This window comes from Paracoccus sp. R86501 (assembly GCF_042466435.1).
GTDB lineage: Bacteria > Pseudomonadota > Alphaproteobacteria > Rhodobacterales > Rhodobacteraceae > Paracoccus.
In genome coordinates this window covers 1,232,255-1,684,447 of the sequence record NZ_JAXHPZ010000001.1, presented here as the reverse complement: position 1 = coordinate 1,684,447, position 452,193 = coordinate 1,232,255, and the positions used below count along the sequence as shown (strand labels likewise).

Here is a 452,193-nt window from a genome sequence, read left to right as displayed (position 1 = left end):
ACCCCGAGGTCGGCGATTTCATCGACTGGAAGCTGGAGGAGGAGAACAAGCTCTCCAGCATGATCGCGGGGGCGCATCTGCATCAGCGGCACCTGAACGCGATCCTTGCGGCGGTCGCGGGCGGGGGCGCCGATCCAGCGGGAAATCCCGCGCTGACGCAGGCCATGCGCGATGCGCGCGACGCGATGATCCCCGAGGGCATGATCCTTCGCGTGCTGCAATATGGTCAGCAGGGCTTCACCAGCATCCAGTTCCCCGGTTTCGATACCGATTGGGACGGGGCGGGCTATGCCAGCATCTCGGGTCAGAACAGCGACAACGCGGTCCGCGTCAGCGATGCCTTTTTGCGGGCGGTTCAGCAGGAGGCCCCTTGGGCGCTGCTGCGCCGGACCGATGGCGGGATCGCGCAGACCGTTGATGCCGCCGAACTCTGGGCGCAGATCGGCAATGCCGCATGGGCCAGCGCCGATCCTTCGGTGCAATTCGACGACACGATCAATGCATGGCACAGTTGCCCGCAGGATGGCCCGATCCGGGGCAGCAGTGCCGCGGGCGAATATCTGTTCCTTGACGACACCGCCTGCATCACCGCCACGCTGAGCCTGCCGGCCTTCCTGAGCGATGGCGCCTTCGACGCCGAAGGCTTTGCCCATGCCACCCGCCTGATGACCCTGACGTCCGAGATTTCGGTCGCGATGGCGCAATTCCCCACGGCCCGTATTGCGCAACGCAGCTTCCATTTCCGCCCCCTGGGGCTGGGATATGCGGGTCTGGGCAGCCTGCTGATGCGGATGGGGCTGGGCTATGACAGCGATCAGGGGCGTGCAATCGGTGCGGCGATCACCGCGCTGATGACCGGCACCGCCTATGCCACCAGCGCCCGGATGGCGGCGCGGGTGGGAGCCTTTGCGGGGCATGCGCGCAACGCCGCTGATATGCTGCGGGTCATCGCCAACCACCACGCGGCGGCGCATGGCTCAGGCGATTACGTCGGGCTGAACAGGCCGCCGGTGCCGCTGGACGCGGATGCCTGTCCCGATCAGGCGCTGGTCGCCCAGGCCCGGCAGGCGTGGGACATGGCCCTTGATCTTGGTCGGGCGCATGGGTTCCGCAATGCACAGGCCAGCCTGCTGGCAGGCGATGCGCAGATGGCTTTGGGTCTTGATTGCGATACCCGAGGGCTGGACCCCGATCACGCGCAGGTCAGGTTCAAGGTCGGCCACGGCCAAAGCCCCGCCAAGGTCATCAACCCCGCGATCCCGCAGGGTTTGGCGGCGCTTGGCTATGACGACGGTCAGATCGCCCGCATTGCGGCCCATGCCACGGGCCATGGCACCTTGGTCGGCTGTCCTACGATCGGTCACCAGGCGCTGGCTGCCAAGGGTTTCGGTCCGTCGCAGCTGGATCGGATCGAGGCCGCGCTGGCGGGCGCCTTCAACATCCGCTTCGTCTTCAACCAATGGACTTTGGGGCGGGACTTCTGCCGCGGCACCTTGGGCATCGGGGCCGATCTGCTGGCCGATCCGGGCTTTGACCTGCTGGCGCATCTGGGCTTTTCGCAGGCGCAGATCGAGGCGGCGAACGACCATGTCTGCGGCACCATGACGATCGAGGACGCCCCCGATCTGCGCCCGCAGGATCTGCCGGTCTTTGACTGCGCCAGCCCCTGCGGCACGCGCCAACTGTCGGTGGACGGCCAGTTGCGGATGATGGCGGCGATACAGGGCTTCCTGTCGGGTGGGATCGCCAAGGTGCTGCAACTGCCGAACGCGGCCAGCATCGCCGACACGCTGGCGGTGCATGACGCGGCCTGGACCCAAGGCCTGAAATGCAGCGCCATCCACCGCGACGGATCGCGCCTTTCGCAACCCGTCGCGCGCTCGCTGTTCGGCGAGGATGAGGATCTGCAGGCGGTCATCGACGCCCAGCCCCGCCAGCGTGCCAGCATCATGGCCGAGCGCATTGTCGAGCGGATCATCGTCAAGGAAATCCGCTCTCAGCGCGAGAAGCTGCCCTTGCGCCGCAAGGGGTACACACAGAAGGCCAGCGTCGGCGGGCATAAGGTCTATCTGCGGACCGGCGAATACGACGATGGCAATCTGGGTGAGATCTTCATCGACATGCACAAGGAAGGCGCGGGCTTCCGCGCGATGATGAACAATTTCGCCATCGCGGTCTCGGTCGGCCTGCAATACGGCGTGCCGCTGGAGGAATTCGTCGATGCCTTCACCTTCACCCGCTTCGAACCGGCAGGCACGGTGCAGGGCAACGACAGCATCAAGAATGCGACCTCGATCCTGGATTACGTCTTCCGCGAACTGGCCGTCAGCTATCTGGACCGCACCGATCTGGCTCATGTGAAACCCACGGGCGCCAGCTTCGACGATCTGGGCGAGGGTGAGCGCGAGGGCGAGGCCCCCAAGGCCGATCCCGCCATCCAGCCGCTGACGATGCTGCGCCAGATCAGCAGCGCCGGCTATCTGCGCAAGCGCCTGCCGCAGGAACTGATGGTGCTGCAGGGGGGTGCCGCGCGCATGCATGGGCAGACCGCCCTGCAGGTGGCACCGCAATATTGCGCCGCTTGCGGTCACGACAGCATCCGGCAAGAGGGGGCATCCTGCCGTTGTGGCACATGCGGATGGACAGGCGGCACATCCTGAAGTCTGCGCGACCGGTCACGGATACTCTTTTGCGGGCAACGACTTGGCGTTAGGCTGGGAACAGCGGGACGCGGGGCCGTCTTGACGCGGGTGCGGGGTTTGTCCTTCACTGCGCCGATATCGTCGGCCCCCGTGGACCGGCGCAACGACAAGGGGCGCTTGGCGCCAAGGGGGTCGCGATGACCAAGATTACACCTGTTCTGATGGCGGGCGGTTCGGGGACTCGGCTTTGGCCGGTGTCGCGCAAGAGCTTTCCCAAGCAGTTCGCCCAGCTGATCGGGGACGAGACGCTGTTCCAGGCCAGCGCACGCCGCCTGTCGGGGCCGGATTTCAACGATCCGGTGGTGATGACCAACAGCGATTTCCGCTTCATTGTCGCCGAGCAGCTGGAACAGGCCGCCATCCAGCCCGGCCAGATCATGATCGAGCCCGCGGGCCGCAACACCGCGCCTGCCATCCTTGCCGCCGCGATGATGGTCGCGGCCAATGACCCCGAGGGTCTGGTGCTGGTCGCACCCTCGGATCACGTCATCCCGAACGTCGAGGCCTTTGTCGCGGCCGTCCGCGATGGTGCCGCGGCCGCGCAGCAGGGTCGCATCGTCACCTTCGGCATCACCCCCGATCGCCCCGAAACCGGCTATGGCTATCTCGAGCTGGCCTCGACCGGCGCGGGACCGCAACCGCTGGCGCGCTTTGTCGAAAAGCCCGATGCCGAACGCGCCGCGCAGATGGTCGAGGCCGGGAACTACCTGTGGAACGCGGGCATCTTCCTGTTCAGCGCCCGCGCCATGATCCAGGCCTTCCGCGACCACGCCGCCGATTACATCGAACCCGTGCAGGCGGCGCTGGATCAGGCGCAGATGGACCTGGGCTTCCTGCGGCTGGCCAAGACGCCCTGGCAGGGGCTGCGCGACGAATCCATCGACTATGCGGTGATGGAAAAGGCCGACAACCTCAGCGTCGTGCGCTTTTCGGAACGCTGGTCGGACCTTGGGGGCTGGGACGCCGTCTGGCGCGAGGCTCTGGGCCATGCGCCCTCGGATCTGGGCGTGGTCACGGACCGCAATTCGACCGCGATCGATTGCCGCGACGTGCTGCTGCGCTCTGACAGCGACGATCTGCAGGTCGTGGGCATCGGGCTGTCGGACGTGATGGTGGTGGCGACCTCGGATGCGGTGCTGGTGGCCGACAAGTCACGTGCGCAGGACGTGCGCATGGCCGTGACCGCGCTGAAGGAAAAGGGCGCCAAGCAGGCGCAGGCCTTCCCCCGCGATCACCGCCCCTGGGGCTGGTTCGAGACGCTGGCCCTTGCCGACCGCTTCCAGGTCAAGCGCATCGTTGTGAAACCCGGCGCGGCGCTGTCGCTGCAAAGCCATGTCCATCGGTCCGAACATTGGATCGTGGTGTCGGGCACGGCGCGGGTCACGGTGGATGAAAACGTCACGCTGGTGACGGAAAACCAGTCGATCTATGTCCCCCTGGGCGCCGTCCACCGGATGGAGAACCCGGGCAAGGTACCGATGGTCCTGATCGAGGTCCAGACCGGCAGCTATCTGGGCGAGGACGACATCATCCGCTACGAAGACGTCTATTCCCGCAGCAGCGCAGACTGACCGGCGCATGCCCCGCCAAATGGGCGGGGCGGCCGTGTCACATCGCGTCGCGAACCTGATCGATGCTGCCGGCGATGCCTGCACGCGGCACGCCGCGCAGCATCTGGTCGCCGATGATGAAGGTCGGCGTGCCCTGGATTGCCATGGTCTCGCCCAACTCGCGGTTGCTGACCAACACCTGCGTCACCTCATCCGAGGTCATCTGGGCGATGACCTTGTCGGCATCCACGTCGATCTGGTCGGCCAGCTTGCGCAGAGCCTCTTCGTTGGCGGGGCTGCGCAGGGTGATCAGCGCGTCATGGGCGGCCTTATAGGCGTCGTCGCCCGCGATCTGCTTGACGGCGATGGCAAAGCGGCTGGAAGCCTCGCTGTCCTGACCAAGGATCGGAAATTCCTTGATGATCAGACGGATATTGCCGTCATCCTCGACGGCATCGACGACCTCTTTATTGAACTGGCGACAAACGCCGCAGCGATAATCCATGAATTCGACCATGGTCAGATCGCCATCGGGATTGCCGCCGACCCAGCTGTGACCGTCATCGAAGATCGCGTCGTGGTTCTGGGCGACAAGATCCACGTCGTTCTCGGCGGCCTGTTCGGCCTGACGGCTTTCCAACTCGTTGATCGATTCGATTAGCACCTGCGGATTGGCCATCAGGTATTCACGCACCGCGGCACCAAAGTCGGTTTTTTCGGCATCGGTCATGGCACCGATGTCGAAGGCCATGGCGGGGCCGGTCAGCAGGGGGGACGCGCCAAGCAGCAGCGCGGCGATCAGGCGTTTCATGGTGGGAACCCTTCGGTTTTTCTTTGCGGCAGCTTGGACCGGGTGTCCGGCGATGGCAAGAATACCCCCGAACAAGGCTGCGTGACGGTCGCAGGGACCGCAAAAGGCTGGATGGTCGGGTCGGCCCGCGCTATCACCGGGCCGCAAGACAGGACACAAGGGGCAGCACAATGCGACATTCCACCCGCGGTCAGGTTGACCCCTTCATCGTGATGGACGTGATGGAGGCGGCCCAACGCGCCGAAGCGCAGGGCCGCCACATCATCCACATGGAGGTCGGCCAGCCCGGCACCCCCGCCCCCGAAGGCGCGCGTCGTGCCTTGGCGGCGGCGCTGGACCAGCCGCTTGGATATACCTCGGCACTTGGGCTGCCGGCGTTGCGTCAGGGCATCGCAGATCTGTACCGGCGCTGGTACGGGGTCGATCTGGACCCCGGTCGCGTCGTCGTCACCTCGGGCAGCAGCGGGGCGTTCCTGCTGGCGTTCTCGGCGCTGTTCGATGCGGGAGACAGGGTCGCGATGGGGTTCCCCGGCTATCCCAGCTATCGCCAGATCCTCAAGGCGATGTCGCTGGAACCCGTGGGCATCCAGACCCGTGCCGAAGACCGCTATCAGCCGCGTCCGGACGACATTCCGGACGGCGTGCAGGGGCTGATCCTGGCATCGCCCGGCAATCCGTCGGGCACGGTTCTCAGTGTGCCGGAACTGCGCGCCCTGACCGATGCGGCGCAGGCGAAGGGCGTGGCCGTCATCTCGGACGAGATCTATCACGGGCTGTCCTATGGCGACCGCTGCCATTCCGCGCTTGAGGTGACGAATGAGGTTTTCGTCGTAAACTCTTTCAGCAAATACTTTTCCATGACCGGCTGGCGGATCGGCTGGATGGTCGTGCCGCCCGAACAGGTCCGCACCGTGGAACGTCTGGCGCAGAACATGTTCATCTGTCCGCCCCATGCCAGCCAGATCGCCGCGCTGGCTGCGCTGGATTGCACCGATGAGGCCGAGGCCAATCTGGCCGTCTATGCCGAGAACCGCCGCCTGATGCTGCAGGAACTGCCCAAGGCGGGCTTCGACCGCATCGCCCCGCCCGAGGGCGCCTTCTATGTCTATGCCGATGTGTCGCATCTGACCGATGACTCGGTCGCGCTGGCCGCCGAAATTCTGAAACACGCAGGCGTCGCCGTCACGCCGGGGCTGGACTTCGACCCGGTGCGCGGGGGGCAGACGCTGCGCTTTTCCTATGCCCGCGCGACCGCCGACATCGCCGAGGGCCTGCGCCGCCTGACCGAGTATATGGCCCGCCGATGATCCTGCGCGCGGCCCTTCTGTTCCTGATGCTTGCCATTGCGCCGCCCGCGCTGGCGCAGGGTCCGGCGCGCATCGATCTGGGCGCATCCTCGCTGACGCAGCGCGATGCGGGGTGGTGGCAGCGCGTCTTCGGGCCGCGTGCGCTGGACCTGTCGCTGGCGATCGATCAGGCCGTGCCCTATCGGGTCTTTCTGGTCGGCGATCCTGCGCGGCTGGTGATCGACCTGAAGGGCACGAATATGGTCGGGCAGGACTTTGGCGCGATCTTCGGGAATGAGCTGCTGCACGCCATCCGCAGCGGCAGCTTCCAGCGCGGCTGGTCGCGTATCGTGCTGGAACTGCCCGGTCCCTATCGCGTGGCCAGCGCCGGCATGGACACCCGCGGCGCGCAGGCGCGGTTGAACGTCGCGCTGTGGCCCGTCTCGCCCCAGGATTTCAGCCCGCGTCCCTCGGCTGCGGCGGCGCTGCGCAACCTGCCCGATCCGGCCCTGCTGTCCGATACGCCCATCCGCGGCGAGGGGCTGGTCGTCACGCTGGACCCCGGCCACGGCGGCTTCGATCCCGGCGCGCAGGCCGGTGCCACCACCGAGGCCGAACTGGTGCTGACCTTCGCGCGCGAATTGCGTGATGCGTTGACCGAAAAGGGCGTCACGGTCAACATGACCCGCGACAAGGACAGCTTTGTCGCGCTGGAAGACCGCATGACGGTGGCGCGGCAGGCGGGGTCGCATCTGATGATTTCCCTGCACGCCGACGCCCTGCCCAAGGGGCAGGCGGCAGGCGCCACCGTCTATGTCTGGAGCAATTCCGCCGATGAACGTGCCGCCCGCCAGCTGGCCGCGCGGCATGAACGCGACGACCTGCTGCTGGGGATGGACCTGTCGGGGCAGGATGACGCGCTGGCCCATGCGCTGATGGATTTCGCCCGCACCGACACCCAGCCCCGGTCCGAGGCCTATGCCCGCCAGCTGATTTCGCGCATGGCGCTGATGGGGATCGGGCTGCACGGGCGGCCCGTGCAGGGGGCGGCATTTTCGGTGCTGAAGTCGCCCGACATCACCTCGGTCCTGCTGGAACTGGGGTTCATCTCGGATCGGAACGACCTGTCGAAGATGTCCGATCCGATATGGCGCGCCCGCATGGTCCGCGCCGTCACCGAGGCGACCCTTGGCTGGTGGCACGACGAAGCCGCCCGTGGTGCCCTGCTGCGCAAGTGACACACCCAGTGTTGCTTTGACCGTGGGGGCAGGTGCCGTTATAGACTGGCCCTGAAAATCCGAAAAGGCGACATGACGTGCTGCGAGCCATACTTTCATTCATCGGAGCGATCTTTTCCTGGTTCGTGACCGCCAGCTTCTTCATTGCCCTGACCTTGGGCGGGATCTTTTGGGTCTATTCGCGCGATCTGCCCAGCCATGAAACGCTGGCGCAATATTCGCCCAAGACCATCAGCCGCATCTATTCCGCCGAAGGTCAGCTGATCGATGAGTTTGCCGATGAACGCCGCATCTTCGTGCCGATCGATGAAATTCCCGATCTGGTCAAGCAGGCCTTCGTCAGCGCCGAGGACAAAAATTTCTTCAGCCACCCGGGCTATGACCTGCGCGGCATCCTGGGGGCGGCCTATCAGGCGGCGGCCAGTGGCGGTTCGCAGGTGCGCGGCGCATCGACCATCACCCAGCAGGTGATGAAGAACTTTCTGCTGTCCAGCGACCGCAGCGTCGAACGCAAGGTCAAGGAACTGATCCTGGCCTCGCGGCTGGAACAGACGCTGTCCAAGGACCAGATCCTGGAACTGTATCTGAACGAGATTTTCTTGGGCCAGAACAGCTTTGGCGTCGCCGCCGCCTCGCAGACCTATTTCAACAAGTCGCTGACCGAACTGGCCCCGCATGAGGCCGCGATGCTGGCATCCATGCCGCAGGCGCCGGGTCGCTATCACCCGGTGCGCGCCAAGGAACGTGTCACCGAACGCCGCAACTATGTCCTGCGCGAGATGTGGCAGAACGGCTATATCGACGAGGCCACCTATGAGGCCGAGGCCAAGCTGCCGTTGCGCTCGGTCCAGAACGGCGACTTCAAGTCCTTCCAGAACCAGCTGCCCAACCGCGATTACTTCACCGATGAAATCCGCCGGCAGTTGAGCCGCGAATTCGGTCAGGACGAATTCTTCGGCGGCGGCATGACCATCCGCGCCACCGTCGATCCCGACCTGCAGACCGAAGCCGCCACCGCCCTGCAGGAGGCGTTGGAACAATACGACCGCGGCTTGGGCATCTGGCGCGGCACCGGCGAGGTCCTGCCCCCCGAGGCGCTGACCGATCAGGTCGCGTGGCGCGGCGCGCTGTGGGACCTGCGCCTGCCGCGCGACATCGCCGGATGGCACCCCGCCGTCGTGCTGGAAATGGGCAGCAGCGACGCCCGCATCGGCATCGAGGGCATCGAGGAAGACGCCGACGGTCATTGGATCACCGCCAAGGACGTCCAATGGGCCCGCAAGCGCAATGCCGACGGCAGCCTTGGCCCCCGCGCACAGGTCGCCGCCGATCTGTTGGACGTGGGCGATGTGGTGCTGGTCCGTGCCATGACCAGCGACAGCGACGGCAGCTTCATCCGCTGGACCCTGCGGCAGATCCCGCAGGTCGAGGGCGGCTTCATGGCGATGGACGTGAACACCGGGCGCGTGCTGGCGATGCAGGGCGGCTTTTCCTATCAAAGTTCGGTCTTCAACCGGGCCACGCAGGCGCAGCGCCAGCCGGGGTCGTCCTTCAAACCCTTCGTCTATGCCGCGGCGCTGGACAACAACTATACCCCCGCCACCATCGTGGTCGATGAACCCATCCGCGTGAACACGCCGCAGGGGCTGTGGGAACCCAAGAACAGCTCGGGTCAGCATTACGGGCCGACGCCTTTGCGCACCGGCATCGAACAGTCGCGCAACCTGATGACCATCCGCATCGCCGACGATATCGGCATGGATCAGGTCGCCCGCTATGCCGAGGATTTCGGCGTGTATGACAAGCTGCGCCCCTTCCTTGCTAACGCCCTTGGCGCGCAGGAAACCACGCTGTTCAAGATGGTCGCCGCCTATGCGATGTTCGCCAACGGCGGCGAAAGGGTCGAACCCACGCTGGTCGACCGCGTGCAGGATCGCCGCGGGCGCACCGTCTATCGCCACGACCAGCGGGTCTGCGAAACCTGCGGCATGCAGCCTTTGCCCGTGGGGCAGGGTCCGGTCATCGACAACAACCGCGAACGGGTGATGGATGCGGTCACGGCCTATCAGCTGACCTCGATGATGGAGGGTGTGGTCAAGCGCGGCTCGGGCAAGGGCGTGAACCTGCCTGTGCCGATCGCGGGCAAGACCGGCACCACGAACGACGCCAAGGACGTGTGGTTCATCGGCTATTCCAGCAATATCGTCGCGGGCTGCTATATCGGTTTCGACCAGCCGCGCAGCCTTGGCAACCGCGCCTATGGCGGGACGCTGTGCGTGCCGGTCTTCAACGCCTTCATGCGCGACGCGGTCCGCAAGTTCGGCGGCACGGAATTCAAGGTTCCGCCGGGTGGCTATTGGGTCAAGATCGACCGCGTGACCGGCCAGCGGCTGGCCGATGATGCGACCGGGCCGAACGTCATTTCGGAATATTTCCGCGACGGCACCGACCCCGACTGGATGACACCCTATGTCGTGTCGGGCTTTGGCGACAACAACGTCATCCTGCCGTGGGAGGCGGGGGCCGCGGCCGCGACCTCGATCACCACCTCGACCGGCCAGAAGCGGGTGATCCCCAAGCGGGCCGATTTCGGGTCCATGTCCTCGGGCGGTCTTTACTGATCGCGGCGGCGGGTGGTCTTGCCCAAGGCCGCCCGCCGCGTTATCACCCCGGACCTGACGCCAGACCGAAGGGAGCCCGCATATGCGCGCCGAAACGCAGTCCACCATCGAGGCCATCCGTCGTTCGCTGACCCTGCTGGGCCAGCGCCTTGACTGGCAGACCGCGCCCCATCGACTGGAAGAGATGAACGCCATGATCGAGGATGGCGATCTGTGGTCCGACCCGGCCCGCGCGCAAAAGCTGATGCGCGACCGTCAGTCGCTGTCCGATGCCATCGACACCTATCGCCGGATCGAGGGCGATCTGTCTGCCAATGCCGAAATGGTCGAACTGGCCGAAATGGAAGGCGACGCCGATCTGGTCGCCGAATCCGAAGCGAACCTGAAGGCGCTGGCCACTCTGGCCGCCCAAAAGGAACTGGAGGCCCTGCTGAACGGCGAGGCCGACGCCAACGACACCTTCCTTGAAGTCAACGCAGGTGCGGGCGGCACCGAAAGCTGTGACTGGGCGTCCATGCTGGCGCGCATGTATGTGCGTTGGGCCGAAAAGAAGGGCTATGAGGTCGAATTGCTGTCCGAAACCGGCGGCGATGAGGCCGGCATCCGCAGCGCCGCCTATAAGATCACCGGCCATAATGCCTATGGCTGGCTGAAATCGGAATCGGGCGTGCACCGGTTGGTCCGCATCAGCCCCTATGACAGCGCCGCGCGTCGTCATACCAGCTTCAGCAGCATCTGGGTCTATCCGGTCGTCGACGAAAACATCGAGATCGATATCCCCGACCGCGACATCCGCATCGACACCTATCGGTCTTCGGGCGCGGGCGGTCAGCACGTCAACACCACCGACTCGGCGGTGCGGATCACCCACCTTCCCACGAACATCGTCGTGACCAGTTCCGAAAAGTCCCAGCACCAGAACCGCGCCAACGCCATGGCGGCGCTGAAGGCGCGTCTTTACCAGATGGAGCTGGACAAGCGGAATGCCGAGATCAACGCCCAGCACGCCGCCAAGGGCGATGCGGGGTGGGGAAACCAGATCCGGTCCTATGTCCTACACCCCTATCAAATGGTCAAAGACCTGCGCACGGGTGAGGAGACCAGCGACACCCAAGGCACGCTGGACGGCGATCTGGACCGCTTCATGGCCGCCACGCTGGCCCTTGATGTGGCCGGCAAATCCCGCGCCGAGGCGCAGGGCGACGACTGATCCAACAGGGCACCCTTTCGGGTGCCCTTTTCATTTCGGGGGCGTGCATGATCCAAAAGCGGCAATTGGGGCAGGGCGGCCCGATGGTGGGCGCGGTCGCGCTTGGCACGATGAATTTCCTTGGCACCTATGGTCCCGCCGATCCCGACACCAGCCTGCGCTGCATGGCGGAATGCGTGGATATGGGGATTGACCACATCGACACCTCCGATGTCTATGGGTCCGGCGGGGCCGAGGAACTGCTGGCGCGTTTCCTGAAGACCCATGGCGACCGCGTGACCTTGGCCACCAAGGGCGGCATCACCCGCCAGCCGGATCATCCTTTCGACAACACCGACCACTATCTGACCCGCACGCTGGAGGCATCCCTGAAGCGCATGCAGGTCGAGCGGGTCGATCTGTATTACGTGCATCGCCGTCAGGCCGACCACCCGATCGAGGAGACGATGCAGACCCTGCTGCGCCTGCGCGATCAGGGCAAGATCGGCGCGATCGGTCTGTCGGAAATTGCGCCCTCGACGCTGGAACGTGCGGCTGCGGTGGGGCCGGTGGCGGCGGTGCAGTCGGAATATTCGCTGTGGACGCGTCAGCCGGAACTTGGCCTGACCGATGCTTGCGCCCGCCACGGCGCAGCGATGGTCGCCTTTTCACCCGTCGGGCGCGGCGTCTTTGCCGATACGCCGCCTGATCCCGCAAATTTCGCGCCGGGCGATCTGCGCGCCACCATGCCGCGCTTTCAGCCCGACAACTGGGCGCATAACCTGACCCGCCTGCGGTCCTTCGCCGATCTGGCCCGCGACATGGGCGAAAGCCCTGCCAGTCTGGCCATCGCATGGGTGCTGGCCCGCGCCCCGCACATCATCGCGCTGCCGGGGTCGCGCGACATCGCCCATTGGCGTCAGCTGGCGCGCGGGGCCGATCTGACCCTGACCGCCGGACAGATGGAGCAGATCGAAACGGTGCTTCCCGCGGGATGGGCGCATGGGCCACGATACGGCGGCGCGATGTCCGTCGGCCCCGAGGGGTATTGCTGAGGATCGGATTACCGTCATGGATGACAAGAGCATCAATCTGGCACTGCAGGGCGGCGGGGCGCATGGCGCCTTTACCTGGGGCGTTCTGGACCGCCTGCTGGACGAACATTGGCTGGATATCGCGGCGGTCAGCGGGGCCTCGGCGGGGGCGCTGAACGGGGCGGCGCTGAAGGCGGGTCTGGGCGCGCATTCCGGTCGCGCGGGCCGCGAGGCGGCGCGGCGCAACCTGGACGCCCTCTGGACGCAGGTCGGCGAAATGAGCGATAATCGCGTCATCCGCTGGATGCAGTCGCTGATGCCCATGCCACGCGGGGTGCAGCGCTGGACGCAGATGGTGTCGCCCGCCGCATGGCTGGACAATCTGACGCGGATTTTCAGCCCCTACGACTATGGCCCGCTGTACAACAACCCGCTTGGGCCGCTGCTGCGCGAATTGCCCTATCCGGATTTTGCCTGCCCGAACGGTCCGGCCTTGTTCATTGCCGCAACCAATGTCCGGACCGGACGTGTGCGGGTCTTCACGGGGCAGCATGCGACGCCCGATGCAGTGATGGCCTCCGCCTGCCTGCCGACCCTGTTTCAGGCAGTCGAGATCCCCGACCCCGAGACCGGCCAGATCGAGGCCTATTGGGACGGTGGCTATGCGGCCAACCCGGCGCTGTTTCCGATGTATGGTGCGCGTTACCCACGCGATCTGCTGATCGTCGCGCTGAACCCGCTGATGCGCGACGTGCTGCCCCGCACTCCGGTCGAAATCGCCGACCGCGTGAACGAGATCAGCTTCAATTCATCCCTGATGGGGCAGCTGCGGGCGGTGAATTTCGTCAAGCGGCTGTTTGCCGAGGGGCGCGTCGAATCCTCCGGCATGAAGAACGTGCTGGTGCATCTGATCGATGACGACGCGCTGATGAATGATCTGACGGCCCGGACCAAGTTGATGCCCGGACCGGGGATGCTGGCCACGATGAAGACGGCGGGGCAGGTGGCGGCGGATCGGTTCCTGACCGATCATGCCGACAAGCTGAACGTCAGCGACAGTTTCGATCTGTCGCAATTGTTCCCCGCCGTTTCCTTTGATTAGACCATGGCCCGTGCGATGGCCGCGGCCAGACGCGCGTTGTTCAGGACCAGTTCGATGTTCGAGGCCAGCGAGCGTCCCTCGGTCAGCTCGAAGATGCGCTGCAGCAGGAACGGCGTGACCTGCTTGGCGGCGATCTTCTGCGCCTCGGCTTCCGACAGGGCCTGTTCGATGGCGGGCATGATCACGTCGCGGGTGATTTCATGTTCGACCGGGATCGGGTTGCAGACCAGCTGGCCACCTTTGACGCCCAAGCGCGCGCGCATCGCAGCCGCAGCCGCGATGTCAGTGGCGCTGTCCATCCGCAGCGGTGCCTTGATGCCCGAAGCGCGCGACCAGAAGGCCGGCAATTCGTCCTGACCATAGGCGATGACCGGAACGCCAAGCGTTTCCAGCACTTCCCATGTTTTCGGCAGGTCAAGAATGGCCTTGGCACCGGCCGCAACAACGGTCACGGCCGTCTGGCCCAGTTCCTGCAAGTCAGCCGAGATATCGAAGCTGAGTTCCGCCCCGCGATGCACGCCGCCGATGCCGCCGGTGGCGAAGACCTTGATGCCCGCCAGTTCGGCGCAGATCATCGTCGCGGCAACGGTCGTGGCACCCGTGCGGCCATTGGCCAGACAGACGGCCAGATCGGCGCGGCTCAGCTTCATGGCCTGATCCGAGGGCGTCTGCGCAAGCGCGGTCAGCGCCTCGGTCGTCAGGCCAATGTGGATCTGGCCGTTCATGACCGCGATGGTGGCGGGGGTGGCACCGCCTTCGCGGATGGTATCCTCGACCTTCTGTGCCATCTCCAGGTTCTGCGGCCAAGGCATCCCATGGGTGATGATGGTCAATTCCAGCGCCACGACAGGGCGTCCGGCTTTCAGCGCCTCGGCCACTTCGGGGGCGAAGGTCATGGGGGCATCGGTCATGGTGGTCACGGAACGTCCTTTCCAGAGACATGTGCGGCGGCGGCCTGGACCGCCTGACGCAAAGCCGCATCGCGCGGCTGGTTCTTCAATTCGGCCGCCAGATGGGCGGCAAGGAAACAATCGCCGGCGCCGGTCACGCGGGCCACGGTGACGCGCGGCGGGGTCACGACCAGCGTGGGACCGTTCGCCATCGCGTCCGCCGCGCTGTGGGGGCCGTCGGTGACCAGCACGCGGGCGGCGCCACGGGCCACCACGGCCTGCGCGGCGGTGGCGGCGTCGGGGCAGGCGCGTCCGGCCAGGATCTCGGCCTCGAGCCTATTCAGATAGAAGCAGCCGCGGCGGGCGGCGATCAGAGGTTCCAGCCGTTCGGCCTTGCCAGGGCTGGCGGGCACGACGCGCAGATCGGCACCGGCCAGACGCGGGTCGCGCGACATGGTGGCCAGCAGATCCTCGGTCAGATTGCCGTCCAGAACGACGGGGCCGGTCCAATTGGCCAGCGCGTCGGCCAAGGGCGAAAGGATGGTGTCGCCAGCGGCTTCCAGACTGTGGGCGTCGGCGATGGCGGCGATCAGGCCTTCGCTGTCCTCGATGCCCATATAGCAGTCGGTCGGCAAGCCGCTGTCGCGGGTCAGCCAGTCGGTGCGCACGCCAAGACGCGCGGCCTGCGCCGTCAGTGCCTCGCCTTCCGGATCGCGGCCAACGGCGGACAGCACGGCGGGGGTCAGACCCCAACGCGCCAGCGCGACGGCGACATTCAGCGCGACACCGCCGGGGATGTGGCTGATGCGACCGGGCACATCGGCGCCTTGGGCCATGCGGCGCGGCGCGCGTCCGATCACATCCCACAGCATCGCGCCGATGCACAGGATATCAGGGTGCTTGTCGGTCATCGTTATCCCTCAGCTCGGTTTCTAGGAACCGTTCGAAATCATCCAGGTCGATCGGGTCGAACTGCCCGAAACCCTGCATCCAGACCGAGGCGCCGCGCATCCCGTCGGGGTCCAGCTTGCACCATGTGATCCTGCCGCGCCGCTCTTGCCGGATCAGACCGGCGGCTGCAAGCACTGCAAGGTGCTTCGAGATCGAAGCGAGGCTGGTATCGAAGGGCGCGGCCACGTCGCTGACCGCCATGTCGTCCTCCAGTAGCATCGACAAGACGCGGCGCCGCGTCGGGTCGGCCAGGGCGGCAAAGATCAGGTCCAGCCGGTTGGCCTGGGGCAGGTTGGTCATCGGATCGCCTGTCTGTCTGGAATGCGCGGGGCGGGTGATGCTTAACCGGGCGGTTGAATAATGTCGGGGCGTGATCGGGAATGCAACCCGTGCGAAAGATTCCAGTCCTGCAGTTAATCCAATGATTACAATGTTTTGAAATAATGTTGCGCGTGCTTGACTTGGGCGGCCCTTGCCCCTAGACAACGCCCAACGAACACGAGGGCGTGAAACATGGCCAGCGGGCCCCAAGGCGACAAGGACAGGGCGGCGGATGCCGAACGTCTGGCCGCATTGGAAGCCAAGCTGGCTGCGAAAGCGCCCAAGCCGTCGGGTCCAAATCCGATGGGGAAATACGAACAGGCCAATCTTGCCTGGCGGATGGTGATCGAATTCGTGACCGGCCTCGGGCTGGGTTTCGCGGTCGGTTACGGGTTGGATTATCTGTTGGGCACCAAGCCCTTCTTGATGGTCATCTTTATTTTTCTCGGTCTTGCGGCCGGCGTCAAATCCATGATGCGCACCGCAGCCGAGCTTGACAGGAAATCCGGCGACCAGCCGGGCAGTGACGAGAGGGATTGATCGTGGCGACGGAAGCGACTGGCGGCGGCCTTGAATTCCACCCTATGGACCAGTTCATCGTCAAGCCCCTGTTCGGTGCTGGCGAAGTTCACTGGTACACCCCGACGAACGTGACGCTGTGGCTGGCGCTGACCGCGCTTGCCGCGATCGCGCTTCTGGTGCTGGGCACCCGTGGCCGCGCCATCGTGCCGAACCGCGCGCAGTCGATGGCCGAAATGGCCTATGGTCTGGTCTACAAGATGATCGAAGACATCTCGGGCAAGGACGGTCTGCGTTACTTCCCCTATGTCCTGACGCTGTTCATGTTCGTGGTCTTCGCCAACCTGCTGGGTCTGCTGCCGATGGCCTTCACGGTCACCTCGCATATCGCCGTCACCGGCGTGCTGGCGATGGCTGTTTTCCTGGGCGTGACGGCGATCGGCTTCATCAAGAACGGCACGCATTTCCTGGATCTGTTCTGGGTCCGCTCGGCACCGCTGGCCGTGCGTCCGATCCTGGCCGTGATCGAAGTCATCAGCTACTTCGTGCGTCCGCTGTCCCTGTCCATTCGTTTGGCAGGCAACATGATCGCAGGTCACGCGGTTATCAAAGTTTTTGCGGGTTTTGCAGCGATTGCCGCTGTTGCCCCCGTCGCAATCATCGCGGTTGTCGGGATGTATGCCTTCGAGGTGCTCGTCGCCTTCGTTCAGGCCTATGTCTTTACCATCCTGACCTGCGTGTACCTCAAGGATGCGCTGCACCCGTCGCACTAAGGTGACGGGCTGCGGCCCCCGGGCGGTGTCATTCCGAGACCGCTTCCACAAGTCAAAGCTAAACTTCCAACCGCAAGGAGAAATACCATGGAAGGCAATATCGGAGAACTGGGCCAGTACATCGGCGTCGGCCTGACCGCATTCGGCATGGGCATGGCTGCTCTAGGTGTGGGCAATGTTGCCGGCAACTTCCTGGCAGGCGCTCTGCGCAATCCGTCGGCTGCTGCCGGCCAGACCGCCACGCTGTTCATCGGCATGGCATTCGCCGAAGCACTGGGGATCTTCTCGTTCCTCGTCGCGCTTCTGCTGATGTTCGCGGTCTGATCCATCGCCATCCTTGCGGCGGGGTGGGGGCAACCCCCACCCCTTCGTGATATTCAAGGCCATGGGGTAGGATATGTTCAGCCTGTTGCAAGAGGCCGCCCACACCGCGGTCGAAACCACTGAGGGCGTCGTCGTTCACGACGAAGCAGCCCACGGCGCCGATGCCGCGACCCACGGGGTCGATGCAGCGGGCCATGCCACCGAAGCCGCGGGCCTTCCGCAGCTGGATATCGCCACCTTCGGCAACCAGATCTTCTGGTTGGTCGTCACCTTGGTGGTCCTTTATCTGGTGCTGTCGCGGATCGCTTTGCCGCGCATCGCGTCGGTCCTGTCGGATCGTCAGGGTGCCGTGACCGGCGATCTGATGGCCGCAGAAGAATTCAAGCAGAAAGCCCAAGAGGCTGAAGCAGCTTACGACAAGGCATTGGCCGACGCACGCAGCGAAGCCCAAGCCATCGTCGCGCAGAACCGTGCCGAGATCCAGACCGAGCTGGATGCCGCCATCGCCAAGGCCGACGCCGAGATTTCGGCACGTACCGCCGAATCCGAGACCCGCATCCGCGAAATCCGCGCATCGGCCGATGTCAGCGCGCGTGAAGTCGCCCGCGATGTCACGGCCCAGCTGGTCGCCAGCTTTGGTGGCAATGCCGATGATGCTGCTGTCTCGGCTGCCGTGGACGACCGCATGAAAGGGGCTGTGCAATGACCCGTTTGTTCGCAATCGCCGCTGCTGCTGCAGTGACGGCGGGTCCTGCTGCCGCAGCGACCGGTCCGTTCTTCTCGCTTGGCAACACGAACTTCATCGTCCTGATCGCGTTTATCGTGTTCATCGGCGTGCTGGTCTATTTTAAGGTCCCCGCTTTGCTGGGCGGCCTGCTGGACAAGCGTGCCGACGGCATCCGCAACGATCTGGACGAGGCACGTCGCCTGCGTGAAGAAGCGCAGGAAATCTATGCCAGCTACGAGCGTCGCCAGCGCGAAGTGAAAACGCAGGCTGACCAGATTGTCGCCAGCGCCAAGCGCGAGGCCGAGGCACAGGCTGCCAAGGCCAAGGAAGATCTGGCCGCCTCGATCGAGCGTCGCCTTCAGGGCGCGCAGGATCAGATCACCAGCGCCGAAAACGATGCGGTTCGCGCCGTTCGTGACCGCGCCGTTCAGACCGCCGTCGCGGCAGCCTCGGAAATCCTGATCCGTCAGGTGAACGCAGGTCAGCGCTCGGCCGGGATCGACGATGCCATCGAAGACGTGGCCCGCCGCCTGAACTGAACCAATACTGTCGATCATTGATGAAAGCCCCCGACACCTGCGCGTCGGGGGCTTTTTCATATCCGATCGCGGCCAATGAAAAAGGCCGGGCGATGCCGCCCGGCCTTTCAACACGATTATCGACCGCCCGATTATTGGGTCGGACGAATGATGATCTCGACCCGGCGGTTCTGTGCACGACCCGAAACGGTGTCGTTCGAGGCGACCGGCTGAGTCAAACCACGGCCCGTGGCGGCAAGGCGGCTTTGCGACACGCCGGCGGCGGCCAGAATGCCCGCGACCGATTGCGCGCGGCGCTGCGACAGGTCCTGATTGTAGGCTGCAGCACCGGTGTTGTCGGTATGGCCGATAACCTCGACACGGCTGTTCGGATATTGGTTCAGGTTGCGCGCGACGGCGTAGAGATCGCTTTGCGCAGGACCGGACACGGCGGCACTGTCAGTGGCGAACAGGATGCCCTCGGGCAGGACGACCTGCAGATACGAGCCGTGGTTGACGATCTGTACGTTCGGGTTCGAAATCGACGACTTCAACGCTGCGGCCTGACGGTCCAGAATATTGCCGGCAACCGCACCTGCTGCCGCGCCAAGGATGGCACCGCGCGCTGCGTCACGGCCCTGATTGTTGCTGTCGTCGTCGCGGGTCGCGCCGTAAAGTGCGCCGACGGCGGCACCGGCCAAGGCACCCTGCTTGGTGCGGGTGTTGTCACCGCCGGTGGTGCCCATCATGCCGGTATCGGCGCAGGCCCCAAGGACCAGCAGGCTGGAGACGGCAAGGACGGACGTTGTGCGGAGTTTCATCGGGCTCCCTTTCCTCTGACTGCGCGACCATGCGGGTGACGCCGGTGCGCGGGTGTTCTGATGGCGTTCCCGATTCCGGGATACGCAGCTAACGCGTGGCACGCTGTCGCAGTTCCGGCGCGAAAGAAAGTCACTGTTTCGTTGAATGCCCTGAAATTTCGTCACATTCAGGACAGCAGCGCGTGGGTGGCTGCGCGCGCTTGCATTGGCGGGGCGGGGCGGTCAAAAGCTTGTCCCATGGCCAATCCCAAGAAACCCCCTGCCGCATTGCCCTTTGCCGATCAGGTCGCGATATTCGCGCGGCTGCAAAAGGCCGATCCCGAACCGCGGACCGAGCTGGAATATGTGAACCCTTTCACCTTGGTGGTGGCGGTTGCGCTGTCGGCGCAGGCGACCGACGTGGGGGTCAACAAGGCGACGCGTGGATTGTTCGCCGTCGCCGATACGCCGGAAAAGATGCTGGCCTTGGGGCTGGAAGGCGTGACCGAGCATATCAAGACCATCGGTCTGTTCCGGCAGAAGGCCAAGAACGTCATCGCCCTGTCGCGGATACTGGTCGATCAGTTCGGCAGCCAGGTCCCCGACAGCCGCGCCGCCTTGATGAGCCTGCCGGGCGTGGGTCGCAAGACCGCCAATGTGGTGCTGTCCTGTGCCTTCGGCCATCCTGCGCAGGCGGTCGATACGCATATCTTCCGCGTCGGCAATCGCACGCGGCTGGCCCCCGGCCGCGATGTCGATGAGGTCGAGCGCGCCATCGAGGACCATGTCCCCGCCCGTTTCCAGGTCCATGCGCATCACTGGCTGATCCTGCATGGGCGCTATATCTGTCAGGCCCGACGGCCCCGCTGCGCGATCTGCCCGATCGCCGATCTGTGCCCCTATGAGGAGAAGACCCAATGACCACCCCCTATGTGATCGGGATCGGCAATGCCGTGATGGATGTGATCGCCCCCGTGGCCGAGGATCGCCTGGCGGCGCTTGGCATCCAGAAGGGCATCATGCAGCTGGTCGATCTGGACCGCTCGAACGAGTTGATGGCGGCCGAGGGTCAACTGGGCAGCGGCGCGCGGGCACGGCTGATCCCGGGCGGTTCGGTCGCGAACACGCTGGCGGGGATCGGCAAGCTGGGCCTCAAGACCGCCTTCATCGGGCGGGTGGCCGATGACGCGATTGGGCTGTCCTATGCCGAGCAGACCGAGGCGGCGGGCACGGTCTTCGTCAACCCGCCGGTGGGGGGGATCAGCTGCCGACGTCGCGCAGCATGATCATGGTAACGCCGGATGGCGAGCGCTCGATGAATACCTATCTGGGCATTTCCGCCGAACTGGCCCCCGAGGATGTGAACCCTTCGGTCTTTCAGGGCGCAGGCTGGCTGTTCCTTGAGGGCTATCTGTTTGACAAACCGAAGGGCAAGGACGCCTTCCTGAAGGCCGCGAAGGCTTGCCATGATGCGGGCGGGCAGGCGGGCATCGCGCTGTCCGATCCCTTCTGTGTCGACCGCCACCGCGAGGATTTCCGCAAGCTGGTCGCAGGCCCGATGGATTACGTGATCGGCAACATCCACGAATGGACCTCGCTCTATCAGGTCGAGGATCTGGAGGAGGCGCTGCGCCTTGCCGCTGCCGATTGCGGGACGGTGATCTGCACCTGTTCGGGCGAGGATGCGATCCTGATCCGCAACGGAGAGCGTGTGACCGCCCCGGTCCACAAGGTGGTGCCGGTGGATGCGACGGGGGCGGGCGACCAATTCGCTGCCGGTCTGATCTATGGTCTGGCAACGGGGCGGCCGCTGGCCGTCGCGGGTCGCATGGGCTGCATTGCAGCTGCGGAAATCATCGCCCATGTCGGCGCGCGCCCCGAGGCCGACATCACCGCCCGGTTCAGGGCCGAAGGGCTGATCTGAGATTGCGTCCCGCGACGGGCGGGGGGCCGGCCCCCCGCACCCCCCGTGACCGTTGCACGCAGCCGCATCGGCCGATCTCGGCTTCGTGCCGTTGCGCGGCTGGCGCGGCGCGTGTATCAGGTTGGAAATTTGCGAAAAGCTGAAGGAAATGCCGATGCGCAGGGTTGTTGTCACCGGATTGGGAATGGTCACGCCGCTGGCCTCGGGCGTGGAAGCGACCTGGGAGCGGATTCTGGCCGGAAAATCGGGCGCGGGACCGATCACGCGCTTTGACGCCAAGGACGTGGTGACGAAATACGCCTGCGAGATCCCCTTGGGTGACGGCAGGGACGGCACCTTCAACCCCGACGACTGGATGGCCCCCAAGGACCGTCGCAAGGTCGATGATTTCATCCTGTATGGCGTAGCGGCGGCCCATCAGGCCGTGACCGATGCAGGTTGGATGCCCGACGACGAGGAAGACCGTCTGCGCACCGGCGTGATGATCGGGTCGGGCATCGGCGGTCTCAGCTCGATCGCCGAAACGGCGGTGCTGATCAAGGAACGCGGTCCCAAGCGTGTGTCGCCCTTCTTCATCCCCGGCGCGCTGATCAACCTGATCTCGGGTCAGGTGTCGATCCGCTATGGCTTCAAGGGTCCGAACCACGCGCCGGTGACGGCTTGTTCGACGGGCGCGCATGCCATTGGCGATGCGGCCCGGATGATCATGCTGGGCGATGCCGACGTGATGCTGGCCGGTGGCGCCGAAAGCCCGATCAGCGAGATCGGCATCGCAGGCTTCAACGCCTGCAAGGCATTGTTGACCAAGCATGAGGATGATCCCCAGAACGCCAGCCGCCCCTATGATGCCGACCGCGACGGTTTCGTCATGGGCGAAGGCGCGGGCGTCGTCGTTCTTGAGGAATACGAACACGCCAAGGCGCGTGGCGCCAAGATCTATGCCGAAGTGCTGGGTTACGGCATGTCGGGCGACGCCTATCACATCACCGCCCCGTCGGAAGATGGCGACGGCGGTTTCCGTGCCATGCAGGCGGCGCTGCGTTCGGCCAAGGTCGAGCCGTCGCAGATCGATTACATCAACGCGCATGGCACCAGCACCATGGCCGACACCATCGAACTGGGCGCGGTCGAGCGTCTGTTGGGCGACCATGCCTCGAACGCGGTGATGTCCTCGACCAAATCCAGCATCGGCCACCTGCTGGGGGCCGCCGGCGCGGTCGAGGCGATCTTCTGCGTGCTGGCCCTGCGTGACCAGATCTGCCCGCCGACTATTAACCTCGACAATCCCGCCGTGACGCCCAAGCTGGACCTGGCCGCCAATGCCGCCGTGCGTCGCAAGCTGGAAGTCGTGCTGTCCAACAGCTTCGGCTTTGGCGGCACCAACGCCAGCCTGGTGCTGGGGAAGGCGCCGGAATGATCTGGCGCAACATCGCCTCGAATTTCCTGACGCTGGCGATCGTTCTGCTGGTGGCCCTGGCGGGGTTGATCGCCTGGGGCAAGTCGGAGTTCAGCGGTCCCGGACCAAGCGATGTTGCGCAGTGCGTGCAGATCGCGCCGGGTGCCAGTCTGAACGCGGTCAGCAACCGCTTGGCTGAACAGGGCGCGATCTCGAACGCCTATATCTTCCGGGCCGGTGCGGATTACCTTGGCAAGTCGCGCGACCTGAAGTTCGGCAGCTTTCTGATGCAGCCGAACGCCAGCATGGAAGACATCGTCGGCACCGTCACGGCGGGTGGTCCCTCCACCTGCGGGACCGAGGTGCTGGTCCGCGTTGGCGTGCGTGAAAATACCGTGCTGATGCGCGACATGAACGCCGAAACGGGCGCCTATGAGGAAATGGCCCGCTATGTTCCCGGCGCCGAGGAACGTCCGCAGGTCATCGCCGACGCCGAAGAACAGGCTGACGTGCGTCTGTCGCTGGTCATGGCCGAAGGCGTCACCAGCTGGCAGGTCGTGCAGGCGCTGAACGCAGCCAGCTTCCTGACCGGTGACGTGGGCGACATCCCGGCCGAAGGCAGCCTGGCCCCCGACACCTATCTGTTGAAGAAGGGTGCCGACCGGAACGCCATTCTGGCCGATATGGCCAAGCGTCAGGCCGATATTCTGGCCGCCGAATGGGAGGCGCGTCCCTTCGGTCTGCCCTATGACAGCCCAGAAGAGGCCCTGATCATGGCGTCGATCGTGGAAAAGGAGACTGGGGTTGCGGGCGAACGTCCGCAGGTGGCCAGCGTCTTTGTGAACCGCCTGCGTCAAAGCATGCGGCTGCAGACCGACCCGACGGTGATCTATGGCGTGACGAACGGGCAGGGCATTCTGGACCGCGGGTTGCGCCGGTCGGAACTGAACGCCGACACGCCCTATAACACCTATCGCATCGACGGGCTGCCGCCGACGCCCATCGCCAACCCCGGTCGCGCGGCGATCAACGCGGCGCTGAACCCCGACGAGACGGATTACATCTATTTCGTTGCGGACGGATCGGGCGGGCACCAGTTCTCGCGCACGCTGGACGAACATAATGCCGCCGTCGCCCGCTGGCGCGAGATCGAACGGTCGCGCGGCCTGCCGACCGATAGCCCGGTGCAGACCGACCAGTAAGCGGCATCGGCATTTGACAAAAACGGCCCCCGGACGCAGGCTTGCGACCGGGGGCCGTTTTCATTGGCCCATCGCTGATGGAGGAACACGCATGAAACTGTCCGACATGTTTTCCAGCCTGGCCGAAAACGCCCGCAAGTTCGAGGAACGCTCGGCCAACTGGCAATCGGAAATGACCGCCCGCAACGACGACATGATGGCGGGCATCAAGAAATGGCAGGACTTGGCGGCCGAGCGTCAGGAACAGATGCAGCGCCAGATGAAGGAATACTTCGATCAGGCGGGCGATCAGGCGCGGACGCAGTGGGAAACCATGCAGAAGTCGTGGGAAGAGCAGTTCGCCGCCATGAAGGCCCGCGGCGAGGAAATGCGCACCTCGGCCAGCAAGATGAAGGGCGGCGATTTCGCGGCCTGGTCCGAAGCCTATGCGGCCCAGATGGTCGGTTTCGCACAGAAGATGCAGGACGAAGCCACGAACGCCATCGCCAAGGCCACCGAAGCACGCGCCGAAACCGACAAGAAGAAAAAGACCTGAAGACGCGCGGAGGGCCTGTAAGCCGGATTTTGTCCACCGCTTGCGCGGCTGGATGACCATTCCTCTGGTCCGTCCGTTACCGGACGGATCTAGCTGCCTACCCGGATCTGCTGGGGCAAGGTGGCCCTGCGGCTTGCGCCGCGCGCGATCCCTATTCGGCATTGCTCCTGGTGGGGCTTGCCATGCGGGCGCTGTTACCAGCCCCCCGGTGAGCTCTTACCTCACCGTTTCACCCTTACCCATGCGGACATGGGCGGTCTGTTCTCTGTGGCGCTATCCCTGGGGTTGCCCCCGCCGGGCGTTACCCGGCACCATTACCTCATGGAGTCCGGACTTTCCTCGACAGGTTGCCCTGCCGCGGTCATCCAGCCCTCCGCGCGCGGTCGGTATGGCGGGGATATATTACGGCGTCAATGGTGGATTAAACCGGCAGCAGGCTGGACGCGACGCGACGGTCTTCGTCGCTTTCTGGACCCTGTGCCCAGGGCCGGAACCGCAGGCGGAAAGCGGCCAGCCGTTTGGCCGGTTCGACATCGGGATAACCGATGCGGGTCAGGCAGTCATGAAGGGTCAGGTCGGGGCCGCGGCGGCCCGTCGGCCATATTGCCAGTCCCTGACGCGCCAAACGTTCCCAATCGAAACGCGGGCCGGGATCGACCTTGCGACCCGGCGACATATCGGAATGGGCGATGACGCCTTCGGGACCGATCTGCCAGCGGCTCATGATGCGGCCCAGCAGGTTTTCCAGCGTGTCCATCTGGCGGGCGGCAAAGGGGCGGTCGCCGGGGTTGGCGATCTCGATGCCGATGCTGCGGGAATTCACATCGGCCTGACCCTGCCAGCTGCCGTCACCGGCATGCCACGCGCGTCGGTCTTCGGCGACCAGCATGTCGGCGAACCCATCTTCGTAAATCAGCCAATGGGCGCTGACCTCGGCCACCGGATCGGACAGGCGGGCGCGGGCCGAGGCCGCATCCGCCATGCCGGTGTAATGCAGGACGATCAGCCTAGGCCTCTGGCCGCGACGGTCGCCGTGGTTCGGGCTGGGACCGTCCATCGGATCAGGGCATCATGTCCGGCGACACGATCGGGATCGGCGCGTCGGGGTCGCGCCGCAGAGCGGGCTTCACGGCGGGCTTCGTGGCGGGCAGACCCATGGTGACCGGCACCGGCACCGGATCCTGACCTGCGATCTTGGCGGGCGTCGGGCTGTAGAAGGGGCGCGCGACCGGAATGGTCATCTCGGGCGCGCTGCCCGCAACCAGTGCCGCCTCGCGTGCGGTGCGATATTTGCCATAGGCGTTGTCCCCGAACTGATAGTTCGGGTTCCAGCCCCGGTGTTCACCACAGCCGGCGACGGCCAGCACAGATAAGATCAACCAGCCGCGCATCACGCCTCCGAATACCAGGTTACAGACGGACGTTACCACCAGCGATCCGGCTTGGCCACAAATCCTGCGGCCTGTTCCAGCACCAGCGCCTGGTTCAGCAATTCTGCCTCGCCAAACGGACGACCGAACATCTGCAGACCAAGGGGCAGGCCCTTGCTGTCGCGCCCGACCGGAACCGAGATGCCGGGAAGACCGGCAAGGTTCAGCGTCACCGTGAAGACGTCGTTCAGATACATCTGCACCGGATCACCCTTGTCGACCGACCCAAGCGGGAAGGCCGAGGACGGCGTGGCGGGTGCCAGGATCGCGTCGATGCCATCGGCAAAGACGTTGTCGAAGTCGCGCTTGATCAACGCGCGGACCTTGCGGGCGCGGTTGTAATAGGCGTCATAGAAGCCCGCCGACAGCACATAGGTGCCGATCATGATGCGGCGCTGAACCTCGGGGCCGAAACCCTCGGCGCGGGTCTTGGCATAGAGATCGTCGATCCCGTCGCCCGCACCTAGCTTTGCACGGTGGCCGTAGCGCACCCCGTCATAGCGCGCCAGATTGGACGATGCCTCGGCGGGGGCGATGACGTAATAGGCGGGCAGGGCGTATTTCGTATGCGGCAGGCTGATGTTGACAATTTCGGCACCGGCATCGCGCAGCATCTCGGCGCCCTGTTTCCACAAGGCGTCGATTTCGGGCGGCATGCCCTCCATCCGGTATTCGCGAGGAATGCCGATGCGCTTGCCACGGATGTCTCCGGTCAGGGCGGCTTCGAAATCCGGCACTGGAATGTCAGCGCTGGTCGAATCCTGCGGATCTGTCGATGCCATCGCACCCAGCATGATCGCGGCGTCGCGGACCGATTTCGTCATTGGCCCCGCCTGATCAAGGCTGGAGGCATAGGCGATCACGCCCCAACGGCTGACGCGGCCATAGGTGGGCTTCAGACCCACCGTGCCGGTGAATGCCGCAGGTTGGCGGATGGACCCGCCCGTGTCGGTGCCGGTCGCGCCAAGGCACAGATCCGCCGCAACAGCCGCCGCCGATCCGCCAGACGAACCGCCCGGCGTCAACTGCGTGCCGTCGGCCAGACGCCAGGGGTTCACGGCAGGGCCATAGCTGCTGGATTCGTTGGTCGAACCCATTGCGAATTCGTCCTGGTTCAGCTTGCCCAGCATCACCGCGCCCGCGTTCCACAGGTTCTGCGTCACGGTGGATTCATATTCGGGGATGAACCCTTTCAGGATGTTGCTGGCGGCCTGACCGGGGACGCCTTTCACGCAGAAGACGTCCTTGATGCCCAAGGGGATGCCGGTCAGCGCCACGCCATCGCCTGCCTTCAGGCGAGCATCGGCGGCGCGTGCCATGTCGCGCGCCATATCGGGGGTCCGATGCACGAATGCATTCAGCGCGCCCGATCCTTCGATGGCGGTCAGGCAGGCGTCAGTCAGCTCGACCGAGGTGACATCGCCCTTGGCCAGCGCGTCGCGGGCATCGGCGATGGTGAGTTTGTTCAGATCGGTCATTCCACCACCTTCGGGACGGCAAAGAAGCCTTCGCGCGCGTCGGGCGCATTGGACAGGATGCGTTCGGGCATGCCGCCCGTGGTCACGACATCCTCGCGCCGCTTCAGGCGCATGGGCGTGACGCCGGTCATCGGTTCGATGCCTTCGACATCGACCTCGTTCAGCTGTTCCATGAAGTGCAGGATGCCGCTCAGCTCGCGCGCCAGCGCCGGCAGTTGGGCGTCATCGACCGCGATGCGCGCCAGATGGGCGACCTTGCGGGCCTCGTCCTCGGTGATCGACATGACGTCTCCTTTCGTTGGGCGCGGGTCTACAACCCCGCGCGAAAGGCCGCAAGCTGCCGCATGGGGATAAGGAGCGCATTCGTCCGCGGTGGGGGCGCATGATTCTGGTCAGGAATCACGACGTAGGCCGGCACGCCCGGAAGCAGCTGCACCGTTACGCCTTATTATCGCAGGGTTTATTGGGATTTTTCGGTTTTTCGAAGTTTTTTCGTCGAAAGGTGTTTTTTGTGCTTGCACGCCCCGAACGCTTTGCCTAAACACCGCTTCAACGCAGCCAAGCACTACTGGCAGCGACACAGAGTGGCCCGTTCGTCTATCGGTTAGGACGCCAGGTTTTCAACCTGGAAAGAGGGGTTCGATTCCCCTACGGGCTGCCACTTTATCTGATATCGTTATGATGATGCCACGCGGATCCAGATGGGTCACGCGCTTTTTGCATTTGCTGCGACGGCAACGAAGCAATTTTCCGACAATCGATTGGCCAACAGCCATTTTTCGCCCGATCTTGAACTGGACGCCGCGCCGTAAAGCGCGGCGGCATTTCAATCTATTCGATCAGGAAATTTCGACGTGGGGCGGTGGTGGCCAGCGGTTCGGCTTCATCTTTCAGATGAATGCCGGTCAGCCCCAGTTTGCGAGCCTGGGTGATCAGGAAGATCAGCTTCTGCGCGGCCTCGGGATAGGACAGCCCCGCCGCCCTGACGTTCGAGATGCAGTTGCGGGCTTCGTCCGTTCGGCCCGGCCGGGGGGTGTGGGTCAGATAGAGGCCCATGCTGTCGGGCGAACTGAGGCCCGGGCGTTCGCCGATCAGCACCAGCGCCATCCGCGCCCCAAGGGCCGCGCCGATTGCGTCACCGATGGCCACGCGGGCCTGTGTGGCGATGGTCAGCGGGCCCAAGGTCAGGCCCATCCGCGTCAGCATCGGCACGACCAGCGCCAGAAATGGCGACGCGTTGGATTGGATCGCCAAGGCCGACAACCCGTCCGCGATGACGATGGCCAGATCGCAGTCGCCATCGGGACCCGTGAGGGTATCGCGCGATGCTTCGTCCAGTTGCCGCCCCAGATCGGGGCGCTGCAGATAGGTTGCACGGTCGGCGGCGGCACTGGCGACGGTCTGCATCGGCAGATCCAGTCCCGCCAGATCGGCTTGCAGGGCAGGGACGTCCAGCCCCAGATGCACGGCCTTGCGGGCGCGGGCATGGGCCAGTTGGAATTCCAGGTGCGGCGCGGTGGGCAGGCTGCCGCCCGCGCGGCCAAGGGCGATGCGGGCGGGCGTCAGGCCGCGCAGGGCCGTCCAGGGCGTGGCGGAAACGTCGGTCTTGGTCATGCGGCACCCGTGATCGCTTGGCGGAAGACCTGCGGCAACTGGTCTGCCATGCGGCCTTGGTCGTCGAAGATGCCGGTCTGCTGCAGCCATGCCTCGAATTCGGGGGCAGGGCGCAGGCCCAATACCTTGCGGGCATAAAGCGCGTCGTGGAACGAGGTCGTCTGATAGTTCAGCATCACGTCGTCGGACCCTGGAATGCCCATGATGAAGGTGATGCCCGCAACGCCCAGCAGGGTCAGCAGGTTGTCCATGTCGTCCTGATCGGCCTCGGCGTGGTTGGTATAGCAGATGTCGCAGCCCATCGGTAGGCCCAGCAGCTTGCCGCAGAAATGATCCTCGAGGCCCGCGCGGATGATCTGGCGACCATCGTACAGGTATTCAGGCCCGATGAAGCCCACGACGCTGTTGACCAGCAAGGGCTTGCAGGTGCGGGCGACGGCATAGGCACGGGCCTCCAGCGTCTGTTGATCGACGCCGTGATGGGCATTGGCCGACAGCGCGGACCCTTGGCCGGTCTCCAGATACATCACGTTGTCGCCAAGCGTGCCGCGCCCTTGGGACAGGGCGGCGGCGCGTCCCTCGGCCAGCAGGGCCAGGTCGATGCCGAAGCTGCTGTTGGCGGCTTGCGTACCTGCGACGGATTGGAACACGATATCCACGGGCACGTCGCGGCGGATCAGCTCGATCGAATTGGTCACATGGGTCAACACGCAGGATTGCGTGGGGATGTCGTACCTTGCGATCACCTCGTCCAGCATATGCAGCAGGCGGGTGGCAGCGGGCAGGGAGTCCGAGGCCGGGTTGATGCCGATGACCGCATCGCCATTGCCGAACATCAGCCCGTCAAGAATGGATGCCGCGATCCCCGCCGGATCATCCGTGGGGTGATTGGGTTGCAGCCGCGTTGACAACCGCCCCGGCAGGCCAAGCGTATTGCGGAAACGCGTCGTCACGCGGACCTTGCGCGCGATCAGGATCAGGTCCTGATTTCGGCAGATCTTGCTGGTGGCAGCGACCATTTCCGGCGTCAGGCCGGGGGTCAGCGCCGCCAGCGCCGCGCCGTCGGTGGCATCCGACAACAGCCAGTCGCGAAACCCGCCTACGGTCAGATGGGCCACGGGGGCGAAGGCGCGGGTATCATGGGTGTCGATGATCAGGCGGGTGATCTCGTCATCCTCATAAGGGACGACGGCATCGTGCAGAAAGGCCGCCAAGGGCAGGTCGGCCAGCGCCAGCTGGGCCGCGGCGCGTTCCTCGGCATCGATGGCGGCGATGCCCGCCAGCCTGTCGCCCGAGCGTTCGGGCGTGGCCTTGGCCATCAACTGGGCCAGCGTGTCGAACCGCCATGTCTGGCCACCGATGGTGTGTGAATAGCTTGGCATCATGCCCCCCCTTGGTCTTGCGGAAGGGTCGGGGCGATCACCGCCCCGACCCGTGGCCTCAGCCGACCTGCGGCATGGCGGCGGCATTGCGCTGGCTGCGCGTCATGCGGAAGTAGACGTATCCCAGCAGCATGATCGCCACGAAGATGACCGCAACCGTGAAGTTGTAATAGGTCATGGCAATCAGGCAGATGATGGCAGCGCCCATCGCGAAGGCCGGAAAGACCGGATAGAAGGGCGTGACATAGCTGCGCGGCATGTCAGGCTGCGTGCGGCGCAGCCGGAACAGGCTGGCCATGCTGAGGATATACATCACGATTGCGCCGAAGACCGCCATGGTCACGATATTCGCCGTCAGGGGCTGGCCGCCGATGGTGATGAAGCTGTCGCTGAAGATGGCGATGATGCCGACAACGCCGCCCGCCAGAATGGCCCTGTGGGGCGTCTTGAAGCGCGGATGGATGGCCGCCAGCGCGGGCGGCAGGTATCCGGCGCGGGCCAGCGCGAAGATCTGGCGCGAATAGCCCAGGATAATGCCGTGGAACGATGCCACCAGCCCGAACAGCCCCAGCCAGACCAGCATGTGCAGCCATCCGCTGCTGTCGCCGACGATATAGCGCATCGCCTGCGGCAGCGGGTCGTTGATGTTGGCCAGCTGCGTCCAGTCACCCGCACCTGCGGCGAAGACCATCACGCCCATCGCCAGCGCGACCAGCGTCAGAATGCCCGCGATATAGGCGCGCGGGATGGATCGCTTGGGGTCCTTGGCCTCTTCGGCGGCCATGGCCACGCCCTCGATCGCAAGGAAGAACCAGATGGCAAAGGGGATGGCCGCGAACATGCCAGGGATGGCACCCCAGGTGAAGGCGTCCTGCCCGGACCAGCCGCCCGCCGTCAGGTTCGACATGCGGAAGCCCGGTGCTACGACGCCCATAAAGACCAGCAGTTCGAAGATGGCGATCAGCGTGACGACCAGCTCGAAGGTGGCGGCAAAGGCGACGCCGACGATGTTCAGCGCCATGAAAACTACATAGGCACCCACCGCGGCGACCTTGGGGTCGAGGCCGGGGAACTGGATGTTCAGATAGGCGCCGATGGCCAGCGCGATGGCCGGGGGCGCAAAGACGAATTCGATCAGCGTCGCCATGCCGGCAAAATAGGCGCCGGTCTCACCCAGGCCCGCGCGGGCATAGGCGAAGGGGCCGCCCGCATGGGGGATGGCGCTGGTCAGCTCGGTGAAGCTGAAGATGAAGGTGGTGTACATCATCGCCACGAAGAGCGCGGTGATGATGAAGCCCAGCGTGCCGGCCGATCCCCAGCCATAGCTCCAGCCGAAATACTCGCCCGAGATGACCAGCCCGACGGCGATCCCCCAAAGCTGCACGGTCGAGAGGGTCTTTGCCAGCTGCGGCTGACCCCCGCCTTGTGTTTGCGTCATTGCCGTTTCCCTTCCTGTCAGGATTGCGCCTTTGGCGTCATGTTCTGTGGTGTCCCCCCATGGCTGGCGCGAATCGCGGGCGGGCCGCTATCCGATTTCGGCAAAGCCGACGTTTGCAGGGCTTTGCAGGCGCTGTGGATGCGGGCATGGTGATTGCAGATGCCGCTTTCATGGGCAGGGGCGGCTTTTGGCGCAGTGCCTGCCGTGTCCCGTGCTTGCGCCACGGGGGCGATGGGCGGCAGGTGGCGCAAACGGATCATGGCAGGATCAGTCAATGCATGTGGAACAGCGTCCCGCGCGTCTGCGGCACACCACCACCGTCGAGGAACAATCCACCCTGCTGGCTGGCTGGAACCAGCGCTATGCCCAGCTGTCGCGCGGTGCCTTTTCCGGCATGCTGTCCGAGGCGCATCTGCCCGACGCCTATCTGTTCCGCGAAGTGACCAGCCGCAGCCTGCTGCAGGGCGGTATCGTGGGGGCCGACGTGCTGGCCGTGGGGATCCCGGTGGCCATCAAGGGCCCGGCGCGGTTCTGCGGATCGGCCTGCGGCGGGCATCAGCTGCATGTTTTCTCCGGGCAAGAGGGTTTTCAGTTCCATACACCCTCGGATCTGGACATCATGGGAATCGTCATTCCCCGCGCGGCCCTTTACGCGCATCTGGACGTACCCGAGGTTCAGGCGGTCGCCGCCCGTCTGCAACGCGCCCATCTGCTGGACCTGCCGCCTGCGCTGTTTGTCAGGTTGGGGCAGGTGATGCGCGACCTGATGGCGGGCATGGCCGAGGTCAACGACATCATGCCCCTGCTGGCCGAGGCGCTGGCCACCCCCGCGCCAGCCGCCCGGATTCCGCGCACCGCCGATCTGGTTGACGATCTGCAGCGCATCGCGACCGAGCCCGACCGCGATCAGCCGCCCACCATCCGTGATGCCTGCGAGGCGCTGGGCGTCAGCCGTCGCACCTTACAATATGCGCTGCAAAAGCAGGTCGGGCTGGGGCCGTCGGACTATATGCGCGCCCTGCGACTGAACACGGCCCGCGCCAGCATTCTGGACGGCGACACGGTCACCGAGGCCGCGACCAAGGCAGGCTTTTGGCACTTCGGCCGCTTTTCCCAGGATTACCGCAAACTGTTCGGAGAACTGCCCTCGGCCACGCTGCGACGCGCGGGTTAGGCCCGGAACTGAATGCCAGCTGTTGAAAACTACGGTTCAGGATTGGTCCTAACCCGAAAGAATCTTGCTGGCCCATGATATTGCGATCCTGTCCAACACAGGCTGCCAATGCCCTTTGTCGGCCTAGGTCAGGTCGCTGTCTGGTGCCGGGCCGAAGGGTTCATGTCTACTATGCGGAAGCGATTTGCACGGATGTTGCAGGGGTGCCCAAGTTTGCACAGATGGCTGGATAATGTCGGCTGGACGGGGGAAGGCATTGCCTCTTGTGCCTAAATATCGCATCTGATTGGCGAGAATTGCACAATTGATGGTATAGTTATGACCCTCCAACTCGCGCCCACTCAAAGTCAGGAAACCCAGTCGCCCGGTCTGGCAGGCAGTGCCGCAGTCGCAAGCCTTGTGGTTTCATCTTCCGAGTTGGCAGAGGTGCAGGCCTTGAATCTGCCGATCACACTTATTGCCAGTTGCGGCTCTGGTGATGAACTTGATTTCAAAGATGAAGATGGCAACAGGCTCAGCTTTGAAACCGTAGCTATCCGGACAACCGGATGCCTGGCGCTATCCGCTGAAGGTGCCGATGAACTTCAGAAACTAAGCGATGTGTGGCAGAAAGCAACGGGCGCCCCGGCACCCGAGGTTTTGACTACGGCCATGGCGGATGCCGCCAAACTGCGAGTTTCGATTCTCGAGTGGCTGGTCGCCCATATAACCGCTGAACGCGGAGCCTCGGCGGTGCGTTCGGCGCGGTTCATGCGCGAACTGGGTATCCTTCGTCGTCAGCATGAAGAGACCCAAGCCGGATTTCGCGATCTGGAGGCTTTCCTTTATCGCAATGTGTCGCAAAAGCGGATTCTGGACATCACGCTGTCGCCTGTTGCCGCCCAGCCTCCGATCGTTTTGAACGGCGGTATGCAGTTGGTTCAGCGATTGCCCGCAACCAGCATCGGCCTCAGTGATGTCTCGCTTTATATTGCCAATGAAACCGCGCCCGCCGATGGGGTACTGCACGTCAGCCTTTCAAGCCCGGACAGTGGTCAGACCCTTGCAATCTGGGAGGTTCCGGCCCAATCCCTTTCACAGGGTTGGCTGCGGCTCTCGATGGAGCGGGCGTTGGGGTCGGATGCGGTGACGGTTTTGCTGCGCGTGGCCTATCAGGGGACTGGTTCGGTCCGTATGGCTGCCTCTTTCCAGCATCCCGAGGAACGATTCCAGCCATTGCTGGACGACCGGCGAAGCGCAAACGTACCGGCCTTGCAGGTCTGGCGGTGGATCGCAGGGGCCAGTGCGCCTTTGGCTGCGACCGCTATCCTGCCCATCGGGGGTCGCAACCGTCTGCGTCGCGTGCTGGGTGAGACCCTGACGATGGCGCGTGATCTGAACAACCTGACCCGGACCATGGAACTGCAACCCGACAGTTCCGCATTGCTGGTCCACGTGCTGGAGGACCGGACCGCAGGCGGCATCCTGTCCGGGGTAGCCTTGCCCGGGGCCCGGCACATCTATGCCGATATCAAGACGTACCACGGCGGCGCGGACAATATCGAATACCGCATCGCCTTGGCGCCGCCTGCGGATCGGCCCCACCAGTCGGGTGATCTGCCTAATTTCGAATCCCGACTGATGTCCGAATGGGTGCGCATGACGCCCTTGGAGGATGGTCAGGTACATCTGGTCCTTCCCGATCCGTTGGACGTGCCCTGTGATGTCTACCTGCTGACCCGTCTGCCCGAAGGTGTTCATAACAACGCATATGGTTGGTCGACATTTGCCAATCTGACACTGCAGTTCTAAGGGGGTGATCAACATGCTCGACAATGCACCCTCGCCTATGCCGCATTCTTCCGCAGCGGTGACCTCGCCCGAGATCGCCGTGGTGGTGCCGATCTACCGCCACTCTGTTCTGTTGTCGGAAGCAATTGACAGCGTCCTGGAACAGCGCGGCGCTGCGCAGATCGCGATCGTTCTGGTGAATGACGGTTGCCCTCATCACGAAACGGATCGTGTCTGCCGTGACTATGCCATGGCATACCCCGACCGCATCATCTATCTGCGCAAGCCCAATGGCGGGCTAAGCGACGCCCGGAACCACGGCATCCGCCATGCCATGAATGCTTGGCCGTCGGTCGAGGCTATCTATATGCTGGATGCCGACAACCGGCTGCGTCCCGATGCGTTAAACAACGCGCTGCAGGCTTTGCACGACGATCCTGCAGCGGACTGGATCTATCCGAATATCGACATGTTCGGACTCCAATGGGCCGGCGATTATGGTGGCGACTACTCACTGCTGGTCCATACAGCCATGAACATCTGTGAGGCGGGCAGCCTTATCCGCCGCAAGGTCTTCGAGGCGGGGGTCTTTTTCGATATCACTTTCATGTCCGGCTTCGAGGACTGGGATTTCTTTCTAACGGCAGCAGAGGCGGGCTTTCGTGGGAAGAACCTCGAGAATTTCGGGTTTCTGTACCGCAAGCGCGCTGAATCGATGTTGGCCGATTCTGAACGCGACGCCGAAGCCATTCGCAGCGCGATGCGCAAGAAGCACAAGGCAATCTTCAGCCCACGTGGCCTGGCACAGCTGGAGCAGGTCGAGGCACCTCGTTATGCACTATATCTCAGCGACTGTGATGAGGTCCTGCTGACCACCGATCCCGACCTGAGTGAGCAGAGACGCATCTCGGTGGCAGAGTTCGAAACGATGTGGTGGCGGACGCAGACCGACAACACGCACCATCACTGTCCGCCCATCCTGGTGGTCACGCATTCTGCCGTACTTGCGCAGCTGACGTCGGCCAAGCTTCTGCATGGACTGTTGTGGACAATGGAGCGTCAACTGGCGCAAAAGCCCTTCGTCGCAGTGGAATTGCAACCACAAGAGGCGGAACGCCTCTCCTGGATCGAGGAAGACGTCCACGGCGGACGTGAATTGAATGCTGCCATCCTGATGGTCAGACCCGGGGTCATGACCGAGATCGTCCGCGACAGTTCGATCAATTGGGCGGCCGGGGTTGCTGCGCGGCCTTGCGCAGTGCCGACCCTCTCCATCGGCTATCAGCTGAACTACCAGTTCTTCCCTGACGGCCAGACGCCGTATCAGGCCGCGGCGCATGATTTCGTCGCACTTTGTTCGCAATTCCGCGCGTCGCCCATGCGCGGTTCGCTTGACATGAACTGGGACTGGCGTCGCCCCGACATCCCTTGGCGGTCCCGCACGCATGAGATCACACGGATCCCGACCCTTGCCAACGCTGCTTATCCCCGTGTTTCGGCTAAGGCCAAGGACGTAGGCTTCGTCCTTCCGCTTGTAGAGTTCGGTGGCGTTGAACGGGTCGCGCTGAACACCGCCCGCGCGATGAAACGTGCCGGATGGCGTCCGCATCTCTTTATTATCGATTCAGATGGCTGCCAGTTTAGCGCCGAATGGCACGATGCTTTCGAGAGCGTGACTTTCTTGGCGGATCGGAATTTCGCGACATGGGGCGGGGCAAGTTCAAGCTATATCGGCACGGACGTCTCCGACTGGTCCCGCCATGGCGACCAACGGGACGCAACGGCGATGTTGGCTTGGCTCGATGTGGTCATCAATTTCCACGGCGGCGCGATTTCAGGTCTTATGGGGCGTCTGCGCAAGTTCGGCGTCAAGACTGGCCTGTCGCTGCACCTGAATGATCACAGCCCGTTCAAGCGTCTGGTCGGCAACACCTATCTAGGACTGGCTTTCGAACATGCCTATGACCTTTTCATGCCCTGTTCCCAACAGCTTGCCGATTGGTGCCATGCCATGGGCGTCCCAGAGGAAAAGATCGTCCCTGTCCTGAACGCGCCCGGCTTCGAACTTTCCGACACATCTAAGGACGCCATCAACGCACGTCATGGCAGCGTTGGGGCATATGAAGGCTTGAAGGTCATATATCTGGGCCGTCTTGATCAGCAGAAAGGCCTTGAACGCCTAATCGGGATCGTCAACCTGTCACAGACAGAAATTCCATCAGTGCAATGGCGCCTGATTGGCAAGCAAGTGGTGGCCGGCAACGGCGCTCGGCTTCCTTCACGCATCCATCGCATGATCGAGCCCGCGCTGACCAACCCCGAGGACCTGGCCAAAGCGCTCGAATGGGCCGACGTCTTCATTCTGCCCTCGTATTTCGAAGGCCTGCCTCTGACCATCCTCGAAGCGATGCGTTCGGGGGTGGTGCCGGTCGCAACCGACGCCGGTGCCGTTTCGGAAGTGGTAAACCATTGGCAAAATGGCGTTGTCCTGTCGCAGGACGATACCGTGATCGAAGCCGTCAAGGCCTTGAGACGAATGGCAAGTGACCGGAAACTGCTGTACAGACTGTCGACACAGGCGCGTCAGGATATGCAGGGGCGCGATTGGGATAGTGCCGTCGCACCGGTGATGGCGCGTCTTGCGGCGATGATGGAGGCGGGGCCGGAACAGCCCTGAGAGGAATAAAAATGCAAGCAAATCTTTACCCGGCTCTCCACGCCCCTCAAGATGGTTATGTGTTTGTTGTAACATATGGGCGTTCTGGATCCACGCTAACCCAGAAGCTATTGAATTCCATCCCAGGGTACCAAATTAGAGGTGAGAACGGCAATATTTTATATCACCTCGCAAGAGCTGCGACAGTTACTTCAACCTGGGAAAATTTTATATGGCGTAGAGAAGATATTAATAAAAGCAAGCAGGAACAAAAAGAATTCTTGCGTGATATCATTGGTACCAGCGGTGATCCTTGGTACGGAGCCGAGCTGGTCAACCCTAACTCCTTTAGATGTTCAATAGCCGATAAGTTCGTATCCGAAATATTAAGGCCAAATAAAGAAACTAGGGTTTCGGGGTTTAAGGAAATCAGATGGCATGAGGATCGGGTCTTTTTCCCTAAATTTCTTAGGTTTATAAAATTCACCTTCCCGAAGTCTAAGTTCATATTTCAGACACGCACTGCGGGGGATGTAGCGAAATCTGCATGGTGGAAGAACAGAAGTCAAAGCGATGTGTTGGAAATGATAGCATCGGCTGATCGTTTGTATGCTCAATTCTCAAAAGATTTTAGTGATTCTTGTTTTACGGTCGAATACGAAAGATACGCAGAAGGGCCTTCATACGTGAAGGAGATATTTGATTTTCTCAACGAAGATCTCGACATCGATTCCGTCGCTAGTATTTTAGGAAATAGGCTTAGGCATGCATGAAATTCCTTCTGATGTAAATCGCCTAATTGATTTTGAGAGTTTAGGCAGTAACTGTGAATTCGGCTTCGTTCAGCGCCATGCGGGCGTCGAACCGGGTGGTTTGTTACGATGGGCGATTAGCCCACCTCAAGCGCTGGCTGAATGTATAAGAAATAGCTTTGAATCGATATATAAATTCGAGAATCTGTTTCCTTCGGCTCCAAGAATGGTCAAAGATAATGGGTCTGGATTGGCGTTTCATACTAGAATGTATTCCACTGATGGAAATTTTGACATTTCCGATTTGGAAGAGCGGAAAAAAATATGGATAGAAGAATCTGGGAAGGTTTTCTATCTGCGTGACAAGCTGAACTCGTTGCTCTCAAGCGGTGAGAAAACTTTCGTATACAAGCGTAATGAGGGAATTTCGCGGGCTGATCTGGGCAACATCGGCGCCGCAATATCCGAGCGCGGGCCGGGAAGGTTGTTGTACGTTGAGTTAGACCCTGACCGGAAACCCGGATCGGTTTATAGGTATGGTGACAATATTCTCATCGGGGTAATTGATGCTTTTGCCCCCTATAGTGCCGCAAACAACGCATCGTATGATGTTTGGAATGAAATATTATCAAATGCGGCGGATTTATAGACCTGACCCTGTCGGTATATGGTTGTTGGTTTCCATTGGATCGCATTCTAGTTGATACAGAGGGAACTACATGCGCGGCGTGATATTTAAGATCTGAGACTACAATCTATGGGGGGGATTGGCAATTCTACGGGCCAATCCCTGATGCTGGGTACCTCCTGTAGTCTCATATGAGCTTTTAAAATTCCTCATGTCCCAGTTCATCCCGCATCTCTGCGACGGCCTTGTCGATCAGGCGCTGTTCGTCGTCGGAAATGGGTGCGGGGGTAATGTTCAGGCGCTCGGCGACCTCGGGGTCCATGTTCAATGTGGCGGCCATCGGGAAGTGGTCCGATCCGATAGGGTCCAACCGCTGCAGCGAGGTCACGGCGATGCCCTCGGTTACGTAAAGCTGGTCGATGGGAAAGCGCAGCCACCAGCGGTTGGCGTCAAAGCTGGCGTACATGCCCCGACCGATCCGCGGGTCGAGGTATTGCCCGACATGCTTGAAACTGCGAGAGGTGTCGGACCAGGCAACGTCGTTGAAATCTCCGGCCACGACCAGCGGTTCGTCGGATGACGATGCGAATTTGGCCGCGTAATAGATCTGGCGGTCGCGTTTTTCGGTATCTTCGCCCGGAACGGGCGGGCGGGGATGCAGGCCCACGAAGCGGAACTTGCGCCCCTCGGACGAGGTCAGCTTGGCAAAAAGCGACGGCGTCTGGTCATCGGTCAAATGAACGATCCGGGCCTCGGAGGCGGTCAGGCGCGTCGCAAAGATCATCCCATAGTAATTGTCCTGCGGCTGGCGGACGACGGTGGTGTAATTGGTCAGGGCCGGCTCCATGGCGTCCAGCCAGGCCTGATCGGTTTCCATCAGCAGCAGGATGTCGGGATCGTACTGACGGATGCGTTCCAGCATCAGGTCGTGGCGGTCGTTTTCCATCAGCACATTGGTTGACAGCACGCGCAGCTGGTCCGGCCCTTCGGCGGCCAGTTCCAGTTCGGGGCTGGCAAAGACGGTGTAGGGAAAGATCCGCGCCACTTGATAGCACAGCGCCGCCGCCATCAACACCGGCACGGCGATGCGCGATGCGCCGGGCATGAACAGTCCCGCCACCATGACCACCGCTGCCGCGATCGCGATCTGCAGCCGCGGAAAGTCCAGCGCCCTGATCCACCAGATGTTGCTGTCCCAGAACGGCAGCGCGGTTACCACCGCAACGACGGCTGCCATGATCCAGACCAGCCCGATCGCCAGAAATTTCAGGGTGAACTGCAATGCCATGTCGTGTCCTTCGGATGATCCCGCCACCTTTCCGATGTAATCCGGACAGGCCCCCTGTGCCAGCGCGCAATCACCCGCAAGGGTAGTTCAGGGGCGCGGGACGGGGTCGCACAGCTTGATGATGCGCACCTGATCGGTGCCGGTCAGGGGATGGTCGGCATAGTCCAGCGCAGGCCAATCGGGCGGTTGCAGTTCCACGCGATCAAAGGCGCGCATCAACCCCGCGCGGGTGCAATCGGCCTGACAAAGGCGCAGCGCCTCGATCAAAGCTGTTGCGGCGACACGGCCATATTGCGCCATGGCACCATCCGTTGCGGTATCGGCGGGGCGGGGATCGGTTGCCTGTACGCAGCGCCCCGGGGCGGGCGGGGTCAGGGCCAGATCGTCCAGTGTTGTCAGGATATCCGCACCGGGTGGCATTTTAGCCAACTGGTCTGCACCCAGCATCATGACGGGTCTGTCCACCGGCAGGGCATCCGTGCCGATCACGGCGATCCGGCCATCGGGCAGGGCATCCGCCAGCCGCATCCGGGTTGTGGGTGGGGCCAGTACGGCCAGTTGCGGATGCCGCGCCGCCATCGCCTGCACTTGGGCGGAAAGACTGGCAAAGGCGCCACGGGTGGTGGCGGGGTCTTCGTCTCCGATCAGCGGGTGCAGGGGAAAAAGGCTGGGCTGACCATCGGCGGGGGCGGGGCGCAAGGCACCGATGCGCGCGAAGCCGGGGTCAATCGAAAGGCGTATTTGGCGGCCGAAGACGCCTTGCGGGGCAAGGGCAGCGATCTGCGCTTCGAACGCCTGCCAGAAGGGTGCCAGCGCAAACTCAGGGGGCGGGCGTTGGAAGGTCACGGCCTGCGGAGTGATGCCTTTGCGCTGTTCAGCGCTGATTTGCGTCAGAAACGCCACAAGCGCCGCGGCATCATGCGGGCTGGCGAAGGCAAGGCGCGGCATGGCCCCGCCAAGCGTCCTGCCATCGGGCGCGATCCCCTGCGTCAGCGCGCGTGCGAATGAAGCCGGCGTATAGCCTTGGGCCTCAAGCGCGGGCCAGTCGATGGCGGGGCCGGATTGGACCTCGGCGCCGCCTTGGGCGTCATGGCCGTGGCAGCCCGCGCAGGATATGCCGCGCGCGGGACGCAGGCGTTGGCCCACCTGGACCTGCAGGCCTGTCCCCGGATCGCCCGCATAGATGGCGCGGCCGCGATCGACTGCCGGATCGGCCTGCGCGGCGCAGGACAGCATCAGCCATATCAGCGCGGCCCGCGCCCTCATTTGCCATGCTGAGCCAGATCCGAGGCGATCTGGAAGATACGCTCGGGCAGCCAGGGATCGGCCTCCAGCCGGGTCATGTGGCGGCCATGGCCGTCGCCCACGATGACGAACAGCTTGTGATCCTCGAGCGGGCCGCCGTCCCATGCGCCCAGCCTGCGCAACAGGGGCAGGATCTGCGACGGCTCTCCGGTCAGGCGCAGCCAGTCGCGGGGGCTGCCGAAGTCGCGATGGCGTTCCAGCAGATCGTCGGGGCGGTCGCGCGCGGGGTCCAGCGTCAGGGTGACCAGCCGGACGGGGCGGTCCAGCTCGTCCCGCCTTTCGTCGATGTCGGTCAGATACAGATCGGCCATCCCGCAAAGTTCGGGGCAGCGGGTATAGGTGAAATTCAGCACAAAGATCTGGTCGCCCACCGCATCGCGAAACCGCATGCGGTTGCCGAACTGATCGGTCACGGGCGCATCGGGCAGGCCCGTGGCGGATTGCGTCATGACCGTGGGGGGCTGTGCGGCGGCCGGAATGGCTGTCGTAAGGATCAGGGCAAGGCTGCGGATCATGGCGTCACCTCAAGCGTGGTGGGGTTGATGGCAAGTCCGCGGGGCAGGGACTGGTCCAGCGCGACGCTGATGATCCCCTGCGGCAGGCTGGCCACGATGGCGCGGTGGCCGCCATCGGGCATCGGCTGCGCCAGCACCTGTTCGCGCCATCCCGTCTGCAGCGATTGCAGGATCAGCGGCATGCGCGCGGGCCAGCTTTGCGCCGTTCCGCGACGGTCCAGCAGTTGCAGGTCGATGGCGCGCCCGTCCTGCATTGGGCCGCCGTCGTGGACGGTCAGTTGCAGCACCATCTGCGATTGCACCGGGCCCTGAACCTCGATCTGCAGGCAGGCCGTGAATCGTCCCGGACCCGCCGAGACGATCAGCTCATGCGGGCCGCCCTGCGCAAGGACCGTGGCCGCACGGTAATCGCCGGGGGCGGTCTCGGTCAGGCCGGCCGACAGTTCCGCCATGCCAAGGGGGCGGGCGCCGCGGATGCGAAAACCGTTCATCGGCGCGGTGGCATTGCCGCTGTCGCGCTTGACGGGAAAGGCGGTGGACAGGCCCGGATGCAGCGCCAGCACCGTCTGGCTGGCATGGCCGCGGGTGGTCTGGATCAGGAAGGGCCCCGCATCGGGCGGCATGTCCGCGACCTTGGGGCCGATCCGCACGGGACGTGCGGCGGCTGGCGCACCACGGCGCGCCTGCTCCAGATCCAGCACCACGACGAAATCTAGGTCCCGCAGGGCAAGGAAGGCGGCCCCTTCGGCAAAGGCGATGTCGCGCAGGGGCTGATCAAGCGGCGCGCGGTTCAGATGCACTGCCTGCACCACCTGTCCCGTCGCCACATCCACGACCGACAGCGCCGAGGACTGCTGCGACCATGCAAGCGCCAGATCGCCTTCGGGTGACGCCGATATGCGATCGGCGGGGGCGGGCAGGGGCGCGGTGATGCGGCGGTCGGCGCCATAGACGACGCTCAGCCGGTCGCTGCCGTCGGTAAAGAACATCGCCCGGGCATCGGGCAGATGCGCGATGTCGGTGGCATCCGGCGGACCCTGCACGGGGGGCGAAAGTCCCGCGCCATCCGCGACGAACCCCGTGCCGCCCTGCGTCAGAACGGCCACGCCCATGAAGCGGCCCAGATCGGCATCGAACAGGGCGGGGCGCAGGGCCAGCACCGGGGCGGGCAGGGTGAACGACGCCCTATCGGGATCGATCAGCCGATCCCCCTGCGCCATCCAGCCATCGGGCGTGACCAGCATCGCGCCGGTCCCGCCGATATCGGGCAGGGCGCGCGGTTGGGTCCCTGCCGCCGCATCCAGCGCAAAGCGCGCGCCTGCGTCATCGGCCAGCACAAAGCCGAAATCATCGGGCAGGGCGGTGATGGCCGTGGGCATCTGCGGCATCCGCACCATTGCCAGCATGTTGGCCGAGGCCAGCGAATGTTCCCAATCCACGATCGAGACCGTCCCGTCGTCATGGCGCACCCCGTAAAGCGACCGCCCCAGATCGGTGGTGCCGCGCGGCAGGCTGTCGCCCGCCAGCGTGTTGGCGCGGGCGGCATCGCGGCACTCACCGTTCGACCGCTCGACCGGGCGGATCCAGCCGCTGAGGTGTTCGTCCGTCACCGGGCGTTCGCTGGCCGGATCGCGCAGCCGGACAAGGATGCGGAAGGGCGTGCCGGCCACGGGCCGGGCCAGCGGCTGATCGTCTAGATCGGCAAGGGTGATCTGGACCCGCGCACCGCCGTCAAAGCCCGGATCAAGCCCCTGCGCCGGGGCTTGCGCGGCGGCCACCGACAGCACCACCCCCGCGATCAGTCGTGAAAGCCGCATGATGTCGCCCCCGTGTCGTCCAGCACGTCCAGAACGCCCCATGCGCCCGAAGCCTCGATCTGGCGCGGCCCGTCGGCCCACAGATAGCAACCCGACCGCACCGGCGCCGCGAATGCCGCCGAGATCGCCTTGCCCGGCGCCAGCAGCGCCGAATGCGGGAAACCGAAGCCCGGCACCAGGTCGTCATAGTCGTTGCCGACGGTGACGAAGGCCCGCTGCCTCGCGCGCCCGCCGGGATGGATGACGCGGATCAGAACCTCTTCGCCCGGAAGTGCCCAGAGCCGCAGCGAATTCGAGGTCAGGCTGTCCCTCTGCGACCGGAAATCGGCGGGGAAGACTTCGGCGTTCAGGTCGCTGTCGGACCCCGGCCCCTGACCCGAAGGGCTGCGCAGCCTGCGATTGAAGGCGGGCGACAGATAGCTGACGGCCTTTTCTCCCAGATCATAGCTGTCGTCGCAGACGATGCAGTTTTCCACGATCGGCAGGAAAGGCCCGTCCGCCGGGCTGTCGATGGCCAGACGCCGTGCCCCCGGCCGGCTGTCCCACAGGTTCAGCCCGTCCTGATAGAACAGCACGAATTCGCGGATGCTGCGTTCGGTGCCATCGGCGTCTTTGAAGCTGACAAGGGTGTTGTCGCCCCGCCCGCGATGGGCCTTGCCGCGGAAGCCCGGACCTGCGGGCAGATATTCGCCCGACCCGCCGTTCAGCGCCGACCGCCCGTCATAGGTCGCGCCCTGCGGTTCCACCACCAGCGACCCGAACAGCCCATGCGGCAGATGGTTGAACAGATCGCCCATCGGCTTCAACGGCACCGCCCCGAAGGCATAGGGGATGGCGCTCAGCGCTGCCGCATCGGGGTCGGGGTGGGATGCGGGCTGCCCCGCGATGCTGGCCCCCAACCCCTTTTCATCCAGCAGGGCGACGGCACAATCGACCGTCATCTGTGCGGCGTTCTCCAGCGTGCCGGGGGGCAGGGGGCGGGCAATGCGTTCGCGTTGCTGGACATGCCCCCAATAGGTCGATCCCAGAATGTGGATGGGGAACTGGCCTGCGCTTGGTTCGCGCGGTTCGGGGTCCTTCATGGTCATGACGTAATAGTCCGGATCATCGCCCCGTAGGATCTGCCGCGCGGTGTCGATCGCGGATGCGGTGCTGCCTTCGATGGGGTCTGTGGCAATGTTCAGCCGACCGCAGTTCTGCAGCGCGTTGCTGACGGGGTTCGACCCGAAATCGGGATCGGTGCTGGCCATCAGATGGTCGATCAGCCGCCAGTTAACGCGCAGCAGCCCCATGTAGTAATCGGCCCGATGCACCTGTCCCGGCGCGACCGATGTGGTGCGGTTCACGCCGAAGGGCAGATGCGCCTCTCCTCCGCGGGTCAGCATCGACAGCGCCGTGGTGAAGGCGATCCGCGCCGAGGGTCGTATGTCCACCCTGTCGGCCTGACGCTGGATGCCGGTTTCGGGGTCGGCCTCGGTCCAGTCCGGTTCAAGGTTCAGCTTGACGATGCGCGGCATGGGCGCATCGCCCAGGCAATCGGCGACGGGGCCGGGGATGCCGTTCGGGGCGTGGCCGCAAGGCTGGTCGGCCTCTGGCGCCATGGCGTTCACGATCGACAGCGACAGGCAATCGCCCGCATTGGCGCGGATCACCATCGGCTGGTCGCGGAAATGCGCCAGCGCCGCGGCGCGCAGGTCCTGCACCTTGTCCATCGGCACGCCCTCCGCCAGCCAGGGGGCCACCAGCGCCTCGGGGACATGGATCAGCGCGAGGCCGTTCGGGTCGCGATAGCCGTCCGCCCAGGAGGCATAGCGCTGTCCCTGCGGCAGCGGCATAGCCACGGCAAATGCCCGGATACGCGGTGCGTTCATCGGGCAATCCATCCCTTGGCGCACGTCGATCTGCCCGCGTCCGGCGCCCGTGGCATCGGCGGTTTCGGGAAGGGGGCGCAGGGCCGTGCGGATCACGCAGTCGTCGCTGGCCGGGTCGCAGGCGGCGGCATCCTCGACCCGCAATGTCTCGTCGCGGGACTGGGGGTTGTCATAGACGCGCATCAGACCCCAGGCCCCGTTCCAGATGGCATCCAGCGATCCGAAGTGGAACATATAGTCCAGCACCGCCGTCGGCCTGTCGCCTGTCGTGTCGCTCTGCACGCGGAACTGGGATGAATGCTTGCTGGGGGCCGCCGGGATCTCGAAGTGTTCCGAGATGCCGACCTCTTGCGCGGCGACAAAGGACTCGACGTTGTCGCACAGCGCCACCAGCCGCGAATGATCGCCCCAGAAGGCGCCGTCGTCGCTGTCGCGCAGCATGCCCCGACGCCAGCGGTCGTGCTGGCGGGCGATGCTGCCGCGCGCGCGGGTCCGGCAACCCTGCGCCCAGGTCACATGCTCCAGATCGTCGGCCAGCTCATCCGAGGTCGCGGGATAGCGCTGGTCGATCTGGCGGCGCCATTGCAGACCCTCCAGCGTGAAGGTGTGCTGGACCTCTTGGGCGCCCTGGATCAGCCGGATCTGCACGCGTTCGTCGGAATAGGTCTCCAGCAGCGGCGTGGCGGGATCGCCGTGGCCGCGGTTGCGCAGGGTGGCCGCATCGGCGCTGCCATCGGCAGGTGCCGGTTCGGCGGCGGGCGCATCGGCGGGTTGCAGTTCCGGCGCGGTGAACTCGGACCGATAGACATGGGACATGTTCCCGCGCGGATCGGCGGATTGGCTGTCGATCGAACAATCCAGCGCCGATGCCGCCGCGACCATCGAGGCATCCAGCGCGGCGTCTTCGGGAACCTCAAGGCCCGGAACGGGTGGGGCATCGGCGGCGGCGGCGGTCGGACCCGCCTGACCCCGGCGCAGGAATTGCAGCACGATGTCGGGCTGGCGCGCCAGGAAGCAGTCGAAGGCGGTGCGGGGGTCCTGATCCTCCTCGGTCATGGCGATGGGGGTCAGGGTTTCGGCGGTCTGGCCGATGCGCAGGGGCACCGGCTCGCCGCGATAGTTCACCAGATAGGGATCATGGTGATCGACCGAGATGCTTTCGGGGCGCGCGGGCGCATTCACCGGACGCGCCATTCCCTGGCCATAGCCCGCGCGATAGCGGACCAGCGCCATGTGGCGGCGCAGGGCGGGAACCTCGGGGTCCTCGATCAGGTCGCGGGCGACCATGGCGGGGGGCGCGTCATGCCCTTCGACCACCTGCAGCGTGCCGTCGATGGTGTCGCGGGCGACATGGGCGGCGCAACGGTTTTCCAAGGCGCCCTCGGGGTCGGTGGCGTTGCGGTGCTGGGCCTCGCAGACCAGCTTGGCCAGACCCTTGGGGCTGGGGGCGTCGATGGGCTCGGATGCGGCCAGCATCGCGCCGGACGGCAGTTCCCCCGCCGCCGCCGCGATATCGTCGCCATCCCCGTCCGTCGGGTCATAGAGCAGCGCGAAATCCGCGATCGCCAGCGCATATTCGCGGTAATCGGGATGCAACTCGTCATCAGGACCGCCGGTGACGACCTTATGCGTGCCGATGCCATCCGTTCCGCCCTCGACCACCTCGGTCGCGTCGGTGGTCATGCAATCGCCATCCCCATCGGCGCGGCCGTTGCAGACTTCCTTCCCCGCCGGTTCGACCACAAGCGCGGAATAGAACCCGTGCTGCTGGATCGAGGATGGCCCGAAGTGGTCGTGCGAAAACACCGTGCGCATGGTCCGGTCGGCCATGGCGGCGGGGTCATCCGGGTCCTCGGGGTTTTCGACCGACAGGATCGGATCGGCGAACCAGCGCTGGATGGTGGTCTGGAACAGATAGGGAAAGCGGCTGCGTTCCAGGTTCCAGATGCGATGCGCGGCCACCGGCTCCCATTCGCAGAAGGACGCGTCCGCCGCCAGATCCGGCAGGTCGCCGCCGTCCGTGGCCAGCGTGGCGCGTACGCGGTCCGCCAGATCGGTCAGGATCGCCTGCGCCTGCGGATCGCCGGTTTCGGCCCATGCGCACAGCCGCGTGGCCAGTTCGTCGGCGGCGAAGGTGCCGTCCTCATAGTTCCAGCCGTTGCCCGACCCATCCGCCGAGGTGACGTCGAATTTGACCAGGTGGATGTGCTGCCCGATGGTGTCGGTGGGCGTCTGGACCTGGAAATCGTCCAGCTCCAGCTCCTTGGGCAGTTCGTTGGTGTGGCGGAACTGGATGCATTCGCCGGAAAAGGCGCGGAAGAAGAAGGGCTCTTCGCGGGCACTGGGGCCAAGGTTCTTGTAGCGGTCGGACTGGCTGGTCAGCACGTTGATGCGACCCTGCGGATCGTGCCAGCCCGCCTTGTTCGTCACGATATCGACCTGCACCGCCGAGGCCGCATAGCGCCGGAACCCCGTCACCGCCGGATCGGGGACGAAATCCTGCCGGTCGGGGTCGAAGGGGTCGCCGCGCAGGGCCATCGCCGCCGTCGGATGGCCGCTGTCGGGATCGTCCGGATCGCGCCCAGCATAGGCGTCGGGCGCTCCGCAGGGGTCGGCGAAGGGCGCACCGGGCTTGGGCGGCGCGCCGTTCACCGCAAATCGCATCGCGGGCGTATCGGCCAGCGGATCGCCGGGTGCTGCGCTGACATAGCCGCCGCGCGTAGCGTCATAGCTGCTGTCGCGGCCATAGGCGTCGCGCAGGACCAACGGGTCGCCATCGGGCAGCTGGCCGTTGTGGTGGAAGGCCATTGCACCGCGTTCCAGCGGCTGGCCGTCGCTCTCCAGCAGCCGGATCGAGGCCTTGGCCAGATGGCCTGAAAAATCCCCAAGCGCCAGCATCTTGGCCGTGGTGCGATACAGCAGATCCTCGACCCGGCGGCGGGTGGCCATGTCGGTCAGCGCGGCGATGGCCATGTCAGCGGTGGGGACGGTGATGCCCAGCTTGCGTTCGGACCCGCCCGTTACGACATGGCGGCGCAGCCCGCCACCCGTGATGCCATCGGTTTCGGCGATGTCCATGGGGGCCTGCGGCGCGCGATGTCCGGCCTGACCCGCGACAAAGAAGGGATAGCCGGGAACGGCCTGCGCCGCCGTCACCGTGCCGTCGTCATCGACATATGTCGGCAGCAGCGGCGCCGCGCGATCGGGCAGGGGGACGATGGCGGGAATGGGGGTGCCATCCGCATCGGCGACGAAGCGACCGTCGGCATCGACCGATCCCTGGCGCGGCTTGATGGCGGTCAGGCGACCTTCGGGATCGCGGTCCAGCAGTTCGGTCGACAGCCCCGGTTCGGCCTGCCCGTCGGGCAGCCGCCGCGATCCGTCTTCGAAGACGTCATGGACGCGCCACAGCTCCCACATGCCTTGGGCGAAATGCGGATAGAGGTGGCAGTGAAAGATCGAATCCCCCACCGTCCGGTTGCGGTTTCCGGACCCCAGGCTTTCCCACCACCCCTGACCGGGGGCGGGCGCATCGGCACCTTCGGGGGGGCGGTAATTCGACAGCCCGCCGTGATAGATGCGATAGGAAAAGCCCTGCCGCGGGGCGACCGTCTGGCTGTCCAGATAGGCGCCGCGCCCTTCGTCATTGCCGCCGAACCACTGGTGCGCATGCAGGTGGAAGACATGGGTCTCCTTCGGCCCCGCGTGGAAGTTCCGGAAGACGATCGGATCGTTCAGATAGGAATGATGCACGTTCGATGGGTCGTCGGCATAGACCTCCAGCAGGGCCGGATCGCCGTTGACCCAGCTTTCCAGGAAGAACTCCTCGTATAGACATTCCATGCAGTCGGCTGCGGGTCCGATGCCCTTGCGGTTGGCCAGGATCATCGCCCCCAGACCGCTGGCGCCATAGTTGATGGCAAAGCCGTCGCTGACACCGGCCAGCTGGGGGAAGCGCTCCAATTCCTCGAAGTTGCGGGTATAGAAGGTCTTCAGCTCATCGTGGAAGACGACCGAGAATTCGCGGAAGGCGGCTTTTCCGTCCTCGGCGACGATGGCGTTCATCGTGTTGTGCACGATCTCGTGGCGGGCACCGCCAAGAGGGGCCAAGATGTTCAGGACCGGCAGGGTCTCGCCATCGACCTGCTGGCGGGCGTCATAGGCCAGCGGGCTGGCGCGGTCGTGGGGCTGGTCGCTGTCCGGGTTCGGCGCCCATGCCGCATCCATCCCCGCGCGCGAGGTCTGGCTGACATACCACTCGGTCGCGGGCCGGTCCGCGGCCTGAGGCTCGACCGTCAGGCTGCCGAACAGCCCATGCGTCAGCGAACCGCCGTCGCCCTCTCCCCCCGAAGGGGCGGCGACCGAGTTGATGAAATACGGCCCCTCGCGTTCGGCGTGCCAGAAGCAATCGACCGGCGCGTCATCCGGTGCCAGCTGGCCCAGCCCCATGCAGATGTCGTCAACCTTGCCCGTGCGCGGATCCTGCAGCGGGCGCAGCCCGTCGATCACGAAGGAAATCCCCCGCGTGCGTGGCCAATCCGACGGCTCGGACCCCAGTTCGGCATCCTGCGCCGCGCTGTCGGCGGAACAGAGCGCCTGAACCAGTGCATCGGTATAGCTGCCCTCGGACCCCTGACGCGTGCCTTGGGACACCAGGTCGCGGATGCCGTGATCGCCGGTGACGCGGTCCTCGCCCTGTTGTCGGCAGAAGGTCTGCGAATAATCGGGCCGGCCCTGCGCATCGTCGAAGCGCAGCAGATTATGCACCCGCACGTGCAGCACATCACCCACGTTCGCGCGCAAGGTCAACGGGCGGGGCCGCTTGCAATCGTGCAGGCGCACCCGTCCGGCGGTCAGATCGTCGCGGCGGGCATGGGTGCCGATGTCATCGGCGCAGGCGGCCAGGATGTCCTCGGGCACCGGCAGCGAGGCGGGCACCAGGTCGCGCATCAGGGCGAAGATCATGCCGAAGGGGTTGTGCGACCCAAAGCGGTTATAGACCAGCATCTGGTCCAGCGCCCCCACCTCGGCGCAAACGACGCGGCGGGCGCGGGTGTCATCGGCATGCAACTGGCTGAAGTCGCCGGGTGACAGGTCGCAAAAGCCCGTCCCGGTTTCAGCGGCTTGGGCTGACATCGCCCCCAGACCAGCCCAGATCACCACCACGAACATGCATACTCTGAACATAACCCGGCCCCCACTCTCAGCCCCCAATCAAGGGTGCGATATTCAATTAAGTTCGCTGATGATCAGGATTCGCGCAAGTTAATTGGATATATATTTTATATATAAAATTGATCTTGGTTATATTATGATGGAAAATATATCAGGATATATGTCAGCATCGTTAACGTAATTGGTATGTCTTATATGGCGCGTTGCGCCGTGGGGGGTAATATGGAAATGTCCGCCGTCGGTCCCATCTTTCGTAATCCGGCCGAAATCGCCGCCTTCTTTGCCCGCGCCGCGCCATTCGTGGATGCCGACAGCCTGCAGGTGCAGGTGGATATGCATCTGTCGCTGGATCGCATCGGGAATTTCGAACAGCTTGCTGATAATGCGGGCGAAATGAATGCGATATTCGAAATTCTGTCCGAAGTTGAAAGGCAGGGTTTTGACGATGGCCGCCAATTGCCGCATCTGGTGATATTCCCGCAGGGCTGGGCTGCAATGCTGCGCCATCCCGATTGTGGCGCCCGTGACGGTCAGGCGATGGTGCGGGTGCTGATCTGCCCCTGTCACCCCGATGACACCGAGGCGGTTCGCGGAACGCTGGTCGCACTGCTGGCGGGGTTGCAGGACAGCACCGGACGCAGCCGAAGCACGCCACCTCTGATCGCCCGCCGGGACATGGAATGGCCAGCCGATCTGGCCCCCGTCTTTGATCGCGACAGCGTCGAGGCCGCCTTCAAACAGTTGATGGCCGACGACAGCCGCCACGACGATCGCCGCATCCGTTCCGATGTGATCGACGACCACCTGCGCTGGCTGGCCGCGAACCGACCCGTGGCCGCCCCCTTGCGGCGCGACGTGACGCCCGCGCCCGTGGCATCATCGCGGGGTGGCACGGTCGATCTGAAGCATCACGTCGTCAACATGCGCTTTGGCGAATTGTCGCGGGACGGGGCGTTCCAGACCGACGCCTCGGATGTGGCGGCCATCGCGGATCGGGCGCGGGACTGGATCGATCAGGGCAGCGGGCGGCGGCTGGTGATCTATGCCCACGGCGGTCTGGTCAGCGAGGGACTGGCCCTGGAATACGCCCGCAGCACCGCGGCCTGGTGGCTGGAGAACGACGTCTATCCGGTCTTCTGCATCTGGGAAAGCGACGCGCTCTCGGTGATCTGGCAGATGATCGCGCAACAGTTCGGCCGGCGCGACACCCGCGGCTTCGACCTTGGCGGCATCCGCGACGCCGCGATCGAGGGGTTGGTGCAGATGTTCGGGCGCGGCATCTGGGGCACCATGAAGAACAGCGCGCGGCAATGTTCCGCCCCCGGTGATCGCCACGGGCTGACCCTGCTGGCGCGCGAACTGGGGCGGGTCTTCGGACCGGACGCGCCCATCGATCTGGTGGGGCACAGCGCGGGGTCCATCGTGCTGCTGCACCTGTTGCCGGTGCTGCGGCAGGCAGGCTGTCCGGCGCAAAGCCTGCAGACGCTGGCTCCGGCAGCGACCACGGCGCTTTACCGGTCGGGTCTGGCGGCAGGGGGCGCGACGCTGCGCCATCGAATCTATACCATGACCGACACCGCCGAGCGCGACGACAACGTCGTCGGCATCTATGGCAAGTCGCTGCTGTATTTGGTGGCCTTCGGGTTCGAGCCGTCCCGCCCGACGCCGGTTTCCGGGCTGCAACGCGACCTGCTGGGCGACACGGCGCTGGTCACCGGGCTGGCCGAATGGGTCAATGGAGTCACCCGAGAGGCGCTGGTCTTTTCCCCGTCGCCCAACGGAACGCCGCAACGGCTGCGGTCATCCGCGACCAGCCACGGCGGTTTCGACAATGATGCCGCCACCATGTGGTCGGTGATGCGCTTCATCCGCGGCCCGGGGCATGACGCGCGGATCACGCCCTTCCCGGAAGGTGCCCGCAGTGTGCGCGGGGGCGATGACATGCTGCCGCAGTTGCCCGATGATCTGCGCCAGTATCTGGCCCTGATGGACCAGCCTGCGGCAGCCGCGCCGACCGCGGCAGACCGGGTCAACAATCCGCCCGCGACGGCGCATCAGCCCGCGCGGATCGCGCTGACCATCGGCATCGACCATTATGCTGGCTCGGCGCGGTTGCAGGGCTGCGGGCGCGATTCCGACAGTTGGCGCGATCTGTTGGAACAGCGCGGCTATCAGGTCACGCAGATCACCGGCCCCGAACGGACGCATCGCGATGCGCTGGTGGCGCATCTGCGCGACTTCGTGGCGCGCGGGCGGGCGGGTGACAGCCTGATCTGGCATTATTCCGGCCACGGGATGGAGGTGATGCCCGAATTCGGCACCGACAATGACGATGGCGACATGGCCCGCGATCAGGCCATCGTCGCCTCGAACAACAGCATCGGCATTGATGCGCAGCTGGATCACGCCCTGATCGACGACCAGATCCACACCCTGCTGCAGGCCCTGAACCCGGCAGCGCAGATGCATGTCTTTCTGGACAGCTGCCATTCGGGCACCGCGACGCGTCTGGCCATGTCGGGCCGCCCGCGCAGTCTGGGCACGCTGCGCAAGGCGCATTACGTGCCGCATGGCCGGTCCTTTACCATGCCGCCGACGGGTACGCGCGGGACGGGCTACGAAGGGTCGAACCATGTGCTCTACAGCGCATCGTCCGCAATCCAGACCGCGCAGGAAAACGGATCGCCGGTGATGGGCGTCTTTTCGCGGGCGGTCCGCGACATGCTGGCAGGCAACCCCGGCGCGATGACCAACGCCCAGTTCCGGGCAAGGATCAACGCCCTGACGGTGGGCAACAACCAGACGCCGGGGGTCTATTGCGACCCTGCGCGGATGGATCACAACTTTCCGCTGGTCTAGGCGATGCAGCCGCTGCCCCGCCTGACCATCGCCCCCAGCATCACGCGCGAGGCGGGCGTCACCCGCGCCTGCTATCCGCTGAAAGGCAACCTGCCGGCGCGTTGGCGGCGGGGGCAGGTCTTCACGGTGGATGGGTCGATCCGCACCCGCGACGGCGGCCTGTCGCAGATGGCGGTGCCTTACGAACCGTTGTCGCCGGGTCCGCAGGGGCGGCTGTTCACCGTCGATGCCACCGATTGCGCCAGCGGCGTGTCGCGCAGCAGGCCCGATCTGGACCGGCCCGGACCCGATGATTTCACCTTCGACCAAGGGTGCGACGAAACCCACTGCCGCAACGTCTATTTCACCGCCATGGCCACCTATGAAGCGTTTCGCAGCGCGCTTGGCCGTCCCGTCGCATGGGCCTTCTGGCGGCAGGATCACCATCCGCCGCTGCGGCTGATGCCCTTTGGCCAGAACGCGCTGAACGCCTGTTACGACCGCGACGCGGGCGCAGTCAGCTTCGGCTACAGCCCCGCGGGGCCCGACAGCGACCATGCCGACCGGCGGCTGCTGCGGTTCACGGCACTGTCCAGCGACGTCACCGCGCATGAGGTTACCCACGCCCTGATCGACGGGCTGCGGCCCGATTACGACATGCCGGTGAACCCCGATGTCTTCGCCTTCCACGAAGCGATGGCCGATATCGTGGCGCTGCTGTCGCGCTTTGCCCGCCCCGGGTATCTGTCGCACCTGCTGGCGGGGTCGGGGATGGATTTCCTGCGCGGCGCGTCCTTGGTCAGCCTTGCGCCGGAGCTGGGGCGGCTGGTGCGCCGGTCGGGGCTGCGCACGCTGGACATCGCCTGGACCGAGGCGGGCGCAGGGTCCGAGGGCCTGCCGCGCTATGACGACGCCCCCGATGCGCCCCATGATCGCGGCGGCCTGCTGTCCTCGGCCATTTTCGAGGCCTTCCTGCATGCGCTGGACCGCCGCATCGGGCCGCTGATGGCGCTGGCGGCACCTTCGGGCAGCGCGGTCGGGCGCTATCTGCAGGAACAGGTCCAGCACATCGCGTCGCGCACGGCGGGGCATTTTCTGTCCATCTGCATCCGTGCGCTGGATTATTGCCCGCCCGCCGCGATCCTTTTTGCCGATTACCTGCGGGCGCTGATCACCGCCGACCGGCTGTTGGCCCCGCAGGACGACTGCGGCTATCGCGAAGAGCTGATCCAGGCCTTCCGCCGCCGTGGCATCTATCCACAGGGGATCGACGTGCCCTCGGAATCGGCGCTGGCATGGGGCCCGCCCGAGGTTCCCGTCCACCCCATCCCCGGCTTGGCGCTGTCCCAGCTGCGCTATCACATCAGCCCGGCGTTCCCGCTGTCGGCGCAGGAAATCCGCCGTCAGGCCAGCGCCTTGGCCCTTGCCATCGACGACGATCCCCGGCTGGCGCATCAGCTGGGACTGCGGGCGGCGGTCAAGGGGGCGGACAGTCTGTCGGCGCCGCAGGTGACATCTATCAGGCCGACGCTGCGGGTGGGGCCGGGGGGGTTCATCGACTTTTCCATCATCGCCGAGATCACCCAGACCTGTGACATCCCGACCGGGCAGGGGGTCATGCGCCACAAGGGCGGGGCGACGCTGATCCTGGACGCCACCGGCACGCCTGCCATGATCGTCAGCCAGCGCATCGACAACCCCCACCGGCAAGAGGCCGAGGCGGAACATCTGCGCCACGCATTCGCCCAAGGCCGGATGGTGCTGGACAAGGGACGGCTGGTTCCCGAACCCGGCCACCGGCGGGCGATCTGTGCGGGGTGATGCCGGACCTACGCCTTTCGGGCAGGGGGATTGATCTATCGGCGCGCCGTTTCGCCATAAAGACAGAGACTGCGCCGAGCCACCCTCTGCTAGCGTCGGGTCAGAGGCAGCAGCAGGACGTCGGGCTTATGCGGATCGCGGTGGTGACACCATATTACAAGGAAACCGACGCCGTCCTGCGCATCTGCCATGACAGCGTGCGGGCGCAAAGCGTTCCCTGCAGCCATATCCTGGTCGCGGACGGCTTTCCCAACCCGATCGTCGCCGATTGGGAGGCCCGCCACATGACGCTGCCCGACGGTCACCGCGACGGCGGCAACATCCCGCGCGTGCTGGGCGCGATCAGCGCCTTCAATCACGGCTTCGATGCGGTGGCCTTTCTGGACGCCGACAACTGGTTCCAGCCCGACCATCTGGAACGGATGATCGACCTGCATCTGGCTACGGGGGCGGCGGTCTGCACGGCCAGCCGGTCCATGCACCGCTTCGACGGGACCTTCATGTTCGACGACGACAAGAACGACGGGCGCACCCATGTCAACACCAGCTGCTATTTCCTGACCCGGGCGGCTGCGCCCCTGGTGGCGCGTTGGGGGCTGATCCCGCGCGGGCTGGCCGATATCGTCAACACGATCTATTGGCAGACGATCCTGGGCGCGCGGCTCGATCACGCCCATCAGGTCACGCCCACCGTCTGCTATCGCACCCCCTACGAGTCCGATTACCTGCGCATGGGCGAGGCCATGCCCGAGGGCGGCAAACCGCTGTCGGTCACCGACCGGCCCTTTGCGTGGTTCCGGTCGCTGCCTGCCGATGAACGCATGCAGATCCGCCGCCAGATCGGTTGGCCGGTGCGCCGCCGCAGCGTTGCCCGCCTGCGGCTGGCTTGGCTGGCCGCGCGGCTGCGGCCCTTTGGCGGGCAATCATCACGGCAGGGATCGTCATGAGTGGCGACCCCGAACCCATTCTGGCGACCTGGCGCCGACAAGGTCCCGCCATCATCGCGCAGCGGCGTGCGGAATACGACCGTCTGCTTGACCGCGCCCGCCTGCTGTTGGAACGGCGCCGTCATGGGCAGGCAACGGCGGCCCTGCAGGCGGCGGCGAATTACGCCGTCCTGTGGCACACCGGCCAGTTCACCGACCCGCGGATCGAGGCGACGCTGCGCCAGCTTGGCCAGCAGGCGCTGCATGACGACCGCCCCTGCCGACCGCCCCGCGACGAGGGCGCCCCCCGACGCATCCTGCATGTCGCGACCGAGCTCTACGGCATCGGCGGCCACGCCCGCATGGTCGCCCATTGGATCCGCAACGATCCGCGCAACGTCCATTCGCTGGCCCTGACTGGCCAGCATTGCCCGCTGCCGCAGGATGTCGCCGATGCGGTGCAGGACGCGCGGGGCTCGGTCACTTGCCTGAACGCGCGGCCGGGGGGGCTGCTGCGATGGGCGCGCGGGCTGCAGGCGCTGATGGCACGGGCCGACATCGTGGTGCTGCATGTCCACAACATGGATGTGGTGCCGATGATCGCGCTGGCCGGTCTGGTCAACCGCCCGCCCAGCATGATGGTCAACCACGGCGATCACCAGTTCTGGCTGGGTGCGGGCGTGGTCGACATGATCGTGAACACGCGGCACAGCGGGCGGCAACTGGGCATCGACCGGCGCGGCGTGACGCCCGAACGCAGCGCGCTGATCCCGCTGTGCCTTGGCGCCAAGCCCCGTCAGATGTCGCGACAGGCGGCGCGTCAGACCTTGGGGATCCCGACCGATGCGGTGGTGGTGCTGACCATCGCGCGAGCCGTCAAGTTCCGCGACATCGGCGGCGACAACTTCGTGCAGGCGCTGCTGCCGGTGCTGCGCGACAACCTGCAGATGCATATGGTCGTCGTCGGGCCGGGTCCGATGCCCGCCTGGGCGGACAGCATCGCGCAGGTGCCGGGGCAGGTGCATCTGATCGGCGAAACGACGCAAACCCAACCTTATCTGGATGCGGCGGACATCTATCTGGATGCCTTCCCCTTCGTTTCCATCACCTCGCTGCTGGAGGCCGGGATGCAGGGGCTGCCGCTGGTGACCCGCGCGGCCTATGGACCCGATTGCGGCGTGATGGCGGCGGATTCGCCGGGGCTGGACGGGGTGATGGTGACCACGCATTCGGTCGCGGAACTGCGCAGGACCATCGCCGCGCTGGTTCAGGACGCCACGCATCGCCGCAGCCTTGGCACGCAGACGCAGGCGCAGATCACCGCCGGCAACACCGGAACGGGCTGGCGCAACCAGCTGCACGACCTCTATCGCCAGGCCGAGGCCTTGCCGCGCAATTCCGGCGATCTGGCCCCCCTGCAGGGGATAGGCGATCTGGACCTGTTCATCCCCTTCGTCTTCGACGATCCCGTCGGCATGGGGGGGTCGGACACAATCCGCGTGTCGCGCGCGACCCAGCTGGTCCTGAAGGCCGCGCCCCCCGGCTGGCGCATCCGCCACCTGATCCGCATTGCCGCCAGGCGCGATCTGTCGGGCAGTCCGCTGCGCGCGCTGATCCCCGCATGGCTTGGCACCACCCTTCGAAGGAGCCTGCGCCGTGCCCCCTGAGACAGCGACACCCCGCGCATGAGCGTCATCCGCCGCAGCGTCATTGCCTCGGTCGCGGATAAATACGCCACCCAGGTCATCAGCGTCGTCACGCTGGCCGCCATGTCGCGCATCCTGACCCCGGCCGAGACCGGCATCTATCTGCTGGCCAGCACCGTCATCCTGCTGCTGGAGAACCTGCGCCTGTTCGGCACCGGCATCTTCATCGTGCAGGAAAAGACGCTGGCGCCCCAGACGGTGCGAACGGTCTTCACGATCACGCTGCTGATCTCGCTGTCGCTGGCGGGGGCGATGGTGGCGGCATCGGATGTGATCGCGGGGTTCTTTCACGAACCGCAGGTGGGGCGGCTGCTGGTCATCGCCTCGCTGTCCTTCGTGATCGCGCCCTTTGGCGGGCCGCTGCTGGCGCTGATGCAGCGCGACCTGTCGTTCACCCGGCTGGCGGTGCTGAACGTCGCCATGGCGCTGGTCAACGCGGGCGTCACCATCACGTTGGGAGCGATGGGCTGGGGGCCGGTCAGCTATGTCTGGGGGATCGTCGCGGCGGGCGCGGTGCTGGCGTCGGGCGCCATGTTGCTGCGACCCGAGTTCTGGGTCTTTCGCCCGTCCCTGCAGGGTGCGCGCCGCATCCTGTCCTTCGGGGCAGTGTCATCTTCGGTGACGGTGCTGAACATGGCCTACGAGATGCTGCCCCGTCTGGCCCTGGGTCGCATGCTGGGCGTCGATGCGGTGGGCATCTATGCCCGCGCGGTGACCGTCTGCCAGCTGCCCGACCGGGCGCTGGTCTCGGCGCTGCAGCCTGTCGTGCTGCCCGCAATGGCGATGCATTCGCGGCAGGGGGGCGATCTGCGCGTCAGCTATCTGCGCGGGCATGCGCTGATGTCGGCCATCCAGTGGCCGACGCTGATGATGCTGGCGCTGCTGGCCAATCCGGTCGTCGCCATCCTGCTGGGCGCCCAATGGAGCGAGACCCCGCCGCTGGTCCGTATCATCGCCACCGCGACCATGGCGCTGGCCCCGGCCTTCATGACCTTCCCGCTGCTGGTCAGCGTGGGGCGCATCCGCGACACCTTCTGGGCCAGTCTGATCTGCCTGCCGCCCTCGGTCCTGGCGATCATCGTGGCGGCGCAGATGGGGCTGACGGCGGTGGCGGCCAGCCTGCTGGTCATCGCGCCATTCCAGATGTTCGTGGCGCTGCTGTTCATCCGCCGGGCCATCGGGCTGGAATTCGGCCAGCTGTGGGTCGCATCGCTGCGCAGCATCGGGGTGACGGCGGCGACCGCCGTGCTGCCGCTGGCGGTCATCGCGACGTCGGGTCGGGGCTTTGATCTGGGCATGGGGCAGACGGCGGTGGCGGTTGCGGGGGCCGCGATCGGCTGGCTGGCGGGGATCATGCTGACCGACCACCCGATAAGGTCCGAGATCATGGCCGTCTGGCGGATGATCGCCCGCCCGCGCGGTCCCGCGACCCATCCCGCCGAATGACCGTCAGTCGCGCGGCTGCAGGCTGAACTGGTCGATGAACCTCTGCGCGCGGTCCAGATCGCCCGTCGCCTGCACCACCCCCGATGCGACCAGCGCCGCCAGCGGCTGCGGCCCATAGACCGCCGCCGCCATGGCGTTGCCGGTCCCCCGCAGCACAAAGGGCGCCTGCGGGTCCTGCACTGCGGTCGTTCGCAGCGCGCCCGATTGCAGGTACATCTGGAACGCCTCGGGGCCGAAATCGAAACCGGCGCTTGCATCCGGCCCCGCCCGCAGCGTCACCCCCATCGAGATCATCAGCGCCGAGGGGCTGATGAACCGCCGCGGATCATGCCCCGGCACCGTCAGCGCCCATCGGCACAGCGCCTGCAACACCGGCAGCAACCCATGCCCCGCATCCGTCAGCCCATAGGTTCCCGCCTGCGCGTCGTGGGTGACGACCCCCGCCTGCTCCAGCTGGGAAAGGCGTCCCGTCAGCACGCTGGCCGTCACCCCCGGCAGTCCGGCACGGATCGCCCCGAAGCGTTTGGTGGCGAAGACCAGCTCGCGCACGACCAGCAGTGCCCATCGGTCGCCTACAAGGTTCAGCGCATGGGCGCCAAGACAGCCCTCGTCATACCTGACGCGCGGCACGGATGGGTGGTTTTTCGCCTGTTTCGTCACGCCGGTCTCTTTTGGTTGTTTTTTACTACTAACAGGCTCAGTCTGAGGGCGCAATCAGCCTTGAGCAACAGATGATTCCATCCCAGCAGGAGACGTCAGATGACCTATATCAACGGTGCCCTTGCCCCCGTGCCCACGGACGCAAGGGATGAATACCTGGCCCATGTCGAACAGCTGTGGCAGCTGTTTCGCAAGCATGGCGCGCTGCGCATGGTCGATTGCTGGGGCGTCGATCTGCCCAAGGGCAAGCAGACCGATTTCGACGGTGCCGTCGATGCGGCCGAAAACGAGACCGTGACCTTTTCCTGGATCGAATGGCCCGATCGCGCCACCGCGGACGCTTGCTGGCAGAACCTGCCCGACGACCCCGAGATGCAGAACCTGTCCAAGATGCCCTTCGACGGCGGTCGCATGGTGTCGGGCGGGTTCGAGCCGATCCTGACCAGCGGCACGGGGACGCCTTCGGATTACGTCCAGGGCTTTGTCGCGGCGGTTCCGGCCGACAAGCGCGAGGACTATCTGGCCATGGCGCAAGAGGGTTGGCAGATGTTCCACCGTCTTGGCGCCGTTGGTTCGGTCGAATGCTGGGGGCAGGATGTCCCCCACGGCAAGCGCACCGATTTCTATCGCGCTACCCATGCCAAGGAGGGTGAGGTGATCGTCTTCAGCTGGGTGCAATGGCCCGACCGCGCGACCTGCGACGCGGCCTTCCAGACCATGCACGAAGAAGCACAGGGCAAGCCGATGCCCGAAATGCCCTTCGACGGGATGCGCATGTTCTGGGGCGGGTTCCAGACCGTCTTCGACAGCGCGACCCATGGGGCATGACCAAACTGATGCATCCCCCATCCACAGGGTGGTGTTGCTGACGCCTGCCGTTCGGGCTGATCTGTCGGGGTAATGATCCCAACCCGGACCCAGATCACATGAGGGTGCTTCTTTCCGCCTATGCCTGCGAACCCAATGCAGGGTCCGAGCCGGGGAAGGGCTGGCTGTTTGCCAATGCCCTTGCACGGCAGGGATGCGACGTGACCGTCCTGACCTGCGGCAGCCACCATCGCGCCGTGATCGAGGCCCATTGCGCCGATCATCCCCCGCCCGCGAACCTGCGCTTCGTCTTTCACGACGTGCCGCGCTGGCCCGGACCGGGCTATGCCGAGGCGCGCCATATCCGCCAGCACTACATGGCGTGGCAGATGACTGCCCGCAGCCGGGTGCGCCGGATGCTGCGGGATCAGGATTTCGATGTGATCCACCATGTGACATGGACGGTGCTGCGCTGGCCCTCGTTCCTTGGCGGGTTGGGGCCGCGCTTCGTCTTCGGCCCCGTCGGTGGCGGTGCGACTGCCCCCAAGGCCCTGCGCCCGTCCTTTCCGCAAGGGGGGCAGCGGCGCGAAAGGCTGCGCGATATGATCAACGCGATCAGCCGCATCGATCCGATGGTGCGGTCCTGCCTGCGCCGCGCCGATGCCATTCTGGTCACCGACCCCGAAACCGCGGCCCTTGTCCCGCCCCGCCACCGGCCCCGCACCCATGTCGTGGCCGACATCCTTGCGCCCACACCGGCCGGCATGGTGACGCGCATCGGCGGCCAGCCCGCGCTGCTGTTCGTCGGGCGGCTGGAATACTGGAAGGGCGCGCATCTGGCGATCATGGCGCTGGCCCATCTGCGCACCCATCTGCCCGAGGTCAGCCTGACCATCGCCGGCACCGGCCCCGAGGCTGACACCCTGCGCGATCAGGTCCGCAGGCTGGGGCTAGAGGCTGCGGTCGATTTCGCGGGGCAGGTGCCGGGCAACCGGATGGCCGCGCTTTATGCCGCCCACGACCTGTTCCTGTTCCCCAGCCTGCACGACAGCGGCCCCCATGTCATCGGCGAGGCCCTGTCCGCAGCCTTGCCCGTCGTCTGTCTGGATCTGGGCGGGCCGGGGATCGCGGTCAACGACAGCTGCGGCGCGGTGGTGCCCTGCGGCGATCTGGACGCGGATCGGCTGGCCGAACGCCTGTCGGCGGCCTGCGCTGCGATGCTGGAGGATCCGGCGCGGATGGCACGGCTGCGGCAGGGGGCGCAGGACCGCGCCCGCCAGTTCGACGCCGATCACCGCGCCCGCACGACCATCGCGCAATTCTATGCGCCCCGACCCGAGGAGGGGTGATGCGGCTGTTGATCATTGTGGTGATGTGCCTGCTGTGGGCGCCGATGGCGCAGGCGCGGGTCATCCATGTCGCAAAGGGGGGCGGGGCGGGGAATGGCACCGCCGCCCAGCCTTTCACGACCATCGGGCAGGCACTCGCTGCGCCCCACGGGGCGGGGGACACCATCCTTGTCCACCCCGGCACCTATGTCGAGCGGCTGTTCATCCGGCAGGGTGGCACGCCGGGGAGTCATGTCACCCTGCGGTCACTGCAGCGATCGGGCGCGCGGATCAGGCCGCCGCGCGGCACCTATAGCACCGTCAATGTCAGGGCCAATTACGTCACGGTGCAGGGGTTCGACGTCGTGGGCGGGACCGGGCACGGGATTGACGGGGAACGGATCCACCACGTCCATGTGCGCGGCAACACCGTCCATGACAGCGGTGGCAGCGGGATATCCTTCTACCTCTCCGAGTTCCAGACCATTGAGAACAACCGCACCTTCCGCAATGCCGCCACGAACGGTTATCAGACCAGCGGCATCTCGGTCGCGTCGAACATCGATCTGGTGGGGGATACGCGCGACCGGGGCTTTCGGACGATCATCCGGCGCAACATCAGCCATGACAACATGACCACCACCGTGCCCGCACCGCATACCGACGGCAATGGCATCATCATCGACTGGCTGCGCAATCTGGGCACAGGTCATCCACCCTATCGCTTTCCCACGCTGGTCGAGGACAACCTGGTCTATCGCAACGGCGGCAAGGGCATCCAGGTCTTCCAAAGCGACAATGTCACGGTCCGCAACAACACCGCCTGGCACAACAACCTGGACCCGCTGAACCCCGGCACCGAACGCGGAGAGATCACCATCACCGCGACTGCGGCAGGGGCCGTCGTGCAGAACAACATCGCCGTCGCCAATCCGCGCGCGAATGCCGACAACACGGCCTTCAGCCTTGCGCATGCTTCCGTGCGGGCGGTGGCCAATCTGGCGCATGGCGGGCCGCGGCCGGTGATCTTGTGGAACGGTGCCGCATTCCGCCCGCGCGATGGCAACATCAAAGGGAAATCGCCGATGTTCATGGACCCGGCACAACGTCGGTTCCAGTTGCAGCGCGGATCGGCGGCCATCGATGCCGGGCGTGGCACAAGACCGGCGGGGGCGCGTGATCTGGCGGGCGGGCCGCGGGTCAGGGGCCGCATCGACATGGGCGCCTATGAGTTCGACCCCGCCGCCCCTTGATCCGGCTGGATGATGTCCAGACCCAGCCCGTCAAGCAGATTGCTGGTATGTCCGTCGATGACGGCGGGCGGCCCGTGCCGGTCGCGTCCCGCCCGTTCATAGGCACGCGTCCAGCGGTTGTCCGTCCCGAAGGTCAGGAACAGGGCGATGCGGTTCTGGCGAGCGCCGCGCGAGGCGCTGCGCCAGCCGGTCAGCACATCATCGGCGTCGCGGCGCAGCAGCGGGCCCGCGGGTTTCGACAGGCATCGCAGGGCCACCATGCCGGCGGCGGGCGGATGATCGGCGTGATCCAGCCGCGTATCAAGGACGATCACATCGCCCGCCGCCATCGGCACGCGGCTTGGCGCGATGTCGTTGCCCTGCACGTCCAGATGCGATCCGGGCCGCAGCTGGAGGCCTTTGCCCGTCTGGTCCTGCAAAAAGATCGCCAGCCTGAAGACCGCGAAATCCGGGTCGCTCAATGCGGCGGTATCCATCGCCGCGCCGGTCAGGGCATCGCGCCGCCACCCGGCCCGCGTGTTCATGGTGACGGTGCAATCCCCGGTCAGCAGCGGCGTTCCCGCCACATGCGCGGCCATGACGGCCGCCAACTCGGGCGTCAGCGTGGCCTGCAACAGCCCGCGCACATGATCCAACGCGCGCGATTGCAGCTTGCCGCCAAGCCGCGCGCGACCTGCGCGTTCGAAATGCTGTTCGACCAGATGGCGCAGCTGCATGATCCGGCCCGCGCCCATCACCCCTGGCCACAGGGCAAAGCCCGCCGCCTGCAGATGGGCACGGCTGTCGGTCGGGTCGGGCAGGGGGTGGGCGTGTTCACGCATCTGACGTACCTTGAGTGGTGGCCGAGGCCAGCCTTAATTCGCGCGGAAATGCCCGTTTCCATCCGATGACCGGCCCACCGCCTTGCAGTCCGAAATGGCGCTGCGGCTTGGGGCCTGATGCAGATAGGTCGGGTCGAAGCCCGCGAATTCGATCATGCCGGGGCGGTCGTGGATATCGACGGTCGCGCTTTTGAAGCTGACGAAGCCGCGTTCGCGCAGCTGGCGCAGGGTGCGGTTCAGATGGACCGCCGTCAGGCCCAGCACATCGGCCAGCAGATATTGCGACAGCGGGCAGTGGAAACTGTCGGGGTCGTCCAGACCGACACGGGTCAGACGCTCGGACAGCTCCAGCAGGAAATGCGCGGTGCGGACCTGCGGATTGCGCCTGGCGACGCTGACCAGATGTTCGCTGGTGATCGCCATGTCGCAATTGATCGAGAACAGGATCGCCTCGGCCAGACGCCCGGCGCCCGCGCTCATGGACAGCAGCGCGCGATAGCTGATGGGCGCCAGCTCGACCCGGGTGATGGCCTCGGTGGCGTGGGGGGCGTACTTCAGCCGCATGTCCGAGATGCCGATGAAATCGCCGGGGATGCGCACGTCCAGGATCTGGTCGCTGCCGTCGATCAGATGCCGGACCGAGGACGCCCAGCCCGAACACAGGAAATAGCCGCGCCGCTTTTCCTGTCCCTCGAATATGATGGTGTCGCCAGCCTCGACAGTGATCATCTTGCGCCGGAAAAGCGCCAGCCTTTCCGACGTGTTGACGTCGATCCCGCGGATGCGCCGCAGCTGTTCCAAAGTGGTCTTGTTTTCGGCGGCTGCCATGTATCGTACCTGAAATAGAACTGATTAATGCGCATATGTATAGACCAATGAACGCCCCTGCGCCCAGTGCCGATCTTGCAGCGACATCAGGTGCGAATGTGCATCCAGACCACGGGCCAGATCACGGGACCATCCCCAGCAGCACGGCCCCGCGACCCTGATCCAGCCATGAATGTACATATTGGACACTGATCCAGATCAGTCGGCAAGCGTCCCCGCTTCCTTGATTGATCGGTCAGATACCGGCGTCACAATCAAAGGTTGTGATATGACGCCGGGCGGTGTTTTCGGGCGGAATGTAAGAATTTTATGACAATCCAGAACATTGCCGCAGGGCCTTCACCCCGCCGGATACATCCGGAACGGGCATTCGCACAGGGCTCCGACTGTTGAACATATACTTTCGGACAGTCCGAAAGACAAAGGTCGTAGACTGCGCCGTCCCCGCATGCGGCCCTTGCAACCACGGGGGGATATGGACGCCCCTTGCGGGCCTAAGGGCGCATCCGCAGCGGCGGGCATTCCACCTAGTGCGAACTGGTTCCGTGATGGTTCCGCAGTAGCGTGATCTGCGGCCAACCGTTTTGGGTGCCGCTTGCTTCAGGAGGCGTTTGCATGCCCATCACAGATTGCGAACTTGCCGCGGATGTCAGGATACCCTGTCCCGAGCTTGTGAATCTTTACGGCTGCCAGGTCGGCAACCAGTCCAGCATCGGGCCGTTCGTTGAAATCCAGCGCGGATGCAGGGTCGGGGACCGGTGCAAGATCTCGTCCCATGCCTTCCTTTGCGAAGGGGTCGAGCTGGAGGAACATGTCTTCGTCGGTCACGGCGTGATGTTCACCAATGACCTGCTGCCCGCCAGCACCAACCCCGACGGATCGCTGAAGGGCGCCGACGACTGGCACCTGCTGCGCACGCTGGTCAAGCGCGGGGCCGCCATCGGGTCGAACGCCACCATCCTGTGCGGCATCACCATCGGGGAAAGCGCCCTGATCGGGGCGGGGGCGGTCGTGACGCAGGACGTGCCGCCCTATGCCATCGTCGTGGGCGTGCCCGCCCGCGTGACCGGCGACATCCGGTCGCGCACCGCGGTCCCGTCCGAAGTTTCACGCATGACAGCAAGCGAGGTGGCGTCATGATCCGGCTTGGACTTGCAGGCTATGGCTATTGGGGACCCAACCTGGCGCGCGCCGTGTCGGGCATGAAGGACGCCCGGCTGGAGATGATCGCCGATATGTCGCCCAAGGCGCTGGAACGTGCGGCGCTGGCGCATCCCGGCGCGCGGCTGACCACCTCGATCGCGGATATGATCGCCGATCCCAACATCGATGCGGTGATGATCGCCACGCCGGTCAGCACGCATTTCGACATGTCGATGGATGCGCTGCGGCGGGGCAAGCATGTGCTGGTCGAAAAGCCCATGGCCGAAACCCCCGACCGCGCCCGCACCATGATCGCCGAGGCCGCACGTCGCAATGTCGTGCTGATGGTGGACCACACCTTCGTCTATACCGGCGCGGTCCAGACCATCGCCAAGGTCATCGAATCCGGAGAGATCGGCGACGTCTACTACTATGACTCGACGCGGGTGAACCTGGGGCTGTTCCAGCGCGACGTGAACGTCATCTGGGATCTGGCCGTCCATGATTTCGCCATCATGGAACGTCTGATGAAATCCACCCCCGTCGCCATTTCCGCCAGTGCCGCGGGCTTCCTGCAGGGGCGGCCGGAAAACATGGCGCATCTGTCGGTCTATTACGAAAACGGGGCGATGGCGCATCTGAACGTCAACTGGCTGGCCCCCGTCAAGATCCGCCAGACGCTGATCGGCGGCAGCCGCAAGATGATCATCTATGACGACATGCAGACCAGCGAAAAGGTCAAGATCTATGACTGCGGGGCGGATGCTTCGGTCGATGCCTATCAGCAGATGATCTCGTACCGGTCGGGCGACATGCGCGCGCCGGCGCTGTCCACCAAGGAGGCCCTTGTCACCGAGGCCGAGGAATTCATCCGCTGCATCAATGCGGGCACCATGCCCCTGACCGATGGCGCCAGCGGGTTGCGCGTGGTCGAGATGCTGGCCGCCGCCAGCCAGTCCTGCGGAATGCGCGGTTTCCCCGTCAACCTTGTTACTCTGAAGGAAGCGTCATGATCCAGTTTCTTGACCTGCGCACCCAATACGACCAGATCGCCCCCCAGCTTGAGGACGCCGTCCTGACCGCCCTGCGCGGCGGCAGCTATGTCCTTGGCGAACCCGTCGAACGGTTCGAGGAGGCCTTCGCCCGCTATTGCGGCACGCGCCACGCCATCGCCGTCAGCACCGGCACCGCCGCCCTGCATCTGGCGCTGGTCGCCGCGGGCATCGGTCCGGGGGACGAGGTGATCACCGTTCCCGCAACCTTCGTGGCGACCGTCGCGGCCATCACCTATGCCGGGGCGACGCCGGTGCTGGTCGATATCGACCCGGTCACTTGGTGCATGGACCCCGAAGCCATCAGCGCCGCCATCACGCCGCGCACCCGCGCCATCATGCCGGTCCATCTGCATGGGCGGCTGGCCGACATGACGGCGATCAACGCCATCGCACAGGCCCACGGGCTGACCGTGATCGAGGACGCGGCCCAGGCCCATGGCGCCCGCCGCGACGGCGCTGCGGGCAGCTTCGGCGACATGGGGTGCTTCAGCTTCTATCCGGGCAAGAACCTTGGGGCCTGCGGCGAAGGCGGCGCGGTGGTGACCAGCGACGACGCTTTGGCCGCCCGCCTGCGCTGTCTGCGCGATTGGGGCCAGCAGGGCAAATACAACCACGTCCTCAAGGGCTTCAACTATCGCATGGATGCGGTGCAGGGGGCCGTTCTGGGCGTCAAGCTGCCGCATCTGGACGCGTGGAACGCCGCGCGCCGCGATGTCGCCAACGCCTATGACGCGGGGCTGGACCCCAGCATCCCGCGCGCCGCCGGACCCTTTGGCGCCGATCACGTCTGCCACGTCTATGCCATCGCCACGCCCGCGCGCGATGCGGTGATGGCCCAGCTGAAGCAGGCGGGCGTGCCCACCAACATCCACTATCCGGTGCCGGTCCACCTGCAGCCCTGTCACGCCGACCTCGGCTATCGCCGCGGCGATTTCCCCGTGGCCGAGGCTTTCTGCGACGCCACCATGTCGCTGCCCATCCATCCGCATATGGACGCCGATCAGGTGCAAACCGTGATCGCCGCCGTCAACGAAGCTGTCGCGGCCCCCGTGGCCCTGCGCGCCTGAAAGGCAACACCATGACCCAGGTTCTTGCGGGCAAGCGCATTCTTGTCACCGGCGGCTTCGGCTTTGTCGGGTCCCATATCATCGATGCGCTGCTGGCACAGGGCTGCGGGCAGGTCGTCGCGGTCGACAACCTGATCCGCGGACGGGCCGAGAACCTGTCCGACGCCATCACCGATCCGCGCCTGCGCATCGTCACCGGCGACATCCGCGACCATGTCCTGATGGAGCGTCTGGTCGCAGAAAGCGACATCGTCTTCCATCAGGCCGCGCTGCGCATCACCCATTGCGCCGCCGAACCCGACCTGGCGATGGAGGTAATGGTGAACGCCACCTTCGACCTGCTGCAGCTTTGCGTGAAGCATCGCGTGCAGAAGGTGGTGATGGCATCCTCGGCCTCGGTCTATGGCATGGCGTCCAGCTTCCCGACGACTGAGGCCGAACCGCCCTATGGCAACCGCACGCTCTATGGCGCGGCCAAGACCATGGGCGAGGGCCTGCTGCGGTCGCTAAACGACATGGAGGGGCTGAACTATGTCGCCCTGCGCTATTTCAACGTCTATGGCCCGCGCATGGACCTGCATGGCCGCTATACCGAGGTGATGGTCCGCTGGATGGAACGCATCGCCGCCGGTCAGCCGCCGATCATCTTTGGCGACGGGATGCAGACCATGGACATGATCGACGTGCGCGACGTGGCCCGCGCCAACGTGCTGGCGGCGATGTCGGATGCGACCGATGCGGTCTATAACGTCGGTTGCGGGACGGAAACCTCGCTGCTGCAACTGGCGGCGATGCTGTCGGACGCCATGGGCCGCCCCGACCTGACGCCGGAGTTCGCGCCCGAACGCTCGGTCAACCCGGTGCCGCGCCGTCTGGCCTGCACCGCGGCGGCCACGCGGGATCTGGGCTTTACCGCCACCATCCCCGTCGCCACCGGCCTGCGCGATCTGGTCAACTGGTGGGCCTCCGAAACCAGCCTGCACGAGGTCGCGCAATGATCCCCATCGCCATGCCCCTGATGGGCCCCCCCGAGGCCGATGCCGCCGCCGCTGCCGTGCTGTCGGGCTGGGTGTCGCAGGGGCCGCAGGTTGCCGCCCTTGAACGGGAATTCGCCCAGCTGACCGGCGCGGCCCATGCCTGCGCGGTCTCGAACTGCACCACGGCGCTGCATCTGGCGCTGCTGGCCGTGGGCGTCGAGCCGGGCGATGAGGTCATCACCGTCAGCCATTCCTTCATCGCCGGTGCCAACGCCATCCGCCAATGCGGCGCCACGCCCGTCTTCGTCAACATCGAGGAGGACGGCTATAACATCGACCCCAACGCCATCGTCCCGGCCATCACCCATCGGACCCGCGCGATCCTTTGTGTGCATCAGATCGGCATGCCCTGCGACATGGCCGCCATCATGGCCATCGCCCGCGCCCACGATCTGCGCGTGGTCGAGGATGCCGCCTGCGCCGCCGGATCCTCGATCCGGTTGGATCACGAATGGCGGCCCATCGGCAGGCCCATCGGCGACGTCGTCTGTTTTTCTTTCCACCCGCGCAAGGTCATCAGCACCGGCGAAGGCGGGATGCTGACCACCGACCAGCCCGATCTGGACGCGGCCTTCCGCCTGTGGCGCCAGCACGGCATGTCGGTCAGCGACACGCAGCGCCACGCCAGCAACAGCGTCATCTTCGAAGCCTATCCAGTCCCCGGCTTCAATTACCGCATGACCGATATCCAGGCAGCGATCGGGCTGCAGCAGCTGCAGCGCCTGCCCAAGATCATCCAGTCGCGCCGCGCGCTGGCCGCACGCTATCACCGGATGCTGGCCGACATGCCGGGGGTCACGGTGCCGCATGAACCGGCGGGGATGCAGTCGAACTGGCAAAGCTATGCCGTCCGTCTGGACGGGGGCGTCGATCAGCTGGCCCTGATGCAGCACATGCTGCAGGCCGGGGTCGCCACGCGTCGCGGTATCATGTGCATGCATCTGGAAGAGGCCTGCGCCGACATTCCGCTGCCCCATGACCTGTCACGCTCGGAAAGGGCGCGCGACGGCAGCGTCCTGTTGCCGCTGTTCGCGCAGATGAGCTTTGACCAGCTGGACACCGTCGTCGAGGCGCTGGCCAATGCGCTTTCCGCCCAGAAAGTGCAGGCCCGCGCGCTGGCCTGATCAGCGCGGCTTCAGGGGGCGTGCCGGATTGCCGATCATCACCGATCCCGGCGGCACGTCCCCGATGACATTCGCGGCCATGCCGATCACCGATCCCGCCCCGACCCGCACGCCGTTCCGGAAAGAACTGGCGCTGCCCAGATAGCAGCCCTGATCCACCCGGCAATGTCCCGCGATGGTGACGTTCGATCCGACCAGCACATGATCGCCCAGCTGAACGTCGTGATGCACCACGCTGCCCGGCAGGATCATGCAGTGGTCGCCGATGCACGCATTAAAGGTGACCACCGCGCCGGGGAAGATCATCGTCCCCGCGCCGATCTGCGCAAAGCCCGACACATGCGCCGCCGGATGCACCACCGTGGCAAAGCGGTCGCGCGATATCCCCAAACGTGCCACATTCGCCGCCCGCACCCCGATGCTGCGCTGCGATCCATAGGTCACGACCACCTGCGCATCCGCAAAGCGGTCCAGTGCTGACATCGGTAGGACCGGAACCCCCTGAAAGCTGTGTCCGGCAAGGTCGGGATTGTCGTCCAAAAAGGCCATCACCCGAAAGGCGCTGTCCAGATGTTCGAACATCTCGAGCGCGTTTCCCGAATACCCCAGGCATATGATTCGTGGCCGCGCTGTCATGGCGTTCTCCGGTTGTATCGGGATGTATCTTATTTAGTTATCTAATGTTAATTAAAACAACCATAGCGCGAATTGCCGGTCGGTTTTATATTCGTGTTTTCAAATATTGGCGGATTATTGCCGAAAGCCAAGTCTTATTTACACTTTCGGGTAGGTAAACTTGATCGTAATCATATTGGACATATGGCCCAGCCTGTAAATTCTGGATTGCGAGGGGGCCAAACCCTGGCTTTGTACGCTAAAATTCTTTTTTATCATATTCTTGAATGTTTGCGTACAAAGCCGGGGGGCGGCGGGCAATTCTTGCCGGGGTAAATCGTGACGCATTGGATATTCTTACTTACCTAATGCTGTTGCCAGTAATCGTGGGGTATTTTTTAAATGTTGCATCGGTATTCAGCCAATGATGAAAATCCGCCAGTTCCGGATGCGTCAAAGCGACAGACAGGCGACAGGGCCTGGACGGCGCAGGTTCAGCCGCAGGTGGTGGTGGTCGATCCGCGTCCCTTGGCGCGCGACTGCTTCGTCCACTGCCTCGAGGCGTATCGCGCAGGCGCGGTGATCGAAAGCCACGCCTCGATCGAGGCGTGGCGCGCAGGTCACGTCGAAGGCGACAATCAGGTTATCCTATATAACATCGGCAATGGGTCGCTGCTGGATGAACGCACGGCGGCCGAGGTCAACGGTGTCATCGGCATGGCGGGGGCCTGCCGCGTGATCATCCTGGCCGATCAGACCGATCTGGAATCCATGCTGGCGGCCATCGCCTGCGGGGCGGCGGGGTTCGTGCCGCCGGACGGCAAATTCGCCGATGTGGTCGAGGCCATCCGCATCGTCCATTCGGGCGGCACCTATCTGCCGCGCAGCAGTCTGGTGACGCTCAGCAAGGCGCTGGCCGCCAACCAGCACAGCACCGATGATTCCGAGGATCACTTCACCGAACGCCAGTTGGCCGTCGCCCGTGCCTTGCAGCGGGGCGCCGCAAACAAGACCATCGCCTATGAGCTGAACCTGTGTGAAAGCACCGTCAAGGTTCACATCCGCAACATCATGCGCAAGGTCAACGCGACCAACCGCACGCAGGCGGCGCAGCGTCTGAACAGCCTGATCGGCACGGGCGACAAGGACGGTTCCACGGCGCATTAAGGTCGCTGGAACGGTGACGAAGCCCCGATGCCCACCGGCGTCGGGGTTTTTTCATGGGCGGTCGGATCAGGTTTCGCCAAGGCCCCGGAAGCAGGACGCCCGAAAGCGACGTTCGCGCAGATAGATCACCGCCGAACGCATCGCGCCGCCGACAGTCGGCTGCGGCGGCACATCGCGCGCCGTGCGGCACAGCGCAGCGAAATCATCCGACAGGCGGTCCAGATCGTGGTGGCGGGTGACATGGTCACGCCCGAAGCGGCCCAGCCTGTCGCGCAGCTGCGGGTCGGTGGCCAACTGCACGATCAGCCGCTGCATCGCGTAGCCGTCGTCATCGTCGCCCACCCCGTGCAGCCCGTTGGCGGTGAACCACTCGGCGGTGCCGGGATCGAACAGGCGCGCGAAGGCCAGGTCTCCGGTCACGATCACCGGCTTGCCGAAGGCCATCCCCCGCAGCGCCGAGGCCCCCATCCCGATGACCATATCCGCCGCCGCATAGGCGGGTCGCGGATCGGTCATCGCGCCGGGCAGGCTGATCGCCTTGCGGCCCAATTCGCGGTTGGCACGGGTGGCCATATGCTGCAGCTCGGCGCGCGCACCGCCATCCCCGACGATCGCCAACCGCAGCGGCAGCTGACGCCCCAGACGGCGCAGGCATTCGATCATGTGCAGCAGCGATTCCGCCTTCATGCTGTGGGTCAGACGGGCCATGGCCACGATCAGCAGGTCGTCCCGACCCACCCTCATGACATCGCGCGCCTGCTGCCGGTCGATCGCATCAGGCGCATTGCGGTTCAGATCAAGCGGCAGCGGCAGATGGGCAGATCTCTGCCAGCCTTGCTGCTGGGCCTGCTGCTGGACGGCCAGCACGCCGAAGGTCGTCGTGACCTGACGCGGCAGCATATGCGACAGCGTCATGCCCATGTCGCTGATGATCAGCGGCACCTGCATGGTCATGTGGACGGCGCAAAAGGCCTCGATCCCCTGCCAGGCATCCCATGCGTGGATCAGGTCGGGCTTTTCGCGCGCCACCAGTTCGCGCAGCACCCGCATCCGTGCCAGAGATGGCTGGAAGCGGGCGTCGGGCGATACCACCAGCGGCAGCCGGTGGTCGTCCATCATCTGTTGCAACGGGCCTGCGCCGGCATGGAAGACGATCTGATATCCATGCCGGTCGCGCAGACGCGCGGCCATCTCGATGGCGTGGGCCTGTGTCCCGCCCAGATCCAACCGGTGGGCGAAGACAAGCAGTTTCACGCCAGACCCCGGCTGGCCGCAAAGCCGTTCACCAGCATCCGCGCGCCGTTCTGCACCGGCACCGAGGCCGCGACATGGCTGTGCACCCGCTGCGACAGCATCTGGTCGAAATAGGCGACGGTCTGGGTCAGCCCCTCGCGCAGGGACACCGCAGGTTGCCATCCCAACTGTTCCGCCGCGCGCGAGATGTCGGGCTTGCGCTGTTGCGGGTCATCCTGCGGCAGCGGGTTGAAGACGATGCGCGACCGCGATCCGGTCATCTCGATCACCAGTTCGGCCAGCTGGCGGATGGTGAATTCCGACGGGTTGCCAAGGTTGATCGGCAGCAGCACGTCGTCGGGCGCATCCATCAGCGCGCGGAACCCGCGGATCAGGTCGTCAACGAAGCAGAAGGACCGCGTCTGCTGGCCTTCGCCATAGATGGTGATCGGATCGCCGCGCAGCGCCTGCACGATAAAGTTCGACACGACCCGCCCGTCGTCGGGCAGCATCCGCGGGCCATAGGTGTTGAAGATGCGGGCGACCCGGATCTTGACCCCGTATTGGCGATGGTAATCGAAGAACAGCGTTTCCGCACAGCGCTTGCCTTCGTCATAGCAGGCGCGATGGCCGATGGGGTTCACATTGCCCGCATAGCTTTCCACCTGCGGATGGACCAGCGGATTGCCATAGACCTCGCTGGTCGAGGCCTGGAAGATCCGCGCCTTCAGCCGCCGCGCCAGTTCCAGCACGTTGATGGCGCCGTGGACGTTGGTCTTAACGGTCTGCACCGGGTCGGTCTGGTAATGCACGGGCGATGCGGGGCAGGCCAGGTTGAAGATCTCGTCAACCTCGGCGTGGATGGGGACGGTCACGTCGTGACGCATGATCTCGAACCGGGGGTGGCCGTGCAGATGCTGGACGTTGGTGCGCGACCCGGTGTGGAAGTTGTCCAGACAGATCACCTCGTGGCCGTCGGCCAGCAGACTGTCGCAGAGGAACGACCCAAGGAACCCTGCGCCCCCGGTGACAAGAATGCGTTTGCTTCGAAACATGGCGTGTCCTTTCCAGAAACGTGGGATTGGTGTCAGCAGGCGCCGCGCCCCAGAATGACGGCGGGCAGGGTGCGCAACAGGATCGACAGGTCCAGCCAGACCGAGCGGTTGTCGATGTAGAAGGCGTCCAGCTGTTCCTGCTGGGCGATGTCGGCCTGGCTGCGTTCCGAGATCTGCCACAGCCCGGTGATGCCCGGCGGCACGCTGCAACGCTTGCGGCGGAACTCGGGGCGCATGGCGGCCAGGTGGTATTCGGGGAAGGGACGGGGTCCGACGACGCTCATGCCGCCCATGATGACGTTCAGCAGCTGCGGCAGCTCGTCTATGCTGGACCGGCGCAGGAAGCAGCCGATGAAGGGCAGGACGCGGGGGTCCTTCTTCAGCTTGAAATGGGTGGCCCATTCCGCGCGGGCGGCGGGGTCGGTCTGCAGCAGATCCTGCAGCCGGGTTTCGGCGTCGCGATACATCGTACGCAGTTTCAGCACCTTCAGGACGCGGCCGTTCAGCCCTTCGCGCGGTTGGGCATAGAAGACGGGGCCGGGATCGACGATCCAGATGGCAAGGGCGGCCAGCGCAATGAAGGGCAGCGCGATCACCATCATCGGCACGGCGATGGCCAGATCCATGGCGCGCTTCAACCAGTCGGCGCCAATGCCGGGGCGCAGATGCTTGACCCGCAGACCGATGGCGCCGCCCGCGTTCGCGGCATGCAGCCCCGAGATGCGCAGCTGCGGCGTATCGGCCAGCACGAAGACCTGGGCATAGCTGGCGGGCAGCGCCTCGGGGCGGGCCAGCGCATCATCGGCCACCAGCGCGACCGAGGCCGGACGGCTGGCGTCGGGCATCAACCCATAGCGCCAGTTGCGGCGGAAGAAGGTCTCGATCAGCGGCGAGATATCAGGGTCGGCGATGACATGGGCGTTGATCGTCCACAGCCCCGCCCGGTGCAACAGCGCCAGCGCCACCATCCGCGCCGGATATTGCAGCACCAACGCCACCAGCAGGAACAGCGCGATGGCCACGGCGTGATGCGTTTCGCCCTGCAGCGCGGGCAGCATGATGCAGATGCCCGCCGCGATCGGCACGGCGGCGACGCTGCGGCGCATGATCTCATGGGGGTGCAATCCGCGCCCGGGCACCAGCCCCATCATCAGCCGCACTACCAGCAGCGTGATCGCGGCGGGCATCAGTGCGGATGCGGGCGCAAATCCCGACGTGATCTGCATGGCCAACATCAGAACGACGGTTTCGGTCAGGACCATGCCGGCATTGCGCGACAGGGCGGCGCGTGTCCTGCGGTCGCCTTCGGGTCCGAAGGCCGTGACCGGAGTTCCCTGCAATCTGTCCGAACTGATCATGGCTGCATCCTGTGGGGCATGTGATCGGGGTCATGGGCGACGGGAAAACGGCGCAGGCCGCTGCGTTGCAATCCGCGCAACAGCAGATAGGCGGGCACGGTGCGGGCATAGCGTCGCCACAACCGTCGCGGCTCGGTCACCAGGCGGAACAACCATTCCAGACCATTGCGCTGCATGACGGCGGGTGCCTGCAGCTTGCCCTTGGCGTGGAAATCGAAGGCCGCGCCGACGCCGATCAGCATCGGCGCCTGCAGCCGGTCGCGCATCCGCGCCATCCAGCGCTCCTGCTTGGGACAGCCGATGCCGACCCAGACGATGCCCGCGCCGCTGTCGTCGATCATGCGGGCGATGTCGGTTTCCTCATCCGCGGTCAGGGGGCGGAAGGGGGGCGCGAAGCTGCCCACGACATGCGCGCCGGGAAAGCGGCGCTGCAGGTTCGCCTGCAGCTGGTCCAGCACCTCGGGCGTGGTGCCGTAGAGGAAATGCCCGATGCCGCTGTCTTGGCTGGCATCGATGACCGACAGCATCAGGTCGGGGCCATAGATACGCTCGGCGTCCTTGTGGCCGTCGCCGCGCAGCGCCCAGACCAGCGGCATCCCGTCGGCCACCGTCAACGTGGCTTGGTTGTGGATGCGTGCCAGATCCGGGTCGGTGCGGCATTCGATGACGCTATGGGCGCCGGACACGCAGACATATCCGCGTCGCCCGTCCCGCACATCCGCCAGAATCCGCGAAACGGCGCCCTTGCGGGTCAGCGCGGCGACGCGCAGTCCAAGGACGTTCGTGGTCTTCACCGGGTCTTGCCGGACGTGGTCGGTCGTCATGTTGCGCCCCCGTTTGGGTTGATCGTCAGGTCCGAAACTAAGCCTGCGCGGGTTGCGCAGATACTTGGCCGTTCGGGCCGCGTGGGGCAGGGGGTGCCGACAAAAGCGTCCTTCGGGGCGGCAGGGGGGTAACCCTTTGGTCGGACCCTGTCCCAAAGGCGTAGATACCACCTGACCCGGCGCATAGCCGTGTCAGGTTCGGCGACCGTGGTTGGCCGTCAGGGCGATCATCGTGCCCATCAGCGTCCACTGCAGGTCGTTCTGCGCCAGAAGGGTGCTCTCGGTCAGGTTCAGGATCAGGATCTGCGCCATGAAGACGCTGGGCCACAGCCAACCCTGGCCCGACCGCAGCAGCGACAGCCGCGCGCCGCCACGCACGGCCCGCAGGATGGTCCATGCCGTCAGAGCCGCGCCTGCCAGTCCCGTCCCCAGCAGGATGTCGCGGTATCCGCTGTGGGCATGCGGGCTGAGCCAGCCGATCTGGCCCCAGATCACCCAGGCCTCCTGGTTGCCCATGGTCCAGAAGACCTGATAGCCGTGGCCCAGCCACAGCCGGTCGGCGATGCGGGCGTCGATCAGATGCCACATGGGCACGCGGCCTGTCAGGGTGGCGTCCTTGCCCAAAGCCTCCAGCAGGGGAACCAGCAGCAGGCCCAGAAAGATCAGCGTCATCCCCGCAGCCACCATGAAACCCACCAGCAGCAGCACCCGTCCCAGCCCGCGCGCCCGCCCCAGCAGCACCAGAAACCCCGCCACGATCAGCGCCCCCGCCGCCGCCAGCAGCCCCGTCGAGGATTGCGACATCACCAGACAAGCCGCCGAGACCACGGCGATCATCGCCCCCGCCTTGCGCCGGTCGCCGCCCCGGTCGCAGGCCAGAATGACCCCCGCCACGGTGGCGATGCCCGCCCCCCAGCCCAGGACGTTCTTGTTCTGATAGATGCCCCGCAGCACGCCCTCATCGGGAACGAAGGCCAGCGACGGCGACAGCCCCATCATCGCAAGGCTGGCCAGCATGCAGGTGCCAAGCGCGCTGGCCACTAGCCACAGCAGCTGGCGCGGCGTGAAGACCACCGCCAGCACATGCGACAACAGCAGCGTGATCGCCAGCGCCACCGCCCGGCGCAGACTGATCGAGGGACTGATCGACCACAGCACCGATGCGAACTGCAGGCCGACCAGCGCCAGCAGCGGCGCGCTGCGCAGGATCGACCTGGCCACCGCCTGTGCGTGGCGCAGCGCCAGGATCATCGTCGTGGCATAGATCGGCAGCACGCTGAGGCGCAGCAGCGACCGCGCCCTGTCGTCCAGCACCGCCCCCGATGTCGCCAGCAGCGGCAGCAGCGCCCCCGACAGGATCACCAGCGTCACCCAGACCGCCAGCTGCGGGGCCAGCCCGGCCAGTCGTGCGGGGTGATGTCGTGCGAACCCGTGGTCGGTAAAATGGCTGGGATGATCGGTCGCTGCGGTCATGGCGGGCCCCGGGGTTGCAGGCCCGCCCCGGATGGGGGACGGGCGATGGCCCCAGACTAGCGCCGCGGCCAAGCCTGCCGCACTGGTCACCATCGGCCATCCCCATGGCCCAAAGTGGCACCACCCCCACCGCCCCTTCACCTTTCGGAGGTGCCGCAGGCGCCGTCGCGGCGCCATTTGGACCGCTGTCGCGGCAGGCCCCCCGTCGCTTAGGGTTTCAGGCAGGCCTGTGGCGGACCCTGTTCCCGCACCCCTCATGTTTTCCAAGCCGGAGAAGCCGATGCCAGCACCGGAAATCAGCGTGTTGATCAACAATTACAACTATGGCCGCTATGTCGCGCGGGCCATCGACAGCGCGCTGTCCCAGCAGGGCGTCAGCTTCGAGGTGATCGTCGTCGATGACGGCTCGACCGACAATTCCCGGCAGGTGATCGCGGACTACGGTCACGCGGTGCGCGCAGTTTTTCAACGCAACCAAGGGCAGGCGGCGGCGATGAACGCGGCGGTCGCGGCCAGCCGGGGGGCGATCCTGTGCTTTCTGGACGCCGACGACTGGTTCATGCCGGGCAAGCTGGCGACCATCGCCCGGACCTTTGCCCGACAGCCGGAACTGGGGCTGGTCTATCACCGGCTGCAGCCGACGGGGAACGACGATGCGCCCCTTGGCCCGCCGATCCCGCGCAGCCTGTGCCAAGGCGATGTCGCCCCGCGCATGGCGCGATCGGCGGGGGTCTGGCCGTTTCCGATGACCTCGGCCATCTCGGTCCGGCGCGAGGCCTGGAATTGCGTCGGCGTGATCCCCGCACGGTTCCGCATCTCCGCCGATGCCTGGCTGGTCGGCGCGATCCCCTTCGTCTTTCCGGTGGCGGCCCTGCCGCAGGTGCTGGGCGGATACCGCATCCATAACAATACGTGGCACCGCGCCAGCGACGATGCGCCGATGCTGCGCCGTCGCATGGCCCATTGGGAAGCCACCGTCGAAGAGCTGAACGCCTTTCTGACCGCCCGCGATCTGGGCTGGCAGCTGGATATGGCCGATCATTTCCCCCACCGCGTCGCGGCATCGCGCCTGCGCCCGCTTGGCCCGGCCGAGCGGGCGCGCCTGTTCCTGCGCGGGCTGCGCTTTGCGGGCGAACCGCATGTGCTGCGCCGGGGGCGGGACGCGCTGCGCACCCTGCGCCTGCGCCAGACGGTCGATCCGGCATGAGGGTCCTGCTGATCGCCCCCGGTCCCGTCGATCACACCATCGCCTGCGCCAACGGGCTGGCCGCCCACGCGCAGGTGACGCTGATCGCGCCTGCGCGGCTGTATCGGGGGCTGGAACGTTGGCTGGACCCGGCGGTCGATCTGCAACTGATGGATTGGCCCCGCACGCGGTCGCTGCGCAACCTTGCCCTGCTGGGCCGGATGATGCGGCTTGTGCGGCGGGCTCGGCCCGATGTCATCCATGTCCTCAGCAATACGACCGTCTGGCTGAATGCCATCGCGCCGCTGCTGCGTCGTCACGCGCCTCTGATCACCACGGTGCATGATGTCACCCCCCATCCGGGCGACCGAGAGACGCTGCAACTGCCTGATTGGGGCGCACGGATGATGGCGCGGCAATCGGACGACCTGCTGGTCCACGGGGCGGGCCTGCGCGATGCTGCGGCGCAACGCTTCGGCAAGCCGCCCGCGCGGGTGCACGTCGTGCCCCATCCCACCATCACCCGCTATGCGGATGCTGCGCGCGATCTGCCTGCGCTGCCGCCACGTCCGGGGCTGCGGGTGCTGCTGTTTGGCCGGATGTTCGCCTATAAGGGGGTCGACGACCTGCTGCGGGCCGAGGCCCTGCTGGGCGACCGCATCCCCGATCTGCAACTGGTGCTGGCGGGGCGGGGCGATGATCCGAACGATCTGCGCGACCTGATGGGCGATCCGGCGCGCTACCTGATCCACCACGGGTTCATCCCCGACGAACAGGCGTCGCGGCTGTTTCACGACTGCGACGTGGTGGTGCTGCCCTATTCCGAGGCCTCGCAAAGCGGGGTGCTGATGATCGCGGCGACCTTCGGCAAGCCGGTCGTCGTCACCGATGTCGGCGAATTGGGCAGCACCGTCCGCGCCGCCGGGGCCGGACTGGTCGTGCCGCCGCGCGACCCCGCGGCGCTGGCCGATGCCATCGCCCTGATGCACGACGATCCCGACCTGCGCGAACGTCTGGCGCAGGGGGCCGCCGCATGGGCCGACGGCCCCGTGCGCCCCGACCGCGTGGGTGCACAGATGGTGGCCCTTTACGACCGCATCCGCCAAAGGGGTCATGCCCTTGACCGAACGGATGCCCCCCGTATCAGGCGGCCAGATTGAGTTCGCGCGGCGCAGGCCCACACTGGGGAACAAGCCCAACGCGACAGGATGACCAGATGACCCGCTCAGACCAGCCCGGACAGGGTCGCAGCCCCTGCATCGTGCGCCACCATATCGCGGGGGGGCGCGAACATGGTGGCGGCATCGGGCGGCTGGCGGGCTATGTCATCGAGGCCGATCCCGCGCCGCATCGCCACCGGGTTCAGGACACCCGCGGCCTGCGGTTCCGGCCCCTGCGGTCGGGGCTGATGCTGGCGGGGGCGGTTCTGGCCATGATCGGCGACAGGATCGCGGGTCGCGACCGGCTGCAGCACCTGCATGTCGCGGGGCGGGGCAGCACCGCGCGCAAGCTGATTCTGGCGCGGGTCGCCCGGCTGTTGGGGCAGGGGCATGTGCTGCACCTGCACGACTTTGATTATGCCGCCGACTTGGCCCGCCGCCCTGAATGGCAACGGGCCGCCATCCGCCGCATGTTCCGCCGGGCTCAGCGCGTCATCGTGCTGGGCGGGCGTGATCAGGCCACGGTGCGCGACTTGCTGGGCGTCACGCCGGATCGCATCACGGTGCTGCGAAACTGCGTGCCCGACCCGCGTCCCTTGGCACGGGCGCCGTCGGGCGATCCCTGCCGCATCGTCTTTCTGGGCCAGCTGGGCGCGCGCAAGGGCGTGCCGGAACTGCTGTCGGCGCTGGCGCAGATGCGGGATGTGCCATGGACCGCGACGCTTGCCGGTGATGGCCCGCTGAACGACATCCGCGCGCAGGTGGCGGAACTTGGGCTGTCCGATCGCGTGCAGATCCCCGGCTGGATCGACCAGACCCGCGCCCGCGCCCTTTGCAACGCCGGTGATATCCTTGTGCTGCCCTCGCATGCCGAGGGCATGGCCATGGCCGTGATCGAGGGGCTGGCCCATCGCATGGCCGTCGTCACCACCCGCGTCGGCGCCCATGACGAAGTGCTGACCCACGACCGGACCTGCCTCTTCGTCCCCGTCGGCGATGCGGACGCCTTGGCCGATGCGCTGGCGCAGCTGATCGCGGACCCGGCGCTGCGGCAGCGGCTGGCCGATGCGGGGCGGGCATTGTTCCTGTCCCGGATGGAGATCGGCGGCTATGTCGACCGCCTGTCGGACCTGCACGACGACCTTGTCGCCCCACCCCTTTCCAAGCGAGAGATGGCATGAACGACCAGTTTCCCACCCGCATCAGAACCGAAGGGGCCCGCGCGCGACAGGCCGCGGCACAGGATCAGGGGGACGGGGTCGCCATCGAATGGACCGCGCTCTTCGGGCTGATCCGGCGGCGCATCCTGCCCATCGCGGCCATCACCATCGGGCTGACGGCGGCGTCCGTGCCGCTGATCATGGCGATGCCCAAGGAATATGTGGCCAGTACCCGGCTGATCATGACCCAGCCCGATTACCTGCCCCGCGACGAGGCCAGCGACTTCAACCTGGAGACCGAGCTGGAGCGCATGACCTCGCGGCAGAACATCCAGGCGGTGATCGACCGGCTGGACCTGCCGCAGATGCCCGAACTGGCGCCCGCACAGCCGGGCCTTGCGTCCCGCATCGTCACGCAGCTGCGCGGATGGATCGGATCGCCGCCGCCCGAGGCGCCCAAGGTCGTGGACCGCACGCAGCAGCGGCTGAACGCCTTTGCATCGCGTCTGGGGGTGCGGCGCGAAGGGGCGCCCGATGTCGTCGCGCTGGCCTTCATGGCAGGCGATCCGCAGCGCGCCGCCGATGTCGCCAACCTGACGGTCCAGACCTATATCGACCAGCGCAACGACCTGCAGCGCGATCAGCTGCAGACCCGGCTGGACTGGCTGCGCCCGCGCATCGTCCAGCAACAGCAGGCCTATGACGACGAACTGGCGCGCGCCCGCGAATTTCAGCGGCGCAACCGGCTGACGGCGACACCCGGCGGCTCGGCCAGCAGCCAGACGGTCATTGCGCTGACCTCTCGGCGTGATCAGCTGGAACAGCAGCATGCATCGCTGACGGCGACGCTGGCGATGATCCCCGACACCGACCGCATGCCGTTGGTGCCGCTGCCGGGGGAACCCGAAAACCTGACCGCCCTGCGCGACGGGTTGCAGGAACAGCAGCACGCGCTGGCCGAACGGCAGGCGAAATACGGCACGCAATACGGCGGCATCGACCTGACCGAGGAACGCATCGCCACCACCCGCGACCAGATCAGGCGCGGGGCCGAGGTCTATGGCACCTCGGTCCGGGCGGCGCTCGAGGCGAACCAGACCGACATGGACGCGGTACAGGCGCAGCTGGAACAGGCGCAGGGCGGGCTGTCGCAACGCAACGTCGCCGAGCTGGAGCTGGCCGACATGCTGCGCAGCGTCGCAGCCGAGGCCGAGGCCCTGGCTCGCCTGCAACACCAGCAGCGCGCCCTGCGCGAGGATGCCGACATCCCCGCCATCAAGGTCGAGGTCCTCTCGCCCGCCACGCCGCCACTGGGCCCGCAGGGACGCGGGCGCAAGGTCTATCTGGCGTTGACGATCGTGCTGGCAGGCTTTGCCGCGCTGATGGCCGTGGGTCTGTCGGAACTGCTGGACCGCAGCACCCGCAGCGGCGACCAGCTGCGCCTGACCGGCGATACCGTGCCCGTCGGCATGCTGCCCCGCCTGCGCAAGCGCGAGGCGCGCAACCTGACCCGCCTGATCCGCACCAGCCCGGAGCATCCGTTTTCCAATGCCCTTCGGTCGATGCTGGTGATGATCCAGTCGCAATCGCGCGGGACCGTTCCATTAAGCATTCTGGTCTGCCCCGCGGGCCGCGAAGGCGATGCGACCGCGACCGCCTCGGCGCTGGCGCTTGGGTTGAACGGCATGGGACGGCGCGTTCTGGTGGTCGATTGCCACCCCGCCGCGGGCCTGCCGGAACCGGCCCAGCACGCCCCCAAGGACGACGGCACCATGCTGCGGCTGGTCCGGCTGGACGACATGGGCGCAGCACCGACCACGCCGCTGGAGGACCGCATCCGGTCGCTGCTGGATCACGGCAGCTACAGCGACAGCGTCGTCATCTTCGACGCGCCCGCCGCGCTGGCATCGGGGGTGACGCTGCAACTGGCGGTGATGACCGCGCGGACGCTGCTGGTTTCGACATGGGGACGCACGCCACGCCATCTGGCCCGCCTTTCGGCCGAACGCCTGATCGCCGCCAGCGATGCGCGCGTGCTGATGGCGCTGGTGGGCGTGAACCTGCGCCGTCACGCCCGCAGCGGTTTCCGCGACGCGCCACTTGCCGCGCAGCTGTCGCAGGGACAGGCGGGGCGGTCGCGGGTCTATCCCATCGGCTGAGGCCCCTTGGCGACCCTTGGTTAGCTGGCATTTGAATTGAAACGTCAGCGTTCAGTGGCCTTGGAAAGGGCGCGCGTTAAGACATCAGACAGTCCCCTGAACTAGACTGCACATAAGGCAGCATCAGGGACGTGACATGTCGGATATACGCAACGGGTACGCGACGGGCCCGATGGGCGAAGCGCCCGCAAGCTGGATTGATTTCGCACCCGCGCTGGCGCTGCTGCTGGCGGGGATCGTGGCGCTGGCTGTGGCGACGCTGGTCGCATCCCCGGTTCAGGGCCAATATCTGGTGCTGGCACCGGGGGCAGGGGGCGGACAGCTGACCGACCTTGTTTATCGTGCGGGCGGCGGCGTAGTGGGCCTGGGCGGTCTGCCGGGCATCGCCATCGCCGCATCCGATGACCCGGATTTCCGCAGCGCAATGAAGGCGCAGGGGGCCTGGGCGGTGCTGCCGTCGTCACGGCTGCTGGGGTGCTTTACCGATGATCGGGGGGTGCGCCCGTGACCGATGAAATCCAGATCCTGCGCGAACGCTTTGGCGGCATGCTTGTCTGGCTGCTGTGGGCGCATGTGCCCGTGCTGGCGGCGGCGGCGGCATGGAACGGCGTCATGCCGGTATGGCTTGCCGTGGCCTCGGGCGGGTCGCTGGCGGCGCTGTATCACCTGACGTGGCGGCGCTTTGGCAACGTTCGCATCTCGCGCAACCTGGCGGGCATCGCGCTGATCGGGGAGCCGGCGTTTCTGCTGGTGCTTTTCGCGGGCCATCCCTGGCAGATGGACATGCATATGTATTTCTTTGCGGTCATGGCGCTGAACATCGCCTGGTTCGACCGCAGCGCGCTGGTCCTGTCGGCCACGGGCATCGCCATCCATCACCTGCTGCTGCTGTATGTCCTGCCCGTCGCCGTCTTCCCGGGCGAGGGTAATCTGGCCCGCGTCCTTCTGCATGCGACCATCGTGCTGTTTCAGATGTCGGTGCTGATCTGGGTCACCGACAAGGTCCGCACCGCCTTTGCCCGCATCCGCGTCATGAGCGACGAGCTGGTCGCCCGCAGCCTGGCGCTGGAAGAACGCAACCGCGTGGCCGAGGAATTTATCCGGACCAAAAGCATGTTCCTAGCTAATGTCAGCCATGAAATCCGCACGCCCATCAACGCGATTTTGGGCTTCAGCCACCTGTTGCAGCGCAGCGACCTGCAGCCACGCCAGCGCGATCACGTGACCAAGCTGAACAGCGCGGGCGTATCGCTGCTGCGTCAGATCAACGACATCCTTGATTTTTCCAAGAACGAATCCGGGAACCTTGAACTGGAAGCACGCGATTTCGACCTGCGGGCGGCTATCTCTGGGCAGGTGCAGCTGGTCGCCGAAAGCGCCCATGCCCGCAATCTGACCATCCGCATGCGCATCGCGGACGAAGTTCCGGTGCTGGTCGTGGGCGATGAGCTGCGTCTGAACCAGGTGATCCTGAACCTGCTGAACAACGCCATAAAGTTCACCGAGGAAGGCCGTGTCTCGATCGCCGTGCGGCTGGCGGAACGCGACGGCGACCGCATCTGCATCGAATGCGCCGTCAGCGACAGCGGCATCGGCATGACGCCCGAACAGCAGCAAAAGCTGTTCGCATCCTTCACCCAGGCCGACAGTTCGACCACGCGCCGCTTTGGCGGGACGGGGCTGGGACTGGCGATCTGTCGGCAGATCGTCGAACAGATGGGCGGCGCGATTACCGTTGAACAGCATGCCCGACATCGGCAGCGTCTTCACCTTCCGGGTGTGGCTGCTGGCCTCGGCCCAAGCGCAGGCGGTGGCGCATCCCCATGCGGCCCTGCGCGCGCTGCGCATCCTTGTGGCCGACGACAACCCCGCATCGCGCGACATCATCCAGGAACTGCTGAACCGTTGGAGGCTGACGGGCGATCTGGTGTCTTCGGGCCCCGAGGCGCTGGCCCTGCTGGAGCGCGAAGCCGTGGCCGGACGTCCCTATGATCTGGTGCTGCTGGACTGGAAGATGCCCGGTATGGACGGGTTGCAGACCGTGCGCGCCATGCGCAACAGCACGCGGCTGTCCCTGATGCCGATCACGCTGATGGTGACCGCCTATTGCATCGACGACATGATTCTGGACGAAGACCGCCAAGCCATCAGCGGCGTGCTGCGCAAGCCGTTGGACCCGCATTACCTGCTTGAGACGCTGAACCAGCTGTTCCCCGGCACCACGGGGCAGGTGATGTCATCGGCGGTGCAGGCGCCCCTGCCGGCGCTGCCGGGCGGGCTGCAGGGGCACCGGGTGCTGCTGGTCGAGGACAACCCCATCAATCAGGAAATCGCGACAGAACTGCTGTCCGATGCCGGCCTGCAGGTCGATGTCGCCAGCGATGGCATCATGGCCTGCCAGATGGTGCTGGACCGGACAAACAGCTATGCAGCGGTGCTGATGGACGTGCAGATGCCCCATATGGACGGGGTCGAGGCGACGCGCCGCATCCGCCAGACGATCGGCGCGACCAAGCTGCCGATCATCGCCCTGACCGCCCACGCCTATGACGAGGAACGCCAGCGGTGTCTGGGGGCCGGGATGAACGACCACCTGTCGAAACCCATCGATCCGGCGCTGCTGATCGCGACGCTGACGAAATGGCTGCCCGCCGTTGCACCGGTCGAAAAGCCCAAACTCGTGGCCCTGCCGAAACCGGTTACAGGCGATCTGCCCGACAGCCTGCCGCCCTTCGATCTGGCCGCCGCGCTGCACCGGATGAACGGCAAGGCGGCGCTGCTGCGGCGTCTGATCGTCGAATTCGGCCGCACCTATGACGGCATCGGCGCCTGCATGCGCGACATGATCGATCGCGGTGCCCCCGATGAGGCCAGCATCTGCGCGCATACGCTGAAAAGCGTGGCCGGCTCCCTTGGCCTGACGGGTATTCCCGATATTGCGGGCCGGATCGAAGCGGCGCTGAATCGCGGCGATGCGGCCGGGGTTCCCGACCTGATCGCGCAGCTTTCGCAGGCGCTGACCCCGGCGATCGCCGCCGCCCGCAGCCTTGATGCGCCGCATGTTGCGCCCGTGCCGATGCCGCCGGCCGCTGTCACGGCGAACACCGAACCTGCCATCGCGGCGCTGCGCGAGCAAATCCGCCGCAGCAGCCTGTCCGCGCGCAGCGGTTTTCACGCGCTGGCCGACGCGCTTGGCCTGACCGCCGAGGCACGTGCCGATCATCCGCTGATGGTCGCGCTGTCGCAGCTGGATTACACCCGCGCCGCTCTGCTGCTGGACCAGATGCAGCCCGATCCCCGCAACGACAACAAGGGGGCCGCGACATGAGCCGACCCGTCATCATGATCGTCGACGACGAGATCGCCAACATCGAAATGATGGCCGCCGTGCTGGAGGACGACTATGAGATCTGCTTTGCCAGGTCCGGTCGCGACGCGCTGCAGGTGGCGATGGACGCACGACCGGACCTGATCCTGCTGGACATCGTCATGCCGGAAATGGACGGCCATGCCGTCTGTCGCCTGCTGAAGCAGGACGCGGTTCTTTGTGCGATCCCGGTGATCTTCACCACCGGCCTCGACGAACCCGAGGACGAGGAACGCGGCTTCGAGGCGGGCGCCGTCGATTACGTCACCAAGCCCATCCAGCCGATCAAGCTGCGCAGCCGCGTCGGCAACCACATCGAGCTGAAGCGGATGCGCGATCAGCTGTCGGCGCTGGCGACAACCGATGCGCTGACCGGTCTTGGCAACCGCCGCCTGCTGGAGGAATTGTTGCAATCGCAGCTGCATCGCCTGTCGGTGCAGGGCGAATGGCTGTCCTTCATCATGCTGGATATCGATTTCTTCAAGCAGTTCAACGACCTTTACGGTCATCTTGAAGGCGACAGCTGCCTGCGCCGGGTGGCCCATGCCCTGCGTGACGCCATGCGGCGCAGCGATGACGTCTGTCTGCGCTATGGCGGCGAGGAATTCGCCTGCATCCTGCCACGCACCGACCATGACGGCGCGCTTGAGGTCGCCGAACAGATCCGGCAGGGGATCGAGGATCTGGGCATCCCCCACAAGGGGTCGGGCGTCAGCCCGGTCGTCACCATCAGCGTCGGCGTCGCCACGGGGCGCAGCGCCTCAGATCTGTCGATGGAACTGTGGATCTCGACCGCGGATGCGATGCTGTATCAAGGCAAGCGGACCGGGCGGAACCAGGTCACCGGCCATGTGATCGAACCGCCGCGCCTGCTGCAACTGCCCGACCGGACCCGCGCCGCGGGTTAGATGGCCCGACGCGCGCGGCGTCGGGCCGTTGCAATCAGACGAAATCGACCTGCGTCATCATCGGCAGTTCGGTGACGCGCGGACCGCCTGCGCGGGCGATGGCGTTGGCCAGTGCCGGACCTGCGGGCGGCACGCCCGGTTCACCCACACCTGTCGGTGCCTCGCCCGAGGCGATGACCTGAACCTCCATCGCGCCGATGTCGGAAATGCGCAGCGGTTCGTAATCGGGGAAGTTGAACTGATCGACCTCGCCCTCGGTCAGGGTGATCTGGTTGCGCATGGCATGGCCCATGCCAAAGCCGATGCCGCCTTCCATCTGGGCGCGGATCACGTCGGGATTGACCGCGATGCCGCAATCGACGGCGCAGAAGACGCGCTCGATCTTGACGGGTGCGTCCTTGCCGCCAGACACCTGCGCGATTTCCGCGACGAAGCTGCCGAAGGAATGATGCACCGCCAGCCCAAGCGCACGATCGCCGGCGTTGGACCAGTCGGCCATATCCGCCACGCGCTGCAGGACACCCGCCATGCGGGTCTGTTCGGGCGTTTCGCCGGGCAGCATCGACAGACGCAGCGCCAGCGCATCGGTCCCGGTTTCCTGCGCAATCATGTCCATCATGCTTTCCATGACATAGGCCGTGTGGGAATGGCCCACCGACCGCCACCACAAGACGCTGGTGGCCTTTTCGACATCCGACAGGCCGACCGACATCGACGGCACGGCATAGGGCGTATCCGCCACCCCCTCGACCGAGGAATTGTTGACGCCGTTCTTGACGGCCATCTGCTCCATCGCGGTGTCTTTCATGATCGACTGGCCCGCGATGCGGTGATCCCAACCGATGATGCCGCCCTGATCGTCTAGACCGACGCGAACGCGGTGGGCAAAGGCGGGACGATAGTATCCACCCTTGATGTCGTCTTCGCGGGTCCAGACCAGTTTCACCGGACGGCTGCGGTCGGTCAGCGAAAACGCCATCGCACATTCGCGGTTATAGTCCGAGGTGCCGTTGGCGCGCCGCCCGAAGGACCCGCCCGCCATGACCGTGCGGATGGCGACCTTCTCCATCGGCAGGTCCAGCACCTGCGCCAGCGTCATATGGCCGAATGTCGGGAACTGCGACCCGTCGTGCAGGATGACGCCGCCGTCGGCGGTCGGTTCGATGGTGCAGGTCAGCGGCTCCATCGGGGCATGGGCCAGCAGCGGGAAATAGAAGGTCTGGTCGATGACCTTTGCCGCCCCGTCCACGGCGGCGGCGACCTGCGCCTGATCGCCCATTGGGGCCCATGTGCTGGCGCCATCGACGGCGGCGATCAATTCGTCGCGGATCTGGTCCGAGGACCGCATTTCCGCCGCCGAATTGTCCCATTCGACCGTGATCGCGTCGCGCGCCTGAATGGCCTGCCATGTGGTGTTGGCAAAAACCGCCACGCCGGAATTATCGGGCAGGGCCTTGGCCATCGCAAAACCGGTCATGCCATCCGCACCGCTGGTATCCACCGACGCCACCGTGGCCCCCATGCGGGGTGCGTGGGCGATGACGACGACCAGCTGGCTGTCCAGCTGCATGTCCATCGCGAATTGCGCCGTGCCGTTGATCTTGGCGGGGGTGTCCTTGCGCTTGACCGCGCCTTCCTTGCCGATCAGCCGCCATTCGTCGGGTGTTCGCAGGCGCGGTTCGGCAGGGGCGGGCAGGGCGCCGGCGGCGGCGACGAAATCGGCGATGGGGGCGGATTTGCCGTCACCGGTGATCTGCCCGTCCACGATGTTCAAGCCAGCCGCATCGACGCCCCATTCGGCGGCGGCGGCGTCGATCAATACCTGACGCGCGGCGGCGCCGGCATTGCGGTATTGCAGAAAGCTGTTGGCCATGGCGGTCGAGCCGCCCGTGCCCTGCATCGGGCCAAAGGCAAGATTGTTATAGACCTGCGGGTCCGAGGGCGCGAATTCGAAGCCGATCTGGTCCATCGTCACGCCCAGTTCTTCGGCGATCAGCGTGGTCAAACCGGTCGAGGGGCCTTGGCCCATCTCGAAATGCTTGATGATGGCCGTGACGCGGCCATCGGCGTCGATGCGGACAAAGGGGTTCAGCGCGGTGGCGTCGCTGCTGGCGGCCAGCGCGCCATTCGGGCGAATGCCGACATACAGGACAGCAGCGGCGGCTGCGGCCGTGGCGATAAAGCCGCGACGGGTCATGCGGATGGTCATCTTACGCCTCCAGAATTTCGGCGGCGCGCTGGACGCCCGCGCGGATGCGTTGATAGGTGGCACAGCGGCAGGCATTGCCCCACATATGCGTGTCGATTTCTTCAGCCGTCGGCTTGAGGTTGCTGGCCAGCAGGCCCACGGCGGACATGATCTGGCCCGACTGGCAGTAGCCGCATTGCACGACGTCCAGTTCCGTCCAGGCCTGCTGCACGGCAGCGCCGACCTTATCGTCGGACATGGCCTCGATGGTGGTGATCTCGACCCCGTCCAGATCCTCGACATAGGTCTGGCAGGACCGGGTCGGTTCGCCGTCCAGATGCACGGTGCAGGCCCCGCAGGCCGCCACGCCGCAGCCGAACTTCGTGCCGGTCAGTTTCAGTTCGTCGCGGATCACCCACAACAGAGGGGTGCCGTCTTCGGCCTCGACCTTGACGGTCTTTCCGTTCAAGCGCAATTCACGCATGTCTTTATCCTCTGTGCGGTGATCCTGGGGCAAAGGCAGTCCTTGGCCGCATTCCAGCGCGCAGTGTGCCACAGGGCCATGCGTTTGAACATGGGTGCCCGTTTTTCTGCGTCTATCAGGCGCGGTTCGGGCCTGCGTTGATGTTTTTCGCGCTTTGCCGGTTGACTCTGGCGTGGTGACGGATAAAAGGCGGCTTCATTAAGAATTCCACGGGGTTTGCGGCGCGCGATTGCCCCGAAGCAGGAGCGATACACATGGCGAAGCCGACCACCATCAAGATCCGGCTGAACTCGACCGCCGGCACTGGCCACTTCTACGTGACCAAGAAGAACGCCCGCACGATGACGGAAAAAATGACCGTGCGTAAGTACGATCCCGTCGTTCGTCAGCATGTCGAATACAAGGAAGGCAAGATCAAGTAAGATCTGCTTTTCAGACCGTTTCGAAATGGGTCGCGTCCGCAAGGATCGCGGCCCTTTTCGCATCTGCAGGCAGGGGCCGGTTGAAAATGCTTGCGGCGGTGCTTTTGTTGCATCCGATCACGGGCGGGCAGCGTTGCCTTGTCTGTTCCCCGCATCCGGATTACGACCATGACGATGACCCTGCCTGTCTCAGCCGCCGCCGACTGCCCCGTGAAATCGCTGCTGGCCCGCCCCGGCGGGTCGCTGGCGATGCTGATAGACGCCAAGGGCGGGTTCCCGCGGCGGCCGGGCGCGATGATGGCCCTGTGGCCGGATGGGGCACGCGTGGGACGCCTTGGCGCGGGCTGCATCGATGCCGATATCGCCGCGCATCTGGACCGGACCGAGCCTGTGACCCATCTGACATATGGCGAGGGGGGGCCGATTGATCTGCCGCTGCCCTGCGGTGGGCAGGTCAGGATCGCACTGATCCATGCGCCCTGTGCCGATTGGCTGTCCTCGATCTGGGACGACCGGATCCGGCGGCGCACGGGGCATTGGCACGTCGATCTGCAGACCGGCAAGCCGCAGCGTGATGCACAGGGAGAGGGCTTCCAGCTGACCCTGCCGCCGCCGCCCGCCTTCCAGATCCACGGTGAGGGCGATGAGGCGATGGCCCTGACCCAGCTGGTCGCCGCCTTGGGCTTCCCGACCTTGGGGACCGAAGCCAAACCCGATGCCCATAGCGCCGTTGTCACCCTGTTCCACGATCATGACCGGGAAATGCCCGCCTTGAAACGTGCGCTGGCATCCGAGGCCTTCTACGTCGGTGCCTTGGGGTCGCGACGTGCGCAGAACGCCCGCCTGCAGTCCCTGACGCTGGAGGGGGTCGCGCCCGAAGATCTGGACCGGATGCGTGGCCCCATCGGCGTTGTTGCACGGGGCCGCGATCCGCGCTTGATCGCCGCATCGACCCTGACCGAGGTTCTTTCGGAATACGAGGTCCGTTTCGGATGATCCGCACCGGCCTGCTGTTGGCCGCGGGCGCATCCCGACGTTTCGGACCCGAAGACAAGCTGCTGGCCGGATATCGCGGGCGGCCTCTGGTGTCATATGCCGCCGATGCCATGCGCGCCGCTGATCTGGACGATCGCGTTGCCGTCGTCACCAACGACGCCGTCGCAGCACATCTGCAGGGCTTTCGCATCATCCGGATCGAACAGGGTCAGCAATCGGACAGTTTGCGGGCCGGATTGGCCGCCGTCGGCGACCCTGACCGTCTGTTGATCGCGCTTGCCGACATGCCCCTTGTCACGACCGCGCATCTGGATGCCGTGCTGAAATTGGCGCGGGACGATGCCATCGCTGCCAGTCACGACGGATCGACCGCGCTTCCCCCCGCCTGCTTTCCGCGGTCTAAGCTGCCTGCACTTGCAACGCTCAAAGGCGACCAAGGCGCTGGCCGCCTTTTGCGTGATCTGCCGCAGGACGCCTTCGTGCATGCGCCCGACCTGCTGATCGATATCGATACCCGCCACGATCTGACCAACTGACGCCACAAGGGCGCGAGGGCAGGGGGTCCGGGGGATGCCAAATCCCCCTGCCGTCGCGGGACGCAGATCAGCCCAGCACTTCGGCAAGCGCCTCGGTGGTGACGTTGACGATCTGATCGGCCTCGGCTTCGGTCAGGCACAGGGGCGGGGCAAAGCCCAGGATGTCGCCTTGGGGCATGGCACGGGCGATGACGCCGCGCTTCAGCATGGCGGCCACGACTTTGGCGCCTTTGCCTTCGGACGGGTCAAAGAATTTGCGGTTGTCGCGATCCGCGACCAGTTCCACCGCGCACAACATGCCTTCGCCGCGAACCTCGCCGACATGGGCGTGATCGCCGATGGCCGCTTGCATGCGCTGGTTCAGATAGGCGCCGGTCTTGCCGGCGTTCTCGACCAGGCCCAGCTCGTCGATCAGCTTCAGGTTGGCAACGCCCGCCGCCGCCCCGATGGGGTGCGCTGAATAGGTCCAGCCGTGGCCCAGCACGCCGTTTTCGTCGGTGCCGCGCGACAGCACGTCCCACATCTTCTGCCCGACGATCGATGCCGACAGGGGCGCATAGGCGCTGGTCAGACCCTTTGCGCTGGTGATCAGGTCGGGCTTCATGCCGTAATGGTCGGAGCCGAACATCGTGCCCAGACGACCGAAGCCGGTGACGACCTCATCCGCGATCAGCAGGATGTCGTGCTTGTCCAGAACCTTTTGAATCGCCTGCCAATAACCCGCGGGGGGCGGAACGATGCCGCCGGTGCCCAGAACGGGTTCACCGATGAAGGCAGCGATGTTGTCGGCACCCTCAGCCTCGATCAGCGCCTCCAGCTTGTCAACGCAATAGCCGACGAAATCGCCCTCGGACATCGACGCATCGGGGCGGCGGAAGTAATAGGGCGCCTCGGTGTGGATCACATGCTCCAGCGGCAGGTCGAACTTCTTGTGGAACAGCTCCAGCCCCGTCAGCGAACCGGTGACCAGACCCGATCCGTGGTACCCGCGCCAGCGGCTGATGATCTTCTTCTTCTTCGGGCGGCCAAGGATGTTGTTGTAATACCAAACCAGCTTGATGTTGGTTTCATTCGCATCCGATCCGCCAAGGCCGAAATAGACGCGGGCCATGCCTTCGGGGGCGCGGTCCATGACCATCTTCGCCAGCGTAATCGAGGTTTCCGACCCGTGCCCGGCATAGGCGTGATAATAGGCCAGCTCATGCGCCTGCTTGGCGATGGCTTCGGAAATCTGCGTGCGGCCATAGCCGACGTTCACGCAGTAAAGCCCCGCGAAACCGTCCAGCAGGCGGTTGCCGTCGCGGTCCTGAATGAAGACGCCCTCACCACCGGTGATGATGCGTTGGGGGGCCTCGCCGCGTTCGAATTGCCCCAGATGGGTCGAGGGGTGGAAAAAGCTCTCGCGGTCCCATTTGGCCAGTTCATCATTGGTCAGCATATCGGATTTCCTTTCATCCCCAGTCGCGGCAGACATATTTGATCTCGGTAAAGGCCTCGAGGCCCTGACGGGCGCCTTCGCGGCCCAGACCGGATTGCTTCATTCCCCCGAAGGGGATCGGCGCGCCCGTGACCTTGGTGCGGTTCACGGCGACCATGCCGTATTGCAACGCCCGCGTCAGGCGATAGATCCGCCGCGGGTCCTGGCTGTGGACATATGCCACCAGCCCGTATTCAGAGGCATTGGCGCGTTCGATGACTTCCTCCTCGGTGTCGAAGACCGACAGGGCGGCGACGGGCCCAAAGGTTTCTTCATGCATGATCGCCGCTTCGTCGGTGACATCGGCCAGCACGGTCGGCTGGAAGAACAGCGGCCCCAGATCGTCATCGACCTTGCCCCCGCACAGAAGCCGCGCCCCCTTGGACAGGGCGTCCTGCACATGGGCCACCTGCTTGTCGATCTGGCGGTCATGGATCAGCGGGCCGATATCGGGGTCATCCATGCCGTGACCCATGGTCAAAGCCTGCGTGGCTTTGGTGAAACGCGCGCAGAAATCATCATAAACGTCGCGGTGAATATAGAACCGGTTCGCCCCAAGGCAGTCCTGCCCGGATGTGGCGAACTTGGCCTTCACGGCCTCGGTCACGGCGCGGTCCAGATCGGCGCTTGGGAAAACGATGAAGGGGGCGTGTCCGCCAAGCTCCATCACCAGACGCTTCACGGTGTCGGCGGATTGACGATAGAGCAATCGGCCAACTTCGGTGGAACCCGTAAAGGACAGCGCCCGCACGCGTTTGTCGGCGGTCCATTCGCCAACGATGGTCGCGGCATCGCCGATGATGGTGTTGACGACACCTGCGGGGAAACCGGCCCGTTCAGCCAGCACCGCCAGCGCCAGCGCCGAAAGCGGCGTTTCGGCGGATGGGTGGATGACCACCGTGCAGCCCGCGCCTAATGCGGCGGCGGCCTTGCGGGTGATCATGGCGCAGGGGAAGTTCCACGGCGTGATGAGGGCGGCGACGCCCACGGGTTCGCGCCACAGTTCCATTTCCGCATCGGCCAGATGGCTGGTGACGCCTTCGATGTTGGGGCGCAGGGCTTCCTCGGCATAGAACTGCACGAAGCTGGCGGCATAGTCGATCTCGCCTCGTGCTTCGCTGATAGGTTTGCCCTGTTCGGCGACCATGATGCGCGACAGGTCTTCCTTGGCGGCCAGGATCAGCCCGTGCCAGCGATGCAGGATCGCGGCGCGGTCCTGGGGCAGGGTGGCGGACCAATCGGCAAAGGCGGCCTGGGCGGCATCGACGGCGGCCTTCGCGCCGTTCGCATCGCTGATGGCGACCTGCGCCACCAGATCGCCGGTGGCGGGGTCACGCACGGCCAGACGTCCTTCGGCGGGGAAATCGCCCGCGGCAGGCAGCAGTCCCGCATCGTCAAGACGTTCGGACAGTCGGCTTTGATCGTCAAACATGGCGCACCTCCTTGGCTTGGCGCCAATGTGACGTGGACCGCGTAGGTGATTTCCCTGAAGATCAGGGGCAGGGCAGAGGATTCCTCGCGCCAGCGATGCCGTGCCAGAGGATTTCCTCCGGTTACGGCAGCAGGGCGGTGGCGGGGGGCATGTCCTTGACCGGCTTGGTCACGATATAGCTGAAATAACGCCGCACACCCGCGCGACTTTCCAGCAGCCCGTCCATCATGTCCTGAAACGCCGCGACATCGCTGGCCACCACCTGCATCAGGTAATCATAGCCGCCGCCGATGGCCCAGCAGCCGGTCACCTGATCCATCCGCGCGATCACGCGTTCGAAGGTCTGGAAGCTTTCGGCGCGGTGGCTGTCCAGTTCCACCGTCACGAAGACCTGCACATGCTTGCCAAGGGCCGCAAGGCTGATATCGGCGCGATATCCGCGGATCAGCCCGGCCTTTTCCAACCGCTGCATCCGGTCCCAGCAGGGCGTGGGCGACAGGTTCACCCGCGCGGCAAGGGCGGTCTTGGCAATGCGGCCTTCGCGCGACAGCACCGCAAGGATTGCGATGTCGCGGTCATCAAGGCGCAGTTCAGGGCGTGCTGGGGTCATGGGACGGTTCTTTCCGCGCCTTTGGCGATTGTCAATCTGGACAAGTGGCGCCGGGACGGCAATCCTGCATCCATGTCCCATTGGCCACTTAGAAAACAAGACATTACCCGCCCCGCATATCGCAGTCTGGCACAGGGCATCGCCGCCGCCATCGATGCGGGCAGCCTGCAACCCGGACAGCGGCTGCCGCCGCACCGTGATCTGGCATGGCAATTGGGCGTCAGCGTTCAGACCGTCAGCCGCGCGTATGAGGAACTGATCCGCGCCGACCTGATCTCGGGCGAGGTGGGGCGCGGCAGCTTTGTCAGGTCGGGCCCGCGCGACACCATCGAGGTGCCGTGGTTCCGCGCGCCGACCCAGCATCCGCCGATCGATCTGTCGATGATGACGCCGGTGCGCCTGCCCGCCATCGCTGAGGCGTGGCGCGACAGCCTGATCCGGCTGGCCGACCGGCTGCCGGACCCCGTGATGCTGTCGTTCCGCCCGCGCCAAACCATGTCGCTTTATGGCGGGATGGCGGCGGGCTGGCTGGCGCGCTGCGGTATGGTGGTGCCGGCGCAGCGCATCCTGATCACCAACGGCACGACGCCCGCGATGTTCGTGGCGCTGATGACGGTGGCGCAGCCGGGCGACATCATCGCGACTGAAAGCTCGACCTGCCACACGCTCAAGCCTGCGGCCAAGCATTTGCATCTGCGGCTGCGCGGGATCGCGGGCGACGATCGCGGCATGGATCCGGACGCGCTGATCGCCGCCGCCGCGGCATCGGGGGGGCGGATGAAGGCGGTCTTTCTGTTGCCGGCAGGCGGCGGCCCCTTTGCCCGCATCATCGACCGCGACCGCCGCGCCGAACTGGCCGAGGCCGCAGCCACCGCCGGTCTGATGATCCTGGAAAGCGATCCGACCGGTCCCATACCCCTGCGCCGACCCGCCCCCATCGCCAGCATCGCGCCGGACCGCAGCTTCTATTTCACCGGGCTGTCCAAATGCCTGTCGCCGGGTCTGCGCCTTGGCTTTCTTGCAATGCCTGAAAATTGGGCAGAGGCCGCGCTGAACCGCCATCTGTCGATGAACTGGATGGCGACGCCCCTGATGGCCGAGATCGCGCAGGACTGGATCGCCGGCGGCACCGCCGATGCGCTGCTGTCGGCGCAGCGGGTCGAACTGGCGGCACGCAACCGGATGATGCAGCGCAGTCTGGGACCGATGGCGCAGGGCTTTCAGCACGGGTTGCACCGCTTTTTGCCGCTTCCGGCGGGCACGGATGAGGCTGCGGTGGTCGCCGCGGCGCTGGCGCGACAGGTGGCCGTGGCGCCGGGGTCGGGCTTTGCGGTGCTGCCATCCGGGCCGGGGCTGCGCATCTCGGTCGGGGGGGCGACCAGCGACGAATTGGACCGCGCGCTGCGACAGATTTGTGCAATCCTGCCCGGCGGTTCCTTCGCCCAAGGCACGATCGACGGGCAGCCGGTTTGACACCCCGGCCCGGAATTGTCATGATTTAATATAGAAATTGACTTGGAAATCGCTTGAGCCGAACTCTCGGCGCAAGCCAGGTGGGGCAAATTAGCCCGAATCCTGCAACTTTGAGGCAGCGGGGCCGTTGGCCCACGATTGTCCACCACAGGAGGTACCATGACCATCAAGACATTGACGACCGCCAGCATTGCAGCCCTTGTTCTGGGAAGCGGCGCCGCCATGGCCGATACATGGCGCTATGCGTTCGAAGAGGCGCTGGACGAGGTTCAGGGCGTCTATGCCCAGAAATTCAAGGAAGAGGTCGAGGCCAATTCCGACCATGAGGTCCAGCTGTTCCCCTTCGGCACGCTTGGCGAAAGCGACAACATCATGGAGCAGACCCAATCTGGCATTCTGCAGTTCGTGAACCAGTCGCCCGGCTTTACCGGATCGCTGATCCCCGAAGCGCAGGTCTTCTTCGTGCCCTATCTGCTGCCTCAGGATGAAGAAACGCTGGCGACCTTCTTCCGCGACAGCAAGGCCATCAACGAGATCTTCCCCGAGCTTTATGCCGAACAGGGTCTGGAACTGCTGAAGATGTACCCCGAGGGCGAGGTCATGCTGACCACCAAAGAGCCCGTCGAAGGTCCCGACGATTTGGGCGACGTCAAGGTCCGCGTCATGACCAACCCGCTGCTGGTCGAAAGCTACAAGGCCTTCGGCGCGACGCCCACCCCGCTGCCATGGGGCGAGGTTTATGGCGGTCTGCAGACTGGCATCATCGACGGTCAGGAAAACCCGGCCTTCTTCATCGAATCCACACGCATGTATGAGGTCACCGATTACATCACGCGCCTTGGCCACAACAACTTCACCACGGCGCTGATGGCCAATCAGGAATTCTTCGACGGCCTGTCGGAAGAGGATCAGAAAGTGGTTCGCGATGCCGCCGCGACGGCATTCGACACCATCATCGAATATCAGCAAGGTTTGACCGACAAGTCGTTGGAAATGATCAAGGAAGCCAAGCCCGAGATCACCGTGACCGAACTGTCCGAAGAACAGCGTGCACCTTTCCGCGACACCGCCGGTCAGGTCGAGGAGACCTTCCTGGAAATCGGTGGTCCGCGCGCGCAGGAACTGCTGGACCAGATGAAGGCCGATCTTGAAGCCGCAGGCGCCAAATAAGACCCGCGCCACCGTTCCGGCCCCCGTTGCGGGGCCGGACCGCTTTTGACGACCCAACGCGGTTTATCGGCAGGACAAGCAGCCATGCAGGCCAAGACGACCCCCCCCGAACCGGATCCCGACGTTCTGGCCGCAGCCGAAATGCCGGTGCTTGACGACGATATCGACAATTCACAATATGATTCCGGACTGCCCGGCCCCTTGGGCCATGTCGATGCCGCCATCGCGCGGATCGAGGCGATCCTGCTGGCCCTCGGCGTGCTGCTGATGGCCCTGAACACGGTCGCCAATGTGGTGGGCCGCTATGTCTTTGGACAATCCCTCTATTTCTCGGAAGAGGTGAACCAGGCGCTGATCGTGCTGATCACCTTCTCGGGCATTTCCTATGCCGCACGCCACGGGCGGCACATCCGCATGTCGGCCTTTTTCGACGCGCTGCCGCCCAAGGGCCGCAAGATCGCCATGGCGCTGATCGCGGGTCTGACCGGCGCGCTGATGCTGCTGCTGGCGTGGTTCGCGCTGACCTATGTTATCACGCAGGCAGGGCGCGGCAGGGTGCTGCCCGCGCTGCAGATCCCCAACTGGTGGATACTGGTCTGGGCGCCCTTGGGCTTTTTCCTGACCGGCCTGCAGTATGTTCTGACGGCCCTGAAGAACATCACCGACCCGGGCATCTGGCTGTCCACAAGCACGCGCGACGGATATTCCGACGCCCCCTCCGACGCTATGGATGAAAAGGCCCAGGATCAATGACAGCAGCAATTCTTGGGACCATGGTCGTCCTTCTTCTGTTGGGTTTCCCGATGATGGTTCCGCTGATCATCGGATCGATGGTCGGTTTCGTGGGGCTGTTCGGCGGGCTAGGCCAATTGGAGACGCTGGTCCAGCAGGTCATCGCGGGCATCCAGCCCGCCAGCCTTGTGGCCGTGCCGATGTTCATCTTTGCCGCCGATCTGATGACACGCGGCCAATCGGCGGAACGTCTGATCGATCTGGTCATGGCCTTTCTGGGCCATGTCAAAGGCGGCTTGGCCATTTCGACCGCCGGTGCCTGCACGATGTTCGGCGCGGTGTCGGGGTCCACGCAAGCCACGGTGGTCGCCGTCGGCGGGCCGCTGCGCCCGCGCCTGCTGAAGGCGGGCTACAGCGACAGCTTTTCGCTGGCCCTGATCATCAACGCATCCGACATCGCCTTCCTGATCCCGCCCTCGATCGGCATGATCATCTATGGCGTCGTGTCGGGCACCTCGATTTCGGAACTGTTCATCGCGGGTATCGGGCCGGGGCTGCTGATCCTTCTGCTGTTCTCGATCTATGCCTATATCTATGCCGTTCGCCACAACGTCCCGACCGAGGAACCGGCCACATGGCCCGAGCGCTTCCGCGCCGTGCGCCGCGCGCTGTGGCCCCTAGGCTTTCCGGTCATCATCATCGGCGGCATCTATGGTGGCGTCTTTTCACCGACCGAAGCCGCGGCCGCCTGCGTGCTTTACGCCCTGCTGCTGGAGTTGGTCGTCTTTCGCGAGTTGAGCCTGAAGCAGCTTTACGCCACCGCCAAATCCACCGGCCTGATCACCGCGGTCGTCTTCATTCTGGTCGGTGCGGGCACGGCCTTCAGCTATGTCATCAGCTTTGCACAGATCCCGCAGGCGATCCTTGGCGGGATCGGCATCGACGGGATGGGGCCTTACGGGGTGCTGTTCACGATCTCGATCGCCTTCTTCATCGGCTGCATGTTCGTCGACCCGATCGTGGTCATCCTGATCCTTGTGCCGATCTTTTCACCGGTGGTGCAATCGGTTGGTCTGGACCCGGTGCTGGTCGGCACGATCATTACCCTGCAGGTGGCCATCGGCAGTGCCACACCTCCCTTCGGCTGCGATATCTTCACGGCCATCGCGGTCTTCAAGCGTCCCTATCTTGACGTGATCCGCGGCACGCCACCCTTCATCGCGATCCTGCTGTCAGTGGCCGTGGCGATGATCTTCTTCCCGCAGATCGCCCTGTTCCTGCGTGATCTGGCCTTCGCCAAAGGGGGTGCATGATGGCATTGCGCCGTTTCGGTCTGGTGGCCCTTGCCACCGACATGACGATCGAGGGCGACGCCGCGCGCCTGATGCCATGGGGGACGCAGCTGCATGTGACCCGCATCGCCTTCGACAACCCCACGACCGAGGAGAACCTGCGCAACACCGGCCCCCGCCTGCGGGCGGCGGCGGATCTGTTGGTGCCGGGGGTCGATCTGGCGGCCATCGGGTTCGGCTGCACGTCCGCTTCGGCGGTGCTGGGGCCGGGGATCGGTGATTTGGTCGGCGACCGCGCGCCGCTGGTGACGCCGACATCCGCCGCGCTGCGCGGGTTTGCGGCGCTTGGGGTGACGCGGCTGGCGCTGATGACGCCCTATTTGGCGGCGACGACCGATCTGGTGGGCGACTATTTTCAGGAACACGGCATCGACGTGGTGCGCCGCAGTTCGATGAACCATGCCGACGACCGTGACATGGCGGTGCTGGAGGCTGACGCGATCATGCAGATGGCGCTGGCCAGCGATCATCCCGACGCGCAGGCGCTGTTCATGTCCTGCACCGCGTTGCCCGCTGTCGGTCTGATCGACCGGATCGAGGCCGCCTTGGGCAAGCCCGTTGTCACCTCGAACCAGTCGCTGTTCTGGGCGATGCTGGATCAGGCGCAGATCCCCGCCGCAGGGCCGGGGGCATTGTTCCGGTGCCGGACGTGGTGACGCTGGACGACATCATGGCGGCCCGCGACCGGATCGGCGATCAGGTACGGATCACGCCGTTCCAGCCTTCGGCATCGCTGTCGCAGATTGCGGGCGGGCCGGTCTGGCTGAAATGCGAATACCGGCAGGCGACAGGGGCCTTCAAGCTGCGCGGGGCGACCAATGCGGTCGCGCGTGTGGGGAAGGTCGCCGGGGTCACGACGGCCTCGACCGGAAACCACGGGCGGGCGCTGGCCCATGCGGCGCGGGCCAAGGGCATCCCTGCCATCATCTGCATGTCGCGCCTTGTGCCGCAGAACAAGCTGGACGCCATCACCGAACTGGGCGCCGAGGCCCGCATCATCGGCGACAGCCAGGACGAGGCGTTTCTGGAAGCGATCCGCCTGCAACGCGACGAAGGTTTCGCCCTGATTCCGCCCTTCGATCATTCCGATGTCATCGCGGGGCAGGGCACCCTTGGGCTGGAAATTCTGGACCAGATCCCCGATGCCGCCACCATCGCCATTCCCCTCTCGGGTGGCGGTCTGCTGGCCGGTGTCGCGGCGGCGGCCAAGGCGCTGCGCCCCGACATCCGCATCGTGGGCATCAGCATGGAGCGTGGCGCGGCCATGGCCGCCAGCCTCGATGTCGGCCACCCCATCGAGATCCCCGAACTGCCGACGCTGGCCGACAGCCTTGGCGGTGGCATCGGGCTGAAGAACCGCCTGACCTTCGCGATGGTCCGCGACCTGATGGACGATCTTATCCTGCTGACCGAGGATCAGATCGCCGATGGTCTCCGCCATCTGGCCCGCGACGGCCATATGATCGAAGGCGCCGCCGCCGTGGGTGCGGGCGCCGTCCTGTCGGGTCGGTTGCGCGCCGATTACGGTCCGCTAGTGCTGATCCTGTCGGGCGAAAACATCGACCCTCTCCGCCACGCCGAGATCATGAAGGGCACCCCATGACGGATATTCTGGTCCTGACCGAACAGCAGCTGCGCCAGCGCATCCATCTGGACCGGACCATCATTGATATCGTGGAACAGGCCTTTCGCGGTCTGGCCGAAGGCGGCGTCGTCATGCCGCCGGTCCTGTCCATGCATCTGCCCGACGTCAACGGAGAGGTGGACATCAAGACCGCCTATGTGCCGGGGCTGGCGGGCTTCGCGGTCAAGATATCGCCGGGCTTCTTCGACAACCCGGCGCGCGGGCTGCCCTCGACCAGCGGCATGATGGCAGTGCTGGATGCGCAGACGGGGCGGGTGCGGGCGGTGCTGCTGGACAACGGCTATCTGACCGATATCCGCACGGCGGCGGCGGGGGGCGTGGCCGCGCGCCATCTGGCGCGGGCCGATGCCACCCGTGCTGCGATCTTTGGCGCGGGCCTGCAGGCGCGGTTGCAGCTGCAGGCGCTGCGGTTGGTGCGTCCCATCGACCGTGCGGTCATTTGGGCACGCGACGCCGCCCGCGCGCAGGCGCTGGCCGCCGAACTGGACAGCCCCGATCTGCGCGTCCATGCCACCGCCGATCCGGCCGAGGCGGCGGGTTTTGCCGATATCGTCGTCACCACCACCCCGGCGACCGAACCGATCTTCCGCGCCGCATGGTTGCGCCCCGGCATGCATGTGACCGCCATGGGCAGCGACCAGCCCGGAAAGAACGAGCTGGACCCGCATTGTCTGGACCGTGCCGATCTCTATGTCGCCGACCGCGCCAGCCAGACCCGCCTGATGGGCGAATTGCGCGCCGCATTCGAGGCGAAAACCTATGACGTCGATGCCCGCGTCCCCGAGCTGGGACAGATCATCGCCCAAACCCATCCCGGCCGCACCGACGCCCATCAGATCACCATCTGCGATCTGACCGGCACCGGCGCGCAGGATACCGCGATTGCCACCCACGCGCTTGCCGCGTTTTCGAAAGACACGTGAATGCCAGAACTGCAAAGGACACCGGAACGCTTCTCGACCGCGGAATACGAGGAGCGTTTGCGCAAGACCCGCGCCAGCATGGAAAAGCTGGGGCTGGACATGCTGATCGTCAGCGACCCGTCCAACATGGCGTGGCTGACCGGCTATGACGGCTGGTCGTTCTATGTCCACCAATGCGTGATCGTCGGCCCGACCGGCGCGCCGATCTGGTTCGGACGCGGGCAGGATGCTCAAGGCGCCCTGCGCACCGTCTGGATGAGCGATGACCACATCATCGGCTATCCCGACCACTACGTCCAATCGGTCGACCGTCACCCGATGGATTATCTGTGGGCGCAGTTGGCCGACCGCGGCTGGCACACCGGCTTTATCGGCGTCGAGATGGACAACTATTGGTACACCGCCAAGGCCCATCAGCGCCTGTGCGCGGGCCTGCCGGATGCGCAGATCCTTGATGCCACGGGGCTGGTGAACTGGCAGCGCGCGATCAAGACGCCCAAGGAGCTGGCCTATATGCGCAAGGCCGCGCGCATCGTCGAACGCATGCACCGCCGCATCGCCGACCGGATCGAGGTCGGCATGCGCAAATGCGATCTGGTGGCGGAAATCTATGACGCGGGGCTGCGCTATGACGAATGGTCCCAGCATGGCGGCGATTATCCAGCCATCGTGCCGCTGCTGCCCTCGGGTCCCGACGCCGCCGCGCCCCATCTGACTTGGGACGACCAGCCGATGAAGCTGGACGAGGGCACCTTCTTCGAAATCGCCGGCTGCTATCAGCGCTATCATGTGCCGCTGTCGCGCACGATCTTCCTTGGCACCCCGCCGCAGGAGATGCTGGACGCCGAAAAAGCCGTGCTGGAGGGGATGGAGGCTGGTCTTTCCGCCGCCACCGCGGGCAACACCTGTGAAGATATCGCCAATGCCTTCTTCACGGTTCTGGACCGTTACGGCATCGTCAAGGACAACCGCACCGGTTACCCGATCGGCCTGTCCTATCCGCCCGACTGGGGCGAACGCACCATGTCGCTGCGTCGTGGTGACCGCACGGAACTGAAGCCCGGCATGACCTTCCACTTCATGACCGGTCTGTGGATGGACAACTGGGGATACGAGACGACGGAATCCATCGTCATCACCGAACGTGAACCGGAACTGTTCTGCAACATCCCGCGCCGCATGCTGGTCAAGACATGACGCATCCCATCGTTCCAACCATCCCGCTGGACGGCATGGGCAAGCATCACGGCTTCCTGCGCCTGCCTTACAGCCGCAACGACAGCGCATGGGGCAGTGTAATGATCCCCATCACCGTCATCGCCAATGGCAAAGGTCCGACGGCGCTGCTGACGGGGGGCAATCATGGCGATGAATACGAAGGCCCCATCGCATTGCAACAGCTGGCATGGGATCTGGACCCTGCCGACATCACGGGGCGCGTCATCATCGCGCCCTATATGAACTATCCGGCGTTCCGGGCGGGCACGCGGGTCAGCCCGATCGATCAGGTGAACCTGAACCGTGCTTTTCCCGGCGACCCGAAAGGCAGCGTCAGCCAGAAGATCGCCAGTTATTTCAACGACGTGCTGGTGCCTTTGGCGGATGTCGTGCTGGACTATCATTCGGGCGGCAAGACGCTGGATTTCCTGCCCTATGCGGCGGCTCATTATCTGGACGACAAGTCCCAACAGGCGGCCTGCGTGGCGGGGGTCAAGGCTTTCGGCGCGCCCTATTCGATGATGATGCTGGAGATCGACGCGGTCGGCATGTTCGACACTTCGGTCGAAACTCAGGGCAAGACCTTTGTCACGACCGAACTGGGCGGCGGGGGCACGGCCACTGCCCGCAGCGCGCAGATCGCCATCGACGGGGCGCGCAACCTGTTGCGTCATGCGGGCATTCTGGCGGGCGAGGTTCCGCAGGTGGACAGCGTTTGGCTGGACATGCCGGGGGACGACTGTTTCCACTTTGCCACCCGCGACGGGCTGATGCAGCCATTGGCCGATCTGGGCGATGCGGTGACGGCGGGCCAGCCCATCGCGCAGATCTGGGCACCAGACCGCACCGGGGTGGAACCCGTGGTCATCACCGCCAACCGCGACGGGGTGATCGCTGCGCGGCATTTCCCCGGCTTGATCCAGACCGGCGATTGCGCCGCCGTGATCGCCGTGGTGGGGGCCTAGCGCCCCCGCCCGCCGAACAGCCGCGACACGATCGGTGCCAGCAGGATCACGATCAGGATCCGCAGGATGTGATGGCTGACGACATAGGCCAGATCGGCGCCTGCGATGATGGCGATGATGACCATCTCAGCCTGACCACCGGGCAGAAAGGCCAGGAAGGCGTCCAGCGCGGGGGCCAGATGCATCAGGTGGATCGCCTCTAGGAAGATCAGGCTGATGATTGCAAGGATCACCGCATAGACCAGCCCCGCCGTTACATCGACGCGCAATTCGCGGGCGGTTATCCCTGCGTATTTCGCCCCGACGGCGATGCCGATGAAGAATTGTGCGGCTTGGATGATCTCGGCTGGCGGGCGGCTCTGGATGATGCCGGACAGCGACAGTGCGGCGGTCAGGATCATCGGCCCAAGGATGGATGCGCCGAACAGGCCCAGCCGTTCGCCGCCCTTCCAGCCGACGATGCCGGCCACCATCATCAACGCGATCTGCCACCACGGCAGCGATGACATCGGCGCGCCGGGGGGCTGGGACAGGTCGACCTGCCAGTAGAGCGTCATGATCAGCGGCGCGACGGTGACGATGACCAGAATGCGGGTTGCGTGGATCAGCGACAGGGCGCGGATGTCGCCACCAGCCTCCTCGCCGAAGACCAGCATGTCCTGAAGGCCGCCGGGCATGGCGGCATACCATGCGGTGGGGTGGTCGAAGCCGAAGACAAACCGCAGCAGCGGGTAACCCACCATGGCAATCAACCCGATGAACAGCGGCACCATGGCCAGCGAACCGGCAATCTCGGGCAGGCCCGACAGCACTTGCGGCGTGATGGATGCGCCCACCGCGACGCCCAGAAAGGTCCGCATGAAGATGCCGAACTGGCCCGCGCCCTGCATGCGTGCGCCGCTCAGCGCCACGATCAGACAACCCAGCATCGGCCCCAGCAACCACGGCAGCGGCAGGCCCAGCAGAAGAAACAGCGCGGCCCCCGCAAGGCCCGCACCGAAGGTCAGGATGCGTGGTCTAGTCAAGGGCAAGCTCTTCCAGCAGGGCGGCGTATTGGGCGCCGTGCATGTCGCGGTCATGGACCGATCCCTGCACGACGGGTCGCGGCAGGCTGAATTTGATGACACGCAGATCGGGGATGTCGAAGCGTTTCAGCCCGTCGGGTGACACCCCGTAAAGCCGCGCCACGTCATCGGTCTGCAACTGCGCGGTCAGCCGGTCAAAGACGTCAGGCTTGTCGCAAAAAATATCGATGGTCACCCAGAACGGTCCGGCATTCTTGGACCGCACTTTCAGGACAAGATCGCCAAGGGTCATGGGGTCACCTTAGTCACGGTCAGGCGGAAGGCCGACATGGGATCATCCAGCGCCATCACATGGTTCAGCGCGAATTCGTAAAGCGCGCCGCGATCGGTGGTGGCGGGGGAATAGGGGAAGGCGAAGGTCGGCAGTTCCTCGTCGTCGGTCAGCGGGTAATGCAGGACGAAGGGATTGATCAGCTTGCCGATTTCGGACGCCTGCGCTTGATCGCGGGCGGTGACGATGCCAAGGACGCCGACCTCGACCGGATTGCCTTTGCGGTTCTCCAAGGTGCCAAGGGTCGCGTCGACGCCCATCAGGCGGAACTGGATATCATAGTCATCCTGCGACAGCCCCATGCGGGTGGCGATCTCGGCGTGCAGGAAACCGGTCAGACGGTCCACCCAGGCTTGGGCGTTTTCGACGTAATGAGCGTTGCGCAGCACGGCGATGATGGTGGTCTGGTAACCGGCGATGCGCGCGCCCTCCAGTTTCACGGTATAGGGGCCGGGGACCCATTTCGACCCCTCGACCCGGACGCGGCGGGCATCCAGCGCGGTATAGCGTGCGCCGGTCACGTCCAGATATCCGCCCGGTTCATACAGACAAAACGGGTCCGAATTTTCATACAGCATATGCGCCGACACCGAATGCGGCGTGCAGAACGCCCCATCCGCCAGCGGCTGGACGGTAAAGCCCGTGTCGTCGAAATCGACCATGATCACGCCCGAGGTCGGGTTCGTCGAACACAACGCCCCGCATTCCGCGATCTTGGCACCATGCCAAGCCGCCCCCGCCGCATCGCCCCGCGCAAGGGGAAGGGCGGCGATGGTGGCGGTGTCGGTCGTGCGGCCCGCAATGACGATATCGGCCCCCGTCGCCAGCGCCGCCTGCATCTGTTCGACACCGGCGAGGGCCACGATATTGGTCAGGCCATCCAGCGTGAAATCGGGGGCGGGGGTCAGGGGGGTGACGCGGCCCGCGGCATGGGCGGTGGCGACACGCTCGGCGGGTTGGTCGGAATAGATGCGGACCACGGTCAGCGACTGGCCCAGTTCGCTGGCCAGTTCGGTGGTGATGTCGAACATCCAGTCCACCGTGGTGTCGGTGCCGCAGGTGCCCGCCGTGCCGATGACCAAGGGCACGCCCAGTTCGGCACGCGCCTGCATCAGGCTGCGCCATTCGGATTTGGTGGCGGCGCGGGAATATTTGGACAGCCCCGCGCCGAGGCTGAAGGGCCCACTGTCTGTGGACCCTCCGTCGATGCAGATGATGTCAGGGGACATGGCGACGCCTTTGGCCAAGGCGGCGCGGTCAAAGCCCAGCCCCAGGACGCCCGAGGGCACCAGAACGCGTGTTGTCATGTCAATCCTCGTTCAGGGTGGGGTCGGTTTCGGGCATCGGCGGTTTCTTCAGCAACCGGCGCAGGAAGATCGGCGCAACAAAGCCCAGAACCGCCGCCGTCCACAAGCCGATCGCGATCGGAGAAGCTGAACAGATACTGCCAGTCGCCGTTCGACAGGACCATGGCGCGGCGCAGGTTATCCTCCATCGCGTTGCCCAGCAGGATGCCAAGGATCACCGGAACGGTCGGCATGCCCAGCTTGCGCATGACATAGCCCAGGACGCCGAAACCGACCATCATCAGCATGTCGAAGGACGAACCAGTCAGCGAATAGATCCCGACAAAGGCGATCATCGTGACGCCCGGCAACAACACCCAAGCGGGCACCGACAGAATGCGGACGAAGATCTTGACCATCGGCACGTTCATCACCAGCAACACGACGTTGGCGATCAGCAAGGACGCGATCAGCGACCAGACGATTTCCGGACGCTCGGCGAACAGCAGCGGACCGGGCGTGATGTTCAGCGTCAGCAGCAGCGCCAGCAGGACGGCGGTGGTGCCCGAACCCGGCACGCCAAGCGTCAGCATCGGCACCAGCGCGCCACCGGCGGCAGCGTTGTTGCCGGCCTCGGGGGCGGCGACGCCCTTAGGGTTGCCCTTGCCGAAGCTGTCCTTGTCTTTGGCGACGGATTTTTCCGCCATATAGGCCAGAAATGACCCCAGCGATGCGCCCGCACCGGGCAGGACGCCCGCGACAAAGCCGATGCCCGTGCCGCGCAGCATCGCGCCGCTTGTCTGCTTCAGCATCTTCCACGGAACCAAAATCTTGCCCAGCTTGACGCCGATGGCGCTGTCGCGGCCATGGCTTTCGATGAAGTGGAAGATCTCGGCCACGGCGAACAGGCCGACGATGGCAACAAGGAAATCGACGCCGTCCATCAGGTGTAATTCGCCGAAGGTAAAGCGCGGCATGCCGGTGGTCTTGTCCATGCCGATCATGGCGATACCCAGACCGATGGCCGCGGACATGGCCGCCTTGGCCTGATTGGTTAACCCGATCCCGCCAAGTGTGCAGAAGGCCAGCATATAAAGCGCGAAATATTCCGCAGGCCCGAATTGATAGGCGACGCGGGCCAGATAGGGCGCAAAGATCATCAGGCCGACGGTCGCCAGAAGCGCACCCACGAAGGATGCGACGCCGGACACGACCAGCGCCTCGGCGGCCTTGCCTTGGCGGGCCATGGGATAGCCGTCCAGCGTGGTCATCATCGCCGGTTCATCGCCCGGAATGTTCAGCAGGATCGAACTGATCCGCCCGCCGTACATCGCTCCGTAATAGACCGAAGTCAGCAGGACCAATGCCGACACGGCGTCCAGCCCCATGGAAAACGAGATCGGGATCAGCAGCGCCACCCCGTTCGACGGCCCAAGACCCGGCAGCGCACCGATGATCGTGCCGACAAAGCACCCGATCACCGCCAGCACCAGGGTATAGGGCGTCAGGGCGATGGACATCCCCATCGCCAGATTTGCTAAAGTATCCATTGTTTCAGAACCCCATTCCGGCGGGCAGGCCCTTCAGGCCCAGTCCCAGCAACACGCGGAACAATACGAACAACCCGATCGACAGGCCGATCCCGGCCAGCACTGCCCGCCGCGGATTGCCGCCGATCTGCCAGCTCAGAACGCCCGAGGCGATGGCCGTCGGGATCAGGAAGCCAAGCGGCGAGATGGCATAGGCATAGCCCGCCAGCACCGCCAGCGCCAAAGCCAGCTGCGCGACCATGGGCCCTGCGGGCCATTCATCGTCGGGGTCGGGGCGCAGGACCATGACCAGCGCCGCGATCATCACGACCGCGCCGACCAGATAGGGGAACAGGCGCGGGCCGACCGGATCGGACATGAAGCTGGTCTGGATGCCGCGGGCGTTGAGGATATACCCCAACGCCACGACCATCATGAACGCTCCGAAGATGCGGTCACCCTTGATCATTGAAGAATCCCGATCTCTTTCGAGACCTGCTGGATCTCGGCGATGTTGTCCGAGACGAAGGTCTCGAAGTCGGCGCCAAGGACGGTATAGGGGGCCAGACCGTTTTCGGTCATCACCGTCTGCCATTGGTCGGATTCGGCGACCTTGCCCAGCATGTTGACCCACTTCTGATAGTCTTCATCGCTGATGTCCTTGGGGACATAGATGCCGCGCCAGTTCATGGCGACGATATCGACGCCCTGTTCCTTGGCGGTGGGGACGTCCTCGAACCCTGCGACGCGTTGCTCGGACAGGACGGCCACGGGGCGCACGTCGCCCGATTTGATGAAGCCGGTGATTTCCGACATGTCGCCGGTCATGGCCTGTGCAAAGCCGCCGACCGTCTGGGTGATCGCATCCGCGCCACCGTCCAGACCGATGTATTTGACCGATTTGGCGTCATCGAAGCCCGCCTTGTCCAGCGTCATCAGCACCTTGAGGTGGTCGAAACCGCCCACGGCAGAACCGCCTGCAAAGGCCACCTGCGACGGATCGGCCTTCACCGCGTCGATCAGGTCGTTCAGGTTCTGATAGGGGCTGTCCTTGGCCACCACGATCACGCCGGGATCGCCACCGATCGAACCGACCCAACGCACCTGATCGGCGGTCGCGCCGGCGAATGCATCCTGCGCCAGACGCGTTGTCGTGGCCGAGGATGCCGCTACGAACAGATCGGCATCGCTGCCGCGCTTGCCCACGACCTGCGTATAGGCCACGCCGCCACCGGCACCGGCAAGGTTCGTGACCTGCACCATGTTCGGCACCAGTCCCAGTTCGGTCATGATCCGGCCGATCTGGCGGCAGGTGAAGTCCCAGCCACCGCCGGGGTTGGCGGGGGCGATGCATTCCTCGGCCATGGCCGGGGCTGCGACGGTCATCATCAGCGCGGCGGTTGCCGCACGGGTCCAATTTTTCATGCTGTCCTCCCAGACTGGCCCGCCTGCTTTTGGGCGGGCTTGCGGGGTTCAGGTTTTGCTGAAAAGCTGACACGAACCTGTCACCAACTGCCCGAAAGTTGTGCCGATGCGTTTTCTTCTGGTCGAAGACAGCGAGGATCTTGCCAAGGCCGTCGCCTCGCGGCTGACGCTGGAGGGGCATGGCGTGGACCATGCGGCGACGCTGGCCGATGCCAGCCATTTTCTGGGAACCGCGCCTTACGATCTGATCTTGCTGGACATTTCGCTGCCAGATGGCGACGGGCGCGATTTTCTGGTGCGCGAAAGGGCGGCGCGGCGGGATACGCCGGTGATCATGATGACGGCCTCGGCCTCGGTCAGCGATCGGGTGATGACGCTGGATCAGGGTGCTGACGATTATATCACCAAGCCCTTCGATTTCGGCGAATTGCAGGCCCGCTGCCGCGCCGTTCTGCGCCGCCGCGACGGGGCGGTGGACAGCAGACGGCATTTCGCGGGCTTCATCTTCGACCAGCTTGGCGCGACCCTGACCGTCGGCGGCGACATTCGCGAACTCCGCGCCCGAGAGCTGCGCCTGCTGGAGATCCTGCTGTCGCGCCCCGGTCAGGCCTATTCCAAGGCGCATCTGATCGACCGGCTGTTTTCCTTCGACGAGGAGGTCAGCGACAACGCCATCGAGGTCTATGTCGGCCGCCTGCGCAAGAAGCTGGACGGATCGGGGGCGCGGCTGGAAACGCTGCGCGGCGTCGGCTATCGCCTGATCCCCGAATGATGCGCCTGTTCGATCCCGCGCGGATCGTATCCTTGCGCCGGCGGCTGGTCTGGCAGTTTCTGGTCCTGTCGGCGGTGCTGGTGCTGGGGCTGTTTCTGGTGGTGGGCTGGGTCGCGGATCGCGCATCGCGGGCCTCGCAGGATGCGGTGCTGGGGGCCGCCGTCACCGCCATCACCGAAGGCATCCGCAGCGTCAACGAGGGGTTGGAGCTGGACCTACCCTATGCGACCTTTTCGATGCTGGGGGCGATGGGGGACGAACGCATCTTCTATCTGCTGACGGTCGCGGGGCAGGGCGTGACGGGATACGAGGATTTACCCCCGCCGCCGACCCCCGCCACCGATATGGCCCCGGTCTTTTATAGTGCCGATTACCGCGGCGCGCGGCTGCGGCTGGCCTCGGTCGGGCGGATGATGCTGATCCAGAACCGGCTGCAGCCGGTGACGGTCACCTTGGGCCAGACGCGGCTGGGGCAGGCGGCGATCGCGCGGGACACGGCACGCAGTGCGGCCTGGGCCGCCCTGGGCTTCATGCTGCTGGCGCTGCCCGTGGCGCTGCTGGCGGCGCAGGCTGTGTTGCAGCCGATCCGCACGCTGGCCGATGTCATGGGTCGTCGCGGGCCGCGCGACCTGCGCCCCGTGCGCCACGCCACCCCGCGCGAACTGGCGCCCCTGCTGCGGGCGCTGAACGGGCTGATCGCACGCCTGCGCGCCGCGCTGGAACTGGCCGAGACCTTCATCTTCGAGGCCGCCCACCGCATCCGAACGCCTTTGTCGCTGGTCCGCGCCGAGGCGGAACTGGCCCTTGCCGAAACCAGCGACGAGGCAACCCGCATCCGCCTGCGCCGCATGGTGCGCGCCATCGGTGAAAGCAGCCGGTCCGCGAACCAGATCCTGGATCATGCGATGGTGATGTATCGCACCGATCAATATGCCGCCGCGCAGGTCGATCTGGCGGCACTGTCCCGCGCCGTCCTGCGTGCCATCGACCCCATCGCCGAGATGCGCGACATCCGCGTGACCCATGAAATCGCCCCCTGCATCATCCAAGGGGACGAACGCATGCTGGAGATCGCCCTGCGCAACCTGCTGGACAATGCCATCAAATACGCAGCCCCCGAAGGCTATGTCGATCTGACACTGACCTGCACGGGGACCGAGGCCACGCTGGCCGTCAAGGACGACGGGCGGGGCTTGTCGGATGATCCCGCGCAGCTGATCGGGCGGTTCCGGCGCGGGGCAAATGTCGGGGATACCGGCGGATCGGGGCTGGGACTGACCATCGTGACCGAGGTTGCCCATGCCCATCGCGGCCGCTTTCAGCTGAAACCCGGTGAAAAGGGGGGAACATGCGCCTTGCTGCATTTGCCGTTGCCGTAACCTGTGCGCTGGCAGGGCCAGCCGCCGCTTGGCAATCCGAGGATCAGCGCGTCTTCGGCCCCGAGGACGCCCCGCAGATACAGGTGCTATCCGTGACCGATCTGGCGGCCTTTGCGCCGGTCCTGCAGGATTACGTCGAGCGCAATCCGGGGCGCAGCATCCGCTATGTGCAGGCATCCTCGACCGAAATCTATGCCGCTATCCATGAAGAAGACGCGCGATTCGATCTGGTGATCTCATCTGCGATGGACCTGCAGATGAAACTGGCCAATGACGGCTTTGCTGCATCAGTGACGCCCGTGGCAGCGGGGCTGCCCGATTGGGCGCGGTGGCGCGACCAGCTGTGGGGCATCGCGCTGGAGCCGGTGGTGACGCTGGCCTCGCGCCAGGCCTTGGGCGATCTGCCGGTGCCCCGGACCCGGCGCGACCTGATCGCCCTGCTGCGTGAAAACCCCGAGCGGTTTCAGGACCGCATCGCCGCCTATGATCCGCAGGTGTCCGGCGTGGGCTATTTCCTGATCGCGCAGGACGATCAGGTATCCGACGGGTTCTGGCGTCTGGCCGAGGTGATGGGTCGTCTGAACGCGCGGCTGTTCTGTTGTTCGGGCCAGATGATCACCGAACTGCGCGAGGGGCGCATCGCCATCGCCTATAACGTGGTGGCCAGCTATGCCGCGCGCTTCCGCCCCGACGATCCCGATCTGGTCCAGCTGGCCTTCGAGGATTACACCTTCGCCATCGTCAGGTCCGCCCTTGTGCCGGTGAATGCGCCCGATCCGCAGGGGGCGCAGGACCTGCTGACCTATCTGCTGTCGGACTCCGCACAACGCTTGATCGCCGACAGCGCAGGGGTCGCGCTGATCGCCGGCACGGGCGAGCCTCCGGTGCCGCAGCTGCGCCCGATCCGGCTGGATGCGGGGCTGCTGGTCTATGACGACCGTCTGCGGCGGGCGGGGTTGCTGTCGGAATGGCGTGCGGCGTTGATCCAGCCCTAGGCGATGCTGTCGATCAGCCGCGCCAGACCTGCGGGGTCGGACAGGAATGGCGAATGCCCCCAAGGGCGGTGATGGAGATGATCGACGCCCGCGCGGTCGATCATGGCGCGTTGCAGGGCAGGTGGAATGGCGCGGTCGTTTTCGCAGATGACATAGTGGCGGGTAATCCGGCGGCGCTGGGCCAGCAGGTCCCGCATCGGGCCCACGGGCTGCGGGCGAAGGGCGTGGACCGGCGCGTCATGGCAGTCGTGATACATCATCTGCCGCGCCTGGTCGGCGGGCAGGATCAGCCGTCCAAGATCATCGCGCGGCCAGTGGCGGGGCGGGGCTGGCAGCAGGCGGTCCAGCGTCGCAAGGCTGTCGCCCGCCAGCGGCAGATAGGAACACAGGTGCAGCAGCGCTGATGCGGGGGCGGTCATCGCCTCGGCCACCATGCCGCCCATCGAGTGTCCAACAACAAGGGGCCGCGCCATCGTGGGCAGGGCGGCCACGCAATCGGCCAGCGTGGTCTTTGGCGCATCGGGCAGGTCGGGGCAGGCGACGCGGTGCCCCATGTCGCGCAAGGCCTCCGCCGTCGCTTTCCAGCACCAGCCGCCATGCCAAGCCCCGTGGATCAGGATGATATTCGCCATCCTTCAGGTCTGCCCGCTGCGATCCCCATGCGCAAGTGCTTGACCCCGCCCCGCCCCATCGGCCCTTATGCCCGACAAAGGGGGCGCCATGATCGACAAGCTGGAGATGTTCCTGGCCGTGGCCAAGGAAGGTCATTTCGGACGGGCGGCGACGTCACTGGGCATCACGCAGCCGACGCTGTCGGCAGGCATCAAGCAGCTCGAGGCGCAGCTGGGTGTCTTGCTGATCTTTCGCGGCTCGCGCTATGGCGGTCTGACGCCCGAGGGGCAGTCGGCGCTGGTCTGGGCGCGGCGCATCGTCGGCGACACCCGCCAGCTGCGTGATGAAATGCGCGCCGTGCGTCACGGGCTGTCGGGCCAGTTGCGCATTGCCGTGGTGCCCACCGCGCTGACATGGGCCGCACGGATCGCGGCGCGCTTCGGAGATGCGCATCCCAAGGTCGGCTTTACCATTCTGTCGCGCGCCTCGACCGAGATATTGCAGATGATCGACGATCTGCAGGTCGATGCGGGCATCAGCTATCTGGACAATGAACCGCTGGGTAAGGTCAGCGCCGTGCCGCTCTATGAGGAACGCTATGCCCTGATCGCCCCCGAAGGGCATCCGCTGGCGCAGGGCGGTCCGGTGCCTTGGGGCGCGCTGGACGGGCAGCGGCTGTGCCTGCTGACGCCCGACATGCAGAACCGCCGCATCATCAACCGACGTCTGGCCGAGGCGGGGGTGACGCCTGTGGCGATGGTCGAGTCGAATTCGACCGTGGTGCTGGTCTCGCAGGTGCTGGCGGGGGGGTGGCTGACGATCCTGCCGCAGGACATCGCGGGCTTTCTGACCCAAGGCAAACCCCTGCGGCTGGTGGAAATGGAGGGTCCGGCCACCGGACACGCCGTTGGCCTGATCGCGCCGTGGCGTGAACCGCATACCCCCGTCCTGCAGGCGCTGCTGACCGAGGCGCGGCGGATGGCGGTCGATAGATAACCTCTATCGTTTGACGGAATAGCGATATTGATTTGTGAATGACCAAGGTGTCTGCTGGCGGCCCAAGACCTTTGAAAGGCCAGCCATGCTTGACCAAGCGCCAGCCCCCGACGATATCCGCGACCTTGTGACCCCGATGCTGGGGCTGGAGGGGCCGATGCTGCCGATGTTGCATGCCATTCAGGCCGAATGGGGGCATGTGCCGCAGGCCGCCGTGCCGGTGCTGGCCGATCTGCTGAACCTTGGTGCCGCCGAGGTGCATGGCGTCATCAGCTTTTACCACGATTTCCGCGATCATCCCGCGGGCCGTCACACGCTGAAAATCTGTCGGGCCGAGGCCTGTCAGTCGGTGGGCGGCAATGCCATGGCGCAGCGGATGCTGGACCGTCTGGGCGTCGATTGGCACGGCACAACCCGCGATGGCGCGGTGACCGTGGAACCGGTCTATTGCCTTGGGATGTGCGCCTGCGGGCCTGCCGTGATGCTGGACAATCGCGTGATCGGGCGCGTTGACGATGCACGGATGGAACGGCTGATGACGCAGGTGGGCGCATGAAGATCTGGGTCCCCATGGACAGCGCCGCTAAGGCGCTGGGTGCAGACGAAGTCGCTGATGCCATCGCCGCGCAGGTCGGCCCCGACGTGCGCATCATTCGCAACGGATCGCGCGGGATGGTCTGGCTGGAACCCTTGGTCGAGATCGATCGTGGTGACGGGCGCGTGGCCTACGGTCCGGTGACGCCCGACGATGTCGCGGCGCTGCTGGACGGCACGCTGGAGAGCCTTGGCCGGGTCGAGGATATCCCCTTCTTCGCCCGCCAGACCCGCCTGACATTCGCGCGCTGTGGCGTCATCGACCCGCTGGATCTGGACGATTATCAGGCGCATGGCGGCTTGGTCGGCCTGCGCCGCGCCATCGGCATGATCGGCGCCGAAATTGTGGCCGAGGTCACCGACAGTGGCCTTCGCGGACGGGGCGGTGCGGGCTTTCCGACCGGCATCAAGTGGAAGACCGTCCATGATGCCCCTGCCGACCGCAAATACATCGTCTGCAACGCCGACGAAGGCGACAGTGGCACCTTCGCCGACCGCATGATCATGGAGGGCGATCCCTTCACCTTGATCGAGGGGATGGCGATCGCCGGTCTGGCCGTGGGTGCGGTTCAGGGCTATGTCTATATGCGGTCGGAATACCCGGACGCGATTGCTGTGATGAACGCAGCGGTGGACATTGCCCGCAAGCGTGGCGTGCTGGGGAGCGATGTGTTGGGCAGTGGACGGGCCTTCGATATGCAGATCCGCGTCGGCGCAGGCGCCTATGTCTGCGGCGAGGAAACCAGCCTGCTGAACAGCCTCGAGGGCAAGCGCGGCGTCGTGCGCGCCAAGCCGCCCTTGCCCGCGTTGGAAGGGTTTCTGGGTAAGCCCACCGTCGTCAACAACGTCATCAGTCTGGCCACTGTGCCGGTCATCATGGAACGCGGCGCGCAGCATTATGCCGATTTCGGTCTGGGCCGGTCGCGCGGCACCGTGACCTTGCAGATCGCGGGAAATGTCCGGCGCGGCGGGCTATTTGAAACCGGCTTTGGTGTGTCCTTGGACGAGGTCGTCAACGACATCGGCGGCGGCACGGCCAGTGGCAGGCCGGTCAAAGCGGTGCAGGTTGGCGGGCCTTTGGGGGCCTATATGCCCGTGTCGAAATTCGACACGCCGATGGGATACGAGGAGTTCGACAAGAACGGCGGGCTGATCGGCCATGCCGGTCTGGTGGTCTTCGATGACACCACTGACATGCTGCAGATGGCTCGTTTCGCGATGGAGTTCTGCGCCGTCGAAAGCTGCGGAAAATGCACCCCCTGTCGGGTCGGTGCCGTGCGCGGGGTCGAAACCATCGACCGGATCGCGGCGGGCGATGCCGCTGCTGCCGATCTGCTGACGGACCTCTGCGAGGTGATGAAGGACGGGTCGCTCTGCGCGCTTGGCGGCTTTACGCCGTTCCCGGTCATGTCCGCCCTGACCCAATTCCCCGACGATTTCGCCACCGCCAAGGAGGCCGCCGAATGAAAGATTTCATCATTCCCCAGTTTGCGCCCGGTGACGAACGCGATCTAGGCACCCCCGCACGCCAAGGTGCGCCGGTCAGCCTGACCGTCGACGGTTTCGAGGTCACGGTCCCCGAAGGCACATCCGTCATGCGCTCCGCGATGCTGGCCGGCATTACCGTCCCCAAGCTGTGCGCCAGTGATAATCTGGAGGCGTTCGGGTCCTGCCGCTTGTGTATCGTCGAAATCGAAGGCCGTCGTGGCACGCCTGCATCCTGCACGACGCCAGTGGCCGAAGGTATGGTGGTGCGGACCCAGACCGGCAAGGTCCAGAAGATCCGCCGCGGCGTGATGGAGCTGTATATCAGCGACCACCCGCTGGATTGTCTGACCTGTTCGGCCAATGGCGATTGCGAATTGCAGGATGCTGCGGGGCAGGTGGGGCTGCGCGACATGCGCTATACCCCCGGTGCCAACCATTTCGACCCCAAGGGCGTCGGCGCCCGCAGCCAGTCCGAGGCGCGGCTGCGCGAAGGGCCGGGCAATCCGCAATATATCCCCAAGGACGACAGCAACCCCTATTTCACCTATGATCCCAGCAAATGCATCGTCTGTTCGCGCTGCGTGCGGGCCTGCGAGGAGGTGCAGGGCACTTTCGCCCTGACCATCGAGGGGCGCGGTTTCGACAGCCGCGTCAGCGCGGGCATGGCGACCGACAGCTTCATGACCAGCGATTGCGTCAGCTGTGGCGCCTGTGTGCAGGCATGTCCTACGGCGACTTTGCAGGAAAAATCGGTGGCCGAGCTGGGCACGCCGACGCGGTCGGTCATCACCACCTGCGCCTATTGCGGGGTCGGGTGCAGTTTCAAGGCCGAAATGAACGGCGACCAATTGGTCCGCATGGTGCCGTGGAAAAACGGCAAGGCGAACCGTGGCCATAGCTGCGTCAAGGGCCGCTTTGCCTATGGCTATGCCGCGCATCAGGACCGCATCCTGAACCCGATGATCCGCGACAGCATCGAAGAGCCATGGCGCGAGGTTGGCTGGGACGAGGCGCTGGCTTTTGCCGCCGACCGTATGCGCGGCATCCAGAAGCGCCACGGGCGGCGGTCCACAGGGGTGATTACATCCAGCCGCTGCACGAATGAGGAAACCTATTTGGTCCAGAAGCTGACCCGCGCGGTGTTTGGCAATAACAACACCGATACCTGCGCGCGGGTATGCCATTCACCCACGGGTTATGGTCTGGGCAAGACATTCGGCACATCCGCCGGCACGCAGGATTTTGACAGCGTTGAGCAGACCGATGTGGTGCTGATCATCGGGGCGAACCCGACCGACGGGCATCCGGTCTTTGCCAGCCGTCTGAAAAAGCGTCTGCGTCAGGGGGCCAAACTGATCGTGGTCGATCCGCGCAGGACCGATATGGTGCGTTCGGCGCATATCGAGGCGCAGCATCACCTGCCGCTGCGTCCGGGGACCAATGTGGCGTTGATCAGCGCGATGGCGCATGTGATCGTGACCGAAGGGTTGATGGACGAAGGCTTTATCCGTGACCGCTGTGACTGGGATGAATTTCAGCATTACGCCGAATTCATCAGCAATGCGCGCCATTCACCCGAAGCGGTCGAGATGGTCACAGGCGTTTCTGCCGCCGATCTGCACGCCGCGGCGCGGTTATTTGCCAAGGGTGGCAATGGCGCGATCTATTACGGGCTGGGCGTGACGGAACACAGCCAAGGGTCCACAACCGTGATGGCGATTGCGAACCTTGCGATGCTGACCGGCAATGTCGGGCGGCCCGGTGTGGGTGTGAACCCGTTGCGTGGCCAGAATAACGTGCAGGGGTCATGTGATATGGGGTCATTCCCGCATGAGCTGCCGGGATACCGCCATGTCAAGCTGCCAGACGTTCGCGCGATCTTCGAAAACGCATGGGGCGTGGAGATCGACCCCGAACCAGGCTTGCGCATCCCCAACATGCTGGATGCGGCGGTCGAGGGGACCTTCAAGGGGCTCTATTGTCAGGGTGAGGATATCCTGCAATCGGACCCCGACACCCATCACGTCGCGGCGGGTCTGCGGGCGATGGAATGCGTGATCGTCCATGACCTGTTCCTGAACGAGACGGCCAATTACGCCCATGTCTTCCTGCCGGGATCGTCCTTCCTGGAAAAGGACGGCACCTTCACCAATGCCGAACGCCGCATCAACCGCGTGCGCAAGGTCATGGCCCCCAAGAACGGCTATGAGGATTGGGAAGTCACGCAGATGCTGGCCAATGCGATGGGGGCGGGTTGGCACTATACCCACCCCAGCCAGATCATGGATGAAATCGCGGCCACCACACCCAGCTTCGCCGGTGTCAGCTATGAGCTGTTGGAAACGCAGGGCAGCGTGCAATGGCCCTGCAATGCCGATGCGCCGGTGGGAACGCCGTTGATGCATATCGACGGCTTCATGTCCGGTGTTGCGGGCAAGGGGCATTTCATCATCACCGAATATATCGCGACCGATGAACGCACCGGCCCGCGTTTCCCGCTGTTGCTGACGACGGGGCGTATCCTGTCGCAATATAACGTCGGCGCGCAGACACGGCGGACGCCCAACAGCATCTGGCACGAGGAAGACGTGTTGGAGATCCACCCTCATGATGCGGAAACCCGCGGGGTGGTGGATGGCGACTGGATCAGGCTGGCGTCGCGGGCGGGTGAGACCACCTTGCGGGCGATGCTGACGGATCGGGTTTCGCCGGGGGTGGTCTATACCACCTTCCACCATCCGGTGACGCAGGCTAATGTGGTGACGACCGATTTTTCGGATTGGGCGACGAACTGTCCGGAATACAAGGTCACCGCCGTGCAGGTCAGCCCCTCGAACGGTCCGTCGGAATGGCAGACCAGCTATAACGAGCAGGCCGAACGGTCACGGCGGATCATGCCAGCCGCGGAGTAAACCATGCCCTTGCCACCCCCCGTCCATCCTGTGGACGCCACACATCACCGCACCGGCAGCGTCACGCCGGTGCGGCGCGTTCTGGCGCAGGAAACGCCGGTGGCGATGGTCTATGGCGGGACGACGCAGGCGGTGATGATGGCATCGCCCGCCGATCTGGACGATTTCGCGGTGGGGTTTTCGCTGACCGAAGGGATTGTCACGGATGCGGCGCAGATTGCGTCGGTGCAGATCATGGACCACCCGCGCGGGGTCGAGGCGCAGATGTGGCTGACCGAAGACCGGGCCGAGGCTTTGGCCGCGCGTCGCCGTTTCATGGCGGGGCCGGTGGGGTGCGGTCTGTGCGGCATCGACAGTCTGGATCAGGCGACGCGGTCGCTGCCCGATCTGTCGGGCGTGGGGCCGGTGATAGATGGCGCGCAGGTGGCGCGGGCCACCGATCTGTTGCGTGACTGGCAACCCTTGCACGACCAGACCCGCGCCGTTCATGCGGCAGGTTTCCTGATCCCGGATCAGGGCATCGTCCTGGCGCGCGAGGATGTGGGCCGCCACAATGCGCTGGACAAGCTGATCGGCGCGATGGCGCGGCAGGGCGTTGATGCCGGGCAGGGGGCGTTCGTGCTGACCAGCCGTGTGTCGGTCGAGATGGTGCAGAAATGCGCCATTGCCGGTGCCGGTATCCTGATTGCGGTGTCCGCGCCCACCGCACATGCGCTGCAACTGGCCGAAGGCGCGGGCATCACCGTTGCGGCCTTTGCGCGCGGCGAGGGCTTTGACCTTTTCTCTCACCCCGAACGGCTGAACGCCAAGGTGTCCGATGTCGCCTGAAAAGATGGTCATGATGGCCAACCAGATCGCCACCTTCTTCGACACCCAGCCCGGGGACGCCGCCGACAAGATCGCTGCGCATCTGAAGGATTATTGGGAACCACGGATGCGGGCGCAGCTGCTGACCTATCTGGAAACGGGCGGCGGCGGGCTGAAGCCATCGGTCATCGCAGCGGCTGACCGACTTTAGGGGCGCGATGCAACCCTTGCCCGTCATCCGGTGTTGCGCTGGTGACTGATATACCAACGGGCCGGGGACAGGCATTTCATGCAGCAGAATTCGGACGCTTTCGATCTTGGCCACGCCAAGGTCTGCGTGGTCATGAACCGCAGTTCGGGGAAAAAGAAGCATCGCCAGCTGGTCGATCAACTGGAAAGGCGGCTGGCCCCGTCCTGTGGCGAATATCAGCTGCGTCAAAGCCGCAAGGGATCGGACCTGCCGGGTCTGGCGCGTCAGGTCGCGTCCGAGGGCTTTGATCTGGTCATCGCGGCGGGGGGCGACGGCACGCAATCGGCGGTCGCCGCGGCACTGGCAGGGTCCGATGTGGTGATGGGCGTGCTGCCCGGCGGGACTTTCAATTATTTCGCCCGCGATCTGGGCGTGGGTGAGGATATCGACGACGCGCTGGACACCCTACTGGATGGGCGTGTCGATGCCACGGATGTGGGGGACATCAATGAACTGGTGTTCCTGAACAACGTCAGCCTTGGTGCCTATCCCCAGATCCTGAAGACCCGCGAAGGGATTTACAAACGTTGGGGGCGGTCTCGGATTGCGGCCTATTGGTCGGTGCTGGTGGCGCTGCGGCGGCTGCGGCGTCCGATGCAGTTGGTGGCGCATGTGGATGGGCAGGACCGTGAGTTCACCAGCGCCTTGGTGTTTGTCGCGCGCAGTGCCTATCAGCTGGACAGTTTCGGATTGGAGGGCGCGGATGCCATCCGTGATGGCAAGTTCGCCGTTCTTATCGCCAAGGCGCGTCAGCCCTTGCCGCTGATGCGATCGGCCCTGCGATTGGCCATGGGGCACAGCGCCAAGGACAGCGATTTTGACCTGATCCTGACGGATCGGCTGCAGATGCGGACGCCCAAGACGCGGCAGCTGGTGGCGCATGACGGGGAAAAGACGCTGCTGCGCAGTCCCTTTGATTTGAAGGTGCGGCACGGAGCGTTGAAGGTACTGCTGCCCGCCGACGGGCGCAACAAGACCGCCGATACCGAGGGTCGCGCATGACCCGGATCCTGCATCTGAGCGACCTGCATTTCGGCTTTCACCGCAGCGAGTTGATCGGACCTCTGCTGAACCGGATCGAGGCGTTGCGGCCCGACATCGTCGTCGTATCCGGTGACATCACGCATCGCGGGTTGCCGGCACAGATGCAGCTGGCGCAGGACTTTCTGTCGCGGATCAGCGCGCCGGTCATGCTGATGCCGGGCAATCACGACGTGCCGCTGCTGAACCCCATCGCGCGGCTGTTCTGGCCCTTTGCGGGGTTTCGCGAATACTTCGGCCCCGATCTGACGCCGACGGCGCAGGTGGGGCAGGCGCGGGTCTTTGCGCTGAACAGCGCCGATCCCTATTCCTGGCAGCGCGGCAAGATCCGGCGCGGAGAGATCGGGCGCGTGATCGGGGGCATAGATCCCGCCGCCACCAATGTCGTGGCGTTGCACCATCCGATGCAGCAGCTGCCCGGCATCGACAAGCAGCCCGCCCGCCGCGCCGAGGAGGCCATGGACCGGCTGCAGGAGGCAGGGGTGCATGTTGTCCTCAGCGGGCATCTGCATCGCTGGGCCGTGGACAAGGTCATGGCGACCAAACGCTGGCCGCGCATCCTGCAGGTTCAGGGGGGCACGGCGCTATGTGCAAGGCTGAGCGATGCCAAGAATGAATTCGCGCTGCTGATCGTCGAGGGGACCGAGTTGCACGTCGAACACCATGTGTCGCACATGGGGGTGAATGCCTTCGAAGAGCCGGTGATTGCCACCTATAGCCGGGCAAACGGGCCGTGGCGGCGCGTTTAAGCGTTGAGTTTCGCGTAAAACCCGCTTATAGCAGGCGCAGTCAAACGGGCGACATGGTCAGAACAGGCCGCTTACAGACGGGTCGGGCATTTGCCTCGACCCTTTGTCGTTGTCCGGGCCGACATCATAAAGACCGGCGGAGCCAACCGTCAGGCCAGTAAAAGACACACAAAGGATACTGAACACGCATGTGCGCTAAAGCGACTATGGAGGAGTTCGAGGCCCTTCTGAACGAAAGCCTCGAGATCGACACCCCGGACGAAGGTTCGGTTGTCAAAGGCCGCGTCATTGCCATCGAGGCAGGCCAGGCCATCATCGACGTCGGCTACAAGATGGAAGGCCGCGTCGATCTTAAAGAATTCGCAAACCCCGGTGAAGACGCCAACCTGAGCGTCGGCGACGAAGTCGAGGTCTATCTGGACCGCGTCGAGAACGCCCGTGGCGAAGCTAGCATCAGCCGTGAAAAGGCCCGCCGCGAGGAAGCCTGGGATCGCCTGGAAAAAGCCTATGGCGACGAAGAGCGTGTCGAAGGCGCCATCTTCGGCCGCGTCAAAGGCGGCTTCACGGTCGATCTGGGCGGCGCTGTTGCGTTCCTTCCCGGTTCGCAGGTCGATGTCCGCCCCGTGCGCGACGCCGGCCCGCTGATGGGTCTGAAGCAGCCGTTCCAGATTCTGAAAATGGATCGTCGCCGTGGCAACATCGTTGTGTCGCGCCGCGCCATCCTTGAAGAATCGCGTGCCGAACAGCGCGCAGAAGTCATCGCCAACTTGACCGAAGGTCAGACGGTTGACGGCGTGGTCAAGAACATCACCGAATACGGCGCCTTCGTCGATCTGGGTGGCGTTGACGGCCTGCTGCACGTCACCGACATGGCATGGCGTCGCGTCAACCACCCGTCCGAGATCCTGGCGATCGGCGAGACCGTCAAGGTCCAGGTCATCAAGATCAACAAGGACAGCCACCGTATCAGCCTTGGCATGAAGCAGCTGCAGGCGGATCCGTGGGATACCGTTGCGGACAAGTTCCCGATCGAGTTGGTCCATCAGGGTCGCGTAACCAACATCACCGATTACGGCGCCTTCGTCGAATTGGAAGCTGGTGTCGAAGGTCTGGTCCACGTTTCGGAAATGAGCTGGACCAAGAAGAACGTCCATCCTGGCAAAATCGTCTCGACCTCGCAGGAAGTCGAAGTGATGGTTCTGGAGATCGACGAAGCCAAGCGTCGCGTTTCGCTGGGTCTGAAGCAGACCATGCGCAACCCGTGGGAAGTCTTTGCCGAAACCCACCCGACCGGCACCGTCATCGAAGGCGAAGTCAAGAACATCACCGAATTCGGTCTGTTCGTTGGTCTGGACGGCGACATCGACGGCATGGTTCACCTGTCGGACATCAGCTGGGATGCACGTGGCGAAGACGCCATTCAGGACTTCCGCAAGGGCGACGTCGTCAAGGCAGTCGTTCAGGACGTGGACGTCGAGAAAGAGCGTATCTCGCTGTCGATCAAGTCGCTTGAGAACGAAGGCATGGCGGAAGCTGTGGACGGCGTGAAGCGCGGCTCGATCATCACCGCCGAGATCACCGCGATCGAAGAGGGTGGCATCGAGGTCGAGTATAACGGCGTCAAGTCGTTCATCCGCCGCAGCGATCTGGCCCGTGACCGCCAGGACCAGCGCCCCGAGCGCTTCCAGGTCGGTGACAAGGTCAACGCACGCGTGACCAACGTCGACACCAAGACCCGTCGTCTGGGTCTGTCGATCAAGGCACGTGAGATCGCTGAAGAAAAAGAAGCGATCGACACCTATGGCAGCTCGGATTCGGGCGCGTCGCTGGGTGACATTCTTGGCGCCGCTTTGGGCAGCAAGAACTGATCCAGCCTGACGGTTGAATGATTGCCCGCCCCGGTTCGTCCGGGGCGGGCTTTTTTATGCCTGATATGCATGCGCCATTGTCATCCGCCTTGCGCCAATGGGATAAAGCTGGCAACGCTATGAAACCAGTGACTTCTGTGTCGCGTTGAGCGGGCTGACGGGGGCGATGACCCTCTATGCGGTTCCGGGCGCCATGCGGCGTGAAGAACGCATCTATTTGGGGGAAGGTATGATCCGTTCCGAACTGATCCAGATGATTTCTGACGAGAACCCGCATTTGTTCCGTCGTGATGTCGAGCGGATCGTGAATACTGTATTTGAAGAAGTGATTGACGCGATGGCACGGGGCGACCGGGTCGAATTGCGGGGCTTCGGTGCATTTTCGGTCAAGCAGCGTGACAGTCGGGTGGGGCGCAACCCCCGCACCGGCGAGGCCGTCGAGGTCGAGGAGAAGCATGTTCCCTTCTTCAAGACCGGCAAGCTGTTGCGTGACAGGTTGAACGGCGACGCCTGAGCGTCGTAAAAGGGGACAAGCCTGGTCGGACCGGGCGGGACAATTCAAGGGACACCGCCCATGCGCTTTATCCGTCTGATCTTCGTGGCTTTGTTGGCCCTTATTCTTGTTGCCGTCGCCTTGGCGAACCGTCAGGTGGTGACCTTGTCGCTGTTCCCGGCGAACCTTGGTCAATTCTTGGGCGGAACCTGGTCGGTGGCGGTGCCGCTGTTCCTGGTGATCTTTGTGGCGTTCGCCTTTGGGATGCTGGCGGGGTTGGTCTGGGAATGGATGCGCGAAGCCAAGATCCGCAAAGTGGCTCGTCAGCGTGATCGCAAGGTCGTTCAACTTGAAAATGAAGTCGGGCAGCTGCGTGAAAACCACGCGGCACCGCGTGATGATGTTCTGGCAATTCTGGATCAGCCTGCGGCCAAGCGTCCTGCCTCGGGGCGGGCACAGTTGCCGGCGGCTCGCTGAGCCGTGGCTGATGTCAAGATCTGCGGGCTGAGCCAGCCCTCACATGTCCATGCAGCCGTCGAAGCCGGAGTGCGTTTCGTCGGCTTCGTGTTTTTCCCGAAGTCGCCGCGTGCGGTGACAGCCGAAATGGCGGCTGAGTTGTCAAAACTGGTCCCGGTCGGGGTTGCGCAGGTCGGGTTGTTCGTGAATCCGGATGACACCCTGCTGCAGGAAGTCCTGTCGAAGGTGCCGCTGGACATCATTCAGCTGCATGGTTCGGAAACTCCGGAGCGCGTGACCGAGGTCAAGGTGCTGACCGGACTGCCGGTGATGAAAGCCGTAGGAATTAGCGGACCGGATGATCTGCCGGCGCTGACGGACTATGGGTTGGTTGCTGATATGCTGCTGGTGGATGCCAAGCCGCCGAAAGGTGCGGATCTGCCCGGTGGTAACGGGTTGGCCTTTGATTGGCGGCTGCTGGTCGGGCGGCACTGGTTGCGTCCGTGGATGCTGGCGGGTGGCCTCACGCCTGAAAATGTCGCCGAGGCTGTTCGGCTGACGGGCGCGCCGGTTGTCGACGTCAGTTCGGGCGTGGAATTGGCACCGGGGGTTAAGGAATTGCAGCTTGTCGCGGATTTTGTTGCGGCGGCAACGGGTGATGTTGCCGCGTAAAACCATATGTGTTGCGCTGCGTGCGCAGCGGGTGTTGCGCGGTTAAGTAACTGTTTTTAAAAGACTATGCAATGCGGCGGCACAACCTTGGGTTTATGAATTGACTTTGCGAACGGCCTAAGGTAGAACTTTTACATGCTGGGAGAGATGGGCAAGCGGCCAAGGGAAACCTTGGGCCGCTTTTTTCGTCTTTCGGCTCGTGCGGACAGGACACGGGGCGGGACAGTTTGCATGAATGATATGGAATGGTGCGAGGGCAAGACCCTCGAAGGTCCTTTCGTGGCCGGATCTCTGCCGGAAAAGGCAGAGCTGCGGTTTCCCGAGATCACCGCCGACGAGGACGAGCTTTCGGTCCTGCGGTGGCTGTTCTGGGATTACGTCAAGGACCTTCGGGGGCATCAGGCCGAGCTTGTGGCGGCAAAATCGGGGGACATCGATCCCGCCAAGCTGAAGAAGGCCATGGATACCGCGAAGACCGCCCGCGAGGCGGTCCAGCTGCTGATGGCGGAAAGGAACAAGGTTGACAAACTTCGCAGAGAGATCGCGGGCGGGGTCGCCGAAGGCTGCCTTGACCTTGACGCAGCGCGAGATGAGATCGGGCGCCGCCTGGCTTGCCTCCGCCGGGCCGGAGGAGGTTGAAGCCTTCCTTGGCGGGCTTTCGGAAAACGCCTTGGGCAGCCTTCCCTGGCTGTTCGAATTCTGGGCCTTGCCCCACCAGTTGCCCCCTGCGGGCGACTGGAAAAGCTGGGTGATCATGGGGGGGCGCGGCGCGGGGAAAACCCGCGCCGGTTCCGAATGGGTGCGGCAGATGGTCGAAGGGCCGACTGCCGATGCAGCGGGGAAATGTCATCGCGTGGCCTTGGTCGGGGAAACCTTCGATCAGGTCCGCGAGGTGATGATCTTTGGCGAAAGCGGCATCCTGGCCTGTTCGCCCCCCGATCGCCGTCCCACTTGGGAGGCCGGGCGGCGCAGGCTGGTCTGGGCCAATGGGGCAACGGCGACGGTCTATTCCGCGCATGAGCCCGAGGCGCTGCGCGGCCCGCAGTTCGACGCGGCCTGGGTCGATGAGTTGGCCAAGTGGAAGAAGGCCGAGGATGTTTGGGACATGCTGCAATTCGCGCTGCGGCTTGGCTCGCATCCGCAGCAGGTGATCACGACGACACCGCGCAACGTGGGTGTGCTGAAGCGGCTCTTGGGTAACGCCTCGACGGTTGTGACCCATGCGCCGACCGATGCGAACCGCGCCTATCTGGCCGAGAGTTTTCTGGCCGAGGTTCAAAGCCGTTATGGCGGGACGCGGTTGGGGCGGCAGGAGCTGGACGGCGTGCTGCTGGACGATATCGAAGGCGCGCTGTGGACCACCGCCATGGTGGAGGGCGCGCGGGTCGATCAGCTGCCCAAGCTGGACCGGATCGTCGTGGCGGTCGATCCTTCGGTGACGAACGGAAAGTCCAGCGACGAATGCGGGATCATCGTGGCGGGTGTGGTGGCGCAGGGCGAGCCGCGCGACTGGCGGGCCTATGTGCTGGAGGATGCGAGCGTCAGGGGCGGGCCTTCGGATTGGGCCAAAGCGGCGATTGCAGCCATGGACCGGCACGGGGCCGAGCGTCTGGTCGCCGAGGTCAACCAAGGCGGCGACATGGTGGAAAGCGTGATCCGGCAGATCGATCCCTTGGTGCCTTTCAAGGCGCTGCGGGCGTCGCGGGGCAAGGGGCTGCGGGCCGAGCCTGTGGCCGCGCTCTATGAGCAGGGGCGCATCAAGCATGCGCGGCAGGGTAGTCTGGGACCGTTGGAAAATCAGATGTGTCAGATGACGGTTCGCGGCTTTGAAGGGCGCGGCAGTCCGGACCGGCTGGATGCGATGGTCTGGGCGATGCACGAGCTGATGATTGAACCGGCAGCAAGCTGGCGGCGTCCGCAGATGCGGCGGCTTTAACGGAACGGCCGCGGGAAATCGAACGAGGAAAAGGGGGCTGACCTGCGGGTCGGCCCTTTTTCATGTCAAACGACGGAGGCGAAGATGGCGTTTCGGATGTTTTCACGGGAGGGCAAGCCCCAGACCGTGCCTGAGAGAAAGGCGAGTGCCACGGGTCGGGTCGTGGCCTTTGCCAGCGGTGCGGGGCGGACGGTCTGGTCGGCGCGCGATACGGGCAGCCTGACGCGCGGTGGGTTCGTCGGCAATCCGGTGGGCTTCCGCTCGGTCAAGCTGATCGCCGAGGCGGCGGCGGCGGTGCCGCTGATCTGCGCAAACCGTGACCAGCGGTTCGAGGTTCACCCGGTGATCGACCTGCTGCGCCGTCCCAATCCGGGGCAGGGTCGGGCCGAGTTGATGGAGGCGCTGTTCGGGCAGATGCTGCTGTCGGGCAATGGCTATCTTGAGGCCGTCGGCTTGAATGACGCCGGTCTGCCTGAAGAACTGCATGTGTTGCGGGCAGACCGGATGACGATTGTGCCCGGCGCGGATGGCTGGCCGGTGGCCTATGAATATGCGGTGGGCGGGCGCAAGCACCGGTTCGACATGACGGGCAGCCCCGATCCGATCTGCCACATCAAGAGTTTTCATCCGGTGGATGACCATTACGGTCTGTCGCCGATGCAGGCGGCGGCGGTGGCGTTCGATGTCCACAACAGCGCCTCGGCCTGGTCGAAGGCATTGCTGGACAATGCGGCGCGGCCAAGCGGGGCCATCATCTATAAGGGGATGGACGGGCAGGGCACTCTGAGCGCGGATCAATATGATCGACTGGTCGGCGAGATCGAGATGAACCACCAAGGCGCGCGCAACGCCGGTCGGCCCATGCTGCTGGAGGGTGGACTGGACTGGCGCCCGATGGGGTTCAGCCCCAGTGATATGGAGTTCCACGAAACCAAGCTGTCGGCGGCGCGCGAAATCGCCTTGGCTTTTGGCGTGCCGCCCATGCTGCTGGGGATACCTGGCGATGCGACCTATGCCAATTACGCCGAGGCGCATCGGGCGTTCTATCGCCTAACGGTGTTGCCTTTGGCGACGCGGGTGGCGGCATCGGTCGCATGGTGGCTGTCCGAGCATCTGGGCGAGGAGTTGGAACTGCGGCCCGACCCCGACCAGATCCCGGCGCTGGCCGAGGATCGCAACCAGCAGTGGGCACGGATCGCGGCGGCGGATTTCCTGACCGATGCGGAGAAGCGCAGCCTGCTGGGTCTGCCGCCCATGGATGGGGCCTGATCGGATGGAGGGCTCGCGTTTCGTCAGCGAGAGCCTCTGGCAGGATCAGCGGATCGACGCGCAGGAACGGATCATGGCGCTGCAGTTCGGGCAGGTCGAGCGCCGGCTGGAACGGATCGAGGCCATGATCGAGGGGCTGGAGCGGCGGTTGTGGATGACCGTCTATGGCGTCGTTGCCGTGATCCTGACGCAGGCCGTTCAGGGGATTTTGGATTATGCACCAAGAGGAGGCTGAAGGATGGTTCCAGGGCTGGAAGTGAAATTCGCGGGCGGTGCGCCCGTGCTGTCCGACGGACAGGTGATCGAAGGCTATGCCAGCCTGTTCGGCCTGACCGATCAGGGTGGTGATGCGGTCGCGAAGGGGGCGTTCTCGGCGTCACTGGCGCGGCTGGCAGGCAAAGGCGACAAGGTGCGGATGCTGTGGCAGCACGATCCCACCCGTCCCATCGGTGTCTGGGACGAGATCCGCGAAGACGATGCGGGTTTGTGGGTCAAAGGCCGGTTGCTGCCCGAGGTGGCGCAGGCGCGCGAGGCGGCTGCACTGATCCAGGCGGGCGCGATCGACGGGCTGTCGATCGGCTATCGCACCATCCGCGCCGAGCGCAACCAGAAGGGCGCCCGCGTCCTGACCGAGGTCGAGCTGTGGGAGGTGTCCTTGGTGACCTTCCCGATGCTGCCCGAGGCGAAGGTCGGCCGCAAGGACGCCGACGACCTGCGCGAGGTCGCAGCCCTTTTCACAGCCGCCGCCGACGCGCTGCGCGGCTGACAGGTTTCTGGGATGCGCGTCTGACGCGCCTCCCGTTCAGGTTCGGACCCTGCCCCAAGCGGCCCGGTCCGGCAAAAGGGGCGGCCGCGCCCTGATCATCATGACGAGGAGAAGACCATGACCGAGGTGAAAGCCGCGGGCGGCGGCGACATGCCTGCCGATCTGCGCGGGGCCATGATGGGGTTCGTCGATGAACTCAAGGGCTTTCGTGAAGACATCCAGACCAAACTCAATGCACAGGAACACCGTATGACCATGATCGATCGCAAAACTGCCCTGCGTGGCCGCGCCCCCCTTTCGGCAACCGCCGAGGTCGAGGTGCCCCATCAAAAGGCGTTCAACGCATATCTGCGCAGCGGTGACGATGACGGCCTGCGCGGTCTGGCCATCGAGGAAAAGGGCCTGACGGTCGCCAGCGACGGCAGTTTCCTGGCCGCGCCCACGGTGGCGGCATCGGTTCAGCAGGTTCTGCTGGGCGGTTCCTCAATGCGCCGTCTGGCCAATGTCGTGACCATCGAGAGCGCCGCCTATGAGGTGCTGGTCAACAAGGGCGACATGGGTGCCGGTTGGGCCACGGAAGCGGCCGCCGTCGAAGGTGCGGCTGGCGGGATCGAGCGGATTTCCATTCCGGTGCATGAACTTTCAGCCATGCCCAAGGCCAGCCAGCGTCTGCTGGATGATGCGGCCTTCGACGTCGAGGGCTGGCTGGCCGAGCGTATCGCCGACAAGTTCGCACGTTCCGAGGCCGCGGCCTTTGTCAGCGGCGATGGCGTTGACAAGCCCAAGGGGTTCCTGTCCTATCCGACCACGCTGAATGCGGCGGCGGGTGATAACCAGATCGGCACCGTGCTGACCGGCAAGGCGGGCGATTTCGCCGCCACCAATCAGGCTGACTGCCTGATCGACCTGATCTATGGCCTGGGCGCGAAATATCGTGCGAATGCATCCTTCGTGATGAATTCCAAGACGGCGGCCCGCATCCGCAAGATGAAGGACGCCGACGGTCGCTTCCTGTGGAGCGATGCGCTGAGCGTCGGTCAGGTGCCGCAGCTGTTGGGCTATCCGGTGCTGATCAGCGAGGACATGCCCGATATCGCCGCGAACTCGAAATCGGTGGCCTTCGGCGATTTCCACGCGGCCTATACCATCGTCGAACGTCCCGACCTGCGCGTGCTGCGCGATCCCTTCAGCGCCAAGCCGCATGTCCTGTTCTATGCCACCAAGCGTGTCGGCGGCGGCGTGACCGATTTCCGCGCTGTCAAGCTGCTGCAGTTCACCTGATCCCCTTGGGGAACAGGTGAGGGGAGAGGGGCGCGCGCGTCGCCGGTCATACCGGTGAAGCAACTGTCCGCGCGTGCTGATGGCCGGTGTTCGGGCGCGTCCCTTTTCTTTCGTGAACCTTTGAAGACGGATCATCCCCCGGCCTGGGGGATGTGTCCTGGTGGAGATGTGCGGACGGCAGGACAGGAGGTTCGCAAGATGATGCTGATAGAGGAAACGGCGCCAGCGGCAGAGGCATTGCCCGTCGCGGCGCTGCGCGGCCATTTGCGGTTGGCCTCGGGCTTTGAAGGGCCTGACGATGCTGCGGAAACGGCAGCGCTGACCGGGTTTCTGCGCGCGGCGATTGCAACGATCGAAGCGAGGACAGGTAAGGTGCTGCTGAAGCGGCGCTTCCGGATGCAGCTGGACGACTGGCGCGACAGGCTGGGGCAATCGCTGCCGCTGGCGCCGGTGCATTCGGTCGAGAAGATCGAGATCGACGATGGCAACGGCACGATCACATCGCTTGCCCCCGAGGGCTGGCGGCTGGTGCCGGACAGCCAGCGGCCGGTCGTGCTGCCTACGGGTGTGGTGCTGCCGCATGTGCCGCGCCGGGGCAGCGTGACGGTCAGCTTCGTCGCAGGTTTCGGCGACAGCTGGGCGCAGGTGCCCGCCGATCTGGCGCAGGCGGTGATCCTGCTGGCGGCGCGATATTACGATGACCGCAGCCAGGACGGCTTGCGCCAGGCGCTGCCATTCGGTGTCAGCGCGCTGATCGAGAAATGGCGCGCGGTCAGGACATTGGCCGGACGCGGCAACCAGGGGTGGCGCTGATGGCCGAGCCGAACCTGACGACGCAACTGGCGCTTGAACAGCCTGATCGTGTTGCCGACGGCTTGGGCGGTTATGCCACGACATGGCGGCGGCTTGGTTTGCTGTGGGCACAGATGGACGCAAGCTCGGGGCGCGAAGACGGCGCGATCAGTGCTGTGCGGTGGCGCATCACCGTTCGGGCAGCCCCGGTCGGCGACACGCGGCGGCCCAAGGCAGGGCAGCGTTTTCGCATGGGCGACCGCCTGTTCCTGATCGAGGCCGTGGCCGAGCGCGACCCATTAGGGGCCTTTCTGACCTGTCATGCCCGAGAGGAGAATCCCACATGAGTTACGGAGCAGGCGTCGCCCTTCAGGCGGCAGTCTATCAACACCTGCGTGCCTACCCGGCATTGGCCGATCTGGTAGGCGACGCAATTTTCGACGCCATGCCGGTCGAGGCACCAAGCGGGGTGCATGTCTCGCTTGGGTCCGAGGATGTGCGGGACCTTAGCGATGCGACGGCACGTGGGTCGCGACATGATTTCATCATCTCGGTGATGTCGGGCAGCGATGGCGCGGGGTTCGGGGCAGTCAAGGCTGCGGCCGTGGCCGTGGCCGATGCGCTCGAGGATGTTCCGCTGCAGCTGTCGCGTGGGCAGCTGGCGGGTTTGCAGTTTCTGCGCGCTTCGGCGCGTCGGTTGAAAAACGGTGCCGCCCGTCAGGTCGATCTGACCTTCCGCGCGCGCATCGATCAGATCTGAGGAGACAGGATCATGGCAGTACAGAATGGACGCGACCTTCTGATCAAGATGGATATGCTGGGCGATGGATCGTTCGAGACGGTGGCGGGCCTTCGCGCCACGCGCCTGTCGTTCAACGCCGAAACCATCGACGTGACCAGCATGGAAAGCGAAGGCGGCTGGCGCGAGCTGTTGGGCGGAGCGGGCGTTCGCAGCGCCTCGGTTTCGGGGTCGGGGGTCTTCCGTGACGAGGCCAGCGACGGTCGTGCACGGCAGGTCTTCTTCGACGGTGAACTGCCGCAGTTCCAGATCGTCATTCCCGATTTTGGCCAGGTGTCCGGGCCTTTCCAGATCACATCGCTGGACTACGCGGGCACCCATGACGGCGAAGCGACCTATGAGATCTCGATGGCGTCGGCGGGCGTGCTGCTGTTCGAGGCGATGTGATGGCCAATCCCATGAGAGGAGAGGTCGCCGTCGTCCTGGACGGGCAGACGCATGTCGCGAGGCTGACCCTTGGCGCATTGGCATTGCTGGAAGCGCAACTGGCCGAAGACAGCTTGGCCGATCTGGTCCGGCGTTTGGAGGAGGGGCGTTTCGCTAGTGGTGATATCGTTGCCGTTCTGGTGGCGGGGCTGCAGGGCGGCGGCTGGCAAGGGACCGCGGATGATCTGCTGGATCAGCAGATCGAGGGTGGGCCGCTGGCGGGCGCCCGCGCCGCCGCGCAGCTGATCGCGCTGGCATTCCGGGACGTCGCATGACGGCCGGTTCGACGCTGGATTGGCCGGGCCTGATGCGGGCTGGAATGCGTGATCTGCGGCTGATGCCCGACCAGTTCTGGCAACTGACGCCCTCCGAGCTGGCGCTGATGCTGGGCGTCGAACCGGCACCTGCCCGCATGACACGTGATCGCTTGGCAGATCTGTTGACGAAATTTCCCGACATGCCCGTGCAGAGGGACGTGTCGGCGCAACCGGATGGGGTGTCGGATGGCGCTGAATGACGACGTGGGGTCCTCGTTGGACCTGCTGGAGGAGGATCTGGGCCGAAACGCCCAGATGACCAGCGAATTCGAAAAGGAACTTGGCCGATTGCGCCAGTCGATGCTGTTCACCTCACGCGAGGTGACGACGCTGTCGTCCGGGCTGGAGCGTGGATTGGGGCGCGCCATCGACGGATTGGTACTGGATGGCGGCAAGTTGTCGGATGCGCTGAAGTCCATCGGGCAATCGCTGGCAGATACGGTCTATTCCATTGCGATGAAGCCGGTGGAAAGCGCGCTGGCAGGTTCATTGGCCGGGGGGATGGCCTCGGTCTTGGGTGGCGGCAGTTTCGGGCAGGCCATGACGCCTTTTGCCAAGGGCGGTGCGTTCTCCCAAGGCCGCAGCACGGCGGTCGGCGGCATCGCCAGCGGTCCCACGGCCTTTCCGATGCGTGGCGGAACCGGCTTGATGGGTGAGGCGGGCCCCGAGGCCATCATGCCGCTGCAGCGCGGTGCCGATGGCAAGCTGGGCGTTGCGGCGGCGGGTGGCGGCGGGGCGGTGAACATGACGTTCAACATCCAGACACCGGACGTCGCGGGCTTTCAGCGCAGCCAGTCGCAGATCGCCGCCCAGATGTCGCGCGTGCTTGCACGCGGCGACCGCAACAGCTGAAACGAGGTAGGAACATGGCATTCCATGAGGTGAGATTTCCCGCAGGCCTGTCGTTCGGCGCCATCGGGGGGCCCGAGCGGCGGACCGAGATCGTTTCGATGGCCAACGGGTTCGAGCAACGCAACACGCCCTGGGCACACGCCCGCCGCCGTTTTGACGCCGGTATGGGGCTGCGTTCGCTGGACGATCTGAGCGCTGTCATCGCATTTTTCGAGGCTCGGGCTGGTCAGCTGCATGGGTTCCGCTGGAAGGACTGGTCGGATCACAAAAGCTGCCTTCCCTCGGTTGCGCCGATCTTCAGCGATCAGGTGATCGGGACGGGCGACGGCCAGACCCGCAGGTTCCAGCTGACCAAGGGCTATCGTTCGGGTGGGACCGTCTATCATCGGCCGATCACCAAGCCGGTGCTGAACACCGTACGCGCCGGGATCGGGGGTGCTGAGGTCTTCGTCGGCACCAACTATCAGGTGGATCATGCGACGGGCATCATCATCTTCGATGAAGCGCCTGAAACGGGGGCCGAGGTCTCGGCCGGGTACGAATTCGACGTTCCGGTGCGCTTTGATACGGATCGTATCGCGGTGTCGGTCGCTTCGTTCCAGGCGGGACAGGTCCCGGATATTCCTGTCATCGAGGTGCGGCTATGACGACAACGACAATCGCGCGGGCCTGGTCGGTCCGGCGCAGTGACGGCCTGACCCTTGGCTTTACCGATCACGACACGTCGCTGTCCTTCGGCGGCACCACCTATCGGCCTGATGTAGGTCTGACGGCGCAGGCAATTGCGCAAGCGACCGGCCTTGGGGTGGACAATACCGAAGTTTCCGGCGCTTTGGACGATGACGCCATCACCGAACGCGACCTGATGGCCGGTCGTTGGGACGATGCAGAGCTGAAGATGTGGAACATCGATTGGTCCGACGTGTCGCGGCGGGACCTGGTCTTCAGCGGAACATTGGGTGAAGTGACGCGCGCCAATGGAGCCTTCCGCGCCGAATTGCGCGGATTGTCCGACCGGCTGAATGCGCCGCAAGGCCGGGTCTATCATCCGCGTTGCGCGGCGCGACTGGGGGACGGTGCCTGCAGGGTGAACCTGGACAGCGAGGTTCTGTCCACGCAGCCCTTGGTGCAACACGTGCAGGATGGGCGCGTCTTCACCTTTGCCACTTTCCCACGCTTTGCCGGCGACTGGTTTGAACAGGGACAGCTGCTGGTCGTCGACGGCGATGCCGAGGGCCTTCGCGCCGTCATCAAGAATGATACCGCCCATGAAGACGGCAGTCGCACGATCGAATTGTGGGCAGCGCTGCCCATTCCGCCGGTTCCGGGCAACCGGGTGAAGCTGACCGCAGGATGCGACAAGGCGGCCATGACATGCCGGCTGAAGTTCGACAATTTCCTGAACTTCCGGGGCTTTCCGCATCTGCCGCCCGAAGATTGGCTGATGGCCCCGCAGACAGGGTCACGTCGTGGGTGAGGCAGTGGTGAATGCGGCGCGCGAATGGCTGGGGACGCCCTATGTTCATCAGGCCAGCGTCATGGGGTGCGGCGCAGACTGCCTTGGCTTGATCCGGGGTGTCTGGCGTCAGATCCACGGGGCCGAACCCGAGGTGACACCCGCCTATACCGCGGACTGGGCAGAATGCGGAGGGACCGAAGTTTTGCAGGACGCCGCAATGCGTCATCTGCTGCCCGTCCTCGATCGTGACGACTGGCAGATCGGTCAGGTGCTGCTGTTTCGCATGCGGCAAGGCGCGATTGCCAAGCACCTTGGCATCCTGTCGCAGGCCGGTGCCGAGGCGCGCTTTCTGCACGCCTATACCTATCATGGGGTCATCGAAAGCCCGCTGACGCGACCTTGGAGGTCACGCGTCGTCGCGCGGTTCCGCTTTCCCTGACCTATTCCAACAAAGGAGGCCCTTATGGCCACGATTGTCCTGTCAGCGGTGGGTGCATCGCTTGGCGCGGGGTTTGGCGGAGCCGTGCTTGGCCTGTCGGGCGCAGTTCTGGGCCGTGCGGCCGGCGCCATTGCAGGCCGCGTTATTGATCAGCGCCTGCTGGGCGGAGGTGCCAAGGCGGTCGAAACGGGTCGCATCGACCGTCTGCGTATCCAGACCGCCGGCGAGGGCATCGCCATCCCGCGTGTCTGGGGCCAGATGCGGTTGCCGGGGCATGTGATCTGGGCCTCGCCCATGGAGGAGATGACGCGGTCGGAAAGCGGTGGCGGCAAGGGTGCACCCAAGCCTCAGGTCACGCAGATCAGCTATCGCCTGTCTCTGGCGTTGGCACTGTGCGAAGGTCGCATCCTGAGCGTCGGTCGTGTCTGGGCCGATGGTGAAGAAATCGCCGCAGAAGATCTGAACATGCGTGTCTATCGCGGCGGCGAGGGGCAGATGCCCGATCCGGTCATCGCGGCACATGAAGGCGAGGGCGCCCCGGCCTATCGCGGAGTGGCCTATGTCGTGCTGGAGAACCTATCGCTGGAACGCTGGGGCAACCGCATGCCGCAGCTGAGCTTCGAGGTGACATGCCCGGCCCGTGACGGATCGGGGTTGTGCCACGATGTCCGGGCCGTGGCCCTGATCCCGGGGACGGGTGAATATTCGCTGGCGACGACCCCTGTCACGACCGGCGAGGATCTGGGCGAAAGCCGCAGTTTCAACGTGAACACGCCCATGGGCGGGACCGATTTCTCGGCCTCGCTAGATGTCCTGGGTCGTGAGCTGCCGAATGTGGGCTCGGTTTCCATGGTGGTTTCCTGGTTCGGCAGCGATCTGCGGATCGGCGAGTGCGAGGTCCGGCCGAAGGTCGAATTCAAGGAGGTCGATGGCGACGAAATGCCTTGGCACGCCGGGGGGATCAGCCGTGCGACCGCCGAGGAGGTGGCGCGCAAGGACGGGCGCCCCATCTATGGCGGAACGCCTGCCGATAAATCGGTGATCGAGGGGCTGCGCGCGCTGTCTGCTTCGGGGCGCAAGGCGATCTTCTATCCGTTCATCCTGATGGAGCAGCTTGCCGGAAACGGGTTGCCCGACCCTTATGGCGGGGATGAGCAGCCCGTGATGCCGTGGCGTGGCCGCATCACGACCGATATCGCGCCGGGGCGGTCCGGCACGCAGGATCTGACGCAGGCCGCCGTCGATCAGGTGGTAAATTTCTTTGGCACGGCGGGACCTGACGATTTTCGCCACTTTGGGGAGGCTGTGATCTATTCAGGGCCCGAGGAATGGTCCTATCGCCGCTTCATCCTGCATTATGCCCATCTTTGCGCCATCGCAGGCAACACCGATGCTTTCCTGATCGGGTCCGAGATGGTCGCCATGACCCGCATCCGTGGGCCGCAGAACAGCTATCCTGCAGTTGAAGCATTGCGGAAGCTGGCGGCAGATGTCCGTGCGATTCTGGGGCCGGATGTCAAGATCGGCTATGCCTCGGATTGGTCGGAATATTTCGGCCATCACACGGGCGAGGGAGAGCTGTTCTTCCATCTCGATCCGCTGTGGGCCGATCCGAACATCGATTTCATCGGCATCGACAACTACATGCCGTTGTCGGACTGGCGCGACGGGGATGATCATCTGGACGCGCATTGGGGCCGGATCGACAATATCGACTATCTGAAGTCGAATGTTGCCGGGGGCGAAGGCTATGACTGGTATTACGCCAGTGATGCCGACCGCGATGCCCAGATCCGTAAGCCGATCACCGACGGGACCTATGACGAGCCTTGGGTCTGGCGCTACAAGGATCTGGCAGGCTGGTGGCAGAACCTGCACTACAACCGGCCGCAGGGTGTGCGGCAGAAGCAGGCGACGGCATGGGTGCCGGGGTCCAAACCGATCTGGTTCACGGAACTTGGCTGCGCGGCGCTGGACAAGGCGACCAATCAGCCGAACAAGTTTCTGGATGCCATGAGTTCCGAAAGCATGCTGCCGTATTATTCGAACGGTGTTCGCAATGATGCGATACAGGCGGCCTATGTCGAGGCCTCGATGGCTTTCTGGAACGATGCCGCCAACAACCCCCGCAATGGCGATGGCATGGCCATGCTTGACACTGATCGCGCACATGTCTGGTGCTGGGACGCACGGCCCTATCCGGCTTTTCCGGGGCGTGACGACCTGTGGTCGGACGGTCCGGCCTGGGATCGCGGCCATTGGCTGAACGGTCGCGCGGGGGCGGTTACCTTGCGTGCCGTCGTCGGCGACCTCTGCCGGATGGCGGGGGTCACGGATTTCGACGTCAGCGCGATATCGGGCGTGGTGCGCGGCTATGCCTTGCAAGGCAGTAAATCCGCACGCGCCGCCTTGCAGCCGTTGATGCTGGCCCATGGCTTCGATGCGGTCGAGCGTGATGGGCAGATCAGGTTCATGGCGCGTGACGGTCTGATCAAGGCCCAGATCGGTGCCGATGATCTTGCCATCGCTGGCGAAGTCACCGGTTTTGAAACAACGCGACTGGCCGACAGTGCCATGACCGGGCGCATCCGGCTGAGCCATGTGGCGGCCGGAGGCGATTACGCAGTGGCGACGGCGGAATCCGCATTGTCGGACGATGCCCGTCAGGCGGTGTCCGACAGTGAATTCGCCATGGCCCTGACCCGACCCGAGGGTCGCGCCATCGCGGACCGTTGGATCGCCGAGGCCGAAGTGGCACGCGACACCGCGCGCTTTGCGTTGGCGCCGTCCATGTCGGCACTGGGGACGGGCGACGTGATCCTGTCCCGCATGCCGGGGCAAGAGCCGCAACGCTGGCGGATCGACCGCATCGAACGGGCAGGGGCGATCACGGTGGATGCCGTGCGCATCGACCCCGGCCTTTATACGCCGCAGCTAAGCTATCAGGAACAGGGGGGCATAGGGCGGTATTCGCCGCCGACGCCGGTTCATCCGGTCTTTCTGGATCTGCCATTGCTGCGCGGGGATGAGGTGCCCTATGCGCCCCATCTGGCCGTGGCGGCCTATCCTTGGCCCGGCACGGTCGCAGCCTATTCCTCGGTCGATGACGAGGGTGGGTTCGACACCAACCTGCTGCTGGATCGTCGTGCCATGATCGGACGGACACTGACGCCGCTGGTGCGGGCGCGTCCCGGCATCATCGATCGCGGTGCGCCCCTGCAATTGCGGCTGACCAATGACCCGCTGAAGTCGGTGACCGAACGGGCATTGTTGTCGGGGGCGAATGCACTGGCGATCGGCGACGGTTCCATCGACGGCTGGGAGGTGATCCAGTTCGCCAAGGCCGAGCTGATCGCGCCGAATGTCTGGCAGATCAGCAACCGTCTGCGCGGTCAGGCGGGCACAGATGCGATCATGCCCGACGTCTGGCCCAAGGGCAGTCTGGTGGTCCTGCTGGACGGGGCGCCCAAGCAGGTTGACCTGCCACCTTCGGCGCGCGGTCAGGAACGGTTCTGGCGGATCGGTCCCGCGCTGCGCAGCGTCGATGACGCAAGCTATCGCAGCCGCCGGACGGTGGCACCCGGGGTGGGGCTGCGGCCCTATTCCCCATGTCATCTGCGGCTGGAAGGGCGACAGCTGTCATGGGTACGTCGCGGAAGGATCGAGAGCGATGGCTGGGACGGTGTCGACATCCCCCTGGGCGAGGATGCCGAAAGCTATCTGGTGCAGCTTGAACAGGGAGGTCGGACGGTTCTGGAGACACAGACAGACAGTCCCCAGCTGACGTTGCCGGATCTGGTGTGGGTTCAGATCAAGCCCGGTCAGCTGACGGTCCGGGTCTGTCAAATGTCGCGCACCTTCGGTCGCGGCCCATTCGCAAGGAGAGATTTCGATGTCCAATGAAACCACGCGTTTGCAGATGTCCCTGCTGCAACCGGCACAGGCGCAAAAGCATGTCACCGTCAACGAAGCACTGATGCGCCTTGACGGTATGGTGAACATGGTTCTGCAAAGCACCTCGGTCGCGACTCCGCCAGAGGTCGCCATCGACGGTCAGTGTTGGGCCGTCCCCGCGCAGCCCCAAGGTAATTGGGCGGGGCATGCGGGACAGGTGGCAATCGCCTCGAACGAGGGGTGGGTTTATGTCGCCGCGGCACGTGGGATGCAGGCTTTTGTCGCGGATCGGGGCGTTGTCGCGATCTGCGACGGGACGGTCTGGGTCGCGGGGGCGCAGAACTTGGGTGCGTTCGGTTCTGGGTTGGTCGCCGGACTGGCCGAGGCCGAGGTCGATCTGATCCCGGGTGCCCAGGTGGTGACGGATGTTTTCATTCCGTCGGGCGCGATGGTCATCGGTGCCGTTGCACGCGTGGTTCAGCCGATCACCGGCAATCTGTCCAGTTGGCGCATCGGCACGAATGGCGCGACCAACCGCTTTGGTCAGGGGCTTGGCAAAGACGAAGGCTCATGGGCACGGGGAATGCTGGGCAGCCCGATGACCTATTACCAGCCCGAGCCGCTGCTGCTTTCGGCCGAGGGTGGTGATTTTACCGGTGGCCGCATCAGATTGGCCGTTCATTGGTGGGAACTGCGCCTGCCCGTGTGACGCCTTGGGCCCGCCCGGCTTTTCCCTGTCGCAAATCTGGTTTATGACTGGATGACAAGAGATCTGGCGGGCCCGATATGAACATGCTGCATGCAGAGAAGATCCCAGTCACGATGGACCGTGACGCCATCTGGGCACAGTTGCGCGACGAAGCCCGCGAGGCCGTCGCCAACGAGCCTTTGCTTGGCTCGCTGATCCACGCGGGATTGCTGCACCATCCCAATCTGGAAGCGGCACTGGCGTTTCGTTTTTCGCTCAAGCTGGCCTCGGGCGAGATGAGCGAGCAGATCCTGCGAGAGATTGCCGATCAGGCCTATTCCGAAGCACCTGAACTGGCCGATGCCGCCCGGGCCGATCTGATGGCCGTCTATGACCGCGACCCCGCGACGCACCGCCTGTTGCAGCCGGTCCTGTTCTTCAAGGGGTTCCAGGCGCTGCAGGCCTATCGGATGGCGCATTGGCTGTATTCGAACGGTCGTGCCGATATGGCATATTTCGTACAGATGCGATGCTCGGAGTGCTTTGGCGTCGACATCCATCCGCAGGCCAAGATCGGAACCGGAGTGATGATTGACCACGCCCATTCCATCGTCATCGGTGAAACGGCAACGGTCGGTAACGATGTGTCGATGCTGCATTCGGTCACGCTTGGCGGGACCGGCAAGGAAGACGGCGACCGTCATCCCAAGATCGGCGATGGGGTGTTGATCGGGGCGGGTGCCAAGGTTCTGGGCAACATCCGCATCGGGCATCATTCGCGCATCGCCGCGGGGTCCGTGGTCCTGCACGAGGTTCCCCCCTGCAAGACCGTGGCGGGCGTACCCGCGCGCGTCATTGGGGACGCAGGGTGTTCCGAACCCTCGCACAGCATGAACCAGCTGCTGGGGGTTCAGGACTTCGGCTGATCAGAGCCAGTCGCGGACACCGCTGCCGCAGACTTCGGTCATCGTCATGCCACGCTGCGCCAAGCGGTCGTCCAGTCCCTGCGCCAGCCGCGGTGCGATCGACAGGCCTTGATAGATCATCGCCGAATAGATCTGCACCGCCGAGGCGCCAGCCCGCAGTTTTTCCCACAAATCGTCAAGACTGGCGATCCCGCCGACACCGATCAGGGGGATCTGTCCGTCGGTCGCCTTATGCAGCTGGGCAAGCACGCGGGTCGATTTTGCAAACAACGGGCGGCCCGATAGACCACCGGCTTGTGATGCATGAGGGCCGTCGATCCCGTCGCGGGTCAGTGTCGTATTGGTGGCGATGATCCCGTCCAGGCCAGCGTTAAGCGCGACCGAGGCAATTTCCGAAACCTCGGCGTCGGACAGATCGGGGGCGATCTTGACGAAGACCGGTGGACGGTTGCCCAGCCCGTTTCGTGCCGACAGGACGCGATCCAGCAGCGCGGCCAAGGCGTCCGCACCCTGAAGATCGCGCAAACGTTCCGTGTTTGGCGAAGAGACGTTGACCGTAACGAAGTCTGCGAAAGATCCGGCGGTGCGGACCACCTTGGCAAAATCCTCGGCCCGGTCTTCGCTGTCCTTGTTCGCGCCAAGGTTCAGCCCGACCGGAATACCGGCGGGACGGGCGGCCAAGCGCTGACCGATTGCCTCGGCCCCTTCGTTGTTGAAGCCAAAACGGTTGATGATGGCCTGCTGATCAGTCAGCCGGAACAGACGCGGTTTCGGATTGCCGGGCTGCGGTTTCGGTGTCGCTGCGCCAATTTCGATAAAACCAAAGCCCGACTTCATCAGTGCCCCGATGGCGCGACCGTTCTTGTCGTATCCCGCCGCCAGACCCACGGGATTCGGCAACTCCATTCCCGCCAGCTGCATCCGCAGGCGGTCCGAGGTGACAGGCCCGCCGTGCAGGGGCGCAACACCCGCAGCCAGGGCCTTGATCGACAGGTCGTGGGCTGTTTCGGGGTCCATGCGATGCAGGGCCGCCAAGCCCAGCTTTTCAACCACACTCATTCCAGATCCCCGATGTTATGATTGTCGCCAGTACCTTCTATGGTGCGGGCCCACAGGACATCCGTCTGCCGCAATTCGCGGTAGAGATGCGGGAACAAGTCGCCACCGCGCGAAGGTTCCCACCGCAGATCATCGACCAGCGCCTGCGGATCGCAGGCCAGCAGGGTCAGATCGCTTTCCCCCCCGAAATGCTTGGCCAACGTCACGCGCAACTGCGCGGCGGTGGAAAAGTGAATATAACCGTCGGCAAGATCGACGGGCGCACCGGCCGTTTGGCCGTCGCGTTGCATCTGGGCCCATTCGGGCGCGCGGAAAACCTTGTATATCAGCATGGGTGTATTTGCCGTTCCGATAAGCACCGGGTCAAGATGTGATCTTGGCGGTCGATGCCGCGCGGGAAAGTTTGACCTGCATGATCCGCCGCGCCAATCTGATGCAGCCGCCATATTGGGCCACAAAGGGAATCATGCATGACACGTCGTCTTCTTGCTGCCGCCTCGGCACTTGCGCTGTTCGCCGGGACCGCCAACGCCGAGATGGTGTTGGACATCCTCCACACCAATGATGTCCACAGCCGGATCGAGCCGGTCAACAAGTACGACAGCACCTGCGACGCCGAAACGCTGGAGGCAGGCGAATGCTTTGGCGGCGTGGCGCGCATCGCGACCAAGATCAATGAATTGCGCGACCAGATCACCGCGGATGGCGGCAATGTGGTCGTGCTGGATGCAGGCGACCAGTATCAGGGGTCGCTGTTCTATTCTACCTATAAGGGCAAGGATGTCGTCGAGTTCATGACGGCCATCGGCTATGATGCGATGGCGGTGGGCAACCACGAATTCGACGATGGCCCCGAGGGGCTGGCGGTGCTGACCGATGGCGTCGAATTCCCCGTCATCTCAAGCAATCTGGACGTGTCGCAGTCCAAGGTGCTGTCGGGCAAGGTTGGAAAGCACACGGTGCTTGAGGTGGGCGACCAGAAGATCGGTATCATCTCGGCGCTGGCGACAGATACGGTCGAAACATCCTCTCCCGGTTCCGATGTGATCTTTCAGGATGAAGTCGAAGGTCTCAAGGCAGCCGTGCAGGAGCTGACTGACCAGGGTGTTGACAAGATCATCGCCCTGACCCATGTCGGCTATCTGCGCGACCAAGAGCTTGCCGCCGCCGTGCCGGGTCTGGATGCGGTCGTCGGTGGTCACTCGCACACGCTTCTGGGCGATATGGAGGGGGCCATGGGCGCTTATCCGACCATGATCGACGGGGCAGATGGCGTGCAGGTGCCGGTGGTTCAGGCCTATGCCTATAGCAAGTATCTTGGCCATCTGAAGCTGACCTTTGACGACGCTGGTCAGCTGACCAAGGCCGAAGGCGCCCCCATCCTGCTGGACAACACCGTCCCGGAAGATGAAGCCATTGCCGCCCGTGTCGCGGAAATGGCCAAACCCATCGCCGAGCTGCGCGAAAAGATCGTCGCCTCCAGCACCGCCACCATCGAGGGCAGCCGCGAGGTTTGCCGCGTCCGCGAATGCGAGATGGGCAACCTGGTGGCCGATGCCATGCTGGACCGGGTCAAGGATCAGGGCGTCACCATCGCCATCCAGAACGGCGGCGGCCTTCGTGCCTCGATCGACGAGGGCGAGGTGACGATGGGTGAGGTCTATACCGTCCTTCCCTTCCAGAACACGCTGGCCACATTCCAGCTGACCGGGGCCGACATCGTCGAGGCGCTTGAAAACGGTGCCAGCCAGTACGAGGAAATGGCCGGTCGCTTCGCGCAGGTCTCGGGTTTGAAATACACCGTCGATCCGGCATCCGAGGTCGGTGCGCGCATCAGCGATGTCATGGTGCAGGCAGACGGCGAATGGGCACCCATCGACGCCGCGGCGACCTATGGCGTCACGACCAACAACTATATGCGCGGGGGCGGCGACGGCTATGCGACCTTTGCGCAGAAGGGGCAGAACGTCTATGACTTCGGACCCGATCTGGCCGAGGTCGTGGCGGATTACCTTGGTGCGCAGGATGGTGGATACGAACCCTATACCGACGGTCGCATCGTCGTGAAGTAAGCCCGTTGCGGATGCCCCCTGACCGGCGGGGCATCCACAGACCCATCAGGGCGTTGGCTTGGCCGCGACGATCGGCTAAGCGAATGCCATGAAGACCGGTTTTCCCATAGCATTGCCCGGGCAGACGATCGGCCTGCTGGGGGGGTCCTTCGACCCTGCCCATGACGGTCATGTCCTGATCAGCAAGGTCGCCCTGCGCCGCCTTGGGCTGGATCGCGTCTGGTGGCTTGTCAGCCCCGGAAACCCGCTGAAGACGCGCGGGCCCGCGCCTATCCGACAGCGCATGCAGACCGCCCGGCAGCTGATCCATGACCCCCGTATCATCATCACCGATATCGAAGCGCGGCTTGGCCTGCGCAAGACGGCCGATACCCTGCAGGCACTGGTGTCGCATTATCCGGGGGTGCGTTTCGTCTGGCTGATGGGGTCGGACAATCTGGTCCAGTTCCACCATTGGGACCGCTGGCGGCAGATCGCGCAGACCGTGCCGATGGCCGTCATGGCGCGGCCCGGCAGCCGGCTTGCGGCACGACGATCCGTGGCAGCGCAGATCTTGCAGCCCTACCAATTTCCCGAATTCCGTGCGGCGCAGATTGCCCGCGCACAGGCCCCCGCGTGGGCCTTTCTGAATTTGCCGATGTCGGGGCTGTCCTCGACCGCGATTCGCCAGAAGGATGCATCATGACTTTCTCTCGCCGGGGGTTTCTGGCCTCGGGATTTGCCGCCGGATTGATGTCGGGACGCGCGATGGGGCACGGGCTGGATCAACGGCCACCCCTGCGGCCTGCGCCTGAACCCCGCGATCTGATCGCCCGCTTGGGCCTGCCCGGACAGGTTGGCTTTGCGCTGACCGATGCCCGGGGCGAGGTGCTGTCGCTTGGCCGCGCCGCACTGCCGGTTGCGCCTGCCAGCACGATGAAGGTCCTGACGGCGCTTTTCGCGCTGGACCGCCTTGGGCCTTCCCACCGCTTCCGGACACGGATCATACGGTCGGGCGATACGCTGATCCTTGCCGGTGGCGGCGATCCGGTCCTGACGACGGATGATCTGGCAATGCTGGCCAAGCAGGTGGCGGGATCGGGGATGGACCGTCCGGCGCGTTTTGCCGTTTGGGGCGGTGCGCTGCCGCAGATGCCTCAGATCACGGATCAGCAGGCGGATTACCTGTCCTACAACCCCTCGGTGTCGGGGTTGATCCTGAACTTCAACCGGGTGCACCTGGGATGGCGCCGGGTGGGCGTCGACTATCAACTGCAGATGGAGGCACGTGCCGCCCGGCATTCGCCGCGTGCCTATACCGTCACGGCAGCACCTGCGTCGCAGTCCAGCTTGTTCAGCTATCGTCACGACGAGGAACGGGAATATTGGACCGTTTCCCGCGCGGCCCTGGGGCGCACGGGCAGTCGGTGGCTGCCCGTGCGCCTGCCCGAGCTTTATGCGGGCGACGTTTTCCAGACCCTCTGCCGGGCGCAAGGCGTCGTTCTGCCCACCCCCGAGGTAATCGACCAGCTGCCTGACGGGCAGGTCGTCGCATCGCATGACAGCCCGACGCTGGATGTGATCATCCGCGACATGCTGAAGTATTCCACCAATTTGACCGCTGAAACGATCGGTCTGCATGCCAGCGGGGCGCCAGATCTTGCTGCTTCGGCGCAGGCCATGCGTGCCTGGCTGGGCAATGTCGGACGCGGAATGCGGCTGGCGGATCATTCAGGGCTGTCGTCGGACAGTCTGATCTCGGCCTTCGGGATGGTGCGGGTGCTGAATGGGCCGGGGCGGGATCTGAACCTGCAGCCGCTGCTGAAATCCGACCCGCTGACGGCGGATCTGGGGCGTGACGCCTCGATCCGCCACCGGGTCGCGGCCAAGACCGGCACGTTGAACTTCGTGTCGAACCTGGCCGGCTATGTCACCGCCCCCGACGGGCGGCAGGGCAGCTTTGCGATCTTCTGCACCGATCCGCCGCGCCGGGATGCCAGCAAGGGGCAGGGCTGCCTGCAGGGGTCAGCACCTGGACCCATGCCGCCAAGTCATTGCAGCGCGACCTGATCGGCGCCTTTGCCGAACGGCTGGGGGATCACAAGGTGATGTGACGGACCCGCGCCGACAACTCGATCGCGGCGGCATGCAGCCGCGAGATGTTCAGCTGGTCGCGGATTTCGGCCAGCATGACGATTTCGCCGTCATAAAGCCGCCCGTCTGCCGCCCCCACGTCGCAGGCCAGCGCATAGGCGGTCTCATACAGCTTTTCGGGCAGGGCGTCGCAGATCAGGCCGAACATCGCGTCCAGCCCGTCTTCTTCGTCGAACAGGGTCATCACCGTCTGGCTGACGGCGCGGATGCGGTCTTCGTCATAGGATGCGAAGACCGGGGCGTGGTCCACCATGCGCTGGATCGCCACCAGTTCGGACGTCCGGATCGTGCTGTCCGACGCCGAGACGGCCACCATCACCGCGACAAGCGCGTCACAGGGCGACAGGGAAGGCAGGTCGATGGTCATGAGGATCTCCTGATAGGTCGGGCGCAGATTATTGACGATGCCGCGCGCTTTCAATAAGCGTTCCGGACCCTCAGCAGGAGAAGATATCATGACCACCTTGCGCGAAGCCGCAATGCAATCGAAGGCCTGGCCGTTCGAAGAGGCGCGCCGGGTGCTGAAACGTTATGAAAAGAAGGCGCCTGAAAAGGGTTACGTCCTGTTCGAGACCGGCTATGGCCCGTCCGGCCTGCCCCATATCGGCACCTTCGGCGAGGTCGCGCGCACGACGATGATCCGCCGCGCCTTCCAGCTGATCAGCGATATCCCGACACGACTCGTCTGCTTCTCGGACGACATGGACGGGATGCGCAAGGTTCCCGAAAACGTGCCCGATCAGGACAAGCTGCGCGAAAGCCTGCAGATGCCGCTGACCTCGGTTCCAGATCCCTTCGGCAAGTTCGACAGCTTTGGCGCGCATAACAACGCCATGCTGCGTCGCTTCCTTGATACCTTCGGCTTCGACTATGAGTTCGTCAGCGCGACTGAATATTATAAGTCGGGCAAATTCGACGAAACGCTGCTGCGTGCCGCCGAGAAGTATGACCAGATCATGGAAGTCATGCTGGCAAGCCTGCGCGAGGAACGCCAGCAGAGCTATAGCTGCTTCCTGCCGATCAGCCCCAAGACGGGTCGGGTTCTGTACGTTCCGATCAAGAATGTTGACGCCAAGGCCGGCACCATCACCTTCGACGATGAAGACGGCGACGAGATGACCCTGCCGGTCACCGGCGGTCAGGTAAAGCTGCAATGGAAGCCCGATTTCGGTGCCCGTTGGGCCGCGCTGGACGTCGATTTCGAGATGTACGGAAAGGATCACAGCACCAATACGCCGATCTATGACCGCATTTGCGAAATCCTTGGTGGACGCAAGCCCGAGCATTTCACTTATGAACTGTTCCTGGATCAGGACGGGCAGAAGATCAGCAAGTCCAAAGGCAACGGCTTGTCGATCGACGAATGGCTGACCTATGCCTCGACCGAGAGCCTGTCCTATTTCATGTATCTGAAGCCCAAGACGGCCAAGCGCATGTATTTCGACGTCATCCCCAAGGCGGTCGACGAATATCATCAGCAGCTGCGCGCCTATCCCGACCAGACGCCCGAACAGCAGTTGGCGAACCCCGTCTGGCACATCCACGGCGGCGATGTTCCGGCGTCCGATATGGTCGTGCCGTTCCAGATGCTACTGAACCTGGCCTCGGTTGCCGGTCAGACCGGCAAGGATGGTCTGTGGGGCTTTATCCAGCGCTATGCGCCGGAAGCCACGCCCGAAACACATCCGGGTCTGGATGCGGCGGCAGGCTTTGCGCTGCGGTATTTTGCCGATTTCGTGGCACCTACGCGGACCTTCCGCGACCCGACCGAGGTCGAGCGTCGCGCGATGGAGGATCTGGCCGGTCGTCTGGCCGCATGGGATCAGCCTGCCGATGCCGAAGCGCTGCAATCCATGGTCTTCGCCATCGGCAAGGAACACGGGTTCGAGCCGCTGCGGACGTGGTTCTCGGCGCTTTATCAGGTGCTGTTGGGTGCCGATCAGGGGCCGCGCTTCGGCGGTTTCATCGCGCTTTACGGCATCGACGAAACCCGCAAGCTGATCGAGGCCGCCTTGGCCGGTGAGCTGACGAAGAAAGACTGAGGATCAGGGGGGCTTCGGCCCCCTTTTTCATGCCCGCCGTTGCGTCGCTGGCCGTTGCGGCGCACGCCCCGTTCAATCCGCGTTAACACTTCTTCAACTATTTCTGTGCGCATCATGCCGGACCGTTTCCTGTCCGGCCGTCATGCCGACACAAGGGGATAGCGGATGAATATTGCGATCACGAACGGGCTGTTGCTGACGCCTTCGGACTTTCGCGCGGGTCTGGGCGTCTGGTCGCGGACGGATGGCACCTCGGGCAGTCCCACCTGGGATCAGGCGGGCAACGCTTCGGTCGTACCTGCAGATCAGGACTTCGGCGCCTGCTTCGAGGTGATCAAGCAGCAGACCACCACCAGCCTGCGCTTTATGGGCGAAACCCCGATGATCCCCGGCGTCTATCTGCGCGTTTCAGCGCGGGTCAAGGCGGTGGCGGGGGCGCTGGCCAGTGCCCGGATCGCCGGATGGGCGGGTGACGGGCAGCGCAACCACGTCAACGGATTGATCGAGGTCGGCCCGACCACCGCCATGCGCAATTACGGCGAGATCATCGAGGTCAGCGCCATCGTCGGCATCGGGTCGCGCAAGGGCGTGGACATGGCGTGGGGCACTGCTCCGGTGTTTGGCCATTTCGGGCTGGATCTGGTCGGTGCGAACGGCGGCGTTTTCCGCGTGGAATCCATGCGGATCGACGATATCACCGCGGCCTTCGTGCCGTCGCTGCTGGATTGGGTCGATGTGCGGGACTTCGGCGCCGTCGGCGATGGTGTCACCAACGACCGCGACGCTTTCGTTGCCGCCGACCGGGCCAGCGACGGGGGCTGGGTGGTGGTGCCGGACGGGAATTTCTTCATCTCGGGCGATCTGTCCATCGACAGCCCCATCCGCTTCAAGGGGCGGATCAGCACGCCGACCTCGACGCGGGTGGCCTTCCTGAAAAGCTTCGATTTCCCGACCTATGCCGATGCCTTCGGCGACGAGACGCTTGGGATGAAAAAAGCCATCCAGGCGCTGCTGGGATATACCGATCACCTGTCGCTGGACCTTTGCGGTCGCCGGGTCGATCTGGACGAGCCGCTGATGCTGGACAAATTCGCCCCCGATCTGGACGGCTTCTCCAACCGCCGCCTGATCCGCAATGGCGGCATCCAGGCCAAGGCGGGACCGGCTTGGAACACCGGCCGCTGGACCAGCGTCGCGACCTATAAACCGACGAACCCGATGCAGCTGACCAATGTCGCCAATGTCGCCCAGATCGAGGTCGGCAGCCGCGTCATCGGCAGCGGCGTCGGCCGCGAGGTGTACGTCAATGCCCGCAACATCAGCCAAGGCACGCTGACGCTGTCGCAACCGCTGTATGGTGGCGCTGCCACCCGCACCTATTCCTTCGAGCGCTATCGGTACCTGTTCGACTTTTCGGGCGTCCGTCAGCTGGACCGTCTGAATTTTGTCGATATCGACTTCGGCTGCGAAGGCATTGCCAGCGGCATCATGCTGTCGGCCAAGGGCGAGATGATCCAGATCAAGGATTGCTATTTCACCCGCCCGCTGGATCGCGGCATCACCTCGATCGGGCGCGGATGTCAGGATCTGCTGGTCGACAACTGCCAGTTCCTGTCCAACGACATGGAGCTGCCGGCCCAACAGCGCACCACCGTGGCGATCAACGTCAATGCCAATGACATCAAGATCCGCAACAACCGCTTTGTCCGCTTCGCCCATTTCATGGTGGCGAACGGGGGCGGCCACATCATTTCGGGCAACCATTGGTTCCAAGGCGACGGTTCGGGGCAGGGGCTGCGATACGCGGGCTTGGTGCTGACCCAGCCCAACGTGCAGACGACGGTCAGCGGTAATTACATCGACAATGCCTCGATCGAATGGACGAACGAACACAGCGCCTATCCGGTCTTCAACAACGATGAATTCAGCTTTGGCGGGCTGACGCTGACCGGGAATACCTTCCTGTGTTCCAACACCGCGTCCTGGTTCACCTGGATTACCGTCAAACCCTATGGCAGCGGGCATTTCATCCAAGGGCTGAACGTCGTCGGCAACGTCTTCAAGGCGCTTTACGGCAATGTCGAGCGGATCGACCGGGTCGATACCTCGATCGCGGATCTGAACTACAACAACATGCGGAACCTGCAGTTTCAGGCCAATACCTTCAACGGCGTGAACACCTATGTCGCCAACCCGCTGATGATTCAGGTGTCGCAGAACAATCCCGGCGCGAACTGGACGACCAACAACATCACGGGGCTGCCGTTCCAGGGCTGGGCGAAATCGGTGCAATCGGTGGTGGCTGAATCGGCGTTGCAGACCAATGACAACACCCGCGTCGATGCCAGCCCGAACGTCCAGTTCGAAGTGGGCAGCGCCCGTCGCCAGATCCGCCTTAGTTGGGCGCAACCGCTGAAGGGGCGCGTCTGCGTCTATGTCAGGATGGATCGTCCGCAATAGGGTTGCATGCCCAAACAAATGAAGACGGCGTCGGTCATATGATCGGCGCTTTTTTTGTGAATTTTTCACAAAACGAGCAATCAATTTGTGAATATATTTACAAAAAAATCCAGTAAAAAAAATAGGTTAACTTTTTAGCGCTTTTGTGATTAACATTCTTGGAACGCAGCTGGGCGCATCGGGGGACGGATGTGCATCCCGCTGCCACATGGCTGAGAGGAGGGGATGTCATGAGCGCTGATAACATTCAGAAACACGCGATTCCGGCAGGCTTGGAAAACGCGCATGTCGGACCCGCCGACTATGCGCGCCGCTATGCCGAATCAATCGCCGACCCCGAGGCCTTCTGGGGCCACGAAGGCAAGCGGCTGGATTGGATCGAGCCTTATACCAAGGTCAAGAACACCGATTTCACCTTTGGTCAGGTCGATATCAAATGGTACGAAGACGGCGTTCTGAACGCCTGCGTGAACTGCGTCGACCGCCATCTGCCCACGCGTGCCGACCAGACCGCGATCATATTCGAGCCCGATGATCCCGAAACGCCTGCCCAGCACATCACCTACGCGCAGCTGTCCGATAGCGTGAACCGCTTTGCCAACGTGCTGCTAAGCCAGGGCATCATGCGCGGCGACCGGGTGGTCATCTATATGCCGATGATCCCCGAAGCCGCCTATGCGATGCTGGCCTGCGCGCGGATCGGGGCGATCCATTCGATCGTTTTTGCGGGGTTCTCGCCCGATGCGCTGGCCAATCGCATCAATGATTCCGGCGCCAAGGTCGTCATCACCGCCGATACCGCGCCGCGTGGCGGACGCCGGACTAACCTGAAATCCAACGCCGATGCGGCGCTGCTGCATTGCTCGGACAAGGTGCGCTGTCTGGTTGTCAAGCACACCGGCGACCAGACGACCTGGATCGATGACCGTGACGTTGACGTCAAAGCGCAGATGAAGCAGGTCAGCCCCGATTGCCCGCCGCGCCCGATGAACGCGGAAGACCCGCTGTTCGTGCTGTACACCTCGGGGTTGACGGGCAAGCCGAAGGGGGTCGTGCATACCACCGGCGGCTATCTGGTCTATGCCGCGATGACGCATCAGTACACCTTCGACTATCACGACGGCGACGTCTTCTGGTGCACGGCGGATGTGGGCTGGGTGACAGGGCACAGCTATATCGTCTATGGCCCGCTGGCCAATGGCGCCACGACCGTGATGTTCGAGGGCGTGCCGACCTACCCCGACGCCAGCCGCTTCTGGCAGGTCTGCGAAAAGCACAAGGTCACGCAATTCTATACCGCGCCCACGGCCATTCGCGCGCTGATGGGCAAGGGGCCGGACTTCGTCAAGGGACACGATCTGTCCAGCCTGCGCATTCTTGGCACGGTGGGCGAGCCCATCAACCCCGAAGCGTGGAACTGGTACAACGATCATGTCGGCCAAGGCCGCTGCCCGATTGTCGATACATGGTGGCAGACCGAAACCGGCGGGCATCTGATCACGCCGCTGCCCGGCGCGACGGAAACCAAGCCCGGTTCGGCCACGGTGCCTTTCTTCGGCATCAAGCCTGAAATTCTTGACCCCTCCAGCGCGGAACGCATCGAGGGCAATCCGGCCGAGGGCGTGTTGTGCATCGCGGACAGCTGGCCCGGCCAGATGCGGACCGTCTGGGGTGATCACCAGCGCTTCATGGAAACCTATTTCCAGCAGTATCCCGGCTATTACTTCACCGGCGACGGCTGCCGCCGGGATGAGGACGGTTATTACTGGATCACCGGTCGCGTCGACGACGTCATCAACGTCAGCGGCCACCGCATGGGCACCGCCGAGGTCGAATCCGCCCTTGTCGCCCATGAAAAGGTCGCCGAAGCTGCGGTCGTGGGATACCCGCATCAGGTCAAGGGGCAAGGCATCTATGCCTATGTCACGCTGATGAACGGGATCGAGCCGTCGGACGAATTGCGCGCCGATCTGGAACGTTGGGTGCGCACGGAAATCGGCCCCATCGCCAAGCCCGACCTGATCCAATGGGCGCCCGGTCTGCCCAAGACCCGGTCCGGCAAGATCATGCGCCGCATCCTGCGCAAGATTGCGGAAAACGACTATGGGGCCCTGGGCGACATCTCGACCCTGGCGGAACCCGAGGTCGTCGAGGAATTGATCGAAAGCCGCATGAACCGCGGCTGAGATCGGCAGGGGTGGTGCCACGCGCCGCCCCGCAAGACTGCCCCGGTCGTCCCGCCAGGCACAGGGCAGCATCAAAAGGCCAAGGCGGATCGACATGTCTGAACAGGGAGGACCTAAGGGACATGAGTGACAGACAATCTTCGAATGCCTATTGGCAGGCTAATCTTCGCATCATCTATGGCTGCATCGCCGTCTGGGCGCTGGTGTCATATGGCGCCGCGATCATCTTCCGCCCGCTGCTGAAATCCATACCCGTCGGAGGAACGGACCTGGGTTTCTGGTTTGCGCAGCAGGGTTCGATCCTGTGTTTCATCGTGCTGATCTTTTTCTATGCCGCACGCATGAACAAGCTGGATGCCGAATACGGCGTGGACGAGTGAGGATGCGGACATGAGCCAGTTTACCCTTAACCTGCTGTTTATCGGCGCGTCATTCGCGCTGTATATCGGCATTGCGATCTATTGCCGTGCCAAGTCCACGGCTGAATTCTATGCCGCAAACCGCGGCGTCAGCCCGGTCATGAACGGCATGGCGACGGCAGCCGACTGGATGTCGGCTGCGTCCTTCATCTCGATGGCCGGGCTGATCGCCTTTACCGGCTATGACAACTCGACCTACCTGATGGGGTGGACGGGTGGTTACGTGCTGCTGGCGCTGCTGCTGGCACCCTACCTGCGGAAATTCGGCAAGTTCACCGTGCCGGAGTTCATCGGCGACCGCTTCTATTCTCCGACCGCGCGCATCATCGGGGTGATCTGCCTGCTGATTGTGTCGATCACCTATGTGATCGGCCAGATGACGGGCGTCGGGGTGACGTTCTCGCGCTACCTTGAAGTGTCAAACTCGACCGGTCTGTGGATCGGCGCCGCGCTGGTCTTCTGTTATGCGGTTCTGGGCGGCATGAAGGGCATCACCTATACGCAGGTGGCGCAATATATCGTGCTGATCACCGCCTATACCATCCCGGCGATCTTCATCTCGCTGCAGCTGACGGGGAACTTCCTGCCGCAGCTGGGTCTGTTCGGCACCCACCAGGGGTCGGGCGTCGCCTTCCTGTCCAAGCTGGATCAGGTGGTGACGGATCTGGGCTTCCGCGAATACACCGCGCATCACAAGTCCACGCTGGACATGGTGCTGTTCACCATGGCGCTGATGATCGGCACGGCGGGTCTGCCGCATGTCATCATCCGCTTCTTCACGGTGCCCAAGGTGTCGGACGCCCGCAAATCGGCAGGCTGGGCGCTGGTCTTCATCGCGCTGCTCTATACCGTGGCACCTGCCGTGGGTTCGATGTCGCGCTTTAACCTGACCGCGACCATGTGGCCGGGTGCACGCACGGGCGATACCTACAGCCAGCCCGCCGTGTCGCTGGACAGCATCGAAAACGATGCCGACAAGGCGTGGATGCGCAACTGGCAGGTCACCGGTCTTCTGAACTGGGAAGACAAGAACGGCGACGGCCTGATCCAGTATTACGACAACTCGGCTGCGGCCGAGGGTCCGCTGGCCGCCACCATCGACGAACAGAACCTGCAGGGCAATGAACTGGTCACCGTGAACAACGACATCATGGTGCTGGCCAACCCTGAAATCGCGAACCTTCCCGGTTGGGTGATCGCGGTGGTTGCCGCCGGTGGTCTGGCTGCCGCACTGTCCACGGCTGCGGGTCTGTTGCTGGCAATCTCGGGTGCTGTCAGCCACGATCTGATCAAGGGCACGCTGCGTCCGAACATCAGTGAAAAAGGCGAACTGATGGCTGCGCGTGTGTCGATGGCGCTGTCCATTCTGGTCGCGACGATCCTTGGTCTGAACCCGCCGGGCTTTGCGGCGCAGACCGTGGCACTGGCCTTCGGCCTTGCGGCCAGCTCGATCTTCCCGGTGCTGATGATGGGCATTTTCTCGAAGACCATCACCAAGGAAGGCGCGATTGCGGGGATGCTGGCGGGGATCATCTCGACTCTGCTGTACATCTTCACCTACAAGGGTTGGCTGTTCATCGGCGGCACCAACATGCTGGAGGATACGGCAGCGAACTGGCTGTTCGGCATCTCGCCCGCATCCTTCGGGACCGTTGGTGCGCTGATCAACTTCGTGGTCGCCTATCTGGTGTCGCAAGCCACCGAAAAGCCCCCGGCCCACGTGCAGGAGCTGGTCGAATCGATCCGCGTTCCGCGCGGATCGGGCGATGCCGTCGCGCATTGATGACAAAGCCGCGCCCCTTTTCGGGGGGCGCGGCATCCCAACCGCAAAAGGTCCAAGGGTGATGACACAGGACATCGTCGATTTCATCGCCACCGTTCACCCCTATGACAGCCTGGGTCGGGATGAGCTGACGCGTGCCGCCAGCTTTTTCAGCCTCAGGACCTATGATGCCGGAGCCCAGATCTATCGCATCGGGGAACGCCTGCCGGGTCTTTACCTGATCCGCGAAGGATCGGTAAGCGTCACCGACCGCAATGGCGACAGCGTGTCCCGTCTGGGGCCGCGCAATTCGTTCGGCGAACGCGGGCTGCTGCGCGACGGTGTGGCGGTGACATCGGCCCATGCCATCGACGCCACGCAGGTGCTGATGCTGCCGGCCGAGCCGCTGAAGGCGCTGATCGCCCGCCACCGCGTCTTTGCCCGCTTCTTCGACCGTTCGGGCACCCGCGGCACCGATGTCGCGACATTGCGGGTGTCGGACCTGTTGTCGGCCGACCCGATCAGCTGCCCCCCCGACACCCCCATCATCGAGGCCGCCCGCATGATGCGCGACGCCCGCATCAGCAGCATCGGCATCACCGAAGGTGCCCGTCTGATCGGGCTGGTCACCATCCGCGACATGTCCAACCGCGTCGTGGCCGAGGGGCGCGACATGCGCCAGCCGGTGTCCCAGATCATGACGCCCGATCCGGTGACGCTGGCGCCGACCGCGCTTGGGCATGACGTGCTGAACATCATGGTCGAACGCCGCGTCGGGCATCTGCCGGTGGTGCGCGACGGTCGGTTCATCGGCATGATCAGCCAGACCGACCTGACGCGGGCGCAGTCGATCTCGGCCCCCGGCCTGATCCGAGAGATCACGCTGGCCGATGATGCCGCGCAGATGGCCAAGGTCACCGCGCGTATCCCGCAGCTGTTGGTGCAAATGGTGCAGGCCAGCCAGCGGCATGAAATCATCACCCGCATGATCACCGATATCGCCGATGCCGTGACGCGCCGCCTGCTGGAACTGGCGCAGGTGCGGCTTGGCCCGCCACCCGCGCCGTTCCTCTGGGCTGCCTGCGGGTCGCAGGGGCGGCAGGAACAGACCGGCGTCAGCGATCAGGACAACTGCCTGATCCTGGCAGAAGGCGCCGATCCCGATCACCCCTGGTTCCGCGATCTGGCGCATATGGTCTGCGACGGGCTGAACGCCTGCGGCTATGTCTATTGCCCCGGCGAGATGATGGCCACCAACCCGCGCTGGCGTCAGCCGCTGCAGGTCTGGCAGGGCTATTTCGACGATTGGATCACCCATCCCTCGCCCGAGGCGCAGATGCTGGCCTCGGTCATGTTCGACCTGCGCGCCATCGGCGGCGACACGCACTTGTTAGAGGGGTTGCAGTCCCGGACCTTGGCGCAGGCTTCGCAGAATTCCATTTTCGTGGCGCATATGGTGGCCAATTCACTGAAGCATCGCCCGCCCCTTGGGTTGATCGGCCGCTTTGCCACCATCCGTTCGGGCGAACACCGCGATCATATCGACATGAAGCACAACGGTGTGGTGCCCGTCGCCGATCTGGCCCGTGTTTATGCGCTGCAAGGACGGTTGGCGGCGGTGAACACCCGCGCCCGGCTTGAGGATGCCGAGGCGCGCGGCGTCATCTCGGCCAGCGGCGGGCGCGATCTGATTGCCGCCTATGACATGATCCAGACGACGCGGTTGGAAAACCAGGCGCATCTAATCAGGGCCGGTCGCAAGCCGGACAACTATCTGTCGCCCTCGGATCTGCCGGATCTGGGGCGCAGCCACCTGCGCGACGCCTTCGTCGTGGTCCGCTGGATGCAATCGGCGGTGGGACATGGAAAGGGAATGCTGGGATGAACGGGATCGGAACTGACCTGCTGGGCGTCATCGCCGTGGGGATCGGGGCTGCGGCGGTGCTTTATGCGGGCATGCATGCGGTCCGGAGGATCGGCCTGTCGCCCGCGCCGTGGCTGTTGCCGGCGGGGATCGGGCTGTCGATGGTCGTCTATTCGGTCTGGAACGATTACGGATGGTACGGGCGCGCGGTGAACCAGCTGCCGCAGGATGCGCTGATCCTGCTGGTCGGGCGTGACAAGCAGCCTTGGGCGCCCTGGACCTATCTGGCGCCGGTTGCCACGCGTTTCGCGGCGCTTGATCCCGCGTCGGTCAGCGATGGGGATGACGGCACCAGACGCGCGCAGATCATGCTGGTCGAACGGCGCGGGCAGACGGTGATCGTCCCGCAGGACTTCGATTGTCAGGGCCAGCGCATCAGACCCGCACGCGGCGACTGGACGGCAGCGCAATCCGACGATCCGGCCTATGCCGCCGTCTGCGACGGCCCCGCCCATGGCTGACATTCTGGTCATCGAGGATGAAGACAATATCGCCGTCGCGCTGGATTTCCTGCTGACGCGTGACGGGCATCGCCACACGCGGCTGGCCACGGGCGGCGGCGCACTGGACTACATCCGCGCGCACCGCCCCGATCTGGTGTTGCTGGACGTGATGCTGCCTGACATCTCGGGGTATCAGATCGTGCAGGAAATCCGCGCCGATCCGTCGCTCAATGGCATTCGCGTCCTGATGATGACCGCCCGCGGGTCGGTGGTCGAGCGTCGCAAGGGGCTGGCGCTTGGTGCCGACGGCTTTATCGCCAAACCCTTCGAACTGTCCGAGCTGCGCGACGAGATGCGCCGGCTTTTGCAGGCATGAGGGGCGCGCCGTCCCTGCGGCTGCGCATTCTTGCGCTGTTTGCCGGGCTGGCGGTCTGCCTGCTGATCGTCGCAGCGCTGGCACTGGTGGTTCTGGCGCGGGGTGACGATGGGTCGTCGGACCCGCTGATCCAGGCGATGATGATCGCAGTGTTCGGCGTGGTGGGGGCGGTGACGGCGCTGTGGTTTCTGTTCGACCAGCATCTTGCGCGACCGCTGGAACGTCTGGCGGGCGCGCTGCGGACCGGTCAGGCACCTGACGACACGGCCCGCCACCTTGGCGATCTGGGTCCCGCCGCCCGCGATGCTGCGCGTGCGCGCGCGGATGCCGACCGGGCGCTGCAGCAGGCCATCGCCGTCCATGCCGCCGAACAGCAGTCCGAGAAATCCAGTCTCGAAGCGATCCTGGCCGATTTTGGCGCGGGGGCGGTGATGACCGATGCCGCAGGGCGGGTGATGTTCTATAACGCCAGCGCGGCGGGCTTTCTGCCGGGGCTGGCGCTGGATCGGCCCCTGTCGGGCCATCTGCGGACCGGAGCCTTGGATGCCGCGCAGATGCGGTTGCGGGCCGGGGCACCGGCGACCGATCTGGCCTGCCTGACGACCCAAGGGCTGCGTCTGGCGTGCCGATTGCGCCAGATGCCGGAAGGCCAGTTGCTGATTCTGCGCGACCGCCACGTCAACCGCCCTGCGCCCCGCGACACGCTGGAAGCGCTGCGCCGCCATGCCTCGGCGCTGGTGCCGATGCTGGACGCGCTGGACGGTCCGATCCCGCCCGCACTTGCGCAGGCCATCCGCGCCGAAGGGCAGGGGCTGGCCCGCACCACCCGCACCTTGTCGCAGATCATGGCCAGCGACGCGCCCGCATCGACCGCCACCCTGACCGAGATCGCGGCAGGGCTGCCCACCGCCCCCGACCTGCCGCCGGTCGTTTTTCAAGCCGATGCGGCGCAGGTGAACGCATTGCTGCATATGCTGTCCGGGCAGTTGCAAGTGCAGGGGCACGACGCCCGCATCGACCTTCGACCCGATCACGATGGTCAGGCGCGCGTCGCGTTGACGTGGCAAGGCGCCCCTATGGCGATGGACCGGCTTGAACGATGGCTAAGCCTTGCGCCGGATGACGCGCATCCCGAAACGACCGCGGAGCAGATCCTGGCACGGCACGGCACCGGCATCTGGGCCGAGGCAGATGGAGACCGCGCCCGTCTGGTCATGCCGCTGACCTTGGCGCAACAGGTGCCGCAGGACAGTGGCGTGACCTATGACTTTGCGCTGGCGACGCGGGGGGTGGCTTCTGGGCGATTGGAGGATCTGACCTGTGTGGTTTTCGATACCGAAACCACCGGGCTGACCGACCGTGATGTCATCGTCCAGATCGCCGGTTTGCGTCTGGCTCGCGGTCGCCTGACCGGTGAACGGTTCGAGACTTTGGTCAATCCGGGCAGGCCGATCCCCCCATCCTCGACCGCGATCCACGGGATCACCGATGCGATGGTGCGGGATGCGCCCGATCTGACGGCGGCACTGACGGCATTCCGGCATTTTTGCGGCGATGATGTGCTGGTGGCACTTAATGCGCCCTTTGACATGGGGTTCCTGCGCCGCGCGGCAGGGCAGACGGGTGCGCATTTCGACAATCGCGTCCTAGATACCGTGCTGCTGTCTGCCATGGTCTGGGGACAGTCCGAGGAACACAGCTTGGATGCATTGACCGCCCGCCTTGGCATCACGATCCCGCCGCAGGACCGCCATACGGCCATGGGCGATACAGCCGCCACCGCGCAGGCATTCCTGCAGTTGGTTCAGGCGCTGCAGGCCATGGGGATCACCACGTTTCAGGACGTCCAACAGCAGGCGCGTCGTCACCGCCGCCTGATCACGGATGCGAATTTGACCTAAAGCGGGATCTGCGGGGCGTCGGGATCGATGGGAAATTCACGTTTGGGCGGTTCATCGGTCAATCCATCGAAGCTGTCGCCCAAAGGGGGCGGCGGAGGTGCATCATCGCGGCGACGGATGATGATATCGCCGTTTTCCTGCCGCGTCGGCGCGTGATAATTCCGCAGGTCATCCACCAGTACCGCCAGATCCTGCAGGACCGGGGCCATGCGGTCCAACGTCAACGACAGATCGTCGATCTGCGGGGCCGCATCATCCATCAGGTTGCGCAGCATCATGTCGAAACCGCGCTGGAACAGACTGCCCGCGTCGTCATCCTGCGCGGATGCGGGGGCGGCTGCGATGATGGCGGCAAGTGCCAAGGCGGGTAAACGTGTCATGTGGGAAAGATGGGGCCGGCGCGTCCTTGCGGCAACCCCCGACGTCACGCCGCGCCCTGCTGGTGGGCAGGGTCGTGCATGGCGCGGAACTTGTCCCAAGCTTCGTTCAAACGACGCGTGCGTGCTTCGGCCAGGCGGACCGCCTCGGGGGGCAGGCCACGGCCGATAGCGCGGTCGGGGTGGGATTCGCGGATCAGCTGACGCCATTTCTTGCGCGCCTCGGGCAAGGGCGTGTCGGGTCCGACCCCCAACAGATCGCAGGGCGGGCAGCTGGATTTCGGGTCATGGCGACGCCGGATTTCCGCCATATGCGCGGCGGTCAGGCCAAAGATGCGGGCGACTTCATCAAGGAAGATGATTTCGGCCTCATGCAGATCGCCATCGGCCAGCGCGATGATCAGCAACCCTTCCATCACATCGAACAGCACCGGATCACCCGGCTGAAACATGGATGCGATGCGCCGTGCCCAAGCATCGAAACCGGCAACATCCTGACGTGCCAGATCGAAAACGCGCGCGGCGTTCTTTTCCTCGGACCGGGGGATGACGAAAACGCGGCGGAAGGCGGCGACTTCGGATCGGTCGACGCGGCCATCGACCTTAGCCAGCTTGGCCCCGAGTGCGATCACCGCGATGGTGAAGGCGACCGAGCGTTCAGGTGGAACTGCGGCACGCGCGCTGCCCAGAAAGGCGGCCATCCTGTCGCCGATCCGCTGCCAGAAGCTGCGGGGCTTCGGCAGTTCGGGGCAGGGGCCATGACAGGCCTCGGGTGTTGCGCAACATTCCATGGATCAAGTTTAGCGGCTTATCCGGCGGGGCGATAGGGGCGCGATGTCACGCGTTCGTGGTCACCGGGGCGCCAAGGTCGAAGGACATCATCACCAGGTCGTGAAACTGGCCGAACTTGACGCCCGCATTGGGGATGCGCCCGTTTTCGACATAGCCCAAGCGCCGGTGAAATTCGATCGATCCCCGGTTCGAGCCGGTGATGCCAGCCACCATGATGCGATGCCCGCGTTCGCGTGCGTGATCATGGATGGCGGCCATCATCCGGCGACCCAACCCCGTGCCGTGTTGTTCGGGTGCGATCGAAACGCTGTGTTCCATGCTGTGGGCATAGCCCGCGCCGCCGCGAAACTGGGCATAGGTGGCAAACCCCGCGATGCGCCCCTGATCGTCCGCCACCAGAAATGCGTGGCCGGCGGATTGCCGGTCGCGGATCATCTGTGTGATCTCGGGCAGGCCGCGTTCGGTGGGCCAGAAGGTGATGACCGTGTCACGGATGATCGGGTTCCAGATCGCGGCGATCCCCGGCGCATCGGCCGGGGTCGCGTCACGCAGAACCGCCGTCATCCCCGGTGGCAGCCTTCGGCAAGGCTGCGGATGAAATCGAGGATCTCGGGGACGGGGCGACCTTCGCCGATCTGCTTGACGATGGCGCTGCCCACGACGCAGCCATCCGCGACGCTGGCGATTTCCTGCGCGGCATCAGGGGTCGAGATGCCGAAGCCGACGACCACCGGCAGCTTGGCGGCGGCGCGGATGCGGGCGACCTCGGGGGCGACATCGGCGGCATTTGCCGCAGCGCCGCCGGTGATGCCTGTGACGCTGACGTAATAGACAAACCCCGAGGTATTCGCGACGACCGCGGGCAGGCGCTTGTCATCGGTCGTGGGCGTCGCCAGCCGGATGAAGTTCAGGCCTGCATCGGATGCGGGCAGGCACAATTCGTCGTCTTCCTCGGGGGGAAGATCGACGATGATCAGCCCGTTGACGCCCGCCCTGGTCGCATCCGTCAGGAACTGCGTCACGCCGCCCGGCCGCGCATAGATCGGATTGTAATAGCCCATCAGGACGACCGGAGTCGTATCGTCCTCTTCGCGGAAACGGCGCAGGATGTTCAGGGTGCGCGTGACGCTGCCGCCTTGGGCCAAGGCACGCTGACCCGCCGCCTGGATGGTGCCACCATCGGCCATCGGGTCGGTGAAGGGCATGCCCAGTTCGATGATGTCAACGCCGGCCGCCGGCATTCCGCGCATGATCTCCAGCGCGGTCTCGTCATCGGGGTCCGATGCCATCATGTAGGCCACGAAGGCTTTCTTGCCCTCGGCCTTCAGCGCTGCAAATCTGTCGTCGATTCTGGTCATGTCTGCCCCCGCACGTCTTTCCACCAGACCTAGCCGCCTTGGCGGGTGGGTGCAATGCGCCGCGGGCTGGACTTGCAGGGCCGGGACGCGTAACAGACGCCGAAATTCAAAACGCAGAAGGGTGCTGTCATGGGCTTTCGCATGGGGATTGTCGGGCTGCCGAATGTCGGCAAGTCCACGCTGTTCAACGCTTTGACGCGCACTGCCGCCGCGCAGGCCGCCAATTTTCCGTTCTGCACGATCGAGCCGAACGTCGGCGAGGTCGCGGTCCCCGACCGTCGCCTTGATACATTGGCCGAAATCGCGGGCAGCAAGCAGATCATTCCGACGCGGATGACCTTCGTGGACATCGCGGGTCTGGTGAAGGGCGCCAGCAAGGGTGAAGGTCTGGGCAACCAGTTCCTGGCCAATATCCGCGAAACCGATGCCATCGCCCATGTCCTGCGCTGCTTCGAGGATGGCGACGTCACCCACGTCGAGGATCGCGTCGATCCTGTTGCCGATGCCGAGATCATCGAGACCGAGCTGATGATCTCGGACATGGAATCGATCGAACGTCGTCTGGCCAATATCGCGCGCAAGCTGAAGGGCGGCGACAAGGAAGCGGCGGCGCAGGAGCGCTTGCTGAAGCAGGCGCTGGCGGTTCTGGAAGACGGCAAGCCCGCGCGCACCATCACGGTCGATGAAGACGATCTGAAGGCATGGAACATGCTGCAGCTGCTGACCGCCAAGCCGGTGCTCTATGTCTGCAACGTGTCGGAAAGCGAAGCCGCGGAAGGCAATGCCCAATCCGAAAAGGTTCGCCAGATGGCCGAGGCGCAAGGCGCCGGTCACGTGGTGATCTCGGCCAAGATCGAGGAAGAGATCAGCCAGCTGGACGCCGAAGAGGCCGAGATGTTCCTGGGCGAGATGGGCCTCGAGGAAGCCGGTCTGGATCGACTGATCCGCGCGGGCTATAACCTGTTGGGCCTGCAGACCTATTTCACCGTCGGCCCCAAGGAAGCGCGTGCCTGGACCATCACCAAGGGCACCTTGGCGCCTCAGGCCGCCGGTGTCATCCACGGGGATTTCGAAAAGGGCTTCATCCGCAGCGAGACCGTCGCCTATGACGATTACGTCGCGGGCAAGGGCGAAGCCGGTGCCAAAGAGGCTGGCAAGCTGCGCGTCGAAGGCAAGACCTATGAGGTCAAGGACGGCGATGTCCTGCACTTCCTGTTCAGCTCCTGATCATGGGACAGAACCCCGCTGAATGAAAACGGCCCCGGCATTGCTGCCGGGGCCGTTTTCATACCGGATATCGAAACGCGCTCAGTTGGCGACGACGGTGCATTCCTGCGAACGGCTGTGCAGGCGATCACACGCCAGCTGGGCAGTCCCCTTGGCCAGATTGCTGAAGCGCGGTTCAAACCCGCGGTTGGTGTTGGCAACGTCGCGGCGGGCGCCGCCGAAGATGCTGCCATCCTGCAGGGCCATGCTGACCAGACGCTGTTCGGCTTCGACCTTGGAACGGTACATCCCCAGAGAGATGCCCCAGTTGCGACCGCTGTCGGAGGGACGGCGCACAACCTCGAGCTCTTCGGTCGGCGTGCGGTCGCCTTCGCCCATCGCGGCAAGGATCACGGTTTCCGAGCGGGGCTTGGGCGCATGCGAGCTGTCCAGCTGCATATCCTCGGCCGAGGCCTGCTGAACGGGTGCGGGGGCTGGCGTGGGGGCAGTGCTGATCACATCGGCAGTGCTGGCGCTGCGGCGTGGCGAACGGACCGGACGCTTGGATGCCGCAAGAACGGGCTGGGCAAGGCTGGCCGAGGGCGCATCATCGGATGCGACGGCATTGGCGACGGCCTGCTCGATCGCCTGGTTGCGGCTGCCGGGACGGGCCTTGGGGCGCGGGCTGCTGGCAAGGACGGTCTTGGGGGCCGATGCCCCGGCGGTCGCCTTCTGCAGCGCCTCGGTCAGGTTCATCGCCGGACTTGCGGCGGCCAGCGTCGATGCAGCCGCCGTCGGGCGGGTCGATGGCGGCGGCGAGGCCTGCAGCACCAGACGCTGCGGTTCGGGACGGGTTGCGGCGGGCGTCGGCGCGACCTTGGCACGGCGGGTCGGCGTGGCCTGCGCCACAAGGCGCGGACGGGCCGGGCGCACTTCACGGACGCGGTCGGGGATGCGGGTAAAGCTACTGTCCAGCAGTTCCGCCATCACCTGATTGCGGTGCGCCGTCGATGTGCCGCCGAAGACGGTCGCGATGAGGCGCTTGTTGCCGCGCTGCGCCGAAGCCGTCAGGTTGAAGCCCGCAGCCCGCGTATAGCCGGTCTTGATCCCGTCGGCGCCTTGATAGGCATCCAGAAAACGGCGGTTGGTCGAGGCGACCTGTGCAATTCCCGCATCCGCCGAACGGCGCGAGAACAGGTTGTAATACTGGGGGAAGTCGTAAAACAGATGGCGGCCAAGTTCGCTCATGTCGTGGGCGCTGGAATAATGCCCGTCCTGCGTCAGGCCGTTGGCATTGCGAAACTGGGTGTTGTTCATCCCAAGCGCGCGGGCCATCTGGGTCATGCGCTGTGCGAATGCCTCCTCGGAGCCTGCGATGCCTTCGCCGATCGCCGTGGCCGCATCATTGGCGGATTTGATCGCCGCGGCACGGATCAGATAGCGCAGTTCGATCTGCTGACCGGCGCGCAGGCCCAGCTTTGACGGCGGTTCTGCTGCCGCGTTCGACGAAATGGTGAACTTCGAATCCAGCCGGACCTGACCGCTTTCGATGGCGGTAAAGGCCAGATACAGCGTCATCATCTTGGTCAGGGACGCCGGATGCAGCTTTGTGTCGGAGTTTTGCTTGTAGATGGGCTGCCCCGTGCGGGCATCCATGACATAAGCGGCGAACGGGGCTGCGGCTGCCGGAAGGCCAAGCACCAGCACGGCAAGCAGGGCATGGCTCCACAGCCGGAATGCGGTAAGGATTCGGGTCACTGTCGCTGTCTTTCTGCCTCAAGCGGACATGTCGTTTGTCGCATGTCCGTCGTTAATCAAACGATAATAGCACGGAGATTTTATTCCGGAAACCGTGCATTCGTTTAATTTTGTTACGCCTTGCCGGGCCCGTGGCGGCCTTTGCACATCACGGATGCGGGCAGGGGGGCTTTCATCCCGGACGCTTTGCGCTATATTTCGCCAATGCACCGCCCGGCCCGCCGGGCAACCTTTCGTTGCAGCACCCAAGGGATGACCTTAGCCACGATGACGCATTGGATGAACGATCCCGAAAAACCCGATGATCAGTCCGATCTGGCGGTCAAGCCGCGGACACGTTCGCAGCGTCCGCCGATGTACAAGGTGCTGCTGCTGAACGACGACTTCACACCGATGGAATTCGTGGTGCATGTGCTGGAACGCCTGTTCCATCTGACACATGCCCAAGCCATCGAGATCATGCTGACCGTGCATCGCAAGGGCGTCGCGGTTGTCGGCGTATTTTCCCACGAGGTGGCCGAAACCAAGGTCGCCCAGGTGATGGAACTGGCGCGCCGCCAGCAGCACCCGCTGCAATGCACCATGGAAAAAGAGTAATCGCGTGACCCAATCACGACTGGATCTGGTCTTTCCGGACGGCCCGCCGGAAGGCGAAGTGCTGTTTGTTGGCGCCGCAGCCGCAGACGACCTGTCGCCGCTGGACCCCGAACACCTGCTGATCCTGCAGGGCAATTTCCCTGACCACGACGGTCTGGCCACCCGCGGATATCGCGTCGCGGTCGAAACCGAAGGCCGCTTCGACACCGCCGTTGTCCGTCTGCCCCGCGCCAAGGCCGCATCACGTGCGCGTATCGCCGATGCCGCCGGACGGCTGGCCCCCGGCGCGGCGCTGTGGGTCAACGGGCAAAAAACCGACGGCGTGGATTCGCTGTTGAAGGAATTGCGCAAGCTGGCCCCCGTCACCGATGTGCACAGCAAGGCGCATGGCAAGATCTTCCGGGTGACGCTGCCGGAAGGTGACTGGCTGCCCGCCGATTGGGCCAGCCGCGCGACCGAGGTCGCCCCCGGCTTCACCACGCTTCCGGGCGTGTTTTCCGCCGATGGCATCGATGCCGGATCGCAGATGCTGGCCGATCATCTGCCAGACAAGCTGCCGACCCGCATGATCGATCTGGGCGCAGGCTGGGGCTGGCTTTCGGCGCAGGTGCTGACCCGCAAGGGCGTCGAGGTGCTGCATCTGGTCGAGGCAGACCACGCCGCCATCGAATCCGCACGCCGCAACGTCACCGATCCGCGCGCCAAGTTCCATTGGGCGGATGCGCGTGATTTCCGCCTGCCCGATCCGGTGAACGGCATCGTCATGAACCCGCCCTTCCACGAAGGGCGTCAGGCCGACCCCAAGCTGGGCGCAGCCTTCATCGCCAGCGCGGCGCGTCTGCTGACCGGCGCGGGCAAGCTGTGGATGGTCGCCAACCGGCACCTGCCCTATGAGGCCGTTCTGGCCCAGCACTTCGGTCAGGTCCATGAGATCGGCGGCGATACCCGCTTCAAGATCATCGAGGCGACGGCTGCAGGCAAGGGCAGCGCATCGCCCAAGGGATCCCCCGCCAAGGGTCGCCGCAAATGAGCATGTCCGTCCAGGGCAAGGTCGCCATCGTGACCGGCGCCGCGCGCGGCGTCGGTCTGGCGATTGCCCGCCATTTGGCCGAACGCGGCGCCTCGGTCATGTTCGCGGACAATGACGAAGCGGCGCTGAATTCGGTGATTTCCGATTACGACGGCGAACAGACGCAGGTGCGTCGCTTTGCTGGAAACATGTCGGAAAAACTGTGCATGGCCAACTTGTTGTCGGCCACACTTGATGCGTTCGATCGGGTCGATATTCTGGTCAATGGCCACCGTTTCGTTCGCGACAGCGATCCGCTGGACACCGACATGGATCAACTTGAGGAAATGCTGCGTCAGAACATGCTGTCCGGTCTGCGCCTGTCGCAGATGGTCGCCAAGCGCATGATCAAGCAGGCCGAGGGCGAAGGCCCGACCGCGCAAACGGGGGCCATCGTCAATATCTCGACCTTGGCAGCGCGGCGTCCTATCCCGACGATGCTTGGCTATTCCATCGCTTGCGCGGCGCAGGAACAGGCGACACGCGGGCTGGCCTTGGCACTGGCACCGCATCGCATTCGCGTCAACGGCGTCAGCTTCAGCAGCCTGATGTCGCATGAATTGCAATGCGCATTGAAAGACGACCCCGAAAAGCGCGCCCAGATCATCGCGGGCACGCCGATGGGGCGGATTGCACCAGCCGATGAACTGGCCGAAGCCGTGCATTACCTTGTCAGCGATGGCGCCCGTTTCGTGACAGGCCAGATCCTGACCGTCGATGGTGGCCGCAGTCTGGCCGACCCCGTGACGGCCCAGATCCTTTAGGCTTCGTCGGGATAGGCGGAGCGACAGGCGTCCACCGCTGCCTTGGCACGCGTCGCCAGCGCCTCCTGCCGCTGCACCAGACCGTCGCGCTTGCGCTGTTCGGCGGCCGGATCGATGGGAACGCGATAGCGTTCCTGATCCACGTAATCGCGCCAGCAGGTATAGGTCGTCACATGCTGCTGACCGTTCTTGTCACGATAGACCCGCTGGCATTGCGTTGGCCGCGTCCGCACGACCTGCCGTTCCTGCCAGGCATAACCCCGCGACAAATTGCCCTCGACCTGCGCCAACAGGCGGCTGACGGTGCGGTATTCGTCGGTATTGCGCGAAATGCAGCGTTCCTGCGGGGTGGCGCAGGCCGCCAGTGTCAGGGGCAAGGCCATCATCAGGGCAAGGGTGGTGTTGCGGGGCATCGGCGCTCTCATTACAGCAGGTGCGACATGCTAGCCGCGCCGCGCATGGCTTTGCAAATCACATATGAGGCCCGACATGGATGAACAGCGCCGCCAGGCCGCCGACTGGTTCAAGGAACTTCGCGACCGGATCGTGACCGCGTTCGAGACGCTGGAGGATGAGGGGCAGGGCACGACCTCCCCTGGCCGGTTCGAGGTCACCCCCACAACCCGCGACAACGACGGAGGCGGTGGCCTGATGTCGGTGATGCGCGGTGGCCGGGTCTTTGAAAAGGTCGGCGTCAACTGGTCCGAGGTTCACGGCACTCTTGCCCCCCGCGCACAGGCCGCCATGACCGCCCGCGGCGTGCCGGGAATGGAGACCGACCCCCGCTTCTGGGCCAGCGGCATCAGCCTTGTGGCCCATATGCAGAACCCCCATGCGCCTGCCGTCCATATGAACACCCGCATGTTCTGGACCCCCGGCGCCATGTGGTTCGGCGGCGGATCGGACCTGAACCCCTGCATCGAATACCCCGAAGATACCGCCCATTTCCACGACACCCTGCGCGATGCCTGCGATGCCCATGGGTCGGATTACTATGACCGCTTCAAGGCCTGGGCGGACGAATATTTCTTCATCCCCCATCGCGGCCGGGCGCGCGGCGTCGGCGGCATTTTCTACGACGATCTGAACACCGGCGACTGGCAGGCCGATTTCGACTTCACCCGCGCCGTGGGCGAGGCCTTCCTGCCCGCCTTCCTGCCGCTGGTCCGGTCGCGCATGACCACCGATTGGACCGACGCCGACAAGGATACGCAGCTGATCCACCGCGGCCTCTATGCCGAATACAATCTGGTCTATGACCGGGGCACCAAGTTCGGCCTGGAAACCGGCCACAACCCCGACGCCGTCTTGATGAGCCTGCCGCCCTTGGCGAAATGGACCTAGGGCAATATGGACCGCCCGTGGGAGCATCTAGATGAGTTGACCGGGCCAGAGGCCGCCATGGCCGTTGGCAGCTATTGCCATGTGCAGTTGGCCCAGTTGAAACATCAGGAACGGATCTACTCGGGCCTCTACGGCGATGAGCGTCGGATCGAGGTGCTGAACACGGCCTCCGGCCCTGTCGCCAAGGTCGTTCAGGATGCCCTGTTCGATGTGATCGTGCTTGGCATCTGCCGGCTGCTGGATCCGGCGGGGCCTGCACGAAAACCCTCCAAGAACCTGACCTTTGCATTTCTGATAGAATTACTGCCGATGCCGGATCGGAAAGGCGAATATGACGCCGCGCTGGAGGTCTTGCGGGCGGATGCTGCGCCACTTCGTGACCGACGCAACATGCATATTGCCCATGCCGATAGCGCAGCCCTCAGGGAGGGTGCGCAGGTTGGCTGGGTCAGCATGCGGCAGATCAAATCGGCCTTGGACGGCATGTACGACCTGTTGAGCAAGATATACGTGAACGAGTTCGATATGGGACTGAGCGGCTGGCTGCCCAATGTCCATCATGAACTTCAGTTTCTGCGCGCGTTGGTGTTCGGCAACACCGTTTACGCGCAGAAACTGGATGAGTGGAGAGAAGCCTACCTCGCGACGCCCTATGGCGAAAACCTGCCCGATCTGCAGGACATCTATCCCGACTGGCTGCGCACCCCGAAGGATTAGACGTCCAGCTCTTCCACGAATTGCGCGTTTTCCTGAATGTACTGGAAACGCAGCTCGGGCTTCTTGCCCATCAGGCGTTCGACCAGATCGCCGGTTTCCCCGCCCTCGTCGTCGTCGATGCTGACGCGGATCAGCTTGCGGGTGGCGGGGTTCATGGTGGTGTCCTTCAGGTCCTTGGCGTCCATCTCGCCCAGGCCCTTGAAGCGCTGCATGTCGATCTTGCCGCGGCCGCCCAGACCCTTGGCCATCATCCGTTCCTTTTCGGCATCGTCCGAGACATAGACGCGATGCGCCCCCTGCGTCAGACGATAGAGCGGCGGGCAGGCCAGATACAGATGGCCGCGATCGATCATCGGGCGCATCTGCGTGAAAAAGAACGTCATCAGCAGGCTGGCGATATGCGCGCCATCGACATCCGCATCGGTCATGATGATGATCTTGTCGTAGCGCAGATCCTCGACGTTGAACTTGGTGCCCATGGTGACGCCAAGTGCCTGACACAGATCGTTGATTTCCTGGTTTGCGCCCATCTTGGACGACGCCGCGCCCAGCACGTTCAGGATCTTGCCGCGCAGGGGCAGCAACGCCTGTTTTGTGCGGTCGCGCGCCATTTTGGCGCTGCCGCCGGCGCTGTCACCCTCGACGATGAACAGCTCGGTGCCTTCGCGGTTGGTGGCACTGCAATCAACCAGCTTGCCGGGCAGGCGCAGCTTTTTGGTGGCCGTCTTGCGGGCAGTTTCCTTTTCCTGACGGCGGCGCAGGCGTTCATCGGCCCGCAGGATCAGGAAGTCCAGAATCGCGCCGGCCGATTTCGTGTCCGATGCCAACCAGTTATCGAAATGGTCACGCACGGCGTTTTCGACCAGACGCGCGGCCTCGACCGTGGCAAGGCGGTCCTTGGTCTGACCCACGAATTCCGGTTCGCGGATAAAGCAGCTGACCAGCGCGCAGCCACCCGTCAGCAGATCTTCGCGCGTGATATTGGCGGCTTTCTTGTTGTTGACCCGTTCACCATAGGCGCGCACGCCCTTCAGGATGGCCGACCAGAAGCCGGCTTCGTGCGTGCCGCCTTCGGGGGTGGGGACGGTGTTGCAATAGGACTGGATGAAGCCGTCGCGGGCCGGGGTCCAGTTGATGGCCCAATCGACCTTGCCGGGCGCGTTGAAGCGCTTGAAGTCGATGCTGCCCGCGAAGGGGCGTTCGGCATAGGTCGTGGCACCCGTCAGGGTTTCCTGCAGGTAATCGGCCAGACCGCCGGGGAAATGGAAGGTCGCCTCGCGCGGGGTCTCGCCATCGTCGATCTCGGTCTTCCAGCGGATTTCGACGCCGCTGAACAGATAGGCCTTGGATTTCACCATCTTCATCAGCCGCGCGGGCTTGAAGCGGTGATGGCCGAAGATCTGTTCATCGGCGTGGAAAGTCACGGTTGTGCCGCGGCGGTTCGGGGCGGCACCGATCTTGGCAACGGGGCCTTCGGGGATACCGCGCGAAAAACGCTGTTCGAACAATTCCTTGTTGCGTGCGACCTGAACGACCATCAGGTCCGACAGGGCGTTGACGACCGATGCGCCAACCCCGTGCAAACCGCCCGAGGTTTCATAGGTATCACCCGAAAACTTGCCACCCGCGTGCAAGGTGCACAGGATCACTTCCAGCGCGGATTTGCCGGGGAACTTGGGGTGCGGGTCGATGGGGATGCCGCGCCCGTTGTCGCGCACGACGACGCTGTGATCGGCCAGCAGCTCGATCTCGATGCGGCTGGCGTGTCCTGCCACGGCCTCATCCATCGAGTTGTCGAGGATTTCGGCCACAAGGTGGTGCAGGGCGCGTTCATCCGTGCCGCCGATATACATGCCGGGGCGTTTGCGGACAGGCTCCAATCCCTCGAGGACCTCGATCGAGGATGCGGAATAGCTGTCGGTGTTGTCGCCACCGGAGAGAAGATCATCGGCCATCGGGTATGCTCGTTTCGTCGCGTGTTCGGGGCGGTTATCTCATGCCCGAGGGGCGGGCGGCAAGGGCTTGTGGTCCCTTGCGCGCCCGCCACCACCGATTGCGGCGCGATCAGGCGGCTTCGGCGTCCCGTGCGGCCGACATCGCCACAAATCCCTGCCGCTGCTGACAGGCGGTCAGCCAGTCGCGGATCGCGGGGAATTGCGACATCAGTTCGTCATGGCCCTGAGCATAGCGCAAAACCTCGGCCATGTTCAGATCGGCCACGGTGAAGCGGTCGCCGACCAGATGGCCGTGGGTCGCCAGCTGCTGTTCGACGACCTTCAGCGGGCGGACCAGCCGGGTCGCGGCTTCGGCGACCAGTCCCGTGTCCTCGGCCGATTGCAGATTGCCGCGGTTGTGCAGGAACAGAATCGTCAGCGCGTCCGGCTCGATGCTGGTGGCGGCATAGAAGGACCACTGCATCATCAGCGCGTCTTCGGCGGCATCCTGCGGGCCGATGGGGCCACCATGCTTGCGCGCCAGGTACAGCGTGCAGGCCATGGATTCAGACAGCGTCAGATCGCCGTCCTGCAGCACCGGCACTGCACCTGCGGGCGACAGCGCCAGAAAATCGGCGCTGCGGGTATTGGTGGGAGCGTTGGCCGCACTGGCATCGGCCAGACGATAGGCCTGAACGACGGGCCGGTGCAAAAACGGCAGGCCCAATTCGTGGCACAGCCAGATGATGCGCGAGGCGCGCGACCGCGCGACGCCGTGAATGGTCAGCATGATGCCCCCTTTGATTTCACCACAAGGTGGAGGTTCCGGCGGCAGCACGCAAGGCCCCTCAGCGGACCCCTGCACGGCGGGCCGCCCGGTCGATGGCATCGACGATGGCCTGCGGATCGGCGTGATGCGGCATATGCCCGATGCCCGGCAGCACCGTCAGATGGGCGTTGGGCAATTCGCGCGCCATGCGCCCCGAATGGACGTCCAGATAAACGGTGACGTCGGCATCGCCATGGACGATCTCGATCGGCATGGTCAGTTCGGGGTAGTTCGGTGCCATGGCGGCCAGATAGGGTTTCAGATTGCCGACCTGTTCGGAATTCGCGATCAGGCTTTCCCGCCGCGCCGACAGGCCCGCACCGATATAATCGACATAGCCCTTGGGTGGGTCTTGCGGTGCAAAGATGCCCGCCACGATGTCATCCACGCGGCTTTCCGGCGCAAAGGCGGTGATCAGCGGCACGGCGGTATGTTCGCCAAGGCTGCTGTTCATAAAATCGTACCAGCGGCTCAGCTCTCCGGGCCAGGGATAGGTCGCGCCGGACACCAGCACCAGCGCGGCAGGTCCCGACGGATCGCGCAGCGCCCAGCCCATCGTCACGGCGCCCCCATAACTGTGACCCAGCACGATGGGGTTCTTGACGTCCAGCTGCTTTGCCGCCGCCCGCAGCAGATCGGCCTGTGCCAGCGGGTTGTCGGTCTGGTCGCCGATGGGGTCGGTCCAGCCAAGGCCGGGGCGGTCGAAGGCGATGACGCGGTAATGATCCGTCAGCCGGTCCACCAGATCGAAGGTGAAATCGCGGGTGTTGCCGCTTGCGCCATGGATCAGCACCAGGTCGGGGCCGCTGCCGCGCACATCCGCATGGACCGTCGTGCCGTTCACCTGCAGCAGCTGGCCGGTGGGCGGGAACTGCGCCTCGAATGCGGTTTCGCGGGCGGTGGCGCGCTTGTTGACGATGGCGGCACATCCGCCCAGCAGCAGCGCCGCCGCAAGTCCCAGCAGCAGCGGTTTCGATGTCGGCATTGGTGATCCTTTCGCGTTCCCGTGCCAACAGACACGCAAGCGATCGGGTTCCGGTGCAGTCCTGCGGCAGATTGCCGATATGCGCATCGGTGATTTGCACAAACGCCCGCCGCGCCGTAACCAAGGCGTGACCTGTCGCAACAAGGTGCCCGTCCCATGACCGCCCGCCTGTCCCTGCTGTTCCTCGCCCTGTCGCTGGCGCCTTTGGCCGCGAACGCCCATCCGCATGTCTTCATCGATGCGGGGCTTGAACTGAGCTATGCCAATGGGGACCTGCGGCAGGTACAGGTCGAATGGGCCTACGACGCCTTCTATTCGCTGCTGATCATCGAGGATCTGGGGCTGGACCCCGATGGAGACGGCGTCTTGACCTCGGAGGAAATGCGCCAGCTGCAAGGCTTCGACGCCGATTGGGAGCCGGGCTTCGACGGACGCCTGTTCCTGACGGCCCAGGGTCAGCCAGTCGCGATGGGGCCGGGCAGGGATTTCACCGCGCGCTATCAGGACGGGCAGTTGATCTCGACCCATATCAGGACGCTGGAGGAACCGCTGAAGGGTGACATCCCGCTGATGATCCAGGTCTACGACCCCGAATATTACGTCCAGTTCAGCATGCCATCGGCCCCCGTGATCACCGGCCGCGCCCTGTGCCGGATGGAGCGGCAGACGGGCGACCCCGCAGCCGCCGCCAAGGCCTATGACGCGGCGGTTGAGGCAGCCTTGGCCGATGACGGCAGCGCCGAGGCCGAGATGCTGGCCGTCGACATCGGCAACGTCGGCGCCGATCAGGTGCAGATCACCTGCGAGGCCGAGGGATGAGCGTCACCCCCATCCGCGCGATCACCCTGACGGGGCTGGCCGTCGCGCTGATCCTTGCGGCCCTGTGGTTCGCAGGCGGCTTCGAGGGCGTCCAGAACTGGGCCGCCCTGCAGCAGCGTCAGGCGCAGAACCTGATGGCGGGATCGCTGCGGGCCTTGCGATCCGGTCAGCCGGGGGCGCTTCTGGGGTTGATGGGCGTCTGCTTCGGTTACGGGTTTCTGCATGCGGTCGGTCCGGGGCATGGCAAGCTGGTCATCGGCAGCTATGGTTTCGGCACGCAGGTGCCGATGGGTCGGCTGGCGCTGCTGTCGGTGCTGTCATCATTGGCACAGGCGGGCACGGCCATCGCGCTGGTCTGGGGCGGCATCACCTTCCTGAACCTGACGCGCGAGGCGCTGACCGACCTGACCGAGGATCACATGGCCACCCTCAGCACAGCGCTGATCGCCCTGATCGGACTGTGGCTGGCGTGGCGCGGGGCGCGGATGCTGATGGCGCGGCCCGCGCATCATCACCACCACGACCACGGCCCCGATTGCGGCTGCGGCCATGCGCACGGTCCGACCCCGCAGCAGGCCGCGCAGACGCGGTCGTGGCGCGATGCGATCCTGCTGATCGCCGGCATCGCGGCGCGGCCCTGCACGGGGGCGCTGTTCCTGCTGATCCTGACATGGCGGATGCAGATCTTCGGCGCGGGGGTTCTGGGAACGCTGGCGATGGGGCTGGGGACGGCCTCGGTCACGCTGGCGGTGGCGGGTTTGGCGGTCTGGGCGCGGCAAGGCAGCTTTGCGCTCTTTCCGCAGAGCGGCCCTCTTGCACGCGCCGGGCAGTGGCTGCCGGGCGTCATGCAACTGGGGGCGGGGCTGCTGATCGCCGCCGTATCGGCGGCGATCCTGTTTTAGGCGGTCAGGCCCAGCTGCGTCAGGAACGCCGACATCTGCGGGCCTTGCGCGGCGCGGTTGGCGAATAGCGTCGCCTGCGACCGCAGGATCGGATCTGCCTCAAGGATGCGCAGGTTGTTCGCCTGCAGCGTCGCCCCGGACGAAGTGATGTCGGCGATCGCCTCGGCGGTCAGATTGGCGACGGTGCCTTCGGTCGCGCCCTGGCTGTCGACAAGCTGGTAATCGGCTACCTCGTGCTGGGCCAGAAAGGCGCGGACAAGGCGGTGATATTTGGTCGCGATGCGCAGGCGGAAGCCGTGTTCGGCGCGGAAATCGCGGGCGACGGCAGCGAAATCGTCCAGGTCCTGACAATCGCGCCAAGCGTCGGGAACCGCGATGATCAAATCGGCATGGCCGAAGCCCATCGGTGCCAGCTCGACCAGATCGGATTTCCAGCCGGCCAGCTTTTCATGCACCAGATCGGTGCCGGTGACGCCCATCTCGATCCGGCCTGCGGCCAGTTCGCGCGGGATCTCGCCCGCCGACAGCAACACCAGCGAAACGCCGTCTACGCCGTCCACCCGACCGGCATATTCACGGTCCGAGCCGCTGCGCGACAGGGTCACGCCGCGTTCCGCGAACCAGTCGAAAGTCTGTTCCATCAGCCGCCCTTTGGACGGCACGCCAAGGCGGATCATGCGCAGGCCTCCAATTCGGCGATCAGGCCGGGGCGGATGATGCCACCCACGGCGGGGATTTCACGGCCCTTGCCCAGCACGCGGGTCAGCGCGTCATAGCGACCGCCCGAGGCGATGGCCGGCCAGCCGTCGCGATCAGCCACGAAGCTGAAGGTGAAACCGTCGTAATATTCCAGCGTCGTGCGGCCGTGGCTGGCATCAAAAATGATGCCCTCCAGATCGATGCCGCGATCGGCGATGGCCTGCATCCGCGTGGCGATGCGCGCCACGGCGGGCGCGATGGCGGGCATGTCGGCGGCCAGTTCATGCAGCGCGGGCAGGGCCTGCTGCGCGGGGGCACGCAGGTCGAACAAGCGCGTCAGGCGCTCGGTCCAGACGGCGGGCAGGGGAGCGACGGCTGCATCGGCCTGAAGGCGGGCGATGCGGCGGGTCATCTCATCCTGCGTCCGCATTCCGGCCCACGCGCTGTCCGTGTCGTGGAACTGGCGCATGGGTGTGGGGGATGAAAAACGCGCCAGTAGGCGGTCGAAGCGCCCCGGACGCCAGATGTGATGCGACAGCGCATCGGCGCGATCCTGCGTCAGGGGCAGACCGGCGACCGCATCCAGCAGCAGCCCCATGTCGCCCATATGCGCGGTCAGCCCATAGGGGGCGACCAGCCCGTGGAACAGCGCGAACAGTTCGGCATCGGCATCGGGGTCGCGGCTGAACAGCTCGAACCCCGCCTGAAGGTATTCGTTGTCGCGCGGATTGGCGGGGCGGGTGTCGCCCATGTCCTGCTTGCGGAACACCTCACCCAGATAGCAGTATCGCGCGGGCTCGGCGCCGTTTTCCATATGTGCCTGCACCACCGGAACGGTGAAGTCGGGACGCAGCATCATCTCGCCGCGGATGGGGTCGGCGGTGACATAGGCGCGGGCGCGGATATCCTCGCCATAGAGGTCCAGCAGGCTTTCGGCGGGCAGCAGGATGTCGGGCGCGATCTCTGCCGCACCCGCATCGCGGAACGCCGCCAGCAGCCGCTGGCCGACGATCTGCTTGTCGCGCTTGCCGATCATCCGAGGATCCGCCGCACTTCGGCGACCAGATCGGCGCGGGACACCTCGGTCTGGGCGGGCTGGGATTTCCATTCGTCCAAGGTCGCCTCGGGGGCGATCTTGGCGCCGAGGATCAGGTCCTTGACCTGTACGACGCCGCGCTCGGCCTCATTCCCGCCCTGAATAATGGCGACGGGGGCGCCACGCTTGTCGGCATATTTCAGCTGGTTGCCGAAGTTCTTGGGGTTGCCCAGATAGACCTCGGCGCGGATGCCTGCGGAGCGCAGATCGGCGGCCATGGATTGGTAATCCGACATGCGGTCGCGGTCCATGACGGTCACGACCACGGGTCCGATATCGGTTTCGCCCGCCAGACCCTTGGCACGCAGGGCAGCCAGCAGGCGGTCGACGCCGATGCTGACACCGGTGGCAGGGACCTTCTGGCCGGTGAAACGCTCGACCAACCCGTCATAGCGACCGCCGCCCGCGACCGATCCGAACTGACGCTTGCGGCCCTTTTCATCGAGGATTTCAAAGGTCAGCTCGGCTTCGAAGACGGGGCCGGTGTAATAGCCGAGGCCGCGTACGACGGACGGGTCGATGACGGCGCGGTCTTCGGCGACGCCCATCGCGGCCAGCATGTCGGCGATCTGCGTCAGTTCATCCACGCCCTCGGCACCGATTTCCGATGCCCCCACGGCGGCGCGCAGGTTGGCCAGCGTCGCGGCGTTGTCGTCACCCTTCGAGGTCAGGAAGGCCAGCACGGGGGCCGCCTGTTCCGCGGTCAGACCGACGCCGTCGATCTGTGCGCCACTGTCATCGCGCCGACCCGTGGTCAGCAAGGACAGAACGCCATCGCGGCCGACCTTGTCGAACTTGTCGATGGTGCGCAGGACATCATCGGACTGATCGGCGCTGACCGATGCGGCCTCAAGGACGCCGTTCAGAACCTTGCGGTTGTTGATGCGGACCATGAAATCGCCACGCGCAATGCCGACAGCCTCCAGCGCGTCGGCCAGCATGGCGCAAATCTCGGCGTCCGCTGCGACGGATGCGCTGCCCACGGTATCGGCATCGCATTGATAGAACTGGCGGAAACGGCCCGGGCCCGGCTTTTCGTTGCGCCAGACCGGTCCCATCGCATAGCGGCGATACGGGCTGGGCAGGTCGTTGCGGAACTGCGCCGCAACGCGCGCCAAGGGTGCTGTCAGGTCATAACGCAGCGCCAGCCAGTCGCCAGCGGTGCCGCCACCGGGGACAGCCTCTTCCTGCCAGGCGAAGACGCCGGCATTCGGGCGGTCCACATCGGGCAGGAACTTGCCCAAGGCATCCACCGTTTCGACCGCGCTGGTTTCCAGCGGATCAAAGCCATGGCGATGATAGATCGCGGCGATGCGGTCCAGCATCTGCTTGCGTTCGGTGACATCCGCGCCGAAATAGTCGCGAAAGCCCTTGGGCGTCTCGGCCTTGGGCCGGGGCTGCTTCTTTTGATCTTTTGCCATGGTTCCTGTGCCTTTACGGGGCCAAATCCAAGCGCCGACTTAACGGAAGGAACCGACATGGACAAGAAGCCCGACGACCGTATCACCGAACTTGAGGAAGCTTTGGCCTATCTGACCCGCGTCACCGACGACCTCTCCGAGGTGATCGCACGTCAGGATCAGGACATCACCCGCCTGACGCGCCGCCTTGATATGCTGATGCGCGCCGAGGCCGAACGCCAGTCGCAAGGCGATGGCAGCGTGGCCGTAGCCGACCAGCCGCCCCCGCATTACTGAGCGCGGATTGAAATCGCGGCTTCCCCATTGCGGGGTGATGCGCTAAGTCCAAGCCGAAAAGATTTCGGAAAACGGAAGGATCGTCCATGGCCAATGTTGTGGTTGTCGGAGCGCAATGGGGCGACGAGGGCAAGGGCAAGATCGTCAACTGGCTGTCTGAACGCGCAGATGTGATCGCGCGATTCCAGGGCGGCCATAATGCCGGCCACACGCTGGTGATCGACGGGAAGGTCTTCAAGCTGTCGCTGCTGCCATCAGGCATCGTGCGCGAGGACAAGCTGGCCGTCATCGGCAACGGCGTGGTTCTGGACCCGTGGTCGCTGTTCGCGGAAATCGACAAGCTGGCGGCGCAGGGCGTCAAGATCAGCACCGAGAACCTGATCATCGCGGAAAACACCCCGCTGATCCTGCCGCTGCATCAGGACCTGGACAAGCTGCGCGAAGAAGCCGCAGGCAAGGCCAAGATCGGCACCACCGGTCGCGGCATCGGTCCGGCATATGAGGACAAGGTTGGCCGTCGTGCCATCCGTCTGGCCGATCTGGGCGACGAAAAGACGCTGGACGACCGCATCGACCGCCTGCTGGCGCATCACGACGCGCTGCGCACCGGTCTGGGTGCCGAGGCCATCGACCGCGCCGATCTGAAAGCCAAGCTTCTGGAGATCGCGCCCAAGCTGCTGCCCTATGCGCAGCCGGTCTGGAAAATCATGGCCGACGCCCGCAAGGCAGGCAAGCGCATCCTGTTCGAAGGCGCGCAGGGCAGCCTGCTGGACATCGACTTCGGCACCTATCCCTATGTCACCAGCTCGACCACGACGTCGGGTGCGGCGGCATCGGGCACCGGCATGGGTCCGGGCGCGATCGATTTCGTGCTGGGCATCGTCAAGGCCTATACCACCCGCGTCGGCGAAGGTCCGTTCCCGACCGAACTGGACGACGCCGACGGTCAGCGCCTTGGCGAACGTGGCCATGAATTCGGCACCGTGACGGGGCGCAAGCGTCGCTGCGGCTGGTTCGATGCGGTTCTGGTGCGCCAGACCTGCGCCATCAGCGGCGTCAACGGCATCGCGCTGACCAAGCTGGACGTGCTGGACGGTTTCAAGACGCTGAAGATCTGCGTCGGCTATGAGATCGATGGCGTGACATACGATTACCTGCCGACGGCGGCGGCGCTTCAGGCCAAAGTCACCCCCATCTATGAAGAGATGGACGGCTGGCAGGAATCCACGCAAGGTGCGCGCAGCTGGGCCGATCTGCCTGCCGCTGCCATCAAATATGTCCGCCGGGTGGAAGAACTGATCCATTGCCCCGTGGCCATGCTGTTAACCAGCCCCGAACGCGATGACACCATTCTGGTGACCGACCCGTTCGAGGATTGATCCCCGCTTCGGGGGTGCCGGTCACGGTGCCCCCTGCAAAGGAATGACCGCGATGAACCTCAAGACCCGCAAACGTCTGGCGCTTCTTGTCCTGCTGGTGCTGATGCCGCTTTACGTGGTCGTCGCCGTCACGCTGATGAACTGGCTGGATACCCGCTTTGGCCGCCAGCACATTCTGGTCGAGGTCGCGATCTATGTCGGGCTTGGCATCCTCTGGGCGCTGCCCTTCAAAAAGGTCTTCCGCGGCGTCGGCCGCGAGGAATGACCGCAGGCCCCGTCGCTCGCCCGATCATCAGCGACAGGGGCGTCACCGTCATCGGTGGCGGTCAGGTGACACGCGCCGATCTTGCGCTGGCGACCACCGTCGCGCCGCTGCTGATCGCGGCGGATGGGGGTGCCGATCGCGCGCTGGAACTGGGGCGCATGCCCGATTGGGTGATCGGCGATCTGGACAGCGTCTCGGATCGCGGACGGGCTGCGGTGCCGCCCGACCGTCTGCTGCACGTCAGCGAACAGGACAGCACCGATTTCGTAAAATGCCTGACCCGCATCCAGGCCCCCGTCGTCATGGCGGTGGGCTTCGCGGGTTTGCGGCTGGACCACACGCTGGCGGCGTTGACGGCGCTGGTGGCGCAGGATGTGGGGCGGGTCATCATGATCGCCTCGGATGATGTGATCTTTGTGGCACCGCCGCGGCTAACGCTGCCGTTGATGCCGGGGACGCGGGTATCGCTTTACCCGATGGGACCGGCGCGGGGCACCAGCAGCGGGCTGGAATGGCCGATCGACGACATCGATTTTGCGCCGGGGGGACGTGTCGGGACCTCGAACCGGGCGACGGGGCTGGTGTCGCTGCACATTCAGGGCAAGATGCTGGTGATGCTGCCGCGCGGCTGTCTGGGAACGGTGCTGACCGCGCTGTCGGTCCCTGCGGGGTGATCCCGACAAGGTGATCGGGGCGGAACGGTTGTCGTCGCGCCCTGCATGGCATATCTGAGGGGCAACCCGTCCCCCGGAGGCTTGCAGATGTCGCTGAACCCGATCCGTCCCTGGCGCAATATCGAGCGTCGGAAATCCCGTCAGATCATGGTCGGCAACGTGCCCGTGGGTGGCGACGCGCCGATCAGCGTGCAGACGATGACCAATACCGACGGCCATGACGTGCGGGCCACGCTGGATCAGGTGATCCGCGCCGCCGATGCCGGCGCCGATATCGTCCGCATCAGCGCCCCGGATCAGGAAACCACCCACGCGCTGCGCGAGATCTGCCGCGAAAGCCCCGTGCCGATCGTCGCCGACATCCACTTCCATTATAAGCGCGCGATCGAGGCCGCCGAGGCGGGTGCCGCCTGCCTGCGGATCAACCCCGGCAATATCGGCAGCGCCGACCGCGTCCGCGAGGTGATCAAGGCCGCGCGCGATCATGGATGCTCTATCCGGATCGGGGTGAACGCCGGGTCACTGGAACGCCATCTGCTGGAAAAATACGGCGAGCCTTGCCCCGACGCGATGGTCGAAAGCGGCATGGACCATATCAAGCTGCTGCAGGATAACGACTTCCACGAATTCAAGATCAGCGTGAAGGCCAGTGACGTGTTTCTGGCCGCCGCCGCCTATCAGCAGCTGGCCGACGCGACCGATGCGCCGATCCATCTGGGCATCACCGAGGCCGGTGGCTTTGTCGGCGGCACGGTCAAATCGGCGGTTGGTCTGGGCAACCTGCTATGGGCCGGCATCGGCGATACGATCCGCGTCAGCCTCTCGGCCGATCCGGTCGAGGAGGTCAAGGTTGGCTTCGAAATCCTGAAATCGCTTGGCCTGCGCACCCGCGGCGTGCAGATCATTTCCTGCCCAAGCTGCGCGCGTCAGGGTTTCGACGTGATCAAGACCGTCGAGGCGCTTGAAAAGCGGCTGGAACATATCAAGACCCCGATGAGTTTGTCGATCATCGGCTGCGTGGTGAACGGTCCGGGTGAGGCGCTTATGACCGATCTGGGTTTCACCGGCGGTGGTGCGGGCAGCGGCATGATCTATATGGCGGGGCGCCAGAGCCACAAGCTGTCGAATGACAAGATGGTCGATCACATCGTCGAACTGGTCGAGGCGCGCGCGGAAAAGCTGGAAGCCGAAGCTGCGGCGGAGGCGGCCGAGTAACTGCGTCCCGCGACGACCGGGGGCGCTTCGCCCCCCGGACCCCCCGAGAATATTCCAGCACGACTGAAGGGTGTTACCCGCCCGTATGGCTCATGTGGCGGGTCATCTGGCCTTCGACCTTCTGGCGGGAATAGTCGAAGTCATGGCCTTTGGGCTTGCGGGCGATGGCCGCGCGAATTTCATTGCGCAGAACGGTATCGTCCGAATGGGCCCGCAAGGGTGCGCGCAGGTCGGCATTGTCTTCCTGACCCAGACACATGAACAATTCGCCCGTGCAGGTCACGCGCACGCGATTGCAGCTTTCGCAGAAATTATGGGTCATGGGCGTGATGAAGCCGATCTTCTGACCGGTTTCCGCCAGCTTGACATAGCGGGCAGGGCCGCCCGAGCGCTCGGCCAGATCCAGCAGGGTGAAACGCTCGGCCAGCTGATCGCGCAGGTCCGACAGGGGCCAGTATTGGTCCAGACGATCCTCATTGCCCAGATCGCCCATGGGCATGACTTCGATGAAGGTCAGGTCGTGACCTTCCTGGCCGCACCATTCGACCAGATGGAACAGCTCGACGTCATTGAAGCCCTTCAGCGCGACGGCGTTGATCTTGACCTTGAGGCCCGCATCCTTGGCCGCCTTGATGCCGTCCAACACCTGCTGCAGGCGACCCCAACGCGTGATCTTGGCGAATTTGTCAGCGTCGAGCGTGTCCAGCGACACGTTCACGCGCCGAACGCCGCAGTCGTAAAGCTCGGCGGCGTGACGGGCCAGTTGGCTGCCATTGGTGGTCAGGGTCAGTTCGTCCAGCCCGTTTCCAAGGTGCCGCGACACGTTGCGGAAGAAGGTCATGATGCCGCGACGGACCAGCGGCTCTCCGCCGGTGATGCGCAGCTTGCGCACGCCAAGCCCCACGAAGGCCGTGCAAAGACGGTCCAGTTCTTCCAGCGTCAGCAGTTCGGCCTTGGGCAGGAACTGCATGTGTTCGGCCATGCAATAGACGCAGCGGAAATCGCAACGGTCGGTGACCGAGACCCGCAGGTAATTGATGGGGCGGGCGAAGGGGTCGATCAGGGGGGCGTGCGTTTCCATGGCTGCAATCTAGGTATGCGAAGGCCCGCTCACAATGGGCTGGATCACGGGACTTCCAGTGGACCTTTCGTTTTTGTCGTGCCTAAACTGCCTCGACATATAATCGCAGGAGAAGCCGATGCGCATGACACCCCTTGCCGTGACGATGGGAGTGGGTCTGGCACTGGCCGGATGCAGCCAGACGACCAAGACCGAAGCTCGCCCCGAAATCGAACCGACCAAGACCGTGACGGCTGAACAGGTGGCGGCGGCGACCGCGATTACCCGCGCACCCGCCCCGCGTCCTGCGGCCCGCGCGACACCCGCGCAGCTGGACACCACCACCAAGGAACAGCGCGAAGCCGCCTCCAAAGCGCCCGAGGCCAGCGCCGAGACCAAGCTGGGATCGACGGTGGGATCGCTTGGCAACCCATCCGAAGGTGGGTTCTGGATCAAGACGCCGCTGGTCACGGCCCGCGCCATGGGGCGCATCGTGAACCCCGCCAATGGCAAATCCGCCAAGGTCGAGCTGATCCCGCTGACCGGTGGCGGCAGCGGCAGCCAGGTTTCCCTGCCTGCGCTGCAACTGCTGGGCATCTCGCTGACCGATCTGCCGACGCTGGACGTCTACAAGTCCTGATCGTCTTCCGTGTCGCTGACCGGGTCCGCTTCGGCGGGCTCGGCCCGGGCCGCGGTTTCCGCCGCCCGTTCGGCTTCGTCCTGTCTGGCGGCGGCGACGACCTGTTCGCGATCCTTGCGCCACTCGGCGACGCGTTCGGGCGCACGTTTGGCCAGATCGCGCAGCCAGGTCTCGATCGCCTGACGCACGGCGCCGTTGCTGTCGTCGGCCAGATGGGCGGCCCATTCCAGCACGCGTTCGCGGATTTCCAGATCGGCGGGCTTGGGGTTGTTCATCTTGGCCCAGGGCAGGGTGCCCATCAGCACCGCGCGCCGCTGGAACGGGTTCGAGGATTGCGCCCAATCAAGCATCTCCTCCATGCGGGCGGGGTCGGCGACCAGACGCTTGCTGCCTGCGACCATCACCGCATCAGTAACCTCGGGGGCGTCCAACTGGGGCGCCCATTCGCAGATCAGATCCCAGACCGCATCATCGGGGCGGATGCGGGCCTGCACCAGCAGGCGGGCTGCGGCCAGACGCGCCTCGTGGATGTTGCTGTCCCACAGGTCGCGGGCCAGCGCCACACGACCGTCGACGTCCAGATCGTCGCGCCAGCCGGTGACGGCGGTCTCGATCTGGGCAGGGGTCAGGCCAAGCGTCGGGCGGCCGGTCTTGTGACGTGCGGCGATGCGTTCGGCCAGTTCGGGATTGGCCAAGGCGCGCAGCTGGTCCAGTTCCTGCATGAAATTCTCCTGTTTTCTGGTCTCCTTACTAGGGCCGCGCGGGCAAAGCCTCAAGAAGATGGTGGAAGCGGGGTCGCGGTCACGGTAAAAGGCCCGCAAAATCACGAGGTAACCCATGTCGCATTCCGCCCCAGCCCGTCCGATGACCTCTCGCCGCAGCGGCCCCCTGACGGGTCAGGCGACGGTGCCCGGCGACAAGTCGATCAGCCACCGCGCGCTGATCCTTGGTGCCATGGCCGTGGGCGAAACCCGCATCACCGGCCTCCTGGAGGGCGAGGATGTGCTGGACACCGCCAAGGCCATGCGCGCCTTCGGGGCCGAGGTCACCCAGCACGGCCCCGGCGATTGGAGCGTGCATGGCGTCGGCGTCGGCGGCTTCCGCTCGCCCGAGGGGGTGATCGATTGCGGCAATTCCGGCACCGGCGTGCGGCTGATCATGGGCGCGATGGCCACGACCGACATCACCGCGACCTTCACAGGCGACGCTAGCCTGTCGCGCCGCCCCATGGCGCGTGTGACCGTGCCGCTGGCACAGCTGGGTGCGCAGATCACCGCCCGCGAAGGCGACCGCCTGCCGATCACCATCCGTGGCGCGGCCGACCCCGTGCCGCTGACCTATCGCACGCCGGTCGCCAGCGCGCAGATCAAATCGGCAATCCTGCTGGCCGGACTGAACGTCCCCGGCGATACCGTCGTCATCGAATCCGAACCGACGCGCGATCATTCGGAACGGATGCTGGCGGGCTTCGGTGCGGAAATCACCTCGGAAACGACCGAAGACGGCCATAAGATCACCCTGAAGGGCCGTCCCGAATTGCGCGCCCAGCCCGTTGCCGTGCCGCGCGACCCCTCCAGTGCGGCTTTCCCCGTGGCCGCCGCGCTGATCGTGCCGGGCAGCGAGATCCGCGTGCCGGGCGTCAGCCGCAACCCCACGCGCGACGGTCTTTACGTCACGCTGCTGGAAATGGGCGCCGACATCACCTTCGAAAACACCCGCGAGGAAGGTGGCGAACCCGTCGCCGATCTGGTCGTGCGCCACGGCCCGCTGAAGGGCGTCTCGGTTCCTGCCGAACGCGCCGCCAGCATGATCGACGAATTCCCCATCCTTTCGGTCATCGCATCCTTCGCCGAGGGCACCACCGTGATGAACGGCGTAGCGGAACTGCGCGTCAAGGAAAGCGACCGCATCGACGCCATGGCCCGCGGGCTGGAGGTGAACGGCGTCCGGGTCGAGGAAACCCAGGACAGCATGACTGTCCATGGCGCACCCACCGTCAAGGGGGGCGGGACGGCGGTGACCCATCTGGATCACCGCATCGCCATGTCCTTCATGGTGCTGGGTCTGGCGACGGAAAACCCCGTGCAGATCGACGACGGCAATCCGATCACCACCTCCTTCCCCGATTTCGTGCCGCTGATGACCCGGCTTGGTGCGCAGATCGACTGATCGCTAGCGTTCGCAGGGATAGCCGACGCCGGCCAATGCGGTCCTGATCTCATCTAGGATGGCGGGGTCGTCGATGGTGGCGGGGGTCTTGACCTCCTCTCCATCGGCGATCTTGGCCATGGTGGCGCGCAGGATCTTCCCCGATCGCGTCTTGGGCAGGCGATCGACCACGCAGGCGGTCTTGAAGGCTGCGACGGGGCCGATGCGGTCGCGGACCAATGCCACCACCTGCGAGACGACCTGATCCGGCGGGGTCGTGACGCCCTTCTTCAGGCACAGCAGACCCACCGGAGCCTGACCCTTCAGCGTGTTGACCACCCCGATCACGGCGCATTCGGCAACGGCGGGATGGGATGACAGCACCTCCTCCATCGCGCCGGTGGACAGGCGATGGCCCGCGACGTTGATGACATCATCGGTGCGGGCCATGATGAAGACATAGCCATCCTCATCGACATAGCCCGCATCGCCGGTTTCGTAATAGCCGGGGAAGTGGTCCAGATAGGCCTTGCGGAAGCGCGCCTCGGCGTTCCACAGCGTCGGCAGCGTGCCCGGCGGCAAGGGCAGGCGCAGCGCGATGGCGCCCAGGGTGCCCGGCGCGACGGGGTGGCCCGCCTCATCCAGCACATCGATGTGATAGCCCGGCATGGGGACCGAGGGGCTGCCCTTGCGGATCGGCAGCAGGCCCGCGCCAAGCGGGTTGGCGGCGATGGGCCAGCCGGTCTCGGTCTGCCACCAGTGGTCGATGACGGGGATGTTCAGGCGATCTTCGGCCCATGTGATCGTATCGGGATCGGCGCGTTCACCGGCAAGGAACAGCGCCTTCAGGCTGGACAGGTCGTGTTGCCCAATCAGCGCGCCATCAGGGTCGTCGCGCTTGACGGCACGGATGGCGGTGGGGGCGGTGAAGAAGCTTTTGACGCCGTGATCCGCAATGATCCTCCAGAAGGTGCCCGCATCGGGGGTGCCGACGGGCTTGCCCTCGAAGATGACGGTGGTGGCACCGGCGATCAGCGGGCCATAGACGATATAGCTGTGGCCCACGACCCAACCGACGTCAGACGCCACGAAGAACACGTCCCCCGGCCCGATGTCATAGATATGCGGCACGCTCCAGGCCAGGGCCACCAGATGGCCCGCGGTATGGCGCACCACGCCCTTGGGCTGACCCGTCGTCCCCGAGGTATAGAGGATGTAGGCTGGGTGGTTGCCCTCGACCGGAACGCAATCGGCGGGTGTGGCGGTGGCGATGGCCTCGTCCCAGTCCAGATCACGGCCTTCGGTCATGGCAGCCGTGCATTCGGGGCGTTGGTGGACAAGACACAGTGTGGGCTTATGCGCGGCCTCCTCCAGCGCCTGATCCATCAGCGGTTTGTAGGGCACGACGCGGTTCGGCTCCAACCCGCAGGACGCCGCAAGGATGGCCTTGGGGCGGGCGTCGTCGATCCGCACGGCCAGCTCATGCGCGGCAAAGCCGCCGAACACGACCGAGTGGATGGCCCCAATGCGGGCGCAGGCCAGCATCGCCTGCAGTGCCTGCGGGATCATCGGCATATAGATGATGACCCGATCGCCCTTGCCGACCCCATGCGCCGCCAGCACCCCGGCCAGCCGCGCGACCTGATCCTGCAGCTGGGCATAGGTCAGCCGCTCGACCTTGCCGGTCATGGCGCTGTCGTGGATGACGGCCAGCCGGTCGCCGTGCCCCGCCTGAACATGGCGATCGATTGCGTTCCAGCAGGTGTTCACCATCCCGTCCGAAAACCACTCCCCTGCCGGTCCCTGATCGAAGAAGGCGCGGCTAGGCGGGTGGGTCCAGTCGATGGCGCGGCTGGCCTCCATCCAGAACCCCTCGGGGTCCGATTGCCAGCCTGCATAGATGTCCTGATACGCCATGCTTCCCCCTCCACAAGTCCGCTGCAGCAGTGTTGCGCGGATCGGGGGGGCGCAGGCAAGCATGTTAGCGCATGACGCGGTGGCGGTTCTGCAAAATCCGTCCCGCAGGGCAGGCGGCAGTTTGCAAACCCAAAGGCGGGGGCGTCTGGTACTTTGCCCGGCCTGTGCCTTTGCAAAACCCGGGCGCGCGAAAGTGATTCGCGCGTCCGGGTCGGGTTCAGCCGTAGTGGTTGACCGGCGTGCCCGCCAGAACGCTCATGTTCAGCAGGCCGCGCGTGGTGATGGATGGCGTGACGATATGGGCGCGGTTGCCCATGCCCATCAGGATCGGACCGACTTCCAGACCGGCCGCGCGCATCTTCAGCGCGTTGCGCACGCCCGATGCCGCATCGGTTCCGGCAAAGACCAGCACGTTGGCGACGCCTTCCAGACGCGAGTTCGGGAAGATCCGTTCGCGCAGTTCGGGGTCCAGTGCCGCGTTGACATGCATTTCGCCGTCATACATGAAGTCAGGTTCGCGTGCGTCCAGCATCTCCAAGGCTTCGCGCATCTTGCGGCCCGAATAGCTGTCGGTGTTGCCGAATTGCGAATGGCTGCACAGCGCGATCTTGGGGGCCAGACCAAAGCGGCGGACGTGGCGGGCGGCGCCCATCACGGCCTCCATCACCTGATGCGGCGTGGGGTCGTTGTGGCACTGGGTATCGGCAATGAACAGCGGGCCCTCTTCAAGGATGATCATCGACAGCGCGCCCGTGGGATGCAGACCGTCGCGCGCCAGGATCTGGCGGACATATTCAAGGTGCCAGCTGTATTGACCGAAGGTGCCGCAGATCAGGCTGTCGGCTTCGTTGCGATGCACCATCACCGCGCCGATGGCCGTGGTGTTGGTGCGCATGATGGCGCGGGCGATGTCGGGGCTGACGCCGCGACGGGCCATCAGCCCATGATAGGTTTCCCAGTAATCGCGGTAACGCGGATCGTTCTCCGGGTTCACGATCTGGAAATCGACATCGGGCCGGATCGGCAGGCCCGCACGTTCGGCACGCATGGCGATGACCTCGGGACGACCGATCAGGATCGGGACGTCGGTGGTTTCCTCCAGCATGGCGTTGGCGGCGCGCAGCACGCGCTCATCCTCGCCCTCGGCAAAGACGATGCGGCGTTCGGTGGTGGCTGCGGCTTCGAAGACCGGGCGCATGATCATGGCCGATTTGAAGACCGAACCGTCCAGCTTCAGCTTGTAAGCCTCAAGGTCCTCAAGCGGGCGGGCCGCGACGCCGGTCTCCATCGCGGCCTTGGCCACGGCGGAACTGACGACGCCGACCAGACGCGGGTCGAAGGGCTTGGGAATCAGGTAATCCGGCCCGAAGGTCAGCGTCTCACCGCGATAGGCGGCGGCAGCCTCGGCTGCGGTGGTGGCGCGGGCAAGGGCGGCGATGCCCTCGATGCAGGCGATCTTCATCTCGTCGTTGATGGTCGTCGCACCCACATCCAGCGCACCGCGGAAGATGAAGGGGAAGCACAACACGTTGTTGACCTGATTGGGGTAGTCGCTGCGCCCGGTGGCGATGATGGCACCCGGTTTCACGGCGCGTGCGGCATCGGGGTCGATTTCCGGGTTGGGGTTGGCCAGCGCGAAGATGATCGGCTGATCGGCCATGCGGGCGACCATTTCCGGCTTCAGCACGCCCGGACCCGACAGGCCGAGGAACAGGTCGGCCCCGTCGATCACATCACCCAGGGCCCGCTTGTCCGAGGCCTGCGCATAGGCGGCCTTCTGCGGGTTCATATCCTCGGTCCGGCCTTCATAGACCAGCCCGTGGATGTCGCACAGCCAGACGTTTTCACGTTTGACGCCCAGCTTCAGCAGCATGTCCAGACAGGCGATGCCCGCGGCCCCGCCGCCGGTGGACACGATCTTGATATCCTCGAACCGCTTGCCGGCGATGCGCAACGCGTTGGTGGCGGCGGCACCGACGACGATGGCCGTGCCATGCTGGTCGTCGTGGAAGACGGGGATGTTCATCCGTTCGCGGCACAGCTTTTCGACGACAAAGCAGTCGGGCGCCTTGATGTCTTCCAGGTTCACGGCGCCGAAGGTCGGTTCCAGCGCGCAGACGATCTCGGCCAGCTTGACGGGGTCGGGTTCGTTCACCTCGATGTCGAAGCAGTCGATGTCGGCGAATTTCTTGAACAGGACCGCCTTGCCCTCCATCACCGGCTTGGATGCCAGCGCCCCGATGTTGCCAAGGCCCAGCACCGCCGTCCCGTTCGAGATGACGGCCACCAAATTTCCCTTGGTGGTATAGCGGGCCGCAGCCGATGGGTCGGCCTGGATCTCGAGGCAGGCTTCGGCCACCCCGGGCGAATAGGCGCGGGACAGGTCGCGGCCGTTCGCCATCGGTTTCGTGGCGCGGATCTCCAGCTTACCGGGTCGCGGAAATTCATGATAATCCAGTGCTGCCTGGCGCGCGCTGTCCTGCCTGCGGTCTTCCATTCTGCCCCTCCGGTTTCGGAATTGGTTTACCGTTAAACGATATCGCGCACGGGGAACAGCGGGCTTGTGCATGGCGTTCGACATGCGCGACGGGACGGCCTGCTTGCGCTGATCCGCAGGGACGCGCAAATTGGCGGCAATGATTTGATAAGGACGGACCGATGTCTTTGATGAACGCTGCGCGCGATGTGCGTGAAAATGCCTATGCGCCCTATTCGAAGTTCAAGGTGGGGGCGGCGATCCGTTCGGCCTCGGGGGTCGTCTATAGCGGCTGCAATGTCGAAAACGTCGCCTATCCGGAAGGCACCTGCGCCGAGGCCGGGGCGATTGCCGCCATGGTCGCGGCAGGCGAAACCCGTCTGGTCGAGGTGGCCGTCATCGCCGACAGCCCCAGCCCCGTGCCCCCCTGCGGCGGATGTCGGCAGAAACTGGCCGAATTCGCCGATGCCGATGTGCCGGTAGTCTTGGCCACCACGGATGGCGGCCGGATGGAAACCACGGTGGGCGATCTGCTGCCGGGTCGTTTCGACGCCGGTCATATGACGAACGCATCATGACCGACCCGCGTCCTGTCATTGCAGCCATCCGCGACGGTCGCGGACTGGACGGGCCCGGCGCGGCGCTGATCGCGCAGGGTCTGGCCGATGGCTCGGTCAGCGAGGCGCAGGCCGGGGCATTCGCCATGGCCGTCCTGACCAAGGGCGTTGGCCCCGAAGGCCGCGTCGCCCTGACCCGCGCCATGCGCGACAGCGGGCAGGTGCTGCAATGGGATCTGTCGGGGCCGGTGGTTGACAAGCATTCGACCGGCGGCATCGGCGATACGGTCAGCCTTGTGCTGGCGCCGCTGTTGGCCGCGCGGGGCGTCTTCGTGCCGATGGTCTCGGGGCGCGGTCTTGGCCATACGGGCGGCACGCTGGACAAGCTGGAGGCGATCCCGGGGTTCCTTTGCGATCAGAGCCAGCAGAATTTCGCCCGGATCGTGCGTCAGATCGGCTGTGCCATCGTCTCGGCCACGGGTGATGTCGCGCCCGCGGACAAGCGGCTCTACGCGATCCGCGACGAATCGGGGACGGTCGAGTTGATCGACCTGATCACCGCCTCGATCCTGTCGAAGAAGCTGGCGGCGGGGCTGGATGCGCTGGTGCTGGACGTCAAGGCGGGGTCGGGGGCAATCATGAAAAAGCCCGACAGCGCGCCCCGTCTGGCGCGTGCCTTGGTCGATACCGCCAATGGCGCGGGCTGCCGGACATCGGCCATGATCACCGACATGGACCAACCCTTGGCCCGCAGCGCCGGCAACGCGCTGGAGGTTGCCGAAGCGATCCGCGTGCTGCAGGGCGAACAGGGCGCGCTGCGCGAGCTGACGCTGGCCTTGGCACAGGAATGCCTGGACCTTGCCGGACAATCAACCGAAGGGCTGGCGGGAACGCTGGACAGCGGCGCCGCCGCCGAGGTCTTTGGCCGCATGGTGGCCGCACAGGGCGGCCCGACCGACCTGATGCAGCGCCCCGCCGCGCATCTGGCCGTCGCGCCGGTCATCCGTCCCGTTCCCGCACCTGCCGGACGCATCGCCCGGATCGACGTAACGGCGCTTGGCCATGCCGTTGTGGCCCTTGGCGGCGGACGCGTGCGCGCGGGCGATCCCATCGACCCGCGTGTCGGTCTGGACCGTCTGGCCAAGCTGGGCGACGATGTTGGCCCCGACCGCCCGCTTGCCTTCGTTCATGCCGCCGATGATACCGCCGCACAGGTCGCAATCGCCGCCGTGCAGTCGGCCTATCACCTTGGGGATGACGGCCACTCCGGCCCCCTGATCCGCGAAAGGATCACCGCATGACCCGCGCCTTCCTGATCGTCATGGACAGCGTCGGCATCGGCGGAGCGCCTGACGCCGATCAATATTTCAACGATGGCCAGCCCGATACCGGCGCCAATACCGTCGGGCATATCGCGCAGGCCCGCCCGCTGACGATGCCGCATCTGGCGGGTCTTGGGCTGGGGCAGGCGGTCAAGCTGGCCTCGGGGCAGGAGGCGCCGGGGCTGATGGTCGAACCGCAGGGCCTGTGGGGTGCCGCGACCGAGGTGTCGCGCGGTAAGGATACCCCTTCAGGTCATTGGGAAATCGCGGGTGTTCCGGTGCCGTGGGACTGGCATTACTTCCCCGACACCACCCCCGCCTTCCCCCCCGAGGTCACGGCCCGCATCTGCGAGCTGGCGGGGACGGGCGGCATTCTGGCCAATTGCCACGCCTCGGGGACGCAGGTGATCGACGATTTCGGCCCCGAGCATCTGCAGACAGGCTGGCCCATCTGCTATACCTCGGTTGATAGCGTGTTGCAGATCGCCGCGCATGAGGATGTCTTCGGGCTGGACCGGCTGATCGACCTCTGCCACGATCTGGCGCCCATGCTGCACAAGATGCGGGTGGGGCGGGTCATCGCGCGGCCATTTCTGGGCCAGCCGGGCAGCTTCAAGCGCACCCCGAACCGCCGTGATTTCGCCATCGCACCGCCAGCCCAGACCATTCTGGACACCGCCGCCGAGGCGGGCCGCGACACCCATGCCATCGGCAAGATCGGCGACATCTTCAGCCATCGCGGCATCAAGCATCTGCACAAGGGCAAATCCGACGCCGATCTGGGCGAGCATCTGGTCCGCCTCGGGGGGGAAGCCGCGGACGGCAGCCTGACCTTTGCCAATTTTGTCGAATTCGACACGAACTTCGGCCACCGGCGCGACGTGGAAGGCTATGCCGCGCAATTGGAATGGTTCGACACGGTCGCGGGGCGGTTCCTTGCGACGCTTGGGCCGGGCGATCTGGCGATCTTCACCGCCGATCACGGCAACGATCCAACGTGGCGCGGGACAGATCACACCCGCGAACGCGTGCCGGTGCTGGTGCATGGCGCGGGGACGCGTTCGGTGGGGCAGGTGGGCTTTGCCGACATCGGGGCCTCGGTCATGGAACATCTGGGGCTTGCAGCCCCCAAGCACGGACAAAGCTTTCTATGAAGAAGATCGAACTGCACCTGCATCTGGAAGGCGCGGCACCGCCCGATTTCATCCGCGCCGTCGCCAAGGAAAAGCGCACCGACCTAAGCGGCGTCTTCGACGAACGCGGCGCCTATGCTTATGACGACTTCCCGGGCTTCCTGCGCTGCTACGAGGCCGCGACCGCCGTTCTGACCACGCCGCGCGATTACGCCCGCCTGCTGGCCGAGGTGCTGGAACGCTGCGCCGAGGAGGGCGTGATCTATACCGAGCTGTTCGTCTCGCCCGAATTTTGCGGCGGAGGCGATCTGTCGGCATGGCGCGATTACCTGGCCGCCATGACCGAGGTGGCCGACAAGGGCCGCGCCATGGGCATCGACAGCCGCGGCATCGTCACCGCCATCCGCCACATGGGGCCGGATCACGCGAAACTCTCGGCCCTCTGCGCGGCGGAAACCGCCTTCGACGCGGGCGGCGGCTGGATCACCGGCTTCGGCATGGGCGGGGCGGAACAGGTCCACAAGGCCACCGATTTTGCTTGGAGCTTCGATTGCGTGCGTGAAGCGGGGCTGGGCCTGACCTGCCACGCAGGTGAATGGGGCGGGCCGGACAGTGTGCGTCAGGCGCTGGATCTGGGCTGCACGCGCATCGGCCACGGCGTGCAGGCGATCGAGGACCCGCAGCTGGTCCGCGATCTGGCCGAACAGGAAATCACGCTTGAGGTCTGCCCCGGATCGAACATCGCGCTTGGGGTTTATCCGTCGTGGGACAAGCACCCTATCGTTCGTCTGGCCGATGCGGGTGTGCGGGTCACCGTGTCCACCGACGATCCGCCCTTCTTCCACACGACCATACGCGACGAATACGACCGGCTTGCATCGGTCTTTGGCTGGGGCGATACCGAGTTCCGACAGATTAACCTCTGGGCCGCCGAGGCTGCCTTCTGCGACACCGCCACCAAAGACCGCCTGAAAAAGGAATTCGCCTGATGCCCCATCTGACCGTCGTCGATCACCCCCTGATCCAGCACAAGCTGTCGATCATGCGCCAGGAACAGGTCTCGACCGCCGGTTTCCGCCGCCTGCTGCGCGAGATCAGCCTGCTGCTGGCCTATGAGGTCACGCGGGAACTGGAACTGACCACGATGACCATCCAGACCCCCATGTGCGAGATGGAGGCCCCCACGCTGGAGGGCAAGAAGCTGGCGCTGATTTCCATCCTGCGGGCTGGAAACGGCCTGCTGGACGGCATTCTGGAGTTGATCCCGGGGGCGCGCGTCGGTTTCGTGGGGCTCTACCGCGACCCCGAAACGCTGAAGCCGGTCGAATATTACTGCAAGGTTCCCAAAGAGCTGGACGCCCGCATGACCATCGTGGTCGATCCGATGCTGGCCACCGGCAATTCCTCGGTCGAGGCGATCGACATGCTGAAGGCGCGCGGTGCCAAGAACCTGCGTTTCCTGTGCCTGTTGGCGGCCCCCGAAGGTGTTGAACGCATGCGTCAGGCACATCCCGACGTGCCGATCTTCACCGCCGCTCTGGACGAAAAGCTGGATGATCACGGCTATATCGTGCCGGGTCTGGGCGATGCCGGTGACCGGATGTTCGGCACCAAATAAGGCCCGCCCGTTAACTGCCGTTTCACGCTTTGGCCCTAGCTTGGGGCCAAAGCGGAAAGTGGATGGCAGATGCGGTTTGAACATTGGTTGGCGGCGATGATGATGACGGTCGGTACGGCGATGGCCGCGCCGAACCCCGCGCCGCCGGGCGATTTCGCGGGCTCGCAATATATCGACGGTGCCGGTTGCGTCTTTCGGCGCGAAGGGGGCGTCTGGTCAGCGCGAACCGATGGGGCAGGGCAGCCGCTTTGTGGCTTTCCACCCAGCATCGGTCAGGCGCGCAGTTTGTCAGTGCCTGCAACGCCCGACGCCGAAAACCTGCTGATGGAGCAATTGACCCATCAGCTGCGACCCGGCGAATGGGCCGCCGATCCTGCACAGCCGGAAACCCGCCGTCCCGCAGAGCCTGCCCGCCATCCCGACCCGCTGCAGACGACATTGACGGACGCGCTGAAGGTGGCCCCTGTCGTCAAGCAGGCCGCGTCGATCAAACCTGCCGACGAACTCTGCGAACGGCTTGGATATCACGCGGGCGATGCGGCAGCCCCCGGTGCAGCGCTTGGGCTGTGTCCAGGCATGCAGGTCAAGACGCCCAAGGCCGCGCAGGCCAAACCTGCCGCAGTCCGAACAGCTCCTGTCGAAAAGACGTCGCCGAGAGCTGAGACTGCAAGGGCTGCCAGTGCCATCGTCGCGCGCCGACCGGCACCCGCCAAGCCGCCCAAGCCGATGGCGGAAATGATCCCCGCATCGGCACGTTATATTCAGGTTGGGGCGTTTCAGGATGGCGAAAATGCACTGATCGTGCTGCGGGCGCTGTCCGGACGCGGCTATCCGGTCGCGCAGACCCGCATGACCGAAAAGGCCAAGGGCATGCGGGTCATCATGGCCGGACCGTTCCCCGACCGGCAAAAGCTGGTCGAGGCCTTGTCTGAACTGCGGCGCACCGGCTATGCCGGTGCCATGCCGCGCTAGGCGGTGCGGACGGCCTCGATCATGCGGGCGACATTGTCGGGGTCCGCATCGGGCGTGATCCCGTGGCCAAGGTTGAACACATGCGGGCCACCCCGCAAGGTGCGCGTGATGCGCTGTGCATCCGCCACCAGTTCGGGTCCGCCCGTGACCATATGGCCCGGGGCCAGATTGCCCTGAACGCAACCGTCAACCTGGACATGTTCCGCTGCCCATTCCGCCGAGATCGAATTGTCCAGCGCGACGCAATCGGCACCGGTCGCCTTGGCAAATCCGATATAGCGGTCGCCGGCTTCACGCGGGAAAGCAATGACCGGCACGCCGGGATGGCGTTCTTTCAACGCGCTGATGATGCGTTTGGCAGGGGCCAGCGCGAAATCGTCGAAGTCCTGACCTTTCAGGCTGCCCGCCCAGCTGTCGAACAGCTTGACGACCTCGGCCCCGGCATCGATCTGCGCCGACAGATAGAGGATGGTCGCTTCGGTGATCAGGTCGATCAACGCGCTGAAGGTTTCACGATCGGCGGCCTTGAAGGCATGGGCCGGACCCTGATCCTTGGTGCCGCGACCGGCAATCATATAGGTCGCCACCGTCCAAGGCGCGCCGGCAAAGCCGATCAGCGTCGTTTCGCGCGGCAGCTCCTGCGACAGGATGCGCACGGTCTCATAGATCGGTGCCAGCCGTTCATGGATCTGATCCGCCGATTTCAACTGCGCGAATTCCTGCGCCGAGGTGATCGTTCAACAGGCGCGGGCCTTCGCCCGTCACGAACCACAGATCCGCCCCAAGTGCCTGAGGCACCAGCAGAATATCCGCAAACAGGATCGAGGCGTCGAAGCCGAAACGCCGGATCGGCTGCAGAGTCACTTCAGCCGCCAGTTCGGGGTTGTAGCATAGCGACAGGAAATCACCCGCCTTGGCGCGCGTCGCACGATATTCCGGCAGATAGCGGCCAGCCTGGCGCATCATCCAGATCGGGGGGGTCGGCAAAGTCTCGCCCGCCAGGGCACGCAGCAGAAGTTTGGTCATATGGCCTCCTGCGCCCCTTGAAGGCGAGGCGACAGACGTTGTCAAGCACGCGCCCGGCAGCTATCCATGCGCCATGACACAGATGCCCGACACCTCCCGCCCCCTCAAGATCGGCACCCGCGGATCGGTCCTTGCTTTGGCCCAGGCCCATGAAACCCGTGATCGCCTGATGGCTGCGCACGGCTTGCCTGCCGATGCCTTCGAAATCGTCGTTATCAAGACGACCGGCGACCGCATTACGGATCGCCCCCTGAAAGAGATCGGCGGAAAGGGCCTTTTCACCCGCGAGATCGAGGAAGCCCTGACGCAGGGCGAAATCGACATTGCGGTGCATTCGATGAAGGACATGCCGACCCTGCAGCCCGATGGTCTGATCATCGACTGCCTGCTGCCGCGCGAGGATGTCCGCGATGCCTTTGTCAGTCCGCATTTCGGCTCGATCTCGGATCTGCCGCTTGGAGTGACTGTCGGGTCGTCCAGCTTGCGCCGCCGCGCGCAGTTGGCCCACCGTCGGCCCGACCTGAACTTGGTCGAGTTTCGCGGTAACGTGCAGACCCGCTTGAAGAAACTGGATGATGGCGTCGCGGTTGCGACCTTCTTGGCCATGGCGGGGCTTTGTCGTCTGGGGATGACGCATGTGGCGCAAGGCGGTATCGATCCCGCCGAAATGCTGCCCGCGGTCGCGCAGGGCGCGATTGGCGTCGAACGGCGCAAGGATGACGTCCGGCTTGCCGAGATGCTGACCCCCTTGCATGATCTTCAGACGGGTTTGCGTGTCGCAGCCGAGCGGGCCTTCTTGGCGCGGTTGGATGGCTCATGCCAGACGCCGATCGCAGGTCTGGCCGAAATCATCGGCGACCGCTTGACCCTGCGTGGAGAGATATTGCGGCCGGATGGCAGCGCTGTTGTCAGCGGTATGCGCGACGGCAGTCTTGGCGATGGACCCGCCATGGGAACCGATCTGGCCAATGAACTGCTGGAGCGCGGCGGCCCTGGGTTCATGACCTTGTAATGTCGGCAGGTTGCGCGGTCATGCCGCAGCAGTTTGCGACGGGCGCGCGGTTTGCGCGCCCGTTCATGTTTCAATAGCTGCGGATCAGGCCGACCAGACGGCCTTGGATGCGGACGCGATCTTCGGGCAGCAAACGGGTTTCATAGGCCGGATTGGCTGCCTCAAGCGCGATCATGGCTCCCTTGCGGCGATACCGCTTCAAGGTGGCCTCTTGGTCGTCGACCAGCGCCACGATGATGTCGCCGGTTTCAGCCGTATCCTGTTCGCGGATCACCACCACGTCGCCATCGTTTATTCCGGCGTCGATCATCGAATTGCCCGTGACCTCAAGCGCGTAATGGTGTTCGCGGCCCGCCAGCATGGTGCCCGGAACCGCGATGTGATGCGACACTTCCGAAATCGCCTCGATCGGGACGCCTGCGGCGATCCGACCCATCAGCGGCAGCTGCACCGCCGGACTGTCCACGACGGTCATCGCACCGCGCGGCCTGGAAGGACGCGTGTTCGAAATGACGCGGGGCGTGAAGGCCGGCTTTGCTTCGGGTTCGGCAGCATTGGCCAGATGCGCCAAAGCGTCGGGCAGGCGCAAGACCTCCAACGCACGGGCGCGGTGCGGGAGGCGGCGAATGAAGCCCCGTTCTTCCAGCGCGGTCACAAGGCGGTGGATGCCGGACTTGGAGCGCAAATCCAGCGCATCCTTCATTTCATCGAATGACGGCGGTACGCCATCACGAACCATTCGTTTCTGGATGAATTCCAGCAGTTGGATCTGCTTTTTTGTCAACATGGCCCAGCCTCATCGATATGTTCCGTTAATGTTCTAGCCGATGGCCCGAATCACGTCAATCAGTTGGCGCAATGAAGATGAAAAAACAGTTAATTGTCAGAGACCAAGGGGGATGTACTCCATCATCTCATCGACCTCGCGGGCGGGGTCATGTGCGGGCCGGACCAACAGCGCGTCGGCCTGTGACATCAACGACAGTCGCGCGGAATCCTGATCGGTGAACGGCGTTATGACCGGGTTGCCGCCCGTCCAATCAAGACGTGCACGAAGATAGTGCTGACGCGGTCCTTCCGGTCGCATGGCGCAGCCAAGGCGGGCATGGCCGGTGCGGATATCGGTCGGAAGACCCTGCATGGCCCTGATCAACGGTTGCATGAACAGCAAGCCGCAAGTCATTGCCGATACAGGATTTCCCGGCAGGCCTAGCATCGCGGAATTCGCCAGCCGTCCAGCCATCAGCGGCTTGCCGGGCCGCATCGCGATCTTGTAGAACGCGCGATCCAACCCCAGCTCGGTCGCGATCTTTCCGATCAGATCGTGATCACCCACCGAGGCCCCACCGATGGTGACAATCAGGTCGGTATCCGCGGCAGCGGCAAAGCTGTCCCGCAGGCTCTGGTCGGTATCGCGGGCGATCGGCAGGATGCGGGGGATGCCGCCCGCCTGCGTCACCATTGCGGCAATTGCCAGATCGTTCGAACTGATGATCTGACCCGGCTGTGGATCGCTGCCGGGCGGCAGCAATTCGTCGCCACCGGCCAGAACGGCCACCACGGGACGCTTGGCGACGACGACCTTTGGCAGGTTCATCGCGGCCAACAGGCCGATGTCTGCGGCCGTCAGCAGGCGCCCCGGTGCGATCTGGTCACCCACGGCAAAGTCGTTGCCTTTGGCGCGGATATTGCTGCCCGAAGAGCGTGTCTCGACCCGGATCATGTCACCGTCACGGGCGATATTTTCCTGCAGTTCGACATGATCGAAGCCCGCCGGAACCGGGGCGCCGGTAAAGATGCGGATCGCATGACCGGCCTTGGCCTGACCCTGCCATGGATGCCCCGCCGCTGCCGTGCCGATCACCTGCATCGCGCGGCCCATATCCGCTGCCCGCATCGCATAGCCATCCATTGCCGAGGCATCGAACGGCGGCTGCGTCAGGCGCGATATGGCAGGTTGCAACAGCGCGCGACCATGCGCCTGCGCCAAGGGCACGGTTTCCGGCTCGGGCGCGTTTGCCAGCGCCAGAACGCGGGCCAGGGCCTCGGGGACGGGGATCATGGTTGCGCCTCATAGAGACCGGATTTCCCGCCCTCTTTTCGCAGCAGGCGAATGTCGGTGATCTGCATCGATTTTTCGGCGGCCTTCAGCATGTCATAGATGGTCAGGCAGGCGGTGCTGACAGCGGTCAGGGCCTCCATCTCGACGCCGGTGCGGCCTGTCGTGCGGACGGTGGCGGTGACGCGGATGCCGGGCAGCGTGTCGTCGGGCGTCAGTTCCAGCGCGACCTTGGCAATGGGCAACGGATGGCACAGCGGGATCAGATCGGCGGTGCGTTTTGCCCCCATGATCCCCGCCAGCCGCGCCACGCCCAGCACGTCACCCTTGGCCGCACCGCCCTTGGCCAGCGCCAGCGTTTCGGCGGTCATGATGACGCAACCGGTTGCCACCGCTTCACGGGCGGTTTCTTCCTTGGCCGAGACATCGACCATATGCGCCTGACCTGCGGCGTCGAAATGCGTCAGGGTCATGCGGGTACATCCAGAATGGCGCGGGTCGCAGCGGTGACATCATCCTGACGCATCATGCATTCGCCGATCAGGAAGCGGCGCGCGCCGACCAGCATCATCTGACCAAGATCGGCGGGGGTGAACAAACCGCTTTCGCAGACAACATGGCGGTCGGAAGGAATGCGCGGTGCCAGTTCGCGCGTCACATCAAGTGTGACCTCGAAGGTCTTGAGATTGCGGTTGTTAATCCCGATCATCGGCGATTTCAGACGCAGGGCGCGGTCCAGTTCTTCGGCATTGTGGACCTCGATCAGGGCGTCCATGCCCCAATGGGTCGCGGCGTCTTCCAGTTCGGCGGCCAAGGCGTCATCGACCGATGCCATGATGATCAGGATGCAATCAGCACCCCAAGCGCGCGCCTCGGCCACCTGATAGGTGTCATGCATGAAGTCCTTGCGCAGCGCGGGCAGGTCGCAGGCGTCGCGGGCGGTGGTCAGAAACTCGGGCGCGCCCTGAAAGCTGGGGCCGTCTGTCAGAACCGACAGGCAGGCCGCACCTCCGGCCTGATAGGCGCGGGCCAATTCGGCGGGCGCGAAATCGGGCCGGATCAAGCCTTTCGAGGGGCTGGCCTTCTTGATCTCGGCGATCAGCGCGGGGCCATGTTCGGCAGCCGCATCCAGCGCGCGGGCAAAACCACGGGGGGCCGAGGCGGCGCGGGCTGCGGCCTCGACATCGGCCAGCGGACGTGCAGCCTTGGCGGCTGCGATTTCGTCCAGCTTGTAGGTCTTGATCTTTTCGAGAATATCCATGGGTCCGGTTCTAACGCTGCCTGTGGGTCGAGGGAAGGGGACCTATGCGGTCCAGTCGATGGGCGTGCGGCCATTCGCGGCCAGCCAGTCGTTGACACGGCTGAAGGGGCGGCTGCCGAAGAAGCCGCGCCGTGCCGACAGCGGCGAGGGATGGGCCGTGGCGATCACCAGGTCCTGCGGGCGCGCCAGATCGGCCAGCGTCTTTTGCGCGTGATTGCCCCACAGCAGAAAGGCCAGTGATCCGTGATCCTGTGCCGCCGCCACAGCCTGACGCGCCAGATGGTGCCAGCCCCATTTCGCGTGGACGCCAGCCTGACCCGGCAAGACGCTGAGCGCGCTGTTCAGCAGCAACACGCCCTGACGCGCCCAGCCCGACAGATCACCGGTGGCCGGTGTGGTGCCGATGTCATCGCGCAGCTCGGCATAGATGTTGCGCAGGGAGCGCGGCAGAGGCGTTTCGGGCGTCACGGAAAACGCCAGCCCATTCGCATGACCGGGGGTGGGATAGGGGTCCTGTCCCAGGATCACCACGCGGGTCTGTCCAGGCGTGGTCGCCTGCAACGCGGCAAAGACCCGATCGGACCCCGGCAGCCATTCCTGATTCGCCAACCGGTCGCGGATGGCGGGCCATTCTTTCGCGAAGAACGGCAGGTCGGACCATGCGTCGGGGGGTGTCATGCCTCGGGCGGGCCGGTCACTTGCGACAGCGCCACCAGGCGGGCCTTGGCCGTGCCGCTGTCGATGGATTCCGCGGCCATGCGCGCGCCGTCGCGCAGGTCGTTCACCTTGCCTGCCACCAGCAGCGCGGCCGCCGAATTGAGCAGCACCGCATCACGATAGGCACCCGTCTGGCCTTCAAGCAGGGCGCGGAAGGCGGCGGCGTTCTGTTCGGGTTCGCCACCGATGATGTTGACGAAGGGATGGCGGGGCAGGCCCGCGTCTTCGGGCGTGATGGTGAATTCGCTGATCTGACCGTCCTTCAGGGCGGCGACATGGCTTTCCTCGGCGATGCTCAGCTCATCCGTGCCGTCGCCGCCATGGACCAGCCATGCGGCATCTGATCCCAGATCGCGCAGGACCTCGGCCATGGGACGGATCCATTCGGCGCTGAAGGCACCGGTCAGCTGGCGACGCACCGATGCCGGATTTGTCAACGGTCCCAGAAGGTTGAAGACGGTTCTTGTGCCAAGCTCGGTGCGCGGCGGGCCGACATGGCGCATGGCGGGATGATGCATCGGTGCCATCATGAAGCAGATGCCCGCCTGATTGATCGCCTGCTGCGCCACGGCGGGGCCGCCCATGACGTTGATGCCCATCTTGACCAGAGCATCTGCCGCGCCGGATTTCGACGACAGGTTGCGGTTGCCATGCTTGGCCACCGGCACGCCAGCCCCAGCCACGACGAATGCCGTCGCGGTCGAGATGTTCAGCGTGCCCTTGCCGTCGCCGCCGGTGCCGACGATGTCCATGGCACCCGCAGGTGCTGTCACACGGTTCATGCGGTTGCGCATGGCGCGGGCGGCAGCGGCAATTTCCTGCACCGTCTCACCCCGTACCCGCAGCGCCATCAGCAGACCGCCGATCTGGGCGGGGGTCGCGGCACCGTCGAACAGGGCCGAGAAGGCGGTTTCGGCCTCGGGGCCGGTCAAGGGGCGGGTGGCTGCGATCCCGATCAGCGGGCGGATGTCGGTCATGCGGCAGCCTCGGCTTTCGCGCAGCGGGACAGGAAGGTGCGGATCATCTCGTGCCCGTTTTCCGATGCGATGGATTCGGGGTGGAACTGGACACCCTCAATTTGCAGATCGCGGTGGATCAGCCCCATGATGGTGCCGTCATCGGATGTCGCCGTCACCCGCAGGCAATCGGGCAGGCTTTCGGGCTGAACCGTCAGCGAATGATAGCGCGTGGCGTTCATGGGCGAGGGGAGCTCTGCAAAGACCCCCGTGCCGTCATGGCTAATCGCATCGACCTTGCCATGCAGGATGCGGGTGGCGCGCACGATCTTGCCACCAAAGGCCTGACCGATCGCCTGATGGCCCAGACAGACGCCCAGCAACGGAATGCCACGATCAGCGGCTGCCTTGATCAGCTCCAGACAGATGCCCGCCTGATCGGGGTCGCATGGACCGGGCGAGATCACGATGCCTTCGGGGTTCAGGGCCAGCGCGTCGTCCACGGTCAGCTGGTCGTTGCGGCGCACGGTCACCTCGGCGCCGGCCTCGCCCATATAGTGGACCAGGTTCCAGGTGAAGCTGTCGTAATTGTCGATCAAAAGGATCATCGGCTTGGCACCTTGTCGTCAGGAAACATGTATCGTCGCGGGTCGGGCAATGGTCTGGGATTAGTCTGGGCGGCGGTGAATGGGGGCGGTTTCCCCCCGCGAGAGCGTCCGCTATAGATGGGGCAAAGCGCGCCCGAGGGTCAAGACCGGGCGATCAAAATGGCGCGATGGCGCCGCGAAGGACATGAGGGGCAGATGGCACGGGGAATTCTGACAGGCGCGGTTCATGGCGCACTGCTGGGTGCGGTGGCATTGGCGGGCCTGTCGCTGTTGGCGCCCTTGCCGCAGCCTGACGGCACGGCGCCCGTTCTTACCGTTCCTGATGACGGGGCAACCCCGTCAGGGCGGATGGATCTGCCGGTGGGGTCCGAATTCGGGCGGGCGGGTGATGTCGCACCCCGCGCGCCGACACCGATCCGCCCCACCGACAGCGACCGCGCGTCCGAGCCGGTGGCCGTGACCGCCCCCGTGGCCGAACCCGCCCCACGCCCCGTGACCGACGACAACGCCCGGCCCGATGCGCTGGCGGGCGACCGGATTCCGGCTCAGAGCCAACCCGCGCCCGCCGATGCCGCACCCGAGCTGCAGCTGCCGGGGGTTGCCGCCGATGCGCCGATGTCGCGCAGCCTGCCGGGGCTGGCGGTTGACGCTCCGCAGGACAGCCTGCCCAGCCTTGCGGCCATTCCCGATGCCCAAGACGCACTGCCCGATCCCGCCCCGGCCATGCCCGCACCCGGGCTGGACCTGTCGCTCCCCCCCGATCTGACCGATCTGCGCAAGATGGAACGCAACTGAGATGACCTTGATCAACCCTGCCTTGGCCGCCACATTCGCCCCGCCCGTGATGGAGGCCCGCCGCTGGCTGGAGGGCGTGACATTTGCGCCCGACCGCCCTCTGATCAACGTCAGTCAGGCCGCCCCCGTCGATGCACCGCCCCTTGGCTTGCGCCAGGCCATCGCCGAAGCCGCCCTGAACCGCCCCGAGGCGCATCTCTATGGGCCGGTTCTGGGCAATTCGGACCTGCGCGACGCGGTGGCGGCGCGATTTTCCGCAGCCTATGGCGGAACGTTGACGGGCGGGAATGTGGCGATCACCCAAGGCTGCAATCAGGCGTTCTGTGCTGCAATGGCGACGCTGGCCGGGGCGGGCGATCAGGTGATCGTGCCGACGCCCTGGTACTTCAATCACAAGATGTGGCTGGACATGTCGGGCGTGCAGACGGTCCCCTTGCCCTGCGGCGATGCCATGCTGCCCGATCCCGAACATGCCCGCGCCCTGATCACGCCGCGGACCCGTGCCATCGTGCTGGTGACGCCGAACAACCCGTCGGGCGCGGAATATCCGGCCGATCTGGTGGGGCGGTTCTTTGATCTGGCGCAGAGCCATGGCATCGCGCTGGTCGTGGACGAAACCTATCGCGATTTCGACAGCCGCACGGGCGCGCCCCACGACCTGTTCCAGCGGCCCGATTGGGACGATACGCTGATCCAGCTGTACAGCTTTTCCAAGGCCTATCGCCTGACGGGACATCGCGTGGGTGCGTTGGTCGCGGGCCATGAACGTCTGGCGCAGGTCGAGAAGTTTCTGGATACGGTGGCGATTTCCCCGGCGCAGCTTGGGCAGGTGGGGGCGGTCTGGGGGCTGGCCAATCTGGACGACTGGCTGGCCGGTGAACGGGCCGAGATCCTGGCCCGCCGCCATGCCACGCAAACCGCCCTGGCCGATCTGTCGGGATGGAGGCTGAAAAGTGCGGGCGCCTATTTCGCTTGGGTGGAACATCCGTTCGACGAAAGCTCGGTCGATCTGGCGCGACGGATGGTGGCGCAGATCGGCGTGCTGGCGCTGCCCGGAACGATGTTCACCCCGGATGACGATGCTTCGGGTCGGCGGCACCTGCGGTTGGCCTTTGCCAATGTCGATGCCGACGGGATTGCGGAATTGGCACGCCGGCTGGCGCAGCTGCAGGCCTGATCCACTTGTGGCGCGGGGCGCGGCGTCCTAAAGACGGTCAAGACACGACCACGAGGAAGGCCGCGCCATGTCACAGCTGCGAACCAAGGGCAAATCGACCATCGTCTGGATCCTTCTGGGTCTGATGATCCTGGGGCTGGGGGGCTTTGGCGTCACCAGCTTTTCGGGGGGCACGACCGAGGTCGGCTCGGTCGGGGATACCAAGATCACTGCGGATGAATACGCCCGCGCCCTGCAGAACGAGATGCGTAGCCTGTCGCAGCAGACCGGCCAGCAGATCACCATGGCGCAGGCCCAGCAGATGGGTTTGCCCGCAATGGTTCAGGGCCAGTTGATCGGCGCTGCCGCCCTTGCCGAACAGGCGCGCCGTATCGGCGTGTCGGTTGGTGACGAAAAGGTCGCGCAGACGATCATGCAGGCCGGCGCCTTCCAAGGCCCCAACGGCAAGTTCGACCGCACCGCCTATTCCGAGATCCTGCGCCGCGAACGCCTGACCGAAGCGGATTTCGAAGGCACCGTGCGCAATGATGAATCCCGCCTGATCCTGCAGCGCGCTGTCGCCAATGGCGTCACGGCCCCTGCGCCGATGGTCGACCAGACCTCGCGCTGGCTGCTGCAAACTCGCGATTTCGCATGGCGCGAGCTGACCGAGGATGATCTGGCCCAGCCCATCGCCGATCCCGACGAGGCGGCTCTGAAGGCCTGGCACGAGGCAAACGGCGATCGCTTTACCGCGCCCGAGACCCGCAAGATCAGCTATGCCTGGATCAATCCCGACATGCTGTCGGGCGAAGTCGAGCTGGACGATGCTGCCCTGCGCGACGTCTATGACCGAAACATCGACCAGTTCCAGCGCCCCGAGCGTCGGATGGTCGGCCGCCTTGTTTTCCCCACCGAAGCCGATGCACAGGCCGCGCGTGACCAGATCGACGCGGGCGACAAACCCTTCGAGGCTTTCGTCATCGATCGCGGCCTGACGCTGGACGACATCGACTTGGGTGAAGTTGCGCGCACTGAGCTGGGGCAGGCCGCCGATGCCGTCTTTGCCGCCGAACAGCCCGGCGTCGTGGGCCCGGTGCAGACCGACCTTGGACCTGCGCTGTTTTCCGTGAATGCGATCCTTGATCCGGTCGATATCTCGTTCGAGGACGCACGCGACGATCTGCGCGGCGAAGCGGCCCTCAGCCGCGCCGCGCGTCAGATCCAGGACCGCGCGCCCGATTACGAAGACCTGCTGGCCGGCGGTGCCACGCTGGAGGAACTGGCAGATGAAACCGATCTGAAGCTGGGGCAGGTGGATTGGACCGCCGAGGGCAACCCCGAAGAAGGCAGCATCGCCGGATACGAGGCCTTCCGCGAACGCGCCGCCGATATCACCGCCAGCGATTTCCCGCAGTTGTACGAACTGGCCGATGGTGGCGTCTTTGCCATGCGTCTGGACGAAATCGTGCCGCCGACGCTGAAGCCCTTCGATGAGGTTCAGGACGACGTTCTGGCCGATTGGAAACAGGCCGAACTGCAACGTCGTCTGCTGGATCTGGCGTCCGAACAGCGTCTGGCCGCGGTTGCCAAGACCTCGCCCGGGGCCGATGCGGAACCGCAGGCCGAAGCGCCCGAAGAAACCGCCGCCGTCGAATGGAACAGCGAAACCGACATGTCGCGCAGCGACTACATGCGTGGCCTGCCGCCGCAGATCCTGTCTCAGGCCTTCACCATGGCCGAGCCGGGCGATGTCGGCGTCGTCGATGCGGGCGACCGGGTCTTCGTACTGCGGCTGGACCAGATCTCGGACGCGGATCTGTCAACCGATGATGCGGTGCAGATCGTCAACACGGTGCAATCGCGCCTGAACCAGTCCCTGCAGGGTGACATCTTCGATTATTACGCCCGCCACGTGCAGCGCAATTCCAAGGTGCAGATCAACCAGCAGGCCATCAACGCCATCAACGCGCAGGTTCAGTAATGCAGCTGACGCCCGACTTCGACGCCTTTCAGGCCCAATGGGCCGCGGGCCACAACCAGCTGGTGACCATCCGGCTGGCCGCCGATCTTGATACGCCCGTCAGCCTGATGCTGAAGCTGGCCGAGGCCGCGCCGCAGAGCTTCATGCTGGAATCCGTGACAGGGGGCGAGGTTCGCGGTCGCTACTCTATCGTGGGCATGAAGCCTGATCTGGTCTGGGAATGCCGCAATGGCAAGGCGCGGATCAACCGGCAAGCACGCTTCACCGAAGATTATCAGGACGATCCGCGCCCCGCGCTGGACAGCCTTCGCGCCCTGATCGCCGAAAGCCGGATCGAGACCATGCCCGAGGGCGTGCCGCCCGTCGCCGCCGGTCTGTTCGGCTATCTGGGATACGACATGATCCGGCTGGTCGAGGATCTGCCGGATGTGAACCCCGATCCCTTGGATACGCCGGACGCGATGATGATGCGCCCCTCGGTCGTGGCGGTGCTGGACGGCGTCAAGGGCGAGGTGACGCTTTGCGCGCCCGCGTGGCACGACGGCAATGACAACGCCCGCGCTGCCTATGCGCGGGCCGCCGAACGGGTCATGGATGCGCTGCGGTCATTGGACCGCCAACCGACCGAGCCGCGCGCCTTGGGCGACGACATGCAGATCGGCGCGCCGGTTTCCAACTTCGCCAAGCCGGATTATCTGGCAGCGGTCGAAAAGGCCAAGGAATACATCCGCGCGGGCGACATCTTCCAGGTTGTTCCCAGCCAACGTTGGCGGCTGGATTTCCCGCTGCCGCCCTTTGCGCTCTATCGCAGTCTGCGCCGCACCAACCCGTCGCCCTTTATGTTCTTCCTGAACATGGGCAGCTTCCAGATCGTCGGGGCCAGTCCTGAAATTCTGGTGCGCCTGCGCGACGGTGAAGTGACGATCCGTCCCATCGCAGGCACCCGCCCGCGTGGCGCCGACGAAGCGCAGGATCGCGCGTTGGAGGCCGATCTGCTGGGCGACCAGAAGGAACTGGCCGAGCATCTGATGCTGCTGGATCTGGGGCGCAACGATGTGGGTCGCGTCGCCAAGCCCGGCACCGTTCGACCGACCGAGAAATTCGTGATCGAGCGCTACAGCCACGTGATGCATATCGTGTCGAACGTGGTTGGCGAATTGCGCGATGGTGAGGATGCCTTGTCGGCGCTGTTGGCTGGCCTGCCGGCGGGCACGGTGTCCGGTGCGCCCAAAGTCCGCGCCATGGAGATCATCGACGAATTGGAGCCGGAAAAGCGCGGCGTCTATGGCGGTGCGGTCGGATATTTCGCAGCAAACGGTGAAATGGACATGTGCATCGCGCTGCGGACCGGCGTGGTCAAGGATCAGGCGCTGTATATCCAGGCTGGCGGCGGCGTCGTCTATGACAGCGACCCCGAGGCCGAGTTCGAAGAAACGATGAACAAAAGCCGCGCCCTGCAACGCGCCGCCGAAGCCGCTGCGCAGTTCGTTCGCGGCAATTCCTGAACAGCTTCCGGTTGAAAAGCGTATGAAGAAAGGCGGCCCCGAAAGGCCGCCTTTTTCAGTCTGCAATGGCGTGAAGCCGGTAAACCGATTAATTCGCGGGTGCGGTTTCTTCTTCGGTTTCCATGTCGGTGGCTGCATCGCCATCCATGTCACCGTCCATATCGGTATCCATGTGGTCGTCACCGTGTTCGGCTTCCATGGCGTTCTCGGTTGCCACCGGCACGCCTTCGGCCATGCCTTCTTCAGCCATCGGCTCGGCGGCGGGTTCGGTTGCCATCGTGTCGGTCGCGGCAGGGTCAGTGGCCATATCACCTTCGGCAGCCATGTCGCCTGCAGCAGCTTCGCGGTCACGGAAGACGTATTCCGGAGCGGCATCCGCTTCTTCAGTGGTCAGATCGGTGGTGATTTCCTGTGCGTCGGAGTTCACGGTCAGATCGGTCCACGGCAGGGCGATTTGCTTTTCACCCATGCCCAGGAAGCCGCCGACGCCAATGATGGCTGCCTTCATCTCACCGGTTTCGCTGTCAACGATCAGATCGTTGATGTCACCGATGCTTTCACCCTCGGGCGAGGTGACCGAGGTGCCGGTGATCCAATCAACGCGCCATTCGTTTTCGGCCTGCTGCTGTTCGACTTTTTCGGCGGCCGAGGCAGCGGCAGCTGCTTCGTCTGCATCGGCGTTTTCCATCGCAGGGTCGGCTGCGGGATCAGCCATCGTATCCGTGCCTTCGGTTTCCATCGGCGCGGTTTCGGTCTGCTCCATCGCGGGATCGGTAGCCGGTTCGGCTTCCTGTGCGAAAGCGGCGCCGAAGGTCATCGGCAGGGCAATGGCGGTGGTCAAAAGAAGATTACGCATAGTGTCCTCCTGGTTTTCCATTTGCGGGCTGCCTCTGCATCCCGCGATTGAATGCACAATGCGCAGATCAGGAAAGAGGTTCCCCGCCGAAACGGGTTCGACGGGGAGCGGACATGCAAGTCTTTGTGATGGAACTTTTAGTCTTCGCCGCGGAACGGCTGGACGTATTGCAGGGCCATGTCCCAAGGGAAATAGATCCAGGTATCCTGGCTGACCTCGGTGACATAGCTGTTCACCATCGGCTTGCCCTTGGGCTTGGCATAGACGGTGGCCATATGCGCCTTGGGATACATCTCGCGGATCAGTTCCAGCGTGCGTCCGCTGTCGACCAGATCGTCGACGACCAGAATGCCGTCGCCATCGCCCATCAGTTCGGGATCGGGCTTCTTCAGCACCGTCAGCCCCGATTGTTCCTGCTTGTGATACGACTTCACGCTGATCGTGTCGATCGTGCGGATGTCCAGCTCACGCGCGACGATCATCGCGGGGACCAGGCCGCCACGGGTGACGGCCAGAACGGCGCGCCATTCCTGTTCCTCCATCCGCCAGGCCAAGGCGCGGGCGTCGCGGTGCAGCTGGTCCCAGCTGATGTGAAAACCTTTTTCGTGGGGCAGACGATCCGTCATGCGTCTTTTTCCTTCCTCAGGGATTCAGAACCAGCGACATGCCCAGCAATGCGATTGCCAGGCCCGCCCCGCGGTCGATCCAGAACTTCGTGGCAAGATAACGGTCCCGCAACCACGGCAGCGCCATCAAACAGGCCAGTGCGGTATAGAATAACAGCTCGACCGACAAGGCTGTCAGATAGATTGTCCCCCTGTCGGCGATGCTTAGCGCGGCCGGGAAGATCGACAGCAACACTGCCGAATAGAAAAGCGCCGGCTTGGGGTTCGACAGGTTCAGCACCATTCCCGAAAAAAGACCGGGCCTGCCCTTGGCCGATGCGCCGTCGGGCATGGGATCGGCCGCGTGGCGCCACATCTTGGCCGCGATCCACAGCAGATAGAGCCCCCCGCCAGCCGCATCAGCGTCAGCGTCCATGGCATGAGGCGGAAGATCACCGTCAGCCCCAGCAGCGCGAACAGGCACCAGACCGAGGCACCGATCGCCAGACCCCAGCCATAGGGCATGGCATTGCGGCGGCCATGGGCGAAGGTGCCTTGGCTGATCGCGATGACGCCGGGGCCGGGGGAGAGGATCGCCAGCGACAGCGTCGCCACGAAAATGCCAAGCTGGTCGGCCGAGATGGTGATCATGCCCGGCCGCCCCTTCGCGTCGTCAGTCTTTTTTGACGGTGGCGATGTCGGGCGCGTCGACGGCCTTCATGCCCACGACGTGATAGCCCGCATCGACATGATGCGTTTCACCGGTGACGCCGGCACCAAGGCGCGACAGCAGGTACAGCGCGGAATTTCCGACGTCCTCCTGCGTGACATTGCGACGCAAGGGCGAATTCAGTTCGTTCCACTTCATGATATAGCGGAAGTCGCCGATGCCCGATGCGGCCAGCGTCTTGATCGGACCGGCGCTGATGGCGTTGACACGGATGTTGTCCTTGCCGAAATCCTCGGCCAGGTAGCGGACCGATGCTTCCAGCGCGGCCTTGGCGACACCCATGACGTTGTAATGCGGCATGACGCGTTCGGCACCGTAATAGGTCAGCGTCAGCATCGAACCGCCATCCGTCATCATCGCAGCAGCCCGACGGGCAACGGCGGTGAAGGAATAGACGGAAATATCCATCGTCATCAGGAAGTTGTCGCGCGTGGTTTCAGCATAGCGCCCGCGCAGCTGTTCCTTGTCGGAAAAGCCGATTGCGTGGACGATGAAGTCCAGCTTGTCCCATTGCGCGGCCAGATCGCCGAACAACTGGTCGATGGATTCGCCGTTCGACACGTCGCAGGGCAGCACCATATCCGAGCCAAGCTGGGCTGCCAGCGGGTTGACGCGCTTCTTCAGCGACTCGCCCTGATAGCTGAATGCCAGTTCGGCACCCTCGGCCGCCAATGCCTTCGCGATGCCCCAGGCAATCGACTTGTCATTGGCCAATCCCATGATCAGACCGCGCTTGCCGGCCATCAGGCCTGACCTCTGCTCGCTTGACATGTCCCGTCCCTCGCGCTTTCAACCGTTCCAGCGGTGATTATGCCGTTTACCCTGCCGCATCAAGCACAAGGAACGGATGATGACAGATCGGACCGGAATCTTTGCGGGGGATGACCCTTTTGACATCACCCGCGCATGGCTTGCCGAAGCGCAAGAGAGCGAGATCAACGATCCCAACGCCATCGCGCTGTTGACGGTCGACGTTGATGGCATGCCCGATACGCGGATGGTCCTGCTGAAGGACATCGACGGGCAGGCGCAGGACGGATCCTTCGTCTTCTATACCAATTACGACAGTGCCAAGGGCCGTCAGCTCAGCGCGACGGGCAAGGCGTCATTCGTGATGCACTGGAAGTCACTGCGCCGTCAGATCCGGGTGCGCGGCACCGTCACCCGCGAAGAGGGACCGCAGGCCGACGCCTATTACAACAGCCGCGCATTGAAGAGCAGACTGGGCGCTTGGGCATCACCACAGTCGCAGCCCCTGGAAAATCGTGCGGCGCTGGTGGCGACTGTCGCAAAAGTGTCATTGAAGCATGGTACCACCCCCGACCGCCCGCCGTTCTGGGGTGGTTTCCGAATCAGTCCGACCCAGATCGAGTTCTGGGCCGATGGCGCATTTCGGCTGCACGACCGCTTTGTCTGGGCCAGACAGGCGGAAGGTCGCTGGAAAGTCACGCGTTTGGCACCGTAAGCTTGACGAATGTGATGCATCGGCCAAGATGAAGGAACTTGGTTGGTCGCTCTGCCCGGGTGGTGGTATTTTGTTGTAGTCCGATTAAGGCGGTCCTAATGTCCGCTCAAATTGGCATTTCGTGGAAATTGCAGACGATGACTGAAGATTCTGGCCTGACGCTCGTAACCGGACTGGTAAAGTGGTTCGACGCGACCAAGGGCTATGGTTTCATCGTGAACGACAGTGGTGGAGAAGACATTCTTCTGCACGCTAATGTCTTGCGCAATTTCGGACGCAGTTCGGTCGCGGATCAGTCCCGCGTCGTCGTGCTGGTCCAGGCCACCAAACGTGGCACCCAAGCCGCCGAGGTCGTTTCGATCGAACCGCCTGTGACGGATGGTCTGCCGCCGATCGCCGATCTGGACCCCGAAGTCATCGAACATATGGACAGCCTGCCGCTTCGACCGGCACGGGTGAAGTGGTTCGACAAAAGCAAGGGCTTCGGGTTTGCAAACATCTTCGGACATCCTGAGGATGTATTTATACATATCGAGGTTGTCCGCCATTCCGGTTTTGCAGACCTTGCAATCGGCGAGGCGATTTGTCTGCGCGTCATCGAAGGTCCGCGCGGTCTGATGGCCGCCCAGGTGGCATCCTGGGATAACGCCGTTCCTTCAACCACGCAGGAACTCAAGGCCGACATCCGCGAAGACATGCAAGACGCCGAATTCCTTGCCCATGTTGCTGAATAGGCTTGCGGCAATTGCCTTTGCCACCCTGCTTTGTGGGGGGCAGACGGCCTGGGCACAGGGCAGTTGCGCGGCCGATCTGGCTTTGATTCGTCTGAATGATCAGCAGGTTCTGTCCTTTGACATCGAAGTCGTCGATACCCCCGAATCGCGCGCGCAGGGGTTGATGTATCGCAAGGATGTGCCGCCGGGGACGGGGATGCTGTTCATCTATGAACAACCGCAGCGCGTCAGCTTCTGGATGCGCAACACGCTGGTGCCGTTGGACATGGTGTTTCTGGATGCCAGCGGCGTGATTCGCCATATCCACCCGAACGCCCGCCCGTTGGACGAAACCCCGGTGCCGGGCGCGTTGATCGGCGATCCGCATCCTGACCGTCTGATGGTGCTTGAAATTGCAGGCGGCGAGGCGGCCCGTCTGGGGCTGGCCGACGGGCAGGCGCTGGCGCATCCGGCACTTGATCAGGACGCGGCTGAATTTCCCTGCAGCTAGGCCTTTTCACCGCCGCATCAATCGTCTAAAGCAAAGCTGTCGGGGCGTAGCGCAGCCTGGTAGCGCGACGGTTTTGGGTACCGTAGGTCGGAGGTTCGAATCCTCTCGCCCCGACCACTTTCGGATCTGCCGGGCGGCCATCTGGCCCCGCATCCGTGACAATCGCACCGCAGAAACGCACCGCAGAAACCAAATGAGGGCATCATGCTTTGGGGCATTCGAGAGCTGATGAAACCGGCACTCTCCGTGGTCGAGATGATCCCAGACGTTCATCGCACCCCGGCGCTGGCGGCCCTGCGCAAGGCAGCGCATGAAGGCCGCGCGGGCAATCTTCGCCTGACGCCCGATGATAAGGATCTGGCCTTTTTTGACGGACAGGTTGCCTTGACCTCGCCCATTGGGGCGCGGCTGCTGATGGCGCTTTACCAGCAGGGGCGCATCAAGCTGAAAAAGCCCGCCGCCAAGAAACTGCCGACGCTTGCCGCCTATATCGAAACCGAAACTGCCTTCCGCGCCGCGGTCCGGCGGCTGCTGGACGAAGATGACGCCCGCCGCGACCGCCTTGCCGCCATCATCGCCGACCCGACCTGTGCGACGCCGGACGAGATCACGCCTCAGCTGATCGACAAGGTCGCCACCGCGCAACTGGGTCACGGCGTGATGGGGCAGGTGACCATCGCCGGGCTGACGGCCCATCGTGGGTTTGGCGCCCCGACCGACGACGATGCGCGAACGCTGCAGGACAGTCGCGTCATTTGCTGGTGGATCGGTGCCGACGGACAGCGGCAGGGCGACCGCGACTGAGGGGCGCAGGGGATGGCGCCGCTTGGGCTTCACCCCGCGCCCATTCACCGCTAAGACGGTGCGAACATGTCCCAACCAATTGCGAAGGCGCACGCTATGGCCGACGATCTGCTGAACAGCTTCAAGACCGGACCCGATGATCAGGGCCGCTTCGGCATCTATGGCGGCCGTTTCGTCAGTGAAACGCTGATGCCGCTGATCCTGGAGCTGGAGGCCGAATACGAACGCGCCAAGGTCGATCCGGCCTTTGCCGCGCAGATGGACGACCTGTGGACGCATTACGTCGGCAGGCCCTCGCCGCTGTATTACGCCGAACGCCTGACCGAACATCTTGGCGGCGCGAAGATCTATATGAAGCGGGATGAGCTGAACCACACCGGCGCGCATAAGATCAACAACGTGCTGGGCCAGATCCTGCTGGCGATCCGCATGGGCAAGACCCGGATCATCGCGGAAACCGGCGCGGGGCAGCATGGGGTGGCGACGGCGACCGTCTGCGCGCGCTTCGGTCTGAAGTGCATCGTCTATATGGGCGCGCATGATGTCGAGCGTCAGGCCCCGAACGTCTTCCGCATGCGCCTGCTGGGTGCCGAGGTGGTGCCGGTCACCAGCGGTCGCGGCACGCTGAAAGATGCGATGAACGATGCGCTGCGCGATTGGGTGACCAATGTCCGCGACACCTTCTACTGCATCGGCACCGTTGCCGGTCCGCATCCCTATCCGGCGATGGTCCGCGATTTCCAGTCGATCATCGGCAAGGAGGTCCGCGAACAGATCATGCCGCGCGAAGGCCGTTTGCCCGACACTTTGGTGGCGGCCATCGGTGGCGGGTCGAACGCGATGGGGCTGTTCTATCCCTTCCTCGACGACAAGGAGGTCGGCATCATCGGCGTCGAAGCCGGTGGCAAGGGCGTCGACGACCGGATGGAGCATTGCGCCAGCCTCTCGGGCGGTCGTGCGGGAGTGCTGCATGGCAACCGCACCTATCTGTTGCAGGACGATGACGGGCAGATCCTTGAAGGGCACTCGATCAGCGCAGGTTTGGACTATCCGGGCATCGGGCCCGAGCATGCCTGGCTGAAGGACATGGGTCGCGCCGAATATGTCAGCATCACCGATGACGAAGCCCTTGCGGCCTTCCAGATGTGCTGTGCGCAGGAAGGCATCATTCCGGCGCTGGAACCCAGCCACGCCCTGGCCCATGTCATCAAGATCGCACCCGATCTGCCCGCCGACCATATCATCGTGATGAACATGTGCGGTCGTGGGGATAAGGATATCTTCACCGTCGCCAAACATCTGGGCGTCGAAATCAACACCTGAGGAACAGGGGGCTTCGGCCCCATTTTTCAACGGCTTAGCAGCAGGATGTTCAGGTCGGATTCAAGATGCGGCAGGGGCATCAGGATGCGGGCCGTATCGGGGGAGGTCACCTCGACCATTCCGACATCGGGAACGACCTGCGGCATGGCCGTCGGGTCCACCTGTTCGGGAAGATCGGCGTAATCGGCTGGCGTATCCCCCGCGACATAGGCCGTTCCCAGATAGATCAGATCATCGTCGATCACCCCGATCCGTCCGGTGCTGCGTTGCGATCCGGTCAGCTTGTCGAAGTCTCCGTTTTGGGTGATGCGACAGGTGAAGGGTGAATAGACCACCAGCGGCAGATCGCGCCCCATCTTGAGCATCCGGCAGGTCCAATCGCCGGGCAGGACCGAGGTCGCCTCGCCCAAGGGCAGGGGCGCACCCGACAGGCCCTGCGTCAGGACACCAAGGTCCGCCTTATCCGCAATTGCCATCGCCCGCCGCAGGGTCAGGCCTGCAACCTGATCCAGACGTTCGAGTCGCAGGGCATCGTCGGGCCGGATGTCGGCGGACATGTCGGGCTGAAACGCCGTCGCCTGCGTGGCGATCAGCGTGGCCGCGATGATCGCGGCGTCAAGGCGTGCCGGTTTCCGCATGACGTTTCAACAGTTCCAACGGGATGACATCAAGGGCGCGCTGGTGGGTCGAATTCAGCACCACCCTAGGCGCCGCGAATTCCTGCGCCGCCTGCAGAAAGCGACTGGCGCAGAGACACCAGCGGTCGCCGGCCTTCAGCCCCGGAAAGCCGAACTCGGGTCGTGGCGTCGTCAGGTCGTTGCCCAGATAGCGCGACATGGCTAGGAATTCATCGGTCAGGATCACGCAGACGGTGTGGCTGCCCTGATCCTCGGGGCCGGTATCGCAGCAGCCGTTGCGGTAAAATCCGGTCGTCGGACTGGTCGAGCAGGGTTGAAGTTCCTGCCCAAGGACGTTCAGTGATGGTTCCACGCGCACACCTTCCTTTTCGGACAGCCTAAGGCCGGGACCAGATTTGCGAAAGCCCGCTTTCGTTCAGATCCGTTCGGGCGACCAGCGAACCCACCGCCCGTGGAAATCGGCCCGCCCGAGCGACCAGTCGCGGCGCTGCCCATCCCACAGCGTCAATGTCAGCCCCGCACCTTCGCCGCCGTCTGCCTCCATCTGCAGATGCGCGATGGGCCGGTCTGGCGTTGCATTCGCGCCGGCCATCGTCAACGCAGCGGCGCATGCAGCACCTGTGGCGGGCGGGAAGTATTGTGCGGCGATGGTGTGAAAGACCAGAAGCGTTCCCTCGACCGGGGTCCACAGCTGATCGGTCAGCCATTCACCCGCGTCGCCCCGTTCCACATGCGGTGGATCTGTCATTGCCAGTTCCAGCGCGGCCCTCAGGCGGGCAAGGCGGGCGGTCTGATCGGCCCAGCAATAAGCCATCAGCCGCAACCCGTCGCGATCAGGGTCCAGCGGGTTCAGGTCCACCCCACGGCGGCTGACGATGTCGAAACGACCATCGGGCATGTCGCCCTGCCAGTCGGGCGTCAGGGCAACACCGTCGTCGCAGGGACCAAAGTGATAGCGGTCGAAGTTCAGGTTCAGCCCCGCCGAGGCACCCAGTTCGCGCAGATGGATGTTCTGCGGTGCCAGTTCGCCAAGAAAGCGGGCGGCTGCGATCAAGGGCGCGGCGCGGGCGACTTCGTTGGTTTGTGGCGGACTGGCCAGCCAGTGCAGGATATGATCGGCATGGCGCTGCAGCGCGTCGATCAGCAGGTCATCGGGCACATCCCGATTGGCATAGGTCTGCGCCAGCCGGGCATCAGCCCCGGTCAGCACCAGCGCGTGCAGCGCCCCGCAAAGCCGCAGCGGCACTGAATCCGCCCTACTGCGGGGATCGCCGGGCCAGTTCAGAATATGCTGCGCCACAGCCCCCTGCGAGGGGTCCACAATGCGGGCGAAGGCCTCGCAAGTCGCGGCGGTCAGGGGCGATCCCAGCTGGCGGCAGGATTGCGCCTGATCCAGAAAGGCCGCCCGCACCGTCATTTGAAGCGGTCGGTCAGGGACTTCAGCTTGTCGGCAAATGCGGTCGGGGCAGGGGCCGCGCGTTCGGGTTTGCGGGGGGCGGGGGGTTCGGCCGGTTTGGCGGGGCCTTCGGTGCCACTGTTGCGTGCAGGGTTCACCCGCGCCGCGACGGCGTTCTGGAACCTGCCGCCATCACCCGCCGCCAGCGACGCCGCCCCGTCCGAGATGCCGCGCATCAGGTCGTCCAGCCACTCCTGTTCGGCCTTGGCAAAATCCGACAGGACATAGCCCGCGACGCGATCCTTATGGCCAGGATGCCCGATCCCCAGCCTGACGCGCCCGTATTCCGCGCCGATATGCTGGTGGATCGACCGCAGGCCGTTGTGGCCCGCATGACCGCCACCCTGCTTGACGCGGCATTTGCCGGGCGCCAGGTCCAACTCGTCGTGCAGGACGATTACGTCATCGGGGGTCAGCTTCAGATAGCGCATCGCCTCGCCCACGGATTGGCCCGAAAGGTTCATGAAGGTCTGCGGCTTTAACAGCGTGACGCGCGTTTCACCCAAGCGCCCATCGGCGGTCAGCGACTGGAAGCGGGACTTCCAGGGGGTGAAACCATGGTCCTCGGCCATGCGATCAAGGGCCATGAAGCCGATATTGTGACGATTGGCTGCATATTTCGTGCCGGGATTGCCCAGCCCCACGATCAGTTTCACACGCGTCTCCTGTGGCGGCCTGCGGCAATTGCACAGGTCGAATTTCGTTCCATCCCTTGCGGCTGACCTTGCCGGTTACTAAGACTCTGTCAACCTATCGCGTCTAACACGGGTTCGAGTACCCGGTCGAATTGCGGGGACAGGGACCAAAGAAGGACTGAAGATGAGCGATCCGGCAGAATTCTACATGAACACCCTTGTGCCCATGGTGGTCGAACAGACGTCGCGGGGGGAACGTGCCTATGACATCTTCTCGCGTCTGCTGAAGGAGCGGATCATTTTCGTTTCGGGTCCGGTCCATGACGGCATGTTGACGCTGATCTGCGCGCAGCTGCTGTTCCTTGAGGCCGAAAACCCCAACAAAGACATCAGCATGTATATCAACAGCCCCGGTGGCGTCGTCACCTCGGGCCTGTCGATCTATGACACGATGCAGTATATCCGCCCGCGCGTCTCGACGCTGGTCGTGGGGCAGGCGGCATCGATGGGGTCGCTGCTGCTGGCTGCCGGTGAAAAGGGTCTGCGTTACTCGCTGCCCAACAGCCGCGTGATGGTCCACCAGCCTTCGGGCGGCTATCAGGGTCAGGCGACCGACATCCTGATCCATGCGCGCGAAACCGAAAAGCTGAAGCGCCGCCTTAACGAGATCTATGTCAACCACACCGGCCGCCCGCTGGACGAAGTCGAAGCCGCGCTTGAGCGTGACCGCTTCATGTCGCCCGAGGAAGCCAAGGACTGGGGCTTGATCGACGAGGTCGTGGCGCCCCGCGGCAAGGCCGAGCCTGAAAAGAAATAAGGCAGTTTGGGATTGTGACGGGCAAGCCTCGTCCTTAAACTGACGACAAATACCCGTGCCGGCCCAGACCGGCGCGGGCAATCCGAAGACGCGGCGCGCGGAACCTCCGACGTCGCCCGCCTGCCAAAGCGCATCGGCGGCAATGAAGGAAGTGGACGATGGCCAACCAGTCCGGCAACGACAGCAAGAACACGCTCTATTGCAGCTTTTGCGGCAAGAGCCAGCACGAGGTCCGCAAGCTGATTGCAGGGCCGACCGTGTTCATCTGCGACGAATGCGTCGAACTTTGCATGGACATCATTCGCGAAGAGACCAAGACCAACGGCCTGAAGACCGGCGAAGGCGTTCCGACCCCGCGCGAAATCTGCGGCGTGCTGGACGACTATGTCATCGGTCAGGAACACGCCAAGCGGGTTCTGTCAGTTGCCGTGCATAACCACTACAAGCGCTTGAACCACGGGTCCAAGACCGATATCGAGCTGGCCAAATCGAACATCCTGCTGATCGGCCCGACCGGTTGCGGCAAGACGCTGCTTGCGCAGACGCTGGCCCGCATTCTGGACGTGCCCTTTACAATGGCGGACGCCACAACGCTGACCGAGGCCGGCTATGTCGGTGAGGATGTCGAAAACATCATCCTGAAGCTGCTGCAGTCCAGCGAATACAATGTCGAACGTGCGCAGCGCGGTATCGTCTATATCGATGAAGTCGACAAGATCACCCGCAAGTCGGACAACCCCTCGATCACCCGCGACGTTTCGGGCGAAGGTGTCCAGCAGGCTTTGCTGAAGATCATGGAAGGCACTGTTGCCAGCGTTCCGCCGCAGGGTGGCCGCAAGCATCCCCAGCAGGAATTCCTGCAGGTTGACACGACCAACATTCTGTTCATCTGCGGCGGCGCATTCGCCGGTCTGGATCGCATCATCCAGCAGAGGAACAAGGGCACGGCGATGGGCTTCGGCGCTGCCGTGAAGGAAAACACCGATCAAGGTGTCGGCGAGACCTTCAAGGAACTCGAACCCGAAGATCTGCTGAAGTTCGGTCTGATTCCGGAGTTCGTGGGCCGTCTGCCGGTCATTGCGACGCTGACCGATCTGGATGAAGAAGCGCTGATCATCATCCTGACCAAGCCGAAAAACGCGCTTATCAAGCAATACCAGCGTCTGTTCGATCTGGAAGGGGTTCAGCTGACCTTCACCGAGGATGCGCTGACGGCAATTGCCGGCCGCGCCATCAAGCGCAAGACCGGTGCACGCGGTCTGCGGTCGATCCTTGAGGAAATCCTGCTGGAAACGATGTTCGAACTGCCCGGTATGGATAGCGTCGAAGAGGTCGTGGTCAATGAGGAAGCCGTTGAAATGGCATCCGCCAAGCCGCTGCTGATCCACGCCGATCCCAAGAAGGAAAGCGCCTCGGCCGGGTAACCCCGGCGGGCTGCCCCGAGGCGCACCAAGGCTGGACCTTGGGCGTCTTTCGGTGCATATCGTCAAGCAATTCTGATCGGTGAGGTCCTGTCGATGTCCTATCCCTTGCGCTTTCTGACCTGGTGGAACAGCCAGACGCTCAACACCCAGTTCTGGACTTGGCGGAATGGCGTCAAGGTGGGCGAGGACGGCAACGGCAACATCTTCTACGAGAACAAGGACGGCAAGCGTCGTTGGGTCATCTATAATGGTGAAGCCGAGGCGAGCCGGGTCAGCCCTGAGTGGCACGGCTGGTTGCACCACACGTGGAACGAGCCTCCGACCGAGGTGCCCGTTCCGCACAAGGCTTGGGAAAAGCCGCATCAGGCGAACCTGACCGGCACGACCGAGGCCTATGTCCCCGCAGGCTCGCTGAGCCGCGTGCACCCGATCGCCCGCAGCGACTATGATGCTTGGCAGCCTGAATAAATGACGACTTCAGCGACCGAAGCCCGGGCCGAGCTGATCGCAGGTGCCTTGGTCCTTGCGGTCGCGGTCGGTTTTCTGGCCTGGGCCGGACAGGGCAAGTGGTCCACCAGTAATGGCTATCACGTGACCGCATCTTTTCCAGACGTTGACGGTGTCAGTGTCGGTACCGAGATCCGGCTAGCGGGCGTCAAGATCGGTCGTGTCAGTGACATCCAATTGAACCCGCAGACCTATCTGGCCGATGCCGTCTTTCAGATTCCGGATGACGTCGTGCTGCCCGCCGACAGTGCCGCGCTGATCCAGTCGGATGGCCTGCTTGGCGGTGCGTATATTCAGCTGCAACCCGGCGGAAGCATGGACAACCTGGCCCCCGGCGATGAGATCGAAGATGTCCAAGGTGCTGTAAGTCTGCTGCAGTTGATGATGAAATTCGTGGACAGCCAGGCCGGCAGCGAACCCGAGGTGGCACCGTGATCAGACCCCTTCTTTGCATCATCGCGCTGGCAGGTCCTGCGGTTGCACAGGACACCCAGCAGGGCAGTGCGGCCATGTTGCGTGGATTGGACAAGGTCTCAGGCCGAACGACCGATCTGGTGGTGCCTGTCGGGGATGCTGTCCGCTATGGCCGATTGGAAGTCCGCGTCGTTGAATGCCGCTATCCGTCCGGCGACCCCAGTTCGGACGCTTATGCGCAGATGACCATCACCGATCTGCGGCAGAATACGACATCTTTTGCAGGGTGGATGATCGCCAGCTCTCCGGCCCTTTCGGCGCTGGATGACGCGCGCTACGATGTCTGGGTCATGTCCTGCCAAAGCTGATCTGCCGACCGCGGTTCATGTGCTGTGAAATCAGCAACCCGCTTCAATGCAAGTGACAGCCGCTTCTGATAGGTTTCACGTCCGATCTCGGTCCCGCCCATCCGCGCAAGATGCGGGGTCAGGAACTGCGTGTCGAACAGGGTAAAACCGCAGCGGGCCAAATGATCGGAGGCCCAGAGCAGCGCCATCTTGGATCCGTTCGTTCGCGCCGAAACCATGGATTCACCAAAGAATGCGGCCCCCAGGGTCACCCCGAACAATCCGCCCGCAAAACTGCCATCATGGCGGATTTCAATGGCGTGGGCATGCCCGCCACGATGCAACTGGCCATACAGCCTCGCCAGTGGAGCGTTGATCCATGTCGTGTCGCGGTCACCGCAGATGGCGACGATCCGGTCGAAATCGCTGTCCAGATGTGCAGACCAGCCACCGCGGCGAAGGTCGCGCAGCAGCGACCGCGACGCATAGACCCCGCCGATGGGAAGGACCCCCCGCATGGGGGGGTCGAACCAGTAAAGCCGATCATCGTCGGCGCTTTCGGCCATGGGGAAGACGCCGCGCGCATAGCCGGTCAGCAGTTGCGAGGGCGTCAGCACCAAAGTCTCAGCCGAAGTGCTGGGCCAGCCAGCGTTCTAGCCAGTGGATCGAGTAGTTGCCCGACAGGATATCAGGTTCCTGCAGCAAGGCATCGAAAAGCGGCACGGTGGTATCGACGCCATCGACGATCAATTCGCCCAAGGCGCGCGACAGACGAGCCAGTGCCTCATCGCGGTCGCGACCATGCACGATCAGCTTGCCGATCAAGCTGTCGTAATAGGGCGGGATCGAATAGCCCTGATAAAGCGCCGAATCCATCCGAACGCCCAGACCGCCGGGGGCGTGATACTGGGTGATCTTGCCCGGGCAGGGTGAAAATCCGGGGACTTTCTCTGCGTTGATCCGCACCTCGATCGAGTGGCCGTTGATGACCAGGTCTTCCTGATGGAACTCCATCGGCAAACCGGCGGCGACGCGGATCTGCTGGCGGACAAGGTCCACGCCGAAGATAGCCTCGGTCACCGGATGTTCGACCTGAAGACGGGTATTCATCTCGATGAAATAGAACTCGCCATCCTCGAACAGGAATTCGATCGTGCCGGCACCGGCATAACCGATCTTGGCGACGGCGTCGGCGCAGATGGCCCCGATCCGGTCGCGCTGTTCCTGCGTGATGGACGGACCCGGCGCCTCTTCCAGCACCTTCTGGTGGCGGCGCTGCAGCGAACAGTCGCGTTCGCCCAAATGCACGGCGCGGCCCTTGCCATCGCCAAAGACCTGGATCTCGATGTGGCGGGGGCGTTGCAGGTATTTTTCGATATAGACGTCGGGGTTGCCGAAGGCGGCCTTGGCTTCCGAACGGGCGGTGCGGAAGGCGACCTCCAGACCGGTCTCGTTTTCCGCCACCTTCATGCCGCGTCCACCGCCACCGGCGGTCGCCTTGATGATGACCGGATAGCCGATTTCAGCCGCGACGCGCTTGGCGTCTTCCACGTCGTTCACGCCGCCTTCGCTGCCAGGAACGCAAGGGACGCCAAGCGCCTTCATCGTGTCCTTGGCGGTGATCTTGTCGCCCATGATGCGGATGTGTTCCGCGCGGGGGCCGATGAAGGTGATGTCGTGATCTTCCAGCATCTGCACGAAACCGGCGTTTTCCGACAGGAAACCGTAGCCGGGGTGGATCGCCTGCGCGCCGGTGATTTCGCAGGCGGAAATCAGCGCGGGCATCGACAGATAGCTGTTGGTGGACGACGGTGGGCCGATGCAGACCGATTCGTCGGCCATGCGCACATGCATGGCGTCGGTATCGGCGGTGGAATGGACCGCAACGGATGCGATGCCCATCTCTCGGCAGGCGCGGATCACGCGAAGCGCGATCTCGCCGCGGTTGGCGATGAGGATCTTGTCGAACATGGGGATCTGCCTCACTCGACGATCATCAGGGGCGCGCCGAATTCGACCGGGCTGCCGTCGTCGATCAGGATGCGCTTGACGGTGCCGGCACGCGGCGAGGGGATGTGGTTCATGGTCTTCATGGCTTCCACGATCATCAGCGTCTCGCCCTCGGCGACCTGCTGGCCGACCTGCACGAAGGCCGAGGCGCCGGGTTCGGCGGCCAGATAGGCCGTGCCCACCATGGGCGAGGTCACGACGCCCGGCAGGCTGGCCGGATCTTCGTTGGCCGGCGCTGCGGGGGCGGCAGGTGCCGAGGCGGCGGGCGCTGCGGCCTGGGGCGCTGCGGGGGCCGACTGCTGGGGGGCCGCGGCATAGACGACCTGCTTGCCCTGCTTGGTCAGGCTGACGGTCAGACGGTCATGTTCGCCGTATTCGCGCTTGACCGAGATCTCGTTCAGTTCGCTTTCGTTCAGCAGTTGGGCCAGCGACTGGATGAAAGCCACATCGCCTTCGTGGTGCTTGCCGTTGTTGGAATTGTTGCTCATGCCGTCCTCTGCCGTGTTTTGGTCAGGCCGCGTCACGCGCGGCGATTGCGGGGCTTATAGCCCTTGTGGTTGGTCAAGGGGAAGGGTTTCAACCCCTTGGTGCGGATTTGGGCGCGGTTTGACCGCCTAGCCGGGGGTCGCGGGGCCGCGCGCCGCTTTTTCGGTCAAACCCGAGGTTCCTTCGCGTCTTGCCAGTTCCGCTTCGACATCTTCCAGCGTGACATCACGCGCAGCCAGCATCACAAGCAGGTGAAACACCACGTCTGCGGCTTCGGATGTCAGACGCGCGCGGTCGCCCTTGACGGCTTCGATGATGGCCTCGATCGATTCCTCACCGAATTTCTCGGCGCATTTTTCGGGGCCCTTGGCCAGCAGCTTCGCGGTCCAGCTGCTGTCGGGGTCTGCCGATTTGCGCGATTCGATGGTGGCGGCAAGGCGCTGCAGGGGGGTCATGTCAGCCTCATGGGGATGCCGGCCGCGGCCATATGGGCCTTGGCCTCGGCAACGGTATGGGTGCCGAAGTGGAAAATGGATGCCGCCAGAACGGCGCTGGCATGACCCTCGGTCACGCCCTCGACCAGATGGTCCAGCGTGCCGACCCCGCCCGATGCGATGACGGGGACATTCACCGCATCGGCGATGGCGCGCGTCAGCGGCAGGTTGAAGCCCGACCGCGTCCCGTCCCGATCCATGCTGGTCAGCAGAATTTCCCCGGCACCTTTCGATTCGACCAGACGAGCGAATTCCACGGCATCGATGCCAGTGGATTTGCGACCGCCATGGGTGAATATTTCCCACCGGCCATCCGCAACGGTCTTGGCGTCAATGGCCACGACAATGCACTGGCTGCCGAAACGGTCGGCGGCGGCGGCAACCACATCGGGGTCGGCCACGGCGGCGGAATTGAAGCTGACCTTATCGGCCCCCGCCAGCAACAGCGCGCGCACGTCGTTATGGGTGCGCACACCGCCGCCCACGGTCAGCGGCACGAAACATTGTTCCGCCGTGCGGGTGACCAGATCGAACATGGTGCCACGGTTTTCATGGGTTGCGTGGATATCCAGAAAACAGATTTCGTCGGCGCCGGCGGCGTCATAGGCGCGCGCGGCCTCGACAGGATCGCCGGCATCGCGCAGGTCCACGAAGTTGACGCCCTTGACGACGCGGCCATCGGCCACATCAAGGCAGGGAATGATGCGCGTCTTCAGCATCGCATGACCTTTTCCTTGGGGCCGCCTTGGCTGCGGCGGCGTTTCGTGCATCTTCTAATGCCAAATCGCCGCCGCAGCCAGAGCAGCTTATTTCAGCGCCGCTAGCGCCTGCGTCAGATCCAGCGCGCCGTCGTAAAGCGCCCGCCCCGAAATCGCGCCCGCGATCACCTGCGTATCGGCCAGCGCACGCAGATCGGACATCGAGGACACGCCGCCAGATGCGATGACGGGGATGTTGACGGCGCGGGCCAAAGCCTCGGTCGCCTGAACGTTCGGGCCGCCCATCGCGCCGTCGCGGTCGATGTCGGTATAGATGATTGCCGCCACGCCCGCGTCTTGGAAACGCTGCGCCAGATCAGTGGCCATGACGTCGGTTTCCGTCGCCCAGCCACGGGTTGCTACCCGGCCCGCGCGAGCATCGATGCCGACCGCAATGCGACCGGGGAAGGCCTGCGCGGCCTCATGCACCAGATCGGGGTTTTCCACCGCGACGGTGCCCAGGATGACGCGGGTCAGTCCGCGGTCCAGCCAGCTTTCGATGGTGGCCATGTCGCGGATGCCGCCGCCCAGTTGGGTGGGGATATCGGTGGCGGCCAGGATCGCCTCGACGGCGGCGGCGTTGACCGGCTTGCCCTCGAACGCGCCGTTCAGATCGACCAGATGCAGCCATTCGGCACCGGCGTCCTGAAAGGCGCGGGCCTGTGCTGCGGGGTTGCTGCCGAAGACGGTCGCCGCCTCCATGTCGCCGCGCAGCAGGCGCACGCAATTGCCGTCTTTCAGGTCGATGGCGGGATAGAGGATCATGTCGCTGGCCTTCCGCGGATATGGTTGGGCGTTCTTTGCCACGGGGCGGTGCGTGACGTAAAGACCCGGACCTGACGTCATGCTTGCCAGATGCGCCAAGGCCCGCACAACATCGGCCATCCTGAGGAGGAGAAATCATGCGTCACATCATTCTGGCAGCCGTTTTGGCCCTTGGTGCCACCGCCGCCGCCGCCGACCCCATCGAGGGCATCTGGCAGACCCAGCCCGACGGCGGCGCCTTTGCCCATGTTACCATCGCGCCCTGCGGCGGTGCCTTCTGCGGCACCATCACCCGCGCCTTCAAAGGCACGCAGGAATACAAATCCCCGAACGTCGGCCGCCAGATCGTCATCGACATGGCACCCCAAGGCGGTGGCAAGTATCAGGGGCAGGTCTGGCGCCCGTCGAACGACAAGGTCTATGCGGGCAAGGCCAGCGTCTCGGGCACGCAGATGAGCCTGTCGGGCTGCGTCGCGGGTGGCCTGCTGTGCAAAAGCCAGAACTGGGTCAAGGTCCAGTAACGCACGATATCCTGAAGGGCGGCGTGCGAACCCGCAGTCGCCGCCCGACGTTTGTCCCGCAAGTTTCATTTGATGAAAGGGACGACAGAATGCCCATGATCACCGCAAACGACGGTACCGAAATTTACGTCAAGGACTGGGGGCAGGGTGCGCCTGTCGTCCTGATCCACGGCTGGCCTCTGAATGCCGACAGCTGGGAAACCCAAGCCCTCGGCCTGGCCGAGGCTGGATACCGCGTCATCAGTTATGATCGGCGCGGTTTCGGGAGGTCGGATCAACCCTTTGCGGGGTATGACTATGACACCATGTCCGACGATCTGGCCACCGTCATCCAGACGCTGGAGTTGACCGATGCAACCGTCGTCGGCTTTTCGATGGGTGGCGGGGAAGTTGCACGGTATATGTCGCGCCACGCGGGCCGGAACGTCGCCAAGGCGGTTTTCGTGTCTTCGGTTGCGCCGGGGATGCTGAAATCCGAAGCCAACCCCAAGGGCGCCCCTGCCGATCTGTTCGGCCAGATGCGACAAGCTTTGCGTGATGACCGCCCGGGTTTTCTGGCCGATTTCTTCAAGGACTTCTTCGGCCAAGGCACCCCCGAAGGTGGCGTCAGCGATGCCCAGCTGGATTGGGCGCAGGGTATGGCGCTGATGGCCAGCCCCAAGGCGACGCTGGATTGCGTCACAGCTTTCGGGATGACGGATTTTACCGCCGATATGGACAGCATCAAGGTGCCGACCTTGGTCGTCCACGGCACTGGCGACAAGACTGTCCCGATCGAAGCGACGGCGCATCGGGTCGCAAAGATGGTGCCATCCGCCAAGCTGATCGAATACGAAGGCGCCCCGCACGGGTTGACCGCGACCCATGCCGACCGCTTGCTGGATGACCTGAAGGCTTTTCTGGGCTAGGCCTGCTGACCGCGCTGCATGTTTTCCATATGCAGCGCGATCGCCTCTTCCAGATCTGGAAAGAAGGTCAGCTTGCCTCCTTCCAGCACCGCGCCCGCATGACAGGTCGCGCGCAGCATCCCCATCGAATGCGAAACCACCACTGCCCCCGACCGCGACATGCGTTCGTTGAAGACGCGGTTCGATTTGGCCTTGAAGGCAGCATCGCCAACGGCGGACACCTCGTCCACCAGATAGGTGTCGAAAGGCACCGCCATCGACAGGCCGAAGGCCAGCCGCGATTTCATGCCGGAAGAATAGCTGCGGATCGGCAGATGGAAGTGATCGCCCAGTTCGGCGAAATCCTCGACGAAGGCCAGCAGCTGCCGGGTATCGACGCCATAGACACGCGCGACAAAGCGACAGTTCTGTTCGCCGGTCAGTTCGCCATTGAATGACCCCGAAAAACCCACCGGCCAGCTAATCGTGCCGGTCGACAGAATCTTGCCACTGCTGGGCAGCATCGCCCCCGAAATCATCCGCAGCAGCGATGATTTCCCCGCCCCGTTGCGCCCCAGCAACGCCACGGAAGTGCCCGACGGAAAGGTTGCCGTGATGTCGTCGGCGACCACCTTGCGGCGACCGTTCAGCGTATAGCTTTTGCAGATGTTCTGCAGGTGGATCATCGACGGTCGCGCAGGCTATAGAAGACAAGCGCCCCGATCACCCATGCCACGGCCAGGAAGCCTGCAATGATCAGCAACAACTGACTGCGCTGGGGAAATTCGGGTTCTTGCGCTAGGGTCGGGCGGATATAGGACGCGATATAGCGCGATTGGCGAACAGCCTCGGCGCGTGCGGACTCGAAAGCGGCCAGTGCCGCAGTATAGCTGGTTTCGGCGAACTGGCGATCGACGGCCAAGGTCTCGTATTGGCCGACGACGTCGGTCAAGGCAATGTCTTCGCTGTCCGAGCTGAACTTCTGGCGTTCGGCATTGATCTGTTCGCGGATGACCTTGACGCGCAGGTCGGTCTGGCTGATCCGCGGATCATCCGGTTGCGCGTTCGATTTCAGCATGCCCAATGATACCAGCTGCTCGGCCAGCTGTTGCTGCAAGGACGTCACCACGCCGATCTGGCTTTGGACATCGGCGGTCGGATCGACCAGCTGATAGCGATTGCGGAATTCGGTGACATTCTGACGGGCGGTCTTCAGTAGACCCTGTGCGCGGTCCAATTCGGTTCGGGCATAGCGAAGCGCATCTTCGCGCGCGATGTCGTTCAACTCATTGATCAGGGTGCCGCCCTCATCCAGGATCGCCGTGGCGATGTCCTGGGCGTCCTGGGCTTCGAAAGCCAGAATGCGCAGATCGATCATGCCGTTGTCGTAATAGATGCGGACCTTGCGTTCCCATTCGTCGGCCAGATCCTCCAACGCGCTGCCACCGCGATAGCTGAAGATCGGATCGTCAGAAGCCTTGGACCAGATTTCGCGCAGATCCAGCCGGTTGTTCACGCGCTCGACCAGATCGCGGCTCTGGATGAATTTATACAGAATATCCGTGTCCGAGGTCGAACTGGAGCTGATCCCGGCCAGAGACCCCAAACCGCCCAGTACATCCGTGGGGCTGGGGGCTGTCTCGCTGCGGACCGAGAACCCGACATAGGAGGCGTATTGATCCGCCGCCCGCGTATAAAGATAAAAGCCCGCCAAAAAGGTCGGCAGGATCACCAGCAGAACGAAGCTGATGACCAACCCGAAATGGCGCTTTTCCAAGGTGGCCGGGCTGGCGGGCGGCAGAACGGGCTGATCAAGGGCTGCTTGGATCCGCTGTTTCATCGGACCTTTGCCGGGACCGCCTGCGTTGCCGCGTTGACCGGGGCCGCCAGCAAAGCCGCCCTTGCCTGGCCCCATGCGGCCGCCACCCATCTTGCCACCGGCAGTTTTCTTTGCCCCCGTTTTGCGAAGGCGGTTCGGGCCGGCGGGACCCGCAGCCACCTTCGCAGGTGTTTCGGCCTGTGCGGCATCGCTTTTTGGGGTGTGTTCCGGCATGCTGGATCCGGATTTATCGTCTTGGGCGGACATGCGCTTACCCCGCCTGTCATGTTGAACTCTTCCCGGCTCTCATACATAAGCCTTGAGGACAGTTCCAGCACTGATCCCCAAGACGGGGGCGGTGATCAGCGAAAGGCGCCCCGGGCGCGGATCCATGCAAGACACGTTCCAAGATAACAGTCCCGCCCCCCTGCCTCAGCGCGCCGAGGTCAAAACCAACCGCACCTTGCGCGAGGTTCGTCAACACCGCAGCTTCGCCAGCCTGCGCGCCATTGGCGCGCTGGTCCTGCGTGAGATGCAGACGAGCCACGGGCGTGCATCCGGCGGCTATTTCTGGGCGATTGCCGAACCGGTGGGCGGTATCATCCTGTTGACGCTGATCTTTTCGGTTGGGTTCAGAACACCACCGATCGGCACGAATTTCGCGATCTTCTACGCGACGGGGGTCGTGCCCTTCATGTGCTATCTGGACGTTTCAGGCAAGGTGGCGGGATCGGTGCGGTATTCCAAGTCCCTGTTGGCCTATCCGGCGGTGACCTTCATGGATGCCTTGCTGGCACGCATGGCCTTCAACACGATCACCCATATCATGGTGTTGACCATCGTCTTTGCCGGTATCTACACCATCCTTGATACCCGAACGGACCCTCAGGTCTTGGGTATCGCACTGGGAATGGTGATGGCGATCACGTTGGCTTCTGCGGTCGGCGCAATGAACTGCTTCTTGATCGAGGCCTTCAGTTGGTGGCAGCCCCTTTGGGGTATTCTGATGCGGCCATTGTTCCTGCTGTCCTGCATCTTCTTCGTCTTTGACACCATCCCGCAGCCCTATCAGGACTGGTTGTGGTGGAACCCGCTGGTGCATGTCGTCGGTCAGATGCGACGGTCGTTCTATCCCAGTTATGTCGGGGAATACGTCAGTCATCTTTATGTCTTCGGTCTCAGCCTCGGGCTGCTGGCTTTCGGGCTGATGCTGCTGATCCGGTACCACCGGGACCTGCAGAACAGCTGAGGGGCCAGCAGCCTTGGGTTTATCCGCGCGGGTCGATCAAGCGCGCCAGAACGGCTTTGCGGGTGATGCGCCCGCCGCCAGCCACAGGAACCGCAGCATCTTCGGCAAGACGGTCCATGACCATCTTGACCGGCATATCGCGAGGCACGGGTTCGCCCTCGGCATCGCCATCCTCGACCACATCCTCGGCGGTCAGGACGCCCAAGGGGTTCATATGGGCGACGAAATCGGCGACGTAATCATTGACCGGATTGGCAATGATCTGGCGCGCGGTGCCGATCTGGACGATACGGCCCCCTTCCATCAATGCGATGCGGTTGCCCAGCTTGAAGGCCTCGTCCAGATCATGGCTGACGAAAATGATGGTGCGCTTGGTCTTGGCCTGCAGTTCCAGCAGCTCATCCTGCAAACGTGCGCGGATCAGCGGGTCCAGCGCACTGAAGGGTTCGTCCATCAGCAGGATCGGCGCTTCGGTCGCGAAGGCACGGGCAAGGCCGACGCGCTGCTGCATGCCGCCCGACAGATCGCCGACCTTGCGTTCGGCCCATTCGTCCAGACCCACGGTCCTGAGCTGGTCGTCCACCCGGCGATGACGTTCGGCGGCTGAAATACCCGCAAGCTCCAACCCGAGGCCGACGTTTTCACGCACGCTGCGCCACGGCAGCAAGCCAAACTGCTGAAAGACCATCGCCACATTGCGAAGGCGGATGTCGCGCAGCGCCCGTTTGCCTGCGCCGGTGACGCTGACCATCCGGTCGCCCTGGCGGATGCGGACATCGCCGCGGCAGACGTCGTTCAGGGCATTCACGCCCCGCAGCAGCGTGGATTTTCCCGATCCCGACAGCCCCATCAGGACAAGGATCTCGCCCTCGGCCACATCCAGCGTGCAGTCGTGGACGCCCAGCACCTGGCCGGTTTCATCCTTGATAGGGCCGCGCTCCAGACCTTCGTCCATCAGGGGCAGGGCGGTTTCGGGTGCATCGCCGAAGACGATGCAGACCTTTTCGAACTCGACGGCGTTGCGGGTCATTTGCCGCCCTCCATGCGCAGGATGCGGTCCAGAAGGATGGCGACGACCACGATCACGATGCCCGATTCGAACCCGAGCGAGGTGTTCACGCTGTTCAGCGCCCGCACGACAGGCACGCCCAGACCGGATGCGCCGACCAGCGCGGCAATGACGACCATCGACAGCGACAGCATGATGGTCTGGTTCAGACCGGCCATGATCTGGGGCAGGGCGCTTGGCAGCTCGACCTTCCACAACAATTGACGCGGGGTGGCACCAAAGGCAGTCGCGGCCTCGGTCAGGGCGGTGGGTGTGGATGCGATACCCAGCTGCGTCAGGCGGATCGGCGCGGGCAGCACGAAGATCACCGTGGCCAGCAGGCCGGGCACCATGCCAATGCCGAAGAAGACGATGGCCGGGATCAGGTAGACGAATGTCGGCAGCGTCTGCATCAGGTCCAGAACCGGGCGCATCCACGCGTAGAGCCGCGGCCGATGCGCGGCGGCGATGCCGATGGGTACGCCGATTGCCATGCAGACGATGCAGGCCGAGAGCACCAGCGTCAGCGACTGCAGGGTTTCTTCCCAATAGCCCTGGTTCAGGATGAACAGCAGACCCGCCGCGACCAGCACGCAGGTCGATACCCGGCGCTGCAAGCCCCAGGTCAGCGCGACCACGATGGCGATGAACAGGAAGGGGTGCGGGGCTTCCAGCGCGGTCAGGATGGCATCGATCAGCCAATCCATCACGTCCGAAATCGTATTGAATACCCCCGAGGCATTGGCATTCAGCCAGTCGAATATCGTCTTGGCGGTCTTTCCCACCGGGATCTTGTTGTCCGTGACCCAATCGGTCAGCTGTTCCATTCTGGTCCCCTTGGATGTCGGTGGTTGTGGCGCGGACCCATGACAGATCCGCGCCCCGTCGTCAGCCTTCCAGCGCGGCGCTCAGCGCGGCCTGCGGGTCGTTGCCGTCCAGCGTGGTGACATCGGCCAGCCACGGCGTCGCAGCATCCGGATTGGCCTGCAGCCATTCCTTGGCCGCGTCCATCGGGTCCTGACCGTCGTTCAGGATCTTGGCCATGACCTCGTTTTCCATGGCCAGGGTGAATTCCAGGTTCTGCAGCAGCTTGCCCACATTCGGGCATTCCTCGACATAGCCGGCGCGGGTGTTGGTGCGCACTTCGGCACCGCCAAGATCAGGGCCGAAGATGTCGTCGCCGCCGGTCAGATAGGTCATCTCGAACTGGGCGTTCATCGGGTGGGGTTCCCAGCCAAGAAAGACGACCGGATCGCCGCTGTTGCTGGCCCGTTGGACCTGCGCCAGCATGCCCTGTTCGCTGGATTCGACGATCTCAAAGGTGCCCATGCCGAACTGGTCACCCGCGACCATTTCCAGCAGAAGGCGATTGCCGTCATTGCCGGGTTCGATGCCATAGATCTTGCCGTCCAGGGCATCCTTATGTTCGACGATCTTGCTGAAATCATTGATGCCCAGATCGGCGCCCGCCTTATTGGTAGCCAAGGTGTATTTGGCGCCGGTCAGGTTGGTGCGCACGGTGTTGACGGTGCCTTCGTCGCGATAGGGGGCGATATCGGCCTCCATCGTGGGCATCCAGTTGCCGAGAAAGACGTTGACATCATCCGTCGCCATGGCGGTATAGGTCACCGGCACCGACAGGATGCGGGTTTCGGTCTCATAGCCAAGCGCCTGCAGGACCGTGCTAGTCAGCGCCGTCGTCGCCGTGATGTCCGACCAGCCGACGTCCGAAAAGACGATCTCGCCGCAGGCTTCGGGTTCCGCTGCAGCGGCCGTTCCGGCGATCGAGGCCCCGAGGGCAACAGTCGCGATGATACGGGTGAGGGTCATTTTAGGCTCCCTGTTCTTGATTGGTTAGTCAATTAACGTTACATAGGGCACGTAAAGCAACAAATTTCTTCCGAACGCAGGTGCAGTCATGCCAAAACTTGGAGCCGAGCCTATCCGAAAAGCAGCGTTGATCAACGCTGCCATTTTCGAGGTGGGAATGGCCGGATCGCTGGATGTGACGGTGGCGCAAATCGCCCGCCGTGCCGGCATGTCGCCCGCCCTTGCCCATCACTACTTCGGGTCCAAGGAAAAGATATTCTTGGCTGCAATGCGTTATATCCTAAGGACTTACGGGCAATCCGTGCGCGATGTCCTGCCGGGTCGCGGGGCGCGCGGTCGTCTGGACGGCATCGTCAAGGCCAGCTTCGCGCCCCAGAACTTCCAGCGCGAAACGGTCAGTGCATGGCTTAACTTTTACGCACTTTCCTTCGTCAACAAGGATGCGGGTCGCTTGTTGCGGGTCTACCACCAGCGGCTTCGGTCAAACCTGATCGTGGCGCTGCGGGGCCTGACCGACCATCCCGAACGCACCGCCGATACCCTTGGTGCGCTGATCGACGGCGTCTATCTGCGGGCGGTCCTGACACCGGGGCCGACCGATGCGACCGATGCCGAAAACACCATCATGTCTTATCTTGAGGAGGCGCTAGCATGAGCCTGAACGCCCAACCGACCGCCAGCCTGTTCATCAACGGCAAACATGTCGAGGGACAGGGTAAGGAATTGCCCGTCCATTATGCCTATACCGGCGAAACCATCGCGACGCTGCATGAAGCATCGACCGATCAGGTGGCCGAAGCCTGCCGCGTCGCCAAGGAAGCGCAGCCCGCATGGGCCGCCATGGCCCCGGTCGAGCGTGGCCGCATTCTGGGTCGTGCCGCCGCCATCATCATGGAACGCAACGACGAACTGGCCCGGATCGAGACGCTGGACACCGGCAAGCCGATCCAAGAAACCGAGGTCGCGGATTGGCCCTCGGGCGCTGCTGCGCTGGAATATTTCGCGGGTCTGGCTGCGACGTTGACCGGCCAGTACATCCCGCTTGGCGCCGATTGGGCCTATACCCGCCGCGAGGCGCTTGGCGTCTGCGCAGGCATCGGCGCATGGAACTATCCTAGCCAGATCGCCTGCTGGAAGGCCGCGCCGGCACTGGTCATGGGGAACACCATGGTCTTCAAACCTTCCGAGGAAACGCCGCTAGGTGCCTTGAAACTGGCGGAAATCTTCATCGAGGCTGGTATGCCCGCAGGCGTTTTCAACGTCGTGCAGGGCCGTGGCGAAGTCGGTGCCGCATTGGTCACCGACCCCAACGTCGAAAAGGTCTCGCTGACGGGTTCGGTGCCGACCGGCCGCAAGGTCTATGCCGCCGCAGCCGAAGGCATGCGCCACGTCACGATGGAGTTGGGTGGCAAATCACCCCTGATCGTTTTCGATGATGCGAACCTTGAAGATGCCGTCAGCGCGGCGATCCTGGCGAACTTCTACAGCTCGGGTCAGATCTGTTCGAACGGCACGCGCGTCTTCCTGCAGGAAGGCATCAAGACCCCGTTCCTAGAGCGCTTGGCCGAACGCGTGAAGGCGATCAAGATGGGCGACCCGATGGACCCCGACACCAACCACGGCCCGATCATCAACCCTACGCAGGCCGCGAAAATCCGTGAAGCCATCGCCTCGGGTCAGGCCGCCGGTGCGCGTCTGGTCTGCGGCGGTCCGGGCGAGGGTGCGTTCATCCCGCCCACCGTCTTTGCCGATGCGACCGACGACATGACCATCGCCACCGACGAGATCTTCGGCCCGGTGATGACGACCCTGTCCTTCTTCGACGAGGAAGAGGCCGTGCGCCGCGCCAATGGCACCGGCTTCGGGCTGGCTGCGGGCGTCTTCACGCAGGACCTGACCCGCGCCCATCGCGTCGTCGCAGGCCTCGAGGCGGGCACCTGCTGGATCAACACCTACAACTTGACCCCGGTCGAGATGCCCTTCGGCGGCGTCAAGAACTCGGGTCTGGGTCGTGAAAACTCCGCCGCTGCGATCGAGCATTATTCGCAGCTGAAATCGGTCTATGTCGGAATGGGAGGCGTCGATGCCCCGTACTGAGAACACGAATGCGGCAGCGCCCGCAGATTACGTCATCATCGGGGCCGGCAGCGCTGGTTGCGCGCTGGCCTATCGCCTGACCGAGGCAGGGCGCAGTGTCACCCTGATCGAATTCGGCGGCAGCGACATCGGGCCCTTCATCCAGATGCCGGGCGCGCTGTCCTATCCGATGAACATGGCGCGTTACGACTGGGGCTTTTCGTCCGAACCCGAAGAGCATCTGGGCGGTCGCAGCCTTGCCACACCGCGTGGCAAAGTGCTGGGCGGGTCGTCCTCGATCAACGGGATGGTCTTCGTGCGGGGCAACCCTCTGGATTACCAACATTGGGAAGACAGCGGCGCGACCGGCTGGAACTATGCCGACGTGCTGCCCTATTTCAAGCGGATGGAAACCTGGCACGGCGATCCCTCGGGCGACCAGACCTCGCCCTGGCGCGGCGACAGCGGCCCGATGCATGTGTCACGCGGCAAGCGCAAGAACCCACTGTTCAACACCTTCATCAAGGCCGGCGAACAGGCTGGCTGGCCGCGCACCGATGACTACAACGGCGAACAGCAAGAGGGCTTCGGCCCGATGGAGGCGACCATCTGGAAGGGCCGCCGCTGGTCCACCGCCAATGCCTATCTGCGCCCCGCCAAGAAAACCGGCCTGCTGACCGTCGTTCGCGGCTTGGCACGGCGTGTTCTTTTCGAAGGAAAGCGTGCCTATGGTGTTGAGTTGGAACAGAAAGGCCAGATCACGCAGGTCGAGGCCAAGCGTGAGGTCATCATCTCGGCCAGCTCGATCAATTCGCCGAAGCTGCTGATGGTGTCGGGCATCGGCCCGGCGGATCACCTGCGCGAACACGGTATCACGCCGCTGGTCGATCGTCCGGGTGTTGGGGAAAACCTGCAGGACCACCTCGAGGTCTATATGCAGTATAAATCGCTGAAGCCGATCACCCTCTACAGCTATTACAACCTTCTGGGCAAAAGCCGCGTGGGTGTGGAATGGCTGTTGCAGAAGACCGGTCTGGGCGCGTCGAACCAGTTCGAAAGCTGCGGTTTCATCAAATCGGATGACACCAAGGCTTATCCCGACATCCAGTACCACTTCCTGCCCCTGGCCGTGCGTTATGACGGCAAGGCGGCGGCATCGGGCCACGGCTTCCAGGCACATGTCGGGCCGATGCGTTCGGCGTCACGCGGCACCATCCGGCTGGCCAGCGGCGATCCCAATGCGGCACCCAAGATCCACTTCAACTACATGTCGCAAGACAGCGATTGGGAGGAGTTCCGCGCCTGTGTCCGCCACACGCGCAAGATCTTCGACCAGCCTGCCTTCGCGGAATTTCGGGGCGATGAGATCCAGCCCGGTGATGATGTCCAGACCGATCAGCAGATCGACGACTTCATCCGCGAACATGCGGAATTGGCCTATCACCCCTGCGGTTCCTGCCGGATGGGTGCGGCAGATGACGACATGGCCGTGGTCGATCCCGAACTGCGCGTGATCGGGGTCGAAGGGCTGCGCGTCGTCAACAGCTCGATCTTCCCGCGGATCACCAACGGAAACCTGAACGGTCCGTCGATCATGACCGGCGAAAAGGCCGCCGATCATATATTGGGTCGGACGATGATGCGCGCCGATCTGGACCAGCTTGGCGCCTGATCCAGGAAAGCCCGCGCCCCGAAAGGGACGCGGGTTTTTTCATGCCGCGTCGGCTGCCTTCTGGCGCTTGGTATAGTTCAGGACGGGGGCCAGCCAACGCTCGACCTCCTCCAACGACATGCCTTTGCGGGCGGCGTAATCGCGGGCCTGATCCTCTTCGATCTTGGCAACACCGAAATAATAGCTGTCGGGATGCCCGATATAGAGCCCCGAGACCGATGATCCCGGCCACATCGCCATGCTTTCCGTCAGCGTCACACCGGTCGCGGCCTCGGCGTCCAGCAGGCGGAACAGGGTCAGTTTTTCGGTGTGATCGGGCTGTGCAGGATAGCCCGGCGCCGGGCGGATGCCCGCGTATGGCTCCGCGATTAGCTCCTCGGGCTCATAGGTCTCATCCGTGCCATAGCCCCAATACTCCTTTCGGACGCGTTCATGCAGCATTTCAGCCATGGCCTCGGCAATGCGGTCGGCCAGGGCCTTGACCATGATCGAGGAATAATCGTCACCCGCCTTCTCATAGTCGGCAGCAATGGCCGCTTCCTCGGGGCCCGCGGTGACGACGAAACCGCCGACGTGATCCGCCCCCGTGGGCGCGACGAAATCCGACAGCGAGACATTCGGGCGACCGTTGCGCTTGGTCACCTGCTGGCGCAGCATGTGCAGCGTGGCCAGTTCCTGTTCCCGATCCGCACCGGTAAACAGGCGGATGTCGTCGTCCACCGCATTGGCAGGCCAGAAGCCCACGACGGCGCGCGGCTTGAACCATTTGCCGTCGATGATCTTCGCCAGCATCTCCTGCGCTTCGGCCAACAAGGTGCGCGCCGCCTCGCCCTGCTTTTCGTCGTCCAGAATGCGGGGATAGACGCCCTTCAGCTCCCACGTCTGGAAGAAGGGGGTCCAGTCGATATAGCGGGCGATTTCGGCCAGATCCCAGTCATCGATGATGCGCGTGCCGGTGAATTGCGGCGCGACGGGGGTATAGGCCGACCAATCGATCTGCAGCGCATTGGCGCGGGCAGTGGCGAGGGGCAGGCGGCTTTTCGCGGCCTCGGCGCGTTCGTGCTTTTCGGCCACCTGAGTATATTCGTCCCGGATCGCATCGACATAGGCGCCCTGCCGTTCAGGGCTGAGAAGCTCGGACACCACGCCAACCGCGCGGCTGGCATCGGTGACATAGACCGCCTGTCCCGCGACATAGCGCGGCGCGACCTTGACCGCCGTATGGATCTTCGAGGTCGTTGCCCCGCCGATCAGCAGCGGGATATTGAAACCCTCGCGCTGCATTTCACTGGCGACATGGACCATTTCGTCCAGCGACGGGGTGATCAGACCCGACAGCCCGATGACATCGACATTCTCGGCCTTGGCCACTTCCAGAATTTTCTGGGCGGGGACCATCACGCCAAGGTCGATCACCTCGTAATTGTTGCAGGCGAGAACGACGCCGACGATGTTCTTGCCGATATCATGGACGTCGCCCTTGACGGTCGCCATCAGGATCTTGCCGGCGGTCTGACGTTCGGTCCCGCCGTTCAGGCGCTTTTCCTCCTCCATATAGGGCAGAAGGACGGCGACGGCCTGTTTCATCACGCGGGCCGATTTGACCACCTGCGGCAGGAACATCTTGCCCGCGCCGAACAGGTCGCCGACGACGTTCATACCCGCCATCAGCGGACCTTCGATGACATGCAGCGGGCGTTCGGCCTGAAGGCGGGCTTCCTCGGTGTCGGCATCGACATATTCGGTGATGCCATTGACCAGCGCGTGTTCCAGACGCTTTTCGATGGACCATTCGCGCCAGGTCAGGTCTTTTTCGCGGGCCTTGGCGCCTGCCTCGCCGCGGTAACGTTCGGCCACCTCCAGCAGGCGGTCGGTCGCGTCGTCGCGGCGGTTCAGGACGACGTCTTCGCAGGCTTCGCGCAAGTCGGTGTCGATCTGGTCATAGACCGCCAGCTGACCCGCATTGACGATGCCCATATCCATCCCCGCCTGGATGGCGTGGTACAGGAAGACGGCGTGCATCGCCTCGCGCACGGGTTCGTTGCCGCGGAAGCTGAAGGACAGGTTGGACACGCCGCCCGACACATGCGCGTGCGGCAGGTTCTGGCGGATCCAGCGGGTGGCTTCGATGAAATCGACGCCGTAGTTGTTGTGTTCCTCGATGCCCGTGGCCACGGCAAAGACGTTCGGGTCGAAGATGATGTCCTCGGGCGGGAAGCCGACCTCATCGACCAGAATGCGGTATGCACGTTCGCAGATCTGGATCTTGCGCGCCGCCGTATCGGCCTGACCCTGTTCGTCGAAGGCCATCACGACAACTGCTGCGCCATAGGCTAGGCACAACCGCGCCTGATGGCGGAACTGATCTTCGCCCTCTTTCATGCTGATCGAGTTCACGACCGGCTTGCCCTGAACGCATTGCAGGCCCGCCTCGATCACCTCCCATTTGGAGCTGTCGATCATGACCGGCACGCGGGCGATGTCGGGTTCGGCGGCCAGCAGGTTCAGATATTCGACCATGGCGGCTTTTGAATCGATCAAGCCTTCGTCCATGTTGATGTCGATGATCTGCGCGCCGTTCTCGACCTGATCGCGGGCAACCTCCAGCGCGGTTGCATAGTCGCGGTTCTTGACCAGCTTGCGGAAACGCGCGCTGCCGGTGACGTTCGTGCGCTCGCCCACGTTCACGAAGGGGATGTCGGGGGTCAGGACAAACGGTTCCAGACCGGACAGGCGAAGCATGCGATCAGACATAGGCGGGCACCTTTCTGGGGGCGAAACCGGCAACGGTTTCGGCGATGGCGCGGATATGGTCGGGGGTCGTGCCACAGCAGCCGCCGACGACGTTGACCAGCCCTTCGCGGGCGAAATCGGCGATCTGGGGGGCCATGTCGTCGGGGTCTTCGTCATATTGACCAAAGGCGTTCGGCAGACCGGCATTGGGATAGGCGCAGATCAGCGTGTCGGCCACGCCGGACAGTTCGGCCAGATGCGGGCGCATGGCGTTGGCGCCAAGCGCGCAGTTCAGCCCCACGGTCCAAGGTCGCGCGTGCCGGACCGAGTGCCAGAAGGCCGTCGGCGTCTGCCCCGACAGCGTGCGCCCCGAGGCATCGGTGATCGTGCCGGAGATCATCATCGGCAGGGCGCGGCCATGTTCCTCCATTGCCTGAATGCAGGCAAAGATGGCAGCTTTGGCGTTCAGGGTGTCGAAGATCGTCTCGATCAGCAGAATGTCCGAGCCGCCTGCGATCAGGCCCTTGGCCTGCTGCAGATAGGCGACGCGCAGATCATCAAAGGTCACGGCGCGATAGCCGGGGTCGTTCACATCGGGGCTGATCGAGGCCGTGCGGTTGGTCGGCCCGATCGCGCCCGCGACAAAGCGCGCCTTGCCGTCGATGGCGGTCGCACGATCCAGCGCGCGGCGGACAACGCGGGCGCCCTCGACGTTCAGGTCGTGGACGGCCTCCTGCAGGCCATAGTCGGCCTGCGCGATGGTCGTCGCGGAAAACGTATTGGTTTCAACGATATCCGCGCCTGCCATGGCATAGTTGAAATGGATCTCCTCGACCGCCTCGGGCTGGGTCAGGATCAGCAGGTCGTTGTTGCCCTGCTGGGGATGATCGGAATGGTGGCGGCAGGCATGGCCCGATCCGTGGCCGGTATAGTCATCCTCGGCCAGGCCAAGGGACTGGATCTGCGTGCCCATCGCGCCATCCATGATCAGAATGCGTTCGGAGGCGGCCTTGTTCAGAACCGCGAAGGCATCGGATTGGGGAAGCTTGCCGGACATGATCGCGCCTTTCATCAGAAGTCTGTTCTATAGACCCCTGGCGGCATGGCGGCAAATTCATAGTTTTCGATAAGATAATGAAATCAGTTCAAGTTCGACCGGCAACAAGGTGACCTGCTGCCGGTCGGGGCCGCTTAGAAGCCGGCCTTGATCTTTTCGAACTCGGCCAGCTGTTTCTGGCGTTGCTGCGGATCGTTGGGGGTCTGTGCCAGCACCGGCACGTCAATCTCGGCCAGACCCTCGGCGACGGCGGGTTCGTCCTTGATCGTCTCCATCGCCTCGGTCGAGGTATGGCCATAGCCAATGGTGTCCAGCAGCGCCTGACCGGCCGATGGTTCCAGCCATGCGTTGATGAAATCATAGGCGCGTTCTTCGTCGCCCGGCCCGTCCTTGACGTTCACGAAGCCGCAAAAGAAGGTCGACGACCCTTCCTTCGCCTCGCGCTGGAAGCCCACCGGATAATTATCTTCCTGTAGATAGACCACGCCGTCATTCCATGACCACGCCACGTCCACCGCGCCCGATGCCATCAGCTGCGCCTGTTCCGACGGATCGGCCCAATAGGCGGCGACGTTCTGATGCGCCTTGCGCAGCCATTCGGCAGCGGCGTCGAACTGTTCGTCGCTTACATCGGTCCAGTCGGTCGTGCCGGTCGCCAGATAGGCCAGCGCCCAGACATCGTCCGAACTGTCGGGCAGCGAGGTGCGGCCCTGATATTTCGGGTCGAGGAACACCTCGAGCGATGCGACATCTTCGGGCGGAACGGTGTCGCTGTTATAGGCGATGGCGGTGGCGCCCCAATCGGTCGGGATGAACCAGACGCCCTGATCGTCGCGGAACACCTCGGAATCTAGAAATTTTTCGTCGATCTTGTCGAATTTCGGGATCTTGGCGGTGTCCCAAGGCTCGATCAGGCCAGCGTCGCGATATTTGCTGACCATCTGGCTGCAGGGGTGAACGACATCGGCACGAAAACCGGATGCGACCTTCTGGAATGCCTCATCGTCGTCGCCGAAGAAGGCGAAGGTCGGGCTGTCGCCGTGCTTGTCCAGATAGCCCTGGAAGATCGAGGGTTCCTCGAACCCGGCCCAGTCAAAGACGGTGAACTGGCTGTCGGCGGCGTAGGCGGGCAGGGCCGCCGCGGCCAGGATGGTGGTGGTCAGCAAGCGCATGAAAACTGGCCTTTCGGTTCATCTGTTCTGCACGAACGCTAGCCGTCGCCCCCCGCCCGCGCAAGCGTTTCGCGCAAGACGGGGGGCTTGGTGGTCAACGCATGCGCAGCGCGCCATCCAGCCGGATCACCTCGCCGTTCAGATAATCGCTTTCGACGATGAAGGCGGCCATGCGGGCGTATTCATCGGGGTCGCCAAGACGTTTCGGGAAGGTGACTTCCGCAGCAAGGCTGTCCTGCACGTCCTGGGGCAGTCCCTTCAGCATGGGCGTGCCGAAGATACCCGGCGCGATGGCGCAGACGCGAATGCGCTGACCTGCCAGATCGCGCGCCAAGGGCAGCGTCATGCCCGCGATGCCCGCCTTGGAGGCTGCATAGGCGGCCTGACCCTTCTGCCCGTCGAAAGCCGCGATCGAGGCGGTGTTCACGATGACCCCGTTGTCAGGTCGGTCGTTCAGCGCCATCCGTTCGGCAGCCATCCGCAGGACGTTGAAGCTGCCGATCAGGTTGATCTCGATGGTGCGGCGAAAGCTGGCAAGGCGGTGCGGGCCATCGCGGCCAAGTGTCTTTTCACCCGTCGCGATACCGGCGCAATTCACGCAGATGTCGATGCCGCCCATCAGACCGACCGCATGGTCCAGCGCGGCGGCCACGCTGGCCTCATCTGTCACATCGGTCTGCGCGAAGCCCGCGCCCATCGCGGTGGCCGCAGCCTGGCCCGCGTGGTCCAGATCCAGCACGGTGACCTCTGCGCCCATCTTGCGGAAATGCGCGGCGGTGGCGGCGCCAAGGCCGGATGCGCCGCCCGTGACGATGGCGCGGCTGTTCGACAGATCCATGATATCCTCCCAGATGATCCTTCGAAAAGGTTCTGGCATGGCCCCCGTCAAAGGCCAAGAGGATCAGTCGCGCAGCAGGTCCGGTCCGCCCGCGATCCGCGGATCGACCGCGCCGATCACATCGACATCCTTGCCCACGTAGTCCACCGCATGCAAGATCGTCTGGATCGCGGCCACCCGTGCGCGTTTCTTGTCGTCCGACCGGATGACCGTCCAAGGCGCGATGGGGGAATGCGACAGGTTCAGCGTGTCGCGAATGGCGGTGGAATATTCATCCCATTTCGCCAACCCCTGAACGTCGATGCCGCTTAGCTTCCATTGCTTCAACGGGTCCTGTTCGCGGTCCAGAAAACGGCGCAGCTGTTCGGCGCGCCCGACATTCAGCCACAGCTTGACCAGGATCACGCCGTCATCGACCAGCATCTGTTCGAAGCTGGGCAATTGGCGGAAGAAGGCGTTGCGCTGCAGGTCGGTGGAAAAGCCGAAGACGCGTTCCACGACACCGCGATTATACCAGCTGCGATCGAACAGCGCCAATTCGCCCGCGGCGGGCAGATGGTCGAACATAGCGCTGGAAATACCATTGGCCCGCCTCACGCTCGGAGGGTTTGGGCAGGGCGACGACATAGGAAGACCGCGGGTTCAGATTCTCGCGCACGCGTTCGATGGTGCCGCCCTTGCCTGCGGCATCGCGCCCCTCGAACAAGACGACGATGCGCTTGCCGGTGGCGATGGTGTCATACATCATCCGGATCAGCTGCAACTGCAGCTTTTCCATCCGGTCGTTGTAATCATCCTTTTCCATCATGTCGCGATAGGGGAAATCCGCGTCCATGATGTCGTTCTTGTCCGCCTCGGCGATCTGCTTGCGAACCGATTTGGGCGCTTTGTTTTCCAGATAGTCGGTGATCTGACCGACATAGGGCAGGTTCGGTGCGGTCATGGTCATCCCTCTCCGATACGGGCCATGTCGTACATGGTCGTCTGGTAGATCTCGTTGATCCAGTTACCGTAGAGCAGATGCGCGTGGCTGCGCCAGCGGTTCAGCGGCGCGCGGGCGGGGTCGTCCTGCGGGAAGTAATTGGCCGGGACGGTGACCGGCTTTCCGGCCTGCACGTCGCGGTCGAATTCATCCTTCAGCGTCGTGCTGTCATATTCGAAATGGTTGAACACATAGAGCCCCCGGCGCTTGGCATCCGACAGCAGGCAGGGCCCGACATCGGGGCTGGCCAGCAGGGTCGTCAGGTCGGGGCGGGCGTCAACATCTTCCTGCCGCACCTCGGTCCAGCGGCTGACGGGGACCAGCACCTCATCGGCGAAACCGCGCAGGTAATGCGACGAGGGTTCAAGGTTCTGATGCGCGAAGCAGCCGAAGGCCTTGGCGGGCAGGATATGCTTGGGCAGCCCGTGGAAATACCATGCCATCGCCATGCCGCCCCAGCAGACGCCGAAGGTCGAATGCACATGGGTCCGGGTCCATTCGAAGACGCGGGTCAGCTCATCCCAATAGGTGACCTGATCGAAGGGCAGATGCTCGATCGGGGCGCCGGTGATGACAAGGCCGTCGAATTTCTCGCCCGTGGCCTCGACCTCGCGGAAGGGGCGATAGAAGCTTTCCATATGGTCGGCGGCGGTATTGCGGCTTTCGTGGTCGGACATGCGGATCAGCTGGAAGTCGATCTGCAGGGGGGTCGCGCCGATGACGCGGGCGAACTGGTTCTCGGTCTGGATCTTTTTCGGCATCAGGTTCAACAGCCCGATCCGCAGGGGACGGATATCCTGCGTCGCCGCCCGCCCCGGAGACATCACCATCACGCCTTCCTTGGACAGGATGCGATAGGCGGGCAGGTTCTCGTTCAGGGTGATGGGCATATCAGGCTTCCTTGCGCGAAATGGCCTTGGCGATCAGGTCGTCGAAATCCTTGGGGTTGCGGATCTGGGCGACTTCCTCGGCCAGAACGGTCACGCCGCGTTTGGCCATCGCTTCGTAGCGGGGCTGACGATGGGCCAGCGCGCGGGCATAGGTCCAGCGGATGAAGTCGTCAGGATTGACCTGTTCCTCCTCCAGCCCCTTTTCAACGCGATAGGCGACCCATGCCTTTTCCAAGAACTGCGGCTGGTAATACATCGGCTTGGGCGCGCGGTCGAAGCGCCGCACCAGTTCGGCGGTATGGGCGTCGCTGCCCTTGATCCAGACCATCAGAAAATCGCGCGACAGGGCCTCGATCACCGGGTCCTGCGGATCGTCGGGGTCAACCACTTCGCAGATGGAACCGCCGGTGTCGCAGATGAAATGCGGCGTGCCATAGATGTCCTGCGCGCGTTCAAGGAAATGGCGCGTGTCCAGCAGGGACGCGATCTCGGCGCGGCGGTGCTGGTTCTGGCGGCGGCAGTAATCCTCGAACGGCAGGCCACCACGGCTGGGGCTGCCGGGCTTGCCCAGATAGGTCAACAGCGGTGCCAGATTGTCGAAGGTGATGTTGCTGGAGATATGGACGCTGTCCGACATCAACAGGTCGCGCAGGAACGGGACCTTCATCGCCTCGCGCTTGAAGTTGTCGGCGATATATTCGCCCATGTAGCGCGTGCCGATGCGGTAATCGACGGAATAGTGGAACCATTCGTCCGTGTCGCGCAGCATCGAGGCAAGATAGGTCTTGCCCAGTCCCGACATCCCGAACAGCACGATCCGTTTCGATGCGGCCGTCCGCCAAGCCTCTGCACTGCGATAGATCATCTGCCGTCCCTTGTCTGCGCAAGGCCTTGCTAAACCGCGCGTGGCCGAAGGGAAAGACCCCCGCCCGAGGCCGAACGAAAAACGGCCCCGTCCTTGCGGAGGGGGCCGTTCGCGTCATGTCACGGGCTTCAGAAGCTGTAGCCGATGCGGACGCCCGCACCCCATGCGTGGTTGCCTTCCATGCTGGCGCGTTCGGTATCCGGCGTGCCGGTCTCGGGCATCGCGTCACCCAACTTGGTATAGTTGATCCCGGTCGAGATCTTCATCGGCCCCTGCGTATAGATCGCGGCCAGCGTGATGCCCTTGCGACCGTTCGTCGGTGCCAGCGGGGAAACCAGATCGTCGCCACCCTTTTCATAGGTGAAGGCAGCCGAGCCCGACCAGTTTTCCGTGAACTTGCGTCCCACGCCCAAGGTATAGGTAGTGGTGTCTTCCAGATCGACCAGACCGCCACCGGTGACGGTCACGAAGTTCGCGGGATCAACGCGGAACTCGCTCCAGTTGACCCAACGGACCGAGCCGAAGACCAGCGTATCAGCGGCGACGCCGGTCTGGAATTCTAGGTTCCAGCTTTCAGGCGTGTTGACGGTGGTGGTCGAACTGCCGTTCAGCAGCGGCACCGCGGGGATCGGGCCGGGGCCATCGGGATCGACCAGCGGGCCGCTTTCCGTGGTGCCGAATTCATGTTCGATTTCCGAATTGTAGGTCAACGAAACACGCGCTGCGATCTCGGGCTTTTCCCAAGCTGCGCCTGCGACCCAACCGATGCCGGTATCGCTGTCCAGATCGACGTTATAACCGCTGACCGGACCATAGGCCAAGCCGTTCAACGTCACCTGCCCATCGGCGCGCGATCCGCGGATACCGCCGTGGACCGAGAAGTTGTTCGGCATCTTGTAGCGGCCCAGTGCCGTGAAGGTGGTGCTGTCGACCTTCGCCATCGTGCCTCCCAACACGGGCGAACCGCCATCCGTCGCCGACGGATAGAGGATGTCTGCACCGAACGGTTGTTCGATGATGATCGCGCCTGAAAACTCCGGCGTGAACTGGTGCTTGTAGGCCAGTCCGGTAAAGCCGTAGCCTTGGGCCACGTCGCCGGTGTCGAAGCCGGCGACATCGGTGCCCTCGACCGTGGGGTTGACGCCGCCGAAGCTGAGTTCGGCATAGTTCCCCTCCTCGAAGAGGGCGTTCAGCGATTGCGGCGCACGTTCGATGCCGCCTGCGACCAGCTGGGATGCACTGAGCATCAGAATTGCAATTCCGGATGACGCGATTTTCATTCTATCCTCCCTTGAGGGTACGTTGACCCGATTCGACCTTACGACACGATGATTACGAATCAATTAGCGCGATCAACTGACGTGACGTACGCGTCATTGCAGGGATCGGCACGGTGGCAGTTCGGCAACGCAGATTGATGCTTATGCGGGCTGGACAAAAGCGGCTGCGCATGAAAGTGGAAACTGCCAAACGAAATTGCCGCAAGGACACCCCCATGCAGATTCGTGAGGCTCTCACATTCGACGACGTTCTTCTGGTTCCGGCCGCCTCGACGGTGATGCCGTCGACCGCAGACGTGACCACGAATGTCACCAAATCCATCCGGATGAACATCCCGCTTTTGTCGTCGGCGATGGATACGGTCACGGAAAGCCGGATGGCCATTGCGATGGCGCAGGCAGGTGGCATCGGCGTCATCCACCGCAACCTGACCACCGAACAACAGGCCGCGGAAGTCAGCCGGGTCAAGCGGTTCGAATCCGGCATCGTCTACAACCCGATCACCCTGACGCCGGACCAGACGCTGGCCGATGCCAAGGCGTTTCAGGACCGCTATAACGTCACCGGTTTCCCGGTTGTGGACGACAAGGGCCGCGTGCTGGGCATCGTGACGAACCGCGACATGCGCTTTGCCAATGACGCCCGCACCCCCGTGCGCGCGATGATGTCCGACAAGAACCTTGCCATCCTGCGCGAACCCGCCGACCGCGCCGAGGCGATCAGCCTGATGAAGGCCCGCCGCATCGAAAAGCTGCTGATCACCGATGCCGAAGGCAAACTGACCGGCCTGCTGACGCTGAAGGATACCGAAAAGGCCGTCCTGAACCCGCTGGCCTGCAAGGACGACATGGGCCGCCTGCGCGTGGCCGCCGCATCGACCGTCGGCGATGAAGGCTTCGAACGCAGCATGGCGTTGATCGAGGCGGGCGTGGACATGGTGGTCATCGATACCGCGCATGGCCATTCCGCAGGCGTTGCCCGTGCGGTCGAACGTCTGAAGGTCGTGGCCGGTGACGTGCAGATCGTCGCGGGTAACGTCGCCACCGCCGAGGCCGTCCGCGCGCTGATCGGCGCGGGTGCCGATGCCATCAAGGTCGGCATCGGTCCTGGCAGCATTTGCACCACCCGCATCGTCGCGGGCGTGGGCGTTCCGCAGCTGACGGCGATCATGGATACCGCATCGGCGGCGGGCGACATCCCGATTATCGCGGATGGCGGCATCAAGTTCTCGGGCGATTTCGCCAAGGCCATCGCGGCGGGCGCAAGCTGCGCCATGGTCGGCAGCGCCATCGCCGGCACCGACGAAAGCCCGGGCGAGGTGATCCTGTATCAGGGCCGCAGCTTCAAATCCTATCGCGGGATGGGGTCGCTTGGCGCCATGGCGCGCGGATCGGCTGACCGCTACTTCCAGAAGGACGCGGCATCCGACAAGCTGGTCCCCGAGGGCATCGAAGGTCAGGTCCCCTACAAGGGTCCGGCGGGCACTGTCATCCACCAGCTGGTCGGCGGCCTGCGTGCAGCCATGGGCTATACCGGCTGCGCCACCGTCCCCGAGATGCGAAAGGGTTGCGAATTCGTCCGCATCACCGGCGCCGGACTGAAGGAAAGCCACGTCCACGACGTGCAGATCACGCGGGAATCGCCCAACTATCGCGCGGGCTGATCGCGATGTTTTCCCCCGGCTGCTGCGGTCTGCGGCATCCGGGGTTTCCCTTGCTTGACAACCCTTGGTGCCCTGCCTAAAGCCGCCATTCCTTCAGAGACAGGGCGTGGTCATGGCACATGCGATCGGCATAGATTTCGGTACCTCGAATTCGGCTGCGGCCTATCTGGTCGATGGCAAGCCACGTATGATCCCGATGGCACCGGGTCAGACGACCATGCCGACGACCTTCTTCTTCGATCATGAAAACCGTCGCACGCTGATCGGCGAACCGGCCAATCAGGCGCTGCTGGATGGGACCGAGGGTCGTTTCATGCGTGCGCTGAAACGTGTGCTGGGCACCAGCCTGATGCATGAAAAGCGCCAGATCCTGCATGAGCGCGTGACCTTCGTCGATATCATCGCCCGTTTTCTGAACCAGATCAAAACCCGCGCCGAGGCCGAGACCGGCCTGACCTTCGACCGCGTTCTGTCGGGTCGCCCCGTGGTCTTTCACGGTCAGAATGATCCGCGCGAGGCGCAGGCCGAGACGGATCTGCGCGCCTGCTATCTGGCCGCCGGTTTTACCGAGGTCGATTTCATGCCCGAACCTCAGGCCGCCGCCATTGCCAGCGGTGCGCTGGACCGGTCGGGCGACGTGGGGCTGATCGTGGACGTGGGCGGCGGCACGTCGGATTTTTCGCTGTTCAGGTCGGGGCCGGACGGCGTGGAAATTCTGGCCAATCACGGCGTGCGGATCGGCGGGACGGATTTCGACCGCGCCATCAATATCGACTGGGTGATGCCGCTGCTGGGCAAGGGAACCGAGCTGCGCAAGGTCATGGGGGCGGGGACCTCGCCCACGCCGAACGCGATCTATAACGACCTTGCGACCTGGGAAAAGATCGCCTTCGTCTATACCCCGCAGAACACGCGCATGGTCGCCGAGATGGTCCGTCTGGCGCAGGAGCAGGAAAAGCTGTCCCGCCTTGCCACCGTGCTGGAGGATGAGCTGGGCCACGAACTGGCCTTTGCCACTGAACGCGGCAAAATTGCCGCCAACGGGTTGCAGGATGATCCGCGTATCATGCTGGACGCGATCCAGCGCGGCCTGTCGGCACCGCTGACCGCGCAAGGCATGGCCGACAGCCTGGCGCGGCATGGGGAACAGCTGTCCGAAGGCGCGCAGGTGACGCTGCAGATGGCAGGGTTGCGGGCCGATCAGGTCGGACAGGTGATCTATGTCGGCGGGTCCAGCCTGATGACGATGGTCTCGGACCAGATGAAGGCGATCTTTCCCGATGCCCGCCACAGTTTCTCCGAAGTCTTCACCGCCGTGGCCGACGGTCTGGCGATTGCCGCGAACCGCGATTGATCGCGGCTCGCGGCGTGATGCTTAGGCAGCTGTCACGCGCCAGATGATGTCGCCCACGTCATCGGCCATCAGCAGCGACTTGCCGTCGGGGCCGATGGCGACGCCGACCGGGCGGCCATAGGCGACCTTTTCGTCATCGGACAGAAAGCCCCACAGGATGTCGCGCGGCGCACCGCAGGGCTTGCCGTCCTTGAAAGGCACGAAGATCAGCTTGTAGCCGCTGAGGGTCGAACGGTTCCACGACCCGTGCTGGCCGATGACCATGCCGTCGGGAAAGCCGGGCAGGGTGCCTTCGGGCATCCAGCAAAGGCCAAGCGACGCCGTATGCCCCCCAAGCGCGTAATCGGGCGTGATGGCGGATGCGACCTTGGCGGCATCCTGCGGCACGCGGTCATCGACCGTCTGCCCCCAATAGCAATAGGGCCAACCATAGAAACCGTCCCGCTTGACCGAGGTCAGGTAATCCGGCGGCGTTTCATCCCCCAGCCCGTCGCGTTCGTTGACCACCGTCCACAACGTGCCCGTCACCGGCTCCCACGCCATCCCCACGGCATTGCGCAGGCCCGAGGCGAAGATGCGCGCCTTTTCCGTAGCGACATCCAGTTCCCAGATGGCGGCACGGCCTTCCTCGGCCTCCATCCCCTTGTCGCCGATATTGCTGAGCGACCCGACACCCGCATAGATGAGCATCCCGTCGGGTGACACTAGCAAGCTGCGCGTCCAATGCCCCGAGGGCTTGAAATCGACCAGCTTGCGCCCCGGACCGGTCAGGCTGGTGTCACCATCGCGATAGGGAAAGGCCACGATCCCATCCGTGTTGCCGACATAGAAGGTGTCGCCAATCAGCGCCATGCCGAAGGGTTGGTTCTGGTTTTCCGCGAAGGTCTTGCGGACCTCGGCCACGCCGTCGCCATCTTCGTCGCGCCACAGGCTGATGCGGTTGGCGCTGATGCCGATGGCACGGGCGCGGCGCATCGTAGCCTGCGCTGCCATGTCGAACAGCGTCTTGGCGGGGCCGGCCTGCTCCTTGGATTCCGCTACCAGCACATCGCCGTTCGGCAGCACTTCGATCCAACGGGGGTGGTCCAGACCCGAGGCGAAGGCGTTGACCTTCAGACCCGGCGCCGCCGTCGGCACATGCCCCGGTGCCCAGCCCTGCGCTGTTGGCATTTTCAGCGTCATGATCCCCTGCTTGCGCGCCTCGGGGATCTGGGGCGTCTGGCCCATCGCTTGCGTCTTGGGTGCGCCAAAGCGGCGTAGTGCCACCATCGTGCCGCCGACGATGGCCGTCGCGCGTGCCATGAATTCCATGCTGTTCCCCCAAATTGCATTTCGCGCAGCTTAACGCCCGCGCGGGCACCATCAAGGGCACAACCATCGCGCGACATTATGATGCGATCAATAAAAGCTTGCACGACGCCGATGTTATCGATAACTTTTCCGGAATGCCGGGCGCAGGCCCGCGAAATCATGGCACTGCCTTGGAGGGGGACGCGATCATGAAGTTCTGGCGTTTGCTGTGGAGGGTCGTCGATTATGTCATGGCGATCATCCTCTTGCTGATGATCGTGCTGGTCTTTGCCAATGTCGTGCTGCGCTATGGCCTGTCGTCGGGCCTGCGCGAGGCGGTCGAGCTGTCGCGTTTGGGGTTGGTCTGGCTGGTGATGCTGGGTGCCGCGGTACTGCTGCGCCGCAACGAGCATCTGGCGATCGCCGAATTTTCCGAGGTGCTGATGCCCCGTCTGGTGCCCCTGCTGCGGCGGTTGGCCTATCTGGTCGTCGTCATCTCGATGGTCATGCTGTTCATGGGCTCGTTCAAGCAGATGAACGCCAATTGGAACAACATCTCGCAGATCACGGGGCTGCCTTCGGCGCTGTTCTATCTGGCCGGGACCGTATCCGCCGCCCTGATGGTCTTCATCGGCGCCGTGCGGGTCTTCCTGCCCGATGCGCTGCTGGACGATGACGCCCAAGACACCCATGCCGGAGATTTTCACGCATGATCCTGCTGCTTTTCCTGGGCGTCCTGATCGGATCGATCCTGCTGGGCCTGCCCGTGGCCTTCGCGCTGCTGCTGGCCGCCATGGCGCTGATGTTGCAGATGGGCCTGTTCAGCGCCGACATCCTTGCGCAGAACCTGATCAACGGCGTCGACAGCTTCCCGCTGCTGGCGATCCCCTTCTTCATCGTCGCGGGCGAGGTGATGTCCTCGGGCGGGTTGTCCACGCGGATCGTGCGGCTTGCCACGGCGATGATCGGGCACCGCAAGGGCGGGTTGGGCTATGTCGCAATTATGACGGCAATCCTGATGGCGGGTCTGTCGGGGTCGGCGGTTGCCGATGCGGCGGCGCTGGTCTCGATCCTCTATCCGATGATGCGCAAGGGGAATTACCCCGAGGGCGCTTCGGTCGGCCTGCTGGCGTCGGGCGGCATCATCGCGCCGGTCATCCCGCCGTCACTGCCGCTGATCCTTGTGGGCGTCGCGGGCAACATCTCGATCAAGAACCTGTTTCTGGGCGGCATCGCGCCGGGCCTGATGATGGGCGCGACCTTGATGGTCGTCTGGAGCCTGATCATCCGCAACGAGGACGTCGAGGCCCTGCCCAAGGCCAGTGCCGCCGAACGTTGGGCCGGCCTGCGGTCCGGTTTCTGGGCGCTGCTGCTGCCGGTCATCATCGTGGGCGGCATCCGCTTCGGCGTCTTCACCCCGACCGAGGCCGCCGTGGTCGCCGCCGTCTATGCGATCTTCGTGTCCAGCGTCATCTATCGTGAACTGAAATGGCCGGTTTTCCTGCGCGTGCTGATCAATTCGGGCCGTGCGACCGCCATGGTCATGTTCCTTGTCGGCTGCGCGATCGTCGCCGCATGGCTGATCACCGTCGCCCAACTGCCCCAGCAACTGGTCACGCTGCTGCAACCGCTGATCGACCAGCCGCGCCTGTTGATGGCCGTCATCATGCTGATCGTGCTGTGTGTCGGCATGGTGATGGACCTGTCGCCGACCATCCTGATCCTTGTGCCGCTGCTGTTGCCGGTGGCCAAGGCGGCGGGCATCGATCCGGTCTATTTCGGGCTGATGTTCGTCATCAACTGTTCGATCGGGTTGATCACGCCGCCGGTGGGTAACGTGCTGAACGTGGTCTGCGGTGTGGGTCAGGTCAAAATGTTGACAGCCATCCGTGGCGCCTGGCCCTTCATCGTCGCCTATCTGCTGCTGCTGGTGGCTTTCGTCGCCGTCCCGCAGCTGATCACCGTGCCTATGGAATTCTTCATCGGATAAACTTGTGGGAGGAAAACACATGAAAACCTTGGTCAAATCGCTGTGCATGGCGTCCGCGCTGGCCCTGACCGCGCTGCCCGCCGTGGCCGAGACCCTGCGCATGGCCCATGCCGCGCCGGAAACCGACCTGCAGCAGAACCTGTCCACCTTCTTTGCCGAACAGGTCGCTGAACGCACCAACGGCGATGTCACCGTCCAGATCTTCCCGCAGGGACAGCTGGGCAACGACAACGCCATGATCGACGGCGCACGCTCGGGCATCATCGATATCGTCATGGTCGGGTTGAACAACTTCTCGGGGTTGATGCCGGAATCGGCGGCCTTCACCCTGCCTTTCATGTTCCCCGACCGCGAAACCGCCTATGCCGTTCTGGACGGCGAGGTTGGCCAAGGCGTCCTGACCAGCTTCGAGGATCATGGCCTGAAGGGTCTGGCCTTCCCCGAGAACGGCTATCGTAACATGACCAACAGCCGCGGCCCGATCCGCACGCCGGATGACGTCAAGGGTCTGCGGATGCGGGTCAATTCCTCGAAGGCGCTGAACGACATGTTCCAGCTGCTGGAAGCGCAGCCCCAGCAGATCCCCGTGGCCGAGCTCTATACCGCGTTGGAAACCGGCGTCGTTAACAGCCAGGATCACCCGATCGGCGTGACCCTGTCCTTCAAGTTCTACGAGGTGCAGAAATACCTGTCGCTGACCCAGCACGCCTATGCGCCGCTGGCCGTCGCCATGAACCTGAACAAGTTCAACGGCCTGACCGAGGAGCAGCGCCAGATCATCATGGACGTCGCCAAAGAGGCCACCGATATGCAGCGCCAGATGTCCATCGACAGCGAAGCGCAGATGATCGCCGATCTGGAAGCCGACGGGATGGAGGTCAACACCGATGTTGACGCCGCCGCTTTTCAGGAGGTCGTGAAGCCGGTCTGGGACAACTTCATCAGCGAAAACGGCGATGCGATGGTGACGGCCATTGAAGAAGCATCGGCCAAGTAAGCCATTGATCCGATGAAGAAAGGCCCGGTTGCAACCGGGCCTTTCTGCGTCTTGACGGTCAGCTGGTCGAGCCGCCGGGAACGAACTCGGGCGCGATCTCGAACCGCAGGGTCTCGCCCTGGGCATCGCCGTTCATGGTCATCAGCAACAGATCGGCGGTGCGGGTGCCGATGCGGCGGGGATGGGGGTTCATGGTGGTGATGGTGGGATGGGCGATGCCTGCGATCTCGTAGGCGCCAAAGCCCGCAATGGCGATATCGCCCGGCACATCGACCCCGCGACGCGCACATTCCGACAGCGCACCAAAGGCCGACAGGTCCGACACGCAGATCACGGCATCGGTGTCGGGCAGATCCGCCAGCAGGCGCGCCATGGCGGCAGCACCTTCCTTCATCGAGATCGGCACCTGACCCGCGCGGATCAGGCGGGTGGGGTCCAGACCCCGCGCCTCCATCGCGCGGATGAAGCCCATGCGCCTGTCGGTGCCGCGCGTATCGCCATCGGCATCGCCGCCGACAAAGGCGATGCGCTGCCGCCCCGTCGCCTGAAGATGCGCCACCAGCGGGTCCATCGCCCGCGCGTTGGAAAAGCCTACGACATGACCGATGGGGTCGGGGGGCAGGTCCCAAGTCTCGACCACGGGGATGCCGGCGTTCGACAGCAATTTGCGGGTCCGGTCGGTATGGCGCCCGCCCGTGACGACCATCGCAGCGGGGCGGCGCTGCAGGAACTGCGCGATCAGGCGTTCCTCTTCGTGGATGTCGTAATTCGTGTGGCCCAGCAGGATCTGCATCCCGGCCTTGCCCAGCACGTCCGACATGGCGCTGACGGTATCGGCAAAGTTGGCGTTGTTCAGCGACGGGATGGTCACCGCCACGAAGTCGCTGCGCTGCGATCGCAGGTTCGCGGCGGTGCTGTCCAGCACATAGCCCAGATCCTCGGCCACCTTGCGGATGTGATCGCGGGTGTCGGGGCTGACCGAGCTGTCGGTCTTGAAGGCCCGGCTGACCGTCATGACCGAGACGCCCGCGGCGCGGGCGACGTCCTTCATGGTGATGGGGCGTTGGGTCATCTGCACCTCGCTCAGCGACCCGTCCGCGCGGGCATGCGGATTATCCGCTGGTAACGTTAACGGGTCAAGCCGTTGCCGGGGCGGGATAATCCGCCGCCTCGGTCACATGGTGATGGATGCGCCCGTCGAAATATTGCGCCACGATGTCGCCTGTGATGTCGCGTGACCGGATGCGGGCATCGCTGTCCAGCGCCAACCCCATGGCCGCGCGGTCGGGATAGCTGATCGCAAGGATCAACGGGAATTCCGGCGCGCCTTCGTCGCGTTCCTCGCCGAACATGACGCGAACCTCGGAATGGCCGGGGAAGGTGGTCCAGACGGGGACCAGCCTTTCGGTGACGGCGCGGCGGAAAGCCTCGGTCTGGCTGGGTTTGACCTGACCCTCGAACAGGGCATAGCGGGTGATCATTCGAACTGTTCCTTATCGGGACCGCGGAAATATTCCATCAGGGCCGCCTGATCCTCGCCGCCCAGACCGGCTGCGGTCAGCATCCGGTGGATTTCCGTGCAAAGCGCCGTCATCGGCATCGAGGTATTGGTCTGTCGCGCCAGATCCTGCGCGCCGTTCAGGTCCTTGACCATATTGTCGATGCGACCGGTGCGGCGGTAATCCTTGGTAGCAAAGCGCGGCATGTATTCCTGCAGGATGGCACTGTCGGCACGCCCGCCCTTCAGCGCGACGGGGATCATTTCGGCATCGACACCCGCATCCAGCGCCAGCTGGGTCGCCTCGGCCACGGCCATGAAGTTCAATCCGCACAGCACTTGGTTGATCAGCTTGGTGGTCTGACCCGCGCCATGATCGCCCATGCGGGTGATGTTGCTGGCGACATGTGACAGGACGGTCTTCGCCTCAGTCACATCGGCATCCGGTCCGCCGCACATCAGGGTCAGGTTGCCCGTCGCAGCTTTGGGTGCGCCGCCAGACAGCGGGCTGTCCACCCACCGAAGACCCTGTTCGCTGGCCATCTGCGCCAGTTCCCGCGTCGCCGCCGGATCGATCGAGGACATGTCGATGATCAGCGTGCCGGGTTTCGCACCCTGCGCCACGCCATCGGCACCAAAGACTGCCGCGCGGACGATCTTGGGCGAATTGAGGCTGGTAATGACATAATCGGACGCCGCCGCCGCTTCGGCCGCGCTGGCGGCGGCATGGGCGCCCTTGTCGGTCAGGGCCTTCACGGCATCCTTGTTCAGGTCAAAGACGGTCAGGTGCTGGCCGGTTTCGACCAGGCGGGCGCCGATGGCACCCCCCATGGCACCGGCGCCGATCAGGGCGATCTTCAGGGTCATGTGGTTCCTCCTCCCAGAGTTACGGGGTGTTACAGCGACGCGCTGATGCCGCCATCGACGAAGACGGTGGTGCCGTTCACGAAGGACGATGCCGCCGAGGAAAGGAAGATTGCGGTGCCGACCAGTTCCTCGACCTTGCCCCAACGACCTGCGGGGGTGCGCTTGGCCAGCCAAGCGGTGAATTCCGGATCATCGACCAGCGCCTGGTTTAGCGGCGTTTCGAAATAGCCGGGGGCAAGGCCGTTGCACTGCAGGCCGTGGCGCGCCCAATCGGTGGCCATGCCCTTGGTCAGGTTCGCGACCGCGCCCTTGGTGGCGGTATAGGGCGCGATGCCCGGACGCGCCAAGGCCGTCTGGACCGAGCAGATGTTGACGATTTTGCCCGCTCCGCGTGCGATCATGTGGCGTGCGCAGGCCTGCCCGACGTGGAAGACCGAGGCGATGTTGGTCTGCAAAAGACGCTCGAAGGCATCGGCGGGGAAGTCTTCCAGCGGGCTGCGGTGCTGCATGCCGGCGTTGTTGATCAGGATGTCGATGGGGCCGGTGTCAGCCTCGAACGCATCGACGGCGGCGCGGACGGCGGCGTGATCGGTGACGTCGAAGGCCAGTTCGTGCACCGTGGCACCCGCATCGCGCAGAACCGCAGCGGCCTTGGCCAGCTTGCCCGCATCGCGGCCGTTCAGCACGATTTCGGCCCCGGCATCGGCCAGACCCTTGGCCAATGCGATCCCGATCCCTTGCGAAGATCCCGTGATCAGGGCCCGTTTTCCGGTCAGATCAAACAGTTGGATGCTCATGTGATGGCCTTTCGGATTTATGCTCGACATTGGGTTTGGTCATGAATATGTTATCGATAACAAGCAAGTCAAGTGAGGAATGCCAAATGTCCAAGCCCGTCATTCTGCAGGTCGGTCCGTATCCGGAATGGGATCAGGTCCCGCTGGACGCGGCCTTCACCGTGCATCGCTACTTCGAGGCCGACGACAAGGCCGCCTTCCTTGCCAAGGTCGGCCCCGATGTTCAGGGCATCGCCACGCGCGGCGAACTGGGTGCCGATCGCGCCATGATCGAGGCCTGCCCGCAGCTGAAGGTCATCTCGGTCTATGGGGTCGGCTATGATGCGGTCGATCTGGAGGCCTGCCGTGAAAAGGGCATCCGCGTCACCAATACGCCCGACGTTCTGACCGGCGATGTGGCCGATCTGGGTGTGGCGATGATGCTGACCCTGTCGCGCGGCATGGTCGGCGCCGAGGAATGGGTGCGCAGCGGCAATTGGGCCAGCAAGGGTCTATATCCGCTGAAGCGTCGCGTCTTCGGTCGCAAGGCGGGCGTTCTGGGTCTGGGTCGCATCGGCTTCGAGGTCGCGACCCGTCTGGCGGGCTTTGGCATGGATATCGCCTATAGCGACGTTTCGGCCAAGGATTACGCCAAGGATTGGACCTTCATCGCCGATCCGGTGGAACTGGCGAAACATGCCGATTTCCTGTTCGTGACGCTGGCCGCATCCGCCGCCACCCGTCACATCGTCGGCAATGACGTGATCGAGGCTGTCGGCCCCGAGGGCATGATTATCAACATCTCGCGCGCGTCCAACATTGACGAAGAGGCGCTGATCGCAGCCCTTGGCGACGGTCGTCTCGGCTCTGCCGCGCTGGACGTGTTTGAAGGCGAGCCGGCGCTGGACCCGCGCTTCCTTGAGCTGCAGAACGTGCTGCTGCAACCGCACCACGCCTCGGGCACCATCGAGACCCGCAAGGCGATGGGCCAGCTGGTCCGCGACAACCTGACGGCATATTTCGCAGGCAGCGACCTGCCCACGCCGGTTTTGTGAGGGCATCATGAAAGCCATCGTCATCCATGACGCGCGCGATCTGCGCATCGACGAACAGCCGGTCGAAAACCCCGGTCCCGGTCAGGTCCTGATCCGCATGGCGGCGGGCGGGATCTGCGGGTCGGACCTGCATTACTACAACCACGGCGGTTTCGGCACCGTGCGCCTGAAAGAGCCGATGGTTTTGGGCCATGAAGTGTCCGGTCACGTCGAGGCCTTGGGCGAGGGCGTTACCGGCCTGTCCAAGGGCCAGCTGGTCGCCGTCTCGCCCTCGCGGCCCTGCGGCAGCTGCAAGTTCTGCGACCAGGCGATGTTCAACCATTGCCTGAACATGCGGTTCTATGGCTCGGCCATGCCCTTCCCGCATATCCAGGGCGCGTTCCGAGAACTGCTGGTGGCGGATGCCGCGCAATGCGTGCCCGCCGACGGGCTGACGCCTGCGCAGGCAGCCATGGCCGAGCCGCTGGCCGTCTGCCTGCACGCCACCCGCCGTGCGGGTCCGATGCTGGGCAAATCGGTGCTGGTCACCGGCTGCGGTCCCATCGGCATCCTGTGCATTCTGGCCGCGCGCCGGGCAGGGGCCGATCTGATCGTCGCCACCGATCTGGGCGATTTCGCCCTGCAGATGGCGCGTAAGGCGGGGGCGGATGTGGTGCTGAACACCGGCACCGACCGCGCCGCGCTTGATGCCTATGCCGACGACAAAGGCAGCTTCGATCTGCTTTACGAATGTTCCGGCGCGGCACCGGCCTTGGCGGGGGCGATCCCTGCGATGCGTCCGGGCGGCACGATCATGCAGCTGGGCTTGGGCGGCGATATGACCCTGCCGGTGCAGGCGATGACGGCCAAGGAACTGGCGCTAAAGGGCTCGTTCCGCTTCCACAAGGAATTTGCCACCGGTGTCAGCCTGATGCGCAAGGGCCTGATCGACGTCAGCCCCTTCATCACGCACAGCTTTGCGCTGAACGACGCCGTCGCGGCCTTCCAGATCGCGGGCGACCGCAGTCAGGCGATCAAGGCGCAGATCGTCTTCAACTGATCCCGGCGGGGGGCCTTCAGCGGCCCCCTGCAATCACTGATCCGATACGCTTTCATAGATGATGTGATGGTGGAAGCCTTCGTACAACGGGCGGATGATCTGCATCGCCTCCATCGCGGCCTGCCTGCGCGGCGATGCCAAAGCCTCGGCCATGGCGGCATGCGAGGGGTAATCGATCTGCTGCACAAGAAAGACGCTTTCCGACCCCGGCTCGGACTGGAGGGGGCGATAGACGCGCACCGCCTGCGCATGCAGCATCTGTCGCCATGCGGGCACCATGTGCCGATCGACCGCGCGGTAAAACGCATCCTCCTGTCCCGGCAGAATACGGCCTTGGAAGATGGCGCTGCGGGTCACGCCGCCCGTGGGGCGCTGCTGCGTTCCAAGCCACAGGTAATAGGCCGAGTGATCCAGATCGGCCCCCTGATGGTTGCGCACCAGATCGTCGAAGGCCCCGGCAACCGTGCGCGCCAAGGGCAGGCGCAGCTGATGGCGGTCGGCCAGATCCAGCGCGTTGACCACATCTTTCAGCTGCGATGCGGACCGACCGCCCGGGACGAAATCACCCCGCACCATGCGGTCACCATGCAATTCCAGAATGCGGCTGTCGGCAAAACCGCCCTTCAGCGCGGCGCGGACGGTGGCCGGATCGCATCCCGCTGCTTGCGCCAGCCGCAGCCCCTCGGCCACGGCGCCGATGGTGGTGGCGACGATCAGCTGGTTGGCCAGCTTGGTGGCCTGTCCCGCGCCGACCGGTCCCATATGCGTCGCGCGGCCAAGGGCAGCAAAAACCGGCGCCAGACGTTCGGCCAGTGACGCGTCTCCACCCACGAAGATCGACAGCGTCCCGGCCTCGGCCCCGACGACGCCGCCCGACACGGGGGCGTCCAGAAAGCCGACGCCTGCCGCGCCCGCCTGTTCGGCCAGCGTGCAATCCGTCTGTGGATCGACCGAGCCCATGTCCACCACGACCGCGCCCGCCGGAATATCGGCCATCACATCCCCCAGCACCGCAAGCGTGGCGGGGCCGTCCCTCAGCATGGCGATGACCGCATCGGCGTTGCGCAAGGCTTCGGTAGGGGTGGCGGCGATCTGCGCGACATCAGCCAGCGGGGCGGCGCGTTCGGGGGTCCGGTTCCAGACGGACACCCGATATCCCGCGGCGGCCAGCCTGCGGGCCATCGGTGCGCCCATCAGCCCGGTGCCCAGAAAGGCGATGTTTGTTACGCTGTCCGTCGAAGCTGTCATTGCGATCCCGCATTCTGTGATCCAGATGATAACGATAACGCAACTGCATGTTCCTTGTCACGTGGCATGCCGCTGACGCGGGGACAACCTACATCCAGCTTGCATTTCCCGACAGTTTTGGTCAGATGTCGGCAAAAGCCCGTCCATCAGCCCCGCCGGAGTTCCCATGCGCCTTTTGACGACCACCGCCCTCTGCGTCCTGACCGCGACCGCCGCCCATGCAGTCGAAGAATCCGAGGTTCTTGCGACCTATGCCGACATCGCCGCCGCCTCCTATGGCGACAGCCTGACGACGGCCAAGCAGTTGCAGCAGGCGGTTCAGACGCTGGTACAGGACCCTTCGGCGCAGAACCTGCAGATGGCGCGGGATGCCTGGCTGGCGGCGCGCGTTCCCTATCAGCAGACTGAGGTCTATCGCTTCGGCAACCCCATCGTCAACGAATGGGAGGGTAAGGTGAACGCCTGGCCGCTGGACGAGGGGCTGATCGATTACGTCGATGCGGCAGGCTCGGCGCCCACGGAAGGCTATGACGAAAATCCGGCGGCGGGGCTGAACGTGATCGCCAACCCGCAGCTGTCGATCTCGGGTCAGACCATCGACGCGACCGAAATCACGCCCGACCTGCTGGAAAACACCCTGCATTCGGCAAATGGTGCCGAGGCGAATGTCGCCACCGGCTATCACGCCATCGAATTCCTGCTGTGGGGGCAGGACCTTGGACCCTATGACGCGACGGCGGGTCAGCGTCCCTGGACCGATTTCGCCAAGGGCGAGGATTGCACCAACGATAATTGCGACCGGCGGGGCGCCTATCTGACGGCGGCGACCGATCTGCTGGTTTCGGACCTTGAAGTGATGGCTGCGGCATGGGCGCCCGAGGGCGAGGCGCGCGCCAGTATCATGCAAGATAAGGACGGCGTGAACCGCATCCTGACCGGCATGGGCAGCCTGTCCTATGGCGAACAGGCAGGCCAGCGGATGCAGCTGGGCCTGATGCTGAACGACCCCGAGGAAGAGCATTCCTGCTTTTCCGACAACACCCACAACGACCACTTCTATGACGCCCTGGGCGTGCGCAACATCTATCTTGGCAGCTATACCGGTATCGACGGTCAGGTGACCCAAGGGGCCTCGCTGCATGATCTGGTGGCAGAGAAGGACGCGGATGTCGCCGACGCGCTGGCCGCATCGCTGGATCATACGCAGTTCCAGATGGTACGTCTGAAGACCGCCGCCGAAGCAGGCCTGCGCTATGACATGATGCTGGATCCGGGGAACGAGGCGGGTGGCCAGCTGATCCAGGACGCCATCGACGGGCTGATCGCCCAGACCCGCGATATCGAACGTGCGGTGGCCGTGCTGGGCCGTGACGCCATCGCCTTCGAAGGCTCGGACAGTCTGGACGATCCGGAAGCCGTGTTCCAATAAGACGCATCCGGCCCGGCAGCATGTGCCGCCGGGCCGACCAGAGGTTTCGATGATGACCAGCCGTTCCGCCCGTCCGGGCCTGATCGCCACCTGCATGGCGCTGCTGCTGTCGGGCATCGCCCATGCGCAGGTGTCCGATCCGCATCTGGCGATCCAGCCCCGCACCGCTGCCGAGACTGCGCGGGTTCAGGCCGTTACGCGTCCCACCACCGACTTCGACAAACCCGCCCCCTTTGAGGCCAATCAGGGCGGTGCGGGGACCGTGCGCCGCCGCGGCGATCCGCAGGCCTTCAGCATGCCGCAGAAGAACCTGACGTTTCAGCAAGATGCGCGGTTCAACATCGGCAATGGGCTGTTCGAACGCATCTGGGTGACGCCGCCTGCCTCGACCATCGCCTCCGACGGGCTGGGGCCGCTGTTCAACACCCGCGCCTGTCAGGACTGCCACGTCAAGGATGGTCGCGGGCATCCGCCTGCCGGTCCCGATGACGATGCCGGCAGCCTGGTGGTGCGGCTTGGCATTCCGACCGAGGTAGGACCGGCGGACCTGAAAGCGCTGCGCGACTATATCTCGACCGAAGGCGATGCGGTCTACGGCCACCAGTTTTCCGATCTGTCGGTCGCGGGCATCCCCGCCGAAGGCCGCGTGCAGGTCGAATGGCGCGATGCCGACAGCTTCGATCTGCCGGGCGGGGAAACGGTGACCCTGCGCCGCCCCGAATGGTCGCTGCAGGATCTGGGCTATGGCCCGCTGGACCCCGCAACCCGCATCAGCCCGCGCGTCGCGCCGCAGATGATCGGGTTGGGGCTGGTCGAGGCAATCCCTGCGCAGGATATCATCGCGCTGGCCGACCCCGATGACGCCGATGGCAACGGGATCAGCGGCCGCGCCAACATCATCTGGTCGCCGGAATTCCAGCAGCCGATGCTGGGCCGCTTCGGTGTTCGCGCCAGCACGCCCACGCTGCGTCAGCAGGCGGCCGACGCCTTCCACAACGACATCGGCATCGCATCGCCGCTGCATCCCGAACCCTGGGGCGATTGCACCACGGCGCAGGTCGAATGCCGCAATGCGCCCGATGGCCTAAGCCCCGAACAGGACGGGTTGGAGGTGTCGGGCGACAGTCTGGACCTGGTGACCTTCTACAGCCGCAATCTGGGTGTGCCCGCGCGGGCCGATGTCGATGACCCTCAGGTCCTGCGCGGCAAGCAGCTGTTCCAGCAGACCGGCTGCACCGCCTGTCACCGCCCGTCCTTCGTCACACACCGTCTGAAGGACCGCGAAGAACAGAGCTTCCAGCTGATCTGGCCCTATTCCGATTTCCTGCTGCACGACATGGGGTCGGGGTTGGACGACGGGCTGCCCGCAGGGCAGGCCTCAGGGTCGGAATGGCGGACGGCGCCCCTTTGGGGGATCGGCATGACCGAGCAGGTCTCGGGCCATGCCAATTACCTGCACGACGGTCGCGCACGGTCGCTGACCGAAGCCATCCTGTGGCATGATGGCGAAGGCCGCGCATCCCGCGACGGCTTTGTCGAACTGCCCGCCGAAGACCGCGCCGCCCTGATCGCATTCCTGGAGTCCCTGTGATGATCCGCACCCTTGCCCTGATCTGTCTTGCCGCGCCCGCACTGGCGTCGGCGGCCCATGCCGATGCGGGGGATGTGATCGACAGCTATATCCTGCCGGGCGTCGACCGCTTTGCCGATGCCTCCGATGCCCTCTCCGACGCCGAATGCAACCTGCCCGCGCTCAAGACCGCATTCGCCGAAACCGCGCAGGCATGGGCCGCGATCTCGCATCTTGAGATGGGGCCGATTCAGGATCAGGGGCGCTCGCGGGCGGTGCTGTTCTGGCCCGACGACCGCGATGCGACAGCCCGCGGGTTGCGGCTGTTGCAGGCGCAGGGCGCCGATGCGCTGACGCCCGAAGCAATGGCCAAGGCATCCGTGGCCGCGCGGGGCTTGGGTGCGCTGGAACGCCAGATCTTCGACGATGACGCCCAACCTTGTGACCTGACGGTAGCCTTGGCCGACGATCTGGCGGCGACGGCGGGTCAGATCCGTGATGGCTGGCATGATGATTTTGCCGATCAGATGCGGCATCCGGGGCAGGCGGGCAATACCCGCTTTCTGACAGACGCCGAGGTCGATCAGGCGCTGTTCACGGCGCTGATGGCGGGGCTTGAACATCTGTCCGACCAGCGTATCGGTCGGCCCTTGGGCAGCTTCGACGAACCGCGTCCCTTGCGCGCCGAGCTGCGCCGTTCGGAACAATCGCTGCCGATGATCCGCGCGCAGATCGCGGGCCTGCGCCAGATGGCTGCCGCCCTTGGCCCCAACTCGCAGACCGACGCCGCCCTTGCGCGTGCGCAGGATCAGGCGGGCCGCGCGGGTGATCCTTCGCTGGCGGATGTCGATGACCCCGCTGCCCGTTTCCGCATCGAGGCCATCCAGACTAGCATCGGCGAGGCGATCACCCATACGCAGGCTGAGCTGGGCGACGCGCTTGGCATTCAGGCGGGCTTCAACGCGGCGGATGGCGACTGATGGTCAGCCGGCGCAGTTTTCTGGCCAGCATCGCGGCCTCGGGGGCGGGGGCGCTGATCCCGGCGGCCAGCTGGGCCGATCTGGGCAACCCGTCGTTTCTGGCGGCGGCCAAGGACAGCGCAGGCCGCTATGCGCTCTGCGGGTTGACCTCGACGGCGCAGATCGCCTTTCGCGTCGATCTGCCCGACCGTGGCCATGCCGCCGCCGCCCATCCGGTCCGCGCTGAGGCCGTGGCCTTTGCCCGCCGTCCCGGCACTTTTGCGCTGGTTCTAGATTGCGCCAGCGGGCGGGTCGTTCAGCGGCTGGAATTGCCACAGGGGCGGCATTTCTATGGTCACGGCGCCTATCTGCAGGGCGGTGATGTGCTGGTTACGACCGAGAACGACTATGCCACCGGCGCAGGCGTCCTTGGCATCTGGGACGCGCGTCGGGGCTATGCCCGCCTGGCCGAGATCCCGACCGGCGGCATCGGCCCGCATGAGGTTTTCCGCCTGCCGGGCACCGAAACGCTGGTGGTGGCCAATGGCGGCATCCGCACCCATCCCGACAGCGACCGCGACAAGCTGAACCTGAACGACATGCACCCCAGTTTGGTCTATATCAATGATGGCAGGATCACCGAAACGGTGACGCTGGGGGCCGACATGGCGCGGGCCTCGATCCGCCATATTTCGGCGCGCAAGGATGGCATGGTCGCCGCCGCCCTGCAGTGGGAGGGCGACCCGGACCGCGTGATCCCCTTGCTAATGCTGCACAAGGCGGGTCAATCCCCGCGCCTGCTGACGGCGAGCGAGGCGGATCAACGCGCGCTGCAGGGCTATGCCGGGTCGGTGTCCTTTTCGGGCAACGGGATGCAGGTGGCGATCACCGGTCCGCGCGGCGGGGCGGCGCACATCTTCGATGCCGATGCCGATGATGCCCCGACGATCATGCGCCGCATGGATGTCTGCGGCGTCGCCAGATCGGGCGACGGCTTGGCATTCACCGATGGCATGGGTGGGGTGATCTGTCCGGAACACGCGGCGGTGCATGATCTGGCGTGGGACAACCATCTGGTCAGCCTGTAGTGAAAACGCCGCCCCCGAGGGGCGGCGCATCAGGTCATTCGGCGGGGCGCGTGAAAGCCAGCACCGATTGCCACGGCACCGGCACGACCCCCGATGCCGCCACATCGCACGCCACATCATCGCTGGCCGTATCGATCTGCATCGTCCAGTTGCCATCGGGCAGGGCGAATTCCGCGTCGTCCCCGGCATTCACCACGATCAGCACATCATCGGGACCGCTGCCCTTCAGCAGCATGCCCATGCAGCACAGACCATCGTCGGACCAGTCGTCCTGCGTCATCTCATCGCCGCGCGGGTGCAGCCAGCAGGTGATCGGATGGTCGGGATGCGGCTGATCGGGGGGCAGGGCAAAGCGCGCCTGCGCCAGACAGTTCTGTTCGCGGAAGGCCGTCAGCGCCTGCACGGCCGTGGTGATCTGTGGCCGGGCATTGTCCCAATCCAGCCACGATATCGAATTGTCCTGGCAATAGGCGTTGTTGTTGCCGCCTTGGGTATTGCCCATCTCGTCGCCTGCCAGGATCATCGGGACGCCCTGCGACAGGATCACCGTGGCCAGCATGGCGCGGGTGCGGCGGATGCGGGCAGTTTCGACCATCGGATCGTCGCTTGGACCTTCGGCGCCCATATTGTCGGACAGATTATGATCGTGGCCATCCCGACCACCCTCGCCATTGGCGTCATTGTGCTTGTCGTTATAGCTGACGGTATCCCACAAGGTGAAACCGTCGTGCGCCGCCACGAAGTTCACGCTGGAGGTCGCAGGTCGCTGGCTGTGGTTGAACTGTACGGGCGATCCCGAGAACCGCTCCGACATCACCGGCAGCAGGCCCGGATCACGGCGCCAGAAGGCACGGGTGTCGTCGCGGAACTTGTCGTTCCATTCGCGGAACGGCCAGCGATAGCCGCCGACCTGATAACCGCCGTCGCCAATGTCCCAAGGTTCGGCGATCAGCTTGATGCCGGACAGCACGGGGTCCTGACGGATGGCGTTAAAGAATGACCCGTCGCGTTCAAAACCGTAACCCTCGCGGCCCAGGGTCGAGGCCAGATCAAAGCGGAAACCGTCGACATGCATCGCCTCGACCCAGTAGCGCAGGCTGTCCATGACCATGCGCAGCACCATCGGGTGCGACAGGTTCAGCGTGTTGCCGGTGCCGGTGGTGTCGAAGCCATGGCGTTTGTCATCGGGCGACAGTAGGTAATAGGATGCGTTGTCGATGCCGCGGAACGACAGCGTCTGGCCCAATTCGTTGCCTTCGCAGGTGTGGTTGAAGACCACGTCCAGAATGACCTCCAATCCTGCCTTGTGGAAGCGGCGGATGGCCTCTTTGACTTCTTTGATCTGCCCGGTCTGCAGATAGGGCGCATGGGGGGCAAAGAAAGACAGCGTTGAATAACCCCAATAGTTCGACAGATCCTTTTCCGTCAGGAAGCGGTCGTTGGCAAAGGCGTGGATGGGCAACAGCTCGATCGTGGTGACGCCGATCCGTTTCAGGTGATCGATCACCGCGTCCGAGGCCAGTCCCTTGATACTGCCGCGCAGATCCTGCGGCACATCGGGATGCAGCTGGGTCATGCCCTTGACGTGGGCTTCGTAGATGACGGTTTCGGGCCAGGGCGTACGCAGGGCGCGGTCGCTGTCCCAATCGAACTGGCTGTCCACGACCACGGCCTTGGGCATGAAGGGCGCACTGTCGCGTTCGTCGAAGGAGAGGTCATCCTGGCCGATGGTGTATCCGTGCAGTGCGTCGTCCCAGATGATCTCACCGCGCAATTCGCGGGCATAGGGGTCCAGCAGCAGCTTGTGGTGGTTGAAGCGGTGGCCCTGTTCGGGCGCATAGGGCCCATGGACGCGATAACCATAGACCTGCCCCGGCAAGATGTCGGGCAGATATCCGTACCAGATGCCGCCCTCCATCAAGGGCAGGGTCAGACGGTGCATTTCGTTCTGACCGGTTTCGTCGAACAGGCACAGCTCGACCTGGGTCGCGTTTTCGGAAAAGAGCGCGAAATTCGTGCCCTCGCCCAGAAACTCCGCCCCCAGGATGTCGGACCGCGCCAGGGTCGGGTCGAAAAGGGGCGGGGTGGTCATGTCACGCATGGTGCTTGTCTTTCAAAGGGGACGAACGTCTGAAGCCCGGGTGGTCGAACGAGGGGGCAACGCGCATCCGGCTGCGCGGGATCCGCATGACCGCACGTCGGTCCAGCATTGCCTGCGTAATAAGCACGGTGCCAGACGCGGTGCGGGTGAACCATGTCGCATCCTCCTCGGCATCCTGACCGGTGACAAGCCCCGGGGGGACATAGCAGCCCTGCGCCACGATCGTGTTCGTCAAATCCGCACTGTGCGAAACAACCGCCCCCATCATCGCGATGCTGCCCTTGCCCAGATGCCAATCCGCGACCGCGCCCTGACGGGGCAGACGGGCGGGGGTGCCATGAACGAAATCCAGCTGTGCCAATCGCAGCGCGTCCAAGGTGCCGACGTCGCGCCAATAGGTCTGGCCATCAGGTCCGGCAGGCAGCTTATAGACCGCCGCGCCGCCCTGTTCGACAGCCAGCGGAATGACGTCATGGCCGAAATCCATCGCCTGCGGGTGGCTGTGGAACAGCACGTCGCGCAACCAGAGCCGCGACAGGACATAGACGCCCATCGACACCAATGCCCGCCGCGGATCGCCATGCATCGCGGGCGGTTGGGCGGGTTTTTCCAGAAATGATGTGATCTGCCCCTGCGCATCCGCCTGCATCACGCCGAAGGCACTGGCCTGCGACAGCGGCACGACATCGACCGCCACCGTGGCGACGGCACCCGTCCGGCGATGCTGGGCGACAAGTGCCGCGTAATCCATGTCATAGACGTGATCGGCGGCCAGCACCAAGATTTCGTCCGAGGGGCCGTCGGCGATCTGGTTCCAATTGTGGCGCAAGGCATCCGCTGTTCCCAGATAGCGGCCCTGACCGTCTCGCAGTTGCAAGCCGCCGCGTTTAAAATGCTGACCCCACCGCGCGGGCAGATAATCATGCAGCGTCTGGGGGGCGTATTGCGTGGCCACCAGCAACTGGCTGATGCCCGATCGGACCGCATTGGCCATCGCGAAATCGATGATACGGTTGCGCCCTGCGAAGGGGACGGCGGGTTTGCTGTCGGTGGCGGTCAGATCGTGCAGCCGCGTGCCCTTGCCTCCGGCAAGCAGGATCGTGGCGCAGTTCTGGGTTACCTGAGACGCGTTGAAATCGCGGTTTTGTGGCAATGAGGACACGGCAGGAATCCTTGGATCGGGGTGGAAAGCGGACCCGATTTCCTTGCGGAAGATCGCATCCGGATATCCTTAAAACACCGATCCGCAGACTGCGTTCCTGCGGTTGTCATATGTTAATGGCCGCAAGTCACGATTGCATCCAGGCCAGTCCGACCTGCGACCCGTCGTCCGCCCTGAACGACATGATCTGCTGGCCCGAAAGGTCGGCAGTAACGTCGCCCGACCATTGCGCCAAGAGACAACGTCCGCCCAGATCGCGCGTGATCGCCACCCTCCCCGAGGTGATCTGAACCTGAGCATCGGCCCGTTGCAGGAACCGTGTTTCCTGATGGCGCAGTTGCAGCAGATCGCGTGTCCAGCGGGCCTTGGTCGCGCCAAAATCTGCACCTTGGGGCAGGGCCGCCAAGTGATCCCAATTGACGGCGCGGCGATTGTCGGGGTCGGTCAGGGCAAGGAACTGATCCTCGGACCCGCGATAGATATCGGGAAAGCCCGGCATCACCATCTTGAACAGCAGCTGCGACAGCGACAGCGACTGCGCGCGGGCGATCAGCCGTTGCAGCGGTTTGGGGGGCCGGGCCTGCCAACGGTCGATGACCGCATGGCCAAAGGCTGCTGCTGCTGCTTCGGCATTTTCGTCGGGATTGGTCCAGAAGCTGGTCAGCTTGGCCTCGCGCATGGCCTTTTCCATATGCTGGGCAAGGCGGTCGCCTGCGTCTTCGGCACCGTGGATCGCAAGCGCCGACTGCAGCAGGTACCACTGCCAATCCGGGGTGACATGCGACGCACAAGGTAGCTTGGCGGCATCTGCCAGCAAGGCGTCGAAGTCCTGCGGCAGGTGGCTGATGGCCACCAGACGCATGCGCGAATCCTCGGATCGTTTGGTGTCATGGGTCGAGGTCAGGACCATCCCCGACGGACTGGCAGATGCCAGAAAACGCGTCGCTTCGGACGCGATGACCGTGGCTTCATCGGGTTCGGCGCCGACCTCATTCGCGGCCAGAAAACGCGTCCAGCGGAAGCCTGCGGTATCTTCCTGGGATTTGGCCAACAGCGCGCCCGACACCTGCTGGAAGCGGGTGACGAAAGCATGCTGCGCCTCGAAGTCGGGGGCGCAGATGATTGCCTGCAGCATGCGCAGCACCGTGTCCGACCGCAGACCCTGCGCCGCCTGATCCGCCACCTGCGCGATCAATGCGCGATCATCATCCGAGGCCTGCCCGTCGAAGACATAGCTGCGATAACGGGGCATCGCGATCAGCAGGGCGGTCACCGCCTCGCGCAGCGATTCGGGGCCGGGTTGCGCCATGGTCGAGCCAACGCAGGCATCGGCGGCCATATCGGCCAGTTGCCGACGCTCGGCCGCCAGTTCGTTGTCCAGAATGTCGGTCTTGGATTGTGTCAGTTCCGCATGAAAGCTGTGGTCGTTGCCGGTGACGCGGCGCCAACTGTCGTCCAGATTTTGCAGACCATCGCCATCGGTCAGCATCCGGGCAATCAGGCGCGCGGCCTCATAGCCGGTGGTGCCAGCGGTGGGCCAGGCATCTGGCAGGGTTTCGTCGCGGACCAGGATCTTTTCCACCCAGATCGGCGTGTCGGGCAGTTCCTGGGCCAGATGTTGCAGATAACCCGCCGGATCGACCAGCCCGTCGATGTGATCGACACGCAGCCCCTGTACCAACCCCTGACGCACCAGATCGAAGATCAGCGCATGGGTCTCGGTGAAGACGCGCGGATCCTCGACCCGCATGCCGATCAGGCCGGTGACGTTGAAGAAGCGTCGGTGGGTGATGCCGTCGCGGTCCAGATCGCTGTGGACCAACCGCCAATGCTGGGCCTGATGCACAGCCCGCAGGTCGCAATCCTCGGTGTCCTCGGCCAGCGGGATCGCCAGATCGCCCATGCGCCACATGCCGTCCGAGATGCTGAAAGCCCCATCGGCCAGCATTTTTTCGAACGGTTCGGGCAACCACGGCAAGACCAGCGGCCCCGCCTGCCAATCGATATCGAAATGCGGCGCGTAACGGCTGGAGGGACCGCGCCGCAGCACATCTGCCAGCCATGGGTTTTCGGTCGAGAACGCCGTGTGGTTCGGCACGATGTCCAGAATGATCCCAAGCCCCATGTCGTGCGCCGATTTCGCCAGCGCGCGGAAGCTGTCAAGACCGCCCAGCACCGGATCGATTTGCGACGGGTCGGTGATGTCATATCCATGGGTGGATCCACTGCCTGCCGTGAAGATCGGCGACAGATACAGATGCGATATGCCCAGTTGCGCGATATAGCCAAGCCGCGATTCTAATGCGTCGAAGTCCAGACCGTCACGCAGTTGCACGCGATAGGTGGCGGTCGGAATACTTGGCGTCATGGTGAATAGCCTTTGCTGTCAGCGCGAAATCGGCTTGTGGATGGCCCGCGCGGAAATTCGCATCGGGGATCGGGTTCGGATCAGGTTGACCGAAAGCCAGCGACAAGGCCAGCGTTCCGGTCTGGAACTGCCATTCGGCCCGGATCAGGCCGGGGGCAGGGCGGGTCACGGTCGCCTGCAATCGGGGCGATTTGATCAGCGGCACGATGTGGTCGGCACGAAAGCGCAGCGCCTTGCGGGTCAGTTCGACCCAAGACCGCGCCGTGTCGTCATCGCGCCAGCCCAGCTTCGATGCCTGAAAGGTCGCGGGGGACAGCGGATCGGGGACCGATTGTCCCAAGGCCGCGATGCCTGCAAATTCGGATGCGCGCCCGTCACGTACCGCTTGCGCAAGATCGCCCTGAAAATCCGCGAAGAACTGGAAGGGCGCGGTCTCGCCGCGCTCTTCGCCCATGAAGACCATCGGGACATAGGGCGACACCAGCAGCAGGGCATAGGCGGCGGCCACCGCACATGGGTCCGCCAGCGTGATCAGCCTGTCGCCAAATGCGCGGTTGCCGATCTGGTCGTGCGTCTGGATGGCATTGACGAAGGCGGTGACCGGCAGATGGTCGCAGGGCGCACCGCGCGGAGTGGCGGGGGGCCGGGGCTGGCCTTCCTCGATATGGCCGCGGCGCAGGGCGGTGGCCAGATCATCGATCGGGTCGGCGGCGAAGCTGGCGTAATAGCTGTCATCCTCGCCCGTCAGTGCCACATGGACGGCGTGGTGGAAATCATCGTTCCAACTGGCGTCATAGCCCATCTGCCGCAGGTCGGGGGTGTTGCGCTCATCCTCGGTCACCAGATGGCGGCGGGGGGACAGGCTTTGCACCTGACGGGCCAGATTGGCCATGAAACCATCCGCCCCCGGCCCTTGGATCTGATGCACGGCATCCAGACGCAGTCCGTCAAAGCGGTATTCGCGCAGCCAGTGCAGGGCACAATCCGTCCAGAAGCTGCGCACGGCAGGCTGTCCGAAATCGATGGCAGGCCCCCAAGGCGTCTTGCGCCCCGCATCGAAGAAATCGGGTGAGCTGTGGTGGATCCACGCGCCGGTGGGACCAAAATGGTTCATCACCAGATCCAGCATGACCATCAAACCGCAGTCATGCGCCGCATCGATCAGCCGCTTCAGATCGCCGGGTGTCCCGTAAACCGGATGCGGGGCAAAGGGCAGCACGCCGTCATATCCCCATCCGCGATCGCCGGCGAACTGCCCGACGGGCATCAATTGGATCGCGGTAAAGCCCATGTCGGCCAACTGTACCAGCTTGGCCTGAGCGGCGGCAAACGTCCCCTGCGGGGTGAAGGTGCCGATGTGCAATTCATAGATGACGGCCTCGGGCCAAGGGCGGCCCTGCCAATCGCAGCGCCATTCGTGACTGTCGGGAAGGGTCAGCACCGAGGCATCGTCAACGCCCCCCGATTGCAGCCTGCTGGCGGGGTCGGGCATCCGGACGCCGTCAACATCGAACAGATAGCTGCTGCCTGGTGCGGCCTTGACGTTGGCGGTCCACAGACCTTGGGCCGTTCGCGTCATCGGATGCGCCGTGCCGTCCAGAACGACCTGCACCCGATCCGCCGTGGCGGCCCAAAGCCTGATCAGCCATTCACCATCCGAGAATTCGGGCCCCCAGAACCGATCCTGCATGATACCCCCATGTCCTCATCCTGTCTGACAATGACATTGGGGGCCAAGCCGTTCCGGCGATAGACAAAAAGCAATACGCGTGGTCTCAGCCGCCGAAAATGTTCAGCATGTTGGTGATTGCCAGAATTCTTTGCGTATTGCTGTCCACGCGATAGACATCGGAGCCCTTGCGGTAATAGTCCCATCCGCGGTTCCGCTCCAACCCAAGCGATCCGGGGTCGCGGACGCGCTCGAACCCGCTGTCGGAAAAGCGGTCGCCGACGCGCATGCGGTGGGCACCGTCGCGGTCGCGGCCGCGCTTGTGGTCACGGTCACGGTCATGGTCCGCATCGCGGTGCTTGGCCTTGTCGTGACCCAGTGCCAGATGACGGCCGTTGTCGTCTTTGTCCTTATGGCCCTGGCTGTGAACCGGGCGTTTCTCTCCGTGATCGTCATGCTTCTTGTCGGCCAGTGCAGGGGTGGCGGCGATCATGGCGATCGTCGACAGCGCGGCGATCATATTGGTGCGAAATTTCATCGTGTTCATCCATCTTCAGATTGCCGCCATGAACGCCCCTGGCGGTGCTTGCGCAACATGCTGGGCGATCACGTTAACTTTGGCATTTCGCGATGGGCGAAGATGCGCCGACATGCGAAGGGGCCCCGTGGGGCCCCTTGGTCGTCACGATGGCGGCCTGCGATCAGGCGGCCTTGCGGGCGTCCAGTTCGCTGACGACATAGCGCGGCGCTTCTTCACGGACATAGTATCCGTACATCTGTTCCAAAACGGCTTCGGCTTCGATGCTGCGCTTGCGGTCTTCGATGCTCAGCGGCTTCTGTTGGGTCTTGGTCATGATTCCGTATCCTAGGGTTGGGTTTTCCTGCCCCGGACATCAGATATTGATTGATCGGTCAAAAGACCACCGCTCTGACGCAGGGTCAAAGCGGTGGATCTGTCAAGTTTACGTCAATTTGCAGGGGCTTCCAGACGCAGCATGCGGTGCTTCTTCTTCCCGACGGACACCTTGATGCCCGCTTCCAGCGCCGCGGCCTGCACCGTGGTCTGGGGATCGGTAACGGCTTCGTTGTCCATGCGCAGACCACCTTCGGCGATCAGGCGCTTGGCCTCCTTGCCCGATCCGACGATGCCCGATTGCACCAGCGCCTGAATGACCGTCAGGCCATCGGTGGCGGTTCCGGCGGGCAGCAGCGCCACCTCGAGGTCGCCACCGGCACCGCCCTGTTCAAAGACCTGACGGGCGGTCGCTTCGGCGCTGGCGGCGGCATCGGCGCCATGCAGCAGGGTCGTGACCTCATTCGCCAGCAGGATCTTGGCGTCGTTGATCTGCGACCCCTGCAACGCGCCAAGGCGGTCGCATTCGTCTACCGGCAGTTCGGTGTAAAGCTTAAGGAAACGCCCCACGTCGGCATCGGTGGTGTTGCGCCAGAACTGCCAGAATTCATAGGGCGACAGCATCGCGCCGTTCAGCCAGACCGCGCCGCCCTGCGACTTGCCCATCTTGCGGCCGTCGCTGGTCGCCAGCAGGGGCGAGGTCAGCCCGAACAGCGGCTTGTCGTCCACACGCCGCGTCAGGTCGATGCCGTTGATGATGTTGCCCCATTGGTCCGACCCGCCCATCTGCAACTGACAGCCATAACGGCGGTTCAGTTCCAGGAAGTCGTAGGCCTGCAGAATCATATAGTTGAATTCCAGGAAGGACAGCGACTGTTCGCGGTCCAGACGGGATTTCACGGATTCGAAGGACAGCATCCGGTTGACGCTGAAATGCCGCCCGATGTCGCGCAGGAAGGTCAGATAGTTCAGCCCGTCCAGCCATTCGGCGTTGTTCAGCATCTGCGCGCCGTCATGGCCGTAATCCAGATAGCGGGCAAAGACCTGCTGCATCCCGTCGATGTTCGACTGGATCGCAGCATCGTCCAGCAGCGGGCGTTCGTCGCTGCGGAAGGACGGATCGCCGACCTTGGTGGTGCCGCCCCCCATCAGGGTGATGGGTCGGTTGCCGGTCTTCTGGAACCAGCGCAGCATCATGACATTCAGCAGGTGGCCGACATGCAGGCTGGCTGCCGTCGCGTCATAGCCGATATAGGCGGTGACCGGCCCGGCAAGCAGTGCCTTGTCCAAAGCCTCGTAATCCGTGCAATCGGCCAGATAGCCGCGCTCGGTCATCACGCGCAGGAAGTCGGATTTGGGCTGATAGGTCATGGGCTTCATCCTTTTGAACGCTCGCGATATACAGGCTGCGGCAATAAAGGAAAAGGCGCGATGATCCGGGCTTTGGGGATGATGTCGGGAACCTCGCTTGACGGGGTCAACGCGGCGATGATCGAAACGGACGGCGAAAAGATCGGCGGCTTCGGCGACAGCGCCTTCCGCGCGTTTTCCGACAACGAGGCCGCCGTCCTGCACGCGGCGCTTGGGTCGTGGCAGGACGCGCCCTGCGTGCCGGAAGCCGCGCGTCTGGTGCAGGACAGCCACGCCGATCTGGCGCGCCGCTTTCCGCAGGCGCAGGTCGTAGGCTTTCACGGGCAGACGCTGGCGCATGATCCGCGCGGCCGCGGCACACATCAGGCCGGCAGCGGTGTTGAACTGGCCCGCGCCATCGACCGTCCCGTAGTCTGGGATTTCCGCAGCGAAGATGTCCGTCAGGGGGGCGAAGGCGCGCCGCTGGTGCCTTTCTTCCATTGGGCCTGCGCGGAATGGGCGGTGGGGCAGGGGCATCTGCCCGCGGCGCCCGTAGCGTTTCTGAACCTTGGTGGTGTCGGCAATATCAGTTGGGTCGATCCGACGGCGTCCGCGCCGCATCTGGACAGCGCCTGCGTGGCCTTCGATACTGGTCCCGCGAATGCGCCGCTGAACGACCTGATGCGCGAACGTCTGCACCGGACGCGGGACGAAGGCGGCGCATTGGCCACCAGCGGTCAGGCGGACCGCGCAATTCTGGCCGATTTTCTGGCGCATCCCTATTTCGCACGACCTGCGCCAAAATCGCTGGATCGCGACCAATTCGCGGGGCTGGCCGATGCGGTCAGGTCGCTTGAGGTCGCAGATGCCGCAGCGACGCTGGTGGCGGCCATGTCGGGGTCGGTGGCATCGGGCATGCAATGGCTGCCGCGCGGCTGTTCGCAGGTGCTGGTCTGCGGCGGCGGGCGCCATAATGTCGCCATGATGGCCGCGCTGAACCACGATCTGGGCATCCCGGTCCGACCGGTTGAAACCATCGGTCTGGATGGGGACATGCTGGAGGCGCAGGCCTTCGGCTGGATGGCGGTCCGGGTGATGCGGGGGCTGCCTGTCTCGGGTCCGATGACGACGGGCGCACCGGCACCGGTCTGCGGCGGGCGCATCAGCCACCCAAGATAAGGAACCCTTGCCGATCCTTGGCGGTTGGGACGGGAATGCCTTCGGGCACCCGTATCATCAAGGAGGATATGATGGTCAGACATCTGTTGGGAACCGCCGCCGCCGTCGCACTGCTGAGCGGCCCCGCATTCGCGCAGGACTCCGAGGAGGGCGCCGAACAGGGCGCGATGACCGTCGAGCAATGTGCCCCCGCCGTTACCGTGACGCAGACGCCACCCACCGTGACCGTGACCATGCCCGATGAAGAGGGCGGAGAGCCGACCGTCACCGTCACGCAAGCCCCCCCGGAAGTGACCGTCGAGAACTGCGCCCCCAAGATCATGGGCCCTGACGGAGAAGAAATGCAGGCTGAGGTGACCGAAGCCGAAGCCGATGTCACAATCAACGCCCCCGAGACTGCCGAACTCAAGGTCGAGCGGATGGGTGCCGAAACGGGTGAGGCCGAGTCAACCGAGCCCGCAACCGAAGACGCAACGGCCGAAGAATCTGCGGCTGAAGAAGCCCCCGTAGATCAGCCTGCCGCAGATGAGGCAGGTGCTGATGAGGAAGCCGCAGCCGAACCGGTCGCTGCCGAGGATGACGCCGCGGACGAACCAATGGCCGAAGAAGCCCCGACTGACGGACAGCCCGAGGCCGAGGCCGACGAGCAGCCTGCTGAAGAAATAGCCGAGGAACCGGCCGCTGATGAGCCGCAGGCAGAAGCAGGTGATGAGCCTGCCGAAGACGAAGCCAAGGACCAGATGGGTGAGGCCCCTGAAGCCGAAGAAGCCGCCGAAGTCGAAACCGGCGACGACATGACCGCGCCTGTCCAAGGCGGTGATGCGGAAACCGCCACCGAGGCGCAGACCGAACCGACCGAAGCAATGCCTGCTGCCGATCCGATGGCGAACGAGCCCGAGGGTGATGACGCCGCCGCCGACGAACCGATGAAAACCGAAGCAGTCGACCCCGAAGCCAGCGATGAAGCTGCTGCCGATCAGGCCGCTGCGGATGTCGCCCCCAGCTCGGGCGAGGTCGAGGCCAGCGTCAATGCGATTGCTCTGCGCGAAGGCAGCACCTTGGTCGATGCGGATGAGGTGATGGCCGAAGGCATGGACGGCACGCCGGTCTATAGCTCGGACGATGAAGAGGTCGGCGAGATCTCGATGTTCGACGCGGAAAACCAGGCGGCGATCATCGGTGTCGGTGGTTTCTTGGGGCTTGGCGAAAAGGACGTCGCCCTGCCGCTGGCCGATCTGTCGTTCCAGAAGGACGGGGACGGCGAACTGCACGCCTATATCGCAACGCCTTCGGACGAGATCGAAGCGCTGCCGGAACATGAAGCCAGCGAATAATTCGACAATTCCTTTCGAAATATCAACGTCTTCAAAATAATTACGGATATTTCAGAAAAACTTCACGGGCGGCCTTGACGGGGTCGCCCGCTGTCAGTAGACACCGCCTTACTCCAGAGGACGAACGCTGGAGTGAATGAGTTGGGCGGTTGTAGCTCAGTTGGTTAGAGTACCGGCCTGTCACGCCGGGGGTCGCGGGTTCGAGCCCCGTCAACCGCGCCACAACTCATTTGTCGTCCGAAGATATGCGCGGTTGTAGCTCAGTTGGTTAGAGTACCGGCCTGTCACGCCGGGGGTCGCGGGTTCGAGCCCCGTCAACCGCGCCATTTCTTCACCTTTCCCCAAAGTCACGATAGACCGCTTGGAAGACCACCCCCGCGGGGGTGCAGCTTTCGGGCTGCATGGTTTTCACGCGCGATCGCGCAGGGGGATGATGATGACTGACATGGCACAGGCGCAGCAACTGATCGACGGTCTTGGCACGGCGGCCCGCAAGGCTGCGGTCGAACTGGCTCAGGCACCTGCACCAGCCAAGCGCGCTGCGCTGCTGGCCGCCGCCGATGCCGTCATTGCCAACACCGACACGATTCTGGCAGCCAACGAACAGGACCTGCAGTTTGGCCGCGACAAGGGCCTCAGCGACGCGATGATGGACCGGCTGCGGCTGGACCCCGCGCGTCTGCAGGCGATTGCCCAGGGTTTGCGCGACGTGGCCGCACAGGATGATCCGGTGGGGCAGGTGATCACCGAATGGGACCGGCCCTCGGGGCTGCATATCCAGCGGGTGCGCACGCCCATCGGCGTCATCGGCGTCATCTATGAAAGCCGTCCGAACGTGACGGCGGATGCGGGGGCGCTGGCGCTGAAATCCGGCAATGCGGTCATCTTGCGCGGCGGGTCCGAAAGCCTGAACTCTAGCACGGCAATCCATGCCTGCATGGTCGAGGGGCTACGCGCGGCCGGTCTGCCCGAGGCGGCGATCCAGATGGTGCCCACGCGCGACCGCGCGGCTGTCAGCGCCATGCTGGGCGCGCAGGGGCTGATCGATGTGATCATCCCGCGTGGTGGCAAGGGGCTGGTCGGTCTGGTTCAGCGCGAAGCCCGTGTGCCGGTGTTTGCGCATCTGGAAGGTATCTGTCACGTCTATGCCGATGGCGCCGCCGATCTGGAAAAGGCGCGTCGCGTGGTGCTGAACGCCAAGACCCGCCGCACCGGCATTTGCGGATCGGCGGAATGCCTGCTGATCGACCGTGCGTTCTATGCAGCCCACGGCGCCGTGCTGATCGAGGATCTGCTGAAAGCAGGCGTCGAGGTCCGTGCCGAAGGTGAATTGGCGCAGATCCCTGGTACCGTGCCCGCCAAGCCCGATGATCTCGGGCGCGAGTTTCTGGACATGATCATCGCCGCCAAGCTGGTGGACGGGGTCGATGGGGCCATTGCCCATATCCGCCAATACGGCAGCCAGCACACCGAATCGATCCTGACGAAGGATGATGCGGTGGCGGGACGCTTTTTCGCGGGTCTCGACAGCGCGATCCTGATGCGCAACGCCTCGACCCAGTTTGCGGATGGGGCGGAATTCGGCATGGGCGCCGAAATCGGCATCGCCACGGGCAAGATGCATGCCCGCGGGCCGGTTGGGGCCGAACAGCTGACCAGCTTCAAATATCTGGTCACCGGTGACGGCACGATCCGCGATTGACGCGGCGCGGCGGGATCAAAAGCTGATCTCGCCGCCCTTGTCGTCGAATTCATGGGTCAGGCGTTTGCCTGCGGAATGCGCGGCCTCGGCCAGCATGGCGAAATGCACCTCGGATGCGGCGGGGGTGCGGGCCGAACCACCGTCCAGCCATGCCCACAGATCGGGGTCCAGCCGCGCGCGGTCGCAATCGGCCACCAGCCGCCAGCCGGGCGCATTGCGCAGCACCATCACGCGCCCGCCCCAAGGCATCGCGCTTTCCAGACACATCAGCGCCAGCATGACCAGCCTGATCTCGGTTCGGGCGAAATCGCCCTCGGCGTCCAGCGTGATGGTCAGGCGACCTTGCGCGGCCACCCCGTCCAGCAAGCGCGACAGTTCGGCGCGGGGGATGCGCTGATCACCCGACGCCATGCCGAATGCCATGCGATAGCCCTGAATGCGCGACCGTGCGGCAGCGACGGCCTCGGCGATCAGGCGCATTTCCGGGGATCGGGCGATGTCGGGGAAATCCGGCGACATCTCAAGCAGTTCGACCCCGTTTCCGATGGCCCCCAAAGGTGACACCAGGTCGTGGCAAAGGCGCGAACCCAGCAAGGCGGCCAGATCGCCCGCAGCGATCCGCGTTGTATCGACCGTCATGATTGTCTATCTTCCTTGTATCTGAAGGAGTTGTCCTGGTGAATGAAATACTGGAACCCGGCATGATCGTGCGTCACCCCGGCGCACCCGAATGGGGCGAGGGGCAGGTCCAGTCCCGCATCGGCGACCGCATCACCGTCAACTTTGCCGAAGCCGGCAAGCAGGTGATCGACGGCAAGCGCGTCCAGTTGGACATCGTGCGGTTCAGCGGGATCTGATCTTGTCTCATGGGGAAACCCTGCAACCTTGGGTTGCGTGACGCAAGCGTAACCTTGCCTTCGGGTGTGATCGATGGGCTGCCATGTTGCAATGATGCCCCGCGTTTCCTAGACAGGCGCAACCCTATGAGAGCCGAGGCCCCGTGAACCGCGCCGAACCGTCCTTCTTCCAGATACGTCTTGCGGAAACCTCGCGGGACCTGCTGGCCGCACAACGCCTGCGTTATCGCGTCTTCGTCGAGGAACTTGGCGGCACCGGTCCGATGGTCGATCACGACGCCCGGCTGGAGCGGGACGAGTTCGATCCGGTCGTGGATCACCTCTGTCTGGTCGATACCCGCCGCAGCGAAGAGGATCTGGATCACGTCGTCGGCGTCTATCGTCTGCTGACCAGCGATCAGGCGCAGGACTTTGGCCGCTTCTATTGCGATACTGAATACGACTTGACGCCCCTGCGCGACAGCGGCCGCCCGTTGTTGGAGCTGGGCCGGTCCTGTGTCCACGCCGATTATCGCGGTGGTTCGGCCATGTTCCTGATGTGGAACGCACTGTCCGATTACGTGCTGGAGAAGAAGAGCGAAATCCTGTTCGGCGTCGCCAGCTTTCACGGCACCGACGTGCCGATGCTGGCGCCCTCGCTCAGCTGGCTGCACCACAATCACCTTGCGCCGCCCGATCTGCGCGCCCGTGCGCAGCCTTCCGGTTTCGTCGATATGAACCTGATCGCTCCGGACCGACTGGACCGCCGCGAGGCGATGGTCGGCATGCCGGCGCTGATCAAGGCCTATCTGCGGGTCGGCGGCCTGGTGGGCGAGGGTGCCTTCGTCGATCGCGCCTTCAACACCACCGATGTGTTCCTGATGATGGATACCTCGTTGATGTCACCGCGCCACAAACAGTTCTATGAAAGCCGTCGGCAGGCGTCATGACGCAGGCGACCTGGCGCGACAGTCCGCCCCGACCCTTGCCCGGACCGCAGGGGCTGCGCGCGTGGGCGCGCGTCCTGCGCCGGATCCTGCCCGCCGTGCTGGTGCTGCTGGTTGGGGTGATCGTCCTGCTGCCCCTGCGCGGGGTTGAGCGATTGATCCACGGCATGCGCCGCCCCTGGACCGGCCCGCATGTGCAGATGGTCTGCCGCCTTGTCCTGATCTGTTTTGGCATCCGCTGGTCGCGCCGGGGCCAACCCATGCGCGGGCCGGGAGCGATCGTGGCCAATCACTCCAGCTGGTTGGATATTTTGGTGATGAATGCCGCCATGCCGGTGTTCTTCGTCAGCAAGTCCGAGGTTGCCAGCTGGCCCGGCATCAACATCCTGACGCGCGTGACGAACACGCATTTCGTCATCCGCGACCCGCGTCTGGCCCGTCAGCAGGCGGGCGAATTTGCCGCACGGGTGCGGGCCGGTCATCGGCTGTTGTTCTTTCCCGAAGGCACCTCGTCGGACGGTCAGCGGGTGCTGCCCTTCAAGGCGACGCTGTTTCAGGGCTTCCTTGCCGACGATCTGCCAAGGGATCTGGCCATCCAGCCGATGACCGCGATATATCGCGCGCCTGAAGGCGAGGATCCGCGATTCTATGGCTGGTGGGCAGACATGGATCTGGGGTCGCATCTGCTGAACGTGCTTGCAGTCAAGCGGCAGGGATCGGTGATCGTGCAATTGTGTGATTCGATTCCGGTGGCGGGCGAAACGCGAAAATCCTTATCTGCCAAGGCTGAAGAAGCAGTGCGTGGCGGGCGTTAAAAAAACTTAGCTTGTCAACCGATCTCTGCTGTTGAGTTCGCTAAATCTCGGGTCTAAAGACCTTCCAAATACTACCATATGTAGTGCAAATATACACTCGAACATCAAAGGATGCCCCGATGACCCGCTTTGCCGCGCCGATCGCCGAACAGATCTGGGATATGAAGTACCGGATGAAAGACGCCGATGGGCAGGCGGTCGACGGCTCGGTCGAGGACAGTTGGCGTCGCGTCGCGCGCGATCTGGCGCGCGTGGAAAAAGAACCGGCGAAGTGGGAAGACAAGTTCTTCTCGGCGCTGGAGGACTTCAAGTATCTGCCCGCTGGCCGCATTCTGGCAGGTGCCGGAACGGGTCGTTCGGTCACGCTGTTCAACTGCTTTGTCATGGGCACGATTCCGGACAGCATGTCGGGCATTTTCGACATGCTGAAGGAAGCCGCGCTGACCATGCAGCAGGGTGGCGGTATCGGTTATGACTTCAGCACGGTCCGTCCGCGCGGCGCGGCAGTCAAGGGCGTGGCGGCCGACGCCAGCGGTCCGCTGTCCTTCATGGATGTTTGGGACGCGATGTGCCGGACCATCATGTCGGCAGGTTCGCGCCGCGGGGCCATGATGGCCACGATGCGTTGCGATCACCCCGACGTCGAGCATTTCATCGAGGCCAAGCAGGACAGCGCCCGTCTGCGCATGTTCAACCTGTCGGTTCTGGTCACCGACGACTTCATGGATGCCGTGCGCGCCGATGCGCCGTGGGAACTGAAGTTCGACGGCAAGGTGTACCGCACGGTTCAGGCACTGGACCTGTGGAATCGGATCATGAAGGCGACCTATGACTATGCCGAGCCGGGCGTCATCTTCATCGACCGCATCAACAAGTCGAACAACCTGAACTATGTCGAGACGATCTGCGCGACCAACCCTTGTGGGGAACAGCCGCTGCCGCCCTATGGCGCATGTCTGCTGGGTTCGATCAATCTGGCGCGTCTGGTCACCGATCCCTTCACCGACGCGGCCCAGATGGACCCCGAGGCGCTGGACGATCTGGTCCGCACCGCGATCCGCATGATGGACAACGTCGTCGATGCGTCGAAATTCCCGCTGGACGCGCAGGCCGAAGAAGCCCGCAACAAGCGCCGCATCGGTCTGGGCGTCACCGGTCTGGCCGACGCGCTGCTGATGCTGGGCCTGCGTTACGGCGCCGAGGATGCCGTCGCACAGACCGGCGTCTGGATGAAGGCGATCGCACGTTCCGCCTATCTGGCGTCCGTGGATCTGGCCAAGGAAAAGGGCGCGTTCCCGCTGTTCGACGCGAAGAAGTATCTGGCCTCGGGCTTCATGTCCAAGATGGACAAGGACGTCCGCGACGCCATCGCCAAGCATGGCATCCGCAACGCGCTGCTGACCTCGATCGCGCCGACCGGCACCATCAGCCTCTATGCAGGCAACGTCTCCTCGGGGATCGAGCCGGTCTTCGCCTATGCCTATACCCGCAAGGTCCTGCAGAAGGACGGCTCGCGGACCGAGGAAGAGGTCGTCGATTACGCCGTCCAGATGTGGCGCGACCTGAAGGGTGATGCCGAACTGCCCGATTACTTCGTGAACGCCCAGACCCTGGCCCCCAAGGATCACGTCGCCATGCAGGCGGCCGCGCAGGAATGGGTCAACAGCTCGATTTCCAAGACTATCAACTGCCCCGAGGATATCAGCTTCGAAGAATTCAAGGACGTCTACATGTCGGCTTGGGATCTGGGCTGCAAGGGCTGCACGACCTATCGTCCGAACGACGTCACGGGTTCGGTCCTGTCGGTCAGCGAAAAGACCGAAGAGGCCCCCGAGGCCGATACCGGCGCCGATGTCGTCTATCTGACCGAGCCGCTGGACCGTCCCGCCGCGTTGGAAGGCGCGACCTACAAGCTGAAGTGGCCGGGGTCGGAACACGCGATCTATATCACGATCAACGACATCGTTCAGGCCAACAACCGTCGCCCGTTCGAGATCTTCATCAACTCGAAGAACATGGAGCATTACGCCTGGACCGTCGCACTGACGCGCATGGTGTCGGCCGTCTTCCGTCGCGGTGGCGATGTGTCCTTCGTGGTCGAAGAGCTGAAGGCCGTCTTCGATCCGCGCGGTGGTGCATGGATGCAGGGTCGCTATGTGCCCTCGATCCTGGCGGCCATCGGCGGCGTGATCGAACGTCACCTGATCGAAACCGGCTTCCTGGCTGGCGAAGGTCTGGGCCTGAAGACCGACCCCAAGGCCGAAGTCATGGCCGTGGGCGAGGCTCCGCGCGGTCCGTCCTGCCCCAGCTGCGGCCAGTTCGGCATGCGGATGGTCGAAGGCTGCATGACCTGCCCCAGCTGCGGCCATTCGAAGTGCGGCTGAGCTGAACATCAGACAGCATCGCCTTGATCGCGATCTGGAACGGCCTCGGGGTGAACCCCCGGGGCCGTTTTTTGCAATGGGGCGTGGGTCGTTACCTGCGTCGCCCGTGAAAAAGCGGCAGGGCCATGCCCCGCCGCCGTGTTAACACTTAAGACTTTGGTCCCGATCAGCGATCGGCCTTGGGGGTCCAGGCGAATTGCTGCATCGGTGCATCCACCGGCGTCTCGGCAAGGTGGTTGGTATAATTGCTCATGACCTTCTGGGCCAGGCCCAGCACGATTTCCAGCACCTGCCGCTCGCCGTAGCCGGCCGCATAGAAGGCGTTCAGATCGGCCTCGGTCGGGTTGCCGCGGCTGTCTGCCATCTTCAGCGTGAAGGTCCGAAGGGCTTCCAGCTTGTCGGTGGGCAGCGGCGTCTCATCGCGCAGGGCGTTGGTGATCTGGTCGTCCACCTTCATCATCTTGGCGATGCCGGTATGGGCCGGAACGCAATAGTGGCACTGGTGATAAACGTTGATCGACTGCCAGACCACGGTCTTTTCATCGGCGTCGAACGAGGTTTCCTCGGCAAACAGACGGTGTAGCACCTGGTATCCGTCCAGCAGCGACGGCGCTTGGGCCATGACGGCGTGCAGGCCGGGCAGGCGACCGAAAGCGGCCTTGGACTTTTCGATCAGCGGCACTGCGGCGGCGGGGGCATTGCTTTCGTCGAGACGTTCGAATTTGGACATCATGTGGCCTTTCCTTTGGTGATGCGCCCAATCTGGCCATTCTTGAGCGATTGCTCAAGGCGTAATTTGAGCGATCGCTCAAACTTTTCGTGATACCATTGCACCTTTGTCCCATCGCGCTTTAAATCGGGGTATGGCACGCACCGCTTCATATGACCGCGAAGCCGCACTGGAAGCGGCGATGACCCTGTTCTGGGCGAAGGGCTATCACGCCACCTCGCTGAAGGATCTGGAGGGGGTGCTGGCGATGAAGCCCGGTTCGATCTATGCAGCCTTCCACAGCAAGGAGGCGTTGTTTCGCGCCACGCTGGATCGCTATGCCGGTCGCATGACCGCCGAGATGCAGGCGATGATCGAGACCAGCCCGTCGCCCCTTGCGGCATTGCAACGACATCTTGAAGGGCTGGCGGATCTGGCGCCCTGCAACCGCCCCTCGACGGCCTGCATGCTGGTGAAATCACTGCTGGAAGTGCCGCAGGAGGGCGATCTGCGCAGCTTTATCACCGCGCATCTGGACCGGGTCGAACAGGTGATCGGTTCGGCGCTGCGTGCGGCGCAGGACAAGGGCGAACTGCCGGCGTCCGTCGATACCGCGCGGCTGGCCCACCGCGTCCAGACCTATATCTTCGGGCTGAAGGTGCAGGCGCAGCGCGAGACCGATCCGCAGCGCATGCACGATCTGTGCCAGGACCTCGCCGCCGAGATCGGCCGCCTGCCTCAGTCCAGCAGCACCGACGGCAACCACAGCGAGACGGCGGGGACATAGGTCACCAGCATCAGCGCGACGAAGATCGCCAAGTAGAAGGGCCAGATCGACTTCAGCGCCTGCTCCATCTTGATGCGGCCGACCGCGCAGCCGACGAAGAGGCAGGTGCCCACGGGCGGCGTGCATAGCCCGATGCCGAGGTTGATCAGCAGCATGATGCCGAACTGCGTCGGGTCCATGCCAAGCCCCTTGGCGATGGGCAGGAAGATCGGCGTGCAGATCAGGATCAGCGCCGCCATGTCCATGATCATCCCCAGCAGCAGCAGGATCACGTTGATCATCAGCAGGATGATGATCGGATTATCCGAGATGGTGACCAGCAGGTTCGAAAGCTGTTCGGGCACCTGATACAGCGCCAGAAGATAGGCGAAGGAACTGGCGAATGCGATCAGGATCATCACCATCGCCGTGGTCCGGACTGCGCCGGTGACCGCCTGCAGGAAGGCCTTGAAGGTCAGGCTTCGGTAATAGAACACCGTCAACAACAGTGCATAGATCGCGCCGAACGCGCCGGATTCGGTGACGGTGAAGATCCCCGACAGGGTGCCGCCGACGATGATCACCGCCGTCATGAAACCGGGCATGGCGTCGATGGCGGAATGGCCGACGGCTTTCCAGCCGGGGAAGGGCTCGGACGGATAGTTGTGCTTGATCGACATGATATAGGCCGCAACCGCCAGGCAGATGCACATCAGCATGCCGGGCACGACACCCGCCAGAAACAGACCCGAAATCGAGATCCCGCCCCCCGCCGCAACGGCATAGATGATCATGTTGTGGCTGGGCGGGATGACGATGCCAGCGATCGAACTGGTGACCGTGACGTTCACCGCGAAATCGGGGCGATAGCCGCGTTCCTTCATCACCGGCACTAGAAGTGACCCCAAGGCCGAGATGTCGGCCACGGCTGACCCCGATATCCCACCGAACAGCATTGACGAGAAGATGTTGACCATCGCCAGCCCGCCCTTCAGGTGCCCGACCAGCGCCGAGGCCAGCCGGACAAGACGCCGGGCGATACCGCCGTGCAGCATGATCTCGCCCGCGAAGATGAAGAAGGGGATCGCCAGCAGTGAAAAGACCGACACGCCTGCGGTAGCCCGCTGGAAGGTGATGACGGCGGGAAAACCTTCGAAGGCGAAGGCCGAGGCGGCTGCCAGGCCCATAGCGAAGGCCACCGGCATGCCGACGACGACACCGAAGGCAAAGATGCCAAGAAGAAGCGCCAGTCCCATCAGATCACCTCTTGATCAAGCGGATCGTCCAAGGGCGACCATGCCCCGAAACGCCAGATACGCAGAACGCCGCGCAGGCCCGCGAACAGCACCATCAGACCACCGAGGCTGGTGATCGCGGCCGTGCGGACGGCCTCGGGCAGGCCCAGCATCGGCAGTACGGTATCCATTCCGAAGGCCATCAGCTGCAGTCCGGCCAACAGGATCAGCACGCCGAACCCCGCCAGCACGATGTCGATCCCGATCATCACCAGCTTCTGCAGCGTCACGGGCAGCATGTCGCGAAACAGCGTCACGCCGATATGGGTGTCTTCGCGCACGCCTGCGGCGGCACCCAGAAAGGCGATATAGCAGATCAGCAGCAGCGCCAACTGTTCGACCCAGGTGGGCGTCACGTTCAGCACATAGCGGCCGAACACCAGCCAGCCGAAGGTCACGATCAGCACGACCAGGGCCACCGAGGCCACGCCCATGCACAGCATCCGAACAAGGTTCAGGCCCTGTTCGATCCGCCGATAGAGGATCGGTTCGTTTGTCATCATCGGGTCTTTCGAAAGGCGGGGACCGCGCGGCGCGGCCCCCTTGTGGCCTTACTGGGCGTTGCGGATCAGATCGACCAGTTCGGACAGATCCGGGTTCGCCTGCAGGAACGTGTCATAGACGGGGGCCATGGCCTGCTGGAAGGGGGCCTTGTCGTTGACGGTGTTCACCTCGGTGCCGCCCGCCTTGACGGTTTCCAGACTGGCAGCCTCGCGTTCGGCCCAGAGTTCGCGCTGATGATCGGCGCTGGCGCGGCCCGCGGCCATGACGATGTCCTGATGTTCCGGGCTTAGCTTGTCCCAGGTCTTCAGCGACATGCACAGGCATTCGGGAATGATCAGGTGTTCGGTCAGCGACAGATACTTGGCGACCTCGTAATGGTTGGTCGATTCATAGCTGGGCGGGTTGTTTTCTGCCCCGTCAACGACGCCGGTCTTCAGTGACTGATAGACCTCGGCAAAGGCCATGGGGGTGGCATTGCCGTCCATCGCCGAGATCATGTTGACGAAAAGATCGTTCGACATGACGCGCATCTTCAGGCCCTCGACATCGGCAGGCGTGTTGATCGGGCGGACCGAGTTGTAGAAACTGCGCGCCCCGGCGGCATACCAGCCAAGCGCCTTGATGCCCTTGGCCTCCATGCCGGCACCGATGGCATCACCGACCTCGCCGTCCATCAGGCGGTACATCTCGGGGACCGAGGCAAAGATGAAGGGCAGGGAGACGACGTTGGTTTCGGGCACGACAGGCCCCATCGGCCCAAGGCTGAATTCACCAAAGTCCAGCGCGCCAAGGCGTATCTGCTGGATGGCATCGGGCTGATCGCCCAAGACACCGTTGTGGAAGACCTTGCCCGTGACTTCGCCGCCGGTCTTTTCGTTGATCTCGTTAACGAAGGATTCCATCGCGATCGACACGGGGTAATCTTCGACATGGATGTTCCAGCCGCGCAGGTTCTGCGCCGAAGCGGCCGTGGCAAGCCCTGCGGACAAGGCGACGATGGCGGTGGTGCGGGTGATACGAGCGAGCATGGTCATGCGGTTCCTCCCTGAATGACAACGGCCGGGCGTCTCCTCAAACGTCCGAAGCTGGGGAACAGCATGGTGGCGTTTAATCTTGGATACAAGATGATTCGTGACGGGTCAGTTCGGGGTGCCCATTCTGGCAGTTCCGGCATATTTCGTCAGGAACGGTCGTCTTCGAAATAGGCGGCGCTGTTCACGCGAATGGCGGCGATGGTTTCGTCAAGGCGCGACAGGTGCAGCATCCCGGCGCTGGCGGCCGCTTCGGGGTCGTTCGCCTTGATCGCGGTGGCGATGGCCTCGTGGTCGGCAATCAGCTCCGGCATGCGCCGTTCCTTGGCCAGACCCAGAATGCACAGTCGATCGACTTTGGCCTTTTCCGCACGGATCACGTCGAAGGCATAGGGCACACAGCCGATCCTGCAGATCTGGTCGTGAAAATCGTAATCAAGATCGCCAAAGCCGATGTGATCGTTCTGGACTAGGGCCTTGTGTTGCATGGCGATGCAGGCATCCAACTGATAACCATCGGCTTTCCCGCATTTCTTCGCAGCTTCCCGCAGGGCGGCAGCCTCGACCGCGGCGCGGACGAAGCGGCTTTTCTCTATCGCCAGCGCCGAGAATTTGCGAACTTCGGTGGCCTTCTTGGGCCGGACAAGGATCAACTCCATCGCCTCGAGGCGGCGGAAGGCGTCGCGGACAGGTTGGCGGGACACACCAAAGCGTTCGGCAATATCGGGTTCCGAAATGCGCGTGCCCGGCAGCATGCGCAGGGACGTGATCTCGGCATAGAGGAAATCGACGATCTCATCGACGATGCCGCGCTTGTCCTGGGTCTGGGTGGTCATCTTGATCATGCGCGTTCCTCCGGGTGGGGGTGTTATAGTCTGCTTGTGGGACGTACTGCCAGTCAATCATCGGGCTGGGGGAATGCACGGGGTCCGAAGTGTCGGCCGTCTGGGATACTAACTTGGATACAAGAATTGACGATGGGGGTAAACTGGCACATATTCACATCCGGACCGACGGGTGGGTCCGGTCGGGATGCCGCCCGTCGTGATCCCGACGCCACGAATTGAAAAGGAAGCAACATGCGACTTCAGGGACAAACCGCGATCGTGACCGGGGGTGGGCGTGACATCGGCGCGGCCTGCGCCATCAAGCTGGCCGCCGAGGGTGCCAATGTCGTCATCAACTATCACGCCTCGGCGGAGGGTGCCGAAAAGGTCGTGGCGCAGATTAAGGGCGCAGGCGGCAACGCCGTTGCCGTTCAGGGTGACCTGACGGATCCGGCGCAGGTTGACAAGCTGGTGCAGACTGCGGTCGATACCTTCGGCGGACTGCATGTGCTGGTGAACAATTCGGGCGGTCTGGTGGCGCGCAATTCGCTGCGCGAGATGGATATGACGCATTGGAACAAGGTCATGGAACTGAACCTGACCAGCGTCTTTTTGATGACCAAGGCCGCCGTGGCGCAGATGGACAAGGGTGCCATCGTCAACATCGCCAGCCAGGCCGCACGCGATGGTGGCGGGGCGGGATCGGCTGCCTATGCGGCCTCCAAGGGGGCGGTGATGACCCTGACGCGCAGTCTGGCCAAGGAGCTGGGCCCCGATATACGCGTCAACGGGCTGTGCCCCGGCATGGTCGATACCGATTTCCACAATATCTTCACGCCGGATCAGGCCCGTCGCGGGTTCGAGGCCGCAGCCCCTGTCAAGCGTCAGGGCGTCCCCGATGATATCGCCAATGCGGTGGCGTTCCTTGCCTCGGACGACAGCGCCTTCATGACCGGCGTCAATATCGATATCAACGGCGGCATGCTGTTCAGCTGACCCGATTGCCCTGCCATATGTTGGCAGGGCAATGCTTTGATCGACGGGCGGTCATTCCGCCGCCAGGGGATGTGCCGCGTGGTCAAGCTGTCCTGCCAGCCGGATCAGCAGCACCGCGACCGCCACGACCCCTGCTGCAAGGAAGGGCGTCGCGCCCAAGCCGACGGTCTGGACCGCGATGCCACCCGCCCATGCCCCGAAGGCGATGCCCAGATTGAAGGCTCCGATATTCAGCCCCGAGGCGACATCGACCGCGTCCGGCGCGACCTGCCGCGCGATCTGCACGGTATAGGCCTGCAATGGCGGCACATTGGCAAAGGCGAAGCCGCCCCAGACCGCGATGACGATGATAGCAGCTATGGGCGATGTCAGGGTCAGGCCCAGTGCCAGCAGCACTGCGGTCAACCCGACGAAGATCACCGTCAGTGCGGGCACCGCGCCCATGCGATCGGCCAGCTTGCCGCCGACCACATTGCCCACCGCGACCGAGGCACCATAGAGCAGGATCACCAGACTGACCGCCCCTGCGCCGAACCCGGTTACTTGGGTCAGCATCGGGGCCAGATAGGTGAAGGCGATGAAGTTGCCGCCGTATCCAATGGCGGTGATCAGATAGACCAGCAGCAGGCGGGGCGAGGTCAGGACGCGCAGCTGTGCCTTTAGACCCGGCGCGACCCCTTGGCTCAGATCGCCGGGGATCAGCAGAGCCGAGGCGATCAGTCCGATCAGACCCAGCCCGACGACGCCAAGGAAGGTCGCCTGCCAGCCGAAGCTTTGGCCGATCCAAGTCCCCAAGGGCACGCCGGTGACCAGTGCCACCGTCAGTCCAAGAAACACCAGCGCGATAGCCGAGCTTTCCTTGTCACGCGCCACAAGGCTGGTGGCGATGGTCGATGCGATGGCGAAGAAGACGCCATGGGCCAATCCGGTCAGGAACCGTGCAATGATCAGGCTGTCGTAGCCGGGCGCGAAAGCCGCGAAGGCGTTACCGGCGATGAAAAGCACCAGCAGCATCAGCAGCAGCCGCTTGCGGGGCATGGCTCCGGCCAGTGCGGTCAGGATGGGCGCGCCAATGGTCACGCCAAGCGCATAGAGGCTGACCAGCAGTCCCGCCGACGGCAGCGTGACACCCAGATCTACGGCGATTGTGGGCAACAGACCGACGATCACGAACTCGGTCGTGCCGACGGCAAAGGCGCTGATGGTCAGCGCCAGAAGGGCAAGGGGCATGGGAAACTCCTGTGGGTTTTCACTTTCCCGCCCCAGATGGCAGCGCTAGGCTTTTGCGTGAACGGACAGCTTGGCAAAGGATCATTGCGCCAGATGCACGAATTGCCCCAGACACGCGATCTTGCCGCCTTCGTCGCCGTAGTTCAGGACGGCGGCTTTGCCGAGGCGGGGCGGCGGCTTGGGGTGGCGCCATCGACGCTCAGCCGGACGGTGACGCGGCTGGAAGGGTAGCTGGGCGTTGCCCTGCTGCGCCGCACGACGCGGCTGATCGAGATGACCCCCGAGGGCCGCGACCTGCTGGAGGCCGCGCGCGACATCCTGGAACGCACCGAAGCCCTGGCCGAGCTGGCGTCGAACAGCCGCAGCCCGCAGGGGCCGTTGCGGGTGAACGCGCCGGTACCCTTCGTGCTGCACGTGCTGGCACCGCGCCTTGAGCAGTTCCGCCGGGCCTATCCGCAGGTCGATCTGACGCTGGAGATGACCGACACCCCGGTTGATCTGATCGGCGCCCATGCCGATGTCGCGATCCGCTTCGGCCCGCTGCCCGACAGTGCCATGCTGCGGCGCAGGCTGGGGCGCGCCCCTTGGCGGCTGGTGGCGGCGCCCGCCTATCTGGACCGCATGGGCTGGCCCGAGACGCCCGCCGATCTGGCCCGGCTGGAACAGGTGCGGTTTCAGGCCCCCGATCACATCAATACCCTGCGCTTTCGCGGTCTTCCCGAGCCAGTCATCCTGCGCACCGCCGTCACGGCGGGCAATGGCGAGGCCGTGCGCCAACTGGTGCTGGGCGGCATGGGCGTGGCGCGCTTTTCGCAGTTCATGGTCGCCGAGGATCTGAAGGCGGGTCGGCTGGTCCCCTTGTTTACAGACGACCTGCTGGCCGACCCCTTGGATGTCACCGCGCTGTATCTGACGCGCAGTTCGGGCCTGCGGCGGCTGGCCGTTTTTCTGGACTGGCTGGAAGGCATCATCTGACAGGGGCGAACATGAAAAATGCCCGGTCTTTCGACCGGGCATTTCAGGTTCTCAGTGCGGGGCAATCAGGGCAGCTTGTAGGCCATGATGTAATCGCCCGGCTTGGTGCCGACCGAACCGTGACCACCGGCCACGATGACGACATATTGTTCGCCATCCTGTTCATAGGTCATCGGCGTGGACTGACCGCCAGCGGGCAGGCGGGTTTCCCACAGCTGATCGCCGGTCGTCAGGTCATAGGCACGCAGATAATCGTCCACCGCCGCGCCAAGGAAGGCGACGCCGCCACGGGTGATCATCGGACCACCGATGCCAGGCACGCCCAACTTAACCTTGAGGGGCAGGGGCGTCATGTCGCGGATCGTGCCGTTCTTGTGCTTCCAGACGACGCTTTCGCTGTTCAGATCGGCACCGGCGACAAAGCCCCAGGGCGGCGCGGTGCAAGGCACGCCAAGCGGGCTGAGGAAGGGACCCATGAAGACGCCGTAATCGGCACCCTCGTTGCGGTTCAAACCCTGTTCGCTGGCCTTTTCATCCGCTCCCTTCGGGGGGATTTCGCTGGCCGGAACCAGCCGCGAGGTAAAGGGCAGATAGGTCGGCATGCCGAACATCACCTGACGTTCCGGATCGACGGCGACCGAACCCCAGTTGAACGTCCCGAAGTTGCCCGGATAGACGATTGTCCCGTTCAACGAAGGCGGCGTGTACTGCCCTTCGTAGTCCAGACCCTGGAACTGGATGCGGCACATCATCTGGTCGATCATCGTGCCACCCCACATGTTCGCACCCGTCAGGCGGTCGGGGCGGAAGGTCAACGCCGAGATAGGCTGCGTGGGGGCGGCATTCTCGCCCGGGATCTTGCTGGGTGCGGCAGGCAGTTCGTCGCGCGGGCTCAGCGGTTCGCCGGTGCGGCGATCCAGAATCCAGATGTCGCCCTGCTTGGTGGGGCCGACAAGCGCGGGAACGGTCTGGCCGTCGCGCGTCAGGTCGATCAGCACCGGCTGCGCGGGCACGTCCATGTCCCACAGGTCGTGATGCACGGTCTGGCGGATCCACTGTTCCTGACCGGTGCCGATGTCCAGCGCCACGATGGCCGAGGAACGCGCCTCGACTTCCGGGGTGCGGTTCATGCCCAGCTGGTCGGGCACCTGGTTGCCGGTGGGGATATAGACAAGGCCCAGCTCCTCATCGGCGGAAAACACCGACCAGCTGTTGGGCGAATTGGTCGTATAGCGCTCGCCACCTTCGATATCGATGGGGGTGGTGTCTTCGGGATTGCCGCTGTCCCAGTTCCACAGCAGTTCGCCCGTATCGATGTCGAAGGCGCGGATGACGCCCGACTGCGATTTGGTCGAGAAGTTGTCGTTGACGGCGCCACCGATGATCAGCTTGCCATCGACCGCAACCGGGGGCGAGGTCGAGTAATAGTAGCCCTCGGGGTTGTACTCCATCCCTTGTTCCAGATGCAGCGTGCCGTCATCGGCAAAGGACGAACAGACCTCGCCGGTATCGGCATTCAGCGCGATCAGCCGCGCATCCGCCGTGGGCAGATAGACGCGACGCGGGCATTCGGCTGCAATCGCCGCACGCTGCGCAGTGTCGTCCTGCGGCTGGTCGTCCTGCGGCTGATCAGCCGGGGCCTGATCTTCGGTTGCCGGATCGTCCTGCGCCGTCGGGGTGGCGGCTGCGGGCGTGACTTCGGGGGATTGCCAATAGGTGACACCGCGGCAGGTCTGGTGCTGGCGATCCGGGTTCATCCCCGAATTCGCGTCGAAGCGCCAGTTTTCCTTGCCGGTCTTAGCATCGATCGAGATGGCGATGTTATGCGGCGTGCAGACATAGAGGCTTTCGCCGACCTTCAGCGGGGTGACCTGATAGGTGGTCTCGCCCACGTCGTCTGGGCGCTTGACGTCGCCCGTCTGGTATTCCCACGCGGGTTCCAGATCGGCCACATTGGTGGGCGTGATCTGTTCCAGCGGCGACCAGCGTTGGCCATAGTTGCTGCGACCGTACTGATGCCATTCGCCGTCTTCCATGGGGTTGCCGGTATTGGCTTCGGTGGTCAGCTTTTCCGTCGGCAGTTCGCCGATGATGCGGCTGGGTTCCTGGAACAGCGAATAACCCGCAACCAGGATCGACACGACGGATGCGGCGGCCACCGGCAGGACCGATGCCGCGCGGGGCGCACCGACCTCGGAGCGTTCGCCCAGGCCGCGGCGGAAGACCGGCAGGCACAGGATCAGCGCGATCAACACAAGGATGCCGCCACGCGGGGCCAGCTGCCACCAGTCGAAGCCGACTTCCCAGACCGCCCAGGCCAGGGTTCCCACGACGATGGCCGCATAGAGCCACAGCGCGGCCGCCTTGCGACGGAACATCAGCAGGGCGGTGACCAGCAGCGCGACCCCCGTGATGACATAGTAAAGACTGCCTCCCAGCATTGCCAGTTTCGTGCCGCCAACGGCCAGCGCCAAACCAAGCAATCCAAGGATGCAGGACATGAATGAGATCATCATGATGATCTTCCTTTTTTGTCCATATCGGCATCGGGCACGAAAAGAGGAGGAGGGGTGCCGGATGCGATTCATGAAAATCAGAAAAGGTCCGGATCACGCCGCGATGATGTACCGTTGCATGCCGAACCTGCGGGCCTGTTAAACCTCATGGATATGTAACGCAATCATTCGACACCCACTGATTTCGACCGCCATGGGCGTCAGAAAAGGTCAGGATGCCATGACCTCAACACGGTTGCGTGAACGCCGGTTCCGGACGGGAAGGCGTTGCAACCCGGCGCGTCATCGAGTGTTATAGTCACCGGAACATAACGCCCGAAGGATTGCCGATGCCCCTTACCACGAAACTGACCGTCGGGGTCGTCATGGCCTTGGCGTTTGCCGCGCCGCTTCATGCCGAACAGATCACCGTCTTCGCGGCAGCCAGCCTCAAGACCGCGCTGGACCGGATCGCCGACGAGTGGAACGCGACCGCGCAGGATCAGGTGGTCGTATCCTATGCCGGCAGTTCGGCGCTGGCCAAGCAGATCCAGCAGGGGGCACCGGCGGATATCTTTATCTCGGCAGCGGTGGACTGGATGGATCTGCTGCAGGATCAGGACCTGATCGCACCCGACAGCCGTATCGATCTGCTGGGCAACGATCTGGTGCTGATCGGCGGGCAGGGGGATCAACCGGTCGATCTGGGTCCGGGCTTTGATCTGCCGGGGCTGCTGGGGCAGGGCAAGCTGGCGATGGCGCTGGTCGATTCCGTGCCGGCGGGCGTCTATGGCAAGCAGGCGCTTTCGTCGCTGGGACTGTGGGAGGGCGTTTCGGGCAATGTCGCACAGGCGGACAACGTCCGCGCTGCCCTGGCGTTGGTTGCCAGTCAGGAGGCGCCCCTTGGCGTGGTCTATGCCACCGATGCCGCAGCCGAGCCGGAGGTCGCCGTCATCGGACATTTCCCCGACGACAGCCACGACCCTATCACCTATCCCGCAGCGCTTGTGGCGGACAGCCGCCATCCGCAGGCGCAGGGATTTTTGGATTATCTGATGGGCCGCGATGCGGGGCAGGTCTTTGCGGGTCAGGGCTTTACCCTGATCGACCGGGATGAATGAGACCTTCGGTCTGACACCGCAGGAATGGCAGGCCGTGGCGCTGTCGCTGAAGGTGTCGCTTTGGGCCACCATGCTCAGCCTGCCGTTCGGGATCATGGTCGCCTATCTGCTGGCGCGTGGCCAGTTCTGGGGCAAACAACTGTTGAACGGGCTGGTGCATCTGCCGCTGATCCTGCCGCCCGTGGTCACGGGATACCTGCTGCTGGCTGGCTTCGGAAGGCGCGGTCCGATCGGCGGATTTCTGGACGATTGTTGCGGCATCGTGCTGGCGTTTCGCTGGACGGGGGCGGCGCTGGCCGCGGCGATCATGGCCTTTCCGCTGATGGTCCGCGCCATCCGCTTGGCGATCGAAGCCGTCGATCCCCGGCTGGAGCAAGTGGCGGGCACACTTGGTGCCAATCGCGTCTGGGTGTTCCTGACCGTGACGTTGCCGCTGATCTTGCCCGGCATTATCGCGGGCGCCATTCTGGCCTTCGCCAAGGCGATGGGCGAATTCGGCGCCACCATCACCTTCGTCAGCAACATCCCCGGCCAGACCCAGACCCTGCCCTCGGCCATCTATTCCTTTCTTCAGGTCCCGGGGGGCGAGGCTTCGGCCCTGCGTCTTGTGGCCATCGCCGTCGCCATCGCCATGATCGCACTGCTGCTGTCTGAATGGGTGTCGCGGGCCATCGCCAAAAGGATCGCAGGGACATGACCCTCTCGGTCGCGCTTCGACACCGTTTCGCGGGGTTTACGCTGGATGTCGATTTTCAGGCGCAGGCTGGCGTGACGGCTTTGTTCGGCAGGTCGGGGTCGGGCAAAACATCGGTTATCAACGCCGTCGCAGGGCTTTTGCGACCCGATGCCGGGCGGATCACGCTGGACGGGCGCGATCTGGCGAACAGCGAAACGGGCCGCTTTCTGCCACCGCACCGGCGCGGATTGGGCTATGTCTTTCAGGACAGCCGCCTTTTCCCGCACCTTAGCGTCAGGCAGAACCTGCTGTACGGGCGCTGGTTCGCACGTCATGCCGATCGGATCATTTTTGATGATGTCGTGGCGCTGCTGGGGATCGGCGATCTGCTGGATCGACGCCCCGGCGCGCTGTCGGGGGGCGAAAAACAACGCGTCGCCATCGGTCGCGCGCTGCTGTCGCGTCCGCGGATGCTGCTGATGGATGAACCGCTGGCGGCACTGGACGACGCGCGCAAATCCGAGATCCTGCCCTATCTGGAGCGTTTGCGTGACCAAACCCGCATCCCGATCCTTTATGTCAGCCATGCCATGTCCGAAGTCGCCCGTCTGGCCACCACGCTGGTCATCCTGCAGGATGGCAAGGTGATGCGTGCGGGGCCGTTGGGGCAGCTGATGTCGGACCCCGAAACCGCCGGGCACCTGGGGGCGGAACAGGCGGGCTCGGTCCTCTCCGCGCGGGTCGAGGCGCATGACGACGACGGGCTGACGCGGCTCTCGACCCCTTTGGGGCAGCTGCTGGTGCCGCAGGTCTCGGCCGCGCCCGGCCATCTGCTGCGGCTGCGCATCCATGCGCAGGACGTGATGCTGTCGCTGACCGCGCCGCAGGGCATCTCGGCGCTGAACGTCCTGCCAGCCACGGTGCGAACCGTAATGCCGGGAACGGGGCCTGATGTTCTGGTGCAGCTGTCGGTCGGTCAGGACCATCTGCTGGCCCGGGTCACCGCCAGATCCGCCACCGCGCTGGCGCTGAACCCCGGGCGGCCCGTCTTTGCCATCGTGAAATCGGTCGCCGTAACGCGCCGCGACTGACCCGACGACGCGCTGCGGCATGAGCATTGGAAAATCAGACGAAAGAGATTGAGATTATGCCAAAAATGCCCTTGTCACCCCCTGACGACATCCATATACGGATCAGCGGAGATGTGGCCGAGTGGTCGAAGGCACGCCCCTGCTAAGGGCGCAGGCCCGAAAGGGTCTCGAGGGTTCGAATCCCTTCGTCTCCGCCATTACCCTGTTTTTGTTAAGTAAGTTCGCGCGCGCCGCCGACTTTCGTCTGCCGTTTTCTGGACGCTTTTCGTCGTCGGCAGACGCCTTCACTTCCCGTATCATGTCGGCGCAAAGGTGCTTGCCAGAATGGCTGCCAGGTCGGGGCGGCAGGCGCCGCAGTTGGTGCCCGCTCCGGTGCAGGTGCCGATCAGGGGAACGCTGTCTGCCTTGCCGCTTCGGATCGCCTCGGTGATCGTGTTTCGCCCGACGCCAAGGCACGCGCAGATGATCGGGCCGGGGTCGGGCATGTCCTTGGCCGGACGACCCGAAAGGGGGACGGGACTTGGCCGGCCCAGTTGCGCGGCAAGGTGGGTTCTCGACACTACGACCGGATGGGGGGCGGTGAACAGGGCCGCCAGCAGCATGCCGTCTGCAACGAAAGCGATGCGCGTGATGCCCGTGGCGCTGTCGGTGAAGGTCTGGCAGGGCGCGTCGGGCAGGGACAGGATGCGGCGGGCGAAAGTTTCGGGGCAGCGCGGCGGGGCGATGCATGCCAGCTCGGCCCGCCAGCCATGGGTGACGCGGCTGCGCGCCCAGTATCGGCAATCTGGGGTGATCGCACCGGTGCTGACGGCAAACCCGAACCACCGGGCGGGCCAGGGCGCAATCGCCACCGCCGCGCCCTTGCTTTCGGGTTGGCCCGAGATCGGATCGACGACCGAGGGCACAAGTGCCGCGACACGTCCAAGGGGGGCGGTCTCGGCGCTCCAATGAATCGGGGCGAAGACCTGCCCGCGCGGCAGGCGTTCCGTGATCAGGGCACGCAGTACGCAACTGCCGGTGGAGGCGCTGACGTGGATAAGCGACGCGGGCGCGATGCTGTGTTCGGCAGCATCATGCGGGTTCATTTCAAGGAAAGGCTCGGCCAGATGCTGGTTCAGGCGCGGCGCCTTGGCGGTGCGGGTCATGCTGTGCCACTGATCGCGGATGCGTCCGGTGTTCAAACGGAAGGGTCGCGCATCATCGGTGGCCTGCGCCGGTGGGCGCTCGGTCACGGGGATCATCCGCGCCTTGCCATCGGGCGTCTGGAATTGGCCGTCGGCAAACATTCGTTCGCGGCTGCGCTGCAGATCGACCGGCCAACGTGTCGGCGCCAGCGTGTCATAGCCTGTCCCGATGCCGATCAGCCCCGTGATGTCGAAATCCGACCCGTGGCCGACCGCGACCTTTGACAGCCGTGCGTGTTCGTCGAATACCTGCGCCGCGCTGTCGAAGTCAAAGGCCTCTTGCCAACCCATGCGTTGCCCGATCCGGCAGATGATGTCCCAATCGGGGCGTGCCTGACCGGGCGGGGGCAGAAAGGCGCGCTGGCGGCTGATCGTCCGGTCCGAGTTCGTGACCGTGCCCTCTTTTTCGCCCCAACCCGTGGCGGGCAGCAACACATGCGCCAGCCGTGCGGTATCGGTATTAGCGCTCAGGTCGCTGACGACGGTGAAATCGCAGCCCGCGATGGCGTCGCGGACCATGTCGGCATCGGGCATGCTGACGGCGGGGTTGGTGCAGATGATCCACAGCGCCTTGATGCGGCCTTCGCGGACCTGGCGGAACATGTCGACCGCTTTAAGACCGGGGCGTTCGGCCATGGTCGGCGCGTTCCAGAAGGTGCGGACACTGTCGCGGTGATCGGGGTTTTCCAGATCAAGATGGCAGGCCAGCGCGTTCGACAGCCCGCCGACCTCGCGCCCGCCCATCGCATTGGGCTGGCCCGTGACCGAGAACGGACCCGCCCCCGGCCTGCCGATCCGGCCCGTGGCAAGATGGCAGTTGATGATGGCATTGACCTTGTCGGTCCCCGATGACGACTGGTTCACCCCTTGGCTGAAGACCGTCACCACCTTCGGCGTCGAAACCCACAGGTCGCAGAAATCCGACAGCTGCTGCGCCGACAGTCCGGTGACGGTGCTGTCCTGCGCATGCGCCGCATCCAGCGTGTCCTGCAGCCCCGTAACATGGGTCAGAAAATCGCCATCCAGCGCACCCGCACGGTCGATGGCCGCCAGTAGATGGTTGAACAGCGCCACGTCGCTGCCCGGTTGCAGCGCCAGATGCATGTCGGCCAGATCACAGGTGGCGGTGCGGCGCGGGTCGATGACGACGACGCGCATATCGGGGCGCGCTTCCTTGGCGGCGGCCAGACGCTGGTACAGCACCGGATGGCACCATGCCAGATTGCTGCCGACCAGCACGGCAAGATCGGCCTGATCCAGATCCTCATAGGTGCCGGGGACCGTGTCCGAACCGAAGGCACGTTTGTGCCCTGCGACGGTCGAGGCCATGCACAGCCGGGAATTCGTGTCGATGTTTGCAGACCCGATGAAGCCTTTCATCAGCTTGTTGGCGACATAGTAGTCCTCGGTCAGCAACTGCCCCGAGACATAGAAGGCGACCGAATCCGGTCCATGCGTGGCGATGGCCTGCGAAAAGCGGTCGGCCACTAGGTCCAGCGCGCTGTCCCAATCGCTGTCCTTGCCGTGAATGCGCGGGGCCAGCAGGCGGTCGTCCAGCGACAGGGTCTGGCCAAGGGCGGTCCCCTTGGAACACAGCCTGCCAAAATTCGCGGGATGGTCGGGGTCGCCGCGCACCTCGGCCCCGCCCATGCCGTCGGGGCGCGCAAGGATCCCGCAGCCCACACCGCAATAGGCGCAGGTGGTGCGGACCTCGGGGGCAAGTTCGTCCCTCATGCGACCTGCCCCCGACGCAACCTTTGGGTGTCCAGCAGGATGCGTCCTCCCTCGACCCGGACGGGATAGGTGGCCACCGATCCCGTGTCGGCACCCTGCGCCAGACCGGTGTCCAGCCGCAGCACCATCCCGTGCAGCGGGCAGGTGACCGAGCGTCCGTGCACGATGCCCTCGGACAGGGGGCCGCCCTTGTGGGGGCAACTGTCGTCGATGGCAAAGACCTGATCGTCCACGGTGCGGAAGATCGCGACGCAGCCCAGATGGGTGCGCACCACGCGCGCCCCGCGTTCGGGAATGGCGTCCAAGGCGCCGATATCGGTCCAGTCGGTCATTCCGCAGCCTCCAGTGTCAGGTCGGCAAGGGGGGAATACAGCTCGCGATAGCGGGGCTTGGTGCGTTCGGCCCAAGGGTCCTGCTGCATGAACTGCTGGGCATAGTAGAAGCGGTCGGCCAGCGCCTTGCGGCTGTCGGCATCCGTCACCACGCGTTCGACGATGTGATCCAGCCCCACCGCGTCCAGCCATTTGTACATGCGCTGAAGATAAGCGGCTTCCTCGCGGTACAGCTGGACGGTGGCGGCGGTGTATTCCATCACCTCGTCCTCGGTCCTGACGGTGCACATCACCACGGTGCCCTGAATATGCAGCCCCGCCGCCCCGCCGATATGGATGACATAGCCGGAATCGACGCAGATCACGCCCACATCCTTGCAGGTGCTTTCGGCACAGTTGCGCGGACAGCCCGAGACCGCCATCTTGACCTTGGCGGGCGTCCAGGACCCCCACAGCGCCTTTTCCATGCGGATGCCAAGGCCGGTGCTGTCCTGCGTGCCAAAGCGGCAGTGGTCGGTCCCCACGCAGGTCTTCACTGTCCGTAAGCCCTTGGCATAGGCTTGGCCGCTGACCATGCCGGCGGCGTTCAGATCGGCCCAGATGTCGGGCAGGTCCTGTTTCTTGACGCCCAGCAGGTCGATGCGCTGACCGCCCGTCACCTTGACGGTCTGGACATCGTATTTGTCGGCGGCATCGGCGATGGCGCGCAATTCGCGGGCATTGGTGATGCCGCCCCACATGCGTGGCACGACCGAATAGGTGCCGTCCTTCTGGATGTTGGAATGCATGCGTTCGTTGACGAAGCGGCTTTGATCATCGTCCTGATACTCGCCCGGCCAGTCGCACAGCAGGTAATAGTTCAGTGCCGGACGGCAGGATGCGCAGCCGCAGGATGTGTCCCACCCGCATTCCTGCATGACGGCGGCCATGGATTTCAGTTCCTGCGACTTGATGAGGCGGCGGACATCCATATGCGTCAGAGCCGTGCAGCCGCACATCGGCTTGACGGTCTGGACCTGAAAACTGTCGCCAAGGGTCATCGCCATGACCTGTTCGACAAGTCCCGTGCAGCTGCCGCAGGACGCGCTGGCCTTGGTCTGGTCGCGGACCTCGGACAGGGTTCCGGCGCCGCCCCTGATGGCGTTGACGATGGTCGATTTGCAGATGCCGTTGCAGCCGCAGATCTCTGCGTCATCCGGTAAGGCTGCAACGGCTGCCATAGGGTCCGATTGGGCACCCCCCTGAAAAGCCGGACCGAAGATCAGCGTATCGCGCATCTGCGACACGTCGCTGCGGTCCTTGATCAGCCCGTGGAACCACGCGCCATCGGCGGTGTCGCCATACATGACGGCACCGATCAGGCGGCCTTCCTCAAGCACCAGCCGCTTGTAGATGCCGCGTGCCGGGTCGCGGAAGATGATGTCCTCGCGGCCATCGGCATCGGCGAAATCGCCGGCGCTGAACAGATCGCATCCGGTGACCTTCAACTTGGTGGCGACCTCCTTGGGGGCAAAGGCGGCGGGGGTGTCGGCCAGCGTATCGGCGGCGACCCTGGCCTGATCGTAAAGCGGGGCGACCAGACCGAAAACGGCGCCCTGATGTTCGACACATTCGCCAAGCGCCAGAACCCGTTCATCCGAGGTGACCATCGCGTCGTTAACATGGATGCCACGCCCGACCGCCAGACCCGCATCGCGCGCAAGGGCCACATTGGGGCGGATGCCCACGGCCATGACCAGCAGATCGCAGGGGATCACGCGGCCATCATCCAGCTGCAGGCCGGTGACATGGCCATCCGCGCCCAGAATTTGCGACGAATTGGCCTGCGTCAGGACGGTGATGCCCTTGGCCTCCAGCGCTTTCTTCAGCAGGTATCCGGCGGCTTCGTCCAGCTGACGTTCCATCAGGTGGCCCATGACGTGAACGACGGTGACATCGACGCCGCGCGCCGCCATGCCCGCCGCAGCTTCCAGCCCCAGCAGGCCGCCGCCGATCACCACGGCCCGCGATCCGGGGCGGGCGCCCAGTTCCATCATCCGTTCGGTGTCGTCCAGATCCCGATAGGGGATGACCCCCTGCAGATCGTGACCCGGCAGCGGGATCATGAAGGGGTTTGACCCCGTCGCGATCACCAGCCGATCATAGGGCAGTTCGCCCTTTTCCCCCACCACCACGGCGCGGTCGCGGTCGATGCGCAGAACCCGTTCGCCAAAGCGGCAGGTGACGCCATGCGCGGCATACCAGTCGTCGTCATGCGTGACGATCTGGGCATAGGTCTTGTCGCCCGACAGCACCGGCGACAGCATCAGCCGGTTATAATTGCCGCGCGGCTCGGCGTTGAACAGGGTGACGTTCCATGCGCCGGGCTGATCCTGGAACAGGTGCTCCAGTATCCGGCCCGAGGCCATACCGGCCCCGATGACGATCAGGTTTCTGGTCATGGCTTACTCCGCAGCTATGGTTTTGGGTTTGGCGCCGTGTTCGTATTCCGTCAGGAAATCAAGAACCTCTTGGCGATAGTGATAGTAATCCGGATGGGCCAGCAGCGCCTTGCGGCTGCGTGGGCGGGGCAGGTTCACATCGGTGATGCGACCGATGGTGGCCTGCGGGCCGTTGGTCATCATCACGACGCGGTCGGCCAGCAGGATCGCCTCGTTGACGTCATGGGTGACGCAGATCGCGGTGACCCTGGTGCGCGACCAGACCTCCATCAGGACCTCTTGCAGTTCCCAACGGGTCAGGCTGTCCAGCATGCCGAAGGGTTCGTCCAGCAGCAGCAGCTTGGGCGACAGGGCAAAGGCGCGGGCGATGCCGACGCGCTGCTTCATCCCGTTCGACATGGATTGCGCGCCCCGGTCCATCGCATCGGCCAGACCCACCCGTTCAAGATAATAGTCGACGACATCCTGCCGTTCGGCCTGGCTGGCGCGGGGATAGACCTTGTCCACGCCGATGGCGACGTTTTCGCGTGCCGTCAGCCAGGGGAACAGGTTCGGCGACTGGAAGACCACCGCGCGTTCCGGATCGGCGCCCAGCACGTGTTGCCCGTCCAGCGTGATCGCCCCCTTCGAGATGGCGTTCAGCCCCGCGGCCATGGTCAACACCGTCGATTTCCCGCAGCCGGAATGGCCGATCAGGCTGATGAATTCGCCCTGATTGATGCGCAGGTTGAAATCCTCGACCACCGTCAGCGGGCCCTTGGGCGTGGGATAGACCTTGTGCAGCTGCGAAAATTCCAGAAAGCGCCGGTCCTGCATGCCTTCGCGCGCTTCGCGGACGGCGGCCGGGATCATCTGGTGCAGCGGCGTGACATCGGGCAGGCCGCGCGTTTCGGGGGCCTTTGCGGCAAAGCCCACATCCATCAGGTATTGCGTGACCCTGGCGCGCAGCTGCTTGAAGCCCGCGTTGTGGTTCATCGCATCGCGGTTTCGGGGGCGGGGAATGTTCACCCGGACCGGATCGGCCAGCGTGCCATCGGGGTTCAGCACGATGATGCGGTCGGCCAGCAGGATCGCTTCGTTGACGTCATTGGTGATCAGGATGCAGGTCTTCTTGTCGGCTTCCCATATATCCAGGATCTCATCGGCCAGATTGGCGCGGGTCAGCGCATCCAGCGCCGACAGCGGTTCGTCCAGCAACAGCAGGTCCGGCTCCATCGCCAAGGCGCGGGCGACAGCGACGCGCTGGCGCATCCCGCCCGACAGTTCCGATGGATAGCGCTGCGCCGCATGGGGCAGGCCGACCATGGCGATATAGTGAGCGGCCTTGGCGGTCCGTTCGGCGCGGGTCAGCCTGCCGTGCACTGCATCGACCGCCAGCATGACGTTGCCGCGCACCGTCAGCCACGGCATCAGGCTGTAGCTTTGGAAGACCAGCCCGCGGTCGGGTCCGGGGCCGGTGATGGGCTTGCCGCGGAAGGTCAGGCTGCCGGTGTCGGGCAGGGTCAGCCCGGCGACCAAGTTCATCAGGGTGGATTTGCCGGTGCCGGAGAAGCCCAGGATGGCTACGAACTCTCCCTCGGCCACGTCCAGATCGATGTCATGCAGGATCTGGCGGCGTTCGGCGCCCTGACCCAGACTCTTGCCGATATTGCGGAATTGCAGGATGCTCATGTCGATCACCGCTGCGCCGAGAAGGTGAAGAAGGACTGCAGCGCGAACATCACCCGGTCCAGCAGGAAGCCGATGATGCCGATGGTCAGCACCGCCACGATGATGCGTGCCAGCGATTGCGATGATCCGTTCTGGAACTCGTCCCATACGAATTTGCCAAGGCCGGGGTTCTGGGCCAGCATTTCCGCCGCGATCAGAACCATCCAGCCCACACCCAGTGACAGGCGCAGCCCGGTAAAGATCAAGGGCAGGGCGGATGGCAGCACCAGCTTGGTGATCTTGGCATAGGTGCCCATCTTCAGCACGCGGCTGACGCTGACCAGATCGCGGTCGATGGATGCCACGCCAAGCGCGGTGTTGATCAGCGTCGGCCAAAGAGAACACAGCGTCACGGTGATGGCGGAAACCAGGAACGACTTGGAAAACAGCCCGTCATTGGTGGCATAGACCGCGCTGACCACCATGGTCACGATCGGCAGCCACGCCAGCGGGGACACGGGCTTGAAGATCTGGATCAGCGGGTTCAGCGCGGCATTGGCGGTGGGCGAGAGGCCTGCCGCGATGCCAAGCGGGATGGCGATGGCCGAGGCTATCAGGAACCCGAAGAACACTGTCTGGATCGAGGTCCATATCTGCCCGTAATAGGTTGGCGACCCGGTATAGGCGATATCCTTGACCTCGGCGGCGCGACCGGCCTCGACCAGCTTCTGGTTGCGCAGGTCAAGACGTTCCTGAAAGCGCGCCTGCTTGTCCCATTTCTGGCTGGCGTCCTCGTGCAGGCCGCGGGCCTCTTGCCAGACGGCGACGGGACCGGGGATCGCCCCAAGCGAGGTGACGACGCGCGGCGCCAGTGCCGACCACAGCGTCAGGAAGATCACGATCGACAGCAATGGCACGCCCAGCAGTCGCCAGACCTCTTTCATCTGGCCACGCGGGTCGTCCCCCGCGGCGGCCTTGATCATCGGGGTGATCCAGCCCAGCCCCAGGACCGAAAACCACGGATCGGCCTTGTTGATGCGGGTGAACCAGACCGTGCGGCGGGATGCGCGCGGCGGGGTGGTTGCGGTGATGGGATCGACAGCGGTCATGACGCTCTCCGGAATGGCGGTATGGCGTTTTCGGGGAACGGGCCGGGGGGCGGCCCGTGGGGGTCATCCGTTTGCGGCATCGCCGGATTTCAGGCCGATCGGCAGGCTGTCCAGATAGGCGTTGGGCGCCTTGCCGTCATAGGGAATGCCGTCGATGATATCGCCCGCCGGGGTCGGCGCCTTGTAGCCGTCGCTGTCCCACGGGAAATCGGTTTCGGACGCCAGACCCTCGTCCACCAGCATGCGGGCGGCCTGCAGGTACAGGTCAGGGCGATAGACCGACCGCGCGGTTTCATCGAACCAGGCGTCGTCCTTGGGTTCGGCAATCTGCCCCCAACGGCGCATCTGGGTCAGATACCAGACCGCATCCGAATAGAAGGGATAGGTCGCGTCATGGCGAAAGAAGACGTTGAAGTCCGGAACGTCGCGGATATCGCCCTTTTCGTATTCGAAGGTCCCCGTCATCGAAGCCGCGATCACAGCGCGATCGGCGCCCACGTATTCGGGGCGCGACAGCATGTTGACGGCGTCTTCGCGGTTGGCGTTGTCGTCCTGATCCAGCCAGATCGCGGCGCGGATCAGCGCCTTGGTCAGCGCGATGGTGGTGTTGGGATTGTCGCGGGCGAACTGCTCGGTGATGCCGAAGACCTTTTCGGGGTTGTTCTTCCACAGCTCGTAATCGGTGATGACCGGCACGCCGATGCCCTTGACGACGGCCTGCTGGTTCCACGGCTCGCCCACGGCATAGCCGTCGATGGTCCCGGCCTCCATGGTGGCGGGCATCTGCGGCGGCGGAGTGACCGACAGCATCACGTCCGCCCCGATCTGACCCGAGGTGTCGTCGGGCGAATAGAAGCCGGGGTTCAGCCCGCCCGCCGCCAGCCAGTACCGCAGTTCGTAATTATGGGTCGAGACCGGGAAGACCATGCCCATGTTGAAGGGCTTGCCCTGCGCCTTCAGGCTGTCGACCACCGGCGCCAGCGCCGATGCGCTGATCGGGTGCTGCGGCCTGCCGTCGGCATCGGTGGGGATGTTGGGCTTCATCTGCGACCAGATCTCGTTTGAGACGGTGATCCCGTTGCCGTTCAGATCCATGGAAAACGGCGTGACGATATGGGCCTTGGTGCCATAGCCGATGGTAGCGGCCAGAGGCTGTCCCGCCAGCATATGCGCCCCATCAAGCTGCCCGCCGATGACACCGTCCAGCAGCACCTTCCAGTTGGCCTGCGCTTCCAGCGTGACGAACAGCCCTTCGTCCAGGAAATAGCCGTTCTCATAGGCGACGGCCAAGGGCGCCATGTCGGTCAGCTTGATGAAGCCGAGGGTCAGCTCGTCCTTTTCAAGGTCCAGCATCTGGGCCATGGCGGGGCCGCCCAGGATGGTCGATGCCAGAAGGCCGATTGCAAGTCGTTTCATGGTGAAGGTCCCTGTGGTGATCCGAGGACGACAGATGCGTCCGGACAAACGAAAAATAGCCGACGACCAGCCTCGTGCAGTGGCACGAAGGGTCGAGCGGCTTTGCTCGGGTAGACCCGGACTTTGGGAATGGTGTCAGGCGGACGCCATTGTCTGCCTGTTAACCATCAAGACGCGTTGGCGGGCCGTCATCAAGACCGTTCCCCGCGGCTGGTCCCGGAAATGCATCCGATGCGCTCGGTTGCGCCAGATTGGATCAATCCTGCGGCAATCGGCCTAATTCTTGACCATCAAAGAAACGGTCCGGGGGCATCACGGGCGGGGAATAGCCGGGAATTGCCTGCAGGGCATCGTCGTGCAATGCCGTGCGATAGGTCGTCATCGCGCTTTGGCGTGCGCCTGTCCTGTCCAGTCCAAGTCGCGCGGCCAGTCGCTCACCGATCCAGGCGGCATGTTCGGGGCGCGGGGCGGGACAGCCGAAATCGACGAATTGCGGCACATGGCGGCCTTCGCCCCGACCCGAGATGGTCATCTGCCCCGACAGGGCGCGATCGATGATCTCGGCGGGGACATCCAGATAGCGGCTGCCCGACAGCAGGGCGCAGGCGGTCGTACGGCTTTGCGGATCGCACAGCCATTGGCCGGCGTGCCACAGCGCGCGGATGGTGGCGCGCAGGGGTTCGGGGTTCGTATCGGCCAGATCGGCGCGCACGCCCAGCACCTTTTCGGGCGCGCCCGACCAGATGGCACTGCCGGGCAGCAGCAGCGATGCGACGCCTTCCTCGACCGCGACCGAACCCCAAGGCTCGCCCACGCAAAAGGCGTCCAGTTCGCCCGCGGCCAGACCCGCCGCCATCAAGGGGGGCGGTACCGTGCGGATATCGACCGAGGCGGGCGCCGGCAGCCCAAGCGCCGTCAGCCAGTGATACAGCAACTCGGCGTGCATCGAGAACGGGAAGGGCACCGCGATCCGCAGCGGCCCCCGCGCGGCGGCGATCAGCGCGCGCCCTGCCGCATGGGGGTCGTCCATTGCAAATCCATGGCCCGCATCGCGCATCCGGGCGGCCATGGCGTTGTTGACGCCGATCACCTCGCCGTTGCACGACAGAACCGAAATGGCGGCAAGCGGCGCGCCCGCGCCCGCCAACCCAAGCGCACTGGCCACCGGCATGGGCGACAGCATCTGCGCGGCGCTGACCTGGCCGAACAGCACCATGTCACGCAGCGCCGACCACGAATGGGCGCGGCGCAGGTCCAGTGCGATGCCCTCGGCCCGGTCGAAGCCCATTTCAGCGGCGACGATCAGCGGGGCGGCGTCGATCAGCGGCAGGAAACCCGCGGGAAGGGTGGTGGTCATGACAGCAGCCCCGCGGTGCTGACCAGCGCCTCGGCCACGTCGATGACCTTGCGGCCCTGATCCATGGCGGCACGGCGCAGCATGGCATAGGCCTGCTCTTCATCGATGCCGCGTGCCTTCATCAGGATGCCCTTGGCGCGGTCGATGACCTTGCGTTCCTCAAGTGCGCGCTTGGTGGCGGCCAGTTCGACCCGCATCCGGCGGAACATGTTGAAGCGTGCGACGGCGGCGTCGATGATCGGTTTCAACCGGTCGGCCCGCAGCCCGTCCACCACATAGGCCGACACCCCGGCCTCGATGGCGATGCGGGTCAGATTGTCGTCGCTCTGATCGACGAACAGCGCCACGGGGCGCTCCAGCGGTGCCGAGGCCAGCGTCAGCGCCTCGAGCGCATCGCGTGAGGGATTGTCCAGATCTATCAATACGATATCAGGGTTGTCCGCCACGATCGATGCCGTCAGCCGCGTCATGTCGGACACCGTGTTCAGCCGGTACTGGCCCGCCCGCGACAGGCTTTCCTCGATCAGCGCCGCCCGCGCCGGATCGCTTTCGACGATGGTGATCTTCAACAGCCTTTGCATTTCGACAGGTTCTGGGCAACCTGTCGGAAATGGCAATCGCCAACCGCCGCCCCGGCGTGATATCAGACGTGATTGCCTTTTTATTAAGCGTTCCCCTCGTCAAAGGGCGCTAGATTGATTTGGTACATACATATTAGTAATCTCGGATAGCGATTCCCCGACAACGGACGGGCGGTCGCACGGGGGGCATTGGGGGCGATCGGCAATTCGGCATGGTCGTGATGCGATTCCTGCGCAGTCAGCGCGGGTTCGTTTCGCGACGCATGGGTCGATCTGAGACAGGCACAGCACTGGGACGATTTGAGGTCATGATCAACAACTCCGAACTGAATGGCACGGCCGTATCGCCAGACGTCGCGGTGCTGCCGATCCAGAGCCAGCTGACCTCGGGCGCCCGGTCGTTCCGCGACCGGCGGCATCGGGCGATTTCCTTGCGGGCAGGGCAGGGCATGGTGCATCTGCCGTCAGGGCCGGTGCCCTTCGAGGCGCCCTGCATGATCTGGCTGCCCGCGGACGCCGGCACGGCGATCACCATGCAGGCAGGTACCCGCGGGATGATCCTGTCCCTGTCCGAGGTCGGTCTGGCGCAGGCCATCGCGGTCGGACCGATGGCCGACAGCCTGCGTTCCATCGTCGTGCTGCCCTTCGTATCCGCCCGGTTGGAGCCGAAGGACGCCGACCGCTTTCACCGCAGCCTTGACCGACTGCGCACGGAAATCGAATCCGAACAACCCGGCCATCTGGATGTCGTGCGTCACCTGACGGCGATACTCTGTATCGATATCTGGCGGCTGACGCGACCCCTGGACCAATCGGCGCAGACATCCGACCGGATGATCGCAACGCGCTTTCTGCAGATGGTGGAAAAGAACCTGCGCGCGCAATGGCCCATCGCCCGCTATGCCGAGGAGCTGCAGATCACGCCCGAACGCCTTAGCGCCATCCTGCGCAAGACCACAGAACGGGCACCGTTGGCGCTGATCCACGCCCGCATCATCCAAGAGGCGAATGTGCTGTTGACGAATTCCAGCATGCAGATCGCCGACATCGCCGAAAACCTTGGTTTCTCGGACCCGGCCTATTTCAGCCGCTTCTACAAGCGGATGACAGGGCATTCCCCCAACCGGCAGCGGCGCGACCTTGGTCCGCAGAACCCGGGTTCGACCTTCGCATCCTGGCCTTAGAGGCGGGATTGCATCGCGCGGTTGTTGGCCATATGGCGGGCGACCATCCGTTCGGCCTTGGCGCCTTGGGTCAGACGATGCGCAGAGCGGCGGCTTTCGTCGGTCCGGAAGATCATCGCGTATTCATGCTGCAACGGGCCGGGCAGGCAGTTCATCGCCTGCCTTCCGGGATAGAAGCTCTCGGACCAGCAACCGTTGGCTTGGACCACCTGATGGCCATCGAACACCAGATGCAGATAGGTCACCGGGCCGCATGGCTGCGGTTGCTGGACGCCCCTAATTGCCAACAACGCCTTGGCCGGGATCAGCGTCGCGTCGCCCGTCATGCGCCGGGCGATGGGGCTGTCGATCAGAATGCGGTGCTGGGGCGATACGATCAGATCCTGCGCGGGCACCCCCGACCCCAGACTGCCCGCCGCGATCCGTACCGGCCAGAGGTTCGGGCGCAACGCGACCTCTTGCGCGCCCAGCATGCGTCTGTGGATCGCCCGCAACGGCTTGGGCCCATCGCGGGTGGTGACGGCATCGCCGACACGCAGCGTCTGGATCGGGCGCGGCCCCTGCGGTGTCAGGATCATCGTTCCCGCGCAGAAGCAGACCACGTTGATGTTGATGGCGGTCAGATCGGCGATGCCCATGTCCATCAACATGACGCTGCCACCGCCGGCCTCTGACGGCAGGGCGATCATCATCGAACCATCCGCATATTCGGTGGCGGCGTCGATGACATCGTCCAGCGTCTTGAAATGCGGGCTGAGGTCGATGACATCGCTCTCGGCTTCGCTGAAATCGGTGATGGTGGCCTGACCCCCGGTCTGGATGCGAAACACATCCGCACCCGTGCCGCCCGTCAGGGTGTCCTGACCGCTGTCGCCCTGCAGCGTGTCGTTGCCGGTGCCGCCCTCCAGCAGATCGTCACCGCCTGCGCCCGACAGGTAATCGTCGCCATCCCCACCCAGCAGCGTATCGTCATTGACGCTGCCATAGATATCCTCGTGGAAGAACTGGCCCTGAACGGTGGTGGCCGTGGCCCCAAGCGTCTGCGCCGACAGCATGGTCATGCGCGGGAAATCATCGGCATCGCGGATATTGCCGCCGGACAGCGCCTGAATGGTCTGGGCCAGATCCTGATAATGCGGCGAAAACGAGGTCGATTGCACCAGCGACAGCGTTTCGCCCGACGGCTGCGTCAGCGACCCGCTGCGGGCCACGGCGCCGATCAGAAAGGTGTCCGACTGGCCGTCGCCATCGGGATCGAAATCCAGAAAATTGCCCGATCCGCTCATGCCGCCGACCGCCTCGGCGCCGAGGATGGTGAAGAAGCCGCCGATATCGCCGCCGACGATCTGTTCGGTATAGCCGCCCGGCAGCAGATCGCCGCTGGTCTGATGCAGCACCCCGTCCTGACCATTCAGCGAGACATCCGCCGAAGGATAGCCGGTGATCGTGACGGTCCCCACCAGATCGTTCGGATCATTGGCGATCAGCAGCGGCGCGGCGGGGCCGTCATAGAACTGGCCGGTCGATCCCAACCGTTGGCCCACCTGCAACCCGATATCGAAACCGGCCTTGACGAAATCGGGCGTGCCATTGCCGTCGGTGTCGTCGCGATAGTCGTTCCAGGGGGCGGTGCCGCCGCGCAGGGTGAATTCGAATTCGTTGGTCTTGTGCTGTTCGACCTGATCATCAAGGCTGCGCTGAGGGATGGCATTGCTGCCTCCTCCGGGGGCAGGGTTGTGGTTGGCGCTGAAATATATCCCCCCGCCGATATGCGCCCCCGAGAATTTCACATCGACGGCTGCAAGATGTTCCAGTTCAACCGTGGCGGGATCGACGATGACCAGCGTCATATGCGTACCTTCCTGATTTGGGCAGACATTTTAACGTGCGGACAGGCATGGTTAACCATGCCATGTTGGGTCAGACGCATTTTCGGATCAAGATTTTCGACAGGCTCTTCGACGTTTTTCCGACCGATTTCGCCGCCGAAGGTCCGCTATGTCTGCACAATTCAGGGTTGTGCGCTGCAAAGTCTGCGACAGTGCCTTCGGATCGTGCAGGGCACTTGCAAGGATCACGGCCTTGCGCCAACCTGCACGTCATGAAGCCCGCGGAAAGCGGGACGGAAACACGACCTTCAGGGAAACCATCATGACATTGAAACTGACCACGCGCGCCGTGCTGCTGGCATCCGCCCTTGCACTGTCGTCCGCCGCCTATGCCGAAACGCCCGCCGATACGCTGGTCGTTGCGCATACCATCGACGACATCATCAGCCTTGATCCCGCCCAGACCTTCGAGTTCTCGGGCAATGACGTGAACAACAACACCTATGACCGGCTGGTTGACTTCGATCCGCTGGACATGGACGCAGGCTTCAAGCCCAGCCTTGCCGAAAGCTGGGAGGTGTCCGAGGACGGCTTGTCCATCACCTTCACCATGCGCGACGGCGTGATGTTCCATTCGGGCAACCCCGTCCGCGCCGAGGATGCGGCCTTTTCGCTGCGCCGTGCGGTCAAGCTGGACAAGACGCCCGCCTTCATCCTGACGCAGTTCGGCTTTACCGCCGACAATGCCGACGAGATGATCGCCTTTGACGACAAGACGCTGACGCTGACGCTGGACAAGCCCTATGCGCCGTCCTTCGTGCTGAACTGTCTGACCGCCAATATCGCCAGCATCATCGACAAGGAAACCGTCCTTGCCAATGAACAGGACGGCGACATGGGCAATGGCTGGCTGAACACGAACGAAGCCGGGTCAGGCGCCTATACCCTTGCCGCATGGCGCCCGAATGAGGCCGTGCAGCTGGCCGCATACGAAGACTATTGGCAGGGCGCGCCCGCGATGAAGCGGGTGATCGTGCGCAACGTCGCCGAATCCAGCGCGCAGCGTTTGCTGCTGGAACAGGGCGACATCGATGTGGCCCGCAACCTGACGCCGACGGATGTGGAAAGCATCGGCTCGGTCGATGGGGTCAAGGTTCAGGACGAACCCCGCGGCCGCATGATGTACATGGGCCTGAACCAGAAGGACGAACTGCTGTCCAACCCCGCCGTGATCGAGGCGATGAAATATCTGGTCGATTACGAAGGCATCACCGGCAGCTTCCTGAAAGGTCAGTTCACCACCCATCAGGCCTTCCTGCCGCTTGGCTATCTTGGCGTGCTGGAAGACCAGCCATGGACCTATGACGTCGAAAAGGCCAAGCAGATCCTGTCTGACGCCGGGATCGACGGCGGCACCATCACCACCCGCGTCCGCGACCTGCGCGAATATATCGATGTTGCGCAAACCTTGCAGGCGTCGATGGCGCAGGTCGGTCTGACGCTGGAAATCGAACAGATGACCGGTGCGCAGGTGCTGGACGCCTATCGTGCGCGCGAAGTGCCGATCTTTATCGGTGAATGGGGCCCCGACTATTCCGACCCCAACACCAACGCCGCGACCTTTGCCTTCAACCCCGACAACAGTGACGAGGCCAAGGCCGTCGGCCTGCTGGCATGGCGCAACGCTTATGCCGTCCCCGAGGACATGAACGAGGCGACCGTGGCGGCCACACTGGAACAGGACGCCGACAAGCGCGCCCAGATGTACAAGGACATCCAAGCGCAATATCAGGCCGAGGCTCCGATCATCCCGCTGTTCCAGCGCATCGAACAGGCGGGTCTGCAGGACAATGTGCAGGACTGGTTCAGCGGCGGCGCGGTGACCTCGGTCATCTACCGTCAGGTGACGAAGGGCGAATAACCCTTGGCCATGACCGAAAACACGGGCGCCGGGGGCAACACCCCCGGCGCAAGCCGTCCCGACCCCTCGCATCGCAGCGCCATCCGCAGGCGGCGTGCCCGCAGCATTGCGGGCACCGTTCTGTCGCTGACCCTGACCCTGCTGGGCCTGCTGCTGGTCACCTTTATCATCGGCCGCGTCATGCCCATCGACCCCGTGCTGAAGGTCGTCGGCGACCGCGCCACGCAGGCGCAATATGACGCCGCCTATATCGCCATGGGGCTGGATCGCCCGCTGGTCGTGCAGTTCATCGGCTATATCGGCGACGTGCTGACGGGCGATTTCGGGCGCTCGATCTCGACCGGCCAGCTGGTCAGCGCCGACATCAAACGCGTCTTTCCCGCCACCTTCGAACTGGCGACCCTTGGTACGCTGATCGGCATCTTTATCGGTGTGCCGCTTGGCGTGATCGCCGCCGCGCGCAAGGGTGGCATCATCGATCAGGTCGCCCGCGTCGTGGCGCTGGTCGGATATTCGATGCCGATCTTCTGGCTGGGGCTGATGGGCCTGCTGATCTTCTATGGTATCCTTGGCTGGGTCGGGGGACCGGGCCGTCAGGGCATCATCTATGACGGCATGGTGCCAAGCGTTACCGGCATGATCCTGGTGGACAGCCTGCTGGCCCGTGACTGGGCGGCCTTCCGCGATGCCTTCAGCCACATCATCCTGCCAGCCAGTCTGCTGGGATATTACAGCCTTGCCTATATCAGCCGCATGACCCGCAGCTTCATGCTGGAACAGCTGTCGGCGGAATATGTCATCACCGCCCGCGTCAAGGGCATGTCGGAAAACGCGGTCATCTGGCGTCACGCCTTCCGCAACATCGCCATACCCCTGACCACGGTCATCGCGCTGTCCTTCGGTTCGCTGCTGGAAGGGTCCGTCCTGACCGAGATCATCTTCAGCTGGCCCGGTCTTGGCCAATACATCACACGCGGCCTTTTGTCGGGCGACATGAACGCGGTCCTTGGCGGCACCGTCGTCGTCGGCGTCTGTTTCGTCGTTCTGAACCTGTTCAGCGACCTGCTGTACCGCGTCCTTGACCCGAGGTCGAAATGAGCAACACCATATCCCGCCGCGACTGGCTGCTGTCCGACGCCCCCCAGACCCGCAGGCAGGCCCGCCTTGGGGCCATCTATCAAGGCTGGCTGACCTTTCGTGCGAACAAGCTGGCGATGGTCGGGCTGATCATTCTGGTGCTGCTGATCGGCATGGCGATCTTTGCGCCGTGGATCGCGCCGCAGAACCCCTATGCGCAGGATCTGGGGTCGCGTTTGCAACCGCCATCTGCCGCGCATTGGCTGGGCACCGATGGGTTGGGGCGCGATATCATGTCCCGCCTGATCCACGGGTCGCGGATCACCCTGTTCATTGTCGGCACCGTCGCGCTGATAGCGCCGATCATCGGGTTGTTCATCGGCACGGTCGCGGGCTTTGCCGGTGGCTGGGTCGATCAGGTGCTGATGCGGATCACCGACATCTTTCTGGCCTTCCCCAAGCTGATCCTTGCGCTGGCCTTTGTCGCGGCCCTTGGCCCCAGCATCGGCAACGCGGTTCTGGCGCTGGCACTGACGGCATGGCCACCCTATGCGCGCCTCGCGCGGGCGGAAACCCTGACCATCCGCCACGCCGATTTCATCGCCGCTGCCCGCCTGCAGGGCGCAGGACGGCTGCGGCTGCTGATCGGTCATATCTGGCCGCTTTGCGTCAGTTCGCTGATCGTGCGGGTGGCGTTGGACATGGCGGGGATCATCCTGTCGGCGGCGGGTCTTGGCTTCCTTGGCCTTGGGGCACAGCCCCCAATGCCGGAATGGGGGGCGATGATTTCGGATGGTCGCACCTATATCCTTGATTTCTGGTGGGTTGCGGCCATGCCGGGTTTGGCGATCTTCACCGTCTCGATTGCGTTCAACCTGCTGGGCGACGGGTTGCGTGACGTCCTTGACCCGAAAGGAGACAAGTCATGACCGACGCTCCGCTTCTTTCCGTGCGCGATCTGCGCGTCACCTTCCCGACCCGTCAGGGCAGCTTTCAGGCCGTGCGCGGGGTCAGCTTCGATCTGGGCCGCGAACGTCTGGGCGTGGTGGGCGAATCCGGCAGCGGCAAATCCATGACAGGCCGCGCCATTCTGGGGCTGGTCCGTCCGCCCGGACAGGTCACCGCGACGTCGATGACGCTGGAGGGGGAAACGATCCTCAACCTCTCCGACCGTCAGATGCGCAAAATCCGTGGCGGGCGGATCAGCATGGTCATGCAGGACCCCAAGTTCAGCCTGAACCCCGTGATGACCGTCGGCCAGCAAATCATCGAGGCGTATCGCCTGCACGCCAAGGCCCCCCGCGAAGCCGCCCGTCAAAAGGCGCTGGAGATGTTGGAGGCCGTGCAGATCCGCGACCCCGAACGTGTGATGAACGCCTATCCGCACGAGGTGTCGGGCGGCATGGGCCAGCGCATCATGATCGCCATGATGCTGGCCCCCGATCCGCGCATCCTGATCGCCGACGAACCGACCAGCGCCTTGGATGTGTCTGTCCGGACCGAGGTGTTGAACATCATGGATCGTCTGGTGCGTGATCGCGGCATGGGGCTGATTTTCGTCAGCCACGACCTGAACCTTGTGGCGCAATTCTGCGACCGCGTGCTGATCATGTATGCGGGGCGCATCGTGGAAACGCTGGCGGCCAAGGACCTGCATAACGCGCAGCACCCCTATACCCGCGGCCTGCTGTCCAGCCTGCCGCGGTTGGAGGCGCCGGTGGAACGCCTGCCGGTCCTGCAACGTCAGGACAGCTGGCGCGACGGGGAAACCCTGATGCCCCATGCCGATACCGACCTGCCCGGAGGGTTGTAAGCCATGCTGAACGTCGAAAATCTGAACGTCTGGTTCGGGCTTGTGCCCGACCGCGTCGATGCGGTCAAAAACGTCGAATTCAACGTGACTTCGGGTGAAAGCTTTGGTCTGGTCGGGGAATCCGGTTCGGGGAAATCGACCATTCTGCGCGCGATTGCGGGGCTGATCCCGACATGGTCGGGCGAAATCACCGTGGATGGCAAGGCGGTGAGAACCGACCGCCGCGGCCGTGCGTTCTTCAAGACCGTGCAGATGGTGTTTCAGGATCCCTATGCCAGCCTGCATCCGCGCCACTCCGTCGATGCGGTTCTGGCGGAAACCCTGCGGCTGCAGGGGATGGACAGCATCGATAAGCGGATCACCAAGCTGCTGGATGATGTCGGTTTGGGCAAGGGCTTCCGTTTCCGCTATCCGCACCAGCTGTCGGGCGGGCAACGCCAGCGCGTGGCCATTGCTCGGGCGCTGGCTGCCGAACCCCGTCTGTTGCTGCTGGATGAACCGACCAGCGCGCTGGATGTCAGCGTTCAGGCGGAAATCCTGAACCTGCTGGCCGATTTGCGGGGCGAACACGGGCTGACCTATGTGATGGTCAGCCACGATCTGTCGGTGGTGGGGCATATGTGCGACCGCTTGGCGGTCATGCAGCACGGTCGCATCGTCGAGGTGATGTCGGTCGATGCGCTGCGCAGTGGCGCGGGCGAACAGGAATACACCCGTCACCTGATCCGGGCATCGGGTGGCTATCAGCCTGCCTGATTGAGGTTACCCGCGGTTTTGCGCTAAGACCCCTTCAAACGCCGTCCGGACCAGCAGGTTCGGGCGGCGATGCCGTTTTCACGCGCGCCGCGCCTTATCCGAAAGACCCGTTTCATGGCCTTCACCCTGCTTGTCACCCATTCCGGCGCGTTCCATGCCGATGAACTGCTGTCCAGCGTCATCCTGACCCGCCTGTCGCCCGATGCGACGCTGATCCGCACCCGCGACCGCGATCTGACGACCCCCGCCGAGGGGCGCGTCATCTATGACGTGGGTCGCGATTACGACGCCGACCGCAATATCTTCGACCACCATCAGCCCGATGCGCCCCTGCGCGAGGATGGCCAGCCGCTCAGCTCGTTCGGGTTGGTCTGGCGTCATTTCGGGATGGACTATCTTGCCGCGCTGGACATCCCCGAGGATCACCGCGCCGATGTCTTCCGGTCCTTCGATCAGGGCTTCGTGCTGCCCATCGACCTGGTCAACAATGGCGTGCTGGCCACATCCACCGCAGGGCCGATGCTGTCGGATCTGACGCTGCCCGCGCTGCTGGAAAGCCTCAAGCCGGTCTTCGACGACCAGTCGCCCGACGCCGATGACCGTGCCTTCCATGCCGCCCTGACCGTCGCCCGTGCCTTTGTCGAGGCGCGCATCCAACGCAAGGCCTCCAAGCTGCGTGCGGAATCCATGGTGATGGCAGCGATTGAGGCCGCAGGCGACGGCAAGGTGCTGGAGCTGCCGATGGGCATGCCCTTCCGCTCGGCGGTGCTGAAGGCTGGGGCCGATCACCTGCTGTTCGTGGCGACGCCGCGTTCAGACGGCTGGACCCTGACCGGCATCCGTCTGGCCGAGGACGGTTTCGACCTGCGCGCCGATCTGCCCGCCGCATGGGCCGGTCTGACCGATGAGGCGTTGGAGGAAGCCTCGGGCGTCAAGGGTGCCAAGTTCTGCCACAACGGTCGCTTCATCGCCGTGGCCGACACGCGCGAGGCGATCATGCAGCTGGCCGATCTGGCGGTGGCCGAGGCCGAAGCCGCGATGGCCTGATCGATCCGCCGCGCGCGTCACCGGGCGCGGCGAAACCTGTCCTCAGCCGATGCCGCCAAGGCAGATGTTCTTGATCTCGAGGTAATCCTCGATCCCGTATTTCGACCCCTCGCGGCCCAGGCCCGATTGCTTGATGCCGCCGAAGGGCGCCACCTCGGTCGAGATGAGGCCGGTGTTGACCCCGACCATGCCGCTTTCCAGACGCTCGGACACGCGCCAGACGCGGTTCAGATCGCGGCTGTAGAAATAGGCCGCCAGCCCGAATTCGCTGTCGTTGGCCATCTCGACGGCCTCGGCCTCGGTGTCGAAGCGGATCAGGGCCGCCAGTGGACCGAAGGTTTCCTCGTGGCAGACAAGCATGTCGCGGGTCACGTCGCGGATTACGGTGGGCTGGAAGAACGACCCGCCCAGATCGGACCGCTTGCCGCCGGTCAGCACCGTCGCGCCATTGCCCTGCGCATCGGCGATATGGCTTTCGACCTTGGCGATGGCCGCATCATTGATCAGCGGGCCGGTGGTGACGCCGTCGTCAAACCCGTTGCCGACCTTCAACGCCTTGACCGCCGCCGTCAGCTTTTCGGCAAAGGCGTCATAGACCCCGGCCTGCACATAGATGCGGTTGGCACAGACACAGGTCTGGCCGTTGTTCCGGAACTTGGCGATCATCGCGCCTTCCACCGCCGCATCCAGATCGGCGTCGTCGAAGACGATGAAGGGGGCATTGCCGCCCAGCTCCAGCGACAGTTTCTTGATGGTGCCGGCGCTCTGCTCCATCAGGATCTTGCCGACGCGGGTCGATCCGGTGAAGGTGATCTTGGCGACCTTGGGATTGGCGCAGAGTTCCTGCCCCACACCCGCTGCATCGGTCGAGGGGATGATGTTCAGCACCCCCGCCGGAATGCCCGCCCGTTCGCCCAAGACCGCCATGGCCATGGCCGACAGCGGCGTCAGATCGGCGGGCCGCCCCACAAAGGTGCAGCCGGCGGCCAGCGCGGGCGCGACCTTGCGGGCGATCATGGCGTTCGGGAAGTTCCAGGGCGTGATGGCGCCCACAACGCCGATGGGCTGCTTCAGGACCATGATGCGCGTGTCGCGCTGATGGCCGGGAATGACGTCGCCATAGATGCGCTTGGCCTCTTCGGCGAACCATTCGATGAAGGACGCGCCATAGAGGATCTCTCCGCGCGCCTCGGGCCAGGGCTTGCCCATTTCGGCGGTCAGGATGGTGGCCAGATCGTCGGCATTTTCCACGATCAGGTCGTGCCAGCGGCGCATGATGGCCGAGCGTTCCTTGCCCGTCAGCGCGGCCCAATCGGGACCGGCGCGATAGGCGGCATCGACGGCCGTCGTCGTGTCAGCGGTGGTCAGATCGGCGACATGGGCGATCAGATCGCCGGTCGCCGGATCATGCACGGCGAAACGCGCCGCGCCATCGACCCACTGGCCGTCGATCAGCCCGCGCGTTTCCAGCAGCGAGGGATCCTTCAGCGTCAGGGGCTTGGGGGAAGTTGCGATATTCATCTTACTTGCCTTTCACGGCGTCGATCGACGCCTCGAGGATGTCCAGGGCCTCGGCGAAGATGTCGTCGGGGATGGTCAGCGGCGCAAGGAAACGGATCACGTTGCCATAAACGCCGCAGGTCAGCAGGACCAGGCCGCGGCGCAGGGCCTCGGCGCGGATGGCGTTGACCATGTCGGGGTTGGGGGCCTTGCCGTCGGCGGTGTTGAACTCGGCGGCGACCATGAAGCCGGGGCCGCGCACATCGACCATTTCGGGCACGCGGGCGCGGATCGATTCAAGCCGCTGCTTCAGGCGCGAGCCAAGAGTGTTGGCGCGGTTGCACAGGTCCTCGTCCTCGATCACGTCCAGAACGGCGTGGGATGCAGCGATGCCAAGCGGGTTGCCGCCATAGGTGCCGCCAAGGCCGCCGGGCTGGGCGGCATCCATGATCTCGGCCCGTCCGGTTAGCGCGGCCAGCGGCAGACCGCCCGCAAGGCCCTTGGCCATGGTGGTGATGTCGGGGACGACGTCATAGTTTTCCATCGCGAACATGCGGCCCGTGCGGGCGAAACCGGTCTGGATTTCATCCGCGATCATCAGGATGCCGTGGTCGTCGCACAGCTTGCGTAGATCGCGCATCAGTTCGGCAGGGGCGGGATAGAAGCCGCCTTCGCCCTGCACGGGTTCGATGATGATGGCGGCAACGCGGTCGGGGTCCAGATCGGCCTTGAACAGCTTGTGCAGCGCATCCATCGTATCCGCGACCGAGGTGCCGTGCAGATCGATCGGGAAGGGCACGTGATAGACGTCGGGCATCATCGCGCCGAAGTTCTTCTTGTAGGGCGCGACCTTGCCCGTCAGGCTCATGCCCATGAAGGTCCGGCCGTGGAAGGCACCGCCAAAGGCGATGACGGCGGGGCGGCCGGTGGCGGCACGGGCGACCTTGATGGCGTTTTCGACGGCCTCGGCACCGGTGGTGACAAACACCGTCTTCTTGGCGAAATCGCCCGGCACCAGATCGTTCAGGCGTTCGGCCAGGTGGATATAGTTCTCATAGGGCAGGACCTGATGGCAGGTATGGGTGAAGGCCTGCGCCTGCTTTGTCACCGCCTCGATGATGCGAGGGTGGCAATGGCCGGTGTTCACCACCGCGATGCCTGCGGCGAAATCGATGAAGCGGTTGCCCTCGACGTCCCAGACCTCGGACCCCAGAGCGCGTTCGACATAGATCTGCGTCTGCATGCCCACCCCGTTCGAGATGGCCGCGTCGCGCCGTTTTGCAATCTCTGCGTTCTTCATCGTTCGGGTCCTGTCCAAGGGTGGTTGACGATGAAGGGCAAGATAAGACGTTTGGTTTTTTACGAAAGTCTGTTTCTTTGATCTGTCAATATGCTGTAATCATTCCATGCAGTTTGAAACGTAGGTGGATCATGAACGACACTAACGCTTTGCCCCCGGAAATCGAACTGGGACTGCGTCTGCGATTCATCCGCGAACGGGCCGGACATTCCCAACGTGCGCTGGCCAAGCTGACGGGGGTGCCAAATTCCACCATATCGCTGATCGAATCCGGCAAAATGAACCCATCTGTCGGGGCGCTGCGGCGGGTGCTTGATGGCATCCCGATCAGCATGTCCGAGTTCTTTGCCTTCGAACCGGACCCCGAGCAGGTCAGCTTCTATTCCGCCGCCGATCTGACCGAGATCGGCAAGGGCAAGCTGTCGCTGCGGCAGGTGGGTGCGAACCTTTTCGGGCGGGCGCTGATGATGCTCTATGAAACCTATGACATCGGGGCCGACACGGGCCGCGTCATGTACGGCCACGCCGGCGAGGAAAGCGGTATCGTCCTGTCGGGTCGTGTTGAGGTGACGGTCGGCCCGCAGCGCAAGGTTCTGGGACCGGGGGACGCCTATTACTTCGACAGCCGCGCCCCGCACCGCTTCCGTCAGGTCGGACCCGAGAAATGCGTACTGGTCAGCGCCTGCACGCCGCCAACCTTCTGAGCCCACCTTCTGACGCTAACCGCGCAGGGGGAAGCTGACGACGATATCGGCGCCGGGGGCATTGTCGCCGACCGTGACGGATGCGTCATGCATGTCGGTGATCGCCTTGACCAGCGCCAGCCCCAGCCCGTTGCCCGGGGTATGGCGGCTCTGATCGCCGCGATAGAAGCGACGGAAGACCTGATCGCGCTGATCGGCGGGAATGCCCGGCCCATCGTCGCGCACCCGCAGTTCGACCGCCTCATCGGTGCTGCGGGTCTGCAGGGTGATGGTGGTGCCAGGGGGACAGTGGCGGATGGCGTTCTCCACCAGGTTCGACATCAGCTGCACCAACAGCCCACGGTCGCCATGCACGATCGCGGGTGTGGCCGACAGATCGGTCAGCAGCCGCTGGCCCTGATCTTCTGCGGACGGGGCATAGGCATCCATGATCAGCTCGGCCACCTGGTTCAGATCGACCTGCTCCATCCGCGCGTGGCGATTGTCGGCGCGGATCTGGGCGATGCGCAGCAGGGCGTTGAAGGTGGCGATGATCTCCTCGGTCTGGGCAAGGGCGGCTTCGGCGCGGGGGGCGGCGTCGCTCGGGTCGATGACGATGGCTTCCAGCCGCTGGCGAAGGCGCTGCAGGGGCGTGCGCATGTCATGGGCGATATCGTTCGAGATTTGTTCCTGGCTTTCCACCAGCGCCTTGACCTGATCCAGCATGCGGTTCACCTCGGCCCCCACGCGGGACACGTCGTCGCGCGCCAGATGGGCGTCGGGAATGCGGGCATCCAGCTGACCGGCCGATACCTGTTCCAGCGTCGCGGATATGGCGGTGATGCGGCCTTCGGTGATGCGCCCGACGCGGATGCCGACGATCAACCCAAGTGCGATCACCAGCAGATAACCCGCCACCAACGCGCCGCTCAGCGCCTCCAGCAGTTCGCCGACCATGTGATCGCCCGTGCCCTGCACCAGCCGATAGGGGCCGATTTGATCGTGACGCATCCAGTAGATGCCGACTTCGTCATGCAGATGATCGCCCAGCATCAGGGTATCGGCATCAAGCCGCAGGGGCAGATCGTCATCAAAGACCCCGGCGACATTGCCCGCCACGACCACGCCGTCGGCGTCGCGCAGCTGATAGATGCGCGATGTCTCGAAGCTGACCTTGGAGAGGGCGTCCACGCTGCCGATCAGACCGGTGTCGCCTTCGTTTTGCCAGATGCGCGATAGGGATTTCGCGTCACCGTGCATCTGGTCACGGACCCATCCCCCGACCTCGTAGTCGGTGAACCAATAGGCCATGACAAAGACCAGTGCCGAGAGGATCGAATAGAGAAACGCGAATTGCAGCGATAACCGCAGAGAGGTTCGCAGGCTGAAGATGCCGCTGGGCCGTGCGCTGTCAGACATGGATGCTGTATCCCGCGCCGCGGACCGTATGGATCAGGGGGGCATCAAACGGTTTGTCGATCTTGTTGCGCAGGCGGCTGATATGGGTCTCGACCACATTCGTCTGCGGGTCGAAGTGGAAATCCCAGACATCTTCCAGCAGCATGGTACGGGTAACGACGCGGTCGGCGTTCTTCATCAGCACGCTCAGCAGGCGGAATTCGCGCGGTTGCAGGGGGATATCCTCACCTGCACGGGTAACGCTGTGCTTCAGCAGATCGACAGTCAGGTCGCCCACCGTCAGCCGCGTCTGTTCCGCCTGTATGGGGGGACGACGCGCAAGGGCGGTCAGGCGGGCGGACAGTTCGGAAAAGGCGAAGGGCTTGACCAGATAGTCGTCGGCCCCGGCCTCCAGCCCCGTGACGCGGTCGTCCAACCCCCCGAGGGCGCTGAGGAACAGCACCGGGGTATCCACCCCCGAGGCGCGGATCGCCTTGACCATCGCCAGCCCGTCCAGCCCCGGCAGCATGCGGTCCACCACCATCACGTCGAAATTGCCGTCCAGCCCCAGAAGGAAGCCGGCCTTGCCATCCGTCGCAAGGTCCGTGACATGCCCAAGCGCCCGTAGGCTGGAACAGATGTAGTCTGCCGTTTCGGCGTCATCTTCAACGACAAGTACATGCATGCGGATCGCCCCATCTTGGTCGGGGCGATCATAACCCGTCCCAAGGGGGGGCACCATCGCCCGAAAGATTACCGATCCGTATAGAAGCGACCATCTTGGGGCGACCACATGGGGCCTAGGACCGGGATCAACAAAGGATGGACCGGTGACAGCGACAGATTTCATGGCGATCGGGGCGGCCCCCTTGCCCAAGGGGCGTCTTGCCCTGCGTGCGGGGGACAGGGCGGTCATATGGGGGCTGCTGGCAATTGCGCTGGGTCTGCGGGTGCTGGGGATGTTCTGGCTGCCCTTTGTGGATACGACCGAGGCCCGCTATGCCGAGATCGCCCGCATCATGGTCGAGACGGGCGACTGGATCACGCCCCAGTTCGACTATGGCGTTCCCTTCTGGGGCAAGCCGCCGCTGCATACATGGCTGTCGGCGCTGGGGATGCAGGTCTTCGGGGTAAACGGCTTTGGTGCACGCGTGCTGATCCTGGCGACCGCGCTGGGCATCCTGGCGCTGGTCCACGGCTTCGTCGCCCGGCATAAGGGGCGCGATCAGGCACTGCTGGCGGTGGCGGTTCTGGCGACTTCAGGGATGTTCTTCGGCGCCTCGGCCTTCGTCATGACGGATGTTCCCATGTTGCTGGGAACGGTGATGACGATGGTCGGCTTCTATAACGCCATCACCGGGGGGACGAACGCCCGGCGCTGGGGGATTGCCGCTTTCGTGGGGCTGGCTATCGGCATGCTGGCCAAAGGGCCGCTGGTCATCGTCATCACCGAGCTGGCGCTGGTCCCCTGGCTGGCGCTGGGCGGACGCTGGCGCATGCTGGGTCGTCTGCCATGGGGAGCGGGGCTGGCGGTCTTCTGCGCGCTGACCCTGCCGTGGTACATCGCGGCCGAGATCAAGACCCCCGGCTTCCTGCGCTATTTCATCATCGGCGAACATGTCCAGCGCTTCCTGGTGTCCGATTGGCAAGGGGATCTCTATGGCTCGGGTCATGCGCGTCCCAAGGGGATGATCTGGCTGTATCTGGTCGGGACCTTCCTGCCGTGGACGCTGTTCGCGCTGGCCCTGCTGCCCCGTGCCGGGGCCGTGGCCCGGACGTGGCGACAGGATGGCAACGGCTGGCACGGCTATCTGCTGATGTGGGTGCTGGCGCCGGTGATCCTGTTCACGCCCGCCGCCAACATCCTGTCGGCCTATGCGCTGCCTGCCATGCCTGCGCTGGCAATCCTGCTGGTTTCGCTCTGGGCGGATGCGCGTCCCGACAGCGGGCGGGTGGCACGCATGGCGGTTCTTCCGGCGCTGGGCATCGTGCCGCTGGTCTTCGGGCTGATCGCTGCGCTCAGCATCTTTGCACCGCAGGTGATGAAGCTGAACACCCAGCGCGAACTGGTTGCCGCCGCCCGTACCGTTGACCCGGACGTTGCGCTGACATTCACCGGACGCCGCAGTTTCGCGGCCGATTTTTATACCGCAGGCCGGGCGCATTTCGACACCGATGGCGCCGCGCTGGGCGGGCTTGCCACCAATGACACCCGCGATGCCGTCGCCATCCCGACCACGGCCGAGGCCCGGCTGGCGCCGTTGTTGGGGCCGGACTTCCGCCGCATCGGAGAATTCGGACGGCGCGTGCTGTTCATCGAAACCCCTGCAGGAGCTGATCTGTGATGAAGGATCTTGCCCAGACGCTTGAACTGACCGACTTCCCTGGCGCTCCGGGTCTGCGCCCCGATCTGTCCTTCGTGATCCCCGCCTTCAACGAGGCCGGCAACATCACCCAGACGATCCGCCAGGTCTGTGCCGAAGCGACCCGCCTTGTGCCCAGCTTCGAGGTGATCGTCGTCGATGACGGCAGCAGCGATGGCACCTGGGCCGAGGCATCCGCCCTTGCCAATGCCCTGCCGCTGCGGGTGCTGCGCCTGTCGCGCAACTTCGGCAAGGAACAGGCGATCATGGCCGGATTGCAGGCCGCCGAAGGTGCCGCCGTGGTGATCCTGGACGCCGATCTGCAGGAACCCCTGACCCATCTGGAAACGATGCTGCGCCACCGCGCCGACGGATACGAGATGGTCTATGCCGTCCGTGCCCACCGTGATGACGAAAGCCCGGCCAAGCGGCTGTTCACCAAGGCCTTCTATCGGTTGCTGAACATGGGCGCCGAGACCCCCATTCCCGCCGATGCCCGCGATTTCAGGCTGATGGACCGCAAGGTCGTCGATGCGCTTTGTGCGCTGCCTGAACGCAACCGCTTCATGAAAGGCCTCTATGGCTGGGTCGGTTTCCGCACCAAGGCGGTCCCCATCGCGCTGCAGCCGCGCCACAGCGGGCGCAGCAAGTTCGGATTTCGCGGCTTGCTGAAGCTGGGGCTGACGGGGCTGACCTCGTTCACTGCCTGGCCGCTGCGGGTCTGGACGGGGGTGGGGATGACGGTCGCACTGGCCTCGATCGTCTTCGGGATCTGGATCGCCATCCGCACGATGGTCTTCGGGATCGAGGTTCCGGGCTGGGCCTCGGTCGTGGTGGCGGTATCGCTGCTGGGAGGGGTCCAACTGCTGTCGGTGGGCATTCTGGGCGAATACCTTGCGCGCGTCTTCACCGAAGTGAAGGGTCGCCCCGGCTATATCGTCGCCGAGGAACGTCGCGCGTCTTCGGACATCAGGCCATGATCGGCCAGATCCTGCGCTTTGGTGCGGTGGGCGGGCTTGCCACCATGGTCCACATGCTGATCGGCACCATGCTGATCCAATCGGGCCGGGCGGCGCTGGTCGCCAATTGCGTGGCCTTTGCCATCGCCTTTGCCGTCAGCTTCCTTGGCCACATCAGCTTTTCCTTTGGTCGTCAGCACGTCGATCCGGTCGCGGCGCTGTGGCGCTTTGGCTGGGTGGCGATGCTGGGTTTCGGGGTCAATCAGGGGGTGCTGCTGGCGCTGCTGCGGCTGACCGAACTGCCCGCGATGCTGGCTTTGATGGTGTTGACCACGGTGGCTGCGGCGATCTCCTTCGCGCTGTGCCGCGGGTGGGCCTTCCGTGACCGATCTGCACCGCTGATCGCCCGTGCCTGTGCAAAAACGGCAATCTGCGAAAATGCGCTTAACACAGGGGGGCATTGGCACTAGAACGCCCGTATCAGCAAGCCCGCGCGCATCGTCGCCATCGCCAGCCGTTATCGCATCCGATGGAGACGACCCATGCCCAGACACAGCATGGCAGCGCTTTTGCTTGGCACTGCCTTTCTTCCCGCAATCGCATCCGCCCAGACCGCGACCGATCCCGTATTGCTCAAGCCGATCGTGCTGCAGGCCGACGCGGCTGCCGCAAGCCAGGTCGCCGTATCCGCCGATCAGCTGGACGATGCGCGCAACGGCAGCATGAAGGACATCTTCCGCGCCGAACCCAGTGTCATCGTCGGCGGTGGCATGGCGCTGACCGAACGGGTCTTCGTCAACGGCATCGACCAGCAGCAGCTGGCCGTCACCGTCGACGGCGCGGCCCAGAACAACCGCATGTTCCACCACACAGGCACCAATGTCATCGATCCCGGCCTGCTGAAGGCTGCGCGCGTCGATGCAGGCGTGGCCCCGGCGGATGCGGGCTTTGGCGCCTTGGCGGGCAGCATCGCATACGAGACGAAATCCGCGCTGGACATGCTGGAGGACGGCCAGACCTATGGCGGTCAGGTGACCACCGGCTATGCCTCGAACGGCGATACGACCGAGGGGTCGGTGACGCTTTATGGCCGTCAGGGGCCGGTCGATGCGCTGGTCTACGCCAAGCGCGCCACCGGCAATGATTATGAAGACGGCGCGGGCGACAATGTCGATCACACCGGCGCGGATCTGAACAGCTATGCCTTGAAGCTGGGCGCCGAGATGGGCGACTGGCGTGCCGAGTTCGGCGCCCTTCAGGTGCAGGACGACGCGCTGCGCCCCTATCGCGCAAACCTTGGCGGGTTGGTCGGTCGCACGAATGAGGCGCGCCGCTATGCGCTGAAGCAGACGACGCAGACCCTGAACCTGCGCCGTCTGTCGGCAGACGGGCTGTTCGATCCTGAATTCGTCGTCACTCAGTCCCGCAGCGATCTGGACACCTATGACCTGAACACCGACGGCAGCTATGCCGACGATTACAACAAGGGCGATGCCGACACGCTGACCATCAAGGCACAGAACCACTTTGCCCTTGGCACGATGGACATTACCGCAGGTCTGGACCACGCGCGCAGCAAGGCGACCTATGAAGGCATCTTCCGCGGTGATGCCGGCAACTTCCGCGAGGATGTGACCAATACCGGTGCCTTCGCGCAGGCACGCGGCACGCATGGCCAGTTCGATTACAGCGCCGGTCTGCGCTATGACTGGAACCGCTTCACCGGCGCGGGCGGTCAGTCCGTCGACACCGAAGGCGCCAGCGCCAATGCCGCCGTCACTTGGCACGCCACCGATGCGCTGGCCCTGAACGCCGGCTATTCGACCGTCTTTGGCGGGACGCCGCTGGCTGCGGTCTATGACCTCTATGAGGCATATGAAACGGCGGATGCCTATGACGACCTGCGCCACACCCGTGCGCAGAACGTCGTCTTGGGGGCCGAATGGACCACCGGCGATACCACCCTGGGGGCAGAGCTGTTCCGCACCCGACTGAACGACGCCCGTAAGAAGCTGGCCGTGCATGACGTCGAATCCAAGGGCTTCCGCCTGTCGGCGCGTCAGGATTGGGTCGGCGGCTATGCCACCCTGCGCTACAGCGATACCGATGTGCAGGTCGATGGCGGCGATGCGACCACTTATGACCTGCTGGACCTCGGCACCGTGCCGGGCCGCATCCTGACGCTGGAGGCGCGCCATCAGGTCATGGCCGGTCTGGATCTGGGCGGCGTCATCCAGCACACGCTGGACGAAGACGGCGTGGGGGTCGATGCCTCCAGCGATTGGCCGGGCTATACCGTGGTCGATGTCTTTGCCGAATATGAACCCGCGCAATACGACAACCTGACCCTGCGGGCCGAGGTCAACAACCTCTTCGACCGCGATTACATCGACCGTGCCAGCTATGGCGGCGATTTCGAGGATGTGCTGGGCCAGAAAGAAGCGGGCCGCAGCATCGGCCTGTCGGCGCAAGTGCGCTTCTGATCGACACCATGCAATGAAAAGGGGCCCGGCAATGCGCCGGGCCCCTTTGTCCTGTCAGGCGGCCTTGCGGGCCAGTCTTTGCCTGATCCGCGCCAAATCCGCCCGCATCACCGCCATCGGCGCCGGTCCGAACCATTCCAGCGAGACATCGGCATCATCGGGCAGGGCACGCAAAATGGCATCGTAATCCAGCACGCCGTCGAACAGCGGACAGATGCCGTCGCGGCTGCCTTGCGGGTCGTGGATGTTGTCCGGCGCGAAGACCCCAAGCCGATCGCGGCCTGTTACGCTTTTCAGATGCAGGTGCAGCAGATAGGGCGCCAGCGCGGGCAGGGCTGCTATCGGATCTGCGCCGCCTTCCCAGACATGCAGGATATCGACGTTCAACCCGATGGCGGGGTGGTCCAGCTGATGCATCAGAGCCAGCGTGGCGGGCAGGCTGTCTGCCAACGTGCCGGGGTGCGTCTCGATCGCGATGCGGATGCCGTGGTTCTGCGCCATATCAGCCACCACGCGCAGATCACGCAGGATGGCGCAATGGTCATCGATACCCGTACTGCCCGACCCGAGGCCGCCTGCGAACAGCCGCAGGCGCGGGGCCTTCCAGCGGGCCGTCAGCGCGACCAGCCGTCGTGCCTGATCGCGGGAGAAGGCAGGGGTGCCCAACGGCAGATAGCCCGACAGCATCGGCACGTTCGGGCGCAGCGGCAGGGCCGCCCAATCATCGGCCATGCGTTCGGCATGCGGCGCCCAGATCTCGACCCCGTCGAAGCCCGCGCCCAGCACCTGCCGCGCCAGATCCTGCGCCGAAATCGACGTATGCCGCAGTGCGACGGAACAGGCGTGGACCCGCATCATAGGCCGTCCTGCCAGCGGGCGTGCCATTCGGCCACCGTGGCCTTGATGCCGCGTTCCAGCGTAGCCAGTGCGTCCAGATCGGCCATGACGCGGGCCAGATCCTCGGCGCTGCCACCACGGGCATAGGCGACGGCCCGCAGATGGGCGGCGTTCAGCCCGCCGTGCAGCGCCGCAATCCGTTCGCAGCATTCCTCGAAGGCGTCGTAATCCGCGCCCTCGATGTCGCCGAAGATCGCCAGCGCATGTTCATAGGCATATTTGCGGATCGCGATGACCGGCAGTTCACGCAGCGCGCCTTCGAGGTCTGGGCGGGGCAGGAAGGTGGCATGGGCCTGCACGATCCGGCGCATCGCCTCGATCAGCGGGACGGCATCGGGATCGAAGGTCGCCGCGAAGATCGCCTGAATGCCGTTGTCGCTGGCGGGATGGGCATTGGCATTGTCGAAGACATAGCCCCCCGCCACGGTATCGCGCAGGAAGGCCGCGCGCAGGTCGGCGGCGGGGACCGGACCCTCCCACCGGAAATCGGGGTCGCGCATCAGCCAGTTTGCCGGATCGTCGGTCGGCTGGATAAGCGCGTAATGCGGAAACGGGTCCTGGGCGAACTTGTTGTCGCGGGTCGGCAGCAGGAACATGTCCACCATCGGCATGACATAGGTGCCGGGCCGCCAATCGGCCAGCAGATCATGAAGGCGCGTCAGGTTGTCCGCCTTGGGGGCGGCATCGTCATACCACCGCGTCACACGCAGCCCGAACAGCCGCTGCGCCCAGTCCAGATAGAAGCCGTGGTCGATGTCCTGCGCGTGATAGGACAGGCGCATCCGGTCATCGACGATCACCTGCCCATCCCACAGCCCGATATAGAGCGGTCGGTGATCGATGCCGCCCTTGTCCTTCAGCGCCTGCGACAGACAGCTGACGACGCAATGAACCTTGATGTCCAGCGGCTCTTCCTCGGGCGGGGCGACGCCTGCCAAGACCTGTGCCAGCGCCAGGACCGTCATGCCGGGGGCGCGGTCGAAGGTATCCTCGGCCATCTCGATTCCGGCTTCGTCCAGATGCAGCATCAGCGTCATCAGGGCGACGGAATCCAGCCCCAGATCGTGTCCAAGACGCGCCTCGGGGCCGAAGGCGGCCATGCGGGGGTTGGCCATCGGGCCTGCAAGGATGCCCTGGATGGTGGTCAGGACGGCTTCGGGCGTGGCGATGGTAGCGGGCTGGTTCATGCGGGCACCTCGGTCAGGGTTGCAGCCAGATCGCGGCGGGCGATCTTGCCGTTCGCGCCGCGCGGCAGCCGGTCCATCGGGATCAGACGGGCGGGACGCTGGCGGGGCGAGAGGGCCGCGGCCAGATGGGCATCCAGTGCCTCGGGGGTGATGTCGCCGACGAAGGCCAGCGCCGGACGCTGCGTGGCGGTCGGATCGGGGATGGCGAAGGCCACAGCGTCGCGGACGGCGGGCAGGGCCATCGCGGCGGCCTCGATCTGGTCGGGATAGACATTGACCCCGGCCACGTCGATCACCTCGGCTGCGCGGCCCGCATAGATCAGGTGGCCACGGTCGTCGATGATGCCCAGATCGCCGGTGGCGATGTCATCGCCCGCGCCTTGGATGACCACCGGACCGGGGCTGTCCTGTCCCGCCGTGATCCGCACATGCGGCAGAGGGTGCCCCATGTCCTGCGGGCTGACAGGGGCGGCGGCAATGGCGACGCAGCCGGCCTCGGAACAGCCGTATTGCTGGAACAGATGGTCGCAGGCGTCCCGGATGTCGTCGAACCACCCCTGCGGCAGCACCGTCCCTGACGACATCACCCCATGCAGCCCGCCCTTGCCTGCAAAGCGGGACAGGATGTGCAGCAGCGGCGGCGCGGCATAAAGCAGGGGTCGGTCGATGGATTTCAAATGGCGCAGGATGGCCTTGGGGTTGGCGCTGTCCAGAACCACGGGCCGATGCCCGCGGGCCTGCGCCACCATCACCCCCGCGATCAGCCCATAGGAATGGGTGATCGGCGCCGCGATGACCGGCGTCATCTCGGCGGCCTGCGGGAAGGCGGCGATATAGGCCTCGATCTCGGTCTGGATGGCGGCCCAGCTGCGGGCGATGACCTTGGGGGTGCCGGTGGTGCCGCTGCTGGTCTGGATCAGCACGCCACCGGGAACATGGGGCGCATCCTGCCCCAGATCGGTGATGCCTGCGTCATCGGCGATGGCATCGCACCCCGCACGCAGGGCCAGCTGCCGCCCTTGATCTGCGGGCGTTTCGGGATGGATCGGAAAGCAGGACGCCCCCGCATCCCGCAGCCGCAGGATCTGCGACAGGCAGGTGGCCTTGTTCGACATATGCAGCGCGATCCGGCTGCGTTCGGGGTCGCGGCCATGCATCAGATCGGGCAGGGCGGGATCGTTCGGGTCCACGATACGGTCGTCCAGATAAAAGAGATCGGCCATCGGTTCAGCAGTCCTCAGCGGGTTGGGGGCAGGATGGGTCGCCGTCACGCCCAGCAGGCGCGCGGCAAGGCTTTCGGCGGGATAGGTGGCAAGGTCGGTGCCAAAGTCCGGCGCAGGGCGCAGGACGTGGCGGGCCATGGCCCAGAAGTCGGCCTCGGGAAGGGTGCCGTCGCGGTGCAGCAGGTCCGACAGATCGGACAGCACATGCGTCACAAGGCAATCCATCACCAGATCGCGCAGACCGGTGGCGGCACCCATGCGGTGGTATGTGCCGTCGGGGGCGTCGGCCATCGCAGGCTCGATCGCGGCAAGGTCCGGGATCATGTCGGGACGGGCCAGCAGATGCGGGACGTATTCCAGGCTTTCGCTGAAATCGCGGGCAACGAGACCCGTCGGCCAGCCGTCGTCCTGCCGGATCAGCATGTTCTGGCCGTGCGCCTCCAGCGCGATGCCGTGATGGGTCATCAGGTGCCAGACAGGGCGCAGCACGGCCAGAAGTTGCGTGACCCAGGCCCGCGCCCCGTGGCGTTCCAGCCAGGGCGCGATGACTGCCCGGCCATCGGGGTCGCGCAGGGACAGCATCGACAGCGGTATGGCATCTTCCGGCGGCGGGCTGCGGCGGATGGCGGCAAGCCGCCCGCCGATCAGGTCGCGCCCGACGATGGCCGCGCCATGTTCGGGCAGGATGGTCAGACCCGCCAGCGCCGGATCGCTCTCCACCACCCGCATCAGCCACCCCGAGATCGCGGGCGCAACGCCCACCGACCAAGGCACCAGATCGCGGACCGAGGATGTGACCCCGACCCCAAGCGCCAGCTTCAGGTGGTCGCCGCCGTCCCGGTCGGCCAGCGTGCGCAGCGATGCCGTGGCCTGCATGTCGGGGCCGTGGTGGTCCAGCACCCGGATGCGGCCCTGATCCAGCCATTGGCGGACCTGCGGATCATCGCGCAGCCGCGCCCATTGCCACGGGTGGACGGGCATCGCGCCCGCCTTGGCGAAACCTGCGGCGACATCGGTGCCGCTGCGGGTGATCAGCGCGGGGTTGACCTCCAGCCAAAGCGGACGGATCGGCGCGCCGAACTCGGGCGCATAGGCGGCGTTGTCGGCATCCGAAAACCCGATGCGGGCCTTGAAGCCGGGGTGATAGGGGTGGCCTTCGGACAGCGCGGCCTCCAGCGGCAGGGCGCGCAGGTTCGCGCGACCCTTGGGCGGGGTTCCTGCAGCGCGCAGGAAATGCGCGCTGCGCCGGGCGGCGTTCAGCAGGGCCGTCGGATCATGGCCCGCCTGTCGCAGCGCCTGTTCCAGATGGTCCAGGCTCAGCGGATGCCCCCGACCATCCAGCGGATCGCCCAACAGCCGGACGCGGCCCGTCATCTGCACCCGATGGGGCGCAAGGATTTGCAGCCCGCCAAGGGTCCAGCCGCCAGTGTGGGGCGTCAGGATGCCCTCGAAGGCCAGCGCTTCGATGGTCTGGCGCAGGGTGCGGGCTTCAGGCGACATCGGCAAGCACCCCCGCGTAATGGGGCAGCGGGTTCGGCACGCGGATCATCGGCGCACGTTCGCCGGGGATCAGCAGCTCGTCCGTGCCGCCCAGCTGGGTCAGCATGTTGCCCTTGGCCGGCAACGCCGCATCGCGCAGCCAGCGATGCGCCAGCCGCCCGCCATGCCCCGGCAGATCGCACAGCCCCCGCAAATGCACGGCCAGCCGGTGGAGGGCGTCGGCCTCGGGCATGATGCCGTCCAGTGCCATGCGGTGGATGACGCCGAAGACCTGGTTGACGATCAGGGTATAGCCAAGCGCATCCTCGGCCTCGGACCGGGGATAAACCAGCTGCGGGATGGCGCGCAGTTCATCGTCGGCCATCGGCTCGGCCACATAGAAGCCCTGGTTGTCGCGGATGTCGCAGCGGCGCGGCAGGCCGTGGGACAGGTCAAGCAGGGCATTCTGCTGATGCGCCTCGACCGCGATGCCGGTGGCGTCATACATGCGGACCAGGGGCGCCACCGCGCAGGCCAGATAGGCGTCGAACCAGCGCCCCGCGTCATGCCCTGCCATCACCTGCGCCAGAAGCGATGCGCGCCCGGGCAGAGGCTCGGCCACCAGCCCCGCCACCTGCAGCACCTTGCCGCCCCGCCAGGGATTGTCGCGGAAGATAACCTCCAGCCCGGATTCGCGACGGCCCGGCAGGCGCAGGGTCATCCAATGCGGATCGCCGATCAGCCGCATGGGACCAAAGCGCGACATAAGCGACGCGATGCGCTGCGACATGGCCGCGCCCGCAAGCAGTTCGTGGCGTTTGTTCACCCGCTGCGAATTGGTGATCGTCACCGGCAGCGAGACCTTGATCTGCCACCGGCAATCCGCGCGCCACAACGTCCGGACAGATGAAGTCGCCCACCAGGCATCCCCCACCGGCCCCAGATCGATGATGTCGCCCCGCGCCAGAAGCTCTGCGATCTGCGGGTCTTGCCAGGCGCGGTCCCAGGTCAGCGGATGCGCGGGCAGGATGATGCGACCGGGACCCGCGGCTGCCTGCATGCCGGGCAGGTCGCGGGCGATGTCGTGATCGGTTGCTTCGATCAGTTCTTCGCGGACCGACAGCGCATGCAGCCGCAGTTGCCCGTGCCAGTCGGGGGTCATGGCGCGTTCCTCGGGCGGGGTCATGCCGGTCAGCGCCTTGGGGCAGGGGTGCATCCAATGGCCGAACAGCAGCGCCTGTTCTGCCGTCAGGAAGTCCGGCGTGGCCTGCGGGTCCGCCATGCGGGCGGGCAGCATCGCGGCGATCCGGTCGCGGCTGTTGGTGATGCGCGCGATCAGCTGATCTGCCGCCGCGCCGTGGTTCTGCGCCAGCCAACCCAGCATAAGCGACAACGCATGGCCCGCATCGATGGTGCGCGCGCCCGCCGAGCCGTACAGCGTCAGCATCCGCAGGCGGCCCAGCCCGGTGGCCATGTCCTGATGCAAGCCAATCTGCAGCCGACCCTGCGGCGTCGCGATGTCCTCGTGGTCCAACCCCAGTTCCCGGATGGCGCAGATCAGCAGCGCACGCAGACTGGCCAGATCGGCCAGACGTTCGGAATCGTCAGAATCGCAGGGGTCGGAATACAGCATTGCAGCCTCGGTGGGTTTCGTGCGGCGCGTGCCGCAGTGACGTCATGAGGCTGGCTGGTGCTGGCTGTGGCCGGAATAATATTCTTTAGTATAATAGTCAACTAAATGCCTGACGGGTGGGCGGCATCTGATGAAACGCTTGACGCATCACGGGCTGATGCGCTTATCTGTTCATATAACGATAAGCTGTATTGAACTGTAATACACGCATGAGGGCCCGCATAGACCGGGCCACAGACCCCAACAGGGAGTTGACCGATGAAGACTGCATTCCTGCGCACGACAGCCCTTGCCCTGCTTGCCGCCACGACGGCAGGCGCGGCCTATGCCGACAAGGCTAGCGATACCTTGTCGGTCGCCTTCACCAAGGAACTGGAAAACGTCAACAGCTATTTCAATTCGTCCCGCGAAGGTGTGGTGATGCAGCGGGCTGTCTGGGACGGGCTGATCTATCAGGACCCGCAGACCAATGAGTTCAAGGGCAACCTTGCGACCAGCTGGGAATGGATCGACGACACCACGCTGGAATTCAAGCTGCGCGAAGGCGTGACTTTCCACAACGGCGAACCGTTCAACGCCGATGACGTGGTCTATACCGTCAACTTCGTCGCCGATGAGGCGAATGGCGTCAAAACCCAACGCAACGTGAACTGGATAAAATCGGCCGAAAAGATCGACGATTACACCGTCCGCATTCTGCTGAAGGACAAATTTCCGGCTGCCATCGAATATCTGGCCGGTCCCGTGTCGATCTATCCCGACCAGTATTACGCCGAGGTCGGCCCGTCGGGGATGGGACTGAAGCCGGTCGGCACCGGGCCCTACAAGGTGACCGAGGTGACGCCCGGCCAGCATTTCGTTCTGGCGCGCAACGACGATTACTTCGACGGCCCCAAGGGTCGGCCCGAGATTGCGAATGTCGATATCCGCACCATTCCCGACGTGAACACGCAGATGGCCGAACTGTTTTCCGGCACGCTGGACCTGATCTGGCAGGTGCCGACCGATCAGGCCGAAAAGCTGGGGATGATGGACCAGTTCACCGTTGCCAATGAATCCACCATGCGCATCGGCTATCTGGCGATGGATGCTGCCGGACGTTCGGGGACCGAGGGCAATCCGTTCACCGACCTCAAGGTGCGTCAGGCCGTCAACCATGCGATCAACCGTCAGGATCTGGTCGGTGCGCTGCTGAAAGGGCAAAGCAAGGTCGTGGATACCGCCTGCTATCCCAGCCAGTTCGGCTGCGATCAGGATGTGACCTCCTATGACTATGACCCTGAAAAGGCGCGGGCACTGCTGGCCGAGGCCGGCTATCCCGATGGCTTCACCACCGAGTTCTATGCCTATCGCGACCGCGAATACGCCGAGGCCATCGCCAGCTATCTGAATGCCGTGGGCATCAAGACCGACTTCAAGATGCTGCAATATTCGGCGCTGCGCGAATTGAACATGAAGGGCGATGTGCCCTTGTCGTTCCAGACCTGGGGCAGCTATTCGATCAATGACGCCTCGGCCATGGTCAGCGAATTCTTCAAGCATGGCGCGCTGGATGATGCCCGCGACGACCAGCTGCTGGAATGGTTGACGCTGGCCGACGGTTCGGTAGACCCCGAGGTCCGCAAGGAGAATTACTCCAAGGCGCTGAAGCGGATCGCGGATGAGGCTTATTGGGCGCCGATGTTCAGCTATAACACCAACTATGTCTTCACGAACGAGGTCGCCTATACCCCCACCGCCGATGAGGTCCTGCGCTTTACCACCATGTCCTGGAACTGATCCGGAATGGCGTTCGGTGCGGCGGCAGGCAGCGCGTTTTCCGACAGCCAACAGGTGCGCAAGACCGTCATCCGCACCGAACATGGCGTGGTCGCGGCCCAGCACAAGCAGGCCGCGCAGGCGGGGGCGCAGGTCTTGCGGGCAGGGGGCGATGCGGTTGATGCCGCCGTGGCCTGTTCCTTTGTCATCGGGGTTCTCGAGCCATGGATGAGCGGCCCTGCCGGGGGCGGTGCCGCGATGCATTGGCGTGCCGACACCGGAACTGCCCATGCGTTGAACTTCGGCATGCGGTCGCCGCAGGGGCTGGATGCGCGTGACTTTCCGCTGAGCGGCCGGGGCGTTGCGGGTGATCTGTTTCCTTGGGAACACGTCGAGGATGATCGCAACGTGCAGGGCGCGACGGCCATCGCCGTGCCCGGCGTGGTGGACGGGCTGGGGCAGGCGCATGACCGATGGGGCCGCATCCCTTGGGTTGAACTGCTGCAGCCTGCCATCGAACATGCCCAAAAAGGGATGCTGGTCGATTGGTATGCCGCCCTGATGATCGCCAGCACCACCCGCGAACTGGCCAAGGATGCCGATGCCGCGGCGCTGTTTCTGGATGACGGACAGTGGCCCAAGGGGTCCGGCTGGACAGCGCTGGCCGAGAAGCGGCTGGATCAGGCCCGCATGGCCGACAGCCTGCAGGTGCTGGCGCAAGATGGCGCGCGGGCGCTTTATGACGGTGATCTGGGCGCTGCCATGGCCGCGGATGTCGCCGACAAGGGCGGATCGCTGCGCCATCGCGACCTGCGTGAATACCGCGCCGCCTTCCACGACCCGCTGGCGGTGCCTTATCGCGATGCGCTGTTCTACGTCCTGCCCGGACTGACTGCGGGTCCGACATTCGCCGATGTCATGCGGCGCCTGCAGGACCTGTCGCTGCCGGATATGGCGACGGCGGTTCCGGCCTATGCGACGGCGCTGCGTGATGCCTATCGCGCACGGCTGGCGGGCATGGGCGATGATGGCGAAAGCCCCGCCGCACCGGGATGCACGACGCATTTCTCGGTTGTGGATGCGGCTGGCAACATGGTGGCGCATACGCAGACACTGCTGTCGATCTTTGGCAGCCGCGTGGTGTCGCCCTCGACCGGTTTCCTGATGAACAACGGCATCATGTGGTTTGATCCGGTGCAGGGGCGGCCGAATTCGCTGGCGCCGGGCAAGGCGTGTCTGATGAACGTCTGCCCGATGCTGGGCCAACAGGGCGCGCGGCGCTTTGCCTTGGGCGCCTCCGGCGGGCGCAAGATCGTCTCGGCGGTGTCGCAGCTGGCATCTTATGTTACCGATTTTGGCATGGATCTTGAACAGGCCTTCCACCACCCCCGGATCGACGTGTCAGGCGGACCGCATGTCATTGCGGATGAGGCCTTTCCACAGGACATTCTGGACAGCCTTTCCCGTGACCACGACCTGCGCACCACGCGGCGGAATGTTCTGCCCTATGCCTTTGCCTGTCCCGCGGGCGTCATGCGCGACGGTGATCGCAACCAGGGCTGTACCGAGGTCATGTCGCCATGGGGCGATGCCGTGGTCGCGGGGGACGACAACTGATCGAAGGGCTTGGAGGATTCGCCGAAAAATGCTACCAATTGGGATCAAATCGGTGCAAATCATAAAACTGTTGCCGTTCATCCCGACAGTTCGGGCAATTTCGGCAAGTTTTCGTTAACCATTCGTTCACAAATGTGGCGGAATGTCGCCTAGCTGACACTCGATAGGTTAGTGGCGCTATACAAGGGTATAGCACCGATCGGGATGTTTGCGATTTGTCTCCCGTACCTGTTTTTAGGCCCCGATCGGTGCGGGTCTTGACGTCCTGTCGGACCGAACGTTGTGGCAACAGCTTGCATTGTATGCATGCATTCAGGCTATAGTTGCAGCAGCACGGTTTACGACAGGGGGCCACGCTTGAGCGAGGCGGTCAAACAACATGATTTGGCGTCGCCCGTCCCGGTCGGGCGGCGCATTCAGGACATCTCCGCATGGCTTGACCAGCTGGAGGCCGCTTCTCCGGCCCTGTTCAAGGGTCTGACGCGCCAGCAGATGGCGCAGCTGATGTCCGAAACCTCGATCCAGCACCTGCAACGACCGACCGAGATCCTGCGACAGGGGGAACCCGCGCGTTGGGGGTATTTGATCCTGCGCGGCCGGATCGAGGTCAGCTTCATCGACGTCAACGGCAACCGTATCCTTGCCCATCTGGCCCGCGCCGGAGAGGTTCTGGGCGAAGTCGAGCAATTCTCGGGTCTGACCTGCGCGGCCACCTGCACGACGCTGCCCGATACGACCGTCATGCTGTTCGACGCGGGCCTTGTGCTGAAACATATGCCCGCCGACCTGATCCTGTCGAATTTCGCAGGCATTTTTCACGACCGCCTGACGCGCGACAATCGCCAGCAATCGGTGGCGATGTTCTATGCCGCCGAGGATCGCATCCGCATCCACCTGCTGGGCATGACCAGCGATCAGAGCCCGACCGTCCAGATCAGCCAGAACGAACTTGCGGGCTTTGCAGGTTGTTCGCGCCAGACCGTGAACCGGACGCTGGCGCAATTGCGGTCGGAAGGCGTCGTGGCCATCCAGCGTGGCACGATCCGCGTTCTTGACCGCGAACGGCTGTCGCTGACCCGCCCGGGTGGTGATCAGGTGATCCTGGAAGGCGTCACGATCCATGCCCGCGATCAGGCCGTCTGACGCAGAAGTGAGCGTCAGGGGGATGAGACCCCGGCGAATTTGCGCTTATCTGATCGCGAACCCCAAGCATCGGAGCGCGCATGCCATCCCCAAGCCCTCAACCTGATCGCGCCGGTGATCGCTATGCCCGCGAACTGGAACGCCATCTGGACTGGCTGGACAGCTTTACCTCGACGGCGCTTGGCGTGCTGTCGGCTGCCTCGGGCATCTATACCTATCTAGGGGTGCGGACGCTCTTGGACGATCCGGGCATGTGGACGACCTTTGCGGCGCTGGCCTATTCCATCGCGGTATCGGTCGGCATTTTCGTCTTCTGGTCGTATTTGCTGCGTCTGCTGCCCGCGGTCCGTTCGGCGGCGTCACGGGTGGGTCTGCTGCTGACGATGGCGCTTGGGTCGGTTGCGATCGTGGCGATGTCGTCATGGCTGAACGCGGCCGCACTTGCCGGGGGTGCGGCGGTCGAGACGCATATGGCGACCACGGTGCAGCATTATCAGACGTCGCTGGAACGCGCGCATGCCAATGCCGTGGCGGGGCAATCGCTGTCGCGCGATGTCGCCCGGGTCCGGCAATCCTTCCAGGACCTGTCGGAACAAGAGGCCGGCGGCACCCTGTCGGGCTTTTCCGGTCGCGGCGCTGTCTTTCGCGTCCTGACCCAGAAAAGCGCCGAACTGCAGGCGCTGGAGGCGCAGCTGGATCAGGCCGCCGACCCCATAGAGACCACCTTCAGCCAAGGCAACACGATCCTGTCGCAGATGCGCGGCATCTCGGTCGAGCCGAGCCCGCTGGAGGACCGCACCGTCCGCTTTTCCGAGGATGCGGTCGAACTGGCGGGCCTGATCACCCAGTTGCGCCAACTGAACCCCGCGCCCCTTGTGTCGCGCGCGGCGCAGGATCTGGCCGATGCCGTCGTGTTGCCTGAACTGGACGGTTCAACCGCCGAAATGCGGGCAGGGCAGTCCAGCACCATCAATTCGGTGCTGAGCTTGGTGGCCCAACGCGCCCAGACCCTGAACGACGCCGCAGGCGCGGTGATCGCACTGCCCGCCCCGGACGAGGCGCTCTATACCCCCATGTCGGCCGCCGATGCGGTCATCGCCTATGCGGGCAATTTCGTGCCGGCATGGGCGGGGGCGATCTCGATCGACCTGCTGCCTGCGGTCTTGGTCTTCATCATCATGGTCGTGCAGGCCGCCATCCGGTCGGGCCGGGGTGAGGGTCACAGCGATGACCGCATGACCGTCGGAGAGTTGCGTGCCGCGCTTGCAGCCCAGGATCTGTTGCATCGCGCCGATGCCATGCCGCCCCTGCGCGACGATCCTTCGCGTCCCGGGGAAAGCTGAGGTGGGGGTGTTCTCCTCGCCACAAAAGGTCATCCGGGCCGTGCTGGTATCGCAGGTGCTGATGGGCGCTGCCATCGTCGGGATCGATATGATGCGCAATCCGGGAACCGCCGCGCCGGGGCTGTTCGCGCCATCGACCGACGGGCCAAGCGTGCGCCCATATCGTCCCGACCTGCGACCGTCGGACCCCGCAAAGCCGGGCGCACCCGCGATGCGCCCCATGCCCGATCAGCTGGAGTTTACCGAGGCCGACGACCTGATCACCATCACCGGCCAGATCGCGCCGGGCGACGGCGACCGCTTCGTCGCCTGGCTTGAACAGTCCCGCCCGCAGGCGACGCAGGTGGCGCTGGACAGTTCGGGCGGCTCGGTGTCGGACGCCTTGGCGATCGGTCGCAGCATCCGGTCACTGGGATTTTCGACGACGATTCAGGACGGCGCCGTCTGTCTGTCTGCCTGTCCCTATGTGCTGGCCGGCGGCGATCCGCGGCGCGTCCAGAAGGGAGGCGTCGTGGGTGTGCATCAGCATTATTTCGGCAAGAACACCATCCTGCCGGCCTTCATGGCCGTCGCCGACGTCCAGCGCGCGCAGGCCAGCGTGATGGAGTATCTGGACCAGATGGGCGTCGATCTGCGGCTGATGCCCCTCGCGCTGCGCACCCCTCCGGATGAGATCAACATCCTGACGCCGGATCAGCTGCGCGAACTGAACGTGATCACGACTGCTGAAAACAGCTGAGGCGCGCGGGGTTGTGATGTGAAGTCGCAAAAGTGCAGCCGCAGGTGAACAACACGCGGTCTTCGGCCCATTCGATGCTCGCGTCCCGTTGCTGTTTCGGACGACGATGCGGAAACCCTGTCATGATGGAGTTCAGTGCTTCGGGAATAGCAAATCGATGCGCCAATGCATCGGTATGCCTTGGTCATGCTGCTTAAAAAGCTGCTGTCGCCGAAAGCTGAAGGAAAAGTGGTGCGGGTGAAGGGACTCGAACCCCCACGCCATAGGCGCCAGAACCTAAATCTGGTGCGTCTACCAGTTCCGCCACACCCGCACGCGCCTGCTTTAGTCAACTATCACAGTGCTTTGGACGCCCTAACACAGAGTTTCTAACGCCGCTAGCGGAAAAATACGTGAGCGCCGCGATTTCGGGTCCACTAAAGGCGCGCTGTTTAGTTGACCGAAATATCGCCCCCGAATGTCACTTGTCACCACCCTCGGTATTTACACCGACGATTACCGCAAGCGCAGTTTTATATGTCCCGTGCGAGACTTTTTTTTCATCGCGCTGCAGCCCTGCCGATGAAAGGGATCACAGGCCATGACGAGAGCTTCGAGACCCTCGACCTGCTCATCGATACAGGAAAAATTTCCAGTCCCGTTTCATGGCTTTGAAGGGCAATCCTCTTGCAACCTGACTAAGGGGCCGGTTTGTTCGGGGAAAATCTAAACCTGCATCCATTCCGGAGGCTGTCAGTTTAGCTGACAATCAGATCGCAATCGCAGCGGCGTAGAACATCAATGTCTTCGTCTGCCAAACATGACCGATACTAAACAAGTATATCGGCCATGTCGTATGGCGGTCCAGTCTGTTTAGGGCGATCGTGCGCAATCCGGTGTCATGTAGCGCCGTGAATACTGCGGCATCAGCTGGAATTCTGGCGACCTCGAAGGTCGTTCAGGCCGTTGCTGAAACCCGGTGATAGTCCGCCTGCCACGCCATATTGCCGGCATTTCGTGGCTGCGTATAAGGGCGACTGTTCAAGGAGTCAGTACCATGGTTGCCAATACCCCACGCAGTGCGATCCCGCGCAGTGGTCCGCGCAACGGCAATATCGACGTGCTTCGACTTATTGCAGCAATCGGGGTCATTGCCCTGCACGTAGGGCCATTTCCGGAATTATCCCAAACAGGAAGCGATCTGATCAGAAGCAGCTTTCGCTGGTGCGTGCCATTTTTCTTCATGCTGACAGGCTATTATCTCCTCGGGGGCGGGGGGGGTAACGATCGACAGGCTTGCCGTTCCCCTTAGGGTTTTCGTCGTGGCGGGCGTCATTTTCGCTCCGATCCTCGTGGCAACATCCGGTGGCGATGGCATCAACCTTGAGACGCTGCTGAGGGGCAGCTATGGGCATCTTTGGTATCTGACTGCACTGATGATCGCCCTTTTGGTGGTCCATACCTATGGTAATGACAAGTCGCGCAGATCCTTGTTCGCGGTTTCGTTTCTGATCGTCTTGGCTTGTGTCACGATCAATTATTTCAATGTCATAACCGGACGGCGCTATGATGCGGTCATCGCGCTGCGAGAGTTGTCCGGCATTCCCGCTGTCTGCATCGGCGGGTGGCTGCACGGTGTGCGCAATCTGCGCAAGACGTCCGTCCTGCTGTTCACCGGGGGCATCCTTCTGACCGTGGTCGAGGCGGTTTGGCTGCGATCGCTTGGCGCCCGACCTGCGGATGTCCAGCTGTTTTTCGGAACGCTGCCGGTTGCGGCCGGGCTGTTGGGGATTGCGTTGTCGGTGCGCGACGTGACCCCTGTCTGGCTGGCCGAATTTGGGCGGCGCGAAAGCCTTGGGATTTATCTCTATCACCCTCTGGCGATCTTTGCCGTGGCCAGCCTGCTGTCGGGCGACATCCGGCTGAATACCGTCGGCGTTGCCGGTCTGCCCATCTGGATCATCGCCGCCGTCGTGACGACATTGGGCCTTGTGGTTCTGCGGCGGTTGACGCCACGGCTGCGCAACACCCTGGACGGGGCAAGATAAGCGAACTTTCATCGCCATCGCCATCGCCATCGCCATCGCCTCAATCGATCAGGTCGCGAATGACACCGGGCAGCTGGTCGGGCAGGTCATCCGCAATCAGGCCGGGGCCAAAGCGCCGCGCCGCGCTGGCATGCAGGGTGACGCCCATGCAGGCGGCCTCGAAGGCGGGAAGGCCGCGGGCCAGAAGGCCGGTGATGATGCCCGACAGCACGTCCCCGGCGCCCGCGGTGGCCAGCCACGGGATGTCATAGGCCGAATGGACCCGCACGGCCCCGGTGGGTGCGGCGATGACGGTATCGGGCCCTTTCAGCACGATCACGGCATTCATCCGCTGCGCCGCCTGACGTGCGGCATCCAGTTTGGAGATGGCAGGCTGACCATCCTTGCCGCTTAGACTGTCGGCCAGATCGGGCTGGATGCGGGCGAATTCGCCCATATGCGGGGTCAGGACGCAATGAGCATGCAGGGCAGGGGCACTGTCCTGGGCCAGTGCGGTGATAGCATCCGCGTCCAGCATCGCAGGGCGTCCACTGGCCAGCAGCGGCTTCAGCAAGGACTGTGCGCGGGACACGCCACAGCCCGGCCCAAGGCAGACGCCCCCGATGCGATCGTCCTGTAGCAGACGTTCCAGATCGGCAGAGCCGTCCACGGGCCTGCGCATCAGGGCATCGGGCGGGCCAGCATGTTCGGGCATGGCATAGAGGGTGGGGCAGATCGTGACCAGTCCCGCCCCGGTCCGCAGCGCGGCGCGGGCGGAAAGGCGCGCCGCGCCTCCGCTGCCCGGACCGCCCGCGATGACCAGCGCCGAGCCATGGGCGAACTTATGCCCCTTGCCATGCAGCTTGGCCAGCCAGCGTCCCGTGGTGGCATCCAGTGGGGCGGTGGTGCGCACGCCTGCCGGGTCGCCTTGACGCCAATCCTTCAGCCCGATGTCGGCCACGACCAGTTTGCCGCAGGCGGTCGGGCCGTCTGCGATCAGATGACCGGGCTTGGGGCTGTCGAAGGCGACGGTCAGCCCGGCCTGCGCACCATCCCCCAGAAACGTCCCGGTATCGAGGCACAGTCCGCTTGGGCAATCGACCGCCACGATCCGGTCGCGCAGATCAACCTTGGACAGCAGACGCAGGATGCGCGCCAGATCGCCGACGGGTGCGCGGGTCAGGCCCGTCCCGAATATGGCATCGACGATGACGCCCTGATCGGGAAGGGTCGTGACCGTCTGCAACGGACGGATCGGCCCCGATTGCAGCCACCGTTCGGCAGCATCTCCTGCGGCGCCTGCCGCTTTGCCGCGCATCCCCGAAACCGACACCTGCCAGCCCGCCCGATGCAGATGGTGTGCGATCACATAGCCGTCGCCGCCATTGTTGCCCGGTCCGCAAAGTACAGTCGCACGCCCCGGCTCCGGCCAGCGCAGCCGAATCTGGTCCGCGACGGTGCGGCCCGCGCGTTCCATCAACCGGGCGTCTGTGACGGTGCCACTGGCGATGGCTGCGGCTTCGGTGGCGCGCATTTGGGCGGAGGTCAGAATTTCAGTGCCATGCAGCATTGCTTTTGCCTGTATTTTAATCTTGTTGCTGATATTATGTGCAGTACCCCGTGACAAACCGTTTCCGGCCTTCCAAGATCATCCTGCTGCATTTACGCCATCCAACAAACGCGCCAATCAGACTGCAGGCAAGCCGCGAGGAAGGATCTAGAGCGATGAAGAAGATCGAGGCGATCATCAAGCCGTTCAAGCTGGACGATGTGAAGGAAGCCCTGCAGGAAGTCGGTGTTCAGGGGCTCTCTGTCACCGAAGTCAAGGGTTTCGGCCGGCAAAAGGGGCATACCGAACTGTATCGCGGCGCTGAATACGTTGTCGATTTCCTGCCCAAGGTGAAGATCGAGATGGTGCTGCCCGACGACCAGGTCGAGGCCGCCGTCGAAGCGATCGTGGGCGCAGCCCGCACCGAGAAAATCGGCGATGGCAAGATTTTCGTTCTGCCGGTCGAACAGGCCATTCGCATTCGCACTGGTGAAACCGGTGACGACGCGGTCTGATCGCGGAACGTAAACGTCAGATCTCTCGGCCCGGCCTCAATGCCGCCGGGCCGTTACCACGAAGAAAGGGAAGAGATGAAAATCAAGGATGTCTTGAAGCTGATCGAAGACGAAGATGTCGCCTATGTCGACGTTCGTTTCACCGATCCCAAGGGCAAGCTTCAGCACGTGACGCTGGATCGCGATCTGGTTGATGAAGACTTCTTCGAGGAAGGCTTCATGTTCGACGGCAGCTCGATCGCGGGCTGGAAGTCGATCGATCAGTCCGACATGAAGCTGATCCTGGACCCGGCTTCGGTCTATATCGATCCGTTCTATGCCGAAAAGACGCTCTGCGTGCATTGCAACGTGGTCGAACCCGACACCGGCGAACCCTACAGCCGCGACCCGCGCGGAACCGCGGAAAAGGCCGAGGCCTATCTGAAGTCCTCGGGCATCGGTGACACCGCCTACTTCGGGCCGGAAGCCGAATTCTTCCTGTTCGACGACGTGCGTTATTCCGTGACGCCGCAGAAGGTCGCGTTCCAGATCGACGCTTCCGACGCCGCATGGAACACCGACACCGAATATGAAATGGGCAACACGGGTCACCGCGCCGGCCATAAGGGCGGCTATTTCCCGGTCAACCCGACCGACGCCTCGCAGGACATCCGCAGCGAAATGCTGACGACGATGAAGCGCATGGGCATGAAGGTCGACAAGCACCACCACGAGGTTGCCAGCGCGCAGCACGAGCTGGGCTTGATCTTCGGTCAGCTGACCGAACAGGCCGACAACATCCAGAAGTACAAATACATCATCCACAACGTCGCCCATGCCTATGGCAAGTCGGCCACGTTCATGCCCAAGCCCATGAAGGGCGACAACGGGTCGGGGATGCATGTGAACATGTCGATCTGGAAAGACGGCAAGCCGCTGTTCGCAGGCGACAAATATGCTGACCTAAGCCAGGAAGCCCTGTGGTTCATCGGTGGTATCCTGAAGCATGCCAAGGCGCTGAACGCCCTGACGAACCCCTCGACCAACAGCTACAAGCGCCTGATCCCCGGCTTCGAAGCCCCGGTTCTGCGCGCGTATTCGGCACGCAACCGCTCGGGCTGCGTTCGTATTCCGTGGACGGAATCGCCGAAAGCAAAGCGCGTCGAGGCTCGTTTCCCCGATCCGGCCGCGAACCCCTATCTGTGCTTCGCAGCACTGCTGATGGCCGGCCTTGACGGCATCAAGAACAAGATCGATCCGGGCGCTGCTTCCGACAAGGATCTCTACGATCTGCCGCCGGAAGAGCTGGCCGAAATCCCGACCGTCTGCGGTTCGCTACGCGAAGCGCTGGAGGAGCTGGACAAGGATATGGACTTCCTGCTGGCCGGTGACGTCTTCACCCGCGATCAGCTGGAAGGCTACATGGCCCTCAAGTGGGAAGAGGTTTACGCCTACGAACACACCCCGCATCCGGTCGAATACCAGATGTATTACAGCTGCTGATCCCACGCGGTCTGCAGAACAGAAAAGGCGGTCCCCCGGGGCCGCCTTTTTTCATGGCGGGCAAGGAAAATGCATCACGCTGACGTGATGCCTGCAACAAACAGGGCGCGGGCCACGTAACTGCAATTACCAGACGATGAATTTAACCCCAATCAGGAGACTTGATATGACCCGTTTTGCCATGATCGCAGCCGCCATGACCGCCCTTGCCACCATCCCCGCCGCCGCAGGGTCGATGGACATGAAGGAAAAGCCCGAAATGAACAACTTCCGCCAGGTGCAGATGTCTCAGGTCGATCGCCGTGCCGGTGACCTGTTCAACGCACGTGAACTGGACGACCGCAACCTGATGGCCAATGACACGGTGTCGGTGTCCTCCTTCCCCAGTGGTGGCCGCGTCAACGACAGCAGCCGCGACCGTATGTGATCACTGCCGATCCTTTGGAACCGAAAAGGCCGGGCGATTGCCCGGCCTTTCCTTTGTTCAGCATTTGATGCGTCTTATTCCGCGGCAACGCCCGTACGGATGGGATAATCGGTATAGCCCTCGGCCCCGCCCGCATAGAAGGTGGAATTGTCATGGTCGTTCAACGGGATGTTCCGGCGGAACCGTTCAGGCAAGTCGGGCGTGGCGATAAAATCGCGACCGAAGGCCACGGCATCGGCCTTGTCCTCGGCCAGCAACTTTTCGGCGACCTCTTTGGTCAGACCCTCGTTGGCGATGACCGGACCGTTGAAGGCGGTGCGGATATCACCCATCAGGCTGTCGTCGGCCAGATGTTCGCGCAGACAGATGAAGGCCACGCCCTTGCGACCCAGCTGACGCGCGACATGGGTGAACAGCGCCTTGGGGTCGCTGTCGCCCATGCTGTGTCCGTCGCCGCGCGGTGCCAGATGGACGCCGACCCGGTCCGCACCCCAGACGCTGATCACCGCATCGGTAATTTCATCCAGCAGACGCGTGCGGTTTTCGATCGAGCCGCCATAGGCGTCGTCGCGGGTGTTGCTGCTGTCCTGCAGGAACTGGTCGATCAGATAGCCGTTCGCGGCGTGGATCTCGACCCCGTCGAAACCGGCGCGGCGGGCGTTTTCGGCACCTTGGCGATAGGCCTCGACGATGGCGGGGATCTCATCGATGTCCAGCGCGCGGGGGGTGACATAGGGCCGCTTGGGCCGCAGCAGGCTCACGTGACCTTCGGGCTGGATCGCGGATGGCGCGACCGGGGTTTCGCCGCCCAGCAGATCGGGGTGCGAAATGCGACCCACATGCCACAGCTGCAGGAAGATCAGCCCGTCGCGTTCATGGACGGCCTTGGTCACCTTGGACCAGCCTTCGACTTGCGCCTGGTTCCAGATGCCGGGGGTGGCCTCATAGCCGACACCCATGGCCATGACGCTGGTCGCTTCGGACAGGATCATCCCAGCACCCGAACGTTGCGCGTAATATTCCGCCATCATCGCGTTGGGAATGCGCTGCTCGCCCGAGCGGCTGCGCGTCAGGGGGGCCATCACCAGCCGGTTCTTCAGCGTCACCGCACCAAGCGTCAGGGGTTCGAACATCGAGGACATGGCGTCCTCCTTTCCATGGGTCTTGTTGATCGTTCGGGTCTTCTGACCCGTGGCAACGACAGGTGTGTGCTGCGCCAAGGCAATTCAAGCACCGTCCCCGGCGATCGCTGAATTCGACGTCACAGGACAGTGTGCATGCCAGATATGGCGTGCGGCGGGCTTTCCAACGACGACATCTGGCACTATTCCAAGGGTATGGATATCGTGCTTCTGACTTCATTCACCGCCTTCCTGTTCCTGCTGATCGCCGTGGCCGAGCCATTGGCGGCGCGGCTGTCGTTACCTTTCAGCGTGATGTTGGCGGCGGTCGGAACGCTGATCGGGGGTGGCGCGATCTTCCTGCTGAACACCGAGCTGACGAATGCCTTCAACCCGCTGGCGCAGGGCATTCTGGCGCTTCCGATTCGGTCCAGCGTCTTCCTTTATGTCTTCCTGCCGACGTTGATCTTCCAGGCCACGCTGGAGATGAACATCAGGCGCATGCTGGATGATTGGGTGCCGATCCTGACGCTGGCCGTGGTGGCGGTGGTCGTGGCGACGCTGACCATCGGCTATACGCTGTCGTGGATCAGCGGGCTGCCGTTGATGGTCTGTCTGCTGCTTGGCTCGATCGTGTCGACCACGGACCCTTCGGCGGTGGTCAGCATCTTCCGGTCGCTGTCGGCCCCCAAGCGTCTTGCCCGCATCATCGAAGGCGAAAGCCTGCTGAACGACGCCGCCGCCATTGCGCTGTTCGGCCTGTTCATGAGCTATGTCATGCTGGGCGTCCCGAACCCCAGCCTAGCCGAGGCTTTCGGCAAGTTCCCCGGCCTGATCCTTGGCGGCATCCTGTCGGGTTGGCTGTCAGCGCGGGTTGCGTTGATGCTGATGGGTCTGTTTTCGCGGTTCGAGACGGCGCAGATTTCCGTCTCGGTCGCGGTGCCCTATCTGGCCTATATCGGCGCGGAACAGCTGCTGGGCGCGTCCGGCGTCATCGGCGTCGTGGCCGCGGGCCTGACGCTGAACTTCATGGGGCCGGGCCGTCTGGCCCCCGCCTTCTGGGTCAACCTGCGGGAGGTCTGGGGCCTATTGGCGCATTGGGCCGGCGCAATGATCTTTATTCTTGCCGCCCTGCTGATCCCGCGTCTGCTGGGGGATGTGCGCCTGACCGATCTGGCGCTGGTTCTGGTGGTTATTCTGGCGGCCTTTCTGGCCCGCGCGATCATCCTGTTCGGGGTGCTGCCGCTGCTGACCGCGCTTGGCTTGTCGCCCAAGATCCAGCGGCCTTACCGCATCGCCATCATGTGGGGCGGCCTGCGCGGGGCGGTCACGCTGGCGCTGGCGCTGGCGGTCACCGAAAGCCTGCGCGTGCCGGTCGAAACCAAGCGTCTGGTCGGCATTCTGGCCACGGGCTTTACCCTCTTCACGCTGATTGTGCAGGGGACGACGCTGCGTGGGGTTATCAGCCTGCTGGGTCTGGACAAGCTGTCGCCGCTGGACCGGGCGCTGTCCAATCAGGTCGTGGCCGTCGCCCTGCAGTCGGTGCGCGAAGGCGTGGCGCAGGCAACCGAGAACTATGATCTGACCCGCGACACCGTCCGCTCCGAGGCCAAGCGTTTCGCCGCCCGACTGGACGCCGCCGTCGAACGCGCCGAGGCCGAGGATACCGCCGAGATCCTTGACCGCGACCGCATCACTCTTGGCCTGATCGCGCTTGCCGGCCACGAAAGGGAGGTCATCCTGCAGCGCTTCCGCGAACGTGCCATTTCGGCGCGGCTGTCGGAACAGGCGCTGTTCGACGTCAACCGCCTGATCGAAGGGGCGCGTAGCAGCGGGCGGACCGGCTATCAGCGTGCCTCTCGCAGCAGCCTTGGATACGGCCCGACCTTCCGCATGGCCGCCATCCTGCGCAACCGCTTTGGCGTCCCCGGACCCTTGGCCGGCATGACCGCAGACCGCTTCGAGATGTTGCTGGCCAAGCGGTTGATCCTGAAAGACCTTCACGGCTTTATTGACCGTCGCATCCGCCGCATCCATGGCCGCCGCGTGGCTGAACTGTTGCACGAATTGCTGAACCGCCGGATCGAGGCCGTCGAGACTGCGCTGGAAGGCCTGCGCCTGCAATACCCCGGCTATGCCGAGGAGTTGGAGCGTCGCTTCATCCGCCGCACCGCCCTGCGGTTGGAGGAGCGCGAATATCATACCATGCGCGACGACGGCCTGATCGGGGCCGAAGTGCACACGCAGCTGATGAATGATCTGGATCAGCGCAGGAACCGCTCTGAAACGCGGCCCAAGCTGGACCTTGCCCTGCGCAAGAACGAATTGGTCCGCCAGTTCCCGCTGTTCGCCGATCTGGACGATGCTGAATTGAAACGGCTCAGCAAGGAAGTCCGCACCCGTTACATCAACGCGGGCCATGTGATCACGCGCAAGGATACGCCCGCGCGGACGGTCTATTTCGTGGCCTCGGGTGCTGTCGAACAGCTGGTGGCGGGGCAGACGACGCGTTTGGGTCGCGGCGACATGTTCGGCCAGATGGGCGTGCTGACCAGCCGCATTCGCCGCGCCGAGGTTCGCGCCATCACACCGACCAGCCTGCTGGCGCTAGATGAAACCGGCTTCCGGCGTCTGCTGAAACGGTCCGCCGCCTTGCGTCAGGTCGTCCGCGACAGCGCCAAGGGCAAGGCCACCGCCGCCGAGGTTTTGCGCCTGCCGGAACTGCAGGTGGATGCGCCGCTTGGCGGGGACGAGGCAAAGGGCTAGAACGGCGGTCAAAGAACACGACGAAAGGTTCCGCCATGGACACCGCGCTTCGCATTGCCCGCCAGATCGCCACCGAAATTGCCGCCGACCCCAAGCAGGTGGTGGCCGCCGCCGAACTGCTGGACGGGGGCGCGACGGTTCCCTTCGTCGCGCGTTACCGCAAAGAGGTGACGGGCGGTCTGGACGACACCCAGCTGCGCACCCTGTCCGAACGCCTGTCCTATCTGCGCGAGATGGAGGCGCGGCGAGCATCCATCCTTGGGTCGATCCGTGATCAGGGCAAGCTGACCGATGATCTGGCGCGCGCCATTACGCAGGCCGACACCAAATCGGCGTTGGAGGACATCTATCTGCCCTTCAAACCCAAGCGCCGCACCAAGGCGATGATCGCCCGCGAAAAGGGGCTGGAGCCGCTGCTGCGCCAGATCATGGCCGACCCCGCCCGCGACCCTGCCAAGCTGGCCCCCGGTTTCGTCACCGATGAGGTCGCGACGCCGAAAGACGCGTTGGACGGTGCGCGCGATATTCTGGTCGAGGAACTGGCCGAAAACGCGCAGGTTCTGGGTAGCCTGCGCGATTTTATGCAGCGCGATGCCTTCATCGCCGCCCGCGTCGCCAAGGGCAAAGAAGAAGCCGGCGCCAAGTTCAGCGACTATTTCGACCATCGTGAAAAATGGGCCGATATTCCGGGCCACCGCGCGCTGGCGATCCTGCGCGCCGCCAAGGAAGACATCGTCACCATCGACATCTCGCCCGAACCCGAAACCGGCGTTGCACGGGCCGAAGGCATCGTCGCGCGGGGGCTGGGACCGCTGGCGGCGGGGCCGGGGGCCGATTGGCTGCGTGGCGTGGCGGGCTGGGCCTGGCGGGTGCGCCTGTCGAACACCATGTATATCGACCTGCTGACCGATCTGCGCAAACGCGCCCATGACGAGGCAATCCGCGTCTTTGCCCGCAACCTGCGTGATCTGCTGCTGGCGGCACCTGCGGGGGCGCGGACCACACTTGGCATCGATCCGGGCATCCGCACCGGCTGCAAGATCGCGGTAATCGACGCGACCGGCAAGCTGGTCGATACGGCCACCATCTATCCCTTCCAGCCTAAGAACGACCTGCGCGGGGCCGAGGCGACCCTGATGTCGCTGATTGCGAAACATGGCATCGATCTGATCGCCATCGGCAATGGCACGGCCAGCCGCGAAAGCGAACGTCTGGTGGCGGATGTCATCAAGCGCCTGCCGAAGGGCAACAAAGCGCCGACCAAGGTGATCGTGTCCGAAGCCGGTGCCTCGGTCTATTCGGCCTCGGAACTGGCGGCGAAGGAATTTCCCGATCTGGACGTGTCGATCCGTGGTGCGGTGTCCATCGCGCGGCGTTTGCAGGACCCGCTGGCCGAATTGGTCAAGGTCCCCGCACAATCCATCGGCGTGGGTCAATACCAGCACGATGTGGATCAGCGGCAACTGGCAAAAAGCCTCGAAGCTGTGGTCGAGGACGCCGTGAACGCCGTCGGTGTCGATCTGAACACGGCGTCTGCCCCGCTGCTGGCGCATGTCGCGGGGCTGGGGCCGTCATTGGCGCAGGCCATCGTGGCGCATCGCGATGCGACGGGGGCCTTCCCTTCACGCGCCGCGCTGAAAAAGGTCGCAGGGCTTGGTCCCAAGGCTTTCCAGCAAAGCGCGGGCTTCCTGCGTGTGCAGGGAAGCGAACCGCTGGACGCCTCCGCCGTCCACCCCGAGGCTTATGGCGTCGCCCGCAAGATCGTGGCCGCCTGCGGACGCGACCTGCGCGCCCTGATGGGTGACAGCGCGACGCTGAAATCGGTCCGCGCGCAAGAGTTCGTGACCGATGATTTCGGCCTGCCGACCGTGCGTGACATTCTGTCGGAACTGGAAAAGCCCGGACGCGACCCACGACCCGGTTTCGTCACCGCCAGCTTTGCCGATGGCATCGAGGACATCAAGGATCTGCGTCCCGGCATGTCGCTGGAGGGGACGGTGACCAACGTCGCGGCATTCGGTGCCTTTGTCGATATCGGCGTGCATCAGGACGGCTTGGTCCATGTCAGCCAACTGGCCGACCGCTTCGTCAAGGACCCGCATGAGGTCGTCAAGGCAGGCGATGTCGTCCGCGTCCGCGTGACCGAGGTGGACGTTCCCCGCAAGCGTATCGGTCTGACCATGCGCAAGGATAACGCCGGTCAGCCCGCCCCCGAAAAACGCCAGCCCGACAAACGCCAGAACGACAAACGCCAGAACGACAAGCCGCGTGGAAAGCCGGTGACTTCGGCTGGCCCCGCGCAATCGCAGGGGGCCTTTGGATCGGCATTGGCCGATGCGCTGCGCAAACGCTGAAGGAACGACCATGACCGCGACCTTGCTGGACGACCCCGATCACCGTGCTTTTCTGGCCGAAGATGCCCGACGCGCCCTGAACCTGTTCGATGCCAGCCCGCGGGCAGGCGGCGGGTTTCATGGATTGGACCCTGCGGGGCAGCCTCTGCCCGCCGATCTGCAGGAATTGCACAGCACGACGCGGCTGGTGCATTCCTATGCGCTGGCGCAGATGGCGGGCCGACCGGATCGGGCGGGGATCATCGATCAGGGCATGGATTTCCTGTGGAACGGCCACCGCGACCGCGATCACGGCGGATATCTGTGGTCGGTGACTGGTGATGGGCCGGTCAACGGGATCAAGCTGGCCTATGGACATGTCTTCGTGCTGCTGGCGGCCTCCAGCGCCAAGATGGCGGTGCATCCGGATGCCGATCGCCTGCTGGACGACATCACGCTGGTTCTGGACCGCCATTTCTGGGACGCACAGGCGGGGCTGTTCCGTGACGAATTCACCTGCGATTGGCAGGCGTTTTCGACCTATCGCGGCATGAACGCGAATATGCACGGGGTCGAGGCATTGCTGGCCGCCCATGAAGCCACGGGTGATGGCGAATACCTGACCCGTGCAGGCGGTATCCTGCGGTTCTTCATCGCGGGGCAGGCGGCTGGCAACGATTGGCGCATTCCCGAACATTACGACGCGGATTGGCGACCCGACCATGCCTATTCCGGCAACCCGATGTTCCGTCCTGCGGGCACCACCCCGGGCCACAGCTTCGAGATGGCACGCCTGTTGTTGCAGTGGTGGGACCTTGCGGGCCGTCCGACGGGCGACGCGGTCGCGCAGGCTACCGCGCTGGTGCGCAGGGGACTGTCGGATGCCTGGAGCGACGACCTTGGCGGGCTGGTCTATACGTTGAACCGCGACGGAGGTGTCGACAATGCCGCGCGGTACTGGTGGCCGGTGACCGAGGCGATCGGCGCGCTTGCCGCCCTGCTGAAGGTGCAGCCGACGTCCGAATTCGACGGCTGGTATCGCAAGCTGTGGCAGTTTGCCGGGCAGCACATGGTCGATGCACGCCACGGCGGGTGGCATCACGAACTGGGGCCGGACAACCAGCCGGTGATGACCCAGTTCCAAGGCAAGCCCGACATCTATCACGCGCTGCAGGCCGATCTGCTGCCTTTGACGCCCGGCCTGTCGGGGCAGGCGAAGGACCTTGCACAGTTGCAACCCTTGGGCGTCTGACGCCGCGCGCCGACCCGTCAGGCACCCGTTTCGCCTTGACACCGCGGGTCATGGTTTGACAGTGCCAAGCAAGATCCCTACGCCGCCCAACCCCCATCACGTGAGGTGATATCGACGCCATGTCCATCCCCGACGACAATCTTGCCGCATTGGATTTGCTGGATGGCGCCGAACAGGGCTTTACCCTGTCGGTTCTGGACAGCTCGCCCGATTGCATCAAGCTGCTGGAGATGGACGGCAGGCTCAGCTTCATGAACAGCAACGGCATGTGCGCGATGGAAATCGATGATTTCGCGCAGGTCCAAGGCGCCGTCTGGCCGGTGATGTGGCCGCAGGAAAGCCATGACGCGCTGGCCGATGCCATGGCCGAGGCCCGCGCCGGCCGCACCCGCCGGTTCGAGGCCTTCTGCCCAACCGCCAAGGGCACGCCGCGCTGGTGGGACGTGACCGTTTCGCCGGTGCGCTTGGCGAATGGCGAGGTAACGCGCATACTGGCCTGTTCGCGGGATGTGACCGACATCGTCACCGCACGCGAACAGCTGCGCGAACAGGCGATGCTGCTGAAAGCCGAGGTCGTGCTGAAGGATGCCGCACTGGCCCGCCAGAAGGTGCTGCTGGGGGAAATCGACCACCGCGTGAAGAACAGCTTTTCGGCGGTGATCGCGTTGCTGCGGATGCAGGCCCGGATCCACGCCGATGTCGATGCGGGCCCGTTGATCGGGGACGCTGCAAACCGCATCACCACCCTGTCGCGTGTCCATGAACAGCTGCATCTGGACCCGGAATCAGGCTTTGTGACGCTGACCGATTACGTTTCCGCGCTGACGCAGGACCTGGGACAGGCGCTGAACGCGCATGTCGAGTTCACGAACCACGTGCAGGCCTCGGTCCGGGTGAACCCGTCGCAGGCCGCCGCCATCGGGCAATTGCTGGCCGAGCTGATCGGCAACGCCATCAAGCATGGTGGCAAGGATCGGCGCACGACGGTCTGGGTCGATGTTTCGGCGCAGGGGGACCGACTGATGCTGCGGGTGATGGATGACGGTCCGGGCCTGCCCGCCGATTTCGATGTTGACAGCGTCGATGGTCTGGGGATGCAGATCTGCCAGATCTATGCCCAGCAGATGGGCGGCGCGCTGACATACGGGGCATCCCCGGCGGGCGGTGCGTCCTTTGATGTCGATATCCAGCTGGATGCGACCTCGGTGGGGTTTTCCTGAGGCCCGTTGCGGGGAACCTTATCGGTTCAGAACGATTGACACCGCGGACACAGGCGTTATTGCCAGCGCCCGTTTCTTCCCTTTTTCAGCAGGAGCCCGCCCATGCGGATGCAGATCGATGTCCTTCTTGATTACGCCCTGCAAGCGCCCGGAACGGCGCTTTTGGTGATCGAGGCCGCGGGCGCCATGGGTCAGGACATCGTTCACAGCGAAATGGACCTTGGCAATCCCGAACGCACCGCCCGCGTCCCTGCCGAAGAAGGCATCGGCGAACGGCTGATCGTGCGGGCCAGCGACCGTTTGTACTGCAAATACACCGCCAAGGTCGATGTCACCCGCCCGCGTCCCGATCTACCGAGCCTGTCGCAGGTCGAGGTCGAGGACATGCCCGGCGATGCGCTGCGCTATCTTCTGCCTTCGGTCTATTGCCCGGTGGATCGCTTCGTGAACTTCATCAACACGCATTTCGACGGGCTGACCGGCGGTGCGCGTGTCGCCGCCCTGCGCGATTGGGTCGAGGAAAACCTTAGCTATGTCGCAGGGGCCAGCAATGGTGACACGACGTCGGCCGATACCTTCCTGGACCGTCAGGGGGTGTGCCGTGACTATGCACATCTGATGATCTCGCTGTGCCGCGCGTCGCAGATCCCGACGCGCTTTGCCAGCGTCTATGCCCCTTCGGTGACGCCGCCCGATTTCCATGCCGTGGTCGAGGTCTATCTGGACGGCGCCTGGCATCTGGTCGATCCGACAGGCATGGCGCAAGCCGACAACATGGCGATCGTCGCGGTGGGCCGTGACGCTGCCGATGCGGCCTTCCTGACCACGACCAGCATGGCCGAATTGCGCAACCAGACCGTCAACGTCCGGCAGATCTAGGCCCCGATCACCACCATCAGCAACAGCACAGCCCCGCCAACCGCGACCGCCCGACGATAAAGCGTGATGCCCGCCTGCAGGTCATGCGCTGTCGGGTCGGGGGCAGGGCCGTTCAGCCAAGGCTCGGGGCTGATGCGGTCGCCATAGGCCCGCGGACCGGACAGCCGCACGCCAAGCGCACCGGCCATCGCACCTTCGGGCCAGCCTGCGTTGGGGGAACGGTGCCCCGGCGCATCCCGCCACGCACAGCCAATGGCGGCGCGGGACCAACCCGCCGCCGCGATCAGCATCGCGGTCAGCCGCGCGGGGATCAGGTTCGCGACATCGTCCAGCCGCGCCGCGACATTTCCGAACGCTTCGTGTCGCGGAGTGCGGTGGCCGATCATCGAATCCAGCGTGTTGATCGCCTTGTAGGCGGCGATCCCCGGCAAACCCGCCACTGCCGCCCAGAACAGCGGCGCAATCACGCCGTCGCTGGCATTTTCCGCCAGACTTTCCAAGGCAGCGCGGCTGATGGCGGCCTCGTCGGCGCGGCTGACATCGCGGCCGACGATCATGGCGACCGCCTGCCGCGCACCGGGAATGTCGCCTGCCAGCAAAGGGCGGACCACCGCGCGCAGGTGATCGTCCAGTGACCGCGCCGCCACCAGCGGCCAGGCCAGAACCGCTGCCCAAGGCCCAAGCACCGCCTGCATCAGCAACGCCGGAACCACCGCCGCAGTGACCACCAGCACTACTGCCATGCCCCCCTTGGCGCGCCGCCAGCCTCCGCGGTTCATGCGCTGGTCCAGCGTTGTGATCAGCCTGCCCAGCCATGTGACGGGGTGACCGATGCGCCGGAACAGCCAGGCGGGCCAGCCGATCATCGTATCCAGCAACAAGGCGATCAGGGCGACAGATGCCATGGGGTCAGCTTTCGAAGATGGGAAGGTTGGTAGCCTCGACCGACCATTGATCGCCGTGCCGATGCAGCACGGTCAGCGAAAGCGGCGCGACGGCGAAGGACAGCGCCCCATCCCCCGCGACCATCGACAGCGAAGCCCGCGCCGTGCCTGCATGGGCCACGACCAATGTATCACGGTGCAGCGCGCGCAGGGCCGGGGTAACGCGTGCACAAAGGTCTGCGAAGCTTTCGCCATCCGGCGGGCGGTGGCGGGCCAGTTGCGTGGTATCAAGCGGGCCAAGGTCGGGTAGGGCGTCGAAGGGCATACCCTCCCACGCGCCGAAGTCTTGTTCCCACAGCGCCGGGTCGGTGCGGTCCCATGCCAGCCCCAAGGCCGTCGCCGTCTGCCGACAGCGCAGCGCCGGGCTGCAGATGATCTGCTCCGGCACGCTGATCCGCGCCCTGACGCGCGCCAAGGCATCGCAGTCGCTGCAATCGGCGGGCACGTCGCGGCGACCGGCCAGCCGACCTTCGGTCAGGGCAGGGGCGTGACGCAGGATGGAAAGACGCATGGGCAACCCCGTGGGCGTTGATCTGGCGGTTTAGTGACGCGGCGTGGCGCGCAGGGCAAGACCCCGATTGACGCAAGCGGGCGCTTGGGCGCAGGCTGTCTTGACGCAGGGCAGGGCGCTGCGGTAAAGGAAATGAACAAGCGTTCAATAACCGGGGAGGGGGGATCGCGATGTTCAACAAGGGCATGGAATTCGATCTGGGCGAGGATGTGAACGCGCTGCGCGAGATGGTGCATCGTTGGGCGCAGGACCGCATCGCCCCCATCGCGGGTCAGGTCGATCGCGACAATGCTTTCCCGAACGAACTTTGGACCGAAATGGGCGATCTGGGCCTGCTGGGCGTCACCGTTTCCGAAGAATGGGGCGGGTCTGGCATGAGCTATCTGGCCCATGTCATCGCGGTCGAGGAAATTGCCCGCGCCAGCGCATCCGTCAGCCTGTCCTATGGCGCGCATTCGAATCTGTGCGTGAACCAGATCAAGCTGAACGGCACCGACGCACAGCGCGCGAAATACCTGCCCAAGCTGTGCAGCGGCGAACATGTCGGCGCGCTTGCCATGTCCGAGGAGGGCGCGGGCAGCGATGTCGTCGGCATGAAGCTGCGGGCGGAAAAGAAGAACGACCGCTATGTGCTGAACGGCAGCAAATACTGGATCACCAATGCGCCCGATGCCGATACGCTGGTCGTCTATGCCAAGACCGACCCGGATGCGGGCAGCAAGGGCATCACGGCATTCATCGTCGAACGCGGCATGGCGGGTTTCACTACCAGCCCGCATTTCGACAAGCTGGGGATGCGTGGATCGAACACGGGCGAGTTGATCTTCGACAATGTCGAGATCCCGTTCGGGAACGTCCTGGGCGAGGAGGGCCGGGGCGTTCGGGTGCTGATGTCGGGGCTGGATTACGAACGCGTGGTCCTGTCGGGCATCGGCACCGGTATCATGGCGGCCTGTCTGGATCAGGTGATGCCCTATGTGACCGAACGCAAACAGTTCGGCCAAGCCATCGGGTCGTTCCAGCTGATGCAGGGCAAGATCGCCGATATGTATGTCGCGCTGAACACCTCGCGCGCTTATGTCTATGAGGTCGCGCGGGCCTGCGACAAGGGGACCGTCACGCGGCAGGATGCGGCGGGCGCGGTGCTTTACGCCAGCGAACAGGCGATGGTGCAGGCGCATCAGGCGGTTCAGGCCATGGGTGGCGCGGGCTTCCTGAACGACAGCGTCGTCAGTCGTCTGTTCCGCGACGCCAAGCTGATGGAGATCGGCGCCGGCACCAGTGAGATCCGCCGCATGCTGATCGGTCGCGAACTGATGGGCCTGGTCTGATGCGCGCCGCGCTGGTTCTGGCGGTGGCCTTGGCCGGACCCGCAATGGCGCAGGACGGCAAGCCCACCTTCGACGGGGTGCTGGTCGATGCCTGTCTGACCGAGAGGACAGATGCTCCCCTGTCCTGTGCGGGCAAGGCCGCCGATGCCTGTATCGAAACTGATGGCGGTTACAGCACCGTCGGCATGAATTACTGCACCGCACGGGAACTGGACCGTTGGGACGGGCTGCTGAACGGTGCCTATGCTAAGCTGATGGCGCAATCCAAGGCCATGGACGACGAGATGGCCGATCTTGGATCAGCCGCCCCGAAACAGGCCCCCTTGCTGCAGCAGATGCAGCGCGACTGGATCGCCTTCCGCGACGCCGCCTGTTCCTATGAAGGCAGCCGTTGGGGTGGCGGCACGGGGGCGGGTCCGGCGGGCACGCGCTGCATGATGATCCAGACCGCCCGGCAGTACATCTGGCTGAACGCCTATCTGGATGAGGGGCGCTGAGCCATGCGCATGCTGACCCACACCGACCATGACGCCTTGCGACGGGACTTTCGGTGGGATCTGCCTGCGCGGCTGAACATGGCCGACCAATGCCTGGCCCATGATGCGGCAGCGGTCGCGATTATCGACCATGACGGCAGCCCGCACCCCGTCACCTTCGGGCAGCTGGACGAAATGACCGACCGGCTGGCGCATGCGCTGGCGGTGCCGCGCGGCGAACGCGTCGGCGTGCTGCGGACGCAATCGTCGTGGACGGCGGCGGCGCATCTGGCGGTCTGGAAATCGGCGGCGATCTCGGTCCCGCTGTTCAAGCTGTTCGGCCCCGAGGCGCTGGCCCTGCGTCTGGACGATGCAGGCATCCGCACCGTCATCGCCGATGCGGAGGGCCGCGACATGCTGCGCGACTTCCCGCATCTGCGGGTCATCGTCCCCGAAGAGGGTCTGGATGACGCGGGGCCTTTCGACACGCGGGCGACGGGGCCGGATGATCCGGCGGTCATCATCTATACCTCGGGGACGACGGGGGCGCCCAAGGGTGCGCTGCACGGCCACCGCGTGCTGACCGGGCACCTGCCGGGGGTCGAGGTCAGCCATGATCTGCTGGGCCAGCCGGGTGACGTCATCTGGACGCCCGCGGATTGGGCCTGGATCGGCGGGCTGTTCGACGTAGCCATGCCCGCGCTGGCGCTTGGGGTGCCGGTCGTCGCGGCGCGGATGCCGAAATTCGACCCCGCCGCCGTGGCGCAGCTGGTTGCCGACTGCAAGATCCGCAACATCTTCTTCCCGCCGACCGCGCTGAAGATGCTGAAGGCCGCCGACATCGGCATTCCGGGCCTGCGCAGCGTCGCCTCGGGCGGCGAGACGCTTGGCGCGCCGATGCTGGACTGGGGGCAGGGTGCCTTCGGCCTGCAGATCAACGAATTTTATGGCCAGACCGAATGCAACATGGTCGCCTCGGGGTCGGGGCAGATGTTCGCGGCCCAGCCCGGCGCCATCGGCAAGGCGGTGCCGGGGTTCGAGGTCGCGGTGATCGACGATGCCGGCAACCCTCTGCCGGACGGTCAGGATGGTGACATTGCCATTCGCCGCGGGGCCGCCAGCATGATGCTGGAATATTGGAACCGCCCCGATGCCACCGCCGAAAAGTTTCGCGGCGACTGGCTGGTGACCGGCGACAAGGGTGTCATCCGCGACGGCCACATCCGCTTTGTCGGCCGCGACGACGACGTGATCACATCCGCCGGTTACCGCATCGGCCCCTCCGAGATCGAGGATTGCCTGCTGCGCCATCCCGCCGTGGCCCAAGTGGGCGTCATCGGCAAGCCCGACCCGCTGCGCACGCAGGTCGTCAAGGCCTATGTCGTGCTGCGCCCCGGTTTCGCCCCCGACGACGACATGGCGCACGAGTTGCGCGACCACGCCCGCCGCCAATCCGCCGCCCATTCCTATCCGCGCGAGATCGCGTTTCTCGACAGCCTGCCGATGACCGTCACCGGCAAGGTCCTGCGCCGCGAACTGCGCGCGCTGTCGGAAACCGAATGCCCCCAGTCAGAGAGCTCCGTATGAAACTGTCCAGTCAGGCCCTGCCCTCATCCGACCAGTTCCGCGCCAACCGGCAGGCGCATCTGGACCTGCTGGACACAGTGCGCGCCGCTGCCGATCATGCCGCCGCGGGCGGTGGTGCGGCGGCGGTGGAACGCCACGTCGGTCGCGGCAAGATGCCCCCGCGCGAACGCGTGGCGAACCTGCTGGACCCCGGCAGTCCGTTTCTGGAAATCGGTGCGACGGCAGCCCATGACATGTATGACGGCGCGGCCCCCGGCGCGGGCGTCATCGCGGGCATCGGACGCGTGCACGGGCAGGAGGTGATGGTCGTGGCCAATGACGCGACGGTCAAGGGCGGCACCTATTACCCGATGACGGTCAAGAAGCACCTTCGCGCGCAGGAGATCGCGCAGGATTGCCATCTGCCCTGCGTCTATCTGGTCGACAGCGGTGGCGCGAACCTGCCCAACCAGGATGAGGTCTTTCCCGACCGCGACCACTTTGGCCGCATCTTCTATAACCAGGCCAGGATGAGCGCAGCGGGCATTCCCCAGATCGCGGTCGTCATGGGGTCCTGCACGGCGGGTGGCGCCTATGTGCCCGCCATGTCGGATGTCACCATCATCGTGCGCGATCAGGGCACCATCTTTCTGGCAGGCCCCCCCCTGGTCAAGGCGGCCACCGGCGAGGTCGTCACCGCCGAGGATCTGGGCGGCGGCGATGTCCACACCCGCCTGTCCGGTGTCGCCGACTACCTGGCCGAGGATGACGCCCACGCCTTGGCGCAGGCCCGCCGCGCCATCGCCAACCTGAACCGCCGCCGCCCCGAGACGGTCTTGTGGCAAAGCCCCGAAGCCCCCGCATACGACCCCGACGAATTGTTCGGCGTCGTCCCCGCAGATCTGCGCACCCCCTATGACATCCGCGAGGTGATCGCCCGCATCGTCGACGGCAGCCGCTTCGACGAATTCAAGGCACGCTTTGGCGAAACGCTGGTCACGGGCTTTGCCCATGTCGAGGGCTGCCCCGTCGGCATCGTCGCCAACAACGGCGTCCTCTTCAGCGAAGCCGCCCAAAAGGGCGCGCATTTCATCGAACTCTGCAGCCAGCGCAACATCCCGCTGGTCTTCCTGCAGAACATCACCGGCTTCATGGTCGGCCGCAAATATGAAAACGAAGGCATCGCCCGCCACGGTGCCAAGATGGTCACCGCCGTCGCCACGACGAATGTCCCCAAGATCACCATGCTGGTCGGCGGCAGCTTCGGCGCGGGCAACTATGGCATGTCGGGCCGCGCCTATTCGCCGCGCTTCCTGTGGTCTTGGCCCAACAGCCGCATCAGCGTCATGGGCGGCGAACAGGCCGCTGGCGTTCTGGCCACCGTCCGCCGCGACGGCATCGAACGCAAGGGCGGCACCTGGTCCCCCGAGGAGGAAGCCGCCTTCAAACGCCCCACGGTCGAGATGTTCGACCGCCAGTCCCACCCGCTCTATGCTTCGGCGCGGCTGTGGGATGACGGGATCATCGATCCGCGCAAATCGCGGCAGGTGCTGGCCCTGTCGCTGCGCGCCAGCTTGAACGCCCCGATTGAACCGACGCGCTTCGGTCTTTTCCGCATGTGATGCCGACTGCCAAGCTTTGACACGAAAGGTCGCCGATGTTCGACAAGATCCTGATCGCCAACCGCGGAGAGATCGCCTGCCGCGTGATCGACACCTGCCGTCGCATGGGGGTGGCTACGGTGGCGGTCTATTCCGACGCCGACCGCACGGCCCGCCATGTGCAGATGGCCGATCAGGCCGTGCATCTGGGCGGGCCCGCGCCCGCCGACAGCTATCTTCGCGGCGATGCCATCATCGCGGCGGCGCTGGAGACGGGGGCCAAGGCGATCCATCCGGGCTATGGCTTCTTGTCTGAAAACCCCGGCTTCGTGGATCAGGTGCAGGCGGCGGGGCTGGTCTTCATCGGGCCGTCGGGCGATGCGATCCGCGCGATGGGCCTGAAGGATGCGGCCAAGGCGTTGATGGAAAAGGCGGGCGTGCCGGTCGTGCCCGGCTATCACGGTGACAATCAGGACGCGGGGCATCTGGCGGCCATGGCTGGCGACATCTGCTATCCTGTGCTGATCAAGGCCGTCGCAGGCGGAGGCGGCAAGGGCATGCGCCGTGTCGATGACCCCGCCAACTTCGCCGACGCGTTGGAGTCCGCCCGATCCGAGGCGCAGACGGCCTTCGGCAATCCCGACGTGCTGATCGAGAAATACGTCCTGCAACCACGCCATATCGAGGTTCAGGTCTTCGGCGACGGCACCCGCGCGGTCCATCTGTTCGAACGCGACTGTTCGCTGCAACGCCGCCACCAGAAGGTGATCGAGGAAGCGCCCGCCCCCGGCATGACCGCCGAGATGCGTCAGGCCATGGGCGATGCCGCCGTCCGCGCCGCCGAGGCGATCGGATATTCCGGCGCTGGCACCATCGAATTCATCGTCAACGGCAGCGACGGCCTGCGCCCCGACCGCTTCTGGTTCATGGAGATGAACACCCGCCTGCAGGTCGAACACCCCGTGACCGAGGCGATCACCGGCATCGATCTGGTCGAATGGCAGCTGCGCGTCGCCAGCGGTGAAGACCTGCCCGCCCGGCAGCAGGACCTGACCATCACCGGCCATGCCTTCGAGGCGCGCCTCTATGCCGAGGATGTGCCTGCGGGCTTCCTGCCCGCCACGGGTCGTCTGGCGCATCTGGGCTTTCCCGATGGCGCGCGGATCGAAACCGGGGTGCGGCAGGGGGATGTGATCTCGCCCTGGTATGACCCGATGATCGCCAAGGTCGTGACCTGGGGGACGACCCGCGCCGTCGCGCTGCGGTCGCTAGAACGGGCGCTGGTGGATACCGATGTCGCGGGATCTGTCACGAACCTCGATTTCCTGATCGCGCTGACGCGGCATGATGGCTTTGGTGCGGGCCTTGTCGATACCGGTCTGATCGAACGTGACCTTGCGGCCCTGACCGCCACCGCAACGCCTGATCAGGCAGCCGTCGCGCTTGGGGTGATCGGTCTGGCGGGACTGTCGGAACCTGAAACCCTTGGCGGCATGACGCTGTGGCAGCCCCTGCGTCGCACCATCGCGTGGGACGGCGGGCAGGCGGTTCTGAAGGTCATGGGGCCGGGCCATGCGGTGGTCGGCGTCGATGGCACCGATCTGGATGTGCGCTGGCAGGGCGACCGCTGGTGGGTGGATGGTAACTTGTGCCGCCATCGCGTGGTCCTCCATGATGCAGGGGTCAGCGTCTTTGGCGCGGGCACGGTGCATCTGACGGCGCTGGACCCGCTGGCACGCAAGGCTGCGGATGATGGCGGCGACGGGCTGACGCGTTCGCCCATGCCGGGACTGGTCAAGGCGGTGCATGTCGCCCAAGGCCAGCAGGTCCGCACCGGTGACCGCCTATGTGTCCTCGAGGCGATGAAGATGGAACACAGCCTGCTGGCCGCCCGCGACGGCATCGTGGCCGAGGTTATGGCCGCCGAGGGCGATCAGGTCGAGGCGGGCGCGGCCCTGATCCGGCTGGACGAGGTGCCGGAATGATGCCGCAGGTCGAGATCTTTGAAATGGGTCCCCGCGACGGGCTGCAGAACGAAAAGCGGATGATCCCCACCGCCGACAAGATCGCGCTGATCGATCTGCTGTCGCAGGCAGGGTTCCGGCGGATCGAGGCGACAAGCTTCGTCAGCCCCAAATGGGTCCCGCAGATGGGCGATGCGGCGCAGGTCATGGCCGGGATCGCGCGCAAGGCCGGTGTGCGCTATGCGGCGCTGACCCCGAACATCAAGGGCTATCAGGCGGCACATGCCGCCCGCGTGTCCGAAGTGGCAATCTTTGCCAGTGCCTCCGAAGGCTTCAGCCGCGCCAATCTGAACGTCTCGGTCGAAGAAAGCCTTGAACGCTTCCGCCCCGTGGCCGCCGAGGCACGCGCTGACGGTCTGCCGGTGCGGGGTTATGTCAGCATGGTCACCGATTGTCCCTTCGACGGCGCGACGCCGCCCGACAATGTCGCCCGCGTCGTGGCCGCCCTGCGCGACATGGGCTGCTATGAAATCAGCCTTGGCGACACGATCGGTCAAGGACGGCCCGAGACCATCGACGCCATGCTGGGCGCGGTTCTGGATGAAATGCCCGCCGACCGGCTGGCGGGCCATTATCACGACACCGGCGGACGGGCGCTTGAAAATGTCGATGCCAGTCTGGCGCGGGGTCTTCGGGTCTTTGATGCCGCGGTGGGTGGGCTTGGCGGTTGCCCCTACGCCCCCGGGGCTGCGGGCAATGTGGCAACCGAAACGCTGGCGGGCTTCCTGACGGATTGCGGGTTCGACCACGGGCTGGACATGCAGGCCGTCGAACGCGCCGCTACATTCGCACGCACCCTGCGGGAGGGGACCCATGCCTGAGACGATCCGCATCGAGACCGACGCCCGCGGCGTCGCCACCCTGTGGCTGACGCGTCCGGACAAGCACAACGCCCTGTCGCACCAGATGATGGATGAGATCATCGAGGCCTGCACGACACTTGGTGCCGATCCGGCCGTGCGTGTCGTGGTGCTGGCGGCCGAGGGCGCCAGTTTCTGCGCCGGCGGCGATCTGGCTTGGATGAAGGCGCAGATGACGGCGGATGCCGAAACGCGTCGGGCGGGCGCGCGGGTGCTGGCCACGATGCTGCAATCGCTGAACCTGCTGCCCAAACCGTTGATCGCACGGGTGCATGGCAATGCCTTTGGTGGCGGCGTTGGCATGATGGCGGTGGCGGATGTGGCGATTGCCGCCGATACCGCGCGCTTTGGCCTGACCGAGGTCAAGCTGGGCCTGATCCCCGCCACCATCGGTCCCTATGTGCTGGCCCGCATGGGCGAGGACCGCGCCCGGCGGGTGTTTTTTTCAGCCCGGCTGTTCGGCGCGCCCGAGGCTGTCGATCTGAACCTTGCCGCCCGCTGCGTGCCCGCCGACGATCTGGATGCCGCGATCGAGGCCGAGATCGCCCCTTATCTGCAAGCGGCCCCCGGCGCGGTGGCGGCGGCCAAGGCACAATGTCGCGCGCTTGGGATGCGCATCGACGATGCGGTCATTAACGACAGCATCGACCGGCTGGTCGCTGTCTGGGAAGGGTCCGAGGCCCCCGAAGGCATTGCCGCGTTTTTCGACAAACGCAAACCTGCCTGGATGACCTGAACGCAAAGAAAAACCCCCGCCGCGACATGCGCGACGGGGGTTCCCGAATGTTGGTGGCCTTGGCCGATCACATACCGGCGTAGAGCGGGAAGCGGCCGCACAGTTGGGACACTTCGTCCCGGATCTTGGCCTCGACCTCGGCATTGCCTTCCTCGCCATTGGCGGCAAGGCCGTCGACGACCTCGACGATCCAGCGGGCAATCTGGCGGAACTCGGCCTCGGCAAAGCCGCGCGTGGTGCCTGCGGGCGCACCCAGACGGATGCCCGACGTGACGAAAGGCTTTTCCGGATCGAACGGCACGCCGTTCTTGTTGCAGGTGATATGCGCGCGGCCCAAGGCCGCTTCGGTTGCCTTGCCGGTCACGCCCTTGGGACGCAGGTCGGCCAGACACAGGTGGTTGTCGGTGCCGCCCGACACGATGTCGATGCCACCCTTCATCAGCTCATCCGCCATGGCCTGCGCGTTCTTCACGACCTGGGCTGCATAGGTCTTGAACTCGGGGCGCAGTGCCTCGCCGAAGGCGACCGCCTTGGCGGCGATGACATGCATCAGCGGGCCACCCTGAAGACCGGGGAAGACGGCGCTGTTGACCTTCTTGGCGATGTCGGCGTCGTTGGTCAGGATCAGACCACCGCGCGGACCGCGCAGAGATTTATGCGTGGTCGAGGTGACGACATGCGCATGACCGATGGGCGAGGGGTGCTGACCACCCGCGACCAGACCCGCGATATGGGCCATGTCCACCATCAGATAGGCGCCGACTTCATCCGCGATCTTGCGGAAGGCCGCCCAATCCCAGGTGCGGCTATAGGCGGTGCCGCCGGCGATGATCAGCTTGGGCTTGTGCTGGCGGGCGCTTTCGGCGATCGCGTCCATGTCCAGCATCTGGTCCTGCTGACGCACGCCATAGCTGACGACGTTGAACCATTTGCCCGACATGTTGACCGGCGAACCATGGGTCAGGTGACCGCCCGAATTCAGGTCCAGACCCATGAAGGTATCGCCCGGCTGCAGCAGCGCCAGGAAGACGGCCTGGTTCATCTGGCTGCCGGAATTGGGCTGGACGTTTGCATATTCGCAGCCGAACAGCGCCTTGGCGCGTTCGATCGCCAGGTTTTCGGCGATATCCACATATTGGCAGCCGCCGTAATAGCGTTTGCCCGGATAGCCTTCGGCGTATTTGTTGGTCAGGACGGAACCCTGCGCCTCGAGGACGGCCTGGCTGACGATGTTCTCCGAGGCGATCAGCTCGATCTCGTCGCGCTGGCGACCCAGTTCCTGGGTGATGGCCTTGGCGATGTCGGGGTCACGGCTGGCCAAGGTTTCGGTGAAAAAGCCGTTGTCGCGGGTGGGGGCGTTCATCGGTCTCGCGTCCTTTTATGGCTGAGGCGGCAGAGGATGAGGCCTTCTAACGTAACAATATGGTTGCGGAAAGTGACAAAACGACCCGCAACCGGGTCCTTGCGACGCAGGGCCATTCGGGGGCGCTTTCGGGCGGGGCTTGTCATCCGCGCGGCTGCGGTCAATGCTGCGCGCCTGACACGGGGGAACGACCGCCTTATGACGGCACGCATTCACTTTACCGCCAGCCAGGCCGAACCGGCCCGCGCGGCACATGCCGAACTGACCGCTCGGTACGGCGATACGCCGCTGGATCAGGCGCAGGTCGTGGTGGCATTGGGCGGTGACGGCTTCATGCTGCAGACGCTGCATGCGATGCAGGGGCGCGACATGCCGGTCTATGGCATGAATCGCGGCACGGTCGGTTTCCTGATGAACAGCTATGCCGCCGAAGATCTGCCCGAACGCCTGTCTGCGGCCGAAGAGGCCGTCATCAACCCGCTGCGGATGCGCGCCACCTGCGCCAATGGCACCTGCCACGAGGCGCTGGCCATCAATGAGGTCAGCTTGCTGCGCGAAGGCCCGCAGGCCGCCAAGCTGCGCATCCATGTCGATGGCCGCATGCGGATGGAGGAACTGGTCTGCGACGGCGCCTTGGTCAGCACGCCCGCCGGGTCGACCGCCTATAACTACTCCGCCCACGGCCCCATCCTGCCCATCGGGTCCGAGGTTCTGGCCCTGACCGCCATCGCCCCCTTCCGGCCCCGTCGCTGGCGCGGCGCGCTGTTGCCCAAATCAGCCGAAGTGGTGATCGAGGTGATGAATCCCGAACGCCGCCCCGTCATGGCCGATGCCGACAGCCGGTCCTTCCGCCATGTCACCCGGGTCGAGATTCGCAGCGCATCCGATATCCGTCACCGGCTGATGTTCGACAACGGTCACGGGTTGGACGAACGCCTGCTGCGCGAACAATTCGTCTGACGGGTTTCGTCGTCAGGGGTCAGCCCGCGCAGATCTGCTGCAGGGCCAGCCATTGCTCATCGGTCAGCAAAGGCCGCACGCCAGTTGCCCCGCGCATCGGATCGTTGTCGATCAGCGGCAGGACGGATGCCCCCGTCGGATCGATCGAACGGGCATAAGGCTCGGTTAACAGGTCGTGTTCCTTGAAGGCTGCAGGCAGGGCTGTGACATCGGGGCGGATCAGTGGCTGGTCCAGCAGTTGTTCGCCGTAACCGACCAGCGCATTGCGCGGCAGCGTCCCAAGCGTCATCAGTCGCAACGATGCGATCGCCCCTGCGTATTCAAGCGCCTGGAGCGTGACCTGATGTTCGTCCTGTGCGATTTCTGCAGCAATCAGATGCCCCGCGGCGGCCTCTGGCCCGGTTGTCGACACCAGCAGGTCGCTGCCCAGCAGATACATGTCGCCCGGCAAGCGCAGCGCGCCATTCAGCGGGCCGGGCACGACCTGTACCAAGGCCTTGCGATCCAACAGGCGTGGCGTGATCCAGTTCAAGACCTGCTGGCCCGAATTGCGGTGGCAGATGGGACCGGTGCCTTGTTCCAGATCAGCCAGTACGGCTTTGCCGATGGTGCGCAGCTGCGCGGGCGGCGCGATCTTGGCAGCGTGACGGACCAAGGCATCCGGCAGCCACATCACGAAGGCTCCGGCCAATCCCAGCAGCACCAAGCCGGTCAGTACGCCACGCAACCGCCCTGGTTTGACCCGATGACGGGCGATGGCGGTCTGCACGCGTTCGATGCCGTCGACCATCAGCTGGTCGTCGATCTCGACGGTTTCATCGGGAGTGTCGGATGTCGGGGTGTATCGCGCAGGCAATTTGCCCGGATTCAGACGCACGACGGCGGGCAGGGACCAATGCGACAGCGGGCGGTCGCTGCGCGGGTCCATCAGCGTCAGGGTCGCCTCTCCGATAGAAACGACGACTTCGCGTGGTTCCGCCGTCGGGGATTCCTTCCAGGATCCCTGCGCCTCGAGACGTCGAAATTCGGTCAACGCTGTCATGGCTGGGGGACGCTTTCGAAGTCGTGGCAATGGCTTGCCCGACCATAAAGCAGCGCCGCATCGCGTCAATGCGGCGCCGCGTGATTATTCGGCGTCTTCGCTGATCTTCATGCCTTTTTCGCGGGCCAGAACGCGCATCCGGTCCTGCAGCTTTTCAAAGGCACGCACCTCGATCTGGCGGATGCGTTCACGTGACACGTCGTAACGCCCGGACAAATCCTCCAGCGTCATCGGATCATCACGCAAGCGACGCTCCATAAGGATATCGCGTTCGCGGTCGTTCAGCACGTCCATCGCCGACATTAGCATCTGACGACGCGTGTCCAGTTCCTCGGTCTCGGCATAGGCTTCGGCTTGATTGGCGTCGGTGTCTTCCAGCCAGTCCTGCCATTGCGCCGAAGATTCACCGTCACCCGATCCGACCTGAGCGTTCAGCGACGCATCGCTGCCCGACAGGCGGCGATTCATGTCAACGACCTCTTTTTCGGTCACGTTCAGTTCGGTCGCGATCTGCGCGACGTTTTCGGGCCGCAGATCGCCTTCTTCCAGCGCGCCGATCTTGGATTTGGCTTTGCGAAGGTTGAAGAACAGCTTTTTCTGCGCGCTGGTCGTGCCCATCTTGACCAAAGACCACGACCGCAGGATGTATTCCTGGATCGAGGCACGGATCCACCACATGGCATATGTCGCCAGACGGAACCCGCGTTCCGGGTCGAAGCGCTTGACCGCCTGCATCAGGCCGACGTTGGCTTCGCTGATCACTTCGGCCTGCGGCAGACCGTAACCGCGATAGCCCATGGCGATCTTGGCCGCCAGACGCAGGTGACTGGTCACCATGCGGTGGGCCGCCTCACTGTCTTCATGGTCCGCCCATGCCTTGGCCAGCATGTATTCCTCTTCCGGTTCCAGAAGCGGAAACTTGCGGATCTCTTGCAGATAGCGGTTCATCCCCTGTTCGGGACTGGGTGCCGGAAGGTTGCCGTATGTCGCCATGATGTTTGCCTTTCGCAGAGATCGACGAACGCGACTTTACGGCCGCAGGTTCCGGACAGAATGACGCAGCCGCGCCGTGGATCGCCTGATCACCGGGTCAGTGTGCGCCCCGATGCGGGGAATGTAACCTGTGTATCGGTCACGTTCCCGTCAAGTGGCCGTCTGACGCAAGGCATCAAGAACCTGCTGCATGTCATCGGGCAGGGGGCTGTCGAACGCCATATGTTCGCCGGTGATCGGATGATCGAACCCCAGATGCGCCGCGTGCAGGGCCTGACGCGAAAACGCCTGCACCAGTGCCGCTGCCCCGCCAAGGGCCTTGGCCGATGCCTTGCGCGCACCGCCATAGACGGGATCACCGACCAGCCCCAGCCCAGCATGGGTCATATGCACGCGGATCTGATGCGTGCGACCGGTTTCCAGCCGGCATTCGACCAGCATGGCCGAAGGCGGGGTGCCGAAACGCTCCAACAGTTTGGCGCGGGTGACGGCATGGCGGCCCTTGTCGAAATAGACCGCCTGACGCTGGCGATCGGTCGGGTGTCGCGACAGGCGCGAGGTGATCTTCATCACCAGCCCGTCTTCAAAGCTGATGCCGGGGGTGCCGCGCAGGCGGGGATCGGCGGGGTCGATGATGCCATGCGCCAGCGCCAGATAGCGCCGCTGCGCCGTATGCGCTTCGAACTGGGCTGCCAGACCGTGATGGGCGCGGTCCGATTTGGCGACCACCAGCAGACCCGACGTATCCTTGTCGATCCGATGCACGATGCCCGGGCGCTTTTCGCCCCCGATGCCCGACAGCGTTTCGCCGCAATGGGCCAGCAACGCGTTGACCAGCGTCCCCGACGGCGATCCGGGCGCGGGATGCACCACCATGCCCGCCGCCTTGTCGATCACGATCAGGTCATCGTCTTCATAGACGATGTTCAGGGGAATGGCTTCGGGCAGGGTCTCGACGGATTCGGGCGGGGCAAGGGTAATGTGGTATTCCTGCCCTTCGGACACCTTGGCCTTGCCGTCGCGCACCACGCCTTCGGGTCCGGTGACATCGCCATCCGCGATCATTCGCGACAGGCGCGACCGGGAAAGGGCGGCTTCCTCTGGCACGGCAAGCGCAAGCGCCTTATCAAGCCGTTCGGGCGGGTTGGCCTGGATGATCACGATAAGGTTCGACATGGCGGAAGATGATACCGATTGGAAGGCAGCGGCGAAAGCGGTTCCGGAACTGCGGTTCCTGAAGACGCTTGTCACCGGGCTGACGCTGGTGATGGGATTGGGGATGGTCGCGGTGGTCGCGATGCTGTGGATGCGATTGGGTCAGCCCGTGCTGCCCGAATTGCCCGGCAATATCAAGCTGCCGGACAATGTTCAGGTGCAGGCCGTGACATTCGCGCCCGACTGGATCGTGGTGGTCACCGATGACGCACAGGTGCTGCTGTACGATCGCAGCGGCACGCTGGCGCGCACGATCGAGGTTCAGTCGCCCTGACGAGTGGCGTCCATCGCATCCAGACGCGCCTTCAGCTCGGCGTTTTCGGTGCGGGCCTTGATGGCCATTTCGCGGACGGCCTCGAATTCCTCGCGCGTGACGAAATCGCGGTCGGCCAGCCAGCGGTCAACCCAGCCTTTCATGGCGTTCTCGGCCTCGGACCGGGCGCCTTGGGCGACGCCCATCGCGTTGGTCATCATTTTCGAGATGTCGTCGAAGAAACGGTTGTCGGTGCTCATGTCTGCCTGTCCTTCAAGCTTGGTCGATCCCTATATGGTCCGGGCGGCGCCGGGGTTCAATGTTGACACGGGCGGTTTGCTGACTAGCGTGCGCGCCAATCGCAAGCCCGAGGCACCATGATCCCCTTCCCAGATATCGCCCCCGAGATCTTCACGATCAACATCGGCAGTCTTTCCCTGTCGCTGCGCTGGTATGCGCTGGCCTATCTGGCGGGCCTGATCATCGGCTGGCAGCTGATCGCGCTGATGATGCGCCGCCCCGCCATCTGGGGCGACCGTGCGCCGATGCATGCCGAAAAGGTGGATGACCTGCTGACTTGGGTCATCCTTGGGGTCATTCTGGGTGGCCGACTTGGCTTCGTGCTGTTCTATGAACCGGCCTACTACCTTGCCAACCCAGCTGAGATCATCAAGGTCTGGCAGGGCGGGATGAGCTTCCACGGTGGTTTTGCAGGCGTTATCGTGGCCACCGCCATCTATTGCTGCCTGAACGCCATTCCCGCGCTGCGTCTGGCCGATGCGATGGCAGTCGTGGCACCGGTCGGCCTGTTCTTCGGGCGCATCGCGAATTTCATCAACGCCGAACTGTGGGGCCGTCCGACCGATATGCCATGGGGCGTGGCCTTCCCAGGACAAGCCGCCCAGACCTGCGAGGGCGTCACCGGCATCTGCGCCCGCCATCCCAGCCAGCTGTATGAGGCTGGCCTTGAGGGGTTGCTGCTGGGGCTGATCCTGCTGGTCGCGCTGCGCATGGGAGCCCTGCGCCGCCCCGGCCTGCAGTTCGGAATTTTCCTGACAGGCTATGCACTTGCCCGCATTTTCGTCGAACTCTTCAGGGTCGCGGACGCCCAGTTCATCACCCCCGACAATCCGCTCGGGCATGTCGTGGGCGGACCTCTCATCGGGCTTACCATGGGGCAGGTGCTGTCGCTGCCGATGCTGGTGATCGGGCTGGCGCTGATCCTGCGTGCAGCCCTACGCCCGGCGATGGACCGGACCGCATGACGCCGCTGGCCCGCATCATCGCTGCCCGCATCCGTGCGACGGGGCCGATCACGCTGGCGGATTATATGCAGATCTGCCTGCTGGACAGCCGCTACGGATATTACGCGACCCGCGATCCCTTCGGGCAGGCCGGTGATTTCATCACCGCCCCCGAGATCCACCAGATGTTCGGCGAGTTTTGCGGTCTGGCGCTGGCGCAGGCCTGGATGGATCAGGGGCGTCTTGCCCCCTTTACCTTGGCCGAGCCGGGCCCCGGGCGTGGCACCCTGATGGCCGATATGCTGCGCGCCATCACCGTTGTCCCCGGCATGCGCGATGCCGCGCAGGTCTGCCTGATCGAGGCGTCGCCCTTTCTGCGCAAGGTCCAAGCCGAGCGTTTGGGTTCGCCCCGCCATCTGGATGCACTTGAACAACTGCCCGACAACCCCTTGTTCTTGATCGCGAATGAGTTCGCGGACGCCCTGCCGATCCGTCAGTACCAGATGACCGAAGACGGCTGGCGTGAACGCATGGTCGGGCTGTCGCCGGTCGGTGAACTGCAGATGGGGCTGGGGCAGGTGGTGCCCTATCCGCGCGAAGGCAAGCCCGGCGACGTGGTCGAGGATTGCGCCGAGGCCGTCGCCTCGACCGAAGCGATTTCTCGCAAGATCACGGCGCATGGCGGTGCTGCGATCATCATCGATTACGGCGGATGGAACGGCGTTGGCGATACGTTTCAGGCGCTTCGCAACCATGTCCCCGAAGATCCCCTCGCCAATCCGGGCCTTGCCGACCTGACCGCCCATGTCGATTTCGCCCCCCTTGCCGCCGCCGCGCTGCGGGCGGGTGCCGTCGTGTCGCGTCCGTTGCACCAAGGTGATTGGCTGCTGTCGCTTGGGGCCGAGGCGCGTGCCTGCAAATTGGCCCAAGCCGGCGATGCTGGCGCGATGGCTGCGCTTGCGCGCTTGACCGACCCCGCGGAAATGGGTCACCTGTTCAAGGCAATCGCCATTTGGCCGAAAGGGGCTTCCCCCGTTCCCGGCTTCGAGGCGCTGGAGATTCATGCAGACGACACTTGAAATACTGACCCACCCGCTGTTGTCCGACGTCCGGCACGGCTTTTTCACGCGCAAGGGCGGCGCGTCATCGGGGCTGTTCGCCGGCTTGAACTGCGGTCGCAGGTCCACCGACCAACGTGACATGGTCGAACTGAACCGCGCACGCGTCGCGACGGCCATGGGGGTCAAGCCGGCGTGCCTGGCGACCGTCAAACAAGTGCATTCGCCTGATGTCGTCACGCTTGATCTGGACGACGACATCGCCATTACCCGTGATATTTGCGCTGACGGCATCGTGACGGCCCGCGACGATGTCGCCTTGGCCGTGCTGACGGCGGACTGCCAACCTATCCTGTTGGCTGATCCCGATATGGGCGTCATCGGCGCGTGTCACGCGGGCTGGCGCGGTGCTTTGGGGGGCGTGATCGAAGCAACGGTTCAGGCGATGCATGCCCTTGGCGCGCAAAGCATCAAGGCCGTGATCGGACCCAGCATCAGTCAGCGCGCCTATGAGGTCGGCGATGACTTCATGGATAACTTCCTGGCCGAAGACCCCGATTTCGATCGCTTTTTCAGTGGCGGCCCCAAGGGCAAGCCGATGTTCGACCTGCCCGCATTCGGTCTGATGCGCTTGCGCGAGGCAGGGGTCGAGGCGGAATGGTCACGCCATTGCACTTATTCCGATCCGGCCAAGTTCTTCAGCTATCGCCGGGCGACGCATGAAGGTCAGGTGGATTATGGGCGGTTGATCAGCGCGATTGCACGCTGACCAACCGCGACTTCACGCCAAGGCGCTGACTGCGACGGGGATTGCATCGTCGCCGGGGGCCAGTTCGATGATCGTATTAACGATCTGTGGCGTGGCAATCGTTTCGGCCATGAAGTTGGCGACATCGGCGCGCTGGATGGTGCCGTATGGGACTGCCAATCCGGCCGAGACCTTGCCGGTCGGCGCGTCATCGCCAAGGGTGCCCGGGCGGATGATGACGAACTCCAGCCCACTGCGGACAAGATGAACGTCTGCCGTCTTTTTGATGCGCATGTAATTTTCGAACCCTTCGCCCAGATCGGCAGTGCGACCCGCCTCGGGGAAGACCGAGGTCAGATAGATGCGCTTGACGCCCGCTTCCTTGGCAGCTGCAACGGTTTTTTCGAAACCCTCGCCATCGACCGCCTTGGTCAGCTCCTGTCCCGCACCACCGGCACCGGCGGCGAAGACGACGGTTTCAACGTCATCCAACATCGCAGCCATGTCCTGCACGCTTATCTGTGTCAGATCACCCTTGACGGGCGTGGCGCCAAGATCGGCCAATTGGTCGTGCTGTTCGTCATGACGATAGAGCGAGCTGACGCGGTTGCCATTCGCGATCAACTGCGGGGTCATGTGGCGGGCGATCTGGCCCGCGCCGCCGACGATAAAAATATGTGCCATTGGGTTCGCTCCTTTGCGTATGGGGCAGGGAACGTCGGCCACGGCGATCGGGTTTCTTTGGTCAGCCAGCCTCGCGGATGCGTTCCTCGACGATCTCGAAAGGAACTGAGGGTTCATCCTTGGCACCGCGGATCACCAGTGACGTCTTGACCGAAGCGACATTCGGTGCAGCGGTCAGGGCATTCGTCAGGAAGCGCTGGAAGGTTGACAGATCGGGCGAGACGCACTTCAGGATAAAATCGATCTCTCCGTTCAGCATGTGGCATTCGCGGACCAGCGGCCAGTCCTGAACCAGCGCCTCGAAGGCGGAAAGGTCGCGTTCGGATTGCGAATTCAGGCGCACCATGGCAAAGACCTGAACCTCGAACCCCAGTTCGCGGGCGTCGATATCGGCGTGATAGCCGCGGATATAGCCAAGCTCCTCCAGCGTGCGGACGCGGCGCAGGCAGGGCGGTGCCGAGATCCCGACGCGGCGGGCCAATTCCACATTGGTCATCCGGCCATCGGCCTGCAATTCGGCCAGGATCTTACGGTCGATGTCGTCAAGTTTGGCGCCGGCCATGGTGGTCTTTCTTTAACAGGGTCTTGGCGTTACCGGAAACTACAATGCAGGCCGCAAATGCGCAACAATCTTTCTGGGATTGCATAGGTGCCGGGATGCGTTGCAGTCGGGCTTCGAAGCGACTACCTCATGCACAAACCAAGATTGGGGCGCAAGATGACCGAACGCACGCATGTGAAACTTTTGATCGTCGGATCGGGTCCGGCCGGCTATACCGCTGCTGTCTATGCATCGCGGGCCATGCTTGAGCCGATGTTGATCCAGGGCATGCAGCCCGGCGGCCAGCTGACCATCACCACCGAAGTGGAAAACTGGCCCGGCGAAACCGAGATCCAGGGCCCCGAGCTGATGGTCAAGATGGAGGCCCATGCCCGCGCCATGGGTGCCGAGATTGTGACCGACATGGTCACATCGCTGGACCTGCAAAGCCGCCCCTTCACCGCCACCTGCGACAGCGGTCGCGTCGTGACCGCCGATGCCGTCATTCTGGCAACCGGTGCGCAGGCGCGTTGGCTGGGTCTGCCGTCGGAAGAAAAGTTCAAGGGCTTCGGCGTCAGCGCCTGCGCCACCTGTGACGGCTTCTTCTATCGCAACCGCGAGGTCGTGGTGGTCGGCGGTGGCAATACTGCCGTCGAAGAGGCGCTGTTCCTGACGAAATTCGCCAGCAAGGTGACGCTGGTTCACCGTCGTGACAGTTTGCGCGCCGAAAAGATCTTGCAGCATCGCTTGTTGAACCACCCTAAGGTCGAGGTGATCTGGAATCACCAGCTGGACGAGGTGACGGGCGTCGATACCCCGATGGGCGTCACCGGTGCGACCCTTCGCTCGACCGTCGATGACAGCACGCGCCAGATCGCGGCGGATGGCGTCTTCGTGGCGATCGGCCACGCGCCTGCCAGCGAGCTGGTCACGGATCAGCTGGAATTGCACAACGGCGGTTACGTCAAGGTCGAGGCTGGCAGCACCCGCACCTCGATCCCCGGCGTCTTTGCCGCAGGCGATCTGACCGACCACATCTATCGTCAGGCCGTGACCAGCGCGGGCATGGGTTGCATGGCCGCATTGGACGCCGAACACTTCCTGGCAGCCGAGGAAGGGGTAGAGGTCGCCCCCGAGCAGCTGGTTGTCGGAACAGTTTAAGCCACTATAATTGTGAACGAAATTGCGGGGCAGGGACGGTAAGACCGTCTCTGCCCTGTTGCATTTCAACCATGTGTTGCAAGGAGCCGCCGTCACAGCGACAAAAGCGTTTTCCCAGACTTGAATATCGCTTTCAACACTTGTATGCCCGTCTCAAGTCACGCGATCCCAAGGGGTCTGCGTGGTCATTTGTCTCATGTAATCACCAGGTTTCGCACATGACCAATCCGAACCAGACCCCGATCCCCGAGCTTTACGTCTCGGCCGATGCTGCCGCAGCCCTGAAGGACGAAGCTGGCAACATGCCCAGCTGGGACTTGACCCCGCGTCAGATCTGCGACCTTGAGCTGCTGATGAACGGCGGCTTCAACCCGCTGAAAGGCTTTTTGACCGAGGCCGACTATGACGGCGTCGTCAACGACATGCGTCTGACCTCGGGCGCGCTGTGGCCGATGCCGATCAACCTGGACGTGTCCGAGAAGTTCGCCGAAGGGCTGGAGCCGGGCACCGACATCGCACTGCGCGATCAGGAAGGCGTCATTCTGGCCGTGATGTCGGTGACCGACAAATGGGTCCCGAACAAAGCGTTGGAAGCGGAAAAGGTCTTCGGTGCAGACGATCTGGCCCATCCGGCTGTGAACTATTTGCACAATTCGGCAGGTCCGGTTTATCTGGGCGGTCCGGTCAAGGGTCTGCAGACCCCGACGCATTACGATTTCCGCGCCCGTCGCAATACGCCGAACGAACTGCGCACCTTCTTCAAGAAGCTGGGCTGGAACCGTGTCGTGGCCTTCCAGACGCGCAACCCGCTGCACCGCGCGCATCAGGAACTGACCTTCCGCGCCGCACGCGAAGCACAGGCCAACCTGCTGATCCATCCGGTTGTCGGCATGACCAAGCCGGGCGACGTCAACCACTTCACCCGCGTTCGTTGCTATGAAGCGGTGCTGGACAAATATCCGGCCGCCACGACCAACCTGTCGCTGTTGAACCTTGCCATGCGTATGGCTGGTCCGCGCGAAGCCGTCTGGCACGGTCTGATCCGCGCCAACCACGGCGTGACGCACTTCATCGTCGGCCGCGACCACGCCGGCCCCGGCAAGAACAGCGCCGGCGACGATTTCTACGGTCCCTATGACGCGCAGGACCTGTTCCGCAAATACGAAGACGAAATCGGCGTCACCATGGTCAACTTCAAGCACATGGTCTATGTGCAGGAACGCGCCCAGTACGAACCGGCCGACGAGATCGAAGAAGGCGTGACCGTCCTGAACATCAGCGGCACCGAACTGCGTCGCCGTCTGCGTGAAGGTCTGGACATTCCGGAGTGGTTCAGCTTCCCCGAGGTTGTCCAGCAGCTGCGCCGCACTTCGCCCCCGCGTGCCCAACAGGGCTTCACGGTATTCTTCACCGGCCTGTCGGGTTCGGGCAAATCGACCGTCGCGAACGCCTTGATGGTCAAACTGATGGAGATGGGTGGCCGTCCCGTGTCGCTGCTGGACGGTGATGTCGTCCGCAAGCATCTGTCGTCCGAGCTGGGCTTCAGCAAGGAACACCGCGACATCAACATCAAGCGCATCGGCTATGTTGCCTCGGAAATAACCAAGAACGGTGGCATCGCGATCTGTGCGCCCATCGCGCCCTATACCGCGACCCGTCGCGCTGTGCGTGAGATGGTCGAAGCTGGCGGTGCCTTCGTCGAGATCCATATCTCGACCCCGCTGGAAGAATGCGAACGCCGCGACCGCAAGGGCCTCTACAAGCTGGCGCGCGAAGGCAAGATCAAGGAATTCACCGGTATTTCCGATCCCTATGAAGAACCCACCAAGGCTGAACTGACCGTCAACACCACCGATATCGACGTCAACGGCGCGGCCCATCAGGTCCTGCTGAAGCTGGAAGCCATGGGCCTGATCGGCCTCAGCTGATCGACCCGCAGATGATGGATCGGCCCCGGTGCGACACCGGGGCCGTTTCGCATTCGGAACCATTCCGCCCCGTCACGGTTCGTCAGCAACCCGCCCCATGAGGATCCCATGCAAAGCAGTCAAGAAACCAAGCCCGGGATCAACCCTTGGGTCACAGCCGTCCTGCTGCTGATGGGCAACTTCATGAACCTGATCGACGTCAGCATCGTGAACGTGGGCCTGCCCTCGATCCAGCGCGACCTGTCGGCCAGCGAAACGCAGATCGAATGGGTCTCGGCGGCCTATGTGCTGGCGTTTGCGGCGGGGCTGCTGCCCTGCGGTCGGTTCGGGGACAAGCTGGGGCGCAAGCGTCTGTTCGTGACAGGTGTCACGGTCTTCACGATCGCCTCGGTCTTTTGCGGATTGGCGCCCAGTATCGATGTGCTGATCGGGTCGCGTGCCCTGCAGGGCATCGGCGGGGCCATGATGGTGCCGCAGGTCATGGCGATCATGCATGTCATCTTCGCCCCCGAGGAAAAGGCCAAGGCCTTTGCACTGGCGGGTGTCATCGTCAGCCTTGGCGCGGTCATGGGGCCGCTGCTGGGGGGCGTGCTGATCACGGCAGACATCTATGGTCTGGGCTGGCGTCCGATCTTCCTGGTCAACCTGCCTGTGGGGGCACTGGTCGTCCTTGGCGGGTTGAAGCTGATCCCGCGGCTTTCGTCGTCGCGTACCTTGGCGATCGACTGGTGGGGCGTTCTGCTGTTCGCGCTGACGATCACGCTGATCGTCCTGCCCATGGTCGAGGGGCCGCTGCTGGGTTGGCCGCTGTGGTGTCTGGCGCTGCTGGGCCTGTCGGTGCCGACGGGCATCATGTTCGTGCGCCGTCAGTTCAGCCTTGCCGACGCCGGAAGGGAACAGCTGTTGCCCGCGCAGTTGATGAAGGACGGTGGCTTCATGTCCGGCATCATCATCGTCTTGCTGCATTTTTCGGCCATTCCGGGGTTGTTCCTGATCCTTGCGATCTATTTCCAGACAGGCTTCGGCTTCAGTCCGCTGCAATCGGGTCTGGCGACCGCGCCCTTCCCATTGGGCATCATGCTGGGCAGCTGGATCACCGGTCGTTTCGGCACGCGCCTGCTGACCACCCGCATCGCCGTGGGGGCGGGGTTGATGGTCGTGGGCATGCTTTATCTGCGCCATGTCGCCGGAAACCCGCCCGCGCAGCTGCAGCTGACGACACTGTCGCTGCCGTTGGCCTTGAACGGACTGGGCATGGGACTGGCGATTTCGCCAATGTTCCAGATGGTCCTGCGCAGCGTTCCCGGTCATATCGCCGGGGCTGCAACCGGTGGCATGCAGGCGTTCCAGCAAGTGGGCGCGGCCATCGGCATCGCCATTGCCTCCAGCATGTTCTTCGTTCAGCTTCAGGACGGGCAGGGCGATTATGCAGGCGCGATGCATTACGCGCTGACCTATCAGGTCGTCGTCTTTTCCGCGATCCTGCTGATCCTGCTGACACGCGGCATCGTCCTGCGCCGTCGTGAACGGTTGGTGGCAGCATAAGGATGTGGCGATCATCGCTTGAGGTCTTCGACATGGCGTCCGGCCTTGTCCGCGTTATTTGTCGAAGTGATCAAGTCTTCGAGGCGCCGAACTGGCACCCCGACGGCTGGTTTCTGGTCAACAGTGGTGGACGCCTTCTCCGGGCGGATGAAACCGGGCTGACCCCAATTCAGACGGGGTCAAACGAACGTTGCAACAACGACCACGGCCTGCTTGCTGATGGGCGGATTGTGTTTTCCGCCCATGATGGGACCGGCGCGGGGATGCATCTGTTCGACGGGCAGGAATGTCACCCCGTCGGTTTGCCAAGACCCAGTTGGTGGCACGGGGCGCATGGCAGTTTGCTGACATATGCCTGTGTCCAGGGTGGCGACCGTGTGGTGCGCATTGCCACATATGATCTGGAAACAGGAACCGAGACGGTCCTGACACCCGACACCGCTCATCATGACGGTCCGGACTTTTCACCCTGTGGAGAGTTCATTTGGTACAATAGTGACGCGACGGGGCATGCCCAGATATGGCGGATACGGCGGGATGGAAGCCACGCCATGCCGGTGTTTCGCGATGAAAACGTAAACTGGTTTCCGCATCCGTCGCCGTGTGGGCGTTACGTGATCTATCTGGTCTATCCGCCGGGGACCGAAGGGCACCCTGCGGACATGTCGGTTCAGATCCATGCCATGGACCCTGACGGCAGCAATCGGCGGAAACTGCTGGACCTGCATGGTGGGCAGGGCACGATGAACGTGCCCTGCTGGTCGCCCGACGGAGGGGCGTTCGCCTATGTCAGGTTCAATGAACGCTGACGGGCTGAAGCTCATTCTGGCGGGCGATCGTAAAGGCCAGGTTGCGGTCGCGAACCAAGGCCAGACGCTCGCCCTCGACGTCATGGACGGCATACATGGCGCTGACACCATCCAGCTTGTCCTGAACGTCCTGCGGCAAGGAACTGGTCGCGACCTTCCGGACATAGACGGTTTGCGCCAGTTGGCTGTCGCCGAAATCGAATTTGGTATCCATGGTGATCCCCTTACTTGCGGCTGATCGGAATGGTCTGGACGACCTGTTCGGGCTGAACCCGGCGCAGATCGACGTGAAGAAGGCCGTTTTCCATCGCAGCCGAGATGACCTCGACCCCGTCGGCCAGCACGAAACTGCGCTGGAAGGCCCTTGCGGCGATGCCACGATGCAGGAAAACGCGGTCTTCCTCGGTCTCGGGCATGCGGCCACGGATCACCAACTGGCGATCCTCGGTGGTGACACCCAGATCCTCTTCGCGGAACCCTGCAACGGCCAGCGTGATCCTGAAGCCGTCGGGTGCCATGTGTTCGATGTTATAGGGAGGATATCCCTCACCGCCCTTGGCGGCGCGTTCGGCCAAGCGCTCCAATTGGTCGAAACCCAGCAGGTAGGGGTGCGACCCCAGCGAAATTTTCGTCATCTCAGCCCTTTGCTTTCAAGCGACTGTGCCGGCCCCATGTCCCGATCTTCGGCGACCGTGGCCTTGGGTGCAATATGTGAACCCATGGGCCATCTTGCAAGAACTTCGCGCCAAGGGACCGGAATGACGCGCCGAAACACGACCCACGGGTGCATGATTTTGTTAACATGAACGGCATTTGCGGCTATAAGAAGGAAAACAACGGCACCTTCGGTCAGATGAATATCCAGCACTCCATGAACCATGACGACATCTGCCGCGCGCGCCTTGAAGCGCTGCGCTGCGAGCACCGCGATCTGGACGAGGCGATCGCCGCCCTTCACGGGCAGCAGCTGTCGCCCTCGCTTGCGCTGCAACGGTTGAAAAAGCAGAAACTGTCGCTGAAGGACCGCATCGCCCGGCTGGAGGATGAACTGACGCCCGACATCATCGCCTGATTGCGACCGGCCCCGTGGCGCGCTATGCGATAGCCAGCAAAAACTTGGGGGCAAGCGATGGAAACACCGGTGGGAATTATCATGGGCAGCCAGTCGGACTGGCCTACCATGCGCGAGGCTGCGGCCATTCTGGACCAGCTGCAAATTCCGTACGAAGCCAAGATCGTCAGTGCCCATCGCACGCCTGACCGGCTGTGGGATTACGGCAAGACGGCAGTTGATCGCGGGCTGAAGGTCATCATTGCAGGGGCGGGCGGGGCCGCGCATCTGCCGGGCATGATGGCGTCCAAGACGCGTGTTCCGGTGATCGGCGTGCCGGTCCAGACCAAGGCGCTGTCGGGCGTGGACAGTCTTTATTCCATCTTGCAGATGCCCAAGGGTTACCCCGTGGCAACCATGGCCATCGGTGCAGCCGGTGCTGCGAATGCAGGCCTGATGGCGGCAGGCATTCTGGCCATCAGCGATCCCGATCTGGCGCAGCGCTTGGACGACTGGCGCGAGGCGCTGTCGGCCTCGATCCCGCAGGAGCCGCGCGATGAGTGATGTCCGCACCATCGGCATTCTGGGCGGCGGCCAACTGGGCCGGATGCTGTCCGTGGCCGCCAGCCGTCTTGGCATCCGTTGCCATATCTATGAACCCGGCACCTCGCCGGCGGCTGACGTGGCATGGCGGGTGACCCATGCCCCCTATGACGACCAGGACGCGCTGCAAACCTTTGCGGAATCCGTTGAACGTCATCACCTACGAATTCGAGAATGTCCCGACTTCGGCATTGGATCTGCTGGAGAAAATCTGCCCTCTTCATCCTAATCGCAAGGCGCTTTCGGTGTCTCAGGATCGGGTGACGGAAAAGACCTTCCTGAACGAGATCGGCTTGACCACGGCCCCCTTTGCCGATGTCCCCAATGAGGATGCTCTGGCCGGGGCGATAGACCAGATCGGTCGGCCGTCGATCCTGAAGACCCGCCGCATGGGTTATGACGGCAAGGGTCAGGTGCGGATCGGTGACGGTCCGGCGGAATGGACCGGGGCTCCCTCGGTTCTGGAAGGCTTCGTCGATTTCACCGCCGAGATCAGCGTCATCATCGCGCGCGGCACCGACGGTCAGGTCGCGGCCTTCGACCCCGGCCTGAATGTCCATCAGGATGGCATCCTGCACACGACGACGGTTCCCTGTGGCCTTCATGCGCGCGTCACGACCGATGCGGTGCTTTGCGCCGCGCGCATTGCCAACGCGTTGGATTACGTCGGCGTCATGGGGGTCGAGCTGTTCGTGACGCCCGATGGCCTGATTGTGAACGAGATCGCGCCGCGGGTCCATAATTCCGGTCACTGGACGCAGGCTGGCTGTGCCGTCGATCAGTTTGAACAGCACATCCGCGCCGTCGCAGGCCTTCCCTTGGGTGACGGCAAGCGTTACGCCGATGTGGTGATGGAGAACCTGATCGGCGATGATATGGACCGCGTCCCCGAGCTGCTGGCGACGCCGGGCGTGCAGGTGCATCTTTATGGCAAGGGCGAGCCGCGTCCGGGTCGCAAGATGGGCCATGTCAATCGGATCACCGCATGAGGCCAACGCGCCCAAGGTTGGCGGTTCGCGCCGCCATTCTTCACAATGACCGGCTGCTGATGGTGAATGCCTATCCGGGGCAGAAATCCGATCTATGGTGTCTGCCTGGCGGCGGGGTCGAACCCGCGCAATCGCTGCCTCAGAATCTCCAACGCGAAGTGTCCGAGGAAACCGGGCTGTCGGTGCAGATCGGTGTTCCGATCCTGGTCAATGAATTCCATGACCCGCGCGGCAGTTTTCATCAGGTCGAGCTGCATTTCCGGGCGACCTTGACCGGTTCGGACGCTATCACGCTGGAAGACCCCGATCGGGTGGTGAACAGGTTCAAATGGGTGACGCGCGATCAGCTGGCGCAGTTGCGGCACAAGCCGGACGGTTTGGCCGATGCGGTCTGGGGGCAAAATGCCGCCATCTATGATCCGCTGGAGGCGATCATCATGTGAAAAGGGGCGCCAAACGGCGCCCCTTTGCGTTCATTCCGCGGCCTGAACGTCCGTTTCCGAACCCGGCTTCATCTGGAAGCCACGCTCCAGCTGGTCGAACGGCGCGACCGGATAGTCACCCGAGAAACAGGCGTCGCAATATTGCGGGCATTTGTTATTGCGCCCCTCGGCCTCGCCCACGGCGCGATAAAGACCGTCCAGTGACACGAAGGACAGGCTGTCAACGCCGATCCATTTGCGCATTTCCTCGGGCGTCATGTTTGCGGCCAACAGCTTGTCACGGTCGGGCGTGTCAACGCCATAGAAGCACGGCCAGGCAGTCGGGGGCGAGGCGATGCGGAAGTGAACCTCGGCCGCGCCTGCGTCCAGGATCATGTCCTTGATCTTGCGGCTGGTGGTGCCGCGCACGACGCTGTCGTCGACCAGAACCACCCGCTTGCCGGCAATCAGCGCACGATTGACGTTCAGTTTCAGACGCACGCCCATATTTCGGATCTGCTCGGACGGCTCGATGAAGGTCCGGCCCATATACTGGTTGCGGATGATCCCCATGCCGTAGGGAATGCCCAATTCCTGCGCATAACCGATGGCGGCGGGGGTGCCGCTGTCGGGAACGGGGCAGACCAGATCAGCCTCGACCGGGGCTTCGCGGGCCAGTTCCACACCGATCTGGCGGCGGGTCTCATAGACGGAACGCCCGCCGATGATCGAATCGGGGCGCGAGAAATAGACATGTTCGAAGATGCAGAACCGTCCCGTCGACGGCCCGAAAGGACGCGAGCTTTCGATCTTGCCCTTTGAAATCACCACCATCTCGCCCGGCTCGATCTCGCGGATGAATTCGGCGCCGATGATGTCCAGCGCACAGGTTTCGGACGACAGGATATAGCCATCCTCGCCCACGCGACCCAGAACCAGCGGGCGGACGCCCAAGGGATCGCGCACGCCCATCAGCTTGGTGCGGGTCATGGCGATGACGCTGAACGCGCCTTCGATGCGGCGAAGGGCATCCTTCATCCGTTCGGGAATGTTGCGCTGGATCGAACGCGCCATCAGGTGAATGATGCATTCGCTGTCGCTGCTGGACTGGAAGATGCTGCCACGCTCGATCAGTTCGCGGCGCAGGGCGGCGGCATTGGTGATATTGCCGTTATGGGCGATGGCCGAGCCGCCCATGTGAAACTCGCCGAAGAATGGCTGCACGTCGCGGATGGCGGTCGCGGCCTTGGTTCCGGCGGTCGAATAACGCACATGGCCGATGGCCAGTGAACCGGGGAGCGTGGCCATCAGTTCCGGCTTGGTGAAGTTGTCGCGGACATAGCCGAAGCGATGGGCGCTGTTGAACCCGTGTTCGGGATCATGGGCGACGATGCCGCCTGCCTCTTGGCCCCGATGTTGCAGGGCGTGCAATCCAAGAGCCACGAAATTGGAGGCATCGGCCACGCCGATCACACCGAATACTCCGCATTCTTCATGCAGTCGGTCCGAATCGAACGGATGGGCCAGGAAGGGTTTCATGGGCACGTCCTGAGGTCTGGGGGCATATGGGGGCTATGTAGTCCCCGTGCCGCATAAAGTCACGCCCCCGCAAACGAGCGAGGGCGCTTTTTCGTCATTCGACTGTCGCAAACAGGCGGGGTGCCTTAGTTGGTCGCAGCGGGGCTGACCGTTTCGCCGCTGGCGGTGCAGGCCATGACCATCTGTTCATAGCGGTTCACGATCCAGCCCGGCGCATCTGCGGGGATCTGTTCGTCCATCTGCGTGCGCATGCGTTCGAAGACCTGCGCCGAGCGCGAATTTTCGACCATCGCGACCGACTGGCTGGTCATCACGCGGTCATAGACGATGAAAGCGATCGCCACCAACAGCACGCCACGCGCCACGCCGAACAGAAACCCGATGCCCTGATCGATGCCGCCCACTGCCGAGCGCTGGACGACCGATGAAAACAGTGGCGTGACGATGGAAAACACCACCAGTGCCAGCGCGAAGACCACGGCGAAGGCGGCAATCGTTGCCAGTTCGCAACTGTCGCCCATGAAACGGTCCAGCACGGGGATCTGGGCGATCATCGGACGCACGGTCGGCGCGAACAGGAAGGCAAGGATTGCCGCTCCGATCCATCCCAGGATCGCCAGCGATTCGCGAACGAAGCCGCGCGACCACGCAAGAATTGCCGAAAGGATGATGACACCTGCCACCACCGCATCGATGATCGTAAATCCGTCCATTGACCTGCCCCTTGCGCCGGTTGTTCATGTAATACAGGTGCTTCAGCCGGCGCCGAAAATGTCACCCACAAATCCCGTCAGGTCGGTAACGCGCTTCAACGTCATACCGCCTTTTTTATCGTCACTGCCCTCGACCTTCTGGCCGTCCGGCAAAATCGCTTGTGAAAAACCAAGTTTCCGCGCTTCTTTCAACCTGTTTTCCGCCTGAGCGACAGGGCGCAATGCGCCCGACAGGCTGATTTCGCCGAAAAGAACCGCTTCGGGGGGCAGTGGGCTGTCTTCGCGCGCCGACAAAAGCGCGCCCGCGATGGCCAGATCGGCGGCGGGTTCGACGACCTTCATGCCGCCCGCGACGTTCAGGAAGACATCAAGTCCCGCAAAGGGAATGCCGCAGCGCGCTTCCAGCACCGCAAGGATGGTGCTGACGCGTCCGCTATCCAAACCCACCACCGTGCGGCGCGGGCTGGCGAGGGTGGATGGGGCGACAAGGGCCTGAACCTCGGTCAGGACGGGGCGGGTGCCTTCGATACCTGCAAAGACCGCGCTGCCCGCGATGGGTTGCCCGCGTTCGGACAAAAACAGCGCCGAGGGGTTCGACACCTCGGCCAGACCCGCGCCGGTCATCTCGAACACGCCGATTTCCCCCGAGGGGCCGAAGCGGTTCTTGACGCTGCGCAGGATGCGGAACTGGTGGCCACGCTCGCCCTCGAAATAGATGACGGTATCGACCATGTGCTCGACCACGCGGGGACCGGCGATCTGGCCTTCCTTGGTGACATGGCCGACCAGAATGACCGCCACGCCGCGGCGCTTGGCGAAGGTGACCAGTTCGTGCGCTGCAGCGCGGACCTGCGCCACGCTGCCCGGCGCGGCCTCGACCGTGTCGGACCACAGCGTCTGGATGGAATCGATCACCACCACGTCAGGGCGTTCGGCGTCCAGCGTCGTCAGGATGTCGCGCAGGTTGGTTTCGGCGCCAAGGCGCATCGGAGCCTCGGCCAGACCCAGACGAACGGCGCGCATGCGGACCTGTGCGCTGGCTTCTTCACCGCTGAAATAGATGGCGTTCAGGCCACGCATCGAAAAGGCGGCAGCCGCCTGCAGCAGCAGGGTCGATTTGCCGATGCCCGGATCGCCGCCGACCAGCAGCGCGGACCCTGGAACAAGACCGCCACCCAGCACGCGGTCCATCTCCTCTAGCCCCGACAGGCAGCGGGGCGGGGGTGGTTCGGTGGTGGACAGGCCCGACAGAGGCACCGCGCGGCCTTTGTGCGCACCAAGGCCGCGACCGGGGCCCTGGGACAGGGGGGCCTCTTCGATGATGGTGTTCCAGGCACCGCAGGATTCGCAGCGTCCGGCCCATTTCTTGTGGGCGGCACCGCAGGCGGTGCATGTGAATGCAGAGGAGTTCTTTGCCATGGGCCGATATGTGACACTTGGGATCGGCCGTCGCAAGTTGGGTATTTGCACAACCGAGAAATCCTCACGCCATTGTCGGCTTGATCTTTGACGGTCACGGGGTCAGGGTCTGCGCGGATTTCCAGCAGGCTTAGATCATGTCCAGCCCCAGACCTTTTTCGCGTTTCGAATTCATGATCGCGTGGCGTTATTTGCGCGCGCGCCGGGCCGAGGGCGGGGTCAGCGTCATGACCTGGATCAGCCTGATCGGCGTTGCGCTTGGGGTGATGGCGCTGATCGCCACGCTGGCCGTGCGCGCCGGTTTCAGGGCCGAGTTCGTGGATACGATCCTTGGGGCGAATGCGCATACCACCGTCTATATGGCGCCCAGGCAGGTCACCAACGAATATACCGACGACGTCTATGTCGTGCCCGGCAAGATCGACGATTATGAGGATGCCGCGGCAAAGTTAGCCCAGATCCCGGGGGTCACGCGTGCGGCGGCGATCGTCAAGGGGCAGGTCATGGCATCCGCCAACGACAGCAACAATGTGGCCGAGGTATTCGGTGTTTCCGCGGATGACCTGCAGGCGATGCCGCGGATCGTCGATCCGGAAACCTCGCAGGGTGATCTGGCAAATTTCGACAAGGGCATTGCCATCGGACAGGGCATTGCACGCGAATTGAACGTGGGCTTGGGCGACAAGATCCGCCTGATCGCGCCGGAAGGCGCACGGACCGCATTCGGCACCACGCCGCGCGTCAGCGCATACGAAGTGACGTTCATTTTCAGCGCCGGTCGCTATGACATCGACCGGACGCGCATCTATATGCCCATCGCCGAGGCGCAGAGTTATTTCAACCGCGAAGGCGTCGCGGATGAGATCGAGGTCTTTGTTGACAACCCTGAAAACGTCGATCAATGGGCGCTGCCGCTGATGCGGGCCATGGGCGAGGGCGCGCAGGTCTGGAGCTGGCGCGACGCCTCTGGGTCGTTCCTGTCAGCATTGGATATGGAGGATGACGTCATGTTCGTCATCCTGTCGGTGCTGGTGCTGATCGCCTCGATGAACATCACCAGCGGCTTGATCATGCTGGTCAAGAACAAGGGCCGCGACATCGGTATCCTGCGGACCATGGGCCTGACCGAGGGGTCGGTTCTGCGGGTCTTCTTCCTGTGCGGTGCCTTCACCGGCATCATCGGCACCATCGCGGGCGTTATTCTGGGCGTGTTACTGGCGCTGAACGTCGACAACATCATGGCGGCGCTGAACGGCCTGACTAACGGCGGCGCGTGGCAGCCCGAGGTGCGCGGCATCTATCGCCTGCCGGCAGAATTGCGGGCGTGGGATATCCTGCGCGCGGTCGGTCTGTCGCTGACGCTGTCCTTCATCGTCACCATCTTCCCTGCGCGCCGTGCTGCACGCATGAACCCGGTCGAGGCGCTGCGCTATGAATGATGTGTTGAACCTGAAGGCTGTCGGCAAGACCTACGACAAGTCCGGTCCCGCACCTGTTGCCGTTCTGGACGGGCTGGATCTGACCGTCGCGCGGGGCGAGGTCGTGGCGTTGGTCGCGCCATCCGGTGCGGGGAAATCGACGCTGCTGCATATTGCGGGGTTGCTGGATACGCCCGACACTGGGCAGGTTCTGCTGAACGGGCGCGACATGACCGGTCTGCCGGATCGCGACCGAACCGAAGCGCGGCGGCAGGAATTGGGTTTTATTTATCAGTTCCACCACCTGCTGCCGGAATTCAGCGCGGCGGAAAACATCATCCTGCCGCAGCTGGCGAATGGTGTCTCGGCGCGTGATGCGGCGGCGCGGGCCGACATGTTGCTGGGCCACGTTGGGCTGTCGCATCGCGCCGCACATCGACCCGCGCAGATGTCGGGGGGCGAACAGCAGCGGGTGGCCTTCTGTCGGGCGCTGGCCAACGGGCCGTCCTTGTTGCTGGCGGACGAACCGACGGGAAATCTGGACCCAGAAACCTCGGATCGGGTGTTTGACGTTTTGATGTCGCTGGTGCGTGAAACGGGGCTCTCGGCGCTGATCGCCACGCATAACCACGCCTTGGCCGACCGGATGGACCGCGTGGTTCGACTGGCAAGCAGCTGATCGCCATTGCGCGGATATTCCGGGCGTTGCATGCTTGTTCGACAAGTTGACGCAGCGGGGGCAGGATGCGCGATATATTGACGATTTTGGCAGGTGGCACGGGGTTGGCTTTGCTGGTGGCGGCTTGCGCGCCGGAACAGCGGACCTCGGGGGCGGCGCGCGACTACGCCGAGAATTGCGCAGCCTGTCACGGTCCGGCAGGGCGCGGCAACGGTCCTGCCGCCGTGGGCATGACGCCCGCACCGCCCGATCTGACGCTGTTGTCCAGCCAGAACGAGGGCGTCTTTCCCAAGGCCCGCGTCATGGGCCAGCTGATCGGCAACACCATGGGCCGAAGTGAGGCGCATATGCCGATCTTCGAGGAATTGCGCAAAGGGCCGGTCGTGATGTTCGACGACGGCTCGGGCGATGCGGTGGCGACGCCGGCACGTGTGGTGGCGCTGGCCGATTACCTGCAGAGCCTTCAGCAATAGATGACGCGCTTTGCTGCAATCGTCACGGCGGTCATGCTGGCTACGCCGGCCACCGCCGATCCGTTCGAGGAGTTCGGTACATCGATGAAATACGGGCTGCCTCTGGCTGCGGCGGTCTGCGCGGCCGATCAGGGCCGCTTCGAGGATTTCGCCATCCGTGGTGCCGCGCAAGCGGTTATCGTGCTGGGTCTGAAGGCTGTCTTCGACGGCAGCGATATCGGGATGCGGCCTTCGGGGCTGGGGCGCGGGTTCCCGTCGGGGCATTCGGCAGCGGCGGGCTTCGGTGCGGCGGATCTGGCCAGCAAGTGCTTTGACGATCCGGGGCTGGGCGCGGCGGCCTATGGTGCGGCAGGGCTGGCAGCCGCAAGCCGTGTCCACGCGGGCGAACATACGCCCGCGCAAGTGCTGGCCGGGTCGCTGATTGGGATCAGCTTTGGCGCAGCCAGTTTCGGGTTCGGTGGCGAAGGTGCCTCGTTCGATCTGGGTCTGCGGTTCTAACCGATCACCACGCGCGGGGCGCTATTGGCCTGTCCGACCTTGCCGATGACAGTTGCATCGCCAAAGCCGTGGTCGGCAAAGCAGGCCGTCACCTGATCCAGCGCATCGGGGCTGCAGGCAACCAGCAGTCCGCCGCTGGTCTGTGGATCGGTCAAAAGCGCCCGCGCGCCCGCGTCGAACCCGTCAGGCAAGGCAACCCCCTTGCCATAGCTGTCCCAGTTGCGGCCCGACGCGCCCGTGACATGACCGGCATCGATCATCGCCTGAATGTCCGCCAGCTTGGGTACCGCATTCCAGTCGATGTGCAGATCGCAACCCGACCCGCGCGCCATTTCCAAAGCATGACCACCCAGGCCGAAGCCGGTGACATCCGTCATGGCATGAACGCCGGGAATCGCGGCCAGATCGGGGCCGGGGCGGTTCAGCTGGGTCGTCACCTGGATCATCCGGGCATAACCGGCATCGTCCAGCTGACCCTTCTTCAGCGCCGCCGACATCACGCCCACGCCAAGGGGCTTGCCCATCACCAGCAAATCACCGGTCTGCGCGTCGGCGTTCTTCTTCAGTTTGGCCGGATCGATCAGGCCCAAGGCGACAAGGCCATAGATCGGCTCGACCGAATCGATGGTATGGCCGCCCGCGATGGGAATGCCCGCCTGTCGGCAGATGTCGGCGCCGCCATCCAGAACCTTGGCGATGGTCTCATGCGAAATTGTGTTGATCGGCATGCCGACCACGGCCAGCGCCAGAATGGGTGTCGCGCCCATGGCGTAGACGTCGCTGATCGCATTGGTCGCCGCGATCTGGCCGAAATGGAACGGATCATCGACGACCGGCATGAAGAAGTCGGTGGTGGCGACCAGCGCCTGATGGTCGTTCAGCTGGTATACGGCCGCATCGTCGGATGTCTCGATCCCGACCAGCAGTTCGGGCGGGACGGGCAGAGCGGCGCTGCCCCGCAGCAGGCCGGACAGTACGCCGGGCGCGATCTTGCAGCCGCATCCGCCGCCATGTGCAAGCGAGGTCAGGCGCGGCTCGGGCGAGTCGGTGGTGTGTTGGGTCATGTGCATCGCTCCTGTGGCGGCAGTTTCGCGCGCAACATAGACCGGCAAGCGGGCTATATTCCAGCACCCCCGCTATCTGCTTGCAGGCGAACTGCACGAAGATTAGAACAGGCGAAATTTTCCGGCCGCCGCCTTATCGGTGGCCCTTCTTGCTATGAGGACGATGATGAACGTCAAGGAAACCCTGAACGACGGCCTGAAGCGTGGGTATCAGTTCACGCTGCCCGCCGCCGAACTGGCCGCCGCCGTCGATGCGAAGCTGAAAGAAGCCCAGCCCGAAGTCGAAGTGAAGGGCTTCCGCAAGGGCAAGGTCCCGATGGCCATGCTGAAGAAGCAGTTCGGCCCGCGCGTCCTGGGCGACGCCATGCAGGAAGCCATCGATGGCGCGCTGCGCGATCACCTGGAAACCTCGGGCGACCGTCCGGCGGTCCAGCCCAAGGTTGAAATGGCCGATGGCGAAAACTGGAAAGAGGGCGATGATGTCGTCGTCAACGTTTCCTATGAAAACCTGCCCGAGATCCCCGAGGTCGACCTATCGACCCTGAAGCTGGAAAAGCTGACGGTTCCGGCTGAAGAAGCTGCCGTGACCGAAGCGCTGGAAAGCCTGGCGAAATCGTCGCAGGCCTTCGAGGACCGCAAGAAGAACACCAAAGCCAAAAGCGGCGATCAGGTGACCATCGACTTCAAGGGCTTCGTCGACGGCGAAGCGTTCGAAGGCGGCGAAGCCGAAGATTACCCGTTGGTTCTGGGTTCGAACAGCTTCATCCCCGGTTTCGAAGACCAGCTGGTCGGCGTGAAGGTCGATGAAGACGTCAAGGTCGAAGTCAAGTTCCCCGAAGAATACGGCGCCGCCCATCTGGCCGGCAAGGACGCGACCTTCGAATGCAAGATCAAGGCCGTCAAAGCCCCGGTCGACGCCGAGATCAACGACGAGCTGGCAACGAAATTCGGTGCCGAAGACCTTGATGGTCTGAAGAAGCAGATCGCCGAGCGTCTGGAAGCCGAATACGCCGGTGCAGCCCGCGCGGTAATGAAGCGCGGCCTGCTGGACCAGCTGGACGAGAAAGTGAAGTTCGAGTTGCCGGCCTCGCTGGTCGATGCCGAAGCTTCGCAGATCGCCCACCAGCTGTGGCACGAAGAGAACCCCGAGGTTCACGATCACAACCACCCCGAGATCGAGACCACGGAAGAGCACAAGACCTTGGCCGAACGCCGCGTTCGCCTTGGCCTGCTGCTGGCAGAAATCGGCCAGAAGGCTGAAATCACTGTGAACGATCAGGAAATGACCCAGGCTGTCATGCAGGCTGCCCGTCAGTACCCCGGTCAGGAACGTGCCTTCTTCGAGTTCATCCAGCAGAACCAGCAGGCTCAGCAGCAGCTGCGCGCACCGATCTTCGAAGACAAGGTCGTCGATCACATTGCGGAAAAGGCCGATACCTCGACCAAGACCGTGACCAAGGAAGAGCTAGAAAAGGCCGTCGAGGCGCTGGACCAGCTGTGATCCGTCACATCTGAGACGTATCAGGGGCCGCATTTCGATGCGGCCCTTTTTCATGGGCGCGACCACGTTGTCCGCCTTGCATTCGGTCCCTTGAGTTGGGCGGTCGGGGATACTAACTGATCGTCATGGACGCGAAACTTCACCTGATGAAACTTTGCGTCGGCGCCGAAGGGCCCGACGATCTGGCCGCCTGGCAGAAGCAGCGTTTTGGCAAATCGCCAGCGATGCATGTGACCCGCATGTGGCCCAAGCGTGAAGAAGAACTGCTGGATGGTGGGTCGATCTTCTGGGTCTTCAAGGGCGTCATGCTGGCGCGTCAGCGGATATTGTCGCTGGATGAGGTCATCGGTCAGGACGGCATTCGCCGTTGTGGCCTTGTGCTGGACCGGGACCTGATCCGCGTGGCCGCGATCCCGCGCCGTGCCTTTCAGGGATGGCGCTATCTGAAGCCCGAAGATGCCCCCACCGATCTGCCGAAAGGGCGCCAGGCCGAGGAGGCGCTGCCCCCATCGATCGCGGCAGCGCTGGCCGAGATGGGGCTGCGGTGACCGGTGCTTCTTGACGACGCACAGAGGTTGGGTTACCGCAATGCCAAGGCGGGTGTAGCTCAATGGTAGAGCAGAAGCTTCCCAAGCTTACGACGAGGGTTCGATTCCCTTCACCCGCTCCAATTTCCTTAGCCGTGAATATGGTCGCAGCGTCGGTATGATGATGCTGCCTGATCTGTATCTGATGCGCCATGGACAGACGCATTGGAATGCTGCCGGGCGGTTGCAGGGCGCGCTGGACTCGGACCTTACGGCTACCGGCGTGGCTCAGGCGCGCCAGCAGGCGCAGCTGGTTCGCGACATCGATGCCATCCGCATCAGCAGCCCGCAGGGCAGGGCGGCACAAACCGCAGCGATCGTCTTCAAGGGCCGCGCATGGCACAACGACCCGCGCCTGTCCGAGATCGGCATCGGCGATTTCGCCGGTCGGAATGCTGCTGAACTGCGCGCGCAACATCCCTGGTTGTTCGAAGCGGGCAATCTGGCTTGGTACGATCACTGCCCCGGTGGCGAAGGTCTGGCCGCGCTGCGCGGGCGGTGCCTGTCGTTTCTGCATGACATCCAAGAACCGACCATTCTGGTGACCCATGGCGTGACACTGGCGATGCTGATCGCCCTTGGTACGGGGTGGAATTTCGACACGATCGGCCCGAATTTTATGCAGCAGGGGATCGTCCTACATCTGTCCGGGGGCCAGCTTCACCCGCTGAAGTAACAGCCGCGCAAAAATGCGTTTTCGGTCATTGATCATTCGCGATGATGGTGGCAAAAGCAATCCTGTATGGCCCGTTAGCTCAGTGGTAGAGCGTCCCGTTTACACCGGGTCGGTCGGCAGTTCGAATCTGTCACGGGCTACCATTTCTTCCCGACGATTTTGCGGTGATTTCCTGTGTCGGGCCATTTTGCCCGCCGTTTGAGCAATCACAATAGCGTTCTTTTACAATGCCTTGCGATGGGCGTAACGCAACACGCTTAGTCAATGCCGAAGAAGATGAGGGTCCAATGGGTCAACGCAAGCAAATCGTTATCGTGGGTGCGGGGTTCGGCGGATTGGAAGCGGCCAAGGGTCTGGAAAACTCGGGGCATGACGTGACCCTGATCGACAAGACCAACCACCACCTGTTCCAGCCGCTGCTGTATCAGGTCGCCACCGCGGCACTGTCGCCTGCCGATATTGCGGAAACGACGCGTTCGGTCCTGAAGGCCGACAATGTCACCGTGCTGATGGCCGAAGTGACAGACGTCGATACTGCGACGCGTCAGGTGATGACCGACACGGGGCAGGGGATCCCCTATGATTTTCTGGTCCTTGCTGCGGGTGCGGACTACAGCTTCTTTGGGCACGACGAATGGGCGGATGTGGCGCCAGTGCTCAAGACGCTGGATGATGCGCTGAGGGTCCGTGAAAAGCTGCTGAGCAGCCTCGAAGCTGCCGAACACATGACCGATGAGGCCGAACGTCGCCGTCTGCTGACCTTTGCCGTCGTTGGTGGTGGCCCGACCGGGGTCGAGATGGCCGGTTCGATCGCTGAACTGACGCGGTCGTCCGCAGGCCAATTCCGCCACATCCGCGCCGATGAAATCCGTATCAAACTGATCGAGGCCGGTCCCAAGATCCTGGGAACCTTCACGCCCAAACAATCTGCATACGCCCTTAGGGCCCTCGAACGCCACGGCGTCGAGGTCGTGCTGGACACCCCCGTGCGCGACATCACGACCGAGGGATTGCAGGCCGGGGACGACTGGATCGATTGCGCCTGCGTAATCTGGTGCGCCGGAACCAAGGCACGCAAGTCCGGTGAATGGATCGGGGCCGAGATGGCCCGCAACGGGGCCATCGTCGTCGGGCCGGATTGTGCCGTGCCGGGCATGCAGGATGTCTTCGCCATCGGCGACGTGGCCTCTTTCCGCCAACCCGACGGATCGCTGCTGCCGGGTCTTGCACCGGTGGCGAAACAGCAGGGCCGCTACGTCGCCAAGCTGATCCGCAACCGCATCGAAGGCCGCCCCGAAGGCAAGCCTTTCCGCTATCGCAACTGGGGATCGATGGCCGTAATCGGACGGTCCAAGGCCGTTGCCGATTTCGGCACGGTCAAGCTGAAAGGCTTTGTGGCGTGGCTGATCTGGTCCATCGTGCACCTGGGACTGCTGGTCAGCTTCCGCAATCGTCTGTCGGTCTATCTGAACTGGTGCTGGTGCTGGCTGACACGTCGGCAAGGCGCCCGCCTTGTGACCCGCCCGCACGAGGCTGGTCGGTCACGCACCATCCGCGACGATGCCGTCGTGGAGGCGCCAGAAGTCTGAAGCCAACGGTCAGGAACCCATGTCTAAGCTATTTTGCGATCTCAGGGCTGACGGCCGATTGATGGGGCTATGATCACCGAATTTCGGTAACTAGCTGTTCTCATCCCGGATGATCATAGAGACCCTCGTCGGACCGCGCTCTTCGTGGCAAGATCGATCCTGGGCGAGCTTCGGGGCGGGAGGCGAGGATTCTGATTTCTCTTCGCAAGCAGGCAGCAACGACACCGAAAATACGGGCCGCGATCCAAGCAAGCATGGAGCCGGCCTGGAGGGTGGCGGAGCCGGTACAGCGTCCATGACCGCAGCCATACTGAGCACCGGCTTCAGACAACGCTCACGCCCGCGCAACAAGCTGTGGCAGTAGCGCTGCGCAAGTAGTTGCTGTTACCGTTGGATGACCTCCTGTCGGTTTTGCGGGAGCTCGTGGACATCGACATATGTCCCGGCGAGATCGCGGTCAGATCGTTCACTTCCAGCTTGATCCGTTTGCGGTCGTATCTGAGCATCAGATCTTTAGTCACATGGCGTTTGTCGCGCAGGCAGAAGACTTCGCTCAGCCGGTCAGGGGCAATGTTCAAAGCCCGGTGCAGATTGTCCGACCGGGCCGGGGCCTTTGGGGATTTGGCGTTGTAGTGCTTGATGATGTCCTGAAATAAGACGTTTCCGTCTTCGACTGAGGATACGCCTGCGAGATGCAGCTCCTTGACCAACCGATCCTGCAGCGTGCGGTTGGCGCGCTCTACGCGGCCCTTGGTCTGAGAGTTGTTGGCGCGCAGGATCTCGATGTGCAACTCCGCCAGGTCTCGGCCAAACCGGGTCATGCCCGTCATGTGTTGGTTCGGCTTCGCAACCCGAAAGACCGTGTGTTTGTCGCTGTAAAACGCCACGGGGCGGCCATGCTTGAGCAAGTAGTTTTCCAAAGCTTCAATTTCCGAGGGAACGAACCGCAATTCCATCAACATGCTGGTCGCATCGTCGATGAAGACGAGCAGGGTGCAGGGATCGGCGCGATCCGCGAACCACCGCTGATCCGACCCGTCGATCTGGATCAGCTCGCCAGAGCATTCCCTGCGTAATCTGGGCTGCTGGAACGTGCGGCGCTGCTTGCCAGATAACCAGATCCCGGCGGCGTGCATCCATTTGCGCAATGTCTCACGCATGACCCTGAACCCGTGATGTTCCGCCAGCATCTCGGCCGCCAGCGTCGGGCCGAAATCCTCATAGTTTTCCTTGACCAGAGCTAACGCCAAATGGCGCTTGGCGGCATGGATCTGGTTGTTCGGCGCCTTGCCGCGCGCCATGTGCAGAATGCCGGCGCCGCCCCAAAAGCGGTAGGTCTTGAGCAACCGAAACATCTGGCGTCCGGTCACGCCAGACAGGTTCGCACCGTTATCGACACTTACCCGTCCATCATCGACTTGCGCCAACACCTCAATCCGCTGGAAGTCGCGCTCGCTCATCATCATCCATCCCACGTCCGCTCTTCCAGCTTGCTATCTTCGGCAAGGAGAGTGACATTCCCGAATTACACATAAGTGACATCTTAGCTTTGCGACTATAATACCAATATTCAATAATCTGTATTATGTGTCATATACACTTCTTGATAATTCATAGCGCCACCCATCTGAACGCCGAAATTTAACTGTCGGCTTTCAGCATTGAAAGATTAGGTGTCGCTATAAAAAATTTCGCCCATTATAATATCTCGACCAGCGTCTGGAAGAGTTTCGCACTTGCGGACAGCTGTAAAACGCGTTGTGGCGCGTAGGATAACAGAAGCGCCAATAGCACCTTGGTGATGTTTATGCTAAGTAAACACTAATTTTTCCGTTTGATTTTGAACCACGTTGGACGCGATGCTTAACATATGGTGAGCCCAGATAGCAGAGTTATAGCAATTTCGATTGCTGGCATCTGAAGGTATCGACAGTCGGACAATGGGCACAGGGTCAAACTGAAATTAAAAAGGACTTTGTTTCTTCCACCTTCATGGCGATAAATCAGCATCTCGCGCGTCCGTGCAGTGTCGAACGCGTGTGCAACTTTCTTAGTTATGATGCTGCAAGTCGATTGCAATCGCTTGGTAAGGCTAGCGGAGCGTGGTTTGGCCGTTGTAAGCTATGATTTCTTAATCGATGCTTTAACTGGCGAATGCTTTGCATATCAAATGGCATCCGTACTATGTTCGCGCAAATGGAAGAAAAATGACAGCAAACGCGCCCTGCCCGATCATCTTCGACCTTGACGGCACTTTGGTTGATAGCGCCCCGGATATTCATGGCTGCGTGAATAACGTGATGACGCTTTTCGCTTTGCCGCCTTTGACGTTAACGCAGGTTCGCAGCTTTATCGGTGGCGGCGTGGACATTCTCTGGACACGAATTGTTGCAGCGCAAGACATTGATCCAGCTAAAAAATCCGCGATGATGACAAGCTTCATGCAAGGGTATGAGGAAGCGCATGACCTGACCCGGATGTATCCCGGCGTGTGGGAGGCCTTGCAGAAATTGTCCGATGCGGGCCATCCGCTTGGGATCTGCACCAACAAACCGCTGCAGCCGGCGCTTGGCGTTCTGCGGCATTTTGAACTTGATACCCTGATGCGGACAGTCGTCGGTGGGGACACGCTGCCGCAGAAAAAACCCGATCCGGCGCCTCTGCGTCTGGCGATGCATCAGATGGGTGTGTCCGACGATAATCCCCGCGCCATTTTTGTCGGCGACAGTGAATATGATGCCGAATGTGCGGCCGCTGTTCCCATCCCGCTGATGCTGTTTACGGGCGGCTATCGAAAGTCCCCGGTCTCTGAACTACCCCACAGCGAGGCGTTCGATCACTTCGATGAATTGCCCGGTCTGGTCCTGGCTGCGGCGACCGCCTGAATTTCGCGCAACAATCTGGCCTTCAGGGGGCACGGACTTGACAACAAGGGCAAAAGACCGGCAGTTCCGGACATATCTTTAAGTCTTGAAAGGGCCGTTGTTATGGATCTGCGTCAGCTAAGCGCCACTCTTGCCGTTTCGCCTCAGATCCTGCCCGAGGACATCCCTGCCCTTGCCGACGCGGGTTTCAAGGTGCTGGTCAATAACCGTCCCGACGATGAGGTCGGCCCTGATCTGGACCATGACGTGATGGCCAAGGCCGCAGCCGATGCGGGGATGAGCTATCGGTATCTGCCGTTCCATCCCGGTCAGGTCACGCCGCAGCTGATCTCGGATTTTGCGGCGGCCACGGCTGGCCAAGGGCCGGTAATCGCCTATTGCCGGTCGGGCAATCGTTGCAGCGTTCTGTGGGCCCTGACGCAGGCTGGCAAGCTGCCGGAAGACGAAATCATGCAGACTGCTGAAAAGGCCGGCTATGACCTGAACGGCATCCGTCCGCTGATCGCATCGCTGGCTAGCCGCAAGGGCTGAAACGCCCCTGCCCCGTGCTGTGGTTCAGGCCGGAACGTCCAGCGCGCGCTTGACGTTCGCAGTCCACCCCAGCAGACGCAAATCGCCCGCGATGATGGCAGGACGTTTCATCACGCTCGGCTTGTCGCCCATCATGTCGGTCGGTTCCGCCGTACGTTCGTCCTCGGACATGCCGCGCCAGGTCAGACTGGCGCGGTTGATGATCTTTTCACCAAATTCACCGGCCAGATCACGACGTTCCTGATCGGACAGGGGCTGCTGCTGGACATCGCGGAAGTCAACGGTCCACCCATGATCCTCAAGCTGCGCCTTGGCCTTCTGGCAGGTCGAGCATTTGGCAAGTCCCAGCATTTTCAATGTGTTGGTCATGGTTCAGACCTCAGATCAAGGGGACAAGCGGAACGTTGCAGGCGGCCAGTGCCAGAAGCGAGGCAAGGGTCAGGATGATACGCATGGGATGTCCTTTCGACGGAGGTTCGACGCAGTTTATGTGATGGCCGCGACGTACCATCAAGTCACAAATGATCCTGTTCATCCCGGTGCAGCCTGCGATGGATGCGGCGCATGGATAGCCAGACCAGCGCCACGGTCACCGGCGTCAGGCCCGCCACCAGATAGGTCTTTGGCACATCCAGCAGTTCCGCCACCGGGTAAAGTGCATGCCCCAGCAGGCCGACCGCGTAATAGCTGATGGCGACGACCGACAGCCCCTCGACCGTGTGCTGCAACCGCAATTGCAGGTCGGCGCGGCGGTCCATGCGCGACATGATTTTTTGATTTTGCGCGCTGCGCTCGACGTCGACACGGGTGCGCAGCAGTTCGGCGGCGCGGGCGGCGCGCTCCATCATCTTGCTCAGACGCAACTCGATGGATTTCGTGGTCCGCATGGCCGGCTGATATCGACGACGCATGAATTCGGTCATCATCTGGCGGTCCATGAAACGGGTTTCGCGCAGCGCCTCGATCCGGTCGCTGACGATCGCCGCATAGGCCGAGGTCGCGCCGAAGCGGAACGAATGCTGGACCGCCTCAGCCTCAAGCTGCGTGGACACCGCTAACAGTTCATGCAGCATCTGTTCGGGCTGGCGTTCGTCGTCGGTCATGGCTTCAAGGATGGCGCTCAGCCGGGGCTCCAGCTCATTCAGGCGCTGACCCAGCTTGCGCGCGCGAACCATGCCCAGCATCGACATCGCGCGATAGGTTTCCAGTTCCAGCAGCCGGTGGACAATCCGCCCGATCCGCCCGTCAGAGGTGCCCGGTCGCACGAAGACCGCAAAGCGCATCCATCCATCCGCGTCGATGCGGAAGTCGCCTGCAACCAGTGCAGTTTCGTCCAGCACCCAGACCGCCGCCATGCTGTCATGCGCAAACCAACCGGACAGACGATCCAGCGCCTCGGTCGGGTCTTCGGGCAGCCAATCGATCTGAACCAGCACCGCTGCAACACGCTTGCCCGGCGCTTTTTCCTGCCATTCGTTCGAAAAGATCGCCGCAGCCGAGGGGTCGAAAGGCCGGATCGGCAGACCCGGCGTCATCGCCATGTATGTGACGAATTCCGCGTGGCTTTCCCACTTGAGGTCATGCCGGCCCAGTTGTCCCTGATAATGGCTGTCATCACGATCAGGCCGCGGCCCGCCATGTCTGGATACCAGCAGGGCAAGGTGATCGGCATCCTTGCCATGGTCGCGATTGGCGGCATCCTTGGTTTCCTTGAAAGCCACGAAGGCCGCCGTTGCAGGTGCCGTCAAGCGCGGCGAGGGTCTGGCGTGAAGTTCATTCACCAAGGCATAGCGCAAGGGATGTTCCAGTGCCGGATCCACGCGTAATCTCCTGTCAGGGGCGTTTGCTCAGGATCACGTACAACAGCCCGCCAAGGAATGCACCGATCAACCAGCCGAACCCCGACAAAGATTGCAGAGCGGGCATCCAGACCGTCCCGACCGAAAACAGCGCTGCCAGGGCCAATGCAACGATGGCGCGCCCGTTCCAGCCGTTGCCGTAATAGTACCTTCCAGTAGGGCTTTCGGAGAACAGCGCGTCGATATCAAGTTCGCGCTTTTGCACCAGATAGTAGTCGGCGATCAGGATGCCATAGAGCGGCGCCAGCAGCGCCCCGACTGTCTCGACAAAGCCCGCGATCCCGATGGCCGAGATGAAGGCGACCCAGAGCGCACCGATGAAGAAGGCGATCCCTGCCGCGATCAGCCCACCCGCCTTGGCGTTGATCCGTGCAGGTGCCATGTTGGCGATGTCATAGGCGGCAGGAATGAAATTCGCGACCAGATTGATGCCGACGGTCGCGGCAAAGAAGGTTACGGCGGCGATCAGCGTCAGCGCCAGGTTGTCAACGCGGGCGACGATCTCGGTCGGGTCGGTCAGACGCTCGCCGTAAAGAACCACCGCACCTGCCGTGATGAACAGCGCGATCAGCGAAAAGAACGCCATCGACACCGGCAGGCCCCAGAAGTTTCCGGCCCGCATCTGGGCCTCGGTCTTCACGAAGCGCGAAAAATCGCCGAAATTGATGACCACCGCCGCGAAATAGGCGACCATGACGCCGACGACAGCGAAAAAGCCCGACAGCGTATTGCCGCCCCCGTCACCCTGAAAGATGACGCCGATCTCGGACCAGATGCCGTTGCCGGCTTTCCACCAGATCATCAGCGCCAGCGCGATCATCACGGCATAGACGAAGGGTCCGGCCCAGTTCAGGAAGCGTCCGACCCATTCGATCCCCATCAGGAACAGCCCGATCTGAAAGGCCGCGACGATCAGATATGCCAGCCAGTCGACGCCCGCCATGCCAAGGAAGGTCCCTGCTCCATCTTCGGCAAGCACCTCGATGCCGAAGACGGCGCGAAGGGCCAGCGCCACCGCGGTCGATGCGAAATAGGTCTGCACGCCATACCAGAAGATGCCGACTATACCCCGCGCCAGTGCCGGAAACCGCGCGCCATGCACCCCCATCGAGGCCCGCGCCATCACCGCATAGGGAATGCCGTATCGGACCGAAGGCCGCCCCGACAGGTTGACCAGAAACATCACGATGACGCCCGCCAGAATGATCGCGGCAAAGGTCAGCCAGCCATTCAGCCCATAGGTCAGGAACAGGGATGCCGCCAAAGTATAGCCGAAGAGGCTCTGAATATCGTTGTTCCAGACGTTGAAGATTTCGAAGCCGCCCCAGTGGCGTTTATCGGCGGGAACGGGGGCCAGATCCTCGTTGTAAAGGGCCGAGGTCTTGGGCTGCGTGTCGGTCGATGTCATGATGGCTCCCCGTTTCAAGTTTTGTCGACATGACAGCGTGCTATGCCGCGCGGTCGCAAGCACATTCGCGTGATCGTCTTTCCCATTAGGAAAGAAACAGAATTCGGAAACTATGGGGAATTGTCTGCCTGTACCGCAGGCAGTCGGGGAATGGCGCGGCGACCTGTGCCGCCGCGCCACGTTGTATCAGTTGACCAGCGGCAGCAGCTTGTTGATGCTGTCCTTGGCATCGCCATAGAACATCCGCGTGTTGTCCTTGAAGAACAGCGGGTTTTCGATGCCGGAATAGCCGGTGCCTTGACCACGTTTGCTGACGAAGACCTGCTTGGCTTTCCAGACTTCCAGAACGGGCATCCCGGCGATGGGGCTGTTCGGATCGTCCTGGGCCGCAGGGTTCACGATGTCATTGCTGCCGATGATTATGACGACATCGGTCGAGGGGAAGTCCTCGTTGATCTCATCCATTTCCAGCACGATGTCATAGGGCACCTTGGCTTCGGCCAGCAGCACGTTCATGTGGCCTGGCAGACGCCCCGCCACGGGGTGTATCGCAAAGCGCACGTTCTTGCCCGCCGCACGCAGTTTGCGTGTCAGTTCGCTGACGGCACCCTGCGCCTGCGCCACGGCCATGCCGTAACCCGGGACGATGACGACACTGTCAGCCTCGTTCAGGGCCGATGCGACACCATCCGCGTCGATGGCGATCTGTTCGCCCTCGATTTCAGCCGCAGGTCCGGTTTCGCCGCCAAAGCCGCCCAGGATCACGCTGACAAAGTGACGGTTCATCGCCTTGCACATGATATAGGACAGGATCGCGCCCGACGAACCGACCAGCGCACCGGTCACGATCAGCAGGTCATTGCCAAGTGTAAAGCCGATGGCCGCAGCCGCCCAACCGGAATAGCTGTTCAGCATCGACACCACGACCGGCATGTCGGCGCCGCCGATACCCATGATCAGGTGATAGCCGATGAAGAAGGCCAGAAGCGTGATCAGGATCAGCCAGAAGACGCCCGCGCCAAACCCCGTGAAATAGAGGATGCCGAACAGCACCGCCAGCGCCAGCGCGCCCGCATTCAGCATGTGGCCGCCCGGCAGCTTCTTGGGCTTGCCATCGACGCGTCCCGACAGCTTGGCGAAGGCCACGACCGAACCCGTGAAGGTCACGGCACCGATGAAGATGCCAAGGAAGACCTCGATCTTCAGCATGGCGATCTCGGCCGAGGTCTTGTCGGCCAGCACGGCGGCAAAGCCGTGGAAGACCTCCTCCAGACCCTGGGCGCGGGCGCGCATGACGCGGCCCAGTTCGATCTGGGCATTGAAGCCGACAAAGACGGCAGCCAGGCCCACAAGGCTGTGCATGGCCGCGACCAGCTGGGGCATTTCGGTCATCTGCACGCGCTTGGCCACGATCCAGCCGATGGTGCCGCCGCTGGCGATCATGATGACCGACAGCAGCCAGTTTCCGGCCCCGGGGCCGAACAGCGTTGCGAGCACGGCCAGCGCCATGCCTGCGATCCCGTACCAGATGGCACGTTTCGCGCTTTCCTGTCCCGACAGCCCGCCAAGCGACAGGATGAACAGGACCGAGGCGACCACATAGGCCGCGGTGGTGAATCCGTATTCCATCACCCTCTCCTTACGACTTCTGGAACATGGCAAGCATGCGCCGGGTGACCATGAAGCCACCAAAGATGTTGATGCCCGCCATCAGCACGGCCAGCGCACCCAGCAGAACGACCCACCAGGACCCGGACCCGATCTGCATCAGCGCGCCCAGGATGATGATCGAACTGATCGCGTTGGTGATGGCCATCAGCGGCGTGTGCAGCGAATGGGCGACGTTCCAGATCACGCGGAAACCGATGAAGCAGGCCAGCACGAAGACGATGAAATGCGACATGAAGCTGACAGGCGCGACAAGTCCGATCAGCAGCAGCAGCAGACCGCCGCCGACCAGGATACCGACCTGTTGGCGGGTGTCGGCCTTGAAGGCGGCGGCCTCGGCGGCGCGGCGCTCCTCGGGGGTCGGCTCCTTCTTCTTTTCCTTGGGCTTTTGCGCCGCAATGGCTGCGACCTTGGGCGGGGGTGGCGGCCAGGTCACATCGTGGTCGCGTGCGACCGTCGCCCCACGGATGACGTCATCTTCCATGTTATGGTCGATGACGCCGTCCTTCTTGGGGGTCAGGTCGGCGATGAAGTGGCGGACGTTGTTGCCGTAAAGCTCGGACGCCTGCGCCCCCATCCGCGACGGGAAATCGGTATAGCCGACGATCACCACGCCGTTGTCGGACACGATGCGTTCGTCCATCACCGTCAATTCGCAGTTGCCGCCCTTTTCGGCGGCCAGATCGACGATGACGCTGCCGGGCTTCATCGCCGCAACCATGTCGGCCGTCCACAGAACCGGGGCATCGCGTCCCGGGATCAGCGCGGTCGTGATGACGATGTCCATCTGCGGGGCCAGTTCGAGGAACTTGGCCAGCTGCTTTTCGCGGAATTCAGGGCTGGAGGGCGCGGCATAGCCACCCGTCTCGGCACCATCCGCGGTCGGCTGGTCGAATTCCAGGAAAACGAATTCCGCGCCCATGGACTCGATCTGCTCGGACACCTCGGGACGCACGTCGAAGGCATGGACCTGCGCGCCAAGGCTGGTGGCGGTGCCGATGGCGGCAAGACCCGCCACGCCTGCACCGACGACCAGAACCTTGGCCGGCGGAACCTTGCCCGCAGCCGTCACCTGACCGGTGAAGAAGCGCCCGAAGTTGTTGGCCGCCTCGATGACCGCGCGATAGCCCGCGATATTGGCCATGGACGACAGAGCGTCCATCTTTTGCGCGCGGCTGATGCGCGGCACCATGTCCATGGCGATCGCGGTGACACCCTGATCCTTGGCCTTGGCCAGCAGTTCCGCGTTCTGCGCCGGATAGAAGAACGAAATGACCGTCTGCCCATCGCGCATCTGGTCGATTTCGCCGTCGGACGGCTGGCGGACCTTGGCCACCACATCAACCGCGCCGATCAGCTCGGACGCCGACTGGCAGATGGTGACATCGGCCTTGGTATAATCGGCATCGGAAAAGCCCGCGCCGGTGCCTGCACCTGCCTGGACAAAGATCTCGTGACCCAGCTTGGTCAGATGCCCGGCCGAGGCCGGAGTGATCGCCACCCTCGCCTCTCCGGGATGGTTTTCTTTTAACGCGCCAATCTTCATGGCTTGTTCAGCCCCCCGCCTTGATAATTTTGCAGTCGCAGAATTGATAGCATCACGAAATTATATTTCACAAGTCCGTGTCCCCGCGAAGATAGTCATATCAGAAATGGATATGACAGGACCGATCCGAATATACCCCGGATCCATCGCCTGCCCGACATGGAAAAAGGCCCGGACGCATGACGCCCGGGCCTGTCTTTAACCTGCAGCCGATCTTAATTGGCGGGTGCGGTGGTGGTTTCGGCGTCTGCGGCCGGCTCTTCTTCGATGGTGATCGCATCGTCCAGCGCGTCGGCTGCGTCCTGAGCGGCTTGTGCAGCCTCATCAGCTGCAGCAGCGGCGGTCTCGCCTGCGCTGTCCAGCGCGCTTTCGGCGGCGTTCTCGGTCGCGGTTGCCGAGGCATCGGCTGCATCAGCGGCGCTTTCGGCGGCCGATTCAGCAGCAACAGCTGCATCGTCGGTGGCTTCGTCAGCGGTTGCTGCGGCACTTTCGGCTGCGTCATCAGCAGCAGCGGCGGCGTCATCGGCAGCGGATTCCGCTTCAACTGCTGCTTCGTCGGCAGCGGCTTCTGCGTCGGCAGCTGCCTGATCGGCCTCGGCTTCGGCTTCTGCGGCGGCCTGATCAGCTTCCGGTTCGGCAACGGGCTCGGTCACGACGGCGGGTGCTTCCGGTTCGGCGGGATCGGCATTTTCCGTCGTGGTCACGGTGGTGGTGTCGCCATCGACGGTCACCGTGTCATCGGTCATGAAGCGCTGCAGCACGAAATAGGCCAGTGCCAGCGCCAGAAGCACACCGATGATCAGGGGCAGAGCCGAGGACTTGCGCTCGACCGGCTCGACATAGGTTTCCTTGTGATCCGGGGTGCCGGGTTTCGGGCGGTTGGGATCGTTGGGATCATAGCTCATGGTGGCCTCCAAATTCATGCTGTCAAATGACAGGTTTAGGTCGCCCAGTCCTGATGCGGCGCGACGTCCGGGTCAATCCCGCTGTCCACGCACCCGGCTTGCGACCCGGCTTTCAGGCGATTAACACCGGGTCAACGCAAGGGTTCCGCCCGTGCCATATTTTTACGAAAGGTCGCCTCAGATGTCCTTGACCAAAAGCCAGCCCGTACAGTTGCTGTCGGACTATGCCCCCTATCCGTTCGTCCTGTCGCAAACGCGGCTTGATTTTGCACTGGCGGCGCATGGCACGCGTGTGCAGGCCGAACTGGACCTTGCCCCGCGCGATACCGATGCCGTGCAGGATCTGGTTCTGGACGGCGGCAAGGATGTGACACTTTTGTCACTGACGATCGACGGGGCAACCGTGGACGACGTCCATGTTTCGCATGACGGCGAACGGCTGATCATCGCGGCTGCGGCCCTGCCCCGCACGGCATTCACGCTGGCGATACAGGTGTCCATCGACCCGGCGAAGAACACCGCCTTCGAAGGACTTTACCAATCCGGCGGCATCTTCTGCACCCAATGCGAGGCCGAGGGATTTCGCCACATCACCTTCTATCCCGACCGCCCTGACGTGATGACGACCTTCCATGTCACGGTGCGCGGCGATCTGCCGGTGCTGCTGTCGAACGGCAATCCTGTCAGCGTGCAGGATGGCGTTGCAGTCTGGCACGATCCCTGGCCGAAGCCCGCTTATCTGTTCGCGCTGGTCGCGGGCGATCTGAAGGCCGTCAGCGACAGCTTCACCACCATGTCGGGCCGCAAGGTCGATCTGAATGTCTGGGTCCGCCCCGGCGACGAGGATCGCGCCGGTTTCGCCATGGAATCGTTGATCAAGTCGATGAAGTGGGACGAGGAGGTCTATGGCCGTGAATACGACCTTGACGTCTTCAACATCGTCGCCGTCGATGATTTCAACATGGGGGCCATGGAAAACAAGGGGTTGAACATCTTCAACTCGAAACTGGTGCTGGCCAGCCCGGAAACTGCGACCGATACCGATTACGAACGGATCGAGGCGGTCATCGCCCATGAATATTTCCACAACTGGACGGGCAACCGCATCACCTGCCGCGACTGGTTCCAGCTGTGCCTGAAAGAAGGCCTGACCGTATTCCGCGATCAAAGCTTCACCGGCGACATGCGCAGCGCCGCCGTCAAGCGGATCGAGGATGTCCGCACCCTCCGCGCCCGCCAGTTCCGCGAAGACCAGGGCCCGCTGGCCCATCCCCCGCGCCCCGACCGCTACGAGGAAATCAACAACTTCTATACCGCGACGGTCTATGAAAAGGGCGCCGAGGTCATCGGCATGCTGAAGCGGCTGGTGGGCGATGCCGATTACGCCAAGGCGCTGGATCTGTATTTCGACCGCCACGACGGTGACGCCGCCACAATCGAGGACTGGCTGAAGGTCTTCGAAGACGCCACCGGTCGCGACCTGTCCCAGTTCAAACGCTGGTACACCGACGCGGGCACGCCCACGGTCACCATGACCGAGGATTGGCAGGAAGGCACGCTGACCCTGACCCTGTCGCAATCGACGCCGCCTACGCCGGGACAGGATCAGAAGCCGCCGCGCGTCATTCCGGTCGCCGTCGGTCTGCTGGGTCCGAACGGCCATGAGGTCGCCCCGACCCGCGTTCTGGAGCTGACCGAAGCCAGCCAGACCTTCACCTTCGAAGGTCTATCGGCGCGGCCTGTCGTATCGGCGCTGCGCGGTTTCTCGGCGCCGGTGATGCTGCAGCGGCAGATGGATGACGCGACGCGTGCCTTCCTGTTCGCCCATGACACCGATCCCTTCGCCCGTTGGGAAGCGGGCCGCGAATTGGCCCTCTCGGCGCTGGTCGCCTTGGCGCGGGGGGAACAGGCGGGCGCGGATTACGTGGAGGCCATCGGCGCCTTGGCCGCGGATGATGCCGCCGACCCCGCCTTCCGGGCGCTCTGCATGAACTTGCCGGGTGATGATGAAATTGCCACCCGTCTGACCGCCCTGGGTTACACGCCCGACCCCGACGCGATCCATGCCGCGCGTGGCGATCTGGCGCGTCGTGTCGCCGAAACGCATCGCGACCTGCTGGTCCGCATCTTCGATCAGGCCGCGGTGGATGGCCCCTATTCCCCCGATGCGACCTCGGCGGCCAAGCGGTCGCTGCGGATCGCCGCACTTGGCCTGCTGGGCCGCATCGAGGGTCCGGATCGCGCGCAGCATCTGTTTAACACCGCCACCAACATGACCGAGCGGATGGCCGCGCTGGCCGTGCTGCTGCGCCTTGGTCAGGGCGACGCCGCCTTGCAGGCCCTGCACGCGCAGTTCGGCGACAACCGTCTGGTGATGGACAAATGGTTCAGCATCCAGCCGATGGCCGCTCCGCCCGCCGATGCGGTTGGCATTGCGCGCCGTCTGGCTGAACACGACGACTTCGACTGGAAAAATCCCAATCGTTTCAGGTCGCTGCTGGGTGGACTTGCGGCAAACCACGCGGGCTTCCACGCGGCGGATGGTTCGGGGTATGATTTCACCGCCGACTGGCTGATCCGCATGGATGCCGCCAACCCGCAGATCGCCGCGCGGATGTCCACCGCATTCGAGACATGGCCGCGCTATGATGACAATCGCAAGACACTTGCGCTGGCGGCCTTGGAACGTATTGCGGCCGTCGCGGGTTTGAGCCGTAATACGCGCGAAATGGTCTCGCGGATGATCGGGGCGGGTCGCTAGGACGGCTGGCCCAACGGGGGGAAGGATGGCAAGGACCATGACTGCAACAGATGACGCCCGCGCCGAGATGCATGCGCGGATCGACCCCCTGATCGCCGAACGCGCGCCGTGGCTCTATTCCGGCAAGCTGCACCACAGAATGGTGCGGCTTGGCATGATGGGGCTGCTGCATTACCCCAAGACCATCACCCTGGGTGCCGAATTCCGCGACCTGCCCACGTCCGAGATCATGCGCCGCATGGCCGATCTGATCGTCCACGATCTGCAGGTCGAAGGGTTGGAGCATCTGCCCGCCACCGGCCCGGCATTGATCGTCGCCAACCACCCCACGGGCATCGCGGATGGCATCTTCCTGCACGCAATGATCTCGCAATTGCGCGACGACCTGTTCATCTATGCCAATCACGACATGATCCGCGTCCTGCCGCAGACGGCCGATATGATCGCCCCTGTCGAATGGCGCGTCGATAAACGCAGCCACGCCAAGACCCGCGCGACGATGGATTACACCCGCGACGCCCTGGGTGCGGGGCGGATGGGGCTGATCTTCCCCTCGGGCCGTCTGGCCAAGCGCAAGGGGCTGACGCTGCACGAACGCCCGTGGATGGCCAGTGCGGCGATGATCGCGCGCAAGTTCAACGTGCCGATTATTCCGCTGCGGATCAGGGCGCGGAACTCGCCGCTGTTCTATCTGCTGGATGCGATCCATCCGACGCTGCGCGACGTGACCCTGTTCAACGAGGTCCTGAACAAGACCCGCCACCCCTATCGCGTGACGGTCGGGCGTCCGGTCAACCCCGCCGACCTGCCGCGCAACAGCGACGAGGCGATTGCCGTCCTGCGCGACAAGGTTCTGGATCTACCCGCGCCTGCGGTCGGTTGCGCCAAGCTGACCCGCGAACGTGGCATCACGCGTTTTCGTCGCACCACCAGCCCCATCGGGGGCTGACGGCGACGGTCACAACGCCATGTCGTCGCGATGGACCAGCGCGGCGCGCCCCGAATATCCCAGGATATCCGCGATTTCGGCCGACTGGTGGCCAGCGATCTGCGTCGCCTCGGCGGCGGTATAGCGCGTCAGGCCGATGGCCAGATGTTCACCAGCCGGACCTTCGATCTGGACCGGATCTCCGCGACCGAAATCGCCCGTCACCCGCGTGATCCCTGCCGGCAGCAGCGATTTGCCACGCGACAATGCGCCTGCGGCCCCTTGATCGACCGTCAGCTTGCCCTTGGGCTTCATCGCGGCGATCCAGCGCTTGCGGGCCAATTGCGGGTCGGCCTCGGGCAGGAACCAGCTGCAACGCGCGCCATCCGCCACTGCCGACAGCGGCCCAAGGACCGAGCCCTCGGCAATGGCCATCGCGCATCCACCCGCCACTGCTGTCCGCGCCGCCATCAGCTTGGTCTTCATGCCGCCCTTGGACAGGCCCGAAACGGGATCGCCGCCCATCGCCTCGATCTGAGGGGTCAGCGCTTCGATCACCGGCAGGTGCCGGGCATCGGGGTCGGTTTTGGGGTTCGAGGTATAAAGCCCGTCCACATCCGACAACAGCAGCAGCTGATCGGCCCCGCAGGTCACCGCGATCTGGGCTGCAAGGCGGTCGTTGTCGCCAAAGCGGATTTCATCGGTGGCGACGGTGTCGTTTTCATTGACGATGGGCACCACCCCAAGCGACAGCAGCGTCTGCATGGTCGCGCGGCTGTTCAGGTAACGGCGGCGGTCGGCGCTGTCCTCCAGCGTCAGCAACACCTGTGCCGTCGTGACACCGTGCGGGGCCAACGCCTGTTCATAGGCGCGCGCCAGCCGGATCTGGCCGACGGCGGCTGCCGCCTGCGCCTGCTCCAACGCCAGCGGGCCGTCAGGCAGGTTCAGCACACGCCGCCCCAAGGCGATGGACCCCGACGACACCAGCACCACGTCACAGCCCATGCCGCGCCATTTGGCGACGTCGTCGCACAGCGCGCCAAGCCATTCGTCGCGCAGCCCTTCGGGGCCGACCAGCAAGGCCGAGCCGATCTTGACGACCAGCCGCCGCGCCCCATCCAGCCGGGGGGCCGTCAGGGTTGCCACGGGGCGTCTTCTTCGTCCTGATCCTTCTGCGGCGTCCGCGAGGGGGCGATCTCGGTCCACAGGGCGCGCAGAACCTCGGTCACGCCGATGCGCGACACGCCTGACATCAGCATGACGGGCATGCCCAGCTCGGCCTCGACCGCGGCGCGGCGTTCGGCCAGCGTTTCGTCGTCGATGGCGTCGACCTTGTTCAGCACCGTCACCCGCGGCTTTTCCATCAGCACCGGCGAATAGGCCTCAAGCTCAGTCAGGATTGTGCGCGCATCGCCCGCGACATCCTCGGATGTGCCATCGATCAGGTGCAACAGGACCGAGCAACGCTCGATATGGCCAAGGAAGCGGTCGCCGATACCCCGGCCTTCATGCGCGCCTTCGATCAGGCCTGGGATGTCGGCCATGACGAATTCGCGGCCATCAATGCCGACGACACCCAGATTGGGATGCAGCGTGGTAAAGGGATAATCGGCGATCTTGGGACGCGCGTTCGACACGGCCGCAAGGAAGGTCGATTTGCCCGCGTTCGGCAGACCAACCAGGCCGCCATCCGCGATCAGCTTCAACCGAAGCCAGATGGTGCGTTCCACACCCGGCAGGCCCGGATTGGCGGTGCGCGGCGACCGGTTGGTCGAGGTCTTGAAGTGCAGGTTGCCCCACCCCCCGTTACCACCCTTGGCCAGCACGACGCGCTGTCCCGGCTCGGTCAGATCGGCGATGACGGTTTCTTCGTCCTCGTCCAGGATCTCGGTGCCGACGGGCACGCGCAGGACGACGTCATCGCCCGAACGGCCGGTCATCTGGCTGCCCATGCCGTGCTGGCCGGACTTGGCGAAGAAGTGCTGTTGATAGCGGAAATCGATCAGGGTGTTCAGGCCCTCGACGGTTTCGACGATCACATCGCCACCCCGTCCGCCATCACCCCCATCGGGTCCGCCGTATTCGACGAATTTTTCGCGCCGGAACGACGCGCAGCCCGCACCGCCGCCGCCCGAACGGATATAGACTTTCGCAAGGTCAAGAAATTTCATGGACACGGCTCCTTTTGCGGACTGCCGATACGCTTTTGTGGCCATTGGCGCAAGGGTGACGGGCTGGCAATGCGGATGATGCACCTTATGTAACGGTGAAAGGAGACTGCCATGATCCGTTTCGACAACAGCTATGCCCGCATGCCCGACGGTTTCTTCGCGCGGGTCCGCCCCACGCCTGTCAGCGCACCGGCGCTGCTGGCGTTGAACGAAGGGCTGGCCGACAGGCTGGGACTGACGGCGGACCTGCTGCGCAGCGACGACGGCCTGTCCGTTCTGGCGGGCAATGCCATCCCCAAGGGGGCCGAGCCGATCGCGCAGGCCTATGCCGGTCACCAGTTTGGCGGCTTCGTTCCCCAGTTGGGCGATGGCCGCGCCGTCCTGCTGGGCGAGGTGATGGCCCCCGACGGCGCGCGTTTCGACCTGCAGCTGAAGGGCAGCGGCCCTACGCCGTTTTCCCGCAAGGGCGACGGTCGCGCATGGATGGGACCGGTCTTGCGCGAATATCTGGTCAGCGAATTCATGGCCGCGATGGGGGTGCCCACGACCCGTGCGCTGGCCGCCGTGCGGACCGGGGACACCGTCTGGCGTCAGGAGGGTGGCCTGCCCGGTGCCGTCCTGACCCGTGTCGCCGCCAGCCACATCCGCGTCGGCACCTTCCAGTATTTCGCCGTTCGCGACCGCCCCGAGGCGCTGGCCTCGCTGACCGACCACGTAATTGCGCGGCATTATCCGGATGCGACCGGTCCTCTGGACCTGCTGAACAAGGTCGTGGCGCGGCAGGCGGAGACCATTGCCGACTGGATGTCGCTTGGCTTCATCCACGGGGTGATGAACACAGACAACATGGCGATCTCGGGCGAGACGATCGATTACGGCCCCTGCGCCTTCATGGACGTTTACCACCCGGATACGGTGTTTTCCTCGATCGACCGCAATGGGCGCTATGCTTGGGCGCAGCAGCCGCAGGTCGCGGTCTGGAACCTGGCGCAATTCGCCACTTGCCTGATCCCGCTGATGGGCGATCAGGATCAGGCGGTCGAGAATGCCACCAAGGCCGTCCACAGCTTTGGCCCGCTGTATCAGGCGGCATGGCAGAAGCGTTTCGGCGACAAGCTGGGCATCGAAGGTGCCCCGAACCAGCAGTTGATCGAGCGTCTGCTAACCCTGATGGCCCAACAGCGCGCCGATTTCACGCGGGTTTTCGCAGGGCTGGCCGACGGAACCGCGCGTGATGAATTTACCGACCGCGATGCCTTCGACGCATGGGCGCGGAAATGGCAGGCACTGTCGCCCGACGTGGCGACGATGCGCCGGGTCAATCCGGTCCGCATCCCGCGCAATCACCGGATCGAGGACGCCATCGCCTCGGCCGTCGCAGGTGACATGGGGCCCTTCGACAGGCTGTTCGCGGCGGTGACCCATCCCCGCGACGTGCGCCCCGAATGGGACGACCTGTCCCGCGCCCCGTTGCAATCCGAGGTCGTTCAGGCAACCTTCTGCGGAACATGACGGGCGCTGCGGAACATGCTCAAACTGGCCAGCTACAACCTGCATAAATGTCGGGGCATGACGGGACCGCACGCGCCTGAACGCAATCTTGCGGTCATCCGCGCGCTGGACCCCGACATCATTGCCCTGCAAGAGGTCGACTTCCGCCTTGGTCCCCGCATCGAGGCCCTGCCCCGCAAGTTGATCCTGTCGGAAACCGGGCTGGTGCCTGCCGATATCTTCGGCACCTCGGAAAGCAGCCTTGGCTGGCACGGTCAGACCATCCTGATGCGCCCGCATCTGGCGGCGCAGGCGACCCTGCGTCGCCTGCCCCTGCCGGGGTTGGAGCCGCGCGGCGCCGTGGCCCTGCGCCTGCCGCATCTGACCATCATCGGCATCCATCTTGGGTTGGCCCGGTCGTCGCGACGTGCGCAGCTGGCGCGACTGACGGCCCAAGCCGCGCGGATCGGGGCGGATCATGTGGTGATGATGGGCGATTTCAACGAATGGCGCGACGAACGTGGGCTGGAGTCGCTGGCCGGTTTCCGCGTCGTGGCCCCCGGCCCGTCCTATCCCGCGCCCATGCCGCAGCTGCGCTTCGACCGCATCGCCATGTCCCGCGATCTGGAGTTGCTGGACGCGGGGGTCTTTCACGGCGCGGGCGCGCGGGACGCATCGGACCATCTGCCGATCTGGGCGCAGATCGCGCTTCCGTGAAAATTGCGACTTTCGGACGCGGGCCTTGGCTTGTATGTAAGCGCTAACGCAGATCAACGGAGGGTCCTCATGACTGCCATTATCGACATCTATGCCCGTGAAATCCTTGACAGCCGTGGCAACCCCACGGTCGAGGTCAACGTGACGCTGGAAGACGGCACGATGGGCCGCGCCGCCGTCCCCTCGGGCGCATCGACGGGCGCACATGAGGCCGTCGAACGGCGCGATGGCGACAAGTCGCGCTATATGGGCAAGGGCGTTCTGGAAGCCGTCGCCGCCGTCAACGGCGAGATTGCCGACCACCTGATCGGTGAAGATGCCACCGAACAGCGCGCCATCGACATGATGATGATCGAACTGGACGGCACGCCCAACAAGGGCCGTCTTGGTGCCAACGCCATCCTTGGCGTGTCCATGGCGGTGGCCAAGGCCGCAGCCGAAGCGACTTCGCAGCCGCTCTATCGCTATATCGGCGGCACCTCGGCGCATGTTCTGCCGGTGCCGATGATGAACATCATCAACGGCGGCGAACATGCCGACAACCCGATCGACATTCAGGAATTCATGATCATGCCGGTCAGCGCGGAAAATATCCGCGAAGCCGTGCGCATGGGTTCGGAAATCTTCCACACGCTGAAGAAAGAACTGACTGCGGCTGGCCTGTCCACCGGCATCGGCGACGAAGGTGGCTTTGCGCCGAACCTGTCGTCCAGCCGTGACGCGTTGGACTTCATCCTGAAGGCCATCGAAAAGGCCGGCTACAAGCCCGGCGATGACATCATGCTGGCGCTGGACTGTGCCTCTACGGAATATTTCCGCGATGGCAAATACGAGATGAAGGGCGAAGGCAAATCCCTGACCCCGGCTGAAAACGTCGAATATCTGGCGGCGCTTTGCGATGACTATCCGATCCTGTCGATCGAGGATGGCTGCGCCGAGGATGACTGGGACGGCTGGAAGCTGCTGACCGACCGTCTTGGCGACAAGATCCAGCTGGTGGGCGACGATCTGTTCGTGACCAATCCGACCCGTCTGGCCGATGGCATCGAAAAGGGTTGCGCGAACAGTCTGCTGGTCAAGGTCAACCAGATCGGCACCTTGTCGGAAACGCTGGACGCCGTTCGCATGGCTGACCGCGCCGGCTTCACCAGCGTCATGTCCCACCGTTCGGGCGAAACCGAGGATGCGACCATCGCTGACCTGGCCGTCGCCACCAACTGCGGTCAGATCAAGACTGGTTCGCTGGCCCGTTCGGACCGGTTGGCGAAATACAACCAGCTGATCCGTATCGAGGAAATGCTGGGCGCCACCGCCGTCTATGCAGGCCGCAGCATCCTGCGCTGATCTCCCTCAGTCGGGGCCGTTCGTCGGCCCCGACCTTGCCAGATCCGCCAGCGTTTCGATGGCTGTCAACAGGATCTGCATCTCCATCCGACAATTCAGCGCGATGCGAACACCTTGGGGCGTGTTTCGGGTCGTGCCGGGTTCCGTCAGGAAATCCGTCGCAGGCCGCACAATGATGCCTGCCGCCGCCGCGCGGATCACGAAATCTTCGGATCGCCAAGGAGCGGGCAGTTCCAGCCAGATCATCGGCACGCCGGGCCTGCTGGCCGCCGTCAGCCCCTGCAGGCGGGCCAGTGCCATGTAGCGACGCTCCTCGACCTGCTTGTGGACATTGGCGGCGATGCGCCGTGCGTCGCCCGACCCGATCAGCCGCGTCACCAGCCCGGTGATCGGCAGGGACAGGCCCATGTGGCTGTGCTGCGCGCCGATGCGACCCGCCTGCCCCATGCCCGGCGGACACAGAAGAATGCCGAAGCGCAGCCCGGCGGCGATGATCTTGGACAGGCTGGTGACATACCACACCCGCTCGGGCGCCAATGCCCGCAGGCTTGACGGGGCATCCGGATCGGGGCCGGTGGAATAGCACTCATCCTCGATCACCTGCAGGTCGTGACGCCGCGCGATCCGCATCAGCTCGGCGCGACGTTCCGGACCCATCCCCGCCATCGTCGGATTCTGTGCCGAAGGGGTCAGGCAGACCAGACGCGCGCCGCTTTCACGCGCCACGCGGTCCAGATCGTCCGGCAGCATGCCCTGATCATCCATCGCCACCGACAGGACCTCGGCCCGCATCAGCCGCGCGGCATGGGTGATGCCGGGATAGGTCAGCGCCTCGGTCATCACCTTGGCCGGCTGATCGGCAAGGCACAGCGCCATGACCAGCATGATGGCGTTCTGTCCGCCGTGGGTCAGCACCAGATCCTGTGCCGTAACATCACCCAATGGCCGCACCGACATCCAGTGCAGCAGGGATTCCCGGCAATGCTGGTCACGGCTGAGCGGCGTATAATCCAAGATATCGGCACCCAGCTCGGACCCGATATCGGACAGATGCTGGCCGATGATCCGCGCCTGATTGCAGTCGGGCAACTGCGGGATACGCAGGTCGATCGGACCATCGGCGTTCAGCGGCCGGTCCAGACTTTCATAAAGCAGCGGTTCCGGCAGCGGCCTGCGCGGCTTGGGGGCGGCGATGAAGCTGCCGCGCCCGACGTGGCTTTCGATGACGCCTTCGGTCGCTGCCAGCTGATAGGCGCGCGCCACGGTCCCGGTCGTCACCTTCAGCCGCCACGCCAGATCGCGCATCGGCGGCAGACGCGTGCCCGGCGTCAGCTCGCCCGAACGGGCGGCCTGACGCAGCGCATTGGCCAGTGCGCGGAACTTGGGGCCCTCGTGCAGGGCCAGATCCGGCTGCCAGTCTTCGATCCGCATCCGGACACCCCCCGTGGTTTCGCGAACTGCAAGTTAATACGCGGAAAAGACGTATACAATCACCGCTTGGGGTCCCGCGCCCCCTGCCCCTGAATTTTTCGGCGCGAAAGCGGGCCTGCACACTCGACACATGGGGAACTGCGGCTAAACTGCGATCCATGCAGGGCGGGTTCACGATGGGTTGCAAGGCCCACCCGACCCGAGCGGAGGAGAAAGCATGAAAAATTCCAAAAGTTTGGACCGCCGGTCCTTTCTGACCCGTGCCTCGGTCGGTGGTGCCGCGGCGGCTGCCGGTGGCGTGCTGGCAGCGCCTGCGATCGCGCAGGACAGCCAGAAGGTGACGTGGCGCCTGGCCTCGTCCTTCCCCAAGTCGCTGGACACGATCTATGGCGGCGCCGAAGAACTGTCGCAGCGTCTGTCCGAGGCCACCGATGGCCGTTTCGCCGTCCAGGTCTTTTCGGCCGGTGAAATCGTGCCCGGTCTGGACGCAATCAATGCAACGACCGAAGGCACCGTCGAATGTTCGCATTCGGTCGGTTACTACAACTGGGGCAAGGACCCGGCCTTCGCCTGCGGTGCGGACCTGCCGTTCACCTTCTCGGCTCGGTCCAAGGCGGCCTATAACTATCACGGCGGCGGGATCGAAAACTACAATGAATTCCTGAAGGAATACAATCTGGTGTCCTATCCGGGCGGCAATACCGGCACCCAGATGGGCGGCTGGTACCGCAAAGAGGTCAACACGCTGGAGGATATGAAGGGCCTGAAGCTGCGCATCGCCGGTCTGGCCGGACGCGTGATGGAACGCCTTGGTGTCGTTCCGCAGCAGATCGCCGGCGGCGACATCTATCCTTCGCTCGAACGTGGCACCATCGACGCCGCCGAATGGGTCGGCCCCTATGATGACGCCAAGCTGGGCTTCCAGAAGGTCGCCCCCTATTACTACTATCCCGGTTTCTGGGAAGGTGGCCCGACGGTCAGCTTCTTCGTGAACCAAGCGGCATGGGACGCAATTTCCGAGGCCGATCAGGCCCTGTTCCGCACCTGCTGTCAGGCTGTCGACCAGAACATGCTGGCGAAATACGACATGAAGAACCCGACCGCCCTGAAAGAGCTGGTCGGTTCGGGCGCGCAGCTGCGGTCCTTCAGCGAGGAAATCCTGACGGCGGCCTTCAACGCCTCGCAGGAAGTCTATGCCGAACTGAGCGCCGAGAACCCGGCCTTCAAGAAGATGTATGAATCGATGCTGGCCTATCGCGACGACTGGTACCTGTATCAGCAGACCGCCGAATACACCTTCGACACCTTCATGATGATCCAGCAGCGCAACGGCGGCCTTGCCAACGAAGGCTGATCGATCACCGTGACGACATGAAAAAGGGCCGGATCATCCGGCCCTTTTTGCGTCTCAGTTGCCGCCCAGACCGGGGGGTGGGCCGCCGAAGCCAAGGCCCATTCCGCCCGACGTGCCTTCGGTCTTGGGCTGGGGTGCGGGCTCGCCTGCCGGCGCTGTGTCCTTGGCCCCGCCGAAGGGCGATCCGCCAAGGCCGCCAAGCGACCCGAAGCCCGACCCGCCATCCGCGCCGCCACCAAGTCCGCCCATCGGGATCTGCATCTTGATGGTGGATGTATCCACGACCGGCCCTTTGTAGTGCATCACCATGCCTGGGAAGATCACGACCGCCACGATCATCAGGATCTGTAGGCCGACGAAGGGCACGGCCCCGCGATAGATGTCGAGGGTGCTGACCTCGGACATGGTCTTGCCGGTCACATGGTCCTTATAGGGTTTTCGCGGTGCCACCGATCGCAGGTAGAACAGCGCGAAGCCGACGGGCGGCGTCAGGAAGGACGTCTGCATCGTCACGGCCAGGATGACCCCGAACCAGACCAGGTCGATGTCCAGCGCGTTGGCAGCGGGGATCAGCAGTGGCACGATCACGAAGGCCAGCTCGAAGAAGTCGAGGAAGAAGGCCAGGAAGAAGATGATCAGGCAGACCGCCGCAAGGAAGCCGTATTCGCCACCCGGCAGCGCCGTCAGCAGATCCTTGACCCAGACATGGCCGTTGATCGAGTAGTAGGTCAGCGAAAACACCGTCGCGCCGATCAGGATGAACATCACGAAGGCCGACAGGCGCACCGTCGCCAGCAACGCCTGATTCACGACGTTGAAGCTGAGACGCCGCTTGAAGGCCGCCAGGATCAGCGCGCCGCTGGCGCCCATGGCTCCGCCTTCGGTCGGTGTGGCGATGCCCAGGAAGATCGTCCCCAGCACCAGGAAGACCAGCGCCAGCGGCGGGATCATCACGATGATCACCTGACGCGTCATCGGCGACATGACACCGGTGCGCAGCTTCTGGTCGATCAACGCAAGCACCAGCATGATCAGCACGGTCAGGGCCGCGGCCCAGATGGGGCTGTCATCGCCAAGCTGTGCGCCCAGCAGATGCTCGGTCGCGTAATAGATGGTGATGGCGGCGACGATGGCACCCAGCAGCGACCAGCCGCCGCCGCCAAGGCTGCGCGCTTCGGGTGGCAGGGCGGGCATCATCGACGGGCGCAGGATCGACATGACCATGACATAGCCCAGATAGATCGCCGTCAGCGCCAGCGCAGGCACCATGGCGGCCTTGTACATGTCGCCGACCGACCGCCCCAACTGGTCGGCCAGGACGATCAGCACCAGCGACGGCGGGATGATCTGTGCCAGCGTCCCCGAGGCCGTGATGACCCCGCTGGCCAACCGCTTGTCGTACCCATAGCGCATCATGATCGGCAGCGAGATCAGCCCCATCGAAATGACTGATGCCGCCACGACCCCGGTCGTCGCCGCCAGCAGCGCACCGACCAGAATGACCGCATAGGCCAGACCGCCGCGTACGGGGCCGAACAGCTGGCCGATGGTGTCCAGCAGTTCCTCGGCCATGCGGGACCGTTCAAGGACGATCCCCATGAAGGTAAAGAACGGAATGGCCAGCAGCGTGTCGTTGCGCATGACGCCGAAGACACGGTCGCCAAGCGCCCCCAGCAGGTTCCAGCCCAGGTTGATCTGGTCCGACAGCGGGGTCAGGAAGACGCCGAAGAAGAAGAACAGCAGGCCGTTTGCGGCCAATGCGAAGGCGATCGGGTATCCGAACAGCAAAAACACCACCATGGAAAAGAACATGATGGGCGCAAGGTTATGGGCGATAAGTTCGATCACGGGCGGTTCCTCGGGTCGGCGGAGGCGGCGTCGGCCTGATCTTTTTCAAGACCGACGGTCATGATTGCGGCCTCTTTCAGGCCCGAGTCGTGACTGGCTGCATGGGGGCTGGGATCGGGGTTGATGCCGCGCATGACGGCGATCTTCTTGATCAGTTCGGAAATTCCCTGAACGAACAGCAGGCTGAAGCCCGCGACCAGGATCGCCTTGGCAGGCCAGATCAGCAGACCGCCGGCGTTCATCGAGATCTCGTTTGTGCGCCAGCTGATCAGGAAGGACGGATACAGCAGCCAGATCATGATCGCCGTGAAGGGCAGCAGGAAGAACACCGTGCCGATCAGGTCGATCCAATGCTGGACCCTGCGCGACCAGCGGCCATAGATCACGTCGATGCGGATATGTTCGTTTTCCAGCAGCGTATAGGCCGAGGCCAGCATGAACGCGCCCCCGAACAGATACCACTGCAGTTCCAGCCAGGCATTCGACGAAATGCTGAAGACCTTGCGCACGATCGCATTGATGGCGCTGACCAGGATGGCCAGCAGGATCAGCCAGGCAACGCTGCGGCCGATCGCGGTGGTGACGCGGTCGATGCCGCGCGACAGGGCCAGTAGGCCGCCCATGAAATCCCCTCCCTCGTGGATCGCGCCTTGTTGGCCGGCGCGGGTTCCTATGGGTTGGGATATGCGGCATCGGGGCGGGGTGGGTCAAGCGCCACGGCAGTTCATGCGGCCCATGCCAGCGTCACCAGAACCGCCGTTTCGGTAATCAGGCAGGCTGCCCCCAAGACATCCCCCGTCTGCCCGCCCAGCAGGCGGGCCGCGCGACGCGCCACGGTCAACATCGCCAGCAGCGCCACCATGGCGGTGGCAATCAGCGCGGGTGCACTGGGGGCTGCCAGTGTCAGGGCCACCAGCGCCACGCTTATGGCAAAAATGCAGGCGTTTCGCCCGGGACGGCCCGCGGCCTGTCCTAATCCATCGGTCCGCGCAGGGGGCATCAGTTGCATCAGCAGGACCGGCGCCAGCCGACCCGCAGCGGCTGCAGCCACCAATGCCAGCGCGCCCAGTTCAGTCAATGCCGCCACGCGGATCAGCATGGCGCAGACCAGCGCCGCCGCACCATAGCTGCCGATGGTCGAATCGCGCATGATCCGCAGCCGGTCGGCACGGTCGCGCCCTCCGCCCGCATCCGCGAAATCGGCGAGGGCATCTTCGTGCAGCCCGCCGGTTAGCCAGGCGGCCAGTGCGACGGCCAATGCGGCGGGCAGCAGGCCTTGCCCAAACCACAGCGGAATGCCTGCGACCGCTCCGATCAGCGCGCCCGCGATGGGAAACGCCCAGCCTGCGCTGGCCAATGGCAGAACCTTGGGCGGCAAAAAGCGACCCAAGGGCAGCCGTGTCAGGAAGACCAGCGCCAGGATCAGCTGTTGCAGCCTAGCCAATGCCGGCCTCGGCAAAGGTGGCCATGCCGTTATGACACTCCAAGGCTGCGCGCAGGACCAGCAGGGCAACCCCTGCCCCCGAGCCTTCGCCAAGACGCATGTCCAGCGACAGGATCGGCTGCTTGCCAAGGGCCGCGATCAGGCGCTTGTGGCCCGGCTCGGCGCTGACATGGCCGATCAGGCAGTGCTCCAGCGCCTGTGGATCGTCGCGGGTCAACACGGCGGCGGCGGCGCAGCAGATGAAGCCGTCCAGCATCACCGGAATGCGCAATTCGCGCGCCCGCAGGATCGCGCCGCAGATGGCGGCCTGTTCGCGGCCCCCAAAGGCCGACAGCGTTTCATGGGCGGTTTTGGGCGAATGCAGCGCAAGACCCTCGGCCACGGCGGCGATCTTGGCCTGCAGCATCGGACCCTTGGCGCCGGTGCCGGGCCCGACCCAATCCTCGGCCCGTCCGCCCATCGAAGCCGCCGCCTGTGCCGCGGCGATCGTGGAATTGCCGATGCCCATTTCGCCCAGCAACAGGATGTCGGCGGTCGGATCGACGGCCTGCGCGCCCGCATCCATCGCCTGCTGCACCTCGGTCGGGGTCATGGCGGGACCGGCGGTAAAATCGGCGGTCGGTCGGTCAAGGTCCAGCGCCACGACCTGCAGGTCCGCCCCGGCAACCTTGCAGATCTGGTTGATGGCCGCGCCGCCATTGCGGTAATTCTGGACCATCGCCTGCGTCACGCTGGCGGGAAATGGGGTGATGCCGCGGGCGACGACGCCGTGGTTGCCGGCAAAGATGATCGCCTGGGTCCGGTCCATCGTCGGACGCGACGTGCCACGCCAGCCCGCCATGAAGATCGCCAGCTCTTCCAGCCGTCCAAGCGATCCCTGCGGTTTCGTCAGGCTGTCCTGACGGGCCTGTGCGGCGTCTGCGGCTTCCTGGTCAAAGTTGGTCATGCATTCCCTCGGGCATGGGTTTCAGTCTCAGGGGCTGGCCGCTGACGGCCATCCAGACCTGATCGGCCAGATCACCGATGGTCTGGTTCATCCAGCCGTGTTCATCGCGGAACCGGCGGGCAAGGGCGTTGTCTGGGACAATGCCCTGCCCCAGTTCGTTGGTCACAAGAACGACAGGACAGCATTGCTGACGTAACGTCATGGCCAATGCGCCGACATCCGCCTGTCCCATCATATTGGACATCCACAGGGTCAGGCAATCAACCAGCCGCACTCCCTGTCCATCGGTATCGCGCAGGGCACGGCACAGGTCGCGCGGTTCTTCCACCGTTTTCCAGTTTTCGCCGCGACTGTATTGATGTCGCTGGATTCTTTCGCCCATCTCGCCATCGCGAGCTTCGGCGGTGGCAATATAGATGCGTGGCATTGCATGACGTGCAACCAGTCGTTCGGCCAAGGCCGACTTGCCCGACCGTGCGCCGCCCGTCACAAGGGTGATATGTCCGTCCCGTGTCATGGCGACATCTGTTCCATATGGCGGGACGGTTGAAAAGCCGCAAAGCCCGCTTGCTCATCGCGCAAGTTTGCGTAACGTCGCGCCATTCGGGCGCAAAAGACGCCCACATGCAACATGGAGGAGTTGGCAATGACCAAACTTTTCACCACGACTGCCCTTCTTGCCGCGCTGGCCTTGCCGGCCTATGCCGTGCAGCCCGCCGAGGGCGAGACGCTGGCAGACAGCCAGACCTATACCTATTGGCTGCTGGACGCGATCAAGTCGCTGGACCCGGCCAAGAACACCGATGTCGAAGGGTCGGACGTGCTGCGTTCGCTGTTCGAAGGTCTGATGAACGAAGATGCTAAGGGCGAAATGATCCCCGGCGTCGCCGAAAGCTATGAGGTCAGCGACGATCAGCTGACCTATACCTTCAAGCTGCGCGACGCCAAATGGTCCAACGGCGAGCCGGTGACGGCCGAAGATTTCGCCTTTGCCTGGCAGCGCGTCGTCAATCCGGAAACCGCGTCGGAATACGCGTGGTACATGGAGCTGATGAACATCCAGAACGCGACCGAGATCGTTGCGGGCGAAAAGACCCCCGACGAACTTGGCGTCAAGGCCATCGACGACAAAACGCTGGAAGTCACGCTGACCACGCCGACCCCCTATTTCGTCAGCACCCTGTCGCATGCCACGACCTATCCCGTGCCACAGGGCGTGGTCGAGGAATTCGGCGACAAATGGACCCAGCCCGACCATCTGGTCGGCAACGGCGCCTTCACGCTGGCCAGCCACAATCTGGGCGTCGAGATCGTCCTGAACAAGAACCCGGAATATTGGGATGCCGACAACGTCGTGATGGAAACCGTTCGCGGCGTCACCGTCAACGATAACAACGTCGCCCTGACCCGCTATCAGGCAGGCGAGCTGGACCGCGTCCAGATCCCCGCAGGCCAGTATCCGCGCCTGTCCGAACAATCCCCCGAGGAAGCCGTTTCGGTTCCCTACGGCTGTTCCTATGCCTATGTGATGAACCTGTCGGACAAGGGTCCGGAAGCGCTGAAGGACGTGCGCGTTCGTCAGGCGATGGCGCTTGGTCTGAACCGCGAGGTGATCGTCGATCAGGTCCTGCAGGGCGGCCAGAAGCCCGCTTATACCTGGACCCATTGGGCGATCAACGGCTTTACCCCGCCCGAAGGCGGCATGGCCGACATGTCGATGGAAGACCGGATGGCCAAGGCCAAGGAATTGCTGGCCGAGGCTGGCTATGGACCCGACAATCCGGTCAAGGTCTCGCTGCAGTACAACACCGATGACAGCCATCGCCTGCTGGCCATCGCGGCACAGCAATTCTGGCGCCCCTTGGGTATCGAGATCGAGCTGAACAACGTCGAATGGAAGGTTCACACCGACCGCCTGCAGTCGCAGGACTTCGACGTCGCCCGCTATGCCTGGTGCGCCGACTACAACGAAGCCTCGACCTTCCTGGACTGGTTCCGCACCGACGGCTACAACAGCGGCAAGTGGTCCAACGAGGAATACGACAAGCTGCTGGTCGAGGCCCGCACCGCCGAGGATACCACGCCGCTGTACCAGCGCGCCGAGGAGATCCTTGCCGAGGAAATGCCCGCGGTCTTCGTCTATCACTATGCCAAGGTCAACATGATCAATCCGGCCATCAAAGGCCTTCCGCGTGAAAACCTGTTGAACACGTGGTATGCCAAGGACCTGTATCGCGTCGCCGAATAAGGCAACCGACCTTTCATGATCGGGCCGGGACGGGTTTTGACCTGTCCCGGCCCTCGGCTTTCAACCATCCCGCAGGGAGCCCAACGCGATGATCGCATTCATCTTGCGACGGTTGGCGGTGGCAGTACCCACTTTGCTGCTGCTGATCGTCTTTTCCTTCATCCTGATGCATATGGCACCGGGCGGTCCCTTCACCGCCGAGCGCGCCTTGCCGCCGCAGGTGATCGCCAACCTCGAGGCGCAATACGGTCTGAACGACCCGCTGTGGCTGCAGATCTGGAACTATCTCTACAACATCGTCGTGCATTTCGACTTCGGTCCCAGCTTCGTCTATCCCGACCGGACCGTGAACCAGCTGATCGCCGCGGGTTTCCCCGTGACGCTGACCTATGGCGTGCTGTCCTTTGTGTCTGCCATCGTGCTGGGCGTGTCCTTGGGCGTCGTCGCGGCCATCTGGCATAATTCCTGGGTCGATTACATCGCCGTGGGCATTTCCATCGGTGCGCAGGTCCTGCCGAACTTTGTCATGGCGCCGCTTTTGGTGCTGGTCCTGACGCTGTGGTACGGCCTGCTTCCCGGCGGCGGTTGGAGCTTCAGCGACCCGACCTTCTGGATCATGCCGGTGATCGCGCTGGCGACCAGCTATATGGCATCCATCGCGCGCATCACCCGGTCGTCCATGCTGGAGGTCCTGGGCAGCAACCACATCCGCACGGCCCGCGCCAAGGGGATGCCGGAATATCGGGTCATCATCCGCCACGCGTTGAAGCCTGCGATGCTGCCGGTAATCAGCTATCTGGGTCCGGTCTTCGTGTCGATGATCACCGGTTCGGTGGTGATCGACATGTATTTCTCGACCGGTGGGATCGGTAAGGCCTTTGTGGATTCGGCGCTGAATCGCGATTATGCGGTGATGATGGGCGTCACGATCCTTGTGGGGGCGCTGACCATCCTGTTCAACCTTATCGTCAACGTGCTCTATGCATGGATCGACCCCAAGATCAGGTACTGAGCCATGGTCATTGACGAACAAAAGATGCAATCCCTGTCGACCAAGCTGGTTCAGGACGAGGTTCGCGGCCGCAGCCCCTGGGCGGACGCACGCAAGCGGTTCCTGAACAACAAGGGCGCGATGCTGGGGCTGATCATCCTGATCCTTGTTTCCGTTTTCGCGCTGGTCGGCGGCTATTTCGCCGTCTGGTCGAATGAGGAACTGGACTTCAGTGTCATGGGTCAGGTGGCCCAGATGGGTCAGCCCTCCTTCGAAAACGGCCATTATTTCGGCACTGACAACCTTGGCCGCGATCTGTTCGCGCGGGTTGTCCAAGGGACGCAGGTCAGCCTGATGGTCGGCGTGGTGGGCGCAGGCATCGCCGTCATAGTCGGCACGCTTTACGGCGCCACGGCGGGCTATGTCGGCGGTCGCACCGACCAGATCATGATGCGGACCGTCGATATCCTGATGTCGATCCCCTATATGTTCGTGCTGATCCTTCTGTTGGTGATGTTCGGGCGGTCGATGTCGATGCTGTTCCTGGGCATCGGGTTGATCAGCTGGCTGGATATGTCGCGCATCGTGCGCGGCCAGACCCTGTCGCTGAAGAACCGCGAATTCATCGAGGCCGCGCGTGCAACCGGCGTGCCGTCGTGGAAGATCATCATCCGGCACATCGTCCCGAACCTGCTGGGCGTGGTTGCGGTCTATGCCACGCTACTGGTGCCGCTGATGATCCTGACCGAGAGCTTCATCAGCTTCCTTGGCCTTGGGGTTCAGGAACCGCTGACCAGCTGGGGTGCGTTGATTTCCGAAGGGGCCGGCACGATGAACTATGGCACGCTGTGGCAGCTGGCCTTCCCGCTGTTCTTCTTTGTCATTACGCTGTTCGGCTTCTTCTTCGTGGGCGATGGCCTGCGTGACGCCCTAGACCCCAAGGAGCGCTGAGCATGAGCCTTCTAGATATCCGGGACCTCTCGGTCCGCTTCCAGACCAATGATGCCGAGGTTCGCGCCGTCAACAACGTCAACCTGTCGGTCGAAGCCGGTCAGACGCTTGGCATCGTCGGTGAATCGGGCAGCGGCAAGTCGCAGCTGTCCTTCGCCATGATGGGCCTGCTGGCGCGCAACGGTCGCGCGACGGGGTCGGTCATCTTCGACGGTCAGGAAATTCTGAACGCCAAGCCCAAGGTCCTGAACAGCATCCGCGCCGAAAAGATGGCGATGATCTTTCAGGACCCGATGACCTCGCTGAACCCCTATATGCGGGTGGCCGACCAGATGGCCGAGGTGCTGACCCTGCACAAGGGCATCGGCAAGCGCGAGGCCGTGGCCCAAGCGGTGCAGATGCTGGATGCGGTCAAGATCCCCGACGCCAAGGGCCGCGTGCGGCTCTATCCGCATGAATTCAGCGGCGGCATGCGCCAGCGCGTGATGATCGCCATGGCGCTGCTGTGCAAGCCCAAGCTGCTGATCGCGGATGAACCGACGACGGCGCTGGACGTGACCGTTCAGGCGCAGATCATGCAGCTGCTGAAGGAATTGCAGCGCGATTTCGGCATGGCGATGATCCTGATCACCCATGATCTGGGCGTGGTCGCAGGGTCCTGCGAACGGGTTGCAGTCATGTATGGCGGGCGTATCCGTGAAACCGGGCCGGTGCGTCCGATCTTTGCCGCGCCGACGCATCCCTATACCCAAGGGCTGCTGGACGCGATTCCGCGCGTCGATCAGATGTCCGAGGAGCTGCACGCCATCCCCGGCCAACCCCCCAACATGAGCCGCCCGCCAAGCGGCTGCGCATTCTCTCCGCGCTGCCCCTATGCACGCGAGGGATGCGACAGCATCGATCCGCCGCTGGAAGGCTTTGCCCCCGAACAGGCACGCGCCTGTCACGCCCCCGTGGCCGAGGTCATCGCACGCCAGACCCGCATCACCATCGACGACGACCAGCCCGCAGCCGATCTTGGCGACGGCCCCGCGCAGGCCATTCCGCGCGGTGCCGTGGCAGGTGCTGGTGCCGTCGGAACCCCCAGCACGGTGGAGGGACAGCAATGAACCCGCTTCTTGATGTGCGCGACCTGCGCGTGACCTTCCAGATCCGCCGCGAGGGCGATCTGCCTTGGGCCAAGCCCCGGCCCCTGCATGCCGTCGCAGGCGTCGATTTCACCCTGAACCCCGGTGAAACCCTTGGCGTCGTGGGCGAATCCGGCTGCGGGAAATCCACCCTAGCCCGCGCCCTGATCGGGCTGGTCCCCGCCGAAGGTCAGGCAGAATGGATCGACGGCAAGGACCTGCTGGCCATGTCGCCGCGGCAGATGATGAAATACCGCAGCGACATCCAGATGGTGTTCCAGGACCCGCTGGCCAGCCTGAACCCGCGCATGACCGTGGGCCAGATCATCGCCGAACCGCTGACGACCCACCGCCCCGACCTTGGCCGCGCCGAGGTCCGCGACCGCGTCAAGGCCATGATGGAACGGGTCGGCCTGCTGCCGAACCAGATCAACCGCTATCCACATGAATTCAGCGGCGGCCAGTGCCAGCGCATCGGCATCGCCCGCGCGCTGATCGTGGAGCCCAAGCTGATCATCTGCGACGAACCGGTGTCTGCGCTTGATGTCTCGATCCAGGCGCAGGTCATCAACCTGCTGATCCGGCTGCAGAAGGAGCTGGGGCTGGCGCTGGTCTTCATCGCCCACGATCTGTCGGTGGTGAAGCATATCAGCGACCGGGTGATGGTGCTCTATCTGGGCAAGGTCATGGAGGTCGCGTCTTCGACCGAGCTTTACGGCAACCCGCAGCACCCCTATACGCAGGCGCTGCTGTCGGCGGTGCCGGTGCCCGATCCGACGATCGAGACCGGCAAGACCATCGTGCCGCTGGCGGGTGACCTGCCCTCGCCTATGAACCCGCCCTCGGGCTGCGTCTTCCGCACCCGTTGCCCCCGCGCGCAGGCCCGCTGCGCCGAGGAGGTTCCGGCGCCCATCGGCGGTGATCACAAGATCGCCTGCCATTATCCCGGCCCCCTGACCGAGGCCGAGATCGCCCACGCCCGTCGACACGAGGCCGCGTAAGATGCCGCCGTCCGACTCGACTGCAACCACATTTGCAGCGCGTTGGGCGGCGCTGAAGAACATCCCGCCCTTCCTGCGGATGGTGTGGCAGGCAAGCCCCGCCCTGACCCTGTCGATGATCGTGCTGCGCCTGCTGCGCGCGCTGATGCCCGTCGCGATGCTGTGGGTTGGCAAGCTGATCATCGATCAGGTCGTGCGGCTGTCATCGCTTCCCGGTCATCCCGAAACCCTGTCGGGCTGGTGGGACAGCGGGCTTACCACGGGGCTGATCGCGCTGGTCGTGGCCGAACTGGCCCTGGCGCTGACACAGGACATTCTGGGGCGGCTGGTCAGCTATACCGACAGCCTGCTACAGGAAAAGCTGGTCATCGATATCTCGATCCGGCTGATGGATCACGCGGGCGATCTGGACCTTGCCAGTTTCGAGGACCCCGCGTTCCAGGACCGTCTGGACCGCGCGCGACGGCAGACGATGGGGCGCATCCCGCTGGTCAATCAGGTCATGCAGCAGTTGCAGGATCTGGTCACGGTGGGCAGCTTTGCCATCGGGCTGCTGGTCTATAACCCGTGGCTGGTTTTGCTGCTGGCGCTGGCGCTGATCCCGTCGCTATTCGGAGAGATGCACTTCAACGCCCAGACCTATGCCCTGAATCACCGCCGCGCACCAGACCGTCGCGAACGCGATTACCTGCGCATGATCGGTGCCAGCGCCGAGACCGCGAAAGAAGTCAAGATCTTCGGCCTGTCGCCTTTCCTGCGCGACCGATACCTGACGCTGGCGCGGCGGTTCTATGTCGAGAACCGTGCCATCCAACGGCGTCAGCTGACGGTCATGGCGGGGCTGACAGCGATGGGGACGCTGGCCTATTACGGCGCCTTCCTGTGGATCATCGCAAATGCCCTGACCGGCGATCTGACGCTTGGCGACCTGACCTTCCTGTCGGGCAGCTTCCTGCGACTGCGCGGGCTTCTGGAGGGTCTGCTGAGCAGCTTTTCCAGCATGGCCGGACAGGCGATGTATCTGGACGATCTGTTCGAGTTTTTCACCTCGACCCCGGCCATCGCGTCGGGGCCCGATGCACTGCCGATCCCCACTCCGATCACGCAAGGCTTCCGCTTCGAGAATGTCGGCTTCCACTATCCAGGTCGCGACGATTGGGCCATCCGCGGCATGAGCTTTGAGCTGCATGCCGGTGAAACCGTGGCGCTGGTCGGTGAAAACGGCGCGGGCAAGACCACCATCGTCAAGCTGCTGGCGCGGCTTTATGATCCCGACGAGGGCCGCATCCTGCTGGATGGTCGTGACCTGCGCGACTATGATCTGGACGAACTGCGCGGTGCCGTCGGCGTGATCTTTCAGGATTTTGTCCGCTATGCCGTCACAGCTTCGGAAAACATCGCCATCGGTCGGATCGAGGCGCGCGACGATCGTCCCCGAATCATTGCTGCCGCCGAACGGTCGCTGGCCGATCAGGTTATCGCCAAGCTGCCCAAGGGCTATGACCAGATGGTCGGCAAGCGGTTTAGCAAGGGATTGGACCTGTCGGGCGGCGAATGGCAAAAGCTGGCCATCGCCCGCGCCTATATGCGCGACGCGCAGCTGCTGATTCTGGACGAACCCACCGCCGCGCTGGATGCCCGCGCCGAATACGAGATCTTCCAGCGTTTCAAGGAACTGACGCATGGGCGCACGGCGCTGCTGATCTCGCACCGGTTTTCCAGCGTGCGCATGGCCGACCGAATTATTGTGCTGGAAAAGGGCCGCGTGGATGCGCAGGGCAATCACGAACAGCTGCTGGCACAAAACGGCCGCTATCGCGAATTGTTCGAACTGCAGGCGCAGGGATATCGCTGATATTCCAAGGGGGGGGGAATGGTACCGCCTACCCGTCTCGAACGGGTGACCTCTAGATCCACAATCTAGCGCTCTAACCAACTGAGCTAAGGCGGCACTGGGCGGTTCAATAGCCCCAGTGCGCGGGGGTTGCAACCCTCGCTTGCCGTGAAATTGCGTCCGCGTTACAGAAAGTTTCTCAGCTGAAAGGACAGACCATGGGTATCAACAGCGAAAGCGACGTCACGGCCAATCTGCAGATCGGTCCGACCGACCAGGGAATGGTCCGCATCTACATCCAGGGCGACAGCATCGACCTGCCGATGGACTTCGATGCCGAAGAGGCAACCGAGATTGCGGAAGAACTGCTGGCAGCCGCCGAGGCCGTCCGCAGCGATTCTAAAAAGCCCCGGCGCTGAAGCCGTCGGGATCGCACAGCCCCTGCAACCGCAGGGCTGCGGTGCGGGCAAAGTCGCGTTGCACCTTGGTGCGGCGCGCCGGTGCCAGCCGGGATTCGGGCGCCATGCGCGTGATCTCGGCGCCATAGGCATCGGCCATGATCAGCCCGGTATCCTCGGGCAGCAGAGCGACAGGAAAATCCGCGTCAACGGCCCAAAAATAGCGGTCGCACCATTCCAGATACCCCTGCCACTTGCGGTCGGACTGGAAATCGGCGCGGCTGCTTTTGCATTCCACGATCCATAATTCGCCCTTGGGACCAAGGCTGATCACATCGACACGCAGCCCGCGCGATGGCACGAATTCCAGCAGCACGGCGTGGTCCAGCGACCGCAACATCCGTCCGGTTCCGCGCGCAAGTCGCTGTCCCGGCATGGCGGGAAGGCAGGTCGGGTCAAGGTTGTTCATGCCGCAAAATTAGAACAAATCAGCAACCACCTCAAGCCGCCTTGCCGCTGGCTGACGCCGCGTATAGCGTCTGGCGAAACGCCGATTCCGGTGCCGCTTGAAAGGTCTGCATGTTCGATATCGCCCTGCTTTTCCTTGCCGGGCTGATCGGTGGCATTCTGAACGCTGTTGCAGGCGGCGGCACCTTCATCACGTTCCCGGCGCTGGTGCTGGTCGGCGTTCCCCCGGTCATGGCGAATGCCACCGCGACGGTCGCATCCTTCCCCGGCTATCTAGCGGCGACCTATGGCTTTCGCCGCGATCTGGCCGCGATGCAGGGCGTCCGGATGCTGCGCCTGACATTCTGGACCATGGCGGGCGGGACGATCGGCGCGGGGCTGCTGCTGGTCAGTTCGAATCAGGCGTTCTCGGCACTGGTGCCCTTCCTGCTGCTGGTCGCGACGGTGGTCTTCATCTGGGCCGTGCAGATCCGCGCCATGGCGGCGCGATATGCCCGTGTGGTGACGCCCTTCGGGCTGGGCACGCTGTTGCCGGTGGCGATCTATGGCGGCTATTTCAACGGCGGGCTGGGGATCATCCTGCTGGCGCTGTTCGCCATGTGGGGCATGCGCGACATTCACCAGATGAACGGGCTGAAAAGCTGGCTCAGCGTCGCGTTGTCGCTGATCGCCTGCCTGATCTTTACGCTTGGCGGATCGATCGCCTGGGGGCCGGCGGCGCTGATGGCGCTTGGCACGGTCCTTGGCGGATTGATCGGCCCCACCATCGCAAGACGCATCCCCATGCCGACCCTGCGCGCGCTGATTGCCTGCATCGGCTTTGGCACCACCGCAATCTTTTTCTGGCGTCTCATTCAAGGAGCATGAACATGAGCGACATCACCCGTATCGAAACCGGAACCCGCATGAGCCGGGCCGTCATCGCCAACGGCTTCGTCTTCCTGGCAGGTCAGGTCGGAGAGCCTGGCAGTTCCGTGGCCGATCAGACCCGAGAATGCCTGGCACAGATCGAGGATCTGCTGGCAAAGGCCGGCACCGACAAGACGCGCATCGTCTCGGCCCAGATCTGGATGGCCGACATGGCCGATTTCGCCGAAATGAACGCGGTCTGGGACGCCTGGGTGCCCGAAGGCCATGCCCCTGCCCGTGCGACTGGCGAATCCGCGCTGGCGACCCCCGATTACAAGGTCGAGATCATCGTCACCGCGGTTCTGTGATCGCCTGAATGACCGAGCGCGCCGCGCGATGGCCCGGCGCCTCACCACCTTTTCCAAGGCGGTCCATGGTCAGGTCCATGGCCTGCATCTGGGCGGCACGCGACGCCGGTTCTTCCAACGCGGCCTGAAGGGCCATGGCAATGGGGCCCGGCTGACAGTTGCGGCCCAGATATTCGGGCACCACGCGCGTTTCACTGACCAGATTGACCAGCGTGACCGTATCGGTCCGCAACAGCGCCCCCAGTATCCAGCGGCTGATCGGCGCCATGTCATAACCGATGACCATTGGAATGCGGTTCGCCGCCAGTTCCAGACTGACCGTTCCCGACGCTGCCAAGGCCAGATCGGCAGCCGCAAAGGCCGCGCGTTTCTCATCCGATTCTTCGATGACGATGGGGGCCGTGGGCCAGCGCTTCGTCATGTCGCGAACCATGCCTGCCACGCCCGGAACGGTGGGCAGGACGACGCGGATCTCGGGGACGCGGTCGCGCAGGCGCATCAGCGCCTCGTCGAAGCGGGGACCAAGGCGCGCGACCTCGGACCGGCGCGATCCCGGCAGGCACAGCACGATGGGCGCGTCGGCGGCGATGCCATGCGCGTTGCGGAACAGCATTGCCTGATCGGGGCCCGCCACATCGGATGTCGCGACCGGATGCCCCACGAAATCGCAGGTCATGCCCGCCGCCTGCATCAGCGGCGGCTCGAACGGCAGGATCGCCAGCACATGGTCGATGACCTTGGCCATCTTCGCCGCCCGGCCAGGCCGCCAAGCCCAGACCGAGGGCGCAACATAATGCACCGTTCGCAATTGCGGCCGCGTCGCACGCACGATCTTTGCGACGCGCAGGCAGAAATCGGGGCTGTCGATGGTGACCAGCACGTCGGCACCCGATTGGATCACCGCCTCGGCGGTTTCGGCAATGCGGCGTTTCAGGTGGCGATACTTGGGAAGAACCTCCCAGATGCCCATCAGGCTCAATTCATCCATGGGGAACAGGCTGTTCAGCCCGTGAGCCTGCATGCCGGCGCCGCCGATACCGACGAACTGCGCATCCGGGTCATGATGCGCCAGCCCCGCCATCAAGGCCGCGCCCAGTTGGTCGCCCGAGGGTTCGCCTGCGATCAGGAAGTACTTCATGCCGGTTCACCTTGCTGCTGTCAGGACATAGGTATTGGCCAAGGAGCCAAGATGCCAGTGCTTCCTGCCCTCGCGTCAGGTCGGCGCAGCCACTGCCCACAGGAACAGACCAGCTGCCTGTGCCCGACGCAGCACCTCGGTCCGGTCCAGCAGGATCACGCCGCCTGCCTGCCAGGCAATGCCCGCCAAACCGGCCTTTGCCGCCTGATCGACCGTGTCGGGACCGATGGTCGGCAGGTCGATGCGGCGGTCCTGATCGGGTTTCGGCGCCTTGTAGAGCACACCCTTGGCGCCGATGGGATTGGGCCGCATATCGCCGTGACACGCTGCGAATGCCAGCATCGCCTCGGTCCCCGGCAGGGTTTCAAGGGCAAGGCACAGACCTTGTGCCACGACGGCGCCCTGACCCAGATCCAGCGGGCCGGTATCGGTCAAAATCTGCGCCGCGCGCTGGACGTCGCGTGTGTCGGCATCAGAAGGCTTGCCAGCCAGCACGCCTGCATCCGGCATGAGGTCAGGGCAGATTTCCGCGACAGAACAGATAGTCAGGTCGTTTTCTTCGAAGATATCCAGCACCGTCCGCAAGGCCGCGTCATCACCCGATTGCATCGCCATCAGGATGCGCGGGACCATCTGGGCCGTCCGCGGATCGAATGCCTCGGGGTCCAGTTTCGGGCGCCGGATCGCCCCGGCAAAGACCACGCGGGTGATCCCCTGATCCAGAAGACCGTCGATGAAGGGCAGAAGACGCTCCAGCCGGAAGGTCGTGTGGTCCAGTCCTTCGGGGGCAAAACCCTCCAGCGCATAGACGGCGGGATTGTCCAAGGCGCGGGCCACGGCCGGGGCCAGATGCCCCTTGCCAGCGATCACTGCAATGCGTGTCATTCGTTCTGCCTTGTTCCGCAAAAAAGATCAGGTGCTGCGCGGCGTCAGGAAGCTGCGATCCGAGGGGCCAAGGATGAAGTCCAGGACGTTACGCTCCATCGCCGAAACATCGGCTTCGGCGCGGCTGCGGGCGGTATCGCGGAACGACCCCTGCCCCAAAGCGCCCAACAGATCCCGCAATGCCACGATATCAGAGCGTTTCGCCCCGCGCCGCTTGAGCCCCACAAGGTTCAGCCCGTCCAGATGGCCGCGCGGCCCCTGCACCAGACCATAGGGGATGACATCGGCCGTCACCATCGTCACCGCGCCGATCATCGCGCCGCGTCCGATGCGCACCCATTGGTGCACGCCCGACAGGCCACCGACAATGACGTCGTCTTCCAGATGGCAATGCCCCGCAACCGAGGCGTTGTTCACCAGAATGACCCGATCACCGATGTGGCAGTCATGGGCGACATGCGCGCCCGACATATACAGCCCGTCGTCGCCGACGATGGTGACGCCGCCGCCGCCCTCGGTCCCGGGGTTCATGGTGACATATTCGCGGATACGGTTGCGGGCGCCGATCTTCAGGCTGACGTCCTCGCCGCGGAACTTGAGGTCCTGGGGCACTTCGCCGATGCAGGCGAAGGGGAAGACGACCGTGTCGGGGCCGATGCTGGTATCACCGGCGACCACGACATGGGACTTAAGAACCACCCCCTGCGCCAGCTTGACCTTGGCGCCGACGACGCAGAACGGCCCGATGGACACGCCCTCGGCGATCTGGGCGCCGGGTTCGATCACGGCCGAAGGGTGGATCAGGGTCTCAGGCATCTGTCTTCCGCGCCATCATGGCCGTGAATTCGGCCGAGGCGCAGACTTGGCCATCGACCGTCGCCTTGCCCTCGAACTTCCAGATCTTGCCGCCACCGCGGATCGCCTTGACGTGCAGTTCGACAACGTCGCCCGGAACGACCATGCGACGGAACTTGCATTTGTCGATGCCCATGAAATAGGTCAGCATTTCCTCGTCTACGACGTTGATGCTGATGCCGACCACGATGGCTGCGGTCTGGGCCATGGCTTCGATGATGGTGACACCGGGCATGACCGGCTGTTCGGGGAAATGGCCCTGGAAATGCGGTTCGTTGCTGGTGACGTTCTTGATGCCGACCGCGCTTTCAAAGGGCACGATGTCGCGCACCTTGTCGATGAACAGGAAGGGGTAACGGTGCGGAATGATCCGCTTGATCAGCGACAGGTCTGCCTCGGTATAGGGGGCGGGATTGCGCGCGTCGTCGGCCATTTTCGTTCCTTCAGGCGGTTTTCAACGGGTTACCAACCGGATGCGCGCTTGGCAAGCGCGCAGGGGCATCGCCAGCGATCATGCGCCGCGCCCCCGCCGACCTTCGGCCAGCCAGCCCGTCAGCGCCAGCCCCGCAATGATGGCCAGCCACAGCCAGCCGGGCATGACGGGTCGGCGTTGCAATCCGGTCACGGTCGCCGCGTCGCGGGGGGTGATGCCGATCCATGAACTGCCGACGCCGCGGCCTGTCGCGCGTCCGGGCCGCGCATGGCGGACCGATGGCACGCCATCGGACAGGTTCAGCACCGCCCCGCCAGATGCAGCGACCAGCGGCTGCAACAGCCCCGCATCGGCGACCGTTTGTTCGAATTCCCGCGGCGCCGCAGGGCCAAGCGCCAGAACCCGGCTTTCGTTCCCGTTCTGCAACCGATAGAGGCCCGGCGCATCAGCAGTCCAATCGGCCGTGAAGCGGCCCGGCCCGTCAGGCTGCAGCGGCAGCGCCTGCGTGGTTCCGTCTGGCTTGATCACCACCGCAGGTCCGATCCGGTCCAGCATGGAACGGCGCGTGATCCGGACGTTCAACCCGCCCGAGACCTCGGCCAGCAGGGCCTCCTCCTCAAGTTCGGGCTCTTTCATCGACCAATGGGCGATGCGACGCAGCAGCTCCAACTGCGGGCCGCCGCCTTCGAAGCCGCGCCCCCAGAGCCAGGCCTGATCCGAGGTCATCAGCGCCACCCGCCCCTTGCCGACACGGTTCATGACCAGCAACGGGTTGTCGCCCGCCCCCGTCATCACGACCTGCGCATCGGGGTTCGGCGTGACCTGCGCCATCCGCAGCCAGCGCCCCCAATCGGGATCGTCCCCGTCTTGCGCGCCGGGCAGATCGGCGGTCACGGGGTGGCGCTGGCCTTCGGCTGTCAGGCGCGGCAGGAAAGCCTCCTCGATGACGTTGCCGGTCGGGCGGGCGGGCAGGATCTGACCCATGGGTGACAGGTTCAGGCTCTCGACCGAGGCCATCTCGGGGCCTGCAGCGACCAGCACCGCACCACCGTCGCGGACATAGCGGCTGATGTTCTGATAATATTCGGGCGGCAGGATGCCCCGCACCCGATAACGGTCAAAGATGATCAGGTCGAAATCGTCTATCCGTTCGAGGAACAATTCGCGGGTCGGGAAGGCGATCAGCGCCAACTCGCTGATCGGCACGCCGTCCATCTTGTTGGGCGGGCGCAGGATGGTGAAATGGATCAGATCGACAGAGGCGTCCGATTTCAAAAGGTTGCGCCATGTTCTTTCGCCCGCGTGCGGCTCGCCCGAGACCAGCAGCACCCGCAGCCGGTCGCGCACGCCATTGACGCTGATCGCGGCGGAATTGTTGCGGTCGGTCAGCTCGCCCTCGATTTCGGGCAGTGTGATCTGGACGACGTTCTGGCCGGCGTGGGTCAGCGTCACCGGCAGTGAGAGGGTCGTGTTCAGGGGAACGGCGAAGGTCTGTTCGCCCTCTCCGTCCAAGGACAGGCGCAGGGTGGCGCTGCCCTGACCCAAGCCGGGCGGAACGGCGCCCTGATCTTCGACCCGCAGGCGGATCGTCACCTCCTGATCGATCAGCCCGAACGCGGGGGCCTGTTCGATGACCAACCGCCGGTCCCAATCCTGCGGCTGTCCTGTCAGCAGCACATGCATCGGTGCCGGCAGGCCCGCGGGCAGCATCTGCGGATCATGCAAGCGGCCATCGGTCACCGCGATCACGCCTGCCAGCCGCGCATCCGGTTCGGCGGCCACGGCGCGGGTGATTGCGGTGGCCAGAAGGGTGCCGTCGTCGTCATCCCCCACGGTGATCCGGCGCAATTCGGTATCGGGCAGCGCCTCTACGCCGTCCGACAGTTGGTCGAGAGCCTGATCGACTTGCGCGCGCCGTCCCGGCAGATCCTGACTGGCGGAACGGTCGTCCAGCAGGATGACGATGTCGGTCAGCCCTGCACGGGTGCCGATCTCGAAGGCGGGTCCGGCAAGGGCGATGGCCGTGGCCAGCAGGGCGAGCCCCCGCCATGCCCAACCGCGCAGACCACGCCACAGTGCAAAACCCGCCACCAGCAGGGCCAGCGCGGCAAGCGTGGCAATGGCCCACCACGGCAAGGCGGGATCGAAGCGCAGGGCGGTCATCTGGACAGGGCCTCCTCGGTCCGCAGGCGGTCAAGCAGGGCGGGCACATGGACCTGATCGGATTTGTAGTTTCCGGTCAGGACATAGGTGATCAGGTTGACGCCGAAGCGCAGCGACATCTCGCGCTGCTCCTCGCCCTCCCATCCCGAACCGACAGGAAAGACCGGATAGCCATCGTCGTCGATGGCCCATGCCTCGGACCAGCTGTTGCCGCCGATGATGACGGGGCTGACGCCGTCGTTCAACTGGCGGAAAGGGCTGCCTTCGGCAGCGGCGGCGCCGACGGGCGGAGCCTCGACCCAGACCGGATTGCCGCGCCACCGGCCCGGGAAATCGTCCAGCAGATAGAAGGTCCGCGTCAGCACGTGATCTTCGGGAATGGGGGCGAGGGGCGGAATGTCCAAAGGTGCCGCAAGCGCCTGCAGCGTGTCGGTCATGTCGGGGCCGCCGACGCCTGTCACATCACCGTCGCGGGTGTCGAACATGATCACCCCGCCCGACCGCATGAAGGCATTGAGCCGCATATAGGCGCGCGGCGAAGGTGCGGATTGGTCGGCTGTCACAGGCCAATAGATGAACGTCAGCAATGACAGGTCGTCGCTGTCCAGATCGACACCGATCGGCGCCCCCGGCTCGACCGAGCTGCGCTGGCGCAGCGCCGCCGACAAGCCGCGCAGCCCCTGATCCGAGGCCGTATCGATCCGGTCGTCGCCCGTCACGACATAGGCCAGTGCGACCTCATCCGCCGCGCGGATTATGTCGGGGTCAAGATCCTGCGCCATGGCCGCGGGTCTGGGCATCAGGGCCAATGCCAGCAGCACGGCAGCCACGCGGCCACCACGGCCCAGCCAAGCCGAGCCAAAGGCATCCATCGCCAGCAGCACCGCCGCCAGCCCCAGCAGCATGCCCATCAGATCACGCCCGACCGTCGCATCCGGCTGGAGGACCGTCACACCCGGCCAGTCCGCCACGGTGATCGGGCCACCGGCATTCAGCGCCTGCTGGCGTTCGCCCGCGACATAGATGCCTGCGGGTCGGTCCACGCCCGGGCCTTTCAGCATGTCGGCTGCAGAAACGGGCGCCAGATCGTCGGCCTCGGTCAGGTTGCCAAAGCCGTCCAGCACCTGAACCGGCGTCCAGAAGGGCTGCTGGCGGTCATCCGTCTGTTCGTCGCGGGCGCTGGTGCCCGCCGTGGCGACCAGACGCTGCATCATTTGGACGAACAGCTCGGACAGCGGCAGTGACGACCATTCGGCATTCGCGGTTACATGGACGAGAACGACCTGACCCTGCCCCAGCCTGTCACGCGTGATCAGCGGCGTGTCGTCCGTCAGCGCGGCGATGGTCTTATCCGCCAGATCGGGTGCGGGCTGGGCCATTAGCTGCGCGCGGACCGTCACGTCGTCGGGGATGGCCAGACCCGCAAAGGGGCCATTGGCGTCGAAGGGCTTGATCCCGCGCGGATCGCCCCAGCTGAGCGCGCCGCCGATGTCGCGCCCCCCTTGCCGCAGGTTGACCGGAAGCAGGGGCTCCTGATCCAGCCGATCGTCGCCCGCCATCCGCGGACCGCCAAAGCGGATCAGCAGACCGCCCTGATCGACCCATTCGGCCAGTTCTCCGATCTCGGCCAGTTGGACCTGATCGGCCAGGATCACCACGTCGGGGGCAGCGTCCAGCACGTCGCCAAGGCTGCCCTCGACCAGATCCGACGTCGGGGCCAGTGCCTGCCGCAGATAATGCATCTGGGACAGCAGTTCCTGCGCCTCGGACTGATCCGAGGGGTCGCCGACCAACGCAACCTTATGCCGCTGGACGCGGTCGTCGGCCAGAACGACTGCGCCAGCATGACTGTCGCCCTGAATGCGGAAGCTGGTGATGCGGTTGCGCAATTCCGGCGGTAGGTCGATGGCAATCCGGCGCGTGGTAATGCCGTCGCTGGTCTGCGGGGCATCGGCAGTCAGATCGGCCAAGGGACGCGCGATGCCCTGCGGGTCCGGCCCGATCGCCTGCACCGTCGCCGCATTGGTCGATGTTCCGCGCAGGATCAGCGCGGGCTCCGTCCCGTCCTGCAACGACAGCGTCCGCAGCGCCCGCAGCGGCGGGACCACCGTGACCGGACCCATCTCTGACAGATGTGCCAGCCAGTCGGCGCGGCCCGGATAATCGGTGCCATCCGCCAACCAAAGGGTTGACAACGCACCGGCAGGAACATCGGCCAGCACCTGCGGCGCATCGGTCGGCAACCCCGAGGGCCACGCCTTAGGGCGCGCGGCACGCAGGGCCGCAGTCAGGCTGGCGGCGGATTGGAAGGTCGCCGCGCCAGCCATGGGGCGGGCGTCAGCCATGAACAACGCGGCGGGGCGACCGGCAGCGGCGGCATCGGTCAGCGCCGCCTCGGCCCGCGCCTGCCTGGCGGCCCAATCGGGGGCTGCTGCCCAGCCCGCATCCATCACGATCAACAAGGGACCAGAGGCATCTTCGCGCGGCGCGGGCTTCCAGACCGGGCCTGCAAACGCCAGAATCAGCGCCGCCACCGCCAGCAGACGCAACAGCAGCAACCACCAAGGTGTGCGACGGGCCACGGGGCTTTTGTCGGTCAGGCCTTGCAGCAGCGAAACGCCGGGAAAGACGATGCGCTTGGGTGCAGGCGGCATGGCGCGCAGGATTACCCACAGGACGGGCAAGGCGACCAGTGCACCCAGCACCCAAGGCGCGGCAAATCCCAATGGTCCAAGGATCAGCATCAATGCGCCCCCCTTGGTCCCAGCATCGCCCAGATCCGGCCCAAAATCAGTGCCGGATCATCCGAAGTTACATTATGGTCGAACTGCCAACCAGCTTGGCCAGCCTGCGACCGCAACCAGTCGCGCCGCTGTGCCAGACGGGTCAGATATGCCTGACGCAAGCCTTGGGCATCACGGCTGTGATGGCGCGTGGTGGCACTTGGAGCACGGAACTCGACGGCACCTTCAAAGGGAAAGGTTTCTTCATCGGGATCAAGTATTTGAACAAGACATCCTCGAACCCCAAGGCCTGCGGCGCGCTGCAGCGCGTCCGCAACCCACTGCGGATCGGTCAGGAAGTCGGCAAGGATGATCACCTGACGGTCGGGGCGAAGTTCCGCCACGGGGAAATCGTCCGCGCGCGGCATGCACAACGCCTCGGCCAGACGGTCGGCTTGCAGGCGTCCCGTGCCCGCGGATTGGCCCAGCAGACCGACTTTTTCTCCTCCACGCAGCAGAAGCATTGCAAGGGCCAGCGCCAGAATGCGACCGCGATCGGCCTTGGTCGGGCGGTCAGGGCCGCCGGTGAAATCCATGTCGGGGGAAGACGACAGCCATATCTGGGCGGTCTGGGCGGTCTGCGCCTCGCGGTCGCGTACGAATTGCGCATCCGATCGGGCCGAGCGTCGCCAATCGATGCTGCGTGCCCCGTCGCCGATGCCCGCGGGACGGTACTGCCAGAAATCCTCGCCCGGACCGGCGCGGCGCAGGCCGTGGGCGCCGGGCGCGATCATGGCGGCCAGCCGCTCGGCCGCCAGCATCAGGGCGGGTAGATGGGCGCTGGCCGTGTCGGCCTGCGCCCGAAGGTCGGAGGGGCCGGTGATCATGCCGCGCGACGGCCGCCGATCCGGTCATCCAGCAGGCGGGTCACCACGGCATCGACGCTTTGCCCCTGCGCCCGTGCCGCGAAGGACAGCGCCATCCGGTGGCGCAGGACCGGGGCTGCCATGGCGGCGACATCATCTAGCGTCGGGGCATAGCGTCCGTTCAGCACCGCCCGCGCCCGCGTCACCAGCATCAACGCCTGCGCCGCGCGGGGGCCCGGCCCCCAGATCAGCGCGTCGCGGACAAAGGCAGGTGCCTCGGGGGCGGTGGGACGGCAGGCGCGGACGATGTCCAAAATGGCCTCGACCACGGCATCGCCGACGGGCATCTGGCGGATCAGGCGCTGCGCGGCGATCAGGTCGTCTGCGGCAAAGGCGGCATGGGGTGCGCCCTCCAACAGGCCGGTCGTGGCAAGCAGGATGTCACGCTCGGTGTCGCGGTCGGGATAATCGACGTCGATCTGCAGCAGGAAGCGGTCCAGCTGCGCCTCGGGCAGCGGATAGGTGCCCTCCTGCTCGATCGGGTTCTGGGTGGCAAGGACGTGGAACGGGCGGCCAAGGGGACGGTGCTGGCCGCTGATCGTCACCTCGCGTTCCTGCATGGCTTGCAGTAAGGCCGATTGGGTACGCGGGCTGGCGCGGTTGATTTCATCGGCCATCAGCAACTGGGTGAAGACCGGACCTTCGATGAAACGAAACGCGCGGGTGCCGTCCGGCAAGGCGTCCAGAACCTCGGACCCCAGAATATCGGCGGGCATCAGGTCGGGCGTGAACTGGATGCGCTGGCTGTCCAGCCCCATCACGGTGGCCAGCGTATCGACCAGCATCGTCTTGCCCAGACCCGGCTGACCGACCAGCAGCGCGTGCCCGCCCGCCAGAATCGCGGCCAGCACCTGTTCGACCACGTCATGCTGGCCGACGAAACGCTGTTCGACGCTTAGCCGTGCTTCGGACAGGCGCGCGGCAAGGGCCTGAACCTCTTGCACCAGAATTTCGTCCGACGTCATGACATTGCCCTTCTGCTGCTTTACACCGGAGCATATGCAGTTGGGGTGGAGGCGACCAGATCGAATGGCGGAAAACAGTGACAAAACCGTGAGCGCCGAGGGCCTGGCCCAGGTTGCAAGCAAAGCAGCCAAGGGCGGACTGCCGCCCGTGCATCTGTGGAACCCACCCTATTGCGGCGAAATGGATCTGGTGATCCGCACGGATGGCACCTGGATCCATGATGGCACGCCCATCGGACGCCCCGCGATGGTGCGGCTGTTTTCCACCATCCTGAAGCGTGAAGGCGACAGTTTCTTTCTGGTCACCCCGGTCGAGAAACTGGGCATCACCGTCGAAGATGCGCCCTTCATCGCCACCGATGCCGATTTCGCGCCCGACAAAATCACCTTCACCACCAATCTGGGCGATCAGGTGGTCGCAGGCCCCGACCACGCGATCATCATGCGCGGCGATGCGGGCCAGCCCCGACCCTATGTGCATGTCCGTGCGGGGCTAGAGGCGCTGATCGACCGCAAGACCTTCTATCGGCTGGCTGCGGCGGCCGATCCCGGTCCCGACGGGCGCGTCGGCGTCACCTCACGCGGTCGGTTTTTCGCATTGGAGCCCTGATGCCACGCTTTGCCGCCAATCTGACGTGGATGTTCACCGAACTGCAGATGTTCGACCGATTTGCCGCCGCCGCCGAGGCGGGCTTTACCGGGGTCGAGATCCTGTTCCCCTATGACCTTGCCGCGCCGCAGATGTATCGCGCTGCCGTCAAGGCTGGGGTCGAGATCGTGCTGATCAACGCACCGCCCCCGAACTGGGCGGGTGGTCCGCGCGGCTTTGCCGCCGTTCCGGGAAACGAGGCGCGCTTTCGCCGCGACTTCGAACGCAGCCTGCGCGTCGCCGAGGCGCTGCGTGCCCGCCACATCCACATCATGGCAGGCAAGGCCGAAGGTCCCGACGCGCTGCAGACCTATGTCGACAATCTCAGCTGGGCTGCCGAACGCGCACCTCACACCAGCCTGACGATCGAGCCGCTGAACCAGAACGATCATCCGGGCTACTTCCTGTCGTGCTATGATCAGGCCGCCGAGATTCTGGGCCGGATCGGCGCGCCCAACGTCGGACTGCAACTGGATACCTATCACGCAGAGGTCATCACGGGCGACATGCTGGCCACCTGGGCCAGGTATGCGCCGCTGGTGCGTCACATCCAGATCGCGGGTCACCCCGGCCGTCACGAACCCGACCAGGGCACGCTGGACTATCCCGCCTTCTTCGCGGAGCTGGACGAATGGGGCTATCGCGGTTGGGTCAGTGCGGAATACGAGCCTGCGCGCACCACCTTTTCCGGCCTGGGCTGGCTGGCCGGCGCAGGGCAGGCTTGACAGGCGGCAAGATAATTTCCAACGATCAGGGGAACTTGCACGAAGGCTGCGCCGTTCAATCATCGACGCGCCGATATGCAGGGTCAAAGTCAGGCACTCGGCGCCTGTAAAAAGGGGAACACCATGAATTCGATCATCTACATTGTCGGCCTTATCGTCGTCGTCCTGTTCATCCTGTCCTTCCTGGGCCTGCGCTGATACGCATCTGAACGACGCGGGGCGGCAGTGTAAACTGCGACCCTGACGCCACGAAAGCGGAACCTCTGCTCTTTGGGCGGGGGTTTCGATC

General features: G+C 64.2%; 408 protein-coding genes, 9 tRNA genes, 1 other RNA gene and 9 pseudogenes (1 of these 427 running past the window's edge). 253 read left to right on the top strand and 174 right to left on the bottom strand.

Annotated elements, in window-relative coordinates; genetic code table 11:
- On the top strand, positions 1-2,660 hold the 3' portion of the coding sequence (locus SJY40_RS08170) for a vitamin B12-dependent ribonucleotide reductase (RefSeq protein ID WP_378944863.1). 856 nt of this gene lie to the left of the window's left edge; 2,660 of the gene's 3,516 nt are visible here — the last part of the coding sequence; the start codon falls outside the window, past its left edge; it ends in the stop codon at positions 2,658-2,660.
- A 179-nt stretch (positions 2,661-2,839) separates the two neighbouring features.
- Positions 2,840-4,273 carry a mannose-1-phosphate guanylyltransferase/mannose-6-phosphate isomerase gene (locus tag SJY40_RS08165; RefSeq protein ID WP_378944861.1) on the top strand — a complete coding sequence of 478 codons (1,434 nt, stop codon included), beginning with the start codon at positions 2,840-2,842 and terminating at the stop codon, positions 4,271-4,273.
- Positions 4,274-4,310: 37 nt separating this feature from the next.
- Here the strand turns inward: SJY40_RS08165 and SJY40_RS08160 are convergent, their stop codons facing one another.
- Entirely contained in the window at positions 4,311-5,063 is a 753-nt protein-coding gene (locus SJY40_RS08160) for a DsbA family protein (protein WP_378944858.1), read from the bottom strand.
- A 170-nt stretch (positions 5,064-5,233) separates the two neighbouring features.
- On the opposite strand from SJY40_RS08160, the gene SJY40_RS08155 reads away from it, so the two are divergent.
- From SJY40_RS08155 to SJY40_RS08130, 6 genes are all read left to right on the top strand, one after another.
- Positions 5,234-6,370: a pyridoxal phosphate-dependent aminotransferase gene (locus SJY40_RS08155; protein ID WP_378944855.1), complete on the top strand. Its 1,137-nt coding sequence runs from the start codon at positions 5,234-5,236 to the stop codon at positions 6,368-6,370.
- Entirely contained in the window at positions 6,367-7,587 is a 1,221-nt protein-coding gene (locus tag SJY40_RS08150) for an N-acetylmuramoyl-L-alanine amidase (protein ID WP_378944853.1), read from the top strand. Before SJY40_RS08155 ends, SJY40_RS08150 begins: the two co-directional genes overlap by 4 nt.
- Positions 7,588-7,664: 77 nt before the next feature.
- Positions 7,665-10,208 (top strand): penicillin-binding protein 1A, encoded by a 2,544-nt coding sequence (locus SJY40_RS08145; RefSeq protein WP_378944850.1) that lies wholly within the window; start codon positions 7,665-7,667, stop codon positions 10,206-10,208.
- Positions 10,209-10,290: 82 nt separating this feature from the next.
- Entirely contained in the window at positions 10,291-11,418 is a 1,128-nt protein-coding gene (gene prfB / locus SJY40_RS08140) for a peptide chain release factor 2 (RefSeq protein WP_378944847.1), read from the top strand.
- A 47-nt stretch (positions 11,419-11,465) separates the two neighbouring features.
- Positions 11,466-12,452 carry an aldo/keto reductase gene (locus SJY40_RS08135; RefSeq protein WP_378944844.1) on the top strand — a complete coding sequence of 329 codons (987 nt, stop codon included), beginning with the start codon at positions 11,466-11,468 and terminating at the stop codon, positions 12,450-12,452.
- Between the two features lie 16 nt (positions 12,453-12,468).
- Positions 12,469-13,533 carry a patatin-like phospholipase family protein gene (locus SJY40_RS08130; protein WP_378944842.1) on the top strand — a complete coding sequence of 355 codons (1,065 nt, stop codon included), beginning with the start codon at positions 12,469-12,471 and terminating at the stop codon, positions 13,531-13,533.
- On the opposite strand, the gene SJY40_RS08125 is transcribed toward SJY40_RS08130, so the two are convergent.
- The 3 genes from SJY40_RS08125 to SJY40_RS08115 are packed head-to-tail and all read right to left on the bottom strand — an operon-like array spanning position 13,530 to position 15,674.
- The gene (locus tag SJY40_RS08125; RefSeq protein WP_378948320.1) at positions 13,530-14,444 is read right to left on the bottom strand and encodes a pseudouridine-5'-phosphate glycosidase; all 915 of its coding nucleotides are present in this window, start codon (positions 14,442-14,444) and stop codon (positions 13,530-13,532) included. The two genes, SJY40_RS08130 and SJY40_RS08125, sit on opposite strands and share 4 nt — an antisense overlap.
- Before the next feature lie 5 nt (positions 14,445-14,449).
- The gene (locus SJY40_RS08120; protein ID WP_378944839.1) at positions 14,450-15,334 is read right to left on the bottom strand and encodes a PfkB family carbohydrate kinase; all 885 of its coding nucleotides are present in this window, start codon (positions 15,332-15,334) and stop codon (positions 14,450-14,452) included.
- Positions 15,315-15,674, bottom strand: coding sequence for an ArsR/SmtB family transcription factor (locus tag SJY40_RS08115; RefSeq protein ID WP_378944836.1), 360 nt, complete (start codon positions 15,672-15,674; stop codon positions 15,315-15,317). The genes SJY40_RS08120 and SJY40_RS08115 overlap by 20 nt, the downstream gene beginning before the upstream one ends.
- 213 nt (positions 15,675-15,887) lie before the next feature.
- Between SJY40_RS08115 and SJY40_RS08110 the strand changes: the two genes are divergently transcribed.
- The 5 genes from SJY40_RS08110 to SJY40_RS08090 all read left to right on the top strand — a co-directional run bounded on the left by SJY40_RS08110 (position 15,888) and on the right by SJY40_RS08090 (position 18,577).
- On the top strand, positions 15,888-16,235 hold the full coding sequence (locus SJY40_RS08110) for an AtpZ/AtpI family protein (RefSeq protein WP_378944833.1): 348 nt from the start codon (positions 15,888-15,890) through the stop codon (positions 16,233-16,235).
- Between the two features lie 2 nt (positions 16,236-16,237).
- Positions 16,238-16,987: a F0F1 ATP synthase subunit A gene (locus SJY40_RS08105; RefSeq protein ID WP_245894629.1), complete on the top strand. Its 750-nt coding sequence runs from the start codon at positions 16,238-16,240 to the stop codon at positions 16,985-16,987.
- An 87-nt stretch (positions 16,988-17,074) separates the two neighbouring features.
- The gene (locus SJY40_RS08100; RefSeq protein WP_042244507.1) at positions 17,075-17,311 is read left to right on the top strand and encodes a F0F1 ATP synthase subunit C; all 237 of its coding nucleotides are present in this window, start codon (positions 17,075-17,077) and stop codon (positions 17,309-17,311) included.
- 73 nt (positions 17,312-17,384) lie between these two features.
- Positions 17,385-18,017 carry a F0F1 ATP synthase subunit B' gene (locus tag SJY40_RS08095; protein ID WP_378944828.1) on the top strand — a complete coding sequence of 211 codons (633 nt, stop codon included), beginning with the start codon at positions 17,385-17,387 and terminating at the stop codon, positions 18,015-18,017.
- Positions 18,014-18,577 (top strand): F0F1 ATP synthase subunit B, encoded by a 564-nt coding sequence (locus SJY40_RS08090; RefSeq protein WP_378944825.1) that lies wholly within the window; start codon positions 18,014-18,016, stop codon positions 18,575-18,577. The genes SJY40_RS08095 and SJY40_RS08090 overlap by 4 nt, the downstream gene beginning before the upstream one ends.
- A gap of 131 nt (positions 18,578-18,708) precedes the next feature.
- Here SJY40_RS08090 and SJY40_RS08085 read toward each other — a convergent pair whose 3' ends face one another.
- Positions 18,709-19,377, bottom strand: coding sequence for an OmpA family protein (locus tag SJY40_RS08085; RefSeq protein ID WP_378944822.1), 669 nt, complete (start codon positions 19,375-19,377; stop codon positions 18,709-18,711).
- Positions 19,378-19,614: 237 nt separating this feature from the next.
- On the opposite strand from SJY40_RS08085, the gene nth reads away from it, so the two are divergent.
- The 5 genes and pseudogenes from nth to SJY40_RS08060 all read left to right on the top strand — a co-directional run bounded on the left by nth (position 19,615) and on the right by SJY40_RS08060 (position 24,413).
- Complete coding sequence (nth, locus tag SJY40_RS08080) at positions 19,615-20,277, top strand: endonuclease III (RefSeq protein WP_378944820.1); 663 nt, start codon at positions 19,615-19,617, stop codon at positions 20,275-20,277.
- Positions 20,274-21,280, top strand: a pseudogene (locus SJY40_RS08075) (adenosine kinase). The gene nth and the pseudogene SJY40_RS08075 overlap by 4 nt, the downstream one beginning before the upstream one ends.
- A gap of 154 nt (positions 21,281-21,434) precedes the next feature.
- Positions 21,435-22,697 (top strand): beta-ketoacyl-ACP synthase II, encoded by a 1,263-nt coding sequence (fabF, locus tag SJY40_RS08070; protein ID WP_378944817.1) that lies wholly within the window; start codon positions 21,435-21,437, stop codon positions 22,695-22,697.
- A complete protein-coding gene (mltG, locus tag SJY40_RS08065) occupies positions 22,694-23,878 on the top strand; it encodes an endolytic transglycosylase MltG (RefSeq protein WP_378944814.1) in 1,185 nt (394 codons plus the stop codon). The genes fabF and mltG overlap by 4 nt, the downstream gene beginning before the upstream one ends.
- Before the next feature lie 91 nt (positions 23,879-23,969).
- Positions 23,970-24,413 (top strand): hypothetical protein, encoded by a 444-nt coding sequence (locus SJY40_RS08060; RefSeq protein WP_378944811.1) that lies wholly within the window; start codon positions 23,970-23,972, stop codon positions 24,411-24,413.
- Positions 24,414-24,415: 2 nt separating this feature from the next.
- Here SJY40_RS08060 and rnpB read toward each other — a convergent pair.
- From rnpB to gatC, 5 genes are all read right to left on the bottom strand, one after another.
- Positions 24,416-24,790: RNase P RNA component class A (rnpB, locus tag SJY40_RS08055), an RNA gene on the bottom strand.
- Positions 24,791-24,834: 44 nt separating this feature from the next.
- Positions 24,835-25,470, bottom strand: coding sequence for an N-acetylmuramoyl-L-alanine amidase (locus SJY40_RS08050; RefSeq protein ID WP_378944808.1), 636 nt, complete (start codon positions 25,468-25,470; stop codon positions 24,835-24,837).
- Positions 25,471-25,474: 4 nt separating this feature from the next.
- Positions 25,475-25,804 (bottom strand): hypothetical protein, encoded by a 330-nt coding sequence (locus SJY40_RS08045; RefSeq protein ID WP_378944805.1) that lies wholly within the window; start codon positions 25,802-25,804, stop codon positions 25,475-25,477.
- Positions 25,805-25,836: 32 nt separating this feature from the next.
- Positions 25,837-27,321, bottom strand: a complete 1,485-nt coding sequence (gene gatA / locus SJY40_RS08040; RefSeq protein ID WP_378944802.1) for an Asp-tRNA(Asn)/Glu-tRNA(Gln) amidotransferase subunit GatA — start codon at positions 27,319-27,321, stop codon at positions 25,837-25,839.
- Complete coding sequence (gene gatC / locus SJY40_RS08035) at positions 27,318-27,605, bottom strand: Asp-tRNA(Asn)/Glu-tRNA(Gln) amidotransferase subunit GatC (RefSeq protein ID WP_108501302.1); 288 nt, start codon at positions 27,603-27,605, stop codon at positions 27,318-27,320. Before gatC ends, gatA begins: the two co-directional genes overlap by 4 nt.
- 302 nt (positions 27,606-27,907) lie before the next feature.
- Between gatC and SJY40_RS08030 the strand changes: the two genes are divergently transcribed.
- Positions 27,908-27,982, top strand: a tRNA-Glu gene (locus SJY40_RS08030).
- Between the two features lie 170 nt (positions 27,983-28,152).
- Here the strand turns inward: SJY40_RS08030 and eutC are convergent.
- From eutC to eat, 3 genes are read right to left on the bottom strand one after another with little or no spacing between them, the layout of a single operon-like run.
- Complete coding sequence (eutC, locus tag SJY40_RS08025) at positions 28,153-28,935, bottom strand: ethanolamine ammonia-lyase subunit EutC (RefSeq protein ID WP_378944799.1); 783 nt, start codon at positions 28,933-28,935, stop codon at positions 28,153-28,155.
- The gene (locus SJY40_RS08020) at positions 28,932-30,317 is read right to left on the bottom strand and encodes an ethanolamine ammonia-lyase subunit EutB (protein ID WP_378944796.1); all 1,386 of its coding nucleotides are present in this window, start codon (positions 30,315-30,317) and stop codon (positions 28,932-28,934) included. The genes eutC and SJY40_RS08020 overlap by 4 nt, the downstream gene beginning before the upstream one ends.
- Positions 30,318-30,375: 58 nt before the next feature.
- Positions 30,376-31,755 (bottom strand): ethanolamine permease, encoded by a 1,380-nt coding sequence (gene eat / locus SJY40_RS08015; RefSeq protein WP_378944794.1) that lies wholly within the window; start codon positions 31,753-31,755, stop codon positions 30,376-30,378.
- 274 nt (positions 31,756-32,029) lie between these two features.
- On the opposite strand from eat, the gene SJY40_RS08010 reads away from it, so the two are divergent.
- The 5 genes from SJY40_RS08010 to SJY40_RS07990 all read left to right on the top strand — a co-directional run bounded on the left by SJY40_RS08010 (position 32,030) and on the right by SJY40_RS07990 (position 38,756).
- Complete coding sequence (locus SJY40_RS08010; RefSeq protein WP_378944791.1) at positions 32,030-32,929, top strand: helix-turn-helix domain-containing protein; 900 nt, start codon at positions 32,030-32,032, stop codon at positions 32,927-32,929.
- A 318-nt stretch (positions 32,930-33,247) separates the two neighbouring features.
- Positions 33,248-34,720, top strand: a complete 1,473-nt coding sequence (locus SJY40_RS08005) for a DUF6212 domain-containing protein (RefSeq protein ID WP_378944788.1) — start codon at positions 33,248-33,250, stop codon at positions 34,718-34,720.
- A 13-nt stretch (positions 34,721-34,733) separates the two neighbouring features.
- The gene (locus SJY40_RS08000; RefSeq protein ID WP_378944785.1) at positions 34,734-37,376 is read left to right on the top strand and encodes a glycosyltransferase; all 2,643 of its coding nucleotides are present in this window, start codon (positions 34,734-34,736) and stop codon (positions 37,374-37,376) included.
- An 11-nt stretch (positions 37,377-37,387) separates the two neighbouring features.
- Positions 37,388-38,128 (top strand): sulfotransferase, encoded by a 741-nt coding sequence (locus SJY40_RS07995; protein ID WP_378944782.1) that lies wholly within the window; start codon positions 37,388-37,390, stop codon positions 38,126-38,128.
- Positions 38,121-38,756, top strand: coding sequence for a hypothetical protein (locus SJY40_RS07990; protein WP_378944779.1), 636 nt, complete (start codon positions 38,121-38,123; stop codon positions 38,754-38,756). Before SJY40_RS07995 ends, SJY40_RS07990 begins: the two co-directional genes overlap by 8 nt.
- A 178-nt stretch (positions 38,757-38,934) precedes the next feature.
- Here the strand turns inward: SJY40_RS07990 and SJY40_RS07985 are convergent, their stop codons facing one another.
- From SJY40_RS07985 to SJY40_RS07965, 5 genes are all read right to left on the bottom strand, one after another.
- Positions 38,935-40,023, bottom strand: a complete 1,089-nt coding sequence (locus SJY40_RS07985) for an endonuclease/exonuclease/phosphatase family protein (RefSeq protein WP_378944776.1) — start codon at positions 40,021-40,023, stop codon at positions 38,935-38,937.
- Between the two features lie 87 nt (positions 40,024-40,110).
- Positions 40,111-41,289: a c-type cytochrome gene (locus tag SJY40_RS07980; RefSeq protein WP_378944773.1), complete on the bottom strand. Its 1,179-nt coding sequence runs from the start codon at positions 41,287-41,289 to the stop codon at positions 40,111-40,113.
- On the bottom strand, positions 41,286-41,843 hold the full coding sequence (locus tag SJY40_RS07975; RefSeq protein WP_378944771.1) for an SCO family protein: 558 nt from the start codon (positions 41,841-41,843) through the stop codon (positions 41,286-41,288). The genes SJY40_RS07980 and SJY40_RS07975 overlap by 4 nt, the downstream gene beginning before the upstream one ends.
- Entirely contained in the window at positions 41,840-43,660 is a 1,821-nt protein-coding gene (locus SJY40_RS07970; RefSeq protein ID WP_378944768.1) for a YncE family protein, read from the bottom strand. Before SJY40_RS07970 ends, SJY40_RS07975 begins: the two co-directional genes overlap by 4 nt.
- Positions 43,642-50,718 carry a hypothetical protein gene (locus SJY40_RS07965; RefSeq protein ID WP_378944765.1) on the bottom strand — a complete coding sequence of 2,359 codons (7,077 nt, stop codon included), beginning with the start codon at positions 50,716-50,718 and terminating at the stop codon, positions 43,642-43,644. Before SJY40_RS07965 ends, SJY40_RS07970 begins: the two co-directional genes overlap by 19 nt.
- A 210-nt stretch (positions 50,719-50,928) precedes the next feature.
- On the opposite strand from SJY40_RS07965, the gene SJY40_RS07960 reads away from it, so the two are divergent.
- The 5 genes from SJY40_RS07960 to SJY40_RS07940 all read left to right on the top strand — a co-directional run bounded on the left by SJY40_RS07960 (position 50,929) and on the right by SJY40_RS07940 (position 59,443).
- The gene (locus tag SJY40_RS07960; protein WP_378944762.1) at positions 50,929-53,565 is read left to right on the top strand and encodes a caspase family protein; all 2,637 of its coding nucleotides are present in this window, start codon (positions 50,929-50,931) and stop codon (positions 53,563-53,565) included.
- A gap of 3 nt (positions 53,566-53,568) precedes the next feature.
- The gene (locus tag SJY40_RS07955; protein WP_378944759.1) at positions 53,569-55,365 is read left to right on the top strand and encodes a hypothetical protein; all 1,797 of its coding nucleotides are present in this window, start codon (positions 53,569-53,571) and stop codon (positions 55,363-55,365) included.
- Between the two features lie 143 nt (positions 55,366-55,508).
- Positions 55,509-56,312 carry a glycosyltransferase gene (locus SJY40_RS07950; RefSeq protein WP_378944756.1) on the top strand — a complete coding sequence of 268 codons (804 nt, stop codon included), beginning with the start codon at positions 55,509-55,511 and terminating at the stop codon, positions 56,310-56,312.
- Positions 56,309-57,958 carry a glycosyltransferase family 4 protein gene (locus tag SJY40_RS07945; protein ID WP_378944753.1) on the top strand — a complete coding sequence of 550 codons (1,650 nt, stop codon included), beginning with the start codon at positions 56,309-56,311 and terminating at the stop codon, positions 57,956-57,958. Before SJY40_RS07950 ends, SJY40_RS07945 begins: the two co-directional genes overlap by 4 nt.
- 18 nt (positions 57,959-57,976) lie before the next feature.
- The gene (locus tag SJY40_RS07940) at positions 57,977-59,443 is read left to right on the top strand and encodes an oligosaccharide flippase family protein (RefSeq protein WP_378944750.1); all 1,467 of its coding nucleotides are present in this window, start codon (positions 57,977-57,979) and stop codon (positions 59,441-59,443) included.
- A 3-nt stretch (positions 59,444-59,446) separates the two neighbouring features.
- Here the strand turns inward: SJY40_RS07940 and SJY40_RS07935 are convergent, their stop codons facing one another.
- Positions 59,447-60,103 carry a winged helix-turn-helix transcriptional regulator gene (locus SJY40_RS07935; RefSeq protein WP_378944747.1) on the bottom strand — a complete coding sequence of 219 codons (657 nt, stop codon included), beginning with the start codon at positions 60,101-60,103 and terminating at the stop codon, positions 59,447-59,449.
- A 99-nt stretch (positions 60,104-60,202) separates the two neighbouring features.
- Here SJY40_RS07935 and SJY40_RS07930 point away from each other — a divergent pair, with 99 nt between their 5' ends.
- From SJY40_RS07930 to SJY40_RS07920, 3 genes are all read left to right on the top strand, one after another.
- Positions 60,203-60,931: a DUF1428 domain-containing protein gene (locus SJY40_RS07930; RefSeq protein ID WP_378944744.1), complete on the top strand. Its 729-nt coding sequence runs from the start codon at positions 60,203-60,205 to the stop codon at positions 60,929-60,931.
- 98 nt (positions 60,932-61,029) lie between these two features.
- Entirely contained in the window at positions 61,030-62,259 is a 1,230-nt protein-coding gene (locus SJY40_RS07925; protein WP_378944741.1) for a glycosyltransferase family 4 protein, read from the top strand.
- Positions 62,259-63,491, top strand: coding sequence for a right-handed parallel beta-helix repeat-containing protein (locus SJY40_RS07920; protein ID WP_378944738.1), 1,233 nt, complete (start codon positions 62,259-62,261; stop codon positions 63,489-63,491). Before SJY40_RS07925 ends, SJY40_RS07920 begins: the two co-directional genes overlap by 1 nt.
- Here SJY40_RS07920 and SJY40_RS07915 read toward each other — a convergent pair.
- Both SJY40_RS07915 and SJY40_RS07910 read right to left on the bottom strand, forming a co-directional pair.
- Entirely contained in the window at positions 63,464-64,312 is an 849-nt protein-coding gene (locus SJY40_RS07915) for a hypothetical protein (protein ID WP_378944735.1), read from the bottom strand. The genes SJY40_RS07920 and SJY40_RS07915 overlap by 28 nt on opposite strands.
- A 33-nt stretch (positions 64,313-64,345) precedes the next feature.
- On the bottom strand, positions 64,346-65,140 hold the full coding sequence (locus SJY40_RS07910; protein ID WP_378944733.1) for a Crp/Fnr family transcriptional regulator: 795 nt from the start codon (positions 65,138-65,140) through the stop codon (positions 64,346-64,348).
- Positions 65,141-65,755: 615 nt separating this feature from the next.
- Here SJY40_RS07910 and SJY40_RS07905 point away from each other — a divergent pair.
- The 6 genes and pseudogenes from SJY40_RS07905 to SJY40_RS07880 all read left to right on the top strand — a co-directional run.
- A pseudogene (locus tag SJY40_RS07905) lies at positions 65,756-65,914 on the top strand (N-acetyltransferase); the annotation flags it as partial.
- A gap of 60 nt (positions 65,915-65,974) precedes the next feature.
- A pseudogene (locus SJY40_RS07900) lies at positions 65,975-66,205 on the top strand (N-acetyltransferase); the annotation flags it as partial.
- A 71-nt stretch (positions 66,206-66,276) separates the two neighbouring features.
- Positions 66,277-67,296, top strand: a complete 1,020-nt coding sequence (locus tag SJY40_RS07895) for a Gfo/Idh/MocA family protein (protein ID WP_378944730.1) — start codon at positions 66,277-66,279, stop codon at positions 67,294-67,296.
- Positions 67,293-68,405 (top strand): DegT/DnrJ/EryC1/StrS family aminotransferase, encoded by a 1,113-nt coding sequence (locus SJY40_RS07890; RefSeq protein WP_378944727.1) that lies wholly within the window; start codon positions 67,293-67,295, stop codon positions 68,403-68,405. The genes SJY40_RS07895 and SJY40_RS07890 overlap by 4 nt, the downstream gene beginning before the upstream one ends.
- A gap of 11 nt (positions 68,406-68,416) precedes the next feature.
- Positions 68,417-69,403: an NAD-dependent epimerase/dehydratase family protein gene (locus SJY40_RS07885; protein ID WP_378944724.1), complete on the top strand. Its 987-nt coding sequence runs from the start codon at positions 68,417-68,419 to the stop codon at positions 69,401-69,403.
- The gene (locus SJY40_RS07880; RefSeq protein WP_378944722.1) at positions 69,400-70,566 is read left to right on the top strand and encodes a DegT/DnrJ/EryC1/StrS family aminotransferase; all 1,167 of its coding nucleotides are present in this window, start codon (positions 69,400-69,402) and stop codon (positions 70,564-70,566) included. Before SJY40_RS07885 ends, SJY40_RS07880 begins: the two co-directional genes overlap by 4 nt.
- Here SJY40_RS07880 and SJY40_RS07875 read toward each other — a convergent pair whose 3' ends face one another.
- The gene (locus tag SJY40_RS07875; RefSeq protein WP_378944719.1) at positions 70,567-71,202 is read right to left on the bottom strand and encodes a NeuD/PglB/VioB family sugar acetyltransferase; all 636 of its coding nucleotides are present in this window, start codon (positions 71,200-71,202) and stop codon (positions 70,567-70,569) included. It abuts the gene before it with no gap.
- A 489-nt stretch (positions 71,203-71,691) separates the two neighbouring features.
- Between SJY40_RS07875 and SJY40_RS07870 the strand changes: the two genes are divergently transcribed.
- A complete protein-coding gene (locus SJY40_RS07870) occupies positions 71,692-72,348 on the top strand; it encodes a LuxR C-terminal-related transcriptional regulator (RefSeq protein ID WP_378944716.1) in 657 nt (218 codons plus the stop codon).
- Positions 72,349-72,414: 66 nt separating this feature from the next.
- Here the strand turns inward: SJY40_RS07870 and SJY40_RS07865 are convergent, their stop codons facing one another.
- The 5 genes from SJY40_RS07865 to SJY40_RS07845 all read right to left on the bottom strand — a co-directional run bounded on the left by SJY40_RS07865 (position 72,415) and on the right by SJY40_RS07845 (position 78,291).
- Positions 72,415-73,602 carry a glycosyltransferase family 4 protein gene (locus SJY40_RS07865; protein ID WP_378944713.1) on the bottom strand — a complete coding sequence of 396 codons (1,188 nt, stop codon included), beginning with the start codon at positions 73,600-73,602 and terminating at the stop codon, positions 72,415-72,417.
- Positions 73,599-74,636, bottom strand: a complete 1,038-nt coding sequence (locus SJY40_RS07860; RefSeq protein WP_378944710.1) for a UDP-glucuronic acid decarboxylase family protein — start codon at positions 74,634-74,636, stop codon at positions 73,599-73,601. Before SJY40_RS07860 ends, SJY40_RS07865 begins: the two co-directional genes overlap by 4 nt.
- 32 nt (positions 74,637-74,668) lie before the next feature.
- Complete coding sequence (locus SJY40_RS07855) at positions 74,669-75,994, bottom strand: sugar transferase (protein WP_378944707.1); 1,326 nt, start codon at positions 75,992-75,994, stop codon at positions 74,669-74,671.
- A complete protein-coding gene (locus SJY40_RS07850) occupies positions 75,991-76,818 on the bottom strand; it encodes a WecB/TagA/CpsF family glycosyltransferase (RefSeq protein ID WP_378944704.1) in 828 nt (275 codons plus the stop codon). The genes SJY40_RS07855 and SJY40_RS07850 overlap by 4 nt, the downstream gene beginning before the upstream one ends.
- Before the next feature lie 192 nt (positions 76,819-77,010).
- On the bottom strand, positions 77,011-78,291 hold the full coding sequence (locus SJY40_RS07845) for an O-antigen ligase family protein (RefSeq protein ID WP_378944702.1): 1,281 nt from the start codon (positions 78,289-78,291) through the stop codon (positions 77,011-77,013).
- Between the two features lie 280 nt (positions 78,292-78,571).
- Here SJY40_RS07845 and SJY40_RS07840 point away from each other — a divergent pair, with 280 nt between their 5' ends.
- From SJY40_RS07840 to SJY40_RS07805, 8 genes are all read left to right on the top strand, one after another.
- Complete coding sequence (locus SJY40_RS07840) at positions 78,572-79,498, top strand: glycosyltransferase family 2 protein (RefSeq protein ID WP_378944700.1); 927 nt, start codon at positions 78,572-78,574, stop codon at positions 79,496-79,498.
- Positions 79,495-80,637: a glycosyltransferase family 4 protein gene (locus tag SJY40_RS07835; RefSeq protein WP_378944698.1), complete on the top strand. Its 1,143-nt coding sequence runs from the start codon at positions 79,495-79,497 to the stop codon at positions 80,635-80,637. The genes SJY40_RS07840 and SJY40_RS07835 overlap by 4 nt, the downstream gene beginning before the upstream one ends.
- A gap of 56 nt (positions 80,638-80,693) precedes the next feature.
- Entirely contained in the window at positions 80,694-81,818 is a 1,125-nt protein-coding gene (locus tag SJY40_RS07830; protein WP_378944696.1) for a glycosyltransferase family 4 protein, read from the top strand.
- Positions 81,815-83,956 (top strand): GumC family protein, encoded by a 2,142-nt coding sequence (locus tag SJY40_RS07825; protein WP_378944693.1) that lies wholly within the window; start codon positions 81,815-81,817, stop codon positions 83,954-83,956. The genes SJY40_RS07830 and SJY40_RS07825 overlap by 4 nt, the downstream gene beginning before the upstream one ends.
- Positions 83,957-84,092: 136 nt before the next feature.
- Positions 84,093-84,464 (top strand): hypothetical protein, encoded by a 372-nt coding sequence (locus SJY40_RS07820; protein WP_378944690.1) that lies wholly within the window; start codon positions 84,093-84,095, stop codon positions 84,462-84,464.
- The gene (locus SJY40_RS07815; RefSeq protein ID WP_378944687.1) at positions 84,461-85,948 is read left to right on the top strand and encodes an ATP-binding protein; all 1,488 of its coding nucleotides are present in this window, start codon (positions 84,461-84,463) and stop codon (positions 85,946-85,948) included. Before SJY40_RS07820 ends, SJY40_RS07815 begins: the two co-directional genes overlap by 4 nt.
- Positions 85,839-87,284: a response regulator gene (locus SJY40_RS07810; protein ID WP_378948318.1), complete on the top strand. Its 1,446-nt coding sequence runs from the start codon at positions 85,839-85,841 to the stop codon at positions 87,282-87,284. Before SJY40_RS07815 ends, SJY40_RS07810 begins: the two co-directional genes overlap by 110 nt.
- Entirely contained in the window at positions 87,281-88,231 is a 951-nt protein-coding gene (locus SJY40_RS07805) for a diguanylate cyclase (RefSeq protein ID WP_378944684.1), read from the top strand. The genes SJY40_RS07810 and SJY40_RS07805 overlap by 4 nt, the downstream gene beginning before the upstream one ends.
- A 34-nt stretch (positions 88,232-88,265) precedes the next feature.
- On the opposite strand, the gene SJY40_RS07800 is transcribed toward SJY40_RS07805, so the two are convergent.
- Together SJY40_RS07800 and SJY40_RS07795 are read right to left on the bottom strand one after the other, a co-directional pair.
- A complete protein-coding gene (locus SJY40_RS07800) occupies positions 88,266-90,440 on the bottom strand; it encodes a molybdopterin cofactor-binding domain-containing protein (RefSeq protein WP_378944681.1) in 2,175 nt (724 codons plus the stop codon).
- A gap of 1 nt (position 90,441) precedes the next feature.
- Entirely contained in the window at positions 90,442-90,903 is a 462-nt protein-coding gene (locus tag SJY40_RS07795) for a (2Fe-2S)-binding protein (protein WP_378944678.1), read from the bottom strand.
- 254 nt (positions 90,904-91,157) lie between these two features.
- On the opposite strand from SJY40_RS07795, the gene rpmG reads away from it, so the two are divergent.
- The 3 genes from rpmG to SJY40_RS07780 all read left to right on the top strand — a co-directional run bounded on the left by rpmG (position 91,158) and on the right by SJY40_RS07780 (position 92,857).
- Positions 91,158-91,325, top strand: a complete 168-nt coding sequence (gene rpmG / locus SJY40_RS07790) for a 50S ribosomal protein L33 (protein WP_022707377.1) — start codon at positions 91,158-91,160, stop codon at positions 91,323-91,325.
- A gap of 168 nt (positions 91,326-91,493) precedes the next feature.
- Entirely contained in the window at positions 91,494-92,321 is an 828-nt protein-coding gene (locus tag SJY40_RS07785; RefSeq protein ID WP_378944676.1) for an XdhC family protein, read from the top strand.
- Positions 92,318-92,857, top strand: coding sequence for an NTP transferase domain-containing protein (locus SJY40_RS07780; RefSeq protein WP_378944673.1), 540 nt, complete (start codon positions 92,318-92,320; stop codon positions 92,855-92,857). Before SJY40_RS07785 ends, SJY40_RS07780 begins: the two co-directional genes overlap by 4 nt.
- Positions 92,858-92,924: 67 nt before the next feature.
- Here SJY40_RS07780 and SJY40_RS07775 read toward each other — a convergent pair whose 3' ends face one another.
- From SJY40_RS07775 to SJY40_RS07765, 3 genes are all read right to left on the bottom strand, one after another.
- Positions 92,925-94,295, bottom strand: a complete 1,371-nt coding sequence (locus SJY40_RS07775) for an aspartate aminotransferase family protein (protein WP_378944670.1) — start codon at positions 94,293-94,295, stop codon at positions 92,925-92,927.
- A gap of 13 nt (positions 94,296-94,308) precedes the next feature.
- Positions 94,309-95,766 carry an NAD-dependent succinate-semialdehyde dehydrogenase gene (locus SJY40_RS07770; RefSeq protein ID WP_378944667.1) on the bottom strand — a complete coding sequence of 486 codons (1,458 nt, stop codon included), beginning with the start codon at positions 95,764-95,766 and terminating at the stop codon, positions 94,309-94,311.
- A gap of 121 nt (positions 95,767-95,887) precedes the next feature.
- Positions 95,888-96,376: an Lrp/AsnC family transcriptional regulator gene (locus tag SJY40_RS07765; protein WP_378944664.1), complete on the bottom strand. Its 489-nt coding sequence runs from the start codon at positions 96,374-96,376 to the stop codon at positions 95,888-95,890.
- A 72-nt stretch (positions 96,377-96,448) separates the two neighbouring features.
- Here SJY40_RS07765 and SJY40_RS07760 point away from each other — a divergent pair, with 72 nt between their 5' ends.
- The 9 genes from SJY40_RS07760 to doeB all read left to right on the top strand — a co-directional run bounded on the left by SJY40_RS07760 (position 96,449) and on the right by doeB (position 105,854).
- Positions 96,449-97,849 carry a PLP-dependent aminotransferase family protein gene (locus tag SJY40_RS07760; RefSeq protein WP_378944661.1) on the top strand — a complete coding sequence of 467 codons (1,401 nt, stop codon included), beginning with the start codon at positions 96,449-96,451 and terminating at the stop codon, positions 97,847-97,849.
- 159 nt (positions 97,850-98,008) lie between these two features.
- Positions 98,009-99,019, top strand: a complete 1,011-nt coding sequence (dctP, locus tag SJY40_RS07755; protein ID WP_378944659.1) for a TRAP transporter substrate-binding protein DctP — start codon at positions 98,009-98,011, stop codon at positions 99,017-99,019.
- Positions 99,020-99,160: 141 nt separating this feature from the next.
- Positions 99,161-99,772, top strand: a complete 612-nt coding sequence (locus SJY40_RS07750; RefSeq protein ID WP_378948316.1) for a TRAP transporter small permease — start codon at positions 99,161-99,163, stop codon at positions 99,770-99,772.
- Positions 99,769-101,064 carry a TRAP transporter large permease gene (locus SJY40_RS07745; RefSeq protein ID WP_378944656.1) on the top strand — a complete coding sequence of 432 codons (1,296 nt, stop codon included), beginning with the start codon at positions 99,769-99,771 and terminating at the stop codon, positions 101,062-101,064. The genes SJY40_RS07750 and SJY40_RS07745 overlap by 4 nt, the downstream gene beginning before the upstream one ends.
- The gene (locus SJY40_RS07740; RefSeq protein WP_378944654.1) at positions 101,064-101,759 is read left to right on the top strand and encodes an ectoine utilization protein EutA; all 696 of its coding nucleotides are present in this window, start codon (positions 101,064-101,066) and stop codon (positions 101,757-101,759) included. Before SJY40_RS07745 ends, SJY40_RS07740 begins: the two co-directional genes overlap by 1 nt.
- Entirely contained in the window at positions 101,744-102,706 is a 963-nt protein-coding gene (gene eutB / locus SJY40_RS07735) for a hydroxyectoine utilization dehydratase EutB (protein ID WP_378944652.1), read from the top strand. The genes SJY40_RS07740 and eutB overlap by 16 nt, the downstream gene beginning before the upstream one ends.
- Positions 102,703-103,671, top strand: a complete 969-nt coding sequence (locus tag SJY40_RS07730) for a cyclodeaminase (protein ID WP_378944649.1) — start codon at positions 102,703-102,705, stop codon at positions 103,669-103,671. The genes eutB and SJY40_RS07730 overlap by 4 nt, the downstream gene beginning before the upstream one ends.
- Complete coding sequence (doeA, locus tag SJY40_RS07725; RefSeq protein WP_378944646.1) at positions 103,672-104,868, top strand: ectoine hydrolase DoeA; 1,197 nt, start codon at positions 103,672-103,674, stop codon at positions 104,866-104,868.
- Positions 104,865-105,854 carry a N(2)-acetyl-L-2,4-diaminobutanoate deacetylase DoeB gene (doeB, locus tag SJY40_RS07720; RefSeq protein ID WP_378944643.1) on the top strand — a complete coding sequence of 330 codons (990 nt, stop codon included), beginning with the start codon at positions 104,865-104,867 and terminating at the stop codon, positions 105,852-105,854. Before doeA ends, doeB begins: the two co-directional genes overlap by 4 nt.
- Here the strand turns inward: doeB and SJY40_RS07715 are convergent.
- The 6 genes and pseudogenes from SJY40_RS07715 to SJY40_RS07690 all read right to left on the bottom strand — a co-directional run bounded on the left by SJY40_RS07715 (position 105,851) and on the right by SJY40_RS07690 (position 111,450).
- Positions 105,851-106,879 carry an AbrB family transcriptional regulator gene (locus SJY40_RS07715; protein ID WP_378944640.1) on the bottom strand — a complete coding sequence of 343 codons (1,029 nt, stop codon included), beginning with the start codon at positions 106,877-106,879 and terminating at the stop codon, positions 105,851-105,853. The genes doeB and SJY40_RS07715 overlap by 4 nt on opposite strands.
- Entirely contained in the window at positions 106,872-107,171 is a 300-nt protein-coding gene (locus SJY40_RS07710; RefSeq protein WP_378944637.1) for a DUF4387 family protein, read from the bottom strand. Before SJY40_RS07710 ends, SJY40_RS07715 begins: the two co-directional genes overlap by 8 nt.
- The gene (locus SJY40_RS07705) at positions 107,168-108,517 is read right to left on the bottom strand and encodes an acyclic terpene utilization AtuA family protein (protein ID WP_378944634.1); all 1,350 of its coding nucleotides are present in this window, start codon (positions 108,515-108,517) and stop codon (positions 107,168-107,170) included. Before SJY40_RS07705 ends, SJY40_RS07710 begins: the two co-directional genes overlap by 4 nt.
- A gap of 1 nt (position 108,518) precedes the next feature.
- Positions 108,519-110,046: pseudogene (locus tag SJY40_RS07700) on the bottom strand (tripartite tricarboxylate transporter permease).
- Positions 110,047-110,050: 4 nt separating this feature from the next.
- A complete protein-coding gene (locus SJY40_RS07695; protein ID WP_378944631.1) occupies positions 110,051-110,494 on the bottom strand; it encodes a tripartite tricarboxylate transporter TctB family protein in 444 nt (147 codons plus the stop codon).
- Positions 110,491-111,450, bottom strand: coding sequence for a Bug family tripartite tricarboxylate transporter substrate binding protein (locus SJY40_RS07690; protein WP_378944629.1), 960 nt, complete (start codon positions 111,448-111,450; stop codon positions 110,491-110,493). Before SJY40_RS07690 ends, SJY40_RS07695 begins: the two co-directional genes overlap by 4 nt.
- 106 nt (positions 111,451-111,556) lie before the next feature.
- On the opposite strand from SJY40_RS07690, the gene SJY40_RS07685 reads away from it, so the two are divergent.
- Genes SJY40_RS07685 through SJY40_RS07675 form a run of 3 tightly spaced genes read left to right on the top strand, consistent with a single transcriptional unit; the run spans position 111,557 to position 114,596 of the window.
- A complete protein-coding gene (locus SJY40_RS07685) occupies positions 111,557-112,222 on the top strand; it encodes a response regulator transcription factor (protein WP_378944626.1) in 666 nt (221 codons plus the stop codon).
- Positions 112,219-113,601 (top strand): sensor histidine kinase N-terminal domain-containing protein, encoded by a 1,383-nt coding sequence (locus SJY40_RS07680; protein ID WP_378944623.1) that lies wholly within the window; start codon positions 112,219-112,221, stop codon positions 113,599-113,601. The genes SJY40_RS07685 and SJY40_RS07680 overlap by 4 nt, the downstream gene beginning before the upstream one ends.
- A complete protein-coding gene (locus SJY40_RS07675; protein ID WP_378944620.1) occupies positions 113,571-114,596 on the top strand; it encodes an ABC transporter substrate-binding protein in 1,026 nt (341 codons plus the stop codon). Before SJY40_RS07680 ends, SJY40_RS07675 begins: the two co-directional genes overlap by 31 nt.
- Here SJY40_RS07675 and SJY40_RS07670 read toward each other — a convergent pair.
- Positions 114,593-115,228: an alpha/beta fold hydrolase gene (locus SJY40_RS07670; protein ID WP_378944617.1), complete on the bottom strand. Its 636-nt coding sequence runs from the start codon at positions 115,226-115,228 to the stop codon at positions 114,593-114,595. The genes SJY40_RS07675 and SJY40_RS07670 overlap by 4 nt on opposite strands.
- A gap of 88 nt (positions 115,229-115,316) precedes the next feature.
- Between SJY40_RS07670 and SJY40_RS07665 the strand changes: the two genes are divergently transcribed.
- The 31 genes from SJY40_RS07665 to cysE all read left to right on the top strand — a co-directional run bounded on the left by SJY40_RS07665 (position 115,317) and on the right by cysE (position 143,378).
- Positions 115,317-116,204, top strand: coding sequence for a LysR family transcriptional regulator (locus tag SJY40_RS07665; protein WP_378944615.1), 888 nt, complete (start codon positions 115,317-115,319; stop codon positions 116,202-116,204).
- An 85-nt stretch (positions 116,205-116,289) separates the two neighbouring features.
- On the top strand, positions 116,290-116,760 hold the full coding sequence (locus SJY40_RS07660; RefSeq protein WP_378944612.1) for a formate dehydrogenase subunit gamma: 471 nt from the start codon (positions 116,290-116,292) through the stop codon (positions 116,758-116,760).
- Positions 116,757-118,265, top strand: a complete 1,509-nt coding sequence (locus SJY40_RS07655) for a formate dehydrogenase beta subunit (RefSeq protein WP_378944609.1) — start codon at positions 116,757-116,759, stop codon at positions 118,263-118,265. Before SJY40_RS07660 ends, SJY40_RS07655 begins: the two co-directional genes overlap by 4 nt.
- Positions 118,262-121,198, top strand: coding sequence for a formate dehydrogenase subunit alpha (fdhF, locus tag SJY40_RS07650; protein WP_378944606.1), 2,937 nt, complete (start codon positions 118,262-118,264; stop codon positions 121,196-121,198). Before SJY40_RS07655 ends, fdhF begins: the two co-directional genes overlap by 4 nt.
- A gap of 3 nt (positions 121,199-121,201) precedes the next feature.
- Complete coding sequence (gene fdhD, locus SJY40_RS07645; RefSeq protein ID WP_378944603.1) at positions 121,202-122,026, top strand: formate dehydrogenase accessory sulfurtransferase FdhD; 825 nt, start codon at positions 121,202-121,204, stop codon at positions 122,024-122,026.
- Entirely contained in the window at positions 122,016-122,216 is a 201-nt protein-coding gene (locus tag SJY40_RS07640) for a formate dehydrogenase subunit delta (protein ID WP_378944600.1), read from the top strand. Before fdhD ends, SJY40_RS07640 begins: the two co-directional genes overlap by 11 nt.
- 78 nt (positions 122,217-122,294) lie before the next feature.
- Complete coding sequence (locus tag SJY40_RS07635; RefSeq protein ID WP_378944597.1) at positions 122,295-123,257, top strand: diacylglycerol/lipid kinase family protein; 963 nt, start codon at positions 122,295-122,297, stop codon at positions 123,255-123,257.
- Entirely contained in the window at positions 123,254-124,045 is a 792-nt protein-coding gene (locus tag SJY40_RS07630; protein WP_378944594.1) for a metallophosphoesterase family protein, read from the top strand. Before SJY40_RS07635 ends, SJY40_RS07630 begins: the two co-directional genes overlap by 4 nt.
- Before the next feature lie 188 nt (positions 124,046-124,233).
- Positions 124,234-125,913, top strand: coding sequence for a 30S ribosomal protein S1 (gene rpsA, locus SJY40_RS07625; RefSeq protein WP_378944591.1), 1,680 nt, complete (start codon positions 124,234-124,236; stop codon positions 125,911-125,913).
- Positions 125,914-126,142: 229 nt separating this feature from the next.
- On the top strand, positions 126,143-126,427 hold the full coding sequence (ihfB, locus tag SJY40_RS07620; RefSeq protein WP_072297885.1) for an integration host factor subunit beta: 285 nt from the start codon (positions 126,143-126,145) through the stop codon (positions 126,425-126,427).
- A gap of 60 nt (positions 126,428-126,487) precedes the next feature.
- Positions 126,488-126,883: a lipopolysaccharide assembly protein LapA domain-containing protein gene (locus SJY40_RS07615; RefSeq protein WP_378944588.1), complete on the top strand. Its 396-nt coding sequence runs from the start codon at positions 126,488-126,490 to the stop codon at positions 126,881-126,883.
- Between the two features lie 3 nt (positions 126,884-126,886).
- Positions 126,887-127,534, top strand: a complete 648-nt coding sequence (locus tag SJY40_RS07610) for a phosphoribosylanthranilate isomerase (protein WP_378944585.1) — start codon at positions 126,887-126,889, stop codon at positions 127,532-127,534.
- Positions 127,535-127,765: 231 nt separating this feature from the next.
- Positions 127,766-128,173, top strand: coding sequence for a permease (locus SJY40_RS07605; RefSeq protein ID WP_378944582.1), 408 nt, complete (start codon positions 127,766-127,768; stop codon positions 128,171-128,173).
- Positions 128,124-129,470 (top strand): DNA-packaging protein, encoded by a 1,347-nt coding sequence (locus SJY40_RS07600; RefSeq protein WP_378944579.1) that lies wholly within the window; start codon positions 128,124-128,126, stop codon positions 129,468-129,470. Before SJY40_RS07605 ends, SJY40_RS07600 begins: the two co-directional genes overlap by 50 nt.
- A gap of 84 nt (positions 129,471-129,554) precedes the next feature.
- Positions 129,555-130,739 (top strand): phage portal protein, encoded by a 1,185-nt coding sequence (locus tag SJY40_RS07595; protein ID WP_378944576.1) that lies wholly within the window; start codon positions 129,555-129,557, stop codon positions 130,737-130,739.
- Positions 130,740-130,743: 4 nt separating this feature from the next.
- The gene (locus SJY40_RS07590; protein WP_378944573.1) at positions 130,744-130,974 is read left to right on the top strand and encodes a hypothetical protein; all 231 of its coding nucleotides are present in this window, start codon (positions 130,744-130,746) and stop codon (positions 130,972-130,974) included.
- 3 nt (positions 130,975-130,977) lie between these two features.
- The gene (locus SJY40_RS07585) at positions 130,978-131,505 is read left to right on the top strand and encodes an HK97 family phage prohead protease (protein ID WP_378944570.1); all 528 of its coding nucleotides are present in this window, start codon (positions 130,978-130,980) and stop codon (positions 131,503-131,505) included.
- Positions 131,506-131,622: 117 nt separating this feature from the next.
- Positions 131,623-132,786, top strand: a complete 1,164-nt coding sequence (locus SJY40_RS07580) for a phage major capsid protein (protein ID WP_378944567.1) — start codon at positions 131,623-131,625, stop codon at positions 132,784-132,786.
- A gap of 198 nt (positions 132,787-132,984) precedes the next feature.
- A complete protein-coding gene (locus tag SJY40_RS07575; protein ID WP_378944564.1) occupies positions 132,985-133,599 on the top strand; it encodes a hypothetical protein in 615 nt (204 codons plus the stop codon).
- Positions 133,599-133,925 (top strand): head-tail adaptor protein, encoded by a 327-nt coding sequence (locus SJY40_RS07570; RefSeq protein WP_378944562.1) that lies wholly within the window; start codon positions 133,599-133,601, stop codon positions 133,923-133,925. Before SJY40_RS07575 ends, SJY40_RS07570 begins: the two co-directional genes overlap by 1 nt.
- Positions 133,922-134,338 (top strand): DUF3168 domain-containing protein, encoded by a 417-nt coding sequence (locus SJY40_RS07565; RefSeq protein ID WP_378944560.1) that lies wholly within the window; start codon positions 133,922-133,924, stop codon positions 134,336-134,338. The genes SJY40_RS07570 and SJY40_RS07565 overlap by 4 nt, the downstream gene beginning before the upstream one ends.
- Positions 134,339-134,350: 12 nt before the next feature.
- Positions 134,351-134,764 carry a phage major tail protein, TP901-1 family gene (locus tag SJY40_RS07560; RefSeq protein ID WP_378944557.1) on the top strand — a complete coding sequence of 138 codons (414 nt, stop codon included), beginning with the start codon at positions 134,351-134,353 and terminating at the stop codon, positions 134,762-134,764.
- Entirely contained in the window at positions 134,764-135,078 is a 315-nt protein-coding gene (locus SJY40_RS07555) for a gene transfer agent family protein (protein WP_378944554.1), read from the top strand. The genes SJY40_RS07560 and SJY40_RS07555 overlap by 1 nt, the downstream gene beginning before the upstream one ends.
- Positions 135,075-135,320 carry a rcc01693 family protein gene (locus SJY40_RS07550; protein WP_378944551.1) on the top strand — a complete coding sequence of 82 codons (246 nt, stop codon included), beginning with the start codon at positions 135,075-135,077 and terminating at the stop codon, positions 135,318-135,320. Before SJY40_RS07555 ends, SJY40_RS07550 begins: the two co-directional genes overlap by 4 nt.
- Positions 135,307-135,972, top strand: coding sequence for a phage tail tape measure protein (locus SJY40_RS07545; protein WP_378944542.1), 666 nt, complete (start codon positions 135,307-135,309; stop codon positions 135,970-135,972). Before SJY40_RS07550 ends, SJY40_RS07545 begins: the two co-directional genes overlap by 14 nt.
- 14 nt (positions 135,973-135,986) lie before the next feature.
- A complete protein-coding gene (locus SJY40_RS07540) occupies positions 135,987-136,619 on the top strand; it encodes a TIGR02217 family protein (protein ID WP_378944540.1) in 633 nt (210 codons plus the stop codon).
- Positions 136,616-137,449 carry a DUF2163 domain-containing protein gene (locus SJY40_RS07535; protein WP_378944537.1) on the top strand — a complete coding sequence of 278 codons (834 nt, stop codon included), beginning with the start codon at positions 136,616-136,618 and terminating at the stop codon, positions 137,447-137,449. The genes SJY40_RS07540 and SJY40_RS07535 overlap by 4 nt, the downstream gene beginning before the upstream one ends.
- Complete coding sequence (locus SJY40_RS07530) at positions 137,442-137,870, top strand: NlpC/P60 family protein (protein WP_378944534.1); 429 nt, start codon at positions 137,442-137,444, stop codon at positions 137,868-137,870. The genes SJY40_RS07535 and SJY40_RS07530 overlap by 8 nt, the downstream gene beginning before the upstream one ends.
- Positions 137,871-137,894: 24 nt before the next feature.
- Positions 137,895-141,773, top strand: a complete 3,879-nt coding sequence (locus tag SJY40_RS07525) for a glycoside hydrolase TIM-barrel-like domain-containing protein (protein ID WP_378944531.1) — start codon at positions 137,895-137,897, stop codon at positions 141,771-141,773.
- Entirely contained in the window at positions 141,763-142,473 is a 711-nt protein-coding gene (locus SJY40_RS07520) for a DUF2793 domain-containing protein (RefSeq protein ID WP_378944529.1), read from the top strand. The genes SJY40_RS07525 and SJY40_RS07520 overlap by 11 nt, the downstream gene beginning before the upstream one ends.
- A 113-nt stretch (positions 142,474-142,586) precedes the next feature.
- On the top strand, positions 142,587-143,378 hold the full coding sequence (gene cysE / locus SJY40_RS07515) for a serine O-acetyltransferase (RefSeq protein ID WP_378944526.1): 792 nt from the start codon (positions 142,587-142,589) through the stop codon (positions 143,376-143,378).
- On the opposite strand, the gene SJY40_RS07510 is transcribed toward cysE, so the two are convergent.
- Together SJY40_RS07510 and SJY40_RS07505 are read right to left on the bottom strand one after the other, a co-directional pair.
- The gene (locus tag SJY40_RS07510; RefSeq protein ID WP_378944523.1) at positions 143,379-144,437 is read right to left on the bottom strand and encodes a quinone-dependent dihydroorotate dehydrogenase; all 1,059 of its coding nucleotides are present in this window, start codon (positions 144,435-144,437) and stop codon (positions 143,379-143,381) included.
- Positions 144,434-144,769 carry a DUF952 domain-containing protein gene (locus SJY40_RS07505; protein WP_378944520.1) on the bottom strand — a complete coding sequence of 112 codons (336 nt, stop codon included), beginning with the start codon at positions 144,767-144,769 and terminating at the stop codon, positions 144,434-144,436. The genes SJY40_RS07510 and SJY40_RS07505 overlap by 4 nt, the downstream gene beginning before the upstream one ends.
- A gap of 138 nt (positions 144,770-144,907) precedes the next feature.
- Between SJY40_RS07505 and SJY40_RS07500 the strand changes: the two genes are divergently transcribed.
- The 3 genes from SJY40_RS07500 (at position 144,908) to dacB (ending at position 148,558) form a co-directional block, all read left to right on the top strand.
- Entirely contained in the window at positions 144,908-146,509 is a 1,602-nt protein-coding gene (locus tag SJY40_RS07500) for a bifunctional metallophosphatase/5'-nucleotidase (protein WP_378944517.1), read from the top strand.
- Between the two features lie 88 nt (positions 146,510-146,597).
- Positions 146,598-147,194 (top strand): nicotinate-nucleotide adenylyltransferase, encoded by a 597-nt coding sequence (locus SJY40_RS07495; RefSeq protein ID WP_378944514.1) that lies wholly within the window; start codon positions 146,598-146,600, stop codon positions 147,192-147,194.
- Positions 147,191-148,558, top strand: a complete 1,368-nt coding sequence (dacB, locus tag SJY40_RS07490) for a D-alanyl-D-alanine carboxypeptidase/D-alanyl-D-alanine-endopeptidase (RefSeq protein WP_378944512.1) — start codon at positions 147,191-147,193, stop codon at positions 148,556-148,558. The genes SJY40_RS07495 and dacB overlap by 4 nt, the downstream gene beginning before the upstream one ends.
- 28 nt (positions 148,559-148,586) lie before the next feature.
- Here the strand turns inward: dacB and SJY40_RS07485 are convergent, their stop codons facing one another.
- Complete coding sequence (locus SJY40_RS07485) at positions 148,587-149,009, bottom strand: tellurite resistance TerB family protein (RefSeq protein WP_378944509.1); 423 nt, start codon at positions 149,007-149,009, stop codon at positions 148,587-148,589.
- A gap of 88 nt (positions 149,010-149,097) precedes the next feature.
- Between SJY40_RS07485 and SJY40_RS07480 the strand changes: the two genes are divergently transcribed.
- The 9 genes from SJY40_RS07480 (at position 149,098) to SJY40_RS07440 (ending at position 162,155) form a co-directional block, all read left to right on the top strand.
- On the top strand, positions 149,098-150,684 hold the full coding sequence (locus SJY40_RS07480) for a lysine--tRNA ligase (protein WP_378944506.1): 1,587 nt from the start codon (positions 149,098-149,100) through the stop codon (positions 150,682-150,684).
- Between the two features lie 165 nt (positions 150,685-150,849).
- Positions 150,850-153,144, top strand: a complete 2,295-nt coding sequence (locus tag SJY40_RS07475) for a glycosyl hydrolase family 28-related protein (protein WP_378944504.1) — start codon at positions 150,850-150,852, stop codon at positions 153,142-153,144.
- Positions 153,145-153,374: 230 nt separating this feature from the next.
- Positions 153,375-155,330 (top strand): acetate--CoA ligase, encoded by a 1,956-nt coding sequence (gene acs / locus SJY40_RS07470; RefSeq protein WP_378944501.1) that lies wholly within the window; start codon positions 153,375-153,377, stop codon positions 155,328-155,330.
- 122 nt (positions 155,331-155,452) lie between these two features.
- A complete protein-coding gene (locus SJY40_RS07465) occupies positions 155,453-155,710 on the top strand; it encodes a DUF4212 domain-containing protein (protein ID WP_378944498.1) in 258 nt (85 codons plus the stop codon).
- A gap of 10 nt (positions 155,711-155,720) precedes the next feature.
- Positions 155,721-157,532, top strand: coding sequence for a sodium:solute symporter family protein (locus SJY40_RS07460; RefSeq protein WP_378944495.1), 1,812 nt, complete (start codon positions 155,721-155,723; stop codon positions 157,530-157,532).
- 61 nt (positions 157,533-157,593) lie between these two features.
- Positions 157,594-159,396, top strand: coding sequence for a DUF294 nucleotidyltransferase-like domain-containing protein (locus SJY40_RS07455; RefSeq protein WP_378944492.1), 1,803 nt, complete (start codon positions 157,594-157,596; stop codon positions 159,394-159,396).
- Complete coding sequence (locus tag SJY40_RS07450; RefSeq protein ID WP_378944490.1) at positions 159,393-159,896, top strand: hypothetical protein; 504 nt, start codon at positions 159,393-159,395, stop codon at positions 159,894-159,896. The genes SJY40_RS07455 and SJY40_RS07450 overlap by 4 nt, the downstream gene beginning before the upstream one ends.
- A complete protein-coding gene (locus SJY40_RS07445) occupies positions 159,889-160,254 on the top strand; it encodes a response regulator transcription factor (protein WP_378944487.1) in 366 nt (121 codons plus the stop codon). The genes SJY40_RS07450 and SJY40_RS07445 overlap by 8 nt, the downstream gene beginning before the upstream one ends.
- Positions 160,251-162,155: an exonuclease domain-containing protein gene (locus SJY40_RS07440; RefSeq protein ID WP_378944485.1), complete on the top strand. Its 1,905-nt coding sequence runs from the start codon at positions 160,251-160,253 to the stop codon at positions 162,153-162,155. Before SJY40_RS07445 ends, SJY40_RS07440 begins: the two co-directional genes overlap by 4 nt.
- Here the strand turns inward: SJY40_RS07440 and SJY40_RS07435 are convergent.
- From SJY40_RS07435 to trpA, 4 genes are read right to left on the bottom strand one after another with little or no spacing between them, the layout of a single operon-like run.
- A complete protein-coding gene (locus SJY40_RS07435; protein WP_378944482.1) occupies positions 162,152-162,535 on the bottom strand; it encodes a hypothetical protein in 384 nt (127 codons plus the stop codon). The two genes, SJY40_RS07440 and SJY40_RS07435, sit on opposite strands and share 4 nt — an antisense overlap.
- Positions 162,536-162,579: 44 nt before the next feature.
- Entirely contained in the window at positions 162,580-163,323 is a 744-nt protein-coding gene (locus SJY40_RS07430) for a TerB family tellurite resistance protein (RefSeq protein WP_378944480.1), read from the bottom strand.
- A 46-nt stretch (positions 163,324-163,369) separates the two neighbouring features.
- Positions 163,370-163,888: a GNAT family N-acetyltransferase gene (locus SJY40_RS07425; protein ID WP_378944477.1), complete on the bottom strand. Its 519-nt coding sequence runs from the start codon at positions 163,886-163,888 to the stop codon at positions 163,370-163,372.
- Positions 163,885-164,682 (bottom strand): tryptophan synthase subunit alpha, encoded by a 798-nt coding sequence (gene trpA, locus SJY40_RS07420; RefSeq protein WP_378944474.1) that lies wholly within the window; start codon positions 164,680-164,682, stop codon positions 163,885-163,887. The genes SJY40_RS07425 and trpA overlap by 4 nt, the downstream gene beginning before the upstream one ends.
- Before the next feature lie 129 nt (positions 164,683-164,811).
- Here trpA and ychF point away from each other — a divergent pair, with 129 nt between their 5' ends.
- A complete protein-coding gene (ychF, locus tag SJY40_RS07415; RefSeq protein ID WP_378944472.1) occupies positions 164,812-165,909 on the top strand; it encodes a redox-regulated ATPase YchF in 1,098 nt (365 codons plus the stop codon).
- 81 nt (positions 165,910-165,990) lie between these two features.
- Here ychF and SJY40_RS07410 read toward each other — a convergent pair whose 3' ends face one another.
- Positions 165,991-167,646 carry a serine hydrolase gene (locus tag SJY40_RS07410; RefSeq protein WP_378944469.1) on the bottom strand — a complete coding sequence of 552 codons (1,656 nt, stop codon included), beginning with the start codon at positions 167,644-167,646 and terminating at the stop codon, positions 165,991-165,993.
- A 279-nt stretch (positions 167,647-167,925) separates the two neighbouring features.
- Between SJY40_RS07410 and clpS the strand changes: the two genes are divergently transcribed.
- Genes clpS through SJY40_RS07395 form a run of 3 tightly spaced genes read left to right on the top strand, consistent with a single transcriptional unit; the run spans position 167,926 to position 170,076 of the window.
- Positions 167,926-168,243, top strand: a complete 318-nt coding sequence (gene clpS / locus SJY40_RS07405) for an ATP-dependent Clp protease adapter ClpS (RefSeq protein WP_378944466.1) — start codon at positions 167,926-167,928, stop codon at positions 168,241-168,243.
- A gap of 4 nt (positions 168,244-168,247) precedes the next feature.
- Positions 168,248-169,273 (top strand): methyltransferase, encoded by a 1,026-nt coding sequence (locus SJY40_RS07400; protein WP_378944463.1) that lies wholly within the window; start codon positions 168,248-168,250, stop codon positions 169,271-169,273.
- Positions 169,270-170,076 carry an SDR family NAD(P)-dependent oxidoreductase gene (locus SJY40_RS07395; protein WP_378944461.1) on the top strand — a complete coding sequence of 269 codons (807 nt, stop codon included), beginning with the start codon at positions 169,270-169,272 and terminating at the stop codon, positions 170,074-170,076. The genes SJY40_RS07400 and SJY40_RS07395 overlap by 4 nt, the downstream gene beginning before the upstream one ends.
- On the opposite strand, the gene SJY40_RS07390 is transcribed toward SJY40_RS07395, so the two are convergent.
- Positions 170,073-170,489 carry a hypothetical protein gene (locus tag SJY40_RS07390; protein ID WP_378944458.1) on the bottom strand — a complete coding sequence of 139 codons (417 nt, stop codon included), beginning with the start codon at positions 170,487-170,489 and terminating at the stop codon, positions 170,073-170,075. The genes SJY40_RS07395 and SJY40_RS07390 overlap by 4 nt on opposite strands.
- A gap of 64 nt (positions 170,490-170,553) precedes the next feature.
- Between SJY40_RS07390 and hemF the strand changes: the two genes are divergently transcribed.
- Positions 170,554-171,420, top strand: coding sequence for an oxygen-dependent coproporphyrinogen oxidase (hemF, locus tag SJY40_RS07385; protein WP_378944455.1), 867 nt, complete (start codon positions 170,554-170,556; stop codon positions 171,418-171,420).
- Between the two features lie 57 nt (positions 171,421-171,477).
- Complete coding sequence (locus tag SJY40_RS07380; RefSeq protein WP_378944453.1) at positions 171,478-172,137, top strand: hypothetical protein; 660 nt, start codon at positions 171,478-171,480, stop codon at positions 172,135-172,137.
- Here the strand turns inward: SJY40_RS07380 and parE are convergent.
- The 3 genes from parE to SJY40_RS07365 all read right to left on the bottom strand — a co-directional run bounded on the left by parE (position 172,134) and on the right by SJY40_RS07365 (position 175,885).
- Positions 172,134-174,092, bottom strand: a complete 1,959-nt coding sequence (parE, locus tag SJY40_RS07375; RefSeq protein WP_378944450.1) for a DNA topoisomerase IV subunit B — start codon at positions 174,090-174,092, stop codon at positions 172,134-172,136. The genes SJY40_RS07380 and parE overlap by 4 nt on opposite strands.
- A 109-nt stretch (positions 174,093-174,201) precedes the next feature.
- On the bottom strand, positions 174,202-174,861 hold the full coding sequence (locus SJY40_RS07370; RefSeq protein WP_378944448.1) for a glutathione S-transferase family protein: 660 nt from the start codon (positions 174,859-174,861) through the stop codon (positions 174,202-174,204).
- Between the two features lie 58 nt (positions 174,862-174,919).
- Positions 174,920-175,885, bottom strand: a complete 966-nt coding sequence (locus SJY40_RS07365; protein WP_378944445.1) for an alpha/beta fold hydrolase — start codon at positions 175,883-175,885, stop codon at positions 174,920-174,922.
- A gap of 156 nt (positions 175,886-176,041) precedes the next feature.
- On the opposite strand from SJY40_RS07365, the gene SJY40_RS07360 reads away from it, so the two are divergent.
- Positions 176,042-176,704, top strand: a complete 663-nt coding sequence (locus SJY40_RS07360) for a DUF1007 family protein (protein ID WP_378944443.1) — start codon at positions 176,042-176,044, stop codon at positions 176,702-176,704.
- Positions 176,701-177,606 (top strand): nickel/cobalt transporter, encoded by a 906-nt coding sequence (locus SJY40_RS07355; protein ID WP_378944440.1) that lies wholly within the window; start codon positions 176,701-176,703, stop codon positions 177,604-177,606. Before SJY40_RS07360 ends, SJY40_RS07355 begins: the two co-directional genes overlap by 4 nt.
- On the opposite strand, the gene hisG is transcribed toward SJY40_RS07355, so the two are convergent.
- The 3 genes from hisG to hisS are packed head-to-tail and all read right to left on the bottom strand — an operon-like array spanning position 177,603 to position 180,822.
- Positions 177,603-178,283, bottom strand: a complete 681-nt coding sequence (hisG, locus tag SJY40_RS07350) for an ATP phosphoribosyltransferase (protein WP_378944437.1) — start codon at positions 178,281-178,283, stop codon at positions 177,603-177,605. The two genes, SJY40_RS07355 and hisG, sit on opposite strands and share 4 nt — an antisense overlap.
- The gene (locus SJY40_RS07345; RefSeq protein ID WP_378948313.1) at positions 178,280-179,338 is read right to left on the bottom strand and encodes an ATP phosphoribosyltransferase regulatory subunit; all 1,059 of its coding nucleotides are present in this window, start codon (positions 179,336-179,338) and stop codon (positions 178,280-178,282) included. The genes hisG and SJY40_RS07345 overlap by 4 nt, the downstream gene beginning before the upstream one ends.
- Positions 179,338-180,822 (bottom strand): histidine--tRNA ligase, encoded by a 1,485-nt coding sequence (gene hisS, locus SJY40_RS07340; RefSeq protein ID WP_378944435.1) that lies wholly within the window; start codon positions 180,820-180,822, stop codon positions 179,338-179,340. Before hisS ends, SJY40_RS07345 begins: the two co-directional genes overlap by 1 nt.
- Positions 180,823-180,879: 57 nt before the next feature.
- Between hisS and SJY40_RS07335 the strand changes: the two genes are divergently transcribed.
- The 5 genes from SJY40_RS07335 to ispG all read left to right on the top strand — a co-directional run bounded on the left by SJY40_RS07335 (position 180,880) and on the right by ispG (position 184,631).
- The gene (locus tag SJY40_RS07335) at positions 180,880-181,098 is read left to right on the top strand and encodes a SlyX family protein (RefSeq protein ID WP_378944432.1); all 219 of its coding nucleotides are present in this window, start codon (positions 180,880-180,882) and stop codon (positions 181,096-181,098) included.
- Positions 181,099-181,184: 86 nt separating this feature from the next.
- Positions 181,185-182,477, top strand: coding sequence for an adenylosuccinate synthase (locus tag SJY40_RS07330; protein WP_378944430.1), 1,293 nt, complete (start codon positions 181,185-181,187; stop codon positions 182,475-182,477).
- 52 nt (positions 182,478-182,529) lie between these two features.
- Positions 182,530-182,742: a DUF2842 domain-containing protein gene (locus SJY40_RS07325; RefSeq protein WP_378944427.1), complete on the top strand. Its 213-nt coding sequence runs from the start codon at positions 182,530-182,532 to the stop codon at positions 182,740-182,742.
- Complete coding sequence (locus tag SJY40_RS07320; protein ID WP_378944425.1) at positions 182,739-183,416, top strand: thiamine diphosphokinase; 678 nt, start codon at positions 182,739-182,741, stop codon at positions 183,414-183,416. Before SJY40_RS07325 ends, SJY40_RS07320 begins: the two co-directional genes overlap by 4 nt.
- 87 nt (positions 183,417-183,503) lie before the next feature.
- Positions 183,504-184,631 carry a flavodoxin-dependent (E)-4-hydroxy-3-methylbut-2-enyl-diphosphate synthase gene (gene ispG, locus SJY40_RS07315; RefSeq protein WP_378944422.1) on the top strand — a complete coding sequence of 376 codons (1,128 nt, stop codon included), beginning with the start codon at positions 183,504-183,506 and terminating at the stop codon, positions 184,629-184,631.
- 73 nt (positions 184,632-184,704) lie between these two features.
- Here ispG and moaA read toward each other — a convergent pair whose 3' ends face one another.
- A complete protein-coding gene (moaA, locus tag SJY40_RS07310) occupies positions 184,705-185,712 on the bottom strand; it encodes a GTP 3',8-cyclase MoaA (RefSeq protein WP_378944420.1) in 1,008 nt (335 codons plus the stop codon).
- Positions 185,713-185,830: 118 nt separating this feature from the next.
- On the opposite strand from moaA, the gene SJY40_RS07305 reads away from it, so the two are divergent.
- A complete protein-coding gene (locus SJY40_RS07305) occupies positions 185,831-186,331 on the top strand; it encodes a hypothetical protein (protein ID WP_378944418.1) in 501 nt (166 codons plus the stop codon).
- On the opposite strand, the gene SJY40_RS07300 is transcribed toward SJY40_RS07305, so the two are convergent.
- Positions 186,319-187,053 (bottom strand): DNA alkylation repair protein, encoded by a 735-nt coding sequence (locus SJY40_RS07300; protein ID WP_378944415.1) that lies wholly within the window; start codon positions 187,051-187,053, stop codon positions 186,319-186,321. The genes SJY40_RS07305 and SJY40_RS07300 overlap by 13 nt on opposite strands.
- Before the next feature lie 115 nt (positions 187,054-187,168).
- Here SJY40_RS07300 and aroA point away from each other — a divergent pair, with 115 nt between their 5' ends.
- A complete protein-coding gene (aroA, locus tag SJY40_RS07295; RefSeq protein ID WP_378944412.1) occupies positions 187,169-188,500 on the top strand; it encodes a 3-phosphoshikimate 1-carboxyvinyltransferase in 1,332 nt (443 codons plus the stop codon).
- 3 nt (positions 188,501-188,503) lie between these two features.
- Here the strand turns inward: aroA and SJY40_RS07290 are convergent, their stop codons facing one another.
- Together SJY40_RS07290 and SJY40_RS07285 are read right to left on the bottom strand one after the other, a co-directional pair.
- Entirely contained in the window at positions 188,504-190,396 is a 1,893-nt protein-coding gene (locus tag SJY40_RS07290; protein WP_378944409.1) for a propionyl-CoA synthetase, read from the bottom strand.
- A 217-nt stretch (positions 190,397-190,613) separates the two neighbouring features.
- Positions 190,614-192,893 carry an NADP-dependent malic enzyme gene (locus SJY40_RS07285; RefSeq protein ID WP_378944406.1) on the bottom strand — a complete coding sequence of 760 codons (2,280 nt, stop codon included), beginning with the start codon at positions 192,891-192,893 and terminating at the stop codon, positions 190,614-190,616.
- A gap of 161 nt (positions 192,894-193,054) precedes the next feature.
- On the opposite strand from SJY40_RS07285, the gene SJY40_RS07280 reads away from it, so the two are divergent.
- From SJY40_RS07280 to SJY40_RS07255, 6 genes are all read left to right on the top strand, one after another.
- Positions 193,055-193,450, top strand: coding sequence for a cytidine deaminase (locus tag SJY40_RS07280; RefSeq protein ID WP_378944404.1), 396 nt, complete (start codon positions 193,055-193,057; stop codon positions 193,448-193,450).
- A complete protein-coding gene (locus SJY40_RS07275) occupies positions 193,447-194,730 on the top strand; it encodes a thymidine phosphorylase (protein ID WP_378944401.1) in 1,284 nt (427 codons plus the stop codon). Before SJY40_RS07280 ends, SJY40_RS07275 begins: the two co-directional genes overlap by 4 nt.
- Entirely contained in the window at positions 194,727-195,905 is a 1,179-nt protein-coding gene (locus SJY40_RS07270; RefSeq protein ID WP_378944399.1) for a phosphopentomutase, read from the top strand. The genes SJY40_RS07275 and SJY40_RS07270 overlap by 4 nt, the downstream gene beginning before the upstream one ends.
- Entirely contained in the window at positions 195,902-196,873 is a 972-nt protein-coding gene (locus SJY40_RS07265) for an adenosine deaminase (RefSeq protein ID WP_378944396.1), read from the top strand. The genes SJY40_RS07270 and SJY40_RS07265 overlap by 4 nt, the downstream gene beginning before the upstream one ends.
- The gene (gene upp / locus SJY40_RS07260; RefSeq protein ID WP_378944394.1) at positions 196,873-197,502 is read left to right on the top strand and encodes a uracil phosphoribosyltransferase; all 630 of its coding nucleotides are present in this window, start codon (positions 196,873-196,875) and stop codon (positions 197,500-197,502) included. Before SJY40_RS07265 ends, upp begins: the two co-directional genes overlap by 1 nt.
- A 69-nt stretch (positions 197,503-197,571) precedes the next feature.
- Positions 197,572-198,474: an SPOR domain-containing protein gene (locus tag SJY40_RS07255; RefSeq protein ID WP_378944391.1), complete on the top strand. Its 903-nt coding sequence runs from the start codon at positions 197,572-197,574 to the stop codon at positions 198,472-198,474.
- Here SJY40_RS07255 and hemE read toward each other — a convergent pair.
- A pseudogene (hemE, locus tag SJY40_RS07250) lies at positions 198,471-199,500 on the bottom strand (uroporphyrinogen decarboxylase). The gene SJY40_RS07255 and the pseudogene hemE sit on opposite strands and share 4 nt — an antisense overlap.
- An 82-nt stretch (positions 199,501-199,582) precedes the next feature.
- Here hemE and hemC point away from each other — a divergent pair.
- Complete coding sequence (gene hemC / locus SJY40_RS07245; RefSeq protein ID WP_378944389.1) at positions 199,583-200,512, top strand: hydroxymethylbilane synthase; 930 nt, start codon at positions 199,583-199,585, stop codon at positions 200,510-200,512.
- Between the two features lie 70 nt (positions 200,513-200,582).
- Here the strand turns inward: hemC and lexA are convergent, their stop codons facing one another.
- From lexA to SJY40_RS07210, 7 genes are all read right to left on the bottom strand, one after another.
- Complete coding sequence (gene lexA / locus SJY40_RS07240) at positions 200,583-201,299, bottom strand: transcriptional repressor LexA (RefSeq protein WP_378944386.1); 717 nt, start codon at positions 201,297-201,299, stop codon at positions 200,583-200,585.
- Between the two features lie 96 nt (positions 201,300-201,395).
- Positions 201,396-202,574 carry a molybdopterin molybdotransferase MoeA gene (locus SJY40_RS07235; RefSeq protein ID WP_378944383.1) on the bottom strand — a complete coding sequence of 393 codons (1,179 nt, stop codon included), beginning with the start codon at positions 202,572-202,574 and terminating at the stop codon, positions 201,396-201,398.
- Positions 202,571-203,044 carry a cyclic pyranopterin monophosphate synthase MoaC gene (gene moaC / locus SJY40_RS07230; RefSeq protein ID WP_378944380.1) on the bottom strand — a complete coding sequence of 158 codons (474 nt, stop codon included), beginning with the start codon at positions 203,042-203,044 and terminating at the stop codon, positions 202,571-202,573. The genes SJY40_RS07235 and moaC overlap by 4 nt, the downstream gene beginning before the upstream one ends.
- Positions 203,041-203,832 carry an indole-3-glycerol phosphate synthase TrpC gene (gene trpC, locus SJY40_RS07225; protein WP_378944377.1) on the bottom strand — a complete coding sequence of 264 codons (792 nt, stop codon included), beginning with the start codon at positions 203,830-203,832 and terminating at the stop codon, positions 203,041-203,043. The genes moaC and trpC overlap by 4 nt, the downstream gene beginning before the upstream one ends.
- Positions 203,833-203,874: 42 nt before the next feature.
- A complete protein-coding gene (locus tag SJY40_RS07220) occupies positions 203,875-204,510 on the bottom strand; it encodes a uracil-DNA glycosylase (RefSeq protein ID WP_378944374.1) in 636 nt (211 codons plus the stop codon).
- Positions 204,507-205,526, bottom strand: coding sequence for an anthranilate phosphoribosyltransferase (trpD, locus tag SJY40_RS07215; RefSeq protein ID WP_378944371.1), 1,020 nt, complete (start codon positions 205,524-205,526; stop codon positions 204,507-204,509). Before trpD ends, SJY40_RS07220 begins: the two co-directional genes overlap by 4 nt.
- The gene (locus SJY40_RS07210; protein WP_378944369.1) at positions 205,523-206,113 is read right to left on the bottom strand and encodes an anthranilate synthase component II; all 591 of its coding nucleotides are present in this window, start codon (positions 206,111-206,113) and stop codon (positions 205,523-205,525) included. The genes trpD and SJY40_RS07210 overlap by 4 nt, the downstream gene beginning before the upstream one ends.
- 195 nt (positions 206,114-206,308) lie before the next feature.
- Here SJY40_RS07210 and SJY40_RS07205 point away from each other — a divergent pair, with 195 nt between their 5' ends.
- From SJY40_RS07205 to trpE, 4 genes are all read left to right on the top strand, one after another.
- Positions 206,309-206,908, top strand: a complete 600-nt coding sequence (locus SJY40_RS07205) for a hypothetical protein (protein WP_378944367.1) — start codon at positions 206,309-206,311, stop codon at positions 206,906-206,908.
- Between the two features lies 1 nt (position 206,909).
- Positions 206,910-208,085 carry an aminotransferase gene (locus SJY40_RS07200; RefSeq protein ID WP_378944365.1) on the top strand — a complete coding sequence of 392 codons (1,176 nt, stop codon included), beginning with the start codon at positions 206,910-206,912 and terminating at the stop codon, positions 208,083-208,085.
- A 67-nt stretch (positions 208,086-208,152) separates the two neighbouring features.
- Positions 208,153-210,048, top strand: coding sequence for a SurA N-terminal domain-containing protein (locus tag SJY40_RS07195; RefSeq protein WP_378944362.1), 1,896 nt, complete (start codon positions 208,153-208,155; stop codon positions 210,046-210,048).
- Positions 210,048-211,553 (top strand): anthranilate synthase component I, encoded by a 1,506-nt coding sequence (trpE, locus tag SJY40_RS07190; protein WP_378944359.1) that lies wholly within the window; start codon positions 210,048-210,050, stop codon positions 211,551-211,553. The genes SJY40_RS07195 and trpE overlap by 1 nt, the downstream gene beginning before the upstream one ends.
- 88 nt (positions 211,554-211,641) lie before the next feature.
- On the opposite strand, the gene SJY40_RS07185 is transcribed toward trpE, so the two are convergent.
- The 4 genes and pseudogenes from SJY40_RS07185 to fabI all read right to left on the bottom strand — a co-directional run bounded on the left by SJY40_RS07185 (position 211,642) and on the right by fabI (position 214,515).
- Positions 211,642-212,409: a PRC-barrel domain-containing protein gene (locus tag SJY40_RS07185; protein WP_378944357.1), complete on the bottom strand. Its 768-nt coding sequence runs from the start codon at positions 212,407-212,409 to the stop codon at positions 211,642-211,644.
- Between the two features lie 137 nt (positions 212,410-212,546).
- Entirely contained in the window at positions 212,547-213,035 is a 489-nt protein-coding gene (gpt, locus tag SJY40_RS07180) for a xanthine phosphoribosyltransferase (protein WP_378944354.1), read from the bottom strand.
- Positions 213,036-213,051: 16 nt separating this feature from the next.
- A pseudogene (locus tag SJY40_RS07175) lies at positions 213,052-213,665 on the bottom strand (LysE family translocator).
- A gap of 22 nt (positions 213,666-213,687) precedes the next feature.
- Positions 213,688-214,515 (bottom strand): enoyl-ACP reductase FabI, encoded by an 828-nt coding sequence (gene fabI, locus SJY40_RS07170; RefSeq protein ID WP_378944351.1) that lies wholly within the window; start codon positions 214,513-214,515, stop codon positions 213,688-213,690.
- A 79-nt stretch (positions 214,516-214,594) separates the two neighbouring features.
- Between fabI and pdxH the strand changes: the two genes are divergently transcribed.
- From pdxH to trpB, 6 genes are all read left to right on the top strand, one after another.
- Complete coding sequence (pdxH, locus tag SJY40_RS07165; RefSeq protein ID WP_378944348.1) at positions 214,595-215,209, top strand: pyridoxamine 5'-phosphate oxidase; 615 nt, start codon at positions 214,595-214,597, stop codon at positions 215,207-215,209.
- Positions 215,210-215,346: 137 nt separating this feature from the next.
- Positions 215,347-215,943, top strand: coding sequence for a cold-shock protein (locus SJY40_RS07160; RefSeq protein WP_378948311.1), 597 nt, complete (start codon positions 215,347-215,349; stop codon positions 215,941-215,943).
- The gene (locus SJY40_RS07155) at positions 215,930-216,433 is read left to right on the top strand and encodes a DUF192 domain-containing protein (RefSeq protein WP_378944345.1); all 504 of its coding nucleotides are present in this window, start codon (positions 215,930-215,932) and stop codon (positions 216,431-216,433) included. Before SJY40_RS07160 ends, SJY40_RS07155 begins: the two co-directional genes overlap by 14 nt.
- A gap of 40 nt (positions 216,434-216,473) precedes the next feature.
- Positions 216,474-216,550, top strand: a tRNA-Pro gene (locus SJY40_RS07150).
- 111 nt (positions 216,551-216,661) lie between these two features.
- Positions 216,662-217,237: a hypothetical protein gene (locus SJY40_RS07145; protein ID WP_378944343.1), complete on the top strand. Its 576-nt coding sequence runs from the start codon at positions 216,662-216,664 to the stop codon at positions 217,235-217,237.
- 96 nt (positions 217,238-217,333) lie between these two features.
- Complete coding sequence (gene trpB / locus SJY40_RS07140) at positions 217,334-218,560, top strand: tryptophan synthase subunit beta (protein WP_378944340.1); 1,227 nt, start codon at positions 217,334-217,336, stop codon at positions 218,558-218,560.
- A 26-nt stretch (positions 218,561-218,586) separates the two neighbouring features.
- On the opposite strand, the gene SJY40_RS07135 is transcribed toward trpB, so the two are convergent.
- The 4 genes from SJY40_RS07135 to pth form a co-directional block, all read right to left on the bottom strand.
- A complete protein-coding gene (locus SJY40_RS07135) occupies positions 218,587-219,198 on the bottom strand; it encodes a DUF4893 domain-containing protein (RefSeq protein ID WP_378944338.1) in 612 nt (203 codons plus the stop codon).
- Positions 219,176-219,550, bottom strand: coding sequence for a DUF2237 family protein (locus SJY40_RS07130; protein ID WP_378944335.1), 375 nt, complete (start codon positions 219,548-219,550; stop codon positions 219,176-219,178). Before SJY40_RS07130 ends, SJY40_RS07135 begins: the two co-directional genes overlap by 23 nt.
- Before the next feature lie 63 nt (positions 219,551-219,613).
- Positions 219,614-220,615, bottom strand: a complete 1,002-nt coding sequence (locus SJY40_RS07125; RefSeq protein ID WP_378944332.1) for a DUF2332 domain-containing protein — start codon at positions 220,613-220,615, stop codon at positions 219,614-219,616.
- The gene (gene pth / locus SJY40_RS07120) at positions 220,612-221,310 is read right to left on the bottom strand and encodes an aminoacyl-tRNA hydrolase (RefSeq protein WP_378944329.1); all 699 of its coding nucleotides are present in this window, start codon (positions 221,308-221,310) and stop codon (positions 220,612-220,614) included. The genes SJY40_RS07125 and pth overlap by 4 nt, the downstream gene beginning before the upstream one ends.
- 163 nt (positions 221,311-221,473) lie before the next feature.
- On the opposite strand from pth, the gene SJY40_RS07115 reads away from it, so the two are divergent.
- The 5 genes from SJY40_RS07115 to SJY40_RS07095 all read left to right on the top strand — a co-directional run bounded on the left by SJY40_RS07115 (position 221,474) and on the right by SJY40_RS07095 (position 224,819).
- On the top strand, positions 221,474-222,106 hold the full coding sequence (locus SJY40_RS07115; RefSeq protein WP_378944326.1) for an ATP-dependent Clp protease proteolytic subunit: 633 nt from the start codon (positions 221,474-221,476) through the stop codon (positions 222,104-222,106).
- Positions 222,107-222,264: 158 nt separating this feature from the next.
- Positions 222,265-223,530, top strand: coding sequence for an ATP-dependent Clp protease ATP-binding subunit ClpX (gene clpX / locus SJY40_RS07110; RefSeq protein WP_378944323.1), 1,266 nt, complete (start codon positions 222,265-222,267; stop codon positions 223,528-223,530).
- A gap of 93 nt (positions 223,531-223,623) precedes the next feature.
- Entirely contained in the window at positions 223,624-223,998 is a 375-nt protein-coding gene (locus SJY40_RS07105; RefSeq protein ID WP_378944321.1) for an NADH:ubiquinone oxidoreductase subunit NDUFA12, read from the top strand.
- Positions 223,999-224,472 carry an outer membrane lipid asymmetry maintenance protein MlaD gene (mlaD, locus tag SJY40_RS07100; RefSeq protein ID WP_378944318.1) on the top strand — a complete coding sequence of 158 codons (474 nt, stop codon included), beginning with the start codon at positions 223,999-224,001 and terminating at the stop codon, positions 224,470-224,472. It begins immediately after the preceding gene.
- The gene (locus SJY40_RS07095) at positions 224,469-224,819 is read left to right on the top strand and encodes a DUF2155 domain-containing protein (RefSeq protein ID WP_378944316.1); all 351 of its coding nucleotides are present in this window, start codon (positions 224,469-224,471) and stop codon (positions 224,817-224,819) included. Before mlaD ends, SJY40_RS07095 begins: the two co-directional genes overlap by 4 nt.
- On the opposite strand, the gene aat is transcribed toward SJY40_RS07095, so the two are convergent.
- From aat to hisA, 6 genes are all read right to left on the bottom strand, one after another.
- Complete coding sequence (gene aat / locus SJY40_RS07090) at positions 224,786-225,415, bottom strand: leucyl/phenylalanyl-tRNA--protein transferase (protein WP_378944313.1); 630 nt, start codon at positions 225,413-225,415, stop codon at positions 224,786-224,788. The two genes, SJY40_RS07095 and aat, sit on opposite strands and share 34 nt — an antisense overlap.
- Before the next feature lie 7 nt (positions 225,416-225,422).
- Positions 225,423-226,769, bottom strand: a complete 1,347-nt coding sequence (gene accC, locus SJY40_RS07085; RefSeq protein WP_378948309.1) for an acetyl-CoA carboxylase biotin carboxylase subunit — start codon at positions 226,767-226,769, stop codon at positions 225,423-225,425.
- Positions 226,770-226,780: 11 nt separating this feature from the next.
- Positions 226,781-227,296: an acetyl-CoA carboxylase biotin carboxyl carrier protein gene (gene accB / locus SJY40_RS07080; protein ID WP_378944311.1), complete on the bottom strand. Its 516-nt coding sequence runs from the start codon at positions 227,294-227,296 to the stop codon at positions 226,781-226,783.
- Positions 227,297-227,422: 126 nt separating this feature from the next.
- Positions 227,423-227,749, bottom strand: coding sequence for a phosphoribosyl-ATP diphosphatase (locus SJY40_RS07075; RefSeq protein WP_378944308.1), 327 nt, complete (start codon positions 227,747-227,749; stop codon positions 227,423-227,425).
- Positions 227,746-228,507: an imidazole glycerol phosphate synthase subunit HisF gene (gene hisF, locus SJY40_RS07070; RefSeq protein ID WP_378944305.1), complete on the bottom strand. Its 762-nt coding sequence runs from the start codon at positions 228,505-228,507 to the stop codon at positions 227,746-227,748. Before hisF ends, SJY40_RS07075 begins: the two co-directional genes overlap by 4 nt.
- Before the next feature lie 87 nt (positions 228,508-228,594).
- Positions 228,595-229,311 carry a 1-(5-phosphoribosyl)-5-[(5-phosphoribosylamino)methylideneamino]imidazole-4-carboxamide isomerase gene (gene hisA / locus SJY40_RS07065; protein ID WP_378948307.1) on the bottom strand — a complete coding sequence of 239 codons (717 nt, stop codon included), beginning with the start codon at positions 229,309-229,311 and terminating at the stop codon, positions 228,595-228,597.
- A 137-nt stretch (positions 229,312-229,448) separates the two neighbouring features.
- Between hisA and SJY40_RS07060 the strand changes: the two genes are divergently transcribed.
- Together SJY40_RS07060 and SJY40_RS07055 are read left to right on the top strand one after the other, a co-directional pair.
- On the top strand, positions 229,449-229,832 hold the full coding sequence (locus SJY40_RS07060; protein ID WP_378944302.1) for a DUF2147 domain-containing protein: 384 nt from the start codon (positions 229,449-229,451) through the stop codon (positions 229,830-229,832).
- Between the two features lie 89 nt (positions 229,833-229,921).
- Positions 229,922-230,740 (top strand): alpha/beta fold hydrolase, encoded by an 819-nt coding sequence (locus SJY40_RS07055; protein ID WP_378944300.1) that lies wholly within the window; start codon positions 229,922-229,924, stop codon positions 230,738-230,740.
- Here the strand turns inward: SJY40_RS07055 and SJY40_RS07050 are convergent.
- Positions 230,737-231,405 carry an ABC transporter ATP-binding protein gene (locus tag SJY40_RS07050; RefSeq protein ID WP_378944297.1) on the bottom strand — a complete coding sequence of 223 codons (669 nt, stop codon included), beginning with the start codon at positions 231,403-231,405 and terminating at the stop codon, positions 230,737-230,739. The genes SJY40_RS07055 and SJY40_RS07050 overlap by 4 nt on opposite strands.
- Positions 231,402-232,772: a hypothetical protein gene (locus SJY40_RS07045; protein ID WP_378944294.1), complete on the bottom strand. Its 1,371-nt coding sequence runs from the start codon at positions 232,770-232,772 to the stop codon at positions 231,402-231,404. The genes SJY40_RS07050 and SJY40_RS07045 overlap by 4 nt, the downstream gene beginning before the upstream one ends.
- Positions 232,773-232,929: 157 nt before the next feature.
- Between SJY40_RS07045 and SJY40_RS07040 the strand changes: the two genes are divergently transcribed.
- The gene (locus SJY40_RS07040; RefSeq protein ID WP_378944292.1) at positions 232,930-233,787 is read left to right on the top strand and encodes an ABC transporter permease; all 858 of its coding nucleotides are present in this window, start codon (positions 232,930-232,932) and stop codon (positions 233,785-233,787) included.
- Between the two features lie 19 nt (positions 233,788-233,806).
- Here SJY40_RS07040 and choV read toward each other — a convergent pair whose 3' ends face one another.
- The 3 genes from choV to choX all read right to left on the bottom strand — a co-directional run bounded on the left by choV (position 233,807) and on the right by choX (position 236,665).
- Complete coding sequence (choV, locus tag SJY40_RS07035) at positions 233,807-234,817, bottom strand: choline ABC transporter ATP-binding protein (RefSeq protein ID WP_378944289.1); 1,011 nt, start codon at positions 234,815-234,817, stop codon at positions 233,807-233,809.
- Positions 234,814-235,662: a choline ABC transporter permease subunit gene (gene choW / locus SJY40_RS07030; protein ID WP_378944286.1), complete on the bottom strand. Its 849-nt coding sequence runs from the start codon at positions 235,660-235,662 to the stop codon at positions 234,814-234,816. The genes choV and choW overlap by 4 nt, the downstream gene beginning before the upstream one ends.
- Positions 235,663-235,723: 61 nt before the next feature.
- Positions 235,724-236,665 carry a choline ABC transporter substrate-binding protein gene (choX, locus tag SJY40_RS07025; RefSeq protein ID WP_378944284.1) on the bottom strand — a complete coding sequence of 314 codons (942 nt, stop codon included), beginning with the start codon at positions 236,663-236,665 and terminating at the stop codon, positions 235,724-235,726.
- Positions 236,666-236,753: 88 nt separating this feature from the next.
- On the opposite strand from choX, the gene betI reads away from it, so the two are divergent.
- The 3 genes from betI to betA are packed head-to-tail and all read left to right on the top strand — an operon-like array spanning position 236,754 to position 240,413.
- Complete coding sequence (gene betI / locus SJY40_RS07020) at positions 236,754-237,320, top strand: transcriptional regulator BetI (protein WP_378944281.1); 567 nt, start codon at positions 236,754-236,756, stop codon at positions 237,318-237,320.
- 2 nt (positions 237,321-237,322) lie between these two features.
- Positions 237,323-238,762, top strand: a complete 1,440-nt coding sequence (betB, locus tag SJY40_RS07015; RefSeq protein ID WP_378948305.1) for a betaine-aldehyde dehydrogenase — start codon at positions 237,323-237,325, stop codon at positions 238,760-238,762.
- Positions 238,749-240,413 carry a choline dehydrogenase gene (betA, locus tag SJY40_RS07010; protein ID WP_378944278.1) on the top strand — a complete coding sequence of 555 codons (1,665 nt, stop codon included), beginning with the start codon at positions 238,749-238,751 and terminating at the stop codon, positions 240,411-240,413. The genes betB and betA overlap by 14 nt, the downstream gene beginning before the upstream one ends.
- A 39-nt stretch (positions 240,414-240,452) precedes the next feature.
- Here betA and metH read toward each other — a convergent pair whose 3' ends face one another.
- The 8 genes and pseudogenes from metH to SJY40_RS06970 all read right to left on the bottom strand — a co-directional run bounded on the left by metH (position 240,453) and on the right by SJY40_RS06970 (position 250,197).
- On the bottom strand, positions 240,453-243,167 hold the full coding sequence (metH, locus tag SJY40_RS07005; protein ID WP_378944276.1) for a methionine synthase: 2,715 nt from the start codon (positions 243,165-243,167) through the stop codon (positions 240,453-240,455).
- The gene (locus tag SJY40_RS07000; protein ID WP_378944273.1) at positions 243,160-244,203 is read right to left on the bottom strand and encodes a homocysteine S-methyltransferase family protein; all 1,044 of its coding nucleotides are present in this window, start codon (positions 244,201-244,203) and stop codon (positions 243,160-243,162) included. The genes metH and SJY40_RS07000 overlap by 8 nt, the downstream gene beginning before the upstream one ends.
- Positions 244,204-244,337: 134 nt before the next feature.
- A complete protein-coding gene (locus SJY40_RS06995; RefSeq protein ID WP_378944271.1) occupies positions 244,338-245,375 on the bottom strand; it encodes an extracellular solute-binding protein in 1,038 nt (345 codons plus the stop codon).
- A gap of 94 nt (positions 245,376-245,469) precedes the next feature.
- Complete coding sequence (locus SJY40_RS06990; protein WP_378944268.1) at positions 245,470-246,213, bottom strand: SDR family oxidoreductase; 744 nt, start codon at positions 246,211-246,213, stop codon at positions 245,470-245,472.
- Positions 246,214-246,276: 63 nt separating this feature from the next.
- Positions 246,277-247,156 (bottom strand): annotated as a pseudogene (gene ppk2 / locus SJY40_RS06985) (polyphosphate kinase 2).
- 2 nt (positions 247,157-247,158) lie between these two features.
- Positions 247,159-248,085 (bottom strand): homoserine O-succinyltransferase, encoded by a 927-nt coding sequence (gene metA, locus SJY40_RS06980; protein ID WP_378944266.1) that lies wholly within the window; start codon positions 248,083-248,085, stop codon positions 247,159-247,161.
- A gap of 1 nt (position 248,086) precedes the next feature.
- Positions 248,087-248,950 (bottom strand): ATPase, encoded by an 864-nt coding sequence (locus SJY40_RS06975; protein ID WP_378944263.1) that lies wholly within the window; start codon positions 248,948-248,950, stop codon positions 248,087-248,089.
- Between the two features lie 128 nt (positions 248,951-249,078).
- Entirely contained in the window at positions 249,079-250,197 is a 1,119-nt protein-coding gene (locus tag SJY40_RS06970) for an OmpP1/FadL family transporter (protein WP_378944261.1), read from the bottom strand.
- A 248-nt stretch (positions 250,198-250,445) separates the two neighbouring features.
- Here SJY40_RS06970 and guaB point away from each other — a divergent pair, with 248 nt between their 5' ends.
- A complete protein-coding gene (gene guaB / locus SJY40_RS06965; protein ID WP_378944258.1) occupies positions 250,446-251,894 on the top strand; it encodes an IMP dehydrogenase in 1,449 nt (482 codons plus the stop codon).
- 112 nt (positions 251,895-252,006) lie between these two features.
- Complete coding sequence (locus tag SJY40_RS06960) at positions 252,007-253,248, top strand: Hsp70 family protein (RefSeq protein ID WP_378944255.1); 1,242 nt, start codon at positions 252,007-252,009, stop codon at positions 253,246-253,248.
- 21 nt (positions 253,249-253,269) lie between these two features.
- Here SJY40_RS06960 and SJY40_RS06955 read toward each other — a convergent pair whose 3' ends face one another.
- On the bottom strand, positions 253,270-254,559 hold the full coding sequence (locus tag SJY40_RS06955) for a PQQ-dependent sugar dehydrogenase (protein WP_378944252.1): 1,290 nt from the start codon (positions 254,557-254,559) through the stop codon (positions 253,270-253,272).
- A gap of 188 nt (positions 254,560-254,747) precedes the next feature.
- Between SJY40_RS06955 and SJY40_RS06950 the strand changes: the two genes are divergently transcribed.
- From SJY40_RS06950 to SJY40_RS06940, 3 genes are read left to right on the top strand one after another with little or no spacing between them, the layout of a single operon-like run.
- Positions 254,748-255,251, top strand: a complete 504-nt coding sequence (locus tag SJY40_RS06950) for a TRAP transporter small permease (protein WP_378944250.1) — start codon at positions 254,748-254,750, stop codon at positions 255,249-255,251.
- Positions 255,248-256,528: a TRAP transporter large permease subunit gene (locus tag SJY40_RS06945; protein WP_378944247.1), complete on the top strand. Its 1,281-nt coding sequence runs from the start codon at positions 255,248-255,250 to the stop codon at positions 256,526-256,528. Before SJY40_RS06950 ends, SJY40_RS06945 begins: the two co-directional genes overlap by 4 nt.
- A 19-nt stretch (positions 256,529-256,547) precedes the next feature.
- Positions 256,548-257,525 carry a DctP family TRAP transporter solute-binding subunit gene (locus SJY40_RS06940; protein ID WP_378944245.1) on the top strand — a complete coding sequence of 326 codons (978 nt, stop codon included), beginning with the start codon at positions 256,548-256,550 and terminating at the stop codon, positions 257,523-257,525.
- 58 nt (positions 257,526-257,583) lie between these two features.
- On the opposite strand, the gene SJY40_RS06935 is transcribed toward SJY40_RS06940, so the two are convergent.
- From SJY40_RS06935 to SJY40_RS06920, 4 genes are all read right to left on the bottom strand, one after another.
- Positions 257,584-258,597, bottom strand: coding sequence for a LacI family DNA-binding transcriptional regulator (locus SJY40_RS06935; protein WP_378944242.1), 1,014 nt, complete (start codon positions 258,595-258,597; stop codon positions 257,584-257,586).
- A 64-nt stretch (positions 258,598-258,661) separates the two neighbouring features.
- The gene (locus SJY40_RS06930; RefSeq protein WP_378944239.1) at positions 258,662-259,006 is read right to left on the bottom strand and encodes a hypothetical protein; all 345 of its coding nucleotides are present in this window, start codon (positions 259,004-259,006) and stop codon (positions 258,662-258,664) included.
- Complete coding sequence (locus SJY40_RS06925) at positions 259,003-259,890, bottom strand: NAD(P)-dependent oxidoreductase (protein WP_378944237.1); 888 nt, start codon at positions 259,888-259,890, stop codon at positions 259,003-259,005. Before SJY40_RS06925 ends, SJY40_RS06930 begins: the two co-directional genes overlap by 4 nt.
- Positions 259,891-259,919: 29 nt before the next feature.
- Positions 259,920-260,687, bottom strand: coding sequence for an SDR family oxidoreductase (locus SJY40_RS06920; RefSeq protein ID WP_378944234.1), 768 nt, complete (start codon positions 260,685-260,687; stop codon positions 259,920-259,922).
- An 86-nt stretch (positions 260,688-260,773) separates the two neighbouring features.
- On the opposite strand from SJY40_RS06920, the gene SJY40_RS06915 reads away from it, so the two are divergent.
- Together SJY40_RS06915 and SJY40_RS06910 are read left to right on the top strand one after the other, a co-directional pair.
- Positions 260,774-261,721: a 2-hydroxyacid dehydrogenase gene (locus SJY40_RS06915; protein ID WP_378944232.1), complete on the top strand. Its 948-nt coding sequence runs from the start codon at positions 260,774-260,776 to the stop codon at positions 261,719-261,721.
- Between the two features lie 7 nt (positions 261,722-261,728).
- A complete protein-coding gene (locus SJY40_RS06910; RefSeq protein WP_378944229.1) occupies positions 261,729-262,760 on the top strand; it encodes an L-idonate 5-dehydrogenase in 1,032 nt (343 codons plus the stop codon).
- Between the two features lie 33 nt (positions 262,761-262,793).
- Here SJY40_RS06910 and SJY40_RS06905 read toward each other — a convergent pair whose 3' ends face one another.
- On the bottom strand, positions 262,794-264,008 hold the full coding sequence (locus SJY40_RS06905) for an NAD(P)-dependent oxidoreductase (RefSeq protein ID WP_378944227.1): 1,215 nt from the start codon (positions 264,006-264,008) through the stop codon (positions 262,794-262,796).
- A 166-nt stretch (positions 264,009-264,174) separates the two neighbouring features.
- Between SJY40_RS06905 and SJY40_RS06900 the strand changes: the two genes are divergently transcribed.
- The 4 genes from SJY40_RS06900 to SJY40_RS06885 are packed head-to-tail and all read left to right on the top strand — an operon-like array spanning position 264,175 to position 269,054.
- Positions 264,175-265,437 (top strand): imelysin family protein, encoded by a 1,263-nt coding sequence (locus tag SJY40_RS06900; protein WP_378944224.1) that lies wholly within the window; start codon positions 264,175-264,177, stop codon positions 265,435-265,437.
- A 52-nt stretch (positions 265,438-265,489) separates the two neighbouring features.
- A complete protein-coding gene (locus tag SJY40_RS06895; protein WP_378944221.1) occupies positions 265,490-267,028 on the top strand; it encodes a di-heme oxidoredictase family protein in 1,539 nt (512 codons plus the stop codon).
- Complete coding sequence (locus SJY40_RS06890; RefSeq protein WP_378944218.1) at positions 267,028-267,987, top strand: imelysin family protein; 960 nt, start codon at positions 267,028-267,030, stop codon at positions 267,985-267,987. The genes SJY40_RS06895 and SJY40_RS06890 overlap by 1 nt, the downstream gene beginning before the upstream one ends.
- On the top strand, positions 267,987-269,054 hold the full coding sequence (locus SJY40_RS06885; RefSeq protein WP_378944216.1) for a DUF1513 domain-containing protein: 1,068 nt from the start codon (positions 267,987-267,989) through the stop codon (positions 269,052-269,054). Before SJY40_RS06890 ends, SJY40_RS06885 begins: the two co-directional genes overlap by 1 nt.
- 34 nt (positions 269,055-269,088) lie before the next feature.
- Here the strand turns inward: SJY40_RS06885 and glgX are convergent, their stop codons facing one another.
- The 7 genes from glgX to tyrS form a co-directional block, all read right to left on the bottom strand.
- The gene (glgX, locus tag SJY40_RS06880; protein ID WP_378944213.1) at positions 269,089-271,155 is read right to left on the bottom strand and encodes a glycogen debranching protein GlgX; all 2,067 of its coding nucleotides are present in this window, start codon (positions 271,153-271,155) and stop codon (positions 269,089-269,091) included.
- Positions 271,148-272,317: a sugar phosphate nucleotidyltransferase gene (locus tag SJY40_RS06875; RefSeq protein WP_378944211.1), complete on the bottom strand. Its 1,170-nt coding sequence runs from the start codon at positions 272,315-272,317 to the stop codon at positions 271,148-271,150. The genes glgX and SJY40_RS06875 overlap by 8 nt, the downstream gene beginning before the upstream one ends.
- A gap of 127 nt (positions 272,318-272,444) precedes the next feature.
- Positions 272,445-274,685 carry a malto-oligosyltrehalose synthase gene (treY, locus tag SJY40_RS06870; RefSeq protein ID WP_378944208.1) on the bottom strand — a complete coding sequence of 747 codons (2,241 nt, stop codon included), beginning with the start codon at positions 274,683-274,685 and terminating at the stop codon, positions 272,445-272,447.
- The gene (treZ, locus tag SJY40_RS06865) at positions 274,639-276,375 is read right to left on the bottom strand and encodes a malto-oligosyltrehalose trehalohydrolase (protein ID WP_378944205.1); all 1,737 of its coding nucleotides are present in this window, start codon (positions 276,373-276,375) and stop codon (positions 274,639-274,641) included. The genes treY and treZ overlap by 47 nt, the downstream gene beginning before the upstream one ends.
- 85 nt (positions 276,376-276,460) lie before the next feature.
- Positions 276,461-276,892 carry a hypothetical protein gene (locus SJY40_RS06860; protein WP_378944202.1) on the bottom strand — a complete coding sequence of 144 codons (432 nt, stop codon included), beginning with the start codon at positions 276,890-276,892 and terminating at the stop codon, positions 276,461-276,463.
- Between the two features lie 163 nt (positions 276,893-277,055).
- Positions 277,056-277,208, bottom strand: coding sequence for a hypothetical protein (locus SJY40_RS06855; RefSeq protein ID WP_378944199.1), 153 nt, complete (start codon positions 277,206-277,208; stop codon positions 277,056-277,058).
- A gap of 113 nt (positions 277,209-277,321) precedes the next feature.
- Complete coding sequence (tyrS, locus tag SJY40_RS06850) at positions 277,322-278,578, bottom strand: tyrosine--tRNA ligase (RefSeq protein ID WP_378944196.1); 1,257 nt, start codon at positions 278,576-278,578, stop codon at positions 277,322-277,324.
- 60 nt (positions 278,579-278,638) lie between these two features.
- On the opposite strand from tyrS, the gene SJY40_RS06845 reads away from it, so the two are divergent.
- The 5 genes from SJY40_RS06845 to SJY40_RS06825 all read left to right on the top strand — a co-directional run bounded on the left by SJY40_RS06845 (position 278,639) and on the right by SJY40_RS06825 (position 282,772).
- Positions 278,639-279,736: an anhydro-N-acetylmuramic acid kinase gene (locus tag SJY40_RS06845; protein WP_378944193.1), complete on the top strand. Its 1,098-nt coding sequence runs from the start codon at positions 278,639-278,641 to the stop codon at positions 279,734-279,736.
- Positions 279,737-279,807: 71 nt separating this feature from the next.
- A complete protein-coding gene (locus SJY40_RS06840; RefSeq protein ID WP_378944191.1) occupies positions 279,808-281,070 on the top strand; it encodes a PRC-barrel domain-containing protein in 1,263 nt (420 codons plus the stop codon).
- 145 nt (positions 281,071-281,215) lie between these two features.
- Positions 281,216-281,292: transfer RNA gene (locus SJY40_RS06835), tRNA-Asp, on the top strand.
- A gap of 27 nt (positions 281,293-281,319) precedes the next feature.
- Positions 281,320-281,396, top strand: a tRNA-Asp gene (locus SJY40_RS06830).
- Positions 281,397-281,506: 110 nt separating this feature from the next.
- Positions 281,507-282,772 (top strand): glutamate-5-semialdehyde dehydrogenase, encoded by a 1,266-nt coding sequence (locus SJY40_RS06825; RefSeq protein WP_378944188.1) that lies wholly within the window; start codon positions 281,507-281,509, stop codon positions 282,770-282,772.
- 15 nt (positions 282,773-282,787) lie between these two features.
- Here the strand turns inward: SJY40_RS06825 and SJY40_RS06820 are convergent, their stop codons facing one another.
- Entirely contained in the window at positions 282,788-283,411 is a 624-nt protein-coding gene (locus SJY40_RS06820) for a histidine phosphotransferase family protein (RefSeq protein WP_378944185.1), read from the bottom strand.
- Between the two features lie 38 nt (positions 283,412-283,449).
- On the opposite strand from SJY40_RS06820, the gene SJY40_RS06815 reads away from it, so the two are divergent.
- From SJY40_RS06815 to SJY40_RS06800, 4 genes are all read left to right on the top strand, one after another.
- Positions 283,450-283,629, top strand: a complete 180-nt coding sequence (locus SJY40_RS06815; RefSeq protein WP_378944182.1) for a DUF3553 domain-containing protein — start codon at positions 283,450-283,452, stop codon at positions 283,627-283,629.
- 143 nt (positions 283,630-283,772) lie between these two features.
- Positions 283,773-284,558, top strand: coding sequence for a GNAT family N-acetyltransferase (locus SJY40_RS06810; protein ID WP_378944179.1), 786 nt, complete (start codon positions 283,773-283,775; stop codon positions 284,556-284,558).
- The gene (locus SJY40_RS06805; RefSeq protein WP_378944177.1) at positions 284,555-285,370 is read left to right on the top strand and encodes a lysophospholipid acyltransferase family protein; all 816 of its coding nucleotides are present in this window, start codon (positions 284,555-284,557) and stop codon (positions 285,368-285,370) included. The genes SJY40_RS06810 and SJY40_RS06805 overlap by 4 nt, the downstream gene beginning before the upstream one ends.
- A gap of 119 nt (positions 285,371-285,489) precedes the next feature.
- Entirely contained in the window at positions 285,490-287,754 is a 2,265-nt protein-coding gene (locus SJY40_RS06800) for an adenosylcobalamin-dependent ribonucleoside-diphosphate reductase (protein ID WP_378944175.1), read from the top strand.
- Positions 287,755-287,920: 166 nt separating this feature from the next.
- Here SJY40_RS06800 and SJY40_RS06795 read toward each other — a convergent pair whose 3' ends face one another.
- Positions 287,921-288,484 (bottom strand): carboxymuconolactone decarboxylase family protein, encoded by a 564-nt coding sequence (locus SJY40_RS06795; protein WP_378948303.1) that lies wholly within the window; start codon positions 288,482-288,484, stop codon positions 287,921-287,923.
- Between the two features lie 133 nt (positions 288,485-288,617).
- On the opposite strand from SJY40_RS06795, the gene SJY40_RS06790 reads away from it, so the two are divergent.
- Positions 288,618-289,250 carry a TetR/AcrR family transcriptional regulator gene (locus tag SJY40_RS06790; RefSeq protein WP_378944172.1) on the top strand — a complete coding sequence of 211 codons (633 nt, stop codon included), beginning with the start codon at positions 288,618-288,620 and terminating at the stop codon, positions 289,248-289,250.
- Here the strand turns inward: SJY40_RS06790 and SJY40_RS06785 are convergent.
- From SJY40_RS06785 to SJY40_RS06770, 4 genes are all read right to left on the bottom strand, one after another.
- Positions 289,202-290,485, bottom strand: a complete 1,284-nt coding sequence (locus tag SJY40_RS06785) for a TRAP transporter large permease (protein WP_378944169.1) — start codon at positions 290,483-290,485, stop codon at positions 289,202-289,204. The genes SJY40_RS06790 and SJY40_RS06785 overlap by 49 nt on opposite strands.
- Complete coding sequence (locus SJY40_RS06780; protein WP_378944166.1) at positions 290,485-291,024, bottom strand: TRAP transporter small permease; 540 nt, start codon at positions 291,022-291,024, stop codon at positions 290,485-290,487. Before SJY40_RS06780 ends, SJY40_RS06785 begins: the two co-directional genes overlap by 1 nt.
- Positions 291,025-291,075: 51 nt before the next feature.
- Positions 291,076-292,062: a TRAP transporter substrate-binding protein gene (locus SJY40_RS06775; protein ID WP_378944163.1), complete on the bottom strand. Its 987-nt coding sequence runs from the start codon at positions 292,060-292,062 to the stop codon at positions 291,076-291,078.
- Positions 292,063-292,208: 146 nt separating this feature from the next.
- Complete coding sequence (locus SJY40_RS06770; RefSeq protein ID WP_378944160.1) at positions 292,209-292,895, bottom strand: GntR family transcriptional regulator; 687 nt, start codon at positions 292,893-292,895, stop codon at positions 292,209-292,211.
- 243 nt (positions 292,896-293,138) lie between these two features.
- On the opposite strand from SJY40_RS06770, the gene SJY40_RS06765 reads away from it, so the two are divergent.
- A complete protein-coding gene (locus SJY40_RS06765) occupies positions 293,139-293,882 on the top strand; it encodes an SDR family NAD(P)-dependent oxidoreductase (protein ID WP_378944157.1) in 744 nt (247 codons plus the stop codon).
- A gap of 51 nt (positions 293,883-293,933) precedes the next feature.
- Here the strand turns inward: SJY40_RS06765 and SJY40_RS06760 are convergent, their stop codons facing one another.
- Complete coding sequence (locus tag SJY40_RS06760; RefSeq protein WP_378944154.1) at positions 293,934-295,112, bottom strand: MFS transporter; 1,179 nt, start codon at positions 295,110-295,112, stop codon at positions 293,934-293,936.
- A 93-nt stretch (positions 295,113-295,205) separates the two neighbouring features.
- On the opposite strand from SJY40_RS06760, the gene SJY40_RS06755 reads away from it, so the two are divergent.
- Positions 295,206-295,343 carry a LysR family transcriptional regulator gene (locus SJY40_RS06755; protein ID WP_378944151.1) on the top strand — a complete coding sequence of 46 codons (138 nt, stop codon included), beginning with the start codon at positions 295,206-295,208 and terminating at the stop codon, positions 295,341-295,343.
- A gap of 42 nt (positions 295,344-295,385) precedes the next feature.
- Entirely contained in the window at positions 295,386-296,087 is a 702-nt protein-coding gene (locus SJY40_RS06750; protein WP_378944149.1) for a substrate binding domain-containing protein, read from the top strand.
- 65 nt (positions 296,088-296,152) lie between these two features.
- On the opposite strand, the gene SJY40_RS06745 is transcribed toward SJY40_RS06750, so the two are convergent.
- The gene (locus SJY40_RS06745) at positions 296,153-298,603 is read right to left on the bottom strand and encodes a glucose/quinate/shikimate family membrane-bound PQQ-dependent dehydrogenase (RefSeq protein WP_378944146.1); all 2,451 of its coding nucleotides are present in this window, start codon (positions 298,601-298,603) and stop codon (positions 296,153-296,155) included.
- A 329-nt stretch (positions 298,604-298,932) separates the two neighbouring features.
- Here SJY40_RS06745 and modA point away from each other — a divergent pair, with 329 nt between their 5' ends.
- The 4 genes from modA (at position 298,933) to SJY40_RS06725 (ending at position 301,667) form a co-directional block, all read left to right on the top strand.
- Positions 298,933-299,703, top strand: a complete 771-nt coding sequence (gene modA / locus SJY40_RS06740) for a molybdate ABC transporter substrate-binding protein (RefSeq protein ID WP_378944143.1) — start codon at positions 298,933-298,935, stop codon at positions 299,701-299,703.
- Entirely contained in the window at positions 299,696-300,400 is a 705-nt protein-coding gene (gene modB / locus SJY40_RS06735; RefSeq protein WP_378944140.1) for a molybdate ABC transporter permease subunit, read from the top strand. Before modA ends, modB begins: the two co-directional genes overlap by 8 nt.
- Positions 300,397-301,470, top strand: coding sequence for a molybdenum ABC transporter ATP-binding protein (gene modC / locus SJY40_RS06730; RefSeq protein ID WP_378944137.1), 1,074 nt, complete (start codon positions 300,397-300,399; stop codon positions 301,468-301,470). The genes modB and modC overlap by 4 nt, the downstream gene beginning before the upstream one ends.
- Before the next feature lie 107 nt (positions 301,471-301,577).
- Positions 301,578-301,667: transfer RNA gene (locus SJY40_RS06725), tRNA-Ser, on the top strand.
- Positions 301,668-301,766: 99 nt separating this feature from the next.
- Here SJY40_RS06725 and SJY40_RS06720 read toward each other — a convergent pair.
- The 8 genes from SJY40_RS06720 to SJY40_RS06685 all read right to left on the bottom strand — a co-directional run bounded on the left by SJY40_RS06720 (position 301,767) and on the right by SJY40_RS06685 (position 313,274).
- Positions 301,767-304,388 (bottom strand): molybdopterin-dependent oxidoreductase, encoded by a 2,622-nt coding sequence (locus SJY40_RS06720; protein ID WP_378944135.1) that lies wholly within the window; start codon positions 304,386-304,388, stop codon positions 301,767-301,769.
- Entirely contained in the window at positions 304,385-304,720 is a 336-nt protein-coding gene (gene nirD, locus SJY40_RS06715) for a nitrite reductase small subunit NirD (RefSeq protein WP_378944132.1), read from the bottom strand. Before nirD ends, SJY40_RS06720 begins: the two co-directional genes overlap by 4 nt.
- The gene (nirB, locus tag SJY40_RS06710; RefSeq protein WP_378944130.1) at positions 304,717-307,161 is read right to left on the bottom strand and encodes a nitrite reductase large subunit NirB; all 2,445 of its coding nucleotides are present in this window, start codon (positions 307,159-307,161) and stop codon (positions 304,717-304,719) included. Before nirB ends, nirD begins: the two co-directional genes overlap by 4 nt.
- A gap of 3 nt (positions 307,162-307,164) precedes the next feature.
- On the bottom strand, positions 307,165-308,832 hold the full coding sequence (locus SJY40_RS06705; protein ID WP_378944127.1) for an ABC transporter ATP-binding protein: 1,668 nt from the start codon (positions 308,830-308,832) through the stop codon (positions 307,165-307,167).
- A 5-nt stretch (positions 308,833-308,837) separates the two neighbouring features.
- Positions 308,838-309,920 carry an ABC transporter permease gene (locus tag SJY40_RS06700; protein WP_378944125.1) on the bottom strand — a complete coding sequence of 361 codons (1,083 nt, stop codon included), beginning with the start codon at positions 309,918-309,920 and terminating at the stop codon, positions 308,838-308,840.
- A gap of 63 nt (positions 309,921-309,983) precedes the next feature.
- Positions 309,984-311,336 (bottom strand): CmpA/NrtA family ABC transporter substrate-binding protein, encoded by a 1,353-nt coding sequence (locus SJY40_RS06695; protein WP_378944122.1) that lies wholly within the window; start codon positions 311,334-311,336, stop codon positions 309,984-309,986.
- Positions 311,337-311,592: 256 nt separating this feature from the next.
- Entirely contained in the window at positions 311,593-312,693 is a 1,101-nt protein-coding gene (locus SJY40_RS06690; protein WP_378944119.1) for a CmpA/NrtA family ABC transporter substrate-binding protein, read from the bottom strand.
- A complete protein-coding gene (locus tag SJY40_RS06685; RefSeq protein WP_378944116.1) occupies positions 312,690-313,274 on the bottom strand; it encodes an ANTAR domain-containing response regulator in 585 nt (194 codons plus the stop codon). Before SJY40_RS06685 ends, SJY40_RS06690 begins: the two co-directional genes overlap by 4 nt.
- 308 nt (positions 313,275-313,582) lie before the next feature.
- Between SJY40_RS06685 and SJY40_RS06680 the strand changes: the two genes are divergently transcribed.
- The gene (locus SJY40_RS06680; RefSeq protein WP_378944114.1) at positions 313,583-314,458 is read left to right on the top strand and encodes a helix-turn-helix domain-containing protein; all 876 of its coding nucleotides are present in this window, start codon (positions 313,583-313,585) and stop codon (positions 314,456-314,458) included.
- Here SJY40_RS06680 and SJY40_RS06675 read toward each other — a convergent pair.
- Complete coding sequence (locus SJY40_RS06675) at positions 314,455-316,308, bottom strand: Hint domain-containing protein (RefSeq protein WP_378944111.1); 1,854 nt, start codon at positions 316,306-316,308, stop codon at positions 314,455-314,457. The two genes, SJY40_RS06680 and SJY40_RS06675, sit on opposite strands and share 4 nt — an antisense overlap.
- Before the next feature lie 301 nt (positions 316,309-316,609).
- On the opposite strand from SJY40_RS06675, the gene SJY40_RS06670 reads away from it, so the two are divergent.
- From SJY40_RS06670 to SJY40_RS06645, 6 genes are all read left to right on the top strand, one after another.
- Complete coding sequence (locus SJY40_RS06670; RefSeq protein ID WP_378944108.1) at positions 316,610-318,208, top strand: ABC transporter substrate-binding protein; 1,599 nt, start codon at positions 316,610-316,612, stop codon at positions 318,206-318,208.
- Positions 318,209-318,217: 9 nt separating this feature from the next.
- Complete coding sequence (locus tag SJY40_RS06665) at positions 318,218-319,306, top strand: ABC transporter permease (RefSeq protein ID WP_378944105.1); 1,089 nt, start codon at positions 318,218-318,220, stop codon at positions 319,304-319,306.
- Positions 319,303-320,214 (top strand): nickel transporter permease, encoded by a 912-nt coding sequence (gene nikC / locus SJY40_RS06660; RefSeq protein ID WP_378944102.1) that lies wholly within the window; start codon positions 319,303-319,305, stop codon positions 320,212-320,214. Before SJY40_RS06665 ends, nikC begins: the two co-directional genes overlap by 4 nt.
- Positions 320,211-321,098 carry an ABC transporter ATP-binding protein gene (locus SJY40_RS06655; protein ID WP_378944100.1) on the top strand — a complete coding sequence of 296 codons (888 nt, stop codon included), beginning with the start codon at positions 320,211-320,213 and terminating at the stop codon, positions 321,096-321,098. Before nikC ends, SJY40_RS06655 begins: the two co-directional genes overlap by 4 nt.
- Positions 321,099-321,101: 3 nt before the next feature.
- The gene (locus tag SJY40_RS06650) at positions 321,102-321,854 is read left to right on the top strand and encodes an ABC transporter ATP-binding protein (protein WP_378944097.1); all 753 of its coding nucleotides are present in this window, start codon (positions 321,102-321,104) and stop codon (positions 321,852-321,854) included.
- 114 nt (positions 321,855-321,968) lie between these two features.
- Positions 321,969-322,901: an MYG1 family protein gene (locus SJY40_RS06645; protein WP_378944094.1), complete on the top strand. Its 933-nt coding sequence runs from the start codon at positions 321,969-321,971 to the stop codon at positions 322,899-322,901.
- Positions 322,902-322,943: 42 nt separating this feature from the next.
- Here SJY40_RS06645 and SJY40_RS06640 read toward each other — a convergent pair whose 3' ends face one another.
- Together SJY40_RS06640 and SJY40_RS06635 are read right to left on the bottom strand one after the other, a co-directional pair.
- On the bottom strand, positions 322,944-324,422 hold the full coding sequence (locus SJY40_RS06640; protein WP_378944091.1) for an NAD-dependent succinate-semialdehyde dehydrogenase: 1,479 nt from the start codon (positions 324,420-324,422) through the stop codon (positions 322,944-322,946).
- 1 nt (position 324,423) lies between these two features.
- Positions 324,424-325,701, bottom strand: coding sequence for a 4-aminobutyrate--2-oxoglutarate transaminase (locus SJY40_RS06635; RefSeq protein WP_378944088.1), 1,278 nt, complete (start codon positions 325,699-325,701; stop codon positions 324,424-324,426).
- Between the two features lie 131 nt (positions 325,702-325,832).
- On the opposite strand from SJY40_RS06635, the gene SJY40_RS06630 reads away from it, so the two are divergent.
- On the top strand, positions 325,833-326,405 hold the full coding sequence (locus SJY40_RS06630; RefSeq protein WP_378944086.1) for a cupin domain-containing protein: 573 nt from the start codon (positions 325,833-325,835) through the stop codon (positions 326,403-326,405).
- Between the two features lie 15 nt (positions 326,406-326,420).
- Here SJY40_RS06630 and SJY40_RS06625 read toward each other — a convergent pair whose 3' ends face one another.
- Both SJY40_RS06625 and SJY40_RS06620 read right to left on the bottom strand, forming a co-directional pair.
- Positions 326,421-327,803 (bottom strand): sensor histidine kinase, encoded by a 1,383-nt coding sequence (locus tag SJY40_RS06625; RefSeq protein WP_378944083.1) that lies wholly within the window; start codon positions 327,801-327,803, stop codon positions 326,421-326,423.
- On the bottom strand, positions 327,796-328,467 hold the full coding sequence (locus SJY40_RS06620) for a winged helix-turn-helix domain-containing protein (protein ID WP_378944081.1): 672 nt from the start codon (positions 328,465-328,467) through the stop codon (positions 327,796-327,798). The genes SJY40_RS06625 and SJY40_RS06620 overlap by 8 nt, the downstream gene beginning before the upstream one ends.
- Before the next feature lie 145 nt (positions 328,468-328,612).
- Between SJY40_RS06620 and SJY40_RS06615 the strand changes: the two genes are divergently transcribed.
- From SJY40_RS06615 to SJY40_RS06600, 4 genes are all read left to right on the top strand, one after another.
- Positions 328,613-330,127 carry an ArnT family glycosyltransferase gene (locus SJY40_RS06615; RefSeq protein WP_378944078.1) on the top strand — a complete coding sequence of 505 codons (1,515 nt, stop codon included), beginning with the start codon at positions 328,613-328,615 and terminating at the stop codon, positions 330,125-330,127.
- Complete coding sequence (locus SJY40_RS06610; RefSeq protein ID WP_378944076.1) at positions 330,127-331,125, top strand: glycosyltransferase family 2 protein; 999 nt, start codon at positions 330,127-330,129, stop codon at positions 331,123-331,125. The genes SJY40_RS06615 and SJY40_RS06610 overlap by 1 nt, the downstream gene beginning before the upstream one ends.
- On the top strand, positions 331,122-331,574 hold the full coding sequence (locus tag SJY40_RS06605) for a GtrA family protein (RefSeq protein WP_378944073.1): 453 nt from the start codon (positions 331,122-331,124) through the stop codon (positions 331,572-331,574). The genes SJY40_RS06610 and SJY40_RS06605 overlap by 4 nt, the downstream gene beginning before the upstream one ends.
- An 87-nt stretch (positions 331,575-331,661) precedes the next feature.
- Positions 331,662-333,587, top strand: a complete 1,926-nt coding sequence (locus tag SJY40_RS06600; RefSeq protein ID WP_378944070.1) for a TonB-dependent receptor domain-containing protein — start codon at positions 331,662-331,664, stop codon at positions 333,585-333,587.
- Between the two features lie 54 nt (positions 333,588-333,641).
- Here SJY40_RS06600 and SJY40_RS06595 read toward each other — a convergent pair whose 3' ends face one another.
- From SJY40_RS06595 to SJY40_RS06580, 4 genes are read right to left on the bottom strand one after another with little or no spacing between them, the layout of a single operon-like run.
- A complete protein-coding gene (locus SJY40_RS06595) occupies positions 333,642-334,442 on the bottom strand; it encodes a sugar phosphate isomerase/epimerase family protein (RefSeq protein WP_378944067.1) in 801 nt (266 codons plus the stop codon).
- Positions 334,442-335,671, bottom strand: coding sequence for a DUF6005 family protein (locus SJY40_RS06590; protein WP_378944065.1), 1,230 nt, complete (start codon positions 335,669-335,671; stop codon positions 334,442-334,444). The genes SJY40_RS06595 and SJY40_RS06590 overlap by 1 nt, the downstream gene beginning before the upstream one ends.
- Positions 335,668-338,394, bottom strand: a complete 2,727-nt coding sequence (locus SJY40_RS06585; RefSeq protein ID WP_378944063.1) for an IucA/IucC family protein — start codon at positions 338,392-338,394, stop codon at positions 335,668-335,670. Before SJY40_RS06585 ends, SJY40_RS06590 begins: the two co-directional genes overlap by 4 nt.
- Positions 338,384-340,006: an IucA/IucC family protein gene (locus SJY40_RS06580; protein WP_378944060.1), complete on the bottom strand. Its 1,623-nt coding sequence runs from the start codon at positions 340,004-340,006 to the stop codon at positions 338,384-338,386. Before SJY40_RS06580 ends, SJY40_RS06585 begins: the two co-directional genes overlap by 11 nt.
- A gap of 258 nt (positions 340,007-340,264) precedes the next feature.
- Here SJY40_RS06580 and SJY40_RS06575 point away from each other — a divergent pair, with 258 nt between their 5' ends.
- The 5 genes from SJY40_RS06575 to SJY40_RS06555 all read left to right on the top strand — a co-directional run bounded on the left by SJY40_RS06575 (position 340,265) and on the right by SJY40_RS06555 (position 346,606).
- Positions 340,265-341,785, top strand: a complete 1,521-nt coding sequence (locus SJY40_RS06575; RefSeq protein ID WP_378944057.1) for an ABC transporter substrate-binding protein — start codon at positions 340,265-340,267, stop codon at positions 341,783-341,785.
- 6 nt (positions 341,786-341,791) lie between these two features.
- On the top strand, positions 341,792-343,381 hold the full coding sequence (locus SJY40_RS06570) for a gamma-glutamyltransferase (protein ID WP_378944054.1): 1,590 nt from the start codon (positions 341,792-341,794) through the stop codon (positions 343,379-343,381).
- A gap of 384 nt (positions 343,382-343,765) precedes the next feature.
- Positions 343,766-344,524, top strand: a complete 759-nt coding sequence (locus tag SJY40_RS06565) for a Crp/Fnr family transcriptional regulator (protein ID WP_378944051.1) — start codon at positions 343,766-343,768, stop codon at positions 344,522-344,524.
- An 80-nt stretch (positions 344,525-344,604) separates the two neighbouring features.
- Positions 344,605-345,867 carry a hypothetical protein gene (locus SJY40_RS06560; protein WP_378944048.1) on the top strand — a complete coding sequence of 421 codons (1,263 nt, stop codon included), beginning with the start codon at positions 344,605-344,607 and terminating at the stop codon, positions 345,865-345,867.
- Between the two features lie 7 nt (positions 345,868-345,874).
- Complete coding sequence (locus SJY40_RS06555; protein ID WP_378944046.1) at positions 345,875-346,606, top strand: hypothetical protein; 732 nt, start codon at positions 345,875-345,877, stop codon at positions 346,604-346,606.
- A gap of 229 nt (positions 346,607-346,835) precedes the next feature.
- Here the strand turns inward: SJY40_RS06555 and SJY40_RS06550 are convergent.
- Positions 346,836-346,919: transfer RNA gene (locus SJY40_RS06550), tRNA-Leu, on the bottom strand.
- 723 nt (positions 346,920-347,642) lie between these two features.
- On the opposite strand from SJY40_RS06550, the gene SJY40_RS06545 reads away from it, so the two are divergent.
- Both SJY40_RS06545 and SJY40_RS06540 read left to right on the top strand, forming a co-directional pair.
- A complete protein-coding gene (locus tag SJY40_RS06545; RefSeq protein ID WP_378944043.1) occupies positions 347,643-347,897 on the top strand; it encodes an acyltransferase family protein in 255 nt (84 codons plus the stop codon).
- 10 nt (positions 347,898-347,907) lie between these two features.
- Positions 347,908-348,633: an acyltransferase family protein gene (locus SJY40_RS06540; RefSeq protein WP_378944040.1), complete on the top strand. Its 726-nt coding sequence runs from the start codon at positions 347,908-347,910 to the stop codon at positions 348,631-348,633.
- Between the two features lie 40 nt (positions 348,634-348,673).
- Here SJY40_RS06540 and SJY40_RS06535 read toward each other — a convergent pair whose 3' ends face one another.
- Entirely contained in the window at positions 348,674-350,182 is a 1,509-nt protein-coding gene (locus SJY40_RS06535) for an NAD(P)H-hydrate dehydratase (RefSeq protein WP_378944037.1), read from the bottom strand.
- A 155-nt stretch (positions 350,183-350,337) separates the two neighbouring features.
- Between SJY40_RS06535 and SJY40_RS06530 the strand changes: the two genes are divergently transcribed.
- From SJY40_RS06530 to SJY40_RS06520, 3 genes are all read left to right on the top strand, one after another.
- Entirely contained in the window at positions 350,338-350,676 is a 339-nt protein-coding gene (locus SJY40_RS06530; RefSeq protein WP_022707998.1) for a P-II family nitrogen regulator, read from the top strand.
- Between the two features lie 75 nt (positions 350,677-350,751).
- Positions 350,752-352,158 carry a type I glutamate--ammonia ligase gene (glnA, locus tag SJY40_RS06525; protein ID WP_378944034.1) on the top strand — a complete coding sequence of 469 codons (1,407 nt, stop codon included), beginning with the start codon at positions 350,752-350,754 and terminating at the stop codon, positions 352,156-352,158.
- A 166-nt stretch (positions 352,159-352,324) separates the two neighbouring features.
- Positions 352,325-352,585, top strand: coding sequence for a hypothetical protein (locus tag SJY40_RS06520; RefSeq protein ID WP_378944031.1), 261 nt, complete (start codon positions 352,325-352,327; stop codon positions 352,583-352,585).
- A 74-nt stretch (positions 352,586-352,659) separates the two neighbouring features.
- Here the strand turns inward: SJY40_RS06520 and SJY40_RS06515 are convergent, their stop codons facing one another.
- Complete coding sequence (locus SJY40_RS06515; RefSeq protein ID WP_378944028.1) at positions 352,660-353,727, bottom strand: alkene reductase; 1,068 nt, start codon at positions 353,725-353,727, stop codon at positions 352,660-352,662.
- 195 nt (positions 353,728-353,922) lie between these two features.
- On the opposite strand from SJY40_RS06515, the gene SJY40_RS06510 reads away from it, so the two are divergent.
- From SJY40_RS06510 to SJY40_RS06490, 5 genes are all read left to right on the top strand, one after another.
- A complete protein-coding gene (locus tag SJY40_RS06510; RefSeq protein WP_378948300.1) occupies positions 353,923-356,472 on the top strand; it encodes a cation:proton antiporter in 2,550 nt (849 codons plus the stop codon).
- 35 nt (positions 356,473-356,507) lie between these two features.
- Positions 356,508-358,826: a Tex family protein gene (locus tag SJY40_RS06505; protein WP_378944025.1), complete on the top strand. Its 2,319-nt coding sequence runs from the start codon at positions 356,508-356,510 to the stop codon at positions 358,824-358,826.
- A gap of 10 nt (positions 358,827-358,836) precedes the next feature.
- A complete protein-coding gene (locus SJY40_RS06500; RefSeq protein WP_378944022.1) occupies positions 358,837-360,057 on the top strand; it encodes an AGE family epimerase/isomerase in 1,221 nt (406 codons plus the stop codon).
- A 119-nt stretch (positions 360,058-360,176) separates the two neighbouring features.
- Complete coding sequence (locus SJY40_RS06495) at positions 360,177-361,277, top strand: sensor histidine kinase (protein ID WP_378944019.1); 1,101 nt, start codon at positions 360,177-360,179, stop codon at positions 361,275-361,277.
- Between the two features lie 102 nt (positions 361,278-361,379).
- Positions 361,380-362,156 carry a transglutaminase family protein gene (locus SJY40_RS06490; RefSeq protein WP_378944016.1) on the top strand — a complete coding sequence of 259 codons (777 nt, stop codon included), beginning with the start codon at positions 361,380-361,382 and terminating at the stop codon, positions 362,154-362,156.
- Here the strand turns inward: SJY40_RS06490 and cbiB are convergent.
- Together cbiB and SJY40_RS06480 are read right to left on the bottom strand one after the other, a co-directional pair.
- A complete protein-coding gene (gene cbiB, locus SJY40_RS06485) occupies positions 362,153-363,061 on the bottom strand; it encodes an adenosylcobinamide-phosphate synthase CbiB (protein WP_378944013.1) in 909 nt (302 codons plus the stop codon). The genes SJY40_RS06490 and cbiB overlap by 4 nt on opposite strands.
- A 4-nt stretch (positions 363,062-363,065) precedes the next feature.
- Complete coding sequence (locus SJY40_RS06480; RefSeq protein WP_378944010.1) at positions 363,066-363,611, bottom strand: histidine phosphatase family protein; 546 nt, start codon at positions 363,609-363,611, stop codon at positions 363,066-363,068.
- A 170-nt stretch (positions 363,612-363,781) separates the two neighbouring features.
- On the opposite strand from SJY40_RS06480, the gene SJY40_RS06475 reads away from it, so the two are divergent.
- Genes SJY40_RS06475 through SJY40_RS06445 form a run of 7 tightly spaced genes read left to right on the top strand, consistent with a single transcriptional unit; the run spans position 363,782 to position 372,205 of the window.
- Complete coding sequence (locus SJY40_RS06475; protein ID WP_378944007.1) at positions 363,782-364,942, top strand: isovaleryl-CoA dehydrogenase; 1,161 nt, start codon at positions 363,782-363,784, stop codon at positions 364,940-364,942.
- Positions 364,942-365,439, top strand: a complete 498-nt coding sequence (locus tag SJY40_RS06470) for a lysozyme inhibitor LprI family protein (protein WP_378944004.1) — start codon at positions 364,942-364,944, stop codon at positions 365,437-365,439. Before SJY40_RS06475 ends, SJY40_RS06470 begins: the two co-directional genes overlap by 1 nt.
- Before the next feature lie 9 nt (positions 365,440-365,448).
- On the top strand, positions 365,449-367,005 hold the full coding sequence (locus SJY40_RS06465) for an AMP-binding protein (RefSeq protein ID WP_378944002.1): 1,557 nt from the start codon (positions 365,449-365,451) through the stop codon (positions 367,003-367,005).
- Positions 367,002-368,606, top strand: coding sequence for a carboxyl transferase domain-containing protein (locus SJY40_RS06460; RefSeq protein WP_378943999.1), 1,605 nt, complete (start codon positions 367,002-367,004; stop codon positions 368,604-368,606). The genes SJY40_RS06465 and SJY40_RS06460 overlap by 4 nt, the downstream gene beginning before the upstream one ends.
- A 35-nt stretch (positions 368,607-368,641) precedes the next feature.
- Positions 368,642-370,570 (top strand): biotin carboxylase N-terminal domain-containing protein, encoded by a 1,929-nt coding sequence (locus tag SJY40_RS06455; RefSeq protein ID WP_378943997.1) that lies wholly within the window; start codon positions 368,642-368,644, stop codon positions 370,568-370,570.
- Positions 370,567-371,430 carry a hydroxymethylglutaryl-CoA lyase gene (locus SJY40_RS06450; RefSeq protein WP_378943994.1) on the top strand — a complete coding sequence of 288 codons (864 nt, stop codon included), beginning with the start codon at positions 370,567-370,569 and terminating at the stop codon, positions 371,428-371,430. Before SJY40_RS06455 ends, SJY40_RS06450 begins: the two co-directional genes overlap by 4 nt.
- The gene (locus tag SJY40_RS06445) at positions 371,423-372,205 is read left to right on the top strand and encodes a crotonase/enoyl-CoA hydratase family protein (RefSeq protein WP_378943991.1); all 783 of its coding nucleotides are present in this window, start codon (positions 371,423-371,425) and stop codon (positions 372,203-372,205) included. Before SJY40_RS06450 ends, SJY40_RS06445 begins: the two co-directional genes overlap by 8 nt.
- 67 nt (positions 372,206-372,272) lie before the next feature.
- Here the strand turns inward: SJY40_RS06445 and glyA are convergent, their stop codons facing one another.
- Positions 372,273-373,568, bottom strand: coding sequence for a serine hydroxymethyltransferase (gene glyA, locus SJY40_RS06440; protein WP_378943989.1), 1,296 nt, complete (start codon positions 373,566-373,568; stop codon positions 372,273-372,275).
- Between the two features lie 198 nt (positions 373,569-373,766).
- Between glyA and SJY40_RS06435 the strand changes: the two genes are divergently transcribed.
- Positions 373,767-374,528 (top strand): NAD kinase, encoded by a 762-nt coding sequence (locus SJY40_RS06435; protein ID WP_378943986.1) that lies wholly within the window; start codon positions 373,767-373,769, stop codon positions 374,526-374,528.
- Between the two features lie 19 nt (positions 374,529-374,547).
- Here the strand turns inward: SJY40_RS06435 and SJY40_RS06430 are convergent, their stop codons facing one another.
- The 3 genes from SJY40_RS06430 to SJY40_RS06420 all read right to left on the bottom strand — a co-directional run bounded on the left by SJY40_RS06430 (position 374,548) and on the right by SJY40_RS06420 (position 377,739).
- Positions 374,548-375,570, bottom strand: a complete 1,023-nt coding sequence (locus tag SJY40_RS06430; protein ID WP_378943984.1) for a hypothetical protein — start codon at positions 375,568-375,570, stop codon at positions 374,548-374,550.
- An 84-nt stretch (positions 375,571-375,654) separates the two neighbouring features.
- The gene (rpoH, locus tag SJY40_RS06425) at positions 375,655-376,563 is read right to left on the bottom strand and encodes an RNA polymerase sigma factor RpoH (protein WP_378943981.1); all 909 of its coding nucleotides are present in this window, start codon (positions 376,561-376,563) and stop codon (positions 375,655-375,657) included.
- 150 nt (positions 376,564-376,713) lie between these two features.
- Positions 376,714-377,739 (bottom strand): RluA family pseudouridine synthase, encoded by a 1,026-nt coding sequence (locus SJY40_RS06420; RefSeq protein WP_378943978.1) that lies wholly within the window; start codon positions 377,737-377,739, stop codon positions 376,714-376,716.
- On the opposite strand from SJY40_RS06420, the gene SJY40_RS06415 reads away from it, so the two are divergent.
- Positions 377,738-378,052, top strand: coding sequence for a DUF6476 family protein (locus tag SJY40_RS06415; protein WP_378943975.1), 315 nt, complete (start codon positions 377,738-377,740; stop codon positions 378,050-378,052). The two genes, SJY40_RS06420 and SJY40_RS06415, sit on opposite strands and share 2 nt — an antisense overlap.
- Here the strand turns inward: SJY40_RS06415 and SJY40_RS06410 are convergent.
- Entirely contained in the window at positions 378,040-378,291 is a 252-nt protein-coding gene (locus SJY40_RS06410; RefSeq protein WP_378943972.1) for an accessory factor UbiK family protein, read from the bottom strand. The genes SJY40_RS06415 and SJY40_RS06410 overlap by 13 nt on opposite strands.
- A gap of 117 nt (positions 378,292-378,408) precedes the next feature.
- On the opposite strand from SJY40_RS06410, the gene lgt reads away from it, so the two are divergent.
- The 3 genes from lgt to pgeF are packed head-to-tail and all read left to right on the top strand — an operon-like array spanning position 378,409 to position 381,102.
- The gene (gene lgt, locus SJY40_RS06405; RefSeq protein WP_378943970.1) at positions 378,409-379,296 is read left to right on the top strand and encodes a prolipoprotein diacylglyceryl transferase; all 888 of its coding nucleotides are present in this window, start codon (positions 378,409-378,411) and stop codon (positions 379,294-379,296) included.
- Positions 379,293-380,354, top strand: a complete 1,062-nt coding sequence (locus SJY40_RS06400) for a class I SAM-dependent methyltransferase (RefSeq protein WP_378943967.1) — start codon at positions 379,293-379,295, stop codon at positions 380,352-380,354. Before lgt ends, SJY40_RS06400 begins: the two co-directional genes overlap by 4 nt.
- Positions 380,338-381,102 (top strand): peptidoglycan editing factor PgeF, encoded by a 765-nt coding sequence (gene pgeF, locus SJY40_RS06395; RefSeq protein WP_378943964.1) that lies wholly within the window; start codon positions 380,338-380,340, stop codon positions 381,100-381,102. Before SJY40_RS06400 ends, pgeF begins: the two co-directional genes overlap by 17 nt.
- A gap of 12 nt (positions 381,103-381,114) precedes the next feature.
- On the opposite strand, the gene SJY40_RS06390 is transcribed toward pgeF, so the two are convergent.
- Positions 381,115-381,765, bottom strand: a complete 651-nt coding sequence (locus tag SJY40_RS06390) for an NAD(P)H-binding protein (RefSeq protein WP_378943961.1) — start codon at positions 381,763-381,765, stop codon at positions 381,115-381,117.
- A gap of 61 nt (positions 381,766-381,826) precedes the next feature.
- On the bottom strand, positions 381,827-382,327 hold the full coding sequence (locus SJY40_RS06385; RefSeq protein ID WP_072297221.1) for an Lrp/AsnC family transcriptional regulator: 501 nt from the start codon (positions 382,325-382,327) through the stop codon (positions 381,827-381,829).
- Positions 382,328-382,483: 156 nt separating this feature from the next.
- On the opposite strand from SJY40_RS06385, the gene trxB reads away from it, so the two are divergent.
- The 4 genes from trxB (at position 382,484) to SJY40_RS06365 (ending at position 387,749) form a co-directional block, all read left to right on the top strand.
- Positions 382,484-383,467: a thioredoxin-disulfide reductase gene (trxB, locus tag SJY40_RS06380; protein ID WP_378943957.1), complete on the top strand. Its 984-nt coding sequence runs from the start codon at positions 382,484-382,486 to the stop codon at positions 383,465-383,467.
- Positions 383,468-383,685: 218 nt separating this feature from the next.
- Positions 383,686-385,395 (top strand): bifunctional sulfate adenylyltransferase/adenylylsulfate kinase, encoded by a 1,710-nt coding sequence (locus tag SJY40_RS06375; protein WP_378943954.1) that lies wholly within the window; start codon positions 383,686-383,688, stop codon positions 385,393-385,395.
- Between the two features lie 108 nt (positions 385,396-385,503).
- Positions 385,504-386,940, top strand: coding sequence for an MFS transporter (locus tag SJY40_RS06370; protein ID WP_378943951.1), 1,437 nt, complete (start codon positions 385,504-385,506; stop codon positions 386,938-386,940).
- A 32-nt stretch (positions 386,941-386,972) separates the two neighbouring features.
- Positions 386,973-387,749 carry a hypothetical protein gene (locus SJY40_RS06365; RefSeq protein WP_378943948.1) on the top strand — a complete coding sequence of 259 codons (777 nt, stop codon included), beginning with the start codon at positions 386,973-386,975 and terminating at the stop codon, positions 387,747-387,749.
- Here SJY40_RS06365 and SJY40_RS06360 read toward each other — a convergent pair.
- On the bottom strand, positions 387,736-387,963 hold the full coding sequence (locus SJY40_RS06360; RefSeq protein ID WP_378943946.1) for a DUF1150 family protein: 228 nt from the start codon (positions 387,961-387,963) through the stop codon (positions 387,736-387,738). The two genes, SJY40_RS06365 and SJY40_RS06360, sit on opposite strands and share 14 nt — an antisense overlap.
- A 10-nt stretch (positions 387,964-387,973) precedes the next feature.
- A complete protein-coding gene (locus tag SJY40_RS06355) occupies positions 387,974-388,384 on the bottom strand; it encodes an Hsp20 family protein (RefSeq protein WP_378943943.1) in 411 nt (136 codons plus the stop codon).
- 218 nt (positions 388,385-388,602) lie between these two features.
- Here SJY40_RS06355 and SJY40_RS06350 point away from each other — a divergent pair, with 218 nt between their 5' ends.
- The 4 genes and pseudogenes from SJY40_RS06350 (at position 388,603) to SJY40_RS06335 (ending at position 390,835) form a co-directional block, all read left to right on the top strand.
- Entirely contained in the window at positions 388,603-388,821 is a 219-nt protein-coding gene (locus SJY40_RS06350) for a YdcH family protein (protein WP_378948298.1), read from the top strand.
- A 57-nt stretch (positions 388,822-388,878) separates the two neighbouring features.
- Positions 388,879-389,364, top strand: coding sequence for a 5-(carboxyamino)imidazole ribonucleotide mutase (gene purE / locus SJY40_RS06345; RefSeq protein WP_378943941.1), 486 nt, complete (start codon positions 388,879-388,881; stop codon positions 389,362-389,364).
- A pseudogene (locus tag SJY40_RS06340) lies at positions 389,357-390,392 on the top strand (5-(carboxyamino)imidazole ribonucleotide synthase). The gene purE and the pseudogene SJY40_RS06340 overlap by 8 nt, the downstream one beginning before the upstream one ends.
- On the top strand, positions 390,389-390,835 hold the full coding sequence (locus tag SJY40_RS06335) for an NUDIX domain-containing protein (RefSeq protein WP_378943938.1): 447 nt from the start codon (positions 390,389-390,391) through the stop codon (positions 390,833-390,835). The pseudogene SJY40_RS06340 and the gene SJY40_RS06335 overlap by 4 nt, the downstream one beginning before the upstream one ends.
- A 30-nt stretch (positions 390,836-390,865) precedes the next feature.
- Here the strand turns inward: SJY40_RS06335 and purF are convergent, their stop codons facing one another.
- From purF to radA, 3 genes are all read right to left on the bottom strand, one after another.
- On the bottom strand, positions 390,866-392,353 hold the full coding sequence (purF, locus tag SJY40_RS06330; protein ID WP_378943935.1) for an amidophosphoribosyltransferase: 1,488 nt from the start codon (positions 392,351-392,353) through the stop codon (positions 390,866-390,868).
- A 125-nt stretch (positions 392,354-392,478) separates the two neighbouring features.
- Positions 392,479-393,066, bottom strand: coding sequence for a CvpA family protein (locus tag SJY40_RS06325; RefSeq protein WP_378943932.1), 588 nt, complete (start codon positions 393,064-393,066; stop codon positions 392,479-392,481).
- A gap of 42 nt (positions 393,067-393,108) precedes the next feature.
- Positions 393,109-394,485: a DNA repair protein RadA gene (radA, locus tag SJY40_RS06320; protein ID WP_378943930.1), complete on the bottom strand. Its 1,377-nt coding sequence runs from the start codon at positions 394,483-394,485 to the stop codon at positions 393,109-393,111.
- A 137-nt stretch (positions 394,486-394,622) separates the two neighbouring features.
- Between radA and SJY40_RS06315 the strand changes: the two genes are divergently transcribed.
- From SJY40_RS06315 to SJY40_RS06300, 4 genes are all read left to right on the top strand, one after another.
- Entirely contained in the window at positions 394,623-395,924 is a 1,302-nt protein-coding gene (locus SJY40_RS06315; protein WP_378943927.1) for a lipoprotein-releasing ABC transporter permease subunit, read from the top strand.
- On the top strand, positions 395,917-396,582 hold the full coding sequence (locus SJY40_RS06310) for an ABC transporter ATP-binding protein (RefSeq protein ID WP_378943924.1): 666 nt from the start codon (positions 395,917-395,919) through the stop codon (positions 396,580-396,582). The genes SJY40_RS06315 and SJY40_RS06310 overlap by 8 nt, the downstream gene beginning before the upstream one ends.
- A gap of 65 nt (positions 396,583-396,647) precedes the next feature.
- Positions 396,648-397,055, top strand: a complete 408-nt coding sequence (locus tag SJY40_RS06305; RefSeq protein WP_378943922.1) for a c-type cytochrome — start codon at positions 396,648-396,650, stop codon at positions 397,053-397,055.
- A complete protein-coding gene (locus SJY40_RS06300; RefSeq protein ID WP_378943920.1) occupies positions 397,056-397,553 on the top strand; it encodes a phosphatase PAP2 family protein in 498 nt (165 codons plus the stop codon).
- On the opposite strand, the gene selD is transcribed toward SJY40_RS06300, so the two are convergent.
- Positions 397,550-398,617, bottom strand: coding sequence for a selenide, water dikinase SelD (gene selD, locus SJY40_RS06295; RefSeq protein ID WP_378943918.1), 1,068 nt, complete (start codon positions 398,615-398,617; stop codon positions 397,550-397,552). The two genes, SJY40_RS06300 and selD, sit on opposite strands and share 4 nt — an antisense overlap.
- A gap of 166 nt (positions 398,618-398,783) precedes the next feature.
- On the opposite strand from selD, the gene tig reads away from it, so the two are divergent.
- The 7 genes and pseudogenes from tig to SJY40_RS06260 form a co-directional block, all read left to right on the top strand.
- A complete protein-coding gene (tig, locus tag SJY40_RS06290) occupies positions 398,784-400,118 on the top strand; it encodes a trigger factor (protein ID WP_378943916.1) in 1,335 nt (444 codons plus the stop codon).
- A 125-nt stretch (positions 400,119-400,243) separates the two neighbouring features.
- The gene (locus tag SJY40_RS06285; protein ID WP_378943914.1) at positions 400,244-400,666 is read left to right on the top strand and encodes a DUF1489 family protein; all 423 of its coding nucleotides are present in this window, start codon (positions 400,244-400,246) and stop codon (positions 400,664-400,666) included.
- 48 nt (positions 400,667-400,714) lie between these two features.
- Positions 400,715-400,788, top strand: a tRNA-Gly gene (locus SJY40_RS06280).
- A 62-nt stretch (positions 400,789-400,850) separates the two neighbouring features.
- On the top strand, positions 400,851-401,381 hold the full coding sequence (locus SJY40_RS06275) for a histidine phosphatase family protein (protein WP_378943912.1): 531 nt from the start codon (positions 400,851-400,853) through the stop codon (positions 401,379-401,381).
- A 68-nt stretch (positions 401,382-401,449) separates the two neighbouring features.
- Positions 401,450-401,524, top strand: a tRNA-Val gene (locus SJY40_RS06270).
- A gap of 144 nt (positions 401,525-401,668) precedes the next feature.
- A complete protein-coding gene (locus SJY40_RS06265; RefSeq protein WP_378943910.1) occupies positions 401,669-402,970 on the top strand; it encodes an NAD(P)/FAD-dependent oxidoreductase in 1,302 nt (433 codons plus the stop codon).
- Positions 402,971-403,158: 188 nt separating this feature from the next.
- Positions 403,159-403,345 (top strand): annotated as a pseudogene (locus tag SJY40_RS06260) (IS481 family transposase); the annotation flags it as partial.
- Here SJY40_RS06260 and SJY40_RS06255 read toward each other — a convergent pair.
- Positions 403,294-404,430, bottom strand: a complete 1,137-nt coding sequence (locus tag SJY40_RS06255; protein WP_378943908.1) for an ISNCY family transposase — start codon at positions 404,428-404,430, stop codon at positions 403,294-403,296. The pseudogene SJY40_RS06260 and the gene SJY40_RS06255 sit on opposite strands and share 52 nt — an antisense overlap.
- Before the next feature lie 747 nt (positions 404,431-405,177).
- On the opposite strand from SJY40_RS06255, the gene gph reads away from it, so the two are divergent.
- Positions 405,178-405,855 carry a phosphoglycolate phosphatase gene (gph, locus tag SJY40_RS06250; protein ID WP_378943906.1) on the top strand — a complete coding sequence of 226 codons (678 nt, stop codon included), beginning with the start codon at positions 405,178-405,180 and terminating at the stop codon, positions 405,853-405,855.
- Between the two features lie 102 nt (positions 405,856-405,957).
- Complete coding sequence (locus SJY40_RS06245; protein ID WP_378943904.1) at positions 405,958-406,386, top strand: TIGR01244 family sulfur transferase; 429 nt, start codon at positions 405,958-405,960, stop codon at positions 406,384-406,386.
- Between the two features lie 24 nt (positions 406,387-406,410).
- Here the strand turns inward: SJY40_RS06245 and SJY40_RS06240 are convergent, their stop codons facing one another.
- The 6 genes from SJY40_RS06240 to SJY40_RS06215 all read right to left on the bottom strand — a co-directional run bounded on the left by SJY40_RS06240 (position 406,411) and on the right by SJY40_RS06215 (position 413,772).
- Positions 406,411-406,755: an arsenate reductase family protein gene (locus SJY40_RS06240; RefSeq protein ID WP_378943902.1), complete on the bottom strand. Its 345-nt coding sequence runs from the start codon at positions 406,753-406,755 to the stop codon at positions 406,411-406,413.
- A 146-nt stretch (positions 406,756-406,901) separates the two neighbouring features.
- The gene (locus tag SJY40_RS06235) at positions 406,902-408,206 is read right to left on the bottom strand and encodes a DUF3422 family protein (RefSeq protein WP_378943900.1); all 1,305 of its coding nucleotides are present in this window, start codon (positions 408,204-408,206) and stop codon (positions 406,902-406,904) included.
- 13 nt (positions 408,207-408,219) lie between these two features.
- On the bottom strand, positions 408,220-409,653 hold the full coding sequence (locus tag SJY40_RS06230; protein ID WP_378943898.1) for an NCS1 family nucleobase:cation symporter-1: 1,434 nt from the start codon (positions 409,651-409,653) through the stop codon (positions 408,220-408,222).
- Positions 409,654-409,839: 186 nt separating this feature from the next.
- Positions 409,840-411,282, bottom strand: a complete 1,443-nt coding sequence (locus SJY40_RS06225) for an NAD(P)(+) transhydrogenase (Re/Si-specific) subunit beta (protein WP_378943896.1) — start codon at positions 411,280-411,282, stop codon at positions 409,840-409,842.
- 10 nt (positions 411,283-411,292) lie between these two features.
- Entirely contained in the window at positions 411,293-412,867 is a 1,575-nt protein-coding gene (locus SJY40_RS06220) for a Re/Si-specific NAD(P)(+) transhydrogenase subunit alpha (RefSeq protein WP_378943894.1), read from the bottom strand.
- A 215-nt stretch (positions 412,868-413,082) separates the two neighbouring features.
- Positions 413,083-413,772: a hypothetical protein gene (locus tag SJY40_RS06215; RefSeq protein WP_378943892.1), complete on the bottom strand. Its 690-nt coding sequence runs from the start codon at positions 413,770-413,772 to the stop codon at positions 413,083-413,085.
- A 181-nt stretch (positions 413,773-413,953) separates the two neighbouring features.
- Here SJY40_RS06215 and pepN point away from each other — a divergent pair, with 181 nt between their 5' ends.
- Together pepN and SJY40_RS06205 are read left to right on the top strand one after the other, a co-directional pair.
- Complete coding sequence (gene pepN / locus SJY40_RS06210) at positions 413,954-416,533, top strand: aminopeptidase N (RefSeq protein WP_378943890.1); 2,580 nt, start codon at positions 413,954-413,956, stop codon at positions 416,531-416,533.
- A gap of 37 nt (positions 416,534-416,570) precedes the next feature.
- Entirely contained in the window at positions 416,571-417,482 is a 912-nt protein-coding gene (locus SJY40_RS06205) for a 1-acyl-sn-glycerol-3-phosphate acyltransferase (RefSeq protein WP_378943888.1), read from the top strand.
- 9 nt (positions 417,483-417,491) lie between these two features.
- On the opposite strand, the gene proB is transcribed toward SJY40_RS06205, so the two are convergent.
- Positions 417,492-418,607 carry a glutamate 5-kinase gene (gene proB, locus SJY40_RS06200; protein WP_378943886.1) on the bottom strand — a complete coding sequence of 372 codons (1,116 nt, stop codon included), beginning with the start codon at positions 418,605-418,607 and terminating at the stop codon, positions 417,492-417,494.
- Positions 418,595-419,632, bottom strand: a complete 1,038-nt coding sequence (obgE, locus tag SJY40_RS06195) for a GTPase ObgE (protein WP_378943883.1) — start codon at positions 419,630-419,632, stop codon at positions 418,595-418,597. The genes proB and obgE overlap by 13 nt, the downstream gene beginning before the upstream one ends.
- Before the next feature lie 111 nt (positions 419,633-419,743).
- On the opposite strand from obgE, the gene SJY40_RS06190 reads away from it, so the two are divergent.
- From SJY40_RS06190 to eno, 3 genes are all read left to right on the top strand, one after another.
- Positions 419,744-421,144 carry a YdiU family protein gene (locus SJY40_RS06190; RefSeq protein ID WP_378943881.1) on the top strand — a complete coding sequence of 467 codons (1,401 nt, stop codon included), beginning with the start codon at positions 419,744-419,746 and terminating at the stop codon, positions 421,142-421,144.
- A gap of 15 nt (positions 421,145-421,159) precedes the next feature.
- Entirely contained in the window at positions 421,160-421,840 is a 681-nt protein-coding gene (locus SJY40_RS06185) for an endonuclease/exonuclease/phosphatase family protein (RefSeq protein ID WP_378943879.1), read from the top strand.
- Between the two features lie 69 nt (positions 421,841-421,909).
- Positions 421,910-423,184 (top strand): phosphopyruvate hydratase, encoded by a 1,275-nt coding sequence (gene eno / locus SJY40_RS06180; RefSeq protein WP_378943877.1) that lies wholly within the window; start codon positions 421,910-421,912, stop codon positions 423,182-423,184.
- Between the two features lie 6 nt (positions 423,185-423,190).
- Here eno and SJY40_RS06175 read toward each other — a convergent pair whose 3' ends face one another.
- Positions 423,191-424,615 (bottom strand): PLP-dependent aminotransferase family protein, encoded by a 1,425-nt coding sequence (locus SJY40_RS06175; protein WP_378943875.1) that lies wholly within the window; start codon positions 424,613-424,615, stop codon positions 423,191-423,193.
- A 235-nt stretch (positions 424,616-424,850) separates the two neighbouring features.
- Here SJY40_RS06175 and SJY40_RS06170 point away from each other — a divergent pair, with 235 nt between their 5' ends.
- Positions 424,851-425,969: a TRAP transporter substrate-binding protein gene (locus tag SJY40_RS06170; protein ID WP_378948296.1), complete on the top strand. Its 1,119-nt coding sequence runs from the start codon at positions 424,851-424,853 to the stop codon at positions 425,967-425,969.
- Between the two features lie 54 nt (positions 425,970-426,023).
- Here the strand turns inward: SJY40_RS06170 and SJY40_RS06165 are convergent, their stop codons facing one another.
- From SJY40_RS06165 to cobU, 5 genes are all read right to left on the bottom strand, one after another.
- Entirely contained in the window at positions 426,024-427,817 is a 1,794-nt protein-coding gene (locus SJY40_RS06165) for a TRAP transporter large permease subunit (RefSeq protein WP_378943873.1), read from the bottom strand.
- Entirely contained in the window at positions 427,814-428,440 is a 627-nt protein-coding gene (locus SJY40_RS06160; RefSeq protein WP_378943871.1) for a TRAP transporter small permease subunit, read from the bottom strand. Before SJY40_RS06160 ends, SJY40_RS06165 begins: the two co-directional genes overlap by 4 nt.
- A gap of 101 nt (positions 428,441-428,541) precedes the next feature.
- A complete protein-coding gene (cobS, locus tag SJY40_RS06155) occupies positions 428,542-429,261 on the bottom strand; it encodes an adenosylcobinamide-GDP ribazoletransferase (protein ID WP_378943869.1) in 720 nt (239 codons plus the stop codon).
- Positions 429,254-430,207 (bottom strand): nicotinate-nucleotide--dimethylbenzimidazole phosphoribosyltransferase, encoded by a 954-nt coding sequence (cobT, locus tag SJY40_RS06150; RefSeq protein WP_378943867.1) that lies wholly within the window; start codon positions 430,205-430,207, stop codon positions 429,254-429,256. Before cobT ends, cobS begins: the two co-directional genes overlap by 8 nt.
- Positions 430,194-430,724 (bottom strand): bifunctional adenosylcobinamide kinase/adenosylcobinamide-phosphate guanylyltransferase, encoded by a 531-nt coding sequence (gene cobU, locus SJY40_RS06145; protein WP_378943865.1) that lies wholly within the window; start codon positions 430,722-430,724, stop codon positions 430,194-430,196. Before cobU ends, cobT begins: the two co-directional genes overlap by 14 nt.
- A 129-nt stretch (positions 430,725-430,853) precedes the next feature.
- Between cobU and SJY40_RS06140 the strand changes: the two genes are divergently transcribed.
- The 6 genes from SJY40_RS06140 (at position 430,854) to SJY40_RS06115 (ending at position 438,380) form a co-directional block, all read left to right on the top strand.
- The gene (locus SJY40_RS06140; protein WP_378943863.1) at positions 430,854-432,455 is read left to right on the top strand and encodes a peptide ABC transporter substrate-binding protein; all 1,602 of its coding nucleotides are present in this window, start codon (positions 430,854-430,856) and stop codon (positions 432,453-432,455) included.
- 88 nt (positions 432,456-432,543) lie between these two features.
- A complete protein-coding gene (oppB, locus tag SJY40_RS06135; protein ID WP_378943861.1) occupies positions 432,544-433,467 on the top strand; it encodes an oligopeptide ABC transporter permease OppB in 924 nt (307 codons plus the stop codon).
- Positions 433,468-433,491: 24 nt separating this feature from the next.
- Entirely contained in the window at positions 433,492-434,397 is a 906-nt protein-coding gene (locus SJY40_RS06130; protein ID WP_378943859.1) for an ABC transporter permease subunit, read from the top strand.
- Positions 434,398-434,399: 2 nt separating this feature from the next.
- Positions 434,400-435,506, top strand: coding sequence for an oligopeptide/dipeptide ABC transporter ATP-binding protein (locus SJY40_RS06125; protein WP_378943857.1), 1,107 nt, complete (start codon positions 434,400-434,402; stop codon positions 435,504-435,506).
- The gene (locus SJY40_RS06120; protein ID WP_378943855.1) at positions 435,503-436,525 is read left to right on the top strand and encodes an oligopeptide/dipeptide ABC transporter ATP-binding protein; all 1,023 of its coding nucleotides are present in this window, start codon (positions 435,503-435,505) and stop codon (positions 436,523-436,525) included. The genes SJY40_RS06125 and SJY40_RS06120 overlap by 4 nt, the downstream gene beginning before the upstream one ends.
- A 1-nt stretch (position 436,526) precedes the next feature.
- Positions 436,527-438,380, top strand: coding sequence for an ABC transporter ATP-binding protein (locus SJY40_RS06115; RefSeq protein ID WP_378943853.1), 1,854 nt, complete (start codon positions 436,527-436,529; stop codon positions 438,378-438,380).
- A gap of 19 nt (positions 438,381-438,399) precedes the next feature.
- Here SJY40_RS06115 and SJY40_RS06110 read toward each other — a convergent pair.
- A tRNA-His gene (locus SJY40_RS06110) sits at positions 438,400-438,476 on the bottom strand.
- A 101-nt stretch (positions 438,477-438,577) separates the two neighbouring features.
- Here SJY40_RS06110 and SJY40_RS06105 point away from each other — a divergent pair.
- On the top strand, positions 438,578-438,778 hold the full coding sequence (locus SJY40_RS06105) for a DUF6324 family protein (RefSeq protein WP_378943851.1): 201 nt from the start codon (positions 438,578-438,580) through the stop codon (positions 438,776-438,778).
- Here SJY40_RS06105 and SJY40_RS06100 read toward each other — a convergent pair.
- Positions 438,759-439,226, bottom strand: coding sequence for an MmcB family DNA repair protein (locus SJY40_RS06100; RefSeq protein ID WP_378943849.1), 468 nt, complete (start codon positions 439,224-439,226; stop codon positions 438,759-438,761). The genes SJY40_RS06105 and SJY40_RS06100 overlap by 20 nt on opposite strands.
- A gap of 110 nt (positions 439,227-439,336) precedes the next feature.
- On the opposite strand from SJY40_RS06100, the gene SJY40_RS06095 reads away from it, so the two are divergent.
- Together SJY40_RS06095 and SJY40_RS06090 are read left to right on the top strand one after the other, a co-directional pair.
- Positions 439,337-440,092, top strand: coding sequence for a sulfite exporter TauE/SafE family protein (locus tag SJY40_RS06095; protein WP_378943847.1), 756 nt, complete (start codon positions 439,337-439,339; stop codon positions 440,090-440,092).
- A gap of 2 nt (positions 440,093-440,094) precedes the next feature.
- On the top strand, positions 440,095-440,442 hold the full coding sequence (locus tag SJY40_RS06090; protein WP_304620907.1) for a RidA family protein: 348 nt from the start codon (positions 440,095-440,097) through the stop codon (positions 440,440-440,442).
- Here SJY40_RS06090 and lpxB read toward each other — a convergent pair.
- From lpxB to SJY40_RS06050, 8 genes are all read right to left on the bottom strand, one after another.
- On the bottom strand, positions 440,426-441,580 hold the full coding sequence (gene lpxB, locus SJY40_RS06085; RefSeq protein ID WP_378943845.1) for a lipid-A-disaccharide synthase: 1,155 nt from the start codon (positions 441,578-441,580) through the stop codon (positions 440,426-440,428). The genes SJY40_RS06090 and lpxB overlap by 17 nt on opposite strands.
- A gap of 75 nt (positions 441,581-441,655) precedes the next feature.
- Positions 441,656-442,465 carry an LpxI family protein gene (locus SJY40_RS06080; RefSeq protein WP_378943843.1) on the bottom strand — a complete coding sequence of 270 codons (810 nt, stop codon included), beginning with the start codon at positions 442,463-442,465 and terminating at the stop codon, positions 441,656-441,658.
- A gap of 27 nt (positions 442,466-442,492) precedes the next feature.
- Complete coding sequence (gene lpxA / locus SJY40_RS06075; RefSeq protein ID WP_378943841.1) at positions 442,493-443,281, bottom strand: acyl-ACP--UDP-N-acetylglucosamine O-acyltransferase; 789 nt, start codon at positions 443,279-443,281, stop codon at positions 442,493-442,495.
- Entirely contained in the window at positions 443,274-443,753 is a 480-nt protein-coding gene (fabZ, locus tag SJY40_RS06070) for a 3-hydroxyacyl-ACP dehydratase FabZ (RefSeq protein ID WP_378943839.1), read from the bottom strand. The genes lpxA and fabZ overlap by 8 nt, the downstream gene beginning before the upstream one ends.
- 78 nt (positions 443,754-443,831) lie before the next feature.
- Entirely contained in the window at positions 443,832-445,916 is a 2,085-nt protein-coding gene (locus tag SJY40_RS06065; RefSeq protein ID WP_378943837.1) for a hypothetical protein, read from the bottom strand.
- On the bottom strand, positions 445,913-448,660 hold the full coding sequence (locus SJY40_RS06060) for a DUF4159 domain-containing protein (RefSeq protein WP_378943835.1): 2,748 nt from the start codon (positions 448,658-448,660) through the stop codon (positions 445,913-445,915). The genes SJY40_RS06065 and SJY40_RS06060 overlap by 4 nt, the downstream gene beginning before the upstream one ends.
- On the bottom strand, positions 448,660-449,526 hold the full coding sequence (locus tag SJY40_RS06055) for a DUF58 domain-containing protein (protein WP_378943833.1): 867 nt from the start codon (positions 449,524-449,526) through the stop codon (positions 448,660-448,662). The genes SJY40_RS06060 and SJY40_RS06055 overlap by 1 nt, the downstream gene beginning before the upstream one ends.
- Positions 449,523-450,530, bottom strand: a complete 1,008-nt coding sequence (locus SJY40_RS06050; protein ID WP_378943831.1) for an AAA family ATPase — start codon at positions 450,528-450,530, stop codon at positions 449,523-449,525. The genes SJY40_RS06055 and SJY40_RS06050 overlap by 4 nt, the downstream gene beginning before the upstream one ends.
- Before the next feature lie 64 nt (positions 450,531-450,594).
- Between SJY40_RS06050 and SJY40_RS06045 the strand changes: the two genes are divergently transcribed.
- Both SJY40_RS06045 and SJY40_RS06040 read left to right on the top strand, forming a co-directional pair.
- Complete coding sequence (locus SJY40_RS06045; protein ID WP_378943829.1) at positions 450,595-451,140, top strand: DUF1285 domain-containing protein; 546 nt, start codon at positions 450,595-450,597, stop codon at positions 451,138-451,140.
- Positions 451,140-451,904, top strand: coding sequence for a hydroxypyruvate isomerase family protein (locus SJY40_RS06040; protein ID WP_378943827.1), 765 nt, complete (start codon positions 451,140-451,142; stop codon positions 451,902-451,904). Before SJY40_RS06045 ends, SJY40_RS06040 begins: the two co-directional genes overlap by 1 nt.
- Positions 451,905-452,193: the final 289 nt, after the last annotated feature.

What these genes read in the sequence shown, in the direction of transcription:
- SJY40_RS08165 (WP_378944861.1), top strand. Translation starts at nt 2,840, where the DNA reads ATGACCAAGATTACACCTGTTCTGATGGCGGGCGGTTCGGGGACTCGG.
- SJY40_RS08160 (WP_378944858.1), bottom strand. Translation starts at nt 5,063, where the DNA reads ATGAAACGCCTGATCGCCGCGCTGCTGCTTGGCGCGTCCCCCCTGCTG.
- SJY40_RS08155 (WP_378944855.1), top strand. Translation starts at nt 5,234, where the DNA reads ATGCGACATTCCACCCGCGGTCAGGTTGACCCCTTCATCGTGATGGAC.
- SJY40_RS08150 (WP_378944853.1), top strand. Translation starts at nt 6,367, where the DNA reads ATGATCCTGCGCGCGGCCCTTCTGTTCCTGATGCTTGCCATTGCGCCG.
- prfB (WP_378944847.1), top strand. Translation starts at nt 10,291, where the DNA reads ATGCGCGCCGAAACGCAGTCCACCATCGAGGCCATCCGTCGTTCGCTG.
- SJY40_RS08135 (WP_378944844.1), top strand. Translation starts at nt 11,466, where the DNA reads ATGATCCAAAAGCGGCAATTGGGGCAGGGCGGCCCGATGGTGGGCGCG.
- SJY40_RS08130 (WP_378944842.1), top strand. Translation starts at nt 12,469, where the DNA reads ATGGATGACAAGAGCATCAATCTGGCACTGCAGGGCGGCGGGGCGCAT.
- SJY40_RS08125 (WP_378948320.1), bottom strand. Translation starts at nt 14,444, where the DNA reads ATGACCGATGCCCCCATGACCTTCGCCCCCGAAGTGGCCGAGGCGCTG.
- SJY40_RS08120 (WP_378944839.1), bottom strand. Translation starts at nt 15,334, where the DNA reads ATGACCGACAAGCACCCTGATATCCTGTGCATCGGCGCGATGCTGTGG.
- SJY40_RS08115 (WP_378944836.1), bottom strand. Translation starts at nt 15,674, where the DNA reads ATGACCAACCTGCCCCAGGCCAACCGGCTGGACCTGATCTTTGCCGCC.
- SJY40_RS08110 (WP_378944833.1), top strand. Translation starts at nt 15,888, where the DNA reads ATGGCCAGCGGGCCCCAAGGCGACAAGGACAGGGCGGCGGATGCCGAA.
- SJY40_RS08100 (WP_042244507.1), top strand. Translation starts at nt 17,075, where the DNA reads ATGGAAGGCAATATCGGAGAACTGGGCCAGTACATCGGCGTCGGCCTG.
- SJY40_RS08095 (WP_378944828.1), top strand. Translation starts at nt 17,385, where the DNA reads ATGTTCAGCCTGTTGCAAGAGGCCGCCCACACCGCGGTCGAAACCACT.
- SJY40_RS08090 (WP_378944825.1), top strand. Translation starts at nt 18,014, where the DNA reads ATGACCCGTTTGTTCGCAATCGCCGCTGCTGCTGCAGTGACGGCGGGT.
- SJY40_RS08085 (WP_378944822.1), bottom strand. Translation starts at nt 19,377, where the DNA reads ATGAAACTCCGCACAACGTCCGTCCTTGCCGTCTCCAGCCTGCTGGTC.
- nth (WP_378944820.1), top strand. Translation starts at nt 19,615, where the DNA reads ATGGCCAATCCCAAGAAACCCCCTGCCGCATTGCCCTTTGCCGATCAG.
- fabF (WP_378944817.1), top strand. Translation starts at nt 21,435, where the DNA reads ATGCGCAGGGTTGTTGTCACCGGATTGGGAATGGTCACGCCGCTGGCC.
- mltG (WP_378944814.1), top strand. Translation starts at nt 22,694, where the DNA reads ATGATCTGGCGCAACATCGCCTCGAATTTCCTGACGCTGGCGATCGTT.
- SJY40_RS08060 (WP_378944811.1), top strand. Translation starts at nt 23,970, where the DNA reads ATGAAACTGTCCGACATGTTTTCCAGCCTGGCCGAAAACGCCCGCAAG.
- SJY40_RS08050 (WP_378944808.1), bottom strand. Translation starts at nt 25,470, where the DNA reads ATGGACGGTCCCAGCCCGAACCACGGCGACCGTCGCGGCCAGAGGCCT.
- SJY40_RS08045 (WP_378944805.1), bottom strand. Translation starts at nt 25,804, where the DNA reads ATGCGCGGCTGGTTGATCTTATCTGTGCTGGCCGTCGCCGGCTGTGGT.
- gatA (WP_378944802.1), bottom strand. Translation starts at nt 27,321, where the DNA reads ATGACCGATCTGAACAAACTCACCATCGCCGATGCCCGCGACGCGCTG.
- gatC (WP_108501302.1), bottom strand. Translation starts at nt 27,605, where the DNA reads ATGTCGATCACCGAGGACGAGGCCCGCAAGGTCGCCCATCTGGCGCGC.
- eutC (WP_378944799.1), bottom strand. Translation starts at nt 28,935, where the DNA reads ATGACCAAGACCGACGTTTCCGCCACGCCCTGGACGGCCCTGCGCGGC.
- SJY40_RS08020 (WP_378944796.1), bottom strand. Translation starts at nt 30,317, where the DNA reads ATGCCAAGCTATTCACACACCATCGGTGGCCAGACATGGCGGTTCGAC.
- eat (WP_378944794.1), bottom strand. Translation starts at nt 31,755, where the DNA reads ATGACGCAAACACAAGGCGGGGGTCAGCCGCAGCTGGCAAAGACCCTC.
- SJY40_RS08010 (WP_378944791.1), top strand. Translation starts at nt 32,030, where the DNA reads ATGCATGTGGAACAGCGTCCCGCGCGTCTGCGGCACACCACCACCGTC.
- SJY40_RS08005 (WP_378944788.1), top strand. Translation starts at nt 33,248, where the DNA reads ATGACCCTCCAACTCGCGCCCACTCAAAGTCAGGAAACCCAGTCGCCC.
- SJY40_RS08000 (WP_378944785.1), top strand. Translation starts at nt 34,734, where the DNA reads ATGCTCGACAATGCACCCTCGCCTATGCCGCATTCTTCCGCAGCGGTG.
- SJY40_RS07995 (WP_378944782.1), top strand. Translation starts at nt 37,388, where the DNA reads ATGCAAGCAAATCTTTACCCGGCTCTCCACGCCCCTCAAGATGGTTAT.
- SJY40_RS07990 (WP_378944779.1), top strand. Translation starts at nt 38,121, where the DNA reads ATGCATGAAATTCCTTCTGATGTAAATCGCCTAATTGATTTTGAGAGT.
- SJY40_RS07985 (WP_378944776.1), bottom strand. Translation starts at nt 40,023, where the DNA reads ATGGCATTGCAGTTCACCCTGAAATTTCTGGCGATCGGGCTGGTCTGG.
- SJY40_RS07980 (WP_378944773.1), bottom strand. Translation starts at nt 41,289, where the DNA reads ATGAGGGCGCGGGCCGCGCTGATATGGCTGATGCTGTCCTGCGCCGCG.
- SJY40_RS07975 (WP_378944771.1), bottom strand. Translation starts at nt 41,843, where the DNA reads ATGATCCGCAGCCTTGCCCTGATCCTTACGACAGCCATTCCGGCCGCC.
- SJY40_RS07970 (WP_378944768.1), bottom strand. Translation starts at nt 43,660, where the DNA reads ATGCGGCTTTCACGACTGATCGCGGGGGTGGTGCTGTCGGTGGCCGCC.
- SJY40_RS07965 (WP_378944765.1), bottom strand. Translation starts at nt 50,718, where the DNA reads ATGTTCAGAGTATGCATGTTCGTGGTGGTGATCTGGGCTGGTCTGGGG.
- SJY40_RS07960 (WP_378944762.1), top strand. Translation starts at nt 50,929, where the DNA reads ATGGAAATGTCCGCCGTCGGTCCCATCTTTCGTAATCCGGCCGAAATC.
- SJY40_RS07955 (WP_378944759.1), top strand. Translation starts at nt 53,569, where the DNA reads ATGCAGCCGCTGCCCCGCCTGACCATCGCCCCCAGCATCACGCGCGAG.
- SJY40_RS07945 (WP_378944753.1), top strand. Translation starts at nt 56,309, where the DNA reads ATGAGTGGCGACCCCGAACCCATTCTGGCGACCTGGCGCCGACAAGGT.
- SJY40_RS07940 (WP_378944750.1), top strand. Translation starts at nt 57,977, where the DNA reads ATGAGCGTCATCCGCCGCAGCGTCATTGCCTCGGTCGCGGATAAATAC.
- SJY40_RS07930 (WP_378944744.1), top strand. Translation starts at nt 60,203, where the DNA reads ATGACCTATATCAACGGTGCCCTTGCCCCCGTGCCCACGGACGCAAGG.
- SJY40_RS07925 (WP_378944741.1), top strand. Translation starts at nt 61,030, where the DNA reads ATGAGGGTGCTTCTTTCCGCCTATGCCTGCGAACCCAATGCAGGGTCC.
- SJY40_RS07920 (WP_378944738.1), top strand. Translation starts at nt 62,259, where the DNA reads ATGCGGCTGTTGATCATTGTGGTGATGTGCCTGCTGTGGGCGCCGATG.
- SJY40_RS07915 (WP_378944735.1), bottom strand. Translation starts at nt 64,312, where the DNA reads ATGCGTGAACACGCCCACCCCCTGCCCGACCCGACCGACAGCCGTGCC.
- SJY40_RS07910 (WP_378944733.1), bottom strand. Translation starts at nt 65,140, where the DNA reads ATGGCAGCCGCCGAAAACAAGACCACTTTGGAACAGCTGCGGCGCATC.
- SJY40_RS07895 (WP_378944730.1), top strand. Translation starts at nt 66,277, where the DNA reads ATGATCCGGCTTGGACTTGCAGGCTATGGCTATTGGGGACCCAACCTG.
- SJY40_RS07890 (WP_378944727.1), top strand. Translation starts at nt 67,293, where the DNA reads ATGATCCAGTTTCTTGACCTGCGCACCCAATACGACCAGATCGCCCCC.
- SJY40_RS07885 (WP_378944724.1), top strand. Translation starts at nt 68,417, where the DNA reads ATGACCCAGGTTCTTGCGGGCAAGCGCATTCTTGTCACCGGCGGCTTC.
- SJY40_RS07880 (WP_378944722.1), top strand. Translation starts at nt 69,400, where the DNA reads ATGATCCCCATCGCCATGCCCCTGATGGGCCCCCCCGAGGCCGATGCC.
- SJY40_RS07875 (WP_378944719.1), bottom strand. Translation starts at nt 71,202, where the DNA reads ATGACAGCGCGGCCACGAATCATATGCCTGGGGTATTCGGGAAACGCG.
- SJY40_RS07860 (WP_378944710.1), bottom strand. Translation starts at nt 74,636, where the DNA reads ATGTTTCGAAGCAAACGCATTCTTGTCACCGGGGGCGCAGGGTTCCTT.
- SJY40_RS07855 (WP_378944707.1), bottom strand. Translation starts at nt 75,994, where the DNA reads ATGATCAGTTCGGACAGATTGCAGGGAACTCCGGTCACGGCCTTCGGA.
- SJY40_RS07850 (WP_378944704.1), bottom strand. Translation starts at nt 76,818, where the DNA reads ATGACGACCGACCACGTCCGGCAAGACCCGGTGAAGACCACGAACGTC.
- SJY40_RS07845 (WP_378944702.1), bottom strand. Translation starts at nt 78,291, where the DNA reads ATGACCGCAGCGACCGATCATCCCAGCCATTTTACCGACCACGGGTTC.
- SJY40_RS07840 (WP_378944700.1), top strand. Translation starts at nt 78,572, where the DNA reads ATGCCAGCACCGGAAATCAGCGTGTTGATCAACAATTACAACTATGGC.
- SJY40_RS07835 (WP_378944698.1), top strand. Translation starts at nt 79,495, where the DNA reads ATGAGGGTCCTGCTGATCGCCCCCGGTCCCGTCGATCACACCATCGCC.
- SJY40_RS07830 (WP_378944696.1), top strand. Translation starts at nt 80,694, where the DNA reads ATGACCCGCTCAGACCAGCCCGGACAGGGTCGCAGCCCCTGCATCGTG.
- SJY40_RS07825 (WP_378944693.1), top strand. Translation starts at nt 81,815, where the DNA reads ATGAACGACCAGTTTCCCACCCGCATCAGAACCGAAGGGGCCCGCGCG.
- SJY40_RS07820 (WP_378944690.1), top strand. Translation starts at nt 84,093, where the DNA reads ATGTCGGATATACGCAACGGGTACGCGACGGGCCCGATGGGCGAAGCG.
- SJY40_RS07805 (WP_378944684.1), top strand. Translation starts at nt 87,281, where the DNA reads ATGAGCCGACCCGTCATCATGATCGTCGACGACGAGATCGCCAACATC.
- SJY40_RS07800 (WP_378944681.1), bottom strand. Translation starts at nt 90,440, where the DNA reads ATGACCATCCGCATGACCCGTCGCGGCTTTATCGCCACGGCCGCAGCC.
- SJY40_RS07795 (WP_378944678.1), bottom strand. Translation starts at nt 90,903, where the DNA reads ATGCGTGAATTGCGCTTGAACGGAAAGACCGTCAAGGTCGAGGCCGAA.
- rpmG (WP_022707377.1), top strand. Translation starts at nt 91,158, where the DNA reads ATGGCGAAGCCGACCACCATCAAGATCCGGCTGAACTCGACCGCCGGC.
- SJY40_RS07785 (WP_378944676.1), top strand. Translation starts at nt 91,494, where the DNA reads ATGACGATGACCCTGCCTGTCTCAGCCGCCGCCGACTGCCCCGTGAAA.
- SJY40_RS07780 (WP_378944673.1), top strand. Translation starts at nt 92,318, where the DNA reads ATGATCCGCACCGGCCTGCTGTTGGCCGCGGGCGCATCCCGACGTTTC.
- SJY40_RS07775 (WP_378944670.1), bottom strand. Translation starts at nt 94,295, where the DNA reads ATGCTGACCAATGATGAACTGGCCAAATGGGACCGCGAGAGCTTTTTC.
- SJY40_RS07770 (WP_378944667.1), bottom strand. Translation starts at nt 95,766, where the DNA reads ATGTTTGACGATCAAAGCCGACTGTCCGAACGTCTTGACGATGCGGGA.
- SJY40_RS07765 (WP_378944664.1), bottom strand. Translation starts at nt 96,376, where the DNA reads ATGACCCCAGCACGCCCTGAACTGCGCCTTGATGACCGCGACATCGCA.
- SJY40_RS07760 (WP_378944661.1), top strand. Translation starts at nt 96,449, where the DNA reads ATGTCCCATTGGCCACTTAGAAAACAAGACATTACCCGCCCCGCATAT.
- dctP (WP_378944659.1), top strand. Translation starts at nt 98,009, where the DNA reads ATGACCATCAAGACATTGACGACCGCCAGCATTGCAGCCCTTGTTCTG.
- SJY40_RS07750 (WP_378948316.1), top strand. Translation starts at nt 99,161, where the DNA reads ATGCCGGTGCTTGACGACGATATCGACAATTCACAATATGATTCCGGA.
- SJY40_RS07745 (WP_378944656.1), top strand. Translation starts at nt 99,769, where the DNA reads ATGACAGCAGCAATTCTTGGGACCATGGTCGTCCTTCTTCTGTTGGGT.
- SJY40_RS07740 (WP_378944654.1), top strand. Translation starts at nt 101,064, where the DNA reads ATGGCATTGCGCCGTTTCGGTCTGGTGGCCCTTGCCACCGACATGACG.
- SJY40_RS07730 (WP_378944649.1), top strand. Translation starts at nt 102,703, where the DNA reads ATGACGGATATTCTGGTCCTGACCGAACAGCAGCTGCGCCAGCGCATC.
- doeA (WP_378944646.1), top strand. Translation starts at nt 103,672, where the DNA reads ATGCCAGAACTGCAAAGGACACCGGAACGCTTCTCGACCGCGGAATAC.
- doeB (WP_378944643.1), top strand. Translation starts at nt 104,865, where the DNA reads ATGACGCATCCCATCGTTCCAACCATCCCGCTGGACGGCATGGGCAAG.
- SJY40_RS07710 (WP_378944637.1), bottom strand. Translation starts at nt 107,171, where the DNA reads ATGACCCTTGGCGATCTTGTCCTGAAAGTGCGGTCCAAGAATGCCGGA.
- SJY40_RS07705 (WP_378944634.1), bottom strand. Translation starts at nt 108,517, where the DNA reads ATGACAACACGCGTTCTGGTGCCCTCGGGCGTCCTGGGGCTGGGCTTT.
- SJY40_RS07695 (WP_378944631.1), bottom strand. Translation starts at nt 110,494, where the DNA reads ATGATCAAGGGTGACCGCATCTTCGGAGCGTTCATGATGGTCGTGGCG.
- SJY40_RS07690 (WP_378944629.1), bottom strand. Translation starts at nt 111,450, where the DNA reads ATGAAAAATTGGACCCGTGCGGCAACCGCCGCGCTGATGATGACCGTC.
- SJY40_RS07685 (WP_378944626.1), top strand. Translation starts at nt 111,557, where the DNA reads ATGCGTTTTCTTCTGGTCGAAGACAGCGAGGATCTTGCCAAGGCCGTC.
- SJY40_RS07680 (WP_378944623.1), top strand. Translation starts at nt 112,219, where the DNA reads ATGATGCGCCTGTTCGATCCCGCGCGGATCGTATCCTTGCGCCGGCGG.
- SJY40_RS07675 (WP_378944620.1), top strand. Translation starts at nt 113,571, where the DNA reads ATGCGCCTTGCTGCATTTGCCGTTGCCGTAACCTGTGCGCTGGCAGGG.
- SJY40_RS07670 (WP_378944617.1), bottom strand. Translation starts at nt 115,228, where the DNA reads ATGGCGAATATCATCCTGATCCACGGGGCTTGGCATGGCGGCTGGTGC.
- SJY40_RS07665 (WP_378944615.1), top strand. Translation starts at nt 115,317, where the DNA reads ATGATCGACAAGCTGGAGATGTTCCTGGCCGTGGCCAAGGAAGGTCAT.
- SJY40_RS07660 (WP_378944612.1), top strand. Translation starts at nt 116,290, where the DNA reads ATGCTTGACCAAGCGCCAGCCCCCGACGATATCCGCGACCTTGTGACC.
- SJY40_RS07655 (WP_378944609.1), top strand. Translation starts at nt 116,757, where the DNA reads ATGAAGATCTGGGTCCCCATGGACAGCGCCGCTAAGGCGCTGGGTGCA.
- fdhF (WP_378944606.1), top strand. Translation starts at nt 118,262, where the DNA reads ATGAAAGATTTCATCATTCCCCAGTTTGCGCCCGGTGACGAACGCGAT.
- fdhD (WP_378944603.1), top strand. Translation starts at nt 121,202, where the DNA reads ATGCCCTTGCCACCCCCCGTCCATCCTGTGGACGCCACACATCACCGC.
- SJY40_RS07640 (WP_378944600.1), top strand. Translation starts at nt 122,016, where the DNA reads ATGTCGCCTGAAAAGATGGTCATGATGGCCAACCAGATCGCCACCTTC.
- SJY40_RS07635 (WP_378944597.1), top strand. Translation starts at nt 122,295, where the DNA reads ATGCAGCAGAATTCGGACGCTTTCGATCTTGGCCACGCCAAGGTCTGC.
- SJY40_RS07630 (WP_378944594.1), top strand. Translation starts at nt 123,254, where the DNA reads ATGACCCGGATCCTGCATCTGAGCGACCTGCATTTCGGCTTTCACCGC.
- rpsA (WP_378944591.1), top strand. Translation starts at nt 124,234, where the DNA reads ATGTGCGCTAAAGCGACTATGGAGGAGTTCGAGGCCCTTCTGAACGAA.
- ihfB (WP_072297885.1), top strand. Translation starts at nt 126,143, where the DNA reads ATGATCCGTTCCGAACTGATCCAGATGATTTCTGACGAGAACCCGCAT.
- SJY40_RS07615 (WP_378944588.1), top strand. Translation starts at nt 126,488, where the DNA reads ATGCGCTTTATCCGTCTGATCTTCGTGGCTTTGTTGGCCCTTATTCTT.
- SJY40_RS07605 (WP_378944582.1), top strand. Translation starts at nt 127,766, where the DNA reads ATGAATGATATGGAATGGTGCGAGGGCAAGACCCTCGAAGGTCCTTTC.
- SJY40_RS07600 (WP_378944579.1), top strand. Translation starts at nt 128,124, where the DNA reads ATGAGATCGGGCGCCGCCTGGCTTGCCTCCGCCGGGCCGGAGGAGGTT.
- SJY40_RS07595 (WP_378944576.1), top strand. Translation starts at nt 129,555, where the DNA reads ATGGCGTTTCGGATGTTTTCACGGGAGGGCAAGCCCCAGACCGTGCCT.
- SJY40_RS07590 (WP_378944573.1), top strand. Translation starts at nt 130,744, where the DNA reads ATGGAGGGCTCGCGTTTCGTCAGCGAGAGCCTCTGGCAGGATCAGCGG.
- SJY40_RS07585 (WP_378944570.1), top strand. Translation starts at nt 130,978, where the DNA reads ATGGTTCCAGGGCTGGAAGTGAAATTCGCGGGCGGTGCGCCCGTGCTG.
- SJY40_RS07580 (WP_378944567.1), top strand. Translation starts at nt 131,623, where the DNA reads ATGACCGAGGTGAAAGCCGCGGGCGGCGGCGACATGCCTGCCGATCTG.
- SJY40_RS07575 (WP_378944564.1), top strand. Translation starts at nt 132,985, where the DNA reads ATGATGCTGATAGAGGAAACGGCGCCAGCGGCAGAGGCATTGCCCGTC.
- SJY40_RS07570 (WP_378944562.1), top strand. Translation starts at nt 133,599, where the DNA reads ATGGCCGAGCCGAACCTGACGACGCAACTGGCGCTTGAACAGCCTGAT.
- SJY40_RS07565 (WP_378944560.1), top strand. Translation starts at nt 133,922, where the DNA reads ATGAGTTACGGAGCAGGCGTCGCCCTTCAGGCGGCAGTCTATCAACAC.
- SJY40_RS07560 (WP_378944557.1), top strand. Translation starts at nt 134,351, where the DNA reads ATGGCAGTACAGAATGGACGCGACCTTCTGATCAAGATGGATATGCTG.
- SJY40_RS07555 (WP_378944554.1), top strand. Translation starts at nt 134,764, where the DNA reads ATGGCCAATCCCATGAGAGGAGAGGTCGCCGTCGTCCTGGACGGGCAG.
- SJY40_RS07550 (WP_378944551.1), top strand. Translation starts at nt 135,075, where the DNA reads ATGACGGCCGGTTCGACGCTGGATTGGCCGGGCCTGATGCGGGCTGGA.
- SJY40_RS07545 (WP_378944542.1), top strand. Translation starts at nt 135,307, where the DNA reads ATGGCGCTGAATGACGACGTGGGGTCCTCGTTGGACCTGCTGGAGGAG.
- SJY40_RS07540 (WP_378944540.1), top strand. Translation starts at nt 135,987, where the DNA reads ATGGCATTCCATGAGGTGAGATTTCCCGCAGGCCTGTCGTTCGGCGCC.
- SJY40_RS07535 (WP_378944537.1), top strand. Translation starts at nt 136,616, where the DNA reads ATGACGACAACGACAATCGCGCGGGCCTGGTCGGTCCGGCGCAGTGAC.
- SJY40_RS07525 (WP_378944531.1), top strand. Translation starts at nt 137,895, where the DNA reads ATGGCCACGATTGTCCTGTCAGCGGTGGGTGCATCGCTTGGCGCGGGG.
- SJY40_RS07520 (WP_378944529.1), top strand. Translation starts at nt 141,763, where the DNA reads ATGTCCAATGAAACCACGCGTTTGCAGATGTCCCTGCTGCAACCGGCA.
- cysE (WP_378944526.1), top strand. Translation starts at nt 142,587, where the DNA reads ATGGACCGTGACGCCATCTGGGCACAGTTGCGCGACGAAGCCCGCGAG.
- SJY40_RS07510 (WP_378944523.1), bottom strand. Translation starts at nt 144,437, where the DNA reads ATGAGTGTGGTTGAAAAGCTGGGCTTGGCGGCCCTGCATCGCATGGAC.
- SJY40_RS07505 (WP_378944520.1), bottom strand. Translation starts at nt 144,769, where the DNA reads ATGCTGATATACAAGGTTTTCCGCGCGCCCGAATGGGCCCAGATGCAA.
- SJY40_RS07500 (WP_378944517.1), top strand. Translation starts at nt 144,908, where the DNA reads ATGACACGTCGTCTTCTTGCTGCCGCCTCGGCACTTGCGCTGTTCGCC.
- SJY40_RS07495 (WP_378944514.1), top strand. Translation starts at nt 146,598, where the DNA reads ATGAAGACCGGTTTTCCCATAGCATTGCCCGGGCAGACGATCGGCCTG.
- dacB (WP_378944512.1), top strand. Translation starts at nt 147,191, where the DNA reads ATGACTTTCTCTCGCCGGGGGTTTCTGGCCTCGGGATTTGCCGCCGGA.
- SJY40_RS07485 (WP_378944509.1), bottom strand. Translation starts at nt 149,009, where the DNA reads ATGACCATCGACCTGCCTTCCCTGTCGCCCTGTGACGCGCTTGTCGCG.
- SJY40_RS07480 (WP_378944506.1), top strand. Translation starts at nt 149,098, where the DNA reads ATGACCACCTTGCGCGAAGCCGCAATGCAATCGAAGGCCTGGCCGTTC.
- SJY40_RS07475 (WP_378944504.1), top strand. Translation starts at nt 150,850, where the DNA reads ATGAATATTGCGATCACGAACGGGCTGTTGCTGACGCCTTCGGACTTT.
- acs (WP_378944501.1), top strand. Translation starts at nt 153,375, where the DNA reads ATGAGCGCTGATAACATTCAGAAACACGCGATTCCGGCAGGCTTGGAA.
- SJY40_RS07465 (WP_378944498.1), top strand. Translation starts at nt 155,453, where the DNA reads ATGAGTGACAGACAATCTTCGAATGCCTATTGGCAGGCTAATCTTCGC.
- SJY40_RS07460 (WP_378944495.1), top strand. Translation starts at nt 155,721, where the DNA reads ATGAGCCAGTTTACCCTTAACCTGCTGTTTATCGGCGCGTCATTCGCG.
- SJY40_RS07455 (WP_378944492.1), top strand. Translation starts at nt 157,594, where the DNA reads ATGACACAGGACATCGTCGATTTCATCGCCACCGTTCACCCCTATGAC.
- SJY40_RS07450 (WP_378944490.1), top strand. Translation starts at nt 159,393, where the DNA reads ATGAACGGGATCGGAACTGACCTGCTGGGCGTCATCGCCGTGGGGATC.
- SJY40_RS07445 (WP_378944487.1), top strand. Translation starts at nt 159,889, where the DNA reads ATGGCTGACATTCTGGTCATCGAGGATGAAGACAATATCGCCGTCGCG.
- SJY40_RS07440 (WP_378944485.1), top strand. Translation starts at nt 160,251, where the DNA reads ATGAGGGGCGCGCCGTCCCTGCGGCTGCGCATTCTTGCGCTGTTTGCC.
- SJY40_RS07435 (WP_378944482.1), bottom strand. Translation starts at nt 162,535, where the DNA reads ATGACACGTTTACCCGCCTTGGCACTTGCCGCCATCATCGCAGCCGCC.
- SJY40_RS07430 (WP_378944480.1), bottom strand. Translation starts at nt 163,323, where the DNA reads ATGGAATGTTGCGCAACACCCGAGGCCTGTCATGGCCCCTGCCCCGAA.
- SJY40_RS07425 (WP_378944477.1), bottom strand. Translation starts at nt 163,888, where the DNA reads ATGACGGCGGTTCTGCGTGACGCGACCCCGGCCGATGCGCCGGGGATC.
- trpA (WP_378944474.1), bottom strand. Translation starts at nt 164,682, where the DNA reads ATGACCAGAATCGACGACAGATTTGCAGCGCTGAAGGCCGAGGGCAAG.
- ychF (WP_378944472.1), top strand. Translation starts at nt 164,812, where the DNA reads ATGGGCTTTCGCATGGGGATTGTCGGGCTGCCGAATGTCGGCAAGTCC.
- clpS (WP_378944466.1), top strand. Translation starts at nt 167,926, where the DNA reads ATGAACGATCCCGAAAAACCCGATGATCAGTCCGATCTGGCGGTCAAG.
- SJY40_RS07395 (WP_378944461.1), top strand. Translation starts at nt 169,270, where the DNA reads ATGAGCATGTCCGTCCAGGGCAAGGTCGCCATCGTGACCGGCGCCGCG.
- SJY40_RS07390 (WP_378944458.1), bottom strand. Translation starts at nt 170,489, where the DNA reads ATGCCCCGCAACACCACCCTTGCCCTGATGATGGCCTTGCCCCTGACA.
- hemF (WP_378944455.1), top strand. Translation starts at nt 170,554, where the DNA reads ATGAGGCCCGACATGGATGAACAGCGCCGCCAGGCCGCCGACTGGTTC.
- SJY40_RS07380 (WP_378944453.1), top strand. Translation starts at nt 171,478, where the DNA reads ATGGCCGTTGGCAGCTATTGCCATGTGCAGTTGGCCCAGTTGAAACAT.
- parE (WP_378944450.1), bottom strand. Translation starts at nt 174,092, where the DNA reads ATGGCCGATGATCTTCTCTCCGGTGGCGACAACACCGACAGCTATTCC.
- SJY40_RS07370 (WP_378944448.1), bottom strand. Translation starts at nt 174,861, where the DNA reads ATGCTGACCATTCACGGCGTCGCGCGGTCGCGCGCCTCGCGCATCATC.
- SJY40_RS07365 (WP_378944445.1), bottom strand. Translation starts at nt 175,885, where the DNA reads ATGCCGACATCGAAACCGCTGCTGCTGGGACTTGCGGCGGCGCTGCTG.
- SJY40_RS07360 (WP_378944443.1), top strand. Translation starts at nt 176,042, where the DNA reads ATGACCGCCCGCCTGTCCCTGCTGTTCCTCGCCCTGTCGCTGGCGCCT.
- SJY40_RS07355 (WP_378944440.1), top strand. Translation starts at nt 176,701, where the DNA reads ATGAGCGTCACCCCCATCCGCGCGATCACCCTGACGGGGCTGGCCGTC.
- hisG (WP_378944437.1), bottom strand. Translation starts at nt 178,283, where the DNA reads ATGATCCGCCTTGGCGTGCCGTCCAAAGGGCGGCTGATGGAACAGACT.
- hisS (WP_378944435.1), bottom strand. Translation starts at nt 180,822, where the DNA reads ATGGCAAAAGATCAAAAGAAGCAGCCCCGGCCCAAGGCCGAGACGCCC.
- SJY40_RS07335 (WP_378944432.1), top strand. Translation starts at nt 180,880, where the DNA reads ATGGACAAGAAGCCCGACGACCGTATCACCGAACTTGAGGAAGCTTTG.
- SJY40_RS07330 (WP_378944430.1), top strand. Translation starts at nt 181,185, where the DNA reads ATGGCCAATGTTGTGGTTGTCGGAGCGCAATGGGGCGACGAGGGCAAG.
- SJY40_RS07325 (WP_378944427.1), top strand. Translation starts at nt 182,530, where the DNA reads ATGAACCTCAAGACCCGCAAACGTCTGGCGCTTCTTGTCCTGCTGGTG.
- SJY40_RS07320 (WP_378944425.1), top strand. Translation starts at nt 182,739, where the DNA reads ATGACCGCAGGCCCCGTCGCTCGCCCGATCATCAGCGACAGGGGCGTC.
- ispG (WP_378944422.1), top strand. Translation starts at nt 183,504, where the DNA reads ATGTCGCTGAACCCGATCCGTCCCTGGCGCAATATCGAGCGTCGGAAA.
- moaA (WP_378944420.1), bottom strand. Translation starts at nt 185,712, where the DNA reads ATGGAAACGCACGCCCCCCTGATCGACCCCTTCGCCCGCCCCATCAAT.
- SJY40_RS07305 (WP_378944418.1), top strand. Translation starts at nt 185,831, where the DNA reads ATGCGCATGACACCCCTTGCCGTGACGATGGGAGTGGGTCTGGCACTG.
- SJY40_RS07300 (WP_378944415.1), bottom strand. Translation starts at nt 187,053, where the DNA reads ATGCAGGAACTGGACCAGCTGCGCGCCTTGGCCAATCCCGAACTGGCC.
- aroA (WP_378944412.1), top strand. Translation starts at nt 187,169, where the DNA reads ATGTCGCATTCCGCCCCAGCCCGTCCGATGACCTCTCGCCGCAGCGGC.
- SJY40_RS07290 (WP_378944409.1), bottom strand. Translation starts at nt 190,396, where the DNA reads ATGGCGTATCAGGACATCTATGCAGGCTGGCAATCGGACCCCGAGGGG.
- SJY40_RS07285 (WP_378944406.1), bottom strand. Translation starts at nt 192,893, where the DNA reads ATGGAAGACCGCAGGCAGGACAGCGCGCGCCAGGCAGCACTGGATTAT.
- SJY40_RS07280 (WP_378944404.1), top strand. Translation starts at nt 193,055, where the DNA reads ATGTCTTTGATGAACGCTGCGCGCGATGTGCGTGAAAATGCCTATGCG.
- SJY40_RS07275 (WP_378944401.1), top strand. Translation starts at nt 193,447, where the DNA reads ATGACCGACCCGCGTCCTGTCATTGCAGCCATCCGCGACGGTCGCGGA.
- SJY40_RS07270 (WP_378944399.1), top strand. Translation starts at nt 194,727, where the DNA reads ATGACCCGCGCCTTCCTGATCGTCATGGACAGCGTCGGCATCGGCGGA.
- SJY40_RS07265 (WP_378944396.1), top strand. Translation starts at nt 195,902, where the DNA reads ATGAAGAAGATCGAACTGCACCTGCATCTGGAAGGCGCGGCACCGCCC.
- upp (WP_378944394.1), top strand. Translation starts at nt 196,873, where the DNA reads ATGCCCCATCTGACCGTCGTCGATCACCCCCTGATCCAGCACAAGCTG.
- SJY40_RS07255 (WP_378944391.1), top strand. Translation starts at nt 197,572, where the DNA reads ATGCGGTTTGAACATTGGTTGGCGGCGATGATGATGACGGTCGGTACG.
- hemC (WP_378944389.1), top strand. Translation starts at nt 199,583, where the DNA reads ATGCCCGACACCTCCCGCCCCCTCAAGATCGGCACCCGCGGATCGGTC.
- lexA (WP_378944386.1), bottom strand. Translation starts at nt 201,299, where the DNA reads ATGTTGACAAAAAAGCAGATCCAACTGCTGGAATTCATCCAGAAACGA.
- SJY40_RS07235 (WP_378944383.1), bottom strand. Translation starts at nt 202,574, where the DNA reads ATGATCCCCGTCCCCGAGGCCCTGGCCCGCGTTCTGGCGCTGGCAAAC.
- moaC (WP_378944380.1), bottom strand. Translation starts at nt 203,044, where the DNA reads ATGACCCTGACGCATTTCGACGCCGCAGGTCAGGCGCATATGGTCGAT.
- trpC (WP_378944377.1), bottom strand. Translation starts at nt 203,832, where the DNA reads ATGGATATTCTCGAAAAGATCAAGACCTACAAGCTGGACGAAATCGCA.
- SJY40_RS07220 (WP_378944374.1), bottom strand. Translation starts at nt 204,510, where the DNA reads ATGACACCCCCCGACGCATGGTCCGACCTGCCGTTCTTCGCGAAAGAA.
- trpD (WP_378944371.1), bottom strand. Translation starts at nt 205,526, where the DNA reads ATGACCGACATCCGCCCGCTGATCGGGATCGCAGCCACCCGCCCCTTG.
- SJY40_RS07210 (WP_378944369.1), bottom strand. Translation starts at nt 206,113, where the DNA reads ATGATCCTTTTGATCGACAATTACGACAGCTTCACCTGGAACCTGGTC.
- SJY40_RS07205 (WP_378944367.1), top strand. Translation starts at nt 206,309, where the DNA reads ATGGCACGGGGAATTCTGACAGGCGCGGTTCATGGCGCACTGCTGGGT.
- SJY40_RS07200 (WP_378944365.1), top strand. Translation starts at nt 206,910, where the DNA reads ATGACCTTGATCAACCCTGCCTTGGCCGCCACATTCGCCCCGCCCGTG.
- SJY40_RS07195 (WP_378944362.1), top strand. Translation starts at nt 208,153, where the DNA reads ATGTCACAGCTGCGAACCAAGGGCAAATCGACCATCGTCTGGATCCTT.
- trpE (WP_378944359.1), top strand. Translation starts at nt 210,048, where the DNA reads ATGCAGCTGACGCCCGACTTCGACGCCTTTCAGGCCCAATGGGCCGCG.
- SJY40_RS07185 (WP_378944357.1), bottom strand. Translation starts at nt 212,409, where the DNA reads ATGCGTAATCTTCTTTTGACCACCGCCATTGCCCTGCCGATGACCTTC.
- gpt (WP_378944354.1), bottom strand. Translation starts at nt 213,035, where the DNA reads ATGACGGATCGTCTGCCCCACGAAAAAGGTTTTCACATCAGCTGGGAC.
- fabI (WP_378944351.1), bottom strand. Translation starts at nt 214,515, where the DNA reads ATGTCAAGCGAGCAGAGGTCAGGCCTGATGGCCGGCAAGCGCGGTCTG.
- pdxH (WP_378944348.1), top strand. Translation starts at nt 214,595, where the DNA reads ATGACAGATCGGACCGGAATCTTTGCGGGGGATGACCCTTTTGACATC.
- SJY40_RS07160 (WP_378948311.1), top strand. Translation starts at nt 215,347, where the DNA reads ATGACTGAAGATTCTGGCCTGACGCTCGTAACCGGACTGGTAAAGTGG.
- SJY40_RS07155 (WP_378944345.1), top strand. Translation starts at nt 215,930, where the DNA reads ATGTTGCTGAATAGGCTTGCGGCAATTGCCTTTGCCACCCTGCTTTGT.
- SJY40_RS07145 (WP_378944343.1), top strand. Translation starts at nt 216,662, where the DNA reads ATGAAACCGGCACTCTCCGTGGTCGAGATGATCCCAGACGTTCATCGC.
- trpB (WP_378944340.1), top strand. Translation starts at nt 217,334, where the DNA reads ATGGCCGACGATCTGCTGAACAGCTTCAAGACCGGACCCGATGATCAG.
- SJY40_RS07135 (WP_378944338.1), bottom strand. Translation starts at nt 219,198, where the DNA reads ATGCGGAAACCGGCACGCCTTGACGCCGCGATCATCGCGGCCACGCTG.
- SJY40_RS07125 (WP_378944332.1), bottom strand. Translation starts at nt 220,615, where the DNA reads ATGACGGTGCGGGCGGCCTTTCTGGATCAGGCGCAATCCTGCCGCCAG.
- SJY40_RS07115 (WP_378944326.1), top strand. Translation starts at nt 221,474, where the DNA reads ATGAGCGATCCGGCAGAATTCTACATGAACACCCTTGTGCCCATGGTG.
- clpX (WP_378944323.1), top strand. Translation starts at nt 222,265, where the DNA reads ATGGCCAACCAGTCCGGCAACGACAGCAAGAACACGCTCTATTGCAGC.
- SJY40_RS07105 (WP_378944321.1), top strand. Translation starts at nt 223,624, where the DNA reads ATGTCCTATCCCTTGCGCTTTCTGACCTGGTGGAACAGCCAGACGCTC.
- mlaD (WP_378944318.1), top strand. Translation starts at nt 223,999, where the DNA reads ATGACGACTTCAGCGACCGAAGCCCGGGCCGAGCTGATCGCAGGTGCC.
- accC (WP_378948309.1), bottom strand. Translation starts at nt 226,769, where the DNA reads ATGTTCGACAAGATCCTCATCGCCAACCGCGGCGAGATCGCGCTTCGC.
- accB (WP_378944311.1), bottom strand. Translation starts at nt 227,296, where the DNA reads ATGAGCAACAATTCCAACAACGGCAAGCACCACGAAGGCGATGTGGCT.
- SJY40_RS07075 (WP_378944308.1), bottom strand. Translation starts at nt 227,749, where the DNA reads ATGACCCCCCTGCAGCGCCTTGCCGCCACCATCGAATCGCGCAAATCG.
- hisF (WP_378944305.1), bottom strand. Translation starts at nt 228,507, where the DNA reads ATGCTGAAGACGCGCATCATTCCCTGCCTTGATGTGGCCGATGGCCGC.
- hisA (WP_378948307.1), bottom strand. Translation starts at nt 229,311, where the DNA reads ATGATCCTCTATCCCGCCATCGACCTGAAAGACGGCAATTGCGTGCGC.
- SJY40_RS07060 (WP_378944302.1), top strand. Translation starts at nt 229,449, where the DNA reads ATGCGTCACATCATTCTGGCAGCCGTTTTGGCCCTTGGTGCCACCGCC.
- SJY40_RS07055 (WP_378944300.1), top strand. Translation starts at nt 229,922, where the DNA reads ATGCCCATGATCACCGCAAACGACGGTACCGAAATTTACGTCAAGGAC.
- SJY40_RS07050 (WP_378944297.1), bottom strand. Translation starts at nt 231,405, where the DNA reads ATGATCCACCTGCAGAACATCTGCAAAAGCTATACGCTGAACGGTCGC.
- SJY40_RS07045 (WP_378944294.1), bottom strand. Translation starts at nt 232,772, where the DNA reads ATGCCGGAACACACCCCAAAAAGCGATGCCGCACAGGCCGAAACACCT.
- SJY40_RS07040 (WP_378944292.1), top strand. Translation starts at nt 232,930, where the DNA reads ATGCAAGACACGTTCCAAGATAACAGTCCCGCCCCCCTGCCTCAGCGC.
- choV (WP_378944289.1), bottom strand. Translation starts at nt 234,817, where the DNA reads ATGACCCGCAACGCCGTCGAGTTCGAAAAGGTCTGCATCGTCTTCGGC.
- choW (WP_378944286.1), bottom strand. Translation starts at nt 235,662, where the DNA reads ATGGAACAGCTGACCGATTGGGTCACGGACAACAAGATCCCGGTGGGA.
- choX (WP_378944284.1), bottom strand. Translation starts at nt 236,665, where the DNA reads ATGACCCTCACCCGTATCATCGCGACTGTTGCCCTCGGGGCCTCGATC.
- betI (WP_378944281.1), top strand. Translation starts at nt 236,754, where the DNA reads ATGCCAAAACTTGGAGCCGAGCCTATCCGAAAAGCAGCGTTGATCAAC.
- betA (WP_378944278.1), top strand. Translation starts at nt 238,749, where the DNA reads ATGCCCCGTACTGAGAACACGAATGCGGCAGCGCCCGCAGATTACGTC.
- metH (WP_378944276.1), bottom strand. Translation starts at nt 243,167, where the DNA reads ATGTCTGATCGCATGCTTCGCCTGTCCGGTCTGGAACCGTTTGTCCTG.
- SJY40_RS07000 (WP_378944273.1), bottom strand. Translation starts at nt 244,203, where the DNA reads ATGTCCGGCAAGCTTCCCCAATCCGATGCCTTCGCGGTTCTGAACAAG.
- SJY40_RS06995 (WP_378944271.1), bottom strand. Translation starts at nt 245,375, where the DNA reads ATGCGCTTGCTGACCACCACCATCCTGGCCGCGGCGGCCCTGCCCGCC.
- SJY40_RS06990 (WP_378944268.1), bottom strand. Translation starts at nt 246,213, where the DNA reads ATGGATCTGTCGAACAGCCGCGCCATCGTCACGGGCGGCGCATCCGGC.
- metA (WP_378944266.1), bottom strand. Translation starts at nt 248,085, where the DNA reads ATGCCCATCACCCTGAACGAGAACCTGCCCGCCTATCGCATCCTGTCC.
- SJY40_RS06975 (WP_378944263.1), bottom strand. Translation starts at nt 248,950, where the DNA reads ATGATCTATCGCAGTGCAGAGGCTTGGCGGACGGCCGCATCGAAACGG.
- SJY40_RS06970 (WP_378944261.1), bottom strand. Translation starts at nt 250,197, where the DNA reads ATGCTCAGTGCATCCCAGCTGGTCGCAGGCGGCATCGAACGTGCGCCG.
- guaB (WP_378944258.1), top strand. Translation starts at nt 250,446, where the DNA reads ATGCAGATTCGTGAGGCTCTCACATTCGACGACGTTCTTCTGGTTCCG.
- SJY40_RS06960 (WP_378944255.1), top strand. Translation starts at nt 252,007, where the DNA reads ATGGCACATGCGATCGGCATAGATTTCGGTACCTCGAATTCGGCTGCG.
- SJY40_RS06955 (WP_378944252.1), bottom strand. Translation starts at nt 254,559, where the DNA reads ATGGAATTCATGGCACGCGCGACGGCCATCGTCGGCGGCACGATGGTG.
- SJY40_RS06950 (WP_378944250.1), top strand. Translation starts at nt 254,748, where the DNA reads ATGAAGTTCTGGCGTTTGCTGTGGAGGGTCGTCGATTATGTCATGGCG.
- SJY40_RS06945 (WP_378944247.1), top strand. Translation starts at nt 255,248, where the DNA reads ATGATCCTGCTGCTTTTCCTGGGCGTCCTGATCGGATCGATCCTGCTG.
- SJY40_RS06940 (WP_378944245.1), top strand. Translation starts at nt 256,548, where the DNA reads ATGAAAACCTTGGTCAAATCGCTGTGCATGGCGTCCGCGCTGGCCCTG.
- SJY40_RS06935 (WP_378944242.1), bottom strand. Translation starts at nt 258,597, where the DNA reads ATGACCCAACGCCCCATCACCATGAAGGACGTCGCCCGCGCCGCGGGC.
- SJY40_RS06930 (WP_378944239.1), bottom strand. Translation starts at nt 259,006, where the DNA reads ATGATCACCCGCTATGCCCTGTTCGAGGGTCAGGTCAAACCCAGCCAG.
- SJY40_RS06925 (WP_378944237.1), bottom strand. Translation starts at nt 259,890, where the DNA reads ATGACCCTGAAGATCGCCCTGATCGGCGCCGGTGCCATGGGGGGTGCC.
- SJY40_RS06920 (WP_378944234.1), bottom strand. Translation starts at nt 260,687, where the DNA reads ATGAGCATCCAACTGTTTGATCTGACCGGAAAACGGGCCCTGATCACG.
- SJY40_RS06915 (WP_378944232.1), top strand. Translation starts at nt 260,774, where the DNA reads ATGTCCAAGCCCGTCATTCTGCAGGTCGGTCCGTATCCGGAATGGGAT.
- SJY40_RS06910 (WP_378944229.1), top strand. Translation starts at nt 261,729, where the DNA reads ATGAAAGCCATCGTCATCCATGACGCGCGCGATCTGCGCATCGACGAA.
- SJY40_RS06905 (WP_378944227.1), bottom strand. Translation starts at nt 264,008, where the DNA reads ATGACAGCTTCGACGGACAGCGTAACAAACATCGCCTTTCTGGGCACC.
- SJY40_RS06900 (WP_378944224.1), top strand. Translation starts at nt 264,175, where the DNA reads ATGCGCCTTTTGACGACCACCGCCCTCTGCGTCCTGACCGCGACCGCC.
- SJY40_RS06895 (WP_378944221.1), top strand. Translation starts at nt 265,490, where the DNA reads ATGACCAGCCGTTCCGCCCGTCCGGGCCTGATCGCCACCTGCATGGCG.
- SJY40_RS06890 (WP_378944218.1), top strand. Translation starts at nt 267,028, where the DNA reads ATGATCCGCACCCTTGCCCTGATCTGTCTTGCCGCGCCCGCACTGGCG.
- SJY40_RS06885 (WP_378944216.1), top strand. Translation starts at nt 267,987, where the DNA reads ATGGTCAGCCGGCGCAGTTTTCTGGCCAGCATCGCGGCCTCGGGGGCG.
- glgX (WP_378944213.1), bottom strand. Translation starts at nt 271,155, where the DNA reads ATGCGTGACATGACCACCCCGCCCCTTTTCGACCCGACCCTGGCGCGG.
- treY (WP_378944208.1), bottom strand. Translation starts at nt 274,685, where the DNA reads ATGACGCCAAGTATTCCGACCGCCACCTATCGCGTGCAACTGCGTGAC.
- treZ (WP_378944205.1), bottom strand. Translation starts at nt 276,375, where the DNA reads ATGCAGGATCGGTTCTGGGGGCCCGAATTCTCGGATGGTGAATGGCTG.
- SJY40_RS06860 (WP_378944202.1), bottom strand. Translation starts at nt 276,892, where the DNA reads ATGAAATTTCGCACCAATATGATCGCCGCGCTGTCGACGATCGCCATG.
- SJY40_RS06855 (WP_378944199.1), bottom strand. Translation starts at nt 277,208, where the DNA reads ATGACCAAGACCCAACAGAAGCCGCTGAGCATCGAAGACCGCAAGCGC.
- tyrS (WP_378944196.1), bottom strand. Translation starts at nt 278,578, where the DNA reads ATGACCTATCAGCCCAAATCCGACTTCCTGCGCGTGATGACCGAGCGC.
- SJY40_RS06845 (WP_378944193.1), top strand. Translation starts at nt 278,639, where the DNA reads ATGATCCGGGCTTTGGGGATGATGTCGGGAACCTCGCTTGACGGGGTC.
- SJY40_RS06840 (WP_378944191.1), top strand. Translation starts at nt 279,808, where the DNA reads ATGGTCAGACATCTGTTGGGAACCGCCGCCGCCGTCGCACTGCTGAGC.
- SJY40_RS06825 (WP_378944188.1), top strand. Translation starts at nt 281,507, where the DNA reads ATGACTGACATGGCACAGGCGCAGCAACTGATCGACGGTCTTGGCACG.
- SJY40_RS06820 (WP_378944185.1), bottom strand. Translation starts at nt 283,411, where the DNA reads ATGACGGTCGATACAACGCGGATCGCTGCGGGCGATCTGGCCGCCTTG.
- SJY40_RS06805 (WP_378944177.1), top strand. Translation starts at nt 284,555, where the DNA reads ATGACGCAGGCGACCTGGCGCGACAGTCCGCCCCGACCCTTGCCCGGA.
- SJY40_RS06800 (WP_378944175.1), top strand. Translation starts at nt 285,490, where the DNA reads ATGACCCGCTTTGCCGCGCCGATCGCCGAACAGATCTGGGATATGAAG.
- SJY40_RS06795 (WP_378948303.1), bottom strand. Translation starts at nt 288,484, where the DNA reads ATGTCCAAATTCGAACGTCTCGACGAAAGCAATGCCCCCGCCGCCGCA.
- SJY40_RS06790 (WP_378944172.1), top strand. Translation starts at nt 288,618, where the DNA reads ATGGCACGCACCGCTTCATATGACCGCGAAGCCGCACTGGAAGCGGCG.
- SJY40_RS06785 (WP_378944169.1), bottom strand. Translation starts at nt 290,485, where the DNA reads ATGGGACTGGCGCTTCTTCTTGGCATCTTTGCCTTCGGTGTCGTCGTC.
- SJY40_RS06780 (WP_378944166.1), bottom strand. Translation starts at nt 291,024, where the DNA reads ATGACAAACGAACCGATCCTCTATCGGCGGATCGAACAGGGCCTGAAC.
- SJY40_RS06775 (WP_378944163.1), bottom strand. Translation starts at nt 292,062, where the DNA reads ATGACCATGCTCGCTCGTATCACCCGCACCACCGCCATCGTCGCCTTG.
- SJY40_RS06770 (WP_378944160.1), bottom strand. Translation starts at nt 292,895, where the DNA reads ATGACCACCCAGACCCAGGACAAGCGCGGCATCGTCGATGAGATCGTC.
- SJY40_RS06765 (WP_378944157.1), top strand. Translation starts at nt 293,139, where the DNA reads ATGCGACTTCAGGGACAAACCGCGATCGTGACCGGGGGTGGGCGTGAC.
- SJY40_RS06760 (WP_378944154.1), bottom strand. Translation starts at nt 295,112, where the DNA reads ATGCCCCTTGCCCTTCTGGCGCTGACCATCAGCGCCTTTGCCGTCGGC.
- SJY40_RS06755 (WP_378944151.1), top strand. Translation starts at nt 295,206, where the DNA reads ATGCACGAATTGCCCCAGACACGCGATCTTGCCGCCTTCGTCGCCGTA.
- SJY40_RS06750 (WP_378944149.1), top strand. Translation starts at nt 295,386, where the DNA reads ATGACCCCCGAGGGCCGCGACCTGCTGGAGGCCGCGCGCGACATCCTG.
- SJY40_RS06745 (WP_378944146.1), bottom strand. Translation starts at nt 298,603, where the DNA reads ATGATGATCTCATTCATGTCCTGCATCCTTGGATTGCTTGGTTTGGCG.
- modA (WP_378944143.1), top strand. Translation starts at nt 298,933, where the DNA reads ATGCCCCTTACCACGAAACTGACCGTCGGGGTCGTCATGGCCTTGGCG.
- modB (WP_378944140.1), top strand. Translation starts at nt 299,696, where the DNA reads ATGAATGAGACCTTCGGTCTGACACCGCAGGAATGGCAGGCCGTGGCG.
- modC (WP_378944137.1), top strand. Translation starts at nt 300,397, where the DNA reads ATGACCCTCTCGGTCGCGCTTCGACACCGTTTCGCGGGGTTTACGCTG.
- SJY40_RS06720 (WP_378944135.1), bottom strand. Translation starts at nt 304,388, where the DNA reads ATGAGGGACGAACTTGCCCCCGAGGTCCGCACCACCTGCGCCTATTGC.
- nirD (WP_378944132.1), bottom strand. Translation starts at nt 304,720, where the DNA reads ATGACCGACTGGACCGATATCGGCGCCTTGGACGCCATTCCCGAACGC.
- nirB (WP_378944130.1), bottom strand. Translation starts at nt 307,161, where the DNA reads ATGACCAGAAACCTGATCGTCATCGGGGCCGGTATGGCCTCGGGCCGG.
- SJY40_RS06705 (WP_378944127.1), bottom strand. Translation starts at nt 308,832, where the DNA reads ATGAGCATCCTGCAATTCCGCAATATCGGCAAGAGTCTGGGTCAGGGC.
- SJY40_RS06700 (WP_378944125.1), bottom strand. Translation starts at nt 309,920, where the DNA reads ATGACCGCTGTCGATCCCATCACCGCAACCACCCCGCCGCGCGCATCC.
- SJY40_RS06695 (WP_378944122.1), bottom strand. Translation starts at nt 311,336, where the DNA reads ATGAAACGACTTGCAATCGGCCTTCTGGCATCGACCATCCTGGGCGGC.
- SJY40_RS06690 (WP_378944119.1), bottom strand. Translation starts at nt 312,693, where the DNA reads ATGACCACCACCCTTCCCGCGGGTTTCCTGCCGCTGATCGACGCCGCC.
- SJY40_RS06685 (WP_378944116.1), bottom strand. Translation starts at nt 313,274, where the DNA reads ATGCAAAGGCTGTTGAAGATCACCATCGTCGAAAGCGATCCGGCGCGG.
- SJY40_RS06680 (WP_378944114.1), top strand. Translation starts at nt 313,583, where the DNA reads ATGATCAACAACTCCGAACTGAATGGCACGGCCGTATCGCCAGACGTC.
- SJY40_RS06675 (WP_378944111.1), bottom strand. Translation starts at nt 316,308, where the DNA reads ATGACGCTGGTCATCGTCGATCCCGCCACGGTTGAACTGGAACATCTT.
- SJY40_RS06670 (WP_378944108.1), top strand. Translation starts at nt 316,610, where the DNA reads ATGACATTGAAACTGACCACGCGCGCCGTGCTGCTGGCATCCGCCCTT.
- SJY40_RS06665 (WP_378944105.1), top strand. Translation starts at nt 318,218, where the DNA reads ATGACCGAAAACACGGGCGCCGGGGGCAACACCCCCGGCGCAAGCCGT.
- nikC (WP_378944102.1), top strand. Translation starts at nt 319,303, where the DNA reads ATGAGCAACACCATATCCCGCCGCGACTGGCTGCTGTCCGACGCCCCC.
- SJY40_RS06655 (WP_378944100.1), top strand. Translation starts at nt 320,211, where the DNA reads ATGACCGACGCTCCGCTTCTTTCCGTGCGCGATCTGCGCGTCACCTTC.
- SJY40_RS06650 (WP_378944097.1), top strand. Translation starts at nt 321,102, where the DNA reads ATGCTGAACGTCGAAAATCTGAACGTCTGGTTCGGGCTTGTGCCCGAC.
- SJY40_RS06645 (WP_378944094.1), top strand. Translation starts at nt 321,969, where the DNA reads ATGGCCTTCACCCTGCTTGTCACCCATTCCGGCGCGTTCCATGCCGAT.
- SJY40_RS06640 (WP_378944091.1), bottom strand. Translation starts at nt 324,422, where the DNA reads ATGAATATCGCAACTTCCCCCAAGCCCCTGACGCTGAAGGATCCCTCG.
- SJY40_RS06635 (WP_378944088.1), bottom strand. Translation starts at nt 325,701, where the DNA reads ATGAAGAACGCAGAGATTGCAAAACGGCGCGACGCGGCCATCTCGAAC.
- SJY40_RS06630 (WP_378944086.1), top strand. Translation starts at nt 325,833, where the DNA reads ATGAACGACACTAACGCTTTGCCCCCGGAAATCGAACTGGGACTGCGT.
- SJY40_RS06625 (WP_378944083.1), bottom strand. Translation starts at nt 327,803, where the DNA reads ATGTCTGACAGCGCACGGCCCAGCGGCATCTTCAGCCTGCGAACCTCT.
- SJY40_RS06620 (WP_378944081.1), bottom strand. Translation starts at nt 328,467, where the DNA reads ATGCATGTACTTGTCGTTGAAGATGACGCCGAAACGGCAGACTACATC.
- SJY40_RS06610 (WP_378944076.1), top strand. Translation starts at nt 330,127, where the DNA reads ATGAAGGATCTTGCCCAGACGCTTGAACTGACCGACTTCCCTGGCGCT.
- SJY40_RS06605 (WP_378944073.1), top strand. Translation starts at nt 331,122, where the DNA reads ATGATCGGCCAGATCCTGCGCTTTGGTGCGGTGGGCGGGCTTGCCACC.
- SJY40_RS06600 (WP_378944070.1), top strand. Translation starts at nt 331,662, where the DNA reads ATGGCAGCGCTTTTGCTTGGCACTGCCTTTCTTCCCGCAATCGCATCC.
- SJY40_RS06595 (WP_378944067.1), bottom strand. Translation starts at nt 334,442, where the DNA reads ATGCGGGTCCACGCCTGTTCCGTCGCACTGCGGCATACGTCGATTTCG.
- SJY40_RS06590 (WP_378944065.1), bottom strand. Translation starts at nt 335,671, where the DNA reads ATGAACCAGCCCGCTACCATCGCCACGCCCGAAGCCGTCCTGACCACC.
- SJY40_RS06585 (WP_378944063.1), bottom strand. Translation starts at nt 338,394, where the DNA reads ATGTCGCCTGAAGCCCGCACCCTGCGCCAGACCATCGAAGCGCTGGCC.
- SJY40_RS06580 (WP_378944060.1), bottom strand. Translation starts at nt 340,006, where the DNA reads ATGCTGTATTCCGACCCCTGCGATTCTGACGATTCCGAACGTCTGGCC.
- SJY40_RS06575 (WP_378944057.1), top strand. Translation starts at nt 340,265, where the DNA reads ATGAAGACTGCATTCCTGCGCACGACAGCCCTTGCCCTGCTTGCCGCC.
- SJY40_RS06570 (WP_378944054.1), top strand. Translation starts at nt 341,792, where the DNA reads ATGGCGTTCGGTGCGGCGGCAGGCAGCGCGTTTTCCGACAGCCAACAG.
- SJY40_RS06560 (WP_378944048.1), top strand. Translation starts at nt 344,605, where the DNA reads ATGCCATCCCCAAGCCCTCAACCTGATCGCGCCGGTGATCGCTATGCC.
- SJY40_RS06545 (WP_378944043.1), top strand. Translation starts at nt 347,643, where the DNA reads ATGGTTGCCAATACCCCACGCAGTGCGATCCCGCGCAGTGGTCCGCGC.
- SJY40_RS06535 (WP_378944037.1), bottom strand. Translation starts at nt 350,182, where the DNA reads ATGCTGCATGGCACTGAAATTCTGACCTCCGCCCAAATGCGCGCCACC.
- SJY40_RS06530 (WP_022707998.1), top strand. Translation starts at nt 350,338, where the DNA reads ATGAAGAAGATCGAGGCGATCATCAAGCCGTTCAAGCTGGACGATGTG.
- glnA (WP_378944034.1), top strand. Translation starts at nt 350,752, where the DNA reads ATGAAAATCAAGGATGTCTTGAAGCTGATCGAAGACGAAGATGTCGCC.
- SJY40_RS06520 (WP_378944031.1), top strand. Translation starts at nt 352,325, where the DNA reads ATGACCCGTTTTGCCATGATCGCAGCCGCCATGACCGCCCTTGCCACC.
- SJY40_RS06515 (WP_378944028.1), bottom strand. Translation starts at nt 353,727, where the DNA reads ATGTCCTCGATGTTCGAACCCCTGACGCTTGGTGCGGTGACGCTGAAG.
- SJY40_RS06510 (WP_378948300.1), top strand. Translation starts at nt 353,923, where the DNA reads ATGGATATCGTGCTTCTGACTTCATTCACCGCCTTCCTGTTCCTGCTG.
- SJY40_RS06505 (WP_378944025.1), top strand. Translation starts at nt 356,508, where the DNA reads ATGGACACCGCGCTTCGCATTGCCCGCCAGATCGCCACCGAAATTGCC.
- SJY40_RS06500 (WP_378944022.1), top strand. Translation starts at nt 358,837, where the DNA reads ATGACCGCGACCTTGCTGGACGACCCCGATCACCGTGCTTTTCTGGCC.
- SJY40_RS06495 (WP_378944019.1), top strand. Translation starts at nt 360,177, where the DNA reads ATGTCCATCCCCGACGACAATCTTGCCGCATTGGATTTGCTGGATGGC.
- SJY40_RS06490 (WP_378944016.1), top strand. Translation starts at nt 361,380, where the DNA reads ATGCGGATGCAGATCGATGTCCTTCTTGATTACGCCCTGCAAGCGCCC.
- cbiB (WP_378944013.1), bottom strand. Translation starts at nt 363,061, where the DNA reads ATGGCATCTGTCGCCCTGATCGCCTTGTTGCTGGATACGATGATCGGC.
- SJY40_RS06480 (WP_378944010.1), bottom strand. Translation starts at nt 363,611, where the DNA reads ATGCGTCTTTCCATCCTGCGTCACGCCCCTGCCCTGACCGAAGGTCGG.
- SJY40_RS06475 (WP_378944007.1), top strand. Translation starts at nt 363,782, where the DNA reads ATGTTCAACAAGGGCATGGAATTCGATCTGGGCGAGGATGTGAACGCG.
- SJY40_RS06470 (WP_378944004.1), top strand. Translation starts at nt 364,942, where the DNA reads ATGCGCGCCGCGCTGGTTCTGGCGGTGGCCTTGGCCGGACCCGCAATG.
- SJY40_RS06465 (WP_378944002.1), top strand. Translation starts at nt 365,449, where the DNA reads ATGCTGACCCACACCGACCATGACGCCTTGCGACGGGACTTTCGGTGG.
- SJY40_RS06460 (WP_378943999.1), top strand. Translation starts at nt 367,002, where the DNA reads ATGAAACTGTCCAGTCAGGCCCTGCCCTCATCCGACCAGTTCCGCGCC.
- SJY40_RS06455 (WP_378943997.1), top strand. Translation starts at nt 368,642, where the DNA reads ATGTTCGACAAGATCCTGATCGCCAACCGCGGAGAGATCGCCTGCCGC.
- SJY40_RS06450 (WP_378943994.1), top strand. Translation starts at nt 370,567, where the DNA reads ATGATGCCGCAGGTCGAGATCTTTGAAATGGGTCCCCGCGACGGGCTG.
- SJY40_RS06445 (WP_378943991.1), top strand. Translation starts at nt 371,423, where the DNA reads ATGCCTGAGACGATCCGCATCGAGACCGACGCCCGCGGCGTCGCCACC.
- glyA (WP_378943989.1), bottom strand. Translation starts at nt 373,568, where the DNA reads ATGAACGCCCCCACCCGCGACAACGGCTTTTTCACCGAAACCTTGGCC.
- SJY40_RS06435 (WP_378943986.1), top strand. Translation starts at nt 373,767, where the DNA reads ATGACGGCACGCATTCACTTTACCGCCAGCCAGGCCGAACCGGCCCGC.
- SJY40_RS06430 (WP_378943984.1), bottom strand. Translation starts at nt 375,570, where the DNA reads ATGACAGCGTTGACCGAATTTCGACGTCTCGAGGCGCAGGGATCCTGG.
- rpoH (WP_378943981.1), bottom strand. Translation starts at nt 376,563, where the DNA reads ATGGCGACATACGGCAACCTTCCGGCACCCAGTCCCGAACAGGGGATG.
- SJY40_RS06415 (WP_378943975.1), top strand. Translation starts at nt 377,738, where the DNA reads ATGGCGGAAGATGATACCGATTGGAAGGCAGCGGCGAAAGCGGTTCCG.
- SJY40_RS06420 (WP_378943978.1), bottom strand. Translation starts at nt 377,739, where the DNA reads ATGTCGAACCTTATCGTGATCATCCAGGCCAACCCGCCCGAACGGCTT.
- SJY40_RS06410 (WP_378943972.1), bottom strand. Translation starts at nt 378,291, where the DNA reads ATGAGCACCGACAACCGTTTCTTCGACGACATCTCGAAAATGATGACC.
- lgt (WP_378943970.1), top strand. Translation starts at nt 378,409, where the DNA reads ATGATCCCCTTCCCAGATATCGCCCCCGAGATCTTCACGATCAACATC.
- SJY40_RS06400 (WP_378943967.1), top strand. Translation starts at nt 379,293, where the DNA reads ATGACGCCGCTGGCCCGCATCATCGCTGCCCGCATCCGTGCGACGGGG.
- pgeF (WP_378943964.1), top strand. Translation starts at nt 380,338, where the DNA reads ATGCAGACGACACTTGAAATACTGACCCACCCGCTGTTGTCCGACGTC.
- SJY40_RS06390 (WP_378943961.1), bottom strand. Translation starts at nt 381,765, where the DNA reads ATGGCACATATTTTTATCGTCGGCGGCGCGGGCCAGATCGCCCGCCAC.
- SJY40_RS06385 (WP_072297221.1), bottom strand. Translation starts at nt 382,327, where the DNA reads ATGGCCGGCGCCAAACTTGACGACATCGACCGTAAGATCCTGGCCGAA.
- trxB (WP_378943957.1), top strand. Translation starts at nt 382,484, where the DNA reads ATGACCGAACGCACGCATGTGAAACTTTTGATCGTCGGATCGGGTCCG.
- SJY40_RS06375 (WP_378943954.1), top strand. Translation starts at nt 383,686, where the DNA reads ATGACCAATCCGAACCAGACCCCGATCCCCGAGCTTTACGTCTCGGCC.
- SJY40_RS06370 (WP_378943951.1), top strand. Translation starts at nt 385,504, where the DNA reads ATGCAAAGCAGTCAAGAAACCAAGCCCGGGATCAACCCTTGGGTCACA.
- SJY40_RS06365 (WP_378943948.1), top strand. Translation starts at nt 386,973, where the DNA reads ATGGCGTCCGGCCTTGTCCGCGTTATTTGTCGAAGTGATCAAGTCTTC.
- SJY40_RS06360 (WP_378943946.1), bottom strand. Translation starts at nt 387,963, where the DNA reads ATGGATACCAAATTCGATTTCGGCGACAGCCAACTGGCGCAAACCGTC.
- SJY40_RS06355 (WP_378943943.1), bottom strand. Translation starts at nt 388,384, where the DNA reads ATGACGAAAATTTCGCTGGGGTCGCACCCCTACCTGCTGGGTTTCGAC.
- SJY40_RS06350 (WP_378948298.1), top strand. Translation starts at nt 388,603, where the DNA reads ATGAATATCCAGCACTCCATGAACCATGACGACATCTGCCGCGCGCGC.
- purE (WP_378943941.1), top strand. Translation starts at nt 388,879, where the DNA reads ATGGAAACACCGGTGGGAATTATCATGGGCAGCCAGTCGGACTGGCCT.
- SJY40_RS06335 (WP_378943938.1), top strand. Translation starts at nt 390,389, where the DNA reads ATGAGGCCAACGCGCCCAAGGTTGGCGGTTCGCGCCGCCATTCTTCAC.
- purF (WP_378943935.1), bottom strand. Translation starts at nt 392,353, where the DNA reads ATGAAACCCTTCCTGGCCCATCCGTTCGATTCGGACCGACTGCATGAA.
- SJY40_RS06325 (WP_378943932.1), bottom strand. Translation starts at nt 393,066, where the DNA reads ATGGACGGATTTACGATCATCGATGCGGTGGTGGCAGGTGTCATCATC.
- radA (WP_378943930.1), bottom strand. Translation starts at nt 394,485, where the DNA reads ATGGCAAAGAACTCCTCTGCATTCACATGCACCGCCTGCGGTGCCGCC.
- SJY40_RS06315 (WP_378943927.1), top strand. Translation starts at nt 394,623, where the DNA reads ATGTCCAGCCCCAGACCTTTTTCGCGTTTCGAATTCATGATCGCGTGG.
- SJY40_RS06310 (WP_378943924.1), top strand. Translation starts at nt 395,917, where the DNA reads ATGAATGATGTGTTGAACCTGAAGGCTGTCGGCAAGACCTACGACAAG.
- SJY40_RS06305 (WP_378943922.1), top strand. Translation starts at nt 396,648, where the DNA reads ATGCGCGATATATTGACGATTTTGGCAGGTGGCACGGGGTTGGCTTTG.
- SJY40_RS06300 (WP_378943920.1), top strand. Translation starts at nt 397,056, where the DNA reads ATGACGCGCTTTGCTGCAATCGTCACGGCGGTCATGCTGGCTACGCCG.
- selD (WP_378943918.1), bottom strand. Translation starts at nt 398,617, where the DNA reads ATGACCCAACACACCACCGACTCGCCCGAGCCGCGCCTGACCTCGCTT.
- tig (WP_378943916.1), top strand. Translation starts at nt 398,784, where the DNA reads ATGAACGTCAAGGAAACCCTGAACGACGGCCTGAAGCGTGGGTATCAG.
- SJY40_RS06285 (WP_378943914.1), top strand. Translation starts at nt 400,244, where the DNA reads ATGGACGCGAAACTTCACCTGATGAAACTTTGCGTCGGCGCCGAAGGG.
- SJY40_RS06275 (WP_378943912.1), top strand. Translation starts at nt 400,851, where the DNA reads ATGCGCCATGGACAGACGCATTGGAATGCTGCCGGGCGGTTGCAGGGC.
- SJY40_RS06265 (WP_378943910.1), top strand. Translation starts at nt 401,669, where the DNA reads ATGGGTCAACGCAAGCAAATCGTTATCGTGGGTGCGGGGTTCGGCGGA.
- SJY40_RS06255 (WP_378943908.1), bottom strand. Translation starts at nt 404,430, where the DNA reads ATGAGCGAGCGCGACTTCCAGCGGATTGAGGTGTTGGCGCAAGTCGAT.
- gph (WP_378943906.1), top strand. Translation starts at nt 405,178, where the DNA reads ATGACAGCAAACGCGCCCTGCCCGATCATCTTCGACCTTGACGGCACT.
- SJY40_RS06245 (WP_378943904.1), top strand. Translation starts at nt 405,958, where the DNA reads ATGGATCTGCGTCAGCTAAGCGCCACTCTTGCCGTTTCGCCTCAGATC.
- SJY40_RS06240 (WP_378943902.1), bottom strand. Translation starts at nt 406,755, where the DNA reads ATGACCAACACATTGAAAATGCTGGGACTTGCCAAATGCTCGACCTGC.
- SJY40_RS06230 (WP_378943898.1), bottom strand. Translation starts at nt 409,653, where the DNA reads ATGACATCGACCGACACGCAGCCCAAGACCTCGGCCCTTTACAACGAG.
- SJY40_RS06225 (WP_378943896.1), bottom strand. Translation starts at nt 411,282, where the DNA reads ATGGAATACGGATTCACCACCGCGGCCTATGTGGTCGCCTCGGTCCTG.
- SJY40_RS06220 (WP_378943894.1), bottom strand. Translation starts at nt 412,867, where the DNA reads ATGAAGATTGGCGCGTTAAAAGAAAACCATCCCGGAGAGGCGAGGGTG.
- SJY40_RS06215 (WP_378943892.1), bottom strand. Translation starts at nt 413,772, where the DNA reads ATGAGCTATGATCCCAACGATCCCAACCGCCCGAAACCCGGCACCCCG.
- pepN (WP_378943890.1), top strand. Translation starts at nt 413,954, where the DNA reads ATGTCCTTGACCAAAAGCCAGCCCGTACAGTTGCTGTCGGACTATGCC.
- SJY40_RS06205 (WP_378943888.1), top strand. Translation starts at nt 416,571, where the DNA reads ATGACTGCAACAGATGACGCCCGCGCCGAGATGCATGCGCGGATCGAC.
- obgE (WP_378943883.1), bottom strand. Translation starts at nt 419,632, where the DNA reads ATGAAATTTCTTGACCTTGCGAAAGTCTATATCCGTTCGGGCGGCGGC.
- SJY40_RS06190 (WP_378943881.1), top strand. Translation starts at nt 419,744, where the DNA reads ATGATCCGTTTCGACAACAGCTATGCCCGCATGCCCGACGGTTTCTTC.
- SJY40_RS06185 (WP_378943879.1), top strand. Translation starts at nt 421,160, where the DNA reads ATGCTCAAACTGGCCAGCTACAACCTGCATAAATGTCGGGGCATGACG.
- eno (WP_378943877.1), top strand. Translation starts at nt 421,910, where the DNA reads ATGACTGCCATTATCGACATCTATGCCCGTGAAATCCTTGACAGCCGT.
- SJY40_RS06175 (WP_378943875.1), bottom strand. Translation starts at nt 424,615, where the DNA reads ATGCGGATCGAAGACTGGCAGCCGGATCTGGCCCTGCACGAGGGCCCC.
- SJY40_RS06160 (WP_378943871.1), bottom strand. Translation starts at nt 428,440, where the DNA reads ATGGGCGGCCTACTGGCCCTGTCGCGCGGCATCGACCGCGTCACCACC.
- cobT (WP_378943867.1), bottom strand. Translation starts at nt 430,207, where the DNA reads ATGACCAACTTTGACCAGGAAGCCGCAGACGCCGCACAGGCCCGTCAG.
- cobU (WP_378943865.1), bottom strand. Translation starts at nt 430,724, where the DNA reads ATGACACGGGACGGACATATCACCCTTGTGACGGGCGGCGCACGGTCG.
- SJY40_RS06140 (WP_378943863.1), top strand. Translation starts at nt 430,854, where the DNA reads ATGACCAAACTTTTCACCACGACTGCCCTTCTTGCCGCGCTGGCCTTG.
- oppB (WP_378943861.1), top strand. Translation starts at nt 432,544, where the DNA reads ATGATCGCATTCATCTTGCGACGGTTGGCGGTGGCAGTACCCACTTTG.
- SJY40_RS06130 (WP_378943859.1), top strand. Translation starts at nt 433,492, where the DNA reads ATGCAATCCCTGTCGACCAAGCTGGTTCAGGACGAGGTTCGCGGCCGC.
- SJY40_RS06125 (WP_378943857.1), top strand. Translation starts at nt 434,400, where the DNA reads ATGAGCCTTCTAGATATCCGGGACCTCTCGGTCCGCTTCCAGACCAAT.
- SJY40_RS06120 (WP_378943855.1), top strand. Translation starts at nt 435,503, where the DNA reads ATGAACCCGCTTCTTGATGTGCGCGACCTGCGCGTGACCTTCCAGATC.
- SJY40_RS06115 (WP_378943853.1), top strand. Translation starts at nt 436,527, where the DNA reads ATGCCGCCGTCCGACTCGACTGCAACCACATTTGCAGCGCGTTGGGCG.
- SJY40_RS06105 (WP_378943851.1), top strand. Translation starts at nt 438,578, where the DNA reads ATGGGTATCAACAGCGAAAGCGACGTCACGGCCAATCTGCAGATCGGT.
- SJY40_RS06100 (WP_378943849.1), bottom strand. Translation starts at nt 439,226, where the DNA reads ATGAACAACCTTGACCCGACCTGCCTTCCCGCCATGCCGGGACAGCGA.
- SJY40_RS06095 (WP_378943847.1), top strand. Translation starts at nt 439,337, where the DNA reads ATGTTCGATATCGCCCTGCTTTTCCTTGCCGGGCTGATCGGTGGCATT.
- SJY40_RS06090 (WP_304620907.1), top strand. Translation starts at nt 440,095, where the DNA reads ATGAGCGACATCACCCGTATCGAAACCGGAACCCGCATGAGCCGGGCC.
- lpxB (WP_378943845.1), bottom strand. Translation starts at nt 441,580, where the DNA reads ATGAAGTACTTCCTGATCGCAGGCGAACCCTCGGGCGACCAACTGGGC.
- SJY40_RS06080 (WP_378943843.1), bottom strand. Translation starts at nt 442,465, where the DNA reads ATGACACGCATTGCAGTGATCGCTGGCAAGGGGCATCTGGCCCCGGCC.
- lpxA (WP_378943841.1), bottom strand. Translation starts at nt 443,281, where the DNA reads ATGCCTGAGACCCTGATCCACCCTTCGGCCGTGATCGAACCCGGCGCC.
- fabZ (WP_378943839.1), bottom strand. Translation starts at nt 443,753, where the DNA reads ATGGCCGACGACGCGCGCAATCCCGCCCCCTATACCGAGGCAGACCTG.
- SJY40_RS06065 (WP_378943837.1), bottom strand. Translation starts at nt 445,916, where the DNA reads ATGACCGCCCTGCGCTTCGATCCCGCCTTGCCGTGGTGGGCCATTGCC.
- SJY40_RS06060 (WP_378943835.1), bottom strand. Translation starts at nt 448,660, where the DNA reads ATGCTGATCCTTGGACCATTGGGATTTGCCGCGCCTTGGGTGCTGGGT.
- SJY40_RS06055 (WP_378943833.1), bottom strand. Translation starts at nt 449,526, where the DNA reads ATGATCACCGGCCCCTCCGACCTTCGGGCGCAGGCCGACACGGCCAGC.
- SJY40_RS06050 (WP_378943831.1), bottom strand. Translation starts at nt 450,530, where the DNA reads ATGACGTCGGACGAAATTCTGGTGCAAGAGGTTCAGGCCCTTGCCGCG.
- SJY40_RS06045 (WP_378943829.1), top strand. Translation starts at nt 450,595, where the DNA reads ATGGCGGAAAACAGTGACAAAACCGTGAGCGCCGAGGGCCTGGCCCAG.
- SJY40_RS06040 (WP_378943827.1), top strand. Translation starts at nt 451,140, where the DNA reads ATGCCACGCTTTGCCGCCAATCTGACGTGGATGTTCACCGAACTGCAG.